Raw genomic sequence first — 461,373 nt, 5'->3', positions numbered from 1 at the left:
CAGCGTCGTCAGCGTGCGCGGGGAAGTGGCCAACGAGGCGCAGCGGCAAAAAATCGCCAGCGATATCGCCACCAGCCTCAATCCCACCTACAGCGTCAACAATGGCCTGCGCGTGTCGGCCAGCGAGCAAGGCGTGCTCGACACCACCCTGGCCAACCGCACCATCGAGTTTGAAAGCGGCAAGGCCACCTTGACGCCATCGGGCCGCGCCATCCTCGATGAAATGGCGGCAGCCATGCAAAAACTGGCCGGCCGCAAGGTCGAAATCATCGGCCATACCGATAACCAGGGCTTGCGCGCCAGTAACCAGAGCCTGAGCCAGGCGCGGGCCGAGGCCGTCAAATTCTACCTGGCATCGAAAGGCATCCACGGCGACCTGCTGACGGCCTCGGGCCAGGGCTCCGACCGGCCGATCGCCAGCAATGACACGGTGGACGGGCGCGCCCGCAACCGTCGCATTGAATTTCGCATGGCGCAATAATCATCCATCAGGGGACCACATGTTTTCAGCCGAACAATTATTACTTCCAATTAGCAATGAACAACCGGCAGGCGTGGACCTGGCGTTTTCGCCCGAACTCGACGCCATTACCCTGGCGCGCAAGTTCGACGACCCCACGCTCGACCAGGGCGAATGGGTCGCCGACCTGAAAGAGGCCGACTGGGACTTCGTCGTGCGCAGCTGCGCCGGCCTGCTTGCCGGCAGCAGCAAGGATCTGCGCCTGGCCGTCTGGCTGACGGAAGCGGGCACCAAGCGCCACCACCTGCGCGGCATGGCAGAAGGCTTGCTGGTGCTGGCGGGGCTGTGCGAAAAATTCTGGGACCGGGGCCTGTTCCCGGAAGCCGAGGATGGCGACCAGGAGCAGCGCATTGGCAACCTCAGCTGGATACTCTCGCGCATCCCCGCGCTGCTGCGCGAGGTGCCCGTCACGGGCGGCCCTGGCGGCGCCTTTTCCACCATCGATTTCGAGACGGCGCGGCGCCAGGCCGCCCCGGGTGATTCCGCCAGACAGCATGAGGGCGTCAAGTTGTCCGACATGGAAGCGGCGCGGCGCAACAACTCGGCCGCCTTCTGCGCCAGCTTCGCCGTCGACGCGCAAGATTGCCTGGAAGCGCTGCGCAAGCTTGAAAGAGTCGTCGACGCCCGGCTGGGCAACGACAGCCCGGCCTTCTCCACGGCACGCGAAGCCGTCGAAGCGATGCTGCGCGTGATGCCCGCCAGTGCCGGCGCGGCGCCAGCCGTGCCTGTCGCAGCGGCGGGCGGCACGGCCGTTGCAGAAAGCGCGATGGCGCCGGCCCTGCCAGCGGTCCCCGCCGGCCCGCCCGGCGCCATCGCCACCCGCGCGCAGGCGATCGAGCAACTGCGCGCCGTGGCGCAATTCTTCCGCCGCAGCGAGCCGCACAGCCCCGTCTCCTATTTTGCCGACAAGGCCGCCAATGCGGCCGACCAGGATTTGCACAGCTGGCTACGCACGGTGGTCAAGGATCCCCATTCGCTCGCGCATATCGAAGAACTGCTGGGCGTGCAACCGCCCGGCAATGGCTAAGCGGATGCCCCCTCCCCCTTGGCGGCGCATCTGCCGTCGCCGAGGGTGTTCTGCCTGCCTCGGTCTTATTTCGCTTTTTCCCGTTCTTCCTCGCGCCAGCGCTTTTCCAGCTGCGCCTTCCACTCGGCCTCTGCCTTCGCATATTTCAAGATGACCTTTTTTTCGGCCTGATAATAAAGCCGGGCTTCCTGGCTGGCTTGCTGCATGGCGTTTTTCGCGGTCTTGACTGCGCGGTCCAATTTCTTTTCCGCCTCCACCCCGGCATCATGCACGCCGTGACCGGCGCGGGTGGCGCCATCGACGATCATCCGGCTCGTTTCCCTGTACGTTGCCACCGCCTGCCGCTCCAGCCGTTTTTCGGCCTCGGCCACCGCCTTCGCGGTCGCGGCAACCTTTCTGCGCGCTGCCCGGTAAGTGCTGACCGTATAGCCATATAACTTCTGGAAGTAGGTCACGGCCGCGTCGCCTGCTGCCTTGACGGTCTTCAAAGATTCATTGGCGATATTCGACATGTTCGAATAATCATCGCTTTGCACGAAAACGTTGCGGAAGCGGCCATAGCCGCCGGTCAGCCATACCGGTTCGTGCTTGCCCAGGATGCGAAAGCCGGCGCGCGAATCGTGCACATAATCTTCAAACAGCGTGACGCAGCCGGCCGGCGGCTGCGCGCCTTCCGTCATGATTTTCAAAAACCGCTCTTCCCAGTCGCTTAACGGGTCTTTGCCGTCTTCGACAAACAGCATGCCAGCCGGGCTGACGCGATTCAAGACCGTCTTGGCACGTTCATTGAGCCACCCCGCCACGGTTGCGTTGGCCTTCTTTCGTTCGCGCCAGGAGCGCAAATATATCCCCAGATCGGTGTCGGCCTCCAGCAAGTCTTTCTGGCCCGGCTTATCCGACTCCTTGAAAAAGCGCTTGCTCTTCAATTGCGTTTTTCCCTGCGCGTGCAACATGCCGCGCCAGCGCAGATATTGTTTTGTATGCGCCTCGGTAAAGGTCTTAACGTCCGCGCCCTTGATGCCGTTATGGGTCAGCCATTTGTTGTAGGAGGCGATCAGTCTTGGGTCGGTGGCAAAGGAAAGCAATAGCAAACTGTGCCTGGCCTCTTTCATCTCATTCAGGGTGCGCAAGGGCACACCGGCTTTCAGGGCGGCGAAATGCATATCGATCAAGGGAATCTGCGACAGATGCGGCGAAGGCCCCCAGCCCGGCATGGAACGGCCCTGCTCGCCAGGGTAATATCCCCCACCTACGTCAGAATGCATGCCGGGGTAACCAACATTGCCCCGTCCCGTTGCCGATTCCAACGGAAAACTGGCGCGCTGTTCATGCAAAGCGATGAAATGCGTGCACTCTTCAACTACGGGATGAATGCTCTGGGTTCCATTTCCCCAGGCCATATGCCCGAAGGTCACCGGCGTTACGTCACCGACGCCAACGGCGGCGACGGTATCAAAAATTCCCAGGAAGCCTATGCGTATGGGGACGCCTGCCAGCTCAAATGCGCCGGTTTCCCGTTCGAACACCTGATGCAGCCAGTGCGCGCTGGCGCGCGCTTCGGCCGCGCCACGAGAAAAACCGAAGATGGATACGTTGATTTGCTTGAGCTTGCGCTGATGATTTTTGACGACACGCGCCAGTTTTTCTTCAAGCGACGTCAGCATTGTCCAACGCTGCACGCCTTCCAACCCAAGCAGCATTTGCGAACTCATCAAATTAACCAGCAGCCTTTGCTCGTCCCGACCTAGCATAGGTGTACCTGTCAAATAACGGTGCACTGCATTGAGCAATGAAGTGATACCCCAATTGATACGATCGGCACCCATGTAACCGAAGCCACCACCCGCATTATCAGTTAATGCCTCGACCGTATCGCCAATCTCCTTGAACGGCGTACCAACACCTGGCATATATGCACGAAAGAATCCATTTTTTTCTTCATCAAGATGTGCATCCCAAAGCCGGGCAACATTGCTGTGCTTGTTTCTTTGCCTTTGTGTCAAGCTCTTGGGATTGACTAGCGGATCTTTCTGCTTCCAATCATGATTATTTCCACTGCCATCATAAAACAGTCCGATATAAATCTGCCCCTGACATTCTGTTTTATGAGGCGACCTGACGCAAGCCATCGCCTTGGCACGCTGTGACGATTCTTTGGGAGTGAGCCTGCGTCGCCCATCGAGAGGAGCTTTTCTTCCTGTATAAACAATAGACATTTTTACAAAATCCCTGAATTATTTATAATTTCTATTCCCATATTATTTCTAGTGGAACGCCAGGCTGTAGTTCCGCTTCCTTGCCAGAAAGTGGATATTTTCGATGTCCCAACGAATATTTAGTTACAAAAACCTTTAAGCTTCCATCGTGAAGAAAATGAACGACAAATCTGCCGGCATCGGACGAATTGTAACGAGGTACAGAGACCATCTTCTCCACTCGAATCGGCTTACCATTCTTTAATATATGCATAGATATCGTCGCTTTCATGCCAGGCTTCCATACTGAAGGAATTGAAAGGCAACAAGTTTCTCCTCCCCCCCCTTCGCCAGGAGCCAGATAGCCAGCCTCTACTGAAGTTCCATCTGCCAGTGTCACAATATAACTTCCGACGCCGCTCTCAGTATGGTTATATGCCGTCAAACTCACGCTAGTTTTCACTGATTCCTTGCTACAAGCAATATTTGAAAATGATAGAAAAATACATAAAAATACATTGAGTAAATTTTTCGACAATGGTTTTTTTATCATGTGATCTCCTGAAATTCGCCGGCCAAATAAATCTTGTGATTCAAATTACATGAAATCAATTTCAAGAATCATTATCCCTTTGGCTCATACGACTCCCACAACGGCGGCCCCGCTTCCCAAACGGTTTTCGGCAAGGCTTGCAGCGCGTCGTAAAAAGCATCGAGCGATGCGGGTGGGGTTTTCATGAATGCAATAAACAAGGGCTGTTCCATGGCCTTGCCGGAGGTATATAGCGCCAGCAAGACGTACTGCGTTTGCCGGTCGAGGTCATCGATCCCGGCATCGAGCGCCCTCTGCTGGTATTTCGCGACAAAGGCGTTCAGCACGCGCGGCGGCGTGTCGTTGGTTTCATCGGTGATCACGCGCCGCAAATGGCTGACCAGGTTGGCGATGTCGGCCGGTTTCAGCTTGGCGTGCTTCTCCATGCTTGACGCCTGCGGCGCGGCTTTTACCGTTGTCTGCGCCGCGACGTTGCCGCAAGCAAACGCCAAGGCCAAACTCAGGCACAGCGCCGGCAGCCGGTCAAGCTTCAACCTGTACGCCCCATAAAGGTGGGCCGGCTTCCCATACATCGTCGGACAAGGCTTGCATGGCTTCATAAAAACTTTCGATAGAGGTGGGTGGGTCTTGCATCAGGGCGATGAAATCGGGATGTTCAATGCCTGCGCCGGACGTGTACAGGGCCAGCAGCAGATATTGCGTCTGGCGGTCCAGGTCGTCGATGCCGGCGGCCAGCGCGCGCTGCTGGTAGCGGGCGACGAATTCGTACAGCAGCCGGGGCGGGGTATCGTTGGTTTCGTCCGTGATCACCCGCCGCAAATGGCTGATCAACGTATCGGCGTCGCCGGCATCGACCAGCATGCCGTATTGCGCATCGTCCAGGTGGATGAGCGGCGAGTCCATGAGCGCAGCGTCCGGTGCAGCACCGGCAGTGTCGACCTCCAGCAGGACGGCAACGTCGCCAAAACGGTTGATGTACTGCAAGCTCAACAGTCCAGCCACGAACTGCTCGCGCTGCAGCGGCTCCAGGCAGGCCAGCCAGACCGGCAGGATGCGCGTGTCATACCAGCGCAGCATCATCTGCTGCTCGTCGCTCAGGCCGACGGCGTGAAACTGGCGCAAATGCCGCGCCAGTTCGGGCAAGGGCCATGGACTTTCCATCCAGCTCAGGCAAGGCGCGCCATAACCGAGCTTTTCGGCCCAGTCGCAGACTTTTTCCAGCATGGCCGGCGCAAGGCCGGACAGCCGTATCAGCAGGGGCGCGATCTCGGGCAGGCTCGCTTCGTGGGTTTCCTCGAACAGCGACGCATAAGGCACTTTCCAGCGCTGCAGCATCAGGTGGCTGTTTTCGGCTTGCGCACTGTCGAGCAGCAGATAAGGCAGGCTTTGCCGCTCAAGACTGGCCCGGACCCAGTTGTGCAATGCCGAAACGCTGTCGGGCGTCACCGCAGCACTCCCGCTGCGCCCTGTTGCATGGCGCTCAAAATGCAGCTTTTACACGTGCTCGATGGCAATGGCGGCATCACATATGGTGCGCGCGTGGGCCCGATGAAGCTTTTCTTGCCGGCAAATACGGTGATCTTGCCCGGGCACTGGATGGTGATATTCCCGCCCTCGATGGTGATGTTGGCCCCGCCCGCCGTCGACAGGCGGATGCTTGTCGCCGCCGCCCAGTCGACATGCGCGTTGGCGCTGATGACGTTGACCTCGTCGCGCGCCTGGAGCCGCAAGGTGTCGCCTTGCGCCTGCGTGTCGATGATGCCCTGGGCGGCGATCAGTTGCACCCCGGCATCCCCCTCCCCGGCCTTGACGGCGCCGCCCAACATGCCGATGGCCTGGCCCGTGTGCAGACGCCACTGGCCGCCGCTGCTCCATTGCGTGTCTTGCCCGCTCATCAGGACGACGCTCTCGCCATTGGCCAGTTGCAGGTCTTGCCCGGCGATCAGGCCCAGGTCAGCCTTGGCGGCAATCGCGATCAGCGAGTCCTTGGTGTGCGGCAATTGTTCGTGCATGCCCGCCACGCTGGCCTGCACGGCTTTCAGGGGCGCCGCCTGCTCGTCGAGTTCGCTGGCATCCGGCGCGCTGGCGCCGATATGGCTGGCGTAAGCCACCGTCTGGTGCGTCTTGGCGGCAGCGCTGAAGGTATCTCCCAGCAGTACCGCCTGTTTCATCAACGCGATACCGCCGGCATTGTCGCCGGACGGATCGCGTTGCGCAGCCTCGTGCTTGAGCACATAACTGGATACCAGCAGGCCTGCGCCCGCCCGCACCGCGCCATACGCATCCGTGCGCAGCTCGGCGCCGGCGCCGCGCAGGCTGCCGCGGTAATTGTCGGCACCGTGGATCAGATGCCCCAGGCTCAGTTCGCTGGCCGCATGGCTGCTTTTCAGCTGCACCCGACCCTGGCTGTCGGTGTCGTCGAACAGCAGCTGGTTGTAACCGGCCATGCCGCCCGCCTTGCCGAACTCCTTGCTGCGGATGCCCCATTGCGCTGCTCCATTGCGGTGCGCCGCGCTGGCCCCGGCGGCGCCATGCCACAGCGGGCTATTGCCGCCCGCCAGATTGCCCTGGCCCGCTACCGCGTGATCGTGGGCCGGCTGGAACACGCCGGCGTCGCCTGGCTCGCCCCCGACGCCGCCCGGGGTCGGTTTGGTGCCGCCCTCGCCCTGCCCGTTGTACAGCGCGCCGATGATGACGGGCCGGTCGATATCGTTTTCCAGGAATTGCACCAGCACTTCCTGGCCGATGCGCGGCAGGAACTGGCTGCCCATGCCGCCGCCGGCCGCGCGCTGCGCCACGCGCACCCAGCAAGTCGCGCCAGTCTCCTGTTGCCAGTGGAAGCGGATGCGCACCCGGCCCAGCCTGTCGCAGTAAATTTCATCGGCGCCACCGGCCACGTCATTGCCATCGGCGCCGACGACGATGGCGCTCTGGCTGCCCAGGGCGGTCGGCGTGGCGTGCTGGCGCGCATCGTTGCCATCCTGTACCGGACGCCACGGCGTGCTTGCGGTGATCATCTCGATGCAGTTGGCGTAACCGCTGGCTTGCGCCTGGGCGATCGCGGCAGCGACATCGGCAAACCCTGCGCCCCACTCCGCCACGGTTTCTTCCAGCAATTCCGGTATCGGGCCGAACAGTTCCGCCAATCCCTCCAGGGCCGGCACTGGCAGGTTGTTGACGCCGATGCTGGCCACGCGCAGCACGACATATTCGGACGCGGCACCATCGGCCTGCGGTAACGGTCCCTGCGCCAGGGTAAAGCGCGTGCCGGCGCGCAGGGTGCGCACGGTCGAACGGGCCTGCCACAGCTGGGCGCGCGCTTCATGGGCCTGCATCTGCAACTGCGCGTAGCGCTGCGCCTGGGCGGCGCTGGCGTACCAGTACTGGCCCGGTGTGTCGTAGCTTTCCAGCACCGGCGCGTTCTTGCCGCCAAGCGCGATGTTGGCCGGCACGCTGGCGGCCACGGCCTTTTTCGCCTTGTAGTCATAGCTGAGCACGCTGCTCAGGCCCACCTGCAGGCTGCGCCGCGCGCTCAAGGCTTGCACGCTGTCGCTAGGCTCGCCGACGCGCGCGCCATGAAAGCGCAGCCCGCCAGCCTGCGCGCTGCTGGCGTCTTCGGGCGTGGCGCAGAGCTGGCTGCTATCGGCAAAGACGACCATGGTCTGATCGTCAAACCGCCAGGCCAGCCCTTCTTCGGTCAGCAGCCGGCGCACGAAATCGAAATCCGATTCGCGGTACTGGCAGCAATAGCTGCGTTCGCCCACGTCCTGCATGAAAGATGCGACCTCGTCGCTCCAGCGCCACAGCGCATATGGTGCATACGCTTGTAATACCTCGTCGACGATGTCCGTCACGCTCCGATCTTGCCAGACGCGGCTGTTACGCACTTGCGTCAGCAGAAACAACCAAGGCGTGATGCGCAGGCGGTAACGCGCCAGGCCGCCATTGCTGCCCAGCATGGCCGCCTCGCTGATGTAGCCGGAAAACTGCGTGCGCGTGCCATCCGCCAGGCTGATATGCAGGCTGGCCGGCTGGCCCAGCAGGGACGCCAGCGCAACATGGGCGCTGGTGGACAAGGCAATGATGTCGCGCGCGCCGACCTCCTGTAGCCCTTCGTCGGCGGCAAAGGCTTCGACCAGCAGGCCGCTGTCCGCGTCCTCGCCGATGGTCAATTCGTACAGCCGCGTGGCGCTCGTGAAAGCGGCCAGTGCGTCAGCAATCTTGTCGGTCGAGGCGGATGACATGCGATTCCCGTCAGTCGTTTACCACGATTTGCATATTTTGCAATTATTGTAGCGAGGAATGTATATCGCAGGAGCGCGATTGAAACCATTGCATGTGCACCCTTGCCGCTCAGGCGGGCATTACCACGACGCCAGCGCACTGTCCGCCGGTGGTGCCGAGCGCCAGCGCCGGTTTTTCACTGGCCAGTTCTACCGCCAGCGCAAGATGGACCAGATCGGCTGCAGCGCCGAAACTGCCTGCCGACTCCATGGGGCTCATCCGCTGTTCCAGCGGGTCGAGACCGGCCAGCAGCTGCAACATGGCGGCAACCACGGCCATGCTTGCCTGCGGGCGGTGATCGGCATCGCTGACAACATGGGCGATATCGGCGGCGTCCATGCCCGACGCCATGAGCGCGGCGGACATCACGCCATGCACGGCGGCGTGCGTCGCGGCACCCTGCGCGGTGCTGACCGGTCCCAGTATTGCGGCATGCGCCCAACCCTGCTCCGGCGCCCTGTCCGGGTTCCACAGCACGATGCCGCCCGCGCCTTCGGCAGGAATGAAGCCCTGCGGCGCGCTGGCGGAAAACACCTGTCCAAGCGCCAAGGCAGGCGCGAGTTCCTCGGGGTCCAGCAAGCTGTCGGCGCCGACGATGATGGCGCAAACGGCAGGCTGGCGGATGCCGTGCTGCAGGGCCGACAGCACGGTGAAAAGACAGGCTTCGCCGGCCGCCATCGGCTGCAAGACATAGCGCATGTCACGCCAGGCCGAATGCTGCCATGCCCGTGCAAAGACTGCGCCCTGCGCCGCGTCGCCGGATATCGCACCGGGCGCCAGCCAATACACGCTCACCGGGCCATCGATGCGGCGAACCAGGCTGCCCTGCTGCGCATGCAGGTCGTCAAGGATAGCGGCGAGCAGGGTCATCACGCGCGGGACACGCAGGCGCGTGCCGGCGGCATGCCCCATAGCACCGAGGTCGAGGGAATCGACGATACCGGCATGGGCCGGGTAGCCGGACGGGTGCAGGATGGCCTTGTCAGGCTTGAAGACTTGCTTGCGCGCCTTGCTGCCTTCGGCCGTTTCGGTCACGGCGCCATGGGGCGTCAGCGCGCTCCAGGCACCGATATGCAGGCGCACCAGGGGAATCGGCGGCGCCGGCGGTTCCTGCGGCAGCTCCTGCGCCGGCGCCGGGATCGCCGTGCTGGCAGGCAAAGACGGCACGGGTCCTGGGGTTGCCAGAAATTGCAGGCCTGTCCAGCCCAGAAAGGCCAGCAGCACGGGCGGTGCGCAGAGCATCAGTATTGCGCGCCCACCTGACAAATCCAGGCGCGATGGGGCCACGCTTGCCAGCAGAGCAATCCAGGCAATGCCGACAATTGCCAGCACAAGTACCCACAAGATTATCCTGAACACCAGCCGGCGGCGCGGACGGTGTACGGGCGGTGCTTGCGGCAAGGAAATATCGCTCATGATCCGCCTACCCTATCGTGGCCACGGGCAGGCTGGCGATCAGCGCGCAGCCGCAAGCGCTTTTATGCCCATGCAGCGCCACCTTGCGTCCGCCGATACTGAATACGGCACTGCCCTCGATGATCGGATTGCTGCCATGGCCCGGCAATGGACACGCGACCATGTCGCCCACCCTGGCGATGCCGATGCCGCGGATCGTATGCACGGGAGAGGCGCTTGCCACGACGCCGCCGTGGGTCGTCTTGTCGCCGAGCCGGATGATTGCGAGCGCCATGTCAGAATCCCAGCTGATTGCGCCGGAAGGCACTCCAGCCATCTTCAATCGCTTTTACCTGCGTATCGACGCCGTCGCTGATCGCCTTGGCCGCCTTGCTGGCGCCCCCCTGCACCTTGCGTGCAGCCTCGGTGGCCATGTCCCGGGCCTGGCTGGCGCCGCTCTGCACCTTGCGCCCGGCTTCGGTGGCCATGTCCTTGGCCTGGTTGACGCCGCTTTGCACCTTGCGCCCGGCCTCTGCCGCCAGCTCCTGGGTTGCGTCCGCCACCTCGCCGGCCTTTTTCTGCACGGCCGTCGCGGCATCGGTGATTTCTTTCTTGACGACGTTGACCGAAGTAATGACCATCTGCTGGCCGCGCTTCACGGCAGCGATGACGACCTGCTTGCCGCTCTGATACACCTCCACCGTATAGGTGACGCCAGCACGCACGGTATCGACGACAAATTTTTCACCCACCTTGTACGTATGCGTGGCCACCCGCTTGCCGCCTTCCCAGATTTCCACCACCACGCCCTCGGCCCGGTGATACACCTTGATCACGCCCTTCTTGATGGCAGTGACGGTATCGTCCAGCCAGTCCAAACCTTGCGCCAGCACATTGCGCGATGATTCTGTCATGCCGCGCGGACGGAAATAACTGAACGGTTCCACGCCGCCCATGAAGCCGGCCTTGGAATCATGCACCGCGGATTTGATGAAATTGAGTACGGGATCGGATGCCGTCGCTTGCCAGGCATCGAGCCGCCACTTTTCCGGGCGTACGATCATGCTGTACTTCATGCCGATGACCTGCAGCGTTGCTGCCGATACCGTGGGCAGAATATGCGACACGGCAAATTCTTTTGCTTTGGCGGCATCCAGCAACAACTCGGCTTCACGCGCAATGCCGGGATGACCTTTTTTGCTGCCACCTGCGCTCTCGGCTTCAATCAGGTCCGGTGTCTTGATTTTTCGCTTGGTCATGGTGCCCCATGTGGAATACAGGGCTTTCATGTGGGCCGTAACAGCTTGCTCCACGGTGGCGGGAGCACCAATTGCTGCCATGTATTGCTTATAAGACGCTTCGACTTCAGGCTTAAACTCAAAACGTTCTTCAAAAATTACCTTACTAGACTTATGGATATCGTCATAATCGACCAACCGTACACCGCTCTTTACTGCCTCGCGCATCATGTCGCGCATCGGAATACGCGCATAGCTATTCAAAATATTCTGGTTTTTCGGTTCGTACCCTCCCCCAACATCGGAATGGGCTCCCGGATACACTGTTTCAGTCCAACCAGACTTGAGCGCCCCATTCTTCCGGATCAGATCGACTGGAAACGAAAAACGCAACTCATGCGCCGCTACATAGTGCACGCAACGCTCGACCGCATGCGGTACTACCAGATTCTTTTCATTAAAGGGCGTATCGACGTTCAGCGCTGGCAAGCCAAACGAGGCAACCGTATCGAACAATCCCATAAAGTTGAAGCGTATGGGTACTCCCTTGTAACGCAGCAAGCCATCTTTTCCAGTGGTGCATGCTTTCAGCATGTCGTTGCTGAAAGCCCTGGCCAATGCTGCGCCGCGTGAAAAGCCAAAGATAGAAAGATTAATGATGGTAATCAGGCCATGTGCCTCGATCGCGGCAGCGAGACCATTGATATTGGCTGGCTTCCCCTTTTCTCTATAGGCCTTTAATGGGATGTTCAGCTTGGCAGCATTTTGCATAAGGACGACACGCAAACCTTCATCAACGTTAGTTTGCCCAAACTCGGTTCGGCGTGTTCCGCCAGCACCAAGCCCACGTCCGGCGGCTTCCGAATCTTCCACCCTCCTCAGCTTCTCGTCCATCCAGTCTGTCGCTGTACCATTAAAACGCGTCCCGACCCCAGCGATATAAATAGCGTAATTTGGAAAATTACCCCCCAGAAGAAATTGAGCCGACTGCCACAGCCGCGCCGGATTCGACCAACGCCGGAGGTCTTTATCCGCGTCTCTATTATTTCCAGTTCCATCAAAGTAGATACTGATATTTACAGTATCCGCGCAATTCTGTTTCGCACTGGGTTCTACGCCGGCAACATCACGGTTGCATGCCCGCGCCGCAAGCAATTTATCTCCTTCGGCCATATTATTTCTTCCTGTTAGCAAGAATTTTTTGACCTCTGGCTGTTTGTTCTGGTATGGAGTCCGCAAAGGTGAACTCGACCGTATCATCGGGATAAAGATGTATACCGAGATAACGCGTTCCCGGAGATATCTGCTCCGGCGAAATGACGAGTTGGTTCTTTGGGGTCACCACCTCGCCATTGCGCGGTGTACCCTCTGGCCCATCCAATCTCCATCGCAATGTTTGAATTCCAAACGGAATGTAAACATCGGTAATAGTGCCCGTGCGCCCGTACCTATTCATCACGCCCAAGCCGGTGCCGTTAAAAGAAATATCAATAATGATTCGATCAATATAAGAGAACACTTCTACATGCAGCGCTGTTTCTTTTTGCATTTTTTTCTTTCCTTGTCCACAAGCCGCAAGCGGCATCATCAAACCCAAACCTATCAAGCCGATGACACTCCGCCGGCCTGATAGCAATGGTCGTGATTTATGAATAACCATATCTCGTTCGTCGCCTGTCATGATGTTATGCCCTTATGCTGTGTGTGTGACCAAGTGTGCTGCTAGCTATCATTTCAACGCAGCCTTGCGCCGGTTTTCACCGCAGCGATATCACGGCTGCAGGCGCGGACACCTACCGCCCTGTTTCGTGTATCGGCTTGCCTAGATAGAGAACATCTACACTTTCAGCCGATTTCTTTTCGCAAGGCCTGACTGCGTCCACCAGCGAGATTGCCAGCCCAGTGCAATCACCATGGTGGCGTGACGCCTGCCTGGCGGCGAAAGTGCCAATTTTTGATTTGCCGCGTTTCTTCCATCATTGCACCCATATTATTTTTTCCTGTCAGCACGAATTTTTTGACCTCTGGCTGTTGGTTCTGGTGGGCCCTCAACAAAGGTGAACTCGACCCTATCGTCGGGGTAAAGATGTATGCCAAGATAGCGCGTTCGTGGCGGTATCTGTTCCGGAGAAATCACCAGCGGCCCCTTAGCAGTCACCACCTCGCCAATGCGCGGCGTACCCTTTGGCCCATCCAACTCCCAATGCAATGTCTGAACGCCGAACGGGATCTGGACACCAGCAATAGTTCCCGTAGCACCATACCGATTCATTACACCTAGGGGCGTACCGTTAAAAAAAATGTTGGTAATGACATGATCAATATAGGAGATCACTTCAACATTCAGCCATATCTCTTTCCGTACCGATTGCCTGCACGCCGCCAGCGGCATCATCAAACCCAGGCCTATCAAGCCGAGGGAGTGACGCCTGCTTCGCGGCGAAGGTGCCAATGTTTGAGTTGCCGCATTTCTTCCATCCTTGTCACGCATGTTGTTTCTTCCTCGCCGCCAGAATTTTCTCGCCTCGGGCTGTTCGTTCAGGTACGGAATCCGCAAAGGTGAGCTCGACCGTATCATCGGGGTAAAGATGTATGCCGAGATAACGCGTTCCCGGCGGTATCTGCTCCGGCGAAATCACAAGTTGATTCTTCGGAGTCATACGCTCGCCATTGCGTGGCGTTCCTTTTGGCCCGCCCAAAGTCCATTTCAATGCCTGAATCCCGAACGGAATATAAACATCAGTAACGGTCCCAGTGCCACCATACCTGTTCATCACGCCCAGGCCGGTGCCGTTAAAAGAAATGTCGGTAATGACCCGATCAACGTAGGAGAACACTTCTACATTCAATGCTGTTTCTTTTTGCACTCTCTGGCCGCAAGCCGCCAGCGGCAGTAGCAAACCACACGCCATCAATCCGAGCGCCAGCCGCCGGCCTGACTTCGTTGCTTCCTGTTTCCAGATGCTCATGGAAACTGGTCCATGGCAGCTTCAAAGCTGATATCGCCAGCCTTTACCTGCGCCAGCAGTGACGCAATGGCCGGGTTGGTCTGCAGCTTGTCGCCGTAGATCAGAGCGGCGCAGGTGTAGTTAAGAATGTCGCGCATGCCGGACAGCTTCAGTTTGCGCGCGGCCAACAGGTGTTTTTGCACGAGGCGGTAGTGTTGCGCGGGTGGAATATCCATCAGCAGCTGCGGCTGGTTTTCCTGCAGCATCGACAAGAGCTGGTCCGGCATGCCCGCTTCCACCAGCATGTCGACCTGCACCTGGGCCAGCTTGAGCGGCAAGGTCACCCGGTGGGGAGCCAGGCCGTTGTCGTTTTCCCCTGGCAGCACCTGCTGGGGATGGCCGTCGCGGTCCCAGTACCACCATGCTACTATGCCTTGCAGCAGGCGCTCGCGCTGGGATACGGTCAGTGCCTGCACCCCCACGTGCAAAGTCAGGTCGCTTTTCTGTCCCGTCAGGGTGCCCAGGATGGCCGGGTCCCAGAAGGCAAAAATCATGTCGGTGCCGTCCGGCAGCAGTATTTCGGTAAACGCCGCCAGGCTTTCCCACAGCGTGTCGAAATCATCAGTACTTGCAAGCAGCGTAAAGCTGGCGGGATGGCTGGCGGCGCCTTGCACGATGTCCGGCCACGCTTCGGTATCGGCAGCCAGTGGCGACAACGCCACCAGATGGGGAGCGTACGCTTCCGTATCGGACCCGAGCGCCGCCGGCAGCAGGCACTTGCTGTGCATGCTGATCTGCTCTTTTTCAAAGCGCGCCAGCAGCGTGCCGTCCTGGGCCTGGTCGACAATGGCATAACAGCTCAGTTCACGATTGTCGAGCGCGCTTGCCAGGTTTGCTGCAAACGAAGCCTGATCCAGAGGCAAAAAATTCATCGTTGAGATCCTTTGTTGACGAAGGCGGTACGCTGTTTTGCGCGCTTTTTCAGGCATTCCAGGCAGACTTCCTTGGGCAGCACCGGCAGCGCATACGGCATCGTCTTGGGGCCTGGCATCGAGAAATCGGCGTTATGGCTGATGCGCTGGCCACTCGTCATGTCGGTAATGCCCGCGCCGTTGATCCTGATGGCCGAGCCATCGGCACCGAGGATGATTTCCTTCTTGGCGAAAATTTCAATGCGGTCCGTGGCTGACAGCAGGCGCAATACCTTTTCGGCGATGATGTCGATGTCGCCGCCGTGCGCCTGGATCTCGACCTTTCCTTTCGATGCGAACAGCTTGATGCCCGCGTTGTATGCAAACAGGCTGATCTTTTCCTTGACGCTGACGATCAGGCTTTTACCGACAGCCAGGTTGGCATCCTCGCCCGTCGACATCGTGAGCTGTTCGCCGCTGTGCAGGTGCGTGCTCTTCGGCGTGGCGAGGCCGATGCCGGCCGGCGACGCCGCCAGCAGTACCGGCTCGGCGAAGCGGTTGGCGCCCTGCTGGCCGGCGCCGTCGTATTGCGCCTGGGTCGCGTCGATGAATTGCTGGAACGCCTGCTGCCCCGGCAGCGCCTCGGCACTGGACTTTTCCGCCACGTCCGACAGGTTTTGCGCCAGCTCGTGCGCCTGCGTCAGCTGATCGTACGCCTCGCGCACGTCGAGCTGGGAACCGCGCCCGCCGGGCCGGCCGTAGGTGCTGATGTACAGTCCCTTTTGCGTGGTGATGGCGCCATACGCATCCGAATTGAGGGCGAAGCCGGAACCGAAAAATCCGTCGCGCTGATTGCCCTGCTGCCCCACCAGATAGCCCAGGTTGAGCTGTGCATGGGTATTGCTGCTGTACAGCTGCACCCGGTTCTGCTCGGTGTTGTCGTCCATCACCAGCTGGTTGAAGCCCGCACCCTTGTATTCTTTCGATTTGTAGCCCGACATGCGTCCATCGGTATGCCACTGCGGCGCTTGTTCACCGTTGTAGATGCGGCCCGTGATGATGGGCCGGTCCACGTCCCCGTCGAGGAAGGTGATGATCACTTCCTGGCCGACGCGCGGCACATGCACGGCGCCATATCCCTCGCCGGCATTCGGATAGCTCACGCGCACCCAGCACGACGCCTTTTCATCGCCGGGATTGAGGCGGTCCCAATGGAAGCGCACCTTCACGCGGTTCAGGGTATCGGTATGGATTTCCTCGCCGGCCGGGCCGACCACGGTGGCCGTTTGCGGATGCATGGCCGGCTTGGCGTGCACAAAGGCACTGCGGTATTCCACGCTGCGGCGCTGCACTTCGAAGCGGTTGAAGCAGTGGCCGGTGCGCTCATCGCCGGTACCGGTCGGGGCCAGGTCGGCACGGTTCAAGCCCGCCTCTTCCTTGAACTGCTGCAGCCGGCCTTTCAGGCTGCCCGAAAAATCCTGTTGCATGCTGGACAGCGGCAGGTTGTTTTCGATTGCCCATTCCACGCCCAGCACGACGAACTGGCGCTCCTCGGCCGCCTCTTCGGCGTGGGCCGGATGGTCGAGCAGCGTAAACCAGCAGCCCACCGGCAGCCGGCGCACGCCCGAAGTGCCAAAAAACCGCTTGATGCGCGATTCCCACTCCTGCACCCGGAGGCGCGATTGTTGCGCGCCATGCTCGGTGTCGGCGCTGCTGTAGGCGCCCGTATATTCGTAGACCTCGAGCTGCGCCGGAATGCTGCCGTGCCCGGGCAATATCTGCACGGCGTCCTGGTGATTGCTGCGGGGCGCCTTGTAATCATAGGTGCGGGTCGCCAGTTGGCTGTTCGACAGCGTGCGGGCGCCGCCCCACTGGACGATCTTGTCCAGTTCCTCGGTGCCAGCTGCGCGGTGAAAGGCAATCTGCCCGGGCTGCAGCGGCTTGAGCGATTGTACCGAATCGGTGATGACCCACTGATGGCCGCTGCCATCGGCCGCCTGTTCGACATAGCCGTACCAGCCTTCGCTTTCCAGCATGCGCATGACGAATTGCCAGTCCGTCTCGTATTGCGTGCAATACGAGCGCTGGCGCACCGCCTGGTTCAGGTCGAACCTGAACTTGCCCTGGCATTGCGGATGGCCGCCCAGCACGTCGGCGATGATGTCGTCGGCGCCCTTGTTCTGCCAGATGCGCGCATCCTTGCGGAACTTGAGGAAGTGCAGGCAGCTGGCAAAAGCGATCTGGTAGGCCGACAGCTGCCCATCGCTGCCCAGCTTCCTGGCCGTATGCACGTAACCGTGGATGGGGCTGTAACTGGCGTCGGGCTGCAATACCCACAAGGTCACTTCCTGGGCGATCAGCTGCTTGAGTTCCACCGCATCGTCGAGCGACAGCAGATCGACGACATAGTCGTATCCCTGGCTCACGCGGTCGACCGCATGGACGCGCTGCGCCAGCAAGACATCGGCGCCCAGCGGCGTGTCCAGCTTGAGCAGCCGGGCGTGCTGTCCGATCCCTGCAAACAGATTGTCTGTTCCCTGCTCCGGATTAGCCATGCATGTCCATTCCCTTGAGTGACGCTGCGCCTGCCGACGCAGCCATGTTGCTTCGCGTGCGCATGCTTACTTGATGGTGTACTTGAACTGCCCCTGCTTGCTGGCGCTGACCTTGATTTTCGTGATCGCTGCGCCTTCGGCCATTTTGGCCAGCACCGACTCGGCGATCTCGGGCAGCACGGTGCCGTTGAGGATGTTGTCGACGTTGCGCGCGCCCGAATCGACTTCGGTGCAGCGCGCCAGCACGGCCTCGACCAGCGCCTCGTCGTGGCTGAATTCGGCCTTGTGATTGGCCGCGATGCGCTGGGCGATCTTGCCCAGTTTCAGGCCGATGATATTGACCAGCACATCGTCCGAGATCGGATAGAACGGGATCACTTTCAAGCGTCCCAGGAAAGCCGGCTTGAAGGTCTTCACCAGTTGCGGGCGGATCTTTTCCTCCAGCTGTTCCGGCGTCGGCAGGTCAGCCGCCGCCACATTCAGGCAGGCCTGCATCAGGATGCTCGAACCGACGTTCGAAGTGAGGATGATGATGGTATTTTTAAAGTCGATCTCGCGCCCTTCGGCATCCTCCATCACGCCCTTGTCGAAGACCTGGAAGAACAGTTCGAGCACGTCCGGGTGGGCTTTTTCCACTTCGTCGAGCAGCACCACGCTGTACGGGTTGCGCCGCACGGCCTCGGTCAGCACTCCGCCTTCGCCGTAACCGACATAGCCGGGCGGCGAGCCTTTCAGGCCCGATACGCTGTGCGCTTCCTGGTATTCGCTCATGTTGATGGTGATCAGCTTGCGTTCGCCGCCATACAGCACGTCGGCCAGCGCCAGCGCCGTTTCCGTCTTGCCCACGCCGGACGGGCCGACGAACAGGAACACGCCCTTCGGCTTGTTCGGGTCGTCCAGGTTGGCGCGCGAGGTGCGCACGCGCTGCGCCACCGCCTCGATCGCATGCGACTGGCCCAGCACGCGCTCTTCCAGCATATCCTTCAGCTTGAGCACCGTGCGGATTTCATCCTTGACCATCTTGCCCAGCGGGATGCCGGTCCAGCCGGCGACGATTTCCGCCACCACGTGGCCGTCGACCTGCACCGGCACCATCGGCGTTTCGCCCTGCAGCGCACGCAGGTCCTTCAGCAAGGCCTGCAGGTCGCCAGCCTGGCTGGCGTCCGGTTTCGCACCGGCGTTTTCCAGCTCCGCGCGTGCCGCCTTGACCTTCCCGGTCAGGGTCTTTTCGTTTTCCCAGCGCGCGGCCAGCGCCGCATGCTCGCCGGCAGCCGTGCTGCGCTGCGCGCGCAAGTCCTTCAGGCGCACCGGGTGGTTCCCGCCGCTCTTTTCCTCGCGCTCAAGCGTGGCGACTTCGGCATCGATGCGGTCAAGCTTTTTGACCAGGTTTTCCAGCAGGGCCGGCGTGGCGTTCTGGCCCAGCGCCACCTTGGCGCAGGCGGTATCGAGCACGCTGATGGCCTTGTCGGGCAGCTGCCGGCCCATGATGTAGCGGTGCGACAGCCGTACCGCTTCGGTGATGGCTTCGTCGTAGATGCGCACATTGAAATGCTTTTCCATCAGCGGCGCCATGCCGCGCAACATGGCGCAGGCCAGTTCCTCGCTCGGCTCCTCGATCTTGACGACCTGGAAGCGGCGCGCCAGCGCGGCGTCTTTTTCAAAATATTTCTTGTACTCGCCCCAGGTGGTGGCGGCGATCGTGCGCAGCTCGCCGCGCGCCAAGGCCGGCTTGAGCAGGTTGGCCGCGTCGTTCTGGCCGGCCGTGCCGCCGGCGCCGATCATGGTATGCGCTTCGTCGATGAACAGGATGATGGCGTGCGGGCTTTTCTTGACTTCGTCGATGACGTTTTTCAGGCGGTTCTCGAACTCGCCCTTGACGCTGGCGCCAGCCTGCAGCAGGCCCATGTCCAGCGTATGGATCTCGACACCCTTCAACACATCGGGCACGTCGTCCTGCGCGATGCGCAGCGCCAGCCCTTCGACCACGGCCGTCTTGCCCACGCCCGCCTCGCCCGTCAGGATGGGATTGTTCTGGCGGCGGCGCATCAGGATATCGATCGCCTGGCGGATCTCGGCATCGCGCCCGATCACCGGGTCGACCTTGCCATCGCGCGCGCGCGCCGTCAGGTTGGTGGTGAACTGGTCCAGCGCAGGGGTTTTCGACGCGGCCGCGCGCCCTTCGAGTTCGCCGACCGGATCGCCGCCCTCCCCCGCCTCGCCATCGGCAGCCGGGGCGCCTGCCGCCTCCTGCGAGCCTTGCGTGACCTTGTCGAGGTTGTGCTTCAGGTCGTCGAGCTTGAATTTGTTGAACAGTTTCGAACCGCGGTAAGCCAGCTGCGCCAGCTCCGGGTCGGTCAGCAGCGCCTGCAGCAGATGGGCGCTGCGGATGCTGGTCTGGCGGCCGGCCTGCACGTCGAGCGACGCGATCAGCCAGGCGTTCTCGAACAGCTTCGGCAGCCTGGGAGAAAACACGGGGGTGCGCGCATTGCCGGTCTGCAGGCGCGCCACTTCGGCCTGCAGGTCCGCTTCGAGCATGCTGACGCTGATGCCGCTGTGGCGGGCGATCAGCGCAAAGTCGCTGGCCGGCTGTTCCAGCAGGGCCAGGAACAGGTGTTCCAGGTCGACCTCGTATTGTCCGAGGCCGACGCAGATGCCGGCGGCGCGGGTGGCGGCGGTGCGGCTGGTGTCATTGAGCTTGCTGATCAGCGTCTTGAGGTTGATGCTCATGGGGCAAAGGTCCTTGTGTGGAAACGGAAAAAAAGAAAAGATGATTCATGCCAGCGCATGCAGTTCGTAGCGCACGTCGCCACGGTCTTGCGCGGCGCCGGAGGTGATCAGGAAGCTGTCCCAGCCCAGCCGCCCGCCGCTGCGCGGCTGCTCCAGCGTGACGCCATGCACATCCTCGGCGCGCAACACCAGCTGCACTTCGTATTCGAGGCACAGGCCGGTAAACATGGTGAGCATTTTTTCCAGCGCACGCGCCGCCGCACCGCCCGGCAGAAAGGCGTCGAAATGCATGCGCGCCAGCGGTCCGACCACCAGCCGCATGCGCAAGTCGCGCTGCCAGACGCGCGCGCCGACCAGCGCGGTCGAACCCAGCATGGCGTTCATGCCACCCAGACTGCTTTGCTGGTCGGGTGGCACGTCGTACCAGCAGCCGACAAACTGGGTCACCTTGATGGTCTGGCCAAAATAGGCCGACAATACCTGGCCGATCGCCACCGCCGATGGCGGCCGGTGCCGCATGGCGGCCGCAAAAAAACCCACCGACTCGTCGAGTACACCATCGCCGTCGTCGTACAGGCGCTGGCGCAGCGACGCATGGCCCAGGCCCGCCAGCGACAGCAACAGCGGCAGGAACTTGTCCCTGCCATCGAGCTGGTATTTGAGTTCCTGGCGGTACTTGCGCCACGCTTCGTAGAACAGCGCCAGCGCCCGGCTGGAAAAGGTGTCGAGAAAGGCGCGCGGTCCTTCGTCCTTTTCGTACAGCTGGTGCGCGGCGATGCGTTCGGTGTAGTGGGCCGGCAGCGCGCCGGCCACGCCGAGAAAGCCCATGAAGGCAGGCGTGATGCGGACGTATTTCAGTTCGCCGCCCCGCACGGCCTCGCCCAGCGCGCGCATGTCGGCCGCCAGGGCGCCCAGCTCGCGCGGTTCCGCCTGCACCGCTTCAAGCTGGCTGGGCGCAAAATTGAGCGACACCGAATTTTGAAAGCGCAGGTAGTTGGCCACCGCGCCCTCGCGCGCCATACCGTTGCGAACCAGCCAGAGTTCGAGCATGCGCACCGCCTGGAAGTACTGGAAGCGGTAAGGCTCGGCGAACAGGCGCTCGATTACACTAGGCTCAAATCGCCGCTGCGTGGTTTGCATCGCAACAACTCCTCTCCCGATTTTTTCGACAGCACCACCAGTTGGGTAAAACTGTTGGCATGCACGTACAGGCCGAGAAAACACTCGACGATATGGGCAAACGCATGGATGCCGCTGCCCACAAACGCTTCCTCGTCGAGCGTCAGCCGCACTTCCAGGCCGCGCACCAGGCAGGCGAAGGGATTGCCGGGCAGCCAGGCGTTGGCCGCCTTGTGGTCGATCGCCGCAATGCCGCTGATCTGCCGTTGCGAGGTCGCCGAGCGGGGCAAGTCATACAGGGTCAGCATTTCCTGGAACGCTTCCAGGCCGCTGCCCGACAGCGACAGATGGTTCAGCGACAGGTGCGAGATCAGGCGCCAGTGCGCGCCGCGCCCCCGCTCGAAGCGGTGCGATTCCGTCGGCTTGCGCAGGAAGTGGATGCTGCGCACGCTCGATCCGCCTTCCAGAAACAGGTCGCCGCCGCGCAGGCCATAGGTCAGTTGCGCCGGCAGGTCGCGGTTGGTGCAGCTCAGCTCCAGGCTGAGGGTATCGGTTTCAATCGCGGCCGGATCGAAATCGATGTCGACGATGGAAATCTCGGTCTCGTAACCGGGACTTTTCTCGCTGATGGTGTCATCGCGCCGCATCACCCAGTAATGGCCATCCCTGGCCGGCATCTGGCCGTGGCGCAGCGAATAGAACGGGCGAAATTCCGTGATCGACTCCCCTTGCGGCGTCTGGCGCACCAGCTTGACCGATTCGATGGCCTGCACCTCGAAGGCGTAGGCGCGGCGCGCATCGGCCAGCACCGGATAGCTGGCGGCCGTATGCGTCAGCCGGATCGGCTCGCCGCGCAGCCGGAACAGGTTGACCACCGGCGTGCAGCCCAGCAGCAGGTTATTCGTCGACATGGTGCCCAGCATGCGCGCGGTATTTGAATCCGTGCGCAGCCCGGCCAGGGCCAGGTGCAAGGTGATGCGCCGGCAGCCGGACGGCAGCGGCGCACACAGCGCGGCCAGGTCGATGTCGAAAAAATTGAATTTTTCGGAAAAACAGAAGTATTCGGTCAGCAGCCGGTAGGCCGGATGCGAACGGGCCGAAAACGGGATCAGCGCATCGTCCTCGGCATAGCCGGCGGCGCTGACGGGGATCTGCGCCAGCGCGCTCCAGCGTCCGCTGTCGTCCGCTTCCACATAGGCCTTGAGCGTGCGCATGAACAGCGCGTCGCGCAGCGCCGCGCAAAACGAAGGCTCGCCGTCGATGAATACGCGCAGCTTTTTGACACCCAGTTGCGCCAGACTGATCTGATCGGCGGTCGCTTCGATGACGATGCTGACGCTGGAGGTGGCGTTTGGCGGCAGTTGCACCTGCTCGGGCGCGTCGATGATGGCGGCAAACGCCGCATGCGTCAGCGCCAGCGGCGCCACGGTAACGGGATACGCGGTGCGGAACGTGCACGCGACGCCCTTGACGGGGCGTGTCGCCAGTTCGGTGCCGCGCGCAATCTCGGTGGCGGCCGTCAATTGCGCCGCCGCGCCGCTGTAGTCGAGACGCGCGATCGAGCACGAAGGAAACGGCCGCAGGTAATGCGGATACAGTACCTCGAACAGCGCCTCGGTGAATTCCGGGTAATCGTCATCGAGGCGTTTCGAAATGCGCGAATTGAGCAGCGCGAAGGACTGGATCATGCGCTCGATATGCGGGTCTTCGCAGACTTCGCCGCCGATCAGCAGCCGTCCCGCGATCTTCGGGTAGCGCTCGGAAAACTCGCGCGAATAGCGGCGCAGGAAACCCAGTTCACGTTCGTAATACGGTAATAATTCTTCCAAGTTCAGGCTCCTTGCGCCGCACGGCGCGCCTTGCTGATCGTGTAATGCAGGCTGGACGGCTGCAGGATGGCGTCGAAGTTGACGGGTTCCTGGGCCGAGTGCACCACCAATAGCGCGGTGATGGCGAAATTGAGGCGGTTGATCGAGCCTTCCTGGATTTCCAGCGAAGCGCGCACGCTGCGCAGGCGCGGCTCATGGCGCGCGATGGCCTTTTCCAGGCACTGGCAGATATACGCGCGGTCATCGGAACTCGACAGGCTCAGGCCGGCGAAATCATTGAGGCCGTAGGTGACAATCGAGCGGCCGCATTCGGGAAATTTTTTCAGCAGCGCTTCCGGTATCACGGTGCGCGTATTGAGCAGCGCCTCCAGGTCGCGCGCCACGGTGTCTTTCAAATCCTCCAGCGACAGGCGCGAGACGGTGCTACTGGAAGCGCCCTGGACAGGCGTGTCCATCAGGCGGTCGAACAATCCCGGCGTAAAACCCTTCATCGGTATCCCGTCATTGGCAGTGGGAAGGAACAAAAGGGCGGCCTGCGGCGGCCCTTTGATTCAGGAGCATCAGTCACGCAGGCACAAGCCGGAGTCACCGTCGGCGGCTAGCCGGAACGGCTTCATCCGGCAAGGGCCGTTGCCGATCAAATCGTCTTGTTGGCCGACAGATCCCAACCGCCGGAGGTATTGCCGCCTGAGCCGCCACCGACTTTTTGCTGCGTGTATTTCCACTTGACCTTGGAATACTTGATCGACACATTTTCGCCGAGGATGTCGCCAGCCGCGACGGACGGCGCCACGCTGCTGATCAGCACGTTTTCCAGTTCGATCTCGAAGTACTTGATGCGCTCGCCCTGGCCGTCAGCACGCAGGAATTCGAATTTGGCTTTCGGGATCGTTTTACCGGATGAGCAATTTTGCAGCAGCAGGGGCGTGGCGAGGTCGGCCAGCTTGGCGACCACGATATCCTTGTGCTCGGTACGTTCGGCGGTATGCCCGCCGCCCGTCGAGGCGGTGGCGGACTTCGGCTGCAGTACTTCCCACTGGACCGACTTGCATTCGATCCAATCTTTGTGGGAGGTGTCGGTGGATTCGCCTTTGATACCATCAATTTGCAAGTAAACGTCGATTGCCATGTCATTCCTTTCGGTTGTTTATGAAAAAATCAGGATTTGGTCGATTGCGGCAGCTCCGCGACCAAACGGAGTGAAACGGACAGCTCATCGAGCTGGAAATGGGGACGCAGGAAGGAAATCGCCCGGTAGACGCCCGGACGGCCAGGCACTTCCGACACCTGCACCGATGCTTCGCGCAATGGAAACTGGGCCTTCTGCTCCTGGCTGGCGTTATCGTCGAGCAGCACGTATTGCATCAGCCAGCGGTTGAGGAAATCTTCGACGTTGGACGCGGCGGCAAAGCTGCCGATCTTGTCGCGCATCATCGCCTTCATGTAATGGGCGATGCGCGAGACGGCAAAGATGTATTGCAGCTGCGACGACAGCACCGCATTCGCATTGGCGGAATCGGTGTTGTACTTCTTGGCCTTCTGCGCCGACTGGGCGCCGAAGAACGCCGCGTAATCCGTGTTTTTGCAATGCACCAGCGAAATGAAACCGAGGTCGCTCAGCTCTTTTTCGCGGCGGTCGGTAATCGCAATCTCGGTCGGGCATTTCAGCGCCACTTCGCCCTCGTCGGTCTTGAAGGTATGGGTCGGCAAGTCTTCGACCAGGCCGCCGCCTTCCACGCCGCGGATCGCCGCACACCAGCCGTAATCGTCGAAGGCCGCCGTCAGCTTGGCACCGAAGGCATAGGCGGCATTGCACCACAGGTATTTCTGGTGGTTGGTGCCATCGACATCCTCGACGAAGTTGAAGCCGTCGACGGTGGCGCCGTCGGCCGGATTGAACGGCAGCCGCCCCAGGTAGCGCGGCAGCGTGAGGCCGACGTAGCGCGCATCTTCCGATTCGCGGAACGACTTCCACTTCGCATATTCGACCGTGTCGAACACCTTGGCCAGGTCGCGCGGCTTGCCGAGGTCGGAATAGCTCTCGAGGCCGAACAGCTCGGGCGATGCGGCCGAAATGAAGGGCGCGTGGGCTGCAGCGGCCACATGCGACATCTGTTCGAGGAAATACATGTCTTCGGGCTGGCGCGTGAATTCGAAGTCGCCCAGCAGCGCGCCGAATGGAGCACCGCCGAAAGTGCCGAACTCTTCCTCATACACTTTCTTGAACATGGTCGACTGATCGAATTCCAGCGCGCTCTGGAAATCGCGCACCAGCTCGCGCTTGGTGGCGTTGAGCAGCTTGATCTTCAGGTTGGTGCCAGTGGGCGTGTTATCGACCAGGTGATGCAGGCCGGTCCAGCTGCTTTCCAGCTTCTGGAATTCGGGCGCATGCATGATGACGCTGAGCTGGCGCGAAATGAGTCTGTCCAGCTCGGCAACGCGCGCATCGATGGTGGCCGCCAGGTTGTCCGACACCACCACGGTGCCCTCCATCACCTGGCTGACCAGTTCTGAAATCAGGTCCTTGGCGCGTGCATGCTCGACGCTGGATTTGGCAACCTTGCTTTGTTCGACGATCTGGTCAAGCAAGCCGATATCGGTGGTCGCGGCAGCGCCGGACGCGGGGGTCAGTTGAGCGGACATGGGATCAGTCTTTCTTGGCGGTGGATTGTTGTTCCAGCTGGGCCAGCTTTTCCGTGCTGTTGAGCACGTCGTTCAGGATATCTTCCAGCTTGTCGTTACCGGCCAGTTTGTTGCGCAGGTCGGCCAGCTTGGTGCGCGCCTCGAGCAGGCGGCGCAATGGCGCCACCTGCTCCACCACCGCCTCGGGACGGAAGTCGTTGAGCGACTTGAAGCGCAGGTCGACGCGCAACTGGCCGCCGTCATCGCTGAGCTCATTGCTGACGCCAAACGCGGCGCGCGGCTCGACGCCCTTGAGCACCTCGTCGAAATTGTCGCGGTCAATGCCGATGAACTTGCGGTCCTTCAGCCGTTTCTGCTCGACTTCCGAATTGCCGCCGAAGTCGCCCACGACGCCCATCACGAAGGGCAGTTCCTTGTTTTCAATCGCATCGCCGATTTCCACGTCATACGTCATCTGCACGCGTGGCGGCCGGACCTTTTGCAGGCGTTTTTGAACACTTTCTTTTTTTGACATGACACATCCCTTCACGAGTAATCGGCGGCATCCGCGATGCCCTGGTAGATTGCTACTGCCTCAGCTTCACTTCAAACCATCGAAGGGATTGGCACTGCTGTCAGCAGTCTTGCTCTGTCCCTTGCGCGGCGGACGCGCCGGCTGCTTGTCGCGCGCCTGCGCCGCGGCCGGTGCCGGTACCAGCACGGTTTCGCCCAGGCTTTCGCGCAACAGCTTGGCCAGATCCTGCGATTCGGTGCGCAGCGGGCCGGACAGGTTGTTCTGGCGGCTCAGGTCGGCCAATGCACGCGTCGACAGGCGCAGTCCGCTGATCGCAATGACGCTGTTGGCCAGTTTGTCGGCGGGGTCGCGCACCAGCACTTCCTGGGCGTTGATGATGGCGTCGCCGTACTGGCCCGCCTCATAGCGGGTCTGCGCCATGCGGGCCCATGGATTCTTATCGGCTGGGAATTCGACAGCGGCTTGTTTCCACAAACCCATGGCCGCTTCGTTGTTGCCCGAACTGGCAGCCTGGGTCGCCTTTGCCATCAGATCGTCGAGCGAGGGCGGCGGCGGCGCCGTCTTGACCGCTGGTGCGGTGCTGCAGGCACTGAGCGTCAATGCGCAAGCGACCGCGGCAAAAAAATGGAGTGTGAATTGGCGAGACATGGTCTGATTTCCCTCAAAAAAAAAGATGACGCGGTCATTAAAAAACTTGCAATTTATAGTTGCCAAATTCTTATTTTTGCGAGACTAACACGGATTGAATATTGACTCCGTTCAATAGAAAATACGCGAAAACTCACAATCCGATCGGCCGCAAAGGCAGGCACCATGCGGGAAACGTACCGTACGCGCCTTTCTTCCAGATAATGTTAATGTTGTTGCAGTTGCGAAAAAAGCACATAATTTCTTATTGCAAAGATTGAATGATCGGACGCACCTGCAAGGCGCCGATCGCGCTGCAAAAGAGCCCGGGAGCGGCAGCGTTCTCCGCGCTTTTACTTCCTCGGGAAAAAGGGCAATCGATGAGCATTACAAGCAAATTGTTATGGGGTGAAGGTCTGTTTCTGCGCCCCCAGCACTTCCAGCAGCAAGACCGGTACCATGAACATCGCCTGCACGAAAGCATCAAGGCGCTGCATCCCTACGCCTGGGGTGTCAATCACGTGCAGATCGACCGCGATGCGCTGAGCAATAACACGCTGCGGCTGCTGGAACTGTCGCTGGTGTTCCAGGATGGCGAAATCTACAACGCTCCCGGCGCCGACGAGTTGCCCGAAGCCCTGGACCTGAGCAAGCTGCTGCAATCACAGCAAACCGTCACGTTTTATGCCGCCCTGCCCGCCTTCAAACACTTCGGCGGCAACTTTGCCGCGCCCGACCAAACCAATAGCGCAGCCCGCTACGGTCAGACCAACCTGGAAACGCCCGACCTGTACACCCATGCGGCGCAGGCCGAACTGGCCTACCTGCAAAAATCGCTGCGCCTGGTGGCCGAATCGGAACCGCGCGATTCGTATGTGAATTTTCCGTTGCTGCGCCTGCGGCGCCTGTCGACGGGCGGCTTCGAGCCGGACCCGTCGTTCGTGCCGCCGAGCCTGTCGATCCGCAGCGCCCCGCTGCTGTTCCTGCAACTGCGCCGCCTGATCGATGCGCTGCAGGCAAAGGTCAACGCCCTGTACGGCCACCACCGCGAGCCGAGCAAGAATGTGATCGAATTTCGCTCCGGCGACATGTCTTCGTTCTGGCTGCTGCACACGGCCAGTTCAGCCTTCGCCTCGCTCAGCCATTACTTCCATCATCCGGCGCTGCACCCGGAGCGCCTGTACGAAGCGCTGCTGGCCCTGGCCGGCGCGCTGATGACGTTCTCGAAAACCCATGCGCTGGCCGACCTGCCGGCTTACCAGCACACCGATCCGGGGCCGTCGTTCGCGCGCCTGCACGCGATCATCCGCGAACTGCTCGACACGGTGATCTCGTCAAAATATTTCGCCATTGCATTGACCGAAATCAAGCCGTCTTACCATCACGGCAAGCTCGATTCGGGCAAGATCGACGACAAGACCGCGTTTTACCTGGGCGTCTCGGCCGACCTGCCGGGCGTGGAACTGGTGGACGTGGTACCGCTGCGCTTCAAGATCGGCGCGCCCGACGATGTGGAAAAATTCGTGCTGTCGGCCCTGCCCGGCGTGCGCCTGCATCACACGCCGCAAGTGCCGGCCGCCGTGCCCGTGCGGCCCGATACGTACTACTTCACCATCGAAGCGAAGGGCCAGATGTACGACCGCATGCTGCAGGCCCAGTCGATTTCGATCTACGTTCCGTCCGGCATGCGGGATCTGAAACTTGAACTTGTCGCCATTACTTCCTGAAGATAAACGATGAATGCAAACGCCCCCTCCCTGATGTCCGGCGGCTCCGCCGCTTACGCATCGAGCGTACCTGCCGGCCCGGGTACGGAACACACGCTGACGGACCTGATGTACGACGGTTTCTACGCGCTGTTCATGCTGAAAAACGGCAGCGGCCCGCAAGACAATGCCGACTTCATCAGAAAGATGACGCAGTTTCTCGACGAATTCGGGCACGCGGCGAAAAAACATGCGGCCTCGGCCGACGATATCGATGCCGCCAAATATGCATTTTGCGCGGCTGTCGACGAAATCATCCTGCGCTCGCCGTATGCCATCCGCGACGACTGGGCGCGCCGCCCGCTGCAACTGGTGCTGTTCGGCGACCAGCTGGCCGGCGAGAATTTCTTCATCCGTCTCGAAGCCCTGCGCGCGCGGGGCAGCGCCCACCTGCAGGCGCTGGAAGTGTTTCACATGTGCCTGCTGCTCGGCTTCCAGGGGCGGTACATCCTGGAAGGCTCGGAAAAACTGGCCTACCTGACGGCCCGCCTGGGTGACGAGATCGCCCAGATGAAGGGCAAGAAAGCCGGCTTTGCACCACATGCGGAACGCCCCGACCAGATTGCGCACAAGTTGCGCAACGACGTGCCGCTGTGGGTGCTGTGCTCGATATTCGCGCTGATCTGTGCACTCGGTTACCTGGGCCTGCGCACCATGCTGGCCAAAAACACCGAACAGCAGATGAACGCCTACAGCGATATCGTCAAACTGGCGCCGCGCACGGCCAACCTGACCATCACGTTGCCTTAATGAGCGGCCCGGCAACGACAGAGGCCGCCCTGGGGGTGTTCGGCACCGGCCTGTCCCAGCATGCGCGGCTGATCACGCTTGCCACGGCGCAGGAATCGAACCAGCCCGAATCGCTGATGGCCGAGCGGATGACGGGCCGCGAGGCGGTCAATGAGCTGTTCCGCTTCGAGGTCGATGCCTTGAGCACGGCGGCGGGCCTGGACCTGGCCAGCTTTCTCGGGGAAGAAATCACGCTCAAGCTGCTGCAACCCGACGGCAGCTGGCGCGCCTGGCACGGACTGTGCACCGACTGCGGCTTTGCCGGCGCCGATGGCGGCGTGGCGCGCTACCGGCTGCGCCTCGAGCCTGCCCTGGCCTTGCTGGGCTTGCGCCGCGACAGCTATATCTTCCAGGACAAGAACGCGCGCGACCTCATCACGGAGCTGCTCGGCGACTATCCGCAGGTCCGTTTCGAATTCGATGTCAGCCAGGAACTGGCGCCACGCCCCGTCTGGACCCAATACCGCGAAAGCGACCTGGCCTTCCTGACCCGCGTGCTCGCCTTCGAAGGCCTGAGCTGGCGCTTCGAGCACGAACAGGAGGATGGCGCGGCGCAACAAGGCGAACAACAGAACGCGCAGCAGGCAAAGCACAAGCTCGTGATTTTCGACAGCAAGGCAGTCGCGCCGCCGACGCCGGGCGTGGCTGGCCTGCGCTTTCACGGCGTGCGCGCCAGCGATACCGATGACACCATCGACAGCTTCAGCGCGCGGCGCCAGGTGCGGCCCAATGCGGTCGGCATCAGCAGCTGGGACCCGCAGCAACTGGCGGCGCCGGCCGCCGAACACAGTTCGAGCCTGCAGGCGGGCGAGCTGCCACCCCTGCCCCTGTACGATGGCTCCGGCGAACGGCGCTATGCCGACAGCACGGCGGCCGATCCGCACGGCCTGCGCATGCTGCAGGCGCTGGAACTGGATAACAAGCAATTCACGGGCGCTGGCGCGGTGCGGCGCATGGCGGCCGGCCACGCCTTTAACCTGCTGCAGCACGAACACTATGCCGATGGCGCCAACCAGTTCACCGTGCTCTGGGTCGAGCACGAAGCACGCAACAACCTGGGGCCGGCCGGCGGCGCGCTGACAGCGCTACTGTCGAAACTGTCGGCAGTGGCCAGCCTGAGCGACGTCGCCAGCCTGCTCGATGGCCAACTCGAGGCCGGCACCTACCGCAATACCTTTGCTTGCGCGCGGACCAGCGTGGCCATCGTGCCGCTCGCCACCGCCGCGCGCGTGGCCAGCAGCGCACTGGGGCCGCAAACGGCGCTGGTGGTCGGCCTGCCCGACAGCGTGGCGACCACCGGGCGCGACCACCAGGTACGCATCCAGTTCGCCTGGCAACGGGGCGGCGCCGCCAATCCGGGCGGCATGGCGCACAACACGGATCAACAGGGCAACGCACCCGGCAATGAAGCGTCAGGCACCTGGGTGCGCGTTGCCGAAGCCTTGGCCGGCCCGAACTGGGGTTCACAATTTACGCCGCGCATCGGCACCGAAGTGCTGGTCGACTTCATCGAAGGCGACATGGACCGTCCGCTGGTAGTGGCCCAGCTCTATACCGGCAGCGACGCGCCACCGTATGCGGCCGGCGTCGGCTCGGACGTCAATCACGCCGGTGTCATTTCCGGCATCCACAGCCACAATTTCGATGGCGGCGGCTATAACCAGTGGGTGATCGACGACACGCCGGGCCAGTTGCGCACCCGCCTGGCGACAAGCAGCGCGGCCACGCAGCTGAACCTCGGCTACCTGGTACAGCAGGGCCCCAACACGGCCCAGCGCGGCAGTTACCGCGGCAGCGGTTTCGAACTGCGCACCGATGCCTGGACGGTGCTGCGCGGCGGCGAAGGCGTGCTCATCTCGACCACCGCCCGCGCACAGACTGGCGCGGGCGTTGCTTCTACCCAGCTCGACACCATGGAAGCGCTGGCCCAGCTGAAAGGCGCGGCCGAACTGAACACGTCGCTGGCAGAGGCCGCACAGCAACAAACCGCCCTGTTCAGCCAGGACGCGAAACAGGCCCAGCTGGACCTGATCAAGCAGATCGATCCGCAGCAGGATGGCAAATACCAAGCGAGCGTGGGCGGTCAGGAAGCACTGAAGGCCAGCGCAGGCGAGCGCAAGCTGGCCGCCGACCAGCCGGTGGAAAAGTTCGGCCAGCCGCTGGTACTGATGGAAGCGCCTGCCAGCATCAACTGGGCCACGCCCGGCTCGACCGTGGTGTTTGCCGCCCAGCAGTTGCACTGGACGACGCAAGCGGACTTGCACATGACGGCCGGCCACACCTATTCATCCGTGTCGGCCAGCGCGCAAGGGCTGTTTACCCACACCGGAGGCATCCAGGCGATTGCCGCGAACGGCCCCGTATCGCTGCAGGCGCATACGGGGCAACTGGAAATCCTGGCCGACAAGGCCATTACCGTGATCTCGGTCAACGACTGCATCGACATCAAGGCCAATCAGAAGATCACGCTGCAGGCCGGGCAATCGTCGATCACGCTTGAAGGCGGCAATATCACGTTTACCTGTCCCGGCAACTTCACGGTCAAGGGTGGCCAGCACGTGTTCAACGGCGGCGCCAGTGCGGCGGGCGTGCTGCCGGCGCTGCCGGACACGCGCATCAAGCTGTTCGATGAAGGCTTTGTGCTGCGCGACCGCGACACGGGCGAAGCGATGCCGCGCCAGCCCTACCGCATCAAGCGCGAAGATGGCAGCTATGAGAGCGGCATGACCGACGAAAAGGGCTTGACGCATGTGATTGCGGCCGCCGCCACCGAGGCGCTGGTGATCGAGCTGCTGAAAACCGTGGGCGGCCAAGGTTCGGCACCGGCACCGGCATCCGCCCCCTCTTCCGCACCGGCGCCGGTGCCAGGTTCGCCAGGGCAGCCGGCAGCCAGGGCCAGCACCCCGCCGGAACCCAAATACAAGCCGGCAGGCGACTCCAGCACCACGCCGGTGGACAACAAGCGCCGCAAGGAAGTGCTGGTCAAGCTGCCGGCCTGCTGGATCGAGGACTACGAAAAGGAAATCGCCGGTCCCTCGTATGGCCGCTATGCGCAGCCTTACCAGCACGACGGCACGCCGCACAAATACAAGGACAGGATCTGGTTCAAGCTGTACGTGCCGTCAAAATCGGACGGTCCGGTGGTGGTGGAAGTGCGCTTCAAGGCCATCACGGTACTGGACGCCGCAGGACAGGCGCTGGAAGAGAGCGACAAGGGCACGGAATCGGCGGCGCTGCGCGTCAAGCAGCGCGCCAACGTGGTGGCGCTGGCGAAGAAAAACGCGACGGCCGGCATCGAAGGCAACTGGAACAACAAGTTCCGGCTTGAAATCAATGATCCGCAATGCGGACAAAAAGTGTTGCCCGTGGTTTTCCGCGTCCTCTGGGTCGACGAGAATCAGCATTACACGCTGCAGATCCACAAGCGCTATGACCGCGAAAACGTGACCGGCGACGTGATGAACGTGTCGCTGGCAACGGCACTGACCACGTATGCGCATGAATTCGGGCATTGCGTCGGCATGCCCGACGAATACTCGTACACGGAATTCGAAGAAACGGTACGCTATTTCAAGCCGGACGGCACGCTCGACGAGCCTATCGTCTGCCACGTCAACGGCACGTCGCCGGAAGACCTGACGCAATCGATCATGTCGTACGCAGAAGGCGCGCGTATCCTGAAACGCCACGGCTGGAATATCGCGATTGAGGCGCAGGAATTACTGAGCAAAAAAATCGGCAGGAAAATACGATGCGATATTGTCTGACCCTGCTTATCTATGCCATGCTGATGGCACTACCATTGAAAGCGAACACCATGACGAGCACCCACGCGCCCCTCTCCATCTCCCTGCAATGCCTGGGCAACGCTGGCTGCGTCTATGAGCGCAAGCCGATCGACCTGCTGGTTACCATCCGCAACGATGGCAGCCGCGATATCGGTTTTCCGCTCGACTACCTGCGCAAGTCGGGCCCGATCGTCAAATTCATCGATACCGATACCGGCGCCGTCACCTACGCCCGCCGTGGCCTGGCCAATCCGGCGCTGAAAACGCAATTCACCACGATTGCGCCAGGCGCCTCGATTTCCATGGAAATCGACGTGCATCCAACCGACATTGAAACGTTTCGCATCAAAAAAGTCGATATCAGCGTGGAAGTGATATTGAAGGGCGACATACGCATCGATGGTGAAGCGGAGTTGCAGGACTACCAGGGCGGCGCGAAGATCCGCATCTTTGAAAAAGAGGAGTAAGACGATGCTGGTGCGGATGGTGCTGATCAGCGTGGCCCCATTACCGGGGCGATACTGACCGCATTGCCTGACAGGTCCAGTCCGGGCGCACATGGTGGCATCCCCCGATGACTGGTACTGGAGCAGTCATCGGTACTTTTTTGGACGACGCGGCACCTCCATACTGGTTGGCACGTGACTGGCTCTTGATCCAATTTGGCGTTACCCGTGACGAGGCAGTTCCTGTTTATTGCCGGTTTATCGCGGGCGGGATGGAAGAGGAAAGTCCACTCACTCACACCTGTCATCAGATTCTTCTGGGCGACGACGCCTTCGTTTCGGCACATCAGCAATCGCAGCGTTCCGCAGCATTCAGGGATATGCCAAGGCAGCAACGCCGCGCGCTGTCGCGCTATCACTAGCGCAATCTCAGGCCCTCTATAGCGACAGAGACGAGGCAATGGCACACGCTTATTTGCCTACCGCTTTACCATGCCTCACATCGCCGCCGCTTTTCACGTCTCGAGCAGGACAGTGAGTCGGGCCGTATCTGCATTTAATTCAGCGCAACTTACTGAGAATCGAGACGGCCAAGGCTGAGATCGTGTACGAATGACGGACCTGCCCCGGGTCCCGCAGCCCCTCTTTTATCTCACCCTATTAAACCAACCGCTTTCTATCAGCTTTTCCCTGTAGACTGCATCCGCAAAAAAATACGAATTTACATCCAATGAATCAATAGCAGCAATATATTCTTCAGGCGGGCAATATTTATGAACTTCAATCAGATGCATTATTTCAATGGGTGATGCATAAATACATTTATCAGAAGGAATCCAAATCTCCGCATTTGGCAACACTCTACCATTTGCGTCCAACAATTCCAATTCCCCGCAAAGCTGACAAATCGGCGATTCACGAATCGGATCAACTAGAGGTTGAAATGTACCAATGCCGCCAGCCACTAATTTTAGCTTTCGAAGCGTCGATGTAGGCACATCCCCAACTGGAAATTTCTCAAAAATATTTAACCAACCCACATTTCTTACTCCATCCATAACAAATGGAGTAATTTGATGCGTATAGTTTGTCAAATCTTCAAAGTATTTTTTTTCAGTCATTTTCACTTTCTCGGAATAAACGGAACAACTTGCGTGCAAGCGGCCCAAAAGACACAACCCATGTTTGGCTCTAAGAAGGCAGAAAGATGAGTTGGAACGTTAGTAGTCGTAGAATTACTAAAAATATTCAATAGCTTATTTTCATAGGCAGGATTTAGTAGCGTGTAATTAAATCCCGTCTGGCCGGGAACAACAACATTATAACCGGCTAGATCTTCAAAATTTCGAGGCACTAAGATTTGTCCATTCGGGCCGACTCCAGATCTCAAAATACTTTCCAGATGCTCAACAGACTTAACATTTTCCAAAATTTGGCCAGTTGAATCCGCAATTTTAATTCCAGGTCGTGGCGTAACTACTGTAGTTCCTGGTGGGGAAACGTATTGACCATTACCAAGTATAGTAGCATTTGACTCCATTACGCCATGCCCAGCCAATGCTTGTCCACTACCACCCTCGGTGACGGTGGTAAATTGATGCCCGCTAGTACTGCCTAGGCCACGTTCAGATGTATTTAACGAATCTAATTTTAATCCATCGACTCCAGTAGAATTTATCGACGTTTTTGCCCCATTGCCACCAAAATTATTACGTGGCAGCCCTCCCACCTCTATAACAAGTTTCCCAGTAGCCCAGCCAGCCAAAACACTTCCAACAGCTTCAGGATCACCCTTCAATACCCCATTCAGAGCATCCAAGGGCGCGCGTCCGACCATCAGAATTTTTTCCCCAAGGGATATCTGTTCATCAGCCAGAAACTTCCCGAATGTCGAGCCTGGCGATACCACAGGTGTACGACCCATTCTCTCGATATGATTTGCGTTAGCCGCTCCCTCGGCTAAAAATCCCAAGGTGTCTGGGATACCAGTAACCACGTTTTCATAACCACTTTTAAGCATACTCCCGAGCCAGCCACCAACTGTCGAAGTGTTGGGATTCAACAAGCTCATCGAATTTGTCGCCCCGTAGCGTTGCTCCCTAGCCCATAAACCGGCAAAACTGGTGTCAGGCGTCGTATCGTAACCATACGCCATGTCAAAAGTCCTGTCGCTCTCATTCAAATAATTTAAGTTTGGACGAGTTGGACCTTCTTGTGCAATTTGCACAGATGCCCGCCGTGCTTCCGTGAACAGGCTTTCACAGGCAGCACTAGTCACCCCTTTGCATGCAAGAAGTTCTGCGTCACGCGCGTCGCTTTTTGCCGCCAAAGCTTCACCTTTTTTGCAAGAACTTTTGTCGCCTCCGCGACATGCATCCGCCAGTTTGTCTTTTTCGAGAATTTCGGCATGCTTCAGATAATTATTCGCCACCTCATTTGCCGCAGTAGCCGCTCCCGTCGCCCCACCAGCGGCTGCCCCCACCACAGCGCCCGCGGCCAGCGTCAACGCATCACGCAGCGTTTCAGGCATATCTAGTTGCTTCAACTGCTTGGCGATGCTATCCGTCGACAACGCCGCCGCGCCAGCACCCAATGCGCCGTTGGTGCCGCCGGCAAGCCCGCCAATCGCCGTGTGCAACGCGACCCGCGCGAGCCCACCCTCTTTCCAATTTTGTGTTAGCTCATCACTCTGACGTTGCAACTCTTTACTTCTTTCAGGATCGGTTTCACGGAGATCATGTGCTTCAGCTGCCAATGCAGTCGCTTCGTCCAGCTTCTCGGAAGCATAAGTCCCCAGCTTCTCTGCAGCAGCAGCCGCAAACGCCGCCGTCACATCCATCGTCGCCTGCAACTTGGCTTTATCGAAATTATTACCGATCTTGCCACTGCTATCCACCCCGGTCGTCACATCACGATTCAAGCCAACAACAGCTTCGTCCGCTCCCTTGCCCGTCGCCGCGCGCTGAGCCGCATCATCGGTGATGACCAGAGTGCCGCCACTGATGCCGCTACGCGTAGTACTGCTAGCGTTCTCGCTGAGGGAAACGATCGCTGGCAGACCCGCTGTAGTAGCATCTTTTTTGCCAGCGACATCCGTCAGGTTCTCATTTCGCGTTCCCGTGCCAGCAAAGGACATCCCACCAGATACCCCAACACTACTCCCCTTCGATATCGCATGATTGGCAATATCGCTGTGCGTCAAAGTCGACGTAATCAGACTGCTGTTCAGCTTGCCCGCCTCCGTGGCGCTGATGACGGCGCCCTTCAAGTCCGTATTGCCGCCCACCTTGATCTGAAAACCGCCATCGCCTGCCTTGATGCCGCTTTGCTCCTGCACACTGGCATAGTCGTTATGCATATTGCTCTGGCTGTAACTGGCGCTGAAACTGGCACCGTAGCCGACTGTGCCGCTGGCGGAGAAACTCTGGCTCTTGCTGTCGAACTTGGCCGTGTCCTGCAGGCTTTCCAGGTTCAGATTACCCTTGATGTCGGCAATCACCTGGTTGGCGCTGGCCACGGCACCCTTGATGTTTGTATCGCCACCGCTGCTGATGACCAGCTTGTCGCCCGCATTCACATGCGTATTGAGCTGCGTCGTGCCATCGCCGTCCTCGTGCCCCTTGCTGCCGCTGACGCTGGCTGTGAAACCGAAGGACATGCCCTTGCTGCTGACGCTGGCCGCGACGCCAGCCGACGCGCTCAGGCTCGAGCTCTTGCTATGCTGGCTTTCCGTGTCCTGCGCGGCCAGCAGATTGACGTTGTTATCGGCATGCAGGCGGATATCGTTCTTCGCGTTCAGGTCGCTGCCCAGGATATTGATGTTGCTATCCTTGCCGCCGCCCAGGGCCGTGATGTTGATATTATTGCCGGTCAATACACTGCCGCTATGCGTGGTGCTGGCCGTATTTTGCGTCTGGATACTTTCCGAATGGCCCGCCGTCAAGCTGATGCTGATGCTTGGACCGCCTTCCTTCATCATGTCCTTGGCTGCGTCGTTGGCGGCCATGGCCGCCGTGGCCGCCGCCATGGCTGTGACGCGGCCATCCTTGGCCGTACTGGCCGCCGTGCTCATGGTTTGCAGGGTCTGGATGGCGCTGATCACGCTGCCGCCCAGAGCCAGGGTCAAACCATCCTGCGTCGTCTTGACTTCAAATTTCCCCTTCTCATTGTCCTGGCCCGGCTTGATGGTGACGCTCTTGCCGATGATGTCGAGATCGGTGGCGGCAAGAATATCGCTGCCGCCTATCGTCACGTTATTGCCGGCAACCATCGTCAGCGCACCGCCCGTGGCGCCGATCGAACTGCGCGCATCGCCACTTTGCAAGGTGGCGTCACGCTCCTGGTCCACCGTGGTGGTCTTGGTGCCGTAGCTGAAACCGATGCCGCCGCTGCTCATGAAGCCGCTTTTCTTGGTGCTGGAATGGTGCAGTTCATATACGGTATTGGTGGCCGCGTCGATCGTGATGTTGTTACCCGCAACTAATCGCGTCGCATCGTCGCTCAAGATGCTCGAACCGGTGACTTGCAGATCGCGCCCTGCCTGCACCACCACGCTGCTGCCGCCAAGCGAGGTGCCGATTGCCGTGGTAGTATCGACCACGTCATGCTTGGTCGTCGTGGTCTTGTTCCAGAAACCCTTTTTCGTCGACTTGCTGGCGACATCGCTCACTTCATTCTGAAAACCATTGACCAGGCTGATGTCATTGCCCGCCAACAATCCCAGTGTTCCACCCGCCTGCACATCCGCCGCACGCGCCGTCAGATCATGGCCCGCCTGCAGATTGACGTTGCCGGCGCCCATGATCTGGCTGCCTATCTCGCTGGTCTTGCTCTGCTTGCTGTAATTGTCGGCGTTGCGCACTTCATCGTGGGTCGAGGCGACGGTAACGGTATTGAGGGTCAGGTTATTGCCCGCGATCAGGCTGGTCTGGCCGTTCACGCCAGCATTGGCGATTACGCCAGCGGTGAGTGTCATATCCCTCCCCGCCTGGGCAATCAGCGTATTTCCCTCGCCGGTGCCCGTGACATACAGGCCCGCCACCTTGTCGACGACCGTGCTGCTGTCGCTGATGGTTTTTCTGTCCCGCAGATTTACACTGGAATCACTGGCGGTCGTCGTCACCAGGTTGATGTCGCGGCCCGCGCTGGCCAGCAGCTGCGTTTCGGCAACGACGCCACTCGCGCGGATATTGATATCGTTTCCTGCCATCAATGCCACTTTGTCGCTTTGCACTTCGCTGACCAGCTCCTTGGCAAAATCAGACCCCACAGAGTTCGTGGCTTTTGCGACGACCGAACCAATACTCAAGTCGCGCCCGGCCGAAAGGCTCGTCGCTCCACCAGGCGCGGTATTGCTGACGATTGCACCCGTGATGCTGACATCGCGCCCTGCAGAAACAATCATGTTGCCGCTACCGCTTGCGCCACCACTGACATACAGGCCCGCCACGCGGTCGATCACGTGTCCGCCATCGAGCGTGCCAGTGGCGATATTGATGTCCCGTCCGGCGCTGGCTTGCAGCGTACTGTTCGCGGAAATAGTCCCGCTGATGTTGTTGAGGTCATTGCGAGCGGCGATGGCAACCGCATCGCCATCGATGCGGCCACCGAGGTTATTGACGTTCTCCGCATTGAGCAACACCACGTCACGCCCGGCAATGGTGCCGCTGTTGGTCAGGTCGCCGGTGATATTGATATCGACATTTTTGCCGGCCAACAAGGCACCTGTGCCGTCGATGTCATCGGCACGCAACCGCACGTACACTTGCGGCACCAGCGCCTTTTGCGTGCTGCCATCGGCCAGCGTGACTTCGCGCTCGACCAGCCAGACGATGTCGCTGGTCAATGCCGCCATCTGTTCCGGCGTCAGTGCCACGCCGGGGCGCAAGCCATACTGCTGAGCATAGCTGACGCCGGCGTCCATCAAGCCGCGGAATTGCTCTTCGTCGTTGCTATAGTCGCCGGTAAACCGGTGGCCAGTCAGATCGGCGACCTGCTCGCGTACCAGTTGCTGCTCATAGAAGCCATCGCCCAGCCGCTTCTGCGTGACGGCGGGATCCAGTTGCATTTTGCTGCTCATGTAGTCCGAACCCGTCCAGGTGCGGTACTCGGCAAAGCGAGGATCGGTCTCAACCAGATACTTGGCCGACGCCGAAGGACTGATCTTGAACAGGCTGGCATTCGGCAGTTGCAGGGGTTTGGCCCCGGTCCTGACGACTTCCGCCTTTCCACCCGGATTGGCCAGCGCCACTTGCCGGATCAGCGGCGAGCGCGCCTGGCCTGCGCCAGGGCCTGCCGCGACCTTGCCAGCAGCACCAGCCGCCGTGTCGATGGCAGCTTGCGTGCCCGTCCCCACAGCCGCCTGCGTGGCGCCTGCCGCGCCATCGACCTTGGACAAGGCACTACCCGCCACTGCGCCAGGCTGCGCCGCCACACCCGCATTGCCGGTCCGATCGCTGCCATTAATGCCTTTAGCGCCAGCAACGCCAGCCGGGCCAGCTACGGCGCCCACAGCGAGGCCCGCCGTATCGACGCCGCCCAAGGCTGGCGCACCCGTCACGGCCACATTGCTGCCAGCTACCGATCCCACACTGCCAGCCTGGGCGGCACTGCCTGTGCGGTCGCTGCCGCCAGGACCAGTGGCACCCTGCACGCCCGCAGGTCCGCCCTGGGCATCCACCCGCAGACTTCCGGTGCTGGCAACGGCGCCGGTACCGGCATTGAGCATTGCATTCTGCCCGGCAACGGCACCAATCGTGCCTGCCTGACCCGCAGTGCCGGTGCGGTCGCTACCGCCAGGTCCGGAAACACCGTCGACGCCCGCCGGTCCGCCCTGGGCATCCACCACCAGACTGCCGGTACCGGCAGTGGCGCCGTTGCCGGCATTGAGCATCGCATTCTGGCCCGCAACGGCACCGATCGTACCTGCCTGGCCCGCGTTGCCGGTGCGGTCGCTGCCATGCAAGCCTGCTGCGCCGTTTACACTGTTCGGGCTTCCCTGCGACTGGAATGCCAATTGGCTCGGATCGCCTATGCCGCTGGCTGTCCCCTCACCAACCACCGCGCCCACGCCTGCCGCTGCCACGGCGGAAATGCTGCCGGCCTGGCCAGCCTGGCCGGCCCGGTCGCTGCCTTGCAAGCCGCCGCTGCCGCTGGCCACGCCAGCACTGGCCACATTGGTGCCCGTGCCGACGTTGGAGCGCAGGATAGCGGACATATGGATATCGGCGCTGCCGCCGTCGGCCGCGGACACCGTCTGGCCCGCCACCGAAGCGACCCCGCCCGTGCCGCCGACATTGCCGATTTGGCTATCGCGCGGCCCACTGGCTGCGCCAACACTGGCCGCACCCTGGCCGCTACTGGCTGCCACGCCGGCAACGGAACCCGCCGTATTGCCTACCGTGTTGAGCCAGACACTGACATTGGCGGCGCCGGCGCCACTGCTTGCGCCGGCAGAGGAGACATTCGCGCGGGCACCGACACTGTTGGAGGGCGCGCCGCCCGAGGACGGCGCATCCGGTCCGTTAACTATTCTCGTATCATTGATCTCGGTAGTATAGTGCTCAACCTCCCAGCTCCGAGCACCTTCCGGTTTTTCCATGTCCAGGTACATGTATGAAGTGAGCGTTCCTTTCTCGGTAATTATGGTCTGATTACCCGTAGAAATATTTTCCTCGATGACACCCTTAACTTTCAGCGCCTGACCCGCCACAAAGCGGCTGTTTTCATTACGGATTTTGTAGGCGTCCACCGTCAGGTTGCCACCCGCGCTGATGACGGCAGGATCAGTCTCCGTCACCCGACTGGTGCTGGTCGTACGCCGGACACTCGTTTCAAAAAAGTTATATCCGCCGTTGCCATCGGGCGTATCAAGGCTGCGATTGCCATCGGGACCTAACTCCGTTGTGACCCCCGGTGCATTGTAGGCATAACGCTTGCCATCCATTGTTTGGTACTCGTTGATATATTCCGACTTGCCCGTCGATGTAAACTCGACAGCAAAGTGATTGTTCAACAAGGTGATTTCGCCAGCCCTCAGCGCCAGGTTACCCATGGCCTGAATGGTGGCGCTGGCATTGGTCAGGCTGGCTACAGCGCCTGCGGCATAGCGGTTGCCATCGAGGCTGCCGCCGATCGCCATGTCCCCTGAGCTGAAGATCAGCGCATGTTCCCTGTTGTTGATGGTAGTGGCACCGATATCAAGGCTGCCGCGCGACGCTATCGTCGCCGCGACGCCGCCCTCGACACCGTTGTTCAGCGTGCCCGCCCCAATGCTGAGCGCAGTGCCGTAGATGCGCCCGCTGCCGATATTGGTGAGCGTGCCCGCATCGATCTGCGTATTCACGCCATCGATCACGCCGCGGTTAGTCAGGATCGCCCCGACATTCACCCTGGTGGTGCCGGCATTGATGTCGCCGCTGCTGGTGTTTTCGAGACTGTAGGCATTGAGCGCCAGTATCTGGCCTGCCTGCACCTTGCCCGCGTTGACAAGGCTGCCACCCACGCTGAGACTGGCATTACGGTTGGCAATCACCTGCGCCCCCGCTTCGACAACATGATTGCCGCTCAGATCCAGGCTCAGATCCCCCCTGGACATCACGTTACCACTACCGCTCAAGCCCGCTGCCTTGATCGCCGCCAGTTCGCCGCCGATGATGGTGCCGCCGCCATTGCTGATGCTCAGGCCGCGGCTGGCGCCCTCGTCCTTGATGCTGACGGCATTGTTCGCGCTGATCAGCCCGGATGTATTGTTCACACTGCCGTTGCTGTTGATGCTCAGGTTATTGTCTGCACGCAAGCCACCCTGGCTGTTATTGATCATGCCTGCCGACAGGTTGACGTCGCGGCCTTCGATTCCCTTGTCGGTCCCCTGCGTTGCCTGGTTGACGATGGCGCCAGCACCCAGCGTGACAGCGGCGCCGCCACGTATCAGTCCGGACGTGTTGTCAATCGTGCCACTCCCCGCCTGCAAGCCCAGGTTGCCGACCACTTGCACCTGGCCGCCCTGATTGGCCAACCCGCCGATGGCCAGTTCCAGGCCGCCGCTGGAGACAATTTTCCCGCCCAGATTATTGATATAGCCGCTGCTGCCGCCTACCTGCCCCGCCGCGCCCAGGAAACCAGCCGCATTGTTCCAGGCGCCAGTCGCCAGCGTCAGCGTCCCGCCGCTGCTGATGCCGCCATTGCTGCCGGCATGGCTAGCCGCATACGCCGCGGCATCGCTGTTATCGAGCGTCTGGCCATGGGTATTGATGACGATCGCATTGCCTGCTTGCAGCAAACCACCGTGATTGTTCAGCTCTCCAGTTTGCAGATTCAGTACTTGCGTGGCGGCGATGGTTCCCTGGACATTGTTCAAGCCCTGCCCCGCCGTATCGATGCTGACGTTGCGGCCCACGATGCTGCCCGCGGAGGCATAGCCGGAAGCCAGCGTATTGCCAAGGCTTGTACTCTGCAGCACGACGTCTGCGCCAGCCTGGATTTGTCCGCTGTCGTTGCGCAGCTGGCCCATGGTCGCGCGCAGATTGCCCGTGACGCTGGCCAGTTTACCGCCCGTATTGTCGATACTGGCAGCCTGGATGCCGAGATCGCCATTGGCGGCCACCAGGCCGTCTTTATTGTCGAGCGCCTGGTTCAGCGTCAGCGCAAGGCTTCCGCCCGTCGTCAGGCTGCCGCCGCGGTTCGACATACTGCCGGCCTGAAGCGTCGCGTCGCCTCCCGCTGCGATCTTGCCGCCGTTGTCATTATTCAATGAAGTACCGGCGCTCAGGTCCAAGGTGGCGCTGCCCGCCGCCTGTACCGTGCCACCCTGGTTGTTGATGACCTGCGCACTGACGGTGGTATTGCCATTGCTGGCGATCAAGCCACCTTGATTGTCCAGAACTTGCGCGATACGGATATTGCTGGCGCCCTGCCCCAGCTGCACCAGTTCTCCCTGGCGGTTATCCAGGCTGCCGCTGTCGATGGTCAATTGCCCAGCCTGCGTACTGGCCTTGCGAAAATCGATACTGCCAGCGGTGATCTTCAGGCTGCCATTAGCAGTGATCTGGCCACCCTGCCCATTCAAGGCTCCGGCATTGATGGCCAGCTGGCCCAAGCCAGCGTGCTCGATCCGCCCGCCGGCATTGCTCAACGCTGCGGCACCCAGGGTAAGGTTGGCGCTATTGACGGCAATACGGCCATCGGTATTATCGAGTGCGCCATTTGGCGCGCGCATGACAATAGATGTATCGCCGCTGCCGCTCTGCACGATGCTGCCCCTGCTATTGTTCAGGTTAGCCGTCTGCACCACCAGTTGACCGGCCACGATATCGCCACGGCTGTTATCCCACGTCTGGCCATTACCGGCTTGCGCGTTCACATTCAGCGTACCGACCGTGCCGATGCTGGCGCCAGCCGTGCTGACATTACCTTGCGTCGCCGTCAGCGCGATGTTCGCTGCGCTATTCACGCTGCCAGCAAGATCGACACCGCTGCCCGTCATGCTCATATTGCCTGCCGCCAGATTCTGCCCGGCTGCGCGCAATTGCTGCGCCGTCGTGACCAGCAGACTCCCTGTGCCTGCCAGCTTGCCGTCCGCCTGCATGCCCGCCGCCAGCAGGCCGCCCGCCCCGCTGTCGAGACTGGCGGCCGTGATGCTGGTATTGGCAAGCGCGGCAATCGTACCGCTGTTGCTCACCAGTCCCGTGGCATTCAGCACTTGCGATGCGCCGTACATGCTGCCGCTATTGCTGACATTGGCTGCCTGCGTGACCAATTGTCCGCCAGCAAGGACGCTGCCGCCGTTATTGTCCAGGTCTTTCACTTGCAGCCTGGCATCGCCGATAACCGCCTGCAAGGTACCGCGTGTGTTGGTGACATCGGCTGCGGTCAGGACCAGTCCGGTAGCGCCAGCCAATGTGCCGCCGCTGTTGTCGAGTTTCGCACTGGCGGTTACGTCCAGCACGCCGCCAGATAGCAGGCGACCGCTCTGATTGCGCAAGTCTGCCGTTTGCAGCGCCAGCCCGCCATTGCTTTCAATCCGGCCGCCAGCGTTGTCGAGACTGGCGCTGGCCGTGAGCGATGTGTTGCCCTTGCCCAGCTGCAATAATTCGCCCTGGCGATTGTCCAGTATGGCGGTGGTAACGCTCAGTTGCTGCGCCATGGCGCTGGCGTTGCGATGATCGATATAGGTGGCGCGCAGGTCGAGCGCGCCGTTACCCGTCATCTGGCCGCGTTGCCCATACAGGTTAGCCACGCTGATGCCCAAGGTGCCGCTACCCGCGTGCTCGATCTTGCCATCCACGTTGGTCAAGGTTCCTGCCGTCAACTGGAGATTGCGGCTGTTGACTGCGATACGCCCGGCCGTATTGTCCAGATGGCCCGCTCCAGCCAGGTTGATGGCGCTATCGCCACTTCCCGTCTGGATGATGCTGCCGCCGGCATTATTGAGGTTAGCCACCTTGACATCAAGCTGCCCGGCGCTTAACTGGCCACCTTGATTGAGCAGCGCCTGGCTATTCTGCGCGCTGGCCGTAATACTCAGCAAACCAGCCGTAGCGAGCACCGCCTTGGCGGTCGTGATGTTGCCGCTGCCAGCATTCAAGGTAATATTGCTGCCACTGGTCTGGCTACCTGCCAGGTCCAGCGATGCCCCACTGAGCGCAACAGTGCCGGCCGCGAGATTCTTGCCGCCTGCCTGCAGGACGCCAGTGCTGCGCACGGTCAAGTCGCCCGCCTGCGCAAGCGCGCCATTCGTCGTCAAGCCAGCCGCCAGCAAGCCGTTGCCGGACAAGCTGCCCGCCTTCACGCTGGTATTGCCCAACGCGGCGATGGATCCGGTATTGACCAGGCTGCCGGCGACGTCGAGCGACTGCTGGGCGCCTGCGTACAGCAAGCCGCTGTTAAGCATGTCGCCAGTGACTGCCACCGTCAGGTCGGTGGCGGCACTGAGTTCGCCGGCGGCGTTGACCAGGCTGGCAGCCGTCACACCCAAGGCACCAAGCGCGGCTTGCGCTACGCCCTGCGTATTGTCCAAGGCCAAGGCATGTACCTGCACATTCTCCTTGCCAACGATCGTGCCTTCCTTGTTGTTCAGTGCACCCTGCGACGATATTGTGACATCGCCTTGTGCGCTAATATTGCCCTTTGCATTCTCCAGACTGCCTGTCGTCATTTGCAGCACGCCATTTGCTGCGATGACGCCGCTGCGATTGTCCAATTCCTGCGCCACCTGCACCGTGAGCGCCGTTGTCGACTGCAATTTGCCGCCCTGATTGCTCATCGCATCGGCCGTAATACGCAATTGCTGGGCCGAAGTGGTCGCCATGCTATGGTTGAACGTGCCGGCAACGATATCGACCAGGCCATTGCCCGTAATCGTCCCGCCGGCACCATTGAAGGCTGGCGTCGTGATTGCCAGCGTTCCCGCTCCCGCATGCTCGATCTTGCCAGCGGCATTCGTGAATGCGTTCGCTGCGAGGGTCAGATTGCTGCTATTGACGGCAATGCGCCCGCCAGTATTGTCCAGATTACCCGTCCGGATAACGGTATCGCCCGCGCCGGTCTGTAACACTGTGCCTTTTGCATTGTTCAGATTGCCTACGTGCAGGTCGAGCTGGCCCGCCTGCAAGCTGCCCTCCGTATTGTGCAAGGTGGCGTTTGTCGTGACGTTCAATGTACCCGTTGTCGCGACGATCGCCTTGCTGGTCATGACATCACCCTGTGTTGCCGTCAGGCCGATGTTCGCCGCGCTGGTCTGGCTGCCGCCGATATCGAGCGTGGCGCCGCTCAGCTTGACACTGCCTGCGGCCAAGTTTTGACCATGCGCACCCAACGCTTGCGTCGTGTTCACCGTCAGGTCGCCAGCCGTGCCCAGGCTGCCATCGGCCCGCATGCCGGCGCCAATCAAGCTCGTTGCGCTGCTGTCGAGGGTTTTCGCCGTCAGGCTGGTATTGCCCTGCGCCGCGATCACGCCCGTATTGACGATGGCGCCGCTGGCATTCAGGGTCTGGTTGCCCGCCGCATACAGGCTACCGGTGTTGTCCAGGCTAGCCAAGGTGGCGTTCAGGTTGGAGCCTGCAAACACGCTGCCGGCCATATTGTTGAATTTGCCGGCATTCAGCGTGGCATCCCCGGCCACTGCCTGCAACTGGCCCCTGGTATTGTCGATATCGCCGCCGTTCAATCCCAGGTTGCGGCCTGCCGCTACCGTGCCTTCCGTGTTGTCCAGGCGACTGACTTTCAGCTCGGCATCCTGTGCCGCCACGATGCGACCGGTGCTGTTCAGCAAGGTGCCCGCTGTCACCAGCGCATCACCATTGCCTTCGATCTTGCCCCCCGTATTGTCCAGTTGCCCGGTAGCGCTCACCGTCATCAGGCCAGTACCCGTCTGCGCCAGGCTGCCGCTGCGGTTGTCCAGGCGGCCAGTGTTGACGGTCAGCTGATTCGCCACTGTCGTGGCATTACGATGATCCAGGGTTGCTGCCGTGATATCGACTTTGCCATTGCCCGTGATCTTGCCGAACTGGTTGTTGAACTGGCCCGCGTTGATGGCCAGCACGCCAGCGCCCACGTGTTCCAGCTTGCCATTAACGTTCGTCAACACCGTGGCGCTCAGGGCCAGGTTGGCGCTGTTGACGGCGATGCGGCCCGCCGTGTTGTCGAGTTTGCCGGTGGTAATGACGGTGTCGCCGGTGCCCGTCTGCACGATCTCGCCGCTGGCGTTGTTCAGGTTCGCCACGTTCAGCTGCAACTGACCGGCCACCAGCTGGCCCTGGTTACTCACCAGAGACTGGGCATTGTTGGCATTGGCCGTGATGGCCAGCACCTTGCTGGCGGAAATCACGGCCTTGCTCGTCACGACATCGCCAGTATTTGCCGTGATGGCGATATTCGCCGCGCCCGTCTGGCTACCCGACAAATCGACCGATGCGCCTGTCAATTGAGCGCTACCCGCCGCGAGGTTCTGCCCGCTCGCCTGCAAGATGCCATCGGCATTGATGGTCAGATCACCTGCCATGCCCAGGCTACCGTCCGCTTTCACGCCAGCTCCCAGCAAGCCGCTGCTGGTGACTTTGCCGGCGGTAACATGGGTGTGGTTGACGGAAGCAATGGAACCGATGTTGTTCAGCAATCCACCGACCGTCAGTTGCTGATTGCGGCCCGCATACAACAGGCCCGCATTGCTCAGGTCACCGCTCACTTTCGCCGACAGGTCCGTGCCGGCACTCACCGTGCCCTGCTGATTCAGCAAATTCGCGGCATCCAGACGTAAATTGTCCGCCTGCAATACGCCACGGGTGTTGTCGATATTCACACCGCCCACATGCAAGTCGGCAGTCGCGGCAATCACGCCGTCCGTATTGTTCAGAGCACCCTTGCTGTTGATGTCAGCCGATGCAGCGGACGTGATGCGGCCCTTGCTGTTGTCCAGCACGCCCGCCTGCAGATTCAACGTACCCGCCCCGGCATGCTCGATCTTACCGTCCTTGTTCGTGACGGTGACGGCATCGATGTTCAGGTTTGTGCTGTTGACGGCGATGCGGCCGGCCGTGTTGTCCAGATTGCCGGTCTGGATAACCGTGTCACCCGTGCCGGTCTGCAAGATAGTGCCCTTGGCGTTGTCCAGGTTGCCCACATGCAGGTCGAGCTGGCCCGCCTGCACCGTGCCTTCCGTGTTGTGCAGGGAGGCGCTCGTCGTCACATTCAGCGTGCCCGCCGTTGTCACGACCGCCTTGTTCGTACTGACGTCACCTTGGGTTGCCGTCAGGCCGATATTGGCGGCACTGGTCTGGCTGCCGCCGATATCGATGCTGGTGCCGGTCAGATTGGCGCTACCCGCCGCCAGGTTTTGTCCATGCGCGGCCAACGTTTGTGTTGTGCTAATTGTCAGGTCGCCACTTGTGCCCAGCTTGCCATCGGCTTGCATGCCGGCACCGAGCAAGCTGCTTGCGCTGCTGTCGAGGGTTTTCGCCGTGATGCTGTTGTTGCCTTGTGCCGCGATGACACCCGTGTTGACGATGGCGCCGCTGGAGGTCAAGGTCTGGTTGCCAGCTGCGTACAGGCTGCCCGTGTTGTTCAGGCTGGCCAGTGTCGCGTTCAGGTTGGTGCCGGCAAATACATTGCCAGCGATATTGTTCAAGTTCGCCACATTCAAGGTGGCGTTGCCGGCCACGGCTTGCAATTGGCCCTTGGCATTACCGATATCGCCGCCGCTCAATGCCAGATTGCGGCCTGCGGCTACTATCCCTTCCGTGTTGTCCAGACTACCCACTATAAGCTCGGCATCCTGCGCCGCCACGATGCGGCCAGTGTTGTTCAGCAAAGTCTGCGCTTTCACCAGCGCATCGCCATTGCCTTCGATCTTGCCGCCCGTGTTGTCCAGTTGGCCGGTAGCGCTCACCGTCATCAGTCCGATGCCGGTCTGCGCCAGGCTGCCGGCGCGGTTGTCCAGGCTGCCGGCGTTGATGGTCAGTTGATTGGCCACCGTCGTGGCATTGCGATGATCCAGGGTGGCGGCCGTGATATCCAGCTTGCCATTGCCCGTAATCTTGCCGGACTGGTTGTTGAATTGCCCTGCATTAATCGCCAGCACGCCCGCGCCAGCATGCTCCAGCTTGCCATTGATGTTCGTCAACACCGTCGCGTTCAAGGCCAGGTTAACGCTGTTGGCGGCGATGCGGCCAGCCGTGTTGTCCAACTTGCCTGTGGTGATGACGGTATCGCCGGTGCCCGTCTGCACGATCTCGCCGCTGGCGTTGTTCAGGTTCGCCACGTTCAGCTGCAGCTGGCCGGCCACCAGCTGGCCCTGGCTATTTACCAGTGACTGGGCGTTGTTCGCGTTGGCGGTGATGGCCAAGACGTTGCTGGCAGAAATCACCGCCTTGTTCGTCACGACATCGCCAGTAGTTGCCGTGATGGCGATGTTTGCCGCGCCCGTCTGGCTACCCGACAGATCCACACTGGAACCCATCAGCGTCGCACTGCCCGCCGCCAGGTTCTGTCCGCTCGCTTGTAATACGCCATCGGCATTAATCGTCAGATCGCCTGCCGTACCCAGGCTGCCGTCCGCTTTCACGCCAGCGCCCAGCAAGCCGCTGCTGGTGACTTTACTCGCCGTAATATGGGTGTTGTTGACGGAAGCAATCGATCCCGTGTTGTTCAGCAAGCCACCGACCGTCAGTTGCTGATTACGGCCCGCATACAGCAAGCCAGCATTGTTCAGGTCACCGCTTACTTTGGCCGTCAGGTCCGTGCCGGCGCTCACTGTCCCTTGCTGGTTCAGCAAGGTCACAGCATGCAGACGCAAATTGTCCGCCTGCAAGACGCCGCGCGTGTTGTCGATATTCACACCGCCCACATGCAAATCGGCAGTCGCTGCCATCACGCCATCGGTATTGTTCAGTACACCTTTGCTGACGAGGTCTGCCGACGCCGCCGAGGTGATGCGGCCCTTGCTGTTGTCCAGTACGCCAGCCTGCACGGACAAAATGCCCGTGCCTGCATGCTCGATCTTGCCATCCTTGTTGGCGACGGTGACGGCATCGATGTTCAAGTTTGTGCTGTTGACCGCGATGCGGCCCGCTGTATTGTCCAGATTGCCGGTGACGATGCTCGTGTCGCCCGTGCCCGTCTGCAAGATGGTGCCCTTGACGTTATCCAGATTGCCCACATGCAGGTCGAGCTGGCCTGCCTGCAACGTGCCTTCCGTGTTGTGCAAGGTGGAGTTCGTCGTGATGTTGAGCGCGCCTGGCGTCGTGACCACCGCCTTGTGCGTGCTGACGTCACCCGTTGTCGCCGTCAGGCCGATGTTCGCGGCGCTGGTCTGGCTGCCGCCGATATCGACCGTGACGCCTGTCAGTTTGGCATTGCCTGCCGCAAGGATCTGGCCATGCGCGGCCAGCGTTTGCGCGGTATGGATCGTCAAATCACCTGCCGTGCCCAACTTGCCATCGGCCTGCATGCCCGCGCCAATCAGGCTACTTGCGCTGCTGTCGAGGGTTTTCGCCGTGATGCTGTTGTTGCCTTGTGCCGCGATGACGCCCGTGTTCACGATGGCGCCGCTGGCGGTCAAAGTCTGGTTGCCGGCTGCGTACAGGCTGCCCGTGTTGTTCAGGGTATCGAGCGTCGTGTTCAGGTTGCCGCCGGCAAACACGTTGCCTGCGGTATTGTTCAAGTTCGCCACAGTCAGGGTGACGTTGCCGGCCACGGCCTGCAATTGGCCCTTGGTGTTGTCGATATTGCCACCGGACAGCTGCAGATGACGTCCTGCCGCCACCGTGCCCTCCGTGTTGTCCAGGCTACCCACGTTCAATGTGGCATCCTGCGCCGCCACGATGCGGCCTGTGCTGTTCAGCAATACCTGGGCTTTGACCAGCGCATCGCCGTTACCCTCAATCTTGCCGCCCGTGTTGTCCAGCTGGCCCGTGGCCGCGACCGTCATCAAGCCCGTGCCCGTCTGCGCCAGGCCGCCGGCGCGGTTATCCAGACTGCCCACGTTCACCGTTAACTGATTGGCCACGGTGACGGCATTGCGGTGATCCAAGGTCGCAGCAGTGATGTCGAGCTTGCCATTGCCCGTGATCTTGCCGGACTGGTTGTTGAACTGCCCTGCGTTAATCGCCAGGATGCCGGCGCCTGCATGCTCCAGCTTGCCATTGACGTTCGTCAGCACCGACGCGTTCAGGGCCAGGTTCGCGCTGTTGACGGCGATACGGCCGGCCGTGTTGTCCAGCTTACCCGTGGTGATGACGGTGTCGCCGGTGCCCGTCTGCACGATCTCGCCGCTGGCGTTGTTCAGGTTGGCGACGTTCAGCTGCAACTGGCCGCCCACCAGCTGGCCCTGGCTGTTCACCAGTGACTGGGCGTTATTTGCGTTGGCCGTGATGGCCAGCAGATTGCTGGCCGAGATGACGGCTTTACTCGTCAGTACATCACCAGTAGCTGCCGTGATGGCGATGTTTGCCGCGCCCGTCTGGCTACCCGACAGATCCACACTGGAACCCATCAGCGTCGCACTGCCCGCCGCCAAGTTCTGTCCGCTCGCCTGCAACACGCCATCGGCATTAATCGTCAGATCGCCTGCCGTACCCAGGCTGCCGTCCGCTTTCACGCCGGCGCCCAGCAAGCCGCTGCTGGTCACCTTGCCGGCAGAAATACTGGTATTGCCTACGGAAGCGATGGAGCCGCTGTTGTTCAGTAAGCCACCCACCGTCAGTTGCTGGTTGCGGCCCGCATACAGTAGACCGGCGTTGTTCAGGTCACCGCTCACTTTCGCCGTCAGGTCCGTGCCAGCACTCACAGTTCCCTGCTGGTTCAGCAAGGTAGCGGCATCGAGGTGCAGATTATCCGCTTGCAACACGCCGCGCGTGTTGTCCAGCGCCATGCCGCCGACCTGCAGGCCGTTGGTTGCGGCTATGACGCCGTCGGCATTATTCAGCGCATCTTTGCTGACGACAGAAGCAGCCGCCGCCGAGGTGACACTGCCCTTACTGTTGTCCAGCATGCCCGCCTGTACCGACAAGATACCCGCGCCTGCATGCTCGATCTTGCCATCGCGGTTCGTCAGCGTGGTCGCACCGAGGGTCAGATTGCTACTGTTGACAGCGATGCGCCCTGCCGTGTTATCCAGATTGTTGGTCTGGATGACGGTGCTGCCCGTGCCAGTCTGCAGTACCGTACCTTTGGCGTTATCCAGATTGTCCACGTGCAGGTCTAGCTGGCCCGCCTGCAAGGTGCCTTCCGTATTGTGCAAGGTGACATTGGTCGCGACGCTCAGTGTGCCCTGCGTCGTGACGACAGCCTTGTTGGTGGTGACATCACCCTGTGTCGCCGTGAGGCCGATGTTGGCGGCACTGGTCTGGCTGCCGCTGATATCGAGTGTGGAGCCGCTCAGATTGGCATTGCCTGCGGCGAGAATCTGGCCATGCGCGGCCAGCGATTTCTCCGTAGTCACCGTTAAGTCACCTACGGTACCCAGGCTACCATCGGCCTTGATGCCCGCGCAGATCAGGCTGCTTGCGCTGCTGTCGAGGTTCTTTGCCGTGATGCTGTTGTTGCCCTTCGCAGCGATCACGCCCGTGTTCGTGATGGCACCTGTTGCGGTCAAGGCCTGATTCCCTGCCGCATACAGGCTGCCCGTATTGTTCAGGCTGGCCAGTGTCGCGTTCAGGTTGGTGCCGGCAAACACGTTGCCTGCGGTGTTGTTCAAGTTGGCAACATTCAGGGTGGCATTGCCGGCCACGGCTTGCAATTGGCCCTTGGTGTTGTCGATATCGCCACCGTTCAATGCCAGGTGACGCCCTGCCGCCACCATGCCTTCGGTATTGTCCAGGCTCCCCACGTTCAATGTAGCATCCTGCGCCACCACGATGCGGCCCGTGCTGTTCAGTAATACCTGAGCTTTGACCAGCGCATCGCCATTGCCCTCGATCTTGCCGCCCGTGTTGTCGAGCTGGCCGGTAGCCGCCACCGTCATCAGGCCGGTGCCCGTCTGCGCCAGGCTGCCGGCACGGTTGTCCAACGTGCCGGCGTTCACCGTCAACTGATTGGCCACCGTCGTCGCATTGCGGTGATCCAAGGTGGCCGCCGTGATATCGACTTTGCCATTGCCCGTGATCTTGCCGGACTGGTTATTGAACTGACCTGCGTTGATGGCCAGCAGACCCGCACCCGCGTGCTCCAGCTTGCCATTGACGTTCGTCAGCACCGTCGCGTTCAGTGCCAGATTATGGCTGTTGGCGGCGATGCGGCCCTCTGTGTTGTCCAGCTTGCCTGTGGTGATGACAGTGTCGCCGGTACCCGTCTGCACGATCTCGCCGCTGGCGTTGTTCAGGTTCGCCACGTTCAGCTGCAGCTGCCCGGCCACCAGCTGGCCCCGGCTATTCATCAACGACTGGGCGTTAGTCGCGTTGGCGGTGATCGCCAGCACATTGCTGGCGGAAATCACGGCCTTGTTCGTCACGACATCGCCAGTAGCTGCCGTAATGGCGATGTTCGCGGCGCCCGTCTGGCTGTTCGACAAATCAATGGAATCACCATTTAGCACGGCGCTGCCTGCCGCCAGGTTCTGTCCGCTCGCCTGCAACACGCCATCGGCATTAATCGTCAGATCGCCTGCCGTACCCAGGCTGCCGTCCGCTTTCACGCCGGCGCCCAGCAGGCCGCTGCTGGTGACTTTACTCGCCGTAATATGGGTGTTGTTGACGGAAGCAATGGAGCCGCTGTTGTTCAGCACGCCACCCACCGTCAGTTGCTGGTTGTGGCCCGCATACAGCAGACCGGCGTTGTTCAGGTCACCGCTCACTTTCGCCGTCAGGTCCGTGCCAGCATTCACAGTTCCCTGCTGGTTCAGCAAGGTAGCGGCATCGAGGTGCAGATTATCCGCTTGCAACACGCCGCGCGTGTTGTCAATAGTCACACCGCCCACATGCAAGTCGGCAGTCGCTGCCATCACGCCATCGGTATTATTCAGTGTACTTTTGCTGACGATATCGGCCGACGCAGCCGAGGTGATGCGGCCCTTGCTGTTGTCCAGCACGCCAGCCTGCAGATTCAACGTCCCCGTGCCTGCATGCTCGATCTTGCCATCGCGGTTCGTCAGCGTGGCCGCATCGATGTTCAAGTCTTTGCTGTTGACGGCAATGCGGCCCGCCGTATTGTCCAGATTGCCGGTGACGATGCGCGTGTCGCCCGTGCCCGTCTGCAGTAACGTGCCCTTGGCGTTGTCCAGATTGCCTACATGCAGATCGAGCTGGCCCGCCTGCACCGTGCCTTCCGTGTTGTGCAAGGTGGCATTGGTCATGATGTTGAGCGCGCCTGGCGTCGTCACGACCGCCTTGTTCGTGCTGACATCACCCGTTGTTGCCGTCAGGCCGATGTTGGCCGCACTGGTCTGGCTGCCTGCCAGATCAACGTTACCGCCCGTCAGCGTCGCCTTGCCTGCAGCCAGATTCTGGCCATGTGCGGCCAGCGTTTGTGTAGTGCTGATCGTCAGGTCGCCACTTGTGCCCAGCTTGCCATCAGCTTGCATGCCCGCGCCGAGCAAGCTGCTTGCGCTGCTGTCGAAGGTTTTCGCCGTCAGGCTGGTATTGCCCTGTGCCGCAATGACGCCCGTGTTGACGATGGCGCCGGTGGCGGTCAAGGTCTGGTTGCCAACTGCATACAGGCTGCCCGTGTTGTTCAGGCTGGCCAGTATCGCGTTCAGGTTGGCGCCGGCAAATACATTGCCTGCGGTATTGTTCAAGTTCGCCACGTTCAGGGTGGCATTGCCTGCCACGGCTTGCAATTGGCCCTTGGTGTTGTCGATATCGCCACCGGACAGCTGCAGATGGCGCCCGGCTGCCACCGTGCCTTCCGTGTTGTCCAGGCTGCCCACGTTCAATGTAGCATCCTGCGCCGCCACGATGCGGCCCGTGCTGTTCAGTAATATCTGAGCTTTGACCAGCGCATCGCCATTGCCCTCGATCTTGCCGCGCGTGTTGTCCAGCTGGCCGGTAGCCGCCACCGTCATCAGGCCGGTACCCGTCTGCGCCAGACTGCCGCTGCGGTTGTCCAGGCTGCCGGCGTTGATGGTCAGCTGGTTCGCCACCGTCGTCGCATTGCGGTGGTCGAAGGTGCCTGCCATGATATCCAGCTTGCCATTGCCCGTGATCTTGCCTTGCAGGTTGTTGAATTGCCCTGCGTTAATCGCCAGGATGCCCGCGCCTGCGTGCTCCAGCTTGCCATTGATGTTCGTCAGCACCGTCGCATTCAAGGCCAGGTTCGCGCTATTGGCGGCGATGCGGCCGGCCGTGTTGTCCAGTTTGCCTGTGGTGATGACGGTGTCGCCGCTGCCCGTCTGTACGATCTCGCCGCTGGCGTTGTTCAGGTTGGCCACGTTCAGCTGCAGCTGGCCGGCCACCAGCTGGCCCTGGCTGTTCAACAGTGACTGGGCGTTATTTGCGTTGGCGGTGATGGCCAGCACATTGCTGGCCGAGATGACGGCTTTACTCGTCAGTACGTCGCCGCTGCGTGCAGTGATATCGATGTTTGCCGCGCCCGTCTGGCTCCCCGACAGATCCACACTGGAACCCGTCAGCGTCGCACTGCCTGCGGCCAGGTTCTGTCCGCTCGCTTGCAGTACGCCATCGGCATTGATGGTCAAGTCCCCTGCCGTACCCAGGCTGCCATCTGCTTTCACGCCGGCGCCCAGCAAACCGCTGCTGGTGACTTTACCAGCGGTAATATGGGTGTTGTTGACGGAAGCAATGGAGCCGCTGTTGTTCAGCAAGCCAACGACCGTCAGTTGCTGGTTGCGGCCCGCGTACAGCAGGCCCGCATTCGTTAAATCACCGCTGATGCGCGCCGTCAAATCCGTGCCGACGCTCACTGTCCCCTGCCGGTTCAGCAAGGATGTCGCATCGAGACTCAACATGTCCGCCTGCAAGATGCCGCGCGTGTTGTCCAACGCAGTACCGCTCACTTGCAGGCCAGTGGTTGCGGCAATAACGCCGTCGGTATTATTCAGCGCATCTTTGCTGACGACAGAAGCGGCCGCCGCCGAGGTGATGCTGCCCTTGCTGTTGTCCAGCACGCCAGCCTGCACCTGCACGCTGCCATTGCCGGCAATGCTGCCCCGCGTATTGTCCAGCGCCTGCGCCACGTCCACGCGCATCTGTCCTGGTCCCGTCTGCTGCACGGTGCCGTCGCGGTTGTCCAGATTGCCTGCTTGCACGGTGACCTGCTGCCCGGACGTGACGGCATGGCGGTGATCGACCGTTTCCGCCTGGATATCAACCAGGCCATTGCCCGTGATCTTGCCCCGTTCGTCATCGAAGCGCGTTGCTTCAATGTGCAAGCTGCCCGTGCCCGCGTGTTCGATGCTGCCGTCGCGGTTGGTCAGCTGTTCCGCCGTCAACGCCAGATTGGCGCTGTTGACGGCAATGCGTCCGCCCGTGTTGTCCAGGGTGCTGCCTGTTAACTGCGTATCGCCAGTGCCCGTCTGGATCACAGTGCCGCCGCGGTTGTCCAGCGATCCCGTTTTCACTTCCAGCTGGCCCGCGCTCAGGGTGCCGCGCACGTTCGACAGGGACTGGCCGCTGCCGGCCGCCGTCACGGACAGCAAGCCGGTGGTCGTCACCAGTGCGCCATCAGTGACGACGTTGCCGGCGCTGGCATTGAGCGCAATGGCCGCGCCGCCCGTCTGGCTGCCGCTCAGGTCGATAGCGGTGGCGTGCATGCTGCTTTTTCCTGCCGCCAAATTCTGGCCATGGGCGCCGATCGCTTGCGTGGCCGTCAGCTGCAACTGGCCGCTGCCGCCCAGGCTGCCGTCGGCGCGGATGCCCGCCCCCAGCAAGCTGCCGGCCGCACTGTCAATGCGGCTGGCATCGATGCGGTTGTCTCCCTGCGCGGCGATCACGCCGCTGTTGCTGACCACGCCGCTCACCTGCAGCGCCTGGCTACCGGCCGCATACACGTTGCCGCTGTTGAGCACTTCGCTGGCCTGGGTGGCAAGATTGCCACCAGCAAACACGCTGCCGGCCGTATTGTTCAGCTTTGCCACGGACAGACTGGCATCGCCCGCCAGCGCCTGGATCTGGCCGCGCGTATTGTCGACGTCGCCACTGTCGAGGCGCAGTGTACGGCCCGCCGCCAGGGTTGCCTCCGTGTTGTCCAGCGCGCCTGTCGACAGCGCCAGGTCCGTGCTGGAAACGATGCGGCCCTTCTGGTTTTGCACGCTGGCCGCCTGCACGCTCAAAGCGCCATTGCTTTCCAGCGTGCCAGCCCGATTGTCCAATCCACCGCGCACCTGCACGCCGGTCGCCCCCTGGCCGCTCTGCGCCAGGCTGCCGCCCCGGTTATCGAGGCTGCCTGCATCGATGTTCAATTGCCCCGCCACCGTGCGGGCATCGCGGTGGTCGATCTGCTCTCCCGTCAGCGCCATGGAGCCATTGCTGACGATGCTGCCGCGCTGCAAGTTGATTTGGGCAGCACCAATCTCCAGCGCGCCCGTGCCCGCATGCTGGATGTGACCATCCTGGTTGCTCAGACTGGCTGCCTGCAGGCGCAAGGCCTGGCTATTCGTGGCGATGACGCCGCGCGTGTTGTCCAGGCTACCCGGCAATTGAATCGCCAGATCGCCGGCGCCCAGCTGCGTGATCTGGCCGCCCACGTTCGACAAGTCGTGCGCGTTCACGCCCAATTGCTGGCCCGTCAATTGCGCCGCATCGCTGCGCACGGTGCGCGCCGCGTCCAGTTGCAGGCGTTCGCGCGCGCTGACCTGCGCGCGGCTGGCGTCGAGGTCGCCAGCGCTGGCGCCCAGGCCGACATTCGCGCCCGAGACCTGCGCCCCAGTAATATCCAGCTGGCGCGCCGCCAGGCTGCTGTCGCCGCCCGCCACGGCCGTGCCGTGCACGGCAATAGTGTCGCCAGCAGAAACGCTCAGTTTGCCGCTGGCGGCCAATGTATTGTCCAGATTCAAGCCAGCCGCCAGGACAGAGCCAGCGGTGGCGTCGATACGTGCCGTTGCGCCCGTGGCGTGCACCTCGACATTGTTCTGCGCGCCGATCACGCCGCTGTTGGCAATACTGCCCTGCGCCTGCACCTGGCTGTCGCCGCCCGCATACACGGTGCCGCTGTTGGCCACGTCGCCCGTGACGGCAATGCTGGTCTGGCTACCGCTGCCGGCCGACTGGATATTGCCGCTGTTGCTCAACCAGCCATTCGATTGCAGCACCAGGTTGCCGGCCGTGGCCGCCAACACGCCCGCGTTGCGCACGCCCAGACCCGCTTCCGTGCCGATCAGGGTAATCTTGCCCGCGTACATGCCGCCCAGCTGCGCCACGTCCAGCGCATATGCCGGGGCTGGCCCTACGCCAGCCGCAGCGCCCGCCACGCCATGCGCCGCATCGATCTGGTTGCTGCCCGTCACCACCTTCAGTTCCTGCGCCCAGATGCCGCCATTGATCTGCGCGGCGCGCGCCAGAATGGCCGTGTAATCGCTCAGCGACGTATCCAGGCCACGGCCGTTAATGGTCACTACGCCACGCTGCACCATGTAGCCGTCCAGGCTGCCGTCGTTGAGGAGGGGCGTACCCGTCGTCAGCACGACCTGGCTGGCATTGATAAATCCGCCGCCATCGACGCTCACGCCGGCAGGGTTGGCAATGACGACTTCGGCCCGCTGCCCCGCCACCTCGACATAGCCGCGCAGCTGGCTGGGGTTGGCCGAATTGACCTCATTCAGGATTACGCGCGCGCTGCCGCCCGCCAGCCACGGATTGCCCTGCACCCAGCCGCCCGTCTGCGTCTGCACATTGCCGCGGCTATTGTTCAGGATGGCGCCATTCGCCGTCACATCGAACTGGCTGTAGGTATTGCGCGATACGCCCGCCGCGCTCGGCGTCTGGATATTCACCTGTGTCACGCCATTGGCGCTTTGCACCACGGTCGGACGCTGCCGGCCCGGTGCATTCGGGTCGGCCACGATCTGTCCCATGGCCGGCCCGGCGACAAAACTCACCATGCCCAGCGCGCCAAACACGGCCAGCGCCAGCGGCCGCAAGCGGCCATTCACACTGAAACTTAGCCCGCCGCCGCCATCGCCTTCAAACACGCCGCAGGCTAGGCTGCCCTCGCCCTTGGCCGCCTTGCCTTGCGAGGAAGCGTTTTCGGCGACGACCATCAACTGGCCACGGCGTTTGTTGAAGATGATGCGGTACAGGTTCTTGTTCATGAAATGTCCTAATGACAATTAAATGATGCGATAAAGGGAGAAAGAACGGCTGGCGGGTAGCTGCGTCTTAGTAACTGGCGTTCAAGCTGAAGCCGGCCGTATGGCTGGCCGTGCGAAAGAGTTCAGGCTTGTGCACAGGCCAGCTGACAAAGGCGTCGTACTGCACGCCCAGCCATTGCCCCCGTAAGCCGACAAAGCCGCCCGTCAGGCGGCGCGCGATCAACCATTCGGCGGATGGCCCCGATACTTCGCCGTGATCCAGGCCCGCATAGGCTTCCTGGCCGCTGCTGCCCAGCGGCATGCCGAGCTCGTTGCGCAGCAGCCAGCCGCGTTCAGCCGACAGACTGCTTTCGCCGTCGTAGCCGCGCACCGTGTAGCGCCCGCCGATGGCGAAGCGGTCTTGCGGCACCAGCGGCGTGCGGTTGTGCTGCGTGCGCCAGTTGCCGGTGTAGCGCAGTGGCTGGCCAGCCAGCGTGAACGGCGCAGACAGGGCCGCATCGGCCAGCAGCAAACGCATGCGCGAAGTACCTTCGCCGAACGCTTCCTCGGGCGCAGCCAGCGCATCCATCGCGCCCGTGCCGCGCCGGTACTGCAGATTGACGTCAAACGTGGCCTGGCCCATGAATTCACGGTGGCCGATGCCGAGTTCCCAACCGGCCATGCGGCGGCGTTGCACTTCCACTTCCGTGTCGTCGATGGAGTTCTGCGCGGCGCGCTGCCAGCCGCGCAGGGACACGGTGGTCTTGCGCGACGCATCGCGGTAGACCAGCCGCGACAGTTTCACTTCGCGATTCTGGCTCGCGCCGCTGTAGTTGTAATCTTGATTGATGCCGGCCACGGACTGGTGGTAATGGCTGTCGCTGGCCGTGAAGGCCAGCAGCCAGTAGGCGTAGGGAATAGAATAATGGGCCACCATGCCGGCCGTGCCGCGCGGACCGTTACGGTCGCCGTCGACGTTCTGGTTCAGACTCAGGTAAAACAGATCATTCAGAGTCAGCCAATGGTCATACGACAGGGTCACGCTGCCCTGCAGCTTGCCTGTCGAGCGCGAGCCGCCATCGTCGAGGCCCAGCGCCAGGCGGAACGGTAAGCCCTGCTTCCACTGGATCTGCAGGTCGCTCTCGCCCGGTTTCGCATTGCCGCCCTCGGCCGGCATGATCTGGATATCGGCTTCGGCCGTCGGCACGCGCTTGAAGTTTTCCAGCGCCTGTTCCGTATCACGCACATTGAGCAAATCGCCCGGGCGCGCCGGCATGGCATTCCACCAGGTGGCACGAGGATTCGTGCCGGGCGCGAAGCCGATCTGGCGGATGCGCCCCGGCATCAAGGTCAGGGTTAAAGTACCCTTGCTTAAATCCTGCGGCTCGGCCAGCACGCGCGTGATGACAAAGCCGCGCGCGATGATGGCGTTCTGCATGCGGCCCATCAGCACATTGATGGCCTGCGTGCCCAGACAGCGTCCCAGCGCAGAGTCCGGCGCACCCAGGTCATCGCGGCTGGCGGCGCCCAGCGCCCATTGGAACAATTCGGCGTCCTCGCCCCGCAATTGCAGGTGGTCGATGGTAAAGCATGGCGACTCGCCCGCGGGCAGACGGTTGGCGGACACGGCCGCCGGCACCTCGAGCAGGCGCACGTCGGGATTGCGTTCCTGCTGCTGGCGCAGGAGGCGCTCGCGTTCTTGCTGGCGTATCAGTTCTTGGCTGGCATCGTCGCGCTGGCTGCTGCCAGGCGTATTGGAAAGGGGCGGCGCGATTTCAGGACGGGTCTGCGCGGACACGGCGGCACACAGGGTGCTGCTAAACAAAAATACACCGCACCATGGCGTCAAGCGCAGGTGCATATGTTGCCTTAAATAATTATTTACATAAGGAAATTATAAATTAATTATTTCTACGCGGCAACTTTATTTATTTCTTGAGAACTTTACCTCTTTGGTAACTGTCTTTCAACTATCCAATTACCACTAGTAAAACAAGCAGGCGGTATCATGACAGGAGAACAGGCAATGGCAGCCGGAATGGATGCCATAAAAAAAGCCCGCTAGAAACAGGGCTGCAGTTTCAAAACAGCGGTGCCGGGCGTGGCGCCATGGAGCAAGCGTTTCACCGGACGCTTGAGGCAAGCGCCTGTGAGCCACGTCAAACAGCCACTTCGATCTCCTCCCACGGCACAGCTGCCGGATCCAGCAGCCACAGCAAGGCAAACTGGCGCTGCGCGATGACCTGCCCGATCAATCCCCCTGGCACGTCGACGAAGCGCGCTTGCTGGCACACGGCCAGCAGGCGCGTGTTCAGGTCAAGCGCATCGAGAAGTTCCCCATCGCCGCGCAATGGCTCAGCCAGCGCATCGATCGAGCCGGCTCCCGTGATCATGGCCGCGATGCGCTGCGGGTCGCAAGTGGCCGTCGGCGTCTCCAGACTGCCAGCCTTGCCCAAGGCCCATAACAGCGCCCAGCACGCTTCGAAGCCCCACTGGAACACGGGTCCCCGCTGTGCCGGATCGGTCTGCGGGTCGAGAAATGCGGCTTCGAGGGGACGTAATGCGGACGCGGCGCCCAGGTCCGCGATCAGGTCGGAGGCAAGCTCCGTCGCGAGTCCTTCGGCGCGCGAGGCGCACATGCACAGGCAAATGGCGCGCCCTGCCGTGTCGCGTGCGCTGCGCACGGCACCGCTCAATGTCGGTGGCAAAGGCAATTGGCCTGGGGGAAGCGGCAGGCCCAATGATGTCAGATGACGAACCGAACGATCCAGGCGCGCCAGCGCCACGTCAGAAGGGATGGTGTTCATGGCTAGGCCGCTTTCCAATCGATCTAAATAAATTTGCCCATCAGATGTTCATTGTATTTCTTTTGTTCATCCTCGATCACCTTGCGGATATCCGGATGCAGCGCATTGTAGTTCACCTTCCCGGTGCCTGGTTTCATCGCATGGAGGGACTTGTGAAACTCCGACAAGGTCGCTGTCGAGCCTGTTGGTGGAGCGGCCGCATACATCAGGTTATCGAAATCGGTTTGCCCGCCACCGAATTTCGCGCCCTTGTTGACCATGTGCTCCTTGTTGACCTTGAAGGTCGTGACGGTGCTTGCCTTGGCCGCCAGCGTAGGGAAGTCCGTGCTGATTTCGTCCAGCAACTCAGTAAACTTGTCCTTGAATTTTCCGCCCACCAAGCTGTAATCTTTCCAGTTCGACGTGGCGTCCCGGCAACGCCGCCATGCCTCGGCCAGCACCGGATTGACCTTGAAGCTGAGCTCCGCCACTTGCTGATAAAACTGCGAGATTTCCTTCAATATCGCCTTGGTCGGGCCACTGGCCTGCAGCTTGACATTGATCGAATCGACCCAGCTGATCCAGCTGTCCGGATCGAGCACCGTGCCATTTTGTGCCTCGATGATGGCGTCCAGCGCATCGCTGATGATCGTTCTATTATTGTGTTTCGGATCGTCCTTGTAATCGGTGCCATTGAAGATGACCCGTTGCGCCACCATTGCCCCCGGCGCGGCGGTGGCTGGCGCGGGAACCTGCAGGCTTGCCGATCGCGCGGGCATCGCGTTCATGGCCCGGCTTCCCATCCGGTCTGCCTCCTGCTCGAGCGCGCGGTCATCGTTGAGCGCCATGCCATGCGCCGCCATCGTGGGCTTCACCCTGCCTTGCCTTTGCTGCAGCACATGCCAGGCTTCATGCGGCAAGTGTCTTTCCTGGCCAGGTCCCAGATGAATGTCGCCGCCTTGCGCATAGGCATGCGCCTGCACCAGGCCAGGCTGGTGCGAATTATAGTGGACCGTTACCCGGTCCATCGCCATGCCCGACAGCTGCTCTATGCCGGTCCTGAGCGCCGATGGCAGCGGCGCGCGCCTGGCATCGGGCGCAGGCCCGCCGGCCGGGCTGCGCACATAGCGAAAGTTCGCCATGGCGGTGCCGCCGTGCCCACCGTGCCGCTGGACGACAGGAAGCGCGCGGCGCGTGTCCGTGGCGGGCTGCGTGGGCGGCCTGTGCCGCAATGGTTCATGCGTCATGGTCAGCTTTGCTGGCGGGCATTTTCACGAATCCTCCTTGCGCTTGCGCTTGCCTGCGACCTTACTCGTGCCGGTTTGTGCATCGAGCAATAACGATGCATGATGGTAGAGCGCAGACGGCACGGCTGGCACATAGGCTGGTTTTTTTGACACCCTTGTTGCCCCCATGTCCCACACCGCGCCCTTCGGCAAATAGCTGCCGACTGGCGCTTCATCCCCGGCCTTTTGCAAATGCATAACGAAGCCCAGATTGGTGCTGTCGGTTCCGAACTGGAAGTGTTTCGAAAGGCTTGCATACAGCGTGACCTTGGCATGCGTATTTTTCCCCAACAGGCCAGGCAGCGCGGCAGGCTCCATATTCGTCATGTCGTAGATCTGCGCATCACCGGTTTTTTGCTTGCCAAAGTCAGCCAGTTCTTCTCTGGTGGTAAAGTTATAGGCAGGATCGACCAGGCTGAGCGACTTGGTGCCCGCCGTGGAGGTCATGGTTTCAAAGTACACCGGCCCCCTGTCCTTGACCTTTTTTTTCACGAAGGCCGCGTCGGCCCCGTGAAACATCATCGCGCTGCTCGAACCTTGCTGCCCGCTGTGGGTAAGGTAGAACGATGCAATGGTATAGCCAGCACCCTGGACGGGGCCCGTGTAATGGCGCAAGACAGCGGCTTCCATTTTTCCCCTGGCCTCGCTCTGCTCATACTCCGTCGACAGGTGGAGTGCCGCCTCATTGAGGTTTTCAATGACTTGCGTCGCCTCTGCAAACAACACGTCGGTCCGCCAGCTGCGCCACTGCTGCAATATTTGCAATCCTTTGCCATAGTTACTCGCTATACGATTGAGCAAAACTTTGACCTTGTCGTTTTCCACTGCCACCCGATTTACTGCGCCCTTTGCAAGATTCATGCTGCGCTTGAGCGTGTTTTGCAGCAGAGACAAGCGGCCGCCCCGCCTGCGGCGGCTGCGCGCCACATCGGCGTGAGGTGATATCACCTTCTGCAGCGTGGCGAGAAACGCCTCGATGTCATACTGCCCTGGCCATATCCGGATCGATTTTTCGAGGTCGCTGATGGCGGGATACAAAAAACCAAAACTTTGCCGCTCGGTCATTGTTACAGCGCTGACAGCATTCCATTTATCAAGAATCCCCTGTTTGATCTTTGGAACATCGATACCAAGGTTGTTCTTGTCCTGAATTTCAAAAATAAGGGCCGGATAAGTAAAGAAACTCGTCTCGCCAGCCATGCCGGCATACACCAGTTTCAACGCATATGAATCGAACATGCACTCGTTATCCCCGTAAATCCGCTTTGCCCCGGACACGATTTGCCGATAATGCCTGAACAACTCCGCCTCATAGTCTTCTGGAGTATCGAAGTCGTGATGCACCAGCTTCCTTGCCTCAGTACGGTATTTTTTGGAATTAAGGTACTGCTTGGGAACGCCGATTTTTTTCGCGGGTGCGTAAGTCCTGGTTGTCGAGTTTTTCAGCAGCAGATTGTAAGTAAAGCTGTTGACCTCGGCGCCCAATTTGGGACCGGGATGTCCTTGCCCACCCGAATTCCGATACACGATGGTACCGAGCGGACTGCCCTCATCCGGCTCGACATCATCTTTCAGCAGTGCCGATTGCTCTTCCTCTTCATTTGCAAGCGTCGAACTGGCGGGTTTGTAGATCTGACTCAACTGATTAACAAACGCTGCGTCACCACGCTTGGTATCTCCTGTCAGTCCAAGAATATCCCTTTGTACATTGGCTGCGCTGGAACGGAAGTAATCGAACTGATTCTGATTGAAAAAAACGCTCTTCCCCTGGCCTCCCGGCGGCTGCTTGTTCTTCGTCGGGGCGGTCTTGGCATGGTATAGCTTCAGGCTGTCGCCTGCGGCATTCATCACCTTGGAGCGTTTTCTGGCGGCATCCGAGCTCTTTTCTTTCCTGCGTGCCAGTCCCTGCCGCGAAACCTTGCCATTCCATTCAATGACTCTGTCGCGCACGCCTTCCGGCATGTCGCCATACATGGCACCCAATTTCTCGATTTCCTCCGCCAAGAACATTTCCGCGTCAACAGAGGTCACGGGATCCCAGCCATCCGTCGCCGGACCGGGAAATTCAGGCAGGTCCTGCATCAACTCCCGGTAGATTTCGTCATACTCGTCAGATCCTTCCCAGTACAGCTCTGCCAGCAGGGAAAACACGTCGTTGCGGCCATTCCGCCACAGCTCGTTGTCACTGATGTAGCGGTTCGCAGAGCCGATGGTGCGCTGCACGGGGCCGTTATCATGCTCCTGGCCGCTTGCTGCGAGCGGCTGGGGCGGCGCTGCCTTGCGTTGCAGCGGCTGCCGCATCAGGCGATCAGCGCCGGCTTCATCGCTGGTATTGACGGCTTGCCCATTGACGCGGCCATCGGTCCGGGGCGGCGTCCCCCGCAAGACATTGATGATGTGATGCCCGACCTCGTGCTTGATGTTCGGCTCGCTATCCTTGCCGGGCGCGAAATGGACCTTGTTACCCTGCAAGGTTGCATCGGCCTCCACGGTGGCGGGAAACGGGGAATTATGCGTGGCGCGCAGCGTCGAGGTGTCGACGCCATGCTGCTCGCCCATCGCCGCCGCGATGGCCCGGAATGCGGACGATCCCTGCGCCCCCATGGACGCCGCCTGGCCTGGCTGCCGTGGCAGGCTGGCCGGGCTGCGCGCATAGCGGTACTGCTGCATCGGCGTGCCGCCATCGGCACCACGCAGTTGCGGCGTGTCCGGCCCGCTGCGCGCTGCCGTGTACGCCGTCGAACGCGGTTTATGCCGCAGGCGCTCATGCTCCATCGGCTGCGCCCCCTTCCGGCATGCCGGCAGGCAGCCGCCCGCGCGCAGGCGCCCTCGCGCTACGCATCATCGTCCCAGCGAAAATCATCGGGCGCAAACACCTTGCCCAGCTTGTGGTACTCGCGCTCCGTCGCCTTGAGCAAGTGCCGCTGCCCCACCGCCTGCTGCTCGGCCGCCGCGAGAAAGGCGGCGCTCACGGCGATGCTGTTGATATTTGCGCCGCTCAGGGGTGCGCGTTCGGCCAGCAGCTCGAAATCGATGTCGCCGGCCAGCGGCACGGCGGGCGGAAAGGCGCTGCGCCACAATTGCAGGCGCTGTGCGCCTCCGGGAAACGGATATTCGATCATGAACTTGAAGCGCCGCGTAAAGGCCTTGTCCATATTCGCCATCAGGTTGGTCGACAGGATGACGATCCCCGTGTAGCTTTCTATACGCTGCAGCAAATAACCGGTTTGCAGGTTGGCATAGCGGTCGTGCGCATCCTTCGTTTCCGTGCGTTTCGAAAACAGGCTCTCGGCCTCGTCGAAGAACAGCACGATATTCATCGCCTCGGCCTGGTCGAACAATTGGGCCAGGTGTTTTTCCGTCTCGCCGATGTATTTGCTGACGATGCTGGCCAGGTCGATGCGGTACAGGCCCAGTCCCAGTTCATTGGCGATGATCGACGCGGCCATCGTCTTGCCCGTCCCGGACGGACCATAGAACAGGATGCACAGGTTGCTGCCATATTCGTTCTTGCGGTTGAAACCCCATTCCTCGATGACCTGATGGCGCTGCTGTGCATATTGCAATACTTCCTGCAGCCATTGCCGCGTGGCATCCGGCAAGACGATATCGCCGAAGCGGTAGGTGGTCTTGACTTCATGGGCAACGCTCATCTGTTCACGGTTGCTCTGCGCGCGGCAGGCGTCGAGCAGCATTTCGCCGGCGCCCCCCTCTTCGCCCTCGGCCTGCAGCATGCGCCGGCTCGCCGTTTCCTTCAGCGCCAGCACGATCTGTTCCTGCGTCAGCAGATATTGATTGACCAGCCTGGCGAGCAAGGCATCGTCGATGTCCACGCCGAAAGTACCCGCATGGCGCAGCCAGCTGGCGCGCCGCAAGCGGCTGTCCGGCGCCGGGATGCGCACCAGGACGGCCGCCACCTCGTGCCGGGCATACCGAAAAGCAAGGTCGGACAGCCGCCGCGCGGGACCGTTCAAGACCGCCAGGTAGGGCTGGCTCTCGAACAGTACCTGCATGACCTCGTCGAGCAGGTCGTCGTCGGCGCCCTCCTGCGTGCCGAGCCAGTGGCAATGCAGGAGCACGAAAATGCGGTTGCACAACAACGCGTCGCGGCACAACAGGCGCAGGCGCGCCAGCAAGGTGCGGCGGTTCTTTTGCCCATTCAGATAGGCTTGCCAGATTTCCTTGCCGTCGAGTTCGACGCATGCCATGCCCATCGTCGCAAACGTCGCCGCGCACAGGCTGCGGGCCAGCCACAGGTCCGGCCCTTGCAATTGCAGCACATGGCTGGCCGCGCGCGCCTGCGCCGGGCCGCAGTGCCCGATGAAACGCGCCAGCTGCGCGAGGGCCTGGGCATCGGCCAGGTGCTCGTCGAGCGCCAGCGTACTGTCCAGACTGGTCAGCGGGCGCTCGAGACACAGGCGCGGCGCCGACTGGGCCAGCAGATACGCGGCAATCGGCTCGCTCAGGCGATAGCTGCCGTCCAGTCCGGCCAGGCTGGTGTTGGGCGCCAGCACGATCAGTTCCCAGTGCAGCAAGGCGGCATCGGCCAGCAGGCAGCGTTGCAAGCCCGGGCGCGTGCCGCGGCAAGCGGCGAGCATGGCATCCAGGCCGGCCAGGTCGATCCAGCCTTCGCTGCCCTCGGCGCTGGCGGCGCTGCCGAAAGCGCGCACGATGGCGCCATAGCGCCATTCAATTTCGCTGAGCAAACCAAACAGCAAGACCTCCTGTTGCGGCCGGTCCAGGTTGAACAGCGCGCAGACATGGATCCAGGGAATGAAAATCTGCGCCTCGACGGTGGCTGCCGCACGCTGGCCCAGCGATTGCCACTGCTGTTCGATGCGCGCGCCCAGCCGCGCGGCCGCATCGGCGCCGCCCGCGCTCCCCGCACCCAGCTGGCTGGCTTGCCGGTACAGGCGCTCGAGGGTGGCGCCGGACGCCGCTTCGGGTGGTGCGGACGCCTCCGCCTGGCGTGCCAGCAGGGCCAGCTCGATCATATTGTCGGCCAGCGTGCGCAGCGCCTGCAGCAGGGCCGCGTTGTCCGCATAGGCGCCGCTGTCGGTGGCGGCCGTGGCTGGCTGGGCGCTCATCGTTTCACACCCCGTCCGGCTTGGTGAAATCGGCGAGCAGCACCAGGCGGTCGGTAGCTCCGCGGTTCCAGGCCGCATGTTCCTGCGTGTCGTCGAAGACCAGGCAGCGCCCGGGCTGCCAATGGCGCACGGCTGTGCCCACCCGCAAGGCGCAGTCGGGCGAACTGCGCAGGCCCAGGTGCAGGCGCAGCACCCGGTCCGTATAACCGACGTGCGGCGCGATCTCGGTGCCGGGCGCCAGGCGCGAAAAGCCCGCTGTCACCAGGCCGGGGACGCAGCCGAGCAAGGCCAGCGTGCGCGGACAGAAGATGGCGTTCTCGAGCATCGGACGGCCTTCGAGCACCAGGCCGTAGACATCCCAGCCGCGGTTGTACAGCCCCGTTTCAGGCCAGGCGTCGAACTCGGCATGCGGCAGCGCCAGGCATTCGTCAAGCACGCTTTCCCAGCCTTGCTCTAGGCAGGCCGTAAAGGAGAACTGATCATTGCGAAAGAACATGGTGTCACCAGAAAAGTTGCCATTGCCCGCCCTGCCAAACGGCATGGCCCTGCAAGGTGATGCGATAGTCTCCGGGCGCGCCGTCGAAGCCGCGGGCCTGGTGATAGCGACGGCCGGAATGGATGAAAGCGGCCCCCGTCTGGTAATGGATCTGCTCGAACGGTTCGCGCTGCAGCAGCGCCAGGATCTCGCTTTCATCCAGATTGCCCGTGCGTTCGAGTCCGAACGGCCACATTTTCATGCCGGCGCCCCGCCCAGCAGCGGCAATCAGCAAGGTCACCGATAGCGTCGGCGCCGCGCCCAGGCCGACAGCCAGGTGGCCGCGATCGAGGTGGATGGGATTGCCCGGAAAGTCGGCCGTCTCGCGCCCGCCCTGCCATTGCTCGTGCACCAGGTCGAGGTCTTCCGAGGCACGCAGGGCGGGATGACCGCCGAACATGTGAAACCCGGGCAAGGCGAGCGCCGGGTGATAAACGACAGGCTGGCCCAGCGCGGCGCCCAGGGACGCCAGCAAGGCGTCATAGACTTCGCCGAAATGATCCAGCAGAAAAGGATTATATTGGCGGGCCAGCCGTTCGTACGGACGCGCCGGCATGCCAACGATATCGTAGTAATACGTGGCCCCCAGGGTGTGGATCGGGAAATGCCGGGTACGCTTGAGCCAGAACGGTTCCAGGTCGAGCAGGCGCTCGACGACGTCCGCGCATTGCTGCGGCGTCAGCACGGGCAGGTGGAACGATGCGATCTCTTCAGCGCTGTGGTCAGGATTCATGCTCTTACCAATACAAAAGAAGTTGTCCATCCAGGCGTACCGCATGGCCCTGCATGGTGATCCGCTCGAGGCCGCCTTTGCCGCAGGCCAGCACCGCCTGGTGTATCGCCAGCCCGTCGTGCACGATCATCTGTCCGTGGTGGTAGGCGATGAAGTCGGGTTGACCCTCCTCGCGCCGCCACAGATGCAGGCCGCTGCCCGCCGGCACGCTCAGCGGCAAGGTAAAGCTCAGCAAGTCCTGCGCGCCAAAATGCCGGCCTGCAAACACGTCGCGGTATTGCAAGTCGCGGTGCACGCTGGCCACCGGCTCGGCGAATGCCGGGTGCGGCAGGTAGATATGAAAGCCGGGCCAGGCGGCCTCGGGCGCCAACCGGGCCGGCAGCCCGCAATGGCGCTCCAGGCAATCGAGCACCAGTTGCAGCAGCGCGCCAAAATGGGCCGCGAGCAGGCGGTTGCTGCGTTCGCGCTCCGGCCGGTTCCAGTAGAGGCCGGCCGGGCCCGCACCGGCGTCGAGGTAAGCCGCCAGTCCCAATGAATAAAAGGGCACTTCGGCATGGCGCCGCCGCCAGTGGCGTGCCAGCAGCGACACCCGCAAGACCCAATCGTCACAGGCGGCCTCGTCCAGCAAACGGAAGAACGGAACGGGCATCAGCCGTGGCGTCCGTCGCCCACCAGGCGCACCAGGGCACGCGTGAGCAAGCGCCGGTCAGAATTGCCGAGGCTGATATCCGTGGCGCGCTGCACATTGTCGAGGAACAGGCGGACATTCGCATCGATCAGGCCCAGGTCGCCCCGGTTGGCCGCATTTTCATTGATTTTCACCAGCGCGCGGATGCCTTCCTTGAGCAAATCCTGCTGTTGCACGCCGAAGTTGCGCCCGGTAGCCTGCCCGAAGGCGGCGACCAGACCGACCAGGTCGGCATCGTCGACCCGGTTATCGACGGGCTGGCCGGCGGGCCTGGCACTGCAGACGATTTTTTGCAGGCCCTGCACGAAGCGCGTCCGGTCGCCCTCGTCATTGCTCATCTTCGTGGCGTCGCCAAACACATGGGCAAAGTCGCCCACCCGTTCATCGATCGTGCGCTGGGCCGAAGCCAGCAGGTTTTCCTGCAACCGCCCCGACGAGACTTCCTCGCGCAACTGCGCCATTGCCGCAGCCGTGGGGCTGGGACGCGTTTCCAGCGCGATGGAGCTGGCGTTTTCCGGCGTCCAGACGAACTCCACCATGGGTGCGGGACCGATCGCCGGTTCGGCCGTCAACTGGATCTTCCAGGTTTCGCCGGCCCGCACCGTCATCGTGAAGTTCCCTGGCAAGGGGATGAAATACGTGTGCGCTCCTTTCTTGCCGGACGATGCGGTGACCGCCTGGGTGCAACCGGTGGCATAGGTATGGCTGGTTACGCTGCCGCCAGCATCGATGGTGCTGCCCTCGAGCATGCCCAGGTAGGCGGCGGTGATGGTCGGCTGACCGATGCTGGCCATGACGAAGCCGTCGCTGATGGCCACCGTGCTGAAAACGCCTTCGACCAGGTCGGCCTGCGAATAAGTGGTGCGCGCGCCAAAGTCATTGCTATGTTTATGCTTACGGTTCATGACAACTCCATGGTTGGATGCAACATCAAAATGTCTTGCCCTGTCAGGCAAGTGCGAAAATGCTTCACATATCGTTCTGGCTGCCATCGCCGACCAGCCGTACCAGCGCCCGTGTCAGCAGCCGCGTGTCGGTGCTGCTGAACTCGATGCCCAGCACCTGCTGCACGTTGCCGATGAACATGCCGATATTCTTCTTGATCAATCCCAGGTCGGCGCGGCTGGCCTCGCTGTCATTGATTTGCACCAGCGCCTCGACGCCGGCCTGGAGCAGGCCGCGTTGCTCGTCGGTAAAGCTGTGGCCGCTGGCCTTGCCGAAGGTGTCGATCAAATCCTGGACCGCCTGCGGATCGAGCGGCTTGACGACTTCCGCTTCGCCAGGCAAGGCTGGCGAGCAGACGATCTTTTGCAGGTCGCGCACGAACTGCGCCCGCTCTTCCTCGTCCGCGCTCATGTGGGTAAGGTCGCCAAAGACCTGGGTCAGGTCGTTGACGCGCCCATCGATCACTTCTTGGGCCGTGGCGGTGACCGTGCCTGGCACCTGGCCGCTGGCCATGCGCTCCTGCAGGTTCAGGAACGAGTCGGCCATCAGCCGGTTCGGATTGATGTCCGGCCCCGCCATGACGGCGCCCAATGCCCCTGCGCCTGCACCGGCTGGTACCCAGGTCAGCACGACATCGGGCGGCGCTTCGCCTGCATCTTGATTGGTGACCAACGTGACCTGCCACGTCTCGCCCTGCCTCACCGGCAGCGTAAACACGCCAGGAACGGGAACGTGGTACGTCGTGACGCCCTTTTTTCCGGTTTTCACGGTCACGGGCTGGGTAAAAGCCGTTACATAGGTGGCGCTGGTCGATTGACCGCTGGCGTCAACCGTCGCGCCCTGCAAGATGCCAAAAAATGCCGGTAGCCGCGAATCGAACGTCAGTGTTCCCATGAAAGCCATCAGGATGCCGTCGCTCGCCGCAAGCTGTTTGAAAGGAAACGACGGATTGTGATATTGCGCGCGCTCGCCGAGCATCTCTCCTTCCAACGTGCCCGCCTGCAACGTGCCCGTTGCCGTGACGTTACCGGCGATCTTGACGTCGCCGGCGACATTGAAGCCGCCCGTCACCGCCACCTCGCTGGGCGTCACTGCCAGCGTGGGCGCCGCGCCGCCCACCGCGGCCACGCTGAGCAGATTGGCGCCGGCGGCAAAGCCGGTGCCACCGATCGCCAGCGACTCCTGGGCCCAGATGGTGTCGGCCGTCAGATTGTCGAAGGTCGCCGCGCCGCTGGCAAAACTAACGGGGCCGTTTACCTGCAGGGCGTATTGCGTGTCGACGTCGGTGAGCGCGAGATTGATGGCGACCGTGTTGTAGTTGGGCGGCTCGCTATTGCTGACGATGAGCATGGCCGGCGGCAGCCCCGCCTCTTCTGCGGGTGCCAGGATGGCATTGTCGTCGTTGGCCTTGAACTGGGCCAGCAGGCCCGCGCTGACCATGTAGGCCGACGTGGCAGCCGCGAAGGGGGACGTGGCGGCACCGCCTTCCAGCAAGGTCAGCTGGGTCTGGCTATCGACCGACTTGACGCGCAGCAGCCGCGGCAGTGTCTGCGGATCGGCCGCGGCAAACAGCTGGTCGCCCGCCTTCGCCGCGCTCAGGAAGGCGGTGCCAGTACCCGTGACCACGGTCGGCGTGGCCGGATCGATACTGATGGTCCCTGCCCCGTCCGTCTTCGCGCCGTCGGCCCCCTGTAGCTGGTAAGGCAGGCTGTCGACCTTCCCCGCGTACGGCGCGGACAAGGTCAGTTGCGTATCGCTGGCAACCTGCGCAACGCTCTGTACCTGCACTGCCGCCGGAGTGAAACGGGGAATCAGGAGGGTATCGCCGGCCGACAAGGCGGTAAACTTGGTGCCCTCCGTGCCGGTGATGGTCGTGCCGTTGCTGCTGACCTTGCCGGGGCCGGTGACCGGTTCAACCGTGCCCGACACCAGGTAGCTGTAGGGCGAATTGATGACGGGGATTTCAAACTGCGTCGTCAGGACCAGTTCCGTATCGCTGGCAGGCGTCTTGGCCAGCACCGCCTGCTGCTGGTTCAGGGTGCCGATGGCGATCAGGTCGCCCACCTTGACCTGGTCTTGGAACGTGGTGTTGTAACCCTGCACGACATCGGCGCTGATCGAGCTGATGACGCCATTGCCGATAAAGGCGCTGCCGCCGCCCACGCTCAGCGAGGCGGCCGGGCTGCGGTCGAAGATGCCGACGTTGCCGCCATCGTAGAACAGCCGGCTCGCCGCCTGCCCCGGCGACTCCTTGGTCCAGTAGCTGAGCATGGCCATGCCCTGCAGCTTGGAGCCGTTGCCCTCGAAACTCTGGGCCTTGATGGCGCCGCTGGCAGTCAGGCTGTCGGCCAGGATCTGCCCCTGCACGTCGAGGGCGGCGCGCGGCGCGCCTTCGTTCAGGCCGATGCCGACGTTGCGGTCCCGCCCGATGACCAGCGCATTCGGCCCGGCGCTGGCGGAGCCTCCCTTGGCCAGCGCCTGCACCCCCAGGCCGACGGTGCCGTCCAGGCTTACCTGCAGCAAGGTGCCGTCGCTGCGCGAAAAACGGGCCAGGGCCGAACGCATGTAGGTGTAGCCCGATCCGGGCGCCGGCATCGTGGTGGGCGAAAAGGCAGCGTCGATCTCGACTTGCCAACCATCCTGGACGATCTTGCTGACGGTGCGCCACTGGGCCGTCCCCATGCGCACCGAGGGGTCCGCGATGAGCTGGTCGCCCACTTGCAGGAACGGCGCGGGCGCATCCGAGAAGGTGACCAGCTGGTTGTCCCAGCTGATCGTGCCCTTGCCCTTGATGGTCACGGCATCGACCTGCAGGTTGGCGACCGGATTGTCGGTCCCCACGCCGAGGTTGTTGCGCGCCGTCAGCAGACCCATGAACTGCCCGCGCGGGGCGTCGAACTCCAGGTAATAGTCATCGGCGCGGCTGCCTTCGCGGCGCGCGCTGATGCTGGCGTAGTCCGCCGGCACCGTGGCGCCGGCAATGTTAGATGGCGCGGAAAAGGCCTGATTCACGCCCGCCCCTTCCGTGACGAAATTGACCGAACCGACGCTGCTGCCCACATAGCGGCGCTCGTTGCGCCCGGATTTGTAGGTCAGGCTGTTGATGCTGCCCTCGGTGGTCAGGGAAATGACCGCCAGTAAAATGTTCCTGCCGGGCTGGTCGAGATTGCGCAAGTACTGGATCTGCGGTTGCTGCACGATGCGCTTGTAGCCGGCCGTGCCGCTCTCGTCGCTGAGGTCGGCGAACACCTCGAAATAGTTAATGGTAATGAAATAGGTCGCGCCGGGGTCCAGCTTGTCGAACGTCAGCACGGCCGGCTCGAGCAGGATGATTTGCCGGCCCAGGGCGTCGATCGCCATGCCGCGCGATACTTCGAGCTGGCTCGGTTGCCCATCCGCCGAGGCGGCAACCTCGAGGCCATGCGCGATGCCATACAGGTACAGGCTGACATTGCGCGCCGCCAGCATGTCCATCTGATATTGCTGCTCGCAGCGGAAATCGTCCGTCAGCAAGGCTTCGCCCGAAAAATAGTTGGGCCGTTCGACACGTGGCTGTTTCATGGTTTTTCCCGGATGCTGGCGCTGGACACTGAACTGGTGCCGGGAATGGCGATCCACGACAATGCGATATCGCCACCGCCGCCAGCCGCCTGCAGCGCCAGCAGCGTGACGACGAACTGCGCCGTGCCGGAAGCAACGGCGGTGGCGTACGGAACGCTGCCGCCCACCGTCACCATCACGGTGGGCGGCGCGCTGAAGGCATCCTGTTGCGTATCATAGAAATGGACGGTGACGCTGGTGCTGGCGCCCGCGCCTTGCAGCTGGGCCGCCGGCACCGTCAGCGTGCCCTGCAGGAAAGTGTCGGGCGCGGCGCTTGCCCTCGCGTCCCCCAGCGCGGCCGGCAGCCGGCTCGTCACAGGAATCCGGCTGTCCGTCACGCTGACGATGGCCTTGTTGGCGTCGAGCGTGACGGTGGCCAGCAGCACGCCATTCGCGGGCACCTTCTTCGCGGCAAGCAACTGGGCCGCCTCGCTGACCACGTTGGCGGTCGATGCGCTGGTGTCGGGATAATAGGCGTACACCAGCATGGGGCTGCTGGCATCCGATGGCAGCGTGAGCGGCGTCCCACCGGACGGCAGGATCAGGAAACGGCCTGCATCGTCGAAGGCCACGCCCTGGCTGACGGCCAGCGTATTGCCGGCCTGGCTCACCAGCATGCCGTTCAGCACGCCGGACGAGAACAGGTACTGGTTTTGCAGCCAGAACCAGTTGCTGAAGTAATTCTGCTCGAGCGTCATGTAGTCCGACGTGAGGAACATGCCGGTATGGTAGTTCAGGTGGTCGGCGACGTCCGCCTTGATGATGGTGCTCATGTCTGGATTCCTTGTTGGCCGAGTAAGGTATTGACGCCCAGCGCGCTGGCATAGCCTTGCGCCTGCAACTGCATGCTGGGTACGATCGTGATGATGTAGTTGCTGGCGGCAGGCTTCATGACGCGCAGGAACTGCTCGAGCCGGCCGTACAGCGCCTGGATCTGCGCCACGTTGGAAGCCGTCAGGATGAACAGCGGGTTGTGCGCGTTCGGCAGCACCATCTGCACGTTGAACAGCCACGGCAGGTAGCCCGCCACGACGGGCGCGCCGCTAACGTAAGCGTCGCGCACGATGAAGGCGCTGCCGGCCAGGTCGCTTGCCACGATGTCGGGCGCGGCCGGCGCGCTGATGTTTACCGAGACGGTGCCGTCGATGGCAATCCACTTGCCACTGTCGTCCAGTTGCTGGCCATGCATGGCCATGGGCAGCCCGAGCAGCAGGTTGGCCAGCATGCTCAAGCCCTGCAAGGTCCCGCGCATGCGGTACAGGGCCATGATTTCCGCGATCACGGTGCGCTTCTGGTCGATGTCCCAGTCGTTGTCGACGGCCAGCGCGACCCAGCCGCCGAGCCAGTCGAGAAAATCGTCGAGCCAGGCTTCGATGGGTGCGTTCGGGTCCGATGCACCCGGCGCGGCGGCCACGTAGCCGGCCAGCGGATCGTTGGGCGCGGGCACCTGGATATAGGCGTCGAGGTCGGCCAGGATGGCCGTTTCCTGCTTTGCCGACGCGTCTGAGATGGGCGGAATGAAACTCGTGTCCGAGGGGGAAAACAGGAAACTCAGGCGCGGATAGAACAGGTTGCCGATGACGTCCGCCTGCAGCAGCTCATGGATGCCCTTGCGCCCGCCCAGCTCCGCGTCGCCGATGCCGGTCAATATCTTTTCAAAAATCTTCAGGTACTGCGCCAGAAAAGCCGGCTGCGTGGTGCTGTACACGGCAGGCAGGTAGCGCAGGTAGCTTGACGGCGCGCTCATGCGGCATTGCTCCTGACGCTGACATCGAGGCAGCGCAGGCGCGGCAATCCCCGGTAAAACATCGCGGGCGTGCCGGGCGGCAGATCGGCAAGCTGGGCGTTGACGTCCAGCACGGCCATGCGGTCGAGCGCCAGGGTGGGGATGAAATCGAAGACCAGCTCGTCGATGGCATCGATGCCCGGCATGGCCAGGACCAGCTGGCGCAGCGCCGCTTCGGTGGGCGCCTCGTCATATGGCCAGCCCTGGCCGGCGTCCCCCCCTTCGCAGGGCAGGAAGTAGGCGAAGAGGCGCGCGAACAGCAGGCCCAGCGTGACATCCAGGCGCACCGTCGGCACGCAGCCGGCGACCAGCGTCACGTTGATGTCGGTGAACTGCGCCGCACGCGCCTGCACCCGGTTGCCGGCGATCACGCGCGGGGCCAGGTATTTGTTTACTGCCGTGAGCAAGGTACGCTCGGCGGCCGCGTCGTCGGCGGCCTCGATCATCAGCACCTTGCGCCGCGTGGTGCTATTGCGTTTACCGTTGCCGGCCTGGTTCGGATACGGCGGATACTGGTAGCGCCATTGCGCATCGCTGAGTATCCAGGCAACGCTGCCCTCCCCCGCGCTTTGCGCATACGCGCGCCGCACCAGCAGCGGCGTGGCGCCCGTGCCGCCGGCAGCCTGCTGCGCGATGACCTGGTTGGTTTCCAGCGCCAGCGTGTCGATGTTCGGCAAGGTCAGCGCCATGTAGGGACGGCCAATATAGGTCAGCACATATTGCTGCAGCGTCGGCTTGTTCAGCACGGCGCCCTGTTCGATTTGCGCCAGCACTTGCTGCAAGGCCAGGAAGGCGGCGTCATGGTTGGCCTTGGCGGCCAGGCTGTAGGCGGTCTGGTTGCCGGAAAAGGCCAGGCCCAGCACCCAGCGCAGGTAGTTCTCGTCCGTCTGCACGGGAATCGCATTGGCCTGGTACAGCAGCGACTCGTCCAGCCAGGCCAGCAATTGCAGCAGGGTGATGCCCGGATCGCTATCGTTGTAGTCCGTCCACTGGCGCGTGTACTGCGGGATCCGGCGCACCAGGTCGGCAGCCAGTTCCTGGTAGCTCTTGCGGTCGAGGTCGGGCAGTTCGAAGGCCATGGCTACACCGCCGAGATATACACGAGCATGCTGCCAGCGACGGGCAGCTCGGTGGGCGCCAGCACGACATTGCCATCCTGGCGCCCATTCACGTTCAGGCCAAGCACGCCGGTCACGCCAGGCAGGCCGCGCAGCAGCACATGGATGGCGGACGCCTGCACGGTCTGGCCGAAACGCCAGCCCTGCCCGGGAGGACCGCCATACACCGGCTGGAAATAGGCGCGCAGCAGCGCCGCGATGCGCGCCTGTTCGGCTTGCACCTGGTCGGGCGCGATGCGGGCCGCCAGCTGCGCCGTGACGGACACCGGCACATAGCGCGCCGCCTCGATGCCGATGCGCCCGACCAGCGCCGCCAGGCAGTATTGCCGGACATACGCGCCCACCTGGTCCAGCAGCGCCGGGGTGGCGTACGGCAGCGGATCGGTGGACAGGGGCAGCACCGCGATGCGGATGGTATTGCCTTCGGCCTCCACGGCGCGCGCCTGTGCCACCTGGGCGCTGACGGCGCCGGCCAGGGCCGTGAAATCCTGCAGTTGCACGGCCCAGCCACCCGCACGCACCAGCGCGGGACTGGTGGCCGCCAGTTCCGCCCGCGTAGCGCAGCCGACCCCGCCGGCCGCCGGGGCCGGATTGGCCACTGCGGCGATGCTGGCGATGCCGGGACGCAGCACCGTCAGCGCGCCAGCGCCCACATTGCCCGCCAGCCCTTGCGTATGGTGGTAGCGGATGGCGACGATATTATTGTGGCCAGGCGGCGGGATCATGCCGTTGTAGCCATCGCCAAAGGTCAGCAGCCCGTTTGCATAGTCGAGCGTATACACGCGGTCGGTCGGACCGCTGAAGGCGAAGTTCTCGACCTGGGTCCAGCGCCGCGCCACCTCGCCGACGCCCACGCGCACGTCCGCCAGCTCCGCATCGGCAAATTCGGCCGCGCCAGGGTCCTGCCCCGCCATCAGCCCGGCAGGTTCGATCACGCACAGCAGCAGGTCGGCCAGCACGGGTGGATAGTCGAGCGTGAACTGCTGGAACATCTGCTCGTTGCTCGATCCGAGCACTTCATCGACCAGGGTGGTCAGGTTCGACGCCATGACCGTGTTCGGATACATGCCATACAGACGGATGGTACGGTCGACATGGGCATTGTTGATGCGGAACCAGAATGCCATCTGCGAAAACAGGTAGGCCGCCTGCATCGCGGCCGGAACCACGAAGCCGACCAGGCCAGAGCGGCTCAAGCCGTGAGTGGCATCGTCCACCGCCAGCGCCCGCCACTGCTGGCCGTCGTGGTATTCCCACTGCAGGGTGCGCCCGGGGGCGGCCTGTTCCTGCTGCAGATAGAAATACAGGACCAGCTTGTTGCCGACGCAGGCGGCGGCGAATCCCGCATCGTCGAAGGCAAAATAGAAGCCGGTCAGCAGCGCGTCGACCGGTTTGAACGGGCTGAACAGGAAACGGCTCAGGGTGAAGGCGTTGTAGCTCCAGAAGCTCTGCGGCTTGGCCGCGAAGCTGTATTCGATACGCGCCGAGAGCACGAACGGCGGGTAGTAGCTCGGCTGGGAAATCGTGTAGCTGAAGTTGACGCCGGCCACGTCGTTGAGGTATTTGCTCACCCCCAGTTTTTGCGCCTGGCCCAGCACATCCGCGGGGATGGCGTCGATGGTGGTACTGACGCTGGTGCTGGCAATGCCGCCCTGCTGCCCGTAACCGCCTTCGGCGATCACGCAGCGTATCCACAGCCCTTCGGAACCGGCCACGGTGCCCGGGCCGAACTTCGGGCAGGCGAACTGGATGCAGGTGGGGCCGTCCGGGCTATCGTACTGAAAATTGTTGATCCTGTCGACAAACTGGTAGGTGCTGGCGTCCGTGGTGGTGGCGTTGAAGGCGCTCCATTGCAAGCCGTCCCAGAATTGCCAGACCAGCCGTACCGGAAAGGTGTATTCCAAGGTCGTCAGTGTGAAATAGATCGTCACCAGGGCACCGGTCCTGGCGAACACGCTGTCCGAGCGCAGATAGAACGCATCGTTGGTTTTCGGCGTTTCGCCGAACGGATAGGCGCCATTGGCGATATCGAGCAGCACGCCATTGCAGGCGGCCTGCTGCGGCACGATGGCCTTGCCCTTGAAGGTGCAGTTCAACCCCGTGATGACGGGCAATTGCTGGGCCAGCGAGGCCAGCACCTTGACTTGCGGCGCGGGCTTGACCAGCAGCCAGTATTGCGCTTCCCCATCCTGCCCGCTCAAGGGTGCGGCGTCGAAACCGGCGCCCGGCTCGCCCGCCCGGTACAACTGCCGCTGGAGCTGCGCCAGCGGCACGGCGGCCGCGCGCGGCGGCATGCCCAGCACGATGTCGAGCTGCCGCTCCGACGATGAACTGGTCAACTGTGTCGTCAGCGGCGTCAGCGCGCCATCGAACCATTGTCCGAAATATTCAGGGTACAGCTGCTTGCCGGTCAGAGTGACGGTGATGCTCTGCAGCGCGTCATCAGGCTTGAACAGGGTCGGATCGCCCATCATGAACCAGTGCCCGAGCGGCTGTTCGGCCGGATCGACCAGCTGGCTGGCCACGAAGATCGGCACCCCGGCCTGGTCCCCGAGCAGGCTGGGCAAAGCATCGATGAACTGGTCCTGCGCCGGAATGACCGTCAGCGCCGCCGACAGCGTGGCGGGCAGCACCAGCAGGGTCTCGTTGGTCTGGAAGCGGATCGTCTGGTCTTGCGCATCGAGCACCGCGCACTGGGCCGGCACCGTCGCCACCGGCTGGCCGGCCTTGAGCAGGAAGCGCAGCGGCGCCTGCGCCGCCAGCGGCGCGCGCAACTGCATGTTCATGAACTGGAAAAACCCCAGGCGGCGCTGCTCCGGCATGGCGTTCTCGATATCGGCCGTGTACGCGGCCAGCTGCGAAAACAGCTTCAGCAGCACCAGCCCCGGATCCTGGTCGACGTCCGACGCACTTGGCGGCAGCATATTCCAGTAGCCGCTCCATTCGGGCACGTAGGCCTTGGCCAGCGCCAGCGTCTGCGCATAAAACTGCTCGGCATCGCGGAAGTCGAGCGTCGGGGAAGTCATGGACGCGGCTCGCCTGCCGCTTCCGCGCGCAGCTCTTCAAGCACCTGGATGGCGCCGCTGATCCGCAGCAAGGTTGCCTGGAGCTGGCGTTTGCGCTCGTTGAATTCGTCCTGCAGCGCCTGCAGCTGCGCCTGTCCCGCACTCTCGTTGCTTTTTAATTCGGCAAGACGGTCGTTGATCAATTGTATGTCCATGCGTATGTCCTGGCTTATTTGAGAAAGAATGGGTAGACCAGATTGGCCGGCTGGTTGTGCGAGCGGATCAGGTAATCGACCGACACCTGCAGGCAATTGGGCTGTTGCGCGTCGATGAGGGCGGCCACGCCAGTGACCTGGATGCGCGGCTCCCAGCGGTCCAGCGCCTGCTTCACGTACAGCTGCGCCAGGCTGCTGGCGCTGGCATTGCCGGCCGAGAACACCAGCTCATTGATGCGGCAGCCGAAGGCCGGCAGCATCACTCTTTCGCCTGGCGCCGTCTGCAAGATGATCAGGATGGCTTCGGCGATGTCGTCGGCGCCGGCCGCGAACAGCACGCGCCCGCCGCTGGTCTGCACGGGGAACGCCCAGCCCTGGCCCAGGAAATCGGCGCCGGTGGCCATCGCTAGCCCATCCTCACTGTGCTCATGCCGGCCACCTGCACGGTCGGCGGCGGCGCCTGCGGACCGGCCGGCGGCAGGTCGTGGCAGGTTTCGCACAGGTCGCCCGCGCGCGCGGCACCCTTGCCGTTGATGCGGACCGTCAAGCTGCCAAGCATCACCTGCCCGAGATTGGTGGGCGGCACCTGGAACTGGCCGCTGGCGGCGATATGCGGCGGCACATTGTTGGCCATCGAACCGACGGTCGCCGCAGGCCTGCCGTTGATGCGCACGTTCAGACTGGTATTGCTGGCGATCTTGCCGGAAAACGGGAACGGCTGCGGGGTCGGCACCGGTCCGCCCGGGCTCGGTACCAGTACGATGTGGATGTCGGCGGCGTTGAAGATACTGTCGCCCGCCTTGGCTGCGCCCATGCCCATCAGTTCAGATCGATCATGGCGGCTTGCAGCTTGAGCGCCTTTGCGCCCTGCAACTGCATGCTCTCGGCCGACAAATCGGCCTTGACGCTGCCATCCGTGGTCTGCAGCACCACGTGGGGCGCGCTGATGGTCAGCGTGCCCTTGGCGCTGATCGCCAGGTCGCCTTCGCTGCTGATGCTGATCTTGTTGTTGGCGGTATCGAGCTCGATCCGGTTGTTCTTTTCGTCGATGATGGTGATCTTGCCCTGCGCACTATCGTCGAGCACGATGGTCTTGCCCAACTGCGTCCTGAGCATGCGCACTTCCTGCTGCCGGGCCGCCTCGACGGGCGGCTTTTGCACGCCGTTCCACAGGAAGCCCAGCACATACGGCTGGTTCGGGTCGCCGTCGGCGAAAGCCAGCAAGGCCGAATCGTCTTTCCTGGGCAGGAAAAAGGCGCCATAGCCGGGGCCGGCGAAAAAGCTCATCACCTGCAGCCAGTCCGACTCGATGGTGGCGCCACTCAGCGTCAAAAACACGCGGATGCGTCCCAGGCCCTTGGGGTCTTCGGTGTTGCTGACCTTGCCGAGCGTGACCCCGGATGCGTTGCCGTTCATATACCCGTCCTGCGCACGTTGATGTCCGTCTTGTAGCCGCTGCTGTCGTCATAGTCGTGCGTGCTCGAGGTGACGTAATAGGTGCCGTCAAAACGCTCGCTCAGCCCGGTGATCTTGATATTCACGCCAGCCACCAGGTCGCTGTCGCCCACCAGGCTGGCCTGGCCTTCGATAAAGCTTTGCAGCTGGCTCTGGAACTGCGCGTCGGCCACCGCCTGCAGCGCGGCCGGGTCGCTGATGCCGGGACATTGCAGCGTCATTTCCGAACTGGGAAAGTCTTCCGCCGCCTCGTAGCCCGTTTCGCTGCCGCCCATCTTGTCCTGGCTGGTGCCGGACTGCGCCACGGCCGTGATGACGGCATTCGTTTCGACGTCGTAGCCGATGGCCGTCACCTTCTGGCCCATGGTCGGCACTTTCAGGTTCAGGTTCACCGCACTCAGGTCGCGCGGATAACTGAGCGTCTTGATGGCGCCGTTGCCCTCGGCCGAGGGACGGAACACGAGCGTCGTGTCGGACATGAGCAGTTCATAGTCGAGCTGCTTGCAGCGCTCCATCAGGAAGGCGTAGTTGGAGACATTGTTCTGGATGACGTACTGGTTGATGGTGTCCGGCTGGCCCTCCAGGGTGACAGGCAAACGTGCCGCGCGCGCCACGTCGCTGACGATCTCGTTATCGTTGAGCAAGCTGTAGGTCTTGGTGCGGGTACCGAACTTGAGCCGGTACATGCGGTCGAAACCGCGTATCGTGGCGGCCGAAGATGCCGTGCTGAAACTCGGTTCGATGGCCGTGATATCGCCGCTGATCAGTTGATGCAACTGGTTCAGGCCCAGAAAAATCGTGATCTGGTCGCCCGGCTTGAAGACGTCCAGGTCGACGTCCTGCCAGGCGCCATCCGCCTTCACCATGTCGAGCGTGAAGCTGAACATGGCCGGTACATTGATTTCATCGTGCACGCGCACGTTGTGGATGGCGGCCACGATCGAGGATGGCAAGGGGCTGCGGTTCTTCAGGATCTTGAATGCCCCGGTCTGGACGCTAAGCATACACGGCTCCCGCGGTGCCGGCATGCACGTCGGGAATGACCAGATTGCGGCCGATATCCTTGAGCTGCGGGAAATTCAAGGCATCCTCGATGCTGTTCTGGGCGGCGATCAGGCGCCACTGGTTCGGGTCGCCCAGGGTCGCTTGCGCGATCAGGTACAGGCGATCGCCCTGCTTGACCTGCCACAGCTGGCGGCAATTGAAATAGCCGCGCGACTGCAAGTCCTCCTCTTCCGTCAGCACCGACTTGAACGTCACGTTCAGCTCGGCGCGCACGGGAATGCCGGAACTGAGGAACATCGTGAATTTCTGGTCGAGCTTGACGATAATGCCCGTAAACAGCGGGCCGGCCCAGGTAAACACCAGCACCGGCGGCTCCTTGCGCACATTCGTGCCCACGCTGGGCACGGTGAGCGCGACGATCTTGTTGGTCTTGCTGCGCACGTCGACCTGGTGCTCGTAGGTATCGAAAAACAGCGACACGGTCAGGTCGTCATTATTGACCCGCTGAAACTGGATGTTCGAGCCCTCGCCCTGCACCATCACGGTCTTGTTCAGCGACAGTTCGGTCGGGTTGTACATCACGGGAATTTCCTCGCGCGTCGCATGCACGACGATCTTGGCCATTTCCAGCATCAGGCGCCTCCCCGGCGATAGCGTTCGGTGGCGCTGCGGCGCGCCATGGCGCTGGCCATGCGGTCGGTCAGCGAGGCCAGCACTGGCGCGGAAAACAGCGTCTCGGCCAGCACCTTGCGCAACTGCTCCTGCGACTGCCCGCCATGGACGATTTCATGCACCACCCTGGTCTGCACCGCACGTTCCACGCCGAGCATGCGCGTATCGACAATGTGCTCGACGTGGCTTTGCAGCTCGGCCGTGGCAGCCGGCACCGCCTGGCGCATGTCGCGCCGCACGGGCTGGCGGGCCTGGTAGCGTCCGAGGACGATGGCAGCGCGCGCGGCCGGCGCTGGCAATGGTGCCGGCACGGCCTGCACCGGGGGGTGCCAGGCGACTGCCTGCAGGGTTGGCACGGCCGGGCGCGTTGCGCGCGGAAACGCTGCCAGATGCGATACCGGACGCAGGAACGGCGTGCCGGGCCCGGCAACGCCATTGCGGGCCGGCGCACGTCTGGTCATGCCGCCAGCGGCCGGTTGCGAAGCCGCCCTGTGTGCCGCCGGCTGCGCGCGCCGGATGGCTGTCCGGACCAGCGTCGGCGAAGACACCGCCGCTACGGCGCGCAGGCTGGCGCAACGCGCGACGGCACGCGCCAACACTGCGGCGTCCCGCTGCCCCGCTGCCGGCTGCGCGATGAAACGTCGCACGGCCAGCGCCAGGGCTGGCTGCTCCGCACCGCGCGCCAGCCAGGCGATGGTCGCGGCCCTGGCCTGCTGCGCCTGCGCCACGCCGCGCTCCAGGCGCGGCAGCACCAGGCGCACGAGGGTTTGCTGCCGCGCGTGCGCCTGCATCAGCTTGGCCCGCAATTCCAGCAGGCGTACCTCGATGCGTTCGGCCATGTCCGCCTTGCGCGCCATGCCCTGCATGCGCACTACCAGCCCCATGGCCGAGCGGAATTGCTGCCAATAGTGCAACACCGACGTCGTGTGCCGGCCTGCCCCTCCGCCATGTGCCATGCGCAGCTGCAGCGGCGCGCCGGAATGGGCGAAACGCCACAGGGGCGCGCCGCGCGCCGCATGGAAGCGCTGTGCCAGGCCGGCGCAGCCAAGGCGCATGGCGCGCATCAGAGTATCCCCGCCGCTGCCGAATACACGCTGCTCGCGAGGCTCTTGCGGATGCCTTCGTGCGCCAGCGTAAACGACTGGCATGCCACCAGGCTGCCGCCCGCATCCAGGCTTGGCCCCTGCCACTGCACCGGCCAGGCATTGTAGAAATCCCACCAGACGCTGGGCAAGCCGCGGTCATCCAACAGGTAGATGGAGCCGTTTCGGCGCCGGATGGCGCCGCTCAGCGTCGACTGGTACCACAGCCACATCGGGTCGAGCGCCGTGATGCCGGCCTTGAGCACCAAGTCGGAACAGGTCACCTGGCCGGGCAGTTTGTACTCGATGTCGTTGACGCCGCCCTGGCGCACGGTGCGCACCTCGGTCTTCGATTCGAGCCCTTCGACGGACATGAAGCCGCCCACCAGGATGCCTTCGACTTCGACGAAAAAATTGTAGGCCTTGAACGGGTCGATACGCAGGCCCAGCTGGCGCTGCGCGGCACCCATGACTGCATTGACACCGACCACCATCTCATGCTCCCAGGTTGTGCATCGACTTGTGCCGCTCGTCGGCATTCATCGTCTGGTTGATCTTGCTGATTTCGCCGCACCAGCGGCGCCGCTCGGCGTGTTCCATCGCCATCAGGTCCTCATGGGACCAGTGAAAGTGATAGGCTAGGAAGGCTATCTCTGCGTAAAGCTGGTCGGAAACTGGAGCAAGCCCGGCTTTCCCAGGGCGCCCTGCGCCTCCCCCGGCAAGCCGGCGTCGTCAGTGTCGACCTGGTTGATCTTGTTGTACAGCTGCTGCAGGTGGAAGAAGTCGGCCGCGAACAGCTCCTCGACCACCTTGGTGCTGACCATTTCAAGGCTGCCCAGACGCACGATCACGCGCGACAGCACGATGATGATCAGGTAGGCCGGGTTACTCTGGACCCGGTGGTCCTTGAGCGGCAGGATCTCGTCGCCGGCGGTGGCCAAGCGCATCACGCCATTGCGGTGCAGGTTGCCGTCGCCGTCGCGGTAACCCAAGGGCAGGATAAATTCGATTTCGGTACAGATCACGCTCATTGCCGCTTCCCCTTGTACGCGTTACGACACGCGCGTCATGTATTGCATCGTCAATTCGAACGTCTCGATCATCACGTCGCTGCTGGCCGCGTTGAGGCCCGAGCTTTCGTACTTGCTGGCCCAGGCGCTGATCACGTTCCAGCGCGCCTTGTCGGCGCCGCCTGCATCCATGAGTATCAGTGAAACGTTCTTTTGCGCCCCCTTCGCGCCCGAACCCTGGGTCGACACCAGCTGGTACCAGTTGTACAGGTCCATCGAGTCGGTCAGGCCCTTCTTCAGGCTCAGCTTGCCGTAGCTGGTGAGCCCCGACAGCGAACGCTTGTAGACCGGGTCGGTGCCTTCGCGGTACTCGACCGCCTCGATCGTACTGTCAGGTACGCTCGCCTCGGAAAACGCGGCGATCTGGATGCCGGCAATCTCGACCCGGAAGCGGAATCCCCGGTAGGGATCGGTTAATTGTGTGGCCATGCGCGTTCTCCGCAATCAATCGGTGTGGATGGGGTCAGCTGCCGGAATCGGGCGCGCTGGTTTTTTGGGTCAGGCGCAGGATGACGAACTCGGCCGGATACACTGCCGCCAGGCCGATGTCGATGTACAGCTGCCCCAGCATGCGCGTCTCGAGCGGATTGTTCGATGCGTCGCAGGTGACGAAAAACGCTTCGGCGGCCGTCGCGCCGAACAGGCCGCCCTGCTGCCACAGCGTGGTCAGGAAAGCGCTGACGTCGCGCGAGATGGATGACCAGAGCTGCTGGTCGTTGGGTTCGAACACCACCCACATCAGGCTCTGGCGCAGGCTTTGCTCGACATAGATGAACAGGCGCCGCACACTCACATAGGTCCATTCCGTGTTGAGCGCGAGCGTGCGCGCGCCCCAGATCACGTTGCCGTAGTTGATGAAATTGCGCACCGCGTTGATGCCTTCGGGGTTCAGCAAGTCCTGGTCGGCATCGGTCAGGGACTGGTCGAGCAGCACCGCGCTCATCAAGGCGCCGTCATTGACCCCGGCAGGCGACTTGAACACCCCCACATTGATATCGGTATACGCGTAGCGGCCGAGCACCGGACCGGATGGCGGGATCGGCACGTTGGCCCCGGCGATCGGATTGTAGATGTAGACCCATGGGTAATACAGCGCGCCGAAGTCGGAGTTGAGCGCGTTCGGATTGCCTTTCGGCGCCTGGCCCTGGCCGGACTTGAATGACAGGATGTCCTGCACGCTCTGGCCGAATGGCGGATCGATCACATAGAACAGGTTGCGTTTGTCGATGCAGAACATCAGGCCGGCATTGATCAGGGTGCCCTGCAGCGCCAGCGACTGCTTGCCGCTGTTGTCGGTGGCCGTGACGGTATCGGGCACCGACAGCAGGCTGAGGCCCTGCACCTTGTCGAGCAGCTTGGTGGCATCGGTCAGATCGTAATTCGGATTCCCGCCGTTGCTCAGCGCCGTCGGCCCGCCATTCGGTGGCCGCACTGGCGGCGTGGGCGAAGCGGTGCTGTTGACCGCCACGCGGATGAACATGGAATTGGCGTTGATCTGGGACGCCAGCGCGCTCGGCTTGTTGGCTTCGTTGATCATGCTGTTGGCCGTGAAGCCGTTGAACTGCTCCAGTACGTAATAGGAGGCCGTGCCGAAGGTTTGCGGGCTGAGGCTGTTTTGCAGGATGTATTGCTGCAGCAGCAAGTTCGGCATGGTCGCCACCACCGGCGCGGCGGGCGTACCGATCAATGTCGCCGCCACCAGCACGGTGACATTGAAGACGGGCGTGGTGGGCGCCGGCGTGATGCTCGGGTCGGTCGCGCTGGCATTGCTGATCATGATGCTGATGGCGTTGCCCCAGGGTCCCGGTGTGACGGCCGTGACGGCCAGCGGCTGTTTGGCGCTGGCACACTTGGCGCTCGCCTTGTCGCTGGCGCGCACCACATAGCAGGCGGCGCCCCCTTCGTTGAAGAATTCGTAGACCGACCACGACACCATCGCATACCAGGCCAGCTGGCCGAACGTGCGCTGGTAGGCGGCCCAGCTGGTGAGCAGGATGGGCTGCATGTACGGCCCCGTTTCGGTCACGCCGACGAAGGCCGGGGTCGATGTGGAAGCGCCCTGGATGCTGCGGGTGCCTGGTACTTCCTGAATATAAATACCGGGATGGTTATAAGTGGCCAAAATAAGTCTCTCGTGTGAATTACGGCATCTCGATGTCAAGGAACAGCATGGAACCTGGTTGCAAGCTGACCTGCCTGCTCACCTTCGCGTGGCCGGCCTTGCTAAAGCCGAGCGCGACCGTGGTCGGCTCGTCCAGTTTACCCCGCAGCGCCAGCGCGTAGCGGCCCGCATAGCGGCCATAGCCGGACGATTCGCCCGCCACTGCCTGCGCCTTGGCGCGCGCGCCCTGGTAGCCGGCACTGATGGCGACCTGGGCCAGCGGTTGCGCGGCGGCGTCGACGATCTTGCCGCGGATCAGCGTGGTCCCCTCGGGATACGGATAGAGGGGACTGGGCGCCAGCACGCAGGCGACGATGGCGTCGGCCAGCGGCTCCTTGAGCGGCACCTCGAACGTCAGCTGCTGGTCAAAGTAGCGGTGGTCGGCACTGAGTACGTCGAGCCGGTAGCTGCCGTCGTCGAGGCCGGCAAAGGCGTAAAAGGCCTGCGCCTTGTCCTGCGGCACAATCGGTTTGTCGTTCAGCAGGAAATGCGCGCGCGCGCCCACTGCCGGCGCCATGCTGAAACCGTCGATCAGCTGGATCACGGCGCTCAGCTTCATGCCACTCCCGCCCCGGCGATGGCGCGCCGCGTCGTCTCCAGCGTGCTGTCGGCAACCATCTCGGCGCTCGGCTGCAGGGCCGAGGCGATGCGCACCGGCGACAGCGTGTACAGCTTGGTAAGCTTGTAGGGTTTGTTCGGAAAGCCGCTCCAGATATTGTGCAAGGTCAGGATCGGGCTGGCGTCGGGCACGATGGCGATCGAGTCGTTGCCGCTGGCCTTGAGCTGGGGGTGCAGCCAGGCGCCCGCGAGCGCCGGCACGTCGTGGAACAGGCGCACCAGCTTGTCCACCAGCACCAGTTCGAGTTCGGCCGAGCGCGCATACGGCACCATCATGTAGAGCAGGTCCGACACCAGCGGCGGCGGCGTCACGGCCAGCGAGTTCGGCCCGCCCCTGCCCTGGCCGCGGGTGAGCGTGGGCGGCAGGTTGCGCAGGTAGGGATTGATCTCGATGTTGTAGAGGTAGAGCGAGAGCATGGTCGCGCCCTGGCTGTCGATCTCGGCAGGCGAGTCGAACACGACCGCCGATTCATTCGCCAGTTCCGGGATGTGCGCGCGGATCAGCGAGCGCAGCGACTCGCTCACGCAGCGCAGCACCTGTCCGGAATCGATGGTCGTCGGTCCCATGGCTAGAGCGTAAACACGGTGAAGGTCTGGCTGACCAGTTGCGGCTGGCGGTTGCCGATGTGGGCAAACAGGCTCACGTTGGGGTCGCAGGTGGCCTTGAGGTAGATGTACGGCAGATCGTGCGGCTGCCAGCTCAGGTAAGCCTGCATGAAGAAGTCCAGCGTGGCGCCGGCGTCGGCGCTCTGGCTCGTCTCGAATTCCAGCACGCGGGTGCCGTACGCAAAGAACTTGAGCGGCACGCTGGGCTGGGCGCCGGCCAGGCGGATGCCGCCCGACTCTTCTCCTCCCGGTCCCAGGCACCAGGTGGCCAGTCCCAGACCTTTCTTGGTCGACAGTTCGAGGGCGATGCGGTCGCCCGGATAGGCATTCTGCACCGACACGATCACGCTGCGCGAATTGGCATCGGGATCGCGCAGGACTGCGCTGATGCGCCCGTTGCGCCACTCCATCGCGCGCTGCGAACCGAAAAACGCCATCACGCTCGCTTCGTTGTTGAGCGTGCAATAGCCTTGCAGATAATCGACGCCGGGGGCCACGCGCAGGAACAGGGTCATGGTGAAGGCATTGAGCGCGGCGCCGCCGCTGGCCGTGCGGATGGCCAGCAAGCCGCCGGAAAATTCAACCGAGCGGATGCATGACTGGCGCTGGCCGCCGTTCTGATCGGCCACCACCGTGAAACCCATGCTGTCGCCCGAGCGCGCGCCCAGCGACCATTCGGTGCCGGCCGTGGTGAACGTGAAATTGATGTTCGAGTCGGCCGCGATATTCTTGAATATCAACACGACCGGCAAGGGGTCGCTTTTCCTGCGCTGGCCGTGTGCGGTGTCAAGCTGGAGCGTTGGAGTATTCATCAGGCAAGATCGATCGCAAAGGAACTCAGACCTATGACCGTGCTGCGGTCGCCGCGCGATTGCAGGCAGACACTGGCGCCGGGTGGCAGGTCGACCCGGCCCTGCAGCTGCGGCTGGCTGGTCTGCACGTATAGTTCGATGCTGACCTCGTCGCAGTCCTGGTAGGTTTCGAGGATGATTTCGCGCGCATTGATGAGCAAGCTGCTCAGATACATGGCGGGCGCGTTGCTGGACATGCACAGTCCCACCATGCGGCTGTCCTCGCCGCCTTCGCTCCAGATCGCCTTCTGGTCGGGGCGGATGGTCAGGAAGGCCTTGCTGTTGGCACGTAACTGGAAAAAACGGATGCTCAGCTGGCGAAACGTCGTCACCTCGTGGTAGCACTGCTCGTTGAGCGCGTGCAGCGGGTTGCTCAGCAGGTGCGATTGCAGGTGCTGCAATTCATGCGGATTCAAGGTCAGGGCATCGATCTGGATGCGCGCCATGACCAGCTTTGCCTCGGCCTGCGCGAGCGCCTGGCCGGCCGGCTTGCTGACGGACGCGGAGCGCTTGCGCGGCGCGGCGCCAGGCGCACGTTCCGCCGGCGCCGGAACCACCGTCGTCGTCAGGTCGGCGCCGCCCGTTGTCCGCTTGCTCATCGCGCGTTTATTCCGGGAAGGTGATGGTGTTCTTGCCCACTTTCAAGGGCACCTGGCCGCTGCCGCCGAGAAATTTGTAATAGCCCAGCACGGTCACATCGACATAGGTGAAGTTGACGGTCATGCTGGCGCCGGCCGGGACCACGCCGACCACCACTTCCAGCGCTTGCAGGTCGCCCGATGGATTGGCGCCTGCCTGCAGGTTGATGCCATTTTCCTTCACGTTCAGGTAGACCAGCGGAGGCGTGGCAGGCGCGCCGCCCCAGGGCTGGATCTGCACCGGTGTTCCGGTTAGCGAAATCCTGTTGGCATCGGTGATCGACAGGACGGCGTTCAGCGGGACCGTATTGTCGGACCTGACTTCAAAGATGAATGCGATCGAATATTCTTGCACGGTAATTCCTCGAAGAGCCAAAAAAGATGAATGCCCTGCCGCGGGCGGGCATTCACACGGGTGCCGATGCGCCAGCTTCAGCAAGGCTTAATTCGGCCACTCCAGGATGACAAAGTTCTGGCTCAGCGTGATCGGCTTCTTGCCATCGAAATTGAAGGTCAGCACGGGACCGCTATCGCTGGTCGACTTGATCTTCAGCAGCGACAGGCTGCCATTGGCCGTCAGGCAAGGCGAAATGTTGAAGGTTACCGAATCCGAACCGCCGGCGCTGATCTGCAGGTCGATCAGGACGCCATTGACGCTCAGGCTGCTCAACGGCAGGGCCACGCCGCCCGAGGCGTTAATGGTGATACCCGAATTGCTGTCTTCCGATGGATCGCCGGTGCTCCAGCACAGGGTGTCCGATTTCGTTTCGATGTCCAGTGTGACCGAGATGCGCTGGCCAGGCTGGGCGTTTTGCACACTGATTTCCGCCGTGGCGTACTTGTACTCAGATGTCATGATGCATTCCTCTAAGAGTGAAAATTCGTTGAACTGCACGCGTCCGTTTTTTCAAGTCGACTGACAATGCATTGGTCAGCAACGACATTAAGCCACGCTGGCGCGGCACGAGTCACCTGACAAATGTGCCAGTTTGCGCTGACATGGCTTTGGTGTATCCGCGACACGCCGCGCGAGCCGGGCCGGCGATGGGCCAGATAATCACGCATTCTCACCGGCGAGCGGGACAAAAAAGAGGGTTTTCTCCGCATTACTTGCATCATCAGAAACCTTATACGGCCTCTGCTTGTGACAATGTAACGATTGCTAGAAAACTATTATTTTTACTAGGTGTTGCTAATGCTCAAATCCTGCAACATACAAATCTGCCCTTCGTTTAACCTTCGTATTGTGATGCTGCGCCCGCCCCTGCCACCGCGCCTGATGACAGGCAGCGATTGCGACGACACCGTGATCGCCGGGACGCGTCTTGCATGTTGGCGTTACGAACCACCATCATCAACCCGAGGAGTATTCCATGCTGCTGCTGGATGACCTGTTTAGCCTGGTGCGATGCCAAACCGAAGCGGACTGGACCCGTCTCCTGTTCAGCATCGGCGCACAATGCGGCTACGAGCATGTGTATTACGGCGTCGCGCCGGAAAAGACGGTGGCTTTTCACTGGCCGGCACCGGAGGCGTCCTTTGTCGTGAGCAACTATCCGCCGTCCTGGCGCGCGCTGTATGTATCGGAACGCCTGCATGAAAGCGATCCCAGCATCTCCCACTGCCTGGCCAATACCATGCCGCTATTATGGCGCCCGGAAAGTTTCACCAGTCCCGCACAGCGCGCCTTCTATGAACAGGCGTGCCAGCACGGCATGCGCTCCGGTTTTTGCTTCCCGGTGCACGGCGCAAGTGGTGAAACGGGCATGTTGAGTTTTATCCGCAACGCGCCGCCGATGGATGCGGAACGCGACAGCTTCGCCACGATTGCGCAGCTGGCCCTGATCCGTGACTACGTGATCGAATCGTCCGCCCGCTTCATCAAGCACGACGCGCCACCCGTGCCTGGCGCCAATCCGCTGACCACGCGCGAAATGGAATGCCTGCAGTGGATCATGGCGGGTAAGTCCTCGTGGGAAATTTCGCGCATCCTGCTGCGCTCCGAAGGCACCATCAATTTCCATGTCTCCAATGCGAAGAAGAAATTCAATGTACAGACGCGCCAACAAGCCGTCCTCAAGGCCATCAAGGCCGGCTTCCTGATCCCCTCCTAAGCCGGGCCAGATTTGCCATGCAATCCGAGCCGCCTGGCGGCATGGGCTACCGGCTGTCCGGGTATAACAGCCCAGCGCCATAAAAAAAGGCCCTGTAAAAACAGGGCCCTGCTTACTGAATCACCATGATGAGCATGACGATGAAAATGCTCCCCTAGGGAAACTCACTCCCACTCGATGGTCGCCGGTGGCTTGCCCGAGATATCGTAGACGACGCGGTTGATGCCGCGCACTTCATTGATGATGCGGTTGGAGACCTTGCCCAGCAAGCTGTGCGGCAGGTGCGCCCAGTGGGCCGTCATGAAGTCCTGCGTTTGCACGGCGCGCAAGGCCACCACGTATTCGTAGGTACGGCCATCGCCCATCACGCCCACCGATTTGACAGGCAGGAAGACGGCGAAAGCCTGGCTCGTCGCTTCATACCAGTTCGCTGGCAGCGCGTCCGGGTCGACGGCCTGGCCGGCGACGAATTCGTACGGCGTGTTGCGCAGTTCTTCGATGAAGATGGCGTCGGCGCGGCGCAGCAGGTCGGCGTAGTCTTTCTTGACTTCGCCGAGGATGCGCACGCCCAGGCCCGGGCCCGGGAACGGGTGGCGGTAGACCATGTCATGCGGCAAGCCCAGGGCGACGCCCAGTTTGCGCACTTCGTCCTTGAACAGTTCACGCAAAGGCTCAAGCAACTTGAGCTTCATGGTGTCCGGCAAGCCGCCCACGTTGTGGTGGCTCTTGATGGTCTGGCCTTTTTTACCTTTACCGGCCGATTCGATGACGTCCGGGTAGATCGTGCCTTGCGCCAGCCATTTGGCGTTGACCAGCTTGCCCGACTCGACCTGGAAGACTTCGACGAATTCGCGGCCGATGATCTTGCGCTTTTGCTCGGGATCGGTAACGCCGGCCAGGTGGCCCATGAACTGGTCTTCCGCATCGACGCGGATGACTTTCACGCCCAGGTTCTTGGCGAACATGTCCATCACCATCTTGCCTTCGTCCAGGCGCAGCAGGCCGTGGTCGACGAAGACGCAGGTCAGCTGGTCGCCGATGGCGCGGTGGATCAAGGCAGCAGCCACGGACGAATCGACGCCGCCGGACAGGCCCAGGATGACGTCATCGCTACCGACTTGCGCGCGGATTTTTTCCACCGCTTCGCTGATGTAGTCGGGCATGTTCCAGTCCGACTTGCAGCCGCAGATTTCATGTACGAAACGGCCAATCATGGCCTTGCCCTGCACCGTGTGCGTCACTTCCGGGTGGAATTGCACGCCGTAGAACTGGCGCTCTTCGTCGGCCATGGCCGCGATCGGGCAGCTCGGGGTGTTGCCCATCAGCTTGAAGCCTGGCGGCATTTCCAGCACCTTGTCGCCATGGCTCATCCACACTTTCAGCATGCCGTGGCCTTCGTCGGTGACGAAGTCGGCAATACCGTTGAGCAACTTGGTATGGCTGCGGGCGCGCACTTCGGCGTAGCCGAATTCGCGCACCAGGCCGTTTTCCACCTTGCCGCCCAGCTGGGCCGCCATGGTTTGCATGCCGTAGCAGATGCCCAGCACGGGCACGCCCAGCTCGAACACGGCTTGCGGCGCGCGCGGCGAGTCGCCGTCCAGCGTGGAATTGTGGCTGCCCGACAGGATCACGCCGGCGGCGCCATAGTTGCGCACGAATTCATCGCTGACGTCATACGGGAAGACTTCGGAAAACACGCCGGAATCGCGCACGCGGCGGGCGATCAACTGGGTGACTTGGGAACCGAAATCGAGAATGAGGATTTTAGAGTGCATGGTCGGAGCTTTATTCAGGGTCAATTGCAAAACCGGCGCACTGGGCGCCGGTCTGGACTTTCGTTACCGCTTACTCGGAGCGATAATTTGGCGCTTCTTTCGTGATCTGCACATCATGGACATGCGACTCGCGCATGCCGGCCGAGGTGATTTCCACGAATTCCGCTTTTTCGCGCAGTTCGTCGATGGTGGCGCAACCGCAGTAACCCATCGATTGACGCACGCCGCCCACCAGCTGGAAGATGATCGCCAGCACGCTGCCCTTGTAGGCGACGCGGCCTTCGATACCTTCAGGCACGAACTTGTCGGCCTTCATGGTGGCGTCCTGGAAATAACGGTCAGCCGAACCATCGGACATCGCGCCCAGCGAACCCATGCCGCGGTACGATTTGTAGCTGCGGCCCTGGTACAGGATCACTTCGCCTGGTGCTTCTTCCGTACCGGCAAACATGGAACCCATCATGACGGTCGAGGCGCCAGCGGCCAGCGCTTTCGAGATATCGCCCGAGAAGCGGATACCGCCATCGGCGATACATGGCACGCCCGTACCGGCCAAAGCTTCGGCAACATTCGAAATGGCCGTGATTTGCGGCACGCCCACGCCGGCGACGATACGCGTGGTGCAGATCGAGCCAGGACCGATGCCGACCTTGACCGCATCGGCGCCGTATTCCACCAGTGCCTTGGCGGCAGCGGCGGTAGCGATATTGCCGCCAATAACTTCCACTTGCGGGTACTTGGTCTTGATCCAGCGTACGCGATCGAGGATGCCTTGCGAGTGACCGTGGGCCGTGTCGACCACCAGCACGTCGACACCGGCAGCGACCAGCAGGTCGATGCGTTCTTCATCCTTGGCGCCTACGCCGACAGCGGCGCCGACCAGCAGTTTGCCCTGGCTGTCTTTCGACGCGAACGGGTGGGAGGTCGATTTCTGGATATCCTTGACGGTGATCAGGCCGCGCAGCTCAAACGCGTCGTTGACGACCAGCACGCGCTCGAGGCGGTGCTTGTTCATCAGGCGCTTGGCTTCGGCCGTATCGGCGTCTTCGTTGACGACCACCAGCTTTTCGCGCGGGGTCATCTTGGCGGAAGCTTCCGCGTCGAGTTCCTTTTCAAAGCGCAAATCGCGGTTGGTGATGATGCCGACGACTTCCTTGCCCTTGACAACAGGGAAACCGCTGATGCCGTACTGTTCCGTCAGAGCGATCACGTCGCGGATTTTCATTTCCGGCGGAATCGTGATCGGATCACGCAACACACCTGCTTCGAAACGCTTTACGCGGGCCACTTCACGTGCCTGGTCCTTCGGGTTCAAATTCTTGTGGATGATGCCGATGCCGCCTTCCTGGGCCATCGCGATCGCCAGACGGGCTTCCGTCACCGTATCCATGGCTGCGGACAGCAAGGGAATATTCAGGGTGATATTGCGGGTCAGGCGAGTTTTGAGGGACGTATCGGCGGGCAGAACGTTGGAGTAGGCTGGGACGAGCAGCACGTCATCGAATGTGAGTGCTTTTTGAAGTAGACGCATAGCATTTCCTATTGGCGCAAAAGCAGATTATACAGAAAAAAGCGCCCTCCGTCCTTGCGGCATAAAAAAGATATTTGGAAATAGCAAAAAATGGCGCTCACCAGGCAATGGCTTCGCGGCGATGGGCATGACCGCTCAGCCCTTCGCAGGCTTGCCGCCAGCCCTGCGCCGGCGCGCTTCTTTCGGGTCTGCCTGCAAGGGACGGTAAACTTCCACCCGATCATGCTCGCGCAGGACGGTATCCAACGGCTTCTTCTTGCCATAGATACCGACCATGTTCACGGCCAGGTCGATGGCGGGGATTTCCCGCAGCAGTCCGCTCAGCGCCACCGCCTGCTCGATGGTGGTGCCAGCAGGCACATTCAAGGAGCGCAGGAACGTGCTGTCGGGCAGCGCGTGGCATACTTGCACCGTGATGCCTGCTTCAGCCATACACCGTCTCCGCGCGCTTGCAGAAGGAATCGACCATGCTGTTGGCGATCATGCCGAAGACGGGGCCGATGATCTGTTCCAGTACGCGGCTGGAAAACTCGTAGTGCAGGTCCAGTTCGATCTTGCACGCATCTTCGCGCAGGGCCTTGAAGGTCCACACGCCGTCGAGGGTCTTGAAAGGACCGTCCACCAGCTTCATCTTGATGGAAGTCGGCGGCACGTTCTCGTTGGACGTGGTGAAGCTTTGGCGCACGCCGTGGTAATGTATGCCCACGCTGGCGACAACCGTGTTCTCGCCCCGCTCGCGAATCTCGACCGCACCGCACCAAGGCAGGAATTTGGGATAATCCTCCACCGCCGCCACCAGCGCAAACATTTGTTCGGCGCTATAGCCGAGAAAAACTGATTTATGTACTACTGCCATTGAAGAACCATTTGCTATGATGTTGGATACATTTGATTTTATCGCGCTTGCGCGAGACAGTAGTTTAACCGACCCGCGCACATTTACCATCTCATGACCATAGCAGACAACAGAAAAGCCTTCCACGACTACTTTATCGAGGATCGCTACGAAGCCGGCATCGTGCTGGAAGGCTGGGAAGTCAAAGCCATCCGCGACGCCCGCGTACAAATCAAGGAAGCCTACGTCGTCGTCCGCGGCGATGAACTCTTCCTGTTCGGTGCGCATATCAGCGCCCTGCCGACCGCCTCCACCCACATCCATCCGGAAGCCGTGCGCACGCGCAAGCTGCTGCTGCACCGTGCGGAAATGGATAAACTGATCGGCAAGGTGGAGCGCTCCGGCTATACCCTGGTGCCGCTCAACCTGCACTACAAGGGCGGCCGCGTGAAATGCGAAATCGGCCTGGCCAAGGGCAAGAAGCAGCACGACAAGCGGGCAGCGGAACGCGACCGCGACGGCGCGCGCGAAGTCCAGGCGGCGATGAAGTCGCACCGCCGCTGATCCGGCACTGCGCGCAGCGTGCTGCGCCGACACCATCAAGCCCGGCTATATGCCGGGTTTTATTTTGCCGGTGCCTGCGGCAAGCGGAAACGCACAGCGCAATGGGATAAAAACAGGGAATGGAAAGAGATACGGCGGGAAAAAACTGGTATTGGTGAAAACACCATGGAGATAAGCGAATGAATCAGCTTTGCCTGCCTGGCCAAAGACGATAAATCAGGAAAGTTCCGGATGCTTGCATGCTGCCTTGTACTACACCTGTATCACTGCACAGGACAAGCATCCGAATGAACGGTTTTTAAACCTTCAGAATCAAACCTTCAGCAGATCACGCGACTTGCCCGAATCGGTCCACTCTTTGACCCATTTCGGCTGACGGCCACGGCCAGTCCATTGCTGCGTCGCGTCATCCGGATTGCGATAGCGTACTGCGACCGTGCCGGTTTTAGCGCGGATACCCGTACCAACCAGATCTTTTACGGAAACGCCAACGCTCTGGGCGATTGCCAGGATTTGCTCGCGCGCTTTGGACAGATCGTCCTGTTCGCGTTTCTTCATTTGCTTCTTGATGTCGTCCTGCAAGGTGCGCAGTTCGGACAGGGATAAGCTGGACAGATCCATGATATTTCCTTGTGTGAGTTGAAAAATATAACTGAACAGTTAAATTCTATCCAATTGTAACGCGACTGAGGTGATTTTTCTTCAGATTTGATTGTTTTTTACAATTCTTTTACCAAAAAACCTGCTTCCCTGGCTTTCAAACAGTGCAATCGTTCCAGCATGGGGAACCGGCATCGCGCATGAACTGCCTGTACAAGCGTCTCCACTTTGTACGGCTGCGATTCAATACAGCGCCATCGGCAGTATTTATTTTGCAGTACTTTTTGTTTCATTGCAATTTATAGTAATTATAAATTGCAATTCAAAATATACATGGGAGCAATACTATCGCCCCTTATGCATCAACTCCGAAATTCCTCCCAAGTATCCGTCGCGGATATCGGCGCAATCATAGCCATGCATGAGCCGCAGATTCTACTTAATCAAAAAGATAAGCGTCGCACGACAGCATATAGGCCCGAAAGTGCGCACAGCATAGCATAAAGAAAATATTTCAACGTTATGGATTCAAGCGCAGATACTCCAGCCCGTCTGCCAGCATATATTCCAATGGCGCAATTGAAAACTGCCCGCGATATGGCGGGCAGTATTAAAGACAAACCTGCTACGAGTTTGCTATTCACCAGGCAATCAGGGAATCGCCACGCTGCCTTTCGGCTTCTGCGTTTTCACCACCTGCATCGCCGTGGCGATCAAACCGCTCATATCGCCCAGATTCGCCGGCACGATAATCGAGTTATTGGTTTTCGCCAATTGCGCGAACGCGCCCACATACTGCTCAGCTACTTTCAGGTTCACGGCATCTTCCCCGCCCGGTTCGCGAATGGCGGCACCGACCTGGCGCAGCGCCTCGGCACTGGCCTGCGCCAGCGCGACGATGGCCGTGGCCTGGCCTTCGGCACGGTTGATCGAGGCCTGCTTCTCGCCTTCGGAGCGGGCAATGGCCGCTTCGCGCTCACCGCTGGCGATATTGATCTGTTCCTGCTTGCGCCCTTCCGAGGCGGCAATCAGGGCGCGCTTCTCGCGTTCGGCCGTAATCTGTGCCTGCATCGCATGCAGTATTTCCTTGGGCGGCGTCAAATCCTTGATTTCATAGCGCAATACCTTGACGCCCCAATTCGCCGCCGATTCATCGATGGCATTCACGATGGCCGTATTGATATGGTCGCGTTCTTCAAATGTCTTGTCGAGTTCCATTTTACCGATCACCGAACGCAAGGTCGTTTGCGCCAGTTGCGTAATGGCGGCAATATAATTCGACGAGCCATATGAAGCGCGCATGGCATCGGTAATCTGGAAATACAGAATGCCATCGACCTGCAATTGCGTATTGTCGCGCGTGATGCACACCTGCGGCGGCACGTCGAGCGGAATTTCCTTGAGCACGTGCTTGTAGGCGATACGGTCGACAAAAGGCACGACAATATTCAGGCCAGGACCCAATACCGCGTGAAACTTGCCCAGACGCTCCACCACCCAGGCATGCTGCTGCGGCACCACATTGACCGTCTTGAAGACAAATACCAATGCCAGCAATAACAAGATCAGCGACACGCTACCAGTGCTTACTTCCATAATCTACTCTCCAGGTTATCCAACAATCAAACGGCTGCCACGCACGGCATGTATGGTGTAATGGCCGGCTTGCGTATCGCCGCCGGGAATCAGCTCCACATCCCACAAGGCGCCGCGGTACATGACGCGCGCCGCGCCATCGACCCAATGCGAGACCGCCACGCTTTGGCCGATATCGAGATTCACATTCGGGTCCTGCGCCGCATCGCGCCGCGCCGCCTTACCAAAACGGCTGCGCCGCAATAACAGGGTGGCCGCCACGCCGACAATGGCGGCCGTCAGGGCTTGCCAGCCGCCATTGCCGCCCGCCAGCGCCACCAGTCCTCCGGCACTGATGCCGATGGCGATCATCAGCAAATAAAACGTGCCCGTAAACAGCTCCAGGATCAATACCGCGCCAGCCGCCACAAACCAGCCTACCCATTCAGCCATGATGCCTCCATCTTTGCGAATCCGAAAATAAAAAACCCCGTAGCCTATATAAGCGACGGGGTTTAATGCGTATTACTGCCTGATATTATTCTTGCCAAACACCTATATACAAGCAGTCTAACGCAATTCCTGATGACGTCAATAGGCGGGGGCGAATTAGCGCCGCAGGCCCGGCCTTTATTCCTCGAGCAGGCTGCGCAACATCCACGCCGTCTTTTCATGCAAATCCAGGCGCTGCGTGATCAGGTCGGCCGTCGGCTGGTCATTGGCTTTTTCCAGCAGCGGGAACAGGCGGCGCGCCGTGCGCGCGGTTGCTTCCTGTGCCGATACCAGGTGGCTGACCATGTCCAGCGCCGGCGGCACGCCGTCGATTTCCTTGATCGAGGCCAGCTTGACGAATTCCTTGTAGGTGCCCGGCGCCGGGTAGCCGAGGGCGCGGATGCGCTCGGCGATCAGGTCCAGCGCGGCCCACTGCTCCGTGTATTGCGTCATGAACATCAGGTGCAGGGTGTTGAACATCGGCCCCTTGACGTTCCAGTGAAAATTATGGGTCATCAGGTACAAGGTGTAGCTGTCGGCCAGCAGGCCGGACAGGCCTTCCGCAATCTTCGCGCGGTCCGCTTCGGAAATGCCGATATCGATCTTTGCCACTTTGCTCGGTTTCTTGCTTGCCATGTGAACTCCTGTTTCAATGTATTGGTGGAATCATTTTAGCTGATCTGGAGCAAGCCCATCGAATACTGCCGTGCGCCGCGTGGCAGGCATAAAAAAACCCGCTGCCGGGTGAGCGGCAGCGGGTTTTCAAAGGGCGGGAAAGATGCTTACGCTTTCAGCGCAGCGAGCTTTTGCCAGGTGTCGATCACCGAATCCGGATTCAGGGACATCGATTCGATGCCCTGCTCCATCAGCCAGACGGCGAAGTCCGGATGGTCGGAAGGACCCTGGCCGCAAATGCCGATGTACTTGCCGCGCGCCAGGCAAGCCTTGATGGCCAGGGCCAGCAGGGCTTTCACGGCAGGATCGCGCTCGTCGAAGTCGGCGGCCAGCAATTCCATGCCGGAATCGCGGTCCAGGCCCAGGGTCAGCTGGGTCAGGTCGTTCGAACCGATCGAGAAGCCATCGAAATGGTCGAGGAACTGGTCGGCCAGGATGGCGTTCGACGGCACTTCGCACATCATGATGACGCGCAGGTCGTTCTCGCCGCGCTTCAAGCCATTCTTTGCCAGCAAGTCGATGACTTTCTCGGCCTGGCCCAGGGTGCGCACGAACGGCACCATGATTTCCACGTTCGTCAGGCCCATGTCATTGCGCACGCGCTTCATCGCTTCGCATTCCATGTTGAACGCTTCGGAGAAGTCGGCCGACAGGTAGCGCGCCGCGCCGCGGAAGCCCAGCATCGGGTTTTCTTCGTCCGGCTCGTAGCGCGAACCGCCGATCAGCTTCTTGTACTCGTTCGACTTGAAGTCGGACAGGCGCACGATGACTTTTTTCGGCCAGAACGCGGCGGCGATGGTGGCGATGCCTTCGGCCAGCTTGTCGATGTAGAACGCCTTTGGCGAAGCGTGGCCGCGCGCCACCGATTCCACGGCCTTTTTCAGGTCGGCATCGATGTTCGGGTATTCCAGGATCGCGCGCGGGTGCACACCAATATTGTTATTGATGATGAATTCCAGGCGCGCCAGGCCCACGCCGGCATTCGGCACGGACTGGAAGTCGAACGCCAGTTGCGGATTGCCCACGTTGAGCATGATCTTGGTGTCGAGCTTCGGCAATTCGCCGCGCGACACTTCCGACACTTCTGTTTCCAGCAAGCCATCGTAGATCTTGCCTTCGTCGCCTTCGGAGCACACCACGGTGACAAACGTGCCATCTTTCAGCACGTCGGTCGCGTCGCCGCAGCCGACGACGGCAGGCACGCCCAGTTCACGCGCAATAATTGCCGCGTGGCAAGTACGACCGCCGCGGTTGGTGACGATGGCCGAAGCGCGCTTCATGACCGGTTCCCAGTTCGGGTCCGTCATGTCGGCAACAAGCACGTCGCCTGGCTGCACGCGCTCCATGTCGGCCGGGTCGTGGATCACGCGCACGGGGCCGGCGCCGATCTTCTGGCCGATGGCGCGGCCGGAGGTCAGTACGGTGCCCGTGCTTTTCAGCTTGAAGCGTTCTTGCACGTCGGTCGCCTTTTGCTGCGACTTGACGGTCTCGGGACGCGCTTGCAGGATGTACAGCTTGCCGTCGCGGCCATCCTTGCCCCACTCGATGTCCATCGGACGGCCGTAGTGGTTTTCGATGATGACGGCGTATTTGGCCAATTCCACCACTTCGCTGTCGTTCAGCGAGTAGCGGTTGCGCATTTCGACGGGCACGTCGACGGTTTTCACGGAACGCCCAGCTTTCGCTTCGTTCGTGAATTCCATTTTCAGCAGCTTCGAGCCGATATTGCGGCGGATCACAGGCGACTTGCCTTTTTCCAGCATCGGCTTGTGCACATAGAATTCGTCGGGATTGACGGCGCCCTGCACCACGGTCTCGCCCAGGCCATAGCTGGAGGTGACGAAGACCACGTCCTTGAAGCCCGATTCCGTATCGATGGTAAACATCACGCCAGCCGCGCCCAGGTCGGAACGCACCATGCGCTGCACGCCGGCCGACAAGGCCACTTCAGCGTGCGTGAAACCCTTGTGCACGCGGTACGAGATGGCGCGGTCGTTGTACAGCGACGCGAACACCTGCTTCATGGCCTCGAGCACGTTGTCGATGCCGACCACGTTCAGGAAGGTCTCTTGCTGACCAGCAAAAGACGCATCCGGCAAGTCTTCCGCCGTGGCGGAGGAACGCACGGCAAACGACATTTCGGTATCGGAATCGGCCACCAGCTTGGCATAGAACTGGTCGATTTCGGCGGCCAGGCGTGGCTGGAATGGCGTTTCCACGATCCATTGACGGATCTCGGCGCCGGCTTGCGCCAGCGAGCGCACGTCATCGATGTTCAGCCCTTCGAGGCGCTGGGCGATGCGTTCGGCCAGCGGCAAGCCGCCATTGGCGCTATACGACAGGAAATCGCGGAATGCCTGCGCCGTGGTGGCAAAGCCACCGGGCACGCGCACGCCGGCTTCCGCCAGCTGGCTGATCATTTCGCCCAGGGAGGCGTTCTTGCCGCCGACGGATTCGACATCCGTCATGCGCAAATGCTCGAACGAGGCAACATACACCGCGTCCTTGTCTTCCTGCTGTTGCGATACTGCGTTGGTCATAATGACACCCTTACTGATGATAGAAATCTTTACGCGCGGCGCACAGACAGTCTTCTTGTTATTCTTGGCGTCGTGCAGCACAATCATACCGTTGCAGCCATTTTACCTTGTGCGGCGCAAATTGACGACGCACAATCTTGATCCGAAAACCCATGACACAAGATCCACGCCCCCCTCTGCCCTCCGCGGCCCGCACCGTCTTCTTCGTTTCCGACGGCACCGGCATCACCGCCGAGACGTTCGGCCACTCGGTGCTGACGCAGTTCGATCTGCGCTTCCGCCAGATCCGCCTGCCCTTCATCGACACCATGGACAAGGCCTACGAGGCGGCGCGCAAGATCAACGAAGCGTTCGCCACCGATGGCCAGCGTCCGATCATTTTCTCCACCCTGGTGAAGAACGACCTGTCGGCCGTGATCCGCAAGTCCAGCGGCATGCACATGGACCTGATCCAGACCTTTGTCGCCCCGCTGGAGCAGGAACTGGGCGTCATGTCGACCCATACCATCGGGCGCTCGCACAATATCGTCGACAGCGAGGAATACAAGAACCGCATCGAGGCGATCAACTATTCGCTGGCGCACGACGATGGCCAGTCGCACAAGAACCTGTCCTCGGCCGATGTCATTCTGGTGGGTGTGTCACGCTCTGGCAAGACCCCGACCAGCCTGTATCTGGCCATGCAATACGGTATCAAGGCGGCCAATTATCCGCTGATTCCCGACGATTTCGAGCGAGACAAGCTGCCATCGGCCTTGCTGGAATTTAAGAATAAAATTTTCGGATTGAGCATTACGCCCGAACGTTTGTCGGAAATACGCAACGAAAGACGCGCTGGAAGCAAGTATGCGGCCATCGAAAACTGCCGTTACGAGGTCAACGAGGCGGAAAAAATGATGAAACGCGAAGGCATCCGCTGGCTGTCGTCGACCACCAAGTCGATCGAAGAGATCTCCACGACGATCCTGCAGGAGATCAAGCCGAACCGCCGCGAGTACTAGTACGCTTGACCAAACCTGCTGCGCGTCGGTTTTGTCAGGTGTCCGTTTCTCTGGATAGTGCCGTCAGCGCCGCCACCAACCGGTCCAGTTCACCGATGGTGGTGGTGACGGCCACCGTGGCGCGCACGATGTCGGTATCGCCGATATTGCGTTCGACGGTAAACACGCCGAAGCGGTGCAATAAAGCCTGTTGCAGCTCCCGCGCACGCATGCCATCGACGGCAAACGCCACCAGCGCCGTGCCGCGCCTGGCATCGAGCGGAGACAGCATGCGCACGCCGGGCAGTTGCGCGGCGCGGCTGACCCAGTAATGGCGCAGCCAGGCCAGGCGCTCCATCTTGGCCGGCGTGCCGCCCAGGCGCGCATGGAAGTCCAATGCGGCAGGCGCGGCCAGGATGGCGCCGATCGGCGGCATGCCCATGTGCAGGCGGCCGCGGATATCGTCGGGCGGATAATCATCGTCGCCAAAATGCGGCTCGATCTTGTGCAGCTGCGATGCGCGGATATACACGACACCGAGTCCCGCCGGCGCCCCCAGCCATTTGTGCAGATTGAAGCCGGCGAAATCGATGCCCATGGCCTGCACGTCCACGTCGACCTGCCCCAGCGCATGGGCGCTATCGAGCAGCACGTCGATGCCGTGCTCGCGCGCCAGCGCCATGATGGCCTGCACTGGCAGTTGCTGGCCATTGGCCGGCGTTACCTGCGACAGCAGCAGCAACTTGGGCTTGACGGCCTGGCGCATGGCTTGCGCGTAACTGGCGACGATCTCGTCATCGCTGATGGGCAAGCGCAATGTGACTTGCGTGCTGGTGACGCCACGGCGCTGCGCCAGCCAGCGCATCGCCATGCGCATGGCCGGATAGTCGAGATTGCTCCACAGCACCGTATCGCCGGGCGCCAGGCCGTGGTATTGCGTGATCAGCACCTGCATGGACTCGGTGCCGCTGCGGGTCAGCAGTATCTCGTGCGGCTCCGCGTGGATCAGCGCGGCGACGCGCTGGCGCAGGATATCCACATGCGTGCGCGTGAACTCGCCGCGCACGAAAGGACTCAGTTGCTCGTTGGTGTAGCGCACGGCCTGCTCGAAGGCGGCTTGCACGGGCGCGGCCATGGCGCCGAAATAGCCGTGCTCGAGATTGACGATGGCGTCCGGCGGCGCGGGATACAACGCGGCCACCTGGCGCCACCAGGCCTCGTCGCGTGCGGCACCGTCGGCAGGCAGGGGGAAAGACATGGCTACCCTGTTCAGGCCTGGCCCTGGCGCAACTGCTCGAAGAAACAGACGGCGGCGCAGGCGGCCACGTTCAGCGATTCGATCTGGCCCAGGTGGGGAATGACCACCTGGTGCGTGGCCATCGACAGCAGGTCGTCGGCCACGCCCTGCCCTTCATGGCCGAACAGCCACGCGACGGGCTGGCGCAGGTCGACGTCGTACAGGCGCTGGGTGGCGTAGCCGCTGGTGGCGAGGGTGGCCACCTTGGCGCCGGAAACGAGCGCCGCCAGGTCGACGTTTTCAAAGATGTCGAGCACGAAGTGTGCGCCCATCGCCGCGCGCAGCACCTTCGGCGACCAGCAGAAAGCCGTGCCGGCGCTGCAGTACACCTGCGTGATGCCGGCGGCGGCCGCGCTGCGCAGGATGGAGCCCACATTGCCCGGGTCTTGCAGGTTATCGAGCAGCACGGCCGACACGCCCAGGGGCTGCGTGACGGCCCGTTCCGGCGTCTCGATGAGGAACATCACGCCTACGCCGTGTTCGACCTGGCTCACCGCGTTATACAGCGCGTCGGGCAAGCCCAGCACGTGCGCGCGATGGCTTTCCAGCTGGCCGACGATGTCCGCCACTTCCCCGTTCTGCAAGGCGCTTTCGCTGACGATGCATTGCTCCGGCATGCCGCGCAGCTGCAGGTAGGATTGGCACAGGTGCACGCCGTCGAGCAAGGTGCGGCCCGACTTGCGGCGCGCCTGCGAACTGCCCGCCAGCTTCAGCAAATCCTTGTATTGCGCATTGTCGCGCGAGGTAATCGTCTTCATGCCGCCACCTCCTGTCCGCCAAACAGGGCGATCACGTTGCGCACGGGCGCGAACGAGCGGCGGTGCACGGGCGAGGCGCCGTGCAGGTGCAGGCGCTCGAGGTGCAGCTTGGTGCCGTAGCCCTTGTGCTGGTCGAAGCAGTATTCGGGATAGGCCGCATGCAGGTGTACCAGGGCCGCGTCGCGCGCCGTCTTGGCCAGGATCGAGGCGGCGGAGATCGAATCGACCTTGTCGTCGCCACCAATGATGGCCATGCCGCGTATCGGCATCACGGGGCAGCGGTTGCCGTCGATCAGGGCCAGGGTCGGCACGGTAGCCAACGCCTCGACGGCGCGGCGCATGGCCAGCATCGACGCCTGCAAAATGTTCAGGCGGTCGATCTCTTCTTCCGACGCTTCGGCGATGGCCCAGGCCAGGGCCTTGGCCTTGATCTGCGGCGCCAGCAGGTCGCGCTTGGCTTCGCTGAGTTTTTTCGAGTCGCGCAGGCCGTCGATAGGCTGGTTCGGGTCGAGGATCACGGCGGCGGCAAACACGGGGCCGGCCAGCGGACCGCGTCCTGCCTCGTCGACGCCGCAGATGATTTCATCGAGCGAGAATGGCAAGTCGTCAAACAGGCCGGGATAGATATTTTTCACGTTGAATCTTTGGTTGGTACTGCGGTTGAAGCGGTGATCGGGGCTTACTTGCGATTGGCGGCGATGACTTGCATGACGGCGTTGGCGCTCTCTCGCGCGCTGTCGCGCAGCAGGCTGTGGTGCATGTCCGTGAAGCGCTGCACCAGGCGCAGGCGGCCCGGCACGTCGCTCAGCTGCTGCCACATGGCCTCGGCCAGCGATTCGGGGCTGGCCGCGTTTTGCAGCAGTTCGGGCACCAGGTAGTCGCGCGCCAGGATGTTGGGCAAACCAATCCACGGCTGGTAACCCATGTGGCGCATGATTTCCCACGACGCGCGCATCATCTTGTAGGCGATGACCATGGGCTTCTTGTACAGCGCCACTTCCAGCGAGGCCGTGCCGGACGCCACCAGCACCGCATCGGCGGCGCAGATGGCCGTGTGCGAGCCGCCGTCGGTGAGCAGGATCTCGACGTCCTGCAAGCCTGCTTCCGCAATCAATTGCAGGAAGTACTGGCGCTGCTTTTCACCGGCCATGGGCGCGACGAAACGCAGGGAGCGGTCGCGCGCCAGCAGCAGCTTGCAGGCGCCGACAAAGGCCACCGTATTGTATTTGAGTTCGCCCATGCGGCTGCCCGGCATCAGGGTCACGACATTCGCGTCTTCCGGCAAGCCCAAAGTGCGGCGCGCGGCCGCTTCGTCGGGCTGCAACGGAATCATTTCAGCCAGCGGATGGCCGACATAGGTGACGGGCACGCCCGCCTTGCGGTAGATCTCTTCCTCGAAGGGGAAGATCACCAGCATGTGCGAGACGGCCTTGATGATTTTCTTGATGCGGCCACCGCGCCAGGCCCATATCTGCGGCCCGATGTAGTGCACGGTAGGGATGCCGCCTTCCTTGAGCTGCTGTTCCAGCCCCAGGTTAAAACCCGGGTAGTCGGCGCCGATGAAGACGGCGGGACGCTCCGCCAGCAGCTGGTCGCGCAATGCGTTCTGGATGCCCTTGATCTCGCGGTAACGGGGAATAATCTCGAACAGGCCCCGCACGGTCAGCTTGTCGAGCGGCCAGTCGGACACGAAGCCCTGCCTGGCCATGTGCTCGCCGCCAATGCCGTGAAAGCGGGCGCCGGGCAGCTGCGGCACGAGGCCGGACAGCAGCCGGCTGGCCAGCAGGTCGCCCGACACCTCGCCGGCGACGATGGCGACATTGGCGACCGGCCGGCCGCCGGACTGGTCAGCGGACGATGCCACGCGACGCCACGCCAAGGAATTCGCGCATGGCACGAATGTGTTGCGCCACCTCGGGCGACGATGCCGCTTCTTCTTCGAACAGGGCTGCCTTGGATTCTTCCAGGGTCAGTCCCGAGCGGTAGATGAGTTTATACGCGGTACGGATGCCGTTGATCTGCTCGCGCGTAAAGCCGCGGCGTTTCAAGCCCTCGATATTGACGCCATGCGCCTGCGCCGGATTGCCGTTCAACAGGACGAACGGTGGCACGTCCTGCGTCAGGCTGGTGCTCATGCCGACGAAGGCGTGCGCGCCGATCTTGCAGAACTGGTGCACATTGGCGAAGCCGCTCATGATGACCCAGTCGCCGATCTCCACGTGGCCCGCCAGCTGCGCGTTGTTCGAAAAAATCGTGTTGTTGCCCACCAGGCAGTCGTGCGCCAGGTGCACATACGCCGAAATCCAGTTGTCATTGCCCAGGCGCGTCACGCCGCCGCCCTGCACGGTGCCCGTGTTGAAGGTGCAGAATTCGCGGATGGTGTTGCGGTCGCCGATTTCCAGGCGCGTCGCCTCGCCCGCCCATTTTTTGTCCTGCGGCTGCGCGCCGATGGAGGAAAACTGGAACAGGTGGTTATCGCTGCCGATCGTCGTGTGCCCGTCGATCACCACGTGCGGGCCAACCTTGGTGCCGGCGCCGATGCGCACGTGCGGACCGATGATGGTGTACGGACCCACCTCGACCGAGCTGTCGAGCTCGGCCTTCGGGTCGATGACTGCCGTGGAGTGGATGGCCGCCATGTTACTGCCCCGCTGGCTGGCTCGCAGACTGGCTCGCATCCTGCGCGCTGCGGATGGTGCACATCAGTTCCGCTTCCACCGCCAGCTTGCCGTCGACCGTACCGACGGCCTTGTATTTCCAGATGCCGCGCGAGACGCGCAGGATTTCCACATCCATCTTCAGCTGGTCGCCCGGCTCGACAGGACGCTTGAAGCGCGCATTGTCGATGCCGACAAAGTACACCACCGAATTTTCGTCCGGCTTCACGCCCATCGTCAGGAACGACAGCAAGGCCGCCGTCTGCGCCAGCGCTTCGATCATCAGCACGCCAGGCATGACTGGCTTGTGCGGGAAATGGCCCTGGAAGAACTCTTCGTTGACCGTCACGTTCTTGATGGCGGTGATGGTTTTGTTCGCTTCCCAGTCCAGCACGCGGTCAACCAGCAGCAGCGGGTAACGGTGCGGCAGCAGCGATTTGATGGCGAGGATGTCGAGGGTCTTTTTTTCAGTAGTCATTTTTCGTCTTGCGTGGTCAGTGTTTTAATTGTTTTTTCAAGCGCGCGTATCTTCTCGCGCATGCTTGACAGGTTGCGCACGATGGCGGCGCTCTTTTCCCAGTCGGCGTTCTTGGCCAGCGGATAGAAGCCCGTGTACTGGCCCGCTTCCAGGATCGAACGCGAAACCATGCTGCCCGAGCCCACGTGGACGCGGTCGGCAATGGTCAGGTGGCCCAGCACCATGGCGGCACCGCCAAAGGTGCAGTACTTGCCGATGATGGCGCTGCCGGCCACGCCGACGCAGCCGGCCATGGCCGTGTGCGCGCCGATATGGCAGTTGTGGCCGATCTGGATCTGGTTATCGAGCTTGACGCCATCTTCGATGATGGTGTCGGCCAGTGCGCCACGGTCGATGGTGGTGTTGGCGCCGATATCGACATCGTCGCCGATCACCACCCTGCCCGTCTGCGGAATCTTGATATACACGCCGCCTTCGTTGGCGAAGCCGAATCCGTCGGTGCCGATCACGGCGCCCGAATGGATGATGCCGCGCTGGCCGATCACGCAGCGCGCGTGGAAGGTCACGTTGGCGAACAGCTGGGTACCGGCGCCGATGACGGCGTCGCGGCCCACCACGCAGCCGGCGCCGATGACGCAGCCGGCACCGATCACGGCGCCCGCTTCGATCACCGCATGCACGCCGACGGAGGCGCTGGCATCAACCTGCGCGCTGGCGTCGACAAAGGCGCCCGGATGGATGCCGGCCGGGGCCTTGATCTCGTGCAGGGCGGCGAAATACTGCGCCGCACGCGCGAAATACACATAGGGATTCGGGGTGACGATGCGCGCGCCGGCGTAGTCGTCGCCGATCAGCGCGTCGTCGGCCGGCGTGAGGATCAGCGCCGCGGCGCCGCTCTGGGCGGCCTGTGCGCGGAATTTGCTGTTGCTGAGAAAGCTGATGTGCGAAGCGCCGGCGTCGGCCAGCGGTGCGATGCCTGAAACTTCCAGGTTCGGATCGCCCGCCAACTGCCCGCCGAAGCGTTCGACCAATTCTCCTAGTCGAGTGCCCATCTTTTACCTTTATAAGAACGCCTGACTATGCCTGCTGCGCGGCGCGATTTGCGGTCTCCGATGCTCACTGTGCTCCAGCACAGCTCCGCTTCTCAACCACAACTCACATCCGCTCGCCACGGCACTGTCAGGCGTAAAAACTATTACAGTTACTTGTCCAGCGCCTTCAATACCTTGTCGGTAATGTCGATGCGCGGGCTGGCCCACAGGGCTTCCTGCAGCACGATGTCATATCCTTCGATATGCGCCATCTGCTGGATGATGGTGTTGGCTTTTTCCGCGATGGCGCTGCGCTCTTCGTTCGTACGCTGGCTCAGGTCTTCGCGAAATTCGCGCTGGCGGCGTTGCAGCTCCTTGTCCAGCTCGAAAAACTCGCGCTGGCGCTTGGCGCGCTCCGCCTCGCTCAGGGTCGGCATGTCCTTTTCCAGGGCTTCGTTGGCGACCTTGAAGCGGCTGGCCAGTTCCTGCACGGCTTTTTCACGCGAGCGGAACTCTTCGGCCAGCTTGGCGCTGGCCAGCTTGGCCAGCCTCGATTCGTTATAAATACGTTCGCTGCTGATCCAGGCGATCTTCGACTCCTGAGCCTGCGCCTGCACCGGCAACAGCGAACTCCAGCACAATGCGATCACGGCAAGGGTCTTGGGCAGGGTAGCGGATGCGGTGTTCATGATACTCCATGGTCAAAAAGTAAAAGCTGTCGCCCCGGTTCAGATGGCCGGTCAGAAACCGGTGCCCATCTGGAACTGGAAGCGCTCCAGGCGGTCCGTCGGCTTGGCGTTCAGCGGCTTGGCATAGCTCAGCTTGAGCGGGCCCACCGGGGAAATCCAGCTGATGCCCAAGCCAGCAGAATAGCGCAATTGCGACAAACGCATTTTTTCGCCTTCCTGGTAGACCTGGCCGCCGTCAAGGAAACCGAACCAGCGCAAGCTGCGGTCATTGCCCGAACCGGGGAATGGCATCTGCAGTTCCGCGTTACCGATCAGGCGCGAAGCGCCGCCCAAGGCATCGTTGGTGCTCGGTTCGACCGCGCCCAGCGAAGAACTCAGGTAGCCGCGCACCGAACCGATACCGCCGCCGTAGAAGTTCTTGAAGACGGGGTACACGTGCTTGCCGATGCCGTGGCCGTAATCGAGTTCGCCCTTCAGCGCCAGGGTGACCTTGCTGAACAGCGGACGGAAATACTGGTGCTCATAGATGGCACGGAAGTATTTCTGGTCGCCGATCAGGTCAGCCTCCAGGTTGACGCGCTGGTAGCGGCCGATCGACGGCGTCAGGGCGCTGTCGCGGCTGTCGCGCTGCCATGCCGCCGTCAGCGGGATGGAATTGGTGGTGGCCGAACCGATACCGTCGGACGGGCCGCCGTTGTCAACCACGTATTGCTTGAAGCGGATCGGGCTGGTGATGTCGGTTTCGATGCGCGAGCGCTCGGCGCCGATACCGAAGAAGACGGTGTCGACTTCCGAGAACGGCACGCCGAAACTGACGCGGCCACCGGTTTGCTTGATCTTGTAGCTGCCGATGTTCAGCGCCGGCGGTTCCGTCGTACGCAGGTAGACTTCAAAGCTGCGCGAAATGCCGTCGTCCGTGTAGTACGGATTGGTTTGCGAAAACGCGATCGTGCGGCTGTAGTGGCTGGTATTGAGTTCGATGCCGACCGTGTTGCCGCTACCGGCAAAGTTGGCCTGCGAAATCGATGCCGACAGGGTGAACTTTTCCGATTGCGAGAAAGCGCCGCCGATCAGGAAGTTACCGGTTGGTTTTTCCACCACCGTCACGTTGACGTCGACCTGGTCGGTCGTGCCCTGCGCTTCCGGCGTGTCGATGGTCACGTCCTTGAAGTAGCCAAGGCGGTCGACACGGTCGCGCGACAGCTTGATCTTGTTGCTGTCATACCAGGACGATTCGAACTGGCGGAATTCGCGGCGGATGACTTCATCGCGCGTGGTGGTGTTGCCGGCGATATTCATGTGGCGCACGTACACGCGCTTGCCCGGATCGATGAAGAAGGTAAAGCCCACTTCATGCTTTTCACGGTTGATTTCCGGATTCGCGTTGACGTTGGCAAATGCATAGCCGAACGTGGCCAGGCGATCCTGGATGCGCTTGTTCGTCGCCGTCAGGCGCGCGCCCGAATAGATTTCGCCTTCGCGCATCAGGTTCAGCGCTTTCAGCTCTTCTTCGCGGCCAAACATCTCGCCTTCGAACTTGGTGCCGGCGATCTTGTACTTCTCGCCTTCGGTGATATTGATCGTCAGGTAAATGTCTTTTTTATCGGGCGTGATCGACACTTGCGTCGAGTCGACCTGCATCTCGATATAGCCGCGGTCCAGGTAGTAGGACTTGAGCGACTCGATGTCGCCCGTCAGCTTGGTCTTCGAATATTGGTCGGCCTTGGTGTACCAGCTGAACCAGCCGCCCGTGTTCAGGGCCAGCTGCTCGCGCAATTCCTTGTCGGTGAAGGCCTTGTTGCCGACGATGTTGATCTGCTTGATGCGGGCCACGTCGCCCTCATCGACGGCGAACACCACGTTGACGCGGTTACGCTCGATCGGCGTGACGGTGGTGGTGATCTTCACGCCGTACAGGCCATGCGACAGGTACTGGCGCTTGAGTTCCTGTTCCGCGCGGTCAACGGATGCCTTGTCGAAAATCTTGGCTTCACCGACGCCGATTTCCTTCAGGGCCTTGACCAGCACATCCTTCTCAAATTCCTTGGTGCCGGTAAATTCCACGGTGGCGATGGCTGGACGTTCCTCGACCAGCACCACCAGCACGTCGCCATCGGCTTCCAGGCGCACATCCTTGAACATGCCCGTCGCATACAGGGCCTTGATGGCGGCCACGCTCTTCTCGTCGGAGAACGTCTCGCCGACCCGCACCGGCAGGTAGGCAAACACGGTGCCCGCTTCGGTACGCTGGATCCCTTCGACCCGGATGTCCTTGACAGTAAATGGCTGGACGGCCAGCGCGTGGCCGGAACAGAAGGCCATGACGGCGGCGCCGATCAGGCTACGGCGAAAGGAAGGCAAGGCAAAACGAGCAGAATGTAATTTCATTGGGGTTATTCAATGGGTAAATCAATGGACAACATACACAAAAGATTGCTTGTGCGACTCACGCAATGGCATCAACCACCGCCCTAATTCAGCAATCGCAACACGTCATTAAAGACGGCAAGCACCATCAAGGTCAGCAACAAACCGATCCCCAGGCGCTGGGCAATCTCGCCTACGCGCTCCGGCAAGGGGCGTCCGGTCAAAACTTCCAGCGAATAATACAGCAAATGCCCGCCATCCAGAACAGGAATGGGTAGCAAATTCATCACGCCCAGACTGATACTGATGAAGGCAATGAAGCTCAGGTAGCTTACCAGGCCGATGCGCGCCGTCTGGCCCGCGTAATCGGCGATGGTAATGGGTCCCGTCACATTCTTCAGCGAGACCTGGCCGGTGATCATCTTGCCCAGCATTTTCAGGCTCATGACACTGGTATCCCAGACCTTGGCGGACGCCTTGCCCACGGCGGCGAACGGTCCGGATGCCACGGTGATCATATCCGGCACCTGCCCCAGCTTTGCCTGTATCTTACCAACTGTTACAGCTCCCTCTGCCCCGGCGCCCGGCACGGCGTCCGGCGTAATGGGCAGGGTCAGGTCCTGGCCCTGGCGCAAGAGTTGCAATTGCAAGGTCCGGCCCGGCGCCTGGCTCAGGGTGGCGATGACGGCCGCCACGTCGTGCACGGGCTGCTCGTCGATGGCGAGGATCTGGTCGTCTTTCTGCAGGCCGGCGCGCGCGGCGGCGCCACCGGGCATGATTTCCATCAGGGTGGGCGCGGAACGGGCCAGGGTCAGGCCCAGCTTGCCCAGCACGTCGCCTTCCAGATCCGTTTCCGTCAGGCTGGCCGTCGGCAAGGTCGCTTCCTGCTCGCCGCGGTCAGACCGGCGCACTTCGATGCGGGCCGGCTGCTTGTCGAGCGTGGCCTGGATCAGCTCCCAGCGCAGCTCGGACCAGCTGGCCACAGCCTTGCCATTCACCGCTTCGACCGTATCGCCGCTGCGCAAGCCGGCCGCATAGGCGGCCGTCTGCTCGGCCACGGGGCCGAGCTTGCTCGACGGCTCTTCGATGCCATGCATGAACAGGCCCGCGTACAGCACGATGGCGACGAGGAAATTGGCCAGCGGGCCGGCAGCCACGATGGCGATGCGGCGCCACACGCTCTGGCGCGTGAATTCGCGGCGCAATTCGCTTTCCGGCAAGTCGCTGAGGTCTTGCGCGCGGCTGTCGAGCATGCTCACATAGCCGCCCAGCGGCAGCGCGGAAATCGCCCATTCCGTCTGGTCCTTGCCAAACTTGCGCGAATACACCACTTTCCCCATGCCGATCGAGAAACGCAGCACTTTCACGCCGCACCAGCGCGCCACCAGGTAGTGGCCCAGCTCGTGCAGGGTAATCAGTGAACCGAGCGCGACAATAAAGGCCAGCAACGTGGTGATGAGCGTCATGCAGCCAGCCTCTGGGCGATGTATGCTCGCGCAGCCGCTCTGGCCAGGCGGTCCTGCTCCATCACGGCCTCGATGCTGGAAGCGGCGCCATGCGGCACCGTCTCGATCACGTGCGCGATGACCCGGTCGATCTGGCGGAAGCCGATCTGTTCGTCGAGGAAGGCTTGCACGGCCACTTCATTGGCCGCATTGAGCAAAGCCGGTGCCGTACCGCCCGCGCGCAAGGCGTCGAAGGCCAGCGCCAGGCAAGGGAAGCGGCGGAAGTCGGGACGTTCGAACTGCAGGGTAGCCACTTGCGCCAGGTCCAGTTGCGCCACGCCGGAAGCGATACGCTGCGGATATGCCAGCGCATGCGCGATCGGCGTGCGCATGTCCGGATTGCCCAGCTGGGCCAGCACGGAACCGTCGACATACGAGACCATCGAATGGATCACGCTTTGCGGGTGGATCAGCACCTCGATCTGCTCGGCAGGGGCGCCGAACAGCCAGTGCGCCTCGATCACTTCCAGGCCCTTGTTCATCATGGTGGCCGAATCGACGGAAATCTTGCGCCCCATGGCCCAGGTCGGATGCTTGCACGCCTGGTCCGGCGTGACCGAGTCGAGCGTTTCGACGTCGCGCGTGAGGAAGGGGCCGCCGGAAGCGGTGAGCACGATTTTTGCCACGCCTGCGGCGCCTGGCGCGCGGCCATGGGCATGCGGCATGCATTGGAAGATGGCGTTATGTTCGCTGTCGATCGGCAGCAGCACGGCGCCGTTATCGTGCACGGCATCGATGAACAGCTGGCCGGACATGACGAGCGCTTCTTTATTGGCCAGCAATACTTTCTTTCCGGCACGCGCCGCCGCCAGGGTGGGCGCCAGGCCGGCCGCGCCGACGATGGCCGCCATCACGCCCGTCACTTGCGGCGCGCTGGCGATGGCGCACAGGGCTTCCTCGCCGTACTCGACTTGCGTATCGACGCCCTGCCCGCGCAGCAAACACGTCAGTTCAAGGGCGGCGTCCGCCGTGCCGACGACGGCGCGCTGGGGACGAAATTGCAGGCACTGGGCGGCCAGTTCGGCCACACGCGTATGCGCGCTCAGCGCATACACGCTGTATTGCTCCGGATGACGCGCGAGCACGTCCAGGGTGGACACGCCGACCGAACCGGTCGCGCCAAGAATGGTGATGTATTGCATGAGTTTCCTTAAAGCCAGCTGGCCACGAGGGCGGCAAATGGCAGGACCGGGATCAACGCGTCGATACGGTCGAGTACGCCGCCATGGCCAGGCAGCAGGCTGCTGCTGTCCTTGATGCCGGCGCGGCGCTTCAATTGGGATTCGAACAGGTCGCCGACGATGCTGGCGGCGACGATCAGCAGCAGCACCAGCAGGGCCACCAGCCAACCGCGGCGCAATTGCAACTGCACGGCAAAGGTGTCTTGCAAGACCGGCAGCGATGGCGCGGCCACGATGGTGATGGCGGCAATGACCAGCACGGCGATGCCGCCGCCAATGGCACCTTCCCAGGATTTACCTGGGGAAATGCTTGGCGCCAGCTTGCGCTTGCCGAAAGCCTTGCCCGAGAAATAGGCGCCGATATCGGCGATCCACACGAGGGCCATGACGGACAGCAAGAACAAGGGACTATGCAGGAACAGGGCGATGATGGCGACGAAGCAGCCGACGATGGTCACCGGATACACGAGGCTGAGCAAGGTATTGCCCAGGCCTTCGGTAGGCGGCAGGCCCGTCGCCAGCGAGGGCACGAAGCGGATCAGCCAGATGGCCACGCACAGGGCGAACCAGAAATTGAGCTGCGCCATGCCGTTGCCGACAAAGAACGTATACGCGAAGGCGGCAGTCCAGACGGCGGCAATCACGAGCGCATGGCGATTTTTGAAAATGCGGAAGCTTTCCCAGACGGCGGCGCCGAAGAACGCCGTGGCGATCACGGCGAAGGCGGGGAAATAATTCAGATACAGAACCGGCAGCAAGACCGCCAACAAGACCAGGGCGGTGATTATCCGTGTTTTCAGCATCAGTTTGTCTTTTCAGTTAATTGCGCGCTGGTACGGCCAAAGCGCCGTTCGCGCTGCTGGTAAGACGCGATTGCCGCGTCGAGGCACTCGTCATTGAAGTCGGGCCAGAAAGTCTCGGTGAAAAACAACTCAGTGTACGCCAGTTGCCACAGGAGGAAATTGGAAATGCGCTGCTCGCCGCCCGTGCGGATGAACAGGTCGGGCTCGGGCGCGTAGGCCATGGCCAGGTGCGGCGCCAGTTGCTCTTCCGTATAAGCGTGCGCGGCGGGCTGGCCATTGGCTGCCGCCTCGGCCGTCATTTTGTTGACTGCCTGCATGATGTCCCAGCGGCCGCCGTAATTGGCGCAGATGGATACCGTCAGGCGCGTGTTGTTCGCCGTCTTGCGCTCCGCATTGGCGATCAGGGTTTGCAGCTCGCCATTGAAGCGCGACAGGTCGCCCACCACCTTCAGGCGGATGTCGCTGGCATGCATCTTGACCACTTCACGTTCCAGCATCGTGACGAACAGGCGCATCAGCATCGACACCTCTTCTTCCGGGCGGCGCCAGTTTTCCGAACTGAAGGCAAACAGGGTCAGATATTCGACACCGCGGTCGAGGCAAGTCTCGACGATGCCGCGCACGGCGTCGGCGCCCTTGACGTGGCCAGCCACGCGGGGCAGGAAGCGCTTGGTTGCCCAGCGACCATTGCCATCCATAATGATTGCCACATGGCGCGGCACCGTGCCCACCTCAGGTACTGCCGTTGTCGAACTCGAATAGATCATGAAAACACGAATACCAAAAATAAAAGATAGCTATTATGCGCCAAATAGCACTGCCCGGAAAAGCCATGCTTTCCCGGGCAGTGTCAAAAGGACTGAAAACTAGACCGTCAGTACTTCTTTTTCTTTGTCGACGACCATCTTGTCGATGTCGGCAATAAACTTGTCCGTCAGTTTCTGCACTTCTTCCGACGAGCGGCGCTCATCGTCCTCGGAGCAGGCTTTTTCCTTGACCAGTTTCTTCAGCGACTCGTTCGCATCGCGGCGAATATTACGCACGGCAATCTTCGCGTCTTCCGCCTCGCTCTTGACCAGCTTGACCATTTCCTTGCGACGCTCTTCCGTCAGCGGCGGCGTCGGAACGCGGATCAGGTCGCCCTGTGCCGATGGGTTCAAGCCCAGGTCCGCGTCGCGGATGGCTTTTTCGATGGTGTTGGCCATCTTCTTTTCGTACGGCTGCACACCGATGGTGCGCGCGTCGATCAGGGTCACGTTGGCGACCTGGGTCAGCGCCGTCGGCGAACCGTAGTAATCGACCATCACGTGGTCCAGGATACCCGTATGGGCGCGGCCGGTACGCACTTTGGCCAGATCGGCCCGCAGTGTTTCCAGCGACTTCGTCATGCGTTCCTGGGTGTTCTTTTTAACGTCAGCTAAGGACATTACCTACTCCTTGTCTTGATAATAATGAATATTCTATTGCGCTTGCGGCTTGAATGGTACCGCAGCCGGGAGTGCCGAAAACCGTTCAGGGCAAGGCGCAGCGCCGAAGACAGTACTTAATGTACGGCGAGGCGCTGCAACGCAGCCATGGGCGGTTTCTCGGCGCTCCGCTTCCCTTATACGTGCACCAGGGTGCCTTCATCTTCACCCATGATGACGCGCATCAGCGCGCCTGGCTTGGTGATCGAAAACACCTTGATCGGCAGTTTCTGGTCGCGGCACAGGGCGAATGCCGTGGCATCCATCACTTGCAGGTGCTTGGCGATGGCGTCGTCGAACGTAATCGTGTGGAACAGGGTGGCGTTCGGATCCTTCTTCGGATCGGCCGTGTAGACGCCGTCGACCTTGGTGGCCTTCAGGACGATCTCGGCGCTGATCTCGGAACCGCGCAGGGCAGCTGCCGTGTCGGTGGTGAAGAATGGATTGCCGGTGCCGGCGGCGAAGACCACCACTTTACCTTCTTCCAGGTATTGCAGGGCTTTCGGGCGGACGTACGGCTCGACCACTTGTTCGATGCCGATGGCCGACATGACGCGCGCGGTAATGCCGACGTGGCGCATGGCATCGGCCAGGGCCAGTGCATTCATCACCGTGGCAAGCATGCCCATGTAGTCGGCGGTGGCACGGTCCATGCCTTGCGCACCAGGCGCGACGCCGCGGAAGATATTGCCGCCGCCAATCACGATTGCCAGTTCCACACCCAACTTCGCCACCTCGGCCACATCGGCCACCATGCGCTCGATCGTGGCGCGGTTGATGCCGTAGGGATCATCACCCATCAGGGCTTCGCCGGACAACTTGAGGAGGACGCGCTTGTAGGCTGGTTTTGACATGAGCTGGGGCTCCATAAATGAGGTTATTCGAGTATGACATGGCGCAGCGCCTTGCAGCGCCGGATAGGCGCGCGGGGCTGCCCATGCCGCCGCCCGGCACGACAGGTGCGGGCGGGCCAAAAAAACGGGCCTCTCGGCCCGCTTTACTTACGCTCCCTGGGAGGCAGCCATCTGTGCTGCGACTTCTGCTGCGAAGTCGTCTTGCTTCTTCTCGATGCCCTCGCCCACTACGTACATGGCGAAACCTTTGACGCTGGTGTTAGCCGCCTTCAGCATTTGCTCCACCGACAGCTTGTCGTTTTTCACGAAAGCTTGGTTCAGCAGGGAAACTTCTTTCAGGAACTTCTGTACGGAACCTTCCAGGCGCTTGGCCAGGATTTCCGGCGATTGCGCTGGCTTGCCTTCGGCGGCCGCTTTGGCTGCGTCTTCTTCGGCTTTCAGTTGGGCAACCGAACGCTCTTTTTCGATCAGTTCCGCTGGAACTTCGTTCGAGGACAGCGACACTGGCTTCATGGCAGCGATGTGCATGGCCACGTCTTTGCCGACTTGCTCATCGGCGCCGTCGAATTCGACGATCACGCCAATGCGCGAACCGTGCAGGTACGAAGCCAGCTTGTTGCTGGTTTCGAAACGCTGGAAGCGGCGGATGGTCATGTTTTCGCCGATTTTGCCGATCAGGGCAGCGCGCACGTCTTCCAGGGTCTTGCCATCGAGTGGCAGGGCCAGCAGGGCAGCTACGTCAGCCGGGTTGTGTTCTGCTACCAGACGGGCAGCGTTGTTGGCCAGTGCCAGGAAATCGTCGTTTTTCGCAACGAAGTCGGTTTCCGAGTTCACTTCGACCAGGGCGCCTACGCCATTGGCGATGTAGGTTGCCACGACGCCTTCAGCGGTGATGCGTGCCGATGCTTTCGATGCCTTGCCGCCCAGTTTGACGCGCAGGATCTCTTCCGCACGAGCCATGTCGCCATCGGCTTCGGTCAGTGCTTTTTTGCATTCCATCATTGGTGCGTCGGTTTTGCCGCGCAATTCGCCTACCATCGCTGCTGTAATCGCTGCCATGTGTTTCTCCTGATTCGGTGAGTCGATAGTCGCGGCCGGGCATGCATGCCTCGCCAGCGGTCACTATCGTTTTTTTGTTAAAAAAAAGGGGGAGCTGCTGCCACCCCTTTTCCCTTACTGCTGTGCTTACAAACGGCTATCTTGCGATAGCCTGGCCATTAAGCCTGTTCGTTTACTTCGACGAATTCGTCGCCAGCGGCTGCTTTAACCATTTCAACAACTTCGTTACCGGCAGCTGCACGGCCTTCGATGATTGCATCAGCAACACCGCGAGCGTACAACATGATGGCTTTCGAGGAGTCATCGTTACCTGGGATCACGAAGTTCACGCCTTCTGGGGAGTGGTTGGTATCGACAACGCCGATGACCGGGATACCCAGTTTAGCTGCTTCGGTGATCGCACCTTTGTGGTAGCCGACGTCGACGACGAAGATTGCGTCAGGAATGCCGCCCATGTCCTTGATGCCGCCGATCGATTTTTGCAGCTTGATCATTTCGCGGGAGAACATCAGCGCTTCTTTTTTCGACAGCTTCTCGATCGAACCATCTTCGATCATCACTTCCATGTCTTTTAGACGCTTGATCGAGGTCTTGATCGTTTTGAAGTTGGTCAGCATGCCGCCCAACCAACGTTGATCAACGAAAGGCACGCCAGCGCGTTGTGCTTCAGCAGCGATGATTTCGCGAGCTTGACGCTTGGTGCCAACCATCAGGATGGTGCCACGGTTTGCAGCCAGTTGACGCACGTGCTTCATTGCGTCCTGGTACATCGCCATGGTTTTTTCCAGGTTGATGATGTGGATCTTGTTGCGATGGCCGAAGATGAACGGTGCCATTTTTGGATTCCAAAAACGGGTTTGGTGACCAAAGTGGACACCGGCTTCCAGCATTTCGCGCATTGTTACGGACATTATTAACTCCAGGGTTGGGTCTGGAATCCGATCAGTCACCATACAGGCACCCTTGTCGACCGGATTCGCGTGTTTATATAAATTAAAGACACTGTTTTACTGCATTGCTTAAAAGAGAATTCAAGCAACCCGGGATTCTACACCGAAATGCCCGCCGCATCAAGTCCGCGCTGCAAATCGCGCGCCCTGCGGAAACACCCAATGCACCATGCTGGTGCAAGGTGTGGCGCCGCCGCCTGCTGGCCGCCACTTCACCCACAAATCCCTGCCTGGCCATAGGAAGGAGGCGGCGGATTCAGGGCGCCTCGTTTATAATTTCGACATATTTGCAGACTTTTTCCCATACAGCAGAAATCGTCTGTGCTTTTCACCTGAATTCTTGCAGATTGCGAAATACACCATGTCCACCATCCGTATCAATAGCGCCGCCGACATCGAAGGCATGCGCGTTGCCGGCAAGCTCGGCGCCGAAGTACTCGACTACATCACCCCCTTCGTCAAGGTCGGCGTCACGACCGGCGAACTGGACCGCCTGTGCCACGAATACATGGTCAACGTGCAGGGCACCATCCCTGCCCCGCTGAACTATTGCCCGCCCGGCTACACGCCGTATCCGAAAGCCATCTGCACCTCCGTCAACGACGTCATCTGCCACGGCATTCCCGGCGACAAGGTCCTCAAGAGCGGCGACTCCGTCAACCTCGACATCACCGTCATCAAGGATGGCTACCACGGCGACAACAGCCGCATGTTCCTCGTCGGCACGCCGACCATCCTGGCCAAGCGCCTGTCGGAAATCACCTATGAATGCATGTGGCTGGGCATCGACCAGATCAAGCCGGGCGCCCACCTGGGCGACATCGGCCACGCCATCCAGCAGCACGCGGAAAAAGCCGGCTACAGCGTGGTGCGCGAATTCTGCGGCCACGGCATCGGCAAGGTCTTCCATGAAGAGCCGCAAGTGTTGCATTACGGCAAACCAGGCACCCTGGAGCGCCTGGAAGCGGGCATGATTTTTACCGTCGAACCGATGATCAACTCGGGCCGCCGCGAAATCCGCGAAATGAACGATGGCTGGACCATCAAAACCAAGGACCGCAGCCTGTCGGCGCAATGGGAACACACGGTGCTGGTGACGGAAACGGGCTATGAAGTGCTGACCGTCTCGCCCGGCATGCCGCCGCCGCCCGCCTTTATCGGCAATAAAGCCTGATTCATCAGGCTTGACCGCACCCCGACCCACCGCCACCCAGGGCCCAGATGAAAAAGCAAGTTCGGGAACAGCTGAAGCAGCAACTGAAAGCCGACCGCCAGGTCGTCATTGCGGCCTTCCAGGCCGACGGCAAGCCTGAAAAACTGCTACGCAGCCTGCGCCACAGCGTCGACGGCGTGCTGGCGCGTGCCTGGCAGGAAGCCGGCTTGCCGCCCGGCACGGCCCTGGTCGGCGTGGGCGGTTATGGCCGCGGAGAACTGTTTCCCTATTCCGATGTCGACCTGCTGATCCTGCTGCAACAGGCGCCCGATGCGGCCACGCAGGAAAAGCTCGAGGAACTGGTGCAACTGCTGTGGGATCTGGGCCTGGAAATCGGCCACAGCATCCGCACAGTGGATGAATGCATGGTCGAATCGAAGGCCGACATCACCGTGCAAACGAGCTTGCTCGAAGCGCGCCTCGTGTGCGGCAACGCGGACCTGTTCGCGCAATTGCAGCAGCGCTATGACGCGGCCATGGATCCGCAGGCATTCTTCCAGGCGAAAACGGCGGAAATGCGCCAGCGCCATGCCAAATACGAAGACACGGCCTTCAGCCTGGAACCGAATTGCAAGGAAAGCCCGGGCGGCCTGCGCGACTTGCAGGTGATCCTGTGGGTAGCCAAGGCGGCCGGCTTGGCGAACTCGTGGCGCACGCTGGCCACGGGCGGCCTGATCACCCTGACGGAAGCGCGCCAGTTGATGGAAAAAGAACGCGCCTTCAAGGATATCCGCGTGCGCCTGCACCTGCATGCGGGACGGCGCGAAGACCGCCTCGTGTTCGACGTGCAGACGGCCATCGCCGAATCGCTGGGCCTGCAAGCGACGGGCAGCGGGCCGCACATGCGCCGCGCCAGCGAATTTCTCATGCAGCGCTACTACTGGGCCGCCAAGACGGTGACTCAACTCAACACTATTCTGCTGCAAAACATCGAGGCACGATTGTTTCCGCAAGACGACGTGGCTGTGCCCATCAACGAACGCTTCAATGAAGTCAACAGCCTGATCGACATCAGCGCCGACGATACGTTCGAGCAATACCCATCGGCCATGCTGGAAGTCTTCGTGCTGATGACGGAACGCCCCGCCCTGAAGGGCATGACGTCGCGCGCCACGCGGGCCCTGTGGCATGCGCGCTTCAAGATCGATGGCGCCTTCCGCCAGGATCCCGTCAACCGCGCGCTCTTCCTGCGCATCATGCAGGCCCCGGTCGGCATCATCCATGCGCTGCGGCGCATGAACGAGATGAGCATCCTGGGGCGCTACCTGCCGAATTTCCGCCGCATCGTGGGCCAGATGCAGCACGACCTGTTCCACGTGTACACGGTCGACCAGCACATTTTGATGGTGGTGCGCAACATGCGCCGCTTCACGATGAGCGAGCACGCGCACGAATATCCGTTCTGCAGCCAGCTGATGGCCGATTTCTCGCAGTCGTGGCTGCTGTACGTGGCGGCCCTGTTCCACGACATCGCCAAGGGCCGCGGCGGCGACCACTCGAAGCTGGGCGTGGCCGACGCCACCCAGTTCTGCCAGGACCACGGCCTGTCGGAAGAAGACACGGAACTGGTGGCTTTCTTGGTGGAAAATCACCTGACCATGTCGCAAGTGGCGCAAAAACAGGACCTGTCCGATCCCGACGTCATCGCCGCCTTTGCGAAAGTGGTCAAGGACGAGCGCCACCTGACGGGCCTGTACCTGCTGACGGTGGCCGACATCCGCGGCACCAGCCCGAAAGTGTGGAATGCCTGGAAGGGCAAGCTGCTGGAAGACCTGTACAAGATCACCCTGCGCGTGCTGGGCGGCGAGCCGCACACGGCCGATCGCGAGCTGAAGAACCGCCAGCAGGAAGCGCTGGCCACCCTGCGCCTGTACGGCTTGCCGCCGGATGCTCACCTGAAACTGTGGCAGCAGCTGGACGTGGCGTATTTCCTGCGCCACGACGCGTCCGACATCGCCTGGCAGACGCGCTCGCTGTATGACAAACTCGACAGCAAGTTGCCGGTGGTAAAATGCCGGCTGGCGCCCATAGGCGAAGGCTTGCAGGTGGCCGTGTACATTCCCGACCAGCCCGACCTGTTCGCGCGCATCTGCAGCTATTTCGACCGCAAGAACTTCAGCATTCTCGACGCGAAGATCCACACGACAAAGAATGGCTATGCGCTCGATACGTTCCTTGTCACCGAGCAAAACTTCGCCAAGAGCTACCGCGACATCATCAGCCTGATCGAGCATGAGCTGGGCGAATTGCTGCAGTCGCAAACGCCGCTGCCGCCACCGGGCAAGGGACGGCTGTCGCGCCTGTCGCGCACCTTCCCCTTCCAGCCGACCGTGGATTTGCGGCCCGATGAAAAGGGCCAATACTATTTGCTGTCGGTAGCGGCCAACGACCGCACGGGCTTGCTGTATGCGATTGCCAACGTGCTGACCAAGTACCGCATTAACTTGCACACGGCCAAGATCATGACCCTGGGCGAACGGGTCGAAGACGTCTTCCTCGTCGACGGTCCCGCGCTCAACAATGCCCGCAACCAGATATTGCTGGAAACCGATTTACTCGATGCGCTAAAGGTTTGATGACCTCCCGCGCAGCGCCTACCTTTACTGAAACTGAAACAACATGACCGAAGAATTATTACGCTTGTCCAAACGCATGTCCGAACTGGGCCTGTGCTCCCGCCGCGAAGCCGATGAATGGATCGCGCGCGGCTGGGTCCGTGTGGACGGCAAGGTGGTGTCCGAACTGGGCAGCAAGGTCTACCCGAGCCAGAGAGTCACCGTGGAACGCCAGGCGGCGGCCGAGCAATCGAAGCGGGTGACCGTGCTGATCAACAAACCGGTCGGCTATGTCAGCGGCCAGGCGGAAGACGGCTACACGCCTGCCGTGGCCCTGATCAAGGCGGAAAACCGCTGGGCGGAAGACCGCAGCCCGGAACAGTTCCACCCCACGCAGCTGCGCAGCCTGGTGGCGGCCGGCCGCCTGGACATCGATTCCGTCGGCTTGCTGGTCCTGACGCAGGACGGCCGCGTGGCCAAGCAGCTGATCGGCCACGATACCGATATCGACAAGGAATACCTGGTGCGCGTGAGCTACACCAAGGGCGGCACCCTGCCCGACAGCGAACTGAAAAAGCTCAACCATGGCCTGTGGCTCGACGGCAAGCCGCTGTTGCCGGCCAAGGTGCGCTGGCAAAACGAAGACCAGCTGAGCTTTACCCTGCGCGAAGGCAAGAAACGCCAGATCCGCCGCATGTGCGAAGCCGTGGGCCTGAAAGTGCTGGGCCTGAAACGCGTGCGCATCGGCAAGGTCAAGCTGGGCGACTTGCCGACAGGGCAATGGCGTTACCTGAGCGCGGACGAACAATTTTAAGCGGCGACATCTGGATGGCATGCCGCACGGCGTACCATTCCGCATAAGCAACAGGAATATAGTGATATAAAAACAATTATTGTGATTTACTTAGTAAATATTGCTTTAAACCTATACACTATTCCCCATTAGAACAAAAGAGATACGCTGTCGTGAACGATCCCATTCCCAATCCCCTGCGCAAAGGCGCGCCCAGCCTGGCTGACGTGGCCGAGCCTATGGCGCCCGGCACCAAGCCGCACCATATGAGCGATCCGTGGGATATCGGCGAAACCCTGTGCAGCCTGGCTGACAATGGCGACGCCATCTCCATCTACCCGACGGGCGGCGAAGACGTCATCATGGCGCGCATCCTGTCCGTCGACGACGACTTGCCGCAATTCGTGCTGGAACTCAATGAAGGCGCTACCCTGCCCGAAGGCGGTGCCACGTTTGTATCGTGGGTGCAAAGCGCCAAGCTGCAATTCACCATCAATGGCGAATGGCAGGCGTATCCCGAGCGGCCGAACGTGTATCTGACCAACTTCCCCAGCCATTGCCTGGTGCTGGAACGGCGCGAATCGACGCGCCTGGAAACGCCGCTGGGCGTGTACTACCTGGCCGCCTTCGTGCTCGAGGGCCGTCCGTATGAATTGCAGCTGTATGATTTCTCGGCCGGCGGCATCGGCATGCGCGCCCATCCGCGCGACACGGTGGGCCTGTACGTGGGGCGCAAGCTGTCGCGCGTGCGCCTGGAACTGGGGCCAAACAAGGTCATGATCGCCGACCTGGAAATCCGCCTGTCGCGCACCTTCCGCTCCTTCCTGCTGGGAGAACAGGTGCAGATCGGCTGCCGCTTCCTGAACCTGACGGATGCCATGCAGGATGAATTAAAGATGCTGCTGGATAACTTGGGCAGCAGCCGCAAGGTACGCTAGGTTTGCTTCAGGCATAAAAAATGGCCGCCCAGCTCATGCTGCGCGGCCATTGTTTTATCGTCGACTGGTATGCGGCGCCTAGTCGTCGTCGTTTGGGTCGAGATCCGGGAACATGACTTCCGTATAGCCGAACTGGGTAAAATCAACGATACGCATCGGATACAGAATGCCGTGCAAGTGGTCCACCTCGTGCTGCACCACGCGGGCATGAAAGCCGTCGCAGTCGCGGCTGATGGGCTGGCCGAACTGGTCCACGCCTTCGTAATGCAGTTCACTCCAGCGCGGCACGCTGCCGCGCAGGCCGGGCACGGACAGGCAGCCTTCAAAGCCCTCTTCCTTGCGTTCCGACAAAGGCGTCAGCACAGGGTTGATCAGCACGGTTTCCGGTACTTGCGGCGCGTCAGGATAGCGCAGGTTTTGCTTGAAGCCGTAGATCACCAGCTGCAGGTTGACGCCGATCTGCGGCGCCGCCAGGCCCGCGCCATTGGCCGCATGCATGGTGTCGAACATATCGGCGATCAGGGCATGCAATTCGGGCGTATCGAATTCACGCACAGGCTCGGCCATGCGCAACAAACGCGGATCGCCCATCTTGAGGATTTCACGTACGGTCATTTTACTTCCAGTGCCGATTGCAGTTCTTGCAAGTAAGTGCGGAAGGCCGCGCCCGTTTCCGGATGTTTCATGCCCATCGCCGTCGTTGCCTTCAGGTAGCCAAGCTTGGAGCCGCAATCATAACGCTGCCCCTGGTAGCGGTAAGCCAGCACGCGCTCTTCGCGCATCAGGGCGGCGATGCCGTCCGTCAACTGGATTTCGCCGCCGGCGCCCGTGCCGATATTTTCCAGGTGGTTGAAGATACGGCTGGTCAGCACATAACGGCCCACCACGGCCAGCGTCGATGGCGCCTCTTCGGGCGCAGGCTTTTCCACAATGGCCGAGACCAATTCGAGGTCCGGCTGATAATTCTTTGCCGAGACAATACCGTACTGCTTGGTTTCCGCGCGCGGCACATCCTGCACCGCCAGCAGCGAGCAATTTTCATACTGGAAGACATCGGTCATCTGCGCCAGCACGGGGCGCACGCCCTCTTCCACATCCATGAAATCGTCGGCCAGCAAGACGGCAAACGGCTCGTCGCCGATCACGGGACGGGCGCACAGCACGGCATGCCCCAGGCCCAGCGGCGCCGACTGGCGTATGTAAATGCAATTGATGTGCTTGGGAATGACGTTTTGCACCATGTCGAGCAACTGGCGCTTGCCGGCCGCTTCCAGTTCCGACTCCAGCTCGTAGGCCGTATCGAAATGGTCTTCGATAGCGCGCTTGTTGCGGCCCGTAATGAAGATCATTTCCGTGATGCCGGCCGCCACCGCTTCTTCCACCGCGTACTGGATCAATGGCTTGTCGACGATGGGGAGCATTTCCTTCGGTTGCGCCTTGGTCGCTGGCAAGAAACGGCTGCCCAGGCCGGCGACGGGGAAAACTGCTTTTCTGATTTTTTTCATGGGTCTTCTGTAGTATTTTGAATGATTAGTCCTGCGCCAACAGAGCCAGCAAGCCAGCCTCGTCGAGTATGGCCACACCCAGCTCCTGGGCCTTGACCAGCTTGCTGCCGGCATCCGAACCGGCCACGACATAGCCTGTCTTCTTCGATACAGAACCGCTGACCTTGCCACCGGCCGCCTCGATCAGCTCCGCGGCTTCGTCGCGGCTCATGTTGGGCAAGGTGCCCGTCAGGACGAAAGTCTTGCCGTCCAGTTTGCCGCCAGCGGCTGGCATTTCAGGCAATTGTGACAGTAATTCATTTCGCAGGGCGTCCAGTTGAGCAAGCAGCTTGACATTGCCCTCATCGGCCAGCCATTGCGCCAGCGATTCGGCCACGGCGGCGGGCAAGCCCGCGTGGAAGCTGGCGCCTTGCGCAGCCAGGCTGGCCAGGGTCACGCCCCGCTCCACCAGCTGCTTGCTGCGCGGCTCCGTCAGCTTCGGGATGCCGATGGCGGCCAGCAAGGTGGTCTGCTCCAGCTGCGTGCGCAGCTTGGCGCTGGGCGCATGTTCGCCCTGGGGCGTGACACCCGCGTCAAGCAATGCCTGCAGCGCCTGCTGGTTCTTTTCTTCCGCAAAGAAGTCGGCGATCGATTCGGCCACCGTACCGCCGATATCGGGCAGCACGCGCAGCAAGGCCGCCGGCGCTTTGCGTACATACGCCAGGCTGCCCAGCCATTCGGCCAGGGTCTTGGCCGTCGATTCTCCCACGTGGCGGATGCCCAGCGCGAACAGGAACCGTTCAAGCGGCGGGCGCTTGCTCGCCTCAATGCCGACCAGCAGATTTTCCGCCCACTTGGTAGGAATCTTGCCTTGTTGCACTGTTTCAGGCGTCGAACCGTCGCGCTCGTCGGCGCGCACTTTCATTTCCAGCAGTTTATCCAGGGTCAGGCCGTACAGGTCGGCCAAGCCATGCACGTATTCCAGTTCGACCAGGGTATCGATATAACGTTCGCCCAGGCCTTCGATATCCATCATGCGGCGGCCCGCAAAATGGCGGAACGCTTCCTTGCGCTGCGCCGAGCAGAACAGGCCACCCGAGCAGCGGGCAATCGCCTCGCCCTCTTCACGCACCACGTGCGAGCCACAGACGGGGCACGCTTCCAGCATCTTGAACGGCAGCGGCGCCGGTTCCGGGCGTTTTTCCAGCACCACGCTCAGCACTTCGGGAATCACGTCGCCGGCGCGGCGCACGATGACGGTGTCGCCCACGCGCACATCCTTGCGCAGCACTTCATCTTCATTGTGCAAGGTGGCGTTGGTCACCGTCACGCCGCCCACGGACACGGGCGCCAGGCGCGCCACGGGTGTCATGGCTCCCGTGCGGCCCACCTGGATATCGATGCCCAGCACCTGCGTCAGCGCCTCTTCGGCGGGGAACTTGTGCGCCAGCGCAAAACGCGGCGCGCGCGACACAAAGCCCAGTTCCTGCTGGTCTTCCGTCGCATTCACCTTGTAGACGACGCCGTCGATTTCGTAGGGCAAGACGGGCCGGCGCGCGCCGATATCGGCGTAGTATGCCAGCAAGCCCTGCGCGCCCTGCACTACCTTGCGCTCCTTCGACACGGGAATGCCCAGCGTTTCGTACCAGTCCAGCAAGGCCGAATGCGACACCGGCATGGCGGCACCATCGAGGGCGCCGATGCCGTAGGCATAGAAACGCAGCTTGCGCTGCGCCGTGATGCGCGAATCGAGCTGGCGCAGGCTGCCGGCGGCCGCATTGCGCGGGTTGGCGAATTCCTTCTGCCCCGCTTCGCGCTGGCGTTCGTTCAAACGGGCAAAATCGGCCTTGAACATCATCACTTCGCCGCGCACGTCGAGCACGGCCGGAATCTTGTCGCCAAGCAGGCGCAGCGGGATGCCGGAAATGGTGCGGATATTCGCCGTCACGTCTTCGCCCGTGGCGCCGTCGCCGCGCGTGGCCGCCTGCACGAACAGGCCGTTTTCATAGCGCAGGTTGATCGCCAGGCCGTCGAATTTCACTTCGGCCGCGTAGTCGACCTCTGCACCGTCAAGGTCCAGGCCTTCGCGCACGCGGCGGTCGAAATGGACGATATCGTCATCGGAGAAACCATTATTCAGCGACAACATCGGCACCGTGTGCGTGACTTGCTCGAATTGCGGCAAGGGCGCCGCGCCCACGCGCAAGGTGGGCGAATCGGGCGTGCGCAGTTCGGGATGGGCCGCTTCCAGCGCTTGCAGTTCGACAAACAGCTTGTCGTACTCGGCGTCGGGGATGGTGGGATTGTCGAGCACGTGATAGGCGTGCAGATGCCGATTGAGTTCGGCCGTGAGTGCCAGGACGCGCTGGGCGGCGTCCTGGTTGATCGGATCAGTCATTGTTGCGGGATTCTTCAGCTAAATAAACGCAGGGCGCGGGTGGAGCCGGCCGGAATGTCGGCCGCGTCCATTTCCTGGTAAAACTCTTGCACCTGGCCGGCGATCTCGGCCAGCGCCGCATCGGACAAGGCCTGGTTGTAATCGTCGACGATGGTCGCGTCCAGGCGGCCCATCAATGCCTTGGCGCAGGCGACCATGGCGCCGAAGCCGTCGCGTGCAGGCGCCACGCATGGCACATCCAGCAACAGGGTCAGGCGTGGCGTCGTTTCTTCGGCCAGGGTGACATTCGTCGACAGCGAGAACAGATAGCCGCCGTCGCCGTCCGGCATGACGAAACGGCCATCAGGACGCACGTCAAAGCCCTGTTTTTCCAGCGCGAACAGCAAGGTGGAAATGGCCCATGGCGCGCCATTCGTGTGCAGGTTCACGCCCAGCTGGGCATCGTGACCGGCCACGAAACGGTGCAGATTGCGCGCTTCAGCCATCACTTCCATCATGTCGGGCACTTCCGGCTCGGCGCCGATCTCGTCGGCCACACCGCGCAGGCGCGTGACCAGTTCCGAGTATTCCAGTTCATTCAAGGCCGTGCTGCGGCTGGCCAGCTGCACGCCGCCCTGCATCTTGGTGTAGACACCGCCATGCGTGATCGGTTCCCAGTCGCCATTCACGTGCAAGCCGATGAAGTGCACGGGCTTGTTACCCACCAGGCGCAGGGTTTGCAGCACGGGCAGGATCTTGTCGCCGCGCACGGGCGCTTCCAGCGACAGGGGCAGCAGGCAATCGATCAGCGGGTCGACCAGGCTGGTCGCCTGTTCGCTGGCGGCGCTGACTTCCTGCTGCGCCGGCGCGGCAGGCGTGGCGGGTGCAGGGTTGGCATCGGCCAGCGACGGTTCCGCATGCACGGGCGCGTCAGGTACGGGGGCCGCTGGCGGTGCGCCGAACGATGGTTCGGCCTTGGCGGCGGGCGCCGCGTCGAAGCGCGGCTCCTGGCGCAAGACGGGTTCCTGGGCTTCCACCGCGGGGGCGTCGCCCTCGCGCATCAGCACGTCGTCGTGGTCAGTGGAAAAAGCCCGTTCCACGCTTTTCTTGGCCTTGTATTCCTGCCATTTGTTATACGAGAAAACGCCGACGATAAAGACGCCGCCGGCGCCGAACAAGGTAATTTGAAGGTCTGTCATGCTGCTTGTGCCTCGGTTGCAAAATTTGCGGCGGACTCCATGTCCACCGCCACGATGCGCGATACGCCCTGCTCCTGCATCGTCACACCGATCAATTGATGGGCCATTTCCATCGCAATCTTGTTATGCGAAATGAAAAGGAATTGGGTCTGGTCGGACATGCGCTTGACCATGCGGCAGAAGCGTTCCGTGTTCGAATCGTCCAGCGGTGCATCGACTTCGTCGAGCAGGCAGAACGGCGCCGGATTCAGGCGGAACATGGAAAACACCAATGCGGTCGCGGTCAGCGCCTTCTCTCCACCCGATAACAGGTGGATGGTGGCATTTTTCTTGCCGGGAGGCTGCGCCATGACTTGTACACCGGAATCGAGAATCTCGTCGCCCGTCATGGTCAGTTTCGCCTGGCCGCCGCCGAACAGAATCGGGAACAGCTCGGAAAAGTGGTGGTTGACCTTGTCGAACGTGTCTTGCAGCAAGTCGCGCGTTTCCTTGTCGATCTTGTGGATCGCGTCTTCCAGCGTATTGATCGCTTCCGTCAGGTCGGCATTCTGGGCATCGAGGAAATTCTTGCGCTCGGATGCCTGCGCCAGCTCGTCCAGCGCGGCCAGGTTGACGGCGCCCAGGCCCGTGATGGCATTCGTCAAACGCGTCACTTCGCCCTGCAGATACGACGGACGCATGTCCGGGTGCAATTTTTCCGTCAGGACAGCTTCATCGGCGCCCGACTCCAGCAATTGCTGGGCGAATTGCTCCTGGTTCAGGCGCGCGGCCTGTTCCTTGAGCTGCATTTCCATGATCTTGTCGCGCTGCGGCTGCAGACTGCGTTCCGATTGCGTGCGCGCATCTTCGGACAGGCGCAGCTGCTGCGTGATCTGATCGAGCTCATGGCGCGCATCGGCCAGCGCCCGCTCCTGCGTCGTGCGGCGCTCGAGCAAGTCCTGCAAGCCGTCGGCGGCCGCGCCGCTTTCCAGGTTGGCCAGTTCCAGTTCGCCCGCCTGCAGGCTGGCAGTCACTTGCTGGGCCTGCGTACTGGCCGTAGCGATGTTGCGGCGCAACTCCTCGATCTTCGCGCGCTGGGCTTTTTCCGCGTATTCCGTATCCTTGGCGGCCCGCTCCAGGTCGCGCAAGGCTTCGCGCGCTTCGGCCAGGCGCTGTTCCTTCTGCAGGAAGTCCGTATGGCCGTCTTCGTACGCTTCCTGCAAGTTGCCCAGTTCCATGTCCAGCTGTTCGAATTTTTCTTCCGATTCCAGCTTGGTCTGCATCTGTTCCGCTTCCTGGGCGGCGATTTCGGCCAGGTCGGCGCCGATCTGCGTGCTGCGCTGGTTGAAACGCGCTTCCACTTCCGACAATTTGACCACGTCGAGCTGCAAGGTATGCACGGAGGACGTCAGTTGCTGGATGCGCAGGCGCAAGTCGGACAAGTTGCGCGTCAAGGCACCCACGGCCGCGTCGGCCCGCACGGAACGGGCGCGCGCCTCTTCGGCCAGCAATTGCTGGGCGCGCAACTGTTTGCCGATATTCTCGATTTCCTGCTGGCGGCCCAGCATGCCTTCCTGCTCCGAATCAGCCGCATAGAAGCGCACGCTGGTGGCAGTGACCACGTGACCGGCACGCGTGACGAAGTAGCCGCCTGGCGGCAATTTTGCGCGTTCGGCCAGGGCTTCGGCCGCGTCTTCCACGGCGTAGGCGTTATACAGCCAATCCTGCAGCAAGCCGCGCAAGCCCGGATCATTGAGTTTGAGCAAGTTCAGGAACGGTTTCAGACCCGCCACTTCCGGCATCGGCAGCGGCGCCACGGTGGATGGCGCATACAGGGCCAGCTTGGCCGGCGGCGCGTCGGCAAAGAATGCCTTGGCCCAGTCGATGTTCGACAGTTGCAGGGCCGACGTGCGCTCGCGCAAGATCGATTCCATGGCCGCTTCCCAGCCCGCTTCGATCTGCAGCTTTTGCCACAGGCGCGGCAAGGTGTCGAGCTCGTGTTTTTTCAGCCATGGCTGAACCTTGCCCTGGGTCTGTACCCGTTCCTGCAATTGCTTCAAAGCGGAAAGACGCGCTTCCAGCTGGGCGTTGGCGGCTGTTTCGGCATTGACCTGCGCCTGCGCCTCCATCCGTTCCTGCTCCAGCTTCGGCTGCTGCTCCAGCGCCTCTTCCAGGTAGAAACCCTGTTCTTCCAGCGTTTGCTGCTTTTCTTCCAGCTGCAGTTTCAGGTTTTCCAGATGGCTGCTGTCGGGCAAACTCAGGCTGTTCTTTTCCTGCTGCAGGCGCTCGCGGCGGCTCAAGAGACTGGCCAGGATGTTCGAGGCGTTGCGCTGGTGTGCCGATTCCAGTTCCAGCTGCTGCTGGGCCTGCATGATCCGTGCGCGCGATTCCGTGCTCTTGTTTTGCGCGGCGCGCCAGGCGGCGTCGAGCTCGGGCAATTGCTCGCCCTTCTGCTCCGCCATCATTTGCGATTGCTCGACCTTGGCAGCCAGCTCTTCGAGATGAAATTCCGCCTCTTCGATCTGTTCCTGATATTCGCCGCCTTGCTGCGTCCACTGGTCGCGCTGGGCCGTCAGTGTCGCCAGCTGCGCCTGCAGGCGCGCGCGCGATTCGATGACGAACTTGATCTGCGCTTCCAGGCTGCCGATTTCCGCATTCGTCTGGTACAGATGGCCTTGCGCCGTGTGCAAACGGTCGCCCACGGCAAAGTGCGCCTGGCGCATCTGCTCGAGGGTCAGTTCCACATTGCGCAGCTTGGCCGTCTGCTCTTCCAGGTCCGTCTGCGCCTGTTCCACTTCGCGGAAATAGCGCGTCTGCTCGTTTTGCGCCTCGTTCTTGCGCAGCAACCACAACAGTTTCTGTTTTTCTTCCTGGTCCGCCTGCAAGGCGTGGAAACGGGTGGCCACGGCCGCCTGCGCTTCCAGCTTTTCCAGGTTGGCATTGAGTTCGCGCAAGATGTCTTCCACGCGCAGCAAATTCTCGCGCGTGTCCTGCAGGCGGTTTTCCGTCTCGCGGCGGCGTTCCTTGTATTTGGAGACGCCGGCCGCCTCTTCCAGGAAGACGCGCAATTCTTCGGGGCGCGATTCGATGATGCGCGAAATCATGCCCTGGCCGATGATGGCGTAGGCGCGCGGACCGAGGCCCGTGCCAAGGAAAATATCCTGGATGTCGCGCCGGCGCACGGGCTGGCCATTGATGTAATAGGTGGACGTGCCGTCGCGCGTCAGGGTGCGCTTGACGGCGATCTCGGCGTACTGGCCCCATTGGCCCGAGGCCTTGCCATCGTTGTTGTCGAATACCAGCTCGACCGAGGCGCGGCCGGCCGGCTTGCGGTGCGTGGAGCCATTGAAAATGACGTCCTGCATCGACTCGCCGCGCAGTTCCGACGCTTTCGATTCGCCCAGCACCCAGCGCACGGCGTCGATGATGTTCGACTTGCCGCAGCCATTCGGCCCGACCACGCCCACGAGCTGGCCTGGCACCTGGAAATTGGTGGGATCGACGAAAGACTTAAATCCCGACAACTTGATGGAAGAGAGACGCACGTGTTTTAGAGTTCCTGGCCTATGCTGGCGGTTATATTATGGGTGAACCCGGTTCATATTCACTTCAGATGCACCATCGCGGCGGCTGTCTGACCATGCACCGCAAAAAAAGTGGTTCATCATACCATTTCCTGATGCTTTTCTGGCCAAAAAACCGTGGCGCCAGGCGCCAGCCTGCCCCGCATCATGGGGCTGGGCGGCCATCCTGTGCCAGTTTCCAGTCTTCGCGGGAAAAAACACGCTCATGGCCGGACAGCACCAGGGCCAGTTTTTGCAGCCATTGCTCGGTCGGCATGGGTTCGGCCTTAAAGCTGAGCACCACCATCAGCACCAGGCTTGCCAGGGCCAGCGCATGGCTGACGGCGAAATTGACGGCGCCGCGGGCATTCCACATGAAGCCCAGCGCCAGCGCCAGACCCAGCACGCAGCCGCTGACGGCTTCCGACACGCTGTGCGCATGGACGACCACGCGGGAAATAGCCACCAGCACGGCAAACGCCACGCCGACGAGCACGCCAGCATGGCGCCAGCGCGGTGCGGCCCGCTGCAGCAGCACATACATCATCACGGGAAACACGGCGCCGGCGCGCATGGCGTGGCCGCTGAAACCCGTAAAATCGAGCGCGCTGCTGCCGACACCCCAGCTCATGAAGGCCAGCTTCGACAGCACCACGAGGGCCAGGCCGCCGCCGTACCACAGGCTCCAGCTCAGTACCAGGCGCCACTGGCGCGAAACGAGCAGCCACAGGGCGATCGCCACGCCAGCCGGCCCCATCACGGCCATATCGGCCGCAAAAGAAATTCCATTCCACCAAGTCATCGTGCCTGCACTTATTTCATGATCAGCTTGCACTATGCCACGACTCAGTGCTGTTCCGCGCGGCTTTTGCTGTGCTGCAGCGAAGAATTACATTCGATTACAAAATTTCCACGCCAAAACCATCCACCGGGCATTGCAAGGCAGGCGTCAGATATTCGTCAAGCGCTTGCCCTTGGGCGGCGCAAAGTCGCGGATCGATTCGATCATGCCCACTTCCAGCGCCTGGTCGGCCGTCAGGTGCAGGTCGGAATACGCATGCACCTGCCACTGCTCTTCCGTCAGGTTGACGTGGCCGCGCAGGATGCGCTCGGTGCGCATGTCGTCGGCGCGCAAGCCCTCGACGATGATGCTGAGCGCGTCGGGGCGCGATCCGGGCGAGGCTGTCGCATGCGACTTGTGCACCATGAAACGGGCCGTGTCGCTGGCGTGGCGGTGCCGCCCCGCCAGGAACAGGGTGACGGCGATGGACGCCACGGCGCCCGCATTGTAGGTAATGATGTCGAGCGGCAACTTGCTGAGGAAGTTGTACAGACAGATGCCATCGCTGACATAGCCGCCGTTGGACTGGATCAAAATGTGCGCGGTGGTGAGCTTGTCTTCCGTGATGTCGGCCACGGCGTTGAAGACGCGCCGCACCATGTCACTGTTGACGTCGCCCGAGAGGGTAAAGTAACCGTGCTGCTCGGTGTTGTTTTGCGTCTCGCTTTGTGTAGTGTTCATGGCAGGCACCCGCAAGAAAGCCAGGATTTCATCATAGCGCATTCCCGCGCGGCCGGGCGCCCTTTTGCGGCGTCTCCAGCCCCCTGCCAGCCCCGCAAACCGGGGCTTTTGCTGCAATTTGGCAACGTCTTTTCAGATTGACAGAAACACCCTGCTGGCATATATTCCTCCCACTTGATCGGGAGAGGGCAAACCAGCGTTGCCGCCGAAGGGGCACTACCCAAAAACTCTCAGGCAAAAGGACCGATCAGGCGGACTGAAGCTGTTGCTTTGGCGACACGTTTCAGCTCAACTCTGGAGAGCGGCCGCGGCTATTGCCGGCGGCCCACCGAAGGGGCGCACGGGGCAAGCCCCCGTAATCTCTCAGGTACAAAGGACAGGGGGGTCAGTGATCACGCTGGAAAGCCGTGTTTGGCTATTCTATGTTTTGTTAACTCCCCTTTTACCTTCGTCCCGAGGAATCCATGACGCTCAAAGCGACCCCACTCAATAACGCCCACCGTGCCCTCGGCGCCCGCATGGTCGATTTCGGCGGCTGGGACATGCCCGTCAACTACGGCTCGCAAATCGAAGAACACAATGCCGTGCGCGGCGACGCTGGCATGTTCGACGTGTCCCATATGTGCGTGGTCGATATCGAAGGTCCGAACGTGCGCGCTTTCCTGCGCGGCTTGCTGGCCAACAACGTTGACAAGCTGCAAGTGTCGGGCAAGGCGCTGTACTCGTGCATGCTCAATGCCGAAGGTACCGTCATCGATGACTTGATCGTCTACTTCTTCAATGAAAACTGGTTCCGCTTGGTCGTCAACGCGGGCACGGCGGAAAAAGACGTGGCCTGGATGCAGCAGCAAAATACCAGCACCAACAGCGGCCTGACGATCACCCAGCGCCGCGACGGCAATGACGCCATGGCGCTGGTCGCCGTGCAAGGCCCGAACGCCCGCGCCAAGGTGTGGCAAGTGCTGCCGGAAACGCAAGCGGCCTCCGAAGCCATCAAGCCATTCAACGTCGTCATCGTCAAGGACACGGCTTTCGGCGAAGTCATGCTGGCGCGCACCGGTTACACGGGCGAAGACGGCTTTGAAATCGGCGTGGCCGCCACCCAGGTGGAAGCGCTGTGGAACGCGCTGGCAGCGGCCGGCGTCAAGCCGGCGGGCCTGGGCGCGCGCGACACCCTGCGCCTGGAAGCGGGCATGAATCTGTACGGCCAGGACATGGATGAAACCGTCAATCCTCTCGACGCGGGCCTGGCGTGGACCATCGACCTGGTCAGCGAACGCGACTTCATCGGCAAGGCCGCCCTGCTGGCCAAAGGCCAGAACGCGCAATTCGTGGGCCTGATCCTGCGCGAAAAAGGCGGCGTGCTGCGCGCCCACCAGAAAGTCATCATCGCCGGCAGCGAAGCCACGGGCGAAATCACCAGCGGCACCTTCAGCCCGACGATGCAGGAAGCGATTGCCCTGGCGCGCGTGCCGAACGGCGTGAACGTGGGCGACACCGTGCACGTGGAAATCCGCGGCAAGCAGCTGGCCGCTTCTGTTGTCAAGCTGCCTTTCGTGCGTAACGGTAAAATCCTGGCTGCGTAAGCGTATTAGAGCCGCCCGCAAGACCGTACAACCATAATCAATAACGAACACTTACCATCTGGAGCCACACATGAACATTCCTGCAGAACTGAAGTACACCGCTTCCCACGAATGGGTACGCCTTGAAGGCGACGGCACGATTACCGTCGGCATCACCGAGTACGCGCAGGACGCCCTGGGCGACATCGTCTTCGTCGAACTGCCAACCGTGGGCAATACCTACGGCGCCGGCGACGACGCCGCCGTGGTGGAATCGGTCAAGGCAGCGAGCGACATCTACGCGCCGATCGCCGGCGAAGTCGTGGCCGTCAACGACGACGTGGTCAACTCGCCTGAGTCGATCAACGCCGACGCCTATGCCAACTGGCTGTTCAAGATCAAGCCAGCCGACGTGTCGGCCCTGGACGGCTTGCTCGACGCTGCCGCCTATGGCGCCACCACCGGCGCCTAATCGCGTTTGACTCACGGGCCGCAATTGCGGCCCGTTTGCATTTTTTCTGCGCTGCGCCCGCGCGCCGCATCCCGGTTTTTCAGTCTTTTTTGGCCTCTATATCATGACCCGCACCAGCCTGACCCAACTCGAAGCACGCGATGCCTTCATCGCCCGCCACATCGGCCCTTCTGCCACCGAACAGCAAGCCATGCTGGCGACCCTCGGCTATCCATCGCGCGCCGCGCTGATCGACGCCCTGGTACCGGCCAACATCCGCAACAAGGGCGCCCTGCCCCTGGGCGCGTACTCGCAGCCGATGCCGGAACAGGAAGCACTGTCGCGCCTGAAAGCCATCGCCGGCAAGAACCAGGTATTGAAATCCCTGATCGGCCAGGGCTACTACAACACGTTCACCCCTGGCGTCGTGTTGCGCAACATCTTTGAAAACCCGGCCTGGTACACGGCGTACACGCCATACCAGCCAGAGATTTCGCAAGGCCGCCTGGAAGCGATTTTGAACTTCCAGCAAGTGATCACGGATTTGACCGGCATGGGCATCTCGAACGCCTCGATGCTGGACGAAGGCACGGCCGCTGCCGAAGCGATGACCCTGATCCAGCGCGTGGGCAAGTCGAAGTCGAACGTGCTGTACGTCGCCAACGACGTGCTGCCGCAAACGCTGGAAGTGGTGCAGACGCGCGCCCAGCCGATCGGCATCGAAGTGCGTACCTTCGACCCGGCTGAAATCGAGTCGCTGGACGCCTGCTTCGGCGTGCTGCTGCAATACCCGGGCGTGAACGGCGTCGTGCGCGACTACCGCGCCGGCGTGGAAAAACTGCACGCGAACGGCGCCATGGTCATCGTCGCGGCCGACCTGCTGGCCCTGACCATGCTGACGCCGCCGGGCGAATGGGGCGCCGACGTCGTCGTCGGCAACAGCCAGCGCTTCGGCGTGCCGCTCGGTTTCGGCGGCCCGCACGCAGGCTATCTGTCGACGCGCGATGAATTCAAGCGCAATATGTCGGGCCGCCTGGTCGGCGTGACCGTCGATGCGCAAGGCAACAAGGCGTATCGCCTGGCCCTGCAAACGCGCGAACAGCATATCCGCCGCGAAAAAGCGACCTCGAACATCTGCACGGCGCAAGTGCTGCTGGCCGTGATGGCCTCGATGTACGCCGTCTACCACGGTCCTGCCGGCCTGCTGCAGATCGCCCAGCGCGTACACCGCTACACGGGCGTGCTGGCCGCCAACCTGAAGACCCTCGGCTATGGCGTCGTCAACGCGAGCTACTTCGACACCCTGACCATCAATGTCGCCGATGCGGCGCAACTGCACGCGACGGCCATGCACCACGGCGTCAACCTGCGCAAGATCGACAATACCCATGTCGGCGTGTCGCTCGATGAAACCACCACGCGCGACGATATCGCGCTGCTGTGGAAAGTGTTCGCGCACGGCCTGGCCAACGCGCCTGCCGCGCCTGACCTGGACAGCGTGGAAGCTGGCGTCACCAGCGCCCTGCCGGCACAGCTGGCGCGCGAGAGCGCCTACCTGACCCACCCCGTCTTCAACAGCTACCACTCGGAACACGAAATGCTGCGCTACCTGCGCAGCCTGGCCGACAAGGACCTGGCGCTGGACCGCACCATGATCCCGCTCGGCTCGTGCACCATGAAGCTGAACGCGACGAGCGAAATGATTCCCGTCACCTGGCCCGAGTTCTCCAACATCCACCCGTTCGCTCCCGATGCGCAAACCGTCGGCTACCGCGAGATGATTTCGCAACTGGAAGAGATGCTGTGCGCACTGACTGGCTACGCGGCCGTCTCGCTGCAGCCGAACGCCGGCTCGCAGGGTGAATACGCAGGTCTGCTGGTGATCAAGGCCTACCACGAATCGCGCGGCGAAGGCCACCGCAACATTTGCCTGATCCCGTCGTCGGCGCACGGCACCAACCCGGCATCGGCCAACATGGTCGGCATGCAGGTGGTCGTCACCAGCTGCGACGCCAACGGCAACGTGGACCTCGCCGACCTGAAAGCGAAAGCGGAAAAGCACAGCGCCAACCTGGCCTGCGTGATGGTCACCTACCCATCCACCCACGGCGTGTTTGAAGAAGGCATCCAGGAACTGTGCGAGATCATCCACTCGCACGGCGGCCAGGTCTACATCGACGGCGCCAACATGAACGCGCTGGTCGGCGTGGCCGCTCCCGGCTCGTTTGGCGGCGACGTGTCGCACCTGAACCTGCACAAGACCTTCTGCATCCCGCACGGCGGCGGCGGACCAGGCGTCGGCCCGATCGGCGTCGGCGCCCACCTGGCGAAATTCCTGCCGAACCAGCGTTCCTCCGGCTACCAGCGCGATGTGGCCGGCATCGGCGCCGTCAGCGCCGCGCCATTCGGCTCGGCCAGCATCCTGCCGATTTCGTGGATGTACATCGCCATGATGGGCGCGGAAGGCTTGACGGCCGCCACCGAGACGGCGATTTTGGCGGCGAACTACATCGCGCGCCGCCTGGCGCCGCACTACCCCGTGCTGTACTCGGGCCACGACGGCCTGGTCGCGCACGAGTGCATCCTGGACCTGCGTCCGATCACGGACGCCACCGGCATCAGCAACGAAGACGTGGCCAAGCGTTTGATGGACTTCGGTTTCCATGCGCCGACCATGAGCTTCCCCGTGCCGGGCACCCTGATGATCGAGCCGACGGAAAGCGAATCGAAAGTGGAAATCGACCGCTTCATCGACGCCATGATCGCCATCCGCGCGGAAATCGCCAAGGTCGCCAGCGGTGAATTCGACCACGACGACAACCCGCTGAAAAACGCGCCGCACACGGCACAGGTGCTGATGTCGGACAACTGGGAACGCAAGTACAGCCGCGAAATCGCCGCCTACCCCGTCGCTTCCCTGCGCCAGCGCAAATACTGGCCACCGGTCGGCCGCGCCGACAACGTGTACGGCGACCGCAACCTGTTCTGCGGCTGCGCTCCGATCAGCTCGTACGAAGAAGAGTAAGCGCCGGGCGCCCGCTTCCGCGGGCGTGTCGACGACAAGAAGGCAGGCCACGCGGCCTGCCTTTTTTTATGCCTGCACATCCACGTAGGTCGGATTAGCGCGCAAGCGCGTAATCCGACAACATTGTTGACGTATGTGGCGCCGTCGGATTACGGTCCTTCAGACCTAATCCGACCTACAGCGCCAGCAAGGCCGCGCCCGGCAATCCCAGGGCCGTGCCCAGCATCGTCAACAGCACGACATCGCGCCGCTCGCAGCGGGCGCGGTGCGAACTCCAGGCGGCAAACAGCAGCGCTACGGCCACGCCGCTGAGCGAAATACCCACTTCCGTCATGTCCGCTCTCCCCGCAGATGCGGCGCAGCCGCCATTGTTACGTTCATCATCGTCGTCATCCTTTGCCTTTATTGAGTTGACTACCTATCGGTAGGTAGTCAGTGTACAATAAAAAAGACGGCAATGTCCATGCCGTGTTTTTTGACGATACAAAGGAAGCGCAATGCAGCAGAAAACCCCTCTTCCCGCCGCCAGTCTCGGGCTGGCGGCTTCCCTGGCCCTGGTCGCCGTGCTCGGTCCGGCCGGCATCGACATGTACCTGGCTTCGATGCCCGCCATGGCGCGCGAGCTGCACACCTCGTATGCGAATGTGCAGCTGAGCCTGACCGTGTTCCTGCTGGCACTGGGCGGCGGGCAGCTGCTGTGCGGCCCGCTGACCGACATGCTGGGCCGGCGCCGTCCGCTGCTGGTCGGCATCGCCGTCTACATTCTTGCCGCCGTATGGGCGTCGCAGGCCGACCAATTGACCACCCTGCTGCTGGCGCGCACCCTGCAGGGCCTGGGCGCGGCGCTGACCCTGGTCGTCGTGATGAGCATGGTGCGCGACGTGGCCGATGGCGTGCAGGCGGCGCAGCTGTTTGCCCTCCTGATGACCATCGTGGGCCTGGCGCCCGTGCTGGCGCCGGCCGCGGGCGGCTTGCTCGACGCGCATTACGGCTGGCGCGCCGTGATGCTGGCCCTGGCCGCGCTCGGTGTCTTGACCCTGCTCAATAGCGCGCTGTTCCTGCCGGAAACGCTGCCCCGCGCCCGCCGCGTCTCGCCGCAAGGCATGCACCGCACGTATGCGCGCATCGCGCTGGATCGCGCCTTCCTGCTGCCCGCGCTGGCCCTGTCGGCCACTTTCTTTTTCCTGTTTGCCTATATCGGCGGGGCATCGCTCGTGTACCAGCGCGACTTCGGCCTGTCCGCCGGCAGCTTCGGCCTCGTCTTCGGCGCCACGGGCGTGGCCGTGCTGCTGGGTGCGATGGCCAGCGGCCGCCTGGTGGAAAAGTATGGCGTGGCGCGGTTGAGCGTGACGGGCAGCGCGGCCATGCTGGGCGGCGCGGGACTAGCCCTGCTCGGTGCCTGGGCGGGAGCAGGCATCGCCGCCGTCGTGCCGGGCATGTTCGTGGCCCTGTTTGGCCTGGGCATCGCGGAAGCGGCGCTGATGGCCATGGCCATGGGTTCCCAGCAGCGCGCGCTCGGCTCCACGGCCGCCCTGCTGGGCGCCATCCAGATGACCTTGTCGTCGCTGGCCACGCCGCTGGCGGCCAGCCTGTCCGAATGGGGGCCATTACCCTGGCTGCTGTTCTTGACCGTAGCCGGCCTGCTGGTATCATGGCTGACCCTGGCCACTGCGCGCGTCCATCCGGTCCATGCCAGCAGCCTGGGAGCGCACTGACGCCTCACATACACTCACCCCAATGATGAAAAAACGCTCGGCTTCGGCCGATAACATCTGTGCCGTCGCCGTCGTGCACTTTTCGGAGCACGGCTACGATGCCTCGTCCCTCAGCGACATCGCCGGGCAGGCGGGCATGCGCAAGGCTTCGCTGTACTCGCACTTCGCCGGCAAGGATGCTCTCTTCCTCGACGTCTTTGCCGATGCCCTGGCCGAAGAGCAAGCCTTCATGGATGCATGCTTTGCCGATGAAGCGGCACTGGCGGCGCCCGGCGGCCAGCAAGCGGGCGCCCTGTACTGCGACCGCATGGCGCAGCGCTATGCGGACTCGGCCCACCTGCGCTTTTTGCTGCGCACGGCGTATTTGCCGCCCGCGCCCCTGCGCATCGAAGTCGGCACGGGCTACGAAGCCTTGCTGGCGCAGTTGCAGCGGCACTACGTGGCCAGCCTGGGCCGCATGGCACCCGCGCTGCCGCCGCAACGCGTCGACCTGTATGCGCAAGCCTACCTGGGCATCGTCGACAGCCTGCACGTGGAGCTGATCTACGCGGGCGGCGCCGCGCTGCAGCAGCGCCATGCGGCCTTGTGGCAGATATTGTCCGATTCGCTGGCGATGGCCACGCAACATGGCTGAGCAAGTGGCCTGCAACACCCACATTACACTTTGGAAACCTAAGATTTCTTCAGTTGACACTCTTGCAGCACATCCATAAGATGCCCTCATTATTCATTTACGGAGTCCCACGTGGGTACTTGTTCTAGTGACAGTAGCCGATCTTGTATCGGTGATTGCCTCGGCAGCTAAACAGCAAGCAACGCGGAATTCCGTTTTCTCCGTGCCTTGCTGAGCAAGGTGCGGTGTCTCGCGCGGCCATTACGGCTGCGCGCCTCTCCCCCTCTTTCCGATCGCGACCGGCTACTGACCCGGATTGCCCGCCAGCGCCATGCCTCGCCATGTTGCGTTGGCGGCACGCAAGTCTTGCCTGCGGCTGCGCCGCCCGTCAACACCTCGTCGTGAAAGGAAGAGCCATGAATCTCTTCACCCGCTTATTCGAATCGTTCCTGCGCAAGCGCCATACGGCCGGCCACTTCCGCCGGCGCGCCATGCCGCTGGAAAACAGCACGGCCCGCCCCGTGCCCGACCACCTGGCGCGCCAGCTGCTGGCTGCCGCCCATGAAGACCTCGATAGCGCGCTGAACCGCCTGCACACGCGCATCGAAGGCTTGCGCGATGCCGAAGCGCAAGTCATCGGCGCGCAAACGGGCCCCAATGAAGTCGAGCATGAAAAGCCGCTGGCCTGGTACCAGCACCTGTGGCTGTGCTACAAGAATCCGTTCAACCTGCTGCTGACCGTGCTGGCCATCGTGTCCTACCTGACGGAAGACCCGAAAGCCACCATCGTCATCGGCACCATGGTGATCTTGTCGACCCTGCTGCGCTTCGTGCAGGAAGGCCGCTCGAACCGGGCCGCCGAGCGCCTGAAAGCCATGGTCAGCAATACGGCCACCGTGCTGCGCAACGGCCAGCAGGTCGAGCTGCCCATCCGCCAGCTGGTGCAGGGCGACCTCATCGTGCTGTCGGCCGGCGACATGATACCCGCCGACTGCCGATTGCTTTCCGCGAAAGACCTGTTCGTCAGCCAGGCCGCCATGACGGGTGAATCCTTGCCCGTGGAAAAAATGGCCGAGCTGGCCGACAGCGCAGGCCGCGATCCCATGGAACTTGCCAACCTGCTGTTCATGGGCACCAATGTGATCTCCGGCGCCGCCACGGCGCTGGTGCTGGCCACCGGCAACCGCACCTACTTCGGCACCATCGCCACGCGCGTGACGGCCACCGAGCGCACGCCGACGGCCTTCGAGGCGGGCGTCAACAGCGTCAGCTGGCTGCTGATCCGCTTCGCCCTCGTGATGGCGCCGCTCGTGTTCCTCATCAATGGCTGGACCAAGGGCGACTGGATGGAAGCGTTCCTGTTTGCCCTGTCCGTCGCCGTGGGCCTGACGCCGGAAATGCTGCCCATGATCGTCACCAGCACTCTGGCCAAGGGCGCCGTGAAACTGTCGAAAAAGAAAGTCGTCGTGAAACGCCTGGACGCCATCCAGAACTTCGGCGCCATGGACGTGCTGTGCACGGACAAGACGGGCACCTTGACGCAGGACAAGATCGTGCTCGAGCGCCACACGGACGTGTTCGGCCAGCCCTCCGACGAAGTGCTGCAATTCGCTTATCTGAACAGCCACTACCAGACGGGCCTCAAAAACCTGCTCGATCGGGCCGTGCTCGATCATGTTGAGCTGCAGACGGAAATGCAGCTGGCCCGCGATTACGTGAAAGTCGATGAAATCCCGTTTGATTTCGTACGCCGCCGCATGTCTGTCGTCGTTTCCGAAAAGAACGACCACCATGAGCTGATCTGCAAGGGCGCCGTCGAGGAAATCCTCGCCGCCTGCAGCCATCTGCGCCTGGGCGGCGTGAATATTCCCCTCGATGCGGCCCTGCTGGCCAAGGTACTGGAAACCACGCATGGCCTGAACGCGGAAGGTTTGCGCGTGGTGGCCGTGGCCGTCAAGGAAGTGCCGCCCCACAAAACCGTGTACGGCGTGGCCGATGAAACGGCGCTCACGCTGATCGGCTATGTGGCCTTCCTCGACCCGCCGAAAGAATCGACGGCGCCGGCCCTGCGCGCGCTGGCGGAACATGGCGTGACCGTGAAAGTCTTGACGGGCGACAACCACCTGGTGACGGCGAAGATTTGCCGCGAAGTGGGCCTGGCCGTGCATGGCGTGCTGCAAGGCCCGCAGCTCGACGACATGGACGACGCCACCCTGTCCAGGGCAGCGGAAGAGAATACCGTGTTTGCCAAGCTCAGCCCGCTGCACAAGGAGCGCCTCGTGCGCGCCCTGCGCGGCAATGGCCACATCGTCGGCTTCATGGGCGACGGCATCAACGACGCGCCCGCCCTGCGCGCGGCCGACATCGGTATTTCCGTCGATTCCGCCGTCGATATCGCCAAGGAGGCGGCCGACATCATCTTGCTGGAAAAGAGCCTGATGGTGCTCGAAGAAGGCGTGCTGGAAGGCCGGCGCACCTTCAGCAACATGCTCAAATACATCCGCATGACGGCCAGCTCGAACTTCGGCAATGTGTTTTCCGTGCTGGTGGCCAGCGCCTTTTTGCCGTTCTTGCCCATGCTGCCGCTGCACTTGCTGGTGCAGAACCTGCTGTATGACGTGTCGCAGATCGCCATTCCCTTCGACAATGTCGACGCCGAACTGATCCAGCAGCCGCTGAGCTGGAATCCGCGCGACATCGGCCGTTTCATGGTCTTTTTCGGCCCGATCAGCTCGATCTTCGACATCAGCACGTTTATCTTGATGTGGCATGTGTTTGGCGCGAATACGCCAGAGCAGCAAACCCTGTTCCAGTCCGGCTGGTTCGTCGTGGGGCTGTTGACCCAAACCCTGATCGTGCACCTGATCCGCACGCCCAAGCTGCCGTTCATCGACAGCATCGCGTCCGTGCCCCTGCTGGTGGCCACCACCGCCATCATGGCCGTGGGCGTCTTCCTGCCGATGGGTCCGCTGGCGACCTACTTCAAGCTGCAGGCCTTGCCGTTGGGCTACTTCCCCTGGCTGCTGGGCATCCTCGTCTGCTACACGGTGCTGACGACGTTTATGAAACGCGTGTATCTGCGCAAATTCGGCTGGCAATAGTATGATGAGCCGCTCTTCCACCCACACAAGGCACGCATGAGCGGCTCCCCTCCTTCCAAGCGTAATCTCGCCCTGCTGCTGTCGGCCCTGGTCTTTCCCGGCAGCGGGCATTTCGTATTGCAACTCAAGGCACGCGGCTGCCTCTTCCTCGTACCGGCCCTGGCCGCGCTGGTGCTCGTAGTGCGCCAGATCATGGCACGTTTGGACCAGATAATGGCACAGATCGACAGCGGTGCCCTGCCCTTCGACGTGCAGCTGATCGTGGAAAAAGTCGATGCCCTGTCCGCCAATGACGGCCCCGCCATGACGGTGGCCGTGGGCGTGCTGGTGGTATGCTGGATTGGCAGCCTGGTCGATACCGTGCTGTTGAAACCGTGAAGTAGCGTCAAATGAGCGTCAAACCACATCGTCCTTGATGCGGCGCGACTTCGGTCCGCGCACGGCGGCGATGCGCGCCTCGCTGCGCTCCTGCACGCGGCCGCTGAACCAGCCCTGCACATCCGCGCCAAAACCGGCCGGCGCGACACTGCCAAAACCTTGCGCCAAGTCAAGCAAGGTGGTCTTGCCCAGTTCGGCGCGCATGCTTTTCTCGGCGCGCAGCATGAGGGCATGGATGCCGCACACGCCGCTGGTCATCCAGCCGGGCGGCTCGCCTTCGTACAGGGTGCAGCGACTGCGGATCTGCTGGCAATCGAACAGGGGTTTCGGGCCTTCGATGGCATCCACCACGTCGAGCACACTGATGTCGCCGGGCGGGCGCGCCAGCTGATAACCGCCGCGTATGCCTTCCGACGCGGTCACGATGCCCGCCTTCTCCAGCTTGGGAAAGATTTTCGCCAGGAAGGAGACGGAAATACCCTGCAACTCCGCCAGGTCGCGGCTGCTGGCAGGCTCGGCAAGCGGCTGTGCCAGATATAGCAGGCAATGCAAGCCATACTCGGTGCCGCTTCCATAATGTGCCATGATGCCATTCCTCCGTTGCAAAACGGGGACTGTAGCACTCCCCGTTTGCAGCCGCAAGGCTACAGCGACAGCTCGAACGCCGGATCGGCGGCGGCCAGCGCCGCGGCACTATCGGCAGGCGGATAAATCACACGGCCATTGATGGCCACCTTCATGGCCTTGCCCTCGCTGCCCGTCAGCCACACCTTGCGCTCCCAGCCCTGCGTCACGACCGCACCCCATGCTCCGAGGTCCAGGCAGGTCACATAATAGGGTTGGCGGTAGGGCCGCGTGGCCAGTCCCAGCAGGTCAGCCACGGCATTGTCGCCCGAGGAGCGCCCAAGGAACATGGCGTGCTGGCAGCTCATCAGCGTGTGATTGCCTTCGTCATCCGTGGCGGCAACGGCGGCGTCGCCCGTGGCAAATACCCTGCCGGCACCAGGCACGCGCAAATCATGCGCCACCCGCAGGCGGCCCGCGGCGTCTTTCTCACCGGGAACCTGCGCCGTCAACGCACTGGCCCGCACGCCCGCCGTCCACACCACGGTGTGCGCTTCGATGCGCTCGCCATCGGCCGTCGTCAATCCATCCGCGTCGATGGCGGCCACCGCCGAACCGAGCCGGCATGCCACGCCCAGCTCCGCCAGCGCCTGCTCGATCACGGGGCGCGGTCCCGGCCCCAGATCCGGACCGATATCGGGCGCCCGCTCGACGATGATCACCTTGATATCGGCATCTTCGCCCAGGATGGCGCGCAGGCGGGCCGGCAGCTCGGCCGCCAGCTCGATGCCCGTGAAGCCGCCGCCGGCCACCACGACGGTATTGCGCGCGGCCGATGCGGGCCGGGCGGCCAGCGCATGCAGGTGCGCATCGAGCGCCACCGCTTCGCTGCGCTGGTCGGTGCCGAAGGCAAATTCTTGCAGGCCCGGAATATTCGGACGGAACAGGCTGCTACCGGCCGCCAGCACCAGGCGGTCATAGGCCAGGGTCGAACGGCTGCCGTCGGCAGCGACGATGTCGACTTCGTCGCTGTCGCTGCGAATGGCATCGACCTTGCCGGCGATGAAGCGCACGCCCGTCTCGTCAAACAGTTGCTGCAACGGCGCCACCATGCTGGCGGGCGCCGGTTCGTACAGGCGGGGGCGCATCGTCAGCATGGCTTCCGGCGCCACCAGCGCCACTTCGATCTCGCCTGCGGCAATGTTTTCCAGCCTTAGGCGACGCACGGCTGCCAGGGCACTCCACAATCCGGCAAAGCCGGCACCAATGATCAATACGCGCTGTGTCATGTTTTTCTCCTTGATTTGATAACGCAGACTATATCACTCCGCGTTATGAGTTGCAAGCTAACCCGCCAAAATCGCAACAGCCTGCCTTGCGGACTGTGCCGCACTCGCGTAGATTCGCGGCACGATGATGAGGGAAGGTCCCATGCAAGAGGAATTGGAAACATTGCTGGCAGCAGCGTTCAAGAGCGAGCGGGCACAGGCGCGCCGCCTGGCCGCGCTGGAAGGCATCGCGGGCGACGCGGCGCTGCGGCGGATACTGGAACAGGCATCCGGCACCTTGGGCCTGGCCGCCCTGCTGGCGGCGCGGCTGCAGGCGCACGCCGCCGAAGCGCAGCGCAAGGCGCAAAAGATCAGCGATCGCCAGCAGGCGCAGGCGGCGCGGCGGGTGATGGCCGTGCCGGCTTCGGCCTGGCGCGGCTGGTTCGACGGTTCCGCCCATCCGAACCCGGGCAAGCTGGGCATAGGCGCCCTGCTGCTGGGGCCAAACGGCGAGCGCATCGAAGTGAGCGAGGCTGCCGGCTATGGCAGCAGCAGCGACGCGGAATATGCGGCCCTGACGGCCGTGCTGCAGGCGGCACTCAAGGTGCGTCCGCCGCCCGTGCAACTGCTGCTGTACGGCGACAGCCAGGTGGTGATCAATGATGTGCTGGGAACGACGCCGCTGGGGGCCAAGGGACTGGAAACGCAAAGGGCCACCGTAGTGGCCCTGCTGGAACAATTTACTGATGTGAGCTTGCGCTGGCTGCCGCGCCACAGGAATGGCGAGGCGGACCGGCTGTCCCAGCTGGCCATTACCGGCTGGGTAGAAGAGGATTAAGCGGCGCGGCCGATCCGCAACGCTTCCTTCGGCTCTTTCGCCACCGGACGTTTCACCCCCTTCAATCCGCTGACACTGGCCTGCTGCCCGTTCAGCTTGAACACGCTGACCACTTGCGCCAGGTTGTGCGCCTGGTGCTGCATCGATTCGGCAGCGGCCGCCGACTCTTCCACCAGCGCCGCATTTTGCTGCGTGACGGCATCCATCTGGCCGATGGCGCGGTTGATCTCGTCGATGCCCACGCTTTGCTCGCTGCTGGCCGCCGTGATTTCCGTAATGATGTCGCTCACGCGCTGCACGCTGTCGACGATATCGTTCATGGTCGAACCGGCTTGCGCCACCAGCATGCTGCCCGCGTTGACTTGCTCGACCGACGCGCCGATCAGGGTCTTGATCTCTTTCGCCGCCGAAGCGGAACGCTGCGCCAGGTTGCGCACTTCGGACGCCACGACGGCAAAGCCACGGCCCTGCTCGCCCGCGCGGGCCGCTTCCACGGCCGCATTCAGGGCCAGGATATTCGTCTGGAAGGCGATGCCGTCAATCACACTGATGATGTCGACGATCTTGTTCGATGACGCATTGATCGATTCCATCGTGCCCACGACCTGCGCCACGACTTCGCCGCCCTTGACGGCCACTTGCGCCGCCGAGGCAGCCAATTGGTTCGCCTGGCGCGCATTGTCCGCGTTCTGCTTCACGGTCGAGGTCAGCTCTTCCATCGACGAGGCTGTTTCTTCCAAGGAACCGGCCTGCTCTTCCGTGCGGGAAGACAGGTCCTGGTTGCCGGCGGCAATTTCCGTCGACGAGGTGGCGATGCTGTCCGTGCCCGTGCGCACTTCGCTGACGATATTGAGCAGGCTCGTGTTCATGTCCTTCAGGGCCAGCAGCAGTTGCCCCGTTTCATCCTTGGCGCTGGCGTCGATCTGCGCCGTCAAGTCGCCATCGGCTACCTTGCGGGCGATGTCCACGGCCGTGCGCAAGGGGCGCACAATGCCCATCGTCAACAACCAGGCGCAGACGACGCCAAAGCCCAGCGCCAGCACGGCCAGGGTCAGCAGCAAGTTGCGGCTTGTCTTGGCGACCTCGTCGATCTCGCGCGCCGTCTTGTCAATGCTGGCGCGCTGGTGCTGCAGCATGTCGTTGACCACTTTCAGGTATTTCGTCGAACCGGGCACGAAGATGCCCTGGAACGCCTTTTCTGCCTCGGCTTCCTGTCCATCCGCCTTCAGCTTCGACACTTGCGCGCGCGAATCGAGGTAAACCTTGCGTTGTTCGCTCACCAGGCGGAACAGTTCCTTTTCTTCCGGGCTGGAAATCAAGGCTTCGATTTTCTTTTGCAATTCGCCCGATACGACGGACGATTGCTTGGCTTCTTCCGCAAAATACGCGCCCAGTGTGGTGTCGCTGCTGCGCGCGATGGCCGTGGTGCGGCGCACGCCGCTGTCGATCTTCGCGTACCAGTCGGAAATATAGCGTTCCTTCGCCAGCGGCAATTCCATCATGGTGCGCGTGGCCATGGCCACGTCATGCAAGCGCCACACGCTGATGCCGGTAATGAGCATGGAAAACAGCAAAATCACGGCAAAACCCAGGCCGAGGCGCACACCAATACTGACGTTTCTTAACAAATTCATGTGAATATCCTAAAAAAGCGGAACCAGACTATATAAAAGGGGACAGCAGAAAGCGGCTGCTCGGGGCAGCCGCGGCGCCATCAGCGTGTGCCGATGCGCAAGGTGGTTTTCGGCGCAGCCGGGCGTTTCAGCGCCTGCTGGCCAGTCAATTTGAAGACGCTGACGACTTGCGCCAGGTTGTGCGCCTGGTGCTGCATCGATTCGGCGGCGGCCGCCGATTCTTCCACCAGCGCCGCATTTTGCTGCGTGACGGCATCCATCTGGCCGATGGCGCGGTTGATCTCGTCGATACCCACGCTTTGCTCGCTGCTGGCCGCCGTGATTTCCGTGATGATGTCGCTCACGCGCTGCACGCTGTCGACGATATCGTTCATGGTCGAACCGGCTTGCGCCACCAGCATGCTGCCCGCGTTGACTTGCTCGACCGACGCGCCGATCAGGGTCTTGATCTCTTTCGCCGCCGAAGCGGAACGCTGCGCCAGGTTGCGCACTTCGGACGCCACGACGGCAAAGCCGCGGCCCTGCTCGCCCGCGCGGGCCGCTTCCACGGCCGCGTTCAAGGCCAGGATATTCGTCTGGAAGGCGATGCCATCGATGACGGAAATGATGTCGACGATCTTGTTCGATGACGCATTGATCGATTCCATCGTGCCCACGACCTGCGCCACGACTTCGCCGCCCTTGACGGCCACTTGTGCCGCCGAGGCCGCCAATTGGTTCGCCTGGCGCGCATTGTCCGCGTTCTGTTTCACGGTGCTGGTCAGCTCTTCCATCGACGAAGCCGTCTCTTCCAGCGAACCGGCCTGCTCTTCCGTGCGGGAAGACAGGTCCTGGTTGCCGGCGGCGATCTGCGTCGACGACGTGGCGATGCTGTCCGTGCCGCTGCGCACTTCACCGACGATGTTGAGCAGGCTGGTGTTCATGTCCTTCAGGGCCAGCAGCAGTTGCCCCGTTTCATCCTTGGCGCTGGCATCGATCTGCGCCGTCAAGTCGCCATCGGCCACCTTGCGGGCGATATCCACGGCCGTGCGCAGGGGACGCACGATGCCCATCGTCAAGACCCACGCGCAGACGACGCCAAAAGCCAGCGCCAGCGCGGCCAGCACCAGCATCAGGTTGCGGCTGGTATTGGCGACGGCGTCGATCTCGCGCGCCGTCGTATCGATGCTGGCGCGCTGGTGTTCCAGCAAGTCCTGCACCATCTTCTGGTACTTGGCGGCGGCCGGCACGAAGGTCTTTTCAAACACGTCATTGGCGGCATCGACCTGCGCTTCGCCCTTCAGCTTGTAGACCTGGTCGCGCGAGCTGATGTACACCTTGCGCTGTTCCAGCAAGCCAGCGAACATGGCTTTTTCTTCCGGCTTGTCGATCAGCGCCTCGATCTTCTTTTGCAGCTCGGCCGAACTGGACGACGAGACTTTCGATTCTTCGGCGAAATAGCCGCTGAGCGAGGTATCGCTGCTGCGGGCAATGGCGATGGTACGGCGCACGGCGCTGTCGATACGGCCATACCAGTCGGAAATATAGCGTTCCTTGGCCAGCGGCTGCTCCATCATGACACGCGTGGCGCTGGCCACGTCGTGCAGGCGCCAGACGCTGATGCCCGTAATGAGCATGGAAAACAGCAAAATCACGGCAAAACCGAGTCCGAGGCGGACACCGATGCTGACGTTGCGTAATAAATTCATGTGACTATCCTAAAAAGCCCTGCCGTCAGCCTGATAACAAGCTGACGATCTCGCTCATGGGCGGGCGCTGGTTGGCCGCTGTAGCGAATTGGCGTGACAAGTGAAACTGGCGCACGGTTCGGCTGAACCGTGCGCCAGGAAATGCGCTAGCGTGCGCCTTGCAGAAAAAGCAAACAATGCTTGGGGTCAATTGTTTCTAAAAAACCCTTTCGGCACCGGGGTGTCAGGACATGTTCAGGGCAAGGCGCGTGGCCGAAGGCAGTACGAATGTACGGCGAGGCAACGCGGCCCTGGACTTTTCCTGGCGGCCTAGGCGGCCAGCTTCTCGATCAAACCCATGTCGGCGCTGGACATCAGCTGGTCGATATCGACCAGAATCAGCATGCGCTCGTCGATGGTGCCCAGGCCGATCACGTATTCCGTGTTGATCGAACGGCCCATGTCCGGCGCCGGCTTGATCTGCTCCGGCATCAGGGTGGTGACGTCGGAGACGCGGTCGACGACCATGCCGACGACGCGGTTGCCGATATTGAGGATGATGACAACGGTAAACTGGTCATAGCTGGGCGTGCCCAGGTTGAACTTGATGCGCATGTCGACGATCGGCACGATGATGCCGCGCAGGTTGACCACGCCCTTGACGAACTCGGGGGCGTTGGCGATGCGGGTCGGCGTTTCATAGCTGCGGATTTCGCTGACTTTCTGGATGTCGATGCCATACTCTTCCTGGCCCAGGGTAAAAGCCAGGTACTCGGCAGCCTTGGCAACGGTTGCGCCAGTGTCGCTGGAAATGGTGCTCATGATAATCCTTTAGTTAAATCGCCCAAGGGCGCAGGCCACGGCACGCTGCACGCAGGCCTTGGACGTGACAAGAGCCATCCGCAAGGTATGGCTCCTACTTGTATGTTTTGCAAATACTTTCTTGCAATTAGCTTATGCTTCTAATTTCCATGCGGCAATGTTACCCCATGTAAATTTTACATGCACTAAAAAAGAGCGTCTGCCGACCTGCCTCGTTATCAAAGGGGAAATTACGTGGCAAAAACGGCACGCTGCATGGCACTCGCCGGACCGCAAATGCAGGTGCCTGCACTGCCAAGCTCGCCGTTTTATGCCACACTTGCGGCCTTTGCCTTTTAGAAGTTCGAACCATGCAATCCTTGCTTTCCCAATGGCAACCACGCCTGCTGGCGCTGGCCACGGCCGGCCTGGGCGATGACAGCGCCCACGACATCAACCACCTGCAACGCGTCTGGCGCAATGCCAGTGTCTTGCTGCAGAACCATGCGGAAGCGGACGCCCTCACCGTGATGGCCGCCTGCTATCTGCACGACCTGGTCAACCTGCCGAAAAACCATCCCGAGCGCCACCTGGCCTCGCGCCAGGCGGCAGCACTGGCTTGCCGCCAATTGGCGGAACTGGATTTCCCATCAGAAAAACTGGCCGGCGTGGCACACGCCATCGAGACGCACAGTTTTTCCGCCAACTTGCCGCCGCACACCATCGAAGCGCAAATCGTGCAGGATGCCGACCGCATCGACGCGCTGGGCGCCGTGGGACTGGCACGCCTGTTTTACACGGCGGCGCGCATGGATAGCGCGCTGGCGCATGGCAGCGATCCGCTGGCAGCCCATCGCCCGCTCGACGACAAGGCATACGCGCTCGACCATATCGTCACCAAACTCGACAAACTGCCCGGCAAGATGCAGACGGCGGCAGGCCGCGCGCTGGCCGAACAGCGGCTGGCCGTGCTGACGGATTTCCGCGCCGCCTTTGCCGGCGAGTGGGGTATTAGTACATAAACCCTGGTGGCGATAGCCAGCATGGCCCATGCTGTCTATAATGCAAGGCTCAGCTATCGCGCCGCGCGTCAGCAGAAACCTGCAACGCGCCGGCGCAACGCCAACAACTGAACCCCGCCAGCCGCACGGCGGCGCGGGGTGCGCGCCGAAAGCATGCATGTCCGATAAAACCAGCACCGACAGCCCTTCCCCGTCATCGCCCGCCGCGCCCGCGCGCGCCGGCAACCTCAATTTCATCCTCGTCTGCGTCTTCATCGACATGCTGGGCATCGGCCTGGTGGTGCCCGTGCTGCCCATCCTGATCGGCAACTTTGTCGACGGCAAGGATGCCCAGGCGTTCTGGTACGGCATCATGGCAGCCCTCTTCGGCTTGCTGCAATTCATCTTCATGCCCATGCTGGGCGCCATCAGCGACCGCGTGGGACGCCGTCCCGTGCTGCTGTACTCGATGGCCGGCATGGGCATCAACTTTCTCGCCACGGGCTGGGCGCCGAACCTGGCCTGCCTGTTCATTGGCAGGGTTATCGGCGGCGTCTCGTCGGCCAGCATGTCGGTCGCGTCCGCCTACGCCTCCGACGTGTCCACGCCGGACAACCGCGCCAAGAGCTTCGGCAAGATCGGCGCCGCTTTCGGCCTGGGTTTCATTTGCGGCCCCATGCTGGGCGGCCTGCTGGGCGAAATCGATCTGCGCCTGCCGTTCTACGTGGCGGCGGGCCTGTCGGCGGCCAATTTCATCTATGGCTATTTCTGCGTGCCCGAATCGCTGCAGCCGGGCCCGCGCGCACCGTTCACCCTGGCGCGCATCAATCCGTTTGCCGCCCTGCTGAAGCTGGTGCGCCGCGTGGAAATCCGCGGCCTGGTACTGGCTTTCGGCCTGATGACGTTTGCGCAAATGATGCTCAACACCACCTGGGTGCTGTACACGCATTTCCGTTTCGACTGGACGCCGCGCCAGAACGGCATCGCCCTGTTCTGCGTGGGCCTGTGCGCGGCCGTCGTGCAGGCGGGCTTGCTGGGCATACTCATCAAGCGCTTCGGCGAGGTGCGGTTGTCGCTGCTGGGCATGGCTTCGGGCGCCCTCACCTATTTGCTGTACGGCCTGGCGACGCAGGGCTGGATGATGTATGCGCTGATCCTCTGCAACCTGCTGGCCTTTGCCGCCGGACCGGCCCTGCAAGGCATCATCTCGAAATCATCGAACGCCAGCGAACAGGGAGAACTGATGGGCTCCCTGCAATCGATCAGCAGCCTGGGCATCATCATGATGCCTTTGCTGGGCAGCATGATTCTCGGCAAAGTGAGCCATTTGCCGCCGCAGGACTGGCGCATCGGCAGCACTTTCTACCTGTGCGCGATCATGCAAATTCTGGCCATCCTGGTGGCCTGGCGCTACTTCAAGGCGCAACGCGAGGCAAGACTTATGGTTTCCACCACAAAGTAGTCAGCGGGATAATGTTGTATTTGGGAAATAAATAGGCGAGAATGGGATAATCAGCGGGGTGTTACCGATGCCCGGCATTCGATGGTGAGCAAGGATGGGTATGACTGACTTTTATTCCAGCGCCTGGCGCCGAACCGTGGCCATGCTGGCGCTGGCGCTGCCGCCGCTGGCGGGCGCGCAATGTTCGCGCGACATCCAGGTGCCCGTCTCGGCCATCGGCGCCAGCGTGGTGGTCAATGGCGCCACGATCGGCGGCATCTATCCCGACTTGCTGCGCAGCATGGGCGCCAAGCTCGGCTGCAATTTCATCTTTACGGCCGTGCCCCGCGCGCGCCTGGAAGCGATGTTCGAGGCGGGCAAGGCCGACTTGCTGATCCCCGCCAGCAGCACCTTGCGGCGCGACCAGCATGGCTTGTTCATCCCCATGCTGGGCAGCCGCCCCCTGCTGATCTCGCTACAGGGCGCGCGCGCGCCCATCAACACCATGCAGGAACTGATCGAGCGGCGCGAATTGCGCGTGGCGCTCGTGCGCGGCTACGACTATGGCGCACCGTACCAGGCGCTGGCGAAGGAACTGAGCAGCCAGGGACGCCTGTTCTACGAAGTCGACGCGCTCTCCGTGGCGCGCCTGATGCAAAGCGGCTTCATCGATGCCACCATCATGAGCCCCACCATCCTGGCAGGCGTGGCGCAGAACGATGCGCGCGTGTATGGCCTGGCCGACCGCTTGCGCCTGGAAGCGCTGCCGGAATTACCTTGGGGCATGAGCGGCGTCTACCTGTCGCGCAAATCCCTCACGGCGGAAGACCAGGCCACCCTGCGCGACCTGCTGGACAAGGCGGGGCGCTCGGGTTCCGTGATGGAAGGCTTCCAGCGCCATCACCGCCAGGAATTGCTGTCGCTGAGCATACGCCCCCGCTAAGGCCTGCATGTCCGGTCTGGTCGTCGCCGTCGTCCTGTTTGCCGCCCTGCTGCACGCCAGCTGGAACGCCATCGTCAAGTCCGGCAAGGATACCTTTCTCAGCACGGTGCTCGTCTCCGTCGGCGCGGCCCTGATTTCACTGGCCGTCTTGCCCTTTGTTCATGCTCCCGCACCCGCCAGCTGGCCCTACCTGGCCGCCTCGGCCGTGGCGCAGCTGGCCTATTACTCGCTGCTGGCGGCCGCCTACAAGGCGGGCGACATGAGCCATGCCTATCCCCTGATGCGCGGCAGCGCGCCGCTTATCGTCGCGCTGGCCAGCTGGCCGCTGATCGGCGAGCGCCTGTCCGCCATGCAGATGGGCGCCGTCGCCTGCATCTGCGCGGGGATCCTCGGCCTGTATGTTGCCGCGCGCACGAGCGCCATCGGCACGGTGCCGAAAAGCACGGGGCGCGCCACCGCCTTTGCACTGGGCAACGCCTGCGTCATCGCCAGCTATACCCTGATCGACGGCATCGGCGTGCGCCTGTCCGGCGCGCCAGCCGCCTACACGATGTGGATTTTTGTCTTGAACGGAACCGGATTGCTGCTGTGGACGGCGTTGCGCCGTCCCGCCGATTTGCTTGCGTATGCGCAAACGCAATGGCGCCTGGCCGCCGTTGGCGGTTTCGGCACCCTCGCCTCGTATGGCCTGGCCCTGTGGGCCATGACGCAGGCGCCCGTGGCCGCCATCGCCGCCCTGCGCGAAACATCGATTTTGTTCGCCATCGCCATTGCGGCCCTGTTCCTGCGCGAAACAATCAGCCCCCGCCGCTATCTGGCCATCGCCCTGATCGCGGCGGGCGCCATGCTGATGCGAATGGCCTAGCGGGCGTCGAGCGGCGCCATCGGCAACTCGATTGCGCTGGCCGCCCCTGTCGCGTGGTACACGCGCTGCGTCGCCTTTCTATAATGGCCTGGATCGGCCAGGAAGATGTTCGGCACGTAGTTTTGCGGATTGCGGTCGTACAGGGGGAACCAGCTCGACTGTACTTGCACGGCGATGCGGTGGCCGGGCAGGAAGACGTGATTCGCGTTCGGCAAGGCGAAGCGGTAGCGCTGCACTTGGCCCGCCGGTATCGGCGTCGGGTGCTCGAAGCTGTCGCGGTAGCGCCCGCGGAAGATATCCATCGCCACGCCCAGCTGATACCCGCCCATGGCCGGCTGCGACGGCACCTCATCCGGATACACGTCGATCAGTTTCACCACCCAGTCCGCATCCGTGCCGCTGGTGGCGGCAAACAGGTTGACCATCGGCGCGCCAGCGATGCGCACGGCCGTTTTCAACGGTTCGGAAACATAGCTGAGCACGTCCGTGCGGTCCGCGTAGCCGCGCTGGTCGCTGACCAGCCATGGCTTCCACACGTCGCCATCGTTCAGGCGCACGGGACGGGGCACGAAAGGCACGGGCTTGGCGGGATCGGCCACGTATTCATCGAAGGCGCCTTCAGCCGCATCCGCAGCGCCCGATGGCGCCGCAAAGCCCAGCTTGTAGCCATCCTGCAGGTAGATCGGCGTCAGCTTCGTGTCGCAGGTCTCGCAAGCCAGCGGCCACTGCTGCAGGCGCTGCCACTGATTCGTGCCGCTCTGGTACGACACCACGGGCGCCGTATTCGCGTCCGGCGCGCCATCCTTCAGGTATTGATTGAGGAATGGCTGCATGACTTTTTCGCGGAACTGGCGCGCCGTGTCGCCGTCAAACTTCAGGGCGCCCAGGCTGGAACCGTCATAGTTGACGCCGCTATGGCGCCACGGGCCGATGGCCAGGTAATTGAGGTTGTTGCGCTTGTCGCGTCCCTCCATCGCCCAATAGGTGGCGTAGGGGCCATAGATATCTTCCTGGTCCCACTGCCCCACCACGTGCATGGTGGGCACGATCAACGGGCGTTTCGCGAGGATCTTGTCGAGCGCCTGTTCTTGCCAGTAACTGTCGTAGGCCGGATGTTCGAACAGCTTTTTCGTGTACGTCAGCTTGTCGATGCCGAATTTTTTCGCGTAGTCACCGGCCGAGCCGATGCGCAGATACGCGTCGTAATCGTCGTAGACGCCCAGCGCCGGCGATTCGCCGCCGCCGCGCACGCTCGTCTGTCCCGCGATGTACGACAGGCTGGGCATGCGGAAGGCGCCGTTATGGAACCAGTCGTCGCCGCGCCAGCCATCGACCATGGCGCTCATGGGAATGGCCACCTTCAGGGCCGGATGCGGGTCGACCAGGGCCATCAGCACCGTATGCCCCTCGTACGAGGAACCGAGCATGCCCACCTTGCCATTCGTTTCCGGCACGTTTTTGACGAGCCAGTCGATGGTGTCCCACGCATCGGTCACGTTGTCGACCTTGGTATTGTTCAGCGGACCGCGCACGGGGCGCGTCATGACGTAATCGCCTTCCGAGCCATACTTGCCGCGCACGTCCTGGAACACGCGAATGTAGCCGTTTTCCACCAGGGTGTCGTCGCCCAGCGGCAAAGTGACCAGCATGCTGGGGCTGGCGGCGCGCTGGGCGCGGCGGGCCGCATTGTACGGCGTGCGCGTGAGCATGATCGGCGCTTTTTGCGCGCCTTTCGGCACGACGATCACCGTGTACAGCTTGACGCCGTCGCGCATGGGGATCATCACCACGCGCTTGACGTAGTCATTCATGTCGGGCATCACCAGCTTGGCGCCGATATCGGGCGTCATCGGCGGCGTTTGCGCCATCGCCGGTACTGCAAACAAGGAACTGATAACAAAAGCCAGACCGGTGAGCCGGACGGGGGACGACACGCGCATACTGTTCTCCAATGATTCATGCCACGCAAAAGTGGCCGAACGGCAATAGTACCCGGAAAGCAAGTTCCGCATAAGGCTAGCCTCTGACGCAGCGCAGCAGATAAATCGGGGTGCAAACTTGACAGAACGCGTGCGAACTGCAACCATAACGCCATGAAATTTATTCATTCACAACACGCCTGCTTGAATTGGTGGTCCCGCTCACTTTCGCGCGGCCACTGCATAGTGATGTGAATTATGATCAACGCCGCCTCGATCGGTGGCGTAACAGGCTCAGCCTGGATCATCCCCGATGCAGGCGGCTCGAAAGGAAACTTGATGAGCTTGCCTAACACCCCCGATACCCCCGACACCGAGAATACCCCGGCCGCGCCGCTGTCCGCCGCCGCCATCGCGTCGCAATCCGTGATCCTGACGGGCGACCGCCCGACCGGCCCCTTGCACCTGGGCCACTACGTGGGCAGCCTGCGCGACCGCGTCCGCTACCAGAACAGCTACAAGCAATTCATCATGCTGGCCGACGCCCAGGCGCTGACGGACAATATGGAAGACATCGACAAGGTGCACCGCAATGTCGTCGAAGTGGCGCTCGATTACCTGGCCGTCGGCATCGACCCGACGAAGACCACGGTATTCATCCAGTCGCAAATCCCGGAACTGGCCGAACTGACGTTTTACTATCTGAACATCGTCACCGTGGCGCGCCTCGAGCGCAATCCCACCGTCAAGGAAGAAATCCGCCTGCGCGGCTTCGAGCGCGACATCCCGGCCGGCTTTTTGACCTATCCTGCCAGCCAGGCGGCCGACATCACGGCATTCAAGGCGGGCGTGGTACCCGTGGGCGAAGACCAGATCCCGATGATCGAGCAAACGAATGAAATCGTGCGCCGCTTCAACCGCATGTACAACCGCGAAGTGCTGATGGAATGCAAGGCGCTGGTACCCGACATCGGCCGCCTGCCCGGCATCGACGGCAAGGCGAAGATGAGCAAGTCGCTGGGCAACACCATCAACCTGGGTGCGACCTCGGCCGAAATCACGGCCGCCGTGAAAAAAGTCTATACCGACCCGCTGCACCTGCGCGTGGAAGACCCGGGCCACCTGGAAGGCAACATCGCGTTTACCTACCTGGACGCTTTCGATCCGGAAAAAGCGGCGCTGGCCGAAATGAAGGCCCATTATGTGCGTGGCGGCCTGGGCGACAGCATTGTCAAGAAGCGCCTGGATGTAGTCTTGCAGGAAATGCTGGCGCCGATCCGAGCCCGCCGCGAAGAATTCGCCAAGGACAAGGGCCAGGTCATCCAGATGCTGAAGGAAGGCACCTTCAAGGCACGCGAAGTGGCGGCCCGCACGGCCGATGAAGTCAAGTCGGCGCTGGGCCTGAACTACTTCTGATCACCAGCAGTCATAGCAAACTGATATAGCAAACTGATGCGCCCAGGCGGAGTCGGGTAAAATCCCGCTTTCGCCTGGGCGCAATTCGTTTGTCACCGTGGCATCAGCAATCCGTAGAGAAGACAACGCGCCATGACCGATACCCCTATCGAACAGCTGCTGCAGCAGCATTTTTCCATCGATGCGCTGCAACGCTCGCCCGCGCCCCTGCAGCAGGCGCTGGGCATGCTGGGCGGCTGGCTGGCCGCCGAACGCGACACGCCCTATCCGCACACGCCGTATGCGCAATTGCTGACGCAACTGTCCGATACTTGCCTGCCCGCGCACGGCATGCCCGTGGCGGATTTCCTGCAAGAACTCGATACCACCGTGCTGGCCAATACGGCCCAGCTGAACCACCCGCAATACATCGGCCACATGACGCAGGCCCTGCCGTGGATCAGCGTGCTGGCCGAAGCGTTTACGGCGACCCTGAACCAGAACCAGGTCAAGATCGAGACGGCGTATGTGTCGACCCTGATCGAAAAGCAGATCCTCGGCTGGCTGCACCGCCAGGTGTACCAGCAGGCCGATAGCGTCTACGCGCAGGCGATGGCGGCCACCAGCGGCGCGCTGGGCAATGTCGTCAATGGCGGCACCATGGGCAACTTGACGGCCCTGGCCGTAGCGCTGGAACGGCAGTTGCCCGGCACGCGCAAACGGGGCCTGTTTGCCGCCATGCAGGATTCCAGCTACGCGGGGCTGGCCGTGATCGGCTCGGCCCGCAGCCATTACTCCGTGAAAAAGGCGCTGGCGACCCTGGGCCTCGGCGAAAACGCCTTGCACCTGGTGGCCGTCGACCGCGACAACCGCATCGATATCGCCGCGCTGGAAGCGACCATTGCCGACTTGAAATTGCGCAAGATCAAGGTCGTCGCCATGATCGGCATCGCCGGCACGACGGAAACGGGCGCCATCGATCCATTGGCCGCCATGGCGGCCATTGCCGCGCGGGAAAGCATCTGGTTCCACGTGGATGCGGCCTGGGGCGGCGCCCTCCTGATCGCGGAACAGTACCGCGCCCTGTACGACGGGATTGCCCTGGCCGACTCCGTCGTCATCGACGGGCATAAATTGCTGTGGGTGCCGATGGCGCAAAGCATGGTGCTGTTCAAGGATAGCGCCAGCCTGAACTTGCTGAAACACAACGCCAACTACATCTTGCGCGACAATTCGGGCGACCTGGGCCAGACCTCGCTGGAAGGCTCGCGCCGCTTCGATGCCTTGAAACTGTGGACGTCGTTCAAGGTGCTGGGCGTATCCGGCTACACGACCTTGCTGCGGCAGGCGGCCACCCTGTCCGGCCAGCTGCAGGACTTGCTGGCCGACCAGCAGGATTTCGAGCTCGTCACGCGCTCCGACACCTTCATCCTGACCTACCGCTATGCGCCCGCGCACTTGCGCCAGCGCATGGACAGCTTGCTGGCCGGCGGCCAGGAGGACGCGGCGGCCGAACTGAACAAACAGCTGAACACCTTGAACGCCAAGCTGCAAAACCGGCAAAAGGCGCAAGGCCACAGTTTTGTGTCGCGCACGGTACTGGAATCGACGCGCTACCCTGGCCCGACCAACGTGCTGCGCGTGGTCATGACCAACGTCAAGACGCGCCCCCACCACCTGCGCGCCATCCTGGACGAGCAGCGCGCCATCGGCCAAACGCTGGTGGCGGAACTGGGCTTGTAAGGAAACACCCACCGATCAGCCTTGACTGGATGCACGATGCAGCGTCTTAGCGCCCTTACCGACCTCTTGCGGCATCTGCTGAAATGGCTGCTGCTGGCCTTTGTTGTGGCCGTGCTGGCGGGATCGGCTTCGGCCGGCTTCCTGTTCGCCCTTGAATGGGCAACCGCTACGCGGCGGGCGCACGCCTGGCTGATCTGGCTGCTGCCCGTGGCGGGCTTTGCCGTCGGCTGGCTGTATTTGCGTTATGGCAGCAGTGTCGAAGGCGGCGCGAACCTGCTCATCGATGAAATCCACGACCCGAAAAAAATCATCCCCTTGCGCATGGCGCCGCTGGTGCTGGGCGGCACCGTCATCTCGCATTTGTTTGGCGCTTCCGTCGGGCGCGAAGGCACGGCCGTGCAGATGGGCGGCGCCCTGGCCGACCAGCTGACCCGTATGTTTCGCCTGAACAATGAAGACCGCCGCATCGTCCTGATGGCCGGCATCAGCGCCGGCTTTGCCTCCGTCTTCGGCACGCCGCTGGCGGGCGCCATCTTCGGCCTGGAAGTGCTGGCCATCGGCCGCTTGCGCTACGAAGCCATGCTGCCCTGCCTGCTAGCTGCCGTCATCGCCGACCAGGTGGGCTTGCTGTGGGGGCAGTTATTCAACATTCACCACACGCATTACGCCGTGCCTTTGATCCCCGCCCTCTCCGCCTGGACCTTGTCCGCCATGGTGATCGCTGGCGTGCTGTTCGGCGTGACCGGTAACGTGTTTGCGCAGGCCACGCACGGCTTGAGCGGGCTGATGAAGCGCTGGATCAGCTACGCCCCGCTGCGCCCCCTGGCCGGCGGCGTGATCATCGCCATCGCCGTGTGGCTGATCGGCACGGACCAGTATATCGGCCTGGGCATCCCCACCATCGTCGACGCGCTCAAGGAACCGCTGCCGGCATACGATTTCCTGGCCAAGATGGCGTTTACCATCGTCTCGCTGGGCACGGGATTCAAGGGCGGCGAAGTGACGCCATTGTTCTTCATCGGCGCGACCCTGGGCAATGCGCTGGGCCCGCTGCTGCACCAGCCCGTCACCTTGCTGGCCGCCGTCGGTTTCGTTGCCGTCTTCGCCGGTGCCGCCAATACGCCGATCGCCTCGACCCTGATGGCCATGGAACTGTTCGGCGCCGAGATCGGCGTGTACGCAGCCATCGCCTGCGTCGTGGCCTATCTGTTTTCCGGCCACGCGGGCATTTACCGGGCACAACGGGGCGGGCATGCCAAGCGCACCGTCCACAAGGATATCGACACATGACACAGAATATCTACGACAACGACGCCTTCTTTACCGGCTACAGCCAGCTGCCCCGCTCCGTCGGCGGACTCGACAGCGCCCCCGAATGGCCAGCCCTGCGCGCCATGCTGCCGGAGATACAAGGAAAAAGCGTGCTCGACCTGGGCTGCGGCTATGGCTGGTTCTGCCGCTGGGCAGCCGACGCTGGTGCGGCGCAGGTGCTGGGCGTGGACGTGTCGGAAAAGATGCTGGCGCAGGCATGCAGCATGGGTGAGCACGCGGCGGTCGACTATGCCCGGCTGGACCTGGAACAACTGGCCCTGCCGCCCGCCAGCTACGACCTCGTCTACAGTTCGCTCGCGTTTCACTACATCGAGGATTTCACCACCTTGCTGGCTGCCATCCGCCACGGCTTGAAACCGGGCGGCAAGCTGGTGTTTTCCATCGAGCATCCGATCTTCATGGCCCCGCGCCAGCCGGGCTGGCTGACGGACGCGCAAGGCAGCAAGCGCTGGCCCGTCGACAGCTACCAGCAGCAAGGCCCGCGCGTGTCGGACTGGCTGGCGCCAGGCGTGATCAAGCAGCACCGCACCCTGGGTACGACCATCAATGCGCTGCTGCAAGCGGGTTTCCAGCTGGAACATGTGGAAGAATGGGGTCCCACCGACGCACAGGTCGCGCAGCAGCCAGCGCTGGCGGAAGAGCGGGAGCGGCCGATGCTGTTGCTGGTGGGCTGCGGCCTGCCGTAACCGCGCTGTCAGCTGGCCACATTGCGCGTAAAGCGCAAGGTGGACTCGCCGGCATTCACATAGGCATATGCTTGCGCGCTGCTGAAGACGAAAAAATCGCCCGTGCCCAGCGTTCTCGTCCCGGCCGCCAGTTCCAGCTGCAGCTCGCCTTCCAGCACGTAGATCATTTCGCTGAAGCCCGCCGGATCGGCTTGCGCATCGTAGCGCTCGCCAGGCGCCAGGCGCCAGGCCCACAGTTCCACCTGGCGGCTGGCGGGCGCGGCACCCAGCAGCACGGCCTGGTTGGCCTGCGACGCGCTTTGCCACATCAGCACGCGCAGGCTGTCGTGCGGCTGTTGCGGCGGCTGCACCAGGTCGACAAAGGCCACGTTCAGGGCGGCTGCCACATGGTCGAGGTTGGCCAGGCTGATGTTGGTGCTGCCTGCCTCGACGCCATTGACCATGCGCCGGCTCAGGCCCGACTTGCGCGCCAGCTCTTCCTGGCTGAGGCCGGCAGCCAGGCGCAAGCGCCGCAGATTGGTGGCCAGGTGTGCCAGCACGCCACCGGCCTCGGCTTGACTGCGCAATATATTGCTCCTATGATGATGGGAAATATTTTGCTCATAGCATAGCGCCCCATGAAAACACACGCAAGTCCCCCGCCCGCCTTCGGCCTGCCCGAACTGGCCCTGATCGCCATCACCTTCATCTGGGGCGGCACATTTCTCGTCGTGCAACATGCCGTGACGGTCAGCGGCCCGCTGGCGTTTGTCGCCGCCCGCTTTGCCGTGGCCGCCAGTATCGGCGCCCTGATTTGCCGGGGCCAGCTGCGCCACCTGACGAAGGCCGAATTGTTGACAGGCATGGCCATCGGCGTGAGCATCTTTGGCGGCTACGCGCTGCAAACCTATGGCTTGATGTATATCACGAGCAGCAAGTCGGCCTTCATCACGGCCTTCTATGTGCCCATCGTGCCGCTGGTGCAATGGCTGGTCTTCAAGCAGCGGCCCCACCCTGCCGTATGGGCTGCCGTCGTGCTGGCGTTCGCCGGCTTGCTGCTGCTCACCGGCACGGATGGCTTGAGCATGGGCTTCGGTACAGGCGAACTGATCACTGCCGTGGGCGCCATCGCGATTGCCCTGGAAATCATCCTCATCAGCCGCGTCTCGCCGCAATTGAACATCCTGCGCGTGACCATCGTGCAACTGGCCACGGCGTCATTGATCGCCTTGCTGCTGATGCCCGTCATGGGTGAAGCGCCACCGGTCCTCAGCAAGACTTTCATCCTCAGCGTGCTGGCACTGGGCTGCGCCAGCGCACTGATCCAATATGTGATGAACTGGGCGCAAAAGCGCATTTCCGCCACGAAAGCGACGCTGATCTACGCGGGTGAACCCGTGTGGGCCGGCGTGATCGGCCGCATCGCCGGCGAGCGCCTGCCAGCCCTGGCCATCGTGGGCGCGGTCTTGATCATTTGCGCGGGCATCCTCAGCGAGTGGCGTCCCAAGCGCCGTGTGCGCGCAGCAGGCAAGGCCATCCAGCCCTAAGGTTTATTCCACGTCCCGCCGCAGCGCAGCATCTGCATGCAGCGCCAGCGGCACGGCCCTGGCCCAGCGGTTCGACGACAGGGAAAACGTCAGCGCGCGCACCTGGTGGTACCAGCCGGCAGGCACGTACAGCATGTCGCCCGGTTCGACGATGCATTCGATCATGCTGGCCTGGCGCGCCAGGGGAAAACGTTCGAAATCGGGCGCTTCCGGGTCGAACGGTGAACCGAAGAGAATGGCGTTCGCTTCGCTGGGATAGAGAAAGACGTCGTGGTGCGGCGGCGATAAAAAGATGCGCTTGCGTCCCCACACTTGCGCGAAGATATTGTCATCGTAATCGCAATGCAAGGGCGTGACCGTACCGCCCGGCCCCACCCAGAAGCGCGGCGGGCCCATCTTGTCAAAATACGTGGGCCAGTGGCACAGGCGGTTCAGCTCGCGCAATTCCAGGTTGCCCAGGTATGGCGGCAGCGCGTACTTGCCCTCCGCCACCAGGTCCAGGTATTGCCCCATCGACATGTCCTGCATGGCGCGGTCTGCCGCGAATGCCGTGTTGATGTAGTCGCCCACGCGCGCGCGCACGGGCACGTGGCTGAATTGCTCGCGCAAGACTTCGGGTTCCAGCTTGGATAAGGGCCAGCGCTGCACCAGCCCGCGCATCAGGAAGGGCAATCCCAACGCGGCGCGCGCGCGAAAGGCGGCGGCGTCCAGCATGGCCAGGCGCGGCACCTCGGTGATGGCCGGCAAGTCACGCGCCGCCTGCTTGATGGCCTCGCGCATGGCGTCGATGGACGTGACGCCGCGCACCTGCGCATCCTTGTCCTCGCGTGCCTGCTTGCGCGCAAGGGCCGCTTCGGGCGAACTGAATTGTGCTGGCGGCCGGGGCGGCAGCGCGCGCGGCGATATGGGCGTGGCCGCAAGCGGGAGCGACACTTTCTTTTCTACGGGCATAAACCTTCTTTGCGATCAAGGCGTCGCACGACATGGCGCGACAGTGCGCCATTTTAAGCCAGCAAGGCCCGCATGACCTATTCCCCCCGACGTCTCGACACCTGACAAAACCGTCGCGAGCGGCAGTGATTTGTGGCTAAGAAGCGCAACCGTACTCCAGTACGGTGAGCATCGCAGGCCGCAAAGCGCGACGCGCAGCAGGTTTGGTCAGGTGTCCTCAGACAGGGGTCTTGAATATCGGATCGACGATGAACTGCTGCGCCTTGATGCGCAAGGTGCGCTCTTCGTCCAGCTCGGCGCGCGTTTCGCCCAGCTCTTCGCGTTCCGCTTCCAGTTCCAGGCGCGCGGCCGCCAGTTCCGTTTCCACGCGCGTCAGGCTTTCCAGCTTCAACTGGGCCTGGATCAGTTCGGCACGCGCCGCTTCGGCCGCTTCTTCCAGGCGCGGGATGCCTTCGAGCTTGAATTGCGCCTTGGCCAGATCCATGCGTGCCTGCTCGGCCGCCTCTTCCAGGCGCGGCAAGCCTTCCAGGCGCAGTTGCGCCTTGGCCAGGTCCGTGCGGGCCTGGTTCGCCACTTGCCGTTCGCGCTCGAGCTCCTCGCGCAAGGTTTCCAGCTCGCCCGCCTGCAGGTCGAGCAACTCTTGCTGGCGCTCGTTCTCGCTGGCCAGGTCCATCAATTCCTGTTGATTGTCATTCATCTCGGCTTCATGCGCGCTGTGGCTGGCGCTTAATTCCTGTCCTACATAATCGAGGATGGCTTGCTGCAGCACGGGCGACAGTTCGGCGGCGGCAGCGATCTGGCGTTGCGCGCCTGCCTTGCGGCGCAGCAAGAGCTTGCTGATGGTGCCCAGGCAGGCGCCGTTGCCCAGCCGTTCGCGCAAGGCGCGTACCGTGATGGCCTGGCCTTCGCCCGCCATCGCTTCCATTGCCGCATTGATCTGTTCCGCGCTTACTTTTGCCATGTCGTGTACTCTTGAATGTTGCCCAGGGCAATCTTGCCCAGGGGCATTATCTTATGCCAGCGGCGGCAAAGCGTAAAGTATTTCTCAATAGAAATTGCAATTACACAACGGAACTTGTGCAAGCATGCGGCTTGGGATGCTTTACTCTTCGAGCAGGCCATTTTCCGTGAGCATATCCTGCACCAGTTCCAGGCGCAGTACGGGATTGTCCTGGCTCAGCAACAATTGCTTTTGCATGGCGCTCAGGGACAGCAGCTCGCACCAGCGGTTTGCCACCCAGCCGCACTCGTCGAGCCGGTATGGCGGCTGCAAGGGCATTTGGTCGGGCGGGATCTTTTGCTCCTGCAAGGTGCGGATCAGCGCGCCGAGCGCGTCGGCTACGTTCTGCTGCTCTTGCGGAATGGGAATGGTTTTATCGGGCGGTAAAGTTTCGACCTGCGCCATCCACAAGCCGTGCTTCAGCTGTTCGCTGGAAACGATGTGAAAGCGCTGCATGCCCATGCATTTGATTTGCAGCAAGCCGGACAAGGGCGCGGCCCAGTCAATGACGCGCGCCAGGGTGCCCACGGGCGCCAGGGTTTCCTGATGGCCCGGCTTGCGCACTTCCGTGCCATCCAGCAGCTGCACCACGCCGAACGGCTGCTCGCCCATGATGCATTTGCGTATCATGTCCAGATAGCGTACCTCGAAGATCTGCAGGGGCAGATAGCCATCGGGATACAGCACCGTATTGAGCGGGAACAAAGGTATCGAGGTCATAAGCGCATGATGGCACGAATGGCATATCCGTGCTGCGCGCCTGGCGTCCCTGATTATTTGTAGAAGCGCCTTTTCTTGGCCCGCTCCGCCGCCTTCGGCGCCAGCACTTTCACGGCCTTCTTCTGGATGGTGCCGCCGGCGGAGGTACCCGGCACGCGGTGCTCCGCCTCGAAACCGGGCTCTTCGTTGCGTTTCAGCGTTTGCCGGGTCAGCGCTTCCACGGCCGACAGCAGCTCCACTTCATCGGCGCACACAAGCGAAATGGCTGCACCCGAAGCGCCCGCGCGGCCCGTGCGGCCGATGCGGTGGATATAGTCTTCCGCCACGGTGGGCAAGTCGAAATTGACGACGACGGGCAATTGGTCGATATCGAGGCCACGGGCGGCCACGTCGGTAGCCACCAGCACCTGCACCTCGGCAGATTTGAAGCGGGCCAGCGCGCGCAGGCGGTTCGGCTGCGTCTTGTCGCCATGAATGGAATCGGCACGCACGCCCTGCTCCAGCAAGGTGTTCACCAGCAGCTCGACACCCTTGCGCGTCTTGACGAAGACCAATACCTGGCCCCAGCGCATTTTCTTCAGCAAGTGCAGGAACAGTTCCGGCTTGCGCTTCTTGTCGCACACGATGACCGATTGCTTGACGGCCTTGACGGTGCTGTTGCGCGCGCTCACCTCGACCGAGACGGGATCCTTCAGCATGGTTTTCGCCATGGCGCGGATGGCGTCCGAGAAGGTGGCCGAGAACAGCAGGGTCTGGCGCTGCTTGGGCATGGTCATCAGCAATATATCGAGCTCGCGCTCGAAGCCCAGATCCAGCATGCGGTCAGCCTCGTCCAGCACCAGCGTCTGCACTTGCTCGAACTTGACGGCGCCCTGCGTCTGCAAGTCCAGCAAGCGGCCCGGCGTGGCCACCAGCACGTCGAGGCCCTTGCGCAATTTGCTGATCTGCGGCTCGATGGGTACGCCGCCATACGCGACAAAGCTGCGCAGCGGCAAGTTACCGCCATAGCTGCGGAAGCTGGCATAGACTTGCTCGGCCAGTTCGCGCGTGGGCACGAGCACCAGCACGCGCACGCACTGGGGCGCCACCACGCCTTCCAGGGTCAGGCGCTGCAGCAGCGGCACGGCAAAGCCGGCCGTCTTGCCCGTGCCCGTCTGGGCGGCGGCCATCAGGTCGCGCCCGGCCAGCACGGCAGGAATCGCTTGCGCCTGCACGGGCGTGGGCTTGGCATAGCCGAGCTCATCGAGTTTGCGGACCAGGGGATCGATCAGGCCGAGGGAGGAAAACGTCATGGGAAAAGCAATCTTGGCAAAGGAAAAGGTGGCGCGCACGGACCGGCCGCGCGCGCGATTGCCGAGATTATAGGCCAGCGGGGAGGCTGGCCGGGGTTTTCAGTGCAGGAACGTCACCATCAGAACTTCATTTCCAGGGTGGCGCGCGCCTGCGGCGAACTTGGTGAAATGCTGTTGCGGGTAATCGTGCCGCTGGCATCCGCATACGTGGTGGTGCTTTCGAAGTCTTGCGCCAGCAGGTTCGACACGGCCAGGCGCAGCTGGTTCTTCGCATCGAACTTCCACAGCGCATAAATATCGAGGTCGCGCCGCGGCGACGTATAGGCACTCTGGCGCTCGGTGATGCGCACGGGGCCGCCGTTGCGGAAATTGAAACTGCCGCCCGTGGTCAGCACGCCATCGGGCGTCTTGTAGTCGAGGCCGAAGTTGCCGCTGATGGGCGTTTGCTGGTCAAGCCGGTTGTCCGGTCCCGGCACCTGCTCCACCTGCGACCAGTTGCGGCTGACGCTGGCGCGCAGGTCGATGGCCGGCACAGGCGCGGCCAGCACGGCGCGCAGCGGGAACTTCGCTTCCAGTTCCAGTGTCTGTGTATTGGCGCGGCCATCGTTGACGGGCGTGGAGACCCAGCGGTCATTGATGAACAGCAAGCCCTGGCGCGTGTAGCCATCGATACGGCGGGCCGAGGCGCGCGCGCTGAGCAAGGCGCCTTCGGCCCAGTAGTGCTCGTACGAAACATCGATGCCCAGCGCCAGCTCCGGTTTCAGATACGGATTGCCTTCGCGGTCAGGGTCCGTCTGGCTATTGTTGGTCGAAGTATTGCGGCGCGGAATCAGGCTTGACGTGGGCTGCGCCTTGTAGGTGCGCGTCAGGGCCAGGCGTACCTGGTCGCCCTTGGTATCGGGCAACTTCCACACGGTTTGCAGCAGCGGGCTCCACACGCTGGTGCGCTGCTGTACTTCGTCATAGGTGTCGCCCGCGCTGCGCGTGTCAATGCCTTCCCAGCGCACACCCGCATACATGGACCAGCGCGGCGTGATTTCCCAGTCATCCTGCACGAACACGGCCAGGCGCTTGATCGTGGCGTCGAAACCTTCGTCGCTGTTGACGGGCGGACGCGCGCCCAAGGTGCCCAGGGCCGCTTCGCGCTGGCGGCGCGATTCCTCGCGCTCCGTGTAGGCGCCATCCCAGCCCATCGACAGGGCATGGCCGGGCAGCAGGGGCGTAGAATACTTGCCGGTCGAACTGACGCCGTTTTCCGTCGCCTTCACGCCCACCTTGCGCTCGAGGGCAAGGCCACTGCCATCGATAAAGCCCTGCTGCAGGCTGTCGGACGTATTGCGGGCGGTCGAGGCGCCGACTTTCAGTTCCAGCCTGGCGCCGCCGGCCAGCTTGTGCATCCACGTCAGGTCGCTGCGGCCGAAGGCATTGTGGTTGCTGGAGCTGCCCGTATTGCTGTCGTAGTCGGGGCGCACGCCCTGCTCCGTTTCCGCGCGGCTGAAATTGCGGTGGTTCGAGCGCCCGCCATTGAAAAAGAATTGCGCCGTCACATTGTCGCCGTTGGCCAGCACCCAGTTCAGGCGCGGCGACAGGTTGATGCCTTCCGGACGGCCATCGCCCGTGCCGTTCGTGCGGCGCAGCAGGTTTTGCCGGCCGTCGGGCGCGTAGCCCAGCTCCAGCCCGGGATTATCGTAATGGTAGTCGTAGCGGAACAGCGAGCCGGCCAGCGAATACGAGAAATTGCCGTCGCGGTCGGACAATTGCACGTTGACGCTGGGCGAAAAGCTCACGTCGCTGCCCTGCACGCCCAGCTTGAGCTCGCGCTGCGCCGTCTTGACGGCCTTTTTCAGCACCACGTTGATGGTGCCGGCAATCGACTGCGTGCTGTATTCGGCGCTGGCCGCATGCAAAATCTCGATGCGTTCGATTACGTCGGGCGACAAAGTGTCGAGCGAGAAACCGGCCGGCGCCCGCTCGCCATTGAGCAATATCTGCGTGTAGCCGCTGCCCAGTCCGCGCATGCGGATTTCGCCGCCCGAGCGTCCGGCCGCGCCGGAAACGGTAATACCGGGCAGGCGCTTGAGCACGTCGGTGACATTCGTGTCGCCATACTTGAGGATTTCCTCGCTGCCGACGACCATCTTACTGGCCGTATCGTCGCGGCGCGGATCATAGCCGCTGCCCTTGACTTCGACGGTTTGCATGGCGGGCGCGGCTGGTTTGTCCGCCTTGAGCGGCACAGAGGGGGCAACAGCAGCGGCATCAGCGGCGGGCGTTTCGGATTGCTGGGCCTGGGCATTCCAGGCAAGTAACACGGAGGAACAAAGGATGGTAAGGCGAAGGCAACGGCGTGGCATCATGACCTGGCTAAAAAAGTTGGCTGAATAAAAATGGCTAAAAGCTAAAAAACAGGCCGCTGTATTGTGCTGTAATTTTTTCCGAGTGACACAGTTTCCTGAAAATATTTCCTATGGCAAATTAAATTCGGCGGCCGGCTGCACTACGCCCCCTTGCATACGGTACATATCATTGCGCGCCACATCGCCGCTATAATGCGTTTTCATCATTGTTCCCATCACCCCGTCAAAGGCTTCCCATCGTGTCTGACCGTCTTGCCGTTTTGCCTCAATATCTGCTGCCCAAGGGAGCGTTGACCAATTTTGCCGGCCGCGTCGCCGGTGCCAAGGGCGGCGCCATGACGACGCGTTTGATCCGCTGGTTCGTCGGCCGCTACAACGTCAACATGGATGAGGCGCTGGACCCGGACATCACGCATTACACGAGTTTCAACGACTTTTTCACGCGCGCGCTGCGCCCCGATGCGCGTCCGCTGGCCCAGGCCGACTACGTCTGCCCCGTCGATGGCCGCATCAGCCAGTTCGGCACGATCGACAGGGACCAGATCTTCCAGGCCAAGGGCCACAGCTTCAGCACCACGGCCCTGGTGGGCGGCGATGCGGCACTGGCGGCCCAGTTCGAACACGGCAGCTTCGCCAATCTGTACCTGAGCCCGCGCGACTACCACCGCATCCACATGCCCTGCGACGGCCGCCTGACGCGCATGATTTATGTGCCCGGTGAACTGTTCTCCGTCAACCCGACGACGGCGCGCGGCATCCCCGGCCTGTTCGCCCGCAACGAGCGGGTCGTCTGCGTGTTCGATACGGCCAACGGCCCCTTCGTCATGACCCTGGTGGGCGCCACCATCGTCGGCAGCATGGCCACCGTCTGGCACGGCGTCGTCAACCCGCCCCGCACAGGCCAGGTACGCGACTGGAGCTATGCGAACGACAATGTCGTGCTGAAGCAGGGCGAAGAGCTGGGCCGCTTCCTGCTCGGTTCCACCGTCGTCATGCTGTTCCCGAAAGATACCGTGACGTTCAATGCCAACTGGCAACCGGCCGGGCCCGTGCAGCTGGGCGAAGTCATGGGCAAGCTGCCCAAGTAAGGCAGCAAGACGCGCACCTACACGGGCGCGTCGGTTTGGTACATTTCCTCCATCAAGTCCAGAAATGCGCGCGTCTTGGCCGGCATCAAACGCCGGCCGGGAAACACGGCCCAGCCCGTGACCAGCGGAAAACTCCACTCCGGCAAAACCCGCACCAGTTCCCCCGTCGCCACATACGCCTTGGCAAAGCGGTCCGTGCTGGCCGCGATGCCCACGCCCGTGCACGCCATGCGCACCAGCAATTCCGGCGAATTGGCCAGCAGGCGCACGGGCAAATCGCGCTCCCACGTCGTCTTGCCGCGGATCAAAGTCCAGTGCACGAGGCCATGCACGGCCCGTGGCAAGCTGAGCAAATCGTGGCCATACAGATCGTCGGGATGCTCGGGCAAGCCGTGCACGCTCGTGTATTGCGGCGAGGCATACAGGGCGAGCGTACTGAACGCCACGCGGCGCGCGGCCAGGCTGGCGTCGTCTGGCAAGTTGCCCATGCGGATGGCCAGGTCGAAGTTCTCTTCCAGCAAATCCACGCGGCGCGCCGACAAGTCCAGTTCCAGCGAAATGGCCGGATAGCGGCGCACGAACTCGGCCAGCACCTGGCGCATCAGGGTGTCGCCAAAGTCGGCCGGCATGGAAATGCGCAGCAAGCCGCTGGGTCCTGCCTGGCGGTGCTGTGCCAGCGCGCCGGCCGCCTCCGTTTCTTCCACCACCTTGCGCGCATGCTCGAGCAGGCTGGCGCCAAACTCCGTCAGCGCCAGCTTGCGCGTGGTGCGCAGCAATAGGCGTTCGCCCAATTTCGCTTCCAGCAGCGAGATGCGCCGCGACAGGGTCGACTTGGGCAAGTCCACGCGCACGGCGGCGCGCGAGAAACTGCCACATTCGACGACGCGTGCAAACAGCAGCAAATCTCCGGGATCGATATCCATATTTACCTTTAACTCGATTGTTCCACTGGTGGATTAATGTTATCCATTTTAACGGCTTCCGCATCAATTTTGGAATTGCTATAGTTCATCCATCGCAAGACACCTCACAACGGAGAAAACAAGATGAACATCCTGCAAATCAATTCCAGCGCCCGCAGCACCGGTTCCGCCTCGACCCGCCTGGCTGACGCCATCGTTACCCGCGTACAAGCGGCCAACCCCGGCGCTACCCTGGCCCGCCGCGACCTGGCTGCCGCACCGCACCCCGTGCTCGACGAGCCGACCCTGCAAGCGTTGTTCACCCCGGCAGACAAGCGCACGCCGGAGCAAGCGGCCCGCATCGCCCTGGACGATGCGCTGATTGCGCAAGTGCAAGCGGCTGACGTGATCGTCATCGGCGCGCCGATGTACAACTTCGGCATCACCGTGCAACTGAAAAGCTGGTTCGACGCGATTGCCCGCGCCAACGTCACCTTCAAGTACACGGAAAACGGCCCCGTGGGCCTGCTGACCGGCAAGAAAGTCTACGTGGGCCTGTCCCGCGGCGGCTTGCACCGCGACAGCGCCAACGATAGCCAAGTGCCTTACCTGAACACCATGTTCGGTTTCCTGGGCCTGACCGACGTGCAATACGTGTATTCGGAAGGCATGGGCATGGGTCCGGAAGCCGTGGCCAAGGCACAAGCCCAGGCGGACGCCGAAATCAACGCCATCCTGGTGTAATCCCAGCAGTGAAAGGGACGGCGCACTGGCGCCGTCCTGGCCTAGAGGAGAGAACAATGAGCGACATCACCACCGTCAACAAGCCACGCGCCGTCGAGCGCGTGATTGCCGGCCAGGCCGTCATGGATGGCGCCGGCGTGAAGATCAACCGCGTGCTGACGCAGCAGCTGCAACGCCGCCTCGACCCGTTCCTGATGCTCGACAACTTTGCCAGCGACAAGCCGAACGACTATATCGCCGGCTTCCCCGAGCATCCGCACCGCGGTTTCGAGACCGTGTCGTACATGATCACGGGGCGCATGCGCCACAAGGACAGCGCGGGCCACGAAGGCTTGCTGAGCTCGGGCGGCGTGCAATGGATGACGGCCGGCAGCGGCGTGATCCACTCGGAAATGCCGGAACAGGAAGAAGGCGTGATGGAAGGTTTTCAGCTGTGGCTGAACCTGCCCGCGCGCGACAAGATGCGCACGCCGTGGTACCGCGACTTCGACAGCAGCGAAATCCCCCGCTACACGACGGACGCGGGCGTGACCGTGCAAGTGATCGCAGGCGAGAGCCATGGCGTGACGGGCGCCGTGCAGCGCGAGCTGACGGAACCGCTGTACCTCGACATCGACTTGCCGGCCGGCGCCAGCTTCGAGCAGCCATTGCCGCCAGGCCATAACGCTTTCATCTACACCTTCCGTGGCGAAGTGCAGGTCGACGGCAAGGCCGTGCCCGCACTGCGCATGGCGATCTTCGCCAACACGCCGGGCAGCGACGGCGTGCGCATCGAGGCGCCGCAAGGCGGCCGCGTAATCCTCGTCGCCGGCCAGCCCTTGAACGAACCCATCGCGCAATATGGCCCGTTTGTCATGAATACCCAGGCGGAAGTATTCCAGGCCGTACAGGATTTTCGCGAAGGCAAGTTTGGCGAGACGGCCGTGCAGTAAAGTTGTCTGCCTCATCAAAAACCTGCAGTGCCTCCGGGCCTGCAGGTTTTTTTACGTGCCGACTACTTTGTTGCTTTTCAATTACACTGGCGGCAACATCATTCCACAAAGCATTCCATGCAACCGACGCACACCGAACACGACGCCACCCATTTGCACGCCCACCTGAAAGGCGACGCCAAGCACACCCACTCGTTCGAGGGGCGCAGCCAGAGCATCCTCGCCTGGGCGCTGGGCCTGACCTTGTCATTTGCCGGCATCGAGGTGGCGGCCGGCTTCCTGTCCAATTCGCTGGCCCTGATTTCCGACGCGGGCCACATGGTCACGGACGCGGCCGCGCTGGGCCTGGCACTGCTGGCGCAACTGATCGCGCGCCGCCCTCCTTCGCCCCGCCACTCGTTCGGCTTTGGCCGCGCCGAAGCGCTGGCCGCCTTCGTCAACGGCCTGGCCATGCTGTGCGTGGTGGGCTGGATCTGCTATGAAGCCGCGCTGCGCTTTTCCTCCCCGCAACCCGTAAAGGGCGGCATGGTCTTCATCGTTGCCTTCATCGGCCTGGCGATCAATATAGTCGTGGCGTGGGTATTGTCGAAAGACAAGCAAAGCGTGAACACGCGCGCCGCCCTCGTGCACGTGATGGGCGATTTGCTCGGTTCGGTCGCCGCCATCGTCGCCGGCGCCGTGATTTACTTTACAGGCTGGATGCAGATCGACCCGCTGCTGTCCGTGCTGGTGTCCCTGCTGATTTTAAAGTCGACATTCGGCGTGCTGCGCGAGTCCTACCATTTCCTGATGGAAGGCGTGCCCATGCATATCGACTACATCCAGGTGGGCGCTGACGTGGAGCAGGTGGATGGCGTGATCGCCGTGCACGACCTGCATGTGTGGGATATGTCGCCGGGCCAGCCGGCCCTGATCGGCCACGTGGAAATCGAACACCTCGACCATTGGCCGAAGGTCTTGCGGGCGATCAAGAAGATGTTACTGAGTAAGCATGGCATCGACCACATCACCTTGCAGCCGGAGACGGCGGCGATGGCGGGCTTGCATCAGGGTGACAAGACCCACTCGCACGGAATTCAACAAACGTCACAACGCCTGACAAAACCGTAGCGAGCGGAAGGTAGAGGTGGTCGAGAAGCGCAACCGTACTAAGTACGGGGGCGCCGAGCCGGTGAGCATCGCAGGCCGCCTATACCGACGCGCAGTAGGTTTGGTCAGGCGTCAACTACGTCGCGCTTCCAGCACCCCACTGACATCCTTGATCACATTCAGCGCCTTCAACAACTGCGCCGTCGAACTGATCTCGGCCGTAAAGGTCATGCGGGCCTGGCCCTTGGCGCTTTGGGTATTCACGCCGATCACGTTGATCTTTTCGCGCGAGAAGATTTCGGAGATGTCGCGCAGCAAGCCCTGGCGGTCGCCGGCCAGGATGAAGATATCGACCGGATACACGGTGTCGTGCCCGCCCGTGCTGCCCCATTCCGTGAAGATCACGCGCTCGGGCGACTTGGCGCGCATTTCCTCGAAGTTCTTGCACGTGGCGCGGTGGATGGAGACGCCCTTGCCGCGCGTCACAAAACCGACGATGCTGTCCGGCGGCGCCGGCTTGCAGCACTTGGCCAGCACCGTCATCAAGCCTTCCGTCCCCACCACCAGCACGCCGGACTTGGCGCCCTGCTCCACGCTGGAAGCGCGGCTCTTGCCGACCAGCACGGCGTCTTCCGGCACCACCACTTCGCCATTGTCGTGCAGCGCCTGCTCCACATGGCGCAGGCTGAATTCATCCTTGCCGACAGACAGGAACAGTTCGTCGACCTTGGCAAAGCCCAGCTTTTGCGCCAGCGCCTCGAGGTTGACGGCCGTCTTGCCTTCGCGCTGCAAGGATCTCTCCACCAGCGCGCGGCCGTGGGCCAGGGTTTCCTGCATGTCGATGGCGTGGAACCAGGCACGGATCTTCGAGCGCGTGCGCGTGCTGACGGCGTAGCCGGCGCTGAGCCAGTCGCGCGACGGCCCGGCCGTGCCCGGTGCGCCCTTGGCCGTGATGATTTCGCAGGTCTGGCCGTTTTTCAGCTGGGTATTCAGGGGCACCATGATGCCGTCGACCTTGGCGCCGCGGCAGCGGTGGCCCACGTCCGTGTGCAAGTGATACGCAAAATCGACGGGCGTGGCGCCCACGGGCAATTCCAGCACCCGCGCCTGCGGCGTCATGACGAAGATGCGGTCGTCCAAGGTGGCGGATTTCAGCTTTTCCACCCATTCGCGCTGGATTTCTTCCTGGCCCACGACGGCGTCGGCGACCTCGGTTTTCCAGGCCAGCAGCTGGCGCAGCCAGGCGATCTTTTCGTCGTATTTCTGGCCGGCAAAGTTCGAACCGCCCTCTTCCTTGTAGCGCCAGTGCGCCGCCACGCCGTATTCGGCAAAGCTGTGCATTTCATTCGTGCGGATTTGCACTTCCAGCGGACGGCCATCCTCGGCCGTCACCACCGTGTGCAGCGACTGGTAACCGTTCGGTTTCGGCCGCGAAATGTAATCGTCGAATTCTTTCGGGATGGGGGTCCAGATATTGTGGACCACGCCCAGCACCGTGTAGCAAGTCTTCACGTCGGCAACGATGACGCGGAAGGCGCGCACATCGTACAGGGCCGTGAAATCGAGTTCCTTGCCGCGCATCTTGTTCCAGATGCTGTAAATGTGTTTCGGGCGGCCAAACACTTCCGCCTGGATACCGGCCGAGGCCAGCTCCGTCTGCAGGCGCAGAATCGCCGAGGACACGAAGCCCTCGCGCATCATGCGCTTTTCTTCCAGCATCTTGGCGATGCGTTTGTACGCTTCCGGCTCGATGAAGCGGAACGACAAGTCTTCCAGCTCCCACTTCAGCTGCCAGATACCGAGGCGGTTGGCCAGCGGCGCGTACAGGTCCAGGGTTTCCTTGCCGTACTCGCGCGTCATTTCATTGAACAATTTCAACTCGGCGAAATAGCGCAAGGTCGTCACGCAGGAAGCCAGGCGCACCAGCACGACGCGCATGTCGGAAGCCATCGCCAGCAACATCTTGCGCAGGGTTTCCACCTGGGCCACGGCTTGCTGCGCCGCATTCTTGCCGCGCCCGCCAGCGCTGCCGTGCTGCGCCTGGGTCAGCGCGCGCAAGCGGATCAGCTGGCGCACGCCTGTCGCCAGGTCGCACACCTGCTTGCCGAAGCGCGGCTCGATGTCGGCCGCCGTGTCCGGTTCCAACAGGGTCAGCTCGAACATCAGGCCGGCGATACGCGTTTCCGCATCGCTGCGCAGGAAAGCCAGGGTGGTGGCCACGCCGACGGCGAAGTCCAGCGCGGAGCGGCCGGCAAAGGTCAGCTTGTCGCCATACGCTTCGGTGGCATACGCGAGCGCGTCCAGCACGCGCGCACTGTCCGGCGCACTCAAGCCCTCTACCAGTTGTTCCGAGGTGACGCTATTCGGGGCCGAGATGGAAACCATGTATTACCTTTTAAACTTAATAACTCAACAACTTGATGACTTAACGTTCTGCAGCGATGATGACGATTTCAACCAGGCATGCCGGATTGGCCAGCTTCGCTTCCACCGTGGCGCGCGGCGGCGTGTGGCCGGAAGCCACCCAGTCGTCCCACACTTCATTCATGCCGGGAAAATCCTTCATGTCGGCGATGTAGATCTGGCACGACAGGATGCAAGTCTTGTCGCTGCCCGCTTCCATCAGCAGACGGTCGACATGGCCGAGCACTTCGCGCGTCTGGCCGACGATACCCTGCGTGGTGTCTTCCGCGATCTGGCCCGCCAGGTAGATGGTGTTGTTGTGTATGGCTACTTCGGAGAGGCGTTTGCCTACGTGCAGTCGTGTAATTTCCATGCTTCTTCTTTCGGTTGTTTCAAAATCTGTACAGCGTTATTGCTTGTTGCCTTCTTATTTGCCCAGCAAAAACTTGCGGGCGATGGCGATCTGGTCATCGTGGACAAAAGTGGGCGCATGGCCCACGCCGGCGATTTCCACCAGCTCCGCCTTCGGGCCGCGGCCCAGCATGCTTTGCGCCGTTTCGTGCGACAGCAGATCGGATTCCGACCCGCGCACCAGCAAGGTGGGGCAACGCACGGCATCATACGCGGCCCACAGCATGGCTTCGTCGCTGGCCGCCGATTCCGGCGTGGCCGAGCGAAACGGCATGGCCAGTCCCATATCATAGTGGCGGCGCCAGTGACCATCCTTATCCTGACGCAACACATCCACCGCCAGTTTATGCCATTCCGCGTCCGTGTGCGGGCCGAAGCTGGCGGACACGTCGCGCACGAACTTGGCGCCCTGTTCAAATGTCTCGAAACGCAAGTCCTGGCCGATGTAGTCGCCGATGCGCTGCAAGGCTTCCGGCGCCAGGGTCGGGCCGATATCGTTCAGCACCAGCTTGCTGATCGGGCTGTTCGGCAACGATGCCAGGCCCAGGCCGATCAAGCCGCCCATCGACGTACCGAACCAGTCCACCGTCTGGCGCTCGCCATTGGCCAGCACGCGCGCCAGCAGGGTCACCATGTCGCTCACATATTGCGGCACGCGGTAGAACTGGGGATTGGCCAGCCAGCCCGAGCGCCCGCGTCCCACCACATCGGGGCAGATCACGCGGTAATCGCTGGCCATGGCGCGCGCCAGGTTGTCGAAGTCGTCCGCCACGCGCGTCACGCCGTGGGCGCAGACGAGCACGTTCGGATTGTCCGCCGCGCCCCACTCCTTGTACGACATGGTGTGCAAGCCTGCGGGGGAGATGCACTGGACGGATTTGATGCTCGCTTCGATCATGCCAATTCCTTATTCGATATAAAAAGAGCACCGCTTCCTGCCTGCCATGGGGTGTCCCGCGCGCGACGCTACGGCAGTGTAGCGCAGCGCGGGCAATGCTCCAAGCGCACGCCTGAAATGCTGCGGCGCAGCACGCCAGCCATGGCGCAATACCCGATATAGCGAAAATGCATATCTGCGGTTATCCACAATTGAGGCGGCCTGGCAATGAGTGGATGATCGCAGCATCAACCCGCAAGAGGAGACCACTCGTGAAAAAACCATTCTATAAAATCCTGTACGTGCAGGTGCTGTTCGCCATCGTGGCCGGCGTGCTGCTGGGCGTGTTCTACCCTTCCAACGCTGTCGACATGAAACCGCTGGGCGACGGCTTTATCAAACTGATCAAGATGATCATCGCCCCGGTGATCTTCTGTACCGTCGTCTCCGGCATCGCCGGCATGCAGGACGTCAAGAAGATCGGCCGCGTGGGCGGCAAGGCCCTGATCTACTTCGAAGTGGTCTCCACCTTCGCGCTGGCCATCGGTTTGCTGGTTGCCAACATCCTCAAACCGGGCGCCGGCTTCAACGCCGATCCGGCCCACCTGGACGCCAAGTCGATCGCGCAATACACGCACGCCGAAGGCATGACGACCATCGATTTCCTGATGAACATCATCCCGAAGACTTTCGTCGATGCGTTCGCCAAGGGCGACATCCTGCAAGTGCTGCTGATCGCCATCCTGTTCGGCTTCTCGCTGTCCCTGCTGGGCGAGCGCGGCCGTCCCGTCACCAAGCTGATCGACGAGCTGTCGCACGCCATCTTCGGCATGGTCAACATCATCATGAAAGTCGCCCCTGTCGGCGCGTTCGGCGCGATGGCATTTACCATCGGCAAATACGGCCTGGCTTCGCTGATCCCGCTGGCTAAACTGATGGGTTCGTTCTACCTGACCTGCTTCCTGTTCGTCTTCGTCGTGCTGGGCCTGATCGCCAAGTACACGGGCTTCTCGATCGGCCGCTTCTTGCTGTACATCAAAGAAGAACTGCTGATCGTGCTCGGTACCAGCTCGTCGGAATCGGCCCTGCCGGCCCTGATGAAAAAACTCGAGCGCCTCGGCTGCTCGAAACCGGTGGTCGGCCTGGTCGTGCCTACCGGCTACTCGTTCAACCTGGACGGCACCAACATCTACATGACCATGGCGGCCCTGTTCGTGGCACAAGCCACCAACACGGAACTGACGATCTGGCAAGAGCTCACCATCCTGGGCGTGGCGATGCTGACCTCGAAAGGCGCGTCCGGCATCACGGGCGCCGGCTTCATCACCCTGGCCGCCACCCTGGCCGTGGTGCCGACCATCCCCGTGGCCGGCATGGCGCTGATCCTGGGCATCGACCGCTTCATGAGCGAATGCCGCGCGCTGACGAATTTCGTGGGCAACGGCGTGGCCACCATCGTCGTGTCGAAATGGGAAAAAGAACTGGACATGGACAAGCTGCACAGCGAACTGGCCCATCCCACCCACCCGACCGACGACGCGTACGTCGCCCCGGCCGTGAATATCGTCAAGTAAGCCGTACTCTTCATTGAAAAGCCCCGCAGAGCGATCTGCGGGGCTTTTTTCATGGCGCGCGCATCTTATCGCATCATCAACCCACAGTAAATCATGCATCAATATTTCACTTGATGATCAATGAATCAAAAATAATTACAGTTACAACACTGTTCGCCCGCAAGCTCCCGCATAATGACATTGCGTTAATGCAAGCCTGACACCGAACCATCCTCACTTTTGAATGGAGTACGTCATGTCCCTCTCGCCCGCCTTCTACGCCACCTGGAGTCCACGCCTGCTGGGCGTGCTGCGCATCATCCTCGGTTTCCTCTTCCTGCAACACGGCACGGCCAAACTGTTCGGCGCGCCGCATGTGGCAATGTTCGACGGCCTGCAACTGTTTTCCGTGATGGGGGCGGCCGGCGTCATCGAGCTGGTCGGCGGCACCTTGCTGCTGGTCGGCCTGTTTACGCGCCCCGTCGCCTTCATCCTGTCGGGCCAGATGGCGGCCGCCTACTTCATGGCGCATGCGCCAGCCGGTTTCCTGCCGATCCTGAACGGTGGCGAAATGGCCGTGATGTACTGCTTCACCTTCCTGTATTTCGCGGCAGCGGGCGGTGGCGCCTACAGCCTGGACGGGCTGCGCGGTAAGACCGGCGCATAAAAAAAGGGCGGACATCGCTGTCCGCCCTTTTATTCCATACAACAAGCCATTTATACGGCCGACACGTCCAGCTCAGCGCCCGTGGCCTCTTGCACTTGTTCCTTGGTCACGCCCGGCGCCAGTTCCACCAGTTTCAGGCCGTTTTCCGTCACGTCGATGACGCCCAGGTCGCTGATGATGACGTCGACCACGCCCACGCCCGTCAGTGGCAAGTCGCACTGCTTCAGCAGCTTGTGCGACGTCGTGCCATCCTTGGCCGTGGCCACGTGTTCCATCAGCACGACGACGCGCTTGACGCCGGCGACGAGGTCCATCGCGCCGCCCATGCCCTTGACCATCTTGCCCGGAATCATCCAGTTCGCCAGGTCGCCCTTTTCCGACACTTGCATGGCGCCCAGGATGGCCAGGTTGATCTTGCCGCCACGAATCATGCCAAACGAATCAGCCGAGCTGAAGTAGGCTGCGCCCGGCAAGGCCGTCACCGTCTGCTTGCCCGCGTTGATCAGGTCCGCATCGACCTCATCGTCCGTGGGGAACGGGCCGATGCCCAGCAAGCCGTTTTCCGACTGCAGGAACACTTCGATATTCTCCGGCACATAGTTCGCCACCAGGGTCGGCAAGCCGATGCCCAGGTTCACATAAAAGCCATCCTGCAATTCTTTCGCCGCGCGCGCGGCCATTTCGTCTCTAGTCCAAGCCATGATGTTCTCCGTATTCTTTTTTATGCTTCAGTGCGCACGGTGCGCTGCTCGATGCGTTTTTCCGGGTTCGCGTTGACCACGATGCGGTGCACGAAGATGCTCGGCGTGTGGACCTGGTCCGGGTCGATCTCGCCCACTTCAACCAGTTTTTCCACTTCGACGATGGTGATCTTGCCGGCCATGGCCACGTTCGGGTTGAAATTGCGCGCCGTCTTGCGATAGACCAAATTGCCCGCGCGGTCGGCCATGTAGGCTTTCACCAGCGACACATCGGCCACCAGGCTGCGTTCCATCACGTATTGCTCGCCATCGAATTCGCGCAGCTCCTTGCCGTCGGCAACGATGGTGCCCACGCCCGTCTTGGTGAAGAAGGCGGGAATGCCCGCGCCGCCGGCCCGCAGTTTTTCGGCCAGGGTGCCTTGCGGGGTGAATTCCAGTTCCAGCTCGCCAGCCAGGTACTGGCGCGCGAATTCCTTGTTTTCGCCCACATAGGAGGCGATCATTTTCTTGATCTGGCGCGTGGTCAGCAGCTGGCCCAGGCCGAAGCCATCCACGCCGGCGTTATTCGAAATGGCCGTCAGGCCCGTCACGCCCGAATCGCGCAAGGCGCCGATCAGGGCTTCGGGAATGCCGCACAGGCCGAAGCCGCCGACGGCGATGGTCTGGCCATCTTGGACGATACCGGCCAGCGCCGAGGCGGCGTCAGGATAAACTTTATTCATGGGTGTCCCTCTATCTTTTGTTAAGCTTTGGTCTTGAGTCCATGACTCAGGCAGCGACTCAGCATAAAATACGCGAGTGGAAAGTACAATACCGTAGAACTACCGGCGCCGTGCCGGCAATCCCCCTGTGAGAGTGATACGTATCAGATGAACGCCGCGTCAGCCATCGATTATGAAAGCATCTTCCTGCACGCGCCCGTGGGCATGTGCATGTCGGAAAACCGCATCATGCGCAGCTGCAACGAAGCGCTGGCAGCCATGTTCGGCTATGCGCGCGCCCAGCTGGACGACCAGTCGTTCGAAGTACTCTACCCCACGCACGATGAATTCCTGCGCACGGGTGACCGCATCATCCCCATCATGAACGCCAAGGGACGCTATTCGGACGAGCGCATCATGCGCCGCAGTAATGGTGAATTGTTCTGGTGCCACGTCACGGGCCACGCCATGCTGGCCGCACAGCCGCTGGGGCCGGGCATCTGGACGTTCGAGGATGTCAGCGAAAAACGTCCCGTGACGGCGGAGCTGACCCCGCGCGAGCGCGAAATCGCCGCCCTGCTGGTCGAAGGCAAGACCAGCAAGGTCATCGCCCGCCAGATCGACCTCAGCCCCCGCACGGTGGAAATGCACCGTGCCAAGCTGATGCGCAAGTTCGCCGCTTCGACCTCGTCGGAGCTGGTGCACAAGCTGGTGGGGTTGCAGCTGCAGCGCTAGGGCTGCAGCGCAAGCCGGTGCCTTAGAAGGTACTCATTCCACCGTCTGCAGAAATAATGGCGCCATTGATGAAATGCGAATCCTCGCCCGCCAGCAACAGCAGCAGGCCGTCGAGGTCTTCCGGCTTGCCCGGACGTTTATTCGGCAGCATTTCGATCAGCTTCTTGCCCTGCTCGGTGGCAAAGTAATCTTCATTGATTTCCGTGGAAATATAGCCGGGGCAGATGGCGTTCGTGTTGATGCCGTACTTGCCCCACTCCACCGCCATGGCGCGCGTCATGTGCACCATGCCCGCCTTGCTCATGCAGTACACGCCGATCTGCGGCAGCACCTGCAAGCCTGCCATCGAGGCGATATTGATGATGCGGTGCTGTTTCTTCGGGTCGCCCTTGGCGCGCGCGATCATGCGCTTGGCCGTTTGCTGGGCCACGAAGAACGATCCGCGCAGGTTGGTGTCCATCACGAACGAGTAATCTTCGGGCGTGACGTCGACCAGGCGTTGCGTGGTGGAGACACCGGAATTGTTGACGAGGATATCGATGGGGCCCGCTTCCGTTTCCGCATGCGCGATGGCCGACTTGATGCTGGCGAAATCGGTCACATCGAGCGACACCACGTGCGCGGCGCCGCCGTCCGCTTCGATCTCGGCGCGCAATTCCTTCAGGCGTTCGGTGCGGCGCGACGCCAGCACGACCTGTGCGCCAGCCTGGGCCAGCACTTTCGCAAAGCGCGCGCCGAGGCCGCTCGATGCGCCGGTAATCAGGGCAATCTTGCCCTCGAAATTGACTTCTATGCCCACGAGCTACTCCTGTTTTATTTTAGATAACACTTTACGCCGTGCCACTGGCACAGGGGCAAAATACCCCGCATCGCACTTGAGCAAAGGTAAACGCCATCATTACACAAAATGGCCGGATTTAGATTGCGGCGAGGGGCAATGTCACGCAAAATGGCGCCAAAGTTGCAATCCTCGTCAAAAACAAGCACACTCGTGCTTAAATTTCCCCGATGATGCTTTATTCCCTATCCTTGCTACCTAATTGAGTGACTATAAATCGAGACCATGACACAGCCTAATAACTTAGTTGAACAGTACGGACCGCGCGAAACCATGGAGTATGACGTGGTGATCGTCGGCGGTGGCCCCGCAGGCTTGGCCGCGGCGATCCGCCTGAAGCAGCTGGCCGCTGAAAAGAGCCAGGAAGTGTCCGTCTGCGTGCTGGAAAAAGGCGGCGAACTGGGCGCGCATATCCTGTCGGGCGCCATCATGGACCCGAAAGCGCTGACGGAACTGATTCCAAACTGGAAAGAACTGGGCGCGCCCCTGAACACGGAAGTGACGGAAGACCGCATCCTGTTCCTGACCGAAACCAAAGCGTATAAAACGCCAGGCTTCGCCGTGCCGGCCTGCTTTGAAAACCACGGCAACTACATCGTCTCGCTGGGCAATGTGGTGCGCTGGATGGGCCAGCAGGCGGAAAACCTGGGCGTGGAAATATTCCCCGGCTTCCCTGCCGCGGAAATCCTCTACAACGACGACGGCTCCGTGAAAGGCGTGGCGACCGGCAACATGGGCGTCAAGCGCGATGGCGAACCGGGCCCCGACTTCCAGCTGGGCATGGAATTGCATGCCAAGTACACCCTGTTCGCCGAAGGCGCGCGCGGCCACCTGGGCAAGCAATTGATGGCCAAGTATGACTTGAACGCCGGCAAGGACCCGCAGTCCTACGGCATCGGCATCAAGGAATTGTGGGAAATCGACCCGGCCCAGCACAAGCCGGGCCTGGTGATCCACTCGAGCGGCTGGCCGCTGGACACGAAGACCTACGGCGGCTCCTTCCTGTACCACCTGGAAAACAACCAGGTGATGGTCGGCTACGTGGTGGGCTTGAACTACGAAAACCCGTACCTGTCTCCGTACGAGGAATTCCAGCGCTACAAGACGCATCCGGAAATCCGCAAGTTCTTCGAAGGCGGCAAGCGCATTTCGTACGGCGCGCGGGCGATTGCGGCCGGCGGCCTGCAATCGCTGCCAAAACTGGTGTTTGCCGGCGGCGCGCTGATCGGCTGCGATGCGGGCTTCCTGAACATGAGCCGCATCAAGGGCAGCCACGCGGCCATCAAGAGCGGCATGCTGGCGGCGGACGCGGCCTTCGGCGCGTTGGGCGAACAGCGCCAGCACGACGAACTGACGAGCTACCCTGTCGCCTTTGAACAATCGTGGCTGCATGAAGAGCTGCACGTGGCGCGCAACGTCAAGCCATGGCTGTCGAAAGGCCTGTACTTGGGCAGCCTGATGACGGGCATCGACCAGCTGATCTTCCGCGGCAAGGCGCCGTGGACCCTGCACCACTCGCATGGCGACCACGAATGCCTGAAACCGGCCGCCCAGTCGAAAAAGATCGTGTATCCGAAACCCGATGGCAAGCTGACCTTCGACAAGATGTCGTCCGTGTTCATCTCGAACACGAACCACGCGGAAGACCAGCCGATCCACCTGACGTTGAAGAACGCCAGCGTGCCCGTCGACGTCAACCTGGCCACGTACGCGGGTCCGGAAGCCCGTTACTGTCCCGCCGGCGTGTACGAGTTCGTGAAGAACGACGACGGCGCCGAACGCCTGCAGATCAATGCGCAGAACTGCGTGCACTGTAAAACCTGCGACATCAAGGATCCGACGCAGAACATCGTGTGGGTGACACCGGAAGGCGGCGGCGGGCCGAACTATCCGAACATGTAGACCCGTAGTCTGGCGTGCCTTGCCGCTAAGTCAACGGCAAGGCATGCAGCGCGACCTTACAGATACTTGTCGCCGGCCAGGCGGCCGCGTATCGTTTTTGCCGGCGCGCCATAACTGACGCACAAATCGGCCACGGGCCGCGTCACCACGGCACCGGCACCGACCACGCAATGGCTGCCAATACGCATGCGCTGCAGCAGCAAGGCGCCCATACCCAGGGCGCTGCAGGTGCCAATGAAGCAGCTGCCGCCTGTCGCAGCAGCAGGCGCCAGGCTGGAAAATGCTTCCATCACAGAATCGTGATCCAGCGAGGCGCGCGTATTGACGATACAGCCCTGCCCGACGTCGCAACCGGGATTGATCACTGCCCCCGCCATCACCACGCTACCCGCACCGATGCGCACGACCCTGGCGACGCTTGCCTGCGGATGCACGGCGCTGACGAATGGCAGTTGCGGGCACAATGCCGCCACGCGAGCTGTCACGCCTGCCCGTACAAAGTTGTCGCCAATGGCCACTATCACCCCTGCCACGGCGAGCTGTTCCACCAGCACCGGCAAATCAGACTCGGCGCCAAGGACGCGATAGCCCGAGGTTTCCTCGCCAACCGCGCGAAACGCATCGATCAAGCCAGCAATGCGAAACAACCCCTGTCGTTCGACGACGTCAATCACGACCTTCGCATGGCCCGATGAGCCGATTATCAAAATGTTGTGCATATTCGAGCTAAAAAGTGAACGATATCGGGCAGCAGCCATCCTTCAAGGATGGCGCCAATGCCGGGCATCATACCAGCAGCCAAGCGCAAGACAGCTGGCCCATTCGGCGGCAAGGTTTTTAAAACAGCCACTTTTCCCCACGCTTTGACCAGCCTGCAACACCAAGTTTGCATTGCGACAGCATTCCTGGATAAATTCCACCTGGAAAGTTTCTCAGAAGCACTCCCACCAGTTACAATTCCCTCTGCTAAATATTTCAACTGCCGCCAGCCCATGAACGCAAACGCCCTTCCCGCAGTGCCCCTCGACGCCGAATTACAGCAGGCAATCACCGAACACCAGGCTGGCCACTACGCCGAGGCGGAGGAGCTTTACCTGGCGATTTTGCAGGCACAACCGTATCACGCCATTGCCAACCATAATATGGGCTTGCTGGCGGGACAGGTCGGGCAATACCAGGCCGGCTTGCCGTATCTGCACAAGGCGCTGTCCGTCAACCCCGACGAAGGCCAGTTCTGGCTGTCGTATGCGGATGGCTTGCTCAAGGCGGGCGAACGCGAACAGGCGCTGGAGATCGTCACGGCGGCCATCGCGCGCGGCCTCGACAACGGACAGTCGCAGGGCTTGCGCAGCCGCATCGAAACGGCGATCGCAAGCACGCCGACAGCGCAGGAAACGCAGCACGTCATTGAGTTGTATCAAGCCGGCCACCATGCCGAACTGGAAGTGGCCAGCCACGCCCTGACGCAGCGCTACCCCGAGTCGGACTTTGCCTGGAGCGTGCTGGGCACCGCCATGCAATTACAGGGCAAGGATGCCTTCGAGGCCCTGCAAAAAACCGCGCAACTGGCCCCCAACGATGCCGAAGCGCATGGCAACCTGGGCACCGCGTGGCAGGAGCGGGGCATGTATGCGCAGGCCGTCGCCTGCTATACGCGGGCGCTGGAACTGAATCCGGACTTTGTCGAGGCACACGGCAACCTGGCGGCGGCGCTGCAGGCACAAGGCAAGCTGGAGCAAGCCGAACAGGCCTACCGGCATGCGCTGGCGTTGCGTCCCGATTACGCCAAGGGTCATTTCAATCTCGGCAACACATTACAGCTCATGCAACGCGGCGCCGAAGCCATCGCGAGCTATCAACGCGCGCTGGCACTGCTGCCGGGCGACGCGGAAATTTATCTGAATCTGGGCAATGCGCAGCTAGACCTGAAGCAATGGCAAGCGGCCATCGTCAGCTATCGGGCCGTACTGCAACTGGCGCCACACACCAAAGCGGCACATGCCAACCTGGCGGCGGCGCTGCATGAGGCCGGAGAGTACGAGAGTGCGGTGAAAATTTGCCAATCTGGCATCATTTTGCATACGGACGACGCCAAGCTGCACAATAACCTGGGACGCGCGCTTCAGTGGCTGGGGAAAGCTGAGGAAGCAATCGCCGCGTATGAACAGGCGATCGCGCTCGATGGCGATTTCCCCCAGGCGCTAAGTAATCTGGGCTTGCTTCAATGCAAACAGAAAAACTACGCGGCAGCCATTGAGTACTGCACGCGTGCGTACCACCTGCAACCAGACGATGGACCAGCCAGCGCCCAGCTCGCCATCGCCTACGGAGCCGCCGAGGACAGGGACAATGCGCTGAAGTACTTTCAGCAAGCCATCGATATGGCACCTGAGAACGCCGCAATGCACAAGCATCTGGGCGACTACTACAACAACATCAAGCGCTTCGAGCAAGCTGTCACGTCATATCGCCAGGCAATTAAATACGAGCCAGACAATAGCGAGACACATAACAACCTCGGGGTCGTTCTACAGGAATTGAAGGCATACGACGAAGCGACCGCCGCGTACGCGCGCGCGCTGGAATTGAATCCAAAAAACACCTCGGCGCTCATTAACCGGGGATCGACACAGCAGGCGCAGAATCAAATCGAACTGGCCAAGCAAAGTTATCTTGCTGCTCTCGCTATCGACGCCGAATTCGATCGCGCTCACTTTGCACTCGGCAATTGCCATGTGATCATGAACGAACCCCTGCTGGCCCTGGAGTGCTATCACAAGACGCTGGCAATCAACCCAGACTATCGCGATGCCTACGTCAATATCAGCGCCACTTTCAGCAATATCGGCCGGATAGACGAAGCCATTGAAACGTGCCGCAAGGGGCTGGCCGTTTGCCCGCTGTGGGAAACCCTGTTCAGCAACTACCTGTTCTTGCTGTCGCATAGCGCCAACATTGACGCCGAGACACTGTTTGCCGAGCATCAGCGCTTTAGCGATACCTTCGAAAAACACGTTATCAAGAGCACGCTCCCGCACAGCAATACCCGCGACCCGCTGCGTACCCTGAAGGTAGGCTTCGTGTCAGGCGATCTGCTCAACCATCCGGTACCGCATTTCCTCATCCCGATCTTGGAAAATATCGCCGATGGCGCCCGGCTGTCACTGTATGCCTACCATAACAATCCGCAAAACGACGATATCACGGAGCGCTTGCGGGAAGTCATTCCCCACTGGCGCCAGGTCGAGCACCTGTCCGATCCGGACCTGGGCCAGCTGATCCGCGACGATGGCATCGACATCCTGATCGATTTGTCCGGACACACGGGCAAGAACCGGCTGCTCATGTTTGCCGCCAAGCCCGCCCCAGTCCAGGCCAGCTGGATCGGCTACCCGCTCACGACGGGACTGCAGGCGATCGATTACTATCTGAGCGATCAGTACTTCACACCACCGGACGAATTGGGCAGCCAGTTCTCCGAGAAACTGATGCTGCTCCCCGCCTGCGTGCCATTCCTGCCATCCGAGCTTGCGCCCAGCATTGAGCCGGCGCCCGTATTGGCAAATGGCTATATCACGTTTGGCAGCTTCAACCGCACCAACAAGATCAATCGCCAGGTCATCGCGCGCTGGGCCAGGGTACTGCGCGCCGTCCCCGACGCCAAAATGATCGTGGCGGCCATGCCGAAATCGGAAGCACCGCCGCAACTGGCGGCCTGGTTCGCGGAAGAAGGCATTGCACCGGAGCGCCTGACCTTCGAGGGACGCACGAGCATGGCCCAATTCATGGCCATCCATCACCGCATCGATATCTGCCTCGATGCCTTCCCGTATTGCGGCAGCACAACGACCCTGCATGCGCTGTGGATGGGCGTGCCCACGCTCACGACGGCAGGTCCCACCATGCCTAGCCGCGCCGGTAACATGATCATGCGCCAGGTCGAACTCGATGACTTCATCGCCACCGACGAAGACGATTTCGTGCGCAAGAGCGTGTCCATGGCGGCCAACCCCATGCTGCTGGGCGCCTACCGTTTCAGCATGCGTCACCGCCTGGAGCGCTCGATCCTGGGCAAGCCCAAGCTGATCACGGAAGGGCTGGAAAATGGCCTGCGCATGGCCTGGCAACGCTGGTGCGAAGGCTTGCCGCCAGTTTCGTTCGAAGCGCCCGTGGCCGTGCCCAACCCGCCGATCGGATTATGATGAGCGCTCAAAAAAACAAACCAGTCTATGTCACCCAGCCCCTGCTGCCGCCGCTGGAGGATTTCCTGCCGTATCTGGAAACGATCTGGGACAACAAGATCCTGACCAATGGCGGCCCCTTCCACCAGCAACTGGAACAGGCGCTGTGCGACTACCTTGGCGTCAAGCATATCTGCCTGTTCGCCAACGGCACGCTGGCATTGATGACGGCGTTGCAGGCGCTGCGCATCAACGGCGAAGTCATCACGACGCCGTATTCGTTTGTCGCTACTGCTCATTCGCTGCTGTGGAACAACATCAAACCCGTCTTTGCCGACATCGAGCCGCACAGCCTGAACCTCGATCCGACCAGGATCGAGGCCGCCATCACGCCGCAGACCACCGCCATCATGCCCGTGCACTGCTACGGCCGGCCATGCGATATCGAAGCCATCGAGAAAATTGCCGACAACTACAATCTGAAGGTAATCTACGATGCGGCGCATGCGTTCGGTGTGCGCCACCGGGGCGGCAGCGTGCTCAATCACGGCGACCTTTCCGTGATCAGCTTTCACGCCACCAAGATCTTCAACACCTTCGAAGGTGGCGCCATCGTCTGCCCCGACGCCAAGACCAAGCAACGCATCGACCATCTGAAAAACTTCGGCTTCGTCGATGAAGTCACGGTCGTGGCAGCTGGCATCAATGGCAAGATGAGCGAAATCAATGCCGCCTTCGGCTTGCTGCAGCTCAAGGGCATTGACGGCGCGCGCCAGAAGCGCAAGGCCATCGATGCGCATTACCGCCAGCAACTGGCCGGCATCGGTGGCATCACCTGCGTGCAGCAAGGAGATGCCGAGGCCGCCAACAACGCGTATTTCCCCATCCTGGTGGGTCCCGGCTACCCGCTGTCGCGCGACGCCCTGTTCCAGTTGCTGCGCGACCAGGAAATCTACGCGCGCCGCTACTTTTATCCGCTCATCAGCGACTTCCCCATGTATCGCGGCATGCCATCTGCGGCGCATGCAAATCTGCCCGTAGCACGCCTCGCGTCATCGCAAGTGATCTGCCTGCCGATCTATCCGGACCTGGAGATGGCAACCGTGGACGCCATTATCGCCATGATCGCCGCCCCCGCGCTACAACAAGAATCGATACGAGACATCGCCTGATGCAAATTTCCACCGAAACCAATTTTTCCGGCGTGGCGGAGAGCCATCCCTGGTCGGCGCAATTCACGGTACTGGGCTACACGGATGGCGCCATCAGCACCCTGCCCCATCAGTTTTTCCGCGACTGGCTGGACCAGGAACCGGCGCACGGGCACTTCTACATAGGGCGCGGCTCCTGTTTCGGCGTTGGTTCGCTGGTGAAATATGACGGCGGACAGCAAAGCCTGTGTGTCGGACGCTATGTGGCCGGCGGCTCGCGCCTGAGTTTCATCCTCAATGGCCAGCACGAAATGCGCACCATCTCCACGTACATGCTGTCGATCCTCGGCGGTGGCTTGAAAAATTTGCCGCCGCCACAATATCCCGACACGGTCATCAAGAACGATGTCTGGATCGGCGACGAAGCAATGGTGCTGGGCGGCAGCGTGATCGAAAACGGCTGCGTCATCGGCGCCCGCTCGCTGCTGCCACCGAATTTCCGTTCGGAACCCTATGGAATTTATGCGGGTTCGCCAGCGCGCCTGATCCGCTACCGCTTCACGGAAAAAGTCCGTGCCGCGCTGCTGGAGCTGGCCTGGTGGGAAATGCCGCTGGAATGGGTACGCAACAACAACGCCATGTTCCTGGAGGACCTGTGCGCTGACGAAGCGAAGGCATTGCTGGTCATTAACATCCTGAAAAGCAGCCGCCAGCAATGGGAAGCGGAACACGGCGGCGTGGCCGATTGAACCTGATGCAACTTGCCACTAAGGAAAGAAAAAATATATTTCCACGCGGCATTTAATAAAGCGGAAGGAATGGTCGTCTTGTACTGGTAGGAGCAGATAAACCGTCGCTCCTCACCATAACCACCCAATTAGGAATGACACCATGCTGAGTCTTCACACCAACGCTGCTTCCCTGTCGGCACAAAATTCGATCTCGAATACCCAATCCAAACTGTCGACTTCGATGACGCGCCTGAGCACCGGCTTCCGTATCAATTCGGCCATGGACGATGCTGCCGGCCTGCAGATCGCCACCCGCCTGAAAGCACAAACGAGCGGCATGACCGTTGCGATGAACAACACGCAAAACAGCACCTCGATGCTGCAAACGGCAGAAGGCGCGTTCGCTGAAGTGACCAACATGCTGGTGCGCATGAAGGATCTGGCAACCCAGGCAGCCGATGCCTCGTCGACCGGCGCCGACAAGACCGCCATGCAAGCTGAATACAATGCATTGGGCCAGGAACTGTACAACGTCATGACCAATACCACGTTCGGCGGCACAGCACTGCTGGGCGATGGCAGCGCCGCAACCAAAGGCACCTTGTCGACCTCGATGACCTTCCAGATCGGCGCAAGCTCGACCGAGAAAATGAGCTTCGATGTATCGACCAACCTGGCCTCGCTGAATACGGCCCTGAACGGCTTGAGCAAAAACTTCTCGTCGGCCGCGTCGACCGGCGCCAGCGAACTGACCAGCAGTGCCAACGCCTCCATCGGCCTGCTGGCCACCGCCATCGACAGCGTCAGCACCGTGCGTTCGGCACTGGGCGCGACGGCCAACCGTCTGGACCACGTCAACACCAACTTGTCGAACATCGCCACCAACACCAAAGCCGCTACCGGCCGCATCATGGACACCGACTTCGCTACCGAAAGCTCGAACATGACGTCGTCGCAAATGCTGCTGCAAGCTGGCACCGCGATGCTGAAACAAAGCAACAGTATGTCCTCGATGGTCATGTCCCTGCTGCAATAATATGGACTTGGCCGCTCGCGGCCAGACTCTCGAAGCCAGACTCCGGTCTGGCTTTTTTTTCGTGCGCAGCTGGCGCAGGTATGCCACAACACGTACCGGACGGACTGACGAAGCAACAAATACCATTTTTTTTAAGAAATTTCCTTAAAGCATTTAATTAAGGCGGCGGCACGGTCGTCTTGTACTGATAGGAGCAGATAAATCGTCGCTCCTCACCGTAACCACCTAATTAGGAATGACACCATGCTGAGCCTTCACACCAACGCTGCCTCCCTGTCGGCACAAAATTCGATCACGAATACCCAATCCAAACTGTCGACCTCGATGACGCGCCTGAGTACCGGCTTCCGCATCAACTCGGCCATGGACGATGCTGCCGGCCTGCAGATCGCCACCCGCCTGAAAGCACAGACCAGCGGCATGACCGTTGCGATGAACAACACGCAAAACAGCACCTCGATGCTGCAAACGGCAGAAGGCGCGTTCGCTGAAGTGACCAACATGCTGGTGCGCATGAAGGATCTGGCAACCCAGGCAGCCGATGCCTCGTCGACCGGCGCCGACAAGACCGCCATGCAAGCTGAATACAATGCGTTGGGCCAGGAACTGTACAACGTCATGACCAACACCACGTTCGGCGGCACCAAGCTGCTGGGCAAGGGTAGCGCCGCAGCTGACGGCACGCTGTCGACGTCGATGACGTTCCAGATCGGCGCCAGCTCGACCGAAAAAATGACGTTCGACGTTTCCGGCAACCTGAGCACGCTGAACGCCGCCCTGACCGGCCTGAGCGCAAACTTCTCGAGCGCCGCCGCGGCAGGCGCCACGGAACTGACGTCCAACGCCAACGCTAACATCGGCCTGCTGGCCACCGCCATCGACAGCGTCAGCACCTTGCGTTCGGCACTGGGCGCGACGGCCAACCGTCTGGACCACGTCAACACCAACTTGTCGAACATCGCCACCAACACCAAAGCCGCTACCGGCCGCATCATGGACACCGACTTCGCTACCGAAAGCTCGAACATGACGTCGTCGCAAATGCTGCTGCAAGCTGGCACCGCGATGCTGAAACAAAGCAACAGCATGTCCTCGATGGTCATGTCCCTGCTGCAATAATAGTGACTTGGCCGCTCGCGGCCAGTCTCTCGAAGCCAGACTCCGGTCTGGCTTTTTTTTCGCCTGCCGTGTCTGGCATTTCCCGCATCTTGAACTAAATTGCCATCACGTTTAACGATGTTGCCGGCATAGTCGCCTATACAAGGTAGAACACCGAACAATCGCCTACTGGAGCCGCCGCGTGCTGAGCATTCATACCAATACTGCCGCACTGTCAGCCCAGCGGGCCATGGGCTGGGCCCAGCAAATGCTGTCGACGTCGATGACGCGCCTCTCCACCGGTTTTCGCATCAACTCGGCCATGGACGATGCGGCAGGCTTGCAGATCGCCACCAGGCTGAGCGCCCAGACCAGCGGCATGGCCGTGGCCATGCGCAACACGCAAAACAGTACTTCCCTGCTGCAAACGGCCGAAGGCGCGTTTGGCGAAGTCACCAGCATGCTGGTGCGCATGAAGGACCTGGCCACCCAGGCGGCGGACGCCTCGTCGAACCAGAAGGACCGCGAGGCCATGCAAGGCGAATACGATGCGCTGGGCGCCGAGCTGTACAACGTGATGACGAACACCCGCTACGGCGGCACTTTATTGCTGGGCAACGGCAGCGCTGGCAAGGGCACCCTGTCGCAAGCCATGACGTTCCAGATCGGCGCCACCGGCAGCGAGACCATGCAGTTCAACGTGGCGGGCGACATGGCCGGCCTGGATGCCGCCCTGCAGGCGATCTCCGTCAATTTCGCGCCAGGCGCCACAGCCGGCAGCGAATTTGCCAGCAACAGCAGCGCCAACGGCATGATCGACATGCTGGCGGCGGCCGTCGACAAGGTCGGCAGCGTGCGCTCGGCGCTGGGCGCCACAGCGAACCGGCTCGGACACGTCTACAACAACCTGTCGAACATGATCACCAATACCAGGGCCGCCATCGGCCGCATCATGGATGTCGACTACGCGGCCGAAAGCGCCAACATGACCTCGGCGCAAATGCTGCTGCAAGCGAGCACGGCCATGCTCAAGCAAAGCCAGAGCATGAGCAAGCTGATTCTTTCTTTACTACAATAGTGACTGGCAGGGCGAGATGGCGGATCGGATGAATATGTATCAGCAGGAAGCAATGGCATGGCGATAGACCGCATCTCATCGGGCAACCCGGTGCCCCTGATTACCCAGCGCTTCGACGTCAGCCCCGCGACGCCGATGGTGCCGGGCGTGGTCCAGCCACTGGTGCCCATCGGCCCCTACATGGCGCCAGCGCCGGACGCCGGCACCCTGCCCGCCCAGCTGCAACAAAAGGGACAGGACAGCCTGGCGTCCCTCATCAAGCCGAATGCCGATGGCACGGGCGGCGCCATGCCGCGCGACAGCAGCGCCATGCAGGTCAATCAACTGTTCTTCACGCGCCAGCTGGTCTGGCAACCGCCCGACGCGGCGCAGCTGGCCGCCTCGTGGCGCGTGATGGTCAAGACGTATGGCGAGCAATATGCGGCCCTGCAGGAGCAGGCGCGCGGCCAGCACGTGCCGGGCAACCTGTTCATGGCCGAGCAGCAACCGGCCCTGCTGCGCGAAGGCGCCCGCCCGCCCTTGAGCGTCGACAGCGAAGCATGGCGCTTCGCCGTGTATGGCTGGGGCGGCCAGCGCCTGCTGCTGCGCGTACTGGCCAGCGACGAAGACGAAGATGCCACGCCCAGGCGGCGCGGCAAGGTGGCGCTGCGCGTCGAACTGATCGTCATCGGCATCGGCCGGGTCGTGATCCAGATGGAGCCGGCCGGCGACGGCGTGCTGCTGGAACTGGCCGCCGACGAGGAAGCCGCATTGCGCCATTTGCGCCTGGCCCTGCCCGAGATCGCCGACGCCGTGCGGCGCGCGGGCCTGCGCGTGGTGCGCTGCCGCCTGAACCGCCAGCTGCATGCGCAGCGCGTGCACGGCAACTACCCGATGCAGGCGGGCGCCGCCTCGCTGTCGCTGGCCCTGTTCCGCGCCATGGCCGAAGTGGCGCTGCTGCTGACGCAGCCGGAAGCGGAAGCGGCGGCCAATCCCGATGCGCCTGCCGCCAGCGAAGCCGCGGCGGCGGCCGAAGAGGAAACCATCGCCATCTCGAAGGAAGTGGCGGCGCCGCTCGGTTACGACTATGGCGACGACGACGAGACGGCGCATGGCGGCACCGTACTGCTGCTGGCCGACGGCCAGGAGCACGACCTGCTGCCGCCCATCGACGAACAGGATTGAAGCAACAGTATTGATACAGCATAAAAAAACGGCGCCCGAAGCGCCGTTTTTTATCGTTCCTACAATTACCCCACCGTGCCGATGATGCTCACTTCGCGGTTTTCCGGGATTTCGTTGTATGACAGCACATGCAGGCCAGGCGCGAACAGGCGCGCATAGCGGGCCAGCAGCGGACGGATCTGCGGCAGCACCAGCAGCAGCGGCGGCGTGGCCTGCTGCTTCATCTGTTCGCGCGCCACCGGCATGTTCACTTGCAGCTGCGACAGCAGATGCGGGTCGATCGGATAGTTATCCAGGGTCACCTTGCCCGACTGGCGCGCCTGGTTCAGGGAGCCAAGCAGCATGTTTTCCAGCTCGCCGCCCAGGTTAAACGCCTGCATTTCCATCTTCTGGCCAAACAGCCCGCTGACGATCTGGCGCCGCAGCGCGCAGCGCACTTCGGCCGCCAGCAAGATCGGGTCCTTGGTCGTTTCCGAGCTGTCGAGCAAGGTGGTGGCGATGGGCACGATATCTTTCAGCGACACATTTTCCGCCAGCAAGACGCGGAACACGCGCAGCAGCTGCGTGTGCGTCAGCGCCTTGTCCAGCGCGCCAGCCAGTTTCGGCGACAGGGCCGTCAGGCGCTCCATCATGTTCGAGACGTCTTCGTGGCGGAACAGTTCAGGCAGGTATTCGCGCACCATCTTCGACAAGTGCGTGGCGATCACGCTGGGCGCCTCGATGACCTGGTAGCCGAGGCCCAGCGCATGCGCCTTCTCACCCGGTTCGATCCACGTGACGGGCATGCCGTAGGCCGGCTCGATGCCGGGAATGCCGTCCAGCTGGCCATACACATTCGGCGACGGGATCGCCATCAGGCGGTCGGCCTGCACTTCCGCCTGCGCCACCACGGTGCCCGACAGCACGATGGCGTATTGCGACGGCTTCAGGGCCAGGTCGTCGCGCACGCCGATATTCGGCAGCAGCAAGCCCATCGCCTCGGACAGGCTCTGGCGCACGCCCTTGACGCGCTTGTTCAGCGGTTCGCCTTGCGTTTTATCCACCATGCCAACCAGCTTGTAGCCGAGCATCACCATCAAGGGCTGCACGGCAGGCAGTTGCTGCCACTCCAGTTCGGCCGGACGCTCGTCGCGCAAGGCTGCCTCGATGGCGGCCATGCCGGCCGCGTCGGGTCCTTTCACGCGCTTGGTCAGGCGCCAGGCAACAAAAGCCAGCACGCCGGCAAAGGTCATGAACATGAACCATGGCATGCCCGGAATCAGGGCCAGCGCCACCATCATGCCGGCCGCGCTGTAGATCACCGTTGGCGACGTCAGCACCTGGCCCGCCACTTGCTGTTCGAAGTCGCCCGAATCGCTGATGCGGGTCACCAGGATGGCGGCCGCGGCCGACAGCAGCAGCGCGGGAATCTGCGCCACCAGGCCATCACCGATGGTCAAGAGTGCGTATTGACGGAAGGCATCACCAAACGACAGGTCGTGCATCAGCGAGCCGATCGCCACGCCGCCCACCATGTTGATGATCAGAATCAGGATACTGGCGACGGCATCGCCGCGCACGAACTTCGACGCGCCATCCATGGCGCCATAGAAATCCGCTTCGGCGGCCACGTCCTTGCGACGGATCTGGGCTTTTTCCTGGTTGATCAAGCCGGCGTTCAGGTCGGCGTCGATGGCCATCTGCTTGCCCGGCAAGGCATCGAGGGTAAAGCGCGCGGACACTTCGGAGATACGCTCGGCACCCTTGGTGACGACGGCGAAGTTGATGATCATCAAGATCACGAAGACCACGATACCGACGACGAAGTTACCGCCGATCACGACGTTACCAAATGCCTCGATCACCTTACCGGCCGCATCCGCGCCCGTATGGCCGTGCAGCAGCACCACGCGCGTCGACGCCACGTTGAGGGTCAGCCTGAGCATGGTGGTGGCCAGGATCACCGTCGGGAAGACGGAGAAATCGAGCGGCCGCTTGGCCGACACGCTGACGAGGATGACGATCAGTGCCAGCACGATATTGAAAGTGAACAAGATATCGAGCAGCACCGGCGGCAGCGGCAAGATGATCATTGCCAGGATCACCAGCAGGAACAGCGGCGTGGCGAACTTGTGGCGGCGCATTTCAGCAACCACTCGGTTCAGGAAATTCATGGCGGTACGACCTCGCTCAGATGAGATGGCACGGCCATCTCGGTGGGTAATACGGGCTGGGCAGCACGCTGCCCGGACCGGAATGCTTTCAATTGCAGGATGTAGTTCAGCACCTGCGACACGGCCTGGTACAGCTGCACGGGAATCTGCTGCTGCACCTGGCTGGTGTTGTAGATGGCGCGCGCCAGCGGCGGCAACTCCAGCGTTTCAATATGGTGCTCCTTCGCCACTTGCCGGATATACAGCGCCATCTCGTCGACGCCCTTGGCCACGACAAACGGCGCCTCGGCGCGGTCCTGGTCATACTTCAAGGCGACGGCGTAGTGCTCGGGATTGACGATCACCACGTCGGCGTCGGGCACGGTCTTGCGCACGCTGCGCCGGCCGATCTGCTGCTGCAACTGGCGGATGCGCTGGCGCACTTCGGGGCGGCCTTCGCTGCTTTTATGTTCTTCCTTGACATCCTGCTTGCTCATGCGCTGGTTGCGGGCAAAGAAAAACGCCTGCGCCGGCACGTCGATGATGGCAAACAGCACGAAGACGGAAATGAGCGCCATCAAGCCGTCGAGCATCAGCGCCGAGCCATCGAGCATGGCCTGCTGCAAGGGCCGGTGCTGCAAGTCCACGTACTGCGTCAGGCTGGAGCGGCTCACATGCACCAGCACCATGCCCAGCACGACGGCCTTGGCGATGGACAAGCCGAATTCAAAAGCATGCTTGGGCGCAAACAGACGGCCCAGGTTCTTGGCGGGGCTCAGGCGTTCCATCTTCGGCATCCAGTTCTTCGTGCTGATGACCCAGCCGCCAGGAATCAAGGAGCCAAGCACAACAAACAGGGGCACGCAAAACAGCGGCACGATCATCTTGATCAGCAAGCCCACCGATGTCGTAAACGCCATCGACATGGCATTTTCCAGCGCGCCCTTGCTGTCGAGCGGCATGAAGGCCATGGCGAACAGCTCGCGAAAGCTCAGCAGATAACCCGGCAGCAGATAAATGAAGACCTTCATGCTGATCAGGATGCCCAGCGCCGTCGACAGGTCGCGCGAACGCACCACCTGCCCTTCCTGGCGCGATTTCTTCAGCTTCTGCGCTGACGCCTTTTCTGTCTTGTCGCCCGTGCTGCTATCCGCCATGGGCCACCCGCATCTGTTCCTGGATCATGTCGAGCACGCGGTTGGTCATGGCGATGTAGTGCTCAGGAATAAAGCGCACGATCTGTATCAGCATCAGCAGGCCGAACATGGTGATCATGGAAAACCCCAGCGAAAACAGGTTCAGCGACGGCGCCACCCGGTTCAGGAAGCCAAAGCCCAGCTGCACCACCATGGTGGAAAAGACGATGGGCAAGGCCAGCAGCATGGCGGCAGCGAAGATCCACGCCACGTTATACGCCACCGTCTGCAGCAGCAGCGGCCCGTAGCCCTGCCCCACGGGCCAGGCCGTGAAACTGGCGCCGATCACGCCCGTCAGCACCAGGTGGCCGTCGATGGCGAAAAACACGATCATGCACATGATGGTGAGCAAACCCGTGATCACGTCCGACGAAGTGCCGTTAAGCGGATCGTTCATCACGGCCATGGAAAAGCCCACCTGGCTCGACACCAGGTAGCCGAGCACCGACATGACGGACATGGCGAAATGGAAGGCCAGACCGAGGACGAAGCCGATGATGGCCTGCTCCAGGGTGGCGACGAGGGCGTGCAGGGAAAACGGATCGATCTTCAGCAAGTCCTGCGACACGCCCGACGCCTGCATCACGGGCAGCATCAGGATCGCCAGCACCAGCGACAGCAGCACCCGCACGGGGACGGGCACCATGGCGTCGCCGATCACGGGCGAGGCGCTGAGCATGGCCAGGATGCGGCAGAACGGCCACCACACGGCCAGCAGAAACGGCAGCACCTGATTGAAAATCTGATCCATGGCGCGCGGCGCTATCCGACCAGGGTGGCGGCGCGCTGAAAAATGGACACGCAATAATCCATCAGGTAACCGGCCATCCAGCGTCCGGCCAGGATCAGGGCCAGCAAGGTGACCAGCAGGCGCGGCAGGAAACTCATGGTCTGTTCATTGATCGAGGTGGCCGCCTGCACCAGCGCGACCAGCAAGCCCATGAGCAAACCCGGCACGACCAGGATCACCACCAGCAGCATGACGACATGCAACGCTTCGATGATCAGGTCGACGGCGACTTCAGGGGTAAACATGGATCAATAGCCCTGTATGCTGGTAACTAAGGTGTTGACGGTCAGGGTCCAGCCATCGACCAGGACGAACAGCAGCAGCTTGAACGGCAGCGAAATCACCAGCGGCGACAGCATCATCATGCCCATCGCCATCAGCACGGACGCCACCACCAGATCGATGATGAGGAACGGGATGAACAGCATGCAGCCGATCTGGAACGCCGTCTTGAGTTCGGACAACACAAACGCGGCCAACTTGACCGTGAAGCTGTGGTCTTGCGGGCGCATGCTCGACGGCTCGCCGGCCAGGTGCGCGATCTGCGCCAGCGCGGCCTTGCTCGTCTGCGCCAGCATGAAGCGCGAAATCGGCACTTCGGCGATCTTCAGGGCTTCCTGCATGCCGATCTGGTCGCGGTCGTACGGCACGAACGCTTCCTTCCACACCTGGTCGCCGATGGGGCGCATGACCAGCAGGGTGAGAATCAGGGCGATGCCGGTGACGATGCGGTTGGGCAAGCCCTGCTGCAGGCCCAAGGCCTGGCGCAGCAGGGACAGCACGATGACGAAGCGGGTAAAGCTGGTCATCATCATGACCATCACGGGCAGCAGCCCGAGCAGGGTCATGACGACCAGGATCTGCATCTTGACCGACAGGTCGGTCTTCGCGCCCGGCACCACGCCGGACAATAAATCCTGCGCCCCGGCGGCGGCGCAGCACAGCATAAGAACGGGAACAGCCAGCGCGGCAGCCAGCGCGCCGCGGCGCCGGCTCAAACCGGGTACCGCCAGCTTCATGCTGTCATCAGGTCGAGATTGAGGCCATCGAGGTCGATGACTTTCAGGCCATAGTTCTCGCCGGCCACCACCACTTCGGCACGGCCGATCGGCGTGCCGTTGACCTTGATCACCAGCGGTTCGCCGGCCAGCATGTCGAGTTCGATCACGCTTTCAGGGCCGATGGCCATCAGCTCTTCGAGCGAGATGCGGGCCGAGCCCACTTCCAGGGTCAGGGTCACGGGAATCTTGCGCATCATCTGCGGAATGTCGCGCCGCGCGCGGCCGCTGGCCACGTCGGACACGTCGCCCTGGTCGATGATCATGTCATCGCCCAGGTCTTCCAGCAGGGTTTCGCTCTGGTTGGTATCGTTCAGATTCATATTATTCGACATCTTCAAATGAGGTTAAACAGAGCTTGCCCTTGTGTTCGGAAACAGCAGCTGTAAATAAACGGGAGTCGTCGAGCATGACGTCGGTACGGCTCAGGCTGACGGGAATCACGTCGCCCACGCGCAGGTCGAACAAGGCACCCAGTTGCACCTGTTTGCTGACGAGCCGGCCTTCCAGCGTCACTTGCAGGCGCGAAGCGAGCGGGCGCACGCTGCCACGCAAGGCTTTCTTCGCTTGCGCGCGCTCGGGCAGCAAGCCGCGCAGCACGTCGGCCATCAGGCGCTTGTCCAGCGAGAACCAGAACTGGCCGCTCTGCCCCGCCTCGACGTCGCTGAGCGCCACGGTGACGATCCAGCTGCCGCGCGCCGGATGCACGCCAGACTGCACGGCGACCTCGGCACTGGTGTCGATGTCGCTGCTCTTGCCCAGGGTTTGCAGGTTCTTGTGGACGCGGGAAAACAAGCTGTTCACCAACTGTTGTCCCAGCACCACAGCGAGGCGCTCCTCCGTGGCCGTCACGCGCACCTGCGCCGGATCGGGCAGCGCACCCTTGGCGCCGGCACTACCATAGCGATAGTTCAGCACGCTCAAGAGTATCTGCCGTTCAAGGGCAAAGCCCGTCTGGCTGGCCGCCGTGGAAAAACTCAGCCAGCGGTTCACGCTGTCCTCGTTTTCCACGCGCGACAAGCTCACGCCATCGATCTGGAAATTGCCCCAGTAGCGACGGCTCATCGGCTGGCGCAGGGCCACGGCCAGGTCGTCGCGCAGCTGGGCGCCGAATACATGCAGCAAATGGACAGGACGTCCAAGCAGACAAGAATCGAGGACTTGATGGCGCACAGTTTGATCTGTCTTAGTGGTTATCATGAGGGTCATGTCGTATTGCGGTGGCAGAACAAATTATACGGATCACCCGAAATTAAATACAGCATCATCTTGACCTTGCAAACCGATCCGCAAGCAAACGATTGCGCATCGTATCGCATGCTAGATGACTACGGTGCTGAACAATACATGAAAATGCTAAATATTGCCATGTATCAATATTCCTTGAGGCAATCCTCTCTTTACTTTATAGTTGCCCCGAGGTAAGCTTATAGCGACAAAATAGTGATTTGCAGTGCGCCATTCCGCTTACCTGATTCCGGTTTTTATGGCAGTTTCCAGTCCTTCTTATTGCCACCAGCAGAAACTTTTATCAGATAAATATTAGTTATCATGGCCATGTAAATCATGTTGGCGTGGGTTTGCTGGGTTTGTTTGAGTCTGCTTGAGCGGATGGTGTGGCAACTGATAAAACTGATGGGCCCTGAAATCGGGCCGGGCAAAATGGCATTGGATGTAGTGCCTGCCGGAATGGCAACACCAGTAATTTCTGATTGATACGTCACCGCATATTGAAAGTAGAGGGCAAGATGAGCAACGAACTCGCAGGTCTGATCAAGGCCGATCTGGCAGCACTGAGCAATGACGCGCGCGCCCTGGGCGCCAGCATCGCGCCTGCCGCCCAGTTCGGCGCGCCGGAACAATCCGGCTTCTCCTTTGCGCAAAGCATGAAAGACGCCATCGGCAAGGTCAACGGCGATGACCGCATGGCCGCGCAAAAAATGAGCGACGTCGACAGCGGCAAGAGCGACGACATGGTCGGCGCCATGCTGGCCAGCCAGGAAGCGAGCCTGTCCTTCTCCATGTTGATGCAAGTGCGCAACAAGGTCATGGGCGCCGTCGACGAACTCATCAAACTGCCTCTGTAATCTTCACGTCCTGATCCACGCCCAGCCTCCCAGCGAAAGTTACCCCAAGTGATTACCCCCATGAAGTCCGCATTTGCGCGCTGGCGCCTTGGCGCCCAGCCCGCCATTCCGCCCGCCCTGCTGAAAAACCTGGTTCCCATCGTCGTGCTGGCCATCGGCATCACCGCCATGGTGACCATGTATGCCTGGCGCGACCAGGCCAACTACAAGCCGGTGTTTGGCGCGCGCGAAAAAGTGGCCGTGACGGACATGATGGCCACCCTGGACGCGGAACACATCCCCTACCGCCTGCATCCGGACAGCGGCCAGGTGCTGGTGCCCGACGCGATGCTGGGCAAGGTGCGCATGCTGCTCGCCTCGAAAGGCGTGACGGCGCAGCTGCCGGCCGGCCTGGAACTGATGGACAAGAACGACCCGCTGGGCGTCTCCCAATTCGTGCAGGACGTGCGCTTCCGCCGCGGCCTGGAAGGCGAACTGGCGCAAAGCATCATGACGATGGACGCGATCGCTTCGGCGCGCGTCCATCTGTCGATTGCCAAATCGACTTCGTTTGTCGCCAGCGACGGCGACAAATCGTCCGCTTCCGTCGTGGTGGCGCTGAAACCGGGCCGCACCCTGGCGCAGGAACAGATCGCCGCCGTCATCAACATGGTGGCCGGCAGCGTCGCCAGCCTGGCGCCCACGCGCGTGAGCCTGGTCGACCAGAGCGGCAACCTGCTGTCCTCGCACATCGACCTGACGGATGGCTTCGATGCCTCGGCCGCCGGCAACGAAGGCGCGAAACGCTTCCAGGATGAAATCCGCCGCAACGTCACGGGCTTGCTGGGCCCGGTCATCGGCGAAGACAACTTCAAGCTCAGCGTGACGGCCGCCGTGAACAACGACCGCGTGGACGAAACGCTGGAAAAATACGGCGAAGCCCCGAAAGTGACGAGCGAAGCGATGCGCGAAGAGCAGGAACGCAACCGCACCGTGGCCGGCATTCCCGGCAGCCTGTCGAACCGTCCACCAGCGGCCGCCGTGCCGGCACCGGCCGACGCCGCCGGCGCCGCCCCCGCCGATGGCGCGCCGAAGCCATCCGACGATGGCACGGCCCGCAAGAACGCCACCACGCGCCAGTACGCCTACGACCGCAGCATCACGCAGATCAAGCGCAGCCGTGGCCGCCTGGAAAAACTCAGCGTCGCCGTCGTCCTCAACAGCGCCGCCGCACCGAATCCGAAAACGGGCTGGACCCCTGCCGAACTGGGCAATATTGAAAAAATGCTGAGCAGCGGCCTGGGCATCAACGCCCAGCGCGGCGACAGCCTGAGCCTGACGGCGCTGGCCTTCCCGGCCAAGCCGCCCGTGGCGCAGTGGTGGGAAGAGCGCGATACCGTCGTCGATTTCAGCAGCTGGCTGCTGTACGCCCTGGGCGCCATCCTCGGCTACTTCCTGATCCTGCGTCCGCTGCTGCGCCTGCTGACCACGCGCCTGGCGCCGCCGCCACTGAAACAGCTCGATCCCGCCCTGGCACTGGGCGGCGCCAGCGCCACCGGCGCGAATGGCGTGGCCGCAGCCGGCGCGCCTGCCCTGGGCGTGAATGGCAGCCCGCTGGCGCTCGAAGGCGAGGCCGCCGCCGGCAACATGCCGGTCGTGCCGCTGCTGGAAAACTATGACTTGCCGCCACCTGGCTCGGCGGTCGACGTGATGGTCGACCACTTGAAAGTGCTGGCTGAAAAAGAACCCGAGCGTGTCGCCGAAGTCGTCAAACAATGGATGCAGAAAAATGGCCGAACTCAACAACAATAATCCCTCCGACGGCGCAGAATACGAAAGCGTCAGCCTGAACCCCGTGGAACAGGCGGCCATCGTGCTGCTGAGCATCGGCGAAGAACAGGCCGCCAATGTGCTGCGCTGCCTGTCGCGTGAAGAATTGCTGGAAGTCACGCAAGTGATGTCGCGCATGAGCGGCATCAAGGTCGAATCCGTGAAAACGGCCATGCAGACCTTCTTCGACGACTACCGCCAGCAAAGCGGCGTGCACGGCGCCTCGCGCAGCTACCTGAAGCGCTCGCTGGACATGGCGCTGGGCAGCGATATCGCAAATAGCGTGCTGAACAATATTTACGGCGACGCGATCCGCCCCAAGATGGCGCGCCTGCAGTGGGCTTCGCCGAAATGGCTGGCCGAATACATCGTCAACGAGCACGTGCAGATGCAAGCCGTGTTCCTGGCCTTCCTGCCGCCCGCGCTGGCCGGCCAGATCCTCGACGCCCTGCCCGTCGAAGGCCGCGACCTGGTCTTGCTGAACCTGGCACGCCTGGACGAGATCGACCGCGACCTGCTGGTCGAGCTCGACGAACTGGTGGGCCGCTGCCTGGGCACGCTCGACACGCAAAGCACCAGCGTGGAAGGCATCCGCCAGGCGGCCGAGATTCTCAACCGCATGCCGGGCAACCGCGCCGCGCTGGTCGAACTGCTGCGCGCGCACGACCCGGAAGTGGTGTCGGAAATCGAACTGAGCATGTACGACTTCCTGATCCTGGCCACGCAGAGCGATGTCACGCTCACGCGCATCCTGGAAGACGTGCCGATGGAACAGTGGGCCATCGCCCTCAAGGGCGCGGAACCGTCGATCCGCGACGCCGTGCTGAAAACCATGCCACGCCGCCAGGCGCAGAGCTTCGAAGACATGATGCGCCGTTCCGGCCCCGTGCCGCTGTCGCGCATCGAACAGACGCGCCAGGAAATCATGGCCACCGTCAAGGGCCTCGCCGATGCGGGCGAGATCGAAGTGCAACTGTTTGCCGAAGCGGTGATCGAATGAAACACTTCCGCTCGTATCGTTTCCCGCCCCTGTCGCAATTCATCGCCGCCGGCCAGCGCGCCTCCAACGAGGACACGGATGGCCAGTGGCAGGCGTCCGTCTCGGAAGGCTTCGAGCAGGGCCAGCGCGACGGCTACGAAGTGGGCCTGGTGCAAGGCCAGCAAGACGGCTACGACACCGGACGCAACGATGGCATGGCGCAGGGCCGCGAAGAAGGCCGCAATGAAACCCTGGTGGCCCTGGACCGCCTGGCCCGCCCTGTCGACGCCATCTTGCGCGACCTGAAAAAAGTGCGCGCCGATTACCGCGAAGCGCAGCGCAAGGAAGTGGTCGACCTGGTGGCCAAGGTGGCGCGCCAGGTGATCCGCGCGGAACTGGCGCTGCAGCCGGTGCAATTGCTGGCCCTGGTCGACGAGACCCTGGCCTCGATGCCGCCCACGCGCGAAGAAATCGACGTCTTCCTCAATCCGGAAGAATTGAAACGCATCAGCGAACTCGATCCGAAGCGCGCCAAGCGCTGGAACCTGATCGCCGACGCGCGCCTCGACGCGGGCGAATGCCGCATCAAGGCGGGCGACAATGAAGTCGACGCGGGCTGCCATCAGCGCCTGTCCGCCTGCATGGAACAGGTCAGCAGCCACCTGGCGCTGGCCGCCGAACACGCGGACCAGGGCGCGCCTGCATGATCGCCGACACGCTGCGCAGCTTCGAGATCGGCGATATTCCGGTCGCGACACCAACCGGCCGCCTGGTCGGCGCGTCCGGCCTGCTGCTGGAAAGCGCCGGCTGCCGCCTGCACACGGGCCAGCGTTGTCAAATTGAAACTGTGAGCGGCGAGTGGCTCGATGCGCAAGTCGTCGGTTTTCGCGAAAAACTGTCTTACCTGATGCCGTTCAAGAAGGCGACAGGACTGACCACGGGCGCCAGAGTTCTCCCGTTGCCCGACAAGGCCAGCCTGCAGATCGGTCCGTCGTGGCTGGGCCGCATGGTAAATGGCCTCGGCGAGCCGATCGATGACCTGGGCCGCCTCGGTGGCGAACACATCCTGGAAGTCACGCCACCGAAGATCAATCCCCTGAAGAAACAACCGGTGGTAGAACCGCTGGACGTGGGCGTGCGGGCGATCAACAGCATGCTGACCCTGGGCAAGGGCCAGCGCGTGGGCCTGATGGCCGGTTCCGGCGTGGGCAAGAGCGTGCTGCTGGGCCTGATCACGCGCCAGACGGTGGCCGATGTCGTCGTCGTCGGCCTGATCGGCGAACGGGGCCGCGAAGTGCGCGAATTCGTGGAAAAGTCGCTCGGCGCCGAAGGCTTGAAAAAGGCCGTGCTGGTGATCGCACCGGCCGATGAGTCGCCCCTGATGCGCATCATGGCCACCGAGTTGTGCCATTCGATCGCCGCCCATTACCGCGACCAGGGCAAGCACGTGCTGCTGCTGGTCGATTCGCTGACGCGCTATGCCATGGCCTTGCGCGAAGTGGCGCTGGCCCTGGGCGAGCCGCCGGCCACGCGCGGCTACCCGCCGTCCGTCTTCTCGAACTTGCCGCAACTGGTGGAAAGCGCCGGCAACGGCGCCCACCCGGAAGGCAGCATGAGCGCCATCTACACGGTGCTGGCCGAAGGCGACGACCAGCAGGATCCCGTGGTCGACACGGCGCGCGCGATTCTCGACGGCCACATCGTGCTCACGCGCGAACTGGCCGAGCGGGGCCACTACCCCGCCATCGACATCGCCGCCTCGATCAGCCGCTGCATGGCGCAGGTGATCACGCCCAGCCACATGCAGGCGTCGCGCGCGCTGAAAGCGTCGATGGCGCGCCATGCGCGTGTGCGCGACCTGATCCCGCTGGGCGCCTACGTGCCCGGCGCCGACCCGATCACCGACCGCGCCGTCCAGCTGCACGCGCCCATCGAAGCCTTCCTGTGCCAGGGCACCAAGGAAGAGGCGCCGATGGGACCGTGCATCGAACAACTTGAACAGATCATGGCCTAGGAGCATACGTGAGCGACGCGCATACCATCCGCAACCTGACCACCCTGGTCGGCCTGCGCAGCACCGAAGTGGAACGCCTGCAAGGCGAAATGGCGGCGCAGACGGCCGTGCGCGAGCGCTACCAGAAAAACCTGGAGCGCCTGACGGGCCTGTACACGGATAGCGGCCCCAGCGGCGCCCTGCCCCTGGCCCTGTCCGTCAACTGCGGCAACTTCAAGCAAGCCGTGATGCAGATGGCCGACCAGCACCGTACCGACCTGCACCTGCACGAAGCCAACATGGCCGTTTCGCAACGCGCGCTGAATACGGCCTGGGCCAAGCGCGAAGTGCTGGACCAGGTGCTGACGCAAAAGCAAAAGCATGTTGCAAATGAGCAACACCGAGTTGATGCCAAGCGGCAAGACGAGCTGGCGACGCAATTCTGGTTCCGCGGGCAGGTAAAATGAGGTTTGTGTAAGTTTCTTTCAGGAAAACTTCACGAAACGGGAATGGGGGTCGCCTTGTACCGGTATATCCCTTTATTCAGGAGTCTGGCATGGCAAACGTAATTACCGCACCACGATACGATCCGATCGTCACAGCAGAACAATTGGCTACCAAATCGGTGGCGGCGCAAAAAGCAGCCCTGGCGAATCAGACCACGCTGGCCAACAACACCAGCAGCGCGCTGGGCAACCTGAAATCGGCCATCTCGGCATTCCAGCTGGCGATGACGACCATGACGTCCAGCAAATCAGTGCTGAGCCAGTCCGCCACCTTCAGCAATACCGCGTATGGCACGGGCACGGCCGGCATCAAGGCCGCGCCTGGCAGCTACGCGTTCTTTGTCGAACAACTGGCCACGGCCAGCCAGACCTCGTATGGCGGCTTGAGCAGCACCACGCCAGCCAACGGCGGCAACATGACCATCCGCCTCGGCGATCCGCTGGCTGCCGTCACCGCCGACAACGCTTTCGACATCGACCTGGCCGCCGCCAACAAGGATGGCGACGCCTACCTGACGCCGCAGGAAATCGCCGCCGCCATCAATGGCAACAGCAAGAATAATGCGCGTGTCACTGCTTCCGTCATCAATATCGGCAACCAGGCGCAACTGGTGCTGACGTCGAATCTCACCGGCGTGGCCAATGCCGTCTCGATCGATACCAACAGCGTGACGGATGCGGGCCTGAAGTCAGCGCTGCAGAGCGACATAAAAGCCATCGCGGCACCGAAGGACGCCATCGTCTGGCTGGGTGCGCAAGGTTCCGGCACCAAGATCACCCAGGCATCGAATACCTTCACCAACGTGCCTGACGTGAAAATGACGTTCACCAAGGCCATGACGGCAGGCGAGAGCCCCGTTACCGTGACCGTCGGCACCGACAGCGCCGGCACCATTGCCAATGTGCAAGCTTTCGTCGATGCCTACAACAAGCTGAAAAGCGTGATGGATGGCCTGGCAAGCCCCGGCAATCCGGAAAAAAATATCGCTGCCGGCATCTTTGCCCACGACTCCGGCCTGAACGCCCTGCGCACCAGCATGGGCGATGCCCTGCGCCTGAACGTCGATGGCGTATCGCTGGTAGCGTATGGCATTACGGCCCAGCGCGACGGCACGATCAGCCTGAATACGGCCAAGCTGACGGCCAAGCTGGCGGACAATCCTGGCGGCCTGGACAAACTGTTCGGCAATAACAGCCTGTCGGCCCCGGCCGGCGTGCTCGGCGGCCTGGACAAGGTGCTGGGACAGTGGAGCAATGTCACCAAAGGCCAGATCACCCAGCGCATGGCAGCGACGGACAAGTTGCAGAAAAGCCTGGCCAAGAGCGCCGAGCGCCTGACCAACCAGTACAACACTGCCTACACCCGTTTCCTGGACCAATATTCCCGACTGCAGGTATTGCAGGAGCAAATGACCCGGAATTCGGACATGTTCGATGCCATGTTTAGTAACGATAAATCCTAAGGCGGACGTGCCTGCCGCGCCGCCACAGTTAACATAGCGAGAAGAGAATAATGTTGAACAATGAAGCTTACGGCAGCTACCATGCCGTCAACCTGGATTCCCAGACCGCCCGCGCCACACCGGTCGAACTGGTACTGGTGCTGACGGACGGCCTGCTGGAAGAACTGGCGCGCGCGCGCGGGCACATCGTGGGCAAGCGCTACGAGCAAAAGGCCATCAGCCTGGATAAATGCACGCAGATCATCAACGGTCTGTCGAGCTCGCTCGATTTCGACAATGGCGGCGAAGTGGTGGTCAACCTGGCGCGCCTGTACGACTATTGCGTGGCGCGCCTGTACACGGCCGGCATCAAGCTCGACCCGACGCTGATCGATGAAGTGACTACCTTGATGACCACCATCAAGCGTGGCTGGGTGGGCGTCCAGGCGAATAATGCCTAGGCGCGCTGCGCTGCAGCAGCTGAGCCGGCATTTGAGCGCGGCTGTCGCCCAGGCGGACTGGGAGGCGATGGAAAAACTCTCGGCCAGCCTGGCGAAAAACATTCCGCTGCTGGCCGAACGTGGCGCATGGAATGCGCTGGAACAAACAGAATTGTTGCAATTGCGCAAAATTCACGCGCAAGCGGTTAAAATTTGCTCTGCGGAAAAAGAACGCCTGGGTCAACACCTGGGTGCATTACAGGCAAATAAGGAAGGTTGGGTCGCCTACGCCGCGCTCGGCGAATACGACTCGGACGGGAATCAAGCATGATCATGAACTTCAACAAGGCGCCGGCCGCTCCGGCAGCGGCGGCCAATGCGGCACCGACACCAGCGTCGGCGCCAGCGCCGGCACAGACGGCCACCTTGCCTGGCACGCCAGGCTATGGCAGCAACGGCGCCGCGCCCTCCGCCCTGCCCCTGTTTGCGCAGGTGCTCGATGTGACAGGCGGGGAGTCGGCCGATGCCGGCACGCCCGCGCCCGCCCCCGTCAAGGATGGCGACAGCGACAGCCAGGTCGACAGCGGCTTGCCTGCCATGGCAGCGCCCGTCATCGGCCTGCCGGTGACGATGCTGCCGCCAACGGACGCGGCCGCAGCCGAGGCGCGCGCCGCCGCGCAGGCACAGACACCAGCCCAGGCGAATGTGGCGCAAGCCAACCCGGCACTCAACATCAGCCTGCATCCGGCGGCAATCACCCTCACCGCACAGGGAACGGCGCTGCCGGCAGGCCGCGATACGCGCGAACCGCTGGCAGCAGCCATCCCGGCGAGCGCCGCCAAGGGCAGCGCGCCCGCACAGCCGTTCGAATCGCTGCTGCAGCAAGCCGCTCCGGCAAGCGCCGTCGCCGCCCCTGCCGCGCGCGATGGCGAACGCAGCGCCGCGACGCCCGCGCCAGCCGCGCCCAACCTGGGCTTGACGGGCGCCATCGGCAATACGGCTACGGCGGCCCCGGCCGGCGATACCATCAAACTCAACGGCCCTGCACAGCAATGGCAGGAACCGCTGCGCGAAGCGCTGGGCGAACGCCTGCAGACGCAGATCGGCCGCAACAGCGAACACGCGACGATCCGCCTCGACCCGCCCATGCTGGGACGCATTGAAATTTCCATCCGCCACACGGCCGGCGCGCTGCAGGTAAACGTCACGGCGTCGAACTCGGAAGTGTTACGCCAGCTGCAAGGCATCGGCGAAAACATGCGCAGCGACCTGGCGCAGCGCCAGTACACCGAGGTAGCCGTGAATATCAGCGCCACCCCGCGCAGCCCGGCCGCCCAGGCGTTTGCCGAAGGCGATGCGCGCGGCCAGCGTCAACCGGGCCGCCAGCAGGATGATGCCGAGCCGGGCCGCGCCCTGTCCGACGGCAGCACTGCCAGTACCACTTACGCCATGCACGAGCGAGAGAGCGCCTGATGAATATGAAAATGAAACTGATCGGCGGCTTTGTCGCCGTGGCAGTGCTGGCCGCCGGCGCGGCTGGCGGCGCCATGTGGTACCTGGCCAAGCCCGTTGCCGGCCATGCCGATGCCACCGAAGCGAAAGCCCCGCCACCGCCCGCCACGGGCAAGAAGGCACGCAAGTTCATCACCCTGGACAAGGTCATCGTGATGCTGCGCCGCGGCCCCGGCGACGGTGAAACGCATTACCTGTCGGCCGACCTGGTGATCGCCACTACCGAGGAAAAGGAAAAGCTGACCAAGGACCACTTGCCGTTGATGCGCTCGATCGCCGTCAGCACCCTGTCGAGCTTTCCGATGGAAAAGGCACAGACCATGACAGTGGAGCAGTATGCCGAACAGATCAACAAGGCCTTCAATGTCAGCTATGAACGCGAGCAGATGGAAAAACCCTTCACCGAAGTCATGGTCGGCAAGCTGATCATTGAATAAGCCAACACGCCAGCCGACCTAGTGGGAGATCCCTTGGCCTATGTAGAGCAATACCAGGAAGCGTATGGCGCCGGCGAATATGCGGCCGCCAGCGCTTGCGCGGCCGTGCTCAGCGTTGCTGAAGAGCAACAACATCTGGTCGCGTACTCCCCTTTGGTGAAACGCATCGTGCGCCAGCTCAATTCGCAGGTGTCGGGCGCCATCGACCGCGACGACATGGAACAGATTGGCCTGATGGGCCTGCTGGAAGCCCTGCGCCGCTACGGCGTGCCGGACCAGTCTTTCGGCAGCTATGCCAGCCTGCGCATCCGTGGCGCCATCCTCGATGAACTGCGGCGCCAGGACTGGCGCCCGCGCGCCGTGCGCCAGGAAAGCCACCGCCTGCGCGACAGCGTGCGCGCCCTGACCCGGCGCCTGGGGCGCGAGCCGCTGGAAGCGGAAATCATGGCGGCCCTGAAACTGACGCCGGAAGCCTTCCAGGAATATCAATTGGCGGAAAACGCCGAGCTGATCGCCAGTTTCGACGAAGTGCTGCAGGAAAGCCTGGGGCAAGCCGACAGCGCACCGAGCCCGGAAGAGCAATTGATGGTGCGGCGCAGCCTGGAACAGGCGCTGCGCACGCTGGACGAACGGGAACAGCGCGTGGTGCAGATGTATTACGAATTCGAACTGAGCTATAAAGAAATTGCCGCCGTACTGGACCTGAGCGACGCCCGCGTCTGCCAGCTCAACAAGACGGCGCTGGGCAAGATGAAAGCCATGCTGCAAGACGCATAAGAGTAAGCAAGATCCATCAAATTGACGCAGCACAATGACGCAGAAAGGCAGTTGACATGGTAATTATCGGTATCTTAATCGTGATGGGGTGTGTATTCGGAGGCTTCGCCCTGATGGGCGGCACCGTCCACGCGATCTGGCAACCGGTCGAGTTGATCATCATCATCGGCGCCGCCGTTGGCGCCCTGGTGCTGGGCAACCCCAAGCATGTACTCGGTGAAATGCTGCACCAGATGCGCAAGATCGTCACGCACAAGAAGCAAGGCTCGGAATTCCAGCGCCAGTTGCTGCTGCTGATGTATGAACTGCTGCAAACGGCCGCCGGCGGCCTGAAGGCGCTCGACGCCCACGTCGAGGCACCGCGCGAAAGCGCCCTGTTCCAGCGCTATCCGCTGGTGCTGGAAGAGCCGAAGCTGCTGGCCTTCATCGTCGACAACTTCCGTTTGATGGCGATGGGCAAGATCAATGCGCATGAGCTCGAAGGCGTGCTGGAGCAGGAACTGGAAGCCATCCACGACGAATTGCTGCAACCGTCGAAGTCCCTGCACAAGATCGCCGAAGCCATGCCAGGTTTCGGTATCCTGGCTGCCGTTCTGGGCATCGTGATGGCCATGAATTCCGTGGCCGACGGCGCCGATGCGGCGGAAATTTCGGAAAAAGTGGGTGCCGCCATGGTCGGTACCTTCATCGGCATCTTCTTTTGCTACGGCGTGCTCGATCCGATGTGCAACATGATGAAGCAATTGGTGGGCGAGGAAGGCTCGACCATGGAATGCGTGAAGGTCGTGCTGGTCACGCACGTGGCGGGCAAGCCGCCCCTGCTGGCGATCGATGCGGGCCGCCGCCTGGTGCAGCTGAACATCAAGCCGAGCTTCGCCCAGCTGGAAAGCTGGATCAATGCGCTGGAAGATGGCGGCGCCGAACAAGAGCAGGGCCAAGGCCGGGGAGGCCGCCGTGCTAAAGCCGCATGAGAAACATGAACAGGCCATCATCAAGCGTGCTGGCCGCAAGCATGACGACGATGGCCATGGCGGCGCCTGGAAAGTAGCGTTCGCCGACTTTTGCCTGGCCCTGCTGTCGCTGTTCCTCGTGCTGTGGCTGATGGCCGCGCGCGAGCAGCAGGCAATGAAGGAAATCATGATGGATGCGTCGGCCAGCAGCCGCCAGGGCGAAGGCCAGGGCGTCATGCCGGAACAGAGTGGCGGTCCGCGCGGCAGCCTGATCGAGCGCTTCCCCATGCCCCGCAAGGGCTCGGGCGACACGCGCACGGAAGGCAAGCAGATGCAGGACGGCAAAGCCGGCTCCGCGCCGCAAAACCAGACCAAGGTCAGCTACCAGTCGCCGGAAGACTTGATGGCCTTGTCGCGCGCGCTCGACAAGCTCAGCGACGAAGCGGGACTCAAGAGCAACCTGCAATCCGTGATCACGCCGTACGGCTTGCGCGTCATGCTGCACGATACGGACAAGCAAGGCATGTTCGTTCGCGGCAGCGCCGTGCCGACCGACCGTTTCCGCAAGCTGCTGCGCCAGATGGGCCCCGTGTTTGCGCAAATGGAAAACCAGATGCTGATCGTCGGCCACACGGATTCCTTGCAATACGCCAATAACGGCTATGAAGGCTATTCGAACTGGACCCTGTCGGCCAACCGCGCCATGTCGGCGCGAGCGCAATTGCTGATCGGCAGCATGAGTCCGGACAGCGTGCTGCAAGTGGTGGGCATGGCCGACCGCGCGCCGCTGGACGTGAAAAACGCCAGCGCCGGCATCAACCGCCGCATCGAACTGTTAATATTGACGCGTGGCCAGGCAGACAGCATCGCCGCCATGTTCGGCATGGCCGGGCAAAAGCCGCAAGGCGACGAACTGCAGGTGGGTGAACCGGATGCGGGCACCTTGCAGCGCCTGCGCGAAAAACTGGGCCTGCCCGCAAAGAAGGAGCGGGATGAGCATGCAAATTAAGGGCAAGGGACAACGTATGAAAATCTCCTCCGGCAATACCGGTGCCGCCGTGCGCAGCAGCGCCGTCGCGCCGGCCGAGGCGATCGCCGAGAACGCGGGCGCCGCTGGCGCCATGGGCGGCTCGTCGGCCGGGGCGGAATTGCAATCGGCCGTGCTGCAACCGGCCATGGCCGCCCTGCGCGCCATGCCCGAGATCGACCACGAGCGCGTGGCCATGCTGCGCGATGCGCTGGCGAAGGGCGAATTGCCGTTCGATCCGTCAAAACTGGCAGGCTTGATCCAGCGTTTCCACGGCGGTGAATCGTGACCGCAGCGCGCAAGGGCATCACGCGCCAGGAAGCCGTGCGCCGCGTGCTGCAAGGCATGAAAGACGACAGCATCGGCTATGGCGCGCTGCAAACCTTATTGGAAGAGCAATTCCAGGCCACCCTGCACCACCGCAGCGCGCAGCTGACGGCGCTGGCCGACCAGGTCATCGCCGCCGTCGAACCGCTCGATGCGCGCCGCCGCCAGCGGGTCAGCCTCGTCACTGCCCTGCTGGGCCCGCAAGGCAACATGTCGCAATTGTTTGCACTGTTACAAGAAGACGCGCGTACGAGCGCCGAACGCGACTGGGCCGCGCTCGAGCAGATGGTGCTTGAATGCAAGCGCCTGAACGCCCGCAACAGTGATTTATTAACAGAGCAGTACAGCATCATGCAGCGCGTGCTGCATGGCGAGGAAGATACGTATGCGCCAGGCTGATTTCCTGACCACCCGCGCCACTGCGGCAACGCCGTCGACGGCAGCCACGTCCGCCGTGCAGAGCAATATGCGCGCCACCGACGCCACCAGTTCCAGCGGCAACTTCAGCAGCGTGTTCCGGCAAGTACAGGGCGAAGTGGCCCGCTTCATCGAACAGGGCGGCGGCAATGCCACCAACCTGAACCCGCAAGGCCGCGCCTACCTGGAACAGAGCCAGCCCGTCAATGTGCTGGGCAGCATCAACCAGGGCGGAGAAATCGGCGAAGTACAGCAGCAATTTCTCGCCTCGATCAAGCCGTGGACGCAAGAAACGGGCGCGCGCCTGGGCGTGGCGCCGGAAATCGTCGCCGCCCACGCGGCACTGGAATCGGGCTGGGGCCAGCGTCCGCTGCGCCAGGGCACGGGCGCGGACACGAATAATCTGTTCGGCATCAAGGCCGGCGGCAAATGGCAGGGCGACGTGGCCAGCAATGTCACCACCGAATACGAGGCGGGCAGCGGCACGGCCCTGAAGAAAACGGAACGTTTCCGCAGCTATCCGGACCAGGCCAGCGCCTTCCGCGACTATGCGCAGGTCTTGCTCGACAATCCGCGCTACCGCGCCGCCCTGAACACGGGTGCCGACGCGGGCGCCTTCGCGCAAGGCCTGGCGCGCGGCGGCTATGCCACCGATCCGAATTACGCCGCCAAGCTGACGCAGCTGGCGACGCGTCTGCAGCGCACGGCCGCCGCAGACTGATTTTCCTTAACGGCTGGGAAGTTCGGCCGGTTCCACCACGCCCGCATCGACCACCCTGGCACGTATCACCGTGCCGCTGGTGGCGTTGCGCACGCGAATCACCTCGCCCAGCGCGCCCGGATCCATCGCTTCGCCGGCCATGCTCACTTCCACCTGCTCCTTGCGCGCCACGATATTCACCGCACTGCCCCGCTTGATCAGCACGGGCGATGCCAGTTGCCCCTGACGCAACACTTCGCCGGCACGCAAACTGCGCCGGCTCGACAGGCCAACGGCGCCGGGCAAGGAGGCAATACTGTCGGGCACCATCGTCACGTCGCGCCGCGCCAGGGTCACGTCGCCCGCCTGCAACGGCGTATTGGCCGTGACGGGGACGCTGGTGACGGCCACCTGGGCCGTGATGCTGCCGCGCGCCAGAATTTCATAACGCCAACCGTTGCTCCCAGGACACACTGCGACAAAGCGCATGCGCTGCGCCGAGCGGCTGTCCGCCGTTTCCAGCGCAACGGGCGCCGCGCACGCCGGCACGGGGCGCGTGCTTTTTACCACGGTGACTTGAAACTGCGGTTCCAGCAATCCGGCCGAGGCTGCCTGCTGCGCCAATTGCTCGCGCGCCAATTGTTCCACACGCGAAAATATATTGTCGGCTGGCAATTCTGCGCGTCCTGCACTACTATATAGGCTGGTCAGTAAAAAGAGGCCCGGAAGCAGTATGTGACGACATTGCGCCTTGTTCCACATCACGGAATAGTTCTCAAAGTAAATCATTGCTAACCTTAATCAAAGATACTGAAGCGGCATGACCTTACCATGCGTCAACATGACCAGGCTGGGATTTTACCTCTGCACCACCTATTTTCTAGCCCGAACCGCAAAAAGCACGAACGAATTCAACACAAAGGATGACCATGGGGATTAATTTCAAGGATGCGCTGGGCGTGCACGCCGATGCGCTCGCGCTGCGTGCCGACCGTACACGCGTACTGGCCGCCAACATCGCCAATGAAAACACGCCCGGCTTCCAGGCCATGGACATGGATTTCGGCAGCGCCCTGCAGCAGCTGCAGGACAACGAAGCCGGCCTGCTGTCGACCGATGACGATGCCAGCGCCCTGTACCGCGTCCCCTATCACCCCAGCCGCGACGGCAATACCGTCGAAATCGGCGTCGAGCAGGCGGCGTTCTCGCAGAATGCCACCGACTTCCAGACCAGCCTGACTTTCGTCAACATGAAACTGAAGGGTCTGTCCAAGGCCATTTCCGGACAATAAGGATCAGCATGAGCTTCCAGGATATTTCCAAGATCGCCGGTTCGGCGATGGCGGCGCAAACCGTGCGCCTCAATACCATCGCCAGCAACCTGGCCAATGCCGACTCCGTGGCCGGTTCCGAAGGCGAAACCTACCGCGCGCGCAAGCCCGTATTTGCGGCCGTGATGGATGGCCCCGGTGCCAGCGGCGCCGGTGGAAGAGTGCAGGTGCTCGACGTGGTGCAAAGCGACGAGCCGCTGCGCAAGGTGTATGAACCGGGCCACCCGATGGCCAATGCCGATGGCATGGTGTTCTACCCCAACGTCAATCAGGTGGCCGAAATGACCGACATGATGTCGGCGTCGCGCGCGTTTGAAACCAATGTCGAAGTTCTGGGCCGCATCAAGTCGATGCAGCAATCGCTCCTCAAATTAGGTGAAGCATAATCCATGGAAACCAATCTCTTTACAAACAACACCAGCGGCAGCAACAGCGGCGGCAGCAATGCCGTCAAGTCGCAAAGCAATGCCACCCAGGATATGTTCACCAAATTGCTGGTGGCCCAGATCAAGAACCAGGATCCCCTCGCACCGACCGATCCGAGCCAGTTCGTCAATCAATTGACGCAGCAGGCGCAGACGGAAGCGATGCAAAATCTGTCGGCGCTGACCAGCGCCAATGCCAGCGTGCTGCAATCGATGCAGGTGCTGGCCCTGGGCGCGCAAGTGGGTTCCGAAGTGATGGTCAACAGCGAAACGGTCCAGCTCGACAAGAGCAAGGTCAGCGGCAGCATCGCGCTCGCGGCCGGCACCACCAAGACCACGGTGACCCTGAAAGGCATCGACGACAAGGAATACAAGATCGAACTGGGCGCCAAAGGTGCCGGCACGGTACCGTTTACCATCGATCCCGTGGCCCTGGGCTTGCCTGCTGGCACCTATACCATGGCGGTGACGACCAGTGGCACCGAAAAACCGACGGTCGACATCGCAGGCAAGCTCAATAGCGTGCGCCTGTCGGCCGGCGGCAGCATGATTCTGAGCGTGTCGAACCTGGGTGAAGTCAACCCTGGCGCGATCACCGGCTTTAACGGTAAGACGGCCTGATCCGCCCTTCCCTTCGTTTCCTGAACACTAATCTCGTCCTTCACTAAAGGAAGTCAACATGAGTTTCGACATCGCCCTGTCCGGTATCCAGTCCATCAACCAACAGTTGAACAGCACCAGTAACAATATCGCCAACGCCGGCACCTACGGTTTCAAGAGCAGCCGCGCCAACTTTTCGGCCATGTACGCCGGTTCGCGCGCCACGGGCACGGAAATCGGCTCGCTGACGCAAAGCATGTCGCTCAATGGCGGCGTGCTGAACACGGGCCGCGCGCTTGACGCGGCCATCGATGGCCGCGGCTATTTCGTCACGCGCGATGCGCAGAACACGATGACCTACAGCCGCGTCGGCATCTTTTCGGCCAGCAATGAAGGCAAGCTGATCGATGCGAATGGCCGCCTGGTGCAAGGCTATGCGGCCGTCAAGGGCAGCACCACGCTGGGCACCATGGGCGACATGCTCATTCCAACGGGCCAGATTCCTGCCGTGGCCTCGACCAAGCTGGCGTATGCCGCCAACATGTCGTCCGAATGGACCGTGAAAACGCCGCCGTTCAACAAGACCAACGAACTGAGCTACAACAGCGCCAAGTCCTCGATCGTCTACGATTCGCTGGGCGCCAAGCACTCGCTGGGCCAGTATTTCGTCAAGACGGCAACGGGCGTGGACGTGCACTACACCTTCGACAACGCCGATGTGACGCCGGTGACGAGCATGACCTTCGACACGAACGGCAAGCTGGTGACCGGCACGGGCGCCACGCCAGTGCTGCCGACGCCGCCTGGCGCGGCGGCGCTGTCGGTCGTCATCGACTACACGGGCACCACCCAGTTCGCCGGCGAAGCCACCACCTCGACCGACCGCGCCGACGGCTACGCCTCGGGCACCTACACGGGCGTGGAACTGGCCGATGACGGCTCCGTCGTGGCGAAATACACGAACGGCCAAAAGCAGAGCATCGGCGTGATCGCCCTGGCCACCTTCCCTGACGAAGGCGCATTGACGGCCGTCAACGATACCAGCTGGGTCGCTTCGACCACCTCCGGCACCGCCATGTATGACCGTCCGGGTGTCGGCATGGCCGGCAAACTGGTGACGAGCTCGCTGGAACAGTCGAACGTCGACATCACCTCCGAACTGGTGGGCCTGATGACGTCGCAGCGTAACTACCAGGCCAACTCGAAGGTCATCTCGACCGAGAACGCCATGCTGCAATCGCTGATGCAAGCGCTGTAATCCACGATACGCAAAGGTAAAGAGCAATGGATGCGCTGATTTATACCGCCATGAGCGGGGCCGACCGTGCCCTGCGGGCACAGCAGGTACACGCCAACAACCTGGCCAACATCGAAACGGGCGGCTTCCGCGCCAACCTGGAAGTGTCCACTGCCCAGCCGTTGCAAAACGGCTATGGCTACGACGACCGCCACATGACGCAGACGCAGTCGAGCGCCATCGGCACGCGCACGGGCGCCATCAAGGAAACGGGACGCGAACTCGACGTGGCCGTCACGGGCCCCGGCTTTCTCGCGGTACAGTGGCAAAACGGCGAAGCCTACACGCGCGCCGGCGCCATGGACCTCGATGAAACGGGCGCGCTGACCATCAACGGCCGGCCCGTGCTGGGCGAAGGCGGTCCGATCACGATTCCCGAGCACACCAGCCTGTCGATCGGCGGCGATGGCACGATTTCCATCCAGGTGCCGGGCACTGCGCAAATGCAGACGGTCGACAAGCTCAAGCTGGTCAACGCCGAAGCGGGCGAGCTGACCAAGAACGAAGCGGGCCTGATCGTGGCGCGCGGCGGCGAAGACCTGCAAGCTGATCCGACGGTACGCATCCGCGACCGCCACCTGGAAGGCAGCAACGTCTCGGCCGTCGAGGAAATGGTCGCCACCATGAGCCTGAACCGCAGTTTCGAGATGCAGATGAAAGTTTTCAAGGCCAGCGATTCCATGACCGAGTCCGGCAACCGCCTGCTGGGCGCTTAAGCCCAACGCCAATCTATTATTAGGAGCAATACATGAATCCAGCAATGTGGATCAGCAAGACCGGCGTGCAGGCACAAGATGCCAAACTGCAAGCCATCGCGAATAACCTGGCCAACGTCAATACCGTCGGCTTCAAGCGCGACCGCGTCGTCTTCGAAGACCTGTTTTACCAGGTCGAGCAGCAGCCGGGCACGCAGCGCGCCGACAACACCCTCTCGCCATCGGGCGTGCAGCTGGGTAACGGTACGCACATGGTCGGCACGCAAAAGGTGTTTACCACCGGCAGCCTGCAAACGACCAGCCGCGAATTCGACGTCGCCATCACCGGCAACGGTTTCCTGCAAGTGCTGCGCCCGAACGGCGAAGCGGCCTACACGCGCGCCGGCCAGTTGAGCCTGAATGAAAACGGCGTGATGGTCAACGCCCAGGGCTTGCCCCTGGTGCCGCAGATCACCGTGCCGAACAACGCCACGGCCATCACCATCGGTGAAAACGGCATGGTCACGGCCACCGTGCCGGGCAATGTCGCCGGTACCGAACTGGGCCAGCTGAACCTCTCCAGCTTCGTCAACCCGACCGGCCTGCTGGCACTCGGTGAAAACCTGTTCCAGGAAACGGCATCGAGCGGCACGCCGACGGAAGGCCGTCCCGGCGAAGGCGCCCTGGGCAAATTGAAGCAATTCGCGCTGGAAGGCTCGAACGTGCAAGTGGTCGAAGAGATGGTCGACATGATCGCTGCCCAGCGCACCTATGAAATGAATACCAAGGTGCTGTCGGCCGCCGACAATATGCTGCAATACCTGGCGCAAGCGGCACGTTGATGAAGGCCGCACTGAAAGCCGGAGCGGCCCTGCTGCTGGTCCTGGCGGCCGGTTGCGCCAGCCAGCCGGTGGCCCCTCTGGCGCCCAGCTTTTCCGATACGCCGCTGCCCGTGGCGCCGCGCAGCGCTGCGCGCGGCGGCGTGGCCGGCGGCGTCTTCAATCCCGATGCGGGCCTGGCCCTGACTTCCGACAGCCGCGCTTTCCGCGTCGGCGACGTCGTCACGGTGGCCCTGCAGGAAACCACGCAGGCGAGCAAGAAGGCGGGCACCTCGTTCAACAAGGGTTCGTCCGTCGGCGTGCAGGCGGCCAATATCCTCGGCAAGACCTTCCCCAAGACGGGCATCGACCTGTCTGCCGACCGCAACTTCGCCGGCGACTCGACCAGCACGCAGCAAAACGCGCTGTCCGGCGCCATCACGGTGATCGTGCAGGAAGTGCTGCCGAACGGCTTGCTGCGCGTGCAGGGCGAAAAAACCCTGACCCTGAACCAGGGCGAGGAATTCGTGCGCCTGCGCGGCTACCTGCGCGCGGCCGATATCGATTCCAACAACCAGGTGTCCTCGTTGCGCATCGCCAATGCGCAGATCGCCTATTCCGGCCAGGGCACCCTGGCCGAAGCCAACAAACCAGGCTGGCTGACGCGTTTCTTCGTCGGCCCATGGATGCCGTTTTAAGGTGACCTCATGAAATTTCGTTCCGCCCTGCCCCTGGCAGCCATGCTCGCTGCGCTGTCCGGCTTTGCCCTGCCCGCCAGCGCCGCGCAAGTGCTGCGCAACCTGGTCAGCATCGAGGGCGTGCGCGACAACCCGCTGGTCGGCTACGGCCTCGTCGTCGGCCTGAACGGCAGCGGCGACACCACGCAGGTGAAGTTTTCCAGCCAGTCCGTGGTCAACATGCTCAAGCAGTTCGGCGTGAAAATGCCGGACGGCGCCGAATCGAAAAGCAAGAACGTCGCCACCGTCATGGTCAGCGCCGTGTTTCCTCCGGGATACCGCCGTGGCCAGGCCATCGACGTGACCGTATCGTCCTTGGGCGATGCGAAAAGCTTGCGCGGCGGCACCTTGCTGCTGACGCAATTGCGCGCGGCCGACAATGAAACGTATGCGCTGGCGCAAGGCAACGTCGTCGTTGGCGGCTTGAACGCCACCGGCAAGAGCGGCTCGTCCGTCACCGTCAACACGCCCACCTCGGGCCGCATTCCCAACGGCGGCAACATCGAGCGCGAAATCCTCAGCGATTTCTCGACCAAGCCGACCGTCACCCTGAATCTGCGCCATCCGCATTTCGAGACGGCCATCAATATCGTCGAAGCCGTCAACCGCCGCTTTGGCGCCGTCGCCACCACCAGCGACGCCACCAGCGTGGAAGTGCTGGCGCCGGAAAACCCGACCCAGCGCGTGGCCTTCATGGCCAAGCTCGAAGCCTTGAGCGTCGATGTCGGCGTCGATACGCCGAAAGTGGTCTTCAATTCGCGCACGGGCACCGTGGTCATCGCCGAAGGCTTGCGCGTGAAAGCGGCCGCCGTCACGCATGGCTCGCTCAAGGTCGTCATTTCCGAAAGCTCGGCCGTCAGCCAGCCGGCGCCGTTCGGCCGCGGCCAGACCACCGTCACGCCGCAATCCAAAGTATCCGTCGACCAGGGCAACGGCAATATGTTCAAATGGCCGGCCGGCGCCAAGCTGCAATCGATCATCGACGTGGTCAACAGCCTGGGCGCCTCGCCCGATGACATCATGGCAATTCTGCAAGCCCTCGACCAGGCGGGAGCCATCGAAGGCGAACTGGTGGTGATTTGATGCTTAATGTAAACGACAGCAGCAGCGCCCTGCCCTCGGCGCTCGACGACCGCTCCCCTGCCGCCGCCACGCCGGCCGATCCGCGCTACGCGGCCAAGGCCACCGAGGCGGCCGTCAAGTTCGAAGCGTTCTTCATCTCGCACATGCTGCGCCAGATGCGTTCGGGCACGCGCGAGATGGCGGGCGAAGACAGCGTCTTCAAGGATCCCATCAACAACGACATGCTGGAAATGGCCGACAACCTGGTGGCCGACAAGATGGCCGGCCAGCGCGCCTTCGGCATCGCCGACGCCATCCTGCGCCAGCTGCTGCCGGCGGCCAGCGCCCCCGTGGCAGCCAAAAGCACTGTCAAGACCGACAATATTGCAGCGCCGCTTAATAAATCCGTCTGAAGCGTCGCCTGTACAAGGTAACAACGATTCAATGCCTGCCCACCAGCACGCGCCACTCTCTTCACGAAAGAAACTTGCCCAATGAGCATCATCAGCAATGCATTGTCAGGCAGCATCGCCGCCCAGGCCGCACTCAATGCGGCCAGCCAGAACATCGCCAACCTGCAAACGGCGGGCTATACGCGCCAGGGCGTGCTGTTGTCCTCGCTTGGTGCCGGCGTGGGCGTGCGCTCGGCCGGCAATGGGGTGGAGGTGTCCGCCCTGCTGCGCTTTGCCGATGCTTATAAGAGCCAGCAAATGTGGCGCGCCGCGTCCGACCAGGGCGCCCGTTCGCAGACCCAGCCTTACCTGACGCAGCTCGAGCGCGTGATGGGCGACGATGCTTCCAGCATCAGCAACGGCATCGACGGCTTTTTCGCCGCCCTCAACGCCTCGGCCGTCGACCCGACCTCGACGCCGCTGCGCCAGCAGATCGTCACCTCCGCCGACGCCATGGCGCAGCGCTTCAACAGCATCAGCACCGTCATGGGCAACCAGTTGCTGTCGGTGCAGCAGCAACGTGCAGCGATCGTGCCGCAAGTCAATACCACCCTGGCCAATATCGCCGCGCTGAACCAGCGCATCAGCACCTCCACCGCCGCCGGCACGAATGTGTCGTCGCTGATGGATGCGCGCGACCAGCTGATCGACGGCCTGGCCTCGCAAATGGGCATCGAGGTCCTCGACCAGCCGGACGGTTCGCGCAATATCGCGCTGAAGTCGGGCCAGCCGCTGGTCATCGGCAGCCTGGCCGGCACCATGAGCAGCAACATGACGAACACCGGCGAACAGACGCTGAGCCTTGATTTCGCCAAGTCCTCGTACAAGCTCGACCCGATCGCCATCGGCGGGCAGATGGGCGGCCTGGGCGAGTTCGAGCAAAATACCCTGAAACCGCTGCAGCAGTCGCTGCAAGACATGGCCACCCAGTTGACCAACAAGGTCAACGCACAGCTGGCACTGGGCAAGACCATGGCCGGGACCCCAGGTGGTCCCCTGCTGGCCTACGCAAATGGCAAGCTGAGCATTACCCCCGGCTTCAACGCCAAGGACCTGGCCCTGTCGCTGACGGGCCAGGCCGGCGACAGCGGCAACTTGCAGAAATTAATCGAGATCAAGAATCAGCCGATCACCGTCAGCTGGGTGGGTTCTGTCCTGATGAGCGACGCGGATACGCAGCTGGTCGGCAAGCTGGGCATCTACAGCCAGCAGAACCAGGCCTTGCTGAAGACGGCCAACACGGTGCGCGCGCAAGCGATCGACGACTGGAAGTCCACCAGCGGCGTGAACAAGGATGAAGAAGCGATGAGCCTGGTCGAATTCCAGAATATGTATCAAGCAAACATGAAAGTCATTTCCGTGGCGAATAGCTTGTTTGACGCCACTTTGCAAATGATGGGTTAAGGAGAAGATCATGCGTGTCGCCAGTAGCCAGTACCAATCGCTGATCAATATTTCGCTTCAGCAAAATCAGGAACGCATCAACTTCCTGACGCAGCAAATGTCTTCCGGCTTGCGCATCCAGCTGCCATCGGACGATCCGATCGGCAACGTGCGCATTTCGCGCCTGACGCGCGAGCAAGCCATGGTCACGCAGTACCAGGACAATATCGCCACAGTGAAAGTGCGCCTGCTGAAGAATGAAAACTACCTGTCGAGCATGGTCACCGACATGGGCCAGGCGCGCGACTTGCTGGTATGGGCCGCCGACGGCAGCAATACGCCGGGCGACCTGAATGCGATGACGCAATCGCTGACGGCCATGCGCGACAGCGTGCTGTACACGGCCAACCTGAAAGACCAGGAAGGCCGCTACATGTTTTCCGGCACAGCGACCGACCAGCCCGCAATCAAATACGACCCGACGGCAGCCGCCGGCTCGCGCTACAGCTACATCGGCAACACCGACACGCAGACCGTGGTAGTGGGCAATGGCGTGACGCAGGCGGCCAACGTCGACGTGAAGAACCTGGAAGTGTGGCTCAACAAGATCGACCAGGTCATCACCACGCTCGGCACGCCGGGCGTCAACCCCAACGACCCGGCAGTGCGCGCCATCGTCAGCGACGGCCTGGGCGGCACCGATGATGGCATGGATTTGCTCTCTGGCAAGATCGCCATCTTCGGCGGCGCGCAAAACATCCTCACCACGCTGTCCGGCAACCTGGCCAATGTGTCGCTGTCGAACAATTCGGCCCTGCTGGACCTGAAAAAGACCGATATGGGCGCGGCGGCGATTGAACTGACCGGCTACCAGACGGCCCTGCAGGCAACCTATAAAGCCTACACCAAGGTTGGCACTATTTCCCTGTTTGATCTTCTCTGACCATCATGCAAATCGTTCAGACTTCCTCCTCTTCCGGCGTCAATGCCAAAGGCGCCGGCACAGCCCGCGTCGTCGATGACGCGTCCGCCGCGGTCAAAAGCGGTGCCAGCGCGCGCAGCGAGGCGCCGGCAGCGAGGAGTTCGACGGCGAGCCTGCAGCGTGGCCTGAGCAACTGGGATCACCAGCTGCAGGGGGAAATTTCTAACGCACAACAAACCCTCGACTACCTGGAACGCAGCAGCAGCCAGTTGCAAGCGCTGAAAAGCGAACTGGCGGCCAAGCTGGCCGCGCGCCAGGGACGCGAAGGGCAAGTCGAAGCCAGAGTACGCCAGTTCAGCAATACCTGGCGCCAGCGCGCCAGCGCCTCGGGCGGCACGCTCGATGCACAGCTCGGCTATACCAGCCCGCAGGCGGCACAGCAGAACTTCAGCATCCGCGGCCTGACCATGGCCAGCCTGCAGGAAGGCCCGCAGGAAGTGCTGGCCTTTTCCGTCGGCGGCGCGAGCCAGGCCTTGCGCTCGGTGAATATCGAACCTGGCCTGAGCGAGAACGAAATCGTCTCCCGCTTCGACCGCGCACTGATGCCGTCAGGCATAGGCGTCAAGCTGGGCGAGAATGGCGAACTGGTGTTCAGCACGTCGGAAGCGGCCTGGGCCAGCGTGCGCGACAGCCTGTCCGTGCGCGGCAGCGGCATCCGCTACCCGACCGGCCAGATGAGCCGCGTGCGCACGGATGCGGAACCGGCCGCCATCGCCCCGGAAGAATGGAGTACCGGCGACGTGGAAGCCCTGCGCGCCACCTTGCAGCAAGTGGTGCAGGCGCTGGCGCAATTGCAGGCGGCGCGCAGCTCCGTCAGCCTGGCCCTGGCGCAAGCGACGGGACGGGTCGCCCGCGCGCAACCGGTGCAGCAAGTCAACGTCAGCATGGATACCTTGGCGGAAAACTTCACGGAAAAAGCCAGCCAGCCCGGCTATGAATCACTGCTGGCGATCAGCTCGGCGCTGGTCGGCATCAGCCGCGAGCGCGTCGTTGCGCTGCTGGGCCTGGAATAACCCACTGCCGCGTGCGCTGACTTGGCGCACGCGGCAATAATGGGGCGCACCCCCTAGCTCAGGACGGTGGAAATCCGTAAGATGCTGCTGTCGCTGGCGCTTTATCCCATACGCCAGCGCATCCCGTCATCCACCTCCGGAGTTCCCTTGATAAAGACCGCCGCCCGGCTGATCAGCTACGCCCTGCTGGGCAAATCCGGCAAGCCCCCCCTCGATATCGCCAAGGTGCGCAAGGTATTAATTTTGCGCAACGACAAGATCGGCGACATGATCGTCACCACGGCCCTGCTGCGCGAACTGAAGAAAAACTATCCGCACTGGCAGATCGACGTGGCCGCCAGCAGCGCCAACCGGGCGGTGCTCGCCGATAATCCGCATGTCGGCGAAATCCTCATCTGGGACAAGCAGCCGCTGCTGCGCGACTTGCGCACCACCATCGCCGAGCTGCGCCGACGCCGCTATGACGTCATCTTCAACCCCTACAACCGCTTTTCGATTCCCTTGCTGCTGCGCATCAAATGGCTGGGTGCGCGCTATTTGACGGGCTTTGCCATTCCCAAGTACGGCACTTCGACGGCGAATCTGGGCATGTTCGACCATACGGTGCCCTGCGACCGCAGCCGCCACATCCTGCACAGCTATTTCGCCACGTTCGGGCAATTTGAGCTGCGCGACATCGATATGCGCTATGAACTGTTCGGCGTGGACGCGCACGCGGCACGGGTCGATGCCGCCTGCGACACCCTGCTGCGCACGCATGAAGGCCTGTTTTGCCTGAATTTCCAGGGCAGCAATGCGCAACGCACGGTCAGCGTGGCCGATGCCCAGCGCTGCTGCGCGGCCCTGGCGGCGCGCTACCCGCGCCATGCGCTGCTGGTGATCGCCGCGCCGGGCACCGAGGCGCGCGCCGCCGAGATCGTGCGCGGCGCCGGCCATGCCAACGTGATGGCCGCGCCGCCCACCGGCCACATCCTGGAGCTGGCGGCCCTGATCCGCCGCTGCGAACTGGTGCTGTCGCCCGACACCTCGGTGATCCACATCGCCTCGGCATATGACAGGAAGATCGTCGGCTACTACATCCGCACCGACAACTACCGCTGGTTCTATCCGGCCAGCCGCCATTACCGCGTGATCCTGGCGCCCGGCCTGACCCTGGCCACGGTCAGCGCCGCCGAGACCCTGGCCGCCGTGGAACAGCTGATGCAGGACGATGGGCAGGCGCAAGCGACGCTTCAAGCCGCCGGCTGAGCCGCCAGCAGGCCATCCATCTGCCCCGCCAGCAGCGCGCGGGAAAAGAAATATCCTTGCGCATAGTCGCAGCCGGCGGCGCGCAGCAAATCGCGCTGCGACGCCGTCTCCACGCCTTCGGCCACGACTTTCACGCCCAGCCGCTGCGCCAGTGCAATGATCGCCTCGCACAGGCCCAGCCCGGCATCGTCGCGTCCCAGTTCGCCGACCAGCGAACGGTCGATCTTGAGAAAGTCGATATCGGCCTTCTTGATGCATCCCAGCGATACCTGGCCGCTGCCGAAATCGTCGAGCGCCAGCGCCAGGCCCATGGCGCGGAACTGGCGCAGGCGGTCGCTCACCTGGCGCGCCTTGTCGAGCAGCACGGCTTCCGTTGTTTCGATGACGATGGCGCCCGGCGCCAGGCCCGCCCGCGCCAGGGCATTGCCCCAGTCCTGGTACAGCGCGGCGTCGCAGCGGAATTCCACGGGCGACTTGTTGATACAGATCGGGAACAGGGCGCCATGCTCGCCCTGCCACTGGCGCGCCTGGCGCACGACCTGCTGAAACACCCATTCGCCGATATCGATGATCAGGCCGTTTGCCTCGGCAAAGGCGATGAAATCGGCGGGCACGAGCAAGCCGCGCAGCGGATGGCGCCAGCGCAGCAGCGCCTCGGCCCGCTCGATCGTGCCATCGCACAGGCGGATGATGGGCTGGTAATGCACTTCAAACTGCTCCTGCGCCAGCGCCAGGCGCATCTCGCGCACCGTGGTGCGGCGCAGGTCGGCCGCCTGCTGCAAGGCCGGCGTGAAATAGCTGTAGCCGTTGCGCCCCGCACTCTTGGCGGCATACATGGCCTGGTCGGCATGCCGCAGCAAGGTTTCCGTTGCCTCGGCGTCGGCCGGATACAGCGCCACGCCCACGCTGGCGGACACTTGCGCCGTGTCGCCGTCGAGCACGAAAGGCAGGGCCAGCGCCGTCGTCAGTTCCTGCAGCACGCGTTCGATGCCGCCCAAGTGCCCCACGCCGGCCAGGATGACGGTGAATTCGTCGCCCCCCAGGCGCGCTACCGTGTCGGTGGCGCGCACGCGCTCGCTGATGCGCAGCGCCGCCTGGCGCAGCAGCATGTCGCCCTTCTCGTGACCGAGGCGGTCATTCACCTGCTTGAAATGGTCGAGGTCGATGAACAGCAGGGCCAGGCAACCGCCTTCGCGGCTGGCGTGGCGCGCCTCGTGCTGCAAGCGGTCGAGAAACATGTGGCGGTTCGGCAAGCCCGTCAAGGGATCGAAATTGGCTTGCCGCCAGATGCGCTCGGACGCGGCACGCTGGGCCGTGATGTCGCTGACGAGCGCCAGCGCGCCCAGGTAGGTGCCGCTGGAATCGAAGATGGGATTGGTGGCCAGGGTGGCCCACAAGGTGCTGCCGTCACGCCGCAGGAACTTGAATTCGTGGCGCTCGGCGATGCCATCCTGGCGCCGCGCAATATTGCGTTCCAGGATGGCGCGCCCCTCGTCATCCATGAAGGCGGCCAGCGGCTGGCCCAGCATATCCTCGATCTGGCAACCGAGCATGTGCGCCATCTTCGGATTGACAAAGCTGGTCAGCGCCTGCGCATCGATTTCCCAGATGCCCTCCTCGGCGCCGTGCACGATGCGCCGGAAGCGCTCTTCGCTGCGTTCGAGCGCAGCCAGCTTGCCCTCGGCCTGCTCCAGCACCAGGCGCAGCGCCTGGCCGTTCGGATCTGCGCTGCCCAGCAGGCTGACGGGCAAGCCCGCCTCGCGCGCGCCAGGGCGAAGCCGTACCTGCAGCTGGATGCGCTCGGGCTCGCTGCTATTGAGCACGCGCTGCACGAACTGCTCGAAATCGTGGCGGAACGCCTCGTGCACATACGAACGGAACAGCACGTGGCCAAGGCGCTCGCGCACCAGGCCGAACAATTCGGCCGCCACCAGGTTGACCTGCACGATCGCGCCATCGAGGCCGAGCACGAAATAGGCGACAGGCGCCAACAGGTATAAATCGTTGAAATAGGCTTGCTCGCGTTCGGCCTTCACCCGTTCCGGACTGAAGACGCCATCGTCAAGCAGGGGCGCGGCATGCCCCAACACGCCGTCATGGCTGTGCTGGGAGGAATCCGGATCAGGTACCGCGAGCGGTGGTATGTCCATGGCTATCCTTTGCACCGCCGCCCTGGCAACCAGGTGGGTGCAGTTGCAAGACTAGCATGCGCCACGCGCAGTGTCGAGCCAAGCCTGCCATGGATGCCACTTCTGCAACAAGGCCGTTCAGCGCCCCATGCGGCTGCGGCGCAAGCCGAAATCATGGCCCACCACCAGCAAGGTGCTCGCTACCAGGCTCGATAGCCCCACGATCAGCTGGATCAATTTATCATCAGGCAAGATCCACAGCGACGAATCCGGCGTCTCGCAGCCCGTGGCCGCGCTGATCAGGGGAGACACCCAGGCCGCGTCCGGCGTCACGTCGAGCACGACGGCGCCGTCGGCGCTGGTCTGCATATAGATGTCGCCGCCTTCGGCCAAAGTAAAGCAGATGCCCACGCCCGTTTCCGTGGCACGAATATTGTCCTGCATGCTGCGGTTATGTTCTTCGATCCACACTTCCACGTCGTATGGCGTTTCCAGGTGCTCCCACGGACGGGGGCGAAAACGGGGACGTTCGTCCGCACTGGCGGGGGTGTCGGGAACCTCGGGGATATTGCTGTCTGCTGCGCCTTGCATGCTCGTTGACCTTTTCTGCGGTGATGCGGCGGGACCGGTTGCCTGCCAGCCGCCATTATCCACCGTTCAGGGCAAGCATGGTATTCCTACGCCGAATCAATCAGAAAAACTGACAGCTATCGACTTTAAAGATCAGCATGCCTGACTTAAAATATGCGCCATCTCTTCTTTACAGGCTTTACATGCAAGGCATTAAACGCAAAATCGTCTACGTCACCGCTTTTGAAATCATCGGCATGGCCATTTCCACGCTCTGGCTGACCCTGCTTTCGGGCGAATCGCCCACCAGCACGGGGCCGCTGGCCATCATGATCACCACCATCGCCGTGATCTGGAACCTGCTCTACAACACCGCGTTCGAATACTGGGAAATCCGGCAGGTGTCGCGCACGCGCACGGTCTGGCGCCGCATCCTGCATGCGATCGGCTTCCAGATCACGCTGGTCATCTACCTGATCCCGCTGATCGCCTGGTGGCTGAACATCAGCCTGTGGCAAGCCTTCGTGCTCGATTTCGCGCTGATGCTGATCATCCCGTGCTACAGCTTCATTTTTAACTATTTCTTCGACGGCCTGTTCGGCGTGCCCCTGTCGGCGCAGCAGCCGAAGGAAGAAGCCACTGACGTTCAGGCTGCTTCGCTGAGCAACTGAAGAAAGGACCGCGCCGCCATGCCCAGCGGCCGGTCCTTCATCCACACCAGGTGGATGGGCACGACCAAGCCATTGCCCGTATTCTTGAACGCCACGCAGCGCACCCGCCCCGCCGCCAGAGAATGCTGGATGGCCGAGGCGGCAAAGTTGCCCCAGCCCAAGCCCGCTTCCACCATGGCCAGCGCCATCGGCAAACTGTCCGTGCGCCAATAAGACAGCCCCACCACGGGGCGCGCATCGGCCAAGTCGAGTTCGCGGCTGGCGACGATGATCTGGCGCAAATTCACCAATTCCTCGATATACAAGGGCTGGCCCGCCGCGCTGGGCGGATGCTGGGTGGAAATAATCGCCAGCAAGGCATCGCTGCCCACCAGTTGGAACTGTTCTTCGTGATTGATGCGCCCGCCTGCGAAAGCCATGCAGGCGCTGATGCGGCCCCGGTGCAGCATGTCGAGCACATCATCCTGCGGCGCCGTCAGCACCTCGATATCGAGCAAGGGATGGCGCTGCGACAGCGCGCGCACTGCGGCCAGGAAGGGAGTATGGTCGAGCTCGGCCGCGATGCCCAGCGAAATGCGGCTTTCCAGTCCCTGCGACAATTCCTGTACGTGCAAGTGCAACTGTTTCAACTGCTCGGCGATCAGGCGCGCGTGCGGTATCAGGGCCAGCGCGGCCGGCGTGGGCACCGCTTCGCGCGCGCCGCGGTCGAACAGAGTGATGCCCAGTTCCGCCTCGATATTGGCCATCGCCATGCTGACGGCCGACGGCGCCCGCCGCAAGGCGCGCGCTGCAGCCGAGAACGAGCCGCCATCGACGACGGCCAGGAACAGTTCGATGTTATGGCTGGACAGTTTCATGAAAAAGTGGAAAGTGCGGCACTTTCGGGCGCGCGGGCGGTCAAAATGGGGAACGACAGCAACACTCGGAAGTACACATGCGCCATCGATTAACTTACCGCCGCAGCGGCTACATTTCCGACTTTACCCGCTTCATCGACGGGCTACCTGCAGGCGCACCCGGAAGTGCAAGCCAGCCAGCGCCAGGGCTGGCGCATTTTCTGGGAGCGCCCGGCCAGCATGCGCGAACTGGAACTGGCTCACGCGGACAGCGTGCCGGAACCACCCTACCATTACGACTAAAAACTCTTAGCCTTTCCAGACGCGCTGCAATCCGGTGTCCGCATGGATCCAGCCACCACGCGGGCCGTTGCGGTAATAGAAGCCCACGCCGCCCTGCTTGAAGCTGCGCACCAGCGAACCGAGCACTTCCGCGTTCAGATTCGCCACGCGGATGTCGGCGGCGCGGCCCGAGATGTGCAGCGACTGGCGCGCGGCCGGCACGCCCGCTTCGCGCAGCCTGCTGTTCGACTCGGCCGTGCGGTAGCCCGACAAAATCTCCAGCGGCTGCTCGATGCCGTAGCGGGCCACGAACGCTTGCGTGCCCCACAGGGTTTCCAGCAGTTTCGGATCGATGGGAGCCGTCTTCTTGCCGTTCACGTCGCGCAGCAAGTGACACAGTTCCTGGTAGGCCGAATCGATGACTTCGCCATCTTTCCAGTACAGCAGCTTGGCCTTTTCATTGCTGGCCGGGCGCACCACTTCCAGGGTGCGAGGCTTGAGCCAGAATTCCAGGTCCAGCGCCTGCGCATCGAAAATGTCGGGTGGCGGTTCCATCTCGGTGATGGCCTGGCGCGATTGCGACGTGATCGAGCGGTCGATGCTGGCCAGTTGCGTCGGCTGCGGCGGCACGGCCGTGCGCGGCGCGCGCGGCTTGGCGCTGGCCGAAGCCGAGGCGGGAGCGGCCGTGCGCGAGGCGCAGCCGATGAGAGGAGTGGCAACCAGGCCCAGCGCGGCCAGGCCCATACCGTGGTGTAGAAAATTTCTGCGCGATGCCATAGTCAGTCCAATTTAACGATGGGAATACTATAGCGTATTGTGCCGCGAAGAAAAACCCTCAATGCCTATCGTGTCACCCTCATTTCAAGGCATTTTGCGTCAGGCGGCAGCCGCGACGGAGGCGCCGGCGCCTTTCGCCTGCGCCAGTGCCGTCAATGGCTTGTCGAGCAGATAACCCTGGGCCACGATGGGCAAGCCCGTGATGGCGGCGATGCGCTGCAGCGCGGCCAGCGCGGCCGGCGTGTCGAGGCGCTTGAAAATGACGCGGATTTTCGCCGCATGGCACACAGTGACGAAGCTGGCGACGGCTTGCTCGTCGCTGAGGTTGCCCGCGTCGAGCTTGAACGCATGCGGGTGCAGGCGCTCCAGCATGCCCGTTGCCTCATGCACGCTGGCCACGTTGATGGCCAGGCGGAAACCGTTGCGGCGGTAATTGTCGGCCACGTAATTGAGCAGCCAGCCCTGGTTCGGCGTGACCGTCGGCAATTGCAGCACGATGCGCTCGATGGGCAAGCCCAGCGCGTCGAGGATGCGCTGGAAAGCGTGGCCGTGATTGCTGCTGACGGCGCTCAGCAGGCGGTCATGCACATTCAGGTACAGGTCGGCCTGCTCCGCTTCCGCCTGCCGGAAAAAATTAATGGCGTGCAGCATGCGGCACAGCCGGTCCAGTTCCACGGATTCATCGTCGCTGGCCGCGTGATCGAGCAAGCGCCACAGCGACAAGCCCTCGTCCGCCTTCGACACGCTGCGCGCCAGTCCTTCGAACGCCACCAGCTTGCCGCTTTCCAGTTCGCGCAGCGGCTGGAAAGCGCTGGTCATGGTGCAATTGAAAAAGCGCCCCAGCGCCCGGCCCTCCCCGTCGAGCCAGACGCTGGTGCCGGCCTGGGTTTGATGCGACAGGCGGGCCAGGTAATTTTTCAGGACGGGAAATGGCATACGTGCTCCTTCGTAAGGCTGCGCCAGCTGCCCTCATGGGGAAGACGGCGCCAAAGTGTGCAGAGTAAGGCAGCGCAAACCAAAGGAGAACGAATGGTTTCGCCATTTGATATGCACCCAGCAAATATGGACGCAACAACGGACAGCGCATAACGATAGTCAGAAACATTCCTTCCCGCCCCCTGGTCCAGCCTTTACTGTGAGCATGTACCGATACCATCAGGAAGGGCCGCCATGTGCCAGTTACTCGCAATGAACAGCAGCAAGCCTGCGGCGCTGGGATTTTCCTTTGCCGGCTTTGCCGAACGGGGCGGACGCACGGACGAGCACCGCGACGGCTGGGGCATTGCCTATCATTCCAGCAGCGGCTGCACCCTGCTGACGGATCACCTGGCGGCCATCGATTCGCCGCTGGCGGCCCAGGTGCAGCAGCATCCCGTGAAGGCGAAAAACATCGTCGCGCACATCCGCAAGGCCACGCAAGGCCGCATCGCTCAGGAAAATACCCACCCGTTCGCCCGCGACCTGTGGGGCAAGACCTGGTCCTTCGCCCACAATGGGGACTTGAAAACGTGGCGTGCGCCCGTCAATGCGCACTACCGCGCCAGCGGCGACACGGACAGCGAACAAGCCTTCTGCCACCTGCTGGCCACCTTGCGCACGCAGTTTCCCCTCGGTGAACCCACGCGCGCCGACTTGCGCGCCGCCATCGCCGAGGTCGCCAAGGACATTGCGGCGCACGGCACCTTCAATTTCATCCTGTCGGACGGCGAACTGCTGTTTGCCCACTGTTCCACGCACTTGCACTATGTAATACGCGAATACCCGTTTTCCGTGGCGCAACTGATCGACTGCGAGCGCAGCATCGACTTTCGCCAGCACAACCACCTGGACGACAGGATCGCCGTCATCGCCACGCATCCGCTGACGCAAAACGAGGATTGGCTGGCATTCGCGCCCGGCGAACTGAAACTGTTTACGGGCGGCACCTTGCTGCCGGCGGATGATGCCGCGCCACAAGGCGTGTATATCCAGATCAGTTACTGAGGGAATTATTGAACGGGAAGAAATGGCCCGCCGCCGGATGGGCGGGCTGAGGGACTGGCGGGGTGTCAGGCCGAATTGCAGTTGCAAAAGCGCTTGCGCTTGGGGTCGCCGCTAGCGATGCCCGTGGGATCAATCTGTTTCCAGCAAAAAATCGTTTCCACGCCATATGGCGAACGCACATTGCCCGCCTCGACATAACCCTGCTTGACGAAAAAGGCCTGGCTGCTGGCCGTGCTGTGCAGTTGCAAGGCCTTGATGCCCCACTCGCGCGCCTGCGCTTCGAGTTGCTCCACCATCGCCTTGCCGGCGCCGCGGCCTTGCGCCTCGGGCAGCAGGTAGCACAGGGCCAGCTTGCCGGCGCGCGTCAGCAAGCCGACGCCGACAACGGCGCCCGCCTCGACTGCGACCAGCGAAAAATTAGTCGGCGACGCAAACCAGCACGCCACCATCTGCGGTGTTTTATTGCCCAGCCAGGCTTCCAGGATGGCCGGATCGTCCCGGTGATCGAGGCTGCAGCATTCGACGATGGAGCGTCGTAATACGTTGCACGCCTCGAAAGCGTCGGTCGATGTTGCAATACGAATTTCAAGACTCATGTACGCTCACAAAATATTCCAGTTGCCGATGCAGACGGTTTTCCCCCTGTATCGTGCGATTCGACTATACACCAAGCGGCGCTTTCGGGTTTTTTGCCGCACGCCACGGGCCGGTTTTGCCTATGGCGCTATGCCTGCAGACTAAGTGCTGATGCGCATCTTGCCCACGAATGTTTCCAGAAATCGATATATGTTTTTTAGCGCAAACGGGAATCAAGTCTAAGCATATTACGAAAAATTCGTTTCTTTTCCGGCCGGAATTTTAGACTATGTCTATCTATTCTCACAACAAGAGTTCAACATGACCCATTCCAACGCCGTAACGACTGCCGCAGCAACGCTCACCCAACGCTCGCGCCGCTGGTTCCTGGCCAGCGCCCTGGCCGCTTCCGCTGCCGCCATGAGCCTGCCGATGGCCGCCAGCGCCGCCGAACCGGTGGTCTTGCTGAACGCGTCCTACGACGTGATGCGCGAATTGTTCAAGGACGTGAATCCCGCATTTATTGCTGATTGGAAAGCCAAAACGGGCGAAACCATCACCATCAAGCAATCGCACGGCGGCTCCAGCAAGCAGGCGCGCTCCGTCGCCGATGGCCTGGAAGCATCCGTCGTGACCATGAACCAGGCCAATGACATCGACATCCTCGTCGACCGCGGCCTCGTGGTGGCCGACTGGGCCAAGAAATTCCCGAACAATGCGGCGCCGTTTTACTCGACCATGGTGTACCTGGTGCGCAAAGGTAACCCGAAACACATCAAGGATTGGGACGACCTGGCCAAGCCCGGCATCAAGGTCATCGTGCCGAATCCGAAAACCTCGGGCAATGGCCGCTACACCTACCTGGCGGCCTGGGGCTATGCCGTGAAAAAAGGCGGCAGCGAAGCGCAGGCGCGCGACCTCGTCACCAAACTGTTCAAGAACGTGCCCGTGCTGGACGGCGGCGGCCGCGGCGCCACCACCACCTTCACGCAGCGCGAAATCGGCGATGTGCTGGTCACGTTTGAAAATGAGGTGCAACTGGTGCGCGCCGAATTCGGCGACAACTTCGAAGTCGTGTATCCAAGCATCTCCATCCTGGCCGAGTCGCCGGTGGCCGTCGTCGACAAGGTCGTTGACCGCCGCGGCATCCGCAAGGAAGCCACGGCCTACCTGCAATACCTGTACTCGGAACCAGGCCAGGAACTGGTTGCCAAGCACTACCTGCGCCCCCGTTCGGCGGCCGTCGCCAAGAAATACGCGGCCAGCTTCAAGCCGATCACCCTGTTCACCATCGACGACGTCTTTGGCGGCTGGAAACAGGCACAAAAGAAACACTTTGACGATGGTGGCGAGTTCGACAAGATTTATCAGAAGTAATCTTCGCCGCATCAAAAAAACCGGGACATGTCCCGGTTTTTTTATGCCGCCACACATCACTGCTTCTTCAGCAGCAGCTTGAATTGCGGCGCCCAGCGCCCGTCCAGCAGCATCTCGCTGGCCGCCTCATAGGCATCGCCCGACGGCGTCCAGCGCACGCGATAGGTCAGCGTCTTGCCATTCGCCCCCACGTATTGCGTGGCGGGAAAGTCGAGGCCGCCGTCCGCCGGCAGCATCGTGCCGCGGCTATGGCCGCCGCTGTTTTCCACATACAGGAAGGCTACCTTGCCTGCGGCGGGATCGTGGTAATACGTGGTTTCGCCCACGTAGTCGGGCTTGCCGGGGCTGCGCACCGTGTGCACGTCGCGCAGCATCTGGCCGCCATACAGCCACTGGAAACAGTGCTCATCCGTTTGCTTCCCGCCAGGGAACTCGCCCTTCCAGCAATGCCCGGTCAGGAAAGCCATCGGTTGCAGGGCGGCAATGGGTTGCGCCAGTACGGCCGAGGTGGACAACAGCAGGGGCAGCAGCAAGAGCGACAGCAGGAATGGACGCATGGCACACCTCCGGTAGATGCTCCAGTATAGGCGAATAATATGCTTGCAGCAGCGCTGGCGCACACTTTGCGCATATCGATATGCGCATCGATTCGTGGTCAAAAGCGTGCGCGCGCCGTACTCTGGCCTTGTCGCGCCGCATGGCGTATTACGGGCTCAAAGGAAATATCATGGCTATCTCGGAAGTGAATGTACGCAACCAGTTTCGCGGCAAGATCAAGGAAATCATCTTTGGGCCCGTGGTCTCGGAAGTGGACGTGGAAACGCCGCACGGCATCGTCACCTCGGTGATCACCTCGCGCTCGATCAAGGACCTGGACTTGAAAGTGGGTAGCGAAGTCATCGCGCTGGTGAAATCGACGGAAGTGTCGATCGCCAAGATCCAGTAGCCTTGCCCTGAACGGCCTCGCTGGCGGCCAGGCCGCCGGCCTCCCCGCGCGTCCTGGCCACTCAGCCCAGTTTGACGAGGTTCTGCAAGATCAACGGACCGCCCATACCCAGCAAAACGCCGCCTTCTGCGATTTTCCCCAGGTTCACGGCAGCAAACCCCAGCTGTTCCACCAGCCTGGCGACCGTGATGCCCGAGGCGGCATCGTTACTTGAGACAAACATCACGCGGCGCCCTCCCCCTTCTGCCGGGTCCGCCGCCAGCAAACGTGCCGGTAGCTGATTGAAGGTCTTGACCACGAGCGCATCCGGAAACGCAGCGGCCACCACATCGCTGGAGGCCTGTCCCTGCAGCTCCTCGACCGGGACCCCATACGTATTCATCGCGTCGATCACGATCTTGCCGTGCCAGTCCGCTGCCGCACCTGCCAGCGCCAGGTGGGCGCGGAAAGGAATGGCAAGGATAATCACCTGCGCCTCCAGCGCGTGCGCCACGTCCATGACGGTAACGAGGTCGCCCAGCTCGGCGCTCAATGCCGCCAGGGAGGCCGGGCCACGGCTATTCGCCAGCCCCACGGCAATACCGCTGCGCACGAACTGGCGGGCCAGGGCTGTGCCAACGTTACCGGCACCGATAATGGAATAACTCATACTGATCACCTGATTAATTAGTTGAATGAAAAGAGAAACAAAGCGCCCGCATACGGCTCAGGCAAGCCATGATGCGCGCTGGACCTCAATCTGAGAAGCCGGTATATTGCGATCTGATCCATCTCATATTCAGATACAGGAGTCCGTCATGCTGGATGGGGTTTCACTTGATCAACTTCGCACCTTCATTGCCGCAGTCGATGAAGGCAGCTTTTCGGCGGCCGCCCGCAAGCTGCACCGGGTGCAATCGGCGGTCAGCGGCTGGGTGGGCAGCCTGGAAGGACAGCTGGGCGTGCGGCTGTTCGACCGCGCGGGGCGCTTTCCGGTCCTGACGGCCGAAGGCGCGCTGCTGCTGGCCGATGCGCGCAACATCGTCGCCGGCGTCGATACGCTCAAGGCGCGCGCCAGCCTGATGGCCTCGGGACTGGAAGCGGAATTATCCGTCGTGGTCGATGTATTCTTCCCCACCGATGCCGTTACGCGGGCGGCCAAGGCCTTCGCGCAGCGCTTTCCGCTGACGCCGCTGCGCCTGTTCGTCGAAGGTTTGGGCGCCGGCTACCAGCCGCTGCTCGACGGGCGCTGCAGCGTCGGTATCCTGGCGGCGCTACCGCTGGCATTTCCTTCGCTGGCGACTGCCAGGCTGGGCGAGCTGCCGCTGGTGACAGTGGCAGCGCGGGACCACCCGCTGGCCAGCCTGGTCGGCCGCATTTCCAGGGGCGAACTGGCGAAACACGTGCAACTGGTGCTGACGGACCGCTCGGCACTGATGGCTGGCCAGGACTATGGCGTCTGGTCCCCCGCCACCTGGCGGCTGGCCGACCTTTCCACCAAACATGCCTTCCTGAAAGACGGCGTCGGCTGGGGCAGCATGCCGCTGCACCTGGTCGAGCGCGACATCCACGCAGGCGCGCTGGCGCTGCTCGACACCGAGGACATGGCATCGTCAGGCTTCATGCTGGCCATCCATGCCGTTCACCGGGCCGGCGCGCCGCCCGGGCCGGCCGGAAGGTGGTTCATCGACTATCTGCGCACCAGCACCGCCGCCGCCTTCAATCCCGGAACAAATACGTAAACGTGCGGCTGACGGGCAGCTTTTCCGTGCTGCCCCGCAGCAGCACCTGCATACGCTCGGCGTCGACGCGTTCGGCTGCCTCGATGGCTTTCACGTTGACCATGGTGCCGCGGTGGATTTGCCAGAACTGTTCCGGATCGAGGCCGCCCAATAAATCCTTCAGCGGCGTGCGCACCAGCGCTTCCGAGCCGGCCAGCACCACGCGCGTGTACTTGGTGTCGGCCTGGAAGAACAGCACGTCGTCAATGTCGATCAGGCGGATCTGCTTGCCCACGCTGGCCCTGATCCATTTCAGTTTTTCGCGCGGCGCCGCCGGCAGCGCCGCGCGCAGCGACTGCAGCAAGTGGGCCATGTCCGCCGGCTGCCCGCCCAGCTTGTCGCGCAGCCGGGACAGCGCGCGCTGCAGGCGCTCGGCCTGCACGGGCTTCAACAGATAATCGACGGCGCCCGCGTCGAAGGCATCGACGGCATACTGGTCATACGCGGTGACAAACACCACGTGCGCCCGCGTGCCGATGCGCTCGGCCACTTCCAGGCCCGACAGGCCAGGCATGCGGATATCGAGGAAGACCACGTCCGGCTCATGCTCGAGGAAACCGTCCCAGGCATCGTTGCCGTTTTCCGCCACCAGCACGATGCGCGCCTCGGGCCAGGCCAGCGCCAGCATCGTTTGCAGGCGTTCGCGCATCAGGGGTTCGTCTTCGGCGATCAGGATGGTGGCATTCATGCGGCAAGTTCTTTCAGGCTGGATGCAATTTTAATGGGAAGCAATATCTCGGCGATCACGCCGCCCTCTTCGCCGTCGCGCAGGGTCAGGCTGGCGGACGGATCGGACAGCGACAGCCGGCTGCGCACGTTTTCCAGGCCCAGGCCGCCTTCCGGCGCGCTGCCCGCAGCGCTTGCCGGCAAGCCCATGCCCGTGTCCTGCACGCGCAAGCGCAGCATGCCGTCCACCCGCAGCGCCGACAGGCTGATCTCGCCGCCGCGCAAGGACGGTTCAATACCGTGCTTGATGGCATTTTCCGCCAGGGTCAGCAAGATCATGCTGGGAATCGTCGCGTGTGCAAATTCGGCCGGCAAGTCCAGCGCATAGCGCAGGCGGGAGCCCATGCGTGCCTGCATCACGCGCAAATACGCGGCCACCATGTCGAACTCGCTTTGCAGCGGCACTTGCTCGCTGCGCATCTCCGCCATGCTGGCGCGCAAAAAGGCGATCAGGTCGGCAGTCAATGCCGCGGCCCGGCCGGCGCCTTGCGCTCCCTGCTCGGCCAGCTGCTGCACGGCGCCCAGGGTATTGAACAGAAAATGCGGCTCGATCTGCGCGCGCAGCAGCCGCAGCTGCGATTCGCTCAGTTCGCGCGCCAGGCGGTCGCGCTCGGCATCCTGCTGCAACTGCAGGGCCAGCGCTTCGTACTGACGGTTGCGCCAGGTGCTCACGACCGCCAGCGGCACCATATAAAACAACCCGGCCACCAGCAAGGCGATGCCGCCCACGCGCAGCAAGCGCTCGAAGGCCATTTCCATGGAACCCGTATCGCTCAAGCCGGCCAGCAGCACGCCGGCCGCTACCCCTGCCGCGCAGGTCGACACGATCAACAAAAGCTTCTTGAACTTGTAGCGCACGGAACTGCGGTAATTGAACCAGACGCCCACCAGGCCCCACGCCAGCGCAAAACCCAAGCCGTTGCTGAAGACCAGGGCCTTGAGCAATTCGAACCGGCCCGGCAACAGCAGATGCAGGGTGACGCCGATAGCGCTGAACAGCAGCATCAGCTTGAACGCGGCGATGTAAAAACCGGCGCCGCGGTACTTGAGCAGGAAATCGTGCAATTGCTGGCGCTCGATCGGCGTCAGCTTGACCAGCTTCATGGCAACGTAGCGGCGCACTCTTCCCTGGATCTGGTCCGCCATCTCGGGTTGTTTCAGCACCAGCAGCGATTCTTCGTCGATGCTGCGGTACCATCCGGCAAATTTTTTCCACATGCTGCGTTCTCCTTGTCGTGTCAATCAGGCATGAACGCAGTCTACGGCGCCCCTGTGGCAGGGCATAGCGCGGGGCGACGAAGCACGAAGGGACAGGCATCAACGACGAGGTACATGGCGCCTGCCGGACCCTCGCTGCCAATATTGCTGAAATAATACGAAGTTTCCAAGGCGAAATCAATAATTGCGCAACAATTTTCACTACGGCAAGATTAGCCCCATTTATTTGCCAAATTGGCCGCAACACCGCTTGTCGCGGGCCTGTACCGTAGACATCGCTTGATCTTTAATGGTATTGTTTAAGCTTGGCAAATATTGCCTCCGAGATACACGCCGCGTCCCCGCGCGGCCCGTTTCCGGATTTGCGCGCAGCGCCCACGATGGCGCCCCAAAACTGCTTTCCCACATACAATCCCATGCTCAAAAAAATGTTCGCCGCGGTGCTGATGACGCTTTCGACAGCGGCCATCGCCGTGCCCTTCGGTTCCCAGTCGATACTGGTGGTCGAAGACGGCACAGGCAAAGTCTTGCTTGAAAAAAATTCCAACGTGGTGGTGCCCATCGCCTCGCTGACCAAACTCATGACGGCCATGGTCGTGCTCGACTCCAAAGCGAATATGCAGGAAGAGATCAGCATCGACCGCGAGGATGTCGATACCTTGAAACACAGCACCTCGCGCGTGCCCGTGGGCGCCACACTGAGCCGTCATGACGTGCTGCAACTGGCGCTGATGTCGTCCGACAACCGCGCCGCCGCCTCGCTGGCGCGCACTTTCCCCGGCGGCCCCACCGCATTTGCCGTGGCCGTCAACGCCAAGATCAAGGCCCTGGGCATGCGCCAGACCGTGATCGAAGAACCGACGGGCTTGTCGCCGAACAACCAGTCGACGGCAGCAGACCTCGTCAAGATGGCCGTGGCCGCCTCGCGCTACCCGGAAATCAGCCGCATCACGACGGATTCGAAGGACGTGATCCAGATCAAGGGCCGCGACGTGGAATACCACAACACGAACCGCCTGGTGGGTGCCAAGGGCTGGGATATCGGCCTGTCGAAAACGGGCTACACGAATGAAGCGGGCCGTTGCCTGATCATGCGCATCAAGTCGGCCGGCAAGTTCGCCACCATGATCCTGCTCAACGCGCGCGCCAATTCCGTGCGCGCCATGGACGCCGTCAACATCCGCCGCATGCTGGCGGCCGAAAACGGCATCGAAGAACCGAAAGTGATGCGCGCCTCGGTCAGCCGGCATAAAAAAGCGCCGGCGAAACCCTCCAAACGCCGCCGCGCAAAATAATTACTTCGCTTGCCGGTTGGTCATGATGACGCCGGCAATCGTCACCGCGCCGCCCACCAGCATCGAGGCCAGCACCGGCTCGCCCAGGAGCGCCGCCGCCAGCACGATGCCGAACACGGGCACGAGGTTGTTGAAGACGGCCGTGCGCGATGGGCCCAGCGCCTTCACGCCCTCGTAATACCAGACAAAGCCGATCACCGTGCCGAACACGCCCAGGTAGCCGATGGCGGCCCACACTTGCCAGCCAAAGCTGTGCCATGGCACGCTCGGAAATTCCACGGCCGCCCCCACCAGCAAGAAGGCCAGGCCCCACATCGACGCATACGTGGTGGCGGCAATCGGGCTCAAGCCCTTCAGCGCGACCCGGCCGATCAGGGTATAGGCGGCCCAGCTGGAAATGCCGCAGAACATGAACACCTCGCCCATGCCGATGCCGCCACCCGTGCCGTGCAGCACGCCGGCGAGATCGCCGCGCGTGATGACGATGGCCGTGCCGCAAAACGCCAGCATGATGCCCAGCCACTTGAAGGAACCGAGCCGTTCGCGGAACAGCATGGCCGAGGCCAGCGCCGTGACGATGGGATTCAGGGCCACGAACAGGGCCGTGCGCCCCGCCGGCATGCGCGACAGGGCCGCCAGGAAGCACAGGTTGTACAGAAAGATGCCCGTCAGGCCCAGCGCGGCCGTCGTTGCCAGCTGCTTGCGGTCCAGGCGCGGCAAGCCCCCTTCCAGTTTCCAGGCCAGCATGACCAGCAACAGCACGGCCACGCCGAAGCGCCCGCTGGCGGCCGTCATGGGCGGCATCTGCTGCGCCAGCACGCGCCCCGCGATGAAGGTGCCGCCCCAGAACAGGGCGACAAAGATCAGTTTGATGTAGACGAGCGGCGATTGCACGGAAGGCAAGGCGGCTGATGGTATGGCGGAAGAAGACATGGAATATCCTGTATGGCCGCTTGCGCGGCGGGTGGTGTCCATATATATTAATACTAATATCAACTCATGAAATAATGAGTAAATACTCATACATCAAAGAAACCACACCATGACCTTCACGCAACTGGAAATTTTTACCCTGGTGGCCGAATTGCACGGCTTTTCCGCCGCCGCCGCGCAGCTGGGCATCAGCCAGTCGGCCGTCTCGCACGCCTTGAAGGCGCTGGAAAAGGAGATGGGCGTGGACCTGATCGTGCGCCACCAGGCCTCGGCCGAACTGACGGACATAGGCCGCCAGCTGCTCGTGCGCGCGCGCGAAATCCTCGGCTTGTCGGAGGCCATGCGCCAGGAAGCGGCCGACGTGCTGGGCCAGCGCCAGGGCACCCTGCGCATCGGTTCCTTCGGCCCGACGTCTTCCTTGAACCTGCTGCCGGCCATCACGGCGCAATTCCGCCAGCGCTATCCGGGCATCGACCTGCGCATCGACGAGGGTGCAGACCATGAGGTGGTGCAGTGGATACGCGAACGCAGGGTCGATGTCGGCTTCGTCGTGCTGCCGGACGAGCGCTTCGATACGGCGCCGCTGGTGGAAGACCAGATGATGGCGCTGGTGCCGCGCAGCCATGCGCTGGCCGGCGAAACCGCCATCACCCTGGCCCAATTGTGCGAAGGGCCGTTCATCATGTCCGAGGCGGGCTGCGCCTGCCTGATCGAACCGCTGTTCGCCAACGCGGGCTTGCAGCCGAACGTGCCCTATCGCATCAGCCAGGTGATCACCATCCTCGACATGGTCAGCCGCGGCGACGGCCTGTCCATCGTGGCCGAATTGGCCCTGCCGCAGCGGCTGCGGGAGCAATATCCGGAACTGGTCGCCCTGCCGCTCAATCCGCCCGTCAGCCGCAAGGTGGGCCTGGCCGTGCGCGACCGGCGCCAGAACACGCCCGCCACCAACGCCTTTTTCGAGGTGGCCAGGCAGATGGCGCCGACCCTGGCGCCCCGGCGCGCTTGAGAGTTTAGAAAGTCTCCCACTCCTCGCTGCGCTCCGGCTTGACGGCGGCCGCCTTTGCCGGAGTGCTGGCGAGGCGCGGCGCCATAGCGGCGCGCACCACGGGCCGAACGGGGTGCTGCTGCAGCGGCGGCGCCTGTCCCTCATCGAGCTTGAACACGCCCACCACCTGCGCCAGCGTGCTGGCCTGGTCTTGCAGGCTTTCCGCCGCGGCGGCCGCCTCCTCCACCAGGGCCGCATTCTGCTGCGTCACCTGGTCCATTTGCGCGATCGCCTGGTTCACCTGCTCGATGCCGGAGCTTTGCTCGGCGCTGGCGGCCGTGATCTCGCCCATGATGTCGGTTACGCGGCGCACGCTGTCGACGATTTCCTGCATCGTCGCGCCAGCCTCGTCGACGAGGCGCGCGCCCGAATCGACCTTGCCCACCGAATCGTCGATCAGCAGCTTGATTTCCTTGGCAGCGCCGGCGGAGCGTTGCGCCAGGCTGCGCACTTCCGTCGCCACGACGGCAAAGCCCCGTCCCTGCTCGCCCGCGCGCGCCGCTTCCACGGCCGCATTGAGCGCGAGGATATTCGTCTGGAAGGCGATGCCGTCGATGACGCTGATGATGTCGACGATCTTCTTCGACGAATCGTTGATCGAGGCCATGGTATCGACCACCTGCGCCACCACTTGCCCGCCCTTGCTGGCCACGCCGGACGCCGATTGCGCCATCTGGTTGGCCTGGCGCGCATTGTCCGCATTCTGCTTCACCGTGCTGGTCAGCTCCTCCATCGAGGCGGCCGTTTCTTCCAGCGAACTGGCTTGCTGTTCCGTGCGCGACGACAGGTCCTGGTTGCCGGCGGCGATTTCCGACGATGACACTTTCACCGATTCGCTGGCCGTGCGGATTTTCACGAGAACGGCGGCGATCTTGTCGATGAAGCGGTTGAAGGCGCCGGCGATCTGCGCCAGTTCATCCACGCCGGAAGCGTCGAGGCGGCGCGTCAAATCGCCTTCGCCCGAGGCGATGTCGTCGAGCGCATCGCGCACCAGTTCCAGGCGCTTGAGCATTTTGAAGACCAGCAGCGACAGCAGCAGCGCCGCCAGCCCCGTCAGCAGCGCGGCCGTGACGGTGGCGGTCGTCAGCATCGTCTGCAAGGCTTGCATGGCTTCCTGCTGGTCCAGCACCACGGCCAGCAGCCAGTCGGTACCCGCCACGCGCGTGACGTACAGCATGCCGTCGCGCTCATCGAGGCGCACGGCCTCGCTCGTGCGCGTGCTTTCCAGCCGGTTGACCTGCGCGGCCGACAGCGCCGCATCGAGTTTCGCCACCGGCTGCAGGCTCAGGTCCTTGTTCGCATGGGCGATGATGGTGCCGCTCTGGTCGACGAGGAAGGCAAAGCTGTGCGGGGTCGGCTTGATCGCCACCACGTTGGCGATCACCGTATCGAGCAGCACGTCCGCCCCCGCCACACCCAGCAGCGCCTCTTTCGGGCCGACGGGCGCCGTGAACGACACCACCAGCTTGTGGCTGGCCGCGTCCACATACGGCGGCGTCAGCATCGGCACGCCCGCCTTGACGGTGTCCGTGTACCAGGCGCGCGCCGTGGGATCGAAATCGGCCGGGCGGCCCGGATGGGTAAACACGGAACGCTTGTCCGCATAGCCGATGAACACTTCCGCAAAATCGCCGGCCTTTTCCGCGATCTGGAAGGCGCGCAGCGGATCGGGCGTCTCGGCCGACATGACAACGGATGCCATGACCTTTTTCTTGCCATCGACCCATTGCGCCAGCACGGCCGACTGGCTTTGCAGCAGTTGCTGCATCTGCTGATCCGACGACGCCAGCATGCTGCTGCGCGTCGTCACGTAATTGGCGACCGACAAGGCCAGCATGGACAGTACGACAATGGCCACGCAAATGAGCACCAGCCGCGTGCGAAGGGAAGACAACATGATGGACTCCTCGTTTCGATTTTAATGGCGTGAAACAGTGCTGTTGCACCGCTTTCTCTACGCAAGCATTTTTACACAAAAATCGGAACAATTTTCATCAATATTCGGAATACAACACATATATTTCCGTGCAGAAACCTATCGAACCCTGTCAACCTATCAGCGGATCAGCCCCCTCAAGCCGCTGGCCCGCTGCGTGCGGCGCAGGATCGCGTCGAACAGCACGGCCTGCGTGGGCGAGACGAGGGTAAAGAAGTCGCGCGCGCGCGTGATGCCCGTGTAGACCAGTTCACGCGCCAGCATGGCGCCGCCTTCCTGCGGCAGCACCAGCACCGTGTGGCGAAATTCCGAGCCCTGCGATTTATGCACCGTCATGGCGAATGCCGTCTCCACGTGGCGCAGGCGCGTGGCCAGCACGCTGCGCACATTCTCGCCCTCCAAAAAATACACGCGCAGGGAGCCGGGCCGCGCAGGATCGCGCAAGGTCAAGCCGATATCGCCATTGAACACGCCGGTGCCGTAGTCGTTGCGCGTGACCATCACGGGACGGCCCACATACCATTCGCTGCGGCGTATCAAGCCATCCTTTTCCAGCCGCAGTTCGATGGCCGTGTTCAAGCCCGCCACGCCCCACTCGCCCTCGCGCACGGCGCACAGGATGCGGAACGATTCAAAACTGTGCAGCACGGCGCGCACCCAGTCGTCATGCTGCGCGTAGCCTTCGCTGCCGACATTCAGCAGCGCCAGGTAAGGCTGGTAGCCGCCCGGTGCGTCGGCGCGTCCGCGCAAGGCCAGGCGCAGCACGTCTTCCTGCTGCGCCGGCACGCTCCACGCCAGCTGGCCGCCGCTGTCGCCGGCGAAGCACGCTTTGGCCAGATCGGGCCTGCCGCCATTCACGGCCAGCGCCAGTTCGCCGATCGGACCGCTGAAGCGGTGGCTGTGGCGCAGCATCACCGTCTGCTGCGCCAGCGCGCCGGCGGCACCGGCAAAATCGGCGGGTATGGCCACGCCGCTGGCCGCCTGCGCGTACGCGATGGTGGCGTCCGTGTAGCCGCCCGCCTGCGCGTCGTGGCACAAGTCGCCCAGCACGGCGCCCGCTTCCACGGACGCCAGTTGGTCCTTGTCGCCCAGCAGGATCAGGATCGCCGTGGACGGCAAGGCATCGAGCACGCTGGCCATCATCTCCAGGTGCACCATCGACGCTTCATCGACGATCAGCACGTCGACGTCGAGCGGATTGCCCGCGTGATGGGCAAAGGCGCGCGTATCGGGCCGCGCCCCCAGCAAACTATGCAGGGTGCGGGCCGCGCCCATGCGCCGCGCCAGTTCCTGCAGGGGCAAGGCATCGCCCGCCTTCGCCGCCAAGCCTTCCAGCGCCTTGTCGATCGACTGTTTCAGGCGAGCGGCCGCCTTGCCCGTCGGCGCGGCCAGCGCGATGCGCAGCTGCTCCGGCTGCGGCGAGACGGCAAACAGCAGGGTCAAAAGGCTCGCCACCGTGTACGTCTTACCCGTCCCCGGCCCGCCCGTGATGATGGCCACCTTGCCGCGCAGGGCGATCGCGCACGCCACTTTTTGCCAGTCCGGGCCACCATCCTGCGCGGGCTGGTCGAACAGGATGTCGAGCCATTGCCGCACCTGCGCCAGCGGGGGATCAGTCAAATCCTGTGCGCGGAGGGCGATTTTCTCGCCCACCAGGCTTTCGTCGCGCCAGTAACGGCGCAGATACAAACGGTCGCCATCGAGCACCAGCGGCTGGCGCACATCGGCCGCACCGACCTGCCACACTTGCGGCGCGCCGGCCAGCAGCGCGCGCCAGCCATCGACGCTGTCCGGCAGCGGACCGGAGACGGCCAGCACGGCATGCCACAGCTCCTCGCTCCAGCCCAACAACTGCGACGGTTCGCTGGCCAGCTCAAACAGCATCAAACAACTGTGCCCCCGCCCTTCCAGCTCGGACAGCACCACGCACGCCACGGCCACGGCCGGCGCATGCGGCGCATTCTCGTCCAGGCTGGCGATGAAGCGGGCAAAGGCGGCGCTCAGGCGGCGCAGATGGCCATCCTCGGCGACGCCGTCGACATGGGCAAACAAAGCGTTCATCTGTGCGTCATGCTGCATGGTGTTCCGTTTCTTCTAACAGTTGATCGAGGCCGTCCAGCAGTTCCAGTTGCGGCGCCAGCCAGTAGCAGCCATGTGTATCCGCATTCGCTATGCCGCGCAAGAACAGGAAGATGGCACCGCCCAGGTGCTCAGCCGCATCATAGGCATCACCGAGCCGGCTTTTCAGCAGCCGGTGCAGGGCCAGCATGTAGATGGCGCCCTGGATATCGTAGCGGTGCTGCGCCATGCCGGCCGCCAGCGCCTGCGTGTGGTAGGCACCGTCGTTGGCGCCCAGCGCATTCGACTTGTAGTCGAGCACCCAGTAGCGGCCATCCTGTTCGATGACCAGGTCGGCAAAGCCTTTCAGCATGCCGTGCAGCTGGCGCCGCGGCAGCACGGGACGCGGCGCGCCATCGAGCAGCAGGCGCGTGCACAGCTGATCGAGCGCCCCCGTGGACAAATGCTCGCTGGGGAACCAGAACTCCATCTCGGACAGGGTGCTATCGAGCTGCGACAGCGACGCATCGAGCAGCGGCAACGGCGTGAGGGCGATTTCCCTGAGCCAGGCGATGGCGTCTTCCTGGCGATGGCCCCAGCCGGCCCGCTCGCAGCGCGCGGCCAGACGGGTATTGAAGTGCTCGTCGTGGACGCTGTCAAAACCTTCGCTGCCCATCCACTCGAGCTGCTCGTGCAGGAAATTGCCGGGCACGGAGCCGCGCGGGAAGCGGTGCCATGGCGCGTCGCCCATGTGCATCGGCGAAGTCACGGCTACAGCCGTGCCATCTTCCAGCAGGGTTTCCTCCAGCGCCCGTTGCGGCACGTGTGCGGTCGCCACGGCACCGATCTGGCGCGTCAGCGACGTAAAGCTGCCCACCGACCAGTCGCGCTCGAACTCGCCCACGAACACGGGCGCGGGACGCAGCTCGGGGCGCCGCTCGACCCGGTCCAGCACCGTGCAGGCATCGGGCTGCGCCAAAGAAGCCACGTAGATGGCGTCGCAGCTGCCCGCCACCTGCTGCCAGCGCAACAGCAATTGCTCCGCCGGCAGCTTGTCGCCGCCCGTCAGCAGGTAGCCGAGCGCCGATTCGTGCAAGGTGTTCTCGCCCGCCTTGCGCGCCGCCTGGGCGGCCACGCCCAGCCACAGGAAGTGGCGCGCGCGCGTCAGCGCCACGTACAGCAGGCGCAAGTCTTCCTCGATGCGCGCCTCTTCGACCGCCGCCATGGCCTCGTCGGACAAGGACAGGTCGAGGCGGCGTTCGCCATCCTCGCCCGCATAGTCGAAGAAGCTGCGGTTGCGCTTGTCCACCTTGCGCGCCGTCACGGCAAACGGTAAATAGACCAGCGGGTATTCGAGTCCCTTGGATTTGTGCACGGTGATGACCTTGACCAGCTCCGCATCGCTTTCCAGGCGCAGCACGCGCTCGTCGCCGCCCTCGCCTTCACCGGCGATCTGCTCGGCCAGCCAGCGTATCAGCGCCTGCTCGCCATCGAGCTGGCGGCTGGCCGATTGCAGCAGTTCGGCCAGGTGCAGCAGATTCGTCAACCGCCGCTCGCCGCCCGTCTGCTGCAGCAGCATGGCCGGCAATTGCAGTTCGTGGATGAAGCGGCGCAGCATGGCCAGCACGCCCTGACGCTGCCAGATCAGGTGCAAGGCCTTCAACTGCTCGACCCTGCGTTCCCATTCCAGTTCATCGCTCGACAGGCGCGCCAGCTCGCCCAGCGACAGGCCGATGGTGCGCGTGGCAAACGCGGCGCGCGCCAGTCCCCCGTCGAGGGGATTGGCCAGCGCCGCCAGCCAGCGCAGCACGTCTTGCGCTTCCTCGCTGTCGACGACGGAATCCTTGTCGGACAGGTAGACGCTGGCGACCCGGCGGCGCGCCAGCGCGCGGCGGATGGCGGCCGCTTCCTTGCGGTCGCGCACGAGGATGGCGACGTCGGCCGGCTGCAAGCGCGTAAAACCGTCGGGGCCATCGAAGCCCGCCTGCGGGTCGCCCAGCATGGCGACGATATGTTCGGCGCAGTGCTGCGCGAAATACTCGCGGTAGCTGTCGCCGCGCAGCCCTTCATCGCTGGCGCAGGCGGCCAGCAGGGCCGGCAGCGGGCCGCTTGCGTTCACCAGGTATTCGGCGCGGCCCTTGGCATCGACGGCTTCGAACGGCAGCGGGTTCTCGCCATTTTTCCGGTAGCGGAAGGCGCCAAGCGGCACTTCGGCGCGCTCGGCGTGCAGGAACAGCTGGTTGACGGCCGCCACCAGCGGCGCCGTCGAGCGGTAGTTGGTGCCCAGCTGGTAATGGCGTCCCGTCGTCGCGCGCCGCGCCGCCAGGTAGCTCTGGATGTCGGCGCCGCGAAAGCCGTAGATCGACTGTTTCGGGTCGCCGATCAGGAACAGGCCCAGGGCCGGGTCGTTGTCGGCAATGCGGTACAGCAGATTGAAAATCTGGTACTGGGCGGGCGCCGTATCCTGGAATTCATCGACCATGGCCAGCGGATACTGGTCGATGATGCGCTGGCGCAGGGCCGTGCCATTCTCGCCGGCCAGCGCGTCGTGCAGCCGTTGCAGCATGTCGGCAAAGCCGAACTGGCGCGACTGGCGTTTTAGCTGGTCCATGCGCCGCGCGATGGCCGCCGCCGCATGCAGGTGCAGCTTGTGCGCCAGCGGCGTGAGGCCCGCCAGGGCGGTCCCCAGCCCTTCCGTATGCTCGAAGCACTCGGGCACCTGGGCCGTGAAACTCTTGGCAAACGCATCCTCGATGCCGAACGGCGTCAATCTCTCCCACGCCTTGGCCGTGATGGCCGGCTGCAGCAGCAGCGGGTCTTGCGCCCAGCGGCGTAAGCCATCGAACCACTTCGCCAGGTTCTCCGGCTTCATCTTGACGCCGTTAAAACACTTGGGATTGGCGGCGCGGTGGTCGTTGATCCACGCGGCCATCTGGTCCACGCGCTCGACCCATCCCGCCTTCAGGGTGGCCAGCTGCGCGGCCAGCGCCCGCTGTTCGCGCGCGATCAGCGCGGACAACGGTTCCTCGTCCGCCATGCCCATGATGTCCGCGCGGCGCGCCAGCTCGCGCGCGCCCTTCTTCAGCGCCCCCACGTCGGGCCAGCAGGCCAGCAGCACGTCGAGCGCCTGCGGCGGCAAGGGATAGACTTGCTGGCGCCAGTAATCGTGGGCCGCATCCTCGAACAGGGCTTGCTCGTCGCTGACCAGTTCTTCGTCGAACAGGCTGCCGCTGTCGAACGCGTGCTCGCGCAGCATGCGCTGGCACCAGGCGTCGATGGTGAAAATGGCCGCTTCATCCATCGTCTCGGCGGCCAGCATCAGCCGGTGCGCGGCCTTTTGCCGTTCGCTCTCGTCCGGATAGGACTCGAGCAAGGCGTCGAGAAAGGGGGCGCTGCCGCCGGACTCGTGGCGGAAATAGGCGGCCGCCTCGATCAGGCGCTCGCGCACGCGGTTCGACAATTCGCGCGTGGCGGCGCGGGTAAACGTCATCACGAGGATATCGGCCGGCAGCAAGGGACGCGTAAAACGGCTGTCGTCGTCGCCATGGCCCAGCACGAGCCGCACGTACAGCGCGGCGATGGTCCAGGTCTTGCCCGTGCCGGCCGAAGCTTCGATCAGGCGCGAGCCGTGCAGCGGGAACGCCAGGGGGTTGAGCAGATGGCTCGTCATGGTTCTTCTCCCGCGCCGTCTGCGGGCGCGCTGATAGGGTCGATCGTGATGTGTTCTTGCAGCCAGTCGGCCAGCGGGCCATACAGCTCGCGCGTGCAGTCTTCCCAGGCTTCTTCCGCGGCCAATGCGGAAAACTCGGGCCACAGGCGCGCCAGGCACAGTTCTTCGCGCTCGCCGGAGACTTCAAAGCCGCCGTCGTAGACGGCGCGCGGGTCGCCCTGCTGCACCAGCGCCAGGCCCGTCTTGCAGGCAGTCGGCAGCGGATGGTTCATGCCTTCGCGCCACAGCGCCAGCAAGGTGGCCAGCGCATCGCGCGACGTAGCCGGATCGAGCGGCGCCATGCTGACGATGGCGTCGCGCGCCACCAGGTAGCCGGTGACGGGGAAACCGAGGGCGGCGGCGGCCAGCTGGCGCAGCCACATCAGCATCAGCTTGTCGCCACGCGCCAGGCCGCCCTTGTCCGTCACCTTCGAGGAAATCTGCATCAGCCATGCCGTGTCCTGCCCGTTGCTGCACAATTTGTCGAGCCAGTCGTCGATCTGCAGCTCGCCAAACGACAAATTGATGGCGCGCTTCTCGGCCGCGTACGGGAACGAGGCGCGCAGGGACAGCCACGCGCTGCGCACGGGCACCAGCGCCTCGACCAATTGCGCCTGCACTTGCCGGCCGATCAGACCGATGGGCAGCACGCCTTCGCGCGCCAGCTTTTCCGCGCGCGCTTCCAGGCTGGCGCGCACGTCATCGAGCGCTTCGACGGCGCCGCCGTCGTCCAGCATGGTGTCTTCCAGCAGATAGCGCTCGAGCGCATTCAGGCCAAACGGCTCTTCATCCTCGCCCAGCATGGCCGCATCGGCGAAATACACGCTCAAGCGGCGGCGGAAAAAGTATTTCACGGGCTGGCGCAAAAAGCTGGCCAGCTCGCCCAGTTTCAAACGCATTCCGGGATCGAGTTCGTAAGGGCCTAGCGCCAGTTCCTCGGTCTGCGCCTCCGCATCGGCATGCGCCACGCGCCATTCGCGCGCGTAGGTCAGCAAGCCATCGGCCTCGAAATAGCGGCGGCTGAACGGCTGCAGCGCATGCTCGGTGGTGAGCGATACAAGGTGCCGGTCCAGCGACCAGCCGGCAGCCAGGTAATCGCGCAGCTGCGACACCAGCACGGACGGCGGCTGCTCGGAATTGTCGCGCACATTGCGCCCCACCCAGCTCACGTACAGCTTGTCGCGCGCGGCCAGCAAGGCTTCGAGCATCAGGTAGCGGTCATCGTCGCGGCGCGAGCGGTCGCCCGGGCGCGCCATGCCGGGCAGCGCCAGCAGGTCGAAATCGGCCTTCTGCGCGCGGCGCGGGAAGTCGCCGTCATTCATGCCCAGCAGGCAGACGACGCGGAACGGCACGGCGCGCATCGGCATCAGGGTACAAAACGTGACGCCGCCGGAGACGAATTGATGGTTCAGGGTCGGCTCGTCCAACGCGCCCAGCCACGCCACGCGCAGCACGGACAGCGGCACCTGTTCGACAAAGCCCGCGTGCTCGCAGGTTTCCAGCCAGCCCTGCAAGGCGCCTTCCAGCTGCGCCAGGGTCAAACGGTCGCCCTCGTCGTCGGCGTCGAAAAAGGCGGCCAGCAGCGCACGCGCCTGCACGCCCCACTCGGCTGGCGTGCGCGCGCCGGCCAGCACGGTGCGCCAGTGCAGCAACGCCTCGACCAGCTGCGCAAGGGATCCCGCCAGCGCCGCATCGAGGCCGCCCACTTCCGCATACGGCTCGATGCCGCCAAAGCTGGCGCCACTGCCGCTGGCATAGCCGAGCAGCATGCGCCGCACGCCGAAGATCCACGCATTCTGCTCGCCGGCCGCACCCAGCCCCAGGCCGGCGCGGTGTTCCTGGTCCAGGCCCCAGCGCACGCCGGCCCCTTCGATCCACGCGCCCAGGGTGGCCAGGTCGTCCGGCTGCAGGCCAAAGCGGGCGCCCAGCGCGGGCACGTCGAGCAAGTCGCGCACTTCGCTCTGGCGGCAGCGCTGCTGCGGCAACTGCAGCAGCCACTCGAGCGCGACGAGCAGCGGATTGACGCTGCGGTCCTTCACGTCGCCGATCTCGAACGGGATGAAGCGCTCGTCATTGCGCCGGTACTGGCCGAAGACGGCGTGGATGGCAGCCGTAAAAGTGTCGATGTCGGGCACCATCACCACCACGTCGCGCGGGCGCAAGCCCGTCTGGGCGCTGTGCGCGAACATGGCCAGCAGCTGGTCGTGCAGCACTTCCACTTCGCGCTGCACGCTGTGCGCCACGTGGAATTCGATCGAGCGGTCGCCTGGCTCGGGCGGCACCTGCTCATGCTCGGCCAGCGGGCGCAGTTCGCGGATGGCCACCTGCACCTGCTGCAGCAGGGTCTCGCCCGTTTCCTCGCCAAACAGGTCGATGCGCAGGCTGTCGTCGCGACCCTCGGCTTGCGCGTGTTCGTCGAATTCGTCGAGCATGCGGATGAAATCGCGCCCTTGCCTGCCCCAGCTGGCCAGCAGCGGGTGGCTGTGCACATGCAGTTCTTCCAGCGGAATTTGCGCCAGGTCGGTGCCGTTGCGCTGCCGCTGGCGCTTGTTTTGCGCGCGCAGCAAGTCGCGCCCGTCGATGATGTCGCCCCAGTAAAACTGGCACGGATTGGGCACGGCCAGCACCACCTGCGTGTGGCGCGCCAGCGCGGCCAGCGCCTGCAAGGTCTGGTACGGCAAGGCCGACACGCCAAACAGCACGACACGGCGCGGCAGCTTGCCGGCAGGCGCATCGCCGGCGGCGATCGCTGCCAGGAAGGCCTCGTGGATGTCGGCGCGGCCCGTGTCGCGCTCGAACGCCTCGACATCAGCAGCCACGGCGCGCCACAACTGCGCCTGCCAGCGCTGGTCTTCCTTCAATGCGATGGATACACCGCGCGCCGTGCGCAACTGGTCGCTACCCGCCGCCCAATCGGCCAGCCAGTCGGCGCGGTAGACCTGGTACTGGTCGAACAAATCGGCCAGCCGCTCGGCCAGCTGCAGCCGGCGCTCGCTATCGCCATCGGCAAGGAAGTAGCGCAGCGGCGCGAAGACCGGGTCGGCCAGCAAGGACGGCAACAGGCGCATCAAACGCCACGTCAGCGGGGACTTGTCGAACGGCGACACGCGCGGGACTCTTTCGCGCCCCAGCATCCCCCGGTAGCTTTCCCACAGCAGGCGCGCCGGCAGCGCGATGCGCGTGGCGGCGCACACGCCCATCTCCTCGGCCAGGGCGATCTTCAGCCACTCGGCCACGCCGTTTGACTGCACCAGGAAGATATCCGTTTCCAGGGGCGCCAGCGGATGCTGGCGCAGCCACTGGAAGACAGCGGCGCGCAGCTGTTCCAGCTGGTTGCCATGCAGGATGAGGAGGCCGGGCGTAACGGGAGTATGCATGCTGATCCGATGGGTTGCCGCGCCTCCGGCCGGGTGGCCAGAGACGTCAAAGGCATATTATCGCCGCTGCTTGCGTCAGGGGGCGTCGCTGGCGGCAAATTCCACTGAAATTTGTTCTGCCACCTGCGCCAGCGCCGGCCCGAGCGCCGTCAGCAAGGCGCGCGCCTGCTGCAGGTCGCCGCCCAGGCGCAAGCCTTCGATCGACGTGCACAGGCCCGCAAACGCATGCGCGCCCACGGCCAGCGCCGACGATTTGCTGCGGTGGCCCAGGTCGGCCAGGCGCCCCAGGTCTTCCAGCGCCATGGCCTGCTCCATTTCGGCGATGCCGTCGCGCGCCGTGTCGAGAAACAGCTGGGTGTACTTGCGCATCTTCACGGCGTCATTGCTGAACGTGAGCGCCAGCGTGGCCAGGTCGAGGATGGCCGTGTCGCGCAATTCCGGCGAAGCGGCCGATGGCGGCGCTTTCGGCGCTGCCGCCGGCCTCTCGCCCGCGCGCGCATGGCCGATGCCCCCAATCCCTCCACGCAGACGGAACCATTTCGCCAGCAGGTGAAACAGCAGATTCGGGGCGATCGGCTTGGTCACGAATTCGTCCATGCCCGCCGCCAGGCAGCGGGCGCGGTCTTCGCTGCCCGCATTGGCCGTCATGGCGATCACCAGCAGGCCGGCAAGCTGCGGATCGGCGCGGATGCGACGCGTCGCCTCGAAGCCGTCCATTTCCGGCATCTGCACGTCCATCAGCACGCAGTCATAGCGCTGGTGGGCCAGCAATTCCAGCGCCTCGCGGCCATTGCAGGCGACGCAGACGGTGGCGCCGGCGTCTTCCAGCAATTCGCAACCCACCTGCTGGCTGAAGACGTTATCTTCCACCAGCAGGATGGACGCGCCGCGTATCACTCCCAGCACTTCCGGCTCCACTTCGGCGATGCGCTCGTCGCTGGCCTGCGTGCTTTTCTCCAGGCGCGCCGTGAACCAGAAGGTGCTGCCCAGGCCAGGCTGGCTGTACACGCCCACCTTGCCGCCCATGAGCTCCACCAGCTGCTTGCTGATCACCAGTCCCAGGCCGCTGCCGCCATACTTGCGCGTGGTCGACGGGTCCGCCTGGTGGAAAGAGCGGAACAGCTGCGCCACCTCTTCCTGGTTCATGCCGATGCCCCGGTCCTGCACTTCGAAGCGCAGCATGCTGTGGCTGCCCCGCTCCTCGGACTGGCGCACGCGCACGAAGATGCTGCCATTGTCGGAAAACTTGATGGCGTTGCTGGCCAGGTTCAGCAAGACCTGCTCCAGGCGCAGCGGGTCGCCACGCCAGCGCTGCGTCAGTTCCGGCGCGATATCGAACTGCAGTGCCAGGCCCTTGACGGCGGCCGCATCGCCGAGCTGGCTGGCGATGTTCGCCAGCAGGGTATCGAGGCGGAAATCCAGCACTTCCAGTTCCAGCTTGCCCGCCTCGATCTTGGAAAAATCGAGGATATCGTTGATCAGGCCCAGCAAATGCTGGCCCGAATGGAAGATTTTCTGCAGATAGTCGCGCTGGCGCGCGTCGGCCACGGATTTCAGCGCCAGGTGCGCCATGCCGATGATGCTGTTCATCGGCGTGCGGATTTCATGGCTCATGTTCGACAGGAAGTCGCTCTTGGCCTGGCTGGCCGCGTCGGCCTGCTCCTTCAGCCGGTGCAGCTCCGTCACGTCGGTGGACAGGCCGATCAGGCCCGTGACGGGACCGGGCAAGCCCAGCGGCACCTTCACGCTCCACAGGTGATGCACCTGCCCTTGCGCATCGACGAAGCGCTCCTCGCCGACGAACTTGGCGCCGCTGTCGAACACCTGGCGCTCCGTGCGCTGCGCGGATGCCGCCGCATCGCCGAGCATCAATTCGCCATCCTGGCGGCCGATCAGCTGCTCCGCCGAACGGCCCAGTATCTTCGCCGTGCGCGCATTCACGTAGCGGTAACGCAGGTCGGCATCCTTCATGTAGACGTAGGCGTCGACGCTGTCGAGCACCGTATCGAGCAAGGTGCGCTGCGCCACCGCGTTGCGGCGCGAACGGTACAAGGTAAAGATATAGCCATAAATGAGCAGGGTGCCGGCCACGCCGACGGCCAGCGCCAGCCATGGAAAATAGCGGTCGAAGGGGCTGTACAGCTCCGCCTTGCGCACGCGGAAATGGGCTTTCCACAGGCCGCCCTGATACGCCACCGGCAGCACCTGGTCGAAATAGTCGGCATCGCTGCCCGGCTGCGGCGGCGGGGCCGTCAGGTCGCCACCGTCGTTGAACAGCAGGCGGTCCTGCGGCGTAATGCGCCAGACGCCGTCGGCAGACGGCGCCTCGGCGGCGCTGTACAGAGTCAGGTGCAGCGGTTCCAGGGCGCTGCGTTCGAGTGCGCTGTGCACCAGCTGCGCCACGCCAAAGCCGATGCCGACGGATCCCTGATAGGCGGCGCGGCGCTCGGCCACGCTGCCTTGCGGCATGCCATTGCGGTACACGGGCAGGCGCATGCCCAGGCCCACGTGCGCGGGAGGCCCCTTGATCATGATCACCTGGCCCGACGCGCCGACCTCGCCGCTGTCGCGCGCCTGCGCCAGGGCCTGCGCCACCAGCGGGTTGGCGCCGATATCGACGCCCATGCGCTCGGCCAGCAGGGAGTCGGGTTCCAGGTAAGTGAGCACCGCATATTCCGGCCGCTCGCCGGGCGGTCGGATGGTGAATGCGGGATAGCCGCGCGGCGCCAGGCTGGTGTCTTTGCGCACGGCCTCGATGAAGGCGGCGCGCTGCGCCGACGGGACGGCCACCGCGTAATTGACCGATTCGATGGCAGGGAACTGGCGCGCGATATCGAGGCCGGCCACGTAATCGTGGAACTGGCGGCGCGTCAGGTGCTCGCTGGTGCGGAACAGGGCTTCGAGGCCGCGCAGCAGGTCGGAATAGCTTTTTACGCGCGTGGCCAGGCTATGCTGGGCGCCATGCGTGAGATTGTCGAAACGCTGTTCGGCGTCGTCATTGACCGTGCGCGCCGCACCCGCATACAGGGCGCCGCCCACCGCCAATGCCAGCAGCAAGCCACCCGCCCAGATCCTGATGCCTGATCCCGCCCCGCCCTTGCTCAAAGTGTGCATTGTCAATCGCTTATTCCGGTTCCTCGAATGTGCGGCGCTCCGGCCAGCCAGCAAGTACGAGGATACTATCAAAGCTCCTGCCAGACGCGCTTGTGCAAGAAAAAAAGCGCGCATGATGGTTGCACTGGAAAATAACGCGCGCTTAAGCCTCCCGCAGCTCACCGGCCAGGAAGTCGCAAAAGGCGCGCACCTTTTCCTGCACATGGCGTCCATCAGGCATCAAGGCATACACGCCGCGCCTGGCCATGCCGTGCGACGGCAGCACGCGCACCAGGGCGCCGCTGGCCAGCAGCGGCGCGGCGACGAACGACGGCAGCGCGCCCACGCCGATGCCCGCCACCAGCATGTCGGCCAGCAGCAGGCTGCTGTCGGCGGAAAAGCGCACAGGCAGAACGATGCTGCTGCTCCCTTCCGGGCCGGCCAGCTGCCAGATGCCGGGGCTGTCGGCCAGGCGGTAAGCCAGGCAATCGTGGCCGTGCAAATCCTGCGCCTGACGGGGCGTGCCACGCCGCGCCAGGTATGCGGGCGCCGCGCAAATCATCTGTTCGACGTCGCCCAGGCGGCGCGCCACCAGGGTCGAATCGGCCAGCGCGGCGCGGATGCGCAGCGACACGTCATAACCCTCGCCCACCACGTCGCGCAGGCGGTCGTCCAGGGTCATTTCGATTTTGACTTCCGGATAGCGGGCCATGAACACCGGCAGCAGCGGCGACAGCACCTTCAGGCCAAACGACAGCGGTGCATTCACGCGCAGCCGCCCCGCCACCTTGCCGGCGCAGCCGCGCGTGGCCAGTTCCAGCGCATCGATTTCATCGAGCAGGCGGCAGCATTCCAGATAATAGGCGCGCCCGCCGTCCGATAAACTCATGCGCCGCGTCGTGCGCACCAGCAGCACGGTCGCCAGATGCGCCTCCAGCTGGCGCACCTGCTTGCTGATGGCCGCCGCCGACTGGTTCAGGTCCAGCGCCGCCTTGCTGAAGCTGTCGTGCTCGACCACCTTGCGAAACACGCGCATGTGCGCCAGGATATCCATTATTCTTTCCTTCCAGTTGAATATCTTATTATTTTATCGCTGATTATCAATGAATTAGAAAATAATATGATGGCGGCTTCTTCATTCATGTCACGCAAGGAGTACCCCATGTTCAAACCATCCGCCACCCTGACCACCATGCTGCTGGCGCTGCTGGCCGGTACAGTGCAGGCCGCTCCGGCCGCCGCCCTGCCGGAAGTGGGCATCAGCCCCTGGGGGCCGAAAGACGAGATCGGCCGCCTGAATCTGATGACACCGGCCTCGCGCGCCGCCATCCTGGCGCGCATCGACGGCGGCAAGAGCTACGACCTGGCCGTCGATTTCTATGTCGGCATGCCCAGCTGGCAGGCGGCCGGTGATCCGCCCTACCAGATGTGGATGACGCACACGCCGAAGGGCAACGTGGTGGCCGACTCGATGAACGTGGGCGAACAGATGAACCGCCACGTCAGTTATACGGGTTCGGCCGTGTCCATGTATGCGCACATGGGCACACATATCGACGCCCTCAATCACTTTGGCTTGAACGGCAAGATCTGGAATGGTTTTACGGAAGAACAATACCTGGGCGACCGGGGCTGGACCGTGACGGGCGCCGAAAAGCTGCCGCCCATCGTCGCGCGCGGCGTGCTGATCGACGTGGCCGTGGCCAAGGGATTACAACAGCTGCCCGACAATTACCGGGTCACGCGGCAAGACTTGCGCGCGGCGCTGGCAAAACAGAAGGTCACGCTGGAAAAAGGCGACGTGGTGCTGATACGCACGGGCCGCATGCAGCACTATGAGCAGGCGCAAGCGTACATGGCCAATCCCCCCGGCCTGTCGCTGGACGCGGCAAAATTCCTCGTGGAAGATGGCGGCGCCATGGTGGTCGGTGCGGACAACCTCAGTTTTGAAGCGTTTCCGTCCGAAGTGGCAGGCAATTACCTGCCCGTGCATACCTATCTGCTGGCGCAGCAGGGTACGCCCATCCTGGAACTGGTCGACCTGGAAGCGCTGTCGCGCGACAGGGTCTACCAGTTTGCCTTCATCGGCGCTTCATTGAAATTCCGTGGCGGCGACGCGGCCCCCATCCGTCCCGTGGCGCTGCCGATCCGCTAAATCACACGGTCGCGGCCAGCAAGCCCTGTGCGCCATGGTCATCCCAGGCATCGGCGCAGCGCACCACCTCGCCCACGACGATGATGCTGGGGCTGCCCAGGCCGCTGGCCAGCAAGTCGGCAGGCAAGGCCTGCAAGGTACTCAGCAACTGGCGCTGCGCCGGCAAGCTGGCCGATTGCACCACGGCCACGGGCGTGCCTGGCGCCATGCCGCCGGCCAGCAAGCCGGCCTGGATGGCGGCCACCCTGGCCACGCCCATGTAGATGACGAGGGTGAGCTTGCTCTGCGCCAGTGCCGCCCAGTTCGGCTCGGACGCGCTATCCTTGCCATGGCCCGTGACGAAGATGGCGCCCTGGCTCCAGCCGCGGTGCGTCAGCGGCACGCCGATGCTGGACGGCGCGGCCAGGCCGCTGCTGATGCCAGGGATCACTTCGACGGCCACGCCGTGGCTGCGCAGGTAGGCGCGCTCTTCGCCGCCGCGCCCGAACAGATAGGGGTCGCCCCCTTTCAAGCGCACCACGTGCAGGCCGGCGCGGGCTTCGGCCAGCATCAGGCGTTCGATGAAGGCTTGCGGCGTGGAAGCGCAGCCGCCCCGCTTGCCCACCTCGACCACGCGCACGCCGGGCGCCGCGTGCGCGAGGATGGCCGGGTTGACGAGGTCGTCGATCAGCACCACGTCGGCCCGCGCGATGGCCTTCACCGCCTTGATGGTCAACAGGTCCGGATCGCCGGGGCCGGCGCCGACCAAAGTCACGCTTCCTTGTTGTGCCATGATGAAATCTCCCATTAAAAAAAGTGGCCGATGGCAAACGATGCCGCGTACGCTTCCGGCGCGCTGCCGTCCCACACGACGCCGTCGCACAGGGTCGAGCTGCGCAGCGGTGAAGCGGGCAAGGGCGTGGCCGTCATTTCCGCCGCCTGGCGGTACAGGTCGATGCGGTTGACTTGCCTTGCCACCGCCAGGTAATCGGGTTCGTCGCGCAGCAAGCCCCAGCGCCGGTGCTGGGTCATGAACCACATGCCGTCGGACAGATAGGGGAAATTGACGGCGCCGGCGCCATAAAACCTCAAGCCGTGCGCCTCGTCCCAGGTCTTGCCCAGGCCATCCTGATAATGGCCGAGAATGCGCGGCGCCAGCGTTTCCTGCGGCGTATTCAAGTAAGCGGGCTCGGCCAGAATGGCCGCCATGGCCAGCCGGTTGGCATCGGTGGCGTCGATCCAGCGCCCCGCCTCGAGCACGGCGGCGATCAGGGCGCGGCAGCTGTTCGGATGCTGCTGCGCAAACGCCGCGCTGGTGCCCAGCACCTTGCCCGGATGGTCGGGCCAGATGGCGCCGCTGGTGGTGGCTGTCACGCCGACGCCATCGACGATGGCCTTGTAGCCCCACGGTTCCCCGGCGCAAAAGCCATCCATCTGGCCCGCGCGCAAGGCGGCCACCATCTGCGACGGCGGCACCGTCATCACGCGCGCGTCGCGCAGCGGATCGATGCCATGCGCAGCCAGCCAGTATTGCAGCAGCATCGCGTGGTTGCCGGTCGGGAAAGTATGCGCAAACGCAAATGGCCGCGCCGCGCCGCGCATGTGCCGCGCCAGTGTGGCGCCATCGTGGGCGCCCTCGCGCGCCAGCGCCGCCGACAGGGTGACGACCTGGCCGCTGTGATTGAGGTTCATCAGCACGGCCATGTCGTGCTGTTGTCCGCCGATGCCCATCTGCACGCCATACACGAGGCCATACAACACGTGGGCAACGTCGAGTTCACCGCTATTCAATTTGTCGCGCACGCCGGCCCACGACATCTCGCGGCTCAGTTCGATTTTGATGCCGTATTTTTCATCCAGGCCCAGCTTTGACGCCATCACCAGCGAGGCGCAATCGGCCAGCGGCAGGTAGCCGATGCGTATCGTCTGTTTTTCCGGCTGCAGGGACCGCATCACCTGGGCACCATGTCCCGCCTCTTTGCCCGCTTGCTCTGTCATACCATTCCTTGCTGATAAGTACTGTTTTTCCGCGCCACCGTGGGCAAGGCTCTCCCCTTTCCGCAGCAAGGACCGTGCCTGTGCACGTCCCGTCCAGGGAGGCTGGAAACGCACCGGAATGGTGCACTGCACCAGCATGTATCAGGAAATGGACGATTCATCCCAGCAAGTCCTCCACGTCGAGGATACGCTGGGCAATTTCCGCCAGTTTGAGTTTCTTGTTCATGGCCATGCTGCGCAAGCGCTGGTAAGCCTGCTCTTCCGTCAAGCCGTGATGCGTCATCAACAGGCCCTTGGCACGCTCGATCACCTTGCGCTCCAGCAGCTTGTGCCGCGTGTCAAGCAATTCGGCGCGCAATTTTTCTTCCTGGCGAAAGCGCGCCAGAGCCACGTTCAGCACGGGTTGAATGCGCTCGGCCTGCAAGCCGGCCACGATATAGGCGGACACGCCGGCCGCCATGGCCGCGTCAATGCTGGCCGTGGCGCCGTCTTCGGTAAAGAGTACGATGGGGCGGCGCTCATCACGCGTGGCAATGACGATGTGTTCGAGTACGTCGCGCGCATCCGATTCGGCGTCAATGATGATGAGGTCGGGCTGCAGCTGGGCGATACGTTCGGGAAGGTAGAGGTCGGCTGGCAGGGAGGCGACGATGTCATACCCCGATTCAAGCAATCCGATGCGCAAGGCGTTGCCGCGCTGCACTTGGGCCGCCAATGCCGCATTCTCGTGCACGCCGTGCTCGACAATAGTGTTGACGACAACAATGCGCAATGGCTGGGTACGGCTGGACGTCATGGAGGGCTATCTGCAATGGCTAAACAATTAACCATTGCAGTAAGCAAGAAGCGAACCAGATAGCGCTAGCGCCCCTTACTTCAGGGTCGGCATGGCAAATTCGGCACCGGCAGCCGTGGAAGCGGGCCAGCGCTGCGTCACGGCCTTCTGCTTCGTGTAGAACCGCACGGATTCCGGGCCATGCGCGTGGTGGTCGCCGAACAGGCTGCGCTTCCAGCCGCCGAAGCTGTGGAAAGTCATCCGCACGGGGATCGGCACGTTGATGCCCTGCATTTCCCATCCCTCCCCACCTGCACGCGGTGCATGTGCTCGCACCCGACGTGCAGTTTGGATGGGCTTATTTCAATGTCGGCATGGCAAATTCGGCGCCGGCAGCCGTGGAAGCGGGCCAGCGCTGCGTCACCGCCTTCTGCTTCGTGTAGAAACGCACGGATTCCGGACCGTGCGCGTGGTGGTCGCCGAACAGGCTGCGCTTCCAGCCGCCGAAGCTGTGGAAAGCCATCGGCACGGGGATCGGCACGTTCACGCCCACCATGCCGACTTGCACCCGGTGCGTGTATTCTCGCGCCGTGTTGCCGTCGCGCGTATAAATGGCCGTGCCGTTGCCGTACTCGTGCGCGTTGACGAGGTCCAGCGCCGTGGCGAAATCGGGCACGCGCACGATGCACAGCACGGGGCCGAAGATTTCCTCCTTGTAGATCGTCATCTCGGGCGTGACATGGTCGAACAGGCTGCCGCCGAGGAAAAAGCCGTTTTCGTGGCCTGGCAACACGAAACCGCGCCCGTCACTGACCAGCTTGGCGCCTTCCTTGACGCCTGTGGCGATATAGCCGGCAATCTTCTCCTTGTGCACTTGCGTCACCACAGGCCCCATTTCCGCTGTTAAATCCATGCCCTGCGTGATCTTGAGGGCGGCGATGCGCGGCACCAGCGCCTCGACCAGCTGGTCGCCCACATTGCCCACCGCCACCACCACGGAAATGGCCATGCAGCGCTCGCCCGCCGAACCGAAGGCGGCGCCCATCAGGGCATCGACGGTTTGCGGAATATCCGCGTCCGGCATGACCACCATGTGGTTCTTCGCGCCGCCCAGCGCCTGCACGCGCTTGCCCTGCGCGCAGCCGGTGGCGTAGATATATTCGGCGATCGGCGTGGAACCGACAAAGCTGACGGCGCGCACGTCCGGGTGATGCAACAAGCCGTCCACGGCTTCCTTGTCGCCCTGCACCACGTTGAAGACGCCGTCAGGCAAACCCGCATCCGTCAACAGCTGCGCCAGCAGCAGGCTGGCCGACGGGTCGCGTTCCGACGGCTTTAATACGAAGGTATTGCCGCAGGCAATTGCCATCGGGAACATCCACATCGGCACCATAACGGGAAAATTGAAGGGCGTGATGCCGACGCAGACGCCGAGCGCCTGGCGGATGGACCAGGCGTCGATGCCGCCGGCCACCTGCTCCGAATACTCCCCCTTCATCATTTGCGGGATGCCGCAGGCAAATTCCACTACTTCGATGCCGCGCGTCACTTCCCCTTTGGCATCCGTGAACACTTTGCCGTGCTCTGCCGTGATCAGGGCGGCCAATTGATCCGAGTGCTCTTCCAGCAATTCCTTGAACTTGAACATCACGCGGGCGCGGCGCAGGGGCGAGGTTTGCGACCAGGCGGGAAATGCCGCATGGGCGGCGGCCACGGCCGCGTTCAATTCGGAAGGCGTCGCCAGCGCCACCTTCGCCGTCACGGCGCCCGTAGCGGGATTGAAGACGTCGCTCATGCGCTCGGAGCGCGAAGCCATCGGGTTGCCACCGATAAAGTGGCCGATCTGTTGCGTTGTCATTGGAGTTCCTTTATTTGCTATTCATCAGCCACTCATGGGCCGGATCATTTTTAAAGTGCCACACGCGTTTCGGGCCGGCCATCACGTTCAGGTAATACCCATCGTAGCCATACGGCACGGTCACGGGGTGGTAGCCCCTGGGCACCATCACCACGTCGTGGTTTTCCACGGCCATGGCTTCATCAATGGAACGGTCATCCGTGTAGACCCGCTGGAAGGCAAAGCCCTGCTCCGGGTTCAGGCGGTGGTAATAGGTTTCCTCGAGCGAACTTTCCAGCGGCACATTGTCGCTGTCGTGTTTATGCGGCGGATAGCTCGACGAATGACCGGATGGCGTCACCACCTCCACCACCAGCAAGCCGTCGGCCTCGGCCGTCTGCGGCAGGATGTCGCACACATAACGCGTGTTGGCACCCTTGCCGCGCACGGAGCGCGTCATGCACGATGGCTCGATCAGGCGTGCCGGACGCTGAGTCGTGGCCGGTGCGCTGCACAGGGCCACTTCCGCGTTGCTCACGGCCGTGATGCTGACCTTGGTTTCCAATGGGACATACACGGCATACGGCGAGCGGTCCTCGAAGACGCTCTGGCGATTCCCGATGGCTTCCCAGGTCTGCCCACCCGCCTGCACCGTCACCGTGCCCGTCAGCACGACGATGCACAGTTCGCGGCTGCCCGTTTCCAGATGCAACTGTTCGCCTGCCGCCAGCCGGTGCGCGGCAAAGCCCACGTGCGTCCAGCCGGCCGACTCGGGCGTCACTTCGACGATGGCGGAACCCGGCCGGGCCTTCACCAGCAGCGGGCTCATGCCGCCTCCCGGCCCAGGCGGGGAATGGCATCGACCAGGCGTGCCAGGTAATCGTGGCCCATCTTCGCGTATTCGTAGCTGGGCGCGACGGCCGGATCTTGCTCCGCTTCCACCACCAGCCAGCCCTCGTAGCCGTGCAGATACAGCCGCGTGAGGATGGCCGGGAAGTCGATGCTGCCGTCGCCCGGCACGCTGAAGGCGCCATTGATGACGGCCTGCAGGAAACTCCAGTGGCCATTGCGGGCCAGTTTCACCACATTCGGGCGCACGTCCTTGCAATGCACGTGGCAAATGCGATCGATATGTTTATTCAGCACTGCCAGCGCATCGCCGCCGGCAAACGTGATGTGGCCCGTGTCGAACAGCAAGCCGACCTCGGGTCCCGTCAAGGCCATCAATTGGTCCACATCGGCCGGCGTTTCCACGTAAGCGCCCATGTGATGGTGATAGGCCAGGCGTACTCCATGCGCCAGCAGGTGGGCGGCAAAGGCCGTCAATTTGTTTGCATATTCCTGCCATTGCTGCTGCGACTGGAAACGGGGGCGCTTATACAGGGCGCGCGCTTCACCCTGGATGGCGTCGGCCACTTCGCCGTAGACCATCACGGTGGCGCCGCTGTCCGCCAGCAAACGCAGATGCGAAGCCACGGCGGCGATCTCTTCCTCGACAGAGCGGTGCGCCAGGCGGCCCGAATACCAGCCGGAAACGCACGCCAGGCCATACTTGCCCAGCACGGCGTTCAAGGCCGGGGCATCTTTCGGAAACTTGTTGCCCAGCTCAAAGCCCACGTAGCCGATCTCGGCGCCCTCTTTCAAGGCCGTCGCCAAAGGCGTCTCGCCGCCCAGGCTCGGCAAATCGTCGTTCATCCACGAGATCGGGTTGATGCCGATCTTCACATTCCATGTCGGTGCGTTCATTTTTGTTGTCCTTGGCGGTCAAGTTCATAACGGGCGCGCGCAAGCTGCACGCCGGGCTGGGTGGAGACCTCGGGCACGGCCACTTCCCACCAGCAACCACCCTCTTCGGTCGTGCGCGTGTCGTCCGTATCGATGCAGATCAGATAGGTACGCGTAGCGGCGCGGGCGCGCAGCATCGCCTGCTCCAGTTCGGCAATCGAGCCCACATGTTCGGACAGCGCGCCCAGCGATTGCGCATGCAGGGCAAAGTCGATATGCGGCGCGCTATCGGGCAACATATTGTTGAACGAAGCATTACCGCACGCCTGCTGCAGGCGGTTGATGCAGCCATAGCCCCGGTTGTCGAGCACGACGATGATGAGTTTTTTATCGAGCATGACGGAAGTGGCGATTTCCGAATTCATCATCAGATAGCTGCCGTCGCCCACCATGACGACGACCTCCGCTTCCGGTTTCGCCATCTTGACGCCGAGGCCGCCGGCGATTTCATAGCCCATGCACGAATAGCCGTATTCCATGTGGTAGCCGCCTGGCGTCGACGTGCGCCACAGCTTGTGCAGTTCGGCCGGCAGAGTCCCCGCCGCGCAGACGACGATGTCGCGGCTGGTGGAATCGGGAGCGGAACGCTGCACGGCGCCGATGACTTCGCCGTCGTACGGCAAGCCGGCCACCTCGCGTTTGCCGGTGATGGCGGCCACCGTCGCGCGCCAGGCGTTGCCCGCCTGCTGCGCGCGGTCCATCCATTGCCCTGCGCTGTTCCAGCTGCCGAGCAGCCGCGACAGGCCTTGCAAGCCCAGCGTCGCGTCCGCCTGCAAGCCCAGGCCACGACGTTTCAGTACGTCAAAACTGTTGACGTTCAAGCTGACCAGCTGCGCCTGCGCAAACAGGGAATTCGAGCCGGTGGTGAAATCCTGCAGGCGCGTGCCGATGGCCAGCACCACGTCCGCATCCGCCGCCAGCGCGTTCGCGGCAGGCGAGCCCGTCACGCCGATGGCGCCCAGCTGCAGCGGATGGTCCCACGGCAAGGCGCTCTTGCCCGCCTGGGTTTCCGCCACGGGAATGCCATGGCGCTCGGCAAACGCCTGCAAGGCGGCGCTGGCCTGGCCGTACAGCACGCCGCCGCCAGCCACGATCAGCGGCTGCTTGGCGTTTTTCAACAGCGACACCGCTTCTTCCAGCTCCTGCTCGACAGGCGGCAAGGCACGGAAACGCACGATTCTCGGTTCGAAAAAGCTGGCAGGATAGTCATACGCCATCGTTTGCACGTCTTGCGGCAAAGATAAAGTGACGGGGCCGCAGGCGGCCGGGTCCGTCAAGGCGGCGATGGCACGCGGCAAGGCGGTGAGCAATTGCTCCGGATAGACGATGCGGTCGAAATAACGCGATAAAGGTTTGAACGCATCGTTGACGGAAACGCTGCCATCCGTGCCGTCTTCCAGCTGCTGCAGCACGGGATCGGGTGCGCGCGAGACGAACACATCGCCAGGCAACAGCAATACCGGCAAGCGGTTCACGTGCGCCAGCGCGGCGGCCGTCAGCAAGTTGGTGGCGCCGGGACCGATGGAACTGGTCACCGCCATCATGCGCCGGCGCATGTGCGCTTTTGCGTAAGCGATGGCCGAGTGCGCCATCGCCTGCTCGTTGTGGGCGCGATAAGTCGGGAAACTGTCACGGTACTGGTACAGCGCCTCGCCCAATCCCGCCACGTTGCCGTGGCCAAAGATGGCGAAGGCGCCGCCGAACAAAGGTTCGCCCCCTTCCACCCGCAAGGCGGCCAGATAGCGCACCAGCGCCTGCGCCATGGTCAATCTGATCGTGGCGCTCATGCTGCACGCTCCAGGCGGTTGCGCGTACGCTGCCACAGGGCGATGAGCTGCTCGAAGTTGGCGCGCACTGCGGCGATCAGGCCCGCATCGTCGAGTTCGCCCGCCAGCCAGCGGCGGCTCGGTTCCTGGAAGATGGTGCGGCCCACCATGAAGCCGCGGCACGTCGTGCTGGCACTGGCTTGCTCAAAACTGTCGGCCAGGGCGGCAATCGGCGCGTTCAAACCCAGCAGGACGACGCCACGGCAATACGGATCGCGCTCATGCACGAGGGCATCGATGGCTTGCCATTGTTGGGCAGACATGCTTTCCAGCTTCCACCATTCCGGGTAAATGCCCAGGTTGTACAGGCGCTTGACGGCACGCAAGACCGTGTCGTCGCCGTGCGGCAAGGCTTCCGACGGTATCACTTCCAGCAACAGTTCGTGACCGCTCACTTGCGCCGCGTCGTACAGGGCCTTGATCTGCGCCTCCTGTTCCAGGCGATTTTCCACGGCGTCGTCCGGGTGCAGCTGCACCAGGCACTTGATCACATGCTCCTTGGGCCAGCTGAGCAGGTGCGAGCCGATGGAACGGCCCCAGTCGAATTGCAGCGGGTTTGATCCCGGCAATTCCACGGGACGGCCGATCCACCAGCCACGTCCCGTCGCATCATTGAGGGCATCGACGCCATAGCGGCCATCGATCAGCACACCAGTCTTACCGGCCAGCTGCAAGGCCGTTTCCGTCTGCGCCACGGCTTGCACCATCAATTGCTTCAGGGCCGCAATGGCGGACTCGGGTGCGCCCGTCTGTTGCGCCAGCTCAAAGAATTGCGTGCGGTGGTCAAAGGCAAACACGCACAGCTCATTCCACTCCTTGCGCGCTACCGTCGTGCGGTGCAGACGGGACAAGGTCGCGTCCTGGTCCGGCTGCGTCAGTTTGGCCGCGTTGGCCAGGAAATAGTCGAGCTCGACGGGCGAAGGCATGGCCGGCGCGCAGCCGTGGCGCGACACGACCAGGGCGCCGCAGCCATTCGCGTAGCGGCAGCACGCTTCGTAATCCTCGCCGCGCAGCCAGCCTTTCAGAAAGCCCGAGAGAAACGCGTCGCCCGCGCCCAGCACGTTCAGCACTTCCACGCGCACGCCACGGTAGTTATACGCGTCATCGAGGCTGTGCGGCACCACATTGTCGATGACGGCGCTGCCCAGCGGCCCGCGCTTGACGACGAGGGTCGCCAGGGTGGCGGACCGCACGGCGCGCAGGGACGCCATGATGTCGGCGCCGCCACCGGCGATCATGAATTCCTCTTCCGTGCCGACGATCAAGTCGAACTGCGGCAGGATGCTTTGCAGATGTTTGGTGACGCCTTCGTTCGAGACGAAACGCGTTTCGCCGTCCGCCTTGCCCGACAAGCCCCACAGCACGGGCCGGTAATCGATGTCGAGCACGGTGCGCACGTTGCTGGCGCGGGCCAATGTAAGGGCCTGCGTGCTGACGGCGTGCATGGCGGCCGTGGAGAAATGCGTGCCAGTGATCAACAGCGCCTTGCTCGATCCAATGAAGGCCGCATCCACCGAAGATGCTTCGATGGCCATGTCGGCGCAATTTTCACGGTAAAAAATCAATGGAAACGTGTTTTTATCCTTGATGCCCAGCATCACCAAGGCCGTCAGGCGGTCGCGGTCGATGCCGACATGGCTGACATCACAACCCTCTTTCGACAAGGTGTCGGTGAGAAAACGCCCCATGTGATCGTCGCCCACCTTCGACAGCATGGCGGACTTCAAGCCCAGGCGCGCCGTGCCGAAGGCGATGTTCGCCGACGAACCGCCCAGGTATTTGGCAAAGCTGGTCGCGTCTTCCAGGGTGCTGCCGATCTGCTGCGCGTACAGGTCCACCGCCAGGCGGCCCAGGCAGATCACGTCCAGCGCCCGCCCCTGGGCAAATTGTGTGGAATTATTCATGGCTATCCTTAAATCGTGACACCGTCGAGTTCACTCATCAGCGTTTGCATTTCCGCACCGCCCGCCATCATGTCCAGCAAGGCATCCTTGGTCACCGTATCCTTGGTGAAGGTGCCCAGCGACTTGCCCCGGTTCAACAAAGTGAACGAGTCGCCGACCGGATACGCATGGTGCACATTATGCGTAATAAAGATCACGGAAATGCCCCGCTCGCGCGCCTTATAAATCAGTTTCAATACATTGAACGATTGCTTGACGCCCAGGGCCGCCGTCGGCTCGTCGAGGATCAGCACGCGGGCGCCGAAATGGATGGCGCGGGCGATGGCCAGGCACTGCTTTTCGCCGCCCGACATGGTGCCGATGGCCTGGTGCGGGTCGCGCACCATGATGCCCATCTCGGCCAGCTTGTCGCGCGCCGTGTCGGCCGCATAGTCGATATCCATCACGGGCACCAGGCCCAGCAGCTTTTTCATCGGCTCGCGGCCCATGAAGAAATTGCGCGCCACGGACAGCAGCGGCACCAGCGCCAGGTCCTGGTAGACGGTGGCCACGCCCATGTCCAGCGCTTCGCTGGGCGAATTGAAGACGACAGGCTTGCCATCGACCAGGTATTGGCCATCGGTCGGTTTGTGCACACCGGCCAGGGTCTTGATCAAAGTCGACTTGCCGGCGCCGTTGTCGCCCAGCAAACAATGCACCTCCCCCTCGCGCAAGCGCATGGTGATGTTTTGCAGGGCCAGCACGGAGCCGAAACGCTTGCTGACATTTTCCAGTGCAAGAATATGCTCGCTCATGATTTATCTCGCTTCCGTGACGCGTGAGCGTACAAAGTTATTGAACAGCACCGCGATCAGCAGCATCACGCCGAGGAACACGCGGAACCAGTCCGAATTGATGTTGGTATAAGTGATGCCGATCTGCACCACGCCGAAGATCAGCGCGCCGAAGCAGGCGCCGACGACGGAACCGTAGCCGCCCGTCAGCAAGGCGCCACCGATCACGGCCGCGATGATGGCTTCAAACTCCTTTTGCATGCCGCGGTCGGCGGCGGCCGAACCCACGTCGCATACTTGCAAGGTTGCAAACAGGCAGGCACAGAAGGCCGTGAAGACGAACAGCGAGATCTTGACCTTGCGCACCGGCACACCCACGTTCTTGGCCGCGTTGGCATCGCCGCCCACGGCAAACATCCAGTTGCCGAAGCGGGTACGCGACAACACGAATGCGGCGCCGGCAGCCAGCACCAGCCACCAGGCGATGACTTTCGGAATGCCCTTCACCAGCGGCGAGCCGTCGTCGAGCACGGCGATCCAGCCATGCGCGCCCATCCACTGGAACAGGCCCGTCGCCACATTGCCGTGGAACAGCAGGCTGGCCAGCCAGTCCTGCGCCGCCAGGTCGCCCACGCCGCTGACGATGGTGCGGTTGGCAAACATGATCGACAGGGCCAGCGTCAGGCCGCGCAGGATGAACAGGAACGCCAGGGTAACGATGAACGATGGCAAGCGCGTCTTGATGACGATGTAGCCGTTGAGCCAGCCCAGCGCCATGGAACCGGCGAAGGCGAACAGGATGGCGGCCCACAATGGCCAGTGGAAATAGATCGTCGGAATGGCGATCATCATGCCGGCAAAGCCGATCATGGAACCGATCGACAGGTCGAATTCACCGGCGATCATCAACAGGCAGGCGCCGATGGCGATGATGCCCAGGTAGGATGCCACTTGCATCCAGTTGACGACGCCATCGAGATTGAACATGCCGGAATCGCCGGCCGTGATGACGAAGAAGGCAAACACGAGCACCGCACCGGAAATCGAGGCGAATTCGGGGCGGCCAAAAAACCGTTTGACCCAGCTGGTCGTGCCTACGCGCTCGTCGGCGGCGGCAACTGGCTTGCTGGCGGCGCCGGGGGGCGGAGGAGGATACTTGCCGGGGCTAGCCAGGCTGGATTTGAGCGCAGTCATACGATGTCCTTTCAGTGATACTTGTTACCAATTCCAATTACTTTCCTGCCAGCATCGCTGGCGCCAGGCGTGTTCCTCCCATGCGCCGCCCGCGGAAGGCGGTGCGGCGCTGGGCAACTCCCGGTGGCGACTGTGTGGATTAGCGGTATTGGCCGGCGTATTTTTCGACCTTGGAGATATTTTCCTTGGTCACGAAACCGGGGCCTGAGCTGATGTGGCGTGGGCCGTAGATGGGCGTCAGGCCGTATTCCGCCAGGCGCGCCTGGTATTTCGGATTGGCGATCAGGATTTCCTTGACCTTGGCCAGGTCAGTAATCTTTTGCTGTTTCATGATGGCCATCACGGCGACAGGAATGTAACCTTGCAGGTAGGGCTGCTGGTCGATGGCAAACTGGATGCTGCCATCCTTGATGCCCTTGGCGATTTCTTCAGACAAGTCAAAGCTGGCGAAATACATCTTGCCTTTCAGGCCCAGCTTCTCGACGGCGCGCATGGCGGCCGGCGCCGAATCCGGTCCCAGCGCCAGCACGGCCTGGGTCTTCGGATTGCTGCGCAGATAAGCGCTGACCTTGCTTTCGATCACCCCAGGGTCGACGCCATTGGTGTCGAGCGTGGACGATTTGAAGTCGACGCCGAGCGCATCGGCAAAACCGCGGCAGCGTTCGAACGACGAGGCATTCATCGCATAGTGATTCACGCACACGAACGACTTGATGCCCGCCTCCTTGGCGCGCTTGCCGGCGCCCAGGCCCGCGTCATACTCGGGCTGGCCCACGTGCATGATGGCTTTCAGCTGCTCGCTTTGCGCGATGGTGCCCGAATTGATGGTCACGAGCATGATTTTCTTGGCCACTACCGTACCCAGCGGTTTTTGCAGCACGCTGAAGTCGGCGATATCGGCGATCAAGCCATCGTAATTGCGCGCGGCCGACTGCTCGATCAGGCGCGCCATGTCGGCCAGGTCGCCATTCGGCGGATTGCGGTAGTCGACGGACACGTTGAAGTCTTCACCGGCTTGCTTGATGGCGTTCTTGATGGTATTCCACCAGGAATCGGAGTCCGGCGCGTGGCTGACCATGACGAATTTCTCGCCGGCAGCATGGCTGGCGCCCGTGCTCAAACCCAGGCTCAGGCCCAGGCTGGCGATGGCCAGGCACTTCATCAAACCCTTGCTTTTATTGCTATGCATGAATGTCTCCTAGACGGATTAATTTTTATAGTTGCGAGCTTTTATGAAGGGTGTCACCGGCCTGGCCTTGCGGCACACGAACCGATGCACTGCGCACAGCTTAGGCCACAAAAAAGACAAATGCAATAAAATTTTCAAAATAAATTTAAATAGAAATTCATTTCTATTTTTGGATTTCCCTCCTATAATTCTCGCCAGAACCAGCCGCAGCAATCCTACGGCCCAGCAAGCATACAGAGGAAAACACCATGGCAGCCACCGCCCCCATCGAACAGTTGATGCAGCACATTGCTGCCGAGTACGACAACCTGTCGCGCCAGCTGAAAGTCATCGCCCAATACATTGAAAAGCACCGGGCCAGCCTGATGCTCGAGCGCATCAGCGATATCGCTGCCGCCTGCGACGTGCAGCCATCCGCCATCGTGCGTTTCGCGCAGCGCTTCGGCTATACGGGCTTTTCCGAAATGCAGGATGTGTTCCGCCAGGCTTACACGGACCAGGCCGGCGCCACGCCCGACTATCAGCAGCGCATCCGCAAGCTCATTTCGACGCGCGACGCCGCTCTCAGCGCAGGCGACCTGACGCGCGAATTCGTCGGCGCCAGCCGCGCCGGCCTCGACGACCTCGCGGCCGGCCTCGACGACGCGCAGCTGGAAGCGGCCGTCAACCTGCTGCTGAAAGCGGAAAATATCTATGTGATCGGCGTGCGCCGGTCCTTTCCGATCGCCTCCTACATCGCCTACGCACTGGAACACACGGACAAGCGCGTCCACCTGATCAGCGGACTGGGCGGCATGCACCGCGAACAGATGCGCAGCGTGCGCGAACGCGATGTGGCGATCGCCATCAGTTTCTCGCCTTACGGCAAGGAAACCCAGCAGTGCATCAAGGCGGCGCAAGACAAGGGCGCCAAGGTCCTCGTGATTACCGACAGCAAACTGGCCCCGCTCGCGCGGGCCGCCGACGCGCTGCTCACCGTCACCGAGGGCAGCGCCTTCGCCTTCCGTTCGCTGACCAGCACCATCTGCCTGTGTCAGGCGCTGTTCATCGCGCTGGCATACAAATTAGAGCTCGACATCGAAGAAATCCACACCCCAGGAGAACATGATGATTGAAGTAGCGTTGTTCGGCGCCGGACGCATCGGCAAAATCCACGCGGCCAACCTGGCTGCCCAACCCGGCGTGCAGTTCAAGTACGTGGTCGACGTCAACCAGGAAGCGGCCGCCGCGCTGGCCGGCCTGCATGGCGGCAGCAGTGCCTCGGTGGAAACGGCGCTGGCCGACCCCGCCATCAAGGCCGTCGTCATCGCTTCCAGCACGGACACGCATGCGGACCTGATCCTGCGTTCGGCCGCCGCCGGCAAGGCCATCTTTTGCGAAAAACCCGTCGACCTGACCATCGACCGCGCGCGCGCCTGCGCCGCCGCCGTCAAGGAAGCCAAGGTACTATGCATGCTGGGCTTCCAGCGCCGCTACGACCCGACTTTCAATGCCGTCAAGACACGCATCGAAGCGGGCGAGATCGGCACGCCCGAATTGCTGGTCGTCACCAGCCGCGACCCGGGCCCGCCACCGGTCAGCTACATCAAGGTGTCGGGCGGCATCTTCAAGGATATGCTGATCCACGATTTCGACATCTTCCGCTGGATACTCGACGATGAAGCCGTCAGCGTGCACGCCACGGGCAGCTGCCTCGTCGACCCCGCCATCGGCGAGGCGGGCGACCTGGACACGGCCGTCGTCACCATCCGCACGGCCAAGGGACGCTTGTGCCAGATCAATGCCTCGCGCCGCGCCGCCTATGGCTACGACCAGCGCTTCGAAGTGCTGGGCAGCGCCGGCATGCTGCAAGCGGGCAACCACAAGCCGACGGAAGTGACGGCCTATGGTACGGTGAATGTCAGCGTGGACAAGCCAGAAGACTTCTTCCTGGAACGTTATCGCGTGGCCTACGCGCAGGAAATGGCACATTTCTTTGACGCCCTCACCCACGGCACGCCGCTGCGCACCACCGTGCACGATGGCTTGAAGGCACTGGAACTGGCCGAGGCGGCCACCTTGTCGTGGCGCGAACAGCGCGTGGTCACTTTATAAACCAATAATAAAAATACCTGGAGACACCATGTCATCCCCAACATTAAAAGTCGGCATCGTCGGCCTGGGCCGGCTGGGCCAGCGCCACGCCATCAACCTGGCGCAGCGCGTGCCGAATGCCGAAGTCGTGGCCGCCTGCAGCCCCGTACCAGCCGAACTGGACTGGGCAGCCAGCACGCTCGGCATCACCACCGGTTATGCGGACTACGACGCGCTGCTGGCCCATCCGGGCCTGGACGCCGTCTTCCTCGTCACGCCCACCTCGCTGCATGCGGACCAGATCATCGCCGCCCTGCGCGCCGGCAAGCACGTGTTTTGCGAAAAGCCGCTGTCCCTGGACCTGGCCGATTGCCTGAAGGTGGAAGCGGAAGCGGCGCGCCACCCGCAGCTGACCATCATGATCGGCTTCGTGCGCCGCTTCGATGCCAGCTACCATGACGCGCAGCAAAAGATTGCCCAAGGACTGATCGGCAAACCGTATCTGGTGCGTTCGCAAACCTGCGACCAGAACGACCCCAGCGGCGCCTTCATGCGCTTCGCCCCCACCAGCGGCGGCATCTTCCTCGATTGCAGCGTGCACGATATCGACCTGGCGCGCTGGCTGCTGGGCAATCCCGTGCCCAAACGCGTGTATGCGAGCGGCACCAACGCCATCCACGCGGGCTTGCAGGCGTTCGGCGACGTGGACAACGGCCTGGCGACGGTGGAATTTTCCGATGGCAGCATGGCCAGCTTCATGGCTTCGCGCACCATGGCGCACGGCCACGAAACCCTGACGGAAGTGTTCGGCACGGGCGGCCGCCTGGCCGTGGGCAGCAATCCGCGCCTGAACCGGGTGGAAATTTCGGATGCGCATGGCGTGCGCAATGAATGCACGCCGGACTTCTATGCCCGCTTCGCCGACGCCTTTCTGATCGAGGCGCAGGAGTTTACGGATGCGGCACTGGGCCGGCGCACCCTGTCGCTGACCTTGCACGACGCGACGGAAGCGACGCGCATCGGCCTGGCCATGACGCAAGCGATGCGCGAGGCACGGCCCGTGGAGTTTTAAGCCGCCAGGGGATTCAGGCAGCCGGCGCGGGAAATGGACGCTCGGGCTGCCTGGGTTCCACGGCCAGGCGCAAGCCCATGGCATCGAGGATGGCCGTCAAGGTGCTCAAGGAGGGATTGCCATCGGGCGACAAGGTGCGGTACAGCTGGGTAGGATTGAGCTTGGCCGCCTGCGCCACGGCGGGCACGCCGCCAAAGGCGCGCGTCAGCTGGCGCAGCACGGCCAGCAGTTCGCCGCGGTCGCCATCGACGAGGATATCGTTGATCAATGCAAGGGCAAAAGCGGGATCGTCGCGGTACAGCTCAGCCATCGCCTCGTCATGCGAGCGGTCTCTTGGTGGTTTGCTCATGACTTCTTTCACGTCCTCTTTCATGTCCTCTCTCCTTCCAGTCGTGCCAGCAGGCACAGGCGTATTCGATATCTTTCGGCTGCGTGCGCTTGTCTCCACGCGCTTGCGCCGCCACACAATAATAAAATGATCTGCCCGTCAGCGATGGCGTAATGCACGCGGTAGCCAGGCCCCATATCGATGCGCAACTCCCACACGCCGTCGCGGCAAAACTTGTGGTCGCCAAAATTGCCGGCAATCATACGCAGTACCCTGCGCACGATGGCTACCCTGGCCGTATTGTCGCGCTGGCGCTTCAGCCATTCCGTATACAAATCCCTGCCCGATGATGTCAGGTAGTGCCGTATCCCGTACATCATATTCGTCCATAAACGAAGAAAGATCAAGGGTAAAATCACGTGTACATGTAAAAAAGTAGGCCGCCCATCTTGCTACCAAACCCGCGCACACAGGCTGCGAATGCCGGGTTCACTGAGCTACATCAAGATGCGTTTTTCTAATTGTTATAGGGAAATGATGTCGCGTGTGTACATCGCATCTGCATGCAGATGCGCTATACAATAAGCACCTGTTCAACCGCCAGGAAGCATGCCGCCATGACGCAGCACGACAGCCACTCTCCCCTCCTTACCAACGTGGCCGAACGCTACGTGAAGCTGGTCCTGGCCATGGGCCAGCACGATGCCTCGTATGTCGACGCGTATTACGGCCCGCCCGCATGGCAACAAGAAGCGGTAGAACAGCAACTGAGTTTGAGCGGCATCAAGGATGGCGCAAACGCGGCGCTGGCCCTGCTGACCGACGCCGCCTGCTTGCGCGCCCTTAACCTGCGCAAGCAGTTGCAGGCCGTGCTGGCCAAGGCGGACATGCTGCAGGGATCGCGCCTGGATTTCGATACGGAAAGCGCGCGCCTGTACGACGCCGTCTCGCCCCATCACAGCCGCGCATACTATGCAGAACTGGTGGCGCAGATCGATGCCCTGCTGCCTGGCGACGGCACGGTCAGCGACCGGGTCAATGCCTTGCGCGCGCAACTTGTCATTCCCGCCGACAAACTACGCGCCGTCATGGATGCGGCCATCCGCGCGGGCCGCGAACGTACCTTGCAGTACATCGCCCTGCCCGAAGGCGAAGATTTCGTGCTGGAATTCGTCACCGACAAGCCGTGGAGCGGCTACAACTGGTACAAGGGCAACTACCAGAGCGTGATCCAGATCAATACCGACTTGCCCGTGTACATAGACCGCGCCGTCGACCTCGGCTGCCACGAAGCGTATCCGGGCCACCACGTCTACAACGTGCTGCTCGAGCGCGACCTGGTGCGCGGCAAGGGCTGGATCGAATACTGCATCTATCCGCTATATTCTCCGCAATCCCTGATTGCCGAAGGCACGGCCAATTACGGCATCGAACTGAGTTTCACGGATGCAGAGCGGCTGGTTTTCGAACAGCAGGTGCTGTACCCGCTGGCCGACCTCGATCCGGCGCTGGCGCCCCGCTATGCGCAACTCAATGGGCTGCTGGCCAAACTGAGCTATGCCGACAACGATATCGCGCGCCAGTACCTCGAAGGCAGCCTGAACCGCGAAGAGGCACTGGAATGGCTGGTCAACGTGCGCCTGTACCCGGCCGAGAAATCCGCGCAGCGCCTGCAGTTCTACGACGCCATGGGCGCGTACGTCATCAATTACAACCTGGGCCAGGACATGGCGAAAGCCTATGTCGAGCGCCAGGGCGCCACGCGCGCGGAACACTGGGCCGCATTCCGCGACCTGATGTCGTCGCCACGCGTGCCCAGCGCCTTGCGTGCCTGAGCCTTACTTCGGCGGCAAGTAGTACAGCGGCAAGGCCACGGCCAGGCACGCCAGCCCTGCCAGCAGCATCGCCAGCTGAAAGCCGGCGGCCAGGGCGGCAACCTGCCCGGCCCGCTCCAGCAGGGTGGCGGCGCGCAAGCTCATCACGCTGCCCAGCACGGCCACGCCAATGGTCATGCCCGCCTGGCGCAAGGCATTCATGATGGCCGATGCCATGGCGGCCCGCTCGCCTTCCACGGCTGCCATCGCCAGCAAGCCCGTGGCTGGCACGGCCAATCCCATGGCCAGGCCCAGCAGGCCGAACAGGCTGCCGACGATGGCGTAGGGCGTCCGCGGCGCCAAGGTCGCTGCCGCCAACAGCACCAGCCCCGCCAGCACATAGCCCGCCAGCATCAATCGCCGCAGGGACACGTGGCGGCTGAGGCGGCCGAAGCACAGGGAAACGATGCCCATGGCCGCGAACTGCGGCAACATGCGCCAGCCGCTGGCGCCCGCCGGCCAGCCCTGGATTTGCTGCAGGTACAGCGAGAAAAAGAACAGGCTGCTGTAGCAGGCAAACCCCAGCACCAGCGAGGCCAGGTTGATCACCGCAAAGGTCCGGTCGCGAAACAGACGCAGCGGCAACAGGGGGCGCGGCGCGCGCGCTTCGACGGCCAGGAAGGCGATGAAGGCCAGCAGCGCCCCGCCCAGCGATGGCCAGGCAGCCATGCCGCCCGGTCCGTCCGCCTCGCCCAGTGCGATCAAGCCGTAGGTGAGCGCGCCGAGCCAGACGATGCTGAGTACCTGCCCCGTCCGGTCCAGCGCCGCCTGCTCACGGTAATGGCGCTCCGTGATGCCCCAGGCCCCCAGCAGCATGGCCAGCAAGCCCAGCGGCAGGTTGATCAGGAAGATGCTTTGCCAGCCCGTGGTCTCCAGCAGCATGCCGCCCAGCAGCGGCCCCAGGATCAGCGCCAGCGCGCTGAAAGCCGACCAGCCGCCGATCACGTGCGCCCGTTCGCGCGGGTCGGGAAACGCGTGGCTCAGTATCGGCATCGCGCCGGGGATCAGCAAGGCCCCCGCGATGCCCTGCACGGCCCGGCCCGCCAGCAATAGCGGCAGGCTGGCGGCCAGCGCACACAGCAGCGAGCCCACTGTAAATAGCGCCACGCCCAGCAGCCAGATGCGCTTGTGCCCATGCCTGTCGCCCAGCGGTCCGGCGGACAGCATGCAGGCCGACAGGCACAGCGCGTAGGCGTTGACCACCCACTGCAAGCCCGCCATATCCGTCGCCAGCGCCGTTTGCAAGGTGGGCAAGGCCACGTTGACGATGCTGATATCGAGCGAGGCAAGAAAGGTTCCAAGGTAGGCGGCGGCTACCAGAGCCGCCCGGCGATAACGTTGCATGATTGGTTCCGATGTATGAGTTTGCCTTCATCATAACCATCGACTGACCGTCGGTCAATTAAAAGACAATCGTGTGCACCGGTGAGCTTTGGCAGCGCCAGCGCTTCACTTATACTAGACGCATGAATACTTTCCTCCGCGCCATGCACGACGCCGCCCCTGCCACGGACGCGCCCGCCCACCCCCGCACCAAGCCGGCCGAAGTGCGCCTTGATGAATTGATGACTGCCGCTGAGCGCCTTTTCCTCGACAAGGGTGTTGACGCGACCACCGTCAGCGATATCACCAGCCTGGCCGGCGTGGCGAAAGGCACGTTCTATCATTATTTTGCGTCCAAGCACGAAATGCTGGCGGCGCTGGCGGGACGCTATACGCAGCATTTCCTGGCCAGCCTGGAAATGGCCGTCGACCTGTGCATGCCCAACGACTGGGAAGGCCGGCTGCGCGCGTGGGTGCAGGCGAATGTCGCCACTTACCTGCGCACCTGGCAATTGCACGACATCGTCTACACGAGCCACCGGCGCAGCATCGGCATCGACCCTGCGGACAATCCCGACAAGAACGCCATCCTGGCCCAGCTCGGCGCCATCCTGGCGGGCGGCGCGGCGGCGGGCGCATGGCCCCTGCCGCAGCCGCGCCTGGCGGCCCTGATGATTTACTCGGCCGTGCACGGCGTGACGGACGACGCCATCGCCGCGCAGTTACAGGACAGCAGCGCCTTCGCCGCTGACGTGGCCGACGCCTGCCTGCGCATGCTGGGCACGCCGCACTGACGCGGCAAGCATGGCGGCACTTCAGTGTGCCGGCAGGCGGATGGTCGCTTCCAGGCCGCCGTCGCGGTGGTTGGCCAGGGTCAGCTCGCCGCCATGGGCCTGGATGATGCTGCGCGCGATACCGAGCCCCAATCCCATGCCATGCGCGTTTTGCTCGCGGCCATGCTCCAGGCGCACATAGGGCTGGAACAGGCTGGCGAACGCCTCTTCGGCCACGCCGGGGCCGTCATCGCGGATGCGGATCACCACGTTGACGCCTTCGCGGCACGCCGACAGGTGGGCCGTCTTGCCATAAAACAGGGCATTGTCGAGCAGATTACCGATGGCGCGCTTCAGGGCCAGAGGCTTGGCCTTCACGCTCAAGCCCGTCTCCGCGTAATGCACTTCATGACCAGCCAGCTGGGTCCCGCGCACCATGCGCTGCAGCAAGGGGTCCAGCCGCACCTCGGTGGCGTTTTCATGGATATCGCTATCCTTCACGCATTGCAGCGCGCCCTTGACCATCATGTCCAGCTCATCGAGGTCATCGTGGAATTCGTTGCGCTGCACATCGTCGTCGAGCAACTCCGTGCGCAATTTCAGGCGCGTGATGGGCGTGCGCAAGTCGTGCGAAATCGAGACGAACAGCCGTTCGCGGTCTTCCAGGTAGCGCTGGATGCGTTCGCGCATGCCGCTGAAGGCGCGCGCCGTCTGCACGAACTCGCGGCTGCCCGTCTGCGGCAGGGGCGGCGGCGTCTCGCCACGGCCAAACGCTTCGGCCGCGTCCGACAAGGCGGCCAGCGGCCGTGTTGTCCAGCGTACGACGAGGATCGACAGCAGCAGCACGGCCGCCAGCGACAACGCTTGCAGCAATACCCGGTCCAGTGTCCACGGATTACTGCTTTGCAAGAAATACGGGTTGGGCATCAGTGCCGCCAGGTACAGCCAGTTGCCAGGCTCCAGCTCGGCCTGGATCACGAGGACGGGCGCGGGATTCGGTTTCAGCAGCAAGATGTGCTGCACCCAGTTTTCCGGCAAGTCGCCGATGTGCGCGCCGCTATCGGCCACCACCAGGTCGCCCGGCCAGGCGAAGCCCACGCGGTAGCCGGCCAGCTGCGGCAAGTCGTTCTTCAGCGCCGCGCCCACTGTGGCCACCACCGTATCGGCCAGCGCGTGCGGGGCGATTTCGCGGATGGCCAGCGGCCCCTGGTTGACGTTGACAAAGAAGCGCGTGCCGCCCATCTCGCGAAATTGCTGGATCAGGATGGGGCGGTAGTTGGCCGGCAGGCTGAGGAAGAAACGGATGGTGCTGGCGGCGCTGCGGGCCAGGTGCTGCGAAGCCATGCGCGCCTCCACCGCCGAGTCGCGGCGCAGCTGCGTGGCCCAGATCAGGTTGCCCACCAGTTGCGTGGCCAGCACGCCGGCGACCATCACCACGGACAAGCGCCCCAGCAGCGACGGCGGCAACAGGCGCTCGAGCAGCCGGCGCGCGCGCCGCTCAGGCATGCGCACTGCTCACGTCGGCCGAAAAGACATAGCCGGCGCCGCGCACCGTCTTGATCAGCATGGGCTGCTTGCCATCGTCCTTCAGGCGCAAGCGCAGCCGGCTTACCTGCACGTCGAGCGAGCGGTCGAGCGGCCCCGCATCGCGCCCCCGCGTCTGCTCGCACAGCACGCTGCGGTCGAGGATATCGCCCGGATGCTCGACAAAGTAGCGCAGCAGCTGGAAATCGAGGCCCGTCAGCTGCAGCGCTTCCCCATCGGCATCCGTCACCGTGCGCTCCAGCGTGTCGAGGGTGAAACCGACGAAGCGGTAATAGCGGGGCGGCGCGGCCGCGTCGATGCCCGTGCGGCGGTGGATGGCCTTGATGCGCGCCAGCAATTCGCGTGGACTGTAGGGCTTGGCGATGTAGTCGTCGGCGCCCAGTTCCAGCCCCACCACCCGGTCCGTCTCGTCGGAGCTGGCCGTCAGCATGATGATGGGCACGTTCGAGCGGGCGCGCACCACCTTGCACAGGGCAAAGCCATCCGTGTCGGGCAGCATCACGTCGAGGATCACCAGCGACAGGCTGTCGACGTGGCGGTGGAATTCGGCCAGGAAGGTGGCGCCATCGTGCGCCAGGCCCACCTCGTACTGGTTCTTTTCCAGATAGGCCTTCAACAGCATGCGGGTCTTTTGATCGTCGTCAACGACCAGGATTTTGCGTGACATGGTCTCGTCCTTTTTTATTCAGCGCCTGCAACATGCTGCCGATACGGCGCTGGGCGTCGGCCGCGCTGATCGTCTCGTCCAGGAAATAGCGGTGCACTTCGGCGATGATGGCGTCCTTGCTGGTTTCATCGGTGGCCATGCGGTGCACGAGGCTGGGCGCCTGGAACGCGGCGCCGCGCGCGAATGCCTGCGCCGAGGCGCGTGCACAGCTGTCCAAACGCGACAGGTCGGCCTGGCGCAAGGCGGGAATCGAGCCCTTCACCTGGCTGTATTCGAGCTGCACGGGCAGCGAAGCGACCACCTGCGCCAGCTTTTCCTGCGCGCCCTGGTGCGTATAGTCGGACGCGAACATGGCCAGCGTATCGATGCTGTACAGGTGGTAGTCGCCCGTGTCCGGTGCGGCGGCGCAGCCGAACACCTCGTCCGTGGCGCGGCCCCAGGCATTCAGCTCGCCCTTCGCCCAGTCGCCCATGATGTACATGGCCGCCTCGCCATCGCCCACCTGGCGCGCCATTTCGGGCCAGCCCTGTTCGCGCAGCGGCGTGCCCATCCACTGCTTCAGCGACCTCAGCCGCTGCAAGGCGTGGCGCAGGCGCGGGTCGGCATACGCCTCGGCTTTCTTGTCGACAAACAGGGCACGGTAATACGCGGGCCCCGATTCGGCCAGCACCAGCGTTTCAAACAAGGTCGCCACCTGCCACGCTTCGCTGCTTTGCGCCAGCGGCGTGATGCCGGCCTGGCGCAGCTTGCCGGCCACGCGCTCGAAGTCGCTCCAGCTGCGCGGCACGGCCAGGCCCAGGCGCTGGAAGATCTTGCGGTTGTAAAACAGGGTATTGATGCGGTGGATGCCGGCCGGCACGCCCATCGTATGGCCCCGGTTTTGCAGCAATCCCCACACGGTGGGATACATGGTCGCGCGCCAGTTGTTGCTGGCGGCGACGCTGTCGAGCTGCAGCAGCAAGCCCAGGTCGCTCCACTCGCCCAGGGTATAGCCGATCAGCTGCATGACTTCCGGCGAATTGCCGGCCAGCACGCGGCTCTTCAAGACCTTGCCCGCGCCGACCCCGGCGCCGCCCGCAATGCCCGCGTCGCGCCATTCGATGCCTTCCTGCGCCAGGCGTGCCACCAGCACGTCGGCGGCGCGGCGTTCGCCGGTGGACGTCCACCAGTGCAGCACTTGCAGCGGCTCGGCCCGCACGGGCACGCTGCAGAACAGGGCGGCCAGCAGCGCCAGCGCCGCCACGCCGCGACGGCGGGCGGCCCCGGCATGGCGGTCGGCGGTGCTGCGCGGTGGCGTCTTCAATCCTGTCCCCTTTTTCTTGTCGCGACAAACTATAGCCCAACTACAAAACAGCATGTTGGTAATTTAGTACCTTGATTTGTAAAGAAATGTGAGCTTTTGTTGCCCTATCTTGCGCGGGGGATAAACCGGGCCAGCCACCCGACGCCCCGCGCGGCGCGCCACGGCAGCGGATGACGGTAAGGAAAGGTAAGCAAGCGCACCTGCGCATTTGAAAATTATCCTTTTGAATCAACAGGATAAGCAAAATACATCGGCCCAATGCCGGGCGCTGGCGTCACATTTTCTCCGATGCTACTGTCCGCCAACTGCAGCGTAACCGGCAGTAAAACAAGACCAACATCAACAAGGAGACGACATGCAACTGCATGCAAAAGGCGGCGTGGCCGCGCGCAACACATTGCTGGCCCTGCTGCTGGCCAGCGGCACGGCACAGGCTGGCACGCTCACCATCGAAAGCTGGCGCGTGGATGACAAGACCCTGTGGGAAACGGTACTCATTCCCGCCTTCCAGAAAAAGCACCCTGGCATCGAGATCAAATTCTCGCCCACGGCCCCCACCGAATACGATTCCACCCTGAACGCGCGCCTGAGCGGCGGCACGGCAGGCGACTTGCTGGCCTGCCGCCCGTTCGACGTCTCGCTGGCCCTGTACAAGCGGGGCCAGCTGGAAAAGCTCGACGGCAAGGCCGGCATGGATAACTTCCCCGCCTCGGCCAAGGTGGCGTGGCAGACGGACGATGGCAAGGATACCTTCTGCATGCCGATCGCCTCCGTCATGCATGGTTTCCTGTACAACAAAAAAATCTTCCGCGAACTGAAACTGCAGCCACCCACCACGGAAGAGGAATTCTTCAAGGTACTGGAAACGGTCAAGAAAAGCGGCAAATATGCGCCCTTGGCGCTGGGCACGGCCGACCAGTGGGAAGCGAACCAGGTGGTCTTCACCAGCATCGGCGCCAATTACTGGAAGGGTGAAGAAGGCCGCAAGGCGCTGATCGCCGGCAAGGCCAAATTTACCGACCCGCAATTCGTCGCCGCCTGGGAATACGAGGCCCGCCTGGGCAGCTACCTGTCCAAGGGGGCCAGCGCGCAAACCTATGGCGACAGCCAGAACCAGTTTGCGCTGGGCAAGGCCGCCATCTACCCGTCCGGCTCCTGGGACATCGCCTACTTCAAGCAAGACCCGGAACTGGAACTGGGCGCCTTCAACCCGCCCGTGCGCAAGGCCGGCGACAAGTGCTATATCTCGGACCACACGGACATCGGCATGAGCGTCAACAAAAAGTCGAAGAACAAGGAAGACGCCTACAAATTCCTCGCCTGGCTCGGTTCGCAGGAATTCGCCGACATCTACACCAACAAGGTGACGGGCTTCTTCTCGCTGTCGAACCATTTGATCTCCATCAAGGACCCGCTGGCCAAGCAGATGAACGGCTGGCGCGCCAGCTGCGCCTCGACCATCCGCCTGAACGCGCAAATCCTCAACCGTGGCGAACCGAGCATGGAAAACGAGCTGTGGAACGTCAACGCCCAGGTCTTGAACGGCAAGCTGGCGCCGAAGGATGCGGCGCGCCAGATCCAGTCCGGCTTTGCCAAGTGGTACAAGCCGCAGCAGCAATAAATCCCTCCCTCCTCCCCGCGCCACCGGCCTGAACAAAGCGATGCGGCAGCCGGTGGCACGGTTTTGCCGGCGGCCCCGCCGCCGGTGCTTTTCTTCGTCTGGAGTTTCGCCGTGAAAAAAGCTTTCCCATGGCACGTGCTCGTGTTCCTGGCACCGGCGCTGGTCATTTACTCGCTGTTCAGCGCCCTGCCCCTGGCCGATACCCTGCGTCTCGGCCTGTACACGACCGATGAGAGCGGCCAGCACCATTTTGCCGGCCTGGCCAACTACGCCACCATCCTGTTCGACCCGCAATGGTCGCAAAGTTTCTGGAATGCGATGTGGAACAACTGCAAGTTCTTCCTCATTCACATGCTGCTGCAAAATCCCATCGGCCTGCTGCTGGCCACCCTCTTCAGCCTCAAGGGGTTGAAGGGCGAGCGCAGCTACCGCACCCTGATCTTCCTGCCGACCCTGCTGTCCGTCGTCATCATCGGCTTCATCTGGCAGCTGATCTTGTCGCCGCTGTGGGGCGTGGGCCAGTCGCTGATGGATGGCGTCGGCATCGGCAGTTACTTCGCGCCGTGGCTGGGCCAGGAATCGACGGCCCTGCTGACCATCGCCCTCATTTCGGTTTGGCAATATATCGGCATTCCCATGATGCTGATCTATGCGGCCCTGCTGGCCGTGCCCGAGGAAATCATCGAGGCGGCCCACGCGGAAGGGGCCAGCGCCATGCGCATCTTCTGGCAAATCAAGCTGCCGCTGATCTGGCCCACCCTGGGACTGGTGACCATCCTCACCTTTGTCGCCAATTTCAACGCCTTCGACCTCGTGTATTCCGTGAAAGGCGCGCTGGCGGGACCGAACTACGCCACCGACATCCTCGGCACCTTCTTTTACCGCACCTTCTTCGGCTACCAGGCCCAGCTGGGCAGCCCCACCATGGGCGCCGCCGTGGCCACCATGATGTTCCTCGTGATCCTCGTGGGCGTGAGCGTGTATTTCTTTTTCGTGCAGCGCAAGCTGACACGCTACGAACTGTAAGGGCCGCCATGCGCAACGTTTCCACCCGCCCCCTGGGCCGCGCCGCCGTGCATGCGATCCTGGCCGGCTACACCATCATCGCCCTGTTCCCCATCGTCTTGATCCTGATCAACTCGGTCAAGACGCGGGCCGCCATCTTCGACAATCCGCTGGCCCTGCCCACGCCGTCCACCTTTTCGCTCGTGGGCTTTCACAAGGTGCTGGCCAATTCCGACTTCCTGCTGTACTTCGGCAACAGCCTGTTCGTCACTCTGCTGTCGCTGCTGCTGATCGTGCTGTTCGGCGCCATGGCGGCCTGGGCCTTGTCGGAATACACGTTTACGGGCAACCGCCTGCTGACCCTGTACCTGGCGCTGGGCATCATGATCCCCATCCGCCTCGGCACGGTGTCCATCCTGGAACTGGTGGTGCGGCTCGACCTGATCAACACCCTGAGCGCGCTGGTGCTCGTGTACACGGCGCAGGGCCTGCCGCTGGCCGTGATGATTCTGTCCGAATTCGTGCGCCAGGTGCCGCGCGAACTGAAGGATGCGGCGCGCTGCGACGGGGTGGGCGAATTCGCCATCTTCTTCCAGGTGATCCTGCCCCTGATCCGCCCCGCCATCGCCACGGTGGCCGTGTTCACCATGATTCCCGCCTGGAACGACCTGTGGTTCCCGCTGATCCTGGCGCCATCGGACCGCACCAAGACCGTCACCCTGGGCGTGCAGCAATTCATCGGCCAATACGTGACGGACTGGAACTCCGTGCTGGCGGCGCTGTCGCTGGCCGTCATTCCCGTGCTCGTCATGTACGTCATTTTCTCTCGTCAACTGATCCGCGGCCTGACGTCCGGCGCGGTCAAATAATAGGTGCGCCATGGCCCATGTAAGCCTGCAACAACTGACCAAATCCTACGACGGCCGCCACAATGTGCTGGCCGGCATCGACCTCGACATCCGCGACGGTGAATTCGTCGTGCTGGTAGGCCCTTCCGGCTGCGGCAAATCGACCTTGCTGCGCATGCTGTGCGGCCTGGAAAGCATTTCGCAGGGCACCTTGTCCATCGGCGGCAAGGTTGTCAACGACTTGCCGCCGGCCGAACGGGGCATCGCCATGGTCTTCCAGAGCTATGCCCTGTATCCGCACATGAGCGTGTACCGCAACATGGCGTTCGGCCTGAAGATCGCCGGCGCCAGCAAGGAAGCCATCGCCCAGCGCGTGCGCCACGCGGCCGCCATCCTGAAGATCGACCACCTGCTGGAACGGCTGCCGCGCGAACTGTCGGGCGGCCAGCGCCAGCGCGTGGCCATCGGCCGCGCCATCGTGCGCGAACCGCAGCTGTTCCTGTTCGACGAGCCGCTGTCCAACCTCGACGCGGCCCTGCGCGTGCAGACGCGGCTGGAAATTGCCAAGCTGCATCGCCAGTTGAACGCCACCATCGTATATGTGACGCACGACCAGGTCGAGGCGATGACCCTGGGCGACAAGATCGTCGTCATGCATGGCGGCCATATCCAGCAGGCCGGCACGCCGCTCGAGCTGTACCAGCAGCCGGCCAACCGCTTCGTGGCCGGCTTCATCGGCGCGCCGATGATGAATTTCTTCGAGGGCAAGGTCATCGCCGCGCAGGACGATGGCGTGCGCGTGGCGCTGGCCAGCGGCCAGGAAATCACGGCCCTCGTCGATCCGGCCGGCTTGCTGCCGGGCGATGCCGTCACGGTCGGCCTGCGCGCCGAACATATCCTGGAAAACGGCGATGGCAGCGCCCAGTTCCAGGGCGTCGTCAGCCTGGTGGAACACCTGGGCGAAGCCAACTTCATCTACCTGGCACTGGACAACGGCCAGGAACTGGTGATACGCGGCGACGGCAACAACCGCGTGCCGCTGGGCCAGCCATTCATGGTCTCGGCCGCCAGCAGCGCCTTCCATCTGTTCGACGCGCAAGGCGTGGCGCGAACCCGGCGCGAACCCGGCAACCTGATTTCATCGAAACAGATTTTGGCCGCCTGAGCTTTCCGCCCAGGCAGTCCCCCGATTGGATCGGCAGCGATCCGGTACGACGTGCCCAAGCACGCATTTTGATAACGACAAGGAGATTCCATGCAACACCCGATCAAGACCTCGCTGGCCCTGGCCTGCACTATGCTGCTGGCCTGCGGCGCCGCCCACGCCAGCGATGCCGAAGGCGAATACCACGGCTACTTCCGCGCCGGCCTCGGCTCGAGCTCGGACAGCCGCGGCCCGCAAAGCTGCTACGGCCTGGGCGGCAACACCATGCGCTACCGGCTCGGCAACGAATGCGACACCTATGGCGAGTTCGAATACCAGAAGGAAATGGCCAAGTCGCCCAATGGCGTCAGCTTCGTCGGCCATATCATGGTGGCCGCCTACACGCCCAGCTCCGCCGTCAGCGATTCGGAACTGAGCATGTCGAAGATGTACGTGGAAGCGAAAAACATCGCCATGCTCAACGGCGGCACGGCCTGGATCGGCAAGCGCTACTACATGCGTCCCGACATCCACATGCTGGACTTGCAATACATCAATATGAACGGCACGGGCGGCGGCATCGACCAGTACAAGCTGGGACCGGGCCGCATCAGCTATGGCTTCTTCAAGGATAACGACAAGCCCGGCAACTCCGCCATCCGGCAAAATCTCGTCTACCAGGGCATCCCCATCAACCAGGATGGCACGCTGGAAGTGCTGACCACCCTCATCACGCCCGACAAGAAGGACAGCACCTCGCACAGCGGCTGGCAGGCCACCGTGCTGCACAAGCAGGATAAAGTGTGGGGCGGCGCCAACACCTTCGGCATCCAGTACGGCGTGGGGCCGGGCACGGGCGCCGGCGGCCAGTGCTGCGACCGCATGGGCACGACGGGTTCGATCCGCAACGGCAGCGACGTCACGCGCCTGCGCATCTTCAATTCACTGTGGATACAGCCGACGCCGGAATGGAGCGCGGAAATGATCGCCATCGTGCAGCGCGACAAGTCCGACGCCACGGGCGGCAGTTCGACCTGGACCACCCTGGGCGTGCGCCCCGTGTATGCCGTCAACGACAACTTCAAGCTGCAATTCGAGCTGGGCACGGACCGCGTGACCTCGCCCACGGGCGGCGCCGCGCAGCGCCTGACCAAGCTGACCTTTGCACCCACCCTGACAGCGGGCAAAGGTTACTGGTCGCGGCCCGAGCTGCGCACCTTTGTCACCTACGGCAAATGGAACGACGCCGCCACGGCCGCCGTCAACAAGGCCAATGAATCGGGCCCCGTGTACGGCAACGCCACCAGCGGCACCTCGTTCGGCCTGCAGGTGGAGACGTGGTTCTAAGCGCTGGTTTTAATTAGCCCTCTTGATATGGCGCAGTGCATGCGCCTGTCGGACTGCGCGAAATCGCGTGCCGCGCTATGCTGCACGCCATACCGCTCACTTCGGAGGTCGCATGCACACCGCATTTCCCCGGGTCGCCGCCGCGCTGGCCCTGTCTTTCGCCAGCATGGCCTGGGCCCGCGATGCCGCCGTCGCGCCGGCACCCGTCCTGAGCGCGCGCCAGCAGGCGCTGATGGCCACCGTCGTGGGCAGCGCCGCCCAGCCGCGCATCCTGCAGGTAAGCCTCGATGAACTGCATCCGACCCAGCCGGCCATCGGCTACGACCAGGTGTACTACAAGCTGGGACGCTATGCGGCCGAGGAAAAACACATCGCCGACATCGCCAAGCCAAAGAAATTCGCCGACCTGTGCGAGGCCAATGGCCAGGGCGACGTCTTGCCCGGCACGGCCAATGTGGCAGGCGCCACCCTGGCCGCGCCACCGGCCGGCTACCGCTGCAAGGCGGCCGTGGGCAGCCGTCCCGACGACATGAAGACTGTCGTCATCGGCCCGCGCGGCACCGTGTACCTGACCGATGGCCACCACACGTTTTCCACTTTCCTGGATGCCGATGGCGGGCGCAATCATCGATTGAAGGTCTGGGTCAAGGTCAGCGACAATTTCAGCGCGCTGGGCGAAGCGGCCTTCTGGACGCGCATGCGCGAAGAGAACAAGGTGTGGCTGAAAAACGGCCGCAACCAGGCCATCACGCCGCAACAGTTGCCGTCCGCCATCGGCCTGAAGGCCCTGGGCGACGATCCGTACCGCTCGCTCGTCTACTTTACGCGCGGGATCGGCTACGAGCCGCCCGACAAGGCCACGGAATTCCTCGAATTCTACTGGGCCGACTGGCTGCGCCGCAAACCGGCGCTCAAGCTGGAACGTGCCGATCTGCTTGATCCCGCCGCGTATGCCAGCGCCATCCTGCTGGCCGCGCAGGCGATGGTGGCGCTGCAACCGGCGGAGATCGTCAGCGGCGGCAAGCGCGCGGCGGACCTTGGCGCGCTGCGCGAAATCGACCACGCAGCATTCGACGAACTGACCGAAGACAAGAGCAAGCTGGGCTACGCCATCGGCTACCGCAAGTCGCTGCCGCGCCAGTAACCTCCCGGCGTGTCATCATCCTGACATCTGCGCCCGCTAGCATGTCGGCACTTTTCAGGCCGACATCACGGGACACCATGTACAAGCACAATATCCGTCGCAGCACCCGCAGCACTTTATCCATTGCCATCGCCTTCGCGCTGGGCGCCAGCCTGGCCGCCTGTGGCGGCAACGACTACCGCGACACCAGCACGGCGCCCGTCGCCCCGGTCGAGCCCGTCGCCCCCGCACGCATCCTGAACGTGGTAGCGGCCACCGGCAAGGCCGTGGCGAATGCCTCCCTCACCGTGCTAGACGCCGGCAAGAATGCCGTCGGCAGCGGCACCACGGACGCGAACGGCAAAGCGGTCATCACCCTGGCCGCCACGGCGAAGGCGCCCTTCCTCGTCTCCGTCACGCCGGCAGGCGGCACCACCCTGTACGCGCTGTCGCTGAAAGAAAGCGCCGTCAACCTGACGCCGCTCACCTCCGTCATCGCCATGCAGCTGCTGGGCAGCATCCCGTCGAGCGCATCCCCCGCCAGCCTGGCCGCCATCGATGCGGCACGCCTGCAAACGGCGCAGACGCAGCTGGGCACGGCCCTGGCGGCGCCCCTGCAAACCCTGGGCATGGCGGCCAGCTATGATTTCGTCAATGGCCCCCTGACGCCGAACAGCAAGGACCCTGCCGACGTCCTGCTCGACAACCTGCAGGTAAAACAGAACGGCACGGATATCGATATCGTCAATGCCAGTGGCAGCATCGTCGCGCAGATCATCGACGGCGGCGCGCCGCTCGCCACCGGCAAGAGCGTGCTGGAAACGCCGCCCGTGCTCAGCGCGCGCCAGCAAGTCCTGGCAGCCACGGCTGCCGGCACCGATGCGGCGCCCGTCTTCCTGCAGGTGTCGCTCGACGAACTGCACCCCACGCAACCGGCCATCGGCTACGACCAGGTGTACTACAAGCTGGGCCGCTATGGCGCGGAAGACCTGGTCATGGCCAAGACCAACAAGCCGAAGAAATTCGCCGAACTGTGCGAAGCCAACGGCCAGGACGACGTGGTGAGCAAGACGGCCAACGTGGCCGGCGCCACCCTGACCAATCCACCGGCGACGTTCCAGTGCAAGGCTGCCGTGGGCACCAAGCCGGGCGATATGAAGACCGTCGTCATCGGCCCGAACGGCACCCTGTACCTGACGGACGGCCACCATACGTTTTCCGCCTTCCGCGACGCCGACAATGGCCAGAACCTGCAGCTGAAAGTGTGGGTCAAGGTGACGGACAATTTCAGCAAGCTCAATGAATACGATTTCTGGGCGCAGATGAAAAAGGTCAACAAGGTCTGGCTGAAGGACGGCGGCAACAAGGCGATCGCCACCAGCCAGCTGCCCGCGTCCATCGGCTTGAAGTCGCTGGGCAACGACCCGTACCGCTCGCTCGTCTATTTCACGCGCGACGCCGGCTACGTGGTGCCGTCGACAGCCACGGAATTTCTCGAATTCTACTGGGCCGACTGGCTGCGCACACAGGCCGGCATCGACCTGGCCAAGACGGATACGCGCGACGCCGCCAGCTACATGGCCACCATCAAGAGCGCATCGACGGCGATGGCCGGCCTGAAGGCGAACGATATCGTCAGCCGCGGCGTGACGGCGCAAACCCTGGGCTGGACGGGCGTCTTCAGCCAGGCGGCGCTGGACGACCTGGTCACGCCAACGGGCAAATTGACCTACTCCATCGCCTACAAAAAATCGCTGGCAAAGTAAGCGCACCGGCGTAAACAACAACGGCCCGCCTGTCAGCTGACAGGCGGGCCGTTTTCATGGGTAACGACGCTTAGGCGATGCGCTCGCCGTTGGCCGGATCGAACAGGGCCGCTTTCGACAGGTTGAACGACAGCTGCATGGTCTGCCCAGGCAGCACGGCTTCGCGCGGGTGCGTGCGGCAAGTCACGGCAGCGCCGTTCAGGCGCGTCGTCAGCAAGGTATCCGGGCCGGTCGGCTCGACCAGGTCGATCAGACAACCGAGTTCCTGGCCCACGTCGCCGTGCGCGCTGCTCATGTCCGTGATCTGCTCCGGGCGCACGCCCAGGATCACGTCGCGGCCCGCATAGCTGCGCAGCTTGTCGGCCGCGAACGGCAAGGCCAGGCGCATGCTCTTGCCCGCGTTCTCGATGGCGACAAACACCTCGTTGCCTTCGATGACAGGCTTGACGGTGATGAAGTTCATCGATGGCGAACCGATGAAGCCGGCCACGAACAGGTTGGCCGGGTTGTCGTAGATTTCCTGCGGCGTGCCCAGTTGCTGCACCACCCCATCCTTCATGACGGCGATCAGGTCGCCCATGGTCATCGCCTCGATCTGGTCATGCGTGACGTAGACGATGGTGGCCTTCAGGCGCTGGTGCAGCAGCTTGATCTCGGCGCGCATTTCCACGCGCAGCTTGGCGTCCAGGTTCGACAGTGGTTCGTCGAACAGGAACAGCGACGGCTTGCGCGAAATGGCGCGGCCCATGGCAACCCTCTGGCGCTGGCCGCCCGACAGCTGCGCCGGACGACGGTCGAGCAAATGCGTGATCTGCAGGGTTTCGGCGACGCGGGCGACGATTTCTTCCTGCTCCGCCTTCGGCACTTTTTTCACGTTCAAGCCAAACGCGATGTTTTCGCGCACCGTCATCGACGGGTACAGCGCGTAGGACTGGAACACCATGGCGATGTCGCGGTCCTTCGGCGGCAGGTCGTTGACGACCTTGCCGTCGATGAGGATTTCGCCCGACGTGACGCTTTCCAGGCCGGCCACCATGTTGAGCAGGGTCGACTTGCCGGAGCCGGAGCCGCCGACGAGGATCAGGAACTGGCCATCCTTGATTTCGATGTCGATGCCCTTGAGGACTTCGACGCCATTCGTGTACACCTTGCGGATGCTGCGTATCGATAAACTGGACATATTCTTTCCTTAACCTTTGACTGCGCCTGCGGTCAGACCGCGCACAAAATAACGGCCTGCGACCAGATAGACCAGCAGGGTCGGCAGCGCGGCAATCACCGCGGCCGCCATGTTGACGTTGTATTCCTTCACGCCCGTGGACGTGTTGACCAGGTTGTTCAAGCCCACCGTGATCGGCTGCGAATCGCCGCTGGCGAAGACGATGCCGAACAGGAAGTCGTTCCAGATCTGCGTGAATTGCCAGATGATGCAGACGACGAAAATCGGACCCGAAATCGGCAGCACGATCTTGCGGAAGATCAGGAAGAAGCCGGCGCCGTCGATGCGCGCCGCCTTGATCAATTCTTCCGGCACGCCGATATAGTAGTTACGGAAGAACAGGGTCGTGAACGCCGTGCCATACACCACGTGGACGAAGACCAGGCCCGTGGTGGTATTGGCCAGGCCGAATTCGCCCAGCAGGCGCGCCATCGGCAGGATCACCACCTGGAACGGAATGAAGCAGCCCACCAGCAAGGCGGCAAACAGGATTTCCGAACCGCGGAAGCGCCAGTGTGCGAACACATAGCCGTTGAAGGCGCCCAGGAAGGTCGAGATCAGCACGGCGGGAATCACCATCTTGATCGAGTTCCAGAAGAACGGCTGCATGCCGTCACAGGTGACGCCCGTGCAGGCCGAGGACCAGGCCTTGGACCAGGAATCGAACTGCCACACGTGCGGCAAGGCCAGCAGGTTGCCGCTGCGGATCTCGTCGAGCGACTTGAACGACGTCGACAGGGTCACGTACAGGGGCACGATGTAGTACACCGCAAACAGAATCAGCAGCAGGTATACCACCACCCGTCCGAGGGTGAGGCGATTATTGCGGGTAGGTGTCATCTCATCGCCTTTGCGCTGCGCGTTTCCAGGTACATCAGCGGCACGAGCACGGCCACGATGGTGGCCAGCATCATCATTGCCGATGCCGAGCCCAGGCCCAGCTGGCCGCGGGTGAAGGAAAACTGGTACATGAAGATGGCCGGCACGGACGACGAATTGCCAGGTCCGCCAGCCGTCAATGCGATGACCAGGTCGAAGCTCTTGATCGCGATATGCGCGAGGATCAGCAGCACGCTGAAGAACACGGGACGCATGGCGGGAATCACGATGCGCCAGTAGATCGTCGGCAGGGACGCGCCATCGACTTGCGCCGCCTTGATGATTTCATCATCGATGCCGCGCAGGCCGGCCAGGAACAGGGCCATGACGAAGCCCGACGACTGCCACACGCCGGCGATCACCACCGTGTAGATGGCCATGTCGGAGTTCACCAGCCAGTCGAAGGTAAACGAGGTCCAGCCCCAGTCGTGCATGACCTTTTCCAGGCCCAGGCTAGGATTGAGCATCCATTTCCAGGCCGTGCCGGTGACGATGAAGGACAGCGCCATCGGATACAGGTAGATGGCGCGCAGCGCGCCTTCGGCGCGGATTTTCTGGTCCAGCAGGATGGCCAGGAACAGGCCGATGGCGATGCTGCAACCGATGAACAGGACACCAAAGATGCCGAGGTTCTTGAGCGAGGTCCACCAGCGCTCATTATCGAACAGCTCGTAGTATTGCACCAGGCCGGCGAACTCGTAGTTCGGCATCAGCCGCGATTCGGTCAGCGACAGCCAACCGGTCAAAAAGATAAAACCATAGACGAATACCAAGCTGGCGATGAGCGTGGGGCCCAACACCATCTGCGGTATCCATCGGTCGAATTGCTTGCGTATGGACATAGGACAGCCGTAGAAGTAGAACTGCGTGTGGCGCCGGCCTGGTCGAGCGCCAGGGCGGACGCCTGCGATGCATGCGATGCAGCGGGCGCCGGCGGGAGTGCCGGCGCCGTCGTGATTACTTCACTTTTGCCGCTTTGGCCAATGCTGCAACCGCGTCTTTCGAGCTCATGTTGGTGTTCATGAACTTGGCGATGACGTCGGTCACGGCGCCTTGCGTGGCCGATGGCAGCGCCATGCCGTGGGCGAACGATGGCACCAGGCCGCCGGTCTTGTTGGTGGCGTCCATGTCTTCCATCGATTTCAGGGCGCAAGCGTCAAACTTGTCCTTGGAAACGCCGGAACGCACAGGGATGGAACCCTTGTTCAGGTTGAAGATCGACTGGAACTTCGGATTCATGATGGCGTTGGCCAGGGCGATCTGCCCCTTCTTCGCATTCGCATCCTTTTGCGTGAACATGGCAAACGAATCGATATTGAAGGTGTAGGCCTTGTCCGTGCCAGGAGCTGCCACGCACAGGTAATCCTTGCCCGGCACCTTGCCTGCGGCCGTGAACTCGCCCTTGGCCCAGTCGCCCATGAACTGGAAGCCGGCCTTGTTGTTGATGACCATGGCGGTGGCCAGGTTCCAGTCGCGGCCTGCCGCATCCTTGTCGATGTAGGTTTTCACCTTGCCCAGGGTGTCGAACACCTTGAGCATGGTCGGGCCGGTCAATTCCTTCTGGTCCAGCTTGAGGATGGCCTTTTTGTAGAACTCCGTGCCGCCCACGCCCAGCGCGACGGATTCAAACACGGTGGCGTCCTGCCAAGGCTGGCCGCCGTGGGCGATCGCGATGCCGCCCGATTTCTTGATTTTCTCGGCCGCGTCGAAGAACGCATCCCAGGTGGTCGGGGTGGTGGCCACGCCGGCTTTTTTCAGCACTTCCGGATTGACCCACATCCAGTTGACGCGGTGGACGTTGACGGGAGCGGCGACGTAGTGGCCCTTGTATTTCATGATGTCGGCGACGACTTTCGGCAGCACGGCATCCCATTTGCCTGGAATGGCGGCATCATCGATATTCGCCAGCACGCCTTCCGCGCCCCATTCCTGGATCGATGGGCCCTTGAGCTGGGCGGCCGTTGGCGGGTTGCCGGAAATGACGCGGGTTTTCAGCGCGGTCGCGGCGTTTTCGCCAGCGCCACCGGCCACGGCGAAGTCTTTCCAGCCAAAGCCGCTTTCTTTCACGATTTGCTGCAACTGGCCCACGGACTTCGCTTCGCCGCCGGAGGTCCAGTAGTGCAACACTTCCACGTCGGTCGCAAAGGCGCTGCCAGCGAATGCCAGGGTGGTCAATGCGGCCAGTTGGGTAATCTTGAATTTCAGTTTCATCTCCACATTCCTTTTTTGATCAAGCTTTTAGGGGGCTTCGGCATACGGGGGCCGAAAAAGGTGAAATCTGCGCCTGTACCGGCGCTCTTGTACTCAGACCCGCTTGCAAACGGGCATCATCTTGGTGTAAAGACGGCGCCGTGATCCATGAAACGACTACATTGCATTTATATCACGGGACGGCGCCAAAAACGCATCCGCGAAGGATGCGCCAGGTTGATTTAGACTTACGACGCCTGCTAACTTAGAACCAGGTTTCTACCTGGAAACCATAGGACGTGCCGCTGGTATTGTTGTTATAGATCGGGCCGCCGTTGTTCGACGCGTTGACCGAGGCGGTGGCCGCATCGTTCCATTTGCCGTACGTCACGAAAGCGCGCAGTTCAGGACGCGACCACAGGCCAGGACCGGCCGAGATCGTCGGTGCGATGGTCAGCTTGGTCAGGCGCTTGGCTGGCTGGCCGCCCGATTGCGTCACGCGGTCCGTGCCCAGTTCGCCCACCAGCTTGAAGTTGTTGGTGAATGCGTACACAGGACGCACGCCGACCGAGGTCCAGGTCGAGGAACCGGCGGCGGTCGATTCGTCTTTTTGCCACAGGGCGACGAATTCCATGCCGAAGTTTTCCATCGGCTGGATCGCCATGTCATTGAAGACGCGCGTGCGCTTGCGGTCAGAACCGTAGGAAGTGCTGCCCGAGGCGCCGAACTGTCCGTTGCCGTCACCGCCAACACCAGGGCCGACGCCGTACTGCACGCCGAAGGTATTGCCGCCGCCGAAGACTTTGCCTTGACGGTGGAATGCCGACAGTTGCCAGCCGTTATGTTTCGGGCCGTAGATGTCGTTGTCCTTGCCTTCGGCCGTGATGATGGTCGCGGCCAGGTCCAGGGTGCCATTTTCATTGACGGGAATTTCGCCGTAGATGAAGTTCTGGCGCACGGCGGAACGGGTGCCGGTAATGGCGCCAGTGTTCTTGTCGCGGGCATTGATGTCGTTGTCCTTGAAGAAGGCATACGAGAATTTACCCGGGCCAACAGGAATGCGGTCCAGGCCGGCGCCCGTGCCGTTCATGTTGATGTATTGCAGATCCAGCATGTGGATGTCAGGACGGTAGTAGAAACGCTTGCCGACCCAGGCCGTGCCGCCGTTCAGGAAATCGAGTCCCTGCGCTTCGACATAGGCCTTGACGATGCCCAGTTTGTTGTCGCCGAAATCCGAGTTTGGCGCATAGGCGTTGACCCAGATGGTGGCCAGGTAGTTCACGCCGCCGGACTTGGCAACAGACTTGGTGTAGCCGAATTCCGTGTAGGCGTCGCACTCATTGCCCAGACGATATTTCATGGTATTGCCACCCAGGCCGAAGCAGCCTTGCGAACCGCCGTCGCCCGACGTATTGCTGCCGGCGCCAGCGCGCAGGTAGCCGTGGAAGCCTTCGGAGTCGGATGGGTACATAGGGTCGGCGGCAGCGGAACCGCTGGCGATGGCCAAGACGATGGCAGCTGGCAGTGTCTTCAACACGGCCTTCAACATGGTGCGATGCAGCATGGTAAGTCTCCTCAGTAATTTATTTTTTATCTAGTCATTCGTGGCCGAATGTACTGGCCAGAATTCTTTCCAGCAGGGACATAGTAACTATACTACGAACAAATATCAACATATTATGTTGTAATCCTACGACTACTCTGCGACACTTTATTTGCGCAGGGATTTGCCGGTTGACCGCCCTGATTTTTCAGCTGGCGCCGCCCGTTTCCGGCGCTGCGTGCAAGCATTTGCGCGGGTGCCCCGCATTTTTCGGCACGCGGCACGTATACGAATTAAAATCCTTGGTTTTTGCCATAACGACAGTGCGCCGCCATGACAGCGCACGCAAACGAGACTAGGCACCGCCATGAAAATTGATGAAAAAATGGAAGTAGCAGGCAGCGATCCGGCGGAGCGATTCAGTGAAGGGCCGCGCCTGCTGGCCGACATCGGCGGCACCAATGCCCGCTTCGTGCTCGAGACGCGCCAGGGCCACCTGGAAGCGGTCGCCGTGCTGCCCTGCGACGACTACGCTTCGCTGCTCGACGCCATCACCGCGTATATGGATAGCAGCGAGGCGCGCGCCGCCGGTTCGGCCCGCGTGCGCCATGCGGCCATCGCCATCGCCAATCCCATCGACGACGACACTATCCGCATGATGAACCATCACTGGTTCTTCTCGATCGAGGCCATGCGCGCCACGCTGGGCCTCGACACCCTGCTGGTGGTGAATGACTTCACGGCCCTGGCCATGGCCCTGCCCTATCTGCGGCCCGACCAGCGCCTGCAGATCGGCGGCGGCATGGCGCGCGCCGACAGCGTCATCGGCCTGCTCGGTTCGGGCACGGGCCTGGGCGTGTCGGGCATGATCCCCGCGGAAGACCGCTGGATCGCGCTGGGCAGCGAAGGGGGCCACGTCAGCTTCGCGCCCTGCGACCAGCGCGAGATGGACGTGCTGTCCTTCGCCTGGCGCGAACTGTCGCACGTCTCGGCCGAACGCCTCGCCTCCGGGCGCGGCCTGGAACTGATCTACCGCGCCCTGTCCGAACGCGCCGGCAAGCCCGACGCGCTGCCGCTGCTGGCAGCCGAAATCACCAGCCGCGCCCTGAACAATGAATGCGAAGTGTGCCTCGAAGCGGTGGACTGTTTCTGCGCCATCCTCGGCTCCATCGCCGGCAACGTGGCCATGACCCTGGGCGCACTGGGCGGCATCTATATAGGCGGGGGCATCGTGCCGCGCCTGGGTCCCCTGTTCGAGCAGTCGCAGTTCCGCGCCCGCTTCGAGCAAAAGGGCCGCCTGAACGACTACCTGGCGCAGATCCCCACCTTTCTGATCACGGCCGAATTGCCGACGTTCCTCGGTATCGCCGCCATCCTGGCGCAAAAGCTCAAGCGCGCCCATTCCGGCGCGCCCGTGCTCGAATCCGTGCGCCAGGCGCGCGGGCGCATGAGCCCCTCGGAATGCAAGGTGGCCGACTGGGTGCTGAAGGAGCCGAACGCCATGCTGACCCTGCCGATCGCGGAAATCGCCCAGAGGGTCGGCGTGAGCCAGCCTACCGTGATGCGCTTTTGCCGCTCGATCGGCGTGCAGGGCCTGGCCGACTTCAAATTGAAGCTGGCGTCCGGCCTGACGGGCGGCGCCATCACGGTAGCCCACTGCCACGTGGAGATTTCGGACTCCGACGCCGAACTGGCGCGCAAGGTGTTGGGCAATAACGCCTCGGCCGCGCTGGCCCTGCGCGACATGCTCGACGTGAAGGCGCTGACGGCTGCCATCGAACTGCTGCGCGGCGCGCAGCGCGTGGAGCTGCTGGCCGTGGGCAGCGCCCGCGTTGTGGCCGACGACATGCAGCACAAGCTGCTCAACCTGGGCATCGTCAGCAGCTTCTTTGCCGATCCGCAGGCGCAGGAAATGAGCGCCGCCATGCTGAAACCGGGCGACGTGGCGCTGGTCATTTCCCGTTCGGGCGCCCTGCCCGACCTGCTGCGCACCGTCAAGGTGGCGCAGGGCTGCGGCGCGCGCGTGCTGGCGATCACGGCCAGCGGTTCGCCGCTGGCCAAGCTGGCCGACGTGCTGCTGACCTTGAACCACCCGGAAGGCAATCTCAATTTCGTGCCCATGATCGTGCGCCTGCTGCAGCTGATGATGCTCGATATCCTGTCCGTGGGACTGGCGCGGCGCGACACGGCGCAGCGCACCAGCGCCGCCGAACTGGAAGAAGGCCAATTGCACGGCATGCGCATCAGCGGCAAGCTGAAGTTCGGTGGCCACCTCGAATAAGGCGGCGCACGCCGCCCCCGATACCGCCAGCGGCGCCACCGTGCATGACGTGGCGCGCGTGGCCGGCGTATCGGCCATGACGGTATCGCGCGTGATCAATGGACGCAGCAGCGTCAGCGCGGCCACGCGCGACAAGGTCGAGGCGGCGATCGCCAGCCTGCGCTATCAGCCCAACCTGGCGGCCAGGGCGGCCCGCACGGGCACCCTGCGCATCGGCCTGTTGTACAGCAATCCGAGCGCGGCCTTCCTCAGCGAATTTTTAGTTGGCGCCATGGATCAATGCCGCCAGGGCGGCGGCCAGTTGCTGCTCGAACGCTGCGAAGACCTGGACAGCCAGCGCGCCGGCATCGATTGCCTGGTGGCGGCCGGCGTGGACGGCATCCTCGTGCCGCCGCCCCTGTGCGATTCGCCGGAAGTGCTGGCGCAGCTGAACCGGATGGGTATCCCGGCCATCGCCGTTGCCACGGCGCGCCCCTCGCCCGGCGTCTCGGCCGTGCGCATCGACGACTACGAAGGCGCCCTGGCCATGACGCGCCACCTGCTCGCGCTGGGCCACTGCGACATCGGCTTCATCGAAGGCGATCCGGCGCACACGCCCGCCCTGCTGCGCCGCCAGGCCTTCGAGGACGCCATGCGGGAAGCCGGCTTGCAGGTGCCGCCGCACAGGGTCGCGCAAGGCTATTTCACGTATCGCTCGGGACTCGACGCGGCGCGCCGGCTGCTGGCGCAGAAACCGCACCCGAGCGCCATCTTCGCCAGCAACGACGACATGGCCGCCGCCACCCTGGCCGTGGCGCACGGCATGGGCTTGCAGGTGCCAGCGGAATTGAGCGTGTGCGGCTTCGACGATACGCCTGTCGCCAGCACCGTCTGGCCGGAGCTGACCACCATCCACCAACCCATCGCCGACATGGCGCGCGCCGCCGTCAATCTCGTCATCGACGAAATCCGCCAGCGCCGCGCGGGAGAACCGGCCACCGCCACGCATCATTTGATGGCGTTTACCTTGATGGAGCGGGCGTCGACGGGACCCGTTACGCGGGATCAGACCCGCCGGGTCTGACCCCGGCATTTACCGCCGGACTGGTACTGCTAGCGCAGCACCGTGCGCGCCGCCAGCGATTCCACCAGTTCCACGGACGGCGGCGAGCCACCGGCCGCCAGGCAGGCGCCCGCGCCCGCCGCGACGGCAAAGCGCAAGTGCTGGCCGCCGTTGGCATCGGGCCGGTACATCAGGCTGTACAGCAAGCCGCCGATGCTGGCGTCGCCCGCCCCCACCGAATCGACCACCTCGATGACGGGCGGTGCCGCCTGCCATGTCTGCTCGCCCTGGTACAGCGCCGCACCCTGCGCGCCGCGCGTATACAAATACGTGGCTTGCGGATTCCAGCTGCGCAGCATGGCAAACGCGCCATCGATATCGTCATGGCGGAACAGGCCCGCCAGGTCTTCATCGGACACCTTGATCACGTCGGCCAGCTGCGTCATGCGGCGCAGGGTGGCGTCATAGCGTTCATCCATCATGATGCGGAAGTTCGGGTCGTAGCTGATCTTCACGCCAGCCGCCTTGAGCTCCTGCGCCAGCGCCACCAGCTTGCCCGCCAGCGGTTCGCGCGCCAGGCTGATGCCGCCGAAATGCACCCATTGCGCCCCCTGCATCCAGCCGGCCGGCAAGAGCGACGCGTCGAAATGCAGGTCGGCGCTGTCGTCGCCGATGAAATAATACGTAGGCGGATGCAGTTCATGCACGATGGCCAGCAGCGGCGACTTCGCATGGCGCTGCAAAAAACGCATGTCCAGGCCCGCCACGTCGGTCGCCTGCGCCAGAGCGTCGCCGAAGACGTCGAGGCTGACGCCGCCCGCAAAGGCGCTGGGCACGCCCAGGCGCGCCATCACGCGCGCCACGTTCCAGGTCGAGCCGCCCACCTGGCTGTTCCAGGAGTCCGCGCCCGTGCGCAGCATGTCCGTCAGCGCTTCGCCGGCCGACACAAAAGCGGGGAAAGAGGGAAAAGCGGTGGCGCTCATGCGGCACCGCCGATCACGTTCAGCACTTCATAGCAGGCGCCCATGGTGTGGTAATCGGTCTTGCCAGCCGGGCTTTTCTCGTTGCTGATCTTGCCGTTCTCCGGCGTCAGAATGCGGTACCAGGCGCCGTGTTCATGGTCGACGAAATGCGTCCAGCTGTAGTCCCAGATCTTGTCATAACTTTGCCAGTAGGCCTCGTCCCCGGTGCGGGCGGCCAGCACGGCAGCGGCGGCGAAGCTTTCCGCCTGCACCCAGAAGTATTTGTCGCCATCGCAGATCTCGTCCTGCGGCCCGAAACCGTAGTGGATGCCGCCATGCGCGCCATCCCAGGCCTTGGCCAGGGCCATGTCATACAGCGCGCGCGCGCGCGGCAGCAGCCAGTCGGACGGACCGGCCATGAACCGGCTGTGGCGCTCCATGATCAGCAGCAGCTTGGCCCATTCCGTGAAGTGGCCAGGCTGGTAACCCCACGGACGGAAGATATTGCTCTTGTCGTGCAGGTTGTAGTCCCAGTCGATCGACCAGTCGGGCGTGTAGTGCTCCCAGATCATGCCGTTCGCCAGGCCCGCCTGGCGGACCGTGATGTTGTGCGCCAGGGTTTCGGCGCGGTGCAGATATCTCGCCTCGCCCGTCGCCTCGAACGCGGCCAGCATGGCTTCGCAGGCATGCATGTTGGCGTTCTGGCCCCGATAGCCGTCCAGGGTGGACCAGTCGGCGCTGGCCACGTCCGCATACAGGCCGTGTTCGGGCAGCCAGAAGCGCTGCTCCATCAATTCGAAGGTTTCGTCCAGATACGCGTGCGCTTCCGGCACACCCGCCTGCAAGGCGTGGGCATAGGCCAGCAGCACGAAGGCCAGGCCGTAGCAGTGGTTGGCGCCATCTTCGACCTGCTTGACGCCATCCTTCCACGACAGTTGCCAGGCATAGCCGCCCGTGGCCGGGTCGCGGTGCACGTCGCGCAAAAAGGCCACGCCGTGGCGCAGGGCCGCCTGGTAATCGTCGCCGCCGAAGTGGCGGTAAGCCATGGCGTAATTGAAGATGAAGCGCGTGCTGCTGACCAGGTGGCGCGTACTGGCGTCATACACCGTGCCGTCATCAAGGAAAAAGTGATAGAAGCCGCCGCTCGGGTCAAACGCGCGCGGGTGATAAAAATTCATCGTGTGCAGGATATGCTTTTCAAGCGTGGCCTTGGAGCGGAAATCGGGATTCATGGGTCTCTCATGATATTGTTATCGATAACAATGATGATAGCATGCCGTCCTGACTCCGTCATGCCCGCTCAGGGAGTCTTGGCCAGCCTGAGCTTTTCGCGCCACAGTGCCGCCTGCGCCGGGTCGGCCGCCTGTTCCAGCTCGCCCTTATCGTACACCTTGACCAGCCGTTCGATGGCTTCCGCGTCGCCCTGCTTCGCCGCCAGCAGGTACAGCGCGAAAGGCTTGGGCGCCGGCCCTTGCCGGGTGGGGCCGCCACGGCCCTGTTCCAGCAGCCGCGCAAAACCCGTCTGCCCCGGCGGACTCTTGGCGATGGCGGCCATTTCATACCAGCCCAGGGCCGCCTCGTCGCTCTGCGGCACGCCCTGCCCCACTTCATACGAGTACGCGACATTGTTCAAGCCGGGCGGGTCGAGCGCCTTGGCCGCCTTCATGTACCAGGTGAACGCTTCCTTGCGCTGCGCCTCGTCCTTGGCCGTCATCATCAGGCGGTAGCCGATTTCATTGTAGGCATAGATAAAGCCGTTTTCGGCATAGAACTTCAGCCAGTGCAGCGCATGCGCCTGTTCTGCCGGGCTGCTGTGGATATTTTCAAAGTGCATGGCCAGCGTGAAGTTGGCCAGCTCCACGCCTTGCGCGGCGCCCTTGCGCGACCAGTATTCGCCCAGCTTGCGGTCGATGGCCATGCCCTGCCCCAGCGTGTAGGCCACGCCGAGGAAAGCCTGCGCCGGACCATAGCCGCCTTCGGCCGATTTCCGCATCCACGCCAGGCCGGCGTCATAGTCGCGCGGCGTGCCTTCGCCGCCGTGCAGCATCTGCGCCAGCTCCAGCTGGGCGGCCGTACCTCCCCCTTCCGCAGCCAGGCGCGCCTTCCCGAAGGCGGCCACCTTGTCCGGCGACAGGTCGGCGGGACGGTCGATCACGGCCCGCACCCTTGCGCGCATGTCGTCGAGGCCGGACATATCGAATTCGGCCAGCGCCGGATGCTGGTGCGGTTCCTTGGTGGACGCCGGCTGCGCCAGCACCGGCTGCACCAGGGCGAGGCTCAATACAAACAGCATGGTCTTCATTTCTTTTCCTTCCCGGCCAGCTTGCCGCGCCATTCGGCCGCGTCTTCGGCATTTGCAGCCTGTCCCAGTTCGCCTTTGACATACACCTCGATCATGCGCCGCATGGCGGGCACGTCGCCGCTCCACCCCGCCCGCTCGTACCAGACCAGGGCCCACTTGTCCGACTGCGCCACGCCGAGGCCCAGCTCGTGCGCGCGGGCCAAGTTGCGCATGCCTGCCGGCTCCTTTTCACGCGCCGATCTGGAATACCAGTGGAAAGCCTCGGCGCGATCCTGTTCATCGACGGCTGCGCGCATCAGATGCTCGCCCAGCGCATTGTAGGCGGGCACAAAGTGCTGCTCGTTCGCCGCCGCCTTCAGCCAGGTGATGGCCAGCGCCTGCTCCTCGGCGCTGCTGTCGCCATCGATGAATTCCAGCGCCAGGATGGTTTGCGCCTCTGCATTGCCCTGCGCCGCGCCCTTGCGCAGCCAGTATTCGCCCTGCACGCGGTCGATGGGCACCTTGCCGCCCAAGGTATAGGCCAATCCCAAAGCCGACTGTGCCGGTGCATAGCCGCCTTCGGCCGACTTGCGTATCCAGGCCATCGACTGCGCCGTATCTTGCGGCGTGCCGACGCCCAGCTGCAGCATGCGCGCCAGGTCCAGCTGCGCCTCCACGTCGCCCGCTTCGGCCGCGCGCCGGGCCTGCTCAAACTCGGCGATGCTTTCCGGGCTATGGCTAGCCGCATCAGCCCTCGCCTTGATGGCGATCAGCTGCAGGTCGAGCAAGATGGGCGAGGTCTGGGCCAGGAGCGGCAACGGCAGCAGGAAAGGAATCAGCAAGAGGAATTTCTTGGGCATGCGGCGGTGTCGGAAAGAAGAAAACACGCATGGTAGCCGATGCCATGCCAGACAGGCGCGCACTGCACAAGAAGTTTGACAGGGCAAGCCGGCAGGCTTACATTGCACGAGCCCACCACTTACACAGGAATGCCATGAACCGCCTCGCCACAACCGCCTTGACCCTGCTGCTCGCCGCAGCCTCCGTGGGCGCCAGCGCCGCCGATACCCAGCTGGCCGGCTGCGCCGCCAAGCGCGAAAGCATCCGCAGCGAATTGCGCCAGGCGCAGGAGCAGGGCCTGTCCGACAAGGTCGCGGGCCTCACGCGCGCGCTCGACGAAGTCAACGCCCACTGCCGCGACAGTACCCTGGTCGAACGCCACAACAAGAAGATCGTCAAGGCGCAGGCGAAGGTGAACCAGACGGAGCGTTCGCTGCGCCTGGCCCAGGAAGCCAACAAGGAACCGAAGAAGATCGCCAAGCTGGAAGGCAAGCTGGAAAAAGCCAGGGCCGAGTTGGCGGCCCTGCAGGCGCAACAACCTTAAGCTTTATCGCCCAGCAGCTGATAAATGCTGGAGAAATCCAGCGCGCCCGATCCCGCCTTGCTGTGCAAACTATATAGATTGCGCGACAAGGCGCCCAGCGGCACCGAAGCGCCGCTGGCCAGCGCGCTTTCCACGGCCAGCCCCAGGTCTTTCAGCATCAGGTCGACGCCAAAGCCGCCCGTGTAGCTGCGCGACGCGGGCACGTTTTCGGCCACGCCCGGACACGGGTTGTAGACGTCCAGGGTCCAGTTGCGGCCCGAGCTTTTCGCCATCACGTCGGACACCACCTTGGGATCGAGGCCATTGGCCACGCCCAGGCGTATGGCTTCGCTGGTGCCGATCATGAGTATCCCCAGCAGCATGTTGTTGCATATCTTGACCGTCTGGCCGCAACCGGAGCCGCCCGCGTGGAAGATGGCCTTGCCCATGACGTCCAGGTAGGGCCGTGCCGCCGCCAGCGCGGATTCTTCGCCGCCCACCATGAAGGTCAGGGTGCCGTTGGTAGCGCCCGCCGTGCCGCCCGACACGGGCGCGTCCAGCATGGGCATGCCTTTTTCCTGCGCCGCGCGGCCCACCTGGCGCGCCGCCTCGGTGGAAATCGTCGAACAGTCGATCAGCAAGGTGCCGGGCCGCGCCTGCGCCAAAATACCCCCATCCCCAAGGTAGGCGCCCAGCACGTGGCGGCTGGCCGGCAGCATGGTGATGACGATGTCGGCCTGGCCGATCGCCGCCGCCTGGTCATCGGAGACCAGGCCCCCGCCGTCGGCGAATTGCCGCACGCTGGCCGGCAGCAAGTCGAAGCCCGTCACCGCATGGCCGGCCCGCACGAGGTTCTGCGCCATGGGCAAGCCCATGTTGCCCAGGCCGATGAAAACGATATTGGTGCCCATGGCCTTCCCCTTATTTCATCGAGATGGTGGTATTGACGCCGCTGCCGCCATCGTCCGGGGCGAACCAGCGCGCCGTGACGGTCTTGGTCTGCGTCCAGAAGTACAAGGCTTGTTTGCCGTTCGGGCCCAGGTCTCCCAGCTTCGACGCGCGCGAGCCCGTAAAACTGAAATACGCGACGGGTACGGGAATGGCCACGTTGATGCCCACCTGCCCCACATCGATCTCGTTCTGGAACTTGCGCCCCGCCCAGCCGGACGAGGTGAAGATCGAGGTGCCGTTGCCGTTCGGGTTGGCGTTGATGAAGGCGATGGCCTGGTCCAGCGTGTCCGTCTCGACCACGCACATGGCGGGGCCAAAGATTTCCTGCGTGTAGACGGAGTTCGACGCCTGGACCTTGGAGAAAATCGTCGGGCCCATGAAATTGCCGCCCTCGTAGCCGGCCACCTTGTGGCCGCGACCGTCGAGCAGCAGCTGCGCGCCTTCGTCCACGCCCGCCTGGATCAGCTTTTCCGCCCGCTGCATGGCCGCCTTGGAAACCATCGGACCCAGGTCGGCATCGCGGTCGCTGCCCGGCCCCACTTTCAGCGCCTGCGAACGGGCGACGATTTCCGGCAGCCAGGAGCGCGCCTCGCCCACCAGCACCACGACGGAATTGGCCATGCAGCGCTGGCCGGCCGCACCGAAGGCCGCGCCGATCAGGTTATTGATCGCCTGCTCCTTGTTGGCGTCGGCCAGCACCACGCAATGGTTTTTCGCGCCCATCATCGATTGCGCGCGCTTGCCCGATTCGCTGGCGCGGCGGTACACATGCGTGCCCACGTGGGTGGAGCCGATGAAGGACACGGCCTTGATGTCGGGATGGTCGCACAGCATGTTGACGACGTCAGCGCCGCCATGCACGACGTTCAGGACGCCGGCCGGCAAGCCCGCCTGGTACATCAGTTCGACCAGGTACATGGTCGAAGACGGATCCTGTTCCGACGGTTTCAGCACAAAAGTATTGCCGCAGGCGATAGCGATCGGGAACATGAAGCACGGCAGCATGACGGGAAAATTGAACGCCGTGATGCCGGCTCCCACGCCCAGCGGCTGGTAGATATTGTAGACATCGACGCCGGTGGCCGCGTTTTCCGCAATCTCGCCCAGCTGCAGGGTGGCGATCGAACACGCGTGCTCCACCACTTCCAGGCCGCGCATGACTTCCCCTTCCGCGTCGGGCAGGGTCTTGCCGTGTTCGCGCGTGATCAGTTCGGCCAGGGCACCAATGTTTTCGCGGATCAGATGCTGGTACTTGAGCATGATGCGCATGCGCGCGGCCAGCGGGGTATTGCGCCAGGTCTTGAACGCTTCCTTGGCCGTGGCGACGGCCAGGTTGACTTCGTCCGGCGTGGAAAACGGCACCTTGGCGACGATTTCCTGCGTCGCCGGGTTGACGACGTCGCGCCATTCGCTGCTGCTTGACGCATGGTGCTTGCCGCCGATGTGCAGGGGGATGGCAGGGACTTGGGTGAGGGCTTGGTTCATGGTTCGAGACTCCGTGGTTATTTTTTAACGAGGTTGCACGCCGCAGCATCCATCGGCTTGAACGCCTGGTCGGCGGGGATGGTGGACAGCACTTTCAGGTAATCCCACGCGCCTTTCGATTCGGCCGGGGTCTTCACCTGCACCAGGTACATGTCGTGGATCACGCGGCCATCGGGGCGGATCGAGGCGTTGTTCATCACGGAATCCTTGATGGGCAGCTGGCGCATTTTTTCGGCGACGATTTTCGAGTCGTCGCTCTTCGCGGCCGCCACCGACTTCAGGTAGTGGTAGACGCTGGAATACACGCCCGCCTGCACCATGGTCGGCTTGGCGCCCTTGTTGAGCGCCTCGAAGCGTTTCGCAAACGCGCGGCTGCGGTCATCGTAATCCCAGTAAAAACCGTCCGCGTAGACCAGGCCCTGGGCCGTATCCAGTCCCAGCGCATGCACGTCCGATAGGAACACCAGCAAGGCGGCCAGGCGCTGGTCCTTGCCGCTGCCGATGCGGAATTCGCGCGCCTGCTTGATGGCCGATACCGTGTCGGCGCCGCCATTGGCCAGGCCGATCACCTGCGCTTTCGAGCCTTGCGCCTGCACCAGGAAGGACGAGAAATCGGACGCGTTGAGGGGATGGCGCACGGCGCCCAGCACGGTGCCGCCGTTGCGCTTGACGACCTCGCTGGCATCCTTTTCCAGCGAATGGCCGAACGCGTAATCGACGGTGACGAAGTACCACGACTTTTGCCCCAGCTTGGTCAGCGCCGCCGCCGTGCCGGCTGCCTGCGAATACGTGTCGAACATCCAGTGGAAGCCGTTCGGCGAGCAGTCTTCATTGGTCAGGCGACCCGTGGCCGGGCCGCTGAACATGGCGATGCCGCCCTTCTCTTTCATGAGCTTTTGCACGGACAGGGCCACCGAGGAATTGGTCAGGTCGGCGATGGCGTCGACCTTGTCGCGGTCTATCCATTCGCGCGCCTTGGAGGCGGCGATGTCGGCCTTGTTCAAATGGTCGGCCGAGAGAATTTCGATCTTCATGCCCTTGCATTCGGCCTTCAGGCAATCCTCGACGGCCATCTGGCTGGCGACGACGGAGCCGCGCCCGCCCATGGCCGAATACGGCCCGGACATGTCGGTCAGGATGCCGACCTTGACGACGCCATCGGAAATTTGCGCGTGCGCGCCGCCAAAGGAAAGGGTGAGCGCCAGCGCGCCCATGGCCAGAACGGTTTTTTTCATGCGTGTCTCCAGGTGAATGGGTTTTCTTATATGTTTAGATGCATTCTGCATGTGTAAAAATATGCACTCAAGTGAAATTAATGCATAATTCCTTTGCAAAAATGCACAGAGGGGATTTGCCATGCTCGATTGGGACAATGTACGGGTCTTCTTGGAACTGACGCGCAGCGCCGGCCTCGTCGATGCGGCGAAAAAGCTGGGCATCGACCATTCCACCGTGTCGCGGCGCATGCGCAAGTTCGAGGAGCAGGTGGGCACCCAGCTGTTCGACCGCAACTACGTGGGCTACCAGCTGACGCCCGAAGGCCACCGCCTGATGGAATACGCGGAAACCATGGAAAGCACGGTGTTCGCCGCCACCGAGGAATTGGGCGAGCACAACCGCCTGTTGTCAGGCCAGGTGCGCCTGGGCGCTACCGAGGGCTTCGGCGCCATCGTGCTGGCGCCCCACCTGGCGCAGTTCTGCGGGCGATACCCGCACATCAGCGTGGACCTGATCGCCGTGCCCCGCTTTGTCAGCCTGTCCAAGCGCGAGGCGGACGTGGCCATTTCCGTCGAACGCCCCCAGTCCGGCCCCTACGTGGTGACGAAGCTGTCCGACTACCGCCTGAAACTGTATGCCACGCCCGCCTACCTGGCGCGCCACGCGCCGATCACCAGCGTGGCCCAGCTGGCGCAGCACCCGATCATCGGCTACGTGGACGACCTGGTCTTCAGTTCGGAGCTGCGCTACATGGACAACGTGGCACCCGATTCCCTGCGCGCGTTTCGCAGCACCAGCGTGATCGCCCAGTACCACGCGGCGCGCGCGGGCCAGGCGCTGGCCATCCTGCCCTGCTTCGTGGCCCAGCAGTCAAATGAGCTGGTGCCCGTGCTCGATGGCGAGATCGACCTGCTGCGCGCCTTCTGGATGATTTCGCCCAGCGAGCGGCGCAATATTGCCAGGGTCAGCGCCCTGTGGAACTACTTGCGTGCCGCCGTTGATTTGAATCATGGCTACCTGATGGGCGAAACAGCCGTGCCCAGCTGGCCAACTTGAGCAAACTGCGGCGCGCTACACTATCGCCAGATACTAATAAGGAGAACGCCATGCTGATGGATGCAAACCAGGCTGTTTTGGTCATTGTCGACCTGCAAGGCCGCTTGATGCCGGCCATCCACGATGCCGGCCTCGTGCTGGCGCAAAACCTGCGTCTGGCAAAGATCGCCCGACTGCTCGACGTGCCCGTGCTGGGCACGGAACAGAACCGCCAGGGGCTGGGGCCGAACGTGGAAGAGATCGCCGCCCTGTGCGAACGGACCTTGCACAAGACGCATTTCGGCGCCTGTTCTGATGGCTTGCAGGACATGCTACCCGCCGGGCGCAGACAAATCGTCGTCACGGGTTGCGAAGCCCATGTGTGCATGCTGCAGACGGCCATCGGCTTGCTGGAACTGGGGTACGAGGTCATCATCGCCATTGACGCCGTCGGCTCGCGCCAGGCCGCCAGCCGCGACGCGGCGCTGGCCCGCCTGGGCAAGCTGGGGGCCCATCTGGTGACGGTGGAAATGCTGGCCTTCGAATGGTTGCGCGATTGCAAGCATCCGCGTTTCCGCGAAGTATTGGCGCTGATTAAATAGAAAGCAGGTTTAAGCCAGATCAATCCTGTCGGCCGCCCATTTGCTAGCTTGGTAACAGCGCCGCCATTCCGCGCGGTGCGCCGTCCACATCAGCAAGGGAGCCATCATGGCCCATATCCTGCGGGGCAAGCTGTGCGGCTTGATCTGTGCCGAGTGTCCTGAAGCTTTATCCCACGTCCTCGTGCGCCTGTACCGGCCGCGCGAGTCGCAAAACGTCACTGCCCTGGCCGTGGCCAGCGCCAAGGAAACCTTCGCCATCCTCACGGACGAGGAAGTGCAGGCGAAAGCGCCCTTCCTGCTGGCCGAGGCGCGCACGGATGACGATGGCAACTACAGTTTTACCCTGGAAGACGATTATCGGGGCGAGGCCGTCGAAATCGATATCCTGTGCCCCACCGTGCCGCATTTGAAACCTGGGCCGAAAGACCCCGTGCCGCTACAGTTTTCCATCACCACCATCCAGCCCCGCTGGCGCCAGGTCGAGAACGATTTCCTCGCCGTCTGGGATTATTGCCTGCCGCAACGCTTCTGGTGCCTGGTGCGCGCCCGCTTCGGCGCCTGGACCATCTGCGGCCGGCTGCGCACCTGCGACGCTCCCCACGCGCCGATCGCCGGCGCCACCGTGCGGGCGTTCGACGCGGACTGGTTGCAGGACGATGCGCTGGGAGTGGCGGTGACGGACACCAGCGGGCGCTTCCGCATCGATTACCTGACGTCGGACTTCACCTTGACGCCGTTTTCCCCATTCATCAATGTGGAATTCGCCAGCGGGCCAGACGTGTATTTCACGGCGCAGCTGGGCAGCGTGACGATCCTGTCGGAAACGCAAGCCAACGGCCGCCAGCCGGGGCGCGAAAATGTAGGCCACTGCTTCTGCGTGGAATTGTGTTCGAAAGACGTCTTGCCGCCCGACGTGGAAGGCGTGCCCCACTGGCAGCAGGTGGAAATCTTCGACATCCACCCGTTTCCCTCGCTGGCCGGCTTTTCCGCGCAAGGCTATGCGGGCGGCGCCGGCGCCTCGTATGTGTTCGCCGGCGGTGTCACCTTGAAGGGCAATTGCCCGCTGCGCAACAGCGCCATTCCCGCCAACCCGCTGGAATACCGTTTCCTGATCGGCGAATGGTCCTGGCCCGGCGGCAGCGACGACCCGGCAGCCATTCCCACGGTGGCACCCGCCAGCCTGGCGCCGCTCACGCAAATCCTCGGCACGCACGTCGGCTATGTGTTTTATACAAACGGACTGGGTCTCGGCGATTCGGCGCCCGCCATCATCGACGCGGGCGATCTGCAGCCTGGCGGCTGGACACGGGTGGACGGCAAGCCTGTCACCGTGGACATGCGCGACGGCACGACGGCCGTCGTCAACGTGGCGCCCAGCATCTTCCTGCGCACGTTTGACTTGCTGACCGTGAATACGCCGGCCATCACCAGCCTGCATCCGGCCAAGCTGCCGGGCGGCTTGCCCATCCTCGACGCGGGCCGCAGCCTGACGGCGGCCGAGAGCGAACCGATACGCCGCTACCGCCTGGGCTTCGAAGTACGCGATGGCATCAGCCTGGCGCTGGTGGCCACGGACGGGCTCGATTCCATCGTCTTCGACAACTCGCCTGTCATCGTGGCGCTGGACCTGGAAGAGCTGCGCAGCAATGCCTGCAACCCCATCGCGGGCGGCCTCGTGCATATCCTGTACACGATCGACCATCCGCATCTGCGCTTTTTCAATATCACGATTTCCAACAACAACGGCATCCAGCATCCGCCGCCACCGCTGCCGGCCGCCAGCTTCACGCCGCCGCCACCACCGAGCAATTATCTGTTCCGCGGCGCCGCGGGCGGGCCGCATTTATCAGGCAACAATGGCGGCTTCCCCGTCAACGTGGCGCTCGATCCGCCGTGCGCCTACAGGGTGGCCATCGGTTGGCAGACGCGGCATTACCTGGCGTCTTCGCACAGTATCGACAGGCTGTACTGCAAGTAGGCATGGTTCAGAAGTAGCGCACCCACGCCTGCTGCGACGAACGCTTGTAATTGGCAAACGCGCGGCAAGGGAAATACAGCACGGGCATCAGCAGCAAGGCCAGCAGCCACACTTGCCAGATGTGCTCGACGCCATAGCGGTTGCCGTGATTGGCACCGAGCACGGCCGTCAAGCTGATACCGATGAGCAGCAGCAGATACAGGTGCAACAAGTAGTAGAACATGGGGGCGCCGCCAAAGGTGGAGCACGCCCGCGTAAACCAGTTATCGACGCTTTCCAGCCAGGCCAGGCCCAGCATACCCAGGCCCAGGGTGAACAGCAAGAAGTCCAGCGATGGCGGATATTTCGTGAAGTTCAGCACGCTCATGGCCGTGCGCAAGGCCGTGTCGCCCGCCACCCACGGCAGGGTTTCGCCGTAGATATTGAAACCGCGCAGCACGGCCAGCAGCAGCAAGCTGCCGCCGCCCAGCGCCAGCAGCAGGCGACGCCGCCCCTCCGGCGAACGGCCGCGCGCATACAGGGGCCCGGCCGCATAGCCGAGCAGGATCACGCCTATCCACGGCAGCAACGGATAACTGACCTTGATCTTCATGGCGCCGTCCGCCACCAGATACCCCCGTTGCAGCAGCACCGTCAGCAAATAATAGCCAAGGCTGCCCTCTTCCGCGCGCAAGCCCGTGAGCAAATGCTGGCCCGCGATGATCGCCACGCCCAGCACGACCAGTACTTTCAACGGCAACTGGTGCAGCACGGCCAGCGCCATCATGGCCAGGCCGATGACCCAGATCACCTGCAGATACAGCACGGCTGGCGGAAACGCCCCGCTCCAGGCGAAATTGACGAACACCAGTTCCAGCACCACCAGCAGCAAGCCCCGCTTGAACAAAAAGCCCGTGGCGCTGCGGGGCCCGGCGGCCGGATGCGCATACAGCCAGGCGGACAAGCCCGTCAGGAAAACGAACATGGGCGCGCACACGTGGGCGGCCAGCCGCGTGAAGAACAGGGCCGGATCGACACTGGCCGCATCCATCGGGTCGCCGACCTGGTGGTGTAAAAAGACGGTTTCACGCACATGGTCGAACAGCATGATCAGCATGACGAGGCCGCGCAGCACGTCGATGACGGCGATGCGGGTGCGCAGGGTGGCAGAAGAAGTCGATGTCATAGTGATTGCTTAAAAACGGTAATGGGCATGCAAGGTCATCGTGCGCTCGGCACCCGGCGCCACCCACAGCTGGCTGTACGAACTCGCATAGTAGCTGCGGTTGAACAGGTTTTCCACGTTCAGGGCCAGGCGCAATTGTGCGTTGGGCGAATACGACGCCAGCAATCTGGCCGTCGTGTAGGCCGGCAGAGTAAAACTGCTGCTGACGGCCACGTCGCCCAGGCGCTCGCCCACATATTGCACGCCGCCGCCCACGCTGGCCGTGCCCGTGTCCAGCACGAATTGCTGCGTGGCCAGCAGGTTGGCGCTGTGGCGCGGCACGTTGGCGAAGCGGCTGCCCGTCACGATCGTATTGTCGCCGCGCGTGACGGTGGCGTTGGTGTAGGCATAGGCGCCCGAGACGCGCAAGCCGCGCGCCACTTCGCCCGACACGTCCAGTTCCAGCCCCCGGCTGCCCACTTCGCCCGCCGCGATGGCGAAATCCGTGTTGGCGGGATTCGTCGTCAGCACATTGCGCTTGCGGATGTCGTACACGGCCACGGTGCCCGTCAGCTTGCCCGTTTCCAGCTTGGCGCCCAGTTCATACGAGCGGCTGCGCTCTGCCGGGAAAGCCTGGTTGGCGATGCTGATGCCGCTGTTGGGCCGGAAGCCCTTCGCCGCGCTTGCATACAGCGACCACATTGTCGACGGCTGGTAGACGAGTCCCGCGCGGGGACTCGTGGCCGACAGCGACTGGCGGTTGCTCACATTCAAGCGATTGTTCGTCACGTCTTGCGTGTACGTATCGTGGCGCACGCCGACCAGCGCCTTCCATTGCGCGCCCAGATCCAGTTGATCCTGCGCATACAGGCCGCGCGCCTTTTGTCCTTCCTGCGTGTCGATGGACAGGGCCAGCGGATCGGCCTTGCCGCCATACGCGGGATTGAAGATGTCGATGGCATACGCATTCGCGGCCGAAGGATTGCGGCGCAGCTGCACCCGGTGGTCGTCGAAATGATAGGCGTCGATACCGGCCAGCACCTCGTGCGCCAGCGCGCCCGTCCTGAACTTGCCCAGCACTTCGACGCGGGCCGACACGTCGGTGGCGGAAAAATCGCGGTGGCGGCGCTGGCGGTTCAGGGTGCGTCCATCGGCCAGCAGCTTGTTCGCCTCGGTCGAATAACCGCTCAATTCGCTATCGCGGTAAGAGGCGCCCGCCTGCACCGTCCAGTCGTCGGACAGCGCGTGGTGGATGAACAGCTGCTGTCCCAGCGACTTGACCGTCATGGGCCCGTCGCCCGGCTCGCCCAGGAAGCGCGAGACGGGGACAAGACCCAGCTTGCCGTTCACGGCCACCACGCCGCGGTCGAACGGCGCGCGCTGGCGCACCGCTTCGATTTCATACGACACGGTCGTGTGCTCGCCCAGCAGCCAGAGGAAGGAGGGAGCAAACAGGCTGCGCTCGACTTTCAAGGTATCGCGGAAACTGTGCCCTTCTTCATGCGCCGCGTTCAGGCGGTAGGCGATGGTGTCGCTCAGCGGTCCCGTCAAATCCAAAGCTGCGCGGCGCGTCTGAAAGCTGCCCAGCGACACATCGGCACTGTACTCAGGCGCGAATTTCGGCTTCTTTGTCGTGATGTTCACCGTGCCGCCCGGCTCGCCCCGGCCGTACAGGGCCGAAGCGGGGCCTTTCAACACTTCGATGGCCTGCGTATTGCCGCCGTCGCGCATGCCGTTGTAGCCGCGGCTGGAACTGAAACCGTTGACCATGTAGTCGGAGCCGAAATTCGGGTCGCCCGTAAAGCCGCGCATGGCGTAGCTGTCCCACAAACCGCCCAGCGGACTTTGCTTCGCGATGCCGCTGGCCAGGTCCAGCGCGCCGGCCAGAGTCGTCACGCCGGCGTCGCGCAGCAAGTCACCGGTCAGCACGCGCACGCTTTGTGGCAAATCCATCAGCAAGGCATCCGTCTTGGTGGCGCCCGTGGCGGACAGGCTGCGGTAATGCTGGCGCTCGGCCTTGACGGTGACGACGTCCTGCGCGTCGGGCTTGTCGGCAGCAGGGTCAGCTGCCAGCGCCAAGGGACTGGCGGCGGCAAGCAAAAGCGCCACGGGGCGGCGTAAAAACACGGACATGGGATTCCTGACAATGGACAATTCAATGCAATAGGCTTGCATTATAATTGATAATCAATTCTCATTAAAGTCTTCGTGAAAAATCTGCGCCAGGAACTCCACGAACACTTGCACCTTGGCCGCGCGCAGCTGGCGCGGGTGGAACAGCGCCCACAGATCCGGCCCCCGCGTGCGGAACGGTTGCAGCACGGGCACCAGAGTCCCTTCGCGCAAGGGCTGCAACACGGAGACGGACAAGGCCTGCACGATGCCGCAGCCAGCCTGGGCGGCGGCGATCATCGATTCGATATGGTCGAAGGCCAGGGCGGCCGGCGGCGTGTGCGCATACGCCGCATCGCCCTCCCCGGCCTGGAACAGCCAGGGCCGCACCTGGCGCGATTTCGGGTACAGGAAATGCAGGCAGGCAAACTGGTCCAGTTCCTGCGGAGTGCGCGGCATGCCATGCCGGGCGACAAAAGCGGGCGAGGCGCAGCACAGATAATCCATGTTCAGCAGGCTGCGCGCCACCAGCGATGAATCTTGCGGTGCGCCGATGCGCAGCATCACGTCGATGCCCTCTTCCACCATGTCGACCAGGCGGTCGCTGACCGTCAGGCGCAGGGCAATGTCGGGATAGGCGGCGGTAAAGCGGGGCAAGGCGGGCGCAACCAGGCTGCGGCTGATGCTGCTGGGCATGTCCACACGCAAGCTGCCCGATGGCCGCTCGGCCGCCTGCAGCAAGCTCGTTTCCAGCGCCGCCATGTCGGCCAGCACCTGGCGCGCCTGCGCATGGCACTGCAGGCCTTCGGCCGTGAGCGACATGCTGCGCGTGGTGCGCTGCAAGAGGCGCACGCCGAAATGCTTTTCCAGCGCCGCCACCTGGTTCGTCACGGACGACGTGGAAATGCCCAGGCGCTGCGCCGCCTTGCTGAAGCCGCCCGCCTCGACCACGGCGCAAAACACGTGCATTGCTTCCAGCCTGTCCATGCCGGTCTCCTGTGAGTTCCTTGATTCCGGCGATTATCCACGATACTGAAATAGTGCATCGGGCTGCGCCCCATTTTTCTTTGGACCGTTCCCGCCTAGACTGGGGCATCAACCACAGGAGAATCCCATGCAAGTCCTCGTCCTCAACACCTTTGCCGCCCCCATGAGCATGGCCAACCTGCCCGTGCCGCAGCCCGGTCCCGGCCAAGTCCTCGTGCGCATCTCCGCCAGCGGCGTCAATCCGCTGGACACGAAGATCGCCGCCGGCGCCGCCCCGCACGCCCGGCCCCGCCTGCCCGCCATCCTCGGCATCGACATGGCCGGCACGGTGGCGGCCGTGGGCGATGGCGTGACGACTTTTCACACGGGCGAAAAAGTCTATGGCATGGCTGGCGGCATCGGCGGCATCCAGGGTTCGCTGGCCGAGTACGGCGTCTTCGACGCAGCGCTGCTGGCGCCCGTGCCGCCAGCGCTGAGCATGCGCGAAGCGGCCGCCCTGCCCCTCGTCTTCATCACGGCCTGGGAAGGGCTGGTCGACCGCGCCCACGTGCAGGCAGGCGACAGCGTACTCGTGCATGGCGGCGCGGGCGGCGTCGGCCACATGGCCGTGCAGCTGGCCGTCGCCCTTGGCGCCACGGTATATGCCACGGGCAGCGCGGCCAGCCGCGCTGCCATCGAGGCGCTGGGCGCCCGCTTCATCGATTACCGCACCAGCACGGTGGATGATTACGTGGCCGAACACACGGGCGGCGCCGGCTTCGACATCGTCTACGACACGGTGGGCGGCGCTACCCTGGACGCCAGTTTCAAGGCGGCACGCATCTACGGCGGCCACGTCGTCAGTTGCCTCGGCTGGGGCACGTTCGCCCTGAGCCCGCTGACGGCGCGCGCGGCCAGCTATTCGGGCGTGTTCACCCTGCTGCCCCTGTTGAGCGGCCAAGGCCATGCGCGCCATGGCGCCATCCTGCGCGAAGCCAACAAGCTGATCGAGGCGGGCAAGCTGCAGGTGCGGCTCGACCCGCGCCGCTTTACCTTGCGCACGGCGCACGATGCGCATGCGGCGCAAATCGACGGCAGCGCGCGCGGCAAGCTGGTGGTGGATGTGGGGGATTGAACGCAGGCTTGTTCCCCACGCGCCGAAGCGTTAATATGCAAGAATAAACTTGTATATTGATGAGGCCGGGAATGCGTGAAAATCTGGGAAAACTGCTGGCGCAGGGGCGCGACAACGCCCTGCTGCGCTTTGGCCTGGGCGACGCCTGCCTGAAAGACAATGACTTCGAGCAAGCGGCCTTGCACCTGGCGCAAGCCACCGTGCAGCAGCCCGGCTATTCCGCCGCCTGGAAGCTGCTGGGCAAGGCCTTGCACCAGCTTGACCGGCTGGACGAAGCGCAGGCGGCCTGGACCACGGGCGTGACTGTGGCCCAGCAGCAAGGCGACCTGCAAGCCGTGAAGGAAATGACGGTGTTCCTGAAACGCCTGCAAAAACAGCGGCAGGCGTCAGCGTAAAACCGTTTAATGCGCGTGCGCCGCGCCCTTGGCCTCAAGAGGCAGCGCGACGCCCCGTTCCTTCGCCAGCCGCTTGGCCAGCAAGCCGCCCGCTTCGGCCGCATAGGCGCGGCAAGCATTCGCGTCGATCAGGGGATTGTCCGTGCCGCTGCGCTTGGCTGCCTTGCCCAGCACGTCCGTCGTGCCCGGATGCACGGGGATGATGATGTCGCATGGCAAGGCGGCCACCTTGGCGATGCTCGCTTCGAACGAGGCCGAAATGTCAGGCGTGCCACCCTTGCCCGCGCCTTTGCCTGTATAGCGGAAATCGCCGCTCGCATACGGGTTCAGGCTGTCCGCATACACGACGTCCAGGCAGCGGTCGCCTTCGCACGAGGTCCAGGTCCACGTCGTGCCGCCAGGCGTGTGGCCCGGTGTCATGTGGGCCGTCAAGGTCACTGGGCCGACCTTGACGGTATCGCCCTCGCCCACCAGGCTGACCTTGCGCACCTTGGCCACATGCACGACGGGATTGGCCTGGTATTGCGGATCATCCTTGCCATTGGTGCCGCTTTGCAGCACCGGGGCGGCCGCTGCGCTGGCCATCACGGTGGCGCCGCTGGCCCGCTGCAGCGCGGCAATGCCGCCTGCATGGTCCCAATGGGCATGCGAATTGAGGATGTATTTCACATCCTCGATGCGAAAGCCCAGCGCCTTGATGTTCGCCACGATCAGGGGCGCCGATTGCGGCAGCGCGCCGTCAAGCAGGATATGGCCCTGCGGACTCGTCACCAGCACGGCGGACAAGCCGGCCGTCCCCACGTACCAGCTATTGCCATAGATATTGAACGGCTTGACGGGCGCGTTCCATTCCTTGCAATTATCGCAATCGACAGGTTTATCCTGCATGGGTGCGGGGGTCTTCGCCTGCACCGAACCAGCCGCCATGGTCGCAACCGTAACCAGCATCAACTTCGCCAATAGTGTCATCTTCATCTCCAGAGTGTAAAAAGGTGGGCGCCCGCACTGGCGCGCCCGGGGGGGTATCAATGCATGCGGCCTGGGCTCCCGGCCAGGGTGTCGCGGATGTGTCCGGCGTCGAGCGAGCGCCGCTGCGCGCCGGCGGCGTCCAGCAGCACCACGGTGACGTGCTTGCCGCCGCTGCGCATGCGCATCGTCAGGCAGCTGCCCGCCTCGTTGCTGCTGCCAGTCTTGGACAGCAGAATGTCCCAGCCCTTGCCGCCCACCAGCGGATTGGTGTTGTGCAGGGTGCGCGTCTTGCCATTGACGGCCACGCTCGCTTGCGGGTGGCTGGTGATGCGCGCGATGTCCGGATAGCGCGCGGCCGCCGCGACGATCTTCGCCACCTCGCTGGCCGTGGACGTATTCGCGGGAGAACTGCCGACGGGGTCCGTCAAGGTGGTGCGGCGCAAGCCCAGGTGGCGGATCTTCGCTTGCAACGCTTGCGCAAAGGCAGTGTTGCCGCCGGGATAGGTACGCGCCAGCGCGGCGGCGGCGCGGTTTTCGGACGGTAACAGGGCCAGTTGCAACAGCGCGCCGCGCGACACGGCCACGCCATCGGCCAGCAGGCTGTGGCGCTGCAACGACGCATCGCCATCGGCGCGCACGATGCGCAACTGTTCATCGGGATCGAGCCCCGCATCGAGCACCACCATGGCCGTCATCAGCTTGGTGATCGAGGCGATGGGCACGACGGCGTCCGCATCCTTCGCCATCAACACCTTGCCGCTGGCGTCATCGAATACCAGCATGTGTTTCGCGCTGACGGGCAAGGCCAGCATGCCGGCGGCAGCCTCGGCCAGCGTCGCCCCGTTGACGGCGGGCTTGCCCTGCGTCTGCAGCAGCAGGGTGGAGCAAGCCAGCAGCAAGGCCGGCACGGCCAGTTTCCAGCCGGCCGTATCCAGCCCTGGCGCCATCAGGCGTTCGATGCGCGTGAGCAACGCCCCGCCCCGTGCCGACATCAGCAAGCCGGAATGCTGCGGCGCAGCCGTGTGCAGGGACAGCGCATGCAGCGCCGTGGCCAGCTGCTGCGGGTCTTGCAGCGCTTGCGCGGCCAGGGCATCGGCCACCTGTTCCCGCTCGGCCCGCATGCGCGCCGACAGCCACCAGACGACGGGATGAAAGAACAGCAGCGCCTCGGCCACGCTTTGCAACAGGTTGACCAGGTAATCCCAGCGCCGCACATGCGCCAGTTCATGCGCCAGCAGCGCTTCGAGCAAGGCGACGGGCATGCCGCTCAGCAAGGCGGCGGGCAGCAGGATGACGGGGCGCCAGAAGCCCACGGTGACGGGACTGGCCAGGCCAGCATGCAGCTTCAGCGGCACTGACCGACTGCCGCGCAAGCCCATGCGCAGCGTCAGCGCATCGAGGCGCGCCTGCCAGATGGCGGGGGCCGCCACGGCCTGGCGGCGCAGCTTGCCGACCCAGGCCAGGCCCAGGCACAGGCGCAAGCTCATCAGGCCAACGCCGGCGCTCCAGGCCAGCACCAGGGCCGGCATCCACGCTTGCAGCGCGGCGCGCCAGGCGGGCGGCGCAGCCATCGGCAGCTGGGCCAGTGATGTGCCCGACAGCAGAGACAGCAGGTGGAGAGAGGGAATGCATAGGCACAGCAGCAGCGCCAGCGCGCACACGGCATAGCGCCAGCGCGCGCTGGCGTGGCGCAGCAGCCAGAGCAATACAGCGGAGACGGCGCCGACGATCAAGCCCTGCCAGACAAAATACAGCAAGACCCAGCCCAGCGCAGGGACAAGGTTGCCCAACTCTATGCCCAGGTCCAGGTTCATGGCGCGCCGCCATCCTTGCTGCGCAGGATTTTTTCAATTTCCAGGCGTTCCGCGTCGCTCACGTGCTCGCGCAGCGCCGTCAGCACGAGCGCCTTGCCGGAACCGGAAAATACCTTGCCGATCAAGTCCTTGAGCAAGCTCGTTTGCAGCTTTTCCTGCGCTTCGACGGCGGCATACAGCTGCGGCCGCTGGCTTTCATCGCGGCTCAGCAAGCCCTTGCCATGCATCAATTGCAACTGGCGCAGCACGGTGGCGTAACTGGCGTCGGCACGCTCAGCGGCCAGCGCGTCATACACGGCGCGGGCGTCGGACGGGCCGCGCTGCCACAGGATGCGCAGCAGGTCCAGTTCGGCGGCCGTGGGATGGGGAGTTGAGGTATTTTTTAACATGCCGCTAGAATACCCAGTCTAGAACTCAATGTCTAGAACTTTTTTTCTATACTGCTGGACTGGCCTAGAATTCGCGCAAGCGGTCGAACAGCGCCAGCAAGGCCGCCTCATCGACGAGCGTGGCTCCCTGCCCGCCCAGTTGCTGCCGCAGCTGCGCCAGCAGCTCGGCCAGCACCGTGTAGATTTCCTCGCGCTCGACCGTCTCGATGATGCTCGCGCGCCGCTCGATCTTGTTGAAGGCATCCACATAGGCGGCGACCATCGTTTCCAGCGCGGCGGCGGCCGCCGTCGCCTGCATGGCGGCATCGATGCCGCGCGTCACGGCCAGCATGTTCTTGTAGGCCAGCGCCGCCTTTTTCGCATACGCGGGGGAAATATGCTCGCGGCCGTCCCAATCGCGAAACGGGTTGAGCAGATTCTCCGCCAGCCATTCCGGCTTGCGTGCCTTGGTGACCGACAGGTCCAGTCCCAGCGCCGCCGCTGTCTTGTAGCCGGCCTTGATGGCCTTGGCGACATCCGCTGGCAAGCTGGTCAGCCACAAGGCCGACAGCTTCGGCAATTGCGCGGCCGATGGAAATTCCTCCGCCGTGAAACCGAACAGGTCATAGGCGGTGAACGTCCGCAGCTGGGCCAGCTGCGCAAGGCTGGCCATCTGCGACGCTAGCCCCGGCTTGCCCCAGATGCGCAAGGATGTCAGATGGGGAAAACGCTGCGCCACTTGCGCCAGATCAACGTCCTTCATGCCGATCAGCGACAGGCCGCCCAGCTGGTCGAGGCCGTGGAACGGCGGCAGCGCGTGCGTGCACTGCAGTGTCAGGTGGCGGCCATCCGCGCCATCGTCGATGCGCAGCGCCGGCGATGGCGCGCTGCGCAGCGCGAGCAGGTTCAAGCCTTCGTTCAAGACGAGGCTGGTGACGCCATCGGGCTGCAGGATCAGGCGTTCCAGGCCGCTGCCGCTGAAATCGAGCGCATGCACCGTCGATGATTGCCAGTCCAGCTCATTGATGAAGGGATTGCTCTGGATAAACTCCATCAAGGCTTGCGTGCCGTTGCAAGTCTCGATCGACATCAGGCAAGGCAGTTGTTCCAGCTCGGACACGTCGCCCAGCGCCTGCAAGACGCTGTCATTGATTTTCGTCGCGTCTTGCCGGAAGACATGGCCGCCCAGGGTCACTTCACGCTCGTCCGACGCGGCCTTGAACCGCTGGCGCCGCAGCGGATCGATGCGCTCCCAGTTGCGCTGGCGCAGCACACTGTCGCCCACGTACCAGGCGCTGCGGTAGCTGTTGACTTCCACATCCACCAGCGGCGCGATATTGCCAACGAGCGTATAGCCAGGCGGCACGTTCGCCGTGGCATAGCAGTGATCGTGGCGATTGTTCCAGAAAAAATAATCGCACAGCAGCGGCCGCATGGCTTGCACGGCCGCCGCATCGGGCAAGGCGTCGCCGGTCCAGTCCAACTCCAGCACGGCAGCTACGGGCCTGGACGAGGATGCATCCTTGATGCGGGTGACCTGGCAAGCCACATACTGCTGCAGCTCGGACGAAAACACACTGTAAACATCTCCAACATTCGCTAGCACGCAACTTCCTTTTCAAAACACCTGACGGTCGAATGTTGAAAGATAGCAAAAATGACAGCGCGATGTCGTCCTGTTCAGTCCGCGTGCAGCTTGTGGTGCATGCGACGCAGTCCCAGCCACACGGCGGCCGCCACGAACGGCACCAGCGCGCCGACGAGGATTTCCGGATTCACGGGCAAGCCCAGTACCTTGGCCGCCTTGCCCGTGTAGCTGAACAGACCGATCACATAATAGGAAATGGCGGCTACGGACAAACCTTCCACCGCTTGCTGCAAGCGCAGCTGCTGCGCCGCGCGGGCATTCATCGATTGCAGGATTTGCCGGTTCTGCAATTCCTGCACGATGCCCACGCGCGTGCGCAGCAAGTCATTCGTGTTGGCGATGCGCTGCGCCATCGCTTCCTGGCGGCTGGCCATGGCTTCGCACGTGTTCATGGCGGGCGTCAAACGGCGGTCCATGAATTCCTCGACCGTGGGTATGCCTTCGATGCGCACTTCGCGCAACTCGTCGATGCGCGCCTTGACCAGGCCCATGTAGGCTTTCGACGCGGAAAAACGGTAGCTATTGTCGAGCGACAGCTTTTCAATGCGGGCGGCCAGGCGCGTGATGCGGTCGAGCAAGGCTTGCTCGGCCACGCCCTCGTCGGCCTTGACCAGGCCCGGAGTGTCGTCCGTGTCGACCATGGCGGCGGCCAGGGTCGCCAATTCGTTCTCGATGGCGTTCAAGGATGGCGCCGCCTGCATGGCGTAGGGCAAGCCCAACAAGGCCATCATGCGGTAGGTTTCGATTTCCAGCACGCGCTGCACCAGGCGCCCCGACTGCTGCGAGCGCATGCCCGCATCGCGGATGACGAAACGGCTGAAGCCATCGGACTGGATCGTGAAATCCGTCCACAATTCGCCGCCCTGCAATACCTTGCTGCCGGCCAGGGTATTGCCCTCGAACACGCACGACAAGCCCTGCATGAAGATTTCGGCTGGTTCAGTCGCCTGCTCGAGCACCACGTGCGCCGCCACCATCAGCTTGCCCTTCAAGCCCGCCAGCCATTGCTGCGGCAACTGCGCCAAAGGCATGCGCTCGAACGCCTGCTCCAGGGGCAAGGCCTGGCCCGGATGCTCGGCGAAGGTAAACGTGGCAAATTCCGTGTGGCATTCCCATTTCAGGCGGAAACGGCCGAAGTCGTAATAAAAATACTTGGCTTCGGCGGCGGGCGGCGTGACACCAAAATGCGTGCACAGGGCCGCCAGGGTGGCGTGCTGGGCGGCCATATTCGACACGCCGGGTGCCGCGGCGTCATCGCGGTAGACGGCCAGATGGGTGATCAGCTCGGGGGCGTCGAGCTGCAAAAACGGCCGCGAATGGATTTCCGCGGCCAGCGGCACGCGCAAGGCGTGGTTCAAACTGGAGTTAATCAAGTGCATGATAGCCAAAGGTAAAGTTGCAAAACTGCTTAGACCCGCGCGCGTGCTGCTGTGCCCGCAGCGTGGGTCTGATTGTCACAGTGTAACAAAGCAGGAAGCATGCCTACCTTTTCAAACTCCGCTCATGCCGTTTTGGCAATACTCATCACGCCCTGCGCCGCGTCCTGGCGCGTGCCCAGCCACCAGAAAAACGCGGCCAGCGCCACGGCAGAGGCCTGCCCCAGCGCCAATTTGAACGCACTGTCGAACAACAATGGTGCGACAAAACCGGACACGAGCGCAAACACCAGCATTTGCACGAAGTTTTGCAAGGAGGCAGCCAAGCCCCGCATCTGCGGGAAAATGTCGAGCGTCGACATGGTCATGCCCGGCAAGGCCAGCGACATGCCGAACGCGTACAGCATTACGGGCACGACGGCGAACGGGATGCTGGCCGCGAACCAGTGGTTGTAGGCAATATTGAGCGCGCCCGTGGCCGCCATGGCCAGCAAGCCCCAGCGCACCAGCACGGCGCTTTTCACCGCATGGGCCAGCTTGCCTGACAGCGCCGAGCCGCCCACCAGGCCCGCCACCATGGGGATGAACATCCAGCCGAAGGCCGTTTCTGGCAGGTGCAGCAGTTCCAGGATGAAATGCGGGGCCGAGGCGATGTACAGGGCAAAGCCGCCAAACGCAAAGGCCACGGCCAGCGAACGCAGCAGGAACGCCCGGTGGCGCAAGGCCAGCCAGTAATTGCGCGCGATGTTGCCTGGGTGAAAAGGTTGACGTTGCTCGACGGATAAACTTTCCGGCAAGCCTTTCAGGCAGGCGAGCAACAGCAGCACCGTGACGGAAAAGGTGAACACGAACGTCGATTGCCAGCCATACGCCACGTGCAACCAGCCGCCGATGATGGGCGCGATGGCGGGCGCGATGCCGAACACCATCATGATATTGGCCAGCATCTTCTGTGCGGCCGCGCCCGAGAGGCTGTCGCGCACGATGGCTTGGCCGATGACCCTGCCCGCCCCCGCCGAGGCGCCCTGCATGCCGCGGAAGAACAGCAGCCAGCCAAAGCTGGGGGCAAACGCGGCGCCGATGGAGCCCACGGCAAAGATCAGCAGCGAGGCGAGAATCACGGGACGGCGGCCGAACGAATCGGACAAGGTGCCGTAAAACAAGGTCATGAAGGCATAGGCGGCCAGGTAGACGCTCAGGGTCTGCTGCACCAGTACGCTGCTGACGTCGAAATGCGTGCCGATCGCGGGAAATGACGGCAGGAAGGTATCGGTGGCGAACGGGCCCAGCATGGCCAGCCCGGCCAGCACCAGGGTCAGGTTGCGCGCTTTCATGCGCCCGCCTGCACAGCATATTGGCGGCGCAAGCCGTCGAGGGCCGCCAGCGAGAACGCGGCGACATGCTGCGCAATGCTGGCAGTGCCAGTCTCGTCATAGGTAATTTCCGGTGCCACCAGTTCATGCACGATGCGCGAACGGGCATAGAACACGGCCTGGCCGATCACGCTGAACACGCATTTCTGCAGCACGTCCGCCGGCATGGCCTCGCCCACCACGCCACGGATCAAGCCTGTAAACAGGGCGTGGTGCGCGCGCACATCGCGGTCTGCCAGCATGTGGATGGCGGACGTGGGTTCGATCAATTCGCGCGCCACCAGGCGGCTGAACAGCGAAGCCGCTCCCGGACGCAGCATGTCGAAGACCATCGCTTCTATCGCCAGGCGCAACTGTTCCACGGGCGCCACGGCCGCCGCTGGGCCCGCCTCCGGCGCGGCAGCGGCCGAGGCACGCGCCAGCGCACGCGCATGGTCGAAGGCGGCCAGGTACAGCTCTTCCTTGCCATGAAAATAATAGTTGACCATCGCCACGTTAACGTGGGCCGCCTCGCAGATCCTGCGCACGGACGCGAGCTTGTAGCCTTCGTCGGCAAACAGCTGGACCGCCGCCTGCAGGATGCGCGTGCGCGCCGTTTCGACTTCTTCTGTCATGCCATTCCCATCATTTAAACATCTGTTTAATATTATTCAGCATTGTATCAAACAGCTGTTTAATTTTCAAATGGACGCAAAAAAACCCGGCGAACCGGGCTTTGCAAGGGTATTGCCGTCGCTTAGTGCTTCATCGCCGGCATCGCGGATGACGTCGAGGTGGCGCCCAGCGGACGGGCCACGGCATTGACTTCGATCGTTTCGCGGCGCTTGTCCTCGCCTTCGACGACGAGGGTCAGCGGGATCTTGTCGCCCGCCTTCACCTGCCCTTTGAGTTCCAGCAGCATCACGTGGTAGCCGCCCGGTTTCAGTTCGACGGCTTTGCCGGCTGGCAAGGCGATTTCCTTGACCTGGCGCATGCGCATCATATTGTCCGTCATGCTCATTTCATGGATTTCCGCCACGCCGGCCACGGGCGAGCGCACTTCCAGCAGGCGCATGGCTTTCGGCGCCGTGATCTGCATGAAGGCGCCCGTGGCTTTTTGCTGCGGCACGGTGGCGCGCACCCACGGGTCGGTAATCTGCACGGAAGTCTGGGCAGCGGCGGAGAAGGACAGCACGGCCAGGGCCGTGGCCAGCAGGGTTTTCAAATGGGTCATGATCATTCCTCGGTATGGTTATAAGGTGTATTTCGATTTCATCAGGGTCTTGATATCCTGCACGCACTCGTCGCCCGTCAACTGGTGCTTCAAACCCAGGCGCATGCGTCCTTCGGCATCAAGCACATAGCTGATGGCCGTGTGGTCCATCGTGTAGGAACTGCCGCTCGGCACACGGCGGTAGAAGACCTTGTAATTGAAGGCCGTCTGCGCCGTCGCCTGCGGGTCCGTGCGCAAGCCCAGGAAACTGGGGTCGAAGGCGCGCATGTATTCGCCCAGCAACTCGGGCGTGTCGCGCTCGGGGTCGATGCTGATGAAGATCACTTGCAGCTTATCGGCATCCGGCCCCAGTTTCTGGCGGATTTCCAGCGCGCGCGACAGGGCTGTCGGACACACGTCCGGGCATTGCGTAAAGCCAAAGAAGACCATCACATATTTGCCCTTGAAATCGGCCAGGGTGTAAACCTTGCCGTCGGGGCCGCTCAACTTGAAGTCGGGCTTGTAATCGCCTCCAGTCAAGTCGAGGCCGTTGTAATGGGGTTTCGGCGCGGGTTCGCAAGCGGCAAGCGTGAGCAATCCCGCCGTACCGGCGAGAAGAAAAAGACGACGTTTCATGGCATTCTGGCCCGATGGGCGTAGTGGATACAGTTAAGACGTGGAAGGCGTGACTGGTGTATTCAGGCAGCCAGAGGCGGGCCGCGCGGGCTGGCGGCCAGCCAGGCGAACGGGGCCCGCGGCGCCTGGTAAAACAATGGCGGATACAGGTCGTGGCCCGTGATCACGGGCAACGGAGACAAGGTCGGCGCAGGCAAGGCCACACTACCCGCATGGCTCATGCAGAACGGGCAATGCTCGATGTGGTGCAGCACGGAATCAGTGATGGATTTGGCGGCTGGCGCCAGGTCCGCTTGCGTGTAGACAGCGCCGCTGGCCGAGCAAATCTCGACGGCGGCATTGTTCGCGTTCGCATGCAGCGAAGCAAACGCATACGACAGGGATGGCGACAGCGCATTGAGCAGTATCGCCAGGCAGGCGAACCACATATGCCACTGTTTGCGCTTCAATAATGATCCCATGGCCCCGATTATAACGGAGTCTGGCTATCGCGTTGCGCAGGCGCGCCCGCCTGGCCGCGCAGGAACAGGCTGGGGCGCACGCCCGCCACGTCCACGCAGGCATCGCAAAACGCGGGGATCGAGGCAAAGCCGGAGCCGGCCGCCACTTGCGCCAGGTCGCGCTCGCCGTGCCCGCCATCGGCATCCGCTTGCGCCGCCGTGTGCAGCGCGTGCGCCAGGCGCTGTTCGCGCACCAGGCTGAGCAATGCCTCGCCCTCGGAAAACAGGCGCGCCCTGGCCTTGTGCGGCGTCACTTGCCACAGGGTCGCCAGGCGCGCAGCCGTCCATTTGCCTTGCGGCGTATCAAAGATGTGCTGCGCCAGCGCCTGGCTCCAGCGCTTGCCGCCGCCGTGTCCGCCATCGGGCTCATCGCCTTCCAGCGCCAGGGTGAACACGGCCGGCTTGCCCCGCCCCGGCATCACGTCGCAGGCAAAGCGCAGGAAAGCGGGCACGACGAAACTGTCGCCGCTGGCCAGTTTCTTGGTGGTGATTTCATTGTGCAAGGTCACAAAGCCCTGGCGCACGGTAACGCGCAACCGGAGCGGAAAGCGCAAGCCCAGCAGGTGCAAGGGATGATCGGAAACGAGGGCCATGCGTCAGGTCAAGGTGGTGAACGAGCCGCCAGCATGCCACACATCGCGCGTCCGGTCTGTCATCACAGCGACGCCACGCCATAACGGCGCAAGCCGTCCAGGTCGACGACGCGGATGGACTGGTAGGCGATGCTGATCAGGTTCAGCTCGGCCAGATGGCCCAGCGCCTGGTTCACGCGCTGGCGCGAAATGCCGGTCAGCAAGCCGATTTCTTCCTGCGACAGCTCAAGCACGCTGGACGTGCGCGGGTATAGCATGGGGTGGAACAGTTGCGCAATGGCTTGCGCCACTTGCGCGTCGACGGCCAGCAGGCGCTGGTTCTGGATGGTGGCGATGAATTGGCCCATGCGCTCGTTCAGCTGGCGGATGACGAAGGCATTGAAGGAGAGGCTCTCGGCCAGCAGCAGATGAAACAGGTCCACCGGCACGAGGATGATGCGCGATGCGCGCACGGCCACCACGTCGTAGCGGCGCAGTTCGCGCTTGAGCACGCTGCCCTCGCCGCACCAGCCACCGGCCGGCACGCCGGAAAACGTGGCGCCGCGCCCATCGGCGTTGTAGACGGCCAGCTTGATCAAGCCCGTGTGCACGCCGATCCAGTGCGCCGATGGTTCGCCGCGCCGCGTGATGAAGGCGCCTGCCTCGAAATGCCGGATCACGCTGCCAGCGCGCAACAGGGCCTGATGCCCGGTATCGAGGGCCGTGAACCAGTCGTGGCTGTCGAGTTCGGGCACGGCACGGTCTACACTATCGTTGCTATCCATTTCATCCTTCAGTTGTCACGCGTCACTTGTCACCGCAGTTGTCACTAAGATGACAGTGATTTTCCAGCGCCGGTGCTATGCTAACCGGTATCAATCCCGAAACAGGGAGCTGCAGAATTTTTTACCAGGAGACAAGCATGACAGCTGATTTCAACACCGGCCTCGGCAAAAACAGCGCCAACTACGCCGCCCTCACCCCGCTCGACTATATCGCCAGGGCAGCCGCAGTATATGGCAATCGCCTGGCAATTGCACATGGCGCCGTGCGCCAGACATGGGGCGAAACCTATGCGCGCACGCGCCGCCTCGCCTCCGGCCTCATCAAGCTGGGCGTGGGCACGGGCGACACGGTGGCCGTGATGTTGCCGAACACCCCCGCCATGGTGGAAGCGAGCTTTGGCGTCCCGATGGCCGGCGCCGTCCTCAACGCCCTGAATATCCGCCTCGACCTGGCCTCCCTGACCTTCATGCTGCGCCATGGCCAAGCCAAGGTCTTGCTGGCCGACACGGAATTTGCCGAACTGGCGCGCCAGATGGCGGCGCAGATTCCCGGCTTGCGCGTGATCCAGGTCAACGACGTGCTGGGACCGGAAGTGGAAGCATTTGCCGACCTCGACTACGAAAGCTTGCTGGCCAGCGGCGACCCCGACTATGACTGGCAGCCACCAGCCGACGAGTGGGACGCCATCGCTTTGAACTACACGTCCGGCACCACGGGCGATCCGAAAGGCGTCGTCTACCACCACCGCGGCGCGGCCCTGAACGCCCTGTCAAACATATTAGAGTGGGACATGCCCAAGCATGCCGTGTATTTATGGACATTACCGATGTTCCATTGCAATGGCTGGTGCTTCCCGTGGACCGTGGCCGCGCGGGCCGGCGTCAACGTGTGCCTGCGCAAGTTCGAACCAAAACTCGTGTTCGACCTGATGCGCGAATTGCGCATCACCCACTATTGCGCCGCGCCCATCGTGCATGCAGCGCTGGCCAATGCGCCCGCCAACTGGCGCGACGGAATCGACTGGACCGTGCGCGGCATGGTGGCTGGCGCACCGCCGCCGGCCGCCATGGTGGCGAAGATCGAAGCCATGGGTTTTGACTTGATCCACTCGTATGGCTTGACGGAAGTGTACGGCCCGGCCGCCATCTGCGCCGAGCAGGACGAGTGGGCGGCCTTGAGTCAGGAAGAGCGGGCCGTGCTGAAGTCGCGCCAGGGCGTGCGCTACCACCTGCAAAGCGCCGTGGCCGTGCTGGACCCGGAGACCATGCAGCCGGTGGCGGCCGACGGCGAACAGATCGGCGAGATCATGTTCCGCGGCAATATCTGCATGAAGGGCTATCTGAAAAATGAAAAAGCGACGCAGGAAGCGTTCGCCGGCGGCTGGTTCCACACGGGCGACCTCGGCGTCATGTATCCGGATGGCTATATCAAGCTGAAGGACCGCAGCAAGGACATCATCATTTCCGGCGGAGAAAACATTTCCAGCGTGGAAGTGGAAGACGCGCTGTACCACCATCCGCAGGTGCTGGCCGCCGCCGTCATCGCCCAGCCGGACGAAAAATGGGGCGAGACACCATGCGCCTTCGTCGAGCTGCGCGAAGGCGGCACGGTGACGGAAGCGGAATTGATCGCCTTCTGCAAGAACAACCTGGCCGGATTCAAGGTGCCGAAAGCCATTTATTTCGGCCCCCTGCCCCGCACGTCGACGGGCAAGATCCAGAAGTTCGAACTGCGCAAGCGCATGCAGTCGGACAAGGCCATCGACGTCTGATTTGTACCTGTCAGTCGCGCTTGCCTTGCAACCACGCCGGCTGCGCCACCACCAGGCGCGAGAAGCTGGCAATGCTGGCCACGGCGGCGAAGCCTGCCGCCAGGCACAGCGCATACGTCGTGCCACGCGTGGCGGAAACCGTGAAGCAATACGCGACCAGCGCCGCGCCCGTGGCTTGCCCGATCAGGCGCGACGTGGCCACCACGCCGCTGGCGCCGCCGGCCCGCTCGGGCGGCGCGCTGCCCATGATGGCCTTTAAATTGGGCGCCTGGAAGAAACCGAAACCGATGCCGCACAAGGCCATGCGCCAGCCGATGTCGAACACGCTGGGGTGGGCCGGTATCCACACCAGTGTCAGCAAGCCGCCGGCCAGCGCCGCCAAGCCGATGCCGCCCAGCACGCCCGGCGAATAGCGGTCGCTGAGGCGCCCGGCGACGGGCGCCATCACGGCCACCAGCACGGCCCACGGCGTCATCAAAAAGCCCGTTTCGACGGGCGAACGGCCCAAGGTGACTTCAAAATAAAACGGCAGCGAGACGAAGGCCAGCCCCTGCGCGGCAAACGTGCAGATGGCCGTCAGCGACGACAGCAGGAATAATGGACGGCGAAACAGGTCGATCGGCAGCATCGGGGCTGCGTGCCCCGCTTGGCGGCGCAGCAGCAAAATAAAGAAGATCACTACCGCCACCAGTTCCGGCAGCAAGGTCGACAGGGCCGCGTGATGGGCCGCATCGCCAAACAACAGGATCAGCAAGCCGAAAGCGCCCACGTTGTACAGCGCCGTGCGCGCATCGAGGGTATGCCCGGACAGTCTGGTCGCCGGCAGCATGCGGCTGGCGAGGAAGAAGCCGGCCACGCCCAGCGGCACATTGATGGCGAACAGCCACGGCCACGACGCCGTCGCCAGGATCAAGGAGGCGGCCGTGGGGCCGATGGCGAACGCGACAGCCACCACCAGCGCATTGTTGCCGAACGCGCGTCCCAGCAAGTGTTTAGGGTACAGCGCGCGCAGCAGCGCCGTATTGACGCTCATCATGGCGCTGGCGCCGACGCCCTGGAACAGGCGCGCCACCACCAGTGAGGGCAAGGACCAGGCCAGTGCGCAAGCGAGCGAAGCTAGGGTAAATAAAAACATGCCGGAGATGAATACGCGCCGGTAGCCGGCGATTTCGCCGAGGGCGGAAAACGGCAGCAAGGTCGCCACCATGGCCAGCTGGTACACGTTGACGATCCAGACGGAGGCGGCCGGCGTCGTGTGCAGCTCGCTGGCGATGGCCGGCAAGGCCGTGTTGGCAATCGCCGTATCGAGCGAAGCCATGCCCACGCCGATGGCCAGCGCCAGCATGGCCCATACACGGGCGCCGGGCGGCAAGCCGTCCTCGCCCACCATCACGGCTTGCGTTTGCTGCCGCATAGACTGCTGCATATACTACCTGTTCATCTTGCTGATCCGGACAATACACTAACATGTATGTAAGAAACCTGCAGGAGAGGCCAGCCTACTTCTGGCAGTCGATGACCTTGAAGTCTTTCGAATAACAGATGCGCAACTCGCCCGAATGCTTTTCATAGCCGAGCCAACGGCCCTTCAGTTGCGGGTTATGCTGCTTCATCCACTGGAACAGCTCGTTCTTTGGCATGGTGGAATCCGGCAACTTCAAGGCCTGGAACAGTTCGCGTTCCTTTTCGAAATATTCCTTGGCCGTATCGAAATCGCAGGCACCATGCTTTTCCCATTCACCCTGCAGCAAGGCTTCGCCCGGCTGCATGCACATGTAGGGCAGGATGTCGGACGGCGCCAGCTTCGGCAGATTGCCCTTGCAATAGCGCGGGTGCATGTCCGTCTTGCGCGGCGGCGTCACGGAAATGTCTTCGCAGCTGGCCGGATTGGCCGACTGCGCCCACAAGCCATGCACGATCCAGCCGAACTGGTTGCTCTCGGCGCACTGGAAGGCAGCCTTCTTCGACACTGCGCCACGGCGGCGCTGGCTGTCGCAAAAGCCTGGCGACCACGACAGCGCCAGCATGAAGTAATCGGTGGGCACGTTGGTGCTTTGCTTGTAGCACGTGTTTTTCTCGTCCGACGGCTTGACGTCGTAATCGTAGTAGCTGACATTGCGGGGAATGGCGCAGCTGGCGTCGGCCGCGTGGACGGCGCCGGCAGACAGGCTGAGGAACACGGCGGCCAGCGCGGGCAAGACAGAGCGAATTTTCATCGAGCTTCCTTCAAGATATAAAAACGCCGGCAACTGAGTGCCGGCGCGGTATGGAAATTACACCATCAACTTAGCAAACTTTATGCATCCAGCCGTGCGTATCAGCCGCCGTGCCATGCTGCAAGCCCAGCAGCGCTTCGCGCAGGGCCAGGGTAACGGCGCCATTTTCATTGTTGTTGATGGTCATTTCAAAGCCATTGGCCTTGGCCACGCCCACGGGCGTGATGACGGCGGCCGTGCCGCAGGCGAACACTTCGGTCATGCGGCCCGAGGCGATGTCGTCGCGCCATTGCTGGACGGACAATTTACGCTCTTCCGTCGCATAGCCGAGGTCTTTCGCCATTTCCAGCAGGCTGCGGCGGGTGATGCCAGGCAACAAGGTGCCCGTCAATTCCGGCGTCACGACGGTGACTTTCTCGCCATCCTTGTAAACGAAGAACAAATTCATGCCGCCCATTTCTTCGATGAATTCGCGGTGCACGGCGTCCAGCCACACAACCTGATCGCAGCCCTTCTCTTGCGCTTGCGACTGGGCCATCAGGCTGGCCGCATAGTTACCCGCGCATTTGGCTTCACCGGTGCCGCCCGGCGCGGCGCGCACGAAGTCTTCGCTGATCCACACGGTGACGGGCTTCACGCCTTTCGGGAAGTAGGCGCCGGCTGGCGAGGCGAACAGCACGAACAGGTATTCTTCCGATGGACGCACGCCCAGGTACGGGTCGGTGGCGATCATCAGCGGACGCATGTACAGGCTCTCGCCCGTATTCTTCGGCACCCAGTTGCGGTCTTGCGAGATGAGCGCGTCGCCCGCTTCCAGGAACAGCTCGACAGGAATGGCCGGCATGGCCAGGCGCGCGGCGCTGCGGTTGAAGCGCTCGGCATTCTGTTCCGGACGGAAGGTCTTGATGCTGCCGTCCGGCTGGGCAAACGCTTTATAGCCTTCGAAGATGGCCTGGCCGTAATGCAGGGACGACGCGGACGGGTCCAGCGTCAAAGGGCCGTAGGCCTTCAATTCGCCCTGCTGCCACTTGCCGTCGCGGTAAGGAATCACCACCATGTGGTCGGTGAAGATGCGGCCGAAGGCAGGATTGACCATGCGCGCGGCGCGCTCGGCGTCGGACAGGGGGTGGGCGGATGGGGTGACGACAAGATTCGGTGTGGAAGTGGTCATGGCAGCAGAAGACGAGTCAGGGAGAATAAAGAGATTCCCTATTGTAGCGCCTAATGCGCGCGGCGAGGAGGAGGATGGCCTTGCCGCAATGTTGCGCCGCATCAAAAGGCGGCGCCGTCAGGCGGCCCGCAAGGGCTTGCCCCGCCCCGCTTGCGCTTCCCCGGCGCACTGGCTGCAGCGCATCTGTACGGAAATCACGTTGGCGCCGATGTCCATGCCGTGCGCCACCACCGTCTGGCGCAGCTGTTCCACCAGCGCCGCATCCTGCACCAGCACGCTGCGTTCGCAGACCCTGCACACGAGATAGCAGCTGTCCGTCTCCACCTGGTCGGGCTTGATCAGGTAGCGCGCCTTGTTGCCGCTGGCGCTAGCTTCGCGCTCGCGCAGCAGCAAGCCGGCCAGTTCCATTTCCTTGAGCACGCGGTAAATCGTGCCCAGGCTGACGGCAATGCCGATGTGCAGCAGTTGCTGATAAATGCTTTCCGCATTCATCGCTTGCCGCTGCGTGCCGGCCAGCACTTGCAAGATGCAGATGCGCGCGCTGGTCGGGCGCAGGCGCACGGCGCGCAAACGCTCGAACACGCGGCCATCGCCCTGGTATTGAATGTCTTGCATGGGATTCTCCGCTTGTGCGTTCTGCTCTCCCTACTTTGCCAAGCGAGAACGTCAAAAGGGAACCGGGAAATGAAAAAAAGCGCCGCCCCAATCTGCCGGGTGCGGCGCCTTGTGCTACATCAAACGGGCAAACATCAGAACTTGATGTTGGCCGTCACGGTTGCGGAACGGCCAGGGGCCACGCCAGCATAGTGCGGAGAGGAAACCTTGTCGAAGTACAGCTTGTTCGTCAGGTTCTGGATGTTCAGCTGCAGGGTCACATTGCGGTTGACCACATAGCTGGCCATGGCGTCGAAGCGCGTGTAAGCGGGGGCAAACTTGTTGTTGGCCACGTTCGCATAGACTTTATCGACGTAGTTCACGCCGCCACCCACCGTGATGGCGGGCGTGACCAGGTAGGAGGTCCACAGCGAGGCGCTGTTTTTCGGCGTGGTGGGGAACTGGTTGCCGTTGTACGGCGACGGCGCGTATTGCGTCACGCCATTGATCACGCCATTCGTGACATAGCCATTGTTTTCCACGATGGCGTTCAGGTGGGTGTAGCCGCCAAACACCGACCATTCCTTGGTGATATTGCCGCTCACGCCCAGCTCGATACCCTTGACTTGCTTGTCGCCCACGTTTTGCGTGGTGCCGTCCGGTGCCGTCACGCGCGCATTGCTCATGTCGCTCTGGAAATAGGCGCCGCTCACGGACAGGCGGCCACCCGGCAGCACTTCCCATTTCGTGCCCAGCTCGAAGCTCTTGCTTTCTTGCGGCTTCAGGTTCTGGATGGCGACCGTCAAGCCGTCGATGCCGTCGCCGCCGTCATTGCCCGGTGGCGTGGACGAAGTGCCGTAGGAAATATACACGCTGCTGTTGGTCGATGGCTTGTAGACCAGGCCGGCCTGGTAGCTGGCGAAGGTAGCGTGCACATTGGCGCTGGTGGCGGCGGTGGTCTTGCCGTCGAGCGTGTATTGCGGCGTGTTCAGCGAACTCTTGTAGTCATCCCAGCGGATGCCCACGTTGAGCAGCCATTGCGGCGTGAACTCGATGGTATCGAAACCGTACACGGAACGCGTGTTGGTGACGATGTTCGTGCGTGCCGGCGACACCGTGCGCGTGTAGACCCATGGGTCGTTGGCGTTCGGGTTGAGCAAGGGCGCGCAGTTGTAGCCGGTGGCGGCGCCCGACGTGGGGCAAGTGGTCGACTTGGTGAGGAAATTGTTCGTCCCCGGGCTGAACAGATACGAACTGCGATCCGTTTCCTCGCGGCCGACTTCCAGGCCCACCGTGTAGGTGTGCTTCACGCCGCCGGCCAGGAATTCGCCGCCCAGGCTGGTCGCATTGGCCAGCGCGTCCGTATCGGTCGTGCGCGTGTTGGCGCGGCGCCAGACGGTGCCGTACAGCATGGTGTTGCCCTTGGAATCGTCGGGCTGGGTCCACACGTAGTCGTTGCTGGTCTTGCCGTAACGGGTCACGTTGCGCAAAATCAATTTGTTGCCGAAGTCATGGCGCACGTCGATGGTGCCGATATCGCTCTGCGTGTCGCGGAAATCGCGGTTCACCAGGCCATAGAAGGTGTCGCGCGGCACGTTGACGGACGTGCCATTGCCGTTTTTCGACACGTTGGCGCCCGACGAGAACGGGTTGTTGAACGGCAAGCCGGTGTCTGGCAATTCGCTCGACTGCATGTGGTAGTAGCTGAGGGTCGCCTGCGTGGCCGATTTCAGGCCGAAGGTGATCGATGGCGCGATGCCCCAGCGGTCGCCATTGATGAAGTCGCGGCCGGCAACGTGGGCATCGTGCGCCATCACGTTCAGGCGCACGGCCACGTCGTCGCTGATCACACGGTTCACGTCCGCCGTGGCGCGGCGGTACTTGGCGCTGCCCAGGCCGACGGTGGCGTTGGTGAAATCTTCCGCCTTCGGCGTCTTGCTGATCAGGTTCACGCCGCCGCCTGCGGACGAGCGTCCACCGTAGGCCGAGTTCGGGCCTTTGACGACTTCGATTTGTTCCAGCGCAAAGATTTCACGCGATTGCGAACCCGTGTCGCGGATGCCATCGATATACGTATCCGTTTGCGCGTTGTAGCCGCGGATAAACAGGTTGTCGCCCACGGGGTTGCCGCCTTCGCCGGCGCCGATGGTGATGCCCGGCACGGTACGCAGCGCATCCGTCAGCGAGACGGCGCCCGTTTGCGAAATGATTTCGGCAGGAATCACGGTGACGGATTTCGGCGTGTCCAGCAGCGGCGCCGTCAGCTTGTCGTTGGCCGATTTGACGGGCGCCTGGATCAGGCGGTCAGCCGTGCCCACGACCTTGACTTCCTGCAACTGCTGCGGCTTGTCCGTCGTTTGCGCGTGCAGCGCCAGCGGCATGGCCAGGGTGGCAAACGCGGCCAGGGCCGTGCCATGCATGCGCGGCGTGGAAGTGGTGTGGTGCTTGCGGCTGCGGATGGTAACGCCCGCTTTGTCTTTCGATGTCATCACTATCTTTCAATGTATCGGATGGAATAAATTGGCTGGCTACTGCCCCCGGCAGTTGGCTGGCTCGTTGATTGCTTGGGTACTGCAAACCTGGCGCCTACAAAACTAGAACCGCCACAGCGCCGTCATGCGCAAGGCCCGGGGCGAACCGGGCGCGATGTTGTCGTTGCTGTGGGCGGAGGCGTAATATTTCTTGTTGAATAAATTTTCCACATTCAGCTGCAGCTGAAAATTTCCCTGCGGCTTGAAGTAGACGGCGCCATCGACACGGGTAAAGCCGGGCAATACCACCGTATTCGACACCGAGGCGTACACGGCGCTGCGAGCGATCACGCCCAGGCCGGCGCCCAAGGCGGGCGAAAAATCGTAGCGGTTCCACAGCGACAGGCTGTGCCTGGGCACATGCGCCACCGTGGCGCCCTCCACGGCCGTCGTCGCCTGCGTGGCCGTCAGCACGGCGCGCTGCCACGCATAGCCGCCGGCGATGCTCCAGCCAGCTTGGACCTTGCCATTCACGTCCAGTTCCAGGCCCTCGCTGCGCTGGCCGTCGACCAGCATCGCCCGCGTCGTATCGGCGGGGTCGGTGACGGCCACATTGCTGCGTTCCAGGCGGTACACGGCCGCGCTGGCGGAGAGTAGCGGCGTCACCTCCCATTTGACGCCCAGCTCCACGTTGCGGAAACGCTCCGGCTCGAAGACGGCATTGCTGGGCGTCAACGATGCCAGCTGTTCACCCGCGCGCGGCAGGAACGATTGGCTGACGCTGGCATACAGCGACAGCGCGGGCACGGGCTGGTAAATGAGGGCGGCGCGCGGCGACCACGGCGTATCCGTGCGGGCGATGCGCGCGCCAGTACGCTTGTTGACGAAATCGACGGCAAAGCGCTCGTAGCGCAGGCCGGCAATCGCCTGCCATTGCGGGCTGAAGCGGACCTGGTCCTGCAGGTACAGGGCGGCCGTATCGGCCACGCCATGGTTGTCCGCATCCGTGGCGCTGGGGCGGAAAGTGACGGGCAAGTCCGTCACGGGATGCGATGTAGGCAGGCTGATGTGGGTGACGTTGTCGCCCAGAGTCGTGAAATAGCCGGTGTTGCGCAGATTGTCCGTCGTCTGGCGGCCCAGTTCGCCGCCCGCCGTCAACCGGTGCCGCACGGTCCCGGCCGCCACCGTCCACTCGACGTCCGTCTGGTTGAACAGGTTGCGTCGCCTGGTGGCGCTGTTGTACGCCAGCACGGTCACGTTCTCGCCATCGGCGCTGACGGGGCCGGGAAAGGCGTTCTGGTACAGCTTGTCGTAATCGGCCAGGCGCGTGCGGTTGCGCAGGCTTGCGCCACCGCCCATATCATGTTCGAAGGTCACGCCCAGCGCATCGATATACGCCCACGACGGGCTGCTGCCGGCGATGCCGAAAAACGTGGACGGGTCCGTGTCGAACGGCCGCCCCTGGTACGAAGGCAGGCCCCGGTCCGTCACGCGGTCGTCGCGAAAATGTTCATAGCTGGCTTGCACGGTGGTGCGCGGCGACAGGCGCCAGGCCAGCACGGGATTGATGGCGCTGCGGCGCACCTTGACGCCCTGGCGAAAAGAATCGCTGTTTTCCGCCATGGCATTGACGCGCACGGCGACATCGCCGCCGAAGACCTGTTGCACATCGAGCGCGGCGCGCCGGTTGCGCCAGGCGCCCAGGCTCACGCTCGCTTCACCGTCGTTCGTCCATTGTGGCTGCTTGGTGGCCCGGTTGATGATGCCACCGCCGCCGCCGCGGCCGAAGACCAGGGCGTTCGGCCCCTTGATGGCCTCGACCGCTTCGATATTGTAGAAATCGCGGTAGTACTGCACGTCGTCGCGCATGCCGTCCAGATAAAAATCCGAGGTCGAGCTGTTGCCGCGCATCACCGCCGTATCGCGGTTGCCCTCGCCCGCGGCCATGCCCACTCCCGGCATGTAGCGCATGGCATCGGCCAGGGTGCGCATGTCCTGGTCGCGTATCAATTCGCGGCTCACCACGCTGACGGCCTGCGGCGTGTCATGCAAGGCCGTATCGTTGCGGCTGGCGGCGGAAGAACTGGCGCGGCGGTAGCCATCGTCGCCGCTGCCCTGCACGGTGACGGGCGCCAGCACTTGCAAACCGGCGCCCTCCCTGTCCAGGTCGGCGCGCAGGGGCGTGGGGGCCAGACGCACGATGTAACTTCCGTCCGGCAACTGCACGGCCACGAGGCCCGTGCCTGCCAGCAATTGCTGCAAGCCCTGGCCCGTGGCCACGGTGGCGTTCAAGCCGGCGCTGCGTTTGCCCTGCGTCAAGCCGCCTTCGGCCGACAGCAAGATTCCCGCCTGGCCCGCAAACTGGCGCAGGGCCTGGCCCAGGGGTGCGGCGGCGATGCGGAAGCTGTGCACGGTCTCTTCCGCCGCCGCTGCCATGGCATGCATGGCAGGCACGGCCAGCAGCGCCGCAGCCAGGGACAGCGGCAGCAGACGGCGGGCAAACGGCAGGGAGATGGGGTACGACGACACGGCATTCCTCATTGATGTTGAGCAAGTTACTTCTACCTTGCCAAACAACTTTTCAAAAAGGGAACCCGTTTTGAGAAATATTCTTATTTACTGTTTTGATTGGGCAACTGGGCTTCCACCGTGACCCACCAGTCGTGCACGCGGTTGATCCTGACGGGCAAGGTCGCTTCCAGCGCCGCCAGGATGCGGTCCGTGTCGGCCAGCGGATAGCTGCCCACCAGGCGCAAATGGGCCACTTCGGGCGCGCAGCCCAGGTGGCCGCGCCGGTAGCGCGACAGTTGCGCGAGGAAATCATCGAGCCGCATCTGTTCCGGCTGCAAACGATACTCGATCCAGGCGGCCCCGTTCGGGTCGGCGGCGTATGGCTCGCCGATAAAACCGTCGCCAAAGCGCACCTGCTGGCCGGCCGGCACGATGCGCGGCACGCCGCCATCGCGGGGCGCCACCTCGACACTGCCCTCGTAGACGGCCAGCAAAGTGGCATCGCCTTGCGGCTGCACGCTGAAACGCGTGCCCAGCGCGCGCAGGCGGCCGTGCACGGTGTCGACCACGAGCGCGCGCGCCGGCTGGCGGCTGTCGCGCGCGGAGGCGAGATAGATTTCGCCGCCATGCAGGGCGATGCGGCGCAGCGTGTCGCTGTAATCAATGTCGAGGGACGTGGCCGTGTTCAGCCACAGTTGCGAACCGTCGGCCAGCGCCAGCTGGCGGATAGCGCCGACCGGCGTTTTTTCGCCCGCATGCAGACTGGCGACCCAGCTACGCGTATCGCGCCGCAGCAGCGCGGCGCCACCCATGCCGGCCGTCAGGCACAGCGCCAGCAAGCCCTTGACCAGGCTGCGGCGCTGGGTATCGCTCTGGCGCGGCCCAGCAGCGTCGAGCGCCTGGCGCGCCGGTTCGCCGGGCAGCTGGCGAAATTCGGCGCTGACGGCTTCCACCCGGCGCCAGGCGGCGCGGTGGGCAGGCGAGCTGGCATGCCAGCGCTCCCAGGCTTGCTGGTCGGCAGGATCGGCGTCTTCGCCGCGCAGCACGGCGAACCATTCGGCCGCTTCCTGCAAGATGGCGTAGTCGGCCGGCGGCATGGCGGCGCCTGGCTTAGGCGGCATCATCCATGCACAGCATGCATTGCAGCATGGCTTGCGCCATGTATTTTTTCACCATGCGTTCGGATACATCCAGCTGGCCGGCGATCTGCGCATACGTCAGGCCGTCGAGCTGCGCCAGCAGGAAAGCCTGGCGTGCGCGCGGCGACAAGGTATCGAGCATGGCGTCGATGCGGCACAGGGCTTCCACCACGAGGGCCCGCTCTTCGGGCGACGGCGCCGTCATTTCGGGACGGCCGGCCAGGGCCGCCAGAAACGTGCGCTCCAGGGTCAGGCGGCGCCAGTGATTGACCAGCAATCCATTGGCCACCGTGCTCAGGTAGGCGCGCGGTTCGCGCAGGCTGTCCGCCGACTGCGTCGCCAGCATGCGCACGAAGGTGTCCTGCGCCAGGTCGGCCGCACCGTCGCGGCAACCGAGCTTGCGCCACAGCCAGTTATACAGCCAGCCATGGTGGCTGGCGTACAGGTCGCTAAAAGTATCGAGGGAGGGAGAAATGGTGGACACGGGCAAACAAACAAAGGGGCTGCCATACTTGCCGGTCAAGTGGGTCAGCACTGCATCACGAATGAGAATGATTTTCATTTTCACACAATTTCACGACGATGTAAATTATCAAAAGCATCATCCCGGCCTGCCGCGAGCATTTTGCGCAACAGTGCCAGCGCGCCATCATTTGCGAATGATTCTCGTTTGCGTTAATATGTCAGCCTTCCTTCTTCCCCGCCATGTCTGACGCCCTGCATGGCGGCGCTATCGAAAGCCGCCATGACCACCTCCTCCCTGCCACAACCCCAGCTGCGCGCCAGCGCCGACGAGGCGCCGGAGACCCGCCAACAGCAGCGCCAGCCTGCCGCCACCCTGCAACCGCGGCGCTGGCACTGGAGCTGGAAGCAGGTCTGGTTTCAATTGCACTGGTTTATCGGCATCACGGCCGGCACGGTGCTGGTGATCATAGGCCTGAGCGGCGCAACCCTGGCCTTCAAGGATGAATTGCTGGACCTCATGAACCCCGGCGTGCGCCATGTGGCCGTGGAAACGCGCACACCGCTGACGCCTGGCCAGCTGGGCAACATTGCCGCTGCCGAACACGGCCAGCGCGTCGCCTCCATCACCATGTATGCGGAGGCGGGCGCGGCGCCACGCCTGTTCTTCGCGCCGAAGAATGGCCAGCGGCGCGGCGAATCCATTTATGTCCATCCCTACACGGGAGCGACCCAGCCGGCACTGACGGGGGCGGGCTTTTTTGAGTGGACGGAATCGCTGCACCGCTGGCTGCTGCTGCCCCGCGATCCGGGCCGGCAAGTAGCGGGCGCGCTGGCCCTGTGCCTGCTGGGCCTGGCCCTGTCCGGCCTGTATCTGCGCTGGCCCCGCCGTCCGCTGGACTGGCGCACCTGGCTGACCTTCGACCCTGCCCTGAAAGGCCGCTCCTTCCTGTGGAATCTGCACGCCGTGGCCGGTACCTGGTGCCTGGTCGTCTATGTGGCGCTGACCCTGACGGGTATTTACTGGAGCTACGACGTGGTGCGCGACAATATCGACGCCTGGGCCGGCAAGCCGCCAAGGATGGCACAGGCGCAGGCGCCGGGCAAGAAAGGCCAGTCCAAGGAGAAGAAGGAAATACCGGCCGTCGACATCGGCCCGGCCTGGAACAGCTTCCAGCAGCACGCCCCCGGCTGGACCCTGGCCAGCGTGCGCCTGCCGACCCGCGCCGGCGAAGCCGTGCAATTCACGTGGCTGGCCAGCGATGCGCCGCACGAACGGGCGCGCAGCCGCCTGTCGATTGCCCCGGCCGACGGCAGCGTCACGGAAAACGAACCGTACAGCCAGCAGGCGCTGGGTTCGCGCCTCGTCAACATCATTTATCCGCTGCACATGGGCACGTATTTGGGCTTGCCGGGCCGTATCATCGTCACCCTGGCCAGCCTGGGCCTGCCCCTGTTCGCCATCACGGGCTGGATGTTGTACCTGGGCCGCCGCAAGGCAAAACGGGCCGTGCAGGCACAGCGCGCCATGCTGGGCGCCGGTGCGCCGGGACAGGCGAACACGGGCTTGCCCACCCTGGTGGCCTATGCCAGCCAGTCGGGACAGGCCGAGCGCCTGGCCCTGGAAAGCGCGCGCGCCCTGCAGCAGGCGGGCGTGGCCGTCGACGTGCAATCGCTGGACCAGTTTGATCCCGTGCAATTGCGCCAGTATGAACGGGCCCTGATCGTCGCCAGCACCTTTGGCGAAGGCGAGGCGCCGGATGGCACGCGCCGCTTCGCGCGCCTGCTGCAAGCTACCTCCGGCACGCCGCTGACGGGCCTCGATTTCGGCATGCTGGCCCTGGGCGACCGCCATTACAGCGCCTTCTGCGGCTTTGGCCATACGCTGGCGCAACAATTGCAGGCGCTGGGCGCCGCGCCCCTGTTCCCCCTGATCGAAGTGGACAAGCACGACCCCGCCGCCCTGGCCGACTGGTCCACAGCGCTGGCCCGCTGCAGCGGCAGCGCCATCGACGCCATCGGTGTGCAGGAAGAAGCGTCATATGCCGAGTGGCGCCTGGCGCGCCGCGTGCTGCTCAACCCGGGCAGCCTGGGCGGCGAACTGCATGAAATCACCTTGACGGGTCCGGCCGATGCCACCTGGGACGCGGGCGCGCTGGCGGAAATCATCCCATGCAATGCGGACGGCAGCGATGGCGAGGCAGGCAGTGCCCATCACGCGCCGCGCAGCTATTCGCTCGCTTCGCTGCCATCCGATGGCGAACTGCAATTGCTCGTGCGTCAGGAGCGCCATGCGGGCGATGACAACCAGGGCTATGGCGTCTGTTCCGGCTGGCTCACGCGCTTCGCCCCGCTGGACACCCCCATCCGCCTGCGCCTGCAAGCCAATCCCGCCTTCGCGCCCGCCCTGGTCGACGTGCCCTGCATTTACATCGGCAACGGTTCCGGCCTGGCCGGCTTGCGTGCGCATTTGCGCGCGCGCCAGCGGGCGGGACTGGCCCGCAACTGGCTGCTGTTCGGCGAGCGCCAGCAAGCTTTTGACAGTATCTGCGGCGCAGAGTTGCAAGGCTGGCTGGACGCTGGCCACCTGGCACGCCTGGACCGCGTCTTTTCGCGCGATGGTGAAACACGGCAATACGTGCAGGACAGCCTGCGCGCCAGCGCCGGCGAACTGCGCGACTGGCTGGCGCAAGGGGCCATCGTCTACGTGTGCGGCAGCCTGCAAGGCATGGCGACAGGAATCGATGCTGTACTGCAAGAAGTACTGGGCCAGGAGGGACTCGATGCCTTGCTGGCGGCCGGACGCTACCGTCGCGACGTGTATTGATCTACATCAACCCGCCCCCGGCGCCGCCCGGCTATGTGGGCAGGCGCACAGTCAGCGCCTGCCATCGGACTACAGTAGCGGCATGGCGGCATGGAGACATATCCGCGCCGCCCCACCCACAGTCTGCGAGGCTAGCCATGAAAAACCCCTGGATGAGCATGTACCTGAGCGCCGCCAACCGCATCGCCAACACGGCGCGCGGCCATGCCACGGCCGCCGTCAAGCGCGAAGCGGCGAAAAATACGCGGCAATTGACGCAAGTGTGGTTCGATTCCTTCCTGCCCCCGGCAGGCAAGCCACGGCGCGGGCGCAAGGCGAAGTAGCCCCCGGCAGCAGGCGAACTGGTGCAGTGCATCACAGCAATAAGTTGAAGTTACGACCAGGTGGGCTAAACTGCAAGCATGGAATAAAGATATGCGTACGCGATTGAAGTGACCGGCAGGCGCCGCACCCCCGCGCCGCCACCGGCTCATCAGGAGACGACCATGTTGACGCTCAAAGTGCTGGCCTGCCTTGCCCTGTCGGCCTTGATGCTCGTGCCCCTCGTGCTGAGGGATACGATGCAAACGTCCGCCGGGCAGCAATTGCAGGTGCCGAATGTCGATGCGCAAGGCATGTGGGCCCACTGGCCTAAACAATAAGACGCGCGGCTGAGAAAACGTCGCTGACTGCGTTGCCGGGCCTCGTCGTACATTCGTACTGCCTTCGGCGCGGCGCCTTGCCAGCGGCGTTTTTCAGCGGCGCTCGGTAACACGTCGCATCGATGAAAACCGCTTGATTGCGGGTGGGGATTTGTTCTCTCCTCCCATTTATTTTTGCCTTGATTTGCTCCCCCTCTTCGCCGTACTTTTGATCCAGATCATGGATTTCCACCTTTGCTGCGCCCAAACTGGAACAGTCCGCTTCGCACCGTGACGGACTTAACCTGGAGTATCGGCATGGGTAAATCGCATTGGAAGGATGAGATGGCGCTGGGGGTTCCCGTCATCGACGAGGCGCATGAGGCGCTGTTTCAGGAGCTGGCGCGGCTGCAGCAGTTGGGCGACCAGCATTTCAGCGTGGCGTTTCGCGAACTGATCGCGGCCGTCGAACGCGACTTCCGCGAGGAAGAGGATTTGATGGAGCAGATCGCCTTTCCTTCGCTGGCCAACCACCGCGAACAGCATGCGCGCGTGCTCAGCGGCTTGCACCATGCCTGGGCCGCCGTCGATGAGGGCGACCTGGAACAGGGCCGCCATGCGCTGTCGCCCTTGCCGCAATGGCTGATCTTCCATCAGGCCACGATGGACCTGGCCCTGGCGGCGGCGCTGGAAATGGTGCAGCGCCAGCCAAACTGACCTCTACAGCAGCAGCACCGTGGCTTGCTCGGGCATGACGACGCGGTAGTGTCCCGGGTATTTGTCTTCGCCGTCGAAAATCTTGCAAAACACGGGTTGGTTGATGTCATTCACGGCCGACTCGTTCATGGGCAAGGTGGCGATCAGTTGCTCGCCATCCATCAACTGCAAGGCGCTGCCCCGCTCGGCCGCGCAAAACGCCAGCGATTGCACGTCGCTGGCGAACGGCCGCTTGTACCATGGCGTGATGGCTCGCACCGCGCGCCTGGCGTCCTGCAAGACCTGTCCCACGCGCGTGACGTTCCAGGCATCGCGCGCCACAGACGGCTGGAGGACGATATTCGCCGTCAGCTCCCCCCGGCCCTTGTTCACCAGGAAAGTGCCGTCCTGCGCGGCGATGTCATCGTTGAGCGGCACGACAAACACCCCGCCGCTGGAGACCTTGATCGGCACAGGCGCACCATTGCCTTGCAAGGCCACGCGCACGTCGTCGATGGTGGCGCTCAGCTTGGCCGGAATCAGGCGCAGGGCCATGACCACGCTGCCGCTCGACACTTGCCACACTTTCCTGGCCGTCAGATAACTTTCGCGGTAAGCCGTGAAACGGATGCGCGGCGCCTTGGCGTCGCTGCTGGCCGTGATCGTCACCATTTGCGGTGGCAAGGCTTCGTCTGCGCTCGCCGCTGGCGCCGGTGCCGGTGCCGGTGCCGCGGCGGGTATGACAGGCGTGGCAGGCGCAAGGGTTGGCGATACGGCGGCGGGCACGCTGGCGCTCTGCAGCGGCGCGGGAACAGCCGGCGGCGCGTGTTCCTGGGCCTGGCCCAGCGACACGACACACAACCATCCGGCACAAGCGATCCATGTACGCATGCATTTCTTTCAATGAGGAAAATATTTTATCAGCGCCTGCATTATCGCAGAAGGCCCGCCGATGCGCCGCCCCGGGTCTGCCTGCACTCCTGTCTGCACTCTTTTGGTGCGCACGCTTGATTATTTGGCAAATATCGCCTATATTGATAATGATTCTTATTCACGAAAGTGGCGGGAATCGCGCGCCCTTCTTTTCCACTGCCCGACCGCGCCGGGCCTTGCGGTGGAACTGCTATCCAAGCCAGACCACGGGCCAGCATCACGCCATCCCCCCAGCTACTGCGCACCTCGCCAGACGAGATAGGAAAACACACGACTACAATATTCCAGGAAAATGATGCAATCGACTACCGTATTTTCTTCTTCGCACCAGCCCGCCTTGCGCCCCCTCCCAAGCCTGTTGCACATCGCCCTGCTGAGCCTTGCCGCCGGCGTGGTCCTGCCGGCACAGGCTGCCGACGCCGCTGCGGCCGACGTCACCATGCCAGCCGTCACCGTGCTGGGCCAGTCGACGGCTACCACGGAAGGCACGCAGTCATACACGGCGGGCGAAGCGCGCAGCGCCACGCGCATGGACCTGTCCTTGCGCGAAACGCCGCAATCGGTCAGCGTCATCACGCGCCAGCTGCTCGATGACTTGGGCGCCGTGCGCCTGGACCAGGCGCTGGCACAGACGACGGGCATCCAGGTGGGACAGAACGATACGGAGCGCACGACCTTTTATGCGCGCGGCTTCGGCATCGACAATATCCAGATCGACGGCATGGCGCGCGGCGGCAATGCGCCATTGCAAGACACGATCCTGTACGACCGCATCGAGGTCGTGCGCGGCGCCACCGGCCTGATGGGCGGCACGGGCGACCCGTCGGCCACCATCAACATGATACGCAAGCGGCCGACGAAGGAATTCCAGGCCAGCGCCGGCCTGATCATGGGCCGCTGGGATGACCAGCGCGTCGAGGCCGACCTCTCCACGCCGCTGAACGCGGAGGGCAGCGTGCGTGCGCGCACAGCCCTGGCCTGGCAAAAACGCGATTCCTACCTGGACATGTATCACGAACGCAAGACGGTCGGCATGGTCATCGTCGAGGCGGACGTGCGCCCCGGCACCCTGCTGACGGCCGGCGTCGATTTCCAGGACAACAAGCCCACGGGCGCCACCTGGGGCGCCGTGCCGTACTGGAACGCAGATGGCAGCCTGGCCAATTTGCCGCGCAACACCAGTTTCACGACGCCATGGAGCACCTGGGCCAACAAGCAGCACACGCTATTCACATCGCTGGACCAGCGCCTGCCCGGTAACTGGAATATGCACCTGGGCTATGCGCGCACGGAAAGCACGAACCGCACCACCGTCGCCTATGCGGGCGCGGGCCATCCCGACCCGGCTACCGGTGAAGGCATGCGCCTGTGGACGGGCGCCTGGGGCGCAGGCAAGAAGAACAGCGACAATTTCGACGTGTACGCCAGCGGTCCCTTCACCTTGCTGGGACGCAAGCACACGGCCATCGTCGGCTGGAACGGCGGCAACCAGCGCTCGCGCTCGCTGGGCGGCGAAGCGGAAATCAATTACCCGGACTTCATCCCCGATTACCGCAGCTGGACGGGCAACATCCCCCGTCCCGTGTTCCACCCGGACGGTTCGCACACGGAAACCGTGACGCGCCTGGCGGGCGGCTATGTGGCCACGCGTTTGAGCCTGGCCGACCCGCTGCACCTGATCATCGGCGCGCGCAGCAGCACGTACCGCACGGATACGCGCAACTACGATACGCGAGGCGTGCACACGGACAACAGCGACTTCGTGGAAACGCGCAATGAAGTCACGCCGTATGTGGGCGCCGTGTTCGACATCAACAAGCAATTTTCGGCCTACGCCAGCTTCACGCAGCTGTTCAACCCGCAATCGAGCAAGGACCGCAACAACCAGTTCCTGGCGCCGGAAACGGGCGACAATGCGGAACTGGGCATCAAGGGCGAGTTCTATGAAGGCAAGCTGAATGCATCGGCCGCCCTGTTCCACACGAAGAAAAAGAACCTGGCGGAACTCGACCGCACGGTGCCTCCCGGCTTCTTGCTGCCCGACGGCGGCCAGGCCATGGTGGCCAATGGCGCCGGCGTGACGGCCAAGGGCGTGGAATTCGACGTCTCCGGCCAGATCACGCCCGCCTGGGAAGCGAGTGGCGGCTATACCTACCTGCACGCGGCCGAGGCCGATGGCCGCCGCGCCGCCAGCACGCAGCCGCGCCATTTGCTGCGCCTGGCCACCAGCTATCGCTTCGACGGCAGCCTGGCTGGCCTGAAAGCGGGCGCCAGCATGACGGCGCAAAGCGCCACCTACAGTGAGTCGTGGTACGGCCGCCCGCCATCGGGCACGATCACGGATATCCCGCAGGCCGGCTATGCACTGGTCAACGCCATGGCCAGCTATGCGCTCAGCAAGCATGCCAGCGTGCAGTTGAACGTGAATAACTTGCTCGATAAAAAGTACTACCGCAACGTGGGCTTCTTCGACGGCGTGTTCTGGGGCGAACCGCGCAACATCAGCCTGGCCGTGCGCACGGCGTTTTAAATAAGCGCATCGCCGGCGCCAGCACGGCGGACGAAGCCCTGTCCGCCGTGCCGTGAATGGCAATGATCTGCGCGATAGCGCATTCATTGATATGGAATTGAAATAGGCAACAATCAGCCATGAACACGTCCTTGAGTTAGTGATTTTTTGATATTATCAAAAATTTAAAACAGGGATATCTGATGGAAATGAAAAAGACGGCTGTCTGGACGGCACTGGCGCTGTCATGCGCCGGCGTGCTGCCGGTACTTTCCGCAAACGCGGCAACGCCAGCTTGCACGAACTGCTTTGAAAAACGCTGGATTTATTACGGCGGCAATATTACGGCAGCAGCCTCCACGGCCGATGCCAGTTTCAACAAGGTCATCGAACTGATTCATGTCGCCAAGGCGGAGGGCTATAACGGCATCGCCCTCAATGCGGGCGGCAGCGGTTCCTATGTGGCCATGCTCAATCCCGCCACGGCGGCAAAATATCCCAATTACTTCCCCAATTTCGCCCTGGTGGTGCAGGCGGCCAAGGATAACGGCATCGAATTGATACCGGTCGGCGGCGGCCCGGAAGTCCCCGTCAGTGCCGCGCCGGACTTGATCGAGGCCTTGCCGACCATCGATACGCCGTTTATCGTACAAGGCAGGCGCGCGGTGCCTGTCGGCCTGTCTGCCATTGACGATCCCGGTTTTGAAAACAGCAGCCCGGCATGGGAATTGTTTGAAAAAACGGCAGGCAACAGCGTTGTCGACAATACGGTCGCGCACACGGGCCAGCGCTCGATTAAATTCAGCAAGGCTGGAGACAGCAATATGGCCCGGCTGCACCGCAAGTTAAGCAACCTGCGCCCGAACACCGCTTACCGCGCATCGTTCTGGATCAAGACTGAAAACTACCATCCCGACGCCGCATTCAGGATACAGATTACCGATCCCACGGCAAAGGCGCCAATGTATTCGAATGCCAACGCCGGGCTGGGCTGGGGTACGCAAAATGGCGCCTGGAATGGCAGCGGCAACACACTGGCCAGCACGCAGGATTGGAAACAATATAATCTGGACTTCAATACAGGGAATAATCCCCTGACGTATTTGTATATCGGCAGCTGGAAAGTAAATCTGCTGCAGGCTGGCGCCGTCTGGCTCGATGATCTGGACATCAAACAGATCGGCCTGGCCCATACGATACGGCGCAATCCCGCGACCTTGCCCGTCACGGTAAAGTCGGAAGACGGCAGCATCACGTATGTGGAATCGCTCGATTATGTCGTTGACACGGAAGCGCTGAACCTTCCCGCGCAAAGCAGCATCGGCGAAGGCGCCATCCTGCACGTGTCAGCCTACCAGTCGGCGCAGAGCATGACCTCCATGTGGAGTACGCCGGCCAGCGCCTGCTATCAGAAATTCTTCGATATCCAGAAACAGTATTACGACAATATCCACGGCCTGCTCGACGGCCCGACGAAATTCTTCCTCTACTACGATGAAAACCGGGTACTCAACTGGGATCCTGCCTGCGGCAACATCACGGCTGGAAAATACCTGGCGCACATGATCGAGAAACACCAGGAAACCCTGCTGCAAGCGTACCCGAATCTGGAACTGTATGTCTGGAATGACATGTTCGATCCGAAGATGAACGCCATTCCCAAATACTGGGCCGTCAACGGTGACGTGAGCAACTCATGGGAAGGCCTGAAGACGACAACGGTCATCGTCAACTGGAGCGATGAAGGGACCGCCAGGCGCAAGGCATCGCTGGAATTCTTCCATGGCCTCGGGCATCGGCAAATGATCGCCGGCTACTACGACGACAGCGCCCTCGACACCGGCAATGTGCATTCCTGGATGGAGGCACTGGCGCAGGCGGAAAGCAATGGCGTAACGGGCGTCAACGGCTTCATGTACACCGCCTGGCGCGGCAATGCCGGCTATGCCGATGTCAAGGCCGTCGCCGACTACATCAAGAGGCATTATCCGCAGCGCTGGCCGCAGCAGTAAATCCCCCTGGCGGGACAGTTACTGCGGCGCGCTGCGCCAGTGCGCGGGCGCCGGCAAGGTAAAGCCATCGAGCAAGGGGCCACCGACCGGCGCCAGCACGGCGGCGGCAACCTGCCCGAACGCATGCTGGCCGGCCGGCAAGTCGGCCGCCACCAGGCGCAGCGCGCCATCGAGTTGCCCGGCGATATAGGCGTCGAACGCCAGCAGGCGGCGAAACAGGTGCTTGCCCTTGCCGCTCCACTGTCCCGCCGCGCGCAAGTGCAGGTCGGCCAGCGCCGGATACAACTGGCAGGCAACGGTCAGCGCCTCACCCGGGTGACGGCTGTCGACCAGGTCTTCCAGCGAGGTGGTGATGGCGTAGCGGCGCCGCTGCAAATTGTCCACATCGAGCACGGGCGGCCCGGCGGCGGCGATGGCTTGCGCCAGCGCCAGCAGCTGCGCGTGCTGCGGCCCGGGCGCGGCGATGTTCTCGCCTTCCAGCACCATCCTCGCCAGCGGCACCGTGCCGCCCGGCGCATCGATTTCCTTGCAAAAATACGTGAACGTGGCCACGTCATGCGCGAACAGTTCCACCGTGCGCCCTTCGGCCACGATGGTCGAGCGCCAGGCGCAGTCGACGTGGTCGAACAGCAGCAGCAAGTCGATATCGGAACTGGGCGTCTGCCGGCCCGTGGCGAACGAGCCGCCGATGATGGCCGCCACGGCCGTGGGATACTGCTGCCGCACCAGCCGCGCGGCAATCGCGCGGATATCGTCATAGGTAGGGATCGTCGTCAAAGCACATTCTCCGGGCCGAAAAAGGTTATCCTACACGCGATCGTGCAGACGACATGCACGCTGCCGCCATCCTGCTAAACTGGCGCCATCTGATCAAGGAACAAACATGGAATACGACTGCATCGTGGTGCCCTCGCCCGTGGGCGAGCTGACCCTGGTGGCGCGCGGCGCGGCCCTGACCGCCATCCTGTGGGAAAACGACAAGCCCAACCGCGTGCGTCTGGGCGCGATGCGCGTCGATGACAGTTGCCCCGTGCTGCAGGAAACGGCGCGCCAGCTGGCGGAATATTTCGCCGGCACGCGCCAGCAATTCGACGTGCCGCTCGATTTTGCCGGCACGCCTTTCCAGCAGGAAGTGTGGCGTGCGCTGCTGACGATACCGTACGGCCAGACGCGCAGCTATGGCGAGATCGCGCGCCAGATCGGCCGTCCCGCCGCCGTGCGCGCCGTGGGCGCCGCCAACGGCAAGAATCCCATTTCCATCATCGCCCCCTGCCACCGCGTCATCGGCGCCACGGGCGAGTTGACGGGTTTTGCGGGCGGCCTGCATGCCAAGGAAACCTTGCTGGCCCTGGAAGGCATCGCCCTGTCCAGCGACCGCGAAGCGCTGAAAACGGGCCACGCCCGCCGCCGCGCCGTGCACATCGATACGGCGCAAGGCTGTTTGTTTTAAGCTGCAGCATCGCTCCCCTTGTGGGATACTCACGCCCCCCCCCCCGCTCAAGCAAACACATCATATGCCCTACCTTGTCATCCTGTTCTTTGTTGTTCTGTATTTACTGGCCACTTTCTTTTTCCACATTCCCGCCCTGGTCGCCCTCGTGTATGGCGTGCTGAGCCTGAGCTGTTTCGTTGCCTATGCGATCGACAAGTCCGCCGCAAAACAGGGACGCTGGCGCACGCCGGAACGCACCCTGTTGCTGCTGGGACTGTTTTGCGGCTGGCCGGGCGCCGTACTGGCGCAGCAATGGCTGCGCCACAAGTCCAGCAAGCGTTCATTCCGCATCGCGTTCTGGATCACGGTCGCCATCAACATCGGCGCTTTCGTGTATTTCAGCATGCATTACGCGGCGCCCGATATCGGCACCGAGGTGGCGCCGATCGAACTGTAAAACTGCCCGGCTTCTCGCTCGCACAGCACCGTTGTCCAGAAGCAGTTCCACCCGCTAAGATGTAACAGTTATTGCAGTGCATTGTTCGTGAAAAGATCGCCTGTCAGAATATCAATATATACGATATTCAACCCCATTCATCGACACGGGAAAGCCCTTTTCAAGCATGCGTACCTTGCAATTCCACAATTCCTTCTTGTCACGCCTTGCTGTGGCGATTTGTTTCGCCATCAGTCTGGCCGGCTGCACCAGCTATCGCTTTATCCCCCCGGACTCCGACGCGGGCCGTCAATGCGTGACGAGCTGCGGGACCAATCAACAAATATGCATCGCAGGCAAAGAGCAAGTTGCGGCGGCCCAGGTACAGGCTTGTGAGATGAGGAATGTCAGTACCGTCTCCATTTGCCTGGCCGTTGCGAAAACAGATGCTGACCGGGAACTGTGCTCGAAGAAACGGCAATATTGTTCCTCCAACACAGCTGGAACGTGGCAATGCGAGGCGGATTACAGAGCGTGCTATACGCAATGCGGTGGCAGAATCGAGGAGAGTGAATAAAGTATCGAAAGGCTGATGCCGCCGCACAAGACGCCGCCGTGGCTACCGCGCATCACGAGGCGTGGCGGGTTCGATTCAATATTATTACTCGCCCAGCAAGCGCAGCGATTCCAGCCAGTCCGCCTTCCATTCGCGCAGCAATGGTTGCGTGGCGAAGGCCTTCTTCAGGTGCGCCATCGGCACGCGGTGCACATCGTGCAAGCCGAACGCCAACGTCACCGGATGCCACAGGTGGCTGTTCTTGCCGCCGCGCGAATTCTTGCGCACGCGTGCGCCATCGTCGCCAAAGATGCCCACGCCACTGGTCAACCCCTTGTCCAGGTCGATCTTGCCCACGCCGGCAAAGGCAATCAAAATCTGCTCGCGGCCCAGGCCCTTCAAGGCGCTGGGCAAGACCACCGGCGCCGCTTTTTCAGCTTCGGCCGGGTCCGGCTGCGGATGCTGGAGTTCCTTGAGCAAACGCAACAGATCGCGCTCCTGGAAGTGCAAGCCATCGACCGGCACGCGCAGTCCCGGCGCCTTCAGCTCGATGGCGATGTTGCCCGAGTCGCGCGTAAAGCGCAGCCACACGTCATCGGCGCCCGAGGCCAGGTGCTCCTTGTCGCCGATGAACACGACGGGTGCCGCATAGCGCGTCACGCCGTCATGGAACAACTCGGCCCATTCTTCGCTGTAATCGAGCCAGACGTAGGGCAAGCCGCCCTGCTCCAGCAAACGTGCCAGGGTCCAAGGCGTGCCCGTCTGTTCAGCCAGCCAGGCACAGGCGTCAAAGGCGGTGGCGCGGTACGGCAAGGAAAGGGAGGTCATGGCGGTTCCGTCGATAAAAGTGGAGCGCAGTGTAGCAGACGCCGCCACCGTCCCCGTCGGCAGGCGCAGCGGGCGCGCCTTTTTTGCGCGATGTGCTAGGCTGGAAGCATCAGCACGCGCCACGGCCATTCCGGCCGCCTGGCGCACCACCGCAAGGGGATCATCATGCATTCGAGCACCAACGCCGCTACCGCACCCGCCCCGCCACCGGAGCGCGATTCGCCCACGCCGGCCAATGAAAGCCATGCGGAGGAAGCGCTCGATGAAGCGCTGAAGGAAAGCTTTCCGGCCAGCGACCCGATCGCCATTGCCACCCCAAAACCGGCCGGCAAGACGCCCTCCTGAAGGCATCTCCCCCATCAGCCACCCTTGCGGTGGCTTTTTTTTTGCCGAAACTGAATCCGGCCGCCCCGCCCGCGCGTACATGGCTATGCCATGACGAATGAAGTTGCCACGCGGGAAGGAAAAGCCATGCAGCACTACAGCAAAAAAACGGATCCCATGGATCAGCGCCTGTATCTGGCCCAGCGCATCGACCGGGCCGGTGCACGCCTGGAACGCTTGCACGACGCGGCCGAACGGGAACGCTGCGCGCAATGGATCACGGCCTGGGCCGTGGCGGCGGGCGCCGATGCGCCGCGCGGCATGAAGCTGCGCATCCGCGGCGAATTCATTTTGCTGTGATAAAAGTAAAAGCCCCGCCCGATGCATGCGCACGGGGCGGGGCCAGTCAAGCCGGCACCTTCCTATTTCGAGGTGTCGCGGTACTGCTCGGGCGTCGTGTCGCCATCGGCGATTTCATACCACATCGCGTTGAGCACGGCGAAAGTCGCCGCCAGCGGAAGTCCCAGTATCCAGGCGAAATACCACATAGTTATATCCTTTCGTTGATTCTTAGTAGGCGTGACCGCTGTCGTCCTTGATTGCTTTTTCATCAACCTTACCCCACAGCACTTTATATACCCACGTCGTGTACGCCACGATGAGGGGAATGAAGACGGCCGTGACGACCAGCATGATGAACAGGGTCATGTGGCTGGACGAGGAATCCCACACCGTCAGGCTGGCGCGCGGGTCGATCGACGATGGCAGGATGAACGGGAACATGGCCGCGCCCACGCCAAGGATGATGCCGGCGACGCCGGCCGCGCTGGCCAGCAAGGCCGGCACTTCGCGGCGCGCACGCTGGAAGGCGAAGGCCAGCAGCGGGCAAAGCAAGCCCAGCGCTGGGGCGATCCAGGTCCACGGATGGGCGGCAAAATTGAGGAACCAGGCGCCCACGTGGACTTCCGCCGTTTTCAGCATCGGATTCGATGGACCGTCGACCACCACCGTGCTGCTGATGCGGTAGCCATCGACCCACAGCCACAGGGCCACGCCGGCCAGCGCATACAGCACCACTGTCGCGATCGCCGCCACGCTGCCGTAGCGGCGCGCCCGTTCGGCCACGGCGCCATCCGTTTTCAGCTGCAGCCAGGTGGCGCCGTGCATCACCAGCATGGCGACCGAAACGAGGCCGCACAGCAGGGCGAACGGATTGAGCAGCGCAAAGAAGCTGCCGTCATAGAAGATGTGCATGTCTGGCGAGAAACGGAACGGCACGCCTTGCAGCACATTGCCGATCGCCACGCCGCAGATCAGGGCCGGCACGAAACCGCCCACGAACAGGGCCGCATCCCAACGGGCGCGCCAGCGCGGATCTTCGCGCTTGCTGCGGAATTTGAAGGCCACGGGACGCACGATCAACGCCACGAGGATGACGAACATGGCCAGATAAAAGCCCGAGAACGAGACGGCGTACAGTTGCGGCCAGGCGGCAAAGATGGCGCCGCCGCCGAGGATCAGCCACACCTGGTTGCCCTCCCACACGGGACCGATACTGTTGATGACGACCCTGCGTTCCAGGTCCGTCTTGCCGACGAAGGGCAGCAGGATGCCCGTGCCCAGGTCGAAGCCGTCCGTGATGGCAAAGCCCACCAGCAAGATGCCGATCAGCAGCCACCAGATCAGGCGCAGTGTTTCGTAAGAAATCATTTCATGCAAAATCATGGTCTGGCCCTCCTTAGGCGCGTTGAGTCTGAATGGCAGCGGGGGCTGGCACGGGGGCCGGCGCCTTCTCTTCCGGCCCCTTGCGGATGGCCTTGAGCATGAGCTTCATTTCGATAATCAACAGCACCGTGTAGATGGCGGCAAAGCCGGCAATCGTGATCAGCAAGGTCGAGGCACCGAGGTTCGATACGGCCACGGCCGTTGGCAGCACGCCTTCGATCACCCACGGCTGGCGGCCCACTTCGGCCACGATCCAGCCCGCCTCAATGGCCACCCATGGCAGCGGGATGGCGAACACGGCCAGCTTCAGCAGCCAGCGGTGCTTGTCCAGGGTGCGGCGCGTCGACAGGATGAAGAACGTACCAGTCAACAAGATAAAGAACATGCCCAGGCCCACCATCACGCGGAAGGACCAGAACAGGGGCGCCACGGGCGGCACGGTATCGAGCGCGGCCTTGCGGATCTGCTCGGGCGTGGCCTGGCGCGGGTCATCCACGTAGCGTTTCAGCAGCAAGGCATAGCCCATGGACTGGCCTTTCGACTCGAACATGTCCTTCGCCTCTTGCGGCACGGGGCTGCCTGGCGCCACGCCGCGGATGGTCTGCAGCGCGTCATACGCCTTGATGCCATCCTTGATCAGCAGCTCGCCGCGGTCGACCAGTTGCTCGATGCCGGGAATTTCCGTCGTCAGCGAACGCGTGCCGATCAAGCCCATGACCATCGGGATGTGCACGGCGTAATGCGTTTCGCGCGCTTTCGCGTCAGGGAAGCCGATGGCCGTGAAGGCGGCCGGGGCCGGTTCCGTGGTCCACATGGCTTCAATCGCGGCCAGCTTCATCTTTTGATGTTCGGACGACAGGTAGCCGCTTTCATCACCGAGCACCACCACCGACAGCGAGGCGGCCAGGCCGAACGAGGCGGCCACCGTCATCGAGCGCTTGGCCAGCTGCACGTGGCGGCCTTTCAGCAGATACCAGGCAGAAATACCCAGCACGAACACGGCCGCGGCCGTATAGCCGGCCGACACCGTGTGCACGAATTTCGCCTGTGCCACGGGATTCGTCAGCACGGCGCCGAAATCCGTCACTTCCATGCGCATGGTTTGCGGATTGAAGGCCGCGCCGACGGGATTTTGCATCCAGCCGTTGGCGATCAAAATCCACAGGGCCGAGAAGTTCGAACCGATGGCCACCAGCCAGGTCGTGACCAGGTGGCCCCGCTTCGACAGCTTGTCCCAGCCGAAGAAGAACAGGCCGACGAAGGTCGCTTCCAGGAAGAAGGCCATCAAGCCCTCGATGGCCAGCGGCGCGCCGAAAATGTCGCCCACATAATGGCTGTAATAGCTCCAGTTCATGCCGAACTGGAATTCCATGACGATACCCGTCGCCACGCCCATGGCGAAGTTGATGCCGAACAAGACACCCCAGAACTTGGTCATGTCGCGCCAGATGGGGCGGTTCGTCATCACATAAACCGTCTCCATGATGGCGAGGATCACTGACAGGCCGATCGTCAGCGGAACAAATATAAAGTGGTACAGAGCTGTCAGCGCGAACTGCAGTCTGGATAAAGCGACAATATCGAAGTCCATATGATTTCCTTGGTGTTTCCCTACTGTAATTGTAAACTTGGTATCTATCTGATGCGATTCGATTGGTTCCGCTGCCCTCAGGCTGGCCTGCGGTACCGCCTGTCTCCGTTCTTGTTAATCCCCCCGCAAGCCCGCCAAGGCCGCTTCGAAGCCATCCGTGCCGCGCCGCAGCTCTTCGACGATGCGGCCGTCGCGGATGCGCAGCAGGCGGTCCGCCAGCGCCGCTTCGCGCCGCAAGTGGGTTGCGATCAGCAAGCTGCGCCCTTCGCTACGCGCGCGCAGGCGCTGCAGGACATCGATTGCCGTCTGCGCATTCAGCGCTTCCGTCGCTTCGTCGAGCAGCCACAAGGTCGACTCGTGCAGGAACAGCCGCGCAAGCGCCAAACGCCGCGCCTGGCCGCCCGACAAGCCCAGGCCGCCCTCGCCCAGCATGGTGCCCAAGCCGTCCGCGAAGGCCCGTACTTCGTCGTCCAGGCCGGCTGCCTGCAGCGCTTCCCACAGGCGTTCATCGCTGGCGGACGGATCCGCCAGACGCAGGTTGTCGCGCAAGCTGTCCTGGAACAATTCCGTCTTCTGCGTAAACAGGCAGGCGCGCGGCGCGGCTACCATGCCCGACAGCGGCGCCAGCTCGCGCGCGGCGATGGCCAGCAAGGTCGACTTGCCCGCACCGCTGGGGCCGATCAAGGCCACGCGCTCGCCGTCCGCGATGTGCAGCGATACGTCATGCAAGATGGCCACATGGCTGCCCGCATGGGCGGCGCTCACGCGTTCCAGGCGCAAGCCCGGCGCGGCATCCACGGGCGACACCGCTACGTCCCGTCCGGCCAGGCGCGGCGCCAGACGGCGCATGGCCAGCAGCATGCGGCCCGCTTCCAGCGCGCCGCGGCGCAGTCCCGCAAACGGTTCCACGGCCGTCAGGGCGATCAGCAGGGCCAGGGCTGCCAGCGGCACGTTCAGCGCCTGCTGCTCCAGCAGCGCGGCCACGGCCAGCAGCACGCCAGCCAGGGTCGCACTGCCCGCCACGCCATACGCGGCGCCGGCAGCCGTCTCCAGGCGCAGCAGGGCAAAATCGGCTTGCGCCAGCGAGCGGTCGATCTGCGCCAGCGCCGCGCATTGGGCGTCGATGCGGCCCGCCATCACCAGGTCCGTCTGGCCCGCCACCAGGTCGATGGTGCCCGAACGCAATTTTTCAATGGCGCGCGAGCGCACGATGGCGGGACGGCGGGCGCGTTGCGCCACGGCCCAGCTGATGCCCCCGCCGGCGGCCAGCAGCCATGCGGCCAGGCCCAGGCCCAGCTGCCACTGCATCGCGCCCAGCGCCACGCCAGCCAGCAAGGCCGCGCACAGGGCCGTGAAGGCAGGCACCAGCAGGCGCAAGTACAGCGATTCGAGCGCGTCGATATCGGCCGTCAGGCGGAACAGCAGCTTGGCGGGCTGGCGCAGCAGGCGGCTGGCCGCTTCCGGGCGCGACCAGCCGCGGAACAGCCGCACGCGGATGCTGGCCAGCGCGGCGAACGTGGCGTCGTGCGTGACGAGGCGCTCCGCATAGCGCGAACCCGTGCGGCCAATGGCCAGCAGGCGGATGCCGGCGGACGGGCCGAACACGTCGAACAGGATCGCGGTGGACGCATGCAGGCCGGCGATCGAGGTGGCGGTAATAAACCAGCCGGACAAGCCCAATAACGCCATGCCGGACACCGCCGTCAGGGCCGCCAGCAAGGCGCCGCCGATCAGCTTGCCGGGCTGGGCCAGCAGCAACTGGCGCAGGACGGGGTTGCGTATCAGTGAATTTTTCATGCCTGCTGCTCCTGTACCAGGACCCGGGCATCGACCTGCACCGTGCGCTGCAGCCGGCCAGCCAGCACGGGGTCGTGCGTGGCGACGATCATCGTCTTGCCTTTCGCCAGTGCCAGCAAGGCGTCCGTCACGCGCGCCGCCGTTTCGCTGTCCAGGTGCGCCGTCGGTTCATCGACCAGCAGCAGGTCGGCATGCGGATGCAGGGCCACGCGGGCCAGGGCCAGGCGCACGGCTTCGCCGCCGGACAAGCCCTGGCCACCATCGCTGAGCATGACGGCCGGCTGCGCCTGCGCCACGGCAGCCAGGTCAGCCAGGTGCAGGGCCTGCGTCACTTGCGCGGCGTTCGCGCCAACGCGGCCCAGGGTCACATTCTGGCTGACGGACGCGGCAAACACGTGCGGGCGCTGCCCCATCCAGGCCATGCGCTGGCGCAAGGTATTGACCGTGCTGTCGGTCAGGCGCACGCCGCCGATGCGGATGTCGCCGCCGCTGGCGGGCAGCAAGCCGGCCAGCAAGGACATCAAGGTGGTCTTGCCGGCGCCGCTGGCGCCCAGCAGGGCCACATGCTCGCCGGCAAGCACCTTCAAGTCGAAACGGTCGAACACGGGGGCCTCGCCGGGATGGGCAAAGCGCAATTGCCGGAGCTCCACGGCGGGCGGTGCCGCCACCGCCATGGCGGCGGCGGAGACGGCGGCAGGCAGTACCTGCGCGCCAGGCAGGGGCACACCCTCGCCCGCCAGGTCGTGCAAGCCGGCCAGGCCCGCTTCGCCGGCTGCCTTGTCATGCCAGACGGCAGCCAGTTCGCGCAAGGGCTCGAAAAACGCGGGCGCCAACAGCAGGATGAACAAGCCCTGCCCCAGGTTCAGTTCCCGGCCCCAGGTGCCGAAATTGATGCTGCCCAACAAGGAGAAACCGATAAACGCCGCCACCATGGCCACGCCCAGCGCGGAAAACAGTTCCAGCACGGCGGACGACAAAAAAGCGATGCGCAGCACCACCATCGTGCGCCGGCGCACGGATTGCGACGAGGCGTCCAGCCGTTCAGCCGTGGCGTCGACGGCGTCGAGCGCGCGCAAGGTGGCCAGGCCGCGCAGGCGGTCCAGCAGAAAGGCGTTCATGCTGCCCATCTCCACCATCTGTGCGCGGCTGGCCGCTTGCGCGCCCATGCCGACAAGGGCCATAAAGACGGGAATCAGGGGCGCGGCGATGAGCAGGATCAAGGCGGCGATCCACGACAGCGGCGTCACTGCGGCGAGGATCACGAGCGGCACGAGCATGACTTTCCAGCGTGCCGGCTTGTAGCGCACCAGATACGGCACGATGGCTTCGGCCTGTTCGGCGATGACGCTGGCCGCCTGGCCCGACTGGGCGCGCTGGCGGTCCAGCGGCGAACGCTGCGCCAGCGCTTGCGCCACTTGCGCCCGCAAGGTCGACAGGTGCTCGCGCGCCGCCGCATACATGCGCCGCGCGCCCCACGCTTCGCAGCCGGCGCGCAGCACACCCAACAGCAGCACGCCAGCGGCTGGCAACAGGGCCGCACGCCAGGGCGCACCGCCCTGCATGGCTTGCACGGCCCAGGCCAGCAAGGCCGCTTGTGGCAGCCACAGCAAGGCGGCACCGCCCTGCGCCAGGCTGGCGACACGGGGAAGAATAAAGCGGGGCAACGACAAGAGCGTGGTCGGCATATCTATACTTTTTGAGTTTTCAGAATTTTCTGTAAATTCGATATTTTGTATAATACTGCGAAACATGACATATATCAATTGACCCTGCGGGTGTGGCGTGAAAAAATTCAGATAATTATGAAAACTCAACATATCCAAATGACGCCGCTGATCCTGACCTTCGTCAGCCATTTCGGCGAGATGGGCAGCCGCTGGGGCTTTAACCGTACGGTGGGGCAAGTGTACGCCTTGTTGTTTGTCGCGGAGCATCCTTTACACGCGGATGAAATCGCGGAACACCTGAGTTTTTCACGCTCGAACGTGAGCATCGGCCTCAAGGAATTGCAGGGCTGGGGCTTGATACGCCAGTCGCGCATTCCCGGTGATCGGCGCGAGTATTTTTCCTCGCTGGGCGATGTGTGGCAAATCTTCCGCGTGGTGGCCGCCGAGCGCCGCCGCCGCGAAGTGGCACCCACCCTGACGGTGCTGCGCGAATCGCTGCTGGCGCCGGCCACGGAACCCGTCGACCAATATGCGCAGGAGCGCATGCGCGAAATGTATGAATTGGTCGACCTGGCCAACACCTGGTTCGACGACTTGCAGCGCCTGTCGCCCGAATCGATGGCGCAACTGATGAAAATGGGCGCCAAGGTGCAAAAACTGCTCAACGCCAAGGATCGCCTGTTTGGCGTCAGCAACAACAGCGACTGACGCCCCCTCCCTTCCCCAAGGCAAGACGCCGCCAGCACAAACTGGCGCCTTTGTCACGCCATTTCCCAACCTCATGATGGCTATCGCTGGCACAGCCAAACATAGCCATATACGATGTTGTCAAGCCAGCCAATAGAATTATTAAAATTGTATTAATTTATATCAAGAGTAAGCTTTCATATGCGTATTCACTACGCGCAGGAAATAGGTAAAAGCAGCTAAAACGGGCAATGGGATGACTTCCCCGGCATGCAGGGACGCGTCCCGACACTATGAAGCGACTGTCTCAAGCACAAGGGGATTTTCATGAAAAGCATAAAGAGCATTGCCATCAAGGCATCCATGCTGGCCGCAATGACTGTACTGGCAAGTGCGGCGCAAGCGGCCACCTGGGTGGATGTGGGTCCGGCCAGCGGTTTCGTCATCGCCGGCAGCACCGTCACCTATTCACCATCGCCGGCACTGCAGGTGAAATATTATGACGATAACCTGGTGCCACAGAGTCCCTCGGACATCCAGGGTTATATCAATGGCGTGTTCGGCACCAGCCTGGGCGCCGCCGTCTCGTATTGCGACAACGCCACCTCGGGCTGCACTGTCGGCACCACGGCAGGCTTGAGTGGCGGTGTCAATTCCTATACGAGCGCGGCCGCCTATGACTACCTGGCCATCCACTTCGGCCAGGGCGAACTGGTGTTCCACTGGGCCGCACCCGTGGCTGCCGGCACCACCTTCACGGTGGCGGGCCTGCCCAAGGATCTGAGCAACTACAGGGCCTTCATTTCCGCCGTGCCGGAACCTGAAACCTATGCCATGCTGCTCGCCGGCCTGGGCCTGCTGGGCTTCCTGGCACGCCGCCGCCAAGGAAAGTAAGCCGCATGAACGGCAGCGGCGCACCAGCGCCCGCTGCCGCCCTCCACACGCACGGCCTGTTTACGCCGCACTTGCGGCGCCAGGCCCACTGTTTACACTATTTTTAGACTCCCCTCGCTATGCTTGGCGGCATCCACTGCCGACCGACGAGGGAGTCCTCATGCATGAACAACCGTTTCAGCCACGCGCACGCAAGGTGCTCCGCCAGCACCTGCCCGTGCGGGAACGGCTGCGCCTGGCCCGACTGGCCAACAGAAAAATCATTTCGGCATGCTCGGCGCTGCTGTGCGCGGCGCCACTGCTGTATTTGCTGAGCGTGGTACTGTTTGCGCAGCCGTGAGCAGCTGCGCGAAAACCGAATGGAGGGAAAGAGGAGCTGCGTTGCGGCAGTTTGCCGCCGCATGATCGTGGCCAGTATGAAACTGGTCCGCCCAGAGGGAATCGAACCCCCATTCACGGTTTAGAAGACCGTTGTCCTATCCGTTGAACGATGGGCGGAGAGGTGCAGTATTTTAATCCATGCGCGCCAGCAATGAAATGCCAGCGCGGAATAGAAAACGGGCTGTCATTTCTGACAGCCCGCTTATGACTTTGGTCGGAGTACAAGGATTCGAACCTTGGACCCCCTGGTCCCAAACCAGGTGCGCTACCGGGCTGCGCCACACTCCGAAGACAAGATAATAACGCCCCCACCCAATTTCGTCAATTGCCATAGACGAATTAGATGGAAATAACTATCGGTTCCTGCCTGTCACGCGGTCACTTTATCGGCGATGCGGCGCGCCATCGACTCGGCCTTCTCCTTGTCTTTCGCTTCCACCATTACGCGGATCAGCGGTTCCGTGCCTGAAGCGCGGATCAGCACGCGGCCCGTGTCGCCCAGCTCGGCCTCGACCAGTTCCTTCTCGGCCACCATGGCGGCATTTTTCTGCCAGTCGAAACCGGGCGCCACGCGCAGGTTGATCAGGGTTTGCGGGAACAGCACCAGCTCGGCCAGGCATTGCTGCAGGCTTTGGCCGCTGCGCTTGAGCGCGGACAATACTTGCAGCGCGGAGACGATGCCGTCGCCCGTCGTGTGCTTGTCCAGGCACAGCAAATGGCCGGAACCTTCGCCGCCCAAGATCCAACCTTTTTCCTTCATGACTTCCAGCACGTAGCGGTCGCCCACCTTGGCGCGCGCAAAGCCGATGCCCTGCTGCTTGAACAGCACTTCCAGCGCCATATTCGTCATCAAGGTGCCGACGGCGCCGGCCACGGCGCCTGTCGCCAGGCGGTCCTTGACCATGACGTACAACAACTCATCGCCGTTATACAGACGCCCGGTGGCGTCGCACATGATCAGGCGGTCGGCGTCGCCGTCAAGGGCGATACCGAGGTCCGCGCCATGCTCGACGACGGCTTCGGCCATGGCCTTGGTTGCCGTGGCGCCGAAGCCCGCATTGATGTTGAAGCCGTCGGGCTTGTTGCCGATGGCGATGACTTCCGCGCCCAGTTCATGGAAGACGTGCGGCGCGATATGGTAGGCGGCGCCGTGCGCGCAATCGACGACGATCTTCAGGCCGCGCAAGTCCAGCTCGTTCGGGAAAGTGCCCTTGCAAAATTCGATGTAGCGGCCCTGGGCATCATCGAGGCGCTTGGCGCGGCCCAGCTTGTCCGACGGCACGCAAGCCATGGGTTCGTCGAGCGCCGCTTCGATTTCCAGTTCCACGCTGTCGGGCAGCTTGGTGCCCTGGCCGGAAAAGAACTTGATGCCATTGTCATGATACGGATTGTGCGAAGCGGAAATGACGACACCGGCCGACAGGCGCAGGGCCCGCGTCAAATAGGCGATTGCCGGCGTCGGCATGGGGCCGGCCAACATCACATCCACGCCGGCGGCCGACAGGCCCGCCTCCAGCGCCGCTTCCAGCATGTAGCCGGAAATGCGCGTGTCCTTGCCGATCAGCACCGTCGGACGGGTCTTGCCGCCTTGCGACTTGGCCAGCACCTTGCCGGCAGCATAGCCGAGGCGCATGACGAAATCGGGGGTAATCGGCGCCGTGCCCACCAGGCCACGAATGCCATCGGTACCAAAATATTTACGCGTCATAGTATTTCTCTTTTTGTTGTTTATAATGAATCTTACAGGCTCAGTGCGCCATGCGCCAGACCTTCAGTGCATCGACGGTTTCAGCTACATCATGCACACGGATAATTTCCGCACCTTGTGCTACCGCAGCAAGCGCGCCGGCAACACTGCCGGCCAGACGCTGCTCGACGGGGCGTCCCGTGACGGCGCCGATCATCGACTTGCGCGACAGGCCGGCCAGCACGGGCAGGTCCAGTTCGCTGCGCAGCTGGCGCGTGGCGCGCAGCAAGGCATAGTTCTGCTCCACCGTCTTGCCGAAGCCAAAACCGGGATCGACGCACAGGCGTTCGCGGTCGATGCCGGCCGCCGTCATCGTGTCGATGCGTTCGCGCAGGAAATCGATGACTTCGCGCACCACGTCTTCGTATTGGGGCTGGTCCTGCATGGTTTGCGGCACGCTTTGCATGTGCATGATGCACAGCGCGCAATCGCTGTCCCGCACGGCGTCGATGGCGCCGGTCGCGCGGAAACCGTTGATGTCGTTGATCATGTCGGCGCCCGCCAGGATGGCTTCGCGCATCACTTCCGGCTTGTACGTATCGACGGACAGGGGCTTGCCGCAGTCGCGCAAGGCGTACAGCACCGGCATGACGCGCTGCAACTCATCCTGCAGCGGCAGCGGCGGCGCGCCGGGTCGGCTCGATTCGCCGCCGATGTCGATGATGTCGACACCGTCGAGTATCATCTGCTCGGCGCGCGAAATGGCAAACTCCAGGTGTTGATACTGGCCCGCATCGGAAAACGAGTCGGGCGTGATGTTCAGGATGCCCATCACCAGCGCTTGCGTGCCCTGCAGGTTGAAGCCGAAACGGCCGAATTGCAAATAGTGTCGCATGTGAATCTTTGTAGTCGTCAGGAAAATCTGGCGCGCCAACGAAAAAGGGCAAGGATTGCTCCTTACCCTTTTGATTGCGCGCCGCCGGTCGGGGCGGCCGTTATCAGGCTGGTGCCGTCACGTTTGGCGAGATGCCGCCCGTGCCGCTGTCACCGCCCGCATTGCGGCGTGGCGGGATGACTTTCGGTGGACGCGGCTCCAGGCCGGCCATGATGTCGTTGATTTGCTCTGCATCAATGGTTTCCCATTCCAGCAAGGCTTTGGTCATCATTTCGACCTTGTCGCGGTTGCTTTCCAGCAAGGTGCGCGCCAAAGCATATTGCTTGTCGAGAATGTTGCGGATTTCAGCATCGACCTTTTGCTGGGTCGCTTCCGAGATCGTCTTGGTGGCGCCACCGAAGAAACCTTCGTTTTCGCTGTCTTCGTAGACCATCACGCCCATGCTGTCGGACATGCCGAAGCGGGTCACCATGGAACGGGCCAGCTTGGTGGCACGCGAGAAGTCGTTCGACGCACCGGTGGACATTTGTCCCACGAAAATCTCTTCGGCGATACGGCCGCCGAACAGGATGGAAATTTCTTCCAGCATCTTGTCCTTGTAGGCGGACAAGTTGTCGTGTTCCGGCAGCTGCCAGGTCAGGCCCAGGGCCCAGCCGCGCGGCATGATCGTGACTTTATGCACGGGATCAGCCTTCGGCAGCAACTTGGCAACGACGGCATGACCGGACTCATGGTAAGCCGTATTGCGACGCTCTTCCTCGCGGATGATCATCGATTTACGCTCAGGGCCCATGTAGATCTTGTCTTTCGCGTCTTCGAAGTCAGCCATTTCCACCAGGCGCTTGCTGCGGCGTGCGGCGAACAGGGCTGCCTCGTTGACCAGGTTGGCCAGGTCCGCGCCCGAGAAACCGGGGGTGCCGCGGGCCAGGATATCGGCTTTCACGTCGGTACCGATAGGCACTTTGCGCATGTGCACGTTCAAGATCTGCTCGCGGCCGCGGATATCAGGCAAGCCGACGGACACCTGGCGGTCGAAACGGCCTGGACGCAGCAGAGCTTTGTCGAGTACGTCGGCGCGGTTGGTGGCGGCCACGACGATCACGCCGGAGTTCGCTTCAAAACCGTCCATCTCGACCAGCAACTGGTTCAAGGTCTGTTCGCGCTCGTCATTGCCGCCGCCCATGCCGGCACCGCGGTGACGGCCGACAGCGTCGATCTCGTCGATGAAGATGATGCAAGGCGAATGCTTTTTCGCGTTTTCAAACATGTCGCGCACGCGGCTGGCGCCCACGCCGACGAACATTTCCACGAAGTCGGAACCGGAAATCGAGAAGAACGGCACCTTGGCTTCGCCGGCGATGGCGCGCGCCAGCAGGGTTTTACCCGTGCCCGGAGGACCGACCATCAGCACGCCGCGGGGAATGCGGCCGCCCAGTTTCTGGAATTTGCTCGGATCCTTGAGGAAGTCGACCACTTCGTTGACTTCTTCTTTCGCTTCGTCGCAACCGGCGACATCGGCGAAGGTGACGGTGTTGCTGGCTTCATCCATCATGCGCGCCTTCGACTTGCCGAACGAGAATGCCCCGCCCTTGCCGCCGCCTTGCATCTGACGCATGAAGAAGACCCAGACGCCGATCAACAGCAGCATGGGGAACCAGGAAACAAAAATAGTTTGCAGGAAAGACGCTTCCTCGGGCGGACGCACATCGAAATGCACGCCATTGTCGCGCAGGTCGCCGATCAGGCCCTTGTCGAGGCTGGTGGCGGTGGTACGCACCTTGGTGTCGTCCATCAGCTTGGCGGTGATCGACGAACCTTCGATCACGACATCCTTGACGCGCTTGGCTTTGACTTCATCCAGCAAATCGGAATAAGCGATGGCCTTGCTGCCGCCTGTGGCGCCATGACTGTCGAATTGCTTGAACAGCATGAACAACAGCAGCAATACGACTACCCAGATGGCAGATTTGGAAAACATGTTATTCACGAAGACTCCTTGGATGCAGTGCGCATCTCTTTACCTATAGCTAGAAACACGATTTTACTCGCAATAAGCGGGCCGTGCCAAAGCCCGCCGATCCGTGCGCGCGAAAAAATCGCGTTCACGCAAAAAAATGCAGTATAAACAATTTAGGCTTTTATGCCATCAGACGCTACTGCACTTCTCGTTCCCATGTGCGGATTCCCGCTTAAATATCAAGGGCGGAATCATCTTCTTCCACGGCATTTTTCAGCGGATTCTTGATTCCACGGCCCATCAGGAAGATTTCCGACGATTTATCGCGGCTGGCCTTGGGCTTTTTCTGCACCACGACCTTGAATTCAGCGCGGAATTTCTCCACGATCTGGCTGAAACCCATGTCTTTAAAGCATTTCACCAGCAGCACGCCAGACGGCTTCAGGTGCAATTGCGAAAATTCGATGGCCAGGTCGATCAAGTGTTCCATGCGCGCGGCATCCGCCGTGGCGATGCCCGACAGGTTGGGCGCCATGTCCGACAGGACCAGGTCGACCTTGCGGCCCTGCAACACCACTTCCAGCTGGCGCAGCACGCGCGCTTCGCGGAAGTCGCCCTGGATGAAGTGGAAATCGGCGATCGGCTCCATTTCCAGCATGTCCAGGCCAATCAGGGTACCATTGACCCCGCCGCCGTCCTTGCCGGCCAGCTTGCGCCGCGTGTACTGGGCCCAGCTGCCGGGAGTGCAACCAAGGTCGACAATCACCTGGCCAGGTTTGATCAGTTTCTCGTCTTCATCGATTTCTTTGAGCTTGTATGCTGCCCGGGCGCGGTAGCCCTCTTTTTGCGCCAACTTCACATAAGGATCATTTATGTGGTCGTGCAACCAGTTTTTGTTTAATTTCTTCTTTGCCATTCGCGTAGAATACTGCTTTTAAGGGAATTACTAAATATTATTATGCTAAAACTTACACCCGTAGAGCGCAGCGCACTGCGCGCCGAAGCACACGCGCTGAAGCCTATCGTCATTATTGGCGAAGCGGGCTTGACACCTGCTGTCCTCAAAGAGATCGACCTTGGCCTGGATTCGCACGGCCTGATTAAAGTCCGCGTGTTCGGCGACGACCGCGAAGCGCGCGTCGGAATGTACGATACGATTTGCGGCAATCTCGGCGCCGCCCCGGTACAACATATTGGCAAACTGCTGGTAATCTACCGTCCGAAAAAAGAAGTGGTTAAGGAGAAGGTCAGCGCCGGCAAAGGCATGCGCGAAGTGACCATCGTCAAGGCCAGCGCCAGCGGCACCAAGCGCCCGAGCGTGACGAAAGTCATGATCAAGGGCAATGAGCGCGTTACCGAAGGCGGTTCCATCAAGCGTGCCAAGCCACGTCAGAAAAGCGCCAAGAAAAGCGCACTGGGCAGCAAGTAAGCCTGTTCACCCGGCAACCGCAAGGCGGCCGGGCTTGAAACAAGAAGCGGAGCACGGGATATTCCCTGCTCCGCTTTTTTATTGCTATTACGATATTCACACGCCGGCGATTGTCGGATTACGCGTGGCCTGCGGCCTCGCTAATCCGACCTACGTATGTCATGTAGGTCGGATTAGCGCGCAGCGCGTAATCCGACAACACCCGAGGCGATTACTGCTGTTTCCAGATCAGCACGCCCGCCAGCAAGCTCTGCACGGCAAAGATCAGGGTCGACACGCCATGCAGCATGCCGAAGCGGCTGCGCATGGCCTCGTCCATGATACCCGACGGCGCCTGCGCCTTGAGTTCAGCCATCAGGGGCGAAATGCCGAAATGGCTGAGCAACGCGCACACCAGCATCGACAGCACCAGCGCTGCCAAGAGGCGCCGGCGCTTCAGTTCCAGCGCGCCGGGAGCCCATTGCAGCAAGGCCAGCAATACCAGCGCACAGGCGATCGACAGCCAGGCCTCGGCGCGGAACATGCTGCCGGCAATATTGCCTGCCAGTACGCGGTCGCTCAGGGTGCCGAACAGGGTCGGCGCCACGATGAAGCCGATGGTCCACAGGCTGCCGGCCCACAGGGTGGCAACGAGGATGCGCACGCGGCCCAGCATCAGATGTACAGTACTTCCAGGATTTCGTATTCGCGCGGGCCGGACGGCGCCTGCACTTCCACCACGTCGCCGGCGTACTTGCCGATCAGCGCGCGGGCGATCGGGGACGTCACGGAAACCTTGTTCATTTTCAGGTCGGCTTCATCGAGGCCGACGATCTGGTACGTGACTTTCTGGCCCGATTCCAGGTCTTCCAGGTTCACGGTCGAGGCAAACACCACGCGGCCTTCCGCGTCGAGCGCGGTCGGGTCGATGATTTGCGCCGCACCCAGCTTGCCTTCGAGTTCGGCGATGCGGCCTTCGACGAAGGCCTGGCGTTCTTTGGCGGCATCGTACTCGGCGTTTTCCGACAAATCTCCGTGCGAACGCGCTTCGGCGATCGCATCGATGACGATGCGGCGTTCCTTGGTCTTCAAATGATGCAGCTCTTCTTTCAAGAGTTCTGCGCCGTATTTGGTCAATGGGACTGAGGTCATGTTATCTCTACTATCTGCTAGTTATCGGCGCCGTTGTCCGTGTTTTGCCACGGTTAACGGACTTACCAAGTGAAAACCACAGAGGCCGCGCGCTGCTCTGCACGGAACTCTGTGGTTGATAAGCATGCAGTGTACCGCCTAACGGCGGCCACTGCAAACGCACTTAGTTCAAGGTCTTGTGCAGGCCTTGCAAATCGTACACACGCAGCTCATCCAGGTGGCGGATGCCTTCGACGGCCGCTTCCGCGCCCGCGATGGTGGTGTAGGTCGTCACGCGCGATGCCAGGGCCGAGGTGCGGATGGCCCGCGAATCGACGATGGCGCTGCGCTTTTCTTCCACGGTGTTGATCACCAGCACGATTTCATGGTTCTTGATCATGTCGACCACGTGCGGACGGCCTTCGATCACCTTGTTCACTGGCGTGACGGCGATGCCGGCAGCAGCGATCACGGCGGCGGTACCCTTGGTGGCGACCACGGTGAAGCCGGACTCGACCAGGTCACGCGCCACTTGCACGGCGCGCGGCTTGTCCGACGCTTTCACGCTGATGAAGACCTTGCCCGATTTTGGCAGGTTCACGCCGGCGCCCAGTTGCGATTTCACAAACGCTTCGCCGAACGTCAGGCCCACGCCCATGACTTCGCCCGTCGATTTCATTTCAGGGCCCAGGATGGTGTCCACGCCAGGGAACTTGACGAACGGGAACACGGCTTCCTTGACGCTGAAGTACGGCGGCACGACTTCCTGCGTGATGCCTTGCGATGCCAGCGACTGGCCCACCATGCAGCGCGCGGCGATCTTCGCCAGTTGCAGACCGGTGGCTTTCGAGACGAAAGGCACGGTGCGCGAAGCGCGTGGATTGACTTCCAGCACGAAGACGACGTCTTTCATTTCGCCATCGATCTCCTGTTTCTGGATCGCGAACTGCACGTTCATCAGGCCGACCACGTTCAAGCCCTTGGCCATCAGCGCCGTCTGGCGTTTCAGTTCTTCAATGGTTTCCGGTGCCAGCGAGTATGGTGGCAAGGAGCAAGCCGAGTCGCCCGAGTGGACGCCAGCCTGTTCGATGTGTTCCATCACGCCGCCGATGAACGTCGTTTCGCCGTCGGAGATGCAATCGACGTCGCACTCGATGGCGTCGTTCAGGAAGCGGTCCAGCAGCACCGGCGAATCGTGCGAGACCTTGACGGCTTCGCGCATGTAGCGCTCGAGGTCGCGTTGCTCGTGGACGATTTCCATGGCGCGGCCGCCCAGCACGTACGATGGACGCACGACCAGCGGGTAACCGATTTCCTGCGCCAGCGCCAGGGCGTCGGCTTCCGTGCGCGCGGTGCGGTTAGGCGGCTGGCGCAGTTCCAGCTTGTGCAGCATTTGCTGGAAACGCTCGCGGTCTTCGGCCGCATCGATCATGTCGGGCGAGGTGCCGATGATAGGCACGCCATTCGCTTCCAGGTCCAGCGCCAGTTTCAATGGCGTCTGGCCGCCGTACTGCACGATCACGCCCACCGGTTTTTCGATGGCGACGATTTCCAGCACGTCTTCCAGGGTCAAGGATTCGAAGTACAGGCGGTCCGAGGTATCGTAGTCGGTCGAAACGGTTTCTGGGTTGCAATTGACCATGATGGTTTCGTAGCCGTCTTCGCGCATGGCGAGGGCCGCGTGGACGCAGCAATAGTCAAACTCGATACCCTGGCCGATACGGTTCGGGCCACCGCCCAGCACCATGATCTTTTTCTTGTCGGTCGGATTCGATTCGCACTCTTCGTCGTACGTGGAATACATGTACGCCGTGTCGGTCGAAAATTCCGCTGCGCAGGTGTCGACGCGCTTGTAGACGGGACGGATGTTGAGCGCATGGCGCTGCTGGCGCACGGCCGTGTCGGTCGTCTGCAGCAGGAAGCCCAGGCGGCGGTCCGAGAAGCCCTTCTGTTTCAACTTGTACAGGGTGTTCTTGTCCAGGTTTTCCAGCTTCTGCGTGTCCAGCCACAGTTCCAGGTCGACGATTTCCTTGATCTGGATCAGGAACCACGGGTCGATCTTGGTGAGTTGGTGCACTTCTTCCAGGGTGAAACCCTGGGCAAACGCGTCGCCCACGTACCAGATGCGCTCAGGACCAGGCTCGCCCAGTTCTTCTTCGATCTTTTCGCGGTCCTTGGTCTTTTCGTTCATGCCATCCACGCCCACTTCCAGGCCGCGCAAGGCTTTCTGGAACGATTCCTGGAAGGTACGGCCGATGGCCATCACTTCGCCGACGGATTTCATCTGCGTCGTCAGGTGGTGGTCGGCGGTCGGGAATTTCTCGAACGTGAAACGGGGAATCTTCGTGACGACGTAATCGATCGACGGCTCGAACGAGGCCGGCGTGGCGCCGCCCGTGATTTCATTGCGCAGCTCGTCCAGGGTGAAACCGACGGCCAGCTTGGCGGCGATCTTTGCGATCGGGAAACCCGTCGCTTTCGATGCCAGGGCCGACGAACGCGATACGCGCGGGTTCATCTCGATGACGATCATGCGGCCATCGACGGGGTTGATCGAGAATTGCACGTTCGAGCCACCGGTGTCGACGCCGATCTCGCGCAGCACTGCCAGGGAGGCATTGCGCATGATCTGGTATTCCTTGTCCGTCAGCGTTTGCGCTGGCGCCACCGTGATGGAGTCGCCCGTGTGCACGCCCATCGGGTCCAGGTTTTCGATCGAGCAGATGATGATGCAGTTGTCCGCCTTGTCGCGCACCACTTCCATCTCGTACTCTTTCCAGCCCAGCAAAGATTCTTCGATCAGCAGCTCTTTCGTCGGCGATGCTTCCAGGCCGCGCTTGCAGATGGTTTCGAATTCTTCTTCGTTGTAGGCGATGCCGCCGCCGGAACCGCCCATGGTGAACGATGGACGGATGATGGTCGGGAAGCCCAGCGTGCGCTGCACGGCCCACGATTCTTCCATCGAGTGCGCCACGCCGGAACGGGCCGAACCGAGGCCGATCTTGGTCATCGCGTCCTTGAACTTGGAACGGTCTTCCGCCTTGTCGATGGCTTCCGGCGATGCGCCGATCAGTTCGACGTTGTATTTTGCCAGCACGCCATTGTTGAACAGGTCCAGCGCGCAGTTCAGCGCCGTCTGGCCGCCCATCGTCGGCAGGATCGCGTCAGGACGCTCCTTGGCGATGATGCGTTCAACGACCGACCAGGTGATCGGTTCGATATAGGTCACGTCGGCCATTTCCGGATCCGTCATGATGGTCGCAGGATTGCTGTTGACCAGGATGACTTTGTAGCCCTCTTCGCGCAGGGCCTTGCACGCTTGCGCGCCGGAATAATCGAATTCGCAGGCCTGGCCGATCACGATCGGGCCAGCGCCAATAATCAGAATACTTTTGATATCTAAACGTTTAGGCATTTTTCTTTTTCTCCTCCGCAGCCATCAGGTTGATGAAGCGGTCAAACAGGTAAGCAACATCCATCGGGCCCGGCGACGCTTCAGGGTGGCCCTGGAAGCAGAAGGCCGGCTTGTCCGTGCGGGCAAAGCCCTGCAGGGAACCGTCGAACAGCGATTCATGGGTCACGCGGCAATTCGCGGGCAAGGTTGCCGCGTCGACTGCGAAACCGTGGTTTTGCGAGGTAATCAAGACCTGTTTCGTTTCCAGGTCTTGCACCGGGTGGTTGGCGCCGTGGTGACCGAACTTCATCTTCAGCGTCTTCGCGCCGGAAGCCAACGCCATGATCTGGTGACCGAGGCAGATGCCGAAGGTCGGGATGCCCTTTTCGATCAATTCCTTGGTCGCCGCGATGGCGTAGTCGCACGGTTCCGGGTCGCCGGGACCGTTCGACAGGAAGATGCCGTCCGGATTCAGCGCCAGAGCGTCGGCGGCCGTGGCTTGCGCGGGCAGCACGGTGACTTTGCAGCCGCGTGCCGTCAGCATGCGCAGGATGTTGCGCTTGACGCCGTAGTCGAAGGCGACCACGTGGTATTTCGCGTCGGCGTCGGCCAGCTGGCCATAGCCTTCGCCCAGTGTCCATTCCGTTTCGCGGTATTCGTAGGCATCCTTGCTCGACACCACCTTGGCCAGGTCCATGCCGGCCAGGCCGGGGAAGGAGCGGGCCAGTTCCAGCGCTTGCGCGGCGGATGGCTCATTGCCTTGCGTGCCGACGAGGATGGCGCCGCCCTGCGCACCTTTTTCACGCAGGATGCGCGTGAGCTTGCGTGTATCGATGCCGGCGATGGCGACGATATTTTCAGCTTTGAGGTAGTCGGACAGGGAAAGGGTGGAACGGAAATTGGATGCCAGCAAAGGCAGATCGCGGATGATGAGGCCAGCGGCGTGTACCTTGGAAGATTCGACGTCTTCCGGATTGACGCCCGTATTGCCGATATGCGGATAGGTCAGGGTGACCATCTGGCGGCAATAGCTTGGGTCGGTAAGGATTTCCTGATACCCGGTCATGGAGGTATTGAAAACAACCTCGCCCGTGGTATGACCGGCGGCACCGATCGAAAAACCTTTAAAGATCGTTCCATCAGCAAGCGCTAATATGGCTGGAACGGCAGGGCCAGAAAAAAATGGCGGCAAGGGCAACTCCTGATAAAGTTACCGTAGCTGCGCCACGTCAGACCGACCGCCTAGTTACCCGAGCCAGATGCACTCAGGGTGTTTCAACGGTCATTTTGAATGAGGGGATGGGTAGTCGCTACGGTATATGTGTGATTGGCTAAACCTTTGAATTATAACCAAAAGGAAGCTTTTCCACAAGGAAGAAAATTCAGAATCGGCGGCATTTTTTTGCATGGCAACATAAAAACTGCGCCCCATGAAAAAAGCCGCCCGGCTTGCGCGGAGCGGCTCATTCTGCAACTGCGGCTACTACTTAGGCCGTCAAAGCAGCGATACCTGCTTTGGCGATTTGCGCATCTTCCGCCGACTTGACGCCCGAGACGCCGACGGCACCCACGTAGTGACCGTCGAACACGATGGGCACGCCGCCTTCGAGCAAGCCGTCGATTTCCGGTGCGCTCAGGAACGACACGCGGCCGCCATTGATCATCTCTTCATAGATGCGCGATTCGCGGCGACCCAGTGCGGCCGTCTTGGCTTTCGATGGGGCGATGTGCGACGAGATCGGCGCCACGCCATCCATGCGCTGCAGCCACAGCAGGTGGCCGCCGTCGTCGACGATGGCGATCGTGACCGCCCAGTTATTCTTGACCGCTTCCGCTTCGGCGGCGGCAGCGATTTTCTTTACGTCGTCCAGGGTCAAAATCGGTTTCGATTGCATGGTGCATCCTTGTTATGTTGAATCAAAATTGTATACGAAATGCGCGGCGGCGCTACCCCCTACTGCTCGCGCTTGGCTTTCAGCTTTTGCTTGAGCTGCGCCATGACGGCAAAGGTCGCCTGCTCGCCCGCCAGGATCGCCTGATTGCGGCTGTTGAAATCGTTGCCCTTCATGGTGCCCAGGCTGGGCTGGATCACCACGTCCGCATCCTTGAGCTCGAACTGGTTGATGCGCTGGCCCATGATGGCGAAGGTCTGCATCAGCACTTCCATCGAGCTGATGGCCTTCTGGGTATCCGTTTGCGACGAGATATTCACGGCGATGATGAAATCGGCGCCCATGTCGCGCGCGAAGCGCACGGGTACGGGAGCGACGAGGCCCCCATCGACATAGGTGTGACCGGCAATCGTCACAGGCTGGAACACGCCGGGCACGGCCGACGAGGCGCGCACGGCCATGCCGGTGTTACCGCGCTGGAACAGGATCGGCTGGCCATTTTTCAAATCGGTCGCCACCACGCCGAAGGGAATCTTCAGCTTTTCCAGCGGCACGCCGCCCACGGCCTTGTTGACATAGCTTTGCAGCGCTTCGCCTTTCAGCACGCCGGAGGACTTGCCGAACAGGGGCAAGGCCCAGTCGGAAATGGCCGCCTCGTCCATGTCGAACGCCATCTTTTGCAGGGCAAAGCCGGAGTTACCCGCCGCATACATGGCGCCCACCACGCTGCCGGCGCTGGTGCCGGTGACGATATCGGCGACGATGCCCTGCGATTCGAGCGCCTTGATCACGCCAATATGCGCGAAACCGCGCGCCGCGCCACCACCCAGCGCCAGGCCGATTTTGATCTTGCGCGGCGTGACGACAATGGGTTCGGGTGGCGTCAATACTTGAACGGGTTTCGGGGCGGTGGTATCGCAGCCGGCCAGCGCAAAGGCGGCCAGGGCAAGCAAGGTCAGGCGTTTAGGGAACATGTGGAGAGGGGGAACCGCGCGCGGCAGTGGCAATAAAGGAGAGCCGATTGTAGCGCAAGCGGGGCTGCCTGCACTGAAGGCTGTCTTAAATGTTTATGCTGACAATGTTCGTGCGCGCCGCCTCATCCAGCAGACCACTGCTAGACTGGCGCCTGGTTTTTACTTTCCTCCAATTAATATGTCAGAACACCAATTTGCCGACAGCCGCGCCCTGAGCGAACCATTTGCGCAACAGCTATCGCAGCAGCAGCCCGATGGCGCCCTCGCCTGGCTGACCGCCATCCTCGCCACGCAGGCGCCCGCGCTGCGCTCGTCGAACGCCACCTTGCTGGCTTACACGGGCAATCCGGCCGCCCTCGACTGGATCGAGACCAATGTCGGCTCGCCCGTGGCGGGACAATGGGGCGTGGCGGCGGCCCTGCTGGGCACGCCGTGGCCCCGCATCGCCGGCTGGCTCGGGCAAGGCGGCCCACACCGGCTGATGGCGCTCGATACCCTGCTCGCCTACCGCAAGCCAGCCGTCAACATGTCGCCGCTGGAACAGATCGCCGCCCCCGTGCTGCCGCAGGCGCCCGCGCGCGCCGACCTCGACGCCGCGCTGGCCACCTGCCTGGCCGCCTCCGCGACGCCGCGCATCCAGGCGGCCGTCAACTCGATCCAGCAACATGCGGATGACATCCTGCGCAGCGGCCCACGCGGCGTGGCCGTGGCCGACTTGCCGCGCCTGTATCTCGACCCGGCGCCCTTCAAGGATGCGCCCGCCATCCTGGCGCAGCACGAAACGGTGGCCGCCGGCATGCGGCAAAACCTGCAGAACCTGCTCAAGGGAATACTGTGAGCAGGCAAGCCCTTGTCACGATCGACTTGAGCGATATCAACTCGCCGCGCCAGCTGCATGCGGCGCTGGCCGCCGCGCTGGGTTTTCCTTCCTTCTACGGCATGAACTGGGATGCGTTCTGGGATGCCGTCACGGGCCTGGTGGACATGCCGCAACAACTGGAGCTGCGCGGCTGGCCAGCCTTCGCCGCACGGCTGCCGCACGATGCGGCCATCCTGCAGCGCATCCTGGCGCGCATGGCGCAGGAAATGCCGGACCTGGCCGCGCAAGTGCATTACGCTTGACACAACGTGACGCCAGGAAACGCTTGACAGCCCGCCCCAACCTCCCTTACATTAAGTGCATGTCCTCCTTCAAACATCCATCCCCTTCCCTGCTGTCGCTATCGCGACTACACCTAGCACGCGCATAAGTTTGCCGCATTGCTTCGCCTGGCCACACGCCGGCGTGTTTCAAAAACCCTGGAAGGTTTGATGATGTTTGCACCATCCCCATTCGTACACGTAGTTCCCCCTGCGACCGCCCCCGCTGGCATCGTCGCTGCACCGCTATCGCTACCGATCGCTTGCCTGGCCTAGTGTTGCGTGGCCGCCCGGCAAGCTTGCGCCACAACCATTGATTTCCCCCTATCTTCAGGAGTACCCGATCATGATGTTGCAAAACCCAGCTTCCAAATACCGCGCCTTTCCTCCCGTCAAATTGACCGACCGTCAATGGCCAAACCAGATCATCAGCAAACCACCTATCTGGATGAGCACCGACTTGCGCGACGGCAACCAGTCGCTGATCGAGCCGATGAGCGCGGAAAAGAAGCTGCGGTTCTTCGACATGCTGATCGCCATCGGCCTCAAGGAAATCGAAGTGGGCTTCCCATCGGCATCGCAAACGGATTTCGATTTCGTGCGCAAGCTCGTCGATGAAGGCCGCATCCCGGACGACGTCACCATCATCGTGTTGACCCAGTCGCGCGAAGAATTGATACGCCGCACGGTGGAATCCGTCGTCGGCGCCAAGCGCGCCATCGTCCACCTGTACAACTCCGTGGCGCCCGTGTTCCGCAAAGTCGTGTTCGGCATGTCGCGCGAGGAAATCACGAATATCGCCACCACCGGCACCACCCTGGTAAAACAGCTGGTGGCGCAGCATCCGGAAACGGAATGGGGTTTCGAATACACACCGGAATCGTTTTCCACCACGGAACTCGATTTCTCCAAGCATATCTGCGACGCCGTCAGCGCCATCTGGAAGCCGACGCCGGCCAACAAGATGATCATCAACCTGCCATCGACCGTGGAATGCAGCACGCCCAACGTGTATGCGGACCAGATCGAATGGATGTCGCGCAAACTGGCGCGCCGCGATTCCATCATCATCAGCGTGCATCCGCATAACGACCGCGGCACGGCCGTCGCGTCGGCCGAGCTGGCCGTGATGGCGGGCGCCGACCGCGTGGAAGGCTGCTTGTTCGGCAATGGCGAGCGCACGGGCAACGTCGACCTGGTGACTTTGGCGATGAACCTGTACACGCAGGGCGTGCATCCGGGCCTCGATTTCTCCGACATCGATACCGTGCGCAAGTGCGTGGAAGAGTGCAACCAGCTGCCCGTCCACCCGCGCCACCCGTATGCGGGCGACCTGGTGTTTACGGCATTCTCCGGCTCGCACCAGGATGCGATCAAGAAAGGTTTCGCCAAGCAACAACCGGACAGCATCTGGGAAGTGCCGTACTTGCCGATCGACCCGGCCGACCTGGGCCGCAGCTATGACGCCGTGATCCGCGTCAACAGCCAGTCCGGCAAGGGCGGCATGGCGTACTTGCTGGAACAGGAATACGGCCTGGTCTTGCCGCGCCGCCTGCAGATCGAATTCTCGCGCGCCGTGCAAGCCGTGGCCGACGCCACGGGCCGCGAAATCGCCGCGCAGGATATCCATGAAATCTTCCAGAAGGAATACCTGGAGCAGACGGCGCCATACGCCTACGCTTCGCACCGCATGGTGGAAGACACGAGCAGCGACGAATCCGTGCAGATCGACATCAGCCTGTCGCACCGCCAGACGCCATTGGCCCTGCAAGGCGGCGGCAACGGCCCCATCGATGCCTTCGTCAACGCCCTCGGTCTCGACATCAAGCTGATGGACTACCATGAGCACTCGATCGGCTCCGGCGCCAACGCGCAAGCGGCTTGCTACGTGGAGTTGCGCCTCGACAATGGCCCGACCCTGTTCGGCGCCGCCATCGACAGCAATATCGTCACCGCCTCGTTCAAGGCTGTCTTGTCGGCCGTGAACCGCCGCATCAAGCAGACGGACGCCGAAAAAACAACAGAGGCCGACGTGGCTGCCAACGCCGCCTGAGCACGGCCAGGGCATCCCTCATAGGGAGAAAAAGCGGTACGGCTTGATCGCCGTGCCGCTTTTTCATTTCTATTGGGCAATTAGTAGTGCAAATCAGGTATCACCAACCGTATAATCGTTGCATAACAAGACCACCGGAGACAGATCATTAGCTACCGAGGGAATCAGTATGAAATTGACGGATATGAAGATAGGCGTGCGCCTGGGCGCCGGTTTTGGCGTGGTGCTGTTACTGATGGCAGTGCTGGTAGGCACGGGCCTTTTCCGGCTCGACAAGATCGGCGCGCTCAGCGAAGCCATCATCGAGAAAGACTGGGCCAAGGCCGACGCCATCGCCACCATCCGCAGCACCACGCGTTCGAACGCGGCACTGGTGCTGGAACTGTTCATCCATGAAGATCCGGCCCGCGCCAACGCCATCCACGGCGAAATCGATGCCAACAAGGCCACCATCACCGATGCGCTGGTCGTGCTCGACCGCCTGATCGTGCTGCCTGAAGGCAAGGAACTGCTGGCCACCCTGAAGCAGCAGCGCAAGGCCTATGTCGTGTCGTTCAGCCAGGCCGACAAGCTGCTGGTGGCGGGACAGCGCGCGGAAGCGGCCGTACATGTGCGCGACGATACCCTGCCCGCCCTGAATCAATTGCAAAAGACGGTGAACCGCCTGAATGAAATCCAGCGCGGGGTGGTCGTGCATGGCGGCCAGCAAATCAAGCAGAATATTTCCGCAGCGAATGTGCTGATGGCCAGCCTGGGCACGGCCGCCCTGCTGCTGGGCGTGCTCTTTGCTTGGCGGGTCACGCGCTCGATCACCACGCCGATCGCCTATGCCTTGCGCGTGGCGCAAGCCGTGGCCGCAGGCGACCTGAGCAGCAAAATCGTGGCCGAAGGCAAGGATGAAGCGGGCCAGCTGCTGCAGGCGTTGCGCGACATGAACGCCAACCTGGCCACCCTGGTGGGGCAGGTGCGCGGCGGCACGGGCACGATAGCCGTGGCGTCGAGCCAGATCGCCAGCGGCAATGCCGACCTGTCGGCCCGTACGGAGGCGCAAGCCAGCGCGCTGGAAGAGACGGCCTCGTCGATGATCGAACTGACGGGCACCGTGCGCAGCAACAGCGACAATGCGCGCCAGGCCGACAGCCTGGCCCGCTCGGCATCGGCCATCGCCCAGCGCGGCGGCTCGGCCATGGCGGAAGTGATCGGCACCATGGATGCCATCAATGCATCGTCGCGCAAGATCGTCGACATCATCGCCGTGATCGACGGCATCGCCTTCCAGACGAATATCCTGGCACTGAACGCGGCGGTGGAAGCGGCGCGCGCAGGTGAGCAAGGCCGCGGCTTTGCCGTGGTGGCGTCCGAAGTGCGCAACCTGGCGCAACGCTCGGCTGCGGCGGCGAAAGAAATCAAGGAATTGATCGCCGACTCCGTCAACAGGGTCGGCCAGGGCGCGCAACTGGTCAGCCAGGCGGGCGCCACGATGGATGAAGTAGTGGCCAGCGTGGGCCGGGTCAGCGCCATCGTCGGTGAAATCAGCGTTGCCAACCACGAGCAGAGCGAAGGCATCGAGCAAATCAATGCGGCCATCATGCAGATGGACCAGACGACGCAGCAAAACGCGGCCCTCGTCGAGGAAGCGGCCGCGGCGGCGGCGGCCATGCATGAACAGGCGGGCGAACTGGAAACTCTCGTCAGCCAGTTCAAGCTGGAACAGAACACTGCCGCCAAGGCGCCACCCCGCCCTGACGCACCCGCCGTCCCGCGCCTGCACTAAGTTATTCCACCTGGCGCGCCAGGCGGATGCCGGAAAATTGCCAGCGCGCGCCGGCCGGGAAGAAATTGCGGTAGCTGGCGCGCGCATGGCCGGCCGGCGTGGCGCACGACGAGCCGCGCAGCACATACTGGTTCAGCATGAACTTGCCGTTGTATTCGCCGAGCGCCCCGGGCGCCGTGCGGTAGCCCGGATACGGCGCGTAGCTGCTGCTGGTCCACTGCCAGCAATGGCCGAACATTTGCCGCAGCCCTGTTCCCGGTGCGCCGGCGGCCGGATGCAGCTGGCCAACTTGCAGCGCGACGCCTTGCGCCGCCACTTCCCATTCCGCTTCCGTCGGCAGGCGCGCGCCGGCCCAGTGCGCATAGGCGTCCGCCTCGAACAGGGACAGATGCGTGGCCGGCGCCTGCGGATCGAGCGGACGCAAGCCGAACAGGGTGAATTCCTGCCATTGCCCAGCGTCACCGCGCTGCCAGTACAGCGGGCAATCCAGTTGCTGGCTGCGCACCCAGTCCCAGCCTTCGGCCAGCCACCAATGCGCCGTGCGGTAGCCGCCCGCCTCGATGAAGGCCAGGTACTCGCCATTCGTCACCAGCGCGCTGGCCAGTTCGAACGGCGCCACGTATTGCGGATGGCGCGGCAATTCATTGTCGAAGCAAAAGCCATCGCCCGCATGGCCGATCTGCGCCAGGCCGCCGTCGAAGGCGAGCCAGGCCGTGGGCGGCGCGGCTTGCTGCGCTGATGGCGCCGCGCTGTCCATGCGATCCAGGTAGGCGGGAAACAGGGCGCTCTGCGCCAGCAGGTGCTTGACGTCCGTCAACAGCAATTCCTGATGCTGCTGCTCGTGTTCGAGCCCCAGCGCCAGCAGCATGGTCAGCCGTTCGCGCTCCTCGCGCGCCAGTTCGCCCGCCAGCAGGCGGCCGATGCGCGCATCGACATCCATCCGGTAGGCGCGCACGACGTCCATGCCGGGGCGCGTCAGCAAGCCACGCTGGGCGCGCGGGTGCTTCTCGCCCACGCCGTTGTAATAGGAATTGAACAGCACGCGGAAGGCCGGGTGGAATGGCGCGAACGCCGCTTCCATGCTTTCCAGAATAAACGTTTCGAAAAACCAGGTGGTATGCGCGAGGTGCCATTTCACGGGACTGGCGTCCGGCATCGATTGGGCGCCGCAATCCTCGTCGGACAGGGGCTCGGCCAGCAGCAGAGAATGCTGGCGCACTTGATGGTAATGATCGATCAGCATCGTCGCCTTTAGTCTCGAATCACGCGTGCGTAAATCACGGCAAACCACTGTTGCGGATCCGTCCAGACTTGCACGGTGGAAAACCCGGCCTGTTCCAGCAAGCCGACAAAGGCCGCGCGCGTGTACTTATAGCTGTCTTCAGTATGGATGCGCTCGCCTTTCGCGAAACGCCGCTGGCCGCCTTTCCAATGCACAAACTGCTCGCTGCGCGCTTCCAGGTGCATTTCGACGCGGCGCTCGTCGGCATTGAAAAAGCCGTGGTGCTGCCACGCGCGCACGTCGAAGTCGGCGCCGATCAGCCCGTTCACGTGGCGCAGCATGTTCAGGTTGAAGGCGGCCGTGACGCCCAGCGCATCGTCATAGGCGGCGTCGAGGATGGCGTCGTCCTTGATCAGGTCGACGCCGATCAGCAGGCCGCCATCGCCGTCCGCATTCGCGCGCAGGCGGCGCAAAAAGGCGGTTGCTTGCTCGGGCGCAAAATTACCGATCGACGAGCCGGGATAGAAGAACAATCGCCGTGCCTCGCGCACGCTGTCTGGCAAGTCCAGGCGGCTGGAAAAATCCAGGCCCAGGCCCGTCATCTCGATGTGCGGAAAGCGCTGCTGCAGCCGGCTCAGCGATTCGCTGAGGAAATCGTAGGAAATATCCACGGCCACGTACTGGGCCGGGTGCAACAGGGGGAACAGGCTGGCGGCCTTGGCGCAATTGCCCGCGCCCAGGTCGATCAGGGTGCTACCCGGCCCCACGGCGTGGGCGATCTCGGCGCCATGGCGGGCGAAGATGGCCGCTTCCGTGCGCGTCGGATAGTACTCGGGCAAGGCGCAGATGGCTTCGAACAGCTTGGAGCCGAGCGCGTCGTACAGGTACTTGGGCGACGTCCAGGCATCGCGCGCCAGCAGGCCGCTGCTGATCTCGGCTATCGTGGCAGGAGTGGCGCTGGCCGCGCTGGCGTGGCTGGCTGGACGGAAATCGGATTGCTGTTGCGCAAGTGGCATGGTCATGGGCTGGCGTCGTCAATGTTAGGTTCACGAAGGGCTTGCACGGTCAGCCACCGGGCGCACCGCCCCTGCCGCAGCGGTTTGCGGGCGCCTCTGCCGATGACTTTTTCTCATCATAGCGGAATCCGCGCAAGCCAGCCGTGCGGCAGGTAACTTAAGGTCGATGCGCGCCGTCTGCCGCAGGAACCACACAAAAGTGGTATTACCAAGCAAAAAGCATAAGCCTGTCGTATACTACACATTGCCGGCCAAACAATCCGCGCCCCTTTGCAGTTCCCAGGCCCCCCTCTCCCCCGCGTGCCTCCCTTTACGATAGCCGTTAACACCATGCTCGAATTGCGCCATCTGTCGAAGTCCTATGCCAATGCCCGTCCCGTGCTGGCCAACATTTCCTGCCGCTTCAAGGCCGGGGAATTCATCGCCATCATGGGTGACTCGGGCGTGGGCAAGTCGACCTTGCTGAACCTGATCGCCGGCCTCGATACGCCCGACGCGGGTGCCGAAGCGCACCCTATCCTGGTGGACGGCATTGCCATGTCCAGCCTCGATGACGCCGCCGCCACCCGGCTGCGTCGCGCCCGCATGGGCTTTATTTTCCAGGCCTTCCACGTCTTGCCGCACCTGACCCTGCTGCAAAACGTGGCCCTGCCGCTGCTGCTCAACGGACTGCCCCAGGAGCGTGCCGCCAGCATGCTCGAGGCGGTCGGCCTGGGCGGGCGCGGCGGCGACTTTCCGCAGCAATTGTCCGGCGGCGAAATGCAGCGCGTGGCCATTGCCCGCGCACTCGTCCACAAGCCGGCACTGGTGCTGGCCGACGAGCCCACCGGCAACCTCGACCCGGACACGGCGCACAGCATCCTGCAATTGCTGCGCGCCGAAATCAAGGCCAACGGCAGTTGCGCGATCATGGTCACGCATTCGCTGGCCGCCGCCGAAATGGCGGACCGGACCATGATCCTGACGAAAAGCGGACTACAAAATACAACAATCGTCAACCAAACTGATCAAACAATCAGTTAATTTAACTGACCATCTGTCACAAGTTTTGTTATCGTAGTATTATTTAAACACTTGCCTGGTTATCAATGTTGTAACGCGAATGTTGTACTACGTCACCCAGACAGCCGTACTGCGATGACGAACTATAGCCGGGACCGCGTCAAAGTGGTCTCGTCCCTTGCATAACCTGAAGGAGGAGTAAATGAACGTTCGGCAAAAGAAGCTGGAAATGATTGAGGCGATGAACCGGGCGCGTGCGCTCGAGCCATCGAGTTTTGTGCCCAACAAGCTGCTCGATACTCTGATCGAGAAGATGAACCTGAAAAATGATGCGGAACTGTGCCGTGTACTGGAAGTCCAGCCCCCCATCATCAGCAAGATTCGTCACGGCAAACTGTCGGTCGGTGCAACGATTTTATTGCGCATGCATGAAAAATCGGACATCACCATCCGCGAACTGAAGGAACTGTCCGCCACGCCAGTCCATTGATATAACCGCTGTTGTAATGCCATGCCAGGCACCCAGGTTCCCGGCGCCATGAACTTTTGCCATGAAATTCGCGCAGTTCGCTCACCGCACAACATCCGAGCACGATAGCGAAGAGACCCAGCCCAAACCATGCTGACCGTTTCTCTGCCCTCCCGCCCCAGTTCCGCACCCTCCCCGCCTTCACTCTGCATTGCCCCGCCAGCCAGCATTTCCACTCACACTTGATCTGACACAACACGCATAGTCCGCGCAGGCATCAAGGTCAGCTTTTAACCAGCGATCCCAACCGCATGTCCAGCGATCCTCTTGCGCCGCCCGTGCTGCGCCTGACGCTCACGCGCGATCCCCTCGCCAATGCCGGCGACTGCCCCGCCGCGCCCGGCTGGCATGGCCAGACCCATGTGCTATCCAGCGCGCGCGGCATCGGCAGCTGCCGCATCGCCCTCGATATCGGCCCGTCCGACGTGGTGCAACTGCTGCTGTGCGACGGCAGTTCGCTGCTGGCGGGCAGCCTGGACCTGCCACGCTACCTGGGACCGGCCACGGCGGCGCGCGACGGCGCGCCCGCCAGCATCGAAGTGGGACTGGCCTTGCGCCCGCAGGCGGCGCGCCAGCCGCCCGGCGCCAGCCGCGACGGCCTGGGCGCCTGGATGCTGCGGGCCGTGCGCGTGTACCGCTGCGGCGCCGCCGCCATGACGGCGCTGGCGGCGGCGGGCGCCTTCCAGGACCGCCAGCTGGAACAGCGCCTGGGCCTGTACCGCTGCGGCATCGAGGCCGGCAACATGACGGCCGTCGCCAGCCTGCCCGCCGGGCCGGAACCGGTGCTGCTGCTGTTGCACGGCACGGCCTCATCGACCCAGCGCAGCTTTGGCGGCCTGTGGCGCAACGGCCTGGCGCCGCAACTGGCGGCGCAGTACGGCAACCGCATCTATGGCTTTGAGCACCGCAGCCTCAGCGACAGCCCCATCCAGAATGCGCTGGCCCTCGTGCGCCAGTTGCCGCACGGCGCCGTGCTGCACCTGCTGGCCCATTCGCGCGGCGGCCTGGTGGGTGAATTGCTGGCGCGGGCGCAGCGCATCGACAGCCGCGGCGCCGTCGACCTGGCCGGCGACGGCCTGGAGCGGCTGAGCGAAAACACGGTGGGGGGCGAAGCGTTCAACAGCCACGATATCGACCACTTCACGGCGCAGGCACGGCTGGGCGGCCGCGGCGGCTACGACGAGGATGCGGCGCGCCTGCGCGAACTGAGCGTGGAACTGAAGAAACGCGCCATCCGCATCGCCCGCTTCGTGCGCGTGGCCTGCCCGGCGCGCGGCACCACCTTGATGTCGGGCCGGCTGGACCGCTGGGCCAGCGTGATGTTCAACCTGCTGCTGCAGGACGACGTTCCCGATGGCGCCGTGGCATTCCTGCTGGCCGTGGTGCAGCAGCGCTGCGACGCGCGCATCCTGCCTGGCCTGGAAGCGATGATGCCCGACTCGCCCCTGGTGGCGCTGCTCAACGCGCCCGACGTGCGCGTGGCCAGCCCGCTGCATGTGCTGGCCGGCGCCTGCAGCGGCGATGGCTTGCTGGGCTGGCTGGGCGACTGCCTGGGCGAACAGCTGTACGGCGGGCAGAACGACCTGGTGGTCAATTGCGCCTCGATGGCCGGCGGCGCCACGCGCAGCACGCCGGTGCGGCAACTGCTGCTGCGCGGGCCGCAGACGCACCACCTGAACTACTTCGAGCGCGCGCCGTCCAGCCTGGCCACCGTGCAGGCGCTCACGGGCGACGAAACCGGCTACCAGCCGCTGGCCGGCCTGGAACATGGCGCGCTGGGGCGCGGCGGCGAAGTGCCGAAACGGCGCGCGCACGCGCCCATCGTGCTGCTGCTGCCCGACATGCTGGGCAGCCACCTGCAAGTGGGCAGCAACCGCATCTGGTTCGACCCCGTCAACCTAGTCGAAGGGCGCATCGAACGCCTGGCCGTGGGCCAGCCGCACATCGTCAGCGCCGGCTGGATCGAATCCTGCTATGAACCGTTTGCCCGCTTCCTCGCGCAAAGCCAGGAAGTGCGGCCCTTTGCCTACGACTGGCGCCTCTCGCTGCAGCATTCCGGCAGCGCCTTCCTGCCCGTGCTCGACGAGGCCATGGGCGACGCCGAACAGCGCGGCCAGGCGCTGCGCATCGTGGCCCACGGCATGGGCGGGCTGGTGGCGCGCCTGGCCCTGAAAGACCGCTGGCAGCGCTTCGGCGCCCTGCCCGGCAGCCGCCTGCTGCAGGTGGGCACGGCCAACCGTGGCACGCAGGCGATGGTGCAAGTGCTGCTGGGACGCGACCGGCTGGTGCAGATGCTGGCGTGCTGGATAGGCTGGAAGCACACGCGGCGCCAGTTTCTCGGCTTCGTGCGCGCCTTTCCCGGCATGCTGGAGATGCTGCCGTGGCCGCAGGCGGGGGGCGGCATCGACTATTTCGACGCCGCCGCCTGGGCGCAGCTGGCCGCCGGCGACGGGCAAGCGGGCCTGCCCGGTGGCTGGCAGGCGCCCGAGGCGCCAGCGCTGGCCGCGGCGCGCGCCACCGTGGCCCTGCTGCAAGCGGCCCCGCTCGACGCCCGCCATTGCAGCTACCTGGCCGGCTGCGCCGACACGCCGGTGGCGCTGCGCCTGCGCGACGGCGGCATCGAGACCGCCTGGTCGCCGGACGGCGATGGCCGCACGGCCTGGCAAGGCGCGGTGCCGGACGGCGTGGCGGCCTGCTACCTGCCGGTGGCGCATGGCGACCTGCTGCTGCAAAAGGACTACTACCCGGCCATCGCGCAGCTGCTCGACAGCGGCCAGGGGACCTCCCTGCCGCGGCACTCGCCGCACGCGCCTGGCGGCGTCCCGCCCCGCTTCTATCCGTATGTCCCCGACGCTACGCCGCTGTACCCGCAGCCGCAGGAATTGCTCGACGCGGCCATCGGCGCCGCCGGCCCCGCCAGCGCGCCGGAGAGCCGCGCGCCGCAGCTGAGCCTATCCGTCATCCACGGCAGCATGGCTTCGGCCGACGCGCCCGTCATGAGCGGCTGCTACGCGTCCGAATCGCTGCGCGGCAGCATGAGTTTCCTGGACCGCCTGCTGGCCGGCAAGCTGCAGGAAATCCACGCGCTGGGGCGCTTTCCGCAGCGCCCCGACTCCGCCCTGGTGGTGCTGCAACCAGATGCGGCGCGCCGGCCCGGCGGCGCCATCGTCATCGGACTGGGCGCGCTGGGCGAACTGACGCCGGGCGAACTGGCGCGCGCCTTTGCCGGCGGCCTGCTCGAATATGCGTGCGTCTGCCTGCAGGTGCGCGCCGCCGGCCATGTGGCCGCGCCGCCGATGGGCGAACACGGCTTGCGCGTGGCCAGCCTGCTGTCCGGCTCCGGCTATGGCGGCTTGAGCATCGCCCTGTGCGCCCGGGCCCTGCTCGATGGCGCGCGCAGCGCCAACCGGCGCCTGGAAGACGCGGGCATGGCTTGCCGCATCGGCCATATCGCCATCTACGAACAGTCGGAGGCGCGCGCCATCGCCGCCGCCATGGCCATCGAGCAGATCATGGCCGAGGCGCGCTACCAGGGCAGCTTCACCTTCGAACAGCGCATCCGCCACAGCCCGGGCGGCTACAGGCGCATCCTGCCCAGCCTGAGCGGCGACAATGGCTGGCGCCGCGTGCAGATCGTCGCCGCGGATCTCTCCGGCGCCCTGCGCTTCACCGTGCTGACGGACCGCGCCCACAACAGCGTCGACGAGGAGCCGAACCAGCGGCAAGCCGTCGATGGCCTGATCATGGACGCCACCGACAACACCACCGACCAGCCGGGCCTGTCGCGCGCCCTGTACGAACTGATGCTGCCCAATGGCCTGAAGGCGGCCATCCCCGAGATGCGCGGCCTGATCCTGGCCGTCGACCAGAGCGCCGCCATCTATCCGTGGGAGCTGATGCGCGACGAGGCGGGCAGCGAGGAAAGCCCGCTGTCGACGCGCATCGGCATGGTGCGCCAGCTGGCCAGCCTGCGCGAGCAGCCGTCCGCCGTCAGCCCGCCCAGCAACAGCGTGCTGGTGATCGGCGATACCGATTCCGGCCTGCCCGAGCTGCCCGCCGCGCAGGCCGAGGCGCAGGACGTGGCGCGCATGTTCGGCGCGTACGGCTACCAGGTGCGCGAGCTGCTGCGCCCGCAGGCGCAGCGCGTGCTGGTGCATCTGTTCGACGAGCGCTATTTCGCCATTCACCTGGCCGGCCACGGCGAAGTGGCCGGCCCCGGCATCGCCCATACGGGCCTGGTGCTGGGACCGAAGACGCGGCTGACGGCGGCGCAGGTGGGCAAGCTCAAACGCGTGCCGCAATTCGTCTTCATCAATTGCTGCCACCTGGGCGACATGCGCCCCGACGCCATCGCGCCATGGTCGAAACTGGCCGCCAGCCTGGCCACGGCCTTCATTGAAATGGGCTCGCAGGCGGTGATCGCGGCCGGCTGGCGCATCGACGACCAGGCGGCCAGCATCTTCGCGCACAGCTTTTATCACGCCATGCTGAGCGGCGAATACTTCGGCGACGCCGTGCGCCTGGCGCGCGAAGCGGCGTACCTGCAGTTCCCGGCGTCGAACACCTGGGGCGCCTACCAGGCGTATGGCGACGACCGCTACCGCTTCCCGAACACCCAGAGCCGGCCCTGGCAAGCGCCCGACTACCACTACCACGGCCACCTGCTGGCCGACCTGGAAACCCTGCACGCGCGCCTGGCGGGCGCCGATCCTGCGCGCCGCGCGGCCATCGAGGAAAAGCTGGGCAGCATCGAGGAAGCCGTGCGCGCGCGCTTCTTCGGTTGCGCCGACATCCGCGAAAACATGGCCGCCACGCGGGCCGGCCTCGGTGGCCTGGAAAACACCCTGCGCGCCATCGAACACTACCGGGCGGCGCACAGCGCGGCCGACGGCAAGGTGGGCCTGCGCGCGCTGGCGCACTGGGCGGAACTGGAGATACGCCAGGGCGCCGCCCTGTGCGGCCTCGATGCGGGCGCCGGCATCGAAGTGCCTGCCGTGCCTGATATGCCACAGGGCCGGCAGTTGCTGCAGGACGGAAAACAGCATATCGACCTGCTGGTGGCGCTGGCGCCCACGGCGCAGCGCCTGGCGCTGCTGGGACGCTACTGGGCCTTGCAGGCGCGCCTGGCCTGCGGCGCAGGAAGCTCCGGCGCGCCGGCCCTGCGCGGCATGACGGATGCCTGCCTGGCCGCGCTGGAAGAAGCGCGGCGGCGCAGCGGCGTGGCCGACTGCGACCTCATTTTCCAGGTGCTGGCGGGCGCCCTGCTGCTGAAAGCCCATGCCGACGACAGCGCCTGGCGCGCGCTCGATCCGCAGCTGGGCGACTTGCTGCACGACGCCATCGCCTATGCGCGCCAGCGCCACGCGGACGAACACCGCGCCATCGATGCCGGCGCCCCCGTGCGCGCCGCCTTGCTGGCGGCCCTGTGGCAGGTGCCGGACGGCCAGCCTTTCGACGCGCCCGCGCGCGCCGCCTTCCTGGCGCTATATCACGACGCCGTGCGGCGCCACGGCAGCATCGGCGAACCCGAAGCGATCACGGCGCCGCTGCGCTTCCTGCTCGAACTGCTGCCGCCCGACAGCGCGGACACCGGCTTGCGCAGCGCCGTGCAGGCGCTGGCCGGCCAGCTGCAGTCCTCGCTTCCCGCCCTTAGCCAGGCACCACGCCATAATGGCGCGCATAGCGCTCGTCCAGATTCGCCAGCGGCATCATCATGAACATGTCGGCGCTTTCGAAATCAGGGTCCCAGGCCGGTTCGCCGCAGATCCAGGCGCCCGAACGCAGGTAGCCCTTGATCAGCGGCGGCACCTGCGGCTTGTGCGCCGCTTCCACCTGGTGGATGGGGAAAGGCAGGTGCGGCGTGACGCGGTACTCGCTTGGGGCCATGTGCTTTTCGGCCAGCGCCTGGTACACGGCGACGGCGTTATGGCCGCCATCGGCCAGGCTGATGCTGGCGCAGCCGACCAGGTAGTCGCAGCGCTCGCGGCGCATGTATTCGGCCAGACCGGACCACAGCAGCATGATCACGCTGCCGCCCCGGTATTTCGGGTGGATGCAGGCGCGGCCCGCTTCGACCATGCGTCCGCGCAGGTTCTTCAGGCGGCTCAGGTCGAACTCGTTTTCCGAATACAGCCGGCCGATCTTGGCCGCCTTGGCCGCGCTCAGCACGCGGTAGGTGCCCACCACTTTCAGGGTATCGGCGTCGCGCACGATCAGGTGGTCGCAGTGCGCGTCGAACTCATCGCTGTCGAGGCCATCGGCATTGGCCAGCGAGCTCAATCCCATGGTTTCGATAAACACCTTGTAGCGCAAACGCTGGACTTCGCGCACTTCCGCCGCTGTCGTGGCCTGGCTCAGCACCAGTTGGACCGGCCGGGCCCTGGCTTCGTTTGATGCGATTATGTTCTGCATGGTTTCATCCCCCTGTGATCAAGACGACTCCAGCGTACTTGTCTAATATGTCAGGAAAATGACAGCCGAATGTCATTTCCGTGACGCAAGTCAATGTCATTCGGGGATCGTGCATAATTACCACACTCGCCCAGCCGAAAGACATGATGAAAGACCAGGACGCACCGCACATCACGCCCTACACCAAGCCGGCAGCCGGCTGGGACGCCTTGAAACACGTGGCCATCAGCCTGCGCCAGGAGCGGGTCGCGCCCGGCAATCTGAAAGCGCTGCTGGCGCAAAACCAGCCGGACGGTTTTGACTGTCCCGGCTGCGCCTGGCCCGACCGCAACCACGCATCCACGTTCGCCTTTTGCGAAAACGGCGCCAAGGCCGTCGCCGCCGAAGCGACCAGCCGCCGCGCCGGCCCGGAGCTGTTCGCCAGCCATACCGTCACGCAGCTGCTGCAACAGTCGGACTACGCGCTCGAGCAGCACGGCCGCCTGACCGAACCGATGGTGTACGACCTTGCCAGCGACCGCTATGTGCCGGTCTCCTGGGAAGACGCCTGCGCCCTCGTCGGGCGCCACCTGGGCGCGCTGCCCGATCCGAACCAGGCCGCCTTCTACACATCGGGCCGCGCCAGCAACGAGGCGGCCTTTTTGTACCAGCTGATGGCGCGCCTGTACGGCACCAACAACTTCCCCGACTGCTCCAACATGTGCCACGAGGCGACCAGCCGCGGCTTGCCGGCCACTGTCGGCATCGGCAAGGGCACGGTAACCCTGGACGACTTCGAACTGGCCGACACCATCCTCATCTTCGGCCAGAATCCCGCCACCAACCATCCGCGCATGCTGGGCGAACTGCGCGACTGCGCGCGCCGCGGCGGCAGCATCGTTTCCATCAATCCCCTGCGCGAACGGGGCTTGCAGCGCTTCATGGACCCGCAAAGCGCGCTGGAAATGGCGACCCTGGGCAGCACGCGCCTGGCCGGCCTGTTCGTGCAGCCGACCCTGGGCGGCGACTTCGCCCTGATCAAGGCCGTCGCCAAGAGGGTCGTCGAGCATGACGATGCGGCGCTGGCGGCAGGCAGGCCCGCCGTCGTCGATCACGCTTTCATCGCGGAACACTGCAGCGGCTTCGACGCCTTCCGCGCCGACCTGCGGGCCGAAAGCTGGGACTTGCTGCTGAAAGAATCGGGCGTGGCGCGCGCGCAGATCGAGGCATTGACGGACATCTTCGTCAAGGGCCAGCGCATCATCGCCACCTGGGGCATGGGACTGACGCAGCACAAGCACAGCGTGGCGGCCATCCGCATGCTGTCGAACCTGATGATGTTGCGCGGCCAGATCGGCAAGCCGGGCGCCGGGCTGTGCCCCGTGCGCGGCCACTCGAACGTGCAGGGTGACCGCACGGTGGGTATCGAGGAAAAGCCGACCAAGGCCTTCCTCGACCGCCTGGGCCAGGTATATGGATTCGAGCCGCCGCGCGCGCATGGCCACGATGTGGTGGCCAGTATCGAAGCCATGCAGCGCGGCGAGGTCAAGGTGTTCATCGCGCTGGGCGGCAATTTTGCCGCGGCTACGCCGGACACGCCGCTCACTTTTGCCGCCCTGCGCCAGTGCGCGCTGACGGTGCAGGTGGCCACCAAGCTCAATCGCAGCCACCTGGTCATCGGCAAGGAAGCCTTGCTGCTGCCCACCCTGGGCCGCACGGAGATCGACCTGCAGCACGGCGTGGCGCAGGGCGTGACGGTGGAAGACTCGATGAGCATGGTGCATATCTCGTACGGCCGCAATGCGCCCGCTTCGCCGCAGCTGCGCTCGGAAGTGGCCATCGTGGCCGGCATGGCCGAAGCGACGGTGGGGAGCAGCCTGGTGGACTGGCGTGCGTATGCGGCAGACTATGCGCGCATCCGCGACGATATCGAGAAGGTATTTGACGACTTTTACGACTACAACGCCAGGGTGGCGCAGCCGGGCGGCTTTCATCTGACGGTGGCGTCGCGCGAACGCCTGTGGAAGACGGCCAGCGGCAAGGCCAGCTTCCTCGTCGCCCCGCTGGACCTCGACACGCCGCTGCACCGCGCCCGCGCGCGGCATGGCGAGCGCCTGATGGTCTTGATGAGCACGCGCTCGCACGACCAGTACAACACCACCATCTACGGCATGGATGACCGCTACCGCGGCGTGTACGGCACGCGCAAGGTCGTCTTCGCCAACGCGGAAGATATCGCCATGCTGGGCTTTGCCGATGGCGACCTGGTGGACTTGATCGGCGCCTGGGACGATGGCGTGGCGCGCCGCGCCGATTGCTTCCGGCTCGTGGCCTACGACATCCCGCGCGGCTGCCTGGGCGCGTATTACCCGGAGACGAACGCGCTGGTGCCGCTGGCCAGCACGGCCGACGGCGCCGGCACGCCCACGTCGAAGTCCGTCCCCGTGCTGCTGCAGCGCAGTGCTGCCTAAATACTGATCCCGGGCGTGTAATCGACGTACGCATCCTGGCGGCAGAAACCCACCAGCTTCATGCCCGCCTGCGTGGCGATGGAAATGGCCAGCGAACTGGGCGCGGAGATCGTCGCCAGCAACGGTATTTGCATGCGCGCCGCCTTGCGCGCCAGCTCGTAGCTGCCGCGGCTGGACAGGAAGACGAAGCCGCGCCGCATGTCCGCCCCGCTCAGTGCCAAATGGCCGATCAGTTTATCCAGGCCATTGTGGCGGCCGACATCCTCGAATACGTGCGCGATTTCGCCATCGGGCGTGCACCACGCGGCCGCGTGCACGCCGCCCGTTTCCCGCATCAGCGCCTGGTGTTCTCGCAAGCCGCTTGATGCGCGCGCCAGCGCGGCCGGCAGGTCGACGTGGATCAGCGCCGGCGGCAGCGCTGCGGGCCGCAAATCGAGCATGTCGATGCTATCGATGCCGCACACGCCGCAGCCCGTGCGGCCCGTGAGTTGGCGGCGCCGGTCCTTCAGGCGCACGAAATCTTCCTGGGCGATGCTCAAAGCCACTTCGGCGGAATCAGGACGCAGGAACACTTCGCAGTCGAAGATGGCGCCAGCGGAAGCCACCACGCCCTCCGTCAGCGCGAAGCCGTAGGCAAACGCTTCCAGGTCGCGCGGGGTGGCCATCATGACGACGTGGGAAATGCCATTGAAGACCAGCGCGACGGGAATTTCCTCGGCGACGTGGTCGATGGCTGGGGTAGAAATGCCCGCCTGGTGGCGGACAATGGCGCGCTCGACAAAGCCGGCGCGTTCAATCTCTGTATCTTCTGACATGGCAACCATGGGGGGAACTAGCACAGGCCCCATGGTAAACCAGAACGGGCAGACAGGGGGCGGCCCCTGCCCGCGCCATCAATCCTTCTTCGGACGGCCCGTTTTCAGCTGCGGCAAGCCGGCCAGCACGTTTTGCAGGGTAGCCAGGTCGATCTGGCTGATCAGCGCCACGCCGATGCGCAGCAATTCGCTTTTCTTGATCTCGAAACCAGCCTTCAGGCAGGCTTTTTTCACCTGGCCCAGGACTTCGTATTCCGCTTCCGGCATGGTGAAGCTGTCGCGCACCAGTTTCGGCTTGCGGGCTTTTTCCTTGACGGCGGCGACCTTGGCGACCGGCGCTTTTTTCGCTGGCGCAGGCTTGGCGGCCGCCTTGGCTACCGGTTTAACGGCGGCTTTCGCGGCCGGCTTGGCGACGGTTTTCACCGCAGGTTTGGCCGCCGGCTTGGCGACAGCTTTCACGGCTGGCTTGGCTGCCGGTTTGACGGCGGCTTTGACGACGGCTTTGGCCGCAGGCTTGGCAACGGCGGCCTTCGCTGCCGGTTTGGCGGCTGGCGCCTTGGCCACGGCTGGCTTGACCGCCGCTGGCTTGGCTGCCGCCGGCTTGACGGCGGCTTTTGCCACTGGCTTGACGGCTGCTTTCGCAGCTGGTTTAGCGGCGGGCTTCGCGGCCGGTGCCGCCTTGGCCGCAGCCGCATTGATCGAGGCGCTGGTAGGGAACATCGATACGGGCGCGCTGTCGGCTTTTTTCGCTGGGATGGTTTTGGTCATGGATTTTCCAATCTAATAAATAATATAAACAATATATACTGTTTTTTAAAATCTTGCTTGCTGCACATCAAGTCATGCGCACGGCATGACCTTCTAGGCACTGGCGCGGATGGTGAAATCGACCCCGACCTCATCCCAGAATTCCTGCTCCTTCTCGATCCAGAACGACACGGTGGGATGGTGTGCGACCCAGCCGCGCTTGATGTCGAGTTCGATGCGGTTCTTCATGCGCAGGCGCAGTTCGCTGAAATCGGCTTCGATGCGCGCATGCATGAGCAAGATCGACAGGCGCAGCGCCAGCACGGCCTTGGCGAAATCGGGGTCGGACAGCACTTCGCCGATCTTGCGCAAGTTGCCCTTCTGCGCCAGGATCAGCCGGCTCATGGTCTTCTGTTCGCGCGTGGTAAAGCCGGGCAAGTCGGCGTTTTCCACGATGTAGGAGGCGTGCTTGTGGTAGCCCGTCTGCGACACGGCCAGGCCCACTTCGTGCAGCAGGCTGCTCCAGCGCAGGCATTTCACCAGGGCGTCGGACGTGGGCTTGAGCTGCGCATACATGGCCAGCGCCTGCTCGGCCACCCTGCCGGCGCGCTGCTGGTCGATATGGAATTTCTCCATGCAGCCCTGCACCGACTGTTCGCGGCGGTCGCGCTTGGTCGAGCGCAGGTACAAATCCCACATCACGCCCATGCGCAAGCCCGCCTCGATCGGCGTCATGGCGGGAATGGCCAGTTCGCGGAACAGGCCGATCAAGATGGCCAGGCCGCCGACGATGGTGCTGGCGCGGTCGGGGCGCAAGCCGGGCATGTCGATGCGGCTGGTGTGGCCGAGTTCAATGAAACGGCGCGCCAGCGCATCGAGGCTGGCGCTCGTGAGCAAGCCGTCGCCCAGCTTGTTGCGGGCGATGATGTCGGCGATGGTGCGGATGGTGCCGGAAGAGCCGTAGGCCGTCTTCCAGTGCTGCGGACGGTACGGCGGCGCGGCATCCTCGAAATGGCTGCGCGCCGACAGGATGGCCGCCTCGAACGACGGCGCGTCGATGCGCCCGCCGATGAAGAACGACAGGCTTTGCTTGACCGTACCCAGGCTGAACGACTCGACCCGTTCGATATCGTTGCCGCGCCCCAGTATCAGCTCGGTCGAGCCGCCGCCGATATCCATCACCAGCCGGCGTTCGCCGGGAATGGCCAGCGCATTGGCCACGCCCATGTAGATCAAGCGCCCCTCTTCCTCGCCCGAGATGATTTCGATCGGATGGCCGATGGCTTGCTCGGCCAGCGGCAGGAAGACGGCGCCGTTGCGCGCCACGCGCATGGCCGACGTGGCCACCACGCGCACGGCATCGAGTTCGAAGCCGGCGAGGATGACGCGAAAGCGCTGCAGGCAAGCCAGGGCGCCCTGCATGGCCGCTTCGGTCAGGTCGCCATTGGCGTCCAGGCCGGCGGCCAGGCGTATCGGGTCGCGCACGCTCTTGACCACGCGGATCGTGTCGCCATCATGCTTGCCGACGTGTAAACGAAAACTGTTGGACCCCAGGTCCACCGCTGCATACATACTGGCCTCTTGTCTTGTCATTACTGTGCCAACTGAAAAAGTTGGCAAACTCAGTTGCTAAACTATATAAATCATTTAAACGATTTAAAAATCCTACCACACTACCCTCATCGTATGACAGCGGCGTGACAGGATTGTGACAAAACGGCAGCGGTGCGGCAGCTTACGGCACGATGGTGGTAAACAGGTAAACAGCGAAAATCACCAGGTGCACCGTGCCCTGCATGACCGTGGTGCGGCCCGTGCCCAGCGACAGGGTGGCCACCATCAGCGACAGCAGCAACAGCACCGTCGACTTGATATCGAGTCCCAGGGTAATCGTCAGGCCCGTGGCCAGCGACACCACCACCACGGCGGGAATCGTCAGGCCGATGCTGGCCAGCGCGGAACCGAGCGCCAGGTTCAAGCTCGTTTGCAGGCGATTCGCGCGCGCGGCGCGCACGGCGGCCAGGCCTTCGGGCAGCAGCACGATGGCGGCGATGACGATGCCTACCAGGGTTTTCGGCGCGCCCATGGCGGCGATCGCCGTCTCCAGCGCGGGCGCCAGCGACTTGGCCAGCAGCACCACGGCGCCCAGGCACACCAGCAGCGCGCCGGCACTGACCCAGGCGACGGTGGCCGTGGGCGGCGCCGCATGCACCTCTTCATCGCCGACGGCTTCCTTGGGCAGGAAGTAATCACGGTGGCGCACCGTCTGCACCAGCACGAAGGTGCCGTACAGGACCAGGGAAATGACGGCGATGAAGATCAACTGGCTGGAATTGTAGAAGGGACCGGCGGCGCTCGAGGTGTAGTTCGGCAGCACCAGGGTCAAAACGGCAATCGCCGCCAGGGTGGCCAGCGAGGCGCTCACGCCCAGCAGGCCGAAGGTCTGCTCCTTGTGGCGCCCGGCGCCCAGCAGCAGGCAGATGCCGACGATGCCGTTCAGGATGATCATGATGGCGGCAAACACGGTGTCGCGCGCCAGCCCTGTCGTTTCCTGTCCGCCGGCCAGCATCAGCGAGACGATCAGCGCCACCTCGATCAAGGTCACGGCCAGCGCCAGCACCAGCGTGCCGTACGGTTCGCCGATGCGGTGCGCCACCACTTCCGCGTGGTACACGGCGGCCAGCACGCTGCCGATCAGGCCCGCCACCAGCAAAATCTGGTAGGCGCCGCCGACATTGAAGGTGGAACCGAACAGGAACAGCCAGCCGGCAACGGGGGCGGCAAGCGGCCATACAGGCAGGGATTTGAGCATTTTCATTATGGGCCTGGCAAGAGTAAGAAAGAGGAACTGCGGTGCGGACGGCACAGGGCAGCCTGGCGTGCGCTCGATAGCATAACTTGCTTAGCTTAAATGAAAGTTAGGGAATGCACACGTTCGGGTAGCGGCGCCCCGCGCCTTGCTCATCGTTCGAGCGCATTGCTGTGATGCACCTGCTTGCTACCAGTAACTATAGTCCCTTTGGTAACATGCCGTTGCAATTTTCTTGTGTTTTTGCTTCCGGCTGGCTTCATAATGCCAGGCCCGCCCTCGCGGCACAGACCAAGGACAGACCATGATTTCCGTACACAGCGCCGCCATGCGTGCATTCATCCTCGCGGGCAGCTTGCTGAGCGCCGCCGCACACGCGGACACACCGCCAGCGCAGGTCGACGCGAACTGGGCCACCGCGCCCGCGCCTGCCGCAGAGCCAAGGTGGCAAGACAGCCTGCCGCCCGCGCCGCCCGTGGAACCACGCGAAGAAAAGATCCTGCCCAAGAGCGAATGGCTGACCGTCGAACCGATGAAGGCGCCTGACCATCGCTGCGATCCCGGCCTCGATGCATTGTTCCTGCCCAAGGAATGCGGCAAGGAACCCAGCTGGCTCGGTTCGCGCAAGAAGTAGGCGGGCTTGGGCTGAATTAAATGTCCAGGGTGCTGGCACCCTGCGCTTCCACTACCCTGTTGCGGCCCGCCTGCTTGGCCGCCTGCAGCGCTTCGTCGGCGCGCTTGAACAGGCTGACGGTGCTGTCCTCGGCGCGGATGGTCGTCACGCCCAGGCTGGCTGTCAGTTGCAACACGGCGCGCTCCGTCTTGACGGGCAGCACTTCGACGGCGGCGCGGATGCGCTCGGCCACCATCAGCGCATCGGCCAGGGTCGTGCGCGGCAGCTGGATGGCGAATTCGGCGCCGCCCAGGCGGCCCATCAGGTCGCTGTCGCGCAACTGCTGGCGGCACGTGTCGACGATGGTTTTCAGCACCGCATCGCCCACCGGATGGCCATAGCTGTCGTTGACTCTTTTAAAGTGGTCGATATTGAGCACCACCAGCGCCGTCGGCAAGCCAGGCCGGCGCGCCAGTGCCATCCATGGCGCCAGCGCCTGGTAAAAGCCGCGCCGGTTCGGCACGCCCGTGGCCGCATCGAGCACTTCCAGGCGCGCCAGCTCGCCGCCCAGTTTTTCACGCGACAGCAGCAAATAGCCGAAGGCGTTCGTCAGCATCATCAGGTACAAGGCGCCGAAGCCGGCCAGCTGCAGCAGCTCCGCGTCAAAATCGGGGATGACGGCGGCCAGCACGCCGCGCGCGGCGATCAGCAAGGACAGCAATCCCATGCTGACGACGAGGAAGCGGCGCAGCATGCTCGCCTCGCGCCATTTCAGGCACAGCGCGGCCACGCCGGCGAGGAAGAAACCGGCCACGATCAGCGAACCGCCGGCGCTGCGCAGCAGCGGCGCCACGTCGAACAGGTAGCAGGCGGCAAACAGGGCCACCGACAGCCCCAGCGCCGGCAAGACATAACGGCGCCAGCCGCTACGCCCGGCGGCCTGCCACAACGCGCCCGCATCGAGCGCCATGCCGGCAAACAGCAGGCTGTTACCGAGCAGGATGGAGAAGAAATCGGGCAGCACGCCGCGGAAGTACAGCAGGCACCAGGCCACGGCCTGGCATTGCTTGGCCACCGCCCAGGTGGACATGCTGAGCGACTTCTTGCGCTCGTACTCGAAGAAGAACAGGGCCGCGCACAGGCTCAGGTTGCCGAGCGCCAGGGCCAGTACCAGGGTCTTGATATCCATGGGCTACGCTATCGATGCGCAGGCGCGGCGCGCCAGGTCAGATTTCGTGCTCGACATTGGTGCTGCCGTCGCCGACCTTGCTGGCCCACGCCTGCACGAAATACTGCTTTTCCACGTCGCTGGGTGCCTCGTGCCAGAACACGATGAGGGTGCCCTTGTGATCGTGGATCTGCGCCACTTTTTCAATGAAGCCGACATTGCCGGCCTGGTCGGCCAGCGCCGCCGCGTAGCCATACACGCGCGTCAGCCGCTCGATGCGGTCAGGCTCCGTAAAACTGTTCGTCGCCGTAATAATGGGGTGATCCAAAAACATGCTTGTCTCCATGGTGCCCGACTGCGCGGCCGTGCCGCCGCGCGCCGTATACATCTACATATACGCATGCTCGGCGCGGATTAATCGGGTATGCTCACGGGAGCTTATCAGATTTCTCTGAATGCAACAAAGCATCTCCCCCAGTCCACTCAGCGAAGTCGTCCCATGCCGGAAAACAGAAGCACCACCCCACTTGCCCCGCAGGTGCATACCTGTGGCGACCGGCGCCGCCTGGAATTCCAGCCCGGCATGATCCAGAGCGAAATGCTGCTGTCGCGCCCCGACCATCTGCTGCTGCGCTATGCGCGCGCCATGATGTGCTTTACCCTGTTCGTGCCGCGCCCGCGGCATATCCTGATGGTGGGACTGGGCGGCGGCTCGCTGCTGAAATTCTGCCACCGCCACCTGCCCGACACCCGCATCACCGTGCTGGAATTGCGCGCCGACGTGATCGCCCTGCGCGAGCAGTTCATGCTGCCGCCCGACGACGCGCGCCTGCGCATCATCGAGACGGATGCCGTCAGCTATATCCGCCAGCATCCGGGCTGCGCCGACGTGCTGCTGCTCGACGGCTATGACGAGACGGGCTTGCCGCCGGCACTGGGCAGCGCGCGCTTCTATGCGGACTGCCTGCGCGCGCTGCTGCCCGGCGGCGTGCTGGTGGCCAATCTGTTCAGTTATGACGAGCACTACCCTGCCATGCTGGCGCGCCTGATGCTCACCTTCCGCGGTGCCGTGTGCCACTTCGACGGCATCGCGGGCAATAACCGCATCATCTTCGCCGCCAAGCCGGAGCAAGGCCAAGGCGCCGGCGGCCGCGCCGTGCGCGTGGTGCGCCTGGTGCGCTGGCGGCGGATGGCCGGCCTGGCTTTCCTGAACCGCTGGCTGCCGGCCTGGCAGTTGTGGCGTGTGCGCCGCCAGTCAGGCGCGGGCAGCGACTGAAAGTCGCCCTGCCCGGCCATAGATATTGTTGCTTATTAGCAGTGATTTGGTGCAAAATCAGCATGATGGATGTGGTTTATGACAAACTACGGCCTGCGTGGGGCCGGCAGGCGCCGCCGAACCCATGTATCCATGAAGTGAGATAGGAAAAACCATGCTGCGTGGCCGCCTGCCATTGTCGATTTCTGCCGCGGCCGCGCTGACCTTTGCCTGCGGCGTCAGCGTGACGGCCGTGCTGTTCGCCGCCATCAGCCAGCTCGAATACGACAAGATGAGCCTGAGCCTGCAGCAACGCGCCAGCGCCAGGGTGGCCGCCATCGAGCAGGGACTCGACGATGCCGTCGAGGTGCTGACCACGACGAACCAGCTGTTTGCCGCCGTCGTGCCCGTCACACGGGAACAGTTCCACGACTTCACCACGCCGCTGCTGCAGCGCCACCCGTTCATCCAGGCCTTCAATTTCCACCGCATCGTGCCGCATGCGCAGCGCGCGGCATTCGAGGCCGAGCTGCGGCGCATCGTGCCCGACTACGCCATGACGGAAATGCGCGATGGCGTCGTCGTGCCCGCCACGACGCGCGCCAGCTACCTGGTGGTGGACTACCTCGAACCGTTGCAGGGCAACCGCCCCGCCTTCGGCCTGAACGTCAGCCCGAACGGCGTGCTGGCGCGCGCGCTGGAACAGGCGATCGTCAGCGGCCAGACCACCGCCACCGGCCTGCTGGCCCTGGCGCAGGGACCGCAGCAGGGCTTCGTCATCGTGCGCCCCGTGTACCGCCACGGCGTGCCCCTGCAGACGGTACAGCAGCGGCGCGCGGCATTGATCGGCGATACGGCGGTCATCGTGCGCGCCGGGGAACTGGTGCAGAAAATCCTCGCCGGCGCCGACCTGCTGGGCGACTCGCAGCTTGAACTGAGCGTCTACGCCGATGCCGGCGCCGACCCGCGCCAATTGATCTTCCGGCATGGTCAGGCGCCTGCCGACGAACCGGGCGGCGCCTGGGAGTCGCTGCCCCGCTGGCTGCACTTTGCCTACCACAGCCATTATGACCGGGCCTTCGCTTCCGCCGGCCGGCCCTGGCACGTGCGCGTGGTGGCTCATCCCCGCCCCTTCCTGGCCGACCATCTGGGCTCCCTGTTTACCCTGATCACGGGTTTGCTGTTCAGCGTATTGACGGCCGCCTTCGTGCAGTCGCTGACGCAGCGTTCGCGCCGCGTGCAACTGCTGGTGGAGCAGCGCACGGCCGACCTCAAACGCAGCAACGAGCTGCTCAGCGCCGACGTGCGGGCGCGCCAGCGCACGGAGCGCGCCTTGCAGGAGAGCGAAAAGCGCTTCCGCCGCCTGCTGGCCCTGTCCTCGGACTGGTACTGGGAACAGGATGCCAACTTCTGCTTCACCCACATCACCAGCGGTTTCACGGACAAGTCGAACATGCCGCTGGAACGTTTCATCGGCCTGACCCGCTGGGACAACAATGCAGAGATGCGCAATTCGCGCTGGGGCAAGCAGCATATCGCCAACCTGGAAGCGCACCTGCCCTTTTCCAACCTCGAATATGCGATGCAGGACCGCGATGGCCAGCTGCGCTGGTTCAGCATCAATGGCGAACCGCTGTTCAACGAGCTGGGCGAATTTCGCGGCTACCGGGGCACGGGTTCGGAAATCACGGAACGCAAGCTGGCCGAGCAGCAAATCCAGCACATCGCCCACCACGACGTGCTGACAGGCTTGCCCAACCGCGCCCTGCTGCGCGATCGCCTGGCGCAGGCGATGGCCCTGTCGCGCCGCAAGAATCGCGCATTGTGGGTGCTGTTGATTGACCTCGACCGGTTCAAATTCGTCAACGACAGCCTGGGCCACAAGGCTGGCGACCTGCTGCTGAAAACCATCGCCACGCGCTTGCAGGCCAGCCTGCGCGAAAGCGATACGGTGGCGCGCCTGTCCGGCGATGAATTCGTCGCCATCCTGTGCGAACAGGCGGACGAAGTGCTCAGTGGCGCCATCGTGCAGCGCGTGATGGATGCCGTGGCGCAGCCGGTGCTATTGGATGGCAAGGAATTCTTCGTCACCTGCAGCATCGGCGTGGCCGTCTATGACATGTCGCGCTACGACGCGCCCGGCGACGTGACCCTGAATGGCGAGACGCAGAACCTGATCGAGCAGGCCGACATCGCCATGTACTGCGCCAAGAAACAGGGCCGCAACAACATCAAGTTCTACACGACGGCCATGAACCAGGCCACCCTGGAGCGCCTGCGCATCGAGACGGCGCTGCGCAACGCCCTGGAACGCGAGCAGTTCGTGCTGCATTACCAGCCGCAGGTGGACCTGGCCAGCGGCCGCATCGTCGGCGTGGAAGCGCTGCTGCGCTGGCAGCACCCCGACCTGGGCATGGTGGCGCCGCAGCGCTTCATCGCGCTGGCGGAAGACACGGGCCTGATCGTGCCGATCGGCGCCTGGGTCATGCGCGAAGCGTGCACGCAGGTAAAACGCTGGCATGCGGCGGGACTGGACACCTTGCGCCTGGCCGTGAATCTGTCGGCGCGCCAGTTCAACGAGCCGAACCTGGTGGCGTCGATCGCCGACGTGCTGCTGGAAACGGGCTTGCCGCCCGCCTGCCTGGAGCTGGAACTGACGGAAAGCCTGTTCATGCACGACGTGGCGCTGGCCGTCAGCCAGCTGCACGACATGAAGGCGCTGGGGGTGAAGCTGTCGATCGACGACTTCGGCACCGGCTATTCCAGCTTCGCCTACCTGCGCACCTTCCCCATCGACGTGCTGAAGATCGACCGCAGCTTCGTCGGCGATGTGGCGCGCGACGCGGACGATGCGGCCATCGTCGTTTCCATCATCGCCCTGGCGCACAATTTGAAGCTGCGCGTGGTGGCCGAGGGCGTGGAAACGGCCGAGCAGCTCGATTACCTGCGCCGCCATGGCTGCGACGAGGCGCAAGGTTTTTACTTCAGCCGGCCGCTGCCCGCGCACGAAGTGGAAGCGCTGCTGCGGGCGGAAGAAACGCACGTCATGCTGTAGCCGGCGGCGGCACCCTGGCACCCAATTGCAGTTCCTGCCAATCGGGCTCAATGCCCGCTTGCTCGAGAAACGACGTCACGTCGAGCGCGCGGGCCGGATCGATGTCCTGTTGCGGATGCATCCACAGCAAGTCGCACTCCGTGCAAACGATCACCGCCTGCCCCGTCTTCTTGACCGTTGCGTGCAGCAGGTCGCCATATTCGCCGCAGGTGGGGCACTCCATGCTCTTCGCCTTCATGCCCTGCCTTACAGCTTCTGTTGCAGGAACTCCAGGAAGCAGCTGATGCGCTGCGCCAGTTGCGTATTGCGGTAATACACGGCGTGGATCTGCTGGCGGTAGCCCGTATAGAACGGCTGCAGCACCTGCACCAGGCGGCCGGCCGCGATGTCGTCCTTCGTCATGAAGTCGGACAGGCAGACGATGCCCTGGTCGTGCAGGGCCAGCTGGCGCAGGGTTTCGCCGCTGGACGCGGCCAGCGCGGGCACGATCTGCAGGCTGTTGCCGGATTCGTGGCGCAGCGGCCAGCTATTGCCCAGTTCATATTGCGCAAAGCCCAGCAGCGCATGGCCGGACAGCGCTTCCGGCGTGGCCGGGGTGCCGTGGCGCGCCAGGTAGGCGGGCGTGGCCAGCACGTGCAGCGGACTGGCACTGAGGGGGCGCGCATGCAGGGTCGAGTCGACCAGGGCGCCGATGCGGATGGCGATATCGGTGCGGTGCTCGAGCAGGTCGGCGATCTGGTCGTTGCTGGTCAGCTCCAGGCGGATGTCCGGGTACATGGCGCGAAATTCCGCCACGTGGGGCACCACGCAATGGAGCATGAAGGGCGAGGCTGCATCGACGGACAGGCGCCCGGCCGGCTTCTGGCGGCGGATGCGGATCGACTCTTCCACGTCTTCCATCGACGCGAGGATGGCGCGCGCCTTGTCCAGGAACAGCTGCCCCTCTTCCGTCAGCTCCATGCGCCGCGTGGTGCGCGTCAGCAGCGAGGTGGCCAGCTTGTCTTCCAGGCGCGACAGGGCGCGGCTGACGCCCGAGGTGGTTTGTCCCAGGTGCACGGCGGCCGCGCTCAGGGTGCCGCTGTCGATCACGGTGACGAAGATTTTCAGGTCGTCCGAATTGATATCCATTGTTGCCTTATTATTGCCGCATTGTTGCGCTATTTTCACATATCGCGCCATTATAATGGAATCATGGCAACAGTGAAGGCAGCAGCCAACATCAGGCAACGTAGAACAAAATGGCGATAAAATGACAGCTACTGCCGGCCAGCACGAACAGGTGCCAGATGCCGTGGCCATGGCGCAGCTTGTGGTCGGTGGCATAGAAAGCGATGCCGCCCGTGTAGCACAGGCCGCCCGCCACCAGCCACAGGAAGCCGTTCCACTCGAGCGCGGCCAGCAGCGGCTTGATGCCGATGACGATCAGCCAGCCCATGGCCACGTAAATCACCAGCGACAGGATGCGCGCGCCTTTCGCGTACACATATTCCTGAACGATGCCAAGCAGGGCCAGGCCCCACACGACGCCGAACAGCGACCAGCCCCAGGGCCCGCGCAGGGTCACCAGCATGAATGGCGTGTAGGTCCCCGCGATGAGCAGGTAGATGGCGCAGTGGTCGAGCCGCTGCAGCACGGCCTTGGCCTTGCCGCGCACGCTGTGGTACAGGGTGGAAGTGAGGTAGAGCGTGAGCAGCATGGCCGCATACACGCTGCAGCTGACGATTTTCCAGGCATCGCCCGTGCGGGCCGCCACGACGATCAGGATGACGCCGCCGATGGCCGCCAGCGCGGCGCCCACCGTATGGGAAATGCTGTTGAACCGTTCACCGTAATACATGCATCACCGCCTGCCGCGTTAAAGACAGGCTCATCGTACACGCTTGGGGACCAGGTGACGCAACTTCACCCCAATAGAAAGGCCGGGGTCGGACCCTGAGGGTCCGACCCCAGTACCTGCTTGGGGGGTGTCAATCAAGCTTCTTCCGCCTTCTTGCGCGCAGGACGGCGCGCCGGCGTCTTGCGCGGCGCCTTGGCTGGCTTGTCTTCGGCCACAACGGCCACTTCCACCGGCGCCGCTTCAACGACAGGTGCGGCTTCCACCACGACGTCAGCCGCCTTCTTGGCCGGTTTCTTTGCCGCTGCCGCCTTGCGGGCCGGCGTGCGCGGCTTGGCTTTCGGCTTCGCTTCCACTACCGGCTCAGGTACAGGCTCAGGTACAGGCTCCGGCATGGTTTCGACCACCGGCGCCACCTCGACGGCGACAACTTCGGCACGCGCTTCACGCCCGCCATCGCCATTTTTGCGGCCACCGCGGCCATTGCGGCGCGAACCGCGCTTGGCGTTGCCTTCTTCCGTCGCCACCTCGGCCACCGTTTCGGCGGCGGCTTCGGCCACTTCGTGCTGCACTTCCGGCTGCGGCGCCGGCGCATATTGCTCGACGACGACTGTTTCCGCGTCGGCCACCGGCACGAAAGCCTGTGGCGCGGACTCGCCGCGGCGTTGTTCGTTCTGCTTGCGGCCGCCACGGCCATTGCGGCGCGAATCGCGGCGGCTGCCGCCTTCGCGCTGATTGCCCTCTTCCGCCGTCACGCCCGTCTCGCCGGCAACGATGGCCTCGCCGGCGGCTTCCCCGTTCACGGCAGCGGGTACGGCCACCAGGCCGCTGCTGCGGTAGACATAGGCGCCCGATTTTTCATCGCGGCCAAATTCCAGCAAGCCGCGCGTCTGCGCTTCTTCCAGCAGGTTGCCGAAGGTACGGAAACCATAATACGACTCGCTGAAATCGGGCTTGCGGCGCTTGATCGCTTCCTTCAGCATCGAGGCCCAGATCTTGCCGCTGTCGCCCCGTTCGGACACCAGCGCATCGAAGGTTTCGACAGCCATCTCGATCGCTTCCGTCTTGCGCGACTCGTACTTTTCCTTGCGGCGCACTTCCTCGTCCGGCGAACGCTTGGCGGCCGCAGCCGGGCTTTCGCGCGCGTCGCGCTTGGCGGCCGTGCGGCGGCTCTCGCGCACCAGGTCATCGTAGAAAATGAATTCGTCGCAGTTGGCCACCAGCAGGTCGGAGGTCGACTGCTTGACGCCGACGCCGATCACCTGCTTGGCGTTTTCGCGCAGTTTCGACACGAGCGGCGAAAAGTCGGAGTCGCCGCTGATGATGACGAAGGTGTTGACGTGGGCCTTGGTGTAGCACAGGTCCAGCGCATCGACCACCAGGCGGATGTCGGCCGAATTCTTGCCGGATTGGCGCACATGGGGGATTTCGATCAGTTCGAAGTTCGCCTCATGCATGGTGCCCTTAAAACTTTTATAACGGTCCCAGTCGCAATATGCCTTCTTGACAACGATGCTGCCCTTCAGCAGCAAGCGTTCAAGGATGGGCTTGATATCGAATTTTTCGTAATTTGCATCTCGCACGCCAAGCGCGACGTTTTCAAAGTCGCAAAACACGGCCATGCTGAGGTTTTCTGGGGATGACGCCATAAGGGTGAATTCTCGCTGATGATAAGGGCGGACGGGAAGCGCAACGCCTCCCTTTTCGCCTAGTATATTCGCCCATCCCCCGTTTCGGCGACAACTATCGTGCGCAGCCCGCCTATTGCGCGCCGCCGGCGGCGCTCGCGCTGGCGCCGGCGACCGGCCAAACGACGCTTTCATCGACGGAATACAGCTGGCACGGCAGGCTGCTCCGGCGCTGGCACGAGGCCAGCGCGCGCACATCGGGGCTTTCACCCTCCTCGGCCCAGCCCCAGGCGCCGCTGGCCGACAGGGCAAAGGCGCGCGGCGCGGTTTTCTCCAGGAAGACGCGGTAGGCGGCGCGCCCCTGCTCTTCCAGATACGGCACGGCGGCGATATCGTCCTGCGGCGCGAAATGCGTGGCGGGCGGCGACGGCGCCTCGGCCACGCGATAGACCTGCCGCACCGGCATGCCGATCTTCCGCAGGAAGCGCTCGGTGGCGGGCAACCACACGGCCACGCCGTCGCGGCTGCCCAGGGTCAGGTGGGCGTCGCGCTTGAACGGACCATAGGCGAGCAATTGCGCCCGGCCGCCCGATCCGGTAAAGGAATTGAACAGCCGCCGCGCCAGGGCCGGCGAAAAATACGAGTCATTCGCGCCATACAGCCACAGGCTGGGAATGTGGTTGTAGGCGCCCATGGTGGCGAAGGACTTGGCCAGCGCCCCTTGCCAGTCGCAGCCGGGCATGTCGACGCGCAAGCCGCCGGAAAAATTGAGCACGCCGCGCACGCCGGGCAGCACCCGGGTGGCCAGCGCCAGTGCCGCCATGCCGCCATACGACTGCCCCGCGACGACGATGCGTTCCGGGTCGACCCAGCTCTGGCGGCGCGCATACGCGAGCGCGGCCAGCATGTCGCGCGCCTGGCCCTGGGCATTGCCCAGCATGTCACAGCCGAAATCGCGGTAGGCGCCCGTGGAACGCGCAAAGCCGGCGCGCATGGGCAGCATCACCGCATAGCCGCGGCGCACGAATTCGGTCGCCATATAGATGAAGCGCTCGCGCGCCTGCAGCCGGGCCGGGCCGGCCTGCTTACCATGATTCATCAGCAGCAGGGGAAACGGGCCGGGGCCGGCTGGACGGAACACCGTCGTTTCCAGCATCTCGCGCAAGCCATCGCCGGCCGGCACCATGATGACCTGCTCGTTCAGGCGCACATCGAGCGGCAACTGGGAGAGAGCAAGCTGGGCTTTCAGGGGCAGGCAAGGCAGGCTGAGCAGAAAAACCAGGAAAATAGGACGAAACAGGTGAAAAATGGCGGACTCCGTGGATGACTTCCCTGCCAGTCTAGGCAGCGAAATGCCACAGAACAATATAAAAAAATTACGTGATGCACCTATTTTTTGCGGCAACCGCCTGCAAGAAAAATTGTTGCCTTGCACCAACCACTTTTCCCGCTGGCGGGAGTAAACTGGGCGCATTCTGAAGGAGTTGCCATGTCCATATCCGCCCTCACCACCGGTACCTCGGGGCTGACCGCCAACCAGCGCGCGCTGGATGTGGCCGCCAACAATATCGCCAATGCGAACACGCCGGGCTTCCAGCCGCAACAAGCCGAGTTCCAGGAAGCCAGCCCGGCCGGCACGGGCGTCACCCTGTCTGTCGAAGGGCGCAAGCTGGCCGCCAGTGAAAGCGTCAGCGGCGCCAACGCGAATGCGGCCAAGGCGGCGGAAAGCCGGCCGAACGGCGTGGGCCTCGCGTCCGAGCTGACGGATAACCTCGTCTACAAGGCCGGCTTTAATTTATCGGCGAATGTCGTCAAGGCGGCCGACCAGGCTTTGGGCAGCCTGATCGACGTCAAGACCTGAGGCAGCAAACATCCACGGCGACTATCGACACGCTAGTCTGGTTTTTGCATTTCCAGCACCAAAGGCGCCATCGCCGGCGCAATCAGCGCCAGCAGCCGTTCGGCCGGAATGCCGTCGCGCGCCTGCACCGACAGGCCATGCAGCAAGGCCGCATAGTAGTCGCCCAAAGCCTGCACGTCCGCCTCCCCTTTTAATTCTCCCGCCTGCTGCGCCGCGCGCAGGCGTTCGATGACGGCTTGCGTGCGTGCGCGGCGGTGCTGCGCCAGCCAGTCGGCGATGCCCGCGTTTTCCGCGCTCGTATTCGTGGCGGCCGTGACCACCATGCAGCCTTGCGGCTGGCCGCTGCGCGTGTACAGCAGCACCGCTTCTTCCAGCATGCGCGTCACCGCGTCGCGCACATTCAGGCTGGCCGCCAGCGCATGCACGGCAAAGGCGCCTTCTCCCGTTTCATACAATTCCACGGCTTCGCGGAACAACTGTTCCTTCGAGCCGAACGCCGCATAGATGCGCGCCGAGGCGATGCCCAGCGCCGCCACCAGGTCGGCCATCGATACACCCTCGTAGCCGCGCGTCCAGAACGCGTCGCGCGCTTTTTCCAGCGCCAGCGCGCGGTCAAATTCCCTCGGTCTTCCTGCCATCTTGATCCTCTGCTTGCGAAGTGGCGGCCAGTATAACGCCTGGCGCCCACGGCGCGTTCCCGATTTATTTTGCATCACGGGCTTGACCGAAGGGAAAATTTCGCCTATTCTTTGTCGATCGACAAACAATAGGAGCCGATATGAAAACCATCCAAGGACCAAGCCTGCACCTGGCACAATTCGCCGCCGACACGGCGCCCTTCAACACCCTGCCCGCCATCGCCGAGTGGGCGGCCGGCATGGGCTTCAAGGCCCTGCAGATCCCCGCCTGGGATGCGCGCCTGTTCGACGTGGCGCAAGCGGCGCACAGCCAGCAATACTGCGACGACCTGGTCGCCATGCTGGCCAGCCATGGCCTCGTCATCAGCGAACTGACGACGCATATCCTCGGCCAGCTGGTGGCCGTGCACCCGGCCTACGACGCGCTGTGCGACAGCTTTGCGCCGGCACACCTGCACGGCCAGCCGGCGGCGCGCACCGAGTGGGCCATCGAGCAAGTGAAACTGGCGGCCATGGCCTCGAAGCGCCTGGGCCTGACCGACATGGGCACGTTCTCCGGCTCGTTCGCCTGGCCCTACCTGTTCCCGTTCCCGCAGCGCCCGCCCGGCCTGATCGAGGCGGCCTTCGACGAACTGGCGCGCCGTTGGCTGCCCATCCTCGACGTGTGCGAAGAACAGGGCATCAACCTGTGCTACGAAATCCACCCGAGCGAAGACCTGCATGACGGCATCAGCTTCGAGATGTTCTACGAGCGCGTGGGCCGCCATCCGCGCTGCAAGATGCTGTTCGACCCGAGCCACTTCGTGCTGCAGCAATTGAACTACCTGGAATTCATCGACATTTATAAAGACCACATCCGCATGTTCCATGTGAAGGATGCGGAGTTCAATCCGACGGGTCGGCAAGGCATCTACGGCGGCTACCAGTCATGGGAAAACCGCGCCGGACGTTTCCGTTCGCTGGGCGATGGCCAGGTCGACTTCAAGGCGATCTTCTCGAAGATGGCGCAGAACGATTACGCGGGCTGGGCCACGCTGGAATGGGAATGCTGCCTGAAGGACCAGGAAGTGGGCGCGCGTGAAGGCGTGGCCTTCATCAATGCCCACATCATTCCCGTGACCGACAAGATCTTCGACGACTTCGCCGGCGCCCCCGTCAGCGCGCAGCAGATCAATACCCTGCTCGGCATCGAGCACAACTAACAAGGAAACACCATGCATCAGAATCAAGACAGCTACACCCACGACTACGTTCGCATCGACGGCCAGCGCCTGCATTGCGTCATCGCCGGCGAAGGCAAACCCGTGCTGCTGATCCCCGGCTGGCCGCAAACCTGGTATGCCTGGCGCCATGTGATGGCGGCCTTGGCGGCCAATGGCTACCAGGCGATCGCCATCGATCCGCCCGGCAGCGGCCACTCGGAACGCCCGGCCGGCGGCTACGACACGGGCGCCGTTGCCGCCACCCTGCACCGCGCCATGCTGGCCCTGGGCCATGCGCAATACGATGTCGTCGGCCACGATATCGGCATGTGGGTCGGCTATGCGCTGGCCAGCGATTTCCCGCAGGCCGTGACGAAACTGGCGCTGACGGAAGCCGTCATTCCAGGCCTGGCGCCGGCGCCGCCGATTTTTGTCGCGCCGTCCGACAACATCTTCCTGTGGCACTTCATGTTCAACCAGGTGCTCGATTTGCCGGAGATGCTCACGGCCGGCAAGGAACGCGAATACATCCGCTTCATCCTGGACCGCTGGTCGTACCGCCGCGACAAGGTGGCCGTCGACGTGTATGCGGACGCCTATGCCACGCCGGGCGCCCTGCGCGCCGGCTTCGCCTACTACCGCGCCATTCCGGAAACCATCCGGCAAAACCTGGAACGGGCGAAAAAGAGCCTGGCCATGCCCGTGCTGGCCATCGGCGCCGACCATGCGACGAATGACGCGCCCCTGCTGACCATGCAGGGCAAGGCCGATATTTTGCAGGGCGCCATCGTCGCCGAATGCGGCCACTTCATCATGGAAGAACAGCCGGAAGCGTTCATCGCCCACCTGCTGCCCTTCCTGGCCGGAGCACCCGCATGAGCCTCGACCCGCTGATCGCCGTCTGGCTGGATGAGGGCAAGGATGCGCCGCAGCCCGCCTCGCTGGCGGACTTGCGCGCCGCCACGGAAACGGGGCTGCGCCAGCTGCACGGCCCATTGGAAGACGTCGCGTCGATCAAGGATTACGTGCTGCCCGGCGAGCATGCGCTGACCGTGCGCGCCTATGTGCCGGCCGGCGCGGATACGACCAGGAAGCTGCCGGCCATCGTCTTTGCGCATGGGGGAGGATGGTGTCTGTGCTCGCTGGACCTGTACGACAATCCGTGCCGCGCGCTGGCCAACGCCACCGGCTGCGTGGTCTTTTCCGTCGACTACCGGCTGGCGCCCGAGCACAAGTTCCCCGTGCCGCTCGATGATTTTTATCGGGCGCTCTGCTGGGTCGCGGACCATGCCGAGGCGCTGGGCATCGACGTGAAACGGCTGGCCGTGGGCGGCGACAGCGCCGGCGGCAACCTGGCGGCGGCGGCGGCCCTGATGGCGCGCGACCAGGCCGGTCCCGCGCTGGCGCACCAGCTGCTGCTATACCCGGCGCTCGATTTTGCCTTCGACACGCCATCCTACCAGCGCTATGCGGAAGGCCATTCGCTGACGCGGGAAGCCATGCGCTTTTGCTGGTCGGCCTATCTGAACGAGCCGGCTGATGGCGCGCAGCCCTATGCGGCGCCCCTGCGGGCAACGTCGCTGAAGGACTTGCCGCCGGCGACCGTGCTGGTGTGCGAGTACGACCCGCTGCATGACGAAGGCGAAGCCTATGCGCGGTATTTGCGCGACGACGGCGTGGCGGCGCAATGCGTGCAGCTCGACGGCATGATCCACGCATCGATGCACATGCTGGGCTTGACGCCAGCGGCGCGCGGCCTGTTCGACGTGGCGGGCCAGGCCATGCGGCAAGCGCTGGCGGCATAAAAAAAACGCGCCGGGGATGGCTCCACGGCGCGTTTTTTCCATCAGCTGCGTGTCATTCCACCAGCTTGCGCACCTCGATGTGGTTCAACCACTTCACGTGGCGCGGACCCGTGCGGATATCCCTGGCCGCGATCAGGGCGATCTCGCCATCGCTCTCGTCAAGCGCCTTGCCGTTCTTCTCGTAGTAGACGATCACGCCCTCGCCGGCCGGCGCGTTATACAGCTCGCTCCAGGAAAACACCACAGCATAACCATCGGTGGCCGTGGCGATGATGGCAAGTTTCTTGACGTCGTTGTGGCCCGGCGCATCGAGCGCCGCCTTGTCGAGGATATCGCGCAGGCGCACGCCCTTGTAACTGGTAATGGTCTCGGCCTTGTCGCCGTTGTGGCGCGTGACGGCAAGCTCGCCGCCATTCGCCGGCGGCAGCTGGCGCAGGTCGGCCACCTTCAAGGTCAATGGCGTTTCCACCACGCCCGTCACGGTCAGCGCGTGGCTCATATGCTCGCGCGCCGGCGCCGGGCCGGCCCATGCGGGCGCCGTCGCCAGCAGGGCGGCCGAAGCAAAACCAAGGAATATTTTCTTCAACATGCTGTGTCCTTTCATGGAACAATCAAAAAATCAGAACTGGTATTGCGCATTGGCCAGCCAGGTGCGGCCCGCGCTGGGGAAACCGTCTGCCAGCGCGTAGTTGCGGTCAGCCAGGTTGCTCACGCCCGCTTCCAGGGTCAAGGCCGGCAAGGGCCGGTACACGGCCTTCAGGTTGACGGTGGCAAAGCCGCCCAGTTCCAGGGTGTTCGAGACCCAGCGCCCGCTGTTCGATTCCGCGATGGCCACCACGTCGACCTGGCGCGCCGCGTGCAGCACGGCGTGCGCCGTCAGCTTGTGGCGCGGCACGTCCGTCAGGCGGATGGCGCGGTCGCTGACGTTCTTCATTTCCGTATACGTGTAGTTGCCGCCGAAGTCCAGCCAGGCGCCGGCGCTGCCGCGCAAGCCCAGCTCCGCGCCGCTGATATGCGCCCTGCCCGCGTTGCGCATCTGCGCGCGCACGCCCGCCACATTCGCCACGCTCTGGATCTTGTCCTTCACGTCGCTGTAGAACAGGGCGGCATCGAGCGCCAGCCCGCGCACGCTTGCCTGGTAGCCCACTTCATAATTGAGCGCCTCCTCGGCGCGCAGGTTCGGGTTTTCAATATAGGTGCCCAGGCGCTGCGAGTAGCGGTCCTTCAGGGTCGGCAGGCGCGACTTGCGCGCCACCGTGGCGTACACCCTCGCATCAGGACTGGTCTTGTGGAACAGGCCCGCCTGCATGTCCGTGGCCGATTGATTCTCCGGCAAGGTATAGGCGTTGCCGGCGCTGTAGACGGTATCCGGACGCAGTGCATTGCGCGAGACGCCCAGCGACAGTTCCGTCGCCGCATTGAGGGCAATGCTGTCTTCCGCGCCCAGGGTCCACAGGGCATCCTTGTACCAGGTGGTGCGCACGCCCTTGGCGTCGAGTTCCTGATGCTCGTCGGCCTTGTAGCTGGCGACAAAGCGCAGGCTGTGCGCGGCCAGGCGGAACGATTCGAGTTCCACCGCGCCGCCGTTCGTGCGGTCGTTATAGATGCTGCGCCCGCCGCTGACGCTGCCCTGGCCGCTGGTCTTCAGGGTCGCGTAGCTGCCGTTCGTGTACGAGGTGATTTCATTGTCATAGCTGTCGTGGTACAGGCGCAGTTTCAGGCGCTCGGCGTCGCCAAGGCGCGTCTGCGAGACGAAGTACACGCTTTCCTTGTTCCAGTACGGCCATTGCCAGTAGCGCGCGCCGACGGGATTCGTCGATGGCGGCTGGCCCTTTTCGCCATGCTGCTTGTAGTAGCTGAGCGCATATTCGTCGCCCGCCCGCGCGCCATCGGGCGTCAGGCCCACCTTGAACGACAGTTTATGGTCCTTGCGGTAGGAATTGTTGCGCGTGCCGCCGTCTTCCGTGGCCGTCGGGCGGAAATCGGACGACAGGGGAAAGCCGTCGCTGTCGATGTACGACACGCCCGCCTGCAGATACCACAGGCCCTGGTTCGTGCCCACGTTGGCCGACACCTGGCGTTCGCTGCCCGAGCCGAAACCGATGGACGTATCGCCTTCCATCCGCGCGGACGGCTTGCGCGACACCAGGTTGATGGCGCCGCCCAGGGTATTGGCGCCGTAGGCCACGGAACTGAAACCCTTGGCCACCTGGATGGCGGCCAGGTCGCTGGTGGTGAAGCGGTTGAAATCGACATAGCCGTCATACGGCACGTAGACGGGAATGCCGTCGATGTACAGCGGCACCTGGCGAGAGTCGAAGCCGCGGATGGCGACGGTTTTTTCATTGCGCGCATTGGTCGACAGCGACACGCCGGACAGCAAGTTCAAGGCGTCGCCCACGTTGTCGCGGTTGAACCGGCGCATCTCGGCGCGACTCACTTGCGACCCCACCTGCTGTTCCATCTGCCCTGCCTGCTCGCGCTGGCCGATCACCGTCACCGTGCCCAGCACGAACGGCGCCGCAGCATCCACACCATCGTTGCCCGACATTTGCTGCGCCCGCGCCGTCTGTGCCATGTGCGCCAGCGCCAGCATCACGGCGCCTGCCAATACCTGTTTCAACATCGTTTCGATCTTTCCACTGTCGTTATATAGAGTCTCATATAGCGATACTCAAAAAAGCGGCCACTCTTGCGGCGGCCGTCACCCAATAGCGCAATATATAGACGTATATAACGAGGCTCAAGCGACAAGCGCCAAAACGCCTGCGCAGGTCAATTTTCCGAGAAAAATTCATGCAGCGCAGCATTTCGCTGTGCGAACGAATGTTTCACAAAACGGTTGACACGTCCAATTTGGCTAGGCAAACTGATTTCCAGGGAGCCTGAAAATGAATGCAAATATGACAAATATTCAGACCGCAGCAGATCCGGAACTCATCGTCTTCAGCGATGACGAGGAAGGCAAGGACCGCCAGTTCGTCAACGCGCTGGCGCGCGGGCTGGAAGTACTGCGCTGCTTTCGCCCCGGCGAAGTGTTCCTGTCGAATGCGGACATGGCCAGGCGCACGGGCATTCCGAAACCGACGATTTCGCGCCTCACCTATACCCTCACCAAACTCGGCTACCTGAATTATTCGGACAGCCTGGGCAAGTACCAGCTGGGCGCCGGCGTGCTGGCTCTCGGTTACCGCATGCTGTCGAACCTCGATGTGCGCAAGATGGCGCGCCCGCTGATGGAAGAACTGGCCGAACATGCGCAAGCCTCCGTTTCGCTGGGCACGCGCGACCGTCTCAGCATGGTGTACGTGGAAACGTGCCGCAGCAGCGCCAACGTCACCCTGCGCCTCGACGTCGGTTCGCGCATCCCCCTGATGACGACGGCCATGGGCAAGGCCCTGCTGTGCATCCTGCCGCAGGCCGAACGCGACTACCTGATGGACCATGCGCGCGTGCACGAGACGGAACGCTGGCCGCGCATCAAGGCCGGTATCGAACAAGGCTTCAAGGATTACCAGGACCGGGGCTTTTGCATCTCGGCCGGCGAATGGCAGAACGATGTGCATGCCGTGGGCGTGCCCATGCTGGGTGCCGATGGCGAACAGGTGATGGCCTTCAATTGCGGCGGTCCCGCCTTCCTGCTATCGCGCGAAAAACTCGAATCGGATCTGGGACCGCGCCTGGTCGCCCTGGTCAAGACAGTGGAAAAAAACCTGGGCCGCGGTTAGACTGCGCGCCCCCTCTCAACATCGCCTCCGAGGACCCTGATGATACGCGACGAAGAAACCCTGAACATCCTGCTCGACAGCATCGCCCGTTTCGTGCGCGAAGTGCTGGTGCCGAACGAGGCGCTGGTAGCTGAAACGGATACGATCCCGCCCGCCATCGTGGCGCAGATGCGCGAACTGGGCCTGTTCGGCCTGTCCATCCCGGAAGCCTATGGCGGCCTGGAACTGAGCATGGAAGAGGAAGTCAGGGTCGCTTTCGAAATCGCCCGCACCTCGCCCGCCTTCCGCTCGCTGATCGGCACGAACAACGGCATCGGTTCGCAAGGCATCGTTATCGACGGCACGGAAGCGCAAAAACAATACTATCTGCCCAAGCTGGCCGCGGGCGAGATCATCGGCTCGTTCGCCCTGACGGAAGCGGGATCGGGCTCCGACGCGGCGTCCCTGCGCACGACGGCCGTGCGCGACGGCGACTTCTATATCCTCAACGGCAGCAAGCGCTATATCACCAACGCGCCCGAAGCGAGCATTTTTACCGTCATGGCCCGCACGGATCCCGTCAAGCGGGGCGCCTCGGCGATTTCCGCCTTCATCGTGGAAAAGGACACGCCCGGCCTCTCGCTGGGCAAGATTGATAAAAAAATGGGCCAGCAAGGCGCACATACCTGCGACGTCATCTTTGAAAATTGCCGTGTGCCGGCCGCGAACATCATCGGCGGCAAGGAAGGCGTGGGCTTCAAGACGGCCATGAAAGTGCTCGACAAGGGCCGGCTGCACATCGCCGCCGTCTGCGTGGGCGCGGCCGAGCGCATGCTGGCCGACGCCCTCGCGTATGCGATGGAGCGCCAGCAGTTCGGCCAGCCCATCGCGGAATTCCAGCTGATCCAGGCCATGCTGGCCGACAGCAAGGCGGAGATTTACGCGGCGCGCAGCATGGTGCTCGACGCGGCGCGCCGGCGCGACAACAAGGAAGACATTTCGACGGAAGCATCGTGCTGCAAGCTGTTCGCCTCCGAAATGTGCGGCAGGGTCGCTGACCGCTCCGTGCAGATCCACGGCGGCGCCGGCTACATCAGCGAATACGCGGCCGAGCGTTTCTACCGCGACGTGCGCCTGTTCCGCATCTATGAAGGCACGACGCAGATCCAGCAGATCGTCATCGCCCGCAACATGATCAAGGCAGCGCAAAAGTGAAGGAGGCCACGATGGACATCCCCACCCTGCTGGCCGGCTTGCCGGCGCGCCTGTCGGCCATCCCTGCCTACTGGGCGGCGCGCGCGCCGGACGCGCCGGCGCTGCATGAAGGTGGCCGCAGCTGGACCTACGCGCAGTTGCAGCACAGTGTGGAAAATGCAATGCAGCTGCTGCACAACCTCGACGTGCGCGCCGGCGACCGCCTGATGGTGGTGGGAGAGAATGGCGCGCTGCAGGTGGCGCTGATCTTCGCGGCCGCCGGCATCGATGCGTGGATCGTCAACGTCAATGCCCGCCTGTCGGCACGCGAGATCGATACCATCGCCGCGCACAGTTCCGCGCGGCGCGTGCTATTCCTGGCCGGCGCCTCGCCGGAAGCGGCCGCGCATGCGGCGCGGCGCCGCGCCCGCCCTGTCACCGTCGATGGCATGGGCGAGCTGCTGGCGGGCGAATTGAACGACGCCGCCATCGCGGAAGACACGGTCCCCGGCAACGAACAGGTGGCCGCGCTGATCTACACGACAGGGACGACAGGCCAGTCAAAAGGCGTGATGCTCACGCACCGCAACCTGCTGTTCATCGCCGCCGTCTCCAGCACATTGCGGGGCCTGACGCGCAGCGACCGCGCGTATGGCGTGCTGCCGATTTCGCACGTGTACGGCCTGGCCTCGGTGGCCCTCGGCACCCTGTATGCGGGCGCCGCGCTGTATCTGGTGCCGCGCTTTTCCGTCGATGGCCTCCTCTCGGCCTTGAAAGACGACGGCTTGACCATCGTGCAGGGCGTGCCCGCCATGTACGCCAAGCTGCTGCAAACCCTGGGCGGCGCCGATACGCCGCTGCCGACCAAGCTGCGCTTTGCGTATGCGGGCGGCTCGCCGCTGGCGCCATCGCTCAAGCGCGACGTGGAAAAGCTGCTGGGTACCGCGCTGCACAATGGCTACGGCATGACGGAAAGCGCGCCCACCATCAGCCAGACCCGCCTGGAAGCGCCGCGCCGCGACGATTCCGTCGGCATGCCGATCCCGGGCGTGGAAGTGCGCGTGGTGGACCTGGCCGGTACGGATGTGACGCCGGGCGAGCCGGGAGAATTGTGGATACGCGGACCGAACATCATGGCCGGCTATTACCGCGAACCGGCCATGACGGCGGCCACCATGCGCGACGGCGGCTGGCTGAACACGGGCGACATGGCGCGCCAGGAAGCGGACGGCGCGCTGTTCATTGTCGGACGCACCAAGGAATTGATCATCCGCTCCGGCTTCAATGTGTATCCGCTGGAAGTGGAAACGGCGCTGAACGCCCACCCTTCCGTGGTGCAGTCGGCCGTAGTGGGGCGCACCCTCGCCGATGGCAACGAGGACGTCATCGCCTACGTGGAACTGGATCCGCGCCAGCCCGCCAGCGTGGCAGAATTGCAGGCATGGCTGGTACAGACCCTGTCGCCGTACAAGTGCCCATCCGCCATCATCGTCATGGAAGCGCTGCCAGCGGCCGCCACGGGCAAGATTTTAAAGGGGCAGCTGCGGCAAATGGCGCAGAATGCACGATAAGTTGACCATGCTGTACCAGACAAGACAATAAAACCAAGCCACATCACCGGAGGAGACACGATGAAACGCACCTATACACGCATCGCCATGGCAGCGCTGGTTGCCAGCGCCTGGATGGCACAGGCCAGCGCCGACGAATTTCTGGTCGGCGCGGAAATCCCGCTGACGGGCAACCTGGCGCGGGTCGGCGCCGGCATGCAGGAAGGGATCATGGTCGCGGCCGAAGTCTTCAACAAGACCAACGGCAAGCACACCATCAAGATCATCACCGTCGACGATGAATCGGCGCCTGCCAAGGCCATCGCCGCCGTGGAAAAGCTAGCCAGCCAGGGCGTGGTGGCCATCACGGGCGGCTATGGCTCGAACAATATCTCGCCCGCCTCGGACACGGCGAATAAACTCGGCCTCGTCTACATCACCTCGGGCGGCGTGGACGACAGCCTGGTGTCCAGCGGGCGCAAGAATTTTTTCCGCATCAATAACACGGCCGGCTACGAAAAAGCCATGCTGGGACTGCTGCAGGATGTGGGCGCCAAGTCTGTCTCCATCGTGTATTCGACCAAGGACGCCACCACGGGCCTGGCGAAAGACGTGGAAAAGGCCCTGGCCGCCAAGGGCGTGAAAGTGACGACGCACTCGTTCGACCCGGCCATTACCGACTTCAAGCCCATCATCAACAAGATCAAGCTGCAGGATAAATCGGAAGTGGTGGCCATGGTCGGCTACGAAAACGATTACGTGGGCATCATCCGCGCCGCCCGCGTCCTGAAGCCGAAGATCAAGGCCATGGTGGGCGTGTGGTCGCTGGCCACGCCGAAAATGGCGGCCGACTTCCCCGACCTGATGCCGAACGTGTTCGGCACGGCCCTGCTGCCCTTCCCCACGGAATTCAAGACGGCCGACGGCAAGGCCTTCAGCGACGCCTACAAGCAGTTGTACAAGAAAGAGCCGGACTACCTGGGCCAGTTCGGCTATGTGCAATCGATGCTGCTGTTCGAAGCCATCGCGCGCGCGGCCGACAAGGGCACGCTCAAGAAAGGCGGCGTGGCCGAGGAAATGCGCAAGACGGACCGCGAAACCCTGATCGGCCGGGTGCAGTTCGCCGCCAATGGCGACAACCAGAATTTCGTGCACCGCATGGCGCAGCACCAGGACAAGAAAGTGGTGATCGTCTGGCCGAAGGAACACGCCACGGGCAAGCTGGCCTATCCAGCCCTGCCCTGGTAGGCAGCCTCCCGCTGCACACGCGCGTGTCCGCTAGGGCGCGCACCGATGAACGGCAGTTCTGGCCCGCGCCAGGGCTGCCTGACGGGATGACGACATGACAGAATTAATCTTGCAAGCCTTGTATTCTGGCTTGCTGCAGGGCGGCTCCTATGCCCTGATCGCACTGGGACTGGCGCTGGTCTTCGGCACCATGAAAGTGATCAACCTGGCGCACGGCGAGCTGGTGCTGCTGGCCGCCTACATCGCCTACAGCGTGGAATCCGGCCTGGGCCTGGGGCCCATGTTCGCCATTCCCATCGCGCTGGTGATCGTCAGCCTCACATCCGTGGGCGTGTACCTGATCGTCAGCCGCATCAAGAAAGACCGCGAAATCAATTCGCTGATCCTCACCTATGGCATCGGCGTCATCCTCACCAATTTCATCCTGCTCGTATGGAAGGCGGACATCCGCTCGACCTCGTCGAGCTGGCTGCAGGAAGGCATCGAGATCGGTCCGTTTTTCAGCATGCGCAGCGAAGTGATCTTCTTTGGCGTCAGCCTGGTGCTGATGGCGGCCCTGTGGCGCTGGCTGTCCACCAGCTGGTATGGCCGCGCCGTGCGCGCCGTCTCCAGCAACCGCGACGCGGCCAAGCTGATGGGCATCGACCCGGGCCGCACGGAACTGGTTTCCTTTTTAGTCGCCGGCATCCTGGCCGCCTTTGCCGGCGTCGCCCTGTTCAGCTATGGCGTGATCCAGCCCGCCTACGGCGGCGCGCTGACGGTGAAAGCCTTCATCATTACGGTCCTCGCCGGCATCGGCTCGATACCCGGCGTGCTGCTCGCCGCCGTGCTGCTGGGCGTGGCCGAAGCGCTGACCGTCACCCTGGCCAGCTCCGCGCTGCAGGAATTGTCCGGCATGGTGCTGTTCCTGCTGGTGCTGTTCATCATGCCGAACGGCCTGTTCGGCGCACAACGGAGGCGCGGATGAGCCGTACTTCACTGATGTCCACGGCGGGCCTGCTGCTGGCCGCCTATATCGCCGTGCCGCTGGCCCTGGGCGGCAACCAGTATGTGATGAGCATGGTGGTGGCGGCCCTGATCATCGGCGGCGTGGCCATGTCCTGGGCCCTGCTGGGTAACCTGGGCGGCATGGTCAGCTTCGGCCATGCGGCCTTCTTCGGCGTGGGCGCGTACGTCTCCGCCCTGGCTACCGTGAAACTGGGCCTGCCCGTGTTTGTCGCCATGCTGCTGGGCGGCGCGGGCGCGACCATCGCCGCCGTCATCATGCTGCCCGTGCTGCGCCTGCGCGGGCCGTATTTTGCGCTGGCCATCCTCGCCTACGCCCACATCTTCCGCATCCTGGCCACGGAATGGAGTTCCGTGACGGGCGGCGCCGGCGGCATCAACAATATCCCGACCTTGCCCACCGTCCTCGGCTTTGATTTGGCCAGCAAGACGGGCGCCTACCTGGTGGTGCTGACCCTGGTGGTGTGCTGCGCGTTTGCCTACAGCCGCATCCGCGCCAGCCACTACGGCATCGCCCTGCGCGCCATGCACGACAGCGAAGACGCCACGCGCGTCGTCGGCGTCAACAGCACCTTGCTGAAAGGCGCCATGCTGCTCGTGTCGGCCTTCATGGCAGGCCTGTTTGGCGCCTTCAACGCCCACTACATCAACTTCCTGGAGCCAGACTACGCCTTCAACAGCCTGTGGGTAACGTTGCCGATCGTGGCGGCCATCTTCGGCGGCTACCGCACCATCCTCGGCCCCGTGCTGGGCGCCGTGGTGGTCTACCTGGTCGACCAGCTGATTTTCAAATCGCTGATTCCCACGGGCCACCAGCTGGTGCTGGGCGTGCTGCTGGTGGCGATGATCGTCTTCAGTCCGAACGGCCTGCTGCCGCTGCTACGCAAGGCGTTCAAAGCGAAGGAGAAACAACATGCTTGAACTCGATAATGTCTGCGTGCGCTTCGGCGGCCTGACGGCCGTCGATTCCGTCACCCTGAACGTGGGCAGCCACGACGTGATCGGCCTGGTAGGCGCGAATGGCGCCGGCAAGACCACCCTGTTCAACGCGATCTCCGGCCTGGTGCGCCCCACCAGCGGCAGCATCCGCTTTGAGGGGCGCGACATCATGGCCACGCCCATGTACCAGCGCGCCCGCCTGGGACTGGGCCGCACCTTCCAGATTCCGCAACCGATGCATGAGTTGACGGTGCGCGAAAACCTCATCGTGGCGCAGCGCTTCGGCACCGGCAAGGTGGACCCGCGCAAGATCGATGAAATCCTCGACTTCACCAGCCTGTCGGACAAGGCCGGGCGCGACGCGGCCAGCGAACTGGCGCTGACGGAACTCAAGGCGCTGGAAGTGGCCAAGGCGCTGGCCACCAATCCGAAGCTGCTGCTGCTCGACGAAGTGCTGGCCGGCCTGGAAACGAACGGCAAGCGCCGCTTCATGGGCATGCTCAAGGACTTGCACGCGGCCTTTGGCGTGGGCATCGTCATGATCGAGCACGATATCGAAACCATCAGCAATCTGTGCCAGCGCGTGGCCGTGCTCAATTTTGGCCAGCTGATCGCCGACGGCACGCCCGATGCCGTGTTCCGCGATCCGGCCGTCATCGAAAGCTACACGGGAGCCGTTCATGCCTGAAACGATGCTTGACATAAGTAAACTGCGCGCCGGCTATGGCGCCATCAATGTGCTGTGGGATGTGTCGCTGTCGATCCAGAAGGGCAAGCTGACCACCATCATCGGCCCAAATGGGGCCGGCAAGACCACCCTGCTGCGCGCCATCATGGGTCTGCTGCCTGTGGGCGCGGGCAGCATCGCGCTCGATGGCGTGGCCATCAACGGCACGCCCACGTGGAAGATGAGCGACGCGAGGGTCACCATGATCCCCGAGGGCCGCATGACATTTCGCGACATGAGCGTGGAAGAAAACCTGATCATGGGCGCGTTTCCGAAAGAGCACCGCAGCCACATGCCGGCGCGCCTGGCCGAAGCCTACGCCATGTTCCCGCGCCTGCACGAGCGGCGCAAGCAGCTGGCCGGATCACTGTCCGGCGGCGAGGCGCAGATGCTGGCGATGGCGCGGGGCTTGATGTCCGACCCGTCGCTATTGATCATCGACGAACCGTCGCTGGGCCTGGCGCCGCTGGTGGTCAACGAGCTGTTCGAGATCCTCGCGCGCCTGAACGACGGCCGGCGCACCATCATCCTCGTCGAGCAGAACACGGCGCGCGCCGTGGGCGTGGCCGATCACGTCTACCTGATGCAAAGCGGCAAAGTAGCGCTGTCGCAGGCGGCTTCCGAGGTCGACCTCGATCACCTGCACGAACTCTATTTTGCGCGCTGAGCGATATCCGCCGCATGCCCATCGTGACGGCCTGCGGCCGTCACTCCTCGTCGTCCTCGTCGGCCAGCTTGTCGAACACCTGCAGCTCGGCCTTGCTCAATCCCGTCATCACGAAGGGATCGTCGGCAGGAAAGCGGCCAGTATCGACCAGCATGCGCAGCTTGCTCAAGCGATCTCCCAGCGCCAGCGCTCGCGCCTGCGGATCGGCATCGGCTTGGGCATCGACGCCGGCATGCCCGATCGCGCGAGTCACGGACTCGGGAAACTCCCATAACTCGGCGATCCGTACCGACAGGATGCGCGCTTGCGCAAACACCTGGGCAATGAAGGCGTCCGATTGCGGAAAGGCATCGGGCGCATGCATCTGGTCGATCAGCCGGAACGCCACCACCAAGCCGACATTGGCCATCAGTCCCGCCAGATAGGCATCGAAGGCGTTGGCCTGCATGGCCGGTGCGACCAGGTTGGCCGCCAGCGCGCATTTCTCGGACTGGCGCCAGATCAGCGGCGCCGTGCGTATGGTCAGGCCGCCGCTCTGCATGCTGACGATGGGACGGAAGGCGACGCGGGCGAGCAGCATGCGCATGCCGTTTTGCCCCAGCAGCATGATGGCGCCTTCCATGTTGTTGATCGACGGGCTGGCGTTGTAGCGCGAATGGTAGCGGGGCCGGTTCGCTTCGCGGTAGACCTCGGCGACCAGCAGCACGTCCTGGGCCAGTTGGCGCGACAGCTCGGCCGCGCTCATGTTTTCATTTTGCAAGGTACGCATCAACTGCGGAATGATGGCCGGAATGCGCGGCACCAGCGCGGCGCCGGCGACCGGTTCACTGGCCAGGCGCGTCAATTCATCCAGCATCTGCTGTTCGGCCTGCTTTGTCGCCTGCGTCGCACCCGCGGCCGCCAGCCAGCGGTAGTAGATGGCATCGATTTCGGTGACGGTGGCTGGCTGCCGTGCCATCTCGGGTGCCGCCCCTGCCGTGGCTGGCGCGAGCTTGTTTTTTTCGTCGCCGCCGTTCAGTAATTTTCCTATCCAACCCATTGCTATTCCAGCCTTATATGCATCACTATCGCGACATCCGCTGCGCGATTTTACTTGATGACAGCCATGCCGGTGCGGCGGGCGTGGCCGGCTTGGTCCACCTGCCGCAAAGTGCTACAGTGGCGCTCGCGCAGGTCCCCCTCTTTGCAAGGTACATCATGAACAATCTGCTGGCCCAGTACGTCACCAGCCAGGCGTACAACAACGCCTGGGCCAACCACCGCCTGCTGAAAGCCTGCGGTGAACTGACCCAGGCCGAATTCCAGGCGACGCGCGTCAGCTTTTTCCCCACCATCCAGTCCACCCTGAACCACATTCTCACGTGCGACTGGTTTTACCTCGATGCGCTCGAACGCGAACTGCGCGGCGAAGCGCCCCATCCCGACTGCTATGTCTTCTTTGAACAGGATGAGCCATTTACCGACTGCGCCACGCTGCAGGCGGCACAGCATGCAGCCGATGCGCGCCTGATCGCCCATTGCCGCAGGCTGTGCGACGCGGACCTGGCGCGGCCCGTGACGATCCTGCGCGACACGCCGCAAGTCGACACGCGCCAGCGCATGCTGGCGCATCTGTTCCAGCACCAGATCCACCACCGGGGGCAAGTGCACGCCATGCTGGCCGGCACGCGCATCGCGCCGCCGCAGCTCGACGAATTCTATTGCGCCGGCGAAGCGGACGAGCGGGCACAGGATTTTGCGGAGCTGGGCTGGACAGAGGAAGATATCTGGGGCCAGCGCTGAACTATTCCTCGGTGTGGCAGCAGACGCACAGCTTGTTGCCGTCGAGGTCGCGGAAGTAGGCGCCATAGTAATGGACGTGGTAATGGGGGCGCAAGCCGGGCGGCCCTTCGCACGCGGCGCCCAGCGCCAGCACGGCCTGGTGGCAGCGGTCCACCTGGGCGCGGCTGGCCGCCAGCAGGGCCGTCATCTGTCCATTGCCGGGCGCGGCCGGCAAGCCGTCATGCGGCGCCGTCAGCACGAACAAGGGACGCGGCGCATCGTGCGCCATCCAGCCTGCCCATGGCTTGACGGGGTCATGAAATTTCTCGATCAAACCGAGTTCTCCCAGCAGCGCCGTGTAGAAGGCGTAGGCGCGGGGAAAGTCGTTGGTTCCCAGGCAGATATGGGACAGCATGCTGCTCCTTCATGAATTCAGATGTGCGGCGAAATGTGCCAGCTGATTATAATGGCGCATCGCTTTCCGACACGCTCCCATGCCAGACCACGACCGCCTTCAGCTACACCCGCCGGCCAGCAGCGACCTTCCCGCTTTGCTGGCCTTCGAACTGGAAAACCGCGCGTATTTTGAAAACTGGGTCACGGCGCGCGCGCCATCCTACTACCACCCGGAAGCCATCGCCGCCGCCATCGAGCAGGCGCAGCGCGAGCGCCAGCAAGACCTCGCTTACCAGTACCTGGCAAAACTGGACGGGCAAATCATCGGCCGGGTCAATCTGACGGCCGTCACGCGCCCCTATTTCAACAAGGCAACGCTCGGCTACCGCATCAGCGAACGGTTCGGCGGACGCGGCTACGCCACGCGCGTGGTCGCCCTGCTGCTGGAAGAAGCGTTCGGCACACTGGAACTGTGGCGCCTGGAAGCGACGGCGCGGCCGCAAAACCTGGGCTCGGTCGCCGTCATGCAGCGCAACGGCTTTCACCAGTATGGCCGCTCGGAAAAAGCCATGCGCTTCCAGGATGCCTGGTCGGACCTGCTGTATTTTGAACGGCGCAACACGCAAGCCATGGCTGACGGCGCTCGGTGAGCTGTGGGATGGCATGCACGACAAGCGCCGGCATCGCTGAAGCCGGCATGGTGATGCGTGCACGCAACAGCGGTACGCCATCTCCGCCATTCACCTGCGCATTGGTGGCCGCATTGGCGCCATTTAAGACTGGCTTCAGCCTCGCCGTGCATCGTGAATAGGTCGCCAGCAGCAATGGCGCCTCCCTTCACCATCACGGGCACAGCCCAGCGAAAGAGCCGACATGAGCACATGGATGCGCGCCAACAAAGGTTTTTTGATGTTCCTCCTGCTGTTCGGCGTGTTCCGCACGGCCGTGGCGGACTGGAATCCGATACCGTCGGCATCGATGCGCCCCAACCTGCTCGAAGGCGACGTGGTCTTCGTCAACCGCCTGGCCTTCAACCTGAAAGTGCCGCTCACCGATATCGTGCTGCAGCGCCTGGGCGAACCGCAGCGGGGCGACATCGTCACCTTTTCTTCGCCGAAAGACGGCACGCGCCTGATCAAGCGCATCATCGCCCTGCCCGGCGACACAGTGGAAATGCGCAATGAGCAGCTGATCATCAATGGCCAGCCTGCCCAGTACACGGCGCTCGACACGGCGCCGGAAACCATCGCCCACGTGGGCCAGCTGACGGCCCAGCGCATCAGCGAACGCAACCAGACCGAGCAGCACCGCATCCAGGTCTTGCCGCAAATCGCTGGCGCGCGGCGCAGCTTTGCCCCCGTGACGGTGCCAGCCGACCATTTTCTCATGCTGGGCGATAACCGCGACAACAGCGCCGACTCGCGCTATTTCGGCTTCGTGCCCCGAGCATTGCTGATCGGCAAGGCCGAGCGCATCCTCGTCTCGGCCAATATCGAGGAACATTGGCAGCCGCGGCTGCAGCGTTTCGGCATGAAACTGGAGTAAATATCGCCCTTGCAACGGCGCCCTGCTTTTCGGTTAGCATGGCGCATCATGCAAAAATTTTCCTTCGCCAGCCAGCAGCCAGCCAGCAGCCACCACGCCCTCGATCAGCTGGCGCAGTTCCTGCAGCGCCATCCCGACGTGCTGCTGCTGACGGGCGCCGGCATCAGCACGGCGTCCGGCATACCCGACTACCGCGACACGGAGGGCGTGCGGCGCGGCAACGCGCCCGTGCAAGGTCCCGATTTTCGCCGCCAGGAAGCCGTGCGCCGCCGCTACTGGGCGCGCAGCATGGTGGGCTGGCCGACCTTGGCGCGCGCGACGCCAAATCCCGGTCACCTGGCCATCGCGCAACTGGCCCGGCGCCAGAGAATAGGCGGCCTGGTTACGCAAAACGTGGATGGCCTGCATCAGCAAGCGGGCAGCGCGGCCGTCACGGAGTTGCACGGCAGCATACATGGCGTCGTGTGCCTCGATTGCCATACCCGCCATACGCGCCGCCTGATCCAGGATCAGCTCGAACGCGACAATCCGCAGCTGCTGGGCGCCACGGCCACGCCGGCGCCCGATGGCGATGCCTTGCTGGAACCAATGCAGCTGGCCACCTTCCACGTGCCCGCCTGCCCCCGCTGCGGCGGCACCCTGCAGCCTGACGTGGTGTTTTTCGGCGATGGCGTGCCCGCTGCCTGCGCGGCCGAAGCCGAGCGCAAGATGATGGCAGCTGGCGCCCTGCTGGTGGTAGGTTCATCCGTCATGGTGTATTCGAGCTTTCGCCTGTGCCGCATGGCGGCCGAAACGGGCAAGCCCGTGGCCGCCATCAACCTGGGCAAGACGCGCGCCGACCATTTGCTGGCATTCAAGACCGAAGCGCCGGCACAGGACATCCTGCCGCTGGTCGCGGCCATGCTCGATTGATGGCGCCCCCGCCGCTACCACGGGAATCGGCACGCATGCTGGCCGGTGCCGGCATCGCCGTGCTGCTGCATGTGCTGCTATGGCAAGTGCTGCGTTCAAACAAGCTTCCGGCACCACCGTTGCTGCCACAGCGCAGCACCCAAGTGCTGTTGCTGGCCCCCGTGACGCCGCCCGCGCAACCCCTGCCGCCAGCAATCTCAAAAAGCCAGGCACGGCCCCGGCATACGGTAGCCATCACGCCCGCGCCGGTGTCCGCAGCAATGCCCGCACCTGCTGCCGCTGCCGACGTGGCAGCCGCATTGCCGCCTCCCACTGCGCTCGACCTTGACGCCTTGAAACGCCAGGCAAGGGAAGCGGCACGCCAGACTGGCCCATCCATCACCGGGCCAGCACTGACGTCCAGCGACAGGACAGCGCAAGCCATCGCCAGCGCCGCGCGGCCCAAGTGCGACAACGATTACAAGCCGCGGCTGGGCAATGTGGAATTCACCGGCTTGGCCAAGCTGCCCTTCCTGCTGAAAGGCGCGACGGGCGACAGCGGCTGCAAGTGGTGACGCGTGCTTGCCGCTCTGCTATTCCAGCCGCCTGCCACTCTGGCTATACTGTGAGATTAACGAGGAGAATTCATGCTGGAACTGTTGAGTGAACACGCCTGTTTTGGCGGCGTACAACGCTTTTATCGCCACGACGCGCAAGCCATCGGCTTGCCCATGCGTTTCTCGGCCTTCATTCCCGACACGGCGCCAGGCGCCACGGTCAGCACCAAGCGCCCCGCCCTGTTTTACCTGGCCGGCCTGACTTGTACGGAAGAAACCTTCATGATCAAGGGCGGCGCGCAGCGCGTGGCGGCAGAAGAAGGACTGATCCTGATCGCTCCCGATACCAGCCCCCGTGGCGCGAACATCGCGGGCGAGAGCGCATCCTGGGATTTCGGCGTGGGCGCGGGGTTTTACGTGGACGCCACCGAGGCGCCGTGGAGCAGCCATTACCGCATGTACAGCTACATCCTGGAATTGCGCGCCCTGCTGGAACAGGAACTGGCCATCGATGCGCAACGCACGGGCATCTTCGGCCACTCGATGGGCGGCCATGGCGCGCTGGTGCTGGCCTTGCGCAACCCTGCGCTGTTCCGCTCCGTCTCCGCCTTCGCCCCCATCGCCGCACCGAGTCAATGTCCGTGGGGCAAGAAAGCGTTTACGGGCTACCTGGGCAGCGATGCTTCCAGCTGGCAGCAGTACGACGCCAGCGCGCTGATGCGCGGCCGGCAGGGGCAGCCAGCATCATTTCCCGATGGCATCTTGATCGACCAGGGCCTGGCCGACAAGTTCTTGCCCGAGCAACTGTTCCCCGATGTCTTCGAAGCGGCGTGCCGCGACGCCGGCCAGCCTCTGCAGCTACGCCGCCATGCCGGCTATGACCACGGCTATTACTTCATCGCCAGCTTCATGGAAGAGCATGTGCGCTTCCATGCGAAGAACCTGCGCGCCACCTGATCTGCCGCGCTACTGCGACGTGCTGGTATGCCCGTTGAAATGGCGCGTGTACCAGTCCGTGGCCAGCAGGGCCGCCTGGTGGCGCGTGTCGGGGCCGCCGGGTGCGGCAATCTGTTCCAGTTGTTTGTCGCAACGCAAGGTGGCGAACGCCATGCGGTTCAGGCCAGCCACGTCGGGATCGCGCCCGCCCACGATCAGCAACGATGGCACGCGCACATTTTCCAGCGCCGCCTTGCCCGCCATTTCCACCTGGCCATCGCACACGGCCAGCGCGGCGATTTCCGCGCTGCGCCAGGCCGCCAGCTGCATCACGACGGCCGCGCTGGTGCCATAGCCATACAGGCCGCAGGGCAAGCGCCGCGTGGACGCGTCCATCTGCAGCCAGCCCAGGGCTTTTTCCAGCTGGCGCGCCAGCAGCACGATATCGCTGCGCACAAAATAGGCGTGGCCATTGCTGCCGCCGCCAGGCCCGACGCCGCCCTGGTCGAAGCGCAGGGTGGCGATCCCCGCTCGCAAGAAATCCTGGGAAGTGGCGTGGCTGGAGGCGCCCAGGTAGTCGCTGTCGGCGCCTGCGCCGTGGGCAAACAGGACGATGCCGACCGGCCGCTCGGGCATTTCAAGCACGCCATCCAGTTGAAGTTCATCGGCCGTAATGCTGACAAATTGTTCTTGCATGGTTGCCTCCGCAATCGAGCTGGGATCAAGCTAAAGCTGAAGTCGAGCTGTGCGCTGATTTTACGCTGATCTTGCCGGGACGGGCACAGCCTGCATACCCGGGGCGGCTAACCTCAGTGTAGCAGCCCGCAGCCATTCCTGCGCAGCCGTTCGCGCACCGCCGCCAGGAAAGCAGGATGGCAAGACTACACGGCGCCGTACCGGTCCAGCCCCTTCAGCACGGCTTCCGGGCGGATCGGCAAATGCCGCACGCGCGAGGCCACGGCGGCAAAGATGGCGTTGCCGATGGCGGGCGCCACGGCCGTCGTGGGCGGTTCGCCCATGCCCGTCGAAGTTGCCGTGCTGGCAACGAATTCAATGTCGAGCTCAGGCACGTCGGCCATGCGCAGGGGCGTGTAGGTATTCAGGTTGGTATCCTTCACTTCGCCATTCAGGAAGGCCGTGCCTTCATGCAAGGCCATGCTCACGCCCCACAGGGCGCCCCCTTCCGCCTGCGCCAGCGCGCCATCGGGGTCGACGATGCTGCCCGCGTCAATCACCATGAACAATTTTTCGACTTTCACCATGCAAGTGCTGCGGTCCACCTTGACCCGCGCGACGCAGGCCGTCCAGGTGGGCATGTCGCGTTCCTGGCCGAACGTGGCGGCGATGCCCAGGCCCGTGTCGGGCGGCATGGCCTTGCCCCAGCCTGCCTTGTCCGCCACCCGCTGCAGCACGTGGGCCAAGCGCGCGGCGCCGCCGACGGCGTTCGGCGCGCTGCCCACGTTGCGCCCCGTGCCCTGCAGCAAGGACAAACGGAACGCCAGCGGATCGACCTTGGCCGCCTGCGCCGCCTCATCCATGAAACTTTCCACGGCCCAATTCGTCCAGCCGGGCCCCACGGAGCGCAGCCAGCCGGGGCGGAAACTGCTGTTGGCCAGATCGTTCGACACGGCCCGCACGCGCTGCGCGCCCACCGTGTACCAGTGGTCGGCGCCGGCGATGGCGAACGGGTCATACGGATGGCCCTGCTTATCCTTGGCCAGGAAGGCGGGGATCATGGCTTGCGTGGGCCAGCCGGCGCTCGCTTCGTGCACCATCGCCGACACCTTGCCGGCGTCGTCGAAGGCCATGCGTACATGCTGCACGGATGGTGAACGGGGCGAATCGAAACGGGCATCGTCGGCCCGCGTGCAAATCATCTTGACGGGGCGCCCCACGGCTTGCGCGGCCAGCGCGGCCGGCACGCAATAATCGCCATTCAGGCGCCGCCCGAAGCCGCCACCGAGCAGATAGGTGTGCAGCATGACATTGCTCTCGGGCACCTTCAACGCTTGCGCCAGCACGGGCAGGATCAGGGATTGCCACTGGTTGCCCGCATGAATGTGCCAGACACCGTCGATTTCCTGCGCCACGGCATTCACGGGTTCCAGCTGAAAATGCAGCACGGTGCTGGTCGTGTAATGGCGTTCCAGCTGCAGGCTGGCATCGTGGAACGCTTGCTCCACACCATCATCATCGACCACGCGCGCGCCCAGGCTGGCATCGGCCAGCTGCTTGGTCCCATAGTTGAGGATATCCTGCTCCGCCACGTGGGCCGCCGCGCCGGCCCGCCATTTCACCTGCACCAGGTCGGCCGCGCGCATGGCGGCCGCATACGTTTCAGCCACCACCATGACCCAGCCGGGCACCGTGCCGCTGGGATCCTGCAAGGCGAACGAACGCAGGTAGCCCTTGACCTTTTTCGCGGCCGTATCATCGATGGACACCACTTTCGAGCCATAGCGCGTGGGCGGGATCTTCGGGCGCGCAAACAGCATGCCCTCGACCTCCGCATCGATGCCGTACACGGCCGTGCCATTGATCTTCGCGGGGATGTCCAGCGCCTGCACCTGCTGGCCGATCAGGCTGCGCTGCTGCGGCGTTTTCAGCACGATGGCCTTCAATTGCTCGGGCGTGTACTGGCGCGCCAGCTTGCCACGGCGCACGATGTCGCCATAGCTGATCGAGCGCCCCCGGCCATGCACGACGCCCAGTCTGGCGTGGCAGGCGGACGCGGGCACGCGCAGCAGGCGCGCGCCTTCCTCGACGAGCGCGAGGCGCCCGGCCGCGCCGGCACGGCTGAGCGGATCGAAATTCTGCCAGACGGACCAGCTGCCGCCCGTCACCATCAAACCCCACTTCGGGTCCGTGTCCACGTAGTGCAGGCGCACCTTGTCCCAGTCCGCTTCCAGCTCCTCGGCGACGATGCGCGCCAGGGCCGTGCCGATGTGCTGGCCCATTTCCGCCTTGGCGATATTGACGGTGACGATGCCGTCGCGGCCGATCTGGAACCAGATGCCGGGATCGAACACGGGCGCGATGCCTTGTTTTGGCGGCACGGGCGCCGCCTTGCCGGCGGCCAAGGAGCTGTCGGCGCGCAAGAAAGCCAGCGTAAAACCCGTGCCGGCGGCGGCGATCAGGAAACCGCGCCGGCTCAGCGGGCTGGGACGGCCAGCGGAATTTTCTTTCGGCAGCTTAAACACCGGGCGCCTCCGACATGCCGGCCGCCAGCTTGATTGCCTTGCGGATGCGCACATATGCCATGCAGCGGCACAGGTTACCGCTCATGACGGCATCGATATTCGCATCCGTCGGCTGCGGATAGTCTTTCAACAGGGTGGCTGCCTGCATGATCTGGCCCGACTGGCAATAGCCGCACTGGGGCGCCTGCGTGGCGAGCCACGCCCGCTGTAGCGGGTGCGTGCCGTCTGGCGAGAGGCCTTCGATGGTGGTGATGGCGCAGCCGGCCACGGCGGCAATCGGCGTGATGCAGGAGCGCATGGCGCGGCCATCCACGTGCACGGTGCAGGCGCCGCACATGCCGATGCCGCAGCCAAACTTCGTGCCTTTTAACCGGACTTCGTCGCGCAGCACCCACAGCAGAGGCGTCTCGGCGTCGGCCTCGGTGCCGAAGGGTTGGCCATTCACGATAATGTTATACATAGATATTTAAGAAACTTTCAAGAATTACTTGCCGGCGCGCGCGCGCCCCACGGCCGCTTCCAGGTTCGTCCAGGCCGGCTGGTGGCTGCGGCTGCGGCGCAGATAGGCGGCCAGCTGGGCCACGTCGTTGTCCGTCAGCGAGGCGGCAAAGCCGGGCATCAGCACGCCGGGCATGGCAGCATCCTTGCTGATGCCGTGCAATATCACCTGGATCAGGTTGGCGGGATCGGGCGCGCTGACGGCGCTGTTCAGGCTTAGTTCCGGGCGCAAGGCTGCGGGATGGCCATCGCTGTTCGAGTGGCACGACGCGCAGGCGGCCACGTACAGGCTGGCGCCACGGTCATTGTCGACCAGGCTGACCCTCTGCGAGCGGGCGATGCCGGCCTTTACCACGGTATCGGTATTCACCTGGCGTTGCTCTGCCCCGGCCACGCCGGCAAAATACGTTGCCAGCGCGCGGATATCGCTGTCGGGCGAGGCGCCCATGCCTTCGTGCACGACGGCCGACATGGGCCCTGCCGCCACGCCGTGCAGGGCAGTCGCCCCCGTGCGCAGGAAGGCGTACAGCTCGTCTTGCGTCCATGGCAAGGGTGCCGTGTTGGCGCTGGTCAAGGCCGGCGCATACCAGTGGTCGATGGGCGCGCCCAGATAGGACGAACCGGCAAGCTCGGCGCCCAGCGCATTGCGCGGCGTGTGGCAGGCGGCGCAATGGGCCAAGCCTTCGGCCAGATAGCGGCCCCGGTTCCAGTCCAGTCCTTGCGCAGGATCAAGCTGGAAAGTCGCTGGCTTGAAAAACAGCAGCTTCCAGCCCGCCTGTAGCGGCCGCAGGTTCAGGGGAAACGGCACGCTGTTGGCGGGCGCCACCGCATACACGGGCGGGCGCGTCATGACATACGCGTACAAGGCCGTCAGGTCCGTATCCGAGACCAGGTTGAAATGGGTGTACGGAAAGACAGGATACAAATGGGCGCCATCGCGGCCCACGCCTTCGCGCATGGCCCGCTGGAAGGCGGCCAGCGACCAGCGGCCGATGCCCGTTTGCCTGTCGGGCGTGATATTCGTCGCGTAAATCGTGCCGAACGGCGTGGCCAGGCCGTGGCCGCCCGCGTAATCGGCGCCGCCCTTGGCCGTATGGCAGGCGGCGCAATTGCCCATGCCGGCCAGGATGCGGCCCCGTTCCACCACTTGCGGGGAAAATGCCGTGGCGGCAGGCGGATCGATGGGCGCCAGCGCGGGGCGCCAGTAATACAGATACGCGGCCAGGGCCGCCACGATGAGCAATGCCAGCGACAGCAGCAGTCCGGTGAAGATTTTCTTGAGCAAAACAGGAACCAGTGAAAAGTAAAGGCCAGGGTAACAGCAAAGATATCAAGCAAGGCGGCCAGCCGCCGGCCGACGGCGGCGGCAGCAGGGCCACAGTGACAATCTTACCGCGATTGTGACTTGTTGTATGTACGCAATGACACGCAGGCGGTGCCTACAGGCGGGCCGCGCCTTATAATCAGCGTTTCAGCACCCCGCCGCTCCTTCATGCATACCGTTACCATCATCCTCATCCTCGTTCTGACCGTCGTCCTGTGCGGCTTTCTCGCCCGCTCGCGCTGGGTCAAGCTGCCGCTGCCCTTGATCCAGATCGCCGGCGGCACGGGATTGGCCGTGTTTGGCGTGCAAGTGCCGCTCGATCCCGACATTTTCTTCCTGCTCTTCATCCCGCCACTGCTGTTTCTCGATGGCTGGCGCATCCCCAAGGGCGCCTTCTTTTCCGACGCCCGTTCGATCCTGATGCTGGCCATCGGCCTGGTGCTGTTTACCGTGCTGGGCATGGGCTTTTTCATCGACTGGCTGATCCCCAGCGTGCCGCTGGCCGTCGCCTTCGCGCTGGGCGCCATCCTCTCGCCGACGGACCCCGTGGCCGTGTCGGCGATCGCCGCCGGCAACCCGATCCCGCCGCGCCTGATGCACATCCTGGAAGGCGAATCCCTGCTCAACGACGCGTCGGGCCTCGTCTGCTTCACGTTTGCCGTGGGCGCCATGATGACGGGCGGCTTTTCCATCGGCGCCGCCTCGCTGAGTTTCCTGCAGGAAGCGGGCGGCGGCATCATCATCGGCCTGGCCATCTCGTGGGGTGTGGGACTGGCGAATAAATGGTTGGTGAGCAAGGTCGGCGAAGAGCCGGGCCTGCAAATCCTCATCAGCATCCTGATCCCGTTCGCCGCCTACCTGGGCGCCGAGCAAATCCACGGTTCCGGCATCCTGGCCGCCGCCACGGCGGGCGTGTCCATGCATTACGCCGACCTGATCGGCCGTCCGCTGGCCGCCACGCGCACCCAGCGCAAGGCCGTGTGGGATACCGTGCAACTGGTCTTGAATGGCGTGATCTTCGTCATGCTGGGCGCGCAGCTGCCCACCACCGTTGCCGGCTTGCCGGCCGCCTCCGCCGAAATCGGCGCCGGCAGCGCCTGGAAATTGCCGCTGTTCGTCATCGCCATCACGGTGGGACTGACCTTCATGCGCTTCCTCTGGGTCTTCATTTCCATGAAACTGACCCTGTTCAAGCACCACAAGAAAATGGCGGGCGAACCGAAGGATGCGGCGCTGCTGGCGCGCCCCAGCCTGCGCCTGCTGCTGGTGGCGTCGTTCGCGGGCGTGCGCGGTGCGCTGACCCTGGCCGGCATTCTGACCCTGCCCTTGTTCTTGCCCGACGGCACGCGCTTTCCCGCGCGCGACCTCGTCATCTTCCTGGCCATGGGCGTGATCTTATTGTCGCTGCTGCTGGCCAGCGTCACCTTGCCCCTGCTGACCAAGGGCCTCGTGTTCGCACCGCCAGCGCGCCGTTCGACGGAAGAGCGCAATGCCCGTGCCGCTGCCGCCGAAGCGGCCATCGCGCGGCTGGAAAAAGTGTGCGAAGGCATCGACAAAAATGACAAGCAGCAAGTCGTCACGGAAGCGGCCAACCGCCTGATCGAAGCCTACCGGCGCCGCCTCGCATATGGCGAAAGCAGCAACGACGAAGCGATGCGGCTGCAGGAACTGGCCAAGGCCGAACGGGCGCTGCGCCTGGAAGCGCTGAATGCGGAGCGGGATGAACTGTTCCGCCGCCGCATCTCGGGCGAACTGGACGACACCATCCATTTGCGCCTGCTGCGCGAAATCGACTTGCTGGAAGCGACACTGGAAGAATAGCAACACTTTGGCACGCCACGGCAGTGTTGACAAGTAATTCTCATGGTAAAGAATGCAAGTTTTCACATTCGTGTTTATAATGCAAGGTTTATGGCGTAGCGCCGTGATTTACTTTCAACAGGGACTTCCGTAGAGTCTGTGTTGCTGAGTAACTAGTTGAATAGCAACCCGACCTGCATAAAGACACCGACGCCGTGCCCTCCTTCCCTCGCCACCGGCAGCGCTCCGCGCCGCCCGCCCTGCTCGTCGTGCTGCTGGCCTCGCTGCTGGCATCATTGCTGGCCTGCACGGCGCTGGCCCCGTGCGCGTGGGCGCAAACGGGCGCGGCGGTGGACGCCAGGCGTCCCGCCGAAGTGGCCCAGGTCCTGTTTGGCATCATCAGCTATGTGCGCTGGCCCGTGGCGCGCCAGGAAGTGCGCGTCTGCATGCTCGGTGCGGCCCGTTACGGCGCGGCCATCGTCGACACGCCCGCTTCCAGCCTGGGCCAGCGCATCCGCGTGAAAATCCCGGCGGCGGCCGCCGCTGTCAGCGAATGCGACGTCGTCTACCTGGGCAGCCTGCCCGAGGGCGAACGCGAGCATCTGCTGGCGCAGATCATCGGCAAGCCGATTTTATCGGTGGCCGAACCCGGCACGTCCTGCGCCGTGGGCACCATGTTCTGCCTGCGTCTCGCCGAGGCGCAGATCGGTTTTGACGTCAACCTCGACGCCATCGCCCGCAGCGGCCTGCGCGTGCATCCGAACGCCTTGCAAATTGCACGTCGCAAGGGACCGCCGCCATGAGCGCCCGGATGAGCAACAAGCCTGCCCGCCGACCCCGCCCGACGCTCGACAGCGTGCTGCGGCGCGCCCACCTGAGCGTGTCGCTGATCGCCGTGCTGGCGGCCGGCCTGACCCTGACGGCCGTGGCGCTGCTGGCCCTGCGCGTGTATTCGGACCAGAACCTGCGCCTGGTGGCCCGCTCGATGAGCTACACGGTGGAAGGGGCCGTCGTCTTTGGCGATTCCATGGCCGCCAAGGAAGCGCTGGCCTTGATCGGCGTCAATGAAGACATCGACCAGGCGCAGGTGAGCGACACGGCCGGCAACGTGCTGGCCCGCTGGGAACGGGGCGAACACGGCACGCGCTACTACATCGAACGCGCGCTGACGGGCTGGATGCTGCCCGATTCGCTGACCTTCCCCATCACGCGCAACGAACAGGCCATCGGCAGCATCAAGCTGGTGCCGCACAGCCGCAGCCTGCTGCCCTTCCTGCTCAGCGGCCTGACCTGCCTGCTCGCCTGCCTGGTGCTCAGCCTCGTCGTCGCCGTGCGCCTGTCGCGCAGCATGGAAACGGAGATCACGTCGCCCCTGCGCCACTTGGCGGAAACGGCCCACCGCGTGCGGCGCGACCGCTCGTTCGAACTGCGCGTGCCGCCGGCCAATATTGCCGAGCTGAACCAGATCAATGACGACTTCAACGCCCTGCTCGACGAACTGGAAGCATGGCAAAGCCATCTGCAAAAGGAAAACGCCTCGCTGTCGCACCGCGCCAACCACGACAGCCTGACGGGCCTGTCCAACCGCGCCTTCATGGAAGCGGAGCTGGAGCGCGCCATCCTCGAAGCGCGGGTCGGCAATGGCAAGGTGGCCGTGCTGTTCCTCGACAGCGACCGTTTCAAATATATCAACGACACCTTCGGCCATGCCTCGGGCGACCGCGTGCTGGTGACGATCGCCGCGCGCATCAAGCAGCAATTGCGCGAGGGCGACCTGGTGGCGCGCCTGGGCGGCGACGAATTCGCCATCCTGCTCAAGCCGCTGCGCAACAGCAGCGACGCCATGCACATCGCCGACAACATCATCGCCGCCATGGCGCAAGCCATTGAGCTGCCCACCGGCAATAGCATCGTCAGCTCGCTGACCATCGGCGTGGCCGTCTTCCCCGATCACGCCATCGACGCCGTTTCGCTGGTCGGCGCGGCGGACGAAGCCATGTACCGCGCCAAGCAGGCGCAGCGCGGCACGCGCCAGGTGGCGCGCCTGCCGCAACCCCATACCCACCCCTGAATCAAGGAGCAATACCATGCAATCCATCTACAAGCAATTACGCCGCGTCTTCCTCGGCTTGTTCATGCTGGGCCTGCTGGCCGCCTGCCAGAGCACGCCAGAGAAAAAAACGCTGTTCAATGCCGAGCAAGTGGCCACCTTGAAGGAGCAAGGCTTCAACCAGACCGAAGAAGGCTGGGAGCTGAGCTTTACCGACAAGCTGCTGTTCGATTTCGGCGCTTCCAGCCTGACGGCGCCGAGCCGGGCCGCCATCCAGAAAATCAGCGCCGCCCTGCTGAAAGTGGGCATCACGCACATGCGCGTGGAAGGCCATACGGACAACGAAGGTGCCGAAGTGCTGAACAACAAGCTGTCGCTGGCGCGCGCCAACGTGGTGGCCGATGCGATGGGCGTGGCCGGCATTCCACGCGGCAATATCACCGTCAAGGGCCTGGGCATGAGCAAGCCGGTCGCCTCGAACGCCAGCAAGGCCGGCAAGGCGGAAAACCGCCGCGTCACCGTCATCGTCTCGGCCCCATGAGGACAGGCGCGCCCGCCCGCTGGGTCGTGATGGGCGTGTCCGGCTGCGGCAAGAGCGCCGTCGGCAGCCTGCTGGCCAGCGCGCTGGGCGTGCCGTATGTGGAAGGCGACGACGTGCATTCCCCGGAAAACGTGGCCAAGATGGCGGCCGGCATCCCGCTCGACGACGCCGACCGTGCCGGCTGGCTGGCCGCCCTGCGCGAGCGCATCGCCACGGCCAGCGCGCAAGGTGACGGCCTCGTCGTTTCCTGCTCGGCCCTGAAGCGCGCCTACCGCGACGTGCTGCGCGAGGGCGACCCGGCCCTGCGCTTTGTCCACCTGGACGGCCCGCGCGCCGTGCTGGAAAGCCGTTTGCAGCGCCCCGGCCATTTCATGCCGGCCAGCCTGCTCGATAGCCAGCTGGCCACGCTGCAGCCCCTGCAGGCGGACGAGGCCGGCATCGTGCTCGACATCCGCCAGCCGCTGGCCGTGCTGCTCGGACAGATCCTGCAAACGCCCTGACTGGCGGCCGCGCGGCTGGACAGCCCGCGGCCCCCTGTGTAGACTGGCGCGCACTTTCATGAGGGATTTTTATGAGCACACCAACGACAAAACCAGCACCGGGCCCGGAATTCTGGGAACGCGCCGACCAGGTCATCGCCCTGGCCAATGAACAATGCATGCACAGCGGCGGCAATGAAGTCGCCACCTCGCTGCTGTACGCGGCCGCCCGCTTCAACGCCTTCCTCGTCGCCAGCAAGAGCAACGACGCGGCCAAGATGCAGGAAGAGAAGGAAGGCGCCGTGGCGTTCTTCACGGAACAGTACAAGCACATGCTGACCGACAACTTCAACGACTACATCACCAACTTCGACAAGTACACGCAACCGTCGTCAGCCCCCAAGGGTTGATGTCCGCAGCCAGCCTGGCCAGCCACCGCGCCCGCGCCACCTACGCCGACAGCGTGCTGAAAGGTTCAGTACGCTTTGCGCCTTTGCAAGCGCTGTGGCTGATAGCCATGCTGGCCGGCGCCGTGACGGGCGCCCTGCTCTGCTTCAGCTGGACGGGCTTGCTGCTGTTTGTGAGCGGCACGGCCATCGTCCTGCTGTTCGGCCATTCGCTGGGCAGCCACCGCAAGCTGATCCACGACAGCTTTGAATGCCCGCAATGGCTGGCATATGTACTCGTGTACCTGGGCGTGTTGGTGGGCCTCAGCGGCCCGCTGGGCCTGCTGCGCCAGCACGAACTGCGCGACTATGCGCAGCGCCTGCCCGATTGCCACCCGTATCTGCGCCACGGCGCCGGCTTCTGGAACGATGCCTGGTGGCAATTGTTCTGCCGCCTTGATCTCGACCATCCGCCGCACATCGCCATCGAGCCGCGCATCGCGCACGACCGCTTCTATCGTTTTCTGGAAAGAACCTGGATGCTGCAGCAACTGCCGTGGGCCGTGCTGTTCTACGCCTGGGGTGGCTGGGGCCTGGTCTGCTGGGGCGTCTGCGCGCGGGTCAGCGCCGGCGTGCTCGGTCACTGGCTGATCGGCTACTTCGCCCACAACCATGGCCAGATGCACTTTCATGTCGACGGCGCCGCCGTGCAGGGCCGGAATATCCGCCTGACATCACTGCTGACCATGGGCGAATGCTGGCACAACAACCATCACGCGTATCCGGGCTCGGCCAGGCTGGGACTGCTGCCGGGCGAATGGGACCCGGGCTGGTGGGTACTGCTGCTCTTGCGGCGCCTGGGCCTCGTGTCCAGCTTGCGCCTGCCGCACGACCTGGCGCCGCGGCCGGAACTGCGCCGCATTGATACCGCTAGCGCTCAGGCGCCGTCGCCACCGGCCAGGTAATTGTTTTTGACGCGCACGTAATGCTCGGCCGAATAGCGCAGGTAGGCGATCTCGGCTTCGGTGAGCGCGCGCACCTTGGCGGCGGGCCGGCCCACGTACAGATGGCCGCTTTCCAGTACCTTGCCCGGCGATACCAGGCTGCCCGCACCCAGCATCACGTGCTTTTCCACCACCACGTCATCCATGACGATGCTGCCCATGCCGATCAGGCACTCGTCGCCGATGGTGCAGCCGTGCAAGATCACGGAGTGGCCGATGGTCACGTAGTTGCCGATGGTCAGCGGTGAACCATCGGGCTTGGCCGCATTCCTGTGCGACACGTGGCCCATGGAAAAGTCCTGGATATTGCTGCCTTCGCCGATGACAATGCGGTTGACGTCGCCGCGCAGCACGCTGTTGCACCAGATGGAGCAGTCGTCGCCGATCTGCACATCGCCGATCACTTGCGCCGTGTCATGCAGGTAGACGCGCTCGCCCACGACGGGGCGGGTATTCAGGTAGGAACTGACAGGCATCGCTTTCTCACTCTTCATAAATAGTAAACATTCACACCCAGCCGGCGGCCAGCGCAAAAATCGCCAGCCCATGCGCCAGGGACGCGCCCAACAAGCCGGCACGGCAATATACCAGCCCCGCCACCACGCCTTCGATCACGGTAAACACGAGGATGGGCGCGCCCACCTGCGTGACGGTGGTGGCGAGGAAGGCGTGGCACAGGCCGAACAGCAGGCCCGACACCAGCGCCGCGCGCCAGGCCGGCAGCCAAGCACGCAATTGCTGCTGCAGCAAGCCGCGAAACAGCAATTCCTCATAACAATTGGCCGCCAGCGCAAAGCCCAGCAGCAAGGGCAGCGCGGATGGCGCGACGGGCGCCAGCGAGGGCAAGTTAAACACGGCTCTCAAGCCCGTCGCCAGCGCGATGATCAGGGTGGCGCCCGCTACGCCCAGCAGCACGGACAGGGCTGGCCGCATGCCGAACCAGTGGATCTGGCGGCGCGCCTCGCTTTCCAGCCAGCACGTGCTGGCCACCAGCCCCAGCGACATGGCGCCCAGCGCCAGCAAGACCAGCGGCGGCGCCGTGAAACGCAAGCCGCCCGCCGCCACCTGCCAATAGCCGTGCGCCGTCATCGCATCGCGCGCCAGCACGAAAAATAAAATGTGCACGAGCACGCGCAGCAGCGGCACCGAGCGTGGCACAGTACGTGGCAACACCAGCAGCAAGGCGCCGCAAACGAGGAAGGCGGGCGTGATCGCCAGCAGATACTGCGCCAGGGAAGTGATCTCGGGCATCGTTCGGGTCAAGTCGGAATACGGTGCCAACGGGCACGGGCGCAGCAATTGTATGCGCCGGCTGGCAAAACGGGCAACCTATCTTGCTATGCCGCCTTGCGCCATCCATGCATCAGGCCATGCGCCGCCAGTCCGGCAGCCAGCCCCCACAGGGCGCCGCCCACGCCCAGCAGGGTCACATTCGCGGCCGTCGCCAGGAAAGTAATCAAGGCCGTTTCGCGCATGCGCACGTCCGCCATCGCCTGCGCCAGGCTGTTGCCGATGGCGCCCAGCAGGGCCAGGCCCGCCAGCGCCGTGATGAAGGGGCGCGGCAAGACCATGAACAGGCTGGCCAGGGTGACGCCGAAGATGCCCACCAGAATGTACAGCACGCCGCAAGCGAGCCCCGCGACATAGCGCTTCGACGGATCCGCATGCGCATCCTTGCCCGTGCAGATGGCGGCCGTGATGGCGGCCACGTTGAAGGCGTGCGCGCCGAATGGCGCCATGAGCAGCGAACCGAGGCCCGTCGCCGTCAGGATGGGATTGGCGCTGACCTGGTAGCCGTCATTGCGCAGCACCAGCATGCCAGGCATATACTGCCCAGTCAGGGTGATCAGAAACAGGGGCAGCGCCACGCCCAGCAGGGACGCCACGGAAAAGCGCGGCATCTCGAACACGGGCGCGGCCAGGGCCAGTGCTACGCCTTGCGCATCGATGCGTCCCTGCGCCAGCAGCAGGACCAGGCCGATCAGCATGATGCCGACGACGGCAAAGCGTGCCGTGAAACGGCGCAGCACGGCATACGCCAGCAGCAATACCACCACCAGCAGCGGGTCGGCGCTGGCGCCGCCAAACGCATTCACGCCAAACTGCAGCAGGATACCGGCCAGCAAGCCGGCAGCGATGCCGCCAGGAATCAAGCGCACCAGGCGCTCGAAGGCGCCGGACATGCCCAGCACAATGAAGGCGATGGCGGAGATCATGTAGGCGCCGATCACCTCGGCATACGGCGTGTGCGGCATGACGGTGGCCAGGAAGGCCACGCCGGGCGTGGACCAGGCCGTGATGATGGGCGCGCGATAGCGGTAGCTGAGCCAGATGCCCGTCACGCCCACGCCGATGCTCAGCGACCAGACCCAGGATGCCGTCTGCGCCGCGCTCAGCTGGGCCAGCTGGGCTGCCTGGAACACCAGCACGAAGGTGCCGCCATAGTTGACGAGGACAGAGATGAAGGCGGCCATGGCGGGGGACGCCAGGTCGCGCCAGCGCGCCTGGCGCCTGTTGCCGGTTGCGGCCGATGATGTGGAGCTTGTATGCATGCGTGTGCCCTTGCCTGATGTTCAAAAGGGGCATCTTAGCGTTTGCATGGACTGCTCAGACAGGCCACTTCATGCATACATAACAGACCACTTGAATACTTAACCCAGCGCGCGGGCCAGGCGGACGATGCCGCTGTCGATCTCGTGCGGCGTGAGCGCGGCAAAGCCCAGCAGCCAGCCGCCCCGCGCGGGCGGCGTTGCATACAGCCGGCTCAGGCCCGGCAGCACGATGCCCGCCTGCGCCGCCAGGCGTATCGTCTCCAGCTCGTCCCTGCCCTCGTGCAGCAGGCACGGCATCTGCAAACCGCCCGGCGGCAGCTGCGCCGTGACCACGTGCGGCAAGTGCCGGTGGACGGCCTGCGCCATCGCATCGCGGCGCACGGCGTAGACCTTGCGCATGGCGCGTACATGGGCCGCGAAATGGCCATCGGCGATGAAACGGGCCAGTGTCAGCTGGTCCAGCTGCGGCGTGTGGCCATCGAGAATGCTGCGCGCATGGGTCATCGGCTTGACCAGCGCGGGCGGCAGCACCATGTAGCCGATGCGCAGGCCCGGATACAGCGACTTGGCGAAGGTACCCAGGTAAATCGTGCGCTGCTGCGCGTCCAGCCCCTGCACGCACGCCGTCGGCAAGCCCGCGTAGTGAAACTGGCTGTCGTAATCATCCTCGATGATCCAGCCCTGGCGTTCCGCAGCCCAGGCAGTCAGGGCCAGCCGGCGCTCGAGCGCCAGGGTGGCGCCCGTCGGGTATTGATGCGACGGCGTCACATACACCGTGTTGGCGCCGCTGCGGTCCGCGCGCAGGTGCTCGATGGACAAGCCATGCGCATCGACGGGTACTGGAATCACCTGCAATTGCGCCATCTCGAACGCCTTGCGCGCGCCGAAATAACCGGGGTCTTCCATCAGGATGGGACCGTGCGCGTCGGCCAGCACCTGCGCGCACAGGTACAGGGCCTGGCGCGTGCTGCTCAGCACCAGCACCTGGCTGGCCGTGGCCCGCGCGCCCCGCTCCAGGTTCACATAGTCGGCGATGGCCTGGCGCAAAGGCCCGGCCCCTTGCGGGTCGCCGTGCAGCAGCATGCCGGCCTGGTGTTCGCCTGCCGCCTGGCGCCGCAAGCGCTCCCACACATCGAGTGGAAAGGCCCGCGTTTCCGGCAAGCCCGTGGCGAATGCCTTCACGCTCTGCTGGTCGGCCACGCCGCCGCTGGCGAGAATCTGCGCACCGCGCGCGCTGAGGGCCACCGGCTGCGCGGACAAGGGCGGCAACGTCATCGCAGGCTTGCCCTGCAAGCTCGCGCCTATCGTCGGCGAGACAAAACTGCCCGATCCCGCCTGCCGCCGCAGATAGCCATCGAGGCGCAGCTGCGCATACGCCATTTCCACCGTATCGCGCGACACGCCCAGCGATTGCGCCAGCGCGCGCGTGGCCGGCAGGCGCAGGCCGGGCGCCAGCACGCCATCGAGTATCAGCTGGCGCAGCGCGCGCTGCACCCGCACGCGCAAGTCGAGCGCCGCCAGTTCAGGTGCGGCGATGCGGATTTTCAGGGTGTCGAGTTCGAACTGCGGCGTCATATGGCCTTGGCGCGGGCCGCATCCACGGCAGCCATGCTGCTGGCCAGCGAAAACCCGTGCTGCTGCAGCACCGCCACCAGCTGTTCGCCGGCGCAGCCCAAACGCAGGTTTTCCGCCACCCAGTCTTGCCAGGCGGCGCCGATCTCCGGCATGGGCTCATCTTCCAGCGTGAGACCGAGTATGCATGCGGCCAGCAAGCCGTTGATGCGCTTCGTGTCGATCAGGTGCTGCACCACCGCATGGCCCGACTGGGGATACGGGTGCAGGGTGCAGCGGCCGAAGGCAGCCAGGCGCTGCGCGTGCATGGCGTCGAGGTTGACCGATTCGCTGGCGCCGGCGCCAGCATGTGCCGCGTCAGGCCGCGTGCCGAACACCAGGTGCAGCTGCGTATCGTCCGTCGCCCTGGCGCGGCACAGGGCCGCCAGGTCGTAGTAGCCAGACGGCGGCGGGTCTTGCGCCAGCGATTCCATCACGGGCAGCCAGCGCAGCTCGTGATACAGGCGCGCCTGCTGCACGTCGAGGAAGGACAGCGGCCCGAAGGCGACGATCTGCTGCGCGTCCAGCAGCAAGCCATACATGACGGCCGCGTACGCGCCCATGGATTGGCCGACGGTGGTGACGTGACTGGGGGCGATGCGGCGCACGAGTTCGCGCAGGGCCTGCGCCGTTTCATCCACATGGCTGCCCAGGCCCGCGATGCGGCGGTGGTACCAGGCATTGCCCGAATCGCGCACGAGGATCTTGTTCAGATGCTGGCCGCTGGCCTGCTCCAGCTTGCGCAGGCGCCCGTAAAAATCGAAGGCGGGACGCGTCGTCCACGAAACGAAACCGAAGGCGATCACCAGCGGCGCGCCGGGCACGATGCGGTCGACCAGCACGTCGTCGGCACTGGTGGCGACCAGTCGATTATCCAGCGCTTGCGCTTGCAGCATCGGCCCGGCTCCCCGATCAAGGTTGAAACAGCAGAAAGCATGAGTGTAATGCCAGTACTGGCAAAATGGAAACATTCGCCGCTGCCGTACGCGGGCCGGCGTGAAAAATCTGCTAGTGTGCAGGCATTTCCCCCTCACAGGAGCGCCCCATGCTGCATCGCCTGACGCATCGTCTCACCTACCTGTCCCTCGCCGCCGCCATCGCCATGACCGGCGGCTGCGCCACCACGCCCGACAGCGCCAGGCCGGACACCGGTCTGACACCGATGTACAGCCTGACGAATACCTACTGGAAGCTGACGCAGCTCGATGGCGCCGACGTGACGATGGCGCCGGAGCAGGAGCGCGAAGTGCGCATCACCCTCACCGACGATGGCAAGGTCCATGGTTTCACGGGCTGCAACCAGGTCATGGGCGGCTACACGCTGGCCGGCACCTCCCTGCGCTTCACGCAGCTGGCCGGCACGCGCATGGCCTGCCCGCCGCCCCTGATGCAGCTGGAAAGCGCGGTATTGGCCAATTTGAACAGCGTGACGGGCTACCGCTTCGAAGGCGAGTACCTGATCCTGCTCAAGGATGGCGCGCCTGTGGCCAGGTTTGAATCGGTCTACCTGTGAAATAAAAATCGACTGCCGTTACAATGGCTTCCAGCCCATCATCCGGAAGGAAGCCATGTCCGCACTGCCCTCGCCGTCTTCATCCCCGACACCATCGGCCGCCGGCCGCTACCGGGCTTTTCTATTCGACATGGACGGCACCGTCATCAATTCCATCGCCGCCGCCGAACGCATCTGGGGCACGTGGGCACAGCGCCAGGGCCTCGACGTGGCAGCGTTCCTGCCCACCATCCATGGCGCGCGCTCGGTCGACACCATCGCCAAGCTGCGCTTGCCCGGCGTCGACGCGCAGCGCGAGTCGCAGGGCATCACGGATGCGGAAATCATCGATGTGGAAGGAATTATTGAAATCGCCGGCGCGCTGCGCTTCTTGCAGTCGCTGCCGCCCGCGCAATGGGCCATCGTCACCTCGGCGCCGAGGGCGCTGGCCACGGCGCGCCTGAAGGCCGCCGGCATGCCCATCCCCGCCATCATGGTGACGGCGGAAGACGTCAAGGCCGGCAAGCCGAAACCCGATTGCTACCTGCTGGCGGCGGAAAAACTGGGCGTTGCGCCCTCTGACTGCCTGGTATTCGAGGATGCCTCCGTCGGCATCGAGGCCGGCGAAGCGGCCGGTGCGAAGGTCATCGTCGTCACTGCCACGCATGCGCATCCGCTGGCCACGCGCCACCCGGCCATCGACAGCTACGAACGCATCGTGGCAACCGTCGATGGTGACGGCTTTATTGTCCTGGCGGAGATGGCTGCAACACCCGCGACAAGATAGCCTGCTCCAGCGCGGCGAAAGCCGCATGGCCGCGCTGTCGCGGGCGCGGCAAATCCACCTGCACGTCCATGGTGATCTGCCCATCCTCGATCAGCAGCACGCGGTCGGCCAGGGCCACGGCCTCGGCCACGTCATGCGTCACCAGCACGGCCGTGAAGCCGCGCGCCAGCCACAGCGACTCGATCAGCTGCTGCATCTCGATGCGCGTCAGGGCGTCGAGCGCCCCGAGCGGCTCGTCGAGCAGCAGCAACTGGGGCTCGTGCACAAGGGCGCGGGCCAGCGCCACCCGCTGCTTCTGCCCTCCCGACAGGGCCGACGGCCAGTCGTCCGCCCGCTCGGCCAGGCCCACCGTCCACAGCGAAGCGGCCGCCGCACCGACGGAACGGGGCAGGCCCAGGGCCACGTTGTCGAGCACTGTCTTCCACGGCAGCAAACGCGATTCCTGAAACATGATGCGGATGTCGGGCGCGCCGATGCCGCTGCCGATGGCGATTCTGCCGTCATCGACGCTTTCCAGGCCCGCGATCGAGCGCAGCAAGGTACTCTTGCCGCAGCCGCTGCGCCCCACGATGGCGACAAACTCGCCCGCTTCCAGCTGCAGGTCGACGTTTTTCAGCACGGAGCGGCTGGTGTAGGATTTGCTCAGGTTCGTCAGCTCCAAAGGTACGCCGCGCCGTTGCAAGGGAGCCTGTGGGGCTATCTTCGCCTGCGGCGGCGCACTGGCCGGGTCGTACTGCACGAAGTGCGACAGGAAATCCGTTTCGATCTGGATGGGGGCAAGCAGCATGGTGTCTTCTTTCGTCATTAGCGATAAGCGGGATTCCAGCGCAGGCAGTGGCGCTCCAGCCGGCGCGAGAACAAATCGGCCAGCTTGCCCAGCAAGGCATACAGCAGTATCCCCACCAGCACCACGTCCGTTTGCAAAAATTCGCGCGCATTCATGGTCATGTAGCCGATGCCGGCCTGCGCCGAGATGGTTTCGGCGACGATCAGCAGCACCCACACGAGGCCCAGCGAAAAGCGCACGCCCACCAGAATGGAAGGCATGGCGGCCGGCAGGATCACGTCGCGGTACAAGGGCCAGCCGGACAAGCCATAGCTTTTCGCCATTTCGATCAAGCCCTGGTCGGCCGAGCGGATGCCGTGGAAGGTATTCAGGTAGACGGGAAAGAACACGCCGACGGCCAGCAGAAACAGCTTGGCCGTCTCGTCGATGCCGAACCACAGGATCACCAGCGGGATCAGGGCCAGCGCGGGAATGTTGCGCACCATTTGCAGGGTCGTATCGAGCAGCGTTTCCGCATGGCGGAAACTGCCCGTCAATAGCCCCAGCAGCAAGCCCAGTCCCGCGCCGATGGCGAAACCGACCGTCGCGCGCCACAAGCTCGTTTTCAGGTGCAGCCACAGTTCGCCCGACACGGCCAGGTGCCAGAAGGCTTTCGCCACGGCCCACGGCTCGGGCAGGATGCGGCTCGACAGCCAGCCCCACTGCGCCGCCAGTTGCCAGGCCAGCAGCAGCGCCACAGGCAAGGCCCATGGCGCCAAGGCATTACGCCACGGCGCGGCGCCTGCCCGTTGTATGGAGCCGGCCGCCATCTCAGGCCGCCTTTTTCTGCGGCGCGGCCGGCACGATATTGCTGGCCATGACTTCGCCGAAGGGCCCCGTCAGTGACTGCTCACCCACGGCCTTGCCCTTGCCCAGCAGCGGAAATACCAGTTCGGCGAAGCGGTACGATTCTTCCAGGTGCGGGTAGCCGGAGAAAATGAAGGTATCGATGCCCAGGTCCGCGTATTCCTGCATGCGCGCCACCACGGTCGGGCCGTCGCCGACCAGGGCCGTGCCCGCGCCGCCGCGCACCAGGCCCACGCCGGCCCAGAGATTCGGCGACACTTCGAGCTTGTCGCGCCGCCCGCCATGCAGGGCCGCCATGCGCTGCTGGCCCACGGAATCCATCTTGCCGAAGGCCGCCTGCGCCTTGGCGATGATGTCATCGTCCAGGTGGCTGATCAGTTCATCGGCCGCGCGCCAGGCCGCCTCGTTGGTTTCGCGCACGATCACGTGCAATCGGATGCCGAAGCGCACTGTGCGGCCTTTTTTCGCGGCGCGCGCGCGGATATCCGCGATCTTTTCCGCCACGGCGGCCGGCGGCTCGCCCCACGTCAGGTACACGTCCATCTGCTCGGCCGCCAGTTCATGCGCCGGTTCCGACGAACCGCCGAAATACAGGGGCGGGTATGGCTTCTGCACGGGCGGATACAGGGTTTTCGCGCCCTTCACCTGGATATGCTTGCCCTCGAAATCGTAGCCGGCCGCGCCGCCCTCGCCCGCCAGGGTGGCGCGCCACACCTTGATGAATTCATCGGAAATTTCATAGCGCTTGGCGTGGTCGGCAAACAGGCCGTCCGCTTCCAGCTCGCCCTGGTCGCCGCCCGTGACGACATTGATCAAGAGGCGCCCGTTCGACAGGCGGTCAAAGGTGGACGCCATGCGCACAGCCAGGCCGGGCGTGGACAGGCCGGGGCGGATAGCCACGAGGAATTTGAGCTTTTGCGTCACGCTGATCAGCGACGACGCCACCACCCACGCGTCTTCGCAGGAGCGGCCCGTCGGCAGCAGCACGCCGTCGTAGCCCAGGGTATCGGCGGCCACGGCCACCTGGCGCAGGTAATCGGCATCGACGGGGCGCGCGCCCTGCGACGTGCCGAGGTAGCGGCTGTCGCCGTGGGTAGGGATGAACCAGAAGACATTCAATGACATGGCGTGCTTTCCTTTGCTTGTTTCTTTGCTTGTTTCTTTGCTTGTTTATTTTGTGCTGGTGGCCAGCTGGCGCGCCGGCAGCAGCGCATCCTTGACGACGATCGGTTTCGGTATCAGCTTCAGGCTGGAAAACGCGTCGGCCACCCTTTGCTGCGAGGCGATGACGTCGACCGACACGGGTTTGACGCCATACGCATAGCGCGAAGCGGCCAGCGCCACGACATCCTTGCCCAGCCCCGTCTGCGCGGCGAGAATCGTCGCCACTTCGTCGGGGTTGTTGCGGCCCCAGTCATCGACCTTGGCCACCTCGTCGAGCACGATGCGCAGGATCTCGGGATTTTTTTCCGCATACGTGCGCGAGGCCAGGTAGAACTGGTAGTTCGCCACCAGGCCCTTGCCATCGGCCAGGACGCGGGCACCCAGCTGCTTTTCGGCGGCCGCCAGGAACGGATCCCAGATGGCCCACGCGTCCACGCTGCCTCGCTCGAAGGCGGCGCGCGCATCGGCCGGCGGCAGGAACACGGGCTGGATGTCGGCATACGCGACACCGGCCTTTTCCAGCGCCTTCAATAACAGGTAATGCACGTTCGAACCCTTGTTCAGGGCAATTTTCTTGCCCTTCAAGTCGGCCAAGGTGCGCAGGCCGGAACCCTTGGACACGACGATGGCTTCGCTGGCGGGCGACGCCGGCTCATTGCCGACATACACCAGGTTCGCGCCGGCCGCCTGGGCAAAGATCGGCGGCGCCTCGCCCACGGTGCCGAAGTCGATGCTGCCCACATTGAGGCCTTCCAGCAGCACGGGACCGGCCGGGAACTCCGTCCATTTCACGCCCACGCCCTGCTCTGCCAGGCGTTTTTCCAGGGTGCCGCGCCCTTTCAGCAAGGTCAGGGTGCCGTATTTCTGGTAACCGATGCGGACCTCCCCCTTGGCCTGCGCCTGCGCCGCGACCGGCATGCCGGCCGCCATCACGCCCGCGGCGGCGGCAAACAGCAGGCCCAGGGTGGTACGGCGCGAGAGTCGTTGTGCGTGGCGGTGTGTCATGGCAGTTCCTTGGTCGGTGAATAATCAGGCGGCTTGATACTGGGGCGCGTAAGGCTGGTCTTGCAGCGAACGCACGGGCAACGGGATATCGGCGGGCACGGGCGGGCGCTGTCCCTGCAGCACGAACAGGCCGGTGGAGAGTTCCTCGATGCCGGCCTGCACGCGTTCGGCAATCGGCGCATCCAGGCTCAGGCCCCGCTCTTCATGCCACGCCAGCTGCTGCGCATTGGCGTAGATGCTGGTGAAGACTTGCTTGGCGCCCAGCGCATGCAGCACGGGACGCAG

The 461,373-nt window shown here is 63.1% G+C and carries 394 protein-coding genes, 2 tRNA genes, 1 pseudogene and 2 riboswitches (2 of these 399 running past the window's edge); of the genes and pseudogenes, 157 read left to right on the top strand and 240 right to left on the bottom strand.

The window, feature by feature from the left end; translation table 11 throughout:
- Together CSQ91_RS04775 and tssA are read left to right on the top strand one after the other, a co-directional pair.
- A protein-coding gene (locus CSQ91_RS04775; RefSeq protein ID WP_070256532.1) for an OmpA family protein crosses the window boundary here: on the top strand, window positions 1–481 show its 3' portion. 314 nt of this gene lie to the left of the window's left edge; 481 of the gene's 795 nt are visible here — the last part of the coding sequence; its start codon lies beyond the left edge, outside the window; its stop codon occupies window positions 479–481.
- 19 nt (window positions 482–500) lie between these two features.
- Complete coding sequence (gene tssA / locus CSQ91_RS04770; protein WP_099387511.1) at window positions 501–1,547, top strand: type VI secretion system protein TssA; 1,047 nt, start codon at window positions 501–503, stop codon at window positions 1,545–1,547.
- A 65-nt stretch (window positions 1,548–1,612) separates the two neighbouring features.
- Here the strand turns inward: tssA and CSQ91_RS04765 are convergent, their stop codons facing one another.
- The 21 genes from CSQ91_RS04765 to CSQ91_RS04675 all read right to left on the bottom strand — a co-directional run bounded on the left by CSQ91_RS04765 (window position 1,613) and on the right by CSQ91_RS04675 (window position 27,106).
- Entirely contained in the window at window positions 1,613–3,763 is a 2,151-nt protein-coding gene (locus tag CSQ91_RS04765; RefSeq protein ID WP_099387510.1) for a phospholipase effector Tle1 domain-containing protein, read from the bottom strand.
- A gap of 31 nt (window positions 3,764–3,794) precedes the next feature.
- Window positions 3,795–4,295 carry a DUF3304 domain-containing protein gene (locus tag CSQ91_RS04760; RefSeq protein WP_099387509.1) on the bottom strand — a complete coding sequence of 167 codons (501 nt, stop codon included), beginning with the start codon at window positions 4,293–4,295 and terminating at the stop codon, window positions 3,795–3,797.
- Between the two features lie 71 nt (window positions 4,296–4,366).
- Window positions 4,367–4,720, bottom strand: a complete 354-nt coding sequence (locus CSQ91_RS04755; RefSeq protein WP_143450943.1) for a hypothetical protein — start codon at window positions 4,718–4,720, stop codon at window positions 4,367–4,369.
- Window positions 4,721–4,817: 97 nt separating this feature from the next.
- On the bottom strand, window positions 4,818–5,741 hold the full coding sequence (locus CSQ91_RS04750; RefSeq protein WP_099387507.1) for a DUF4123 domain-containing protein: 924 nt from the start codon (window positions 5,739–5,741) through the stop codon (window positions 4,818–4,820).
- On the bottom strand, window positions 5,738–8,539 hold the full coding sequence (locus CSQ91_RS04745; RefSeq protein WP_099387506.1) for a type VI secretion system Vgr family protein: 2,802 nt from the start codon (window positions 8,537–8,539) through the stop codon (window positions 5,738–5,740). Before CSQ91_RS04745 ends, CSQ91_RS04750 begins: the two co-directional genes overlap by 4 nt.
- Window positions 8,540–8,648: 109 nt before the next feature.
- On the bottom strand, window positions 8,649–9,995 hold the full coding sequence (locus CSQ91_RS04740) for a hypothetical protein (protein ID WP_143450942.1): 1,347 nt from the start codon (window positions 9,993–9,995) through the stop codon (window positions 8,649–8,651).
- Between the two features lie 7 nt (window positions 9,996–10,002).
- Window positions 10,003–10,269, bottom strand: coding sequence for a PAAR domain-containing protein (locus tag CSQ91_RS04735; RefSeq protein ID WP_034788038.1), 267 nt, complete (start codon window positions 10,267–10,269; stop codon window positions 10,003–10,005).
- 1 nt (window position 10,270) lies between these two features.
- Window positions 10,271–12,385: a phospholipase effector Tle1 domain-containing protein gene (locus tag CSQ91_RS04730; protein ID WP_180278343.1), complete on the bottom strand. Its 2,115-nt coding sequence runs from the start codon at window positions 12,383–12,385 to the stop codon at window positions 10,271–10,273.
- Window position 12,386: 1 nt separating this feature from the next.
- Window positions 12,387–12,893, bottom strand: a complete 507-nt coding sequence (locus CSQ91_RS28510) for a hypothetical protein (RefSeq protein ID WP_143450941.1) — start codon at window positions 12,891–12,893, stop codon at window positions 12,387–12,389.
- Between the two features lie 309 nt (window positions 12,894–13,202).
- Window positions 13,203–13,703, bottom strand: coding sequence for a hypothetical protein (locus CSQ91_RS28505; protein WP_143450940.1), 501 nt, complete (start codon window positions 13,701–13,703; stop codon window positions 13,203–13,205).
- Window positions 13,696–14,181: a hypothetical protein gene (locus CSQ91_RS04725; RefSeq protein ID WP_099387503.1), complete on the bottom strand. Its 486-nt coding sequence runs from the start codon at window positions 14,179–14,181 to the stop codon at window positions 13,696–13,698. Before CSQ91_RS04725 ends, CSQ91_RS28505 begins: the two co-directional genes overlap by 8 nt.
- Entirely contained in the window at window positions 14,178–15,092 is a 915-nt protein-coding gene (locus CSQ91_RS04720; RefSeq protein ID WP_180278342.1) for a DUF4123 domain-containing protein, read from the bottom strand. Before CSQ91_RS04720 ends, CSQ91_RS04725 begins: the two co-directional genes overlap by 4 nt.
- Window positions 15,089–17,626, bottom strand: coding sequence for a type VI secretion system Vgr family protein (locus CSQ91_RS04715; RefSeq protein ID WP_099387502.1), 2,538 nt, complete (start codon window positions 17,624–17,626; stop codon window positions 15,089–15,091). The genes CSQ91_RS04720 and CSQ91_RS04715 overlap by 4 nt, the downstream gene beginning before the upstream one ends.
- Before the next feature lie 66 nt (window positions 17,627–17,692).
- A complete protein-coding gene (tssH, locus tag CSQ91_RS04710; protein ID WP_099387501.1) occupies window positions 17,693–20,353 on the bottom strand; it encodes a type VI secretion system ATPase TssH in 2,661 nt (886 codons plus the stop codon).
- 45 nt (window positions 20,354–20,398) lie between these two features.
- Window positions 20,399–21,493 (bottom strand): type VI secretion system baseplate subunit TssG, encoded by a 1,095-nt coding sequence (gene tssG / locus CSQ91_RS04705; protein ID WP_099388562.1) that lies wholly within the window; start codon window positions 21,491–21,493, stop codon window positions 20,399–20,401.
- Window positions 21,457–23,301, bottom strand: coding sequence for a type VI secretion system baseplate subunit TssF (gene tssF / locus CSQ91_RS04700; RefSeq protein WP_099387500.1), 1,845 nt, complete (start codon window positions 23,299–23,301; stop codon window positions 21,457–21,459). Before tssF ends, tssG begins: the two co-directional genes overlap by 37 nt.
- Before the next feature lie 2 nt (window positions 23,302–23,303).
- Window positions 23,304–23,792, bottom strand: coding sequence for a type VI secretion system baseplate subunit TssE (gene tssE, locus CSQ91_RS04695; RefSeq protein ID WP_034777804.1), 489 nt, complete (start codon window positions 23,790–23,792; stop codon window positions 23,304–23,306).
- 146 nt (window positions 23,793–23,938) lie between these two features.
- Window positions 23,939–24,430 carry an Hcp family type VI secretion system effector gene (locus CSQ91_RS04690; RefSeq protein WP_034752191.1) on the bottom strand — a complete coding sequence of 164 codons (492 nt, stop codon included), beginning with the start codon at window positions 24,428–24,430 and terminating at the stop codon, window positions 23,939–23,941.
- Between the two features lie 29 nt (window positions 24,431–24,459).
- The gene (gene tssC / locus CSQ91_RS04685; RefSeq protein ID WP_034777802.1) at window positions 24,460–25,944 is read right to left on the bottom strand and encodes a type VI secretion system contractile sheath large subunit; all 1,485 of its coding nucleotides are present in this window, start codon (window positions 25,942–25,944) and stop codon (window positions 24,460–24,462) included.
- A 4-nt stretch (window positions 25,945–25,948) separates the two neighbouring features.
- Window positions 25,949–26,458, bottom strand: coding sequence for a type VI secretion system contractile sheath small subunit (tssB, locus tag CSQ91_RS04680; RefSeq protein ID WP_034777800.1), 510 nt, complete (start codon window positions 26,456–26,458; stop codon window positions 25,949–25,951).
- A gap of 66 nt (window positions 26,459–26,524) precedes the next feature.
- Complete coding sequence (locus tag CSQ91_RS04675) at window positions 26,525–27,106, bottom strand: tetratricopeptide repeat protein (protein WP_257217219.1); 582 nt, start codon at window positions 27,104–27,106, stop codon at window positions 26,525–26,527.
- A gap of 359 nt (window positions 27,107–27,465) precedes the next feature.
- On the opposite strand from CSQ91_RS04675, the gene tssK reads away from it, so the two are divergent.
- From tssK to CSQ91_RS04655, 4 genes are read left to right on the top strand one after another with little or no spacing between them, the layout of a single operon-like run.
- Window positions 27,466–28,812, top strand: coding sequence for a type VI secretion system baseplate subunit TssK (tssK, locus tag CSQ91_RS04670; RefSeq protein ID WP_099387499.1), 1,347 nt, complete (start codon window positions 27,466–27,468; stop codon window positions 28,810–28,812).
- Between the two features lie 9 nt (window positions 28,813–28,821).
- Window positions 28,822–29,601 (top strand): type IVB secretion system protein IcmH/DotU, encoded by a 780-nt coding sequence (icmH, locus tag CSQ91_RS04665; RefSeq protein ID WP_034777796.1) that lies wholly within the window; start codon window positions 28,822–28,824, stop codon window positions 29,599–29,601.
- Entirely contained in the window at window positions 29,601–33,407 is a 3,807-nt protein-coding gene (gene tssI, locus CSQ91_RS04660) for a type VI secretion system Vgr family protein (RefSeq protein ID WP_099387498.1), read from the top strand. Before icmH ends, tssI begins: the two co-directional genes overlap by 1 nt.
- 50 nt (window positions 33,408–33,457) lie before the next feature.
- Window positions 33,458–33,895, top strand: a complete 438-nt coding sequence (locus CSQ91_RS04655) for a hypothetical protein (protein ID WP_070257344.1) — start codon at window positions 33,458–33,460, stop codon at window positions 33,893–33,895.
- A gap of 626 nt (window positions 33,896–34,521) precedes the next feature.
- Here CSQ91_RS04655 and CSQ91_RS28495 read toward each other — a convergent pair.
- The 34 genes from CSQ91_RS28495 to CSQ91_RS04495 form a co-directional block, all read right to left on the bottom strand.
- Window positions 34,522–34,995, bottom strand: coding sequence for a DUF7919 family protein (locus CSQ91_RS28495; RefSeq protein WP_139144460.1), 474 nt, complete (start codon window positions 34,993–34,995; stop codon window positions 34,522–34,524).
- 2 nt (window positions 34,996–34,997) lie between these two features.
- Complete coding sequence (locus CSQ91_RS04650) at window positions 34,998–59,567, bottom strand: filamentous hemagglutinin N-terminal domain-containing protein (RefSeq protein ID WP_099387497.1); 24,570 nt, start codon at window positions 59,565–59,567, stop codon at window positions 34,998–35,000.
- 67 nt (window positions 59,568–59,634) lie between these two features.
- Window positions 59,635–61,407, bottom strand: coding sequence for a ShlB/FhaC/HecB family hemolysin secretion/activation protein (locus tag CSQ91_RS04645; RefSeq protein ID WP_099387496.1), 1,773 nt, complete (start codon window positions 61,405–61,407; stop codon window positions 59,635–59,637).
- Window positions 61,408–61,705: 298 nt separating this feature from the next.
- Complete coding sequence (locus CSQ91_RS04640) at window positions 61,706–62,353, bottom strand: DUF4272 domain-containing protein (RefSeq protein WP_099387495.1); 648 nt, start codon at window positions 62,351–62,353, stop codon at window positions 61,706–61,708.
- Window positions 62,354–62,376: 23 nt separating this feature from the next.
- Complete coding sequence (locus CSQ91_RS04635; protein ID WP_257217321.1) at window positions 62,377–63,474, bottom strand: eCIS core domain-containing protein; 1,098 nt, start codon at window positions 63,472–63,474, stop codon at window positions 62,377–62,379.
- A gap of 129 nt (window positions 63,475–63,603) precedes the next feature.
- The gene (locus CSQ91_RS04630; RefSeq protein ID WP_143450939.1) at window positions 63,604–66,393 is read right to left on the bottom strand and encodes a hypothetical protein; all 2,790 of its coding nucleotides are present in this window, start codon (window positions 66,391–66,393) and stop codon (window positions 63,604–63,606) included.
- Window positions 66,394–66,452: 59 nt separating this feature from the next.
- Window positions 66,453–68,705, bottom strand: a complete 2,253-nt coding sequence (locus tag CSQ91_RS04625) for an ATP-binding protein (protein ID WP_099387494.1) — start codon at window positions 68,703–68,705, stop codon at window positions 66,453–66,455.
- Window positions 68,706–68,709: 4 nt separating this feature from the next.
- On the bottom strand, window positions 68,710–69,201 hold the full coding sequence (locus CSQ91_RS04620) for an aspartyl/asparaginyl beta-hydroxylase domain-containing protein (protein WP_099387493.1): 492 nt from the start codon (window positions 69,199–69,201) through the stop codon (window positions 68,710–68,712).
- 4 nt (window positions 69,202–69,205) lie between these two features.
- Entirely contained in the window at window positions 69,206–69,973 is a 768-nt protein-coding gene (locus CSQ91_RS04615) for a hypothetical protein (protein WP_099387492.1), read from the bottom strand.
- A 4-nt stretch (window positions 69,974–69,977) separates the two neighbouring features.
- Window positions 69,978–70,622: a hypothetical protein gene (locus CSQ91_RS04610; RefSeq protein WP_099387491.1), complete on the bottom strand. Its 645-nt coding sequence runs from the start codon at window positions 70,620–70,622 to the stop codon at window positions 69,978–69,980.
- The gene (locus CSQ91_RS04605; RefSeq protein WP_099387490.1) at window positions 70,622–71,566 is read right to left on the bottom strand and encodes a hypothetical protein; all 945 of its coding nucleotides are present in this window, start codon (window positions 71,564–71,566) and stop codon (window positions 70,622–70,624) included. Before CSQ91_RS04605 ends, CSQ91_RS04610 begins: the two co-directional genes overlap by 1 nt.
- A gap of 64 nt (window positions 71,567–71,630) precedes the next feature.
- Window positions 71,631–75,167: a hypothetical protein gene (locus CSQ91_RS04600; protein WP_099387489.1), complete on the bottom strand. Its 3,537-nt coding sequence runs from the start codon at window positions 75,165–75,167 to the stop codon at window positions 71,631–71,633.
- Window positions 75,164–75,979 (bottom strand): hypothetical protein, encoded by an 816-nt coding sequence (locus CSQ91_RS04595; protein ID WP_099387488.1) that lies wholly within the window; start codon window positions 75,977–75,979, stop codon window positions 75,164–75,166. Before CSQ91_RS04595 ends, CSQ91_RS04600 begins: the two co-directional genes overlap by 4 nt.
- Entirely contained in the window at window positions 75,976–76,953 is a 978-nt protein-coding gene (locus tag CSQ91_RS04590; protein WP_099387487.1) for a phage tail protein, read from the bottom strand. Before CSQ91_RS04590 ends, CSQ91_RS04595 begins: the two co-directional genes overlap by 4 nt.
- Window positions 76,950–78,071: a hypothetical protein gene (locus CSQ91_RS04585; protein ID WP_099387486.1), complete on the bottom strand. Its 1,122-nt coding sequence runs from the start codon at window positions 78,069–78,071 to the stop codon at window positions 76,950–76,952. Before CSQ91_RS04585 ends, CSQ91_RS04590 begins: the two co-directional genes overlap by 4 nt.
- A gap of 2 nt (window positions 78,072–78,073) precedes the next feature.
- The gene (locus CSQ91_RS04580; RefSeq protein ID WP_099387485.1) at window positions 78,074–81,136 is read right to left on the bottom strand and encodes a baseplate J/gp47 family protein; all 3,063 of its coding nucleotides are present in this window, start codon (window positions 81,134–81,136) and stop codon (window positions 78,074–78,076) included.
- Window positions 81,133–81,330, bottom strand: coding sequence for a hypothetical protein (locus CSQ91_RS04575; RefSeq protein WP_034777761.1), 198 nt, complete (start codon window positions 81,328–81,330; stop codon window positions 81,133–81,135). Before CSQ91_RS04575 ends, CSQ91_RS04580 begins: the two co-directional genes overlap by 4 nt.
- A 14-nt stretch (window positions 81,331–81,344) precedes the next feature.
- Window positions 81,345–81,734 carry a GPW/gp25 family protein gene (locus CSQ91_RS04570; RefSeq protein WP_034777759.1) on the bottom strand — a complete coding sequence of 130 codons (390 nt, stop codon included), beginning with the start codon at window positions 81,732–81,734 and terminating at the stop codon, window positions 81,345–81,347.
- A 2-nt stretch (window positions 81,735–81,736) separates the two neighbouring features.
- On the bottom strand, window positions 81,737–82,144 hold the full coding sequence (locus tag CSQ91_RS04565; protein ID WP_257217218.1) for a PAAR domain-containing protein: 408 nt from the start codon (window positions 82,142–82,144) through the stop codon (window positions 81,737–81,739).
- 5 nt (window positions 82,145–82,149) lie between these two features.
- Entirely contained in the window at window positions 82,150–82,746 is a 597-nt protein-coding gene (locus CSQ91_RS04560; RefSeq protein ID WP_099387483.1) for a phage baseplate assembly protein V, read from the bottom strand.
- Window positions 82,743–83,789, bottom strand: a complete 1,047-nt coding sequence (locus tag CSQ91_RS04555) for a phage late control D family protein (protein ID WP_099387482.1) — start codon at window positions 83,787–83,789, stop codon at window positions 82,743–82,745. The genes CSQ91_RS04560 and CSQ91_RS04555 overlap by 4 nt, the downstream gene beginning before the upstream one ends.
- Complete coding sequence (locus CSQ91_RS04550) at window positions 83,782–84,423, bottom strand: CIS tube protein (RefSeq protein WP_099387481.1); 642 nt, start codon at window positions 84,421–84,423, stop codon at window positions 83,782–83,784. The genes CSQ91_RS04555 and CSQ91_RS04550 overlap by 8 nt, the downstream gene beginning before the upstream one ends.
- Complete coding sequence (locus tag CSQ91_RS04545; RefSeq protein WP_099387480.1) at window positions 84,423–85,526, bottom strand: hypothetical protein; 1,104 nt, start codon at window positions 85,524–85,526, stop codon at window positions 84,423–84,425. Before CSQ91_RS04545 ends, CSQ91_RS04550 begins: the two co-directional genes overlap by 1 nt.
- Window positions 85,526–86,038 carry a phage tail protein gene (locus CSQ91_RS04540; RefSeq protein WP_034777736.1) on the bottom strand — a complete coding sequence of 171 codons (513 nt, stop codon included), beginning with the start codon at window positions 86,036–86,038 and terminating at the stop codon, window positions 85,526–85,528. The genes CSQ91_RS04545 and CSQ91_RS04540 overlap by 1 nt, the downstream gene beginning before the upstream one ends.
- Before the next feature lies 1 nt (window position 86,039).
- The gene (locus CSQ91_RS29340; RefSeq protein ID WP_306508707.1) at window positions 86,040–86,153 is read right to left on the bottom strand and encodes a DUF6760 family protein; all 114 of its coding nucleotides are present in this window, start codon (window positions 86,151–86,153) and stop codon (window positions 86,040–86,042) included.
- 38 nt (window positions 86,154–86,191) lie between these two features.
- Window positions 86,192–86,575 (bottom strand): hypothetical protein, encoded by a 384-nt coding sequence (locus CSQ91_RS04535; RefSeq protein WP_052139831.1) that lies wholly within the window; start codon window positions 86,573–86,575, stop codon window positions 86,192–86,194.
- Between the two features lie 21 nt (window positions 86,576–86,596).
- Window positions 86,597–87,043, bottom strand: a complete 447-nt coding sequence (locus CSQ91_RS04530; protein WP_034777734.1) for a phage tail protein — start codon at window positions 87,041–87,043, stop codon at window positions 86,597–86,599.
- Between the two features lie 34 nt (window positions 87,044–87,077).
- Entirely contained in the window at window positions 87,078–88,736 is a 1,659-nt protein-coding gene (locus CSQ91_RS04525; protein ID WP_257217217.1) for a phage tail sheath C-terminal domain-containing protein, read from the bottom strand.
- Window positions 88,737–88,755: 19 nt separating this feature from the next.
- A complete protein-coding gene (locus CSQ91_RS04520) occupies window positions 88,756–89,334 on the bottom strand; it encodes a carboxypeptidase regulatory-like domain-containing protein (RefSeq protein ID WP_099387479.1) in 579 nt (192 codons plus the stop codon).
- The gene (locus tag CSQ91_RS04515; protein WP_099387478.1) at window positions 89,331–89,960 is read right to left on the bottom strand and encodes a DUF4255 domain-containing protein; all 630 of its coding nucleotides are present in this window, start codon (window positions 89,958–89,960) and stop codon (window positions 89,331–89,333) included. The genes CSQ91_RS04520 and CSQ91_RS04515 overlap by 4 nt, the downstream gene beginning before the upstream one ends.
- Before the next feature lie 2 nt (window positions 89,961–89,962).
- Complete coding sequence (locus CSQ91_RS04510) at window positions 89,963–90,811, bottom strand: hypothetical protein (RefSeq protein ID WP_143450938.1); 849 nt, start codon at window positions 90,809–90,811, stop codon at window positions 89,963–89,965.
- The gene (locus CSQ91_RS04505) at window positions 90,811–91,449 is read right to left on the bottom strand and encodes a hypothetical protein (protein ID WP_099387476.1); all 639 of its coding nucleotides are present in this window, start codon (window positions 91,447–91,449) and stop codon (window positions 90,811–90,813) included. Before CSQ91_RS04505 ends, CSQ91_RS04510 begins: the two co-directional genes overlap by 1 nt.
- Before the next feature lie 7 nt (window positions 91,450–91,456).
- Window positions 91,457–91,843, bottom strand: a complete 387-nt coding sequence (locus CSQ91_RS04500; protein WP_099387475.1) for a hypothetical protein — start codon at window positions 91,841–91,843, stop codon at window positions 91,457–91,459.
- A gap of 87 nt (window positions 91,844–91,930) precedes the next feature.
- Window positions 91,931–92,344: a hypothetical protein gene (locus CSQ91_RS04495; protein WP_034777728.1), complete on the bottom strand. Its 414-nt coding sequence runs from the start codon at window positions 92,342–92,344 to the stop codon at window positions 91,931–91,933.
- Between the two features lie 517 nt (window positions 92,345–92,861).
- Here CSQ91_RS04495 and CSQ91_RS04490 point away from each other — a divergent pair.
- On the top strand, window positions 92,862–93,602 hold the full coding sequence (locus tag CSQ91_RS04490) for a helix-turn-helix transcriptional regulator (RefSeq protein WP_071653309.1): 741 nt from the start codon (window positions 92,862–92,864) through the stop codon (window positions 93,600–93,602).
- 164 nt (window positions 93,603–93,766) lie between these two features.
- Here the strand turns inward: CSQ91_RS04490 and guaA are convergent, their stop codons facing one another.
- From guaA to CSQ91_RS04470, 4 genes are all read right to left on the bottom strand, one after another.
- A complete protein-coding gene (gene guaA / locus CSQ91_RS04485) occupies window positions 93,767–95,377 on the bottom strand; it encodes a glutamine-hydrolyzing GMP synthase (RefSeq protein ID WP_034777714.1) in 1,611 nt (536 codons plus the stop codon).
- Between the two features lie 70 nt (window positions 95,378–95,447).
- A complete protein-coding gene (gene guaB / locus CSQ91_RS04480) occupies window positions 95,448–96,908 on the bottom strand; it encodes an IMP dehydrogenase (protein WP_034777711.1) in 1,461 nt (486 codons plus the stop codon).
- A gap of 135 nt (window positions 96,909–97,043) precedes the next feature.
- Complete coding sequence (locus CSQ91_RS04475; protein WP_034784128.1) at window positions 97,044–97,340, bottom strand: RnfH family protein; 297 nt, start codon at window positions 97,338–97,340, stop codon at window positions 97,044–97,046.
- The gene (locus CSQ91_RS04470; protein WP_035818194.1) at window positions 97,333–97,764 is read right to left on the bottom strand and encodes a type II toxin-antitoxin system RatA family toxin; all 432 of its coding nucleotides are present in this window, start codon (window positions 97,762–97,764) and stop codon (window positions 97,333–97,335) included. The genes CSQ91_RS04475 and CSQ91_RS04470 overlap by 8 nt, the downstream gene beginning before the upstream one ends.
- A gap of 93 nt (window positions 97,765–97,857) precedes the next feature.
- Between CSQ91_RS04470 and smpB the strand changes: the two genes are divergently transcribed.
- A complete protein-coding gene (smpB, locus tag CSQ91_RS04465) occupies window positions 97,858–98,307 on the top strand; it encodes an SsrA-binding protein SmpB (RefSeq protein WP_034784131.1) in 450 nt (149 codons plus the stop codon).
- A gap of 312 nt (window positions 98,308–98,619) precedes the next feature.
- Here smpB and CSQ91_RS04460 read toward each other — a convergent pair whose 3' ends face one another.
- From CSQ91_RS04460 to ppsA, 5 genes are all read right to left on the bottom strand, one after another.
- Window positions 98,620–98,928 carry an H-NS histone family protein gene (locus CSQ91_RS04460; RefSeq protein WP_010397665.1) on the bottom strand — a complete coding sequence of 103 codons (309 nt, stop codon included), beginning with the start codon at window positions 98,926–98,928 and terminating at the stop codon, window positions 98,620–98,622.
- Between the two features lie 630 nt (window positions 98,929–99,558).
- Complete coding sequence (locus tag CSQ91_RS04455) at window positions 99,559–100,503, bottom strand: SPFH domain-containing protein (RefSeq protein WP_070257384.1); 945 nt, start codon at window positions 100,501–100,503, stop codon at window positions 99,559–99,561.
- Window positions 100,504–100,518: 15 nt separating this feature from the next.
- Complete coding sequence (locus CSQ91_RS04450; protein ID WP_099387474.1) at window positions 100,519–100,935, bottom strand: NfeD family protein; 417 nt, start codon at window positions 100,933–100,935, stop codon at window positions 100,519–100,521.
- Between the two features lie 177 nt (window positions 100,936–101,112).
- Window positions 101,113–101,610: a Dps family protein gene (locus CSQ91_RS04445; RefSeq protein ID WP_034752224.1), complete on the bottom strand. Its 498-nt coding sequence runs from the start codon at window positions 101,608–101,610 to the stop codon at window positions 101,113–101,115.
- A gap of 146 nt (window positions 101,611–101,756) precedes the next feature.
- Window positions 101,757–104,189 (bottom strand): phosphoenolpyruvate synthase, encoded by a 2,433-nt coding sequence (ppsA, locus tag CSQ91_RS04440; RefSeq protein ID WP_034752367.1) that lies wholly within the window; start codon window positions 104,187–104,189, stop codon window positions 101,757–101,759.
- A 152-nt stretch (window positions 104,190–104,341) separates the two neighbouring features.
- On the opposite strand from ppsA, the gene ppsR reads away from it, so the two are divergent.
- Window positions 104,342–105,190 carry a posphoenolpyruvate synthetase regulatory kinase/phosphorylase PpsR gene (gene ppsR / locus CSQ91_RS04435; protein WP_034784135.1) on the top strand — a complete coding sequence of 283 codons (849 nt, stop codon included), beginning with the start codon at window positions 104,342–104,344 and terminating at the stop codon, window positions 105,188–105,190.
- Between the two features lie 34 nt (window positions 105,191–105,224).
- On the opposite strand, the gene CSQ91_RS04430 is transcribed toward ppsR, so the two are convergent.
- The 17 genes from CSQ91_RS04430 to rpsB form a co-directional block, all read right to left on the bottom strand.
- Window positions 105,225–106,427, bottom strand: coding sequence for an aminotransferase class V-fold PLP-dependent enzyme (locus CSQ91_RS04430; protein ID WP_099387473.1), 1,203 nt, complete (start codon window positions 106,425–106,427; stop codon window positions 105,225–105,227).
- Window positions 106,428–106,438: 11 nt separating this feature from the next.
- Window positions 106,439–107,224, bottom strand: coding sequence for a TrmH family RNA methyltransferase (locus tag CSQ91_RS04425; RefSeq protein ID WP_099387472.1), 786 nt, complete (start codon window positions 107,222–107,224; stop codon window positions 106,439–106,441).
- Window positions 107,221–107,859 carry a ribonuclease HII gene (rnhB, locus tag CSQ91_RS04420; protein ID WP_035818175.1) on the bottom strand — a complete coding sequence of 213 codons (639 nt, stop codon included), beginning with the start codon at window positions 107,857–107,859 and terminating at the stop codon, window positions 107,221–107,223. The genes CSQ91_RS04425 and rnhB overlap by 4 nt, the downstream gene beginning before the upstream one ends.
- Before the next feature lie 44 nt (window positions 107,860–107,903).
- Window positions 107,904–109,088, bottom strand: a complete 1,185-nt coding sequence (lpxB, locus tag CSQ91_RS04415) for a lipid-A-disaccharide synthase (protein WP_099388559.1) — start codon at window positions 109,086–109,088, stop codon at window positions 107,904–107,906.
- Entirely contained in the window at window positions 109,072–109,863 is a 792-nt protein-coding gene (gene lpxA / locus CSQ91_RS04410) for an acyl-ACP--UDP-N-acetylglucosamine O-acyltransferase (protein ID WP_034784140.1), read from the bottom strand. The genes lpxB and lpxA overlap by 17 nt, the downstream gene beginning before the upstream one ends.
- Window position 109,864: 1 nt before the next feature.
- On the bottom strand, window positions 109,865–110,359 hold the full coding sequence (fabZ, locus tag CSQ91_RS04405; RefSeq protein WP_070257388.1) for a 3-hydroxyacyl-ACP dehydratase FabZ: 495 nt from the start codon (window positions 110,357–110,359) through the stop codon (window positions 109,865–109,867).
- On the bottom strand, window positions 110,356–111,411 hold the full coding sequence (gene lpxD / locus CSQ91_RS04400; protein ID WP_099387471.1) for a UDP-3-O-(3-hydroxymyristoyl)glucosamine N-acyltransferase: 1,056 nt from the start codon (window positions 111,409–111,411) through the stop codon (window positions 110,356–110,358). The genes fabZ and lpxD overlap by 4 nt, the downstream gene beginning before the upstream one ends.
- A gap of 149 nt (window positions 111,412–111,560) precedes the next feature.
- A complete protein-coding gene (locus CSQ91_RS04395; RefSeq protein WP_051958405.1) occupies window positions 111,561–112,079 on the bottom strand; it encodes an OmpH family outer membrane protein in 519 nt (172 codons plus the stop codon).
- Window positions 112,080–112,130: 51 nt separating this feature from the next.
- A complete protein-coding gene (gene bamA / locus CSQ91_RS04390) occupies window positions 112,131–114,467 on the bottom strand; it encodes an outer membrane protein assembly factor BamA (protein ID WP_034784144.1) in 2,337 nt (778 codons plus the stop codon).
- 83 nt (window positions 114,468–114,550) lie between these two features.
- Window positions 114,551–115,912 (bottom strand): RIP metalloprotease RseP, encoded by a 1,362-nt coding sequence (rseP, locus tag CSQ91_RS04385; RefSeq protein WP_099387470.1) that lies wholly within the window; start codon window positions 115,910–115,912, stop codon window positions 114,551–114,553.
- Entirely contained in the window at window positions 115,909–117,093 is a 1,185-nt protein-coding gene (gene ispC / locus CSQ91_RS04380) for a 1-deoxy-D-xylulose-5-phosphate reductoisomerase (RefSeq protein WP_099387469.1), read from the bottom strand. Before ispC ends, rseP begins: the two co-directional genes overlap by 4 nt.
- Window positions 117,094–117,101: 8 nt before the next feature.
- Window positions 117,102–117,935: a phosphatidate cytidylyltransferase gene (locus CSQ91_RS04375; RefSeq protein ID WP_034784149.1), complete on the bottom strand. Its 834-nt coding sequence runs from the start codon at window positions 117,933–117,935 to the stop codon at window positions 117,102–117,104.
- A complete protein-coding gene (gene uppS / locus CSQ91_RS04370) occupies window positions 117,935–118,702 on the bottom strand; it encodes a polyprenyl diphosphate synthase (RefSeq protein WP_034784151.1) in 768 nt (255 codons plus the stop codon). The genes CSQ91_RS04375 and uppS overlap by 1 nt, the downstream gene beginning before the upstream one ends.
- 99 nt (window positions 118,703–118,801) lie before the next feature.
- On the bottom strand, window positions 118,802–119,362 hold the full coding sequence (gene frr / locus CSQ91_RS04365) for a ribosome recycling factor (RefSeq protein WP_034784152.1): 561 nt from the start codon (window positions 119,360–119,362) through the stop codon (window positions 118,802–118,804).
- 176 nt (window positions 119,363–119,538) lie between these two features.
- Window positions 119,539–120,255: a UMP kinase gene (gene pyrH, locus CSQ91_RS04360; protein ID WP_034752258.1), complete on the bottom strand. Its 717-nt coding sequence runs from the start codon at window positions 120,253–120,255 to the stop codon at window positions 119,539–119,541.
- A gap of 147 nt (window positions 120,256–120,402) precedes the next feature.
- Entirely contained in the window at window positions 120,403–121,314 is a 912-nt protein-coding gene (tsf, locus tag CSQ91_RS04355; RefSeq protein ID WP_034784153.1) for a translation elongation factor Ts, read from the bottom strand.
- Window positions 121,315–121,472: 158 nt separating this feature from the next.
- Entirely contained in the window at window positions 121,473–122,225 is a 753-nt protein-coding gene (gene rpsB / locus CSQ91_RS04350) for a 30S ribosomal protein S2 (protein ID WP_010397614.1), read from the bottom strand.
- A gap of 400 nt (window positions 122,226–122,625) precedes the next feature.
- On the opposite strand from rpsB, the gene map reads away from it, so the two are divergent.
- From map to CSQ91_RS04330, 4 genes are all read left to right on the top strand, one after another.
- Window positions 122,626–123,438: a type I methionyl aminopeptidase gene (gene map / locus CSQ91_RS04345; protein ID WP_034784155.1), complete on the top strand. Its 813-nt coding sequence runs from the start codon at window positions 122,626–122,628 to the stop codon at window positions 123,436–123,438.
- A 47-nt stretch (window positions 123,439–123,485) separates the two neighbouring features.
- Window positions 123,486–126,053, top strand: a complete 2,568-nt coding sequence (locus tag CSQ91_RS04340) for a [protein-PII] uridylyltransferase (RefSeq protein ID WP_099387468.1) — start codon at window positions 123,486–123,488, stop codon at window positions 126,051–126,053.
- Between the two features lie 43 nt (window positions 126,054–126,096).
- The gene (locus tag CSQ91_RS04335) at window positions 126,097–126,846 is read left to right on the top strand and encodes a pseudouridine synthase (protein ID WP_034752263.1); all 750 of its coding nucleotides are present in this window, start codon (window positions 126,097–126,099) and stop codon (window positions 126,844–126,846) included.
- 152 nt (window positions 126,847–126,998) lie between these two features.
- Complete coding sequence (locus CSQ91_RS04330; RefSeq protein ID WP_080753528.1) at window positions 126,999–127,763, top strand: flagellar brake protein; 765 nt, start codon at window positions 126,999–127,001, stop codon at window positions 127,761–127,763.
- Window positions 127,764–127,841: 78 nt separating this feature from the next.
- Here the strand turns inward: CSQ91_RS04330 and def are convergent, their stop codons facing one another.
- The 7 genes from def to CSQ91_RS04295 form a co-directional block, all read right to left on the bottom strand.
- Window positions 127,842–128,378 (bottom strand): peptide deformylase, encoded by a 537-nt coding sequence (gene def, locus CSQ91_RS04325; RefSeq protein ID WP_034752265.1) that lies wholly within the window; start codon window positions 128,376–128,378, stop codon window positions 127,842–127,844.
- Window positions 128,375–129,268, bottom strand: a complete 894-nt coding sequence (galU, locus tag CSQ91_RS04320) for a UTP--glucose-1-phosphate uridylyltransferase GalU (protein ID WP_034784160.1) — start codon at window positions 129,266–129,268, stop codon at window positions 128,375–128,377. Before galU ends, def begins: the two co-directional genes overlap by 4 nt.
- A gap of 25 nt (window positions 129,269–129,293) precedes the next feature.
- Window positions 129,294–131,645, bottom strand: coding sequence for an NAD-dependent DNA ligase LigA (gene ligA, locus CSQ91_RS04315; protein ID WP_099387467.1), 2,352 nt, complete (start codon window positions 131,643–131,645; stop codon window positions 129,294–129,296).
- Between the two features lie 14 nt (window positions 131,646–131,659).
- Complete coding sequence (locus tag CSQ91_RS04310) at window positions 131,660–132,823, bottom strand: cell division protein ZipA C-terminal FtsZ-binding domain-containing protein (RefSeq protein ID WP_099387466.1); 1,164 nt, start codon at window positions 132,821–132,823, stop codon at window positions 131,660–131,662.
- A complete protein-coding gene (gene smc / locus CSQ91_RS04305) occupies window positions 132,820–136,347 on the bottom strand; it encodes a chromosome segregation protein SMC (protein WP_099387465.1) in 3,528 nt (1,175 codons plus the stop codon). Before smc ends, CSQ91_RS04310 begins: the two co-directional genes overlap by 4 nt.
- 184 nt (window positions 136,348–136,531) lie before the next feature.
- On the bottom strand, window positions 136,532–137,167 hold the full coding sequence (locus CSQ91_RS04300) for a phosphatase PAP2 family protein (RefSeq protein ID WP_257217215.1): 636 nt from the start codon (window positions 137,165–137,167) through the stop codon (window positions 136,532–136,534).
- Between the two features lie 147 nt (window positions 137,168–137,314).
- Window positions 137,315–137,887, bottom strand: coding sequence for an ATP-dependent Clp protease proteolytic subunit (locus CSQ91_RS04295; RefSeq protein ID WP_070257426.1), 573 nt, complete (start codon window positions 137,885–137,887; stop codon window positions 137,315–137,317).
- Between the two features lie 169 nt (window positions 137,888–138,056).
- Window positions 138,057–138,143, top strand: a riboswitch (glycine riboswitch).
- Between the two features lie 28 nt (window positions 138,144–138,171).
- Window positions 138,172–138,277: riboswitch (glycine riboswitch) on the top strand.
- 74 nt (window positions 138,278–138,351) lie between these two features.
- Here CSQ91_RS04295 and gcvT point away from each other — a divergent pair.
- The 3 genes from gcvT to gcvP all read left to right on the top strand — a co-directional run bounded on the left by gcvT (window position 138,352) and on the right by gcvP (window position 142,928).
- On the top strand, window positions 138,352–139,473 hold the full coding sequence (gene gcvT / locus CSQ91_RS04290) for a glycine cleavage system aminomethyltransferase GcvT (RefSeq protein ID WP_070279245.1): 1,122 nt from the start codon (window positions 138,352–138,354) through the stop codon (window positions 139,471–139,473).
- A gap of 70 nt (window positions 139,474–139,543) precedes the next feature.
- Entirely contained in the window at window positions 139,544–139,924 is a 381-nt protein-coding gene (gene gcvH / locus CSQ91_RS04285; RefSeq protein WP_034784168.1) for a glycine cleavage system protein GcvH, read from the top strand.
- Window positions 139,925–140,027: 103 nt separating this feature from the next.
- Window positions 140,028–142,928, top strand: a complete 2,901-nt coding sequence (gcvP, locus tag CSQ91_RS04280) for an aminomethyl-transferring glycine dehydrogenase (protein WP_070279244.1) — start codon at window positions 140,028–140,030, stop codon at window positions 142,926–142,928.
- Window positions 142,929–143,103: 175 nt separating this feature from the next.
- Here gcvP and CSQ91_RS28850 read toward each other — a convergent pair whose 3' ends face one another.
- Complete coding sequence (locus CSQ91_RS28850; RefSeq protein ID WP_171985004.1) at window positions 143,104–143,262, bottom strand: hypothetical protein; 159 nt, start codon at window positions 143,260–143,262, stop codon at window positions 143,104–143,106.
- Window positions 143,263–143,425: 163 nt separating this feature from the next.
- On the opposite strand from CSQ91_RS28850, the gene CSQ91_RS04275 reads away from it, so the two are divergent.
- The 4 genes from CSQ91_RS04275 (at window position 143,426) to CSQ91_RS04260 (ending at window position 148,735) form a co-directional block, all read left to right on the top strand.
- Complete coding sequence (locus tag CSQ91_RS04275; protein WP_099387463.1) at window positions 143,426–144,643, top strand: Bcr/CflA family efflux MFS transporter; 1,218 nt, start codon at window positions 143,426–143,428, stop codon at window positions 144,641–144,643.
- 22 nt (window positions 144,644–144,665) lie between these two features.
- Window positions 144,666–145,277 (top strand): TetR/AcrR family transcriptional regulator, encoded by a 612-nt coding sequence (locus CSQ91_RS04270; protein ID WP_099387462.1) that lies wholly within the window; start codon window positions 144,666–144,668, stop codon window positions 145,275–145,277.
- Between the two features lie 395 nt (window positions 145,278–145,672).
- On the top strand, window positions 145,673–148,357 hold the full coding sequence (mgtA, locus tag CSQ91_RS04265) for a magnesium-translocating P-type ATPase (protein WP_099387461.1): 2,685 nt from the start codon (window positions 145,673–145,675) through the stop codon (window positions 148,355–148,357).
- Between the two features lie 36 nt (window positions 148,358–148,393).
- A complete protein-coding gene (locus CSQ91_RS04260) occupies window positions 148,394–148,735 on the top strand; it encodes a hypothetical protein (protein WP_099387460.1) in 342 nt (113 codons plus the stop codon).
- Window positions 148,736–148,753: 18 nt separating this feature from the next.
- On the opposite strand, the gene CSQ91_RS04255 is transcribed toward CSQ91_RS04260, so the two are convergent.
- Together CSQ91_RS04255 and CSQ91_RS04250 are read right to left on the bottom strand one after the other, a co-directional pair.
- A complete protein-coding gene (locus CSQ91_RS04255; protein ID WP_070257404.1) occupies window positions 148,754–149,320 on the bottom strand; it encodes an RrF2 family transcriptional regulator in 567 nt (188 codons plus the stop codon).
- Window positions 149,321–149,379: 59 nt separating this feature from the next.
- Window positions 149,380–150,588 (bottom strand): NAD(P)/FAD-dependent oxidoreductase, encoded by a 1,209-nt coding sequence (locus CSQ91_RS04250; protein WP_099387459.1) that lies wholly within the window; start codon window positions 150,586–150,588, stop codon window positions 149,380–149,382.
- Window positions 150,589–150,730: 142 nt separating this feature from the next.
- On the opposite strand from CSQ91_RS04250, the gene CSQ91_RS04245 reads away from it, so the two are divergent.
- Window positions 150,731–151,405 (top strand): ribonuclease HI family protein, encoded by a 675-nt coding sequence (locus CSQ91_RS04245; protein WP_099387458.1) that lies wholly within the window; start codon window positions 150,731–150,733, stop codon window positions 151,403–151,405.
- Here the strand turns inward: CSQ91_RS04245 and CSQ91_RS04240 are convergent.
- From CSQ91_RS04240 to CSQ91_RS04230, 3 genes are all read right to left on the bottom strand, one after another.
- Complete coding sequence (locus CSQ91_RS04240; protein WP_099387457.1) at window positions 151,402–153,039, bottom strand: methyl-accepting chemotaxis protein; 1,638 nt, start codon at window positions 153,037–153,039, stop codon at window positions 151,402–151,404. The genes CSQ91_RS04245 and CSQ91_RS04240 overlap by 4 nt on opposite strands.
- An 80-nt stretch (window positions 153,040–153,119) precedes the next feature.
- Window positions 153,120–154,727 carry a methyl-accepting chemotaxis protein gene (locus CSQ91_RS04235; RefSeq protein WP_099387456.1) on the bottom strand — a complete coding sequence of 536 codons (1,608 nt, stop codon included), beginning with the start codon at window positions 154,725–154,727 and terminating at the stop codon, window positions 153,120–153,122.
- A 309-nt stretch (window positions 154,728–155,036) separates the two neighbouring features.
- Window positions 155,037–155,528 (bottom strand): chemotaxis protein CheW, encoded by a 492-nt coding sequence (locus CSQ91_RS04230; RefSeq protein WP_034784183.1) that lies wholly within the window; start codon window positions 155,526–155,528, stop codon window positions 155,037–155,039.
- Between the two features lie 350 nt (window positions 155,529–155,878).
- On the opposite strand from CSQ91_RS04230, the gene CSQ91_RS04225 reads away from it, so the two are divergent.
- The 4 genes from CSQ91_RS04225 to CSQ91_RS04210 all read left to right on the top strand — a co-directional run bounded on the left by CSQ91_RS04225 (window position 155,879) and on the right by CSQ91_RS04210 (window position 159,757).
- A complete protein-coding gene (locus CSQ91_RS04225) occupies window positions 155,879–156,529 on the top strand; it encodes an HD domain-containing protein (protein ID WP_070257408.1) in 651 nt (216 codons plus the stop codon).
- Window positions 156,530–156,686: 157 nt separating this feature from the next.
- Window positions 156,687–157,970: a TCR/Tet family MFS transporter gene (locus tag CSQ91_RS04220; protein ID WP_034784187.1), complete on the top strand. Its 1,284-nt coding sequence runs from the start codon at window positions 156,687–156,689 to the stop codon at window positions 157,968–157,970.
- Between the two features lie 100 nt (window positions 157,971–158,070).
- A complete protein-coding gene (locus tag CSQ91_RS04215) occupies window positions 158,071–158,892 on the top strand; it encodes a substrate-binding periplasmic protein (RefSeq protein ID WP_034784189.1) in 822 nt (273 codons plus the stop codon).
- A 7-nt stretch (window positions 158,893–158,899) separates the two neighbouring features.
- Entirely contained in the window at window positions 158,900–159,757 is an 858-nt protein-coding gene (locus CSQ91_RS04210) for a DMT family transporter (RefSeq protein WP_099387455.1), read from the top strand.
- On the opposite strand, the gene CSQ91_RS04205 is transcribed toward CSQ91_RS04210, so the two are convergent.
- Complete coding sequence (locus tag CSQ91_RS04205; protein WP_257217214.1) at window positions 159,754–161,643, bottom strand: CocE/NonD family hydrolase; 1,890 nt, start codon at window positions 161,641–161,643, stop codon at window positions 159,754–159,756. The two genes, CSQ91_RS04210 and CSQ91_RS04205, sit on opposite strands and share 4 nt — an antisense overlap.
- Window positions 161,644–162,015: 372 nt before the next feature.
- On the opposite strand from CSQ91_RS04205, the gene trpS reads away from it, so the two are divergent.
- The 4 genes from trpS (at window position 162,016) to CSQ91_RS04185 (ending at window position 166,832) form a co-directional block, all read left to right on the top strand.
- A complete protein-coding gene (gene trpS / locus CSQ91_RS04200) occupies window positions 162,016–163,092 on the top strand; it encodes a tryptophan--tRNA ligase (protein WP_225317293.1) in 1,077 nt (358 codons plus the stop codon).
- Between the two features lie 132 nt (window positions 163,093–163,224).
- Window positions 163,225–164,814: a pyridoxal-dependent decarboxylase gene (locus CSQ91_RS04195; protein WP_099387454.1), complete on the top strand. Its 1,590-nt coding sequence runs from the start codon at window positions 163,225–163,227 to the stop codon at window positions 164,812–164,814.
- A gap of 36 nt (window positions 164,815–164,850) precedes the next feature.
- The gene (locus tag CSQ91_RS04190; RefSeq protein WP_099387453.1) at window positions 164,851–166,104 is read left to right on the top strand and encodes a voltage-gated chloride channel family protein; all 1,254 of its coding nucleotides are present in this window, start codon (window positions 164,851–164,853) and stop codon (window positions 166,102–166,104) included.
- Window positions 166,101–166,832, top strand: coding sequence for a class I SAM-dependent methyltransferase (locus CSQ91_RS04185; RefSeq protein WP_099387452.1), 732 nt, complete (start codon window positions 166,101–166,103; stop codon window positions 166,830–166,832). Before CSQ91_RS04190 ends, CSQ91_RS04185 begins: the two co-directional genes overlap by 4 nt.
- Before the next feature lie 8 nt (window positions 166,833–166,840).
- On the opposite strand, the gene CSQ91_RS04180 is transcribed toward CSQ91_RS04185, so the two are convergent.
- Window positions 166,841–167,398, bottom strand: a complete 558-nt coding sequence (locus CSQ91_RS04180) for a helix-turn-helix domain-containing protein (protein ID WP_257217213.1) — start codon at window positions 167,396–167,398, stop codon at window positions 166,841–166,843.
- A 51-nt stretch (window positions 167,399–167,449) separates the two neighbouring features.
- On the opposite strand from CSQ91_RS04180, the gene CSQ91_RS04175 reads away from it, so the two are divergent.
- Window positions 167,450–168,358, top strand: coding sequence for a DMT family transporter (locus CSQ91_RS04175; protein WP_099387450.1), 909 nt, complete (start codon window positions 167,450–167,452; stop codon window positions 168,356–168,358).
- Window positions 168,359–168,361: 3 nt separating this feature from the next.
- Here the strand turns inward: CSQ91_RS04175 and CSQ91_RS04170 are convergent, their stop codons facing one another.
- The 5 genes from CSQ91_RS04170 to CSQ91_RS04150 form a co-directional block, all read right to left on the bottom strand.
- Window positions 168,362–169,309 carry a cupin-like domain-containing protein gene (locus CSQ91_RS04170; RefSeq protein ID WP_099387449.1) on the bottom strand — a complete coding sequence of 316 codons (948 nt, stop codon included), beginning with the start codon at window positions 169,307–169,309 and terminating at the stop codon, window positions 168,362–168,364.
- A 217-nt stretch (window positions 169,310–169,526) separates the two neighbouring features.
- On the bottom strand, window positions 169,527–170,270 hold the full coding sequence (locus CSQ91_RS04165) for a DNA-binding protein (RefSeq protein ID WP_035818092.1): 744 nt from the start codon (window positions 170,268–170,270) through the stop codon (window positions 169,527–169,529).
- A 141-nt stretch (window positions 170,271–170,411) separates the two neighbouring features.
- A complete protein-coding gene (locus CSQ91_RS04160) occupies window positions 170,412–171,029 on the bottom strand; it encodes an LON peptidase substrate-binding domain-containing protein (protein ID WP_052140282.1) in 618 nt (205 codons plus the stop codon).
- 53 nt (window positions 171,030–171,082) lie between these two features.
- Window positions 171,083–172,321 (bottom strand): DEAD/DEAH box helicase, encoded by a 1,239-nt coding sequence (locus tag CSQ91_RS04155; RefSeq protein WP_099388558.1) that lies wholly within the window; start codon window positions 172,319–172,321, stop codon window positions 171,083–171,085.
- Window positions 172,322–172,440: 119 nt separating this feature from the next.
- Entirely contained in the window at window positions 172,441–174,522 is a 2,082-nt protein-coding gene (locus CSQ91_RS04150; RefSeq protein ID WP_257217212.1) for a TonB-dependent receptor plug domain-containing protein, read from the bottom strand.
- 395 nt (window positions 174,523–174,917) lie between these two features.
- Between CSQ91_RS04150 and asd the strand changes: the two genes are divergently transcribed.
- Window positions 174,918–175,766 (top strand): archaetidylserine decarboxylase, encoded by an 849-nt coding sequence (gene asd, locus CSQ91_RS04145; protein ID WP_070257416.1) that lies wholly within the window; start codon window positions 174,918–174,920, stop codon window positions 175,764–175,766.
- 17 nt (window positions 175,767–175,783) lie between these two features.
- On the opposite strand, the gene CSQ91_RS04140 is transcribed toward asd, so the two are convergent.
- Entirely contained in the window at window positions 175,784–176,689 is a 906-nt protein-coding gene (locus tag CSQ91_RS04140; RefSeq protein ID WP_034784204.1) for a LysR family transcriptional regulator, read from the bottom strand.
- 123 nt (window positions 176,690–176,812) lie between these two features.
- On the opposite strand from CSQ91_RS04140, the gene CSQ91_RS04135 reads away from it, so the two are divergent.
- The 3 genes from CSQ91_RS04135 (at window position 176,813) to CSQ91_RS04125 (ending at window position 179,454) form a co-directional block, all read left to right on the top strand.
- On the top strand, window positions 176,813–177,412 hold the full coding sequence (locus CSQ91_RS04135; RefSeq protein ID WP_070257417.1) for an FMN-dependent NADH-azoreductase: 600 nt from the start codon (window positions 176,813–176,815) through the stop codon (window positions 177,410–177,412).
- 56 nt (window positions 177,413–177,468) lie between these two features.
- The gene (locus tag CSQ91_RS04130) at window positions 177,469–178,344 is read left to right on the top strand and encodes a pirin family protein (RefSeq protein ID WP_099387447.1); all 876 of its coding nucleotides are present in this window, start codon (window positions 177,469–177,471) and stop codon (window positions 178,342–178,344) included.
- A gap of 117 nt (window positions 178,345–178,461) precedes the next feature.
- Window positions 178,462–179,454: a cation diffusion facilitator family transporter gene (locus tag CSQ91_RS04125; protein ID WP_052140283.1), complete on the top strand. Its 993-nt coding sequence runs from the start codon at window positions 178,462–178,464 to the stop codon at window positions 179,452–179,454.
- A 111-nt stretch (window positions 179,455–179,565) separates the two neighbouring features.
- Here the strand turns inward: CSQ91_RS04125 and CSQ91_RS04120 are convergent, their stop codons facing one another.
- From CSQ91_RS04120 to CSQ91_RS04110, 3 genes are read right to left on the bottom strand one after another with little or no spacing between them, the layout of a single operon-like run.
- Window positions 179,566–181,818 carry a RelA/SpoT family protein gene (locus CSQ91_RS04120; protein WP_034784208.1) on the bottom strand — a complete coding sequence of 751 codons (2,253 nt, stop codon included), beginning with the start codon at window positions 181,816–181,818 and terminating at the stop codon, window positions 179,566–179,568.
- A gap of 40 nt (window positions 181,819–181,858) precedes the next feature.
- Entirely contained in the window at window positions 181,859–182,209 is a 351-nt protein-coding gene (locus CSQ91_RS04115; protein ID WP_034784210.1) for a RidA family protein, read from the bottom strand.
- Between the two features lie 54 nt (window positions 182,210–182,263).
- Complete coding sequence (locus CSQ91_RS04110) at window positions 182,264–183,145, bottom strand: alpha/beta fold hydrolase (RefSeq protein ID WP_034784211.1); 882 nt, start codon at window positions 183,143–183,145, stop codon at window positions 182,264–182,266.
- A gap of 215 nt (window positions 183,146–183,360) precedes the next feature.
- Between CSQ91_RS04110 and CSQ91_RS04105 the strand changes: the two genes are divergently transcribed.
- Window positions 183,361–184,698, top strand: coding sequence for a dicarboxylate/amino acid:cation symporter (locus tag CSQ91_RS04105; protein WP_230521989.1), 1,338 nt, complete (start codon window positions 183,361–183,363; stop codon window positions 184,696–184,698).
- 235 nt (window positions 184,699–184,933) lie between these two features.
- Complete coding sequence (locus CSQ91_RS04100) at window positions 184,934–185,344, top strand: DoxX family protein (protein ID WP_070279819.1); 411 nt, start codon at window positions 184,934–184,936, stop codon at window positions 185,342–185,344.
- A 50-nt stretch (window positions 185,345–185,394) separates the two neighbouring features.
- Here CSQ91_RS04100 and CSQ91_RS04095 read toward each other — a convergent pair whose 3' ends face one another.
- Window positions 185,395–186,045 (bottom strand): CoA transferase subunit B, encoded by a 651-nt coding sequence (locus tag CSQ91_RS04095; RefSeq protein WP_070253603.1) that lies wholly within the window; start codon window positions 186,043–186,045, stop codon window positions 185,395–185,397.
- 20 nt (window positions 186,046–186,065) lie between these two features.
- Window positions 186,066–186,767, bottom strand: a complete 702-nt coding sequence (locus CSQ91_RS04090; RefSeq protein WP_034784215.1) for a CoA transferase subunit A — start codon at window positions 186,765–186,767, stop codon at window positions 186,066–186,068.
- 147 nt (window positions 186,768–186,914) lie between these two features.
- On the opposite strand from CSQ91_RS04090, the gene CSQ91_RS04085 reads away from it, so the two are divergent.
- Window positions 186,915–187,481 carry a LuxR C-terminal-related transcriptional regulator gene (locus CSQ91_RS04085; protein WP_034784217.1) on the top strand — a complete coding sequence of 189 codons (567 nt, stop codon included), beginning with the start codon at window positions 186,915–186,917 and terminating at the stop codon, window positions 187,479–187,481.
- A gap of 22 nt (window positions 187,482–187,503) precedes the next feature.
- Here CSQ91_RS04085 and CSQ91_RS04080 read toward each other — a convergent pair whose 3' ends face one another.
- On the bottom strand, window positions 187,504–188,280 hold the full coding sequence (locus tag CSQ91_RS04080) for an SDR family oxidoreductase (protein ID WP_034752351.1): 777 nt from the start codon (window positions 188,278–188,280) through the stop codon (window positions 187,504–187,506).
- A gap of 264 nt (window positions 188,281–188,544) precedes the next feature.
- On the opposite strand from CSQ91_RS04080, the gene CSQ91_RS04075 reads away from it, so the two are divergent.
- Window positions 188,545–190,221: an electron transfer flavoprotein-ubiquinone oxidoreductase gene (locus tag CSQ91_RS04075; protein ID WP_174718100.1), complete on the top strand. Its 1,677-nt coding sequence runs from the start codon at window positions 188,545–188,547 to the stop codon at window positions 190,219–190,221.
- 56 nt (window positions 190,222–190,277) lie between these two features.
- Here CSQ91_RS04075 and CSQ91_RS04070 read toward each other — a convergent pair whose 3' ends face one another.
- A complete protein-coding gene (locus tag CSQ91_RS04070) occupies window positions 190,278–190,940 on the bottom strand; it encodes an acetyltransferase (RefSeq protein ID WP_099387446.1) in 663 nt (220 codons plus the stop codon).
- A 273-nt stretch (window positions 190,941–191,213) separates the two neighbouring features.
- Here CSQ91_RS04070 and CSQ91_RS04065 point away from each other — a divergent pair, with 273 nt between their 5' ends.
- From CSQ91_RS04065 to CSQ91_RS04035, 7 genes are all read left to right on the top strand, one after another.
- A complete protein-coding gene (locus CSQ91_RS04065) occupies window positions 191,214–194,423 on the top strand; it encodes a tetratricopeptide repeat protein (RefSeq protein WP_180278341.1) in 3,210 nt (1,069 codons plus the stop codon).
- Window positions 194,423–195,574 carry a DegT/DnrJ/EryC1/StrS family aminotransferase gene (locus CSQ91_RS04060; RefSeq protein ID WP_180278340.1) on the top strand — a complete coding sequence of 384 codons (1,152 nt, stop codon included), beginning with the start codon at window positions 194,423–194,425 and terminating at the stop codon, window positions 195,572–195,574. Before CSQ91_RS04065 ends, CSQ91_RS04060 begins: the two co-directional genes overlap by 1 nt.
- Window positions 195,574–196,302 carry an acetyltransferase gene (locus CSQ91_RS04055; protein ID WP_099387443.1) on the top strand — a complete coding sequence of 243 codons (729 nt, stop codon included), beginning with the start codon at window positions 195,574–195,576 and terminating at the stop codon, window positions 196,300–196,302. Before CSQ91_RS04060 ends, CSQ91_RS04055 begins: the two co-directional genes overlap by 1 nt.
- Before the next feature lie 142 nt (window positions 196,303–196,444).
- Complete coding sequence (locus tag CSQ91_RS04050) at window positions 196,445–197,320, top strand: flagellin N-terminal helical domain-containing protein (protein ID WP_099387442.1); 876 nt, start codon at window positions 196,445–196,447, stop codon at window positions 197,318–197,320.
- Between the two features lie 243 nt (window positions 197,321–197,563).
- Entirely contained in the window at window positions 197,564–198,439 is an 876-nt protein-coding gene (locus CSQ91_RS04045; RefSeq protein WP_099387441.1) for a flagellin N-terminal helical domain-containing protein, read from the top strand.
- Window positions 198,440–198,620: 181 nt separating this feature from the next.
- Window positions 198,621–199,496, top strand: a complete 876-nt coding sequence (locus CSQ91_RS04040; RefSeq protein WP_034787895.1) for a flagellin N-terminal helical domain-containing protein — start codon at window positions 198,621–198,623, stop codon at window positions 199,494–199,496.
- Window positions 199,497–199,553: 57 nt separating this feature from the next.
- A complete protein-coding gene (locus tag CSQ91_RS04035; RefSeq protein ID WP_180278339.1) occupies window positions 199,554–200,660 on the top strand; it encodes a hypothetical protein in 1,107 nt (368 codons plus the stop codon).
- Between the two features lie 65 nt (window positions 200,661–200,725).
- Here CSQ91_RS04035 and CSQ91_RS04030 read toward each other — a convergent pair whose 3' ends face one another.
- From CSQ91_RS04030 to CSQ91_RS04000, 7 genes are read right to left on the bottom strand one after another with little or no spacing between them, the layout of a single operon-like run.
- Complete coding sequence (locus CSQ91_RS04030; RefSeq protein ID WP_070253620.1) at window positions 200,726–202,813, bottom strand: flagellar biosynthesis protein FlhA; 2,088 nt, start codon at window positions 202,811–202,813, stop codon at window positions 200,726–200,728.
- Window positions 202,810–203,949, bottom strand: a complete 1,140-nt coding sequence (flhB, locus tag CSQ91_RS04025) for a flagellar type III secretion system protein FlhB (protein WP_034787883.1) — start codon at window positions 203,947–203,949, stop codon at window positions 202,810–202,812. Before flhB ends, CSQ91_RS04030 begins: the two co-directional genes overlap by 4 nt.
- Complete coding sequence (locus CSQ91_RS04020) at window positions 203,939–204,739, bottom strand: flagellar biosynthetic protein FliR (RefSeq protein ID WP_070253621.1); 801 nt, start codon at window positions 204,737–204,739, stop codon at window positions 203,939–203,941. The genes flhB and CSQ91_RS04020 overlap by 11 nt, the downstream gene beginning before the upstream one ends.
- Window positions 204,740–204,750: 11 nt before the next feature.
- Window positions 204,751–205,023, bottom strand: coding sequence for a flagellar biosynthetic protein FliQ (locus CSQ91_RS04015; RefSeq protein WP_034757874.1), 273 nt, complete (start codon window positions 205,021–205,023; stop codon window positions 204,751–204,753).
- Between the two features lie 3 nt (window positions 205,024–205,026).
- Window positions 205,027–205,797 carry a flagellar type III secretion system pore protein FliP gene (gene fliP, locus CSQ91_RS04010; RefSeq protein WP_034787879.1) on the bottom strand — a complete coding sequence of 257 codons (771 nt, stop codon included), beginning with the start codon at window positions 205,795–205,797 and terminating at the stop codon, window positions 205,027–205,029.
- Entirely contained in the window at window positions 205,794–206,159 is a 366-nt protein-coding gene (locus tag CSQ91_RS04005; protein ID WP_070253622.1) for a FliM/FliN family flagellar motor switch protein, read from the bottom strand. Before CSQ91_RS04005 ends, fliP begins: the two co-directional genes overlap by 4 nt.
- Before the next feature lies 1 nt (window position 206,160).
- On the bottom strand, window positions 206,161–206,961 hold the full coding sequence (locus tag CSQ91_RS04000; RefSeq protein ID WP_034787875.1) for a FliM/FliN family flagellar motor switch protein: 801 nt from the start codon (window positions 206,959–206,961) through the stop codon (window positions 206,161–206,163).
- Window positions 206,962–207,584: 623 nt separating this feature from the next.
- Here CSQ91_RS04000 and CSQ91_RS03990 point away from each other — a divergent pair.
- From CSQ91_RS03990 to CSQ91_RS03910, 17 genes are all read left to right on the top strand, one after another.
- Window positions 207,585–207,923 carry a flagellar hook-basal body complex protein FliE gene (locus tag CSQ91_RS03990; RefSeq protein WP_034787870.1) on the top strand — a complete coding sequence of 113 codons (339 nt, stop codon included), beginning with the start codon at window positions 207,585–207,587 and terminating at the stop codon, window positions 207,921–207,923.
- Between the two features lie 60 nt (window positions 207,924–207,983).
- Window positions 207,984–209,714 (top strand): flagellar basal-body MS-ring/collar protein FliF, encoded by a 1,731-nt coding sequence (gene fliF / locus CSQ91_RS03985; protein WP_099387440.1) that lies wholly within the window; start codon window positions 207,984–207,986, stop codon window positions 209,712–209,714.
- Window positions 209,692–210,732, top strand: coding sequence for a flagellar motor switch protein FliG (locus CSQ91_RS03980; RefSeq protein WP_034787864.1), 1,041 nt, complete (start codon window positions 209,692–209,694; stop codon window positions 210,730–210,732). Before fliF ends, CSQ91_RS03980 begins: the two co-directional genes overlap by 23 nt.
- Complete coding sequence (fliH, locus tag CSQ91_RS03975; protein ID WP_034787861.1) at window positions 210,729–211,418, top strand: flagellar assembly protein FliH; 690 nt, start codon at window positions 210,729–210,731, stop codon at window positions 211,416–211,418. Before CSQ91_RS03980 ends, fliH begins: the two co-directional genes overlap by 4 nt.
- Window positions 211,415–212,725, top strand: coding sequence for a flagellar protein export ATPase FliI (fliI, locus tag CSQ91_RS03970; protein WP_034787854.1), 1,311 nt, complete (start codon window positions 211,415–211,417; stop codon window positions 212,723–212,725). The genes fliH and fliI overlap by 4 nt, the downstream gene beginning before the upstream one ends.
- An 8-nt stretch (window positions 212,726–212,733) precedes the next feature.
- Window positions 212,734–213,171, top strand: a complete 438-nt coding sequence (locus CSQ91_RS03965) for a flagellar export protein FliJ (protein ID WP_046684908.1) — start codon at window positions 212,734–212,736, stop codon at window positions 213,169–213,171.
- Window positions 213,172–213,260: 89 nt separating this feature from the next.
- Window positions 213,261–214,673, top strand: coding sequence for a flagellar filament capping protein FliD (fliD, locus tag CSQ91_RS03960; RefSeq protein ID WP_034787851.1), 1,413 nt, complete (start codon window positions 213,261–213,263; stop codon window positions 214,671–214,673).
- A gap of 50 nt (window positions 214,674–214,723) precedes the next feature.
- Window positions 214,724–215,113 carry a flagellar export chaperone FliS gene (gene fliS / locus CSQ91_RS03955; RefSeq protein ID WP_034757830.1) on the top strand — a complete coding sequence of 130 codons (390 nt, stop codon included), beginning with the start codon at window positions 214,724–214,726 and terminating at the stop codon, window positions 215,111–215,113.
- A 67-nt stretch (window positions 215,114–215,180) separates the two neighbouring features.
- Window positions 215,181–215,423, top strand: a complete 243-nt coding sequence (locus CSQ91_RS03950; RefSeq protein WP_225317290.1) for a hypothetical protein — start codon at window positions 215,181–215,183, stop codon at window positions 215,421–215,423.
- Entirely contained in the window at window positions 215,420–216,565 is a 1,146-nt protein-coding gene (locus CSQ91_RS03945) for a flagellar hook-length control protein FliK (protein ID WP_099387439.1), read from the top strand. Before CSQ91_RS03950 ends, CSQ91_RS03945 begins: the two co-directional genes overlap by 4 nt.
- Window positions 216,565–217,041: a flagellar basal body-associated FliL family protein gene (locus CSQ91_RS03940; RefSeq protein ID WP_081345405.1), complete on the top strand. Its 477-nt coding sequence runs from the start codon at window positions 216,565–216,567 to the stop codon at window positions 217,039–217,041. Before CSQ91_RS03945 ends, CSQ91_RS03940 begins: the two co-directional genes overlap by 1 nt.
- Window positions 217,042–217,074: 33 nt before the next feature.
- Entirely contained in the window at window positions 217,075–217,818 is a 744-nt protein-coding gene (locus CSQ91_RS03935) for a FliA/WhiG family RNA polymerase sigma factor (protein ID WP_034787845.1), read from the top strand.
- 56 nt (window positions 217,819–217,874) lie between these two features.
- Window positions 217,875–218,789 carry a flagellar motor stator protein MotA gene (motA, locus tag CSQ91_RS03930; protein WP_034757817.1) on the top strand — a complete coding sequence of 305 codons (915 nt, stop codon included), beginning with the start codon at window positions 217,875–217,877 and terminating at the stop codon, window positions 218,787–218,789.
- Window positions 218,773–219,777 (top strand): flagellar motor protein MotB, encoded by a 1,005-nt coding sequence (locus CSQ91_RS03925; RefSeq protein WP_034787914.1) that lies wholly within the window; start codon window positions 218,773–218,775, stop codon window positions 219,775–219,777. Before motA ends, CSQ91_RS03925 begins: the two co-directional genes overlap by 17 nt.
- A 16-nt stretch (window positions 219,778–219,793) precedes the next feature.
- Entirely contained in the window at window positions 219,794–220,084 is a 291-nt protein-coding gene (flgM, locus tag CSQ91_RS03920; protein ID WP_034757812.1) for a flagellar biosynthesis anti-sigma factor FlgM, read from the top strand.
- Window positions 220,081–220,521: a flagellar export chaperone FlgN gene (gene flgN, locus CSQ91_RS03915; RefSeq protein WP_099387437.1), complete on the top strand. Its 441-nt coding sequence runs from the start codon at window positions 220,081–220,083 to the stop codon at window positions 220,519–220,521. Before flgM ends, flgN begins: the two co-directional genes overlap by 4 nt.
- Entirely contained in the window at window positions 220,508–221,260 is a 753-nt protein-coding gene (locus CSQ91_RS03910) for a glycoside hydrolase family 73 protein (protein WP_099387436.1), read from the top strand. Before flgN ends, CSQ91_RS03910 begins: the two co-directional genes overlap by 14 nt.
- A 6-nt stretch (window positions 221,261–221,266) precedes the next feature.
- Here CSQ91_RS03910 and flgA read toward each other — a convergent pair whose 3' ends face one another.
- On the bottom strand, window positions 221,267–221,914 hold the full coding sequence (gene flgA, locus CSQ91_RS03905; RefSeq protein WP_099387435.1) for a flagellar basal body P-ring formation chaperone FlgA: 648 nt from the start codon (window positions 221,912–221,914) through the stop codon (window positions 221,267–221,269).
- A 254-nt stretch (window positions 221,915–222,168) separates the two neighbouring features.
- Here flgA and flgB point away from each other — a divergent pair, with 254 nt between their 5' ends.
- From flgB to CSQ91_RS03840, 13 genes are all read left to right on the top strand, one after another.
- The gene (gene flgB, locus CSQ91_RS03900; RefSeq protein ID WP_034758109.1) at window positions 222,169–222,531 is read left to right on the top strand and encodes a flagellar basal body rod protein FlgB; all 363 of its coding nucleotides are present in this window, start codon (window positions 222,169–222,171) and stop codon (window positions 222,529–222,531) included.
- A gap of 8 nt (window positions 222,532–222,539) precedes the next feature.
- Window positions 222,540–222,956, top strand: a complete 417-nt coding sequence (gene flgC, locus CSQ91_RS03895; protein WP_034757795.1) for a flagellar basal body rod protein FlgC — start codon at window positions 222,540–222,542, stop codon at window positions 222,954–222,956.
- Window positions 222,957–222,959: 3 nt separating this feature from the next.
- Window positions 222,960–223,616 (top strand): flagellar hook capping FlgD N-terminal domain-containing protein, encoded by a 657-nt coding sequence (locus CSQ91_RS03890; protein ID WP_099387434.1) that lies wholly within the window; start codon window positions 222,960–222,962, stop codon window positions 223,614–223,616.
- Between the two features lie 58 nt (window positions 223,617–223,674).
- Window positions 223,675–224,853: a flagellar hook protein FlgE gene (locus tag CSQ91_RS03885; RefSeq protein WP_034787837.1), complete on the top strand. Its 1,179-nt coding sequence runs from the start codon at window positions 223,675–223,677 to the stop codon at window positions 224,851–224,853.
- A gap of 26 nt (window positions 224,854–224,879) precedes the next feature.
- Window positions 224,880–225,608, top strand: a complete 729-nt coding sequence (locus tag CSQ91_RS03880; protein ID WP_034787834.1) for a flagellar basal body rod protein FlgF — start codon at window positions 224,880–224,882, stop codon at window positions 225,606–225,608.
- 32 nt (window positions 225,609–225,640) lie between these two features.
- The gene (gene flgG / locus CSQ91_RS03875) at window positions 225,641–226,429 is read left to right on the top strand and encodes a flagellar basal-body rod protein FlgG (RefSeq protein ID WP_170846442.1); all 789 of its coding nucleotides are present in this window, start codon (window positions 225,641–225,643) and stop codon (window positions 226,427–226,429) included.
- The gene (flgH, locus tag CSQ91_RS03870) at window positions 226,429–227,103 is read left to right on the top strand and encodes a flagellar basal body L-ring protein FlgH (RefSeq protein ID WP_034787828.1); all 675 of its coding nucleotides are present in this window, start codon (window positions 226,429–226,431) and stop codon (window positions 227,101–227,103) included. The genes flgG and flgH overlap by 1 nt, the downstream gene beginning before the upstream one ends.
- A gap of 9 nt (window positions 227,104–227,112) precedes the next feature.
- Window positions 227,113–228,225, top strand: coding sequence for a flagellar basal body P-ring protein FlgI (locus CSQ91_RS03865; RefSeq protein ID WP_034787825.1), 1,113 nt, complete (start codon window positions 227,113–227,115; stop codon window positions 228,223–228,225).
- The gene (locus CSQ91_RS03860) at window positions 228,225–228,617 is read left to right on the top strand and encodes a rod-binding protein (RefSeq protein ID WP_070279208.1); all 393 of its coding nucleotides are present in this window, start codon (window positions 228,225–228,227) and stop codon (window positions 228,615–228,617) included. The genes CSQ91_RS03865 and CSQ91_RS03860 overlap by 1 nt, the downstream gene beginning before the upstream one ends.
- Window positions 228,618–228,698: 81 nt before the next feature.
- Window positions 228,699–230,060 (top strand): flagellar hook-associated protein FlgK, encoded by a 1,362-nt coding sequence (flgK, locus tag CSQ91_RS03855; protein ID WP_070279207.1) that lies wholly within the window; start codon window positions 228,699–228,701, stop codon window positions 230,058–230,060.
- Between the two features lie 10 nt (window positions 230,061–230,070).
- Window positions 230,071–230,982 carry a flagellar hook-associated protein FlgL gene (gene flgL, locus CSQ91_RS03850; protein WP_099387433.1) on the top strand — a complete coding sequence of 304 codons (912 nt, stop codon included), beginning with the start codon at window positions 230,071–230,073 and terminating at the stop codon, window positions 230,980–230,982.
- A gap of 5 nt (window positions 230,983–230,987) precedes the next feature.
- Window positions 230,988–232,034: a hypothetical protein gene (locus CSQ91_RS03845; RefSeq protein ID WP_244965461.1), complete on the top strand. Its 1,047-nt coding sequence runs from the start codon at window positions 230,988–230,990 to the stop codon at window positions 232,032–232,034.
- Window positions 232,035–232,181: 147 nt separating this feature from the next.
- A complete protein-coding gene (locus tag CSQ91_RS03840; RefSeq protein ID WP_180278338.1) occupies window positions 232,182–233,282 on the top strand; it encodes a glycosyltransferase family 9 protein in 1,101 nt (366 codons plus the stop codon).
- Here CSQ91_RS03840 and CSQ91_RS03835 read toward each other — a convergent pair.
- Together CSQ91_RS03835 and CSQ91_RS03830 are read right to left on the bottom strand one after the other, a co-directional pair.
- Window positions 233,267–235,432: a putative bifunctional diguanylate cyclase/phosphodiesterase gene (locus tag CSQ91_RS03835; RefSeq protein ID WP_180278337.1), complete on the bottom strand. Its 2,166-nt coding sequence runs from the start codon at window positions 235,430–235,432 to the stop codon at window positions 233,267–233,269. The two genes, CSQ91_RS03840 and CSQ91_RS03835, sit on opposite strands and share 16 nt — an antisense overlap.
- A gap of 117 nt (window positions 235,433–235,549) precedes the next feature.
- Window positions 235,550–236,002 carry a hypothetical protein gene (locus tag CSQ91_RS03830; protein WP_034787797.1) on the bottom strand — a complete coding sequence of 151 codons (453 nt, stop codon included), beginning with the start codon at window positions 236,000–236,002 and terminating at the stop codon, window positions 235,550–235,552.
- 182 nt (window positions 236,003–236,184) lie between these two features.
- On the opposite strand from CSQ91_RS03830, the gene CSQ91_RS03825 reads away from it, so the two are divergent.
- Window positions 236,185–236,652: a PACE efflux transporter gene (locus CSQ91_RS03825; protein WP_070253636.1), complete on the top strand. Its 468-nt coding sequence runs from the start codon at window positions 236,185–236,187 to the stop codon at window positions 236,650–236,652.
- Here CSQ91_RS03825 and CSQ91_RS03820 read toward each other — a convergent pair.
- Window positions 236,628–237,509 (bottom strand): LysR family transcriptional regulator, encoded by an 882-nt coding sequence (locus tag CSQ91_RS03820; RefSeq protein WP_034787224.1) that lies wholly within the window; start codon window positions 237,507–237,509, stop codon window positions 236,628–236,630. The two genes, CSQ91_RS03825 and CSQ91_RS03820, sit on opposite strands and share 25 nt — an antisense overlap.
- Window positions 237,510–237,656: 147 nt before the next feature.
- On the opposite strand from CSQ91_RS03820, the gene CSQ91_RS28490 reads away from it, so the two are divergent.
- The gene (locus CSQ91_RS28490; RefSeq protein ID WP_143450936.1) at window positions 237,657–237,791 is read left to right on the top strand and encodes a DUF3460 family protein; all 135 of its coding nucleotides are present in this window, start codon (window positions 237,657–237,659) and stop codon (window positions 237,789–237,791) included.
- Window positions 237,792–237,797: 6 nt separating this feature from the next.
- On the opposite strand, the gene CSQ91_RS03815 is transcribed toward CSQ91_RS28490, so the two are convergent.
- Both CSQ91_RS03815 and CSQ91_RS03810 read right to left on the bottom strand, forming a co-directional pair.
- Window positions 237,798–238,547, bottom strand: a complete 750-nt coding sequence (locus CSQ91_RS03815; protein ID WP_371933510.1) for a YcbK family protein — start codon at window positions 238,545–238,547, stop codon at window positions 237,798–237,800.
- A 99-nt stretch (window positions 238,548–238,646) separates the two neighbouring features.
- The gene (locus CSQ91_RS03810) at window positions 238,647–239,483 is read right to left on the bottom strand and encodes an EAL domain-containing protein (RefSeq protein ID WP_099387431.1); all 837 of its coding nucleotides are present in this window, start codon (window positions 239,481–239,483) and stop codon (window positions 238,647–238,649) included.
- A gap of 234 nt (window positions 239,484–239,717) precedes the next feature.
- Here CSQ91_RS03810 and CSQ91_RS03805 point away from each other — a divergent pair, with 234 nt between their 5' ends.
- Window positions 239,718–240,530: a class II glutamine amidotransferase gene (locus CSQ91_RS03805; protein ID WP_099387430.1), complete on the top strand. Its 813-nt coding sequence runs from the start codon at window positions 239,718–239,720 to the stop codon at window positions 240,528–240,530.
- 65 nt (window positions 240,531–240,595) lie between these two features.
- On the opposite strand, the gene CSQ91_RS03800 is transcribed toward CSQ91_RS03805, so the two are convergent.
- Window positions 240,596–241,126, bottom strand: coding sequence for a GNAT family N-acetyltransferase (locus CSQ91_RS03800; protein ID WP_099387429.1), 531 nt, complete (start codon window positions 241,124–241,126; stop codon window positions 240,596–240,598).
- 400 nt (window positions 241,127–241,526) lie between these two features.
- Between CSQ91_RS03800 and CSQ91_RS03795 the strand changes: the two genes are divergently transcribed.
- Complete coding sequence (locus tag CSQ91_RS03795) at window positions 241,527–242,483, top strand: sulfate ABC transporter substrate-binding protein (protein ID WP_046685513.1); 957 nt, start codon at window positions 241,527–241,529, stop codon at window positions 242,481–242,483.
- 56 nt (window positions 242,484–242,539) lie between these two features.
- Here CSQ91_RS03795 and CSQ91_RS03790 read toward each other — a convergent pair whose 3' ends face one another.
- Window positions 242,540–243,040, bottom strand: coding sequence for a hypothetical protein (locus CSQ91_RS03790; protein WP_099387428.1), 501 nt, complete (start codon window positions 243,038–243,040; stop codon window positions 242,540–242,542).
- Between the two features lie 170 nt (window positions 243,041–243,210).
- Between CSQ91_RS03790 and CSQ91_RS03785 the strand changes: the two genes are divergently transcribed.
- Window positions 243,211–243,429, top strand: coding sequence for a TOBE domain-containing protein (locus tag CSQ91_RS03785; protein WP_034757699.1), 219 nt, complete (start codon window positions 243,211–243,213; stop codon window positions 243,427–243,429).
- A gap of 61 nt (window positions 243,430–243,490) precedes the next feature.
- On the opposite strand, the gene CSQ91_RS03780 is transcribed toward CSQ91_RS03785, so the two are convergent.
- The gene (locus CSQ91_RS03780; RefSeq protein ID WP_099387427.1) at window positions 243,491–244,078 is read right to left on the bottom strand and encodes an NADPH-dependent F420 reductase; all 588 of its coding nucleotides are present in this window, start codon (window positions 244,076–244,078) and stop codon (window positions 243,491–243,493) included.
- A 148-nt stretch (window positions 244,079–244,226) separates the two neighbouring features.
- Between CSQ91_RS03780 and CSQ91_RS03775 the strand changes: the two genes are divergently transcribed.
- Complete coding sequence (locus tag CSQ91_RS03775; RefSeq protein WP_099387426.1) at window positions 244,227–245,150, top strand: LysR family transcriptional regulator; 924 nt, start codon at window positions 244,227–244,229, stop codon at window positions 245,148–245,150.
- On the opposite strand, the gene CSQ91_RS03770 is transcribed toward CSQ91_RS03775, so the two are convergent.
- Both CSQ91_RS03770 and CSQ91_RS03765 read right to left on the bottom strand, forming a co-directional pair.
- Complete coding sequence (locus CSQ91_RS03770; protein ID WP_099387425.1) at window positions 245,128–245,877, bottom strand: LytR/AlgR family response regulator transcription factor; 750 nt, start codon at window positions 245,875–245,877, stop codon at window positions 245,128–245,130. The genes CSQ91_RS03775 and CSQ91_RS03770 overlap by 23 nt on opposite strands.
- Window positions 245,874–247,133 (bottom strand): sensor histidine kinase, encoded by a 1,260-nt coding sequence (locus tag CSQ91_RS03765; RefSeq protein WP_099387424.1) that lies wholly within the window; start codon window positions 247,131–247,133, stop codon window positions 245,874–245,876. Before CSQ91_RS03765 ends, CSQ91_RS03770 begins: the two co-directional genes overlap by 4 nt.
- A 416-nt stretch (window positions 247,134–247,549) precedes the next feature.
- On the opposite strand from CSQ91_RS03765, the gene CSQ91_RS03760 reads away from it, so the two are divergent.
- A complete protein-coding gene (locus CSQ91_RS03760; RefSeq protein ID WP_035826880.1) occupies window positions 247,550–248,428 on the top strand; it encodes a serine hydrolase in 879 nt (292 codons plus the stop codon).
- On the opposite strand, the gene CSQ91_RS03755 is transcribed toward CSQ91_RS03760, so the two are convergent.
- Window positions 248,429–249,361, bottom strand: a complete 933-nt coding sequence (locus tag CSQ91_RS03755; protein WP_099387423.1) for a DMT family transporter — start codon at window positions 249,359–249,361, stop codon at window positions 248,429–248,431. It abuts the gene before it with no gap.
- A 109-nt stretch (window positions 249,362–249,470) separates the two neighbouring features.
- Here CSQ91_RS03755 and CSQ91_RS03750 point away from each other — a divergent pair, with 109 nt between their 5' ends.
- Window positions 249,471–250,370 (top strand): LysR family transcriptional regulator, encoded by a 900-nt coding sequence (locus CSQ91_RS03750; RefSeq protein WP_099387422.1) that lies wholly within the window; start codon window positions 249,471–249,473, stop codon window positions 250,368–250,370.
- A 4-nt stretch (window positions 250,371–250,374) separates the two neighbouring features.
- Here the strand turns inward: CSQ91_RS03750 and CSQ91_RS03745 are convergent, their stop codons facing one another.
- The 6 genes from CSQ91_RS03745 to CSQ91_RS03720 form a co-directional block, all read right to left on the bottom strand.
- A complete protein-coding gene (locus CSQ91_RS03745) occupies window positions 250,375–252,306 on the bottom strand; it encodes a methyl-accepting chemotaxis protein (protein WP_099387421.1) in 1,932 nt (643 codons plus the stop codon).
- A 159-nt stretch (window positions 252,307–252,465) separates the two neighbouring features.
- On the bottom strand, window positions 252,466–254,424 hold the full coding sequence (gene recD / locus CSQ91_RS03740; RefSeq protein ID WP_099387420.1) for an exodeoxyribonuclease V subunit alpha: 1,959 nt from the start codon (window positions 254,422–254,424) through the stop codon (window positions 252,466–252,468).
- Window positions 254,414–258,073 carry an exodeoxyribonuclease V subunit beta gene (gene recB / locus CSQ91_RS03735; protein ID WP_099387419.1) on the bottom strand — a complete coding sequence of 1,220 codons (3,660 nt, stop codon included), beginning with the start codon at window positions 258,071–258,073 and terminating at the stop codon, window positions 254,414–254,416. The genes recD and recB overlap by 11 nt, the downstream gene beginning before the upstream one ends.
- Entirely contained in the window at window positions 258,070–261,489 is a 3,420-nt protein-coding gene (gene recC / locus CSQ91_RS03730) for an exodeoxyribonuclease V subunit gamma (RefSeq protein WP_099387418.1), read from the bottom strand. The genes recB and recC overlap by 4 nt, the downstream gene beginning before the upstream one ends.
- A 75-nt stretch (window positions 261,490–261,564) precedes the next feature.
- The gene (locus CSQ91_RS03725; protein ID WP_070279194.1) at window positions 261,565–264,603 is read right to left on the bottom strand and encodes a CHASE domain-containing protein; all 3,039 of its coding nucleotides are present in this window, start codon (window positions 264,601–264,603) and stop codon (window positions 261,565–261,567) included.
- Window positions 264,604–264,745: 142 nt separating this feature from the next.
- Complete coding sequence (locus CSQ91_RS03720) at window positions 264,746–265,636, bottom strand: LysR family transcriptional regulator (RefSeq protein WP_099387417.1); 891 nt, start codon at window positions 265,634–265,636, stop codon at window positions 264,746–264,748.
- A gap of 108 nt (window positions 265,637–265,744) precedes the next feature.
- Here CSQ91_RS03720 and CSQ91_RS03715 point away from each other — a divergent pair, with 108 nt between their 5' ends.
- A complete protein-coding gene (locus tag CSQ91_RS03715) occupies window positions 265,745–266,737 on the top strand; it encodes a cyclase family protein (RefSeq protein WP_099387416.1) in 993 nt (330 codons plus the stop codon).
- Window position 266,738: 1 nt separating this feature from the next.
- Here the strand turns inward: CSQ91_RS03715 and cobA are convergent, their stop codons facing one another.
- From cobA to CSQ91_RS03655, 12 genes and pseudogenes are all read right to left on the bottom strand, one after another.
- Window positions 266,739–267,509 (bottom strand): uroporphyrinogen-III C-methyltransferase, encoded by a 771-nt coding sequence (gene cobA, locus CSQ91_RS03710; RefSeq protein ID WP_092611146.1) that lies wholly within the window; start codon window positions 267,507–267,509, stop codon window positions 266,739–266,741.
- Between the two features lie 14 nt (window positions 267,510–267,523).
- A complete protein-coding gene (locus CSQ91_RS03705) occupies window positions 267,524–268,714 on the bottom strand; it encodes a CmpA/NrtA family ABC transporter substrate-binding protein (RefSeq protein WP_099387415.1) in 1,191 nt (396 codons plus the stop codon).
- A 157-nt stretch (window positions 268,715–268,871) separates the two neighbouring features.
- Complete coding sequence (locus CSQ91_RS03700) at window positions 268,872–269,510, bottom strand: ANTAR domain-containing response regulator (RefSeq protein ID WP_034777888.1); 639 nt, start codon at window positions 269,508–269,510, stop codon at window positions 268,872–268,874.
- Between the two features lie 75 nt (window positions 269,511–269,585).
- Window positions 269,586–269,783, bottom strand: a pseudogene (locus CSQ91_RS03695) (methylmalonate-semialdehyde dehydrogenase (CoA acylating)); the annotation flags it as partial.
- Window positions 269,784–269,847: 64 nt separating this feature from the next.
- Window positions 269,848–271,347 carry a CoA-acylating methylmalonate-semialdehyde dehydrogenase gene (locus tag CSQ91_RS03690; RefSeq protein WP_099387414.1) on the bottom strand — a complete coding sequence of 500 codons (1,500 nt, stop codon included), beginning with the start codon at window positions 271,345–271,347 and terminating at the stop codon, window positions 269,848–269,850.
- A gap of 10 nt (window positions 271,348–271,357) precedes the next feature.
- Window positions 271,358–272,155, bottom strand: coding sequence for a 5-deoxy-glucuronate isomerase (gene iolB, locus CSQ91_RS03685; protein WP_099387413.1), 798 nt, complete (start codon window positions 272,153–272,155; stop codon window positions 271,358–271,360).
- Window positions 272,152–273,072, bottom strand: coding sequence for a myo-inosose-2 dehydratase (iolE, locus tag CSQ91_RS03680; protein WP_099387412.1), 921 nt, complete (start codon window positions 273,070–273,072; stop codon window positions 272,152–272,154). Before iolE ends, iolB begins: the two co-directional genes overlap by 4 nt.
- Window positions 273,069–274,898 (bottom strand): 3D-(3,5/4)-trihydroxycyclohexane-1,2-dione acylhydrolase (decyclizing), encoded by a 1,830-nt coding sequence (gene iolD, locus CSQ91_RS03675; RefSeq protein WP_099387411.1) that lies wholly within the window; start codon window positions 274,896–274,898, stop codon window positions 273,069–273,071. Before iolD ends, iolE begins: the two co-directional genes overlap by 4 nt.
- On the bottom strand, window positions 274,895–276,841 hold the full coding sequence (locus CSQ91_RS03670; protein WP_099387410.1) for a bifunctional 5-dehydro-2-deoxygluconokinase/5-dehydro-2-deoxyphosphogluconate aldolase: 1,947 nt from the start codon (window positions 276,839–276,841) through the stop codon (window positions 274,895–274,897). The genes iolD and CSQ91_RS03670 overlap by 4 nt, the downstream gene beginning before the upstream one ends.
- Before the next feature lie 8 nt (window positions 276,842–276,849).
- On the bottom strand, window positions 276,850–277,635 hold the full coding sequence (locus CSQ91_RS03665; RefSeq protein WP_034777901.1) for an ATP-binding cassette domain-containing protein: 786 nt from the start codon (window positions 277,633–277,635) through the stop codon (window positions 276,850–276,852).
- Window positions 277,636–277,638: 3 nt separating this feature from the next.
- The gene (locus CSQ91_RS03660; protein WP_099387409.1) at window positions 277,639–278,808 is read right to left on the bottom strand and encodes an ABC transporter permease; all 1,170 of its coding nucleotides are present in this window, start codon (window positions 278,806–278,808) and stop codon (window positions 277,639–277,641) included.
- 139 nt (window positions 278,809–278,947) lie between these two features.
- Window positions 278,948–279,997 carry a sugar ABC transporter substrate-binding protein gene (locus CSQ91_RS03655; RefSeq protein ID WP_034757655.1) on the bottom strand — a complete coding sequence of 350 codons (1,050 nt, stop codon included), beginning with the start codon at window positions 279,995–279,997 and terminating at the stop codon, window positions 278,948–278,950.
- Between the two features lie 248 nt (window positions 279,998–280,245).
- Between CSQ91_RS03655 and CSQ91_RS03650 the strand changes: the two genes are divergently transcribed.
- Genes CSQ91_RS03650 through CSQ91_RS03640 form a run of 3 tightly spaced genes read left to right on the top strand, consistent with a single transcriptional unit; the run spans window position 280,246 to window position 283,142 of the window.
- Window positions 280,246–281,112, top strand: coding sequence for a MurR/RpiR family transcriptional regulator (locus CSQ91_RS03650; protein ID WP_034757651.1), 867 nt, complete (start codon window positions 280,246–280,248; stop codon window positions 281,110–281,112).
- A complete protein-coding gene (iolG, locus tag CSQ91_RS03645; protein ID WP_099387408.1) occupies window positions 281,105–282,091 on the top strand; it encodes an inositol 2-dehydrogenase in 987 nt (328 codons plus the stop codon). Before CSQ91_RS03650 ends, iolG begins: the two co-directional genes overlap by 8 nt.
- Window positions 282,092–282,119: 28 nt before the next feature.
- Entirely contained in the window at window positions 282,120–283,142 is a 1,023-nt protein-coding gene (locus CSQ91_RS03640) for a Gfo/Idh/MocA family oxidoreductase (protein ID WP_099387407.1), read from the top strand.
- A gap of 13 nt (window positions 283,143–283,155) precedes the next feature.
- Here the strand turns inward: CSQ91_RS03640 and CSQ91_RS03635 are convergent, their stop codons facing one another.
- Both CSQ91_RS03635 and CSQ91_RS03630 read right to left on the bottom strand, forming a co-directional pair.
- Window positions 283,156–283,515, bottom strand: a complete 360-nt coding sequence (locus CSQ91_RS03635; protein ID WP_257217207.1) for a helix-turn-helix domain-containing transcriptional regulator — start codon at window positions 283,513–283,515, stop codon at window positions 283,156–283,158.
- Window positions 283,512–283,850: a type II toxin-antitoxin system RelE/ParE family toxin gene (locus CSQ91_RS03630; RefSeq protein WP_441326560.1), complete on the bottom strand. Its 339-nt coding sequence runs from the start codon at window positions 283,848–283,850 to the stop codon at window positions 283,512–283,514. Before CSQ91_RS03630 ends, CSQ91_RS03635 begins: the two co-directional genes overlap by 4 nt.
- Window positions 283,851–284,087: 237 nt before the next feature.
- Here CSQ91_RS03630 and CSQ91_RS03625 point away from each other — a divergent pair, with 237 nt between their 5' ends.
- Window positions 284,088–285,305: a hypothetical protein gene (locus CSQ91_RS03625; RefSeq protein WP_180278335.1), complete on the top strand. Its 1,218-nt coding sequence runs from the start codon at window positions 284,088–284,090 to the stop codon at window positions 285,303–285,305.
- A gap of 3 nt (window positions 285,306–285,308) precedes the next feature.
- Here the strand turns inward: CSQ91_RS03625 and CSQ91_RS03620 are convergent, their stop codons facing one another.
- Window positions 285,309–286,688 carry an MFS transporter gene (locus CSQ91_RS03620; RefSeq protein WP_099387405.1) on the bottom strand — a complete coding sequence of 460 codons (1,380 nt, stop codon included), beginning with the start codon at window positions 286,686–286,688 and terminating at the stop codon, window positions 285,309–285,311.
- 122 nt (window positions 286,689–286,810) lie between these two features.
- Between CSQ91_RS03620 and CSQ91_RS03615 the strand changes: the two genes are divergently transcribed.
- Entirely contained in the window at window positions 286,811–287,461 is a 651-nt protein-coding gene (locus tag CSQ91_RS03615) for a TetR/AcrR family transcriptional regulator (RefSeq protein WP_257217206.1), read from the top strand.
- A gap of 21 nt (window positions 287,462–287,482) precedes the next feature.
- On the opposite strand, the gene CSQ91_RS03610 is transcribed toward CSQ91_RS03615, so the two are convergent.
- Genes CSQ91_RS03610 through CSQ91_RS03600 form a run of 3 tightly spaced genes read right to left on the bottom strand, consistent with a single transcriptional unit; the run spans window position 287,483 to window position 290,955 of the window.
- On the bottom strand, window positions 287,483–288,946 hold the full coding sequence (locus CSQ91_RS03610) for an ATP-binding protein (RefSeq protein ID WP_099387404.1): 1,464 nt from the start codon (window positions 288,944–288,946) through the stop codon (window positions 287,483–287,485).
- Entirely contained in the window at window positions 288,939–289,652 is a 714-nt protein-coding gene (locus CSQ91_RS03605) for a response regulator (RefSeq protein ID WP_034777921.1), read from the bottom strand. Before CSQ91_RS03605 ends, CSQ91_RS03610 begins: the two co-directional genes overlap by 8 nt.
- Complete coding sequence (locus CSQ91_RS03600; RefSeq protein WP_244965458.1) at window positions 289,627–290,955, bottom strand: ABC transporter substrate-binding protein; 1,329 nt, start codon at window positions 290,953–290,955, stop codon at window positions 289,627–289,629. Before CSQ91_RS03600 ends, CSQ91_RS03605 begins: the two co-directional genes overlap by 26 nt.
- Before the next feature lie 355 nt (window positions 290,956–291,310).
- On the opposite strand from CSQ91_RS03600, the gene CSQ91_RS03595 reads away from it, so the two are divergent.
- The 7 genes from CSQ91_RS03595 (at window position 291,311) to CSQ91_RS03565 (ending at window position 299,809) form a co-directional block, all read left to right on the top strand.
- The gene (locus tag CSQ91_RS03595) at window positions 291,311–292,576 is read left to right on the top strand and encodes an ABC transporter substrate-binding protein (RefSeq protein WP_099387402.1); all 1,266 of its coding nucleotides are present in this window, start codon (window positions 291,311–291,313) and stop codon (window positions 292,574–292,576) included.
- A gap of 111 nt (window positions 292,577–292,687) precedes the next feature.
- Window positions 292,688–293,602 (top strand): carbohydrate ABC transporter permease, encoded by a 915-nt coding sequence (locus CSQ91_RS03590; RefSeq protein WP_034778197.1) that lies wholly within the window; start codon window positions 292,688–292,690, stop codon window positions 293,600–293,602.
- An 8-nt stretch (window positions 293,603–293,610) separates the two neighbouring features.
- The gene (locus CSQ91_RS03585) at window positions 293,611–294,450 is read left to right on the top strand and encodes a carbohydrate ABC transporter permease (protein ID WP_034777925.1); all 840 of its coding nucleotides are present in this window, start codon (window positions 293,611–293,613) and stop codon (window positions 294,448–294,450) included.
- Between the two features lie 10 nt (window positions 294,451–294,460).
- Window positions 294,461–295,594 (top strand): ABC transporter ATP-binding protein, encoded by a 1,134-nt coding sequence (locus CSQ91_RS03580; RefSeq protein WP_099387401.1) that lies wholly within the window; start codon window positions 294,461–294,463, stop codon window positions 295,592–295,594.
- 90 nt (window positions 295,595–295,684) lie between these two features.
- The gene (locus tag CSQ91_RS03575; RefSeq protein WP_099387400.1) at window positions 295,685–296,920 is read left to right on the top strand and encodes a maltoporin; all 1,236 of its coding nucleotides are present in this window, start codon (window positions 295,685–295,687) and stop codon (window positions 296,918–296,920) included.
- Window positions 296,921–297,032: 112 nt separating this feature from the next.
- Complete coding sequence (locus CSQ91_RS03570; protein ID WP_218963712.1) at window positions 297,033–298,064, top strand: ParB/Srx family N-terminal domain-containing protein; 1,032 nt, start codon at window positions 297,033–297,035, stop codon at window positions 298,062–298,064.
- A gap of 77 nt (window positions 298,065–298,141) precedes the next feature.
- Complete coding sequence (locus CSQ91_RS03565) at window positions 298,142–299,809, top strand: ParB-like protein (RefSeq protein ID WP_180278334.1); 1,668 nt, start codon at window positions 298,142–298,144, stop codon at window positions 299,807–299,809.
- A gap of 70 nt (window positions 299,810–299,879) precedes the next feature.
- Here the strand turns inward: CSQ91_RS03565 and CSQ91_RS03560 are convergent, their stop codons facing one another.
- From CSQ91_RS03560 to CSQ91_RS03540, 5 genes are all read right to left on the bottom strand, one after another.
- Window positions 299,880–300,989 (bottom strand): ABC transporter ATP-binding protein, encoded by a 1,110-nt coding sequence (locus CSQ91_RS03560; protein WP_070253664.1) that lies wholly within the window; start codon window positions 300,987–300,989, stop codon window positions 299,880–299,882.
- A 9-nt stretch (window positions 300,990–300,998) separates the two neighbouring features.
- Window positions 300,999–301,868 (bottom strand): carbohydrate ABC transporter permease, encoded by an 870-nt coding sequence (locus CSQ91_RS03555; RefSeq protein ID WP_034777933.1) that lies wholly within the window; start codon window positions 301,866–301,868, stop codon window positions 300,999–301,001.
- Entirely contained in the window at window positions 301,865–302,749 is an 885-nt protein-coding gene (locus CSQ91_RS03550) for a carbohydrate ABC transporter permease (RefSeq protein ID WP_034777935.1), read from the bottom strand. Before CSQ91_RS03550 ends, CSQ91_RS03555 begins: the two co-directional genes overlap by 4 nt.
- 115 nt (window positions 302,750–302,864) lie before the next feature.
- The gene (locus tag CSQ91_RS03545) at window positions 302,865–304,118 is read right to left on the bottom strand and encodes an ABC transporter substrate-binding protein (RefSeq protein ID WP_034777937.1); all 1,254 of its coding nucleotides are present in this window, start codon (window positions 304,116–304,118) and stop codon (window positions 302,865–302,867) included.
- Window positions 304,119–304,362: 244 nt separating this feature from the next.
- Window positions 304,363–305,661: a maltoporin gene (locus CSQ91_RS03540; protein WP_052140684.1), complete on the bottom strand. Its 1,299-nt coding sequence runs from the start codon at window positions 305,659–305,661 to the stop codon at window positions 304,363–304,365.
- A gap of 346 nt (window positions 305,662–306,007) precedes the next feature.
- On the opposite strand from CSQ91_RS03540, the gene CSQ91_RS03535 reads away from it, so the two are divergent.
- Window positions 306,008–307,921, top strand: coding sequence for a glucokinase (locus CSQ91_RS03535; protein WP_080753773.1), 1,914 nt, complete (start codon window positions 306,008–306,010; stop codon window positions 307,919–307,921).
- Window positions 307,905–308,984 (top strand): LacI family DNA-binding transcriptional regulator, encoded by a 1,080-nt coding sequence (locus CSQ91_RS03530; RefSeq protein WP_099387398.1) that lies wholly within the window; start codon window positions 307,905–307,907, stop codon window positions 308,982–308,984. Before CSQ91_RS03535 ends, CSQ91_RS03530 begins: the two co-directional genes overlap by 17 nt.
- A 29-nt stretch (window positions 308,985–309,013) precedes the next feature.
- On the opposite strand, the gene CSQ91_RS03525 is transcribed toward CSQ91_RS03530, so the two are convergent.
- From CSQ91_RS03525 to CSQ91_RS03510, 4 genes are all read right to left on the bottom strand, one after another.
- Window positions 309,014–309,946, bottom strand: a complete 933-nt coding sequence (locus tag CSQ91_RS03525; RefSeq protein WP_070253666.1) for a carbohydrate kinase family protein — start codon at window positions 309,944–309,946, stop codon at window positions 309,014–309,016.
- Window positions 309,943–311,157, bottom strand: a complete 1,215-nt coding sequence (locus CSQ91_RS03520) for an AGE family epimerase/isomerase (protein WP_099387397.1) — start codon at window positions 311,155–311,157, stop codon at window positions 309,943–309,945. The genes CSQ91_RS03525 and CSQ91_RS03520 overlap by 4 nt, the downstream gene beginning before the upstream one ends.
- 68 nt (window positions 311,158–311,225) lie before the next feature.
- The gene (locus CSQ91_RS03515) at window positions 311,226–312,227 is read right to left on the bottom strand and encodes a tetratricopeptide repeat protein (protein WP_180278333.1); all 1,002 of its coding nucleotides are present in this window, start codon (window positions 312,225–312,227) and stop codon (window positions 311,226–311,228) included.
- Window positions 312,224–313,066: a tetratricopeptide repeat protein gene (locus tag CSQ91_RS03510; RefSeq protein ID WP_099387395.1), complete on the bottom strand. Its 843-nt coding sequence runs from the start codon at window positions 313,064–313,066 to the stop codon at window positions 312,224–312,226. Before CSQ91_RS03510 ends, CSQ91_RS03515 begins: the two co-directional genes overlap by 4 nt.
- A 134-nt stretch (window positions 313,067–313,200) precedes the next feature.
- Here CSQ91_RS03510 and CSQ91_RS03505 point away from each other — a divergent pair, with 134 nt between their 5' ends.
- Window positions 313,201–313,590 carry a DUF1090 family protein gene (locus tag CSQ91_RS03505; RefSeq protein WP_180278332.1) on the top strand — a complete coding sequence of 130 codons (390 nt, stop codon included), beginning with the start codon at window positions 313,201–313,203 and terminating at the stop codon, window positions 313,588–313,590.
- Here the strand turns inward: CSQ91_RS03505 and mmsB are convergent.
- The 3 genes from mmsB to CSQ91_RS03490 are packed head-to-tail and all read right to left on the bottom strand — an operon-like array spanning window position 313,587 to window position 317,240.
- Window positions 313,587–314,480 (bottom strand): 3-hydroxyisobutyrate dehydrogenase, encoded by an 894-nt coding sequence (gene mmsB, locus CSQ91_RS03500; RefSeq protein ID WP_099387393.1) that lies wholly within the window; start codon window positions 314,478–314,480, stop codon window positions 313,587–313,589. The two genes, CSQ91_RS03505 and mmsB, sit on opposite strands and share 4 nt — an antisense overlap.
- Window positions 314,481–314,490: 10 nt before the next feature.
- The gene (locus tag CSQ91_RS03495; RefSeq protein ID WP_034788904.1) at window positions 314,491–316,005 is read right to left on the bottom strand and encodes a CoA-acylating methylmalonate-semialdehyde dehydrogenase; all 1,515 of its coding nucleotides are present in this window, start codon (window positions 316,003–316,005) and stop codon (window positions 314,491–314,493) included.
- A gap of 17 nt (window positions 316,006–316,022) precedes the next feature.
- The gene (locus tag CSQ91_RS03490; protein WP_034788901.1) at window positions 316,023–317,240 is read right to left on the bottom strand and encodes an ABC transporter substrate-binding protein; all 1,218 of its coding nucleotides are present in this window, start codon (window positions 317,238–317,240) and stop codon (window positions 316,023–316,025) included.
- Between the two features lie 121 nt (window positions 317,241–317,361).
- Here CSQ91_RS03490 and CSQ91_RS03485 point away from each other — a divergent pair, with 121 nt between their 5' ends.
- The 3 genes from CSQ91_RS03485 to CSQ91_RS03475 all read left to right on the top strand — a co-directional run bounded on the left by CSQ91_RS03485 (window position 317,362) and on the right by CSQ91_RS03475 (window position 320,838).
- The gene (locus CSQ91_RS03485; RefSeq protein ID WP_034788899.1) at window positions 317,362–318,279 is read left to right on the top strand and encodes a LysR family transcriptional regulator; all 918 of its coding nucleotides are present in this window, start codon (window positions 317,362–317,364) and stop codon (window positions 318,277–318,279) included.
- A 50-nt stretch (window positions 318,280–318,329) separates the two neighbouring features.
- On the top strand, window positions 318,330–318,860 hold the full coding sequence (locus CSQ91_RS03480) for an isochorismatase family protein (protein ID WP_099387392.1): 531 nt from the start codon (window positions 318,330–318,332) through the stop codon (window positions 318,858–318,860).
- Between the two features lie 106 nt (window positions 318,861–318,966).
- On the top strand, window positions 318,967–320,838 hold the full coding sequence (locus CSQ91_RS03475; protein ID WP_099387391.1) for a carboxypeptidase-like regulatory domain-containing protein: 1,872 nt from the start codon (window positions 318,967–318,969) through the stop codon (window positions 320,836–320,838).
- Between the two features lie 7 nt (window positions 320,839–320,845).
- On the opposite strand, the gene CSQ91_RS03470 is transcribed toward CSQ91_RS03475, so the two are convergent.
- Genes CSQ91_RS03470 through CSQ91_RS03460 form a run of 3 tightly spaced genes read right to left on the bottom strand, consistent with a single transcriptional unit; the run spans window position 320,846 to window position 325,081 of the window.
- On the bottom strand, window positions 320,846–322,003 hold the full coding sequence (locus tag CSQ91_RS03470; RefSeq protein WP_180278331.1) for a DUF1624 domain-containing protein: 1,158 nt from the start codon (window positions 322,001–322,003) through the stop codon (window positions 320,846–320,848).
- Window positions 322,004–322,012: 9 nt separating this feature from the next.
- Window positions 322,013–324,115: a TonB-dependent siderophore receptor gene (locus tag CSQ91_RS03465; RefSeq protein ID WP_180278330.1), complete on the bottom strand. Its 2,103-nt coding sequence runs from the start codon at window positions 324,113–324,115 to the stop codon at window positions 322,013–322,015.
- A 54-nt stretch (window positions 324,116–324,169) separates the two neighbouring features.
- Window positions 324,170–325,081, bottom strand: a complete 912-nt coding sequence (locus CSQ91_RS03460) for a LysR family transcriptional regulator (RefSeq protein WP_099387389.1) — start codon at window positions 325,079–325,081, stop codon at window positions 324,170–324,172.
- A gap of 127 nt (window positions 325,082–325,208) precedes the next feature.
- On the opposite strand from CSQ91_RS03460, the gene CSQ91_RS03455 reads away from it, so the two are divergent.
- Window positions 325,209–326,195, top strand: coding sequence for a zinc-dependent alcohol dehydrogenase family protein (locus CSQ91_RS03455; RefSeq protein ID WP_099387388.1), 987 nt, complete (start codon window positions 325,209–325,211; stop codon window positions 326,193–326,195).
- Window positions 326,196–326,266: 71 nt separating this feature from the next.
- Window positions 326,267–326,590 carry a tetratricopeptide repeat protein gene (locus tag CSQ91_RS03450; protein ID WP_099387387.1) on the top strand — a complete coding sequence of 108 codons (324 nt, stop codon included), beginning with the start codon at window positions 326,267–326,269 and terminating at the stop codon, window positions 326,588–326,590.
- 6 nt (window positions 326,591–326,596) lie between these two features.
- Here the strand turns inward: CSQ91_RS03450 and bla are convergent, their stop codons facing one another.
- The 12 genes from bla to CSQ91_RS03390 form a co-directional block, all read right to left on the bottom strand.
- Window positions 326,597–327,538, bottom strand: coding sequence for a subclass B3 metallo-beta-lactamase (gene bla, locus CSQ91_RS03445; RefSeq protein WP_257217205.1), 942 nt, complete (start codon window positions 327,536–327,538; stop codon window positions 326,597–326,599).
- Window positions 327,539–327,615: 77 nt separating this feature from the next.
- A complete protein-coding gene (locus CSQ91_RS03440) occupies window positions 327,616–329,373 on the bottom strand; it encodes a M56 family metallopeptidase (RefSeq protein WP_099387386.1) in 1,758 nt (585 codons plus the stop codon).
- Window positions 329,370–329,762, bottom strand: coding sequence for a BlaI/MecI/CopY family transcriptional regulator (locus CSQ91_RS03435; RefSeq protein WP_034757543.1), 393 nt, complete (start codon window positions 329,760–329,762; stop codon window positions 329,370–329,372). The genes CSQ91_RS03440 and CSQ91_RS03435 overlap by 4 nt, the downstream gene beginning before the upstream one ends.
- Before the next feature lie 64 nt (window positions 329,763–329,826).
- Window positions 329,827–331,317 carry a hypothetical protein gene (locus tag CSQ91_RS03430; protein ID WP_218963711.1) on the bottom strand — a complete coding sequence of 497 codons (1,491 nt, stop codon included), beginning with the start codon at window positions 331,315–331,317 and terminating at the stop codon, window positions 329,827–329,829.
- A 104-nt stretch (window positions 331,318–331,421) separates the two neighbouring features.
- Window positions 331,422–332,768, bottom strand: coding sequence for a DUF3422 family protein (locus CSQ91_RS03425; protein ID WP_099387384.1), 1,347 nt, complete (start codon window positions 332,766–332,768; stop codon window positions 331,422–331,424).
- A 122-nt stretch (window positions 332,769–332,890) separates the two neighbouring features.
- On the bottom strand, window positions 332,891–334,099 hold the full coding sequence (locus CSQ91_RS03420) for a multidrug effflux MFS transporter (protein ID WP_099387383.1): 1,209 nt from the start codon (window positions 334,097–334,099) through the stop codon (window positions 332,891–332,893).
- Window positions 334,096–334,752: a CerR family C-terminal domain-containing protein gene (locus CSQ91_RS03415; protein WP_099387382.1), complete on the bottom strand. Its 657-nt coding sequence runs from the start codon at window positions 334,750–334,752 to the stop codon at window positions 334,096–334,098. Before CSQ91_RS03415 ends, CSQ91_RS03420 begins: the two co-directional genes overlap by 4 nt.
- A gap of 122 nt (window positions 334,753–334,874) precedes the next feature.
- A complete protein-coding gene (locus CSQ91_RS03410; RefSeq protein ID WP_180278329.1) occupies window positions 334,875–335,351 on the bottom strand; it encodes a copper chaperone PCu(A)C in 477 nt (158 codons plus the stop codon).
- A gap of 18 nt (window positions 335,352–335,369) precedes the next feature.
- Window positions 335,370–335,966: an SCO family protein gene (locus tag CSQ91_RS03405; RefSeq protein ID WP_070279155.1), complete on the bottom strand. Its 597-nt coding sequence runs from the start codon at window positions 335,964–335,966 to the stop codon at window positions 335,370–335,372.
- 62 nt (window positions 335,967–336,028) lie between these two features.
- On the bottom strand, window positions 336,029–336,415 hold the full coding sequence (locus CSQ91_RS03400) for a DUF2946 domain-containing protein (protein ID WP_257217204.1): 387 nt from the start codon (window positions 336,413–336,415) through the stop codon (window positions 336,029–336,031).
- 20 nt (window positions 336,416–336,435) lie between these two features.
- On the bottom strand, window positions 336,436–337,059 hold the full coding sequence (locus CSQ91_RS03395; protein WP_092610683.1) for a hypothetical protein: 624 nt from the start codon (window positions 337,057–337,059) through the stop codon (window positions 336,436–336,438).
- A gap of 62 nt (window positions 337,060–337,121) precedes the next feature.
- Window positions 337,122–337,823, bottom strand: a complete 702-nt coding sequence (locus CSQ91_RS03390; RefSeq protein ID WP_099387380.1) for a Crp/Fnr family transcriptional regulator — start codon at window positions 337,821–337,823, stop codon at window positions 337,122–337,124.
- 137 nt (window positions 337,824–337,960) lie between these two features.
- Here CSQ91_RS03390 and CSQ91_RS03385 point away from each other — a divergent pair, with 137 nt between their 5' ends.
- A complete protein-coding gene (locus tag CSQ91_RS03385) occupies window positions 337,961–339,595 on the top strand; it encodes an acyl-CoA synthetase (protein ID WP_092610677.1) in 1,635 nt (544 codons plus the stop codon).
- 10 nt (window positions 339,596–339,605) lie between these two features.
- Here CSQ91_RS03385 and CSQ91_RS03380 read toward each other — a convergent pair whose 3' ends face one another.
- The 8 genes from CSQ91_RS03380 to CSQ91_RS03345 form a co-directional block, all read right to left on the bottom strand.
- Window positions 339,606–341,021, bottom strand: a complete 1,416-nt coding sequence (locus CSQ91_RS03380) for an MFS transporter (RefSeq protein WP_099387379.1) — start codon at window positions 341,019–341,021, stop codon at window positions 339,606–339,608.
- Between the two features lie 73 nt (window positions 341,022–341,094).
- Entirely contained in the window at window positions 341,095–341,811 is a 717-nt protein-coding gene (locus CSQ91_RS03375) for a ribonuclease T2 family protein (RefSeq protein ID WP_099387378.1), read from the bottom strand.
- 70 nt (window positions 341,812–341,881) lie between these two features.
- Window positions 341,882–342,982, bottom strand: a complete 1,101-nt coding sequence (locus tag CSQ91_RS03370; protein WP_092610671.1) for a branched-chain amino acid aminotransferase — start codon at window positions 342,980–342,982, stop codon at window positions 341,882–341,884.
- Between the two features lie 117 nt (window positions 342,983–343,099).
- Window positions 343,100–343,597 carry a Fur family transcriptional regulator gene (locus CSQ91_RS03365; RefSeq protein ID WP_099387377.1) on the bottom strand — a complete coding sequence of 166 codons (498 nt, stop codon included), beginning with the start codon at window positions 343,595–343,597 and terminating at the stop codon, window positions 343,100–343,102.
- Window positions 343,598–343,731: 134 nt separating this feature from the next.
- Window positions 343,732–346,065: a TonB-dependent receptor gene (locus CSQ91_RS03360; RefSeq protein WP_257217203.1), complete on the bottom strand. Its 2,334-nt coding sequence runs from the start codon at window positions 346,063–346,065 to the stop codon at window positions 343,732–343,734.
- A gap of 105 nt (window positions 346,066–346,170) precedes the next feature.
- Window positions 346,171–348,576: a TonB-dependent siderophore receptor gene (locus tag CSQ91_RS03355; RefSeq protein WP_143450935.1), complete on the bottom strand. Its 2,406-nt coding sequence runs from the start codon at window positions 348,574–348,576 to the stop codon at window positions 346,171–346,173.
- A gap of 83 nt (window positions 348,577–348,659) precedes the next feature.
- A complete protein-coding gene (locus CSQ91_RS03350) occupies window positions 348,660–349,679 on the bottom strand; it encodes a FecR domain-containing protein (protein ID WP_099388550.1) in 1,020 nt (339 codons plus the stop codon).
- The gene (locus tag CSQ91_RS03345) at window positions 349,669–350,181 is read right to left on the bottom strand and encodes a sigma-70 family RNA polymerase sigma factor (protein WP_373630472.1); all 513 of its coding nucleotides are present in this window, start codon (window positions 350,179–350,181) and stop codon (window positions 349,669–349,671) included. Before CSQ91_RS03345 ends, CSQ91_RS03350 begins: the two co-directional genes overlap by 11 nt.
- Window positions 350,182–350,442: 261 nt before the next feature.
- Between CSQ91_RS03345 and CSQ91_RS03340 the strand changes: the two genes are divergently transcribed.
- The 4 genes from CSQ91_RS03340 (at window position 350,443) to CSQ91_RS03330 (ending at window position 354,323) form a co-directional block, all read left to right on the top strand.
- The gene (locus CSQ91_RS03340; RefSeq protein ID WP_099388549.1) at window positions 350,443–352,986 is read left to right on the top strand and encodes a PepSY domain-containing protein; all 2,544 of its coding nucleotides are present in this window, start codon (window positions 350,443–350,445) and stop codon (window positions 352,984–352,986) included.
- Window positions 352,987–353,123: 137 nt separating this feature from the next.
- The gene (locus CSQ91_RS03335; RefSeq protein ID WP_099387374.1) at window positions 353,124–353,309 is read left to right on the top strand and encodes a hypothetical protein; all 186 of its coding nucleotides are present in this window, start codon (window positions 353,124–353,126) and stop codon (window positions 353,307–353,309) included.
- A 162-nt stretch (window positions 353,310–353,471) separates the two neighbouring features.
- Window positions 353,472–353,627, top strand: coding sequence for a hypothetical protein (locus tag CSQ91_RS28845; RefSeq protein WP_161789600.1), 156 nt, complete (start codon window positions 353,472–353,474; stop codon window positions 353,625–353,627).
- Window positions 353,628–353,924: 297 nt separating this feature from the next.
- A complete protein-coding gene (locus tag CSQ91_RS03330) occupies window positions 353,925–354,323 on the top strand; it encodes a bacteriohemerythrin (RefSeq protein ID WP_099387373.1) in 399 nt (132 codons plus the stop codon).
- 3 nt (window positions 354,324–354,326) lie between these two features.
- Here CSQ91_RS03330 and CSQ91_RS28840 read toward each other — a convergent pair whose 3' ends face one another.
- Window positions 354,327–355,193 (bottom strand): hypothetical protein, encoded by an 867-nt coding sequence (locus CSQ91_RS28840; protein WP_180278328.1) that lies wholly within the window; start codon window positions 355,191–355,193, stop codon window positions 354,327–354,329.
- Between the two features lie 337 nt (window positions 355,194–355,530).
- On the opposite strand from CSQ91_RS28840, the gene CSQ91_RS03320 reads away from it, so the two are divergent.
- Entirely contained in the window at window positions 355,531–357,765 is a 2,235-nt protein-coding gene (locus CSQ91_RS03320) for a TonB-dependent siderophore receptor (RefSeq protein WP_180278327.1), read from the top strand.
- 182 nt (window positions 357,766–357,947) lie between these two features.
- Window positions 357,948–359,756 carry a carbohydrate binding domain-containing protein gene (locus tag CSQ91_RS03315; protein WP_099387371.1) on the top strand — a complete coding sequence of 603 codons (1,809 nt, stop codon included), beginning with the start codon at window positions 357,948–357,950 and terminating at the stop codon, window positions 359,754–359,756.
- An 18-nt stretch (window positions 359,757–359,774) separates the two neighbouring features.
- Here CSQ91_RS03315 and CSQ91_RS03310 read toward each other — a convergent pair whose 3' ends face one another.
- Complete coding sequence (locus tag CSQ91_RS03310; protein WP_099387370.1) at window positions 359,775–360,533, bottom strand: nucleotidyltransferase domain-containing protein; 759 nt, start codon at window positions 360,531–360,533, stop codon at window positions 359,775–359,777.
- A gap of 106 nt (window positions 360,534–360,639) precedes the next feature.
- On the opposite strand from CSQ91_RS03310, the gene CSQ91_RS03305 reads away from it, so the two are divergent.
- Both CSQ91_RS03305 and CSQ91_RS03300 read left to right on the top strand, forming a co-directional pair.
- Window positions 360,640–361,206, top strand: coding sequence for a methylated-DNA--[protein]-cysteine S-methyltransferase (locus tag CSQ91_RS03305; protein WP_092610646.1), 567 nt, complete (start codon window positions 360,640–360,642; stop codon window positions 361,204–361,206).
- Between the two features lie 64 nt (window positions 361,207–361,270).
- Entirely contained in the window at window positions 361,271–361,645 is a 375-nt protein-coding gene (locus CSQ91_RS03300) for a DUF1294 domain-containing protein (RefSeq protein WP_034786011.1), read from the top strand.
- A gap of 640 nt (window positions 361,646–362,285) precedes the next feature.
- Here CSQ91_RS03300 and CSQ91_RS03295 read toward each other — a convergent pair.
- Entirely contained in the window at window positions 362,286–363,008 is a 723-nt protein-coding gene (locus CSQ91_RS03295; protein ID WP_099387369.1) for a hypothetical protein, read from the bottom strand.
- A 165-nt stretch (window positions 363,009–363,173) separates the two neighbouring features.
- Here CSQ91_RS03295 and CSQ91_RS03290 point away from each other — a divergent pair, with 165 nt between their 5' ends.
- On the top strand, window positions 363,174–363,353 hold the full coding sequence (locus tag CSQ91_RS03290) for a hypothetical protein (RefSeq protein WP_034786014.1): 180 nt from the start codon (window positions 363,174–363,176) through the stop codon (window positions 363,351–363,353).
- A 90-nt stretch (window positions 363,354–363,443) separates the two neighbouring features.
- Window positions 363,444–363,692 (top strand): hypothetical protein, encoded by a 249-nt coding sequence (locus CSQ91_RS03285; RefSeq protein ID WP_143450934.1) that lies wholly within the window; start codon window positions 363,444–363,446, stop codon window positions 363,690–363,692.
- A gap of 62 nt (window positions 363,693–363,754) precedes the next feature.
- Here CSQ91_RS03285 and cydX read toward each other — a convergent pair whose 3' ends face one another.
- The 5 genes from cydX to cydD all read right to left on the bottom strand — a co-directional run bounded on the left by cydX (window position 363,755) and on the right by cydD (window position 370,130).
- On the bottom strand, window positions 363,755–363,880 hold the full coding sequence (gene cydX, locus CSQ91_RS03280; RefSeq protein ID WP_034786017.1) for a cytochrome bd-I oxidase subunit CydX: 126 nt from the start codon (window positions 363,878–363,880) through the stop codon (window positions 363,755–363,757).
- 22 nt (window positions 363,881–363,902) lie between these two features.
- Window positions 363,903–365,057 carry a cytochrome d ubiquinol oxidase subunit II gene (gene cydB / locus CSQ91_RS03275; RefSeq protein WP_034786019.1) on the bottom strand — a complete coding sequence of 385 codons (1,155 nt, stop codon included), beginning with the start codon at window positions 365,055–365,057 and terminating at the stop codon, window positions 363,903–363,905.
- A gap of 13 nt (window positions 365,058–365,070) precedes the next feature.
- Window positions 365,071–366,648, bottom strand: a complete 1,578-nt coding sequence (locus tag CSQ91_RS03270) for a cytochrome ubiquinol oxidase subunit I (protein ID WP_099387367.1) — start codon at window positions 366,646–366,648, stop codon at window positions 365,071–365,073.
- A 114-nt stretch (window positions 366,649–366,762) separates the two neighbouring features.
- Complete coding sequence (locus CSQ91_RS03265; RefSeq protein WP_099387366.1) at window positions 366,763–368,445, bottom strand: amino acid ABC transporter ATP-binding/permease protein; 1,683 nt, start codon at window positions 368,443–368,445, stop codon at window positions 366,763–366,765.
- Complete coding sequence (gene cydD, locus CSQ91_RS03260; RefSeq protein WP_099387365.1) at window positions 368,442–370,130, bottom strand: thiol reductant ABC exporter subunit CydD; 1,689 nt, start codon at window positions 370,128–370,130, stop codon at window positions 368,442–368,444. Before cydD ends, CSQ91_RS03265 begins: the two co-directional genes overlap by 4 nt.
- 138 nt (window positions 370,131–370,268) lie before the next feature.
- Here cydD and CSQ91_RS03255 point away from each other — a divergent pair, with 138 nt between their 5' ends.
- The 3 genes from CSQ91_RS03255 to CSQ91_RS03245 all read left to right on the top strand — a co-directional run bounded on the left by CSQ91_RS03255 (window position 370,269) and on the right by CSQ91_RS03245 (window position 372,033).
- Window positions 370,269–370,820 carry a GbsR/MarR family transcriptional regulator gene (locus tag CSQ91_RS03255; RefSeq protein ID WP_170909696.1) on the top strand — a complete coding sequence of 184 codons (552 nt, stop codon included), beginning with the start codon at window positions 370,269–370,271 and terminating at the stop codon, window positions 370,818–370,820.
- A gap of 306 nt (window positions 370,821–371,126) precedes the next feature.
- Window positions 371,127–371,693, top strand: a complete 567-nt coding sequence (locus tag CSQ91_RS29120) for a PEP-CTERM sorting domain-containing protein (protein WP_257217202.1) — start codon at window positions 371,127–371,129, stop codon at window positions 371,691–371,693.
- A gap of 160 nt (window positions 371,694–371,853) precedes the next feature.
- Entirely contained in the window at window positions 371,854–372,033 is a 180-nt protein-coding gene (locus CSQ91_RS03245; protein WP_034786023.1) for a hypothetical protein, read from the top strand.
- A gap of 83 nt (window positions 372,034–372,116) precedes the next feature.
- Here the strand turns inward: CSQ91_RS03245 and CSQ91_RS03240 are convergent.
- The 6 genes from CSQ91_RS03240 to CSQ91_RS03215 form a co-directional block, all read right to left on the bottom strand.
- A tRNA-Arg gene (locus tag CSQ91_RS03240) sits at window positions 372,117–372,191 on the bottom strand.
- A gap of 94 nt (window positions 372,192–372,285) precedes the next feature.
- Window positions 372,286–372,362, bottom strand: a tRNA-Pro gene (locus CSQ91_RS03235).
- An 82-nt stretch (window positions 372,363–372,444) separates the two neighbouring features.
- Window positions 372,445–373,782: a phosphoglucosamine mutase gene (gene glmM, locus CSQ91_RS03230; protein ID WP_099387364.1), complete on the bottom strand. Its 1,338-nt coding sequence runs from the start codon at window positions 373,780–373,782 to the stop codon at window positions 372,445–372,447.
- 40 nt (window positions 373,783–373,822) lie between these two features.
- Complete coding sequence (gene folP / locus CSQ91_RS03225) at window positions 373,823–374,656, bottom strand: dihydropteroate synthase (protein WP_070279803.1); 834 nt, start codon at window positions 374,654–374,656, stop codon at window positions 373,823–373,825.
- A gap of 103 nt (window positions 374,657–374,759) precedes the next feature.
- A complete protein-coding gene (ftsH, locus tag CSQ91_RS03220; protein ID WP_034786027.1) occupies window positions 374,760–376,643 on the bottom strand; it encodes an ATP-dependent zinc metalloprotease FtsH in 1,884 nt (627 codons plus the stop codon).
- A 202-nt stretch (window positions 376,644–376,845) separates the two neighbouring features.
- Window positions 376,846–377,529 (bottom strand): RlmE family RNA methyltransferase, encoded by a 684-nt coding sequence (locus tag CSQ91_RS03215; protein WP_034757436.1) that lies wholly within the window; start codon window positions 377,527–377,529, stop codon window positions 376,846–376,848.
- Window positions 377,530–377,571: 42 nt separating this feature from the next.
- On the opposite strand from CSQ91_RS03215, the gene CSQ91_RS03210 reads away from it, so the two are divergent.
- Complete coding sequence (locus tag CSQ91_RS03210) at window positions 377,572–378,042, top strand: YhbY family RNA-binding protein (protein WP_010397237.1); 471 nt, start codon at window positions 377,572–377,574, stop codon at window positions 378,040–378,042.
- Window positions 378,043–378,253: 211 nt separating this feature from the next.
- Here CSQ91_RS03210 and CSQ91_RS03205 read toward each other — a convergent pair whose 3' ends face one another.
- The 6 genes from CSQ91_RS03205 to CSQ91_RS03180 all read right to left on the bottom strand — a co-directional run bounded on the left by CSQ91_RS03205 (window position 378,254) and on the right by CSQ91_RS03180 (window position 385,412).
- Window positions 378,254–378,697, bottom strand: coding sequence for a DUF4149 domain-containing protein (locus CSQ91_RS03205; RefSeq protein ID WP_170846433.1), 444 nt, complete (start codon window positions 378,695–378,697; stop codon window positions 378,254–378,256).
- Window positions 378,697–379,173 (bottom strand): transcription elongation factor GreA, encoded by a 477-nt coding sequence (gene greA / locus CSQ91_RS03200; RefSeq protein ID WP_034757428.1) that lies wholly within the window; start codon window positions 379,171–379,173, stop codon window positions 378,697–378,699. Before greA ends, CSQ91_RS03205 begins: the two co-directional genes overlap by 1 nt.
- A gap of 163 nt (window positions 379,174–379,336) precedes the next feature.
- Window positions 379,337–382,567 (bottom strand): carbamoyl-phosphate synthase large subunit, encoded by a 3,231-nt coding sequence (carB, locus tag CSQ91_RS03195; RefSeq protein WP_034786033.1) that lies wholly within the window; start codon window positions 382,565–382,567, stop codon window positions 379,337–379,339.
- A complete protein-coding gene (gene carA / locus CSQ91_RS03190) occupies window positions 382,560–383,738 on the bottom strand; it encodes a glutamine-hydrolyzing carbamoyl-phosphate synthase small subunit (protein WP_070279135.1) in 1,179 nt (392 codons plus the stop codon). The genes carB and carA overlap by 8 nt, the downstream gene beginning before the upstream one ends.
- Before the next feature lie 295 nt (window positions 383,739–384,033).
- Window positions 384,034–384,441, bottom strand: coding sequence for a GlcG/HbpS family heme-binding protein (locus CSQ91_RS03185; protein WP_034786036.1), 408 nt, complete (start codon window positions 384,439–384,441; stop codon window positions 384,034–384,036).
- Window positions 384,442–384,500: 59 nt separating this feature from the next.
- Window positions 384,501–385,412, bottom strand: coding sequence for a patatin-like phospholipase family protein (locus tag CSQ91_RS03180; RefSeq protein ID WP_034786038.1), 912 nt, complete (start codon window positions 385,410–385,412; stop codon window positions 384,501–384,503).
- Window positions 385,413–385,590: 178 nt separating this feature from the next.
- Here CSQ91_RS03180 and CSQ91_RS03175 point away from each other — a divergent pair, with 178 nt between their 5' ends.
- The 4 genes from CSQ91_RS03175 (at window position 385,591) to CSQ91_RS03160 (ending at window position 390,379) form a co-directional block, all read left to right on the top strand.
- Window positions 385,591–386,250 carry a hypothetical protein gene (locus CSQ91_RS03175; protein ID WP_083299578.1) on the top strand — a complete coding sequence of 220 codons (660 nt, stop codon included), beginning with the start codon at window positions 385,591–385,593 and terminating at the stop codon, window positions 386,248–386,250.
- Window positions 386,247–386,534 (top strand): barstar family protein, encoded by a 288-nt coding sequence (locus tag CSQ91_RS03170; protein WP_070259010.1) that lies wholly within the window; start codon window positions 386,247–386,249, stop codon window positions 386,532–386,534. Before CSQ91_RS03175 ends, CSQ91_RS03170 begins: the two co-directional genes overlap by 4 nt.
- 364 nt (window positions 386,535–386,898) lie before the next feature.
- Window positions 386,899–388,605: a 2-isopropylmalate synthase gene (leuA, locus tag CSQ91_RS03165; RefSeq protein WP_070259012.1), complete on the top strand. Its 1,707-nt coding sequence runs from the start codon at window positions 386,899–386,901 to the stop codon at window positions 388,603–388,605.
- A 169-nt stretch (window positions 388,606–388,774) separates the two neighbouring features.
- Window positions 388,775–390,379: a methyl-accepting chemotaxis protein gene (locus CSQ91_RS03160; RefSeq protein WP_180278326.1), complete on the top strand. Its 1,605-nt coding sequence runs from the start codon at window positions 388,775–388,777 to the stop codon at window positions 390,377–390,379.
- 1 nt (window position 390,380) lies between these two features.
- Here CSQ91_RS03160 and egtB read toward each other — a convergent pair whose 3' ends face one another.
- Together egtB and egtD are read right to left on the bottom strand one after the other, a co-directional pair.
- A complete protein-coding gene (gene egtB, locus CSQ91_RS03155; protein WP_099387362.1) occupies window positions 390,381–391,622 on the bottom strand; it encodes an ergothioneine biosynthesis protein EgtB in 1,242 nt (413 codons plus the stop codon).
- Window positions 391,623–391,630: 8 nt separating this feature from the next.
- The gene (egtD, locus tag CSQ91_RS03150; RefSeq protein ID WP_099387361.1) at window positions 391,631–392,623 is read right to left on the bottom strand and encodes an L-histidine N(alpha)-methyltransferase; all 993 of its coding nucleotides are present in this window, start codon (window positions 392,621–392,623) and stop codon (window positions 391,631–391,633) included.
- 324 nt (window positions 392,624–392,947) lie between these two features.
- Here egtD and CSQ91_RS03145 point away from each other — a divergent pair, with 324 nt between their 5' ends.
- The 3 genes from CSQ91_RS03145 (at window position 392,948) to CSQ91_RS03135 (ending at window position 399,865) form a co-directional block, all read left to right on the top strand.
- Window positions 392,948–393,640, top strand: coding sequence for an ABC transporter ATP-binding protein (locus CSQ91_RS03145; RefSeq protein ID WP_034786044.1), 693 nt, complete (start codon window positions 392,948–392,950; stop codon window positions 393,638–393,640).
- A 181-nt stretch (window positions 393,641–393,821) separates the two neighbouring features.
- Window positions 393,822–394,109 carry a hypothetical protein gene (locus CSQ91_RS03140; RefSeq protein ID WP_034786045.1) on the top strand — a complete coding sequence of 96 codons (288 nt, stop codon included), beginning with the start codon at window positions 393,822–393,824 and terminating at the stop codon, window positions 394,107–394,109.
- Between the two features lie 290 nt (window positions 394,110–394,399).
- The gene (locus CSQ91_RS03135; RefSeq protein ID WP_099387360.1) at window positions 394,400–399,865 is read left to right on the top strand and encodes a CHAT domain-containing protein; all 5,466 of its coding nucleotides are present in this window, start codon (window positions 394,400–394,402) and stop codon (window positions 399,863–399,865) included.
- Here CSQ91_RS03135 and CSQ91_RS03130 read toward each other — a convergent pair.
- Window positions 399,798–400,559, bottom strand: coding sequence for a GNAT family N-acetyltransferase (locus CSQ91_RS03130; protein WP_099387359.1), 762 nt, complete (start codon window positions 400,557–400,559; stop codon window positions 399,798–399,800). The two genes, CSQ91_RS03135 and CSQ91_RS03130, sit on opposite strands and share 68 nt — an antisense overlap.
- Window positions 400,560–400,702: 143 nt before the next feature.
- On the opposite strand from CSQ91_RS03130, the gene CSQ91_RS03125 reads away from it, so the two are divergent.
- Window positions 400,703–403,009 carry an FdhF/YdeP family oxidoreductase gene (locus CSQ91_RS03125; RefSeq protein WP_099387358.1) on the top strand — a complete coding sequence of 769 codons (2,307 nt, stop codon included), beginning with the start codon at window positions 400,703–400,705 and terminating at the stop codon, window positions 403,007–403,009.
- Here the strand turns inward: CSQ91_RS03125 and fdhD are convergent.
- From fdhD to CSQ91_RS03105, 4 genes are all read right to left on the bottom strand, one after another.
- Window positions 403,006–403,833: a formate dehydrogenase accessory sulfurtransferase FdhD gene (gene fdhD, locus CSQ91_RS03120; RefSeq protein WP_083299576.1), complete on the bottom strand. Its 828-nt coding sequence runs from the start codon at window positions 403,831–403,833 to the stop codon at window positions 403,006–403,008. The genes CSQ91_RS03125 and fdhD overlap by 4 nt on opposite strands.
- A 69-nt stretch (window positions 403,834–403,902) precedes the next feature.
- Window positions 403,903–404,592, bottom strand: coding sequence for a hypothetical protein (locus CSQ91_RS03115; RefSeq protein ID WP_099387357.1), 690 nt, complete (start codon window positions 404,590–404,592; stop codon window positions 403,903–403,905).
- A gap of 93 nt (window positions 404,593–404,685) precedes the next feature.
- A complete protein-coding gene (locus tag CSQ91_RS03110) occupies window positions 404,686–406,143 on the bottom strand; it encodes a Ppx/GppA phosphatase family protein (protein ID WP_099387356.1) in 1,458 nt (485 codons plus the stop codon).
- A gap of 163 nt (window positions 406,144–406,306) precedes the next feature.
- Window positions 406,307–407,389: a calcium:proton antiporter gene (locus CSQ91_RS03105; protein WP_099387355.1), complete on the bottom strand. Its 1,083-nt coding sequence runs from the start codon at window positions 407,387–407,389 to the stop codon at window positions 406,307–406,309.
- Window positions 407,390–407,684: 295 nt separating this feature from the next.
- Here CSQ91_RS03105 and CSQ91_RS03100 point away from each other — a divergent pair, with 295 nt between their 5' ends.
- Window positions 407,685–408,014, top strand: coding sequence for a hypothetical protein (locus tag CSQ91_RS03100; RefSeq protein WP_070279126.1), 330 nt, complete (start codon window positions 407,685–407,687; stop codon window positions 408,012–408,014).
- A 16-nt stretch (window positions 408,015–408,030) separates the two neighbouring features.
- On the opposite strand, the gene CSQ91_RS03095 is transcribed toward CSQ91_RS03100, so the two are convergent.
- Together CSQ91_RS03095 and CSQ91_RS03090 are read right to left on the bottom strand one after the other, a co-directional pair.
- Window positions 408,031–409,182 (bottom strand): GGDEF domain-containing protein, encoded by a 1,152-nt coding sequence (locus CSQ91_RS03095; protein WP_099387354.1) that lies wholly within the window; start codon window positions 409,180–409,182, stop codon window positions 408,031–408,033.
- 37 nt (window positions 409,183–409,219) lie between these two features.
- Window positions 409,220–409,495 carry a hypothetical protein gene (locus tag CSQ91_RS03090; protein ID WP_099388548.1) on the bottom strand — a complete coding sequence of 92 codons (276 nt, stop codon included), beginning with the start codon at window positions 409,493–409,495 and terminating at the stop codon, window positions 409,220–409,222.
- Window positions 409,496–409,660: 165 nt separating this feature from the next.
- On the opposite strand from CSQ91_RS03090, the gene CSQ91_RS03085 reads away from it, so the two are divergent.
- Window positions 409,661–410,437 (top strand): transferase spermidine synthase, encoded by a 777-nt coding sequence (locus CSQ91_RS03085; RefSeq protein ID WP_034782842.1) that lies wholly within the window; start codon window positions 409,661–409,663, stop codon window positions 410,435–410,437.
- Window positions 410,438–410,591: 154 nt separating this feature from the next.
- A complete protein-coding gene (locus CSQ91_RS03080) occupies window positions 410,592–413,471 on the top strand; it encodes a bifunctional diguanylate cyclase/phosphodiesterase (protein ID WP_034782844.1) in 2,880 nt (959 codons plus the stop codon).
- Here CSQ91_RS03080 and CSQ91_RS03075 read toward each other — a convergent pair.
- The 5 genes from CSQ91_RS03075 to CSQ91_RS03055 all read right to left on the bottom strand — a co-directional run bounded on the left by CSQ91_RS03075 (window position 413,461) and on the right by CSQ91_RS03055 (window position 418,155).
- Complete coding sequence (locus tag CSQ91_RS03075; RefSeq protein ID WP_099387353.1) at window positions 413,461–413,709, bottom strand: hypothetical protein; 249 nt, start codon at window positions 413,707–413,709, stop codon at window positions 413,461–413,463. The two genes, CSQ91_RS03080 and CSQ91_RS03075, sit on opposite strands and share 11 nt — an antisense overlap.
- 8 nt (window positions 413,710–413,717) lie before the next feature.
- Complete coding sequence (locus CSQ91_RS03070; RefSeq protein ID WP_099387352.1) at window positions 413,718–414,599, bottom strand: LysR family transcriptional regulator; 882 nt, start codon at window positions 414,597–414,599, stop codon at window positions 413,718–413,720.
- 91 nt (window positions 414,600–414,690) lie between these two features.
- Entirely contained in the window at window positions 414,691–415,308 is a 618-nt protein-coding gene (gene trhA, locus CSQ91_RS03065) for a PAQR family membrane homeostasis protein TrhA (RefSeq protein WP_034782847.1), read from the bottom strand.
- Window positions 415,309–415,442: 134 nt separating this feature from the next.
- Window positions 415,443–416,954 carry an NYN domain-containing protein gene (locus CSQ91_RS03060; protein WP_080753391.1) on the bottom strand — a complete coding sequence of 504 codons (1,512 nt, stop codon included), beginning with the start codon at window positions 416,952–416,954 and terminating at the stop codon, window positions 415,443–415,445.
- A 112-nt stretch (window positions 416,955–417,066) separates the two neighbouring features.
- On the bottom strand, window positions 417,067–418,155 hold the full coding sequence (locus CSQ91_RS03055) for a dienelactone hydrolase family protein (protein ID WP_257217201.1): 1,089 nt from the start codon (window positions 418,153–418,155) through the stop codon (window positions 417,067–417,069).
- A 267-nt stretch (window positions 418,156–418,422) separates the two neighbouring features.
- Between CSQ91_RS03055 and CSQ91_RS03050 the strand changes: the two genes are divergently transcribed.
- Window positions 418,423–418,794, top strand: coding sequence for a flagellar basal body protein (locus tag CSQ91_RS03050; RefSeq protein WP_034782850.1), 372 nt, complete (start codon window positions 418,423–418,425; stop codon window positions 418,792–418,794).
- Window positions 418,795–418,826: 32 nt separating this feature from the next.
- On the opposite strand, the gene CSQ91_RS03045 is transcribed toward CSQ91_RS03050, so the two are convergent.
- Window positions 418,827–419,432 (bottom strand): TetR/AcrR family transcriptional regulator, encoded by a 606-nt coding sequence (locus CSQ91_RS03045; RefSeq protein ID WP_099387350.1) that lies wholly within the window; start codon window positions 419,430–419,432, stop codon window positions 418,827–418,829.
- Between the two features lie 140 nt (window positions 419,433–419,572).
- Between CSQ91_RS03045 and CSQ91_RS03040 the strand changes: the two genes are divergently transcribed.
- From CSQ91_RS03040 to CSQ91_RS03030, 3 genes are read left to right on the top strand one after another with little or no spacing between them, the layout of a single operon-like run.
- Window positions 419,573–420,634: a sugar phosphate isomerase/epimerase family protein gene (locus CSQ91_RS03040; protein ID WP_070259049.1), complete on the top strand. Its 1,062-nt coding sequence runs from the start codon at window positions 419,573–419,575 to the stop codon at window positions 420,632–420,634.
- Between the two features lie 12 nt (window positions 420,635–420,646).
- Window positions 420,647–421,513: an alpha/beta fold hydrolase gene (locus CSQ91_RS03035; RefSeq protein ID WP_092610583.1), complete on the top strand. Its 867-nt coding sequence runs from the start codon at window positions 420,647–420,649 to the stop codon at window positions 421,511–421,513.
- Entirely contained in the window at window positions 421,510–422,439 is a 930-nt protein-coding gene (locus tag CSQ91_RS03030) for an alpha/beta hydrolase (protein ID WP_099387349.1), read from the top strand. The genes CSQ91_RS03035 and CSQ91_RS03030 overlap by 4 nt, the downstream gene beginning before the upstream one ends.
- A gap of 52 nt (window positions 422,440–422,491) precedes the next feature.
- Here CSQ91_RS03030 and CSQ91_RS03025 read toward each other — a convergent pair whose 3' ends face one another.
- Window positions 422,492–423,028 (bottom strand): molybdopterin-dependent oxidoreductase, encoded by a 537-nt coding sequence (locus tag CSQ91_RS03025; protein ID WP_083299574.1) that lies wholly within the window; start codon window positions 423,026–423,028, stop codon window positions 422,492–422,494.
- Window positions 423,029–423,058: 30 nt separating this feature from the next.
- Complete coding sequence (locus CSQ91_RS03020) at window positions 423,059–425,065, bottom strand: TonB-dependent receptor plug domain-containing protein (protein WP_099387348.1); 2,007 nt, start codon at window positions 425,063–425,065, stop codon at window positions 423,059–423,061.
- A 277-nt stretch (window positions 425,066–425,342) separates the two neighbouring features.
- On the opposite strand from CSQ91_RS03020, the gene CSQ91_RS03015 reads away from it, so the two are divergent.
- From CSQ91_RS03015 to CSQ91_RS02980, 8 genes are all read left to right on the top strand, one after another.
- Window positions 425,343–426,167: an IclR family transcriptional regulator gene (locus CSQ91_RS03015; protein ID WP_092610569.1), complete on the top strand. Its 825-nt coding sequence runs from the start codon at window positions 425,343–425,345 to the stop codon at window positions 426,165–426,167.
- A gap of 39 nt (window positions 426,168–426,206) precedes the next feature.
- Window positions 426,207–427,361, top strand: coding sequence for an acyl-CoA dehydrogenase family protein (locus CSQ91_RS03010; protein WP_034782861.1), 1,155 nt, complete (start codon window positions 426,207–426,209; stop codon window positions 427,359–427,361).
- An 11-nt stretch (window positions 427,362–427,372) separates the two neighbouring features.
- Window positions 427,373–428,911 (top strand): class I adenylate-forming enzyme family protein, encoded by a 1,539-nt coding sequence (locus CSQ91_RS03005; RefSeq protein WP_099387347.1) that lies wholly within the window; start codon window positions 427,373–427,375, stop codon window positions 428,909–428,911.
- Between the two features lie 60 nt (window positions 428,912–428,971).
- Entirely contained in the window at window positions 428,972–430,138 is a 1,167-nt protein-coding gene (locus tag CSQ91_RS03000; protein ID WP_034782864.1) for an ABC transporter substrate-binding protein, read from the top strand.
- A 94-nt stretch (window positions 430,139–430,232) separates the two neighbouring features.
- Window positions 430,233–431,105, top strand: a complete 873-nt coding sequence (locus tag CSQ91_RS02995; protein ID WP_034757323.1) for a branched-chain amino acid ABC transporter permease — start codon at window positions 430,233–430,235, stop codon at window positions 431,103–431,105.
- Entirely contained in the window at window positions 431,102–432,064 is a 963-nt protein-coding gene (locus CSQ91_RS02990) for a branched-chain amino acid ABC transporter permease (RefSeq protein ID WP_099387346.1), read from the top strand. Before CSQ91_RS02995 ends, CSQ91_RS02990 begins: the two co-directional genes overlap by 4 nt.
- Window positions 432,057–432,770, top strand: coding sequence for an ABC transporter ATP-binding protein (locus CSQ91_RS02985; RefSeq protein ID WP_099387345.1), 714 nt, complete (start codon window positions 432,057–432,059; stop codon window positions 432,768–432,770). The genes CSQ91_RS02990 and CSQ91_RS02985 overlap by 8 nt, the downstream gene beginning before the upstream one ends.
- Window positions 432,771–432,774: 4 nt before the next feature.
- Window positions 432,775–433,476 carry an ABC transporter ATP-binding protein gene (locus CSQ91_RS02980; protein WP_034782870.1) on the top strand — a complete coding sequence of 234 codons (702 nt, stop codon included), beginning with the start codon at window positions 432,775–432,777 and terminating at the stop codon, window positions 433,474–433,476.
- A 40-nt stretch (window positions 433,477–433,516) separates the two neighbouring features.
- Here CSQ91_RS02980 and CSQ91_RS02975 read toward each other — a convergent pair whose 3' ends face one another.
- Complete coding sequence (locus CSQ91_RS02975) at window positions 433,517–434,515, bottom strand: HDOD domain-containing protein (protein WP_099387344.1); 999 nt, start codon at window positions 434,513–434,515, stop codon at window positions 433,517–433,519.
- 158 nt (window positions 434,516–434,673) lie between these two features.
- Here CSQ91_RS02975 and CSQ91_RS02970 point away from each other — a divergent pair, with 158 nt between their 5' ends.
- The gene (locus CSQ91_RS02970) at window positions 434,674–435,258 is read left to right on the top strand and encodes a DinB family protein (protein WP_099387343.1); all 585 of its coding nucleotides are present in this window, start codon (window positions 434,674–434,676) and stop codon (window positions 435,256–435,258) included.
- A gap of 1 nt (window position 435,259) precedes the next feature.
- Here CSQ91_RS02970 and CSQ91_RS02965 read toward each other — a convergent pair whose 3' ends face one another.
- Window positions 435,260–435,652 carry a VOC family protein gene (locus CSQ91_RS02965; protein WP_099387342.1) on the bottom strand — a complete coding sequence of 131 codons (393 nt, stop codon included), beginning with the start codon at window positions 435,650–435,652 and terminating at the stop codon, window positions 435,260–435,262.
- Window positions 435,653–435,731: 79 nt separating this feature from the next.
- On the opposite strand from CSQ91_RS02965, the gene CSQ91_RS02960 reads away from it, so the two are divergent.
- The 5 genes from CSQ91_RS02960 (at window position 435,732) to fghA (ending at window position 439,583) form a co-directional block, all read left to right on the top strand.
- A complete protein-coding gene (locus tag CSQ91_RS02960) occupies window positions 435,732–436,283 on the top strand; it encodes a GNAT family N-acetyltransferase (protein WP_099387341.1) in 552 nt (183 codons plus the stop codon).
- 223 nt (window positions 436,284–436,506) lie between these two features.
- A complete protein-coding gene (gene lepB / locus CSQ91_RS02955; RefSeq protein ID WP_099387340.1) occupies window positions 436,507–437,178 on the top strand; it encodes a signal peptidase I in 672 nt (223 codons plus the stop codon).
- Between the two features lie 48 nt (window positions 437,179–437,226).
- Window positions 437,227–438,090: an NAD-dependent protein deacetylase gene (locus tag CSQ91_RS02950; protein WP_099387339.1), complete on the top strand. Its 864-nt coding sequence runs from the start codon at window positions 437,227–437,229 to the stop codon at window positions 438,088–438,090.
- Between the two features lie 35 nt (window positions 438,091–438,125).
- Window positions 438,126–438,644 carry a hypothetical protein gene (locus CSQ91_RS02945; protein WP_099387338.1) on the top strand — a complete coding sequence of 173 codons (519 nt, stop codon included), beginning with the start codon at window positions 438,126–438,128 and terminating at the stop codon, window positions 438,642–438,644.
- Between the two features lie 72 nt (window positions 438,645–438,716).
- Complete coding sequence (gene fghA, locus CSQ91_RS02940; protein WP_099387337.1) at window positions 438,717–439,583, top strand: S-formylglutathione hydrolase; 867 nt, start codon at window positions 438,717–438,719, stop codon at window positions 439,581–439,583.
- Window positions 439,584–439,592: 9 nt separating this feature from the next.
- On the opposite strand, the gene CSQ91_RS02935 is transcribed toward fghA, so the two are convergent.
- From CSQ91_RS02935 to CSQ91_RS02920, 4 genes are all read right to left on the bottom strand, one after another.
- Window positions 439,593–440,258, bottom strand: a complete 666-nt coding sequence (locus tag CSQ91_RS02935; RefSeq protein WP_052140159.1) for a dienelactone hydrolase family protein — start codon at window positions 440,256–440,258, stop codon at window positions 439,593–439,595.
- A gap of 185 nt (window positions 440,259–440,443) precedes the next feature.
- A complete protein-coding gene (locus tag CSQ91_RS02930; RefSeq protein ID WP_099387336.1) occupies window positions 440,444–442,762 on the bottom strand; it encodes a xanthine dehydrogenase family protein molybdopterin-binding subunit in 2,319 nt (772 codons plus the stop codon).
- Window positions 442,755–443,222: a (2Fe-2S)-binding protein gene (locus CSQ91_RS02925; protein WP_099387335.1), complete on the bottom strand. Its 468-nt coding sequence runs from the start codon at window positions 443,220–443,222 to the stop codon at window positions 442,755–442,757. Before CSQ91_RS02925 ends, CSQ91_RS02930 begins: the two co-directional genes overlap by 8 nt.
- Window positions 443,223–443,246: 24 nt before the next feature.
- A complete protein-coding gene (locus CSQ91_RS02920; protein ID WP_070279102.1) occupies window positions 443,247–444,545 on the bottom strand; it encodes a cytochrome c in 1,299 nt (432 codons plus the stop codon).
- A 207-nt stretch (window positions 444,546–444,752) separates the two neighbouring features.
- On the opposite strand from CSQ91_RS02920, the gene CSQ91_RS02915 reads away from it, so the two are divergent.
- The 7 genes from CSQ91_RS02915 to CSQ91_RS02885 all read left to right on the top strand — a co-directional run bounded on the left by CSQ91_RS02915 (window position 444,753) and on the right by CSQ91_RS02885 (window position 450,805).
- Complete coding sequence (locus tag CSQ91_RS02915; protein WP_034782883.1) at window positions 444,753–446,405, top strand: Na+/H+ antiporter; 1,653 nt, start codon at window positions 444,753–444,755, stop codon at window positions 446,403–446,405.
- A gap of 194 nt (window positions 446,406–446,599) precedes the next feature.
- Window positions 446,600–447,187 (top strand): YfiR family protein, encoded by a 588-nt coding sequence (locus tag CSQ91_RS02910; protein ID WP_257217200.1) that lies wholly within the window; start codon window positions 446,600–446,602, stop codon window positions 447,185–447,187.
- Window positions 447,184–448,455, top strand: coding sequence for a diguanylate cyclase domain-containing protein (locus tag CSQ91_RS02905; RefSeq protein WP_034782885.1), 1,272 nt, complete (start codon window positions 447,184–447,186; stop codon window positions 448,453–448,455). The genes CSQ91_RS02910 and CSQ91_RS02905 overlap by 4 nt, the downstream gene beginning before the upstream one ends.
- A 16-nt stretch (window positions 448,456–448,471) precedes the next feature.
- On the top strand, window positions 448,472–448,975 hold the full coding sequence (locus CSQ91_RS02900) for an OmpA family protein (RefSeq protein ID WP_099387334.1): 504 nt from the start codon (window positions 448,472–448,474) through the stop codon (window positions 448,973–448,975).
- On the top strand, window positions 448,972–449,475 hold the full coding sequence (locus tag CSQ91_RS02895; protein ID WP_257217198.1) for a gluconokinase: 504 nt from the start codon (window positions 448,972–448,974) through the stop codon (window positions 449,473–449,475). Before CSQ91_RS02900 ends, CSQ91_RS02895 begins: the two co-directional genes overlap by 4 nt.
- A gap of 71 nt (window positions 449,476–449,546) precedes the next feature.
- A complete protein-coding gene (locus tag CSQ91_RS02890) occupies window positions 449,547–449,864 on the top strand; it encodes a DUF3144 domain-containing protein (protein ID WP_099387332.1) in 318 nt (105 codons plus the stop codon).
- Window positions 449,864–450,805, top strand: coding sequence for an acyl-CoA desaturase (locus CSQ91_RS02885; RefSeq protein ID WP_099387331.1), 942 nt, complete (start codon window positions 449,864–449,866; stop codon window positions 450,803–450,805). The genes CSQ91_RS02890 and CSQ91_RS02885 overlap by 1 nt, the downstream gene beginning before the upstream one ends.
- Here CSQ91_RS02885 and CSQ91_RS02880 read toward each other — a convergent pair.
- The 5 genes from CSQ91_RS02880 to CSQ91_RS02860 form a co-directional block, all read right to left on the bottom strand.
- The gene (locus CSQ91_RS02880) at window positions 450,778–451,320 is read right to left on the bottom strand and encodes a gamma carbonic anhydrase family protein (protein ID WP_070259099.1); all 543 of its coding nucleotides are present in this window, start codon (window positions 451,318–451,320) and stop codon (window positions 450,778–450,780) included. The two genes, CSQ91_RS02885 and CSQ91_RS02880, sit on opposite strands and share 28 nt — an antisense overlap.
- A gap of 31 nt (window positions 451,321–451,351) precedes the next feature.
- Complete coding sequence (locus CSQ91_RS02875) at window positions 451,352–452,095, bottom strand: CPBP family intramembrane glutamic endopeptidase (protein ID WP_099387330.1); 744 nt, start codon at window positions 452,093–452,095, stop codon at window positions 451,352–451,354.
- An 86-nt stretch (window positions 452,096–452,181) separates the two neighbouring features.
- The gene (locus CSQ91_RS02870; RefSeq protein ID WP_257217319.1) at window positions 452,182–453,318 is read right to left on the bottom strand and encodes a benzoate/H(+) symporter BenE family transporter; all 1,137 of its coding nucleotides are present in this window, start codon (window positions 453,316–453,318) and stop codon (window positions 452,182–452,184) included.
- Window positions 453,319–453,495: 177 nt separating this feature from the next.
- Complete coding sequence (pdxR, locus tag CSQ91_RS02865; protein WP_099387328.1) at window positions 453,496–454,971, bottom strand: MocR-like pyridoxine biosynthesis transcription factor PdxR; 1,476 nt, start codon at window positions 454,969–454,971, stop codon at window positions 453,496–453,498.
- Window positions 454,968–455,903, bottom strand: a complete 936-nt coding sequence (locus CSQ91_RS02860) for a hypothetical protein (protein ID WP_099387327.1) — start codon at window positions 455,901–455,903, stop codon at window positions 454,968–454,970. Before CSQ91_RS02860 ends, pdxR begins: the two co-directional genes overlap by 4 nt.
- A 149-nt stretch (window positions 455,904–456,052) precedes the next feature.
- Between CSQ91_RS02860 and CSQ91_RS02855 the strand changes: the two genes are divergently transcribed.
- Window positions 456,053–456,520: an META domain-containing protein gene (locus CSQ91_RS02855; RefSeq protein WP_099387326.1), complete on the top strand. Its 468-nt coding sequence runs from the start codon at window positions 456,053–456,055 to the stop codon at window positions 456,518–456,520.
- Window positions 456,521–456,575: 55 nt separating this feature from the next.
- The gene (locus tag CSQ91_RS02850) at window positions 456,576–457,286 is read left to right on the top strand and encodes an HAD-IA family hydrolase (protein WP_034782899.1); all 711 of its coding nucleotides are present in this window, start codon (window positions 456,576–456,578) and stop codon (window positions 457,284–457,286) included.
- Here the strand turns inward: CSQ91_RS02850 and CSQ91_RS02845 are convergent.
- The 5 genes in view from CSQ91_RS02845 to ssuE are tightly spaced (at most 45 nt apart) and all read right to left on the bottom strand, a layout consistent with a single transcriptional unit that may run on beyond the window.
- Window positions 457,243–458,073, bottom strand: coding sequence for an ATP-binding cassette domain-containing protein (locus CSQ91_RS02845; RefSeq protein ID WP_099388546.1), 831 nt, complete (start codon window positions 458,071–458,073; stop codon window positions 457,243–457,245). The genes CSQ91_RS02850 and CSQ91_RS02845 overlap by 44 nt on opposite strands.
- 17 nt (window positions 458,074–458,090) lie before the next feature.
- The gene (gene ssuC, locus CSQ91_RS02840; RefSeq protein ID WP_070259107.1) at window positions 458,091–458,882 is read right to left on the bottom strand and encodes an aliphatic sulfonate ABC transporter permease SsuC; all 792 of its coding nucleotides are present in this window, start codon (window positions 458,880–458,882) and stop codon (window positions 458,091–458,093) included.
- A gap of 1 nt (window position 458,883) precedes the next feature.
- Complete coding sequence (gene ssuD / locus CSQ91_RS02835) at window positions 458,884–460,044, bottom strand: FMNH2-dependent alkanesulfonate monooxygenase (RefSeq protein WP_070279091.1); 1,161 nt, start codon at window positions 460,042–460,044, stop codon at window positions 458,884–458,886.
- Between the two features lie 45 nt (window positions 460,045–460,089).
- Window positions 460,090–461,088: a sulfonate ABC transporter substrate-binding protein gene (locus tag CSQ91_RS02830; RefSeq protein WP_180278325.1), complete on the bottom strand. Its 999-nt coding sequence runs from the start codon at window positions 461,086–461,088 to the stop codon at window positions 460,090–460,092.
- 24 nt (window positions 461,089–461,112) lie between these two features.
- Window positions 461,113–461,373 carry the 3' end of an NADPH-dependent FMN reductase gene (gene ssuE / locus CSQ91_RS02825; RefSeq protein WP_092610500.1) on the bottom strand. 360 nt of this gene lie beyond the right edge of the window, so 261 of the gene's 621 nt are visible here — the last part of the coding sequence; its start codon lies beyond the right edge, outside the window — the gene reads right to left on this strand; the stop codon is at window positions 461,113–461,115.

The organism is Janthinobacterium sp. BJB301, assembly GCF_002735685.1.
In the GTDB taxonomy this organism is placed as follows: Bacteria; Pseudomonadota; Gammaproteobacteria; order Burkholderiales; family Burkholderiaceae_D; genus Janthinobacterium; species Janthinobacterium lividum.
This window is presented reverse-complemented; position numbering and strand designations above follow the sequence as displayed.

What these genes read in the sequence shown, in the direction of transcription:
- tssA (WP_099387511.1), top strand. Translation starts at nt 501, where the DNA reads ATGTTTTCAGCCGAACAATTATTACTTCCAATTAGCAATGAACAACCG.
- CSQ91_RS04765 (WP_099387510.1), bottom strand. Translation starts at nt 3,763, where the DNA reads ATGTCTATTGTTTATACAGGAAGAAAAGCTCCTCTCGATGGGCGACGC.
- CSQ91_RS04760 (WP_099387509.1), bottom strand. Translation starts at nt 4,295, where the DNA reads ATGATAAAAAAACCATTGTCGAAAAATTTACTCAATGTATTTTTATGT.
- CSQ91_RS04755 (WP_143450943.1), bottom strand. Translation starts at nt 4,720, where the DNA reads ATGGAGAAGCACGCCAAGCTGAAACCGGCCGACATCGCCAACCTGGTC.
- CSQ91_RS04745 (WP_099387506.1), bottom strand. Translation starts at nt 8,539, where the DNA reads ATGTCATCCGCCTCGACCGACAAGATTGCTGACGCACTGGCCGCTTTC.
- CSQ91_RS04740 (WP_143450942.1), bottom strand. Translation starts at nt 9,995, where the DNA reads ATGAGCGATATTTCCTTGCCGCAAGCACCGCCCGTACACCGTCCGCGC.
- CSQ91_RS04735 (WP_034788038.1), bottom strand. Translation starts at nt 10,269, where the DNA reads ATGGCGCTCGCAATCATCCGGCTCGGCGACAAGACGACCCACGGCGGC.
- CSQ91_RS04730 (WP_180278343.1), bottom strand. Translation starts at nt 12,385, where the DNA reads ATGGCCGAAGGAGATAAATTGCTTGCGGCGCGGGCATGCAACCGTGAT.
- CSQ91_RS28510 (WP_143450941.1), bottom strand. Translation starts at nt 12,893, where the DNA reads ATGACAGGCGACGAACGAGATATGGTTATTCATAAATCACGACCATTG.
- CSQ91_RS28505 (WP_143450940.1), bottom strand. Translation starts at nt 13,703, where the DNA reads ATGCGTGACAAGGATGGAAGAAATGCGGCAACTCAAACATTGGCACCT.
- CSQ91_RS04725 (WP_099387503.1), bottom strand. Translation starts at nt 14,181, where the DNA reads ATGAGCATCTGGAAACAGGAAGCAACGAAGTCAGGCCGGCGGCTGGCG.
- CSQ91_RS04720 (WP_180278342.1), bottom strand. Translation starts at nt 15,092, where the DNA reads ATGAATTTTTTGCCTCTGGATCAGGCTTCGTTTGCAGCAAACCTGGCA.
- CSQ91_RS04715 (WP_099387502.1), bottom strand. Translation starts at nt 17,626, where the DNA reads ATGGCTAATCCGGAGCAGGGAACAGACAATCTGTTTGCAGGGATCGGA.
- tssH (WP_099387501.1), bottom strand. Translation starts at nt 20,353, where the DNA reads ATGAGCATCAACCTCAAGACGCTGATCAGCAAGCTCAATGACACCAGC.
- tssG (WP_099388562.1), bottom strand. Translation starts at nt 21,493, where the DNA reads ATGCAAACCACGCAGCGGCGATTTGAGCCTAGTGTAATCGAGCGCCTG.
- tssE (WP_034777804.1), bottom strand. Translation starts at nt 23,792, where the DNA reads ATGAAGGGTTTTACGCCGGGATTGTTCGACCGCCTGATGGACACGCCT.
- CSQ91_RS04690 (WP_034752191.1), bottom strand. Translation starts at nt 24,430, where the DNA reads ATGGCAATCGACGTTTACTTGCAAATTGATGGTATCAAAGGCGAATCC.
- tssC (WP_034777802.1), bottom strand. Translation starts at nt 25,944, where the DNA reads ATGTCCGCTCAACTGACCCCCGCGTCCGGCGCTGCCGCGACCACCGAT.
- tssB (WP_034777800.1), bottom strand. Translation starts at nt 26,458, where the DNA reads ATGTCAAAAAAAGAAAGTGTTCAAAAACGCCTGCAAAAGGTCCGGCCG.
- CSQ91_RS04675 (WP_257217219.1), bottom strand. Translation starts at nt 27,106, where the DNA reads ATGTCTCGCCAATTCACACTCCATTTTTTTGCCGCGGTCGCTTGCGCA.
- tssK (WP_099387499.1), top strand. Translation starts at nt 27,466, where the DNA reads ATGAGCATTACAAGCAAATTGTTATGGGGTGAAGGTCTGTTTCTGCGC.
- icmH (WP_034777796.1), top strand. Translation starts at nt 28,822, where the DNA reads ATGAATGCAAACGCCCCCTCCCTGATGTCCGGCGGCTCCGCCGCTTAC.
- tssI (WP_099387498.1), top strand. Translation starts at nt 29,601, where the DNA reads ATGAGCGGCCCGGCAACGACAGAGGCCGCCCTGGGGGTGTTCGGCACC.
- CSQ91_RS04655 (WP_070257344.1), top strand. Translation starts at nt 33,458, where the DNA reads ATGACGAGCACCCACGCGCCCCTCTCCATCTCCCTGCAATGCCTGGGC.
- CSQ91_RS28495 (WP_139144460.1), bottom strand. Translation starts at nt 34,995, where the DNA reads ATGACTGAAAAAAAATACTTTGAAGATTTGACAAACTATACGCATCAA.
- CSQ91_RS04650 (WP_099387497.1), bottom strand. Translation starts at nt 59,567, where the DNA reads ATGAACAAGAACCTGTACCGCATCATCTTCAACAAACGCCGTGGCCAG.
- CSQ91_RS04645 (WP_099387496.1), bottom strand. Translation starts at nt 61,407, where the DNA reads ATGCACCTGCGCTTGACGCCATGGTGCGGTGTATTTTTGTTTAGCAGC.
- CSQ91_RS04640 (WP_099387495.1), bottom strand. Translation starts at nt 62,353, where the DNA reads ATGAACACCATCCCTTCTGACGTGGCGCTGGCGCGCCTGGATCGTTCG.
- CSQ91_RS04635 (WP_257217321.1), bottom strand. Translation starts at nt 63,474, where the DNA reads ATGGCGAACTTTCGCTATGTGCGCAGCCCGGCCGGCGGGCCTGCGCCC.
- CSQ91_RS04630 (WP_143450939.1), bottom strand. Translation starts at nt 66,393, where the DNA reads ATGGAGCATGAGCGCCTGCGGCATAAACCGCGTTCGACGGCGTACACG.
- CSQ91_RS04625 (WP_099387494.1), bottom strand. Translation starts at nt 68,705, where the DNA reads ATGAGCGCCCAGCCAGCCACGGCCGCCACCGACAGCGGCGCCTATGCG.
- CSQ91_RS04620 (WP_099387493.1), bottom strand. Translation starts at nt 69,201, where the DNA reads ATGTTCTTTCGCAATGATCAGTTCTCCTTTACGGCCTGCCTAGAGCAA.
- CSQ91_RS04615 (WP_099387492.1), bottom strand. Translation starts at nt 69,973, where the DNA reads ATGAATCCTGACCACAGCGCTGAAGAGATCGCATCGTTCCACCTGCCC.
- CSQ91_RS04610 (WP_099387491.1), bottom strand. Translation starts at nt 70,622, where the DNA reads ATGCCCGTTCCGTTCTTCCGTTTGCTGGACGAGGCCGCCTGTGACGAT.
- CSQ91_RS04605 (WP_099387490.1), bottom strand. Translation starts at nt 71,566, where the DNA reads ATGAACCGTAAGCATAAACATAGCAATGACTTTGGCGCGCGCACCACT.
- CSQ91_RS04600 (WP_099387489.1), bottom strand. Translation starts at nt 75,167, where the DNA reads ATGAAACAGCCACGTGTCGAACGGCCCAACTATTTTTCGGGCGAAGCC.
- CSQ91_RS04595 (WP_099387488.1), bottom strand. Translation starts at nt 75,979, where the DNA reads ATGAGCACCATCATCAAGGCGGACGTCGCCGACCACCTGAACTACCAT.
- CSQ91_RS04590 (WP_099387487.1), bottom strand. Translation starts at nt 76,953, where the DNA reads ATGAGCGCGCCGTCAAGCTACCTGCGCTACCTGCCTGCCGTGTACAGC.
- CSQ91_RS04585 (WP_099387486.1), bottom strand. Translation starts at nt 78,071, where the DNA reads ATGGCCTTCGAACTGCCCGACCTCGACCGCAAGAGCTACCAGGAACTG.
- CSQ91_RS04580 (WP_099387485.1), bottom strand. Translation starts at nt 81,136, where the DNA reads ATGACTTCCCCGACGCTCGACTTCCGCGATGCCGAGCAGTTTTATGCG.
- CSQ91_RS04575 (WP_034777761.1), bottom strand. Translation starts at nt 81,330, where the DNA reads ATGGACATACAATTGATCAACGACCGTCTTGCCGAATTAAAAAGCAAC.
- CSQ91_RS04570 (WP_034777759.1), bottom strand. Translation starts at nt 81,734, where the DNA reads ATGGCCACCGGCGCCGATTTCCTGGGCCAGGGCTGGGCGTTCCCCGTG.
- CSQ91_RS04565 (WP_257217218.1), bottom strand. Translation starts at nt 82,144, where the DNA reads ATGGGCGCAGCCAAGGCGGGCGACAGTATCTTCAACGCCGCCGACATC.
- CSQ91_RS04560 (WP_099387483.1), bottom strand. Translation starts at nt 82,746, where the DNA reads ATGAACGGCAACGCATCCGGGGTCACGCTCGGCAAGGTCAGCAACACC.
- CSQ91_RS04555 (WP_099387482.1), bottom strand. Translation starts at nt 83,789, where the DNA reads ATGCTTAGCGTCCAGACCGGGGCATTCAAGATCCTGAAGAACCGCAGC.
- CSQ91_RS04550 (WP_099387481.1), bottom strand. Translation starts at nt 84,423, where the DNA reads ATGCTGGAAATGGCCAAGATCGTCGTGCATGCGACGCGCGAGGAAATT.
- CSQ91_RS04545 (WP_099387480.1), bottom strand. Translation starts at nt 85,526, where the DNA reads ATGCGCGCCATGCGCCTTGGCTGCGCCGGCCTGGCACAGCGCTTCCAT.
- CSQ91_RS04540 (WP_034777736.1), bottom strand. Translation starts at nt 86,038, where the DNA reads ATGGTGGTCGGTGTCAATGCAGTCATGGGTGCCGCGCAGCGCCAGCTG.
- CSQ91_RS04535 (WP_052139831.1), bottom strand. Translation starts at nt 86,575, where the DNA reads ATGAGCGTGATCTGTACCGAAATCGAATTTATCCTGCCCTTGGGTTAC.
- CSQ91_RS04530 (WP_034777734.1), bottom strand. Translation starts at nt 87,043, where the DNA reads ATGGCCACACAATTAACCGATCCCTACCGGGGATTCCGCTTCCGGGTC.
- CSQ91_RS04520 (WP_099387479.1), bottom strand. Translation starts at nt 89,334, where the DNA reads ATGAAGCTGAGCGCCGTGATCCAGCTGATCGACGGTTTCAGCATGGCG.
- CSQ91_RS04515 (WP_099387478.1), bottom strand. Translation starts at nt 89,960, where the DNA reads ATGGGACCGACGACCATCGATTCCGGACAGGTGCTGCGCTGCGTGAGC.
- CSQ91_RS04510 (WP_143450938.1), bottom strand. Translation starts at nt 90,811, where the DNA reads ATGAATACTCCAACGCTCCAGCTTGACACCGCACACGGCCAGCGCAGG.
- CSQ91_RS04505 (WP_099387476.1), bottom strand. Translation starts at nt 91,449, where the DNA reads ATGAGCAAGCGGACAACGGGCGGCGCCGACCTGACGACGACGGTGGTT.
- CSQ91_RS04495 (WP_034777728.1), bottom strand. Translation starts at nt 92,344, where the DNA reads ATGACATCTGAGTACAAGTACGCCACGGCGGAAATCAGTGTGCAAAAC.
- CSQ91_RS04490 (WP_071653309.1), top strand. Translation starts at nt 92,862, where the DNA reads ATGCTGCTGCTGGATGACCTGTTTAGCCTGGTGCGATGCCAAACCGAA.
- guaA (WP_034777714.1), bottom strand. Translation starts at nt 95,377, where the DNA reads ATGCACTCTAAAATCCTCATTCTCGATTTCGGTTCCCAAGTCACCCAG.
- guaB (WP_034777711.1), bottom strand. Translation starts at nt 96,908, where the DNA reads ATGCGTCTACTTCAAAAAGCACTCACATTCGATGACGTGCTGCTCGTC.
- CSQ91_RS04475 (WP_034784128.1), bottom strand. Translation starts at nt 97,340, where the DNA reads ATGGCTGAAGCAGGCATCACGGTGCAAGTATGCCACGCGCTGCCCGAC.
- CSQ91_RS04470 (WP_035818194.1), bottom strand. Translation starts at nt 97,764, where the DNA reads ATGGCAGTAGTACATAAATCAGTTTTTCTCGGCTATAGCGCCGAACAA.
- smpB (WP_034784131.1), top strand. Translation starts at nt 97,858, where the DNA reads ATGACCATAGCAGACAACAGAAAAGCCTTCCACGACTACTTTATCGAG.
- CSQ91_RS04460 (WP_010397665.1), bottom strand. Translation starts at nt 98,928, where the DNA reads ATGGATCTGTCCAGCTTATCCCTGTCCGAACTGCGCACCTTGCAGGAC.
- CSQ91_RS04455 (WP_070257384.1), bottom strand. Translation starts at nt 100,503, where the DNA reads ATGGAAGTAAGCACTGGTAGCGTGTCGCTGATCTTGTTATTGCTGGCA.
- CSQ91_RS04450 (WP_099387474.1), bottom strand. Translation starts at nt 100,935, where the DNA reads ATGGCTGAATGGGTAGGCTGGTTTGTGGCGGCTGGCGCGGTATTGATC.
- CSQ91_RS04445 (WP_034752224.1), bottom strand. Translation starts at nt 101,610, where the DNA reads ATGGCAAGCAAGAAACCGAGCAAAGTGGCAAAGATCGATATCGGCATT.
- ppsA (WP_034752367.1), bottom strand. Translation starts at nt 104,189, where the DNA reads ATGACCAACGCAGTATCGCAACAGCAGGAAGACAAGGACGCGGTGTAT.
- ppsR (WP_034784135.1), top strand. Translation starts at nt 104,342, where the DNA reads ATGACACAAGATCCACGCCCCCCTCTGCCCTCCGCGGCCCGCACCGTC.
- CSQ91_RS04430 (WP_099387473.1), bottom strand. Translation starts at nt 106,427, where the DNA reads ATGTCTTTCCCCCTGCCTGCCGACGGTGCCGCACGCGACGAGGCCTGG.
- CSQ91_RS04425 (WP_099387472.1), bottom strand. Translation starts at nt 107,224, where the DNA reads ATGAAGACGATTACCTCGCGCGACAATGCGCAATACAAGGATTTGCTG.
- lpxA (WP_034784140.1), bottom strand. Translation starts at nt 109,863, where the DNA reads ATGGCGGCCATCCACTCCACGGCAGTCATCGACCCGAAGGCCGAGCTC.
- fabZ (WP_070257388.1), bottom strand. Translation starts at nt 110,359, where the DNA reads ATGACTACTGAAAAAAAGACCCTCGACATCCTCGCCATCAAATCGCTG.
- lpxD (WP_099387471.1), bottom strand. Translation starts at nt 111,411, where the DNA reads ATGGGCACTCGACTAGGAGAATTGGTCGAACGCTTCGGCGGGCAGTTG.
- CSQ91_RS04395 (WP_051958405.1), bottom strand. Translation starts at nt 112,079, where the DNA reads ATGAACACCGCATCCGCTACCCTGCCCAAGACCCTTGCCGTGATCGCA.
- bamA (WP_034784144.1), bottom strand. Translation starts at nt 114,467, where the DNA reads ATGAAATTACATTCTGCTCGTTTTGCCTTGCCTTCCTTTCGCCGTAGC.
- rseP (WP_099387470.1), bottom strand. Translation starts at nt 115,912, where the DNA reads ATGACGCTCATCACCACGTTGCTGGCCTTTATTGTCGCGCTCGGTTCA.
- ispC (WP_099387469.1), bottom strand. Translation starts at nt 117,093, where the DNA reads ATGCAATACATCACCATTCTTGGCGCGACCGGTTCGGTCGGCGTGTCC.
- CSQ91_RS04375 (WP_034784149.1), bottom strand. Translation starts at nt 117,935, where the DNA reads ATGCTGAAAACACGGATAATCACCGCCCTGGTCTTGTTGGCGGTCTTG.
- uppS (WP_034784151.1), bottom strand. Translation starts at nt 118,702, where the DNA reads ATGATCTATTCGAGTTCGACAACGGCAGTACCTGAGGTGGGCACGGTG.
- frr (WP_034784152.1), bottom strand. Translation starts at nt 119,362, where the DNA reads ATGTCCTTAGCTGACGTTAAAAAGAACACCCAGGAACGCATGACGAAG.
- pyrH (WP_034752258.1), bottom strand. Translation starts at nt 120,255, where the DNA reads ATGTCAAAACCAGCCTACAAGCGCGTCCTCCTCAAGTTGTCCGGCGAA.
- tsf (WP_034784153.1), bottom strand. Translation starts at nt 121,314, where the DNA reads ATGGCAGCGATTACAGCAGCGATGGTAGGCGAATTGCGCGGCAAAACC.
- rpsB (WP_010397614.1), bottom strand. Translation starts at nt 122,225, where the DNA reads ATGTCCGTAACAATGCGCGAAATGCTGGAAGCCGGTGTCCACTTTGGT.
- map (WP_034784155.1), top strand. Translation starts at nt 122,626, where the DNA reads ATGTCCACCATCCGTATCAATAGCGCCGCCGACATCGAAGGCATGCGC.
- CSQ91_RS04340 (WP_099387468.1), top strand. Translation starts at nt 123,486, where the DNA reads ATGAAAAAGCAAGTTCGGGAACAGCTGAAGCAGCAACTGAAAGCCGAC.
- CSQ91_RS04335 (WP_034752263.1), top strand. Translation starts at nt 126,097, where the DNA reads ATGACCGAAGAATTATTACGCTTGTCCAAACGCATGTCCGAACTGGGC.
- def (WP_034752265.1), bottom strand. Translation starts at nt 128,378, where the DNA reads ATGACCGTACGTGAAATCCTCAAGATGGGCGATCCGCGTTTGTTGCGC.
- galU (WP_034784160.1), bottom strand. Translation starts at nt 129,268, where the DNA reads ATGAAAAAAATCAGAAAAGCAGTTTTCCCCGTCGCCGGCCTGGGCAGC.
- ligA (WP_099387467.1), bottom strand. Translation starts at nt 131,645, where the DNA reads ATGACTGATCCGATCAACCAGGACGCCGCCCAGCGCGTCCTGGCACTC.
- CSQ91_RS04310 (WP_099387466.1), bottom strand. Translation starts at nt 132,823, where the DNA reads ATGACAGACCTTCAAATTACCTTGTTCGGCGCCGGCGGCGTCTTTATC.
- CSQ91_RS04300 (WP_257217215.1), bottom strand. Translation starts at nt 137,167, where the DNA reads ATGACTTGGTGGAATGGAATTTCTTTTGCGGCCGATATGGCCGTGATG.
- CSQ91_RS04295 (WP_070257426.1), bottom strand. Translation starts at nt 137,887, where the DNA reads ATGAACACTACACAAAGCGAGACGCAAAACAACACCGAGCAGCACGGT.
- gcvT (WP_070279245.1), top strand. Translation starts at nt 138,352, where the DNA reads ATGACGCTCAAAGCGACCCCACTCAATAACGCCCACCGTGCCCTCGGC.
- gcvH (WP_034784168.1), top strand. Translation starts at nt 139,544, where the DNA reads ATGAACATTCCTGCAGAACTGAAGTACACCGCTTCCCACGAATGGGTA.
- gcvP (WP_070279244.1), top strand. Translation starts at nt 140,028, where the DNA reads ATGACCCGCACCAGCCTGACCCAACTCGAAGCACGCGATGCCTTCATC.
- CSQ91_RS28850 (WP_171985004.1), bottom strand. Translation starts at nt 143,262, where the DNA reads ATGACGGAAGTGGGTATTTCGCTCAGCGGCGTGGCCGTAGCGCTGCTG.
- CSQ91_RS04275 (WP_099387463.1), top strand. Translation starts at nt 143,426, where the DNA reads ATGCAGCAGAAAACCCCTCTTCCCGCCGCCAGTCTCGGGCTGGCGGCT.
- CSQ91_RS04270 (WP_099387462.1), top strand. Translation starts at nt 144,666, where the DNA reads ATGATGAAAAAACGCTCGGCTTCGGCCGATAACATCTGTGCCGTCGCC.
- mgtA (WP_099387461.1), top strand. Translation starts at nt 145,673, where the DNA reads ATGAATCTCTTCACCCGCTTATTCGAATCGTTCCTGCGCAAGCGCCAT.
- CSQ91_RS04260 (WP_099387460.1), top strand. Translation starts at nt 148,394, where the DNA reads ATGAGCGGCTCCCCTCCTTCCAAGCGTAATCTCGCCCTGCTGCTGTCG.
- CSQ91_RS04255 (WP_070257404.1), bottom strand. Translation starts at nt 149,320, where the DNA reads ATGGCACATTATGGAAGCGGCACCGAGTATGGCTTGCATTGCCTGCTA.
- CSQ91_RS04250 (WP_099387459.1), bottom strand. Translation starts at nt 150,588, where the DNA reads ATGACACAGCGCGTATTGATCATTGGTGCCGGCTTTGCCGGATTGTGG.
- CSQ91_RS04245 (WP_099387458.1), top strand. Translation starts at nt 150,731, where the DNA reads ATGCAAGAGGAATTGGAAACATTGCTGGCAGCAGCGTTCAAGAGCGAG.
- CSQ91_RS04240 (WP_099387457.1), bottom strand. Translation starts at nt 153,039, where the DNA reads ATGAATTTGTTAAGAAACGTCAGTATTGGTGTGCGCCTCGGCCTGGGT.
- CSQ91_RS04235 (WP_099387456.1), bottom strand. Translation starts at nt 154,727, where the DNA reads ATGAATTTATTACGCAACGTCAGCATCGGTGTCCGCCTCGGACTCGGT.
- CSQ91_RS04230 (WP_034784183.1), bottom strand. Translation starts at nt 155,528, where the DNA reads ATGAGCACCATTTCCAGCGACACTGGCGCAACCGTTGCCAAGGCTGCC.
- CSQ91_RS04225 (WP_070257408.1), top strand. Translation starts at nt 155,879, where the DNA reads ATGCAATCCTTGCTTTCCCAATGGCAACCACGCCTGCTGGCGCTGGCC.
- CSQ91_RS04220 (WP_034784187.1), top strand. Translation starts at nt 156,687, where the DNA reads ATGTCCGATAAAACCAGCACCGACAGCCCTTCCCCGTCATCGCCCGCC.
- CSQ91_RS04215 (WP_034784189.1), top strand. Translation starts at nt 158,071, where the DNA reads ATGACTGACTTTTATTCCAGCGCCTGGCGCCGAACCGTGGCCATGCTG.
- CSQ91_RS04210 (WP_099387455.1), top strand. Translation starts at nt 158,900, where the DNA reads ATGTCCGGTCTGGTCGTCGCCGTCGTCCTGTTTGCCGCCCTGCTGCAC.
- trpS (WP_225317293.1), top strand. Translation starts at nt 162,016, where the DNA reads ATGAGCTTGCCTAACACCCCCGATACCCCCGACACCGAGAATACCCCG.
- CSQ91_RS04195 (WP_099387454.1), top strand. Translation starts at nt 163,225, where the DNA reads ATGACCGATACCCCTATCGAACAGCTGCTGCAGCAGCATTTTTCCATC.
- CSQ91_RS04190 (WP_099387453.1), top strand. Translation starts at nt 164,851, where the DNA reads ATGCAGCGTCTTAGCGCCCTTACCGACCTCTTGCGGCATCTGCTGAAA.
- CSQ91_RS04185 (WP_099387452.1), top strand. Translation starts at nt 166,101, where the DNA reads ATGACACAGAATATCTACGACAACGACGCCTTCTTTACCGGCTACAGC.
- CSQ91_RS04175 (WP_099387450.1), top strand. Translation starts at nt 167,450, where the DNA reads ATGAAAACACACGCAAGTCCCCCGCCCGCCTTCGGCCTGCCCGAACTG.
- CSQ91_RS04170 (WP_099387449.1), bottom strand. Translation starts at nt 169,309, where the DNA reads ATGCCCGTAGAAAAGAAAGTGTCGCTCCCGCTTGCGGCCACGCCCATA.
- CSQ91_RS04165 (WP_035818092.1), bottom strand. Translation starts at nt 170,270, where the DNA reads ATGGCAAAAGTAAGCGCGGAACAGATCAATGCGGCAATGGAAGCGATG.
- CSQ91_RS04160 (WP_052140282.1), bottom strand. Translation starts at nt 171,029, where the DNA reads ATGACCTCGATACCTTTGTTCCCGCTCAATACGGTGCTGTATCCCGAT.
- CSQ91_RS04155 (WP_099388558.1), bottom strand. Translation starts at nt 172,321, where the DNA reads ATGACGTTTTCCTCCCTCGGCCTGATCGATCCCCTGGTCCGCAAACTC.
- CSQ91_RS04150 (WP_257217212.1), bottom strand. Translation starts at nt 174,522, where the DNA reads ATGCAAACCGTCGAAGTCAAGGGCAGCGGCTATGATCCGCGCCGCGAC.
- CSQ91_RS04140 (WP_034784204.1), bottom strand. Translation starts at nt 176,689, where the DNA reads ATGGATATCGATCCCGGAGATTTGCTGCTGTTTGCACGCGTCGTCGAA.
- CSQ91_RS04135 (WP_070257417.1), top strand. Translation starts at nt 176,813, where the DNA reads ATGAACATCCTGCAAATCAATTCCAGCGCCCGCAGCACCGGTTCCGCC.
- CSQ91_RS04130 (WP_099387447.1), top strand. Translation starts at nt 177,469, where the DNA reads ATGAGCGACATCACCACCGTCAACAAGCCACGCGCCGTCGAGCGCGTG.
- CSQ91_RS04125 (WP_052140283.1), top strand. Translation starts at nt 178,462, where the DNA reads ATGCAACCGACGCACACCGAACACGACGCCACCCATTTGCACGCCCAC.
- CSQ91_RS04120 (WP_034784208.1), bottom strand. Translation starts at nt 181,818, where the DNA reads ATGGTTTCCATCTCGGCCCCGAATAGCGTCACCTCGGAACAACTGGTA.
- CSQ91_RS04115 (WP_034784210.1), bottom strand. Translation starts at nt 182,209, where the DNA reads ATGGAAATTACACGACTGCACGTAGGCAAACGCCTCTCCGAAGTAGCC.
- CSQ91_RS04110 (WP_034784211.1), bottom strand. Translation starts at nt 183,145, where the DNA reads ATGATCGAAGCGAGCATCAAATCCGTCCAGTGCATCTCCCCCGCAGGC.
- CSQ91_RS04105 (WP_230521989.1), top strand. Translation starts at nt 183,361, where the DNA reads ATGATCGCAGCATCAACCCGCAAGAGGAGACCACTCGTGAAAAAACCA.
- CSQ91_RS04100 (WP_070279819.1), top strand. Translation starts at nt 184,934, where the DNA reads ATGTCCCTCTCGCCCGCCTTCTACGCCACCTGGAGTCCACGCCTGCTG.
- CSQ91_RS04095 (WP_070253603.1), bottom strand. Translation starts at nt 186,045, where the DNA reads ATGGCTTGGACTAGAGACGAAATGGCCGCGCGCGCGGCGAAAGAATTG.
- CSQ91_RS04090 (WP_034784215.1), bottom strand. Translation starts at nt 186,767, where the DNA reads ATGAATAAAGTTTATCCTGACGCCGCCTCGGCGCTGGCCGGTATCGTC.
- CSQ91_RS04085 (WP_034784217.1), top strand. Translation starts at nt 186,915, where the DNA reads ATGAACGCCGCGTCAGCCATCGATTATGAAAGCATCTTCCTGCACGCG.
- CSQ91_RS04075 (WP_174718100.1), top strand. Translation starts at nt 188,545, where the DNA reads ATGACACAGCCTAATAACTTAGTTGAACAGTACGGACCGCGCGAAACC.
- CSQ91_RS04070 (WP_099387446.1), bottom strand. Translation starts at nt 190,940, where the DNA reads ATGCACAACATTTTGATAATCGGCTCATCGGGCCATGCGAAGGTCGTG.
- CSQ91_RS04065 (WP_180278341.1), top strand. Translation starts at nt 191,214, where the DNA reads ATGAACGCAAACGCCCTTCCCGCAGTGCCCCTCGACGCCGAATTACAG.
- CSQ91_RS04060 (WP_180278340.1), top strand. Translation starts at nt 194,423, where the DNA reads ATGAGCGCTCAAAAAAACAAACCAGTCTATGTCACCCAGCCCCTGCTG.
- CSQ91_RS04055 (WP_099387443.1), top strand. Translation starts at nt 195,574, where the DNA reads ATGCAAATTTCCACCGAAACCAATTTTTCCGGCGTGGCGGAGAGCCAT.
- CSQ91_RS04050 (WP_099387442.1), top strand. Translation starts at nt 196,445, where the DNA reads ATGCTGAGTCTTCACACCAACGCTGCTTCCCTGTCGGCACAAAATTCG.
- CSQ91_RS04045 (WP_099387441.1), top strand. Translation starts at nt 197,564, where the DNA reads ATGCTGAGCCTTCACACCAACGCTGCCTCCCTGTCGGCACAAAATTCG.
- CSQ91_RS04035 (WP_180278339.1), top strand. Translation starts at nt 199,554, where the DNA reads ATGGCGATAGACCGCATCTCATCGGGCAACCCGGTGCCCCTGATTACC.
- CSQ91_RS04030 (WP_070253620.1), bottom strand. Translation starts at nt 202,813, where the DNA reads ATGAATTTCCTGAACCGAGTGGTTGCTGAAATGCGCCGCCACAAGTTC.
- flhB (WP_034787883.1), bottom strand. Translation starts at nt 203,949, where the DNA reads ATGGCGGATAGCAGCACGGGCGACAAGACAGAAAAGGCGTCAGCGCAG.
- CSQ91_RS04020 (WP_070253621.1), bottom strand. Translation starts at nt 204,739, where the DNA reads ATGGATCAGATTTTCAATCAGGTGCTGCCGTTTCTGCTGGCCGTGTGG.
- CSQ91_RS04015 (WP_034757874.1), bottom strand. Translation starts at nt 205,023, where the DNA reads ATGTTTACCCCTGAAGTCGCCGTCGACCTGATCATCGAAGCGTTGCAT.
- fliP (WP_034787879.1), bottom strand. Translation starts at nt 205,797, where the DNA reads ATGAAGCTGGCGGTACCCGGTTTGAGCCGGCGCCGCGGCGCGCTGGCT.
- CSQ91_RS04005 (WP_070253622.1), bottom strand. Translation starts at nt 206,159, where the DNA reads ATGAATCTGAACGATACCAACCAGAGCGAAACCCTGCTGGAAGACCTG.
- CSQ91_RS03990 (WP_034787870.1), top strand. Translation starts at nt 207,585, where the DNA reads ATGAGCAACGAACTCGCAGGTCTGATCAAGGCCGATCTGGCAGCACTG.
- fliF (WP_099387440.1), top strand. Translation starts at nt 207,984, where the DNA reads ATGAAGTCCGCATTTGCGCGCTGGCGCCTTGGCGCCCAGCCCGCCATT.
- CSQ91_RS03980 (WP_034787864.1), top strand. Translation starts at nt 209,692, where the DNA reads ATGGCCGAACTCAACAACAATAATCCCTCCGACGGCGCAGAATACGAA.
- fliH (WP_034787861.1), top strand. Translation starts at nt 210,729, where the DNA reads ATGAAACACTTCCGCTCGTATCGTTTCCCGCCCCTGTCGCAATTCATC.
- fliI (WP_034787854.1), top strand. Translation starts at nt 211,415, where the DNA reads ATGATCGCCGACACGCTGCGCAGCTTCGAGATCGGCGATATTCCGGTC.
- fliD (WP_034787851.1), top strand. Translation starts at nt 213,261, where the DNA reads ATGGCAAACGTAATTACCGCACCACGATACGATCCGATCGTCACAGCA.
- fliS (WP_034757830.1), top strand. Translation starts at nt 214,724, where the DNA reads ATGTTGAACAATGAAGCTTACGGCAGCTACCATGCCGTCAACCTGGAT.
- CSQ91_RS03950 (WP_225317290.1), top strand. Translation starts at nt 215,181, where the DNA reads ATGGAAAAACTCTCGGCCAGCCTGGCGAAAAACATTCCGCTGCTGGCC.
- CSQ91_RS03945 (WP_099387439.1), top strand. Translation starts at nt 215,420, where the DNA reads ATGATCATGAACTTCAACAAGGCGCCGGCCGCTCCGGCAGCGGCGGCC.
- CSQ91_RS03940 (WP_081345405.1), top strand. Translation starts at nt 216,565, where the DNA reads ATGAATATGAAAATGAAACTGATCGGCGGCTTTGTCGCCGTGGCAGTG.
- motA (WP_034757817.1), top strand. Translation starts at nt 217,875, where the DNA reads ATGGTAATTATCGGTATCTTAATCGTGATGGGGTGTGTATTCGGAGGC.
- flgM (WP_034757812.1), top strand. Translation starts at nt 219,794, where the DNA reads ATGAAAATCTCCTCCGGCAATACCGGTGCCGCCGTGCGCAGCAGCGCC.
- CSQ91_RS03910 (WP_099387436.1), top strand. Translation starts at nt 220,508, where the DNA reads ATGCGCCAGGCTGATTTCCTGACCACCCGCGCCACTGCGGCAACGCCG.
- flgB (WP_034758109.1), top strand. Translation starts at nt 222,169, where the DNA reads ATGGGGATTAATTTCAAGGATGCGCTGGGCGTGCACGCCGATGCGCTC.
- flgC (WP_034757795.1), top strand. Translation starts at nt 222,540, where the DNA reads ATGAGCTTCCAGGATATTTCCAAGATCGCCGGTTCGGCGATGGCGGCG.
- CSQ91_RS03890 (WP_099387434.1), top strand. Translation starts at nt 222,960, where the DNA reads ATGGAAACCAATCTCTTTACAAACAACACCAGCGGCAGCAACAGCGGC.
- CSQ91_RS03885 (WP_034787837.1), top strand. Translation starts at nt 223,675, where the DNA reads ATGAGTTTCGACATCGCCCTGTCCGGTATCCAGTCCATCAACCAACAG.
- CSQ91_RS03880 (WP_034787834.1), top strand. Translation starts at nt 224,880, where the DNA reads ATGGATGCGCTGATTTATACCGCCATGAGCGGGGCCGACCGTGCCCTG.
- flgG (WP_170846442.1), top strand. Translation starts at nt 225,641, where the DNA reads ATGAATCCAGCAATGTGGATCAGCAAGACCGGCGTGCAGGCACAAGAT.
- flgH (WP_034787828.1), top strand. Translation starts at nt 226,429, where the DNA reads ATGAAGGCCGCACTGAAAGCCGGAGCGGCCCTGCTGCTGGTCCTGGCG.
- CSQ91_RS03865 (WP_034787825.1), top strand. Translation starts at nt 227,113, where the DNA reads ATGAAATTTCGTTCCGCCCTGCCCCTGGCAGCCATGCTCGCTGCGCTG.
- CSQ91_RS03860 (WP_070279208.1), top strand. Translation starts at nt 228,225, where the DNA reads ATGCTTAATGTAAACGACAGCAGCAGCGCCCTGCCCTCGGCGCTCGAC.
- flgK (WP_070279207.1), top strand. Translation starts at nt 228,699, where the DNA reads ATGAGCATCATCAGCAATGCATTGTCAGGCAGCATCGCCGCCCAGGCC.
- flgL (WP_099387433.1), top strand. Translation starts at nt 230,071, where the DNA reads ATGCGTGTCGCCAGTAGCCAGTACCAATCGCTGATCAATATTTCGCTT.
- CSQ91_RS03845 (WP_244965461.1), top strand. Translation starts at nt 230,988, where the DNA reads ATGCAAATCGTTCAGACTTCCTCCTCTTCCGGCGTCAATGCCAAAGGC.
- CSQ91_RS03835 (WP_180278337.1), bottom strand. Translation starts at nt 235,432, where the DNA reads ATGGACATACCACCGCTCGCGGTACCTGATCCGGATTCCTCCCAGCAC.
- CSQ91_RS03830 (WP_034787797.1), bottom strand. Translation starts at nt 236,002, where the DNA reads ATGCAAGGCGCAGCAGACAGCAATATCCCCGAGGTTCCCGACACCCCC.
- CSQ91_RS03825 (WP_070253636.1), top strand. Translation starts at nt 236,185, where the DNA reads ATGCAAGGCATTAAACGCAAAATCGTCTACGTCACCGCTTTTGAAATC.
- CSQ91_RS03820 (WP_034787224.1), bottom strand. Translation starts at nt 237,509, where the DNA reads ATGAAACTGTCCAGCCATAACATCGAACTGTTCCTGGCCGTCGTCGAT.
- CSQ91_RS03815 (WP_371933510.1), bottom strand. Translation starts at nt 238,547, where the DNA reads ATGGCATCGCGCAGAAATTTTCTACACCACGGTATGGGCCTGGCCGCG.
- CSQ91_RS03810 (WP_099387431.1), bottom strand. Translation starts at nt 239,483, where the DNA reads ATGCCATTTCCCGTCCTGAAAAATTACCTGGCCCGCCTGTCGCATCAA.
- CSQ91_RS03805 (WP_099387430.1), top strand. Translation starts at nt 239,718, where the DNA reads ATGTGCCAGTTACTCGCAATGAACAGCAGCAAGCCTGCGGCGCTGGGA.
- CSQ91_RS03800 (WP_099387429.1), bottom strand. Translation starts at nt 241,126, where the DNA reads ATGAGTCTTGAAATTCGTATTGCAACATCGACCGACGCTTTCGAGGCG.
- CSQ91_RS03795 (WP_046685513.1), top strand. Translation starts at nt 241,527, where the DNA reads ATGAGCCTGCCGATGGCCGCCAGCGCCGCCGAACCGGTGGTCTTGCTG.
- CSQ91_RS03790 (WP_099387428.1), bottom strand. Translation starts at nt 243,040, where the DNA reads ATGCGTCCATTCCTGCTGTCGCTCTTGCTGCTGCCCCTGCTGTTGTCC.
- CSQ91_RS03785 (WP_034757699.1), top strand. Translation starts at nt 243,211, where the DNA reads ATGGCTATCTCGGAAGTGAATGTACGCAACCAGTTTCGCGGCAAGATC.
- CSQ91_RS03780 (WP_099387427.1), bottom strand. Translation starts at nt 244,078, where the DNA reads ATGAGTTATTCCATTATCGGTGCCGGTAACGTTGGCACAGCCCTGGCC.
- CSQ91_RS03775 (WP_099387426.1), top strand. Translation starts at nt 244,227, where the DNA reads ATGCTGGATGGGGTTTCACTTGATCAACTTCGCACCTTCATTGCCGCA.
- CSQ91_RS03770 (WP_099387425.1), bottom strand. Translation starts at nt 245,877, where the DNA reads ATGAATGCCACCATCCTGATCGCCGAAGACGAACCCCTGATGCGCGAA.
- CSQ91_RS03765 (WP_099387424.1), bottom strand. Translation starts at nt 247,133, where the DNA reads ATGTGGAAAAAATTTGCCGGATGGTACCGCAGCATCGACGAAGAATCG.
- CSQ91_RS03760 (WP_035826880.1), top strand. Translation starts at nt 247,550, where the DNA reads ATGCTCAAAAAAATGTTCGCCGCGGTGCTGATGACGCTTTCGACAGCG.
- CSQ91_RS03755 (WP_099387423.1), bottom strand. Translation starts at nt 249,361, where the DNA reads ATGTCTTCTTCCGCCATACCATCAGCCGCCTTGCCTTCCGTGCAATCG.
- CSQ91_RS03750 (WP_099387422.1), top strand. Translation starts at nt 249,471, where the DNA reads ATGACCTTCACGCAACTGGAAATTTTTACCCTGGTGGCCGAATTGCAC.
- CSQ91_RS03745 (WP_099387421.1), bottom strand. Translation starts at nt 252,306, where the DNA reads ATGTTGTCTTCCCTTCGCACGCGGCTGGTGCTCATTTGCGTGGCCATT.
- recD (WP_099387420.1), bottom strand. Translation starts at nt 254,424, where the DNA reads ATGCAGCATGACGCACAGATGAACGCTTTGTTTGCCCATGTCGACGGC.
- recB (WP_099387419.1), bottom strand. Translation starts at nt 258,073, where the DNA reads ATGACGAGCCATCTGCTCAACCCCCTGGCGTTCCCGCTGCACGGCTCG.
- recC (WP_099387418.1), bottom strand. Translation starts at nt 261,489, where the DNA reads ATGCATACTCCCGTTACGCCCGGCCTCCTCATCCTGCATGGCAACCAG.
- CSQ91_RS03725 (WP_070279194.1), bottom strand. Translation starts at nt 264,603, where the DNA reads ATGCACACTTTGAGCAAGGGCGGGGCGGGATCAGGCATCAGGATCTGG.
- CSQ91_RS03720 (WP_099387417.1), bottom strand. Translation starts at nt 265,636, where the DNA reads ATGGATATCCTGGCGCACATGCGCGTGTTTCGCAAGGTGGTCGAGCAC.
- CSQ91_RS03715 (WP_099387416.1), top strand. Translation starts at nt 265,745, where the DNA reads ATGTTCAAACCATCCGCCACCCTGACCACCATGCTGCTGGCGCTGCTG.
- cobA (WP_092611146.1), bottom strand. Translation starts at nt 267,509, where the DNA reads ATGGCACAACAAGGAAGCGTGACTTTGGTCGGCGCCGGCCCCGGCGAT.
- CSQ91_RS03705 (WP_099387415.1), bottom strand. Translation starts at nt 268,714, where the DNA reads ATGACAGAGCAAGCGGGCAAAGAGGCGGGACATGGTGCCCAGGTGATG.
- CSQ91_RS03700 (WP_034777888.1), bottom strand. Translation starts at nt 269,510, where the DNA reads ATGACGTCCAGCCGTACCCAGCCATTGCGCATTGTTGTCGTCAACACT.
- CSQ91_RS03690 (WP_099387414.1), bottom strand. Translation starts at nt 271,347, where the DNA reads ATGACAACGCAACAGATCGGCCACTTTATCGGTGGCAACCCGATGGCT.
- iolB (WP_099387413.1), bottom strand. Translation starts at nt 272,155, where the DNA reads ATGAGCCCGCTGCTGGTGAAGGCCCGGCCGGGTTCCGCCATCGTCGAA.
- iolE (WP_099387412.1), bottom strand. Translation starts at nt 273,072, where the DNA reads ATGAACGCACCGACATGGAATGTGAAGATCGGCATCAACCCGATCTCG.
- iolD (WP_099387411.1), bottom strand. Translation starts at nt 274,898, where the DNA reads ATGAGCGCCACGATCAGATTGACCATGGCGCAGGCGCTGGTGCGCTAT.
- CSQ91_RS03670 (WP_099387410.1), bottom strand. Translation starts at nt 276,841, where the DNA reads ATGAATAATTCCACACAATTTGCCCAGGGGCGGGCGCTGGACGTGATC.
- CSQ91_RS03665 (WP_034777901.1), bottom strand. Translation starts at nt 277,635, where the DNA reads ATGAGCGAGCATATTCTTGCACTGGAAAATGTCAGCAAGCGTTTCGGC.
- CSQ91_RS03660 (WP_099387409.1), bottom strand. Translation starts at nt 278,808, where the DNA reads ATGACTGCGCTCAAATCCAGCCTGGCTAGCCCCGGCAAGTATCCTCCT.
- CSQ91_RS03655 (WP_034757655.1), bottom strand. Translation starts at nt 279,997, where the DNA reads ATGCATAGCAATAAAAGCAAGGGTTTGATGAAGTGCCTGGCCATCGCC.
- CSQ91_RS03650 (WP_034757651.1), top strand. Translation starts at nt 280,246, where the DNA reads ATGGCAGCCACCGCCCCCATCGAACAGTTGATGCAGCACATTGCTGCC.
- iolG (WP_099387408.1), top strand. Translation starts at nt 281,105, where the DNA reads ATGATTGAAGTAGCGTTGTTCGGCGCCGGACGCATCGGCAAAATCCAC.
- CSQ91_RS03640 (WP_099387407.1), top strand. Translation starts at nt 282,120, where the DNA reads ATGTCATCCCCAACATTAAAAGTCGGCATCGTCGGCCTGGGCCGGCTG.
- CSQ91_RS03635 (WP_257217207.1), bottom strand. Translation starts at nt 283,515, where the DNA reads ATGAAAGAGGACGTGAAAGAAGTCATGAGCAAACCACCAAGAGACCGC.
- CSQ91_RS03630 (WP_441326560.1), bottom strand. Translation starts at nt 283,850, where the DNA reads ATGATGTACGGGATACGGCACTACCTGACATCATCGGGCAGGGATTTG.
- CSQ91_RS03625 (WP_180278335.1), top strand. Translation starts at nt 284,088, where the DNA reads ATGACGCAGCACGACAGCCACTCTCCCCTCCTTACCAACGTGGCCGAA.
- CSQ91_RS03620 (WP_099387405.1), bottom strand. Translation starts at nt 286,688, where the DNA reads ATGCAACGTTATCGCCGGGCGGCTCTGGTAGCCGCCGCCTACCTTGGA.
- CSQ91_RS03615 (WP_257217206.1), top strand. Translation starts at nt 286,811, where the DNA reads ATGAATACTTTCCTCCGCGCCATGCACGACGCCGCCCCTGCCACGGAC.
- CSQ91_RS03610 (WP_099387404.1), bottom strand. Translation starts at nt 288,946, where the DNA reads ATGCCTGAGCGGCGCGCGCGCCGGCTGCTCGAGCGCCTGTTGCCGCCG.
- CSQ91_RS03605 (WP_034777921.1), bottom strand. Translation starts at nt 289,652, where the DNA reads ATGTCACGCAAAATCCTGGTCGTTGACGACGATCAAAAGACCCGCATG.
- CSQ91_RS03595 (WP_099387402.1), top strand. Translation starts at nt 291,311, where the DNA reads ATGCAACTGCATGCAAAAGGCGGCGTGGCCGCGCGCAACACATTGCTG.
- CSQ91_RS03585 (WP_034777925.1), top strand. Translation starts at nt 293,611, where the DNA reads ATGCGCAACGTTTCCACCCGCCCCCTGGGCCGCGCCGCCGTGCATGCG.
- CSQ91_RS03580 (WP_099387401.1), top strand. Translation starts at nt 294,461, where the DNA reads ATGGCCCATGTAAGCCTGCAACAACTGACCAAATCCTACGACGGCCGC.
- CSQ91_RS03575 (WP_099387400.1), top strand. Translation starts at nt 295,685, where the DNA reads ATGCAACACCCGATCAAGACCTCGCTGGCCCTGGCCTGCACTATGCTG.
- CSQ91_RS03570 (WP_218963712.1), top strand. Translation starts at nt 297,033, where the DNA reads ATGCACACCGCATTTCCCCGGGTCGCCGCCGCGCTGGCCCTGTCTTTC.
- CSQ91_RS03565 (WP_180278334.1), top strand. Translation starts at nt 298,142, where the DNA reads ATGTACAAGCACAATATCCGTCGCAGCACCCGCAGCACTTTATCCATT.
- CSQ91_RS03560 (WP_070253664.1), bottom strand. Translation starts at nt 300,989, where the DNA reads ATGTCCAGTTTATCGATACGCAGCATCCGCAAGGTGTACACGAATGGC.
- CSQ91_RS03555 (WP_034777933.1), bottom strand. Translation starts at nt 301,868, where the DNA reads ATGACACCTACCCGCAATAATCGCCTCACCCTCGGACGGGTGGTGGTA.
- CSQ91_RS03550 (WP_034777935.1), bottom strand. Translation starts at nt 302,749, where the DNA reads ATGTCCATACGCAAGCAATTCGACCGATGGATACCGCAGATGGTGTTG.
- CSQ91_RS03545 (WP_034777937.1), bottom strand. Translation starts at nt 304,118, where the DNA reads ATGAAACTGAAATTCAAGATTACCCAACTGGCCGCATTGACCACCCTG.
- CSQ91_RS03540 (WP_052140684.1), bottom strand. Translation starts at nt 305,661, where the DNA reads ATGCTGCATCGCACCATGTTGAAGGCCGTGTTGAAGACACTGCCAGCT.
- CSQ91_RS03535 (WP_080753773.1), top strand. Translation starts at nt 306,008, where the DNA reads ATGAAAATTGATGAAAAAATGGAAGTAGCAGGCAGCGATCCGGCGGAG.
- CSQ91_RS03525 (WP_070253666.1), bottom strand. Translation starts at nt 309,946, where the DNA reads ATGAGCGCCACCGCTTTTCCCTCTTTCCCCGCTTTTGTGTCGGCCGGC.
- CSQ91_RS03520 (WP_099387397.1), bottom strand. Translation starts at nt 311,157, where the DNA reads ATGAATCCCGATTTCCGCTCCAAGGCCACGCTTGAAAAGCATATCCTG.
- CSQ91_RS03515 (WP_180278333.1), bottom strand. Translation starts at nt 312,227, where the DNA reads ATGAAGACCATGCTGTTTGTATTGAGCCTCGCCCTGGTGCAGCCGGTG.
- CSQ91_RS03510 (WP_099387395.1), bottom strand. Translation starts at nt 313,066, where the DNA reads ATGCCCAAGAAATTCCTCTTGCTGATTCCTTTCCTGCTGCCGTTGCCG.
- CSQ91_RS03505 (WP_180278332.1), top strand. Translation starts at nt 313,201, where the DNA reads ATGAACCGCCTCGCCACAACCGCCTTGACCCTGCTGCTCGCCGCAGCC.
- mmsB (WP_099387393.1), bottom strand. Translation starts at nt 314,480, where the DNA reads ATGGGCACCAATATCGTTTTCATCGGCCTGGGCAACATGGGCTTGCCC.
- CSQ91_RS03495 (WP_034788904.1), bottom strand. Translation starts at nt 316,005, where the DNA reads ATGAACCAAGCCCTCACCCAAGTCCCTGCCATCCCCCTGCACATCGGC.
- CSQ91_RS03490 (WP_034788901.1), bottom strand. Translation starts at nt 317,240, where the DNA reads ATGAAAAAAACCGTTCTGGCCATGGGCGCGCTGGCGCTCACCCTTTCC.
- CSQ91_RS03485 (WP_034788899.1), top strand. Translation starts at nt 317,362, where the DNA reads ATGCTCGATTGGGACAATGTACGGGTCTTCTTGGAACTGACGCGCAGC.
- CSQ91_RS03480 (WP_099387392.1), top strand. Translation starts at nt 318,330, where the DNA reads ATGCTGATGGATGCAAACCAGGCTGTTTTGGTCATTGTCGACCTGCAA.
- CSQ91_RS03475 (WP_099387391.1), top strand. Translation starts at nt 318,967, where the DNA reads ATGGCCCATATCCTGCGGGGCAAGCTGTGCGGCTTGATCTGTGCCGAG.
- CSQ91_RS03470 (WP_180278331.1), bottom strand. Translation starts at nt 322,003, where the DNA reads ATGACATCGACTTCTTCTGCCACCCTGCGCACCCGCATCGCCGTCATC.
- CSQ91_RS03465 (WP_180278330.1), bottom strand. Translation starts at nt 324,115, where the DNA reads ATGTCCGTGTTTTTACGCCGCCCCGTGGCGCTTTTGCTTGCCGCCGCC.
- CSQ91_RS03460 (WP_099387389.1), bottom strand. Translation starts at nt 325,081, where the DNA reads ATGGACAGGCTGGAAGCAATGCACGTGTTTTGCGCCGTGGTCGAGGCG.
- CSQ91_RS03455 (WP_099387388.1), top strand. Translation starts at nt 325,209, where the DNA reads ATGCAAGTCCTCGTCCTCAACACCTTTGCCGCCCCCATGAGCATGGCC.
- CSQ91_RS03450 (WP_099387387.1), top strand. Translation starts at nt 326,267, where the DNA reads ATGCGTGAAAATCTGGGAAAACTGCTGGCGCAGGGGCGCGACAACGCC.
- bla (WP_257217205.1), bottom strand. Translation starts at nt 327,538, where the DNA reads ATGCTGGTTACGGTTGCGACCATGGCGGCTGGTTCGGTGCAGGCGAAG.
- CSQ91_RS03440 (WP_099387386.1), bottom strand. Translation starts at nt 329,373, where the DNA reads ATGAACCTGGACCTGGGCATAGAGTTGGGCAACCTTGTCCCTGCGCTG.
- CSQ91_RS03435 (WP_034757543.1), bottom strand. Translation starts at nt 329,762, where the DNA reads ATGTTAAAAAATACCTCAACTCCCCATCCCACGGCCGCCGAACTGGAC.
- CSQ91_RS03425 (WP_099387384.1), bottom strand. Translation starts at nt 332,768, where the DNA reads ATGCACTTGATTAACTCCAGTTTGAACCACGCCTTGCGCGTGCCGCTG.
- CSQ91_RS03420 (WP_099387383.1), bottom strand. Translation starts at nt 334,099, where the DNA reads ATGAAAGCGCGCAACCTGACCCTGGTGCTGGCCGGGCTGGCCATGCTG.
- CSQ91_RS03415 (WP_099387382.1), bottom strand. Translation starts at nt 334,752, where the DNA reads ATGACAGAAGAAGTCGAAACGGCGCGCACGCGCATCCTGCAGGCGGCG.
- CSQ91_RS03410 (WP_180278329.1), bottom strand. Translation starts at nt 335,351, where the DNA reads ATGACCCATTTGAAAACCCTGCTGGCCACGGCCCTGGCCGTGCTGTCC.
- CSQ91_RS03405 (WP_070279155.1), bottom strand. Translation starts at nt 335,966, where the DNA reads ATGAAACGTCGTCTTTTTCTTCTCGCCGGTACGGCGGGATTGCTCACG.
- CSQ91_RS03395 (WP_092610683.1), bottom strand. Translation starts at nt 337,059, where the DNA reads ATGGCCCTCGTTTCCGATCATCCCTTGCACCTGCTGGGCTTGCGCTTT.
- CSQ91_RS03390 (WP_099387380.1), bottom strand. Translation starts at nt 337,823, where the DNA reads ATGGATAGCAACGATAGTGTAGACCGTGCCGTGCCCGAACTCGACAGC.
- CSQ91_RS03385 (WP_092610677.1), top strand. Translation starts at nt 337,961, where the DNA reads ATGACAGCTGATTTCAACACCGGCCTCGGCAAAAACAGCGCCAACTAC.
- CSQ91_RS03380 (WP_099387379.1), bottom strand. Translation starts at nt 341,021, where the DNA reads ATGCAGCAGTCTATGCGGCAGCAAACGCAAGCCGTGATGGTGGGCGAG.
- CSQ91_RS03375 (WP_099387378.1), bottom strand. Translation starts at nt 341,811, where the DNA reads ATGAAAATTCGCTCTGTCTTGCCCGCGCTGGCCGCCGTGTTCCTCAGC.
- CSQ91_RS03370 (WP_092610671.1), bottom strand. Translation starts at nt 342,982, where the DNA reads ATGACCACTTCCACACCGAATCTTGTCGTCACCCCATCCGCCCACCCC.
- CSQ91_RS03365 (WP_099387377.1), bottom strand. Translation starts at nt 343,597, where the DNA reads ATGCAAGACATTCAATACCAGGGCGATGGCCGCGTGTTCGAGCGTTTG.
- CSQ91_RS03360 (WP_257217203.1), bottom strand. Translation starts at nt 346,065, where the DNA reads ATGACATCGAAAGACAAAGCGGGCGTTACCATCCGCAGCCGCAAGCAC.
- CSQ91_RS03350 (WP_099388550.1), bottom strand. Translation starts at nt 349,679, where the DNA reads ATGCCGCCTAAGCCAGGCGCCGCCATGCCGCCGGCCGACTACGCCATC.
- CSQ91_RS03340 (WP_099388549.1), top strand. Translation starts at nt 350,443, where the DNA reads ATGACCACCTCCTCCCTGCCACAACCCCAGCTGCGCGCCAGCGCCGAC.
- CSQ91_RS03335 (WP_099387374.1), top strand. Translation starts at nt 353,124, where the DNA reads ATGAAAAACCCCTGGATGAGCATGTACCTGAGCGCCGCCAACCGCATC.
- CSQ91_RS28845 (WP_161789600.1), top strand. Translation starts at nt 353,472, where the DNA reads ATGTTGACGCTCAAAGTGCTGGCCTGCCTTGCCCTGTCGGCCTTGATG.
- CSQ91_RS03330 (WP_099387373.1), top strand. Translation starts at nt 353,925, where the DNA reads ATGGGTAAATCGCATTGGAAGGATGAGATGGCGCTGGGGGTTCCCGTC.
- CSQ91_RS28840 (WP_180278328.1), bottom strand. Translation starts at nt 355,193, where the DNA reads ATGCGTACATGGATCGCTTGTGCCGGATGGTTGTGTGTCGTGTCGCTG.
- CSQ91_RS03320 (WP_180278327.1), top strand. Translation starts at nt 355,531, where the DNA reads ATGCAATCGACTACCGTATTTTCTTCTTCGCACCAGCCCGCCTTGCGC.
- CSQ91_RS03315 (WP_099387371.1), top strand. Translation starts at nt 357,948, where the DNA reads ATGGAAATGAAAAAGACGGCTGTCTGGACGGCACTGGCGCTGTCATGC.
- CSQ91_RS03305 (WP_092610646.1), top strand. Translation starts at nt 360,640, where the DNA reads ATGGAATACGACTGCATCGTGGTGCCCTCGCCCGTGGGCGAGCTGACC.
- CSQ91_RS03300 (WP_034786011.1), top strand. Translation starts at nt 361,271, where the DNA reads ATGCCCTACCTTGTCATCCTGTTCTTTGTTGTTCTGTATTTACTGGCC.
- CSQ91_RS03295 (WP_099387369.1), bottom strand. Translation starts at nt 363,008, where the DNA reads ATGACCTCCCTTTCCTTGCCGTACCGCGCCACCGCCTTTGACGCCTGT.
- CSQ91_RS03290 (WP_034786014.1), top strand. Translation starts at nt 363,174, where the DNA reads ATGCATTCGAGCACCAACGCCGCTACCGCACCCGCCCCGCCACCGGAG.
- CSQ91_RS03285 (WP_143450934.1), top strand. Translation starts at nt 363,444, where the DNA reads ATGACGAATGAAGTTGCCACGCGGGAAGGAAAAGCCATGCAGCACTAC.
- cydX (WP_034786017.1), bottom strand. Translation starts at nt 363,880, where the DNA reads ATGTGGTATTTCGCCTGGATACTGGGACTTCCGCTGGCGGCGACTTTC.
- cydB (WP_034786019.1), bottom strand. Translation starts at nt 365,057, where the DNA reads ATGATTTTGCATGAAATGATTTCTTACGAAACACTGCGCCTGATCTGG.
- CSQ91_RS03270 (WP_099387367.1), bottom strand. Translation starts at nt 366,648, where the DNA reads ATGGACTTCGATATTGTCGCTTTATCCAGACTGCAGTTCGCGCTGACA.
- CSQ91_RS03265 (WP_099387366.1), bottom strand. Translation starts at nt 368,445, where the DNA reads ATGAAAAATTCACTGATACGCAACCCCGTCCTGCGCCAGTTGCTGCTG.
- cydD (WP_099387365.1), bottom strand. Translation starts at nt 370,130, where the DNA reads ATGCCGACCACGCTCTTGTCGTTGCCCCGCTTTATTCTTCCCCGTGTC.
- CSQ91_RS03255 (WP_170909696.1), top strand. Translation starts at nt 370,269, where the DNA reads ATGACGCCGCTGATCCTGACCTTCGTCAGCCATTTCGGCGAGATGGGC.
- CSQ91_RS29120 (WP_257217202.1), top strand. Translation starts at nt 371,127, where the DNA reads ATGAAAAGCATAAAGAGCATTGCCATCAAGGCATCCATGCTGGCCGCA.
- CSQ91_RS03245 (WP_034786023.1), top strand. Translation starts at nt 371,854, where the DNA reads ATGCATGAACAACCGTTTCAGCCACGCGCACGCAAGGTGCTCCGCCAG.
- glmM (WP_099387364.1), bottom strand. Translation starts at nt 373,782, where the DNA reads ATGACGCGTAAATATTTTGGTACCGATGGCATTCGTGGCCTGGTGGGC.
- folP (WP_070279803.1), bottom strand. Translation starts at nt 374,656, where the DNA reads ATGCGACACTATTTGCAATTCGGCCGTTTCGGCTTCAACCTGCAGGGC.
- CSQ91_RS03215 (WP_034757436.1), bottom strand. Translation starts at nt 377,529, where the DNA reads ATGGCAAAGAAGAAATTAAACAAAAACTGGTTGCACGACCACATAAAT.
- CSQ91_RS03210 (WP_010397237.1), top strand. Translation starts at nt 377,572, where the DNA reads ATGCTAAAACTTACACCCGTAGAGCGCAGCGCACTGCGCGCCGAAGCA.
- CSQ91_RS03205 (WP_170846433.1), bottom strand. Translation starts at nt 378,697, where the DNA reads ATGCTGGGCCGCGTGCGCATCCTCGTTGCCACCCTGTGGGCCGGCAGC.
- greA (WP_034757428.1), bottom strand. Translation starts at nt 379,173, where the DNA reads ATGACCTCAGTCCCATTGACCAAATACGGCGCAGAACTCTTGAAAGAA.
- carB (WP_034786033.1), bottom strand. Translation starts at nt 382,567, where the DNA reads ATGCCTAAACGTTTAGATATCAAAAGTATTCTGATTATTGGCGCTGGC.
- CSQ91_RS03185 (WP_034786036.1), bottom strand. Translation starts at nt 384,441, where the DNA reads ATGCAATCGAAACCGATTTTGACCCTGGACGACGTAAAGAAAATCGCT.
- CSQ91_RS03180 (WP_034786038.1), bottom strand. Translation starts at nt 385,412, where the DNA reads ATGTTCCCTAAACGCCTGACCTTGCTTGCCCTGGCCGCCTTTGCGCTG.
- CSQ91_RS03175 (WP_083299578.1), top strand. Translation starts at nt 385,591, where the DNA reads ATGTCAGAACACCAATTTGCCGACAGCCGCGCCCTGAGCGAACCATTT.
- leuA (WP_070259012.1), top strand. Translation starts at nt 386,899, where the DNA reads ATGATGTTGCAAAACCCAGCTTCCAAATACCGCGCCTTTCCTCCCGTC.
- CSQ91_RS03160 (WP_180278326.1), top strand. Translation starts at nt 388,775, where the DNA reads ATGAAATTGACGGATATGAAGATAGGCGTGCGCCTGGGCGCCGGTTTT.
- egtB (WP_099387362.1), bottom strand. Translation starts at nt 391,622, where the DNA reads ATGCTGATCGATCATTACCATCAAGTGCGCCAGCATTCTCTGCTGCTG.
- egtD (WP_099387361.1), bottom strand. Translation starts at nt 392,623, where the DNA reads ATGACCATGCCACTTGCGCAACAGCAATCCGATTTCCGTCCAGCCAGC.
- CSQ91_RS03145 (WP_034786044.1), top strand. Translation starts at nt 392,948, where the DNA reads ATGCTCGAATTGCGCCATCTGTCGAAGTCCTATGCCAATGCCCGTCCC.
- CSQ91_RS03140 (WP_034786045.1), top strand. Translation starts at nt 393,822, where the DNA reads ATGAACGTTCGGCAAAAGAAGCTGGAAATGATTGAGGCGATGAACCGG.
- CSQ91_RS03135 (WP_099387360.1), top strand. Translation starts at nt 394,400, where the DNA reads ATGTCCAGCGATCCTCTTGCGCCGCCCGTGCTGCGCCTGACGCTCACG.
- CSQ91_RS03130 (WP_099387359.1), bottom strand. Translation starts at nt 400,559, where the DNA reads ATGCAGAACATAATCGCATCAAACGAAGCCAGGGCCCGGCCGGTCCAA.
- CSQ91_RS03125 (WP_099387358.1), top strand. Translation starts at nt 400,703, where the DNA reads ATGATGAAAGACCAGGACGCACCGCACATCACGCCCTACACCAAGCCG.
- fdhD (WP_083299576.1), bottom strand. Translation starts at nt 403,833, where the DNA reads ATGGTTGCCATGTCAGAAGATACAGAGATTGAACGCGCCGGCTTTGTC.
- CSQ91_RS03115 (WP_099387357.1), bottom strand. Translation starts at nt 404,592, where the DNA reads ATGACCAAAACCATCCCAGCGAAAAAAGCCGACAGCGCGCCCGTATCG.
- CSQ91_RS03110 (WP_099387356.1), bottom strand. Translation starts at nt 406,143, where the DNA reads ATGTATGCAGCGGTGGACCTGGGGTCCAACAGTTTTCGTTTACACGTC.
- CSQ91_RS03105 (WP_099387355.1), bottom strand. Translation starts at nt 407,389, where the DNA reads ATGAAAATGCTCAAATCCCTGCCTGTATGGCCGCTTGCCGCCCCCGTT.
- CSQ91_RS03100 (WP_070279126.1), top strand. Translation starts at nt 407,685, where the DNA reads ATGATTTCCGTACACAGCGCCGCCATGCGTGCATTCATCCTCGCGGGC.
- CSQ91_RS03095 (WP_099387354.1), bottom strand. Translation starts at nt 409,182, where the DNA reads ATGGATATCAAGACCCTGGTACTGGCCCTGGCGCTCGGCAACCTGAGC.
- CSQ91_RS03090 (WP_099388548.1), bottom strand. Translation starts at nt 409,495, where the DNA reads ATGTTTTTGGATCACCCCATTATTACGGCGACGAACAGTTTTACGGAG.
- CSQ91_RS03085 (WP_034782842.1), top strand. Translation starts at nt 409,661, where the DNA reads ATGCCGGAAAACAGAAGCACCACCCCACTTGCCCCGCAGGTGCATACC.
- CSQ91_RS03080 (WP_034782844.1), top strand. Translation starts at nt 410,592, where the DNA reads ATGCTGCGTGGCCGCCTGCCATTGTCGATTTCTGCCGCGGCCGCGCTG.
- CSQ91_RS03075 (WP_099387353.1), bottom strand. Translation starts at nt 413,709, where the DNA reads ATGAAGGCGAAGAGCATGGAGTGCCCCACCTGCGGCGAATATGGCGAC.
- CSQ91_RS03070 (WP_099387352.1), bottom strand. Translation starts at nt 414,599, where the DNA reads ATGGATATCAATTCGGACGACCTGAAAATCTTCGTCACCGTGATCGAC.
- trhA (WP_034782847.1), bottom strand. Translation starts at nt 415,308, where the DNA reads ATGTATTACGGTGAACGGTTCAACAGCATTTCCCATACGGTGGGCGCC.
- CSQ91_RS03060 (WP_080753391.1), bottom strand. Translation starts at nt 416,954, where the DNA reads ATGGCGTCATCCCCAGAAAACCTCAGCATGGCCGTGTTTTGCGACTTT.
- CSQ91_RS03050 (WP_034782850.1), top strand. Translation starts at nt 418,423, where the DNA reads ATGTCCATATCCGCCCTCACCACCGGTACCTCGGGGCTGACCGCCAAC.
- CSQ91_RS03045 (WP_099387350.1), bottom strand. Translation starts at nt 419,432, where the DNA reads ATGGCAGGAAGACCGAGGGAATTTGACCGCGCGCTGGCGCTGGAAAAA.
- CSQ91_RS03040 (WP_070259049.1), top strand. Translation starts at nt 419,573, where the DNA reads ATGAAAACCATCCAAGGACCAAGCCTGCACCTGGCACAATTCGCCGCC.
- CSQ91_RS03035 (WP_092610583.1), top strand. Translation starts at nt 420,647, where the DNA reads ATGCATCAGAATCAAGACAGCTACACCCACGACTACGTTCGCATCGAC.
- CSQ91_RS03030 (WP_099387349.1), top strand. Translation starts at nt 421,510, where the DNA reads ATGAGCCTCGACCCGCTGATCGCCGTCTGGCTGGATGAGGGCAAGGAT.
- CSQ91_RS03025 (WP_083299574.1), bottom strand. Translation starts at nt 423,028, where the DNA reads ATGTTGAAGAAAATATTCCTTGGTTTTGCTTCGGCCGCCCTGCTGGCG.
- CSQ91_RS03020 (WP_099387348.1), bottom strand. Translation starts at nt 425,065, where the DNA reads ATGTTGAAACAGGTATTGGCAGGCGCCGTGATGCTGGCGCTGGCGCAC.
- CSQ91_RS03015 (WP_092610569.1), top strand. Translation starts at nt 425,343, where the DNA reads ATGACAAATATTCAGACCGCAGCAGATCCGGAACTCATCGTCTTCAGC.
- CSQ91_RS03010 (WP_034782861.1), top strand. Translation starts at nt 426,207, where the DNA reads ATGATACGCGACGAAGAAACCCTGAACATCCTGCTCGACAGCATCGCC.
- CSQ91_RS03005 (WP_099387347.1), top strand. Translation starts at nt 427,373, where the DNA reads ATGGACATCCCCACCCTGCTGGCCGGCTTGCCGGCGCGCCTGTCGGCC.
- CSQ91_RS03000 (WP_034782864.1), top strand. Translation starts at nt 428,972, where the DNA reads ATGAAACGCACCTATACACGCATCGCCATGGCAGCGCTGGTTGCCAGC.
- CSQ91_RS02995 (WP_034757323.1), top strand. Translation starts at nt 430,233, where the DNA reads ATGACAGAATTAATCTTGCAAGCCTTGTATTCTGGCTTGCTGCAGGGC.
- CSQ91_RS02990 (WP_099387346.1), top strand. Translation starts at nt 431,102, where the DNA reads ATGAGCCGTACTTCACTGATGTCCACGGCGGGCCTGCTGCTGGCCGCC.
- CSQ91_RS02985 (WP_099387345.1), top strand. Translation starts at nt 432,057, where the DNA reads ATGCTTGAACTCGATAATGTCTGCGTGCGCTTCGGCGGCCTGACGGCC.
- CSQ91_RS02980 (WP_034782870.1), top strand. Translation starts at nt 432,775, where the DNA reads ATGCTTGACATAAGTAAACTGCGCGCCGGCTATGGCGCCATCAATGTG.
- CSQ91_RS02975 (WP_099387344.1), bottom strand. Translation starts at nt 434,515, where the DNA reads ATGGGTTGGATAGGAAAATTACTGAACGGCGGCGACGAAAAAAACAAG.
- CSQ91_RS02970 (WP_099387343.1), top strand. Translation starts at nt 434,674, where the DNA reads ATGAACAATCTGCTGGCCCAGTACGTCACCAGCCAGGCGTACAACAAC.
- CSQ91_RS02965 (WP_099387342.1), bottom strand. Translation starts at nt 435,652, where the DNA reads ATGCTGTCCCATATCTGCCTGGGAACCAACGACTTTCCCCGCGCCTAC.
- CSQ91_RS02960 (WP_099387341.1), top strand. Translation starts at nt 435,732, where the DNA reads ATGCCAGACCACGACCGCCTTCAGCTACACCCGCCGGCCAGCAGCGAC.
- lepB (WP_099387340.1), top strand. Translation starts at nt 436,507, where the DNA reads ATGAGCACATGGATGCGCGCCAACAAAGGTTTTTTGATGTTCCTCCTG.
- CSQ91_RS02950 (WP_099387339.1), top strand. Translation starts at nt 437,227, where the DNA reads ATGCAAAAATTTTCCTTCGCCAGCCAGCAGCCAGCCAGCAGCCACCAC.
- CSQ91_RS02945 (WP_099387338.1), top strand. Translation starts at nt 438,126, where the DNA reads ATGCTGGCCGGTGCCGGCATCGCCGTGCTGCTGCATGTGCTGCTATGG.
- fghA (WP_099387337.1), top strand. Translation starts at nt 438,717, where the DNA reads ATGCTGGAACTGTTGAGTGAACACGCCTGTTTTGGCGGCGTACAACGC.
- CSQ91_RS02935 (WP_052140159.1), bottom strand. Translation starts at nt 440,258, where the DNA reads ATGCAAGAACAATTTGTCAGCATTACGGCCGATGAACTTCAACTGGAT.
- CSQ91_RS02925 (WP_099387335.1), bottom strand. Translation starts at nt 443,222, where the DNA reads ATGTATAACATTATCGTGAATGGCCAACCCTTCGGCACCGAGGCCGAC.
- CSQ91_RS02915 (WP_034782883.1), top strand. Translation starts at nt 444,753, where the DNA reads ATGCATACCGTTACCATCATCCTCATCCTCGTTCTGACCGTCGTCCTG.
- CSQ91_RS02905 (WP_034782885.1), top strand. Translation starts at nt 447,184, where the DNA reads ATGAGCGCCCGGATGAGCAACAAGCCTGCCCGCCGACCCCGCCCGACG.
- CSQ91_RS02900 (WP_099387334.1), top strand. Translation starts at nt 448,472, where the DNA reads ATGCAATCCATCTACAAGCAATTACGCCGCGTCTTCCTCGGCTTGTTC.
- CSQ91_RS02895 (WP_257217198.1), top strand. Translation starts at nt 448,972, where the DNA reads ATGAGGACAGGCGCGCCCGCCCGCTGGGTCGTGATGGGCGTGTCCGGC.
- CSQ91_RS02890 (WP_099387332.1), top strand. Translation starts at nt 449,547, where the DNA reads ATGAGCACACCAACGACAAAACCAGCACCGGGCCCGGAATTCTGGGAA.
- CSQ91_RS02885 (WP_099387331.1), top strand. Translation starts at nt 449,864, where the DNA reads ATGTCCGCAGCCAGCCTGGCCAGCCACCGCGCCCGCGCCACCTACGCC.
- CSQ91_RS02880 (WP_070259099.1), bottom strand. Translation starts at nt 451,320, where the DNA reads ATGCCTGTCAGTTCCTACCTGAATACCCGCCCCGTCGTGGGCGAGCGC.
- CSQ91_RS02875 (WP_099387330.1), bottom strand. Translation starts at nt 452,095, where the DNA reads ATGCCCGAGATCACTTCCCTGGCGCAGTATCTGCTGGCGATCACGCCC.
- CSQ91_RS02870 (WP_257217319.1), bottom strand. Translation starts at nt 453,318, where the DNA reads ATGGCCGCCTTCATCTCTGTCCTCGTCAACTATGGCGGCACCTTCGTG.
- pdxR (WP_099387328.1), bottom strand. Translation starts at nt 454,971, where the DNA reads ATGACGCCGCAGTTCGAACTCGACACCCTGAAAATCCGCATCGCCGCA.
- CSQ91_RS02860 (WP_099387327.1), bottom strand. Translation starts at nt 455,903, where the DNA reads ATGCTGCAAGCGCAAGCGCTGGATAATCGACTGGTCGCCACCAGTGCC.
- CSQ91_RS02855 (WP_099387326.1), top strand. Translation starts at nt 456,053, where the DNA reads ATGCTGCATCGCCTGACGCATCGTCTCACCTACCTGTCCCTCGCCGCC.
- CSQ91_RS02850 (WP_034782899.1), top strand. Translation starts at nt 456,576, where the DNA reads ATGTCCGCACTGCCCTCGCCGTCTTCATCCCCGACACCATCGGCCGCC.
- CSQ91_RS02845 (WP_099388546.1), bottom strand. Translation starts at nt 458,073, where the DNA reads ATGCTGCTTGCCCCCATCCAGATCGAAACGGATTTCCTGTCGCACTTC.
- ssuC (WP_070259107.1), bottom strand. Translation starts at nt 458,882, where the DNA reads ATGGCGGCCGGCTCCATACAACGGGCAGGCGCCGCGCCGTGGCGTAAT.
- ssuD (WP_070279091.1), bottom strand. Translation starts at nt 460,044, where the DNA reads ATGTCATTGAATGTCTTCTGGTTCATCCCTACCCACGGCGACAGCCGC.
- CSQ91_RS02830 (WP_180278325.1), bottom strand. Translation starts at nt 461,088, where the DNA reads ATGACACACCGCCACGCACAACGACTCTCGCGCCGTACCACCCTGGGC.